Origin of the sequence: Stenotrophomonas sp. As-7 (assembly GCF_030291015.1) — a bacterium.
In the GTDB taxonomy this organism is placed as follows: Bacteria; Pseudomonadota; Gammaproteobacteria; order Xanthomonadales; family Xanthomonadaceae; genus Stenotrophomonas; species Stenotrophomonas lactitubi.
Genome location: NZ_CP127405.1, coordinates 1,152,398 through 1,609,247 on the forward strand (window position 1 = coordinate 1,152,398; position 456,850 = coordinate 1,609,247).

The 456,850-nt window shown below is 65.4% G+C and carries 413 protein-coding genes, 4 tRNA genes and 2 pseudogenes (2 of these 419 cut by a window edge); 222 read left to right on the top strand and 197 right to left on the bottom strand.

Annotated elements, in window-relative coordinates:
* The 8 genes from QP457_RS05385 to QP457_RS05420 form a co-directional block, all read right to left on the bottom strand.
* Positions 1 to 1,535 carry the 5' portion of a TonB-dependent receptor gene (locus QP457_RS05385; protein ID WP_205405035.1) on the bottom strand. 886 nt of this gene lie to the left of the window's left edge, so 1,535 of the gene's 2,421 nt are visible here — the first part of the coding sequence; its start codon is at positions 1,533 to 1,535; its stop codon lies off the left edge, out of view.
* A 149-nt stretch (positions 1,536 to 1,684) separates the two neighbouring features.
* A complete protein-coding gene (locus QP457_RS05390) occupies positions 1,685 to 2,080 on the bottom strand; it encodes a hypothetical protein (RefSeq protein ID WP_205405034.1) in 396 nt (131 codons plus the stop codon).
* Between the two features lie 172 nt (positions 2,081 to 2,252).
* On the bottom strand, positions 2,253 to 2,930 hold the full coding sequence (locus QP457_RS05395; RefSeq protein WP_205405033.1) for a Fe2+-dependent dioxygenase: 678 nt from the start codon (positions 2,928 to 2,930) through the stop codon (positions 2,253 to 2,255).
* 10 nt (positions 2,931 to 2,940) lie between these two features.
* The gene (locus QP457_RS05400) at positions 2,941 to 3,660 is read right to left on the bottom strand and encodes a tetratricopeptide repeat protein (RefSeq protein WP_180163802.1); all 720 of its coding nucleotides are present in this window, start codon (positions 3,658 to 3,660) and stop codon (positions 2,941 to 2,943) included.
* A gap of 70 nt (positions 3,661 to 3,730) precedes the next feature.
* Entirely contained in the window at positions 3,731 to 6,013 is a 2,283-nt protein-coding gene (locus tag QP457_RS05405; RefSeq protein ID WP_180163803.1) for a TonB-dependent siderophore receptor, read from the bottom strand.
* 154 nt (positions 6,014 to 6,167) lie between these two features.
* On the bottom strand, positions 6,168 to 6,575 hold the full coding sequence (locus QP457_RS05410) for a hypothetical protein (protein ID WP_205405032.1): 408 nt from the start codon (positions 6,573 to 6,575) through the stop codon (positions 6,168 to 6,170).
* A 162-nt stretch (positions 6,576 to 6,737) separates the two neighbouring features.
* Positions 6,738 to 7,070 carry a non-heme iron oxygenase ferredoxin subunit gene (locus QP457_RS05415; RefSeq protein ID WP_088101588.1) on the bottom strand — a complete coding sequence of 111 codons (333 nt, stop codon included), beginning with the start codon at positions 7,068 to 7,070 and terminating at the stop codon, positions 6,738 to 6,740.
* The gene (locus QP457_RS05420; protein ID WP_099819290.1) at positions 7,067 to 7,606 is read right to left on the bottom strand and encodes a GNAT family N-acetyltransferase; all 540 of its coding nucleotides are present in this window, start codon (positions 7,604 to 7,606) and stop codon (positions 7,067 to 7,069) included. Before QP457_RS05420 ends, QP457_RS05415 begins: the two co-directional genes overlap by 4 nt.
* 241 nt (positions 7,607 to 7,847) lie before the next feature.
* Here QP457_RS05420 and QP457_RS05425 point away from each other — a divergent pair, with 241 nt between their 5' ends.
* The 4 genes from QP457_RS05425 (at position 7,848) to QP457_RS05440 (ending at position 14,769) form a co-directional block, all read left to right on the top strand.
* Positions 7,848 to 13,178 carry an RHS repeat protein gene (locus QP457_RS05425; protein ID WP_205405031.1) on the top strand — a complete coding sequence of 1,777 codons (5,331 nt, stop codon included), beginning with the start codon at positions 7,848 to 7,850 and terminating at the stop codon, positions 13,176 to 13,178.
* A 3-nt stretch (positions 13,179 to 13,181) separates the two neighbouring features.
* Positions 13,182 to 14,141: an RHS repeat-associated core domain-containing protein gene (locus QP457_RS05430; protein ID WP_205405030.1), complete on the top strand. Its 960-nt coding sequence runs from the start codon at positions 13,182 to 13,184 to the stop codon at positions 14,139 to 14,141.
* A gap of 3 nt (positions 14,142 to 14,144) precedes the next feature.
* The gene (locus QP457_RS05435; RefSeq protein ID WP_205405029.1) at positions 14,145 to 14,348 is read left to right on the top strand and encodes a hypothetical protein; all 204 of its coding nucleotides are present in this window, start codon (positions 14,145 to 14,147) and stop codon (positions 14,346 to 14,348) included.
* Between the two features lie 124 nt (positions 14,349 to 14,472).
* The gene (locus QP457_RS05440) at positions 14,473 to 14,769 is read left to right on the top strand and encodes a hypothetical protein (RefSeq protein ID WP_205405028.1); all 297 of its coding nucleotides are present in this window, start codon (positions 14,473 to 14,475) and stop codon (positions 14,767 to 14,769) included.
* Between the two features lie 251 nt (positions 14,770 to 15,020).
* Here the strand turns inward: QP457_RS05440 and QP457_RS05445 are convergent, their stop codons facing one another.
* The 5 genes from QP457_RS05445 to QP457_RS05465 form a co-directional block, all read right to left on the bottom strand.
* Positions 15,021 to 16,277, bottom strand: a complete 1,257-nt coding sequence (locus tag QP457_RS05445; protein ID WP_100435925.1) for a cysteine desulfurase — start codon at positions 16,275 to 16,277, stop codon at positions 15,021 to 15,023.
* Positions 16,274 to 17,536, bottom strand: coding sequence for a Fe-S cluster assembly protein SufD (gene sufD, locus QP457_RS05450; RefSeq protein ID WP_205405027.1), 1,263 nt, complete (start codon positions 17,534 to 17,536; stop codon positions 16,274 to 16,276). Before sufD ends, QP457_RS05445 begins: the two co-directional genes overlap by 4 nt.
* Complete coding sequence (sufC, locus tag QP457_RS05455) at positions 17,536 to 18,300, bottom strand: Fe-S cluster assembly ATPase SufC (protein ID WP_100551762.1); 765 nt, start codon at positions 18,298 to 18,300, stop codon at positions 17,536 to 17,538. The genes sufD and sufC overlap by 1 nt, the downstream gene beginning before the upstream one ends.
* A 73-nt stretch (positions 18,301 to 18,373) precedes the next feature.
* Positions 18,374 to 19,849: a Fe-S cluster assembly protein SufB gene (sufB, locus tag QP457_RS05460; protein ID WP_099819294.1), complete on the bottom strand. Its 1,476-nt coding sequence runs from the start codon at positions 19,847 to 19,849 to the stop codon at positions 18,374 to 18,376.
* An 18-nt stretch (positions 19,850 to 19,867) separates the two neighbouring features.
* Positions 19,868 to 20,323, bottom strand: coding sequence for an SUF system Fe-S cluster assembly regulator (locus QP457_RS05465; protein WP_025873978.1), 456 nt, complete (start codon positions 20,321 to 20,323; stop codon positions 19,868 to 19,870).
* 210 nt (positions 20,324 to 20,533) lie between these two features.
* On the opposite strand from QP457_RS05465, the gene QP457_RS05470 reads away from it, so the two are divergent.
* Positions 20,534 to 21,001: an SET domain-containing protein-lysine N-methyltransferase gene (locus QP457_RS05470; protein ID WP_089239376.1), complete on the top strand. Its 468-nt coding sequence runs from the start codon at positions 20,534 to 20,536 to the stop codon at positions 20,999 to 21,001.
* A 172-nt stretch (positions 21,002 to 21,173) separates the two neighbouring features.
* Complete coding sequence (locus QP457_RS05475) at positions 21,174 to 21,716, top strand: type 1 glutamine amidotransferase domain-containing protein (RefSeq protein WP_205405026.1); 543 nt, start codon at positions 21,174 to 21,176, stop codon at positions 21,714 to 21,716.
* A gap of 101 nt (positions 21,717 to 21,817) precedes the next feature.
* Here QP457_RS05475 and QP457_RS05480 read toward each other — a convergent pair whose 3' ends face one another.
* From QP457_RS05480 to QP457_RS05495, 4 genes are all read right to left on the bottom strand, one after another.
* The gene (locus tag QP457_RS05480) at positions 21,818 to 22,414 is read right to left on the bottom strand and encodes a DUF1439 domain-containing protein (protein ID WP_099819296.1); all 597 of its coding nucleotides are present in this window, start codon (positions 22,412 to 22,414) and stop codon (positions 21,818 to 21,820) included.
* An 81-nt stretch (positions 22,415 to 22,495) separates the two neighbouring features.
* Positions 22,496 to 22,822, bottom strand: a complete 327-nt coding sequence (locus tag QP457_RS21580; protein WP_338126710.1) for a hypothetical protein — start codon at positions 22,820 to 22,822, stop codon at positions 22,496 to 22,498.
* 272 nt (positions 22,823 to 23,094) lie between these two features.
* On the bottom strand, positions 23,095 to 23,403 hold the full coding sequence (locus QP457_RS05490; protein WP_089239382.1) for a DUF3861 family protein: 309 nt from the start codon (positions 23,401 to 23,403) through the stop codon (positions 23,095 to 23,097).
* 292 nt (positions 23,404 to 23,695) lie between these two features.
* On the bottom strand, positions 23,696 to 24,097 hold the full coding sequence (locus QP457_RS05495) for an HU family DNA-binding protein (protein WP_089239384.1): 402 nt from the start codon (positions 24,095 to 24,097) through the stop codon (positions 23,696 to 23,698).
* Between the two features lie 370 nt (positions 24,098 to 24,467).
* On the opposite strand from QP457_RS05495, the gene QP457_RS05500 reads away from it, so the two are divergent.
* Complete coding sequence (locus tag QP457_RS05500; RefSeq protein WP_019659396.1) at positions 24,468 to 24,899, top strand: OsmC family protein; 432 nt, start codon at positions 24,468 to 24,470, stop codon at positions 24,897 to 24,899.
* 83 nt (positions 24,900 to 24,982) lie between these two features.
* Here the strand turns inward: QP457_RS05500 and QP457_RS05505 are convergent, their stop codons facing one another.
* Together QP457_RS05505 and QP457_RS05510 are read right to left on the bottom strand one after the other, a co-directional pair.
* Entirely contained in the window at positions 24,983 to 25,861 is an 879-nt protein-coding gene (locus QP457_RS05505; protein ID WP_205405024.1) for a PhzF family phenazine biosynthesis protein, read from the bottom strand.
* Positions 25,862 to 25,955: 94 nt separating this feature from the next.
* Positions 25,956 to 26,828, bottom strand: coding sequence for a PhzF family phenazine biosynthesis protein (locus tag QP457_RS05510; protein ID WP_205405023.1), 873 nt, complete (start codon positions 26,826 to 26,828; stop codon positions 25,956 to 25,958).
* A 75-nt stretch (positions 26,829 to 26,903) separates the two neighbouring features.
* Here QP457_RS05510 and QP457_RS05515 point away from each other — a divergent pair, with 75 nt between their 5' ends.
* The 3 genes from QP457_RS05515 to murD all read left to right on the top strand — a co-directional run bounded on the left by QP457_RS05515 (position 26,904) and on the right by murD (position 32,331).
* Entirely contained in the window at positions 26,904 to 29,498 is a 2,595-nt protein-coding gene (locus QP457_RS05515; RefSeq protein ID WP_205405022.1) for a bifunctional aspartate kinase/diaminopimelate decarboxylase, read from the top strand.
* A gap of 90 nt (positions 29,499 to 29,588) precedes the next feature.
* On the top strand, positions 29,589 to 30,941 hold the full coding sequence (gene murL / locus QP457_RS05520) for a UDP-N-acetyl-alpha-D-muramoyl-L-alanyl-L-glutamate epimerase (RefSeq protein WP_205405021.1): 1,353 nt from the start codon (positions 29,589 to 29,591) through the stop codon (positions 30,939 to 30,941).
* Positions 30,922 to 32,331 carry a UDP-N-acetylmuramoyl-L-alanine--D-glutamate ligase gene (gene murD / locus QP457_RS05525; protein WP_205405020.1) on the top strand — a complete coding sequence of 470 codons (1,410 nt, stop codon included), beginning with the start codon at positions 30,922 to 30,924 and terminating at the stop codon, positions 32,329 to 32,331. Before murL ends, murD begins: the two co-directional genes overlap by 20 nt.
* Before the next feature lie 91 nt (positions 32,332 to 32,422).
* Here murD and QP457_RS05530 read toward each other — a convergent pair whose 3' ends face one another.
* Positions 32,423 to 33,010, bottom strand: a complete 588-nt coding sequence (locus QP457_RS05530) for an SMI1/KNR4 family protein (protein ID WP_180163822.1) — start codon at positions 33,008 to 33,010, stop codon at positions 32,423 to 32,425.
* Between the two features lie 129 nt (positions 33,011 to 33,139).
* On the opposite strand from QP457_RS05530, the gene QP457_RS05535 reads away from it, so the two are divergent.
* Positions 33,140 to 33,931 (top strand): dienelactone hydrolase family protein, encoded by a 792-nt coding sequence (locus QP457_RS05535; RefSeq protein WP_205405019.1) that lies wholly within the window; start codon positions 33,140 to 33,142, stop codon positions 33,929 to 33,931.
* Positions 33,932 to 34,028: 97 nt separating this feature from the next.
* Here the strand turns inward: QP457_RS05535 and QP457_RS05540 are convergent, their stop codons facing one another.
* The gene (locus QP457_RS05540; RefSeq protein WP_205405018.1) at positions 34,029 to 35,027 is read right to left on the bottom strand and encodes a polyprenyl synthetase family protein; all 999 of its coding nucleotides are present in this window, start codon (positions 35,025 to 35,027) and stop codon (positions 34,029 to 34,031) included.
* A 215-nt stretch (positions 35,028 to 35,242) separates the two neighbouring features.
* Between QP457_RS05540 and QP457_RS05545 the strand changes: the two genes are divergently transcribed.
* Positions 35,243 to 36,856, top strand: coding sequence for an alpha-glucosidase family protein (locus tag QP457_RS05545; RefSeq protein ID WP_205405017.1), 1,614 nt, complete (start codon positions 35,243 to 35,245; stop codon positions 36,854 to 36,856).
* A gap of 394 nt (positions 36,857 to 37,250) precedes the next feature.
* On the opposite strand, the gene QP457_RS05550 is transcribed toward QP457_RS05545, so the two are convergent.
* Both QP457_RS05550 and QP457_RS05555 read right to left on the bottom strand, forming a co-directional pair.
* The gene (locus QP457_RS05550; protein WP_205405016.1) at positions 37,251 to 40,007 is read right to left on the bottom strand and encodes a TonB-dependent receptor; all 2,757 of its coding nucleotides are present in this window, start codon (positions 40,005 to 40,007) and stop codon (positions 37,251 to 37,253) included.
* Between the two features lie 277 nt (positions 40,008 to 40,284).
* Positions 40,285 to 42,342 (bottom strand): glycoside hydrolase family 97 protein, encoded by a 2,058-nt coding sequence (locus QP457_RS05555; RefSeq protein WP_205405015.1) that lies wholly within the window; start codon positions 42,340 to 42,342, stop codon positions 40,285 to 40,287.
* Positions 42,343 to 42,578: 236 nt separating this feature from the next.
* On the opposite strand from QP457_RS05555, the gene QP457_RS05560 reads away from it, so the two are divergent.
* The 6 genes from QP457_RS05560 to QP457_RS05585 all read left to right on the top strand — a co-directional run bounded on the left by QP457_RS05560 (position 42,579) and on the right by QP457_RS05585 (position 49,343).
* A complete protein-coding gene (locus QP457_RS05560) occupies positions 42,579 to 44,771 on the top strand; it encodes a Six-hairpin glycosidase-like protein (protein WP_205405014.1) in 2,193 nt (730 codons plus the stop codon).
* On the top strand, positions 44,768 to 46,255 hold the full coding sequence (locus tag QP457_RS05565) for an MFS transporter (protein ID WP_205405013.1): 1,488 nt from the start codon (positions 44,768 to 44,770) through the stop codon (positions 46,253 to 46,255). Before QP457_RS05560 ends, QP457_RS05565 begins: the two co-directional genes overlap by 4 nt.
* Complete coding sequence (locus tag QP457_RS05570; protein ID WP_205405012.1) at positions 46,255 to 47,994, top strand: alpha-amylase family glycosyl hydrolase; 1,740 nt, start codon at positions 46,255 to 46,257, stop codon at positions 47,992 to 47,994. The genes QP457_RS05565 and QP457_RS05570 overlap by 1 nt, the downstream gene beginning before the upstream one ends.
* A gap of 105 nt (positions 47,995 to 48,099) precedes the next feature.
* The gene (locus tag QP457_RS05575) at positions 48,100 to 48,486 is read left to right on the top strand and encodes an SseB family protein (protein WP_205405011.1); all 387 of its coding nucleotides are present in this window, start codon (positions 48,100 to 48,102) and stop codon (positions 48,484 to 48,486) included.
* 90 nt (positions 48,487 to 48,576) lie between these two features.
* Positions 48,577 to 49,041 (top strand): GNAT family N-acetyltransferase, encoded by a 465-nt coding sequence (locus QP457_RS05580; protein WP_180163834.1) that lies wholly within the window; start codon positions 48,577 to 48,579, stop codon positions 49,039 to 49,041.
* Positions 49,038 to 49,343, top strand: a complete 306-nt coding sequence (locus tag QP457_RS05585) for a hypothetical protein (RefSeq protein WP_180163836.1) — start codon at positions 49,038 to 49,040, stop codon at positions 49,341 to 49,343. The genes QP457_RS05580 and QP457_RS05585 overlap by 4 nt, the downstream gene beginning before the upstream one ends.
* A gap of 123 nt (positions 49,344 to 49,466) precedes the next feature.
* On the opposite strand, the gene QP457_RS05590 is transcribed toward QP457_RS05585, so the two are convergent.
* Together QP457_RS05590 and QP457_RS05595 are read right to left on the bottom strand one after the other, a co-directional pair.
* Complete coding sequence (locus tag QP457_RS05590; RefSeq protein WP_205405010.1) at positions 49,467 to 53,051, bottom strand: M1 family aminopeptidase; 3,585 nt, start codon at positions 53,049 to 53,051, stop codon at positions 49,467 to 49,469.
* 12 nt (positions 53,052 to 53,063) lie between these two features.
* Positions 53,064 to 53,963: an ABC transporter ATP-binding protein gene (locus tag QP457_RS05595; protein WP_099819316.1), complete on the bottom strand. Its 900-nt coding sequence runs from the start codon at positions 53,961 to 53,963 to the stop codon at positions 53,064 to 53,066.
* Positions 53,964 to 54,146: 183 nt separating this feature from the next.
* On the opposite strand from QP457_RS05595, the gene QP457_RS05600 reads away from it, so the two are divergent.
* The 3 genes from QP457_RS05600 to QP457_RS05610 all read left to right on the top strand — a co-directional run bounded on the left by QP457_RS05600 (position 54,147) and on the right by QP457_RS05610 (position 58,455).
* Positions 54,147 to 54,833, top strand: coding sequence for a hypothetical protein (locus tag QP457_RS05600; RefSeq protein WP_205405009.1), 687 nt, complete (start codon positions 54,147 to 54,149; stop codon positions 54,831 to 54,833).
* 81 nt (positions 54,834 to 54,914) lie between these two features.
* Positions 54,915 to 56,411, top strand: a complete 1,497-nt coding sequence (locus QP457_RS05605; RefSeq protein WP_180163844.1) for an ATPase domain-containing protein — start codon at positions 54,915 to 54,917, stop codon at positions 56,409 to 56,411.
* Complete coding sequence (locus QP457_RS05610) at positions 56,401 to 58,455, top strand: PAS domain-containing sensor histidine kinase (RefSeq protein ID WP_205405008.1); 2,055 nt, start codon at positions 56,401 to 56,403, stop codon at positions 58,453 to 58,455. Before QP457_RS05605 ends, QP457_RS05610 begins: the two co-directional genes overlap by 11 nt.
* Positions 58,456 to 58,549: 94 nt before the next feature.
* On the opposite strand, the gene QP457_RS05615 is transcribed toward QP457_RS05610, so the two are convergent.
* A complete protein-coding gene (locus QP457_RS05615; RefSeq protein WP_180163848.1) occupies positions 58,550 to 59,581 on the bottom strand; it encodes a LacI family DNA-binding transcriptional regulator in 1,032 nt (343 codons plus the stop codon).
* Between the two features lie 113 nt (positions 59,582 to 59,694).
* Between QP457_RS05615 and QP457_RS05620 the strand changes: the two genes are divergently transcribed.
* The 8 genes from QP457_RS05620 (at position 59,695) to QP457_RS05655 (ending at position 65,960) form a co-directional block, all read left to right on the top strand.
* Positions 59,695 to 60,087, top strand: a complete 393-nt coding sequence (locus QP457_RS05620; RefSeq protein WP_180163850.1) for a hypothetical protein — start codon at positions 59,695 to 59,697, stop codon at positions 60,085 to 60,087.
* Between the two features lie 195 nt (positions 60,088 to 60,282).
* A complete protein-coding gene (locus tag QP457_RS05625) occupies positions 60,283 to 60,861 on the top strand; it encodes a single-stranded DNA-binding protein (RefSeq protein WP_205405007.1) in 579 nt (192 codons plus the stop codon).
* Positions 60,862 to 60,939: 78 nt separating this feature from the next.
* Positions 60,940 to 61,488 carry a hypothetical protein gene (locus QP457_RS05630; protein WP_205405006.1) on the top strand — a complete coding sequence of 183 codons (549 nt, stop codon included), beginning with the start codon at positions 60,940 to 60,942 and terminating at the stop codon, positions 61,486 to 61,488.
* A gap of 75 nt (positions 61,489 to 61,563) precedes the next feature.
* Complete coding sequence (locus QP457_RS05635) at positions 61,564 to 61,812, top strand: hypothetical protein (protein ID WP_205405005.1); 249 nt, start codon at positions 61,564 to 61,566, stop codon at positions 61,810 to 61,812.
* 212 nt (positions 61,813 to 62,024) lie between these two features.
* Complete coding sequence (locus QP457_RS05640; protein ID WP_205405124.1) at positions 62,025 to 62,915, top strand: TIM barrel protein; 891 nt, start codon at positions 62,025 to 62,027, stop codon at positions 62,913 to 62,915.
* Between the two features lie 26 nt (positions 62,916 to 62,941).
* The gene (locus QP457_RS05645; protein WP_205405004.1) at positions 62,942 to 64,627 is read left to right on the top strand and encodes a GMC family oxidoreductase; all 1,686 of its coding nucleotides are present in this window, start codon (positions 62,942 to 62,944) and stop codon (positions 64,625 to 64,627) included.
* Positions 64,627 to 65,202: a gluconate 2-dehydrogenase subunit 3 family protein gene (locus QP457_RS05650; RefSeq protein ID WP_205405003.1), complete on the top strand. Its 576-nt coding sequence runs from the start codon at positions 64,627 to 64,629 to the stop codon at positions 65,200 to 65,202. The genes QP457_RS05645 and QP457_RS05650 overlap by 1 nt, the downstream gene beginning before the upstream one ends.
* Positions 65,187 to 65,960: a DUF1080 domain-containing protein gene (locus QP457_RS05655; protein WP_205405002.1), complete on the top strand. Its 774-nt coding sequence runs from the start codon at positions 65,187 to 65,189 to the stop codon at positions 65,958 to 65,960. The genes QP457_RS05650 and QP457_RS05655 overlap by 16 nt, the downstream gene beginning before the upstream one ends.
* Before the next feature lie 10 nt (positions 65,961 to 65,970).
* On the opposite strand, the gene QP457_RS05660 is transcribed toward QP457_RS05655, so the two are convergent.
* Genes QP457_RS05660 through QP457_RS05680 form a run of 5 tightly spaced genes read right to left on the bottom strand, consistent with a single transcriptional unit; the run spans position 65,971 to position 70,607 of the window.
* Positions 65,971 to 66,258 carry a cytochrome c gene (locus QP457_RS05660; RefSeq protein WP_205405123.1) on the bottom strand — a complete coding sequence of 96 codons (288 nt, stop codon included), beginning with the start codon at positions 66,256 to 66,258 and terminating at the stop codon, positions 65,971 to 65,973.
* A 28-nt stretch (positions 66,259 to 66,286) separates the two neighbouring features.
* A complete protein-coding gene (locus tag QP457_RS05665; RefSeq protein ID WP_205405001.1) occupies positions 66,287 to 67,153 on the bottom strand; it encodes a sugar phosphate isomerase/epimerase in 867 nt (288 codons plus the stop codon).
* 19 nt (positions 67,154 to 67,172) lie between these two features.
* A complete protein-coding gene (locus QP457_RS05670; RefSeq protein ID WP_205405000.1) occupies positions 67,173 to 68,297 on the bottom strand; it encodes a Gfo/Idh/MocA family oxidoreductase in 1,125 nt (374 codons plus the stop codon).
* A 12-nt stretch (positions 68,298 to 68,309) separates the two neighbouring features.
* Positions 68,310 to 69,527: a nucleoside permease gene (locus tag QP457_RS05675; RefSeq protein WP_205404999.1), complete on the bottom strand. Its 1,218-nt coding sequence runs from the start codon at positions 69,525 to 69,527 to the stop codon at positions 68,310 to 68,312.
* Positions 69,528 to 69,554: 27 nt separating this feature from the next.
* Positions 69,555 to 70,607 carry a sugar phosphate isomerase/epimerase family protein gene (locus QP457_RS05680; protein WP_205404998.1) on the bottom strand — a complete coding sequence of 351 codons (1,053 nt, stop codon included), beginning with the start codon at positions 70,605 to 70,607 and terminating at the stop codon, positions 69,555 to 69,557.
* Positions 70,608 to 70,702: 95 nt separating this feature from the next.
* Here QP457_RS05680 and QP457_RS05685 point away from each other — a divergent pair, with 95 nt between their 5' ends.
* Positions 70,703 to 71,710 (top strand): LacI family DNA-binding transcriptional regulator, encoded by a 1,008-nt coding sequence (locus QP457_RS05685; protein ID WP_205404997.1) that lies wholly within the window; start codon positions 70,703 to 70,705, stop codon positions 71,708 to 71,710.
* A gap of 40 nt (positions 71,711 to 71,750) precedes the next feature.
* Here the strand turns inward: QP457_RS05685 and QP457_RS05690 are convergent, their stop codons facing one another.
* The 4 genes from QP457_RS05690 to QP457_RS05705 all read right to left on the bottom strand — a co-directional run bounded on the left by QP457_RS05690 (position 71,751) and on the right by QP457_RS05705 (position 74,167).
* A complete protein-coding gene (locus QP457_RS05690; protein ID WP_205404996.1) occupies positions 71,751 to 72,143 on the bottom strand; it encodes a DoxX family protein in 393 nt (130 codons plus the stop codon).
* Between the two features lie 135 nt (positions 72,144 to 72,278).
* A complete protein-coding gene (arsB, locus tag QP457_RS05695; RefSeq protein WP_205405122.1) occupies positions 72,279 to 73,301 on the bottom strand; it encodes an ACR3 family arsenite efflux transporter in 1,023 nt (340 codons plus the stop codon).
* A 14-nt stretch (positions 73,302 to 73,315) separates the two neighbouring features.
* Positions 73,316 to 73,822, bottom strand: a complete 507-nt coding sequence (locus QP457_RS05700) for an arsenate reductase ArsC (protein WP_205404995.1) — start codon at positions 73,820 to 73,822, stop codon at positions 73,316 to 73,318.
* A 15-nt stretch (positions 73,823 to 73,837) separates the two neighbouring features.
* Positions 73,838 to 74,167: a metalloregulator ArsR/SmtB family transcription factor gene (locus QP457_RS05705; RefSeq protein WP_100551807.1), complete on the bottom strand. Its 330-nt coding sequence runs from the start codon at positions 74,165 to 74,167 to the stop codon at positions 73,838 to 73,840.
* Positions 74,168 to 74,184: 17 nt separating this feature from the next.
* On the opposite strand from QP457_RS05705, the gene arsH reads away from it, so the two are divergent.
* From arsH to QP457_RS05735, 6 genes are all read left to right on the top strand, one after another.
* Positions 74,185 to 74,916, top strand: a complete 732-nt coding sequence (gene arsH / locus QP457_RS05710) for an arsenical resistance protein ArsH (RefSeq protein WP_205404994.1) — start codon at positions 74,185 to 74,187, stop codon at positions 74,914 to 74,916.
* 148 nt (positions 74,917 to 75,064) lie between these two features.
* The gene (locus QP457_RS05715; protein WP_240196513.1) at positions 75,065 to 76,030 is read left to right on the top strand and encodes an AI-2E family transporter; all 966 of its coding nucleotides are present in this window, start codon (positions 75,065 to 75,067) and stop codon (positions 76,028 to 76,030) included.
* Positions 76,031 to 76,085: 55 nt separating this feature from the next.
* On the top strand, positions 76,086 to 77,828 hold the full coding sequence (locus QP457_RS05720) for a GGDEF domain-containing protein (RefSeq protein WP_205404992.1): 1,743 nt from the start codon (positions 76,086 to 76,088) through the stop codon (positions 77,826 to 77,828).
* A 72-nt stretch (positions 77,829 to 77,900) separates the two neighbouring features.
* Complete coding sequence (locus QP457_RS05725) at positions 77,901 to 78,344, top strand: hypothetical protein (protein ID WP_205404991.1); 444 nt, start codon at positions 77,901 to 77,903, stop codon at positions 78,342 to 78,344.
* An 11-nt stretch (positions 78,345 to 78,355) separates the two neighbouring features.
* A complete protein-coding gene (locus QP457_RS05730) occupies positions 78,356 to 78,856 on the top strand; it encodes a GNAT family N-acetyltransferase (RefSeq protein ID WP_205404990.1) in 501 nt (166 codons plus the stop codon).
* Positions 78,857 to 79,000: 144 nt separating this feature from the next.
* Positions 79,001 to 79,432 (top strand): pyridoxamine 5'-phosphate oxidase family protein, encoded by a 432-nt coding sequence (locus QP457_RS05735; protein ID WP_205404989.1) that lies wholly within the window; start codon positions 79,001 to 79,003, stop codon positions 79,430 to 79,432.
* A gap of 41 nt (positions 79,433 to 79,473) precedes the next feature.
* Here the strand turns inward: QP457_RS05735 and QP457_RS05740 are convergent, their stop codons facing one another.
* Both QP457_RS05740 and QP457_RS05745 read right to left on the bottom strand, forming a co-directional pair.
* The gene (locus QP457_RS05740; protein ID WP_205404988.1) at positions 79,474 to 80,859 is read right to left on the bottom strand and encodes a DUF2867 domain-containing protein; all 1,386 of its coding nucleotides are present in this window, start codon (positions 80,857 to 80,859) and stop codon (positions 79,474 to 79,476) included.
* 11 nt (positions 80,860 to 80,870) lie between these two features.
* Complete coding sequence (locus QP457_RS05745; RefSeq protein WP_025873922.1) at positions 80,871 to 81,182, bottom strand: metalloregulator ArsR/SmtB family transcription factor; 312 nt, start codon at positions 81,180 to 81,182, stop codon at positions 80,871 to 80,873.
* Positions 81,183 to 81,313: 131 nt separating this feature from the next.
* On the opposite strand from QP457_RS05745, the gene QP457_RS05750 reads away from it, so the two are divergent.
* From QP457_RS05750 to QP457_RS05775, 6 genes are all read left to right on the top strand, one after another.
* On the top strand, positions 81,314 to 81,907 hold the full coding sequence (locus QP457_RS05750) for a hypothetical protein (protein WP_205404987.1): 594 nt from the start codon (positions 81,314 to 81,316) through the stop codon (positions 81,905 to 81,907).
* Between the two features lie 186 nt (positions 81,908 to 82,093).
* Complete coding sequence (locus QP457_RS05755; protein ID WP_205405121.1) at positions 82,094 to 82,561, top strand: DUF2975 domain-containing protein; 468 nt, start codon at positions 82,094 to 82,096, stop codon at positions 82,559 to 82,561.
* Positions 82,561 to 82,785: a helix-turn-helix transcriptional regulator gene (locus QP457_RS05760; protein WP_099819343.1), complete on the top strand. Its 225-nt coding sequence runs from the start codon at positions 82,561 to 82,563 to the stop codon at positions 82,783 to 82,785. The genes QP457_RS05755 and QP457_RS05760 overlap by 1 nt, the downstream gene beginning before the upstream one ends.
* A 62-nt stretch (positions 82,786 to 82,847) precedes the next feature.
* The gene (locus QP457_RS05765; RefSeq protein ID WP_205404986.1) at positions 82,848 to 84,386 is read left to right on the top strand and encodes a TerC family protein; all 1,539 of its coding nucleotides are present in this window, start codon (positions 82,848 to 82,850) and stop codon (positions 84,384 to 84,386) included.
* 82 nt (positions 84,387 to 84,468) lie between these two features.
* A complete protein-coding gene (locus QP457_RS05770) occupies positions 84,469 to 85,605 on the top strand; it encodes a metallophosphoesterase (protein ID WP_205405120.1) in 1,137 nt (378 codons plus the stop codon).
* Positions 85,606 to 85,746: 141 nt separating this feature from the next.
* Positions 85,747 to 87,021: an MFS transporter gene (locus tag QP457_RS05775; protein ID WP_205405119.1), complete on the top strand. Its 1,275-nt coding sequence runs from the start codon at positions 85,747 to 85,749 to the stop codon at positions 87,019 to 87,021.
* A 4-nt stretch (positions 87,022 to 87,025) separates the two neighbouring features.
* On the opposite strand, the gene QP457_RS05780 is transcribed toward QP457_RS05775, so the two are convergent.
* Entirely contained in the window at positions 87,026 to 87,973 is a 948-nt protein-coding gene (locus tag QP457_RS05780; protein ID WP_205404985.1) for a nucleoside hydrolase, read from the bottom strand.
* Positions 87,974 to 88,122: 149 nt separating this feature from the next.
* Between QP457_RS05780 and QP457_RS05785 the strand changes: the two genes are divergently transcribed.
* Entirely contained in the window at positions 88,123 to 88,590 is a 468-nt protein-coding gene (locus tag QP457_RS05785) for a hypothetical protein (protein ID WP_286041299.1), read from the top strand.
* A 25-nt stretch (positions 88,591 to 88,615) separates the two neighbouring features.
* The gene (locus tag QP457_RS05790; protein WP_205404983.1) at positions 88,616 to 88,954 is read left to right on the top strand and encodes a hypothetical protein; all 339 of its coding nucleotides are present in this window, start codon (positions 88,616 to 88,618) and stop codon (positions 88,952 to 88,954) included.
* 92 nt (positions 88,955 to 89,046) lie between these two features.
* Here the strand turns inward: QP457_RS05790 and QP457_RS05795 are convergent, their stop codons facing one another.
* From QP457_RS05795 to QP457_RS05860, 14 genes are all read right to left on the bottom strand, one after another.
* The gene (locus tag QP457_RS05795) at positions 89,047 to 89,766 is read right to left on the bottom strand and encodes a GntR family transcriptional regulator (protein WP_099819348.1); all 720 of its coding nucleotides are present in this window, start codon (positions 89,764 to 89,766) and stop codon (positions 89,047 to 89,049) included.
* A 105-nt stretch (positions 89,767 to 89,871) separates the two neighbouring features.
* Entirely contained in the window at positions 89,872 to 91,239 is a 1,368-nt protein-coding gene (locus tag QP457_RS05800) for an SLC13 family permease (RefSeq protein WP_205404982.1), read from the bottom strand.
* 117 nt (positions 91,240 to 91,356) lie between these two features.
* On the bottom strand, positions 91,357 to 92,277 hold the full coding sequence (gene mdcH, locus QP457_RS05805; RefSeq protein WP_205404981.1) for a malonate decarboxylase subunit epsilon: 921 nt from the start codon (positions 92,275 to 92,277) through the stop codon (positions 91,357 to 91,359).
* Positions 92,274 to 93,131: a triphosphoribosyl-dephospho-CoA synthase MdcB gene (gene mdcB / locus QP457_RS05810; protein WP_205404980.1), complete on the bottom strand. Its 858-nt coding sequence runs from the start codon at positions 93,129 to 93,131 to the stop codon at positions 92,274 to 92,276. Before mdcB ends, mdcH begins: the two co-directional genes overlap by 4 nt.
* The gene (mdcG, locus tag QP457_RS05815; RefSeq protein ID WP_205404979.1) at positions 93,128 to 93,778 is read right to left on the bottom strand and encodes a malonate decarboxylase holo-[acyl-carrier-protein] synthase; all 651 of its coding nucleotides are present in this window, start codon (positions 93,776 to 93,778) and stop codon (positions 93,128 to 93,130) included. The genes mdcB and mdcG overlap by 4 nt, the downstream gene beginning before the upstream one ends.
* A complete protein-coding gene (gene mdcE / locus QP457_RS05820; protein WP_205405118.1) occupies positions 93,771 to 94,475 on the bottom strand; it encodes a biotin-independent malonate decarboxylase subunit gamma in 705 nt (234 codons plus the stop codon). The genes mdcG and mdcE overlap by 8 nt, the downstream gene beginning before the upstream one ends.
* A gap of 2 nt (positions 94,476 to 94,477) precedes the next feature.
* The gene (locus QP457_RS05825) at positions 94,478 to 95,386 is read right to left on the bottom strand and encodes a biotin-independent malonate decarboxylase subunit beta (RefSeq protein WP_205404978.1); all 909 of its coding nucleotides are present in this window, start codon (positions 95,384 to 95,386) and stop codon (positions 94,478 to 94,480) included.
* Positions 95,383 to 95,703 carry a malonate decarboxylase acyl carrier protein gene (gene mdcC, locus QP457_RS05830; protein WP_180163907.1) on the bottom strand — a complete coding sequence of 107 codons (321 nt, stop codon included), beginning with the start codon at positions 95,701 to 95,703 and terminating at the stop codon, positions 95,383 to 95,385. The genes QP457_RS05825 and mdcC overlap by 4 nt, the downstream gene beginning before the upstream one ends.
* A gap of 10 nt (positions 95,704 to 95,713) precedes the next feature.
* Positions 95,714 to 97,357, bottom strand: coding sequence for a malonate decarboxylase subunit alpha (gene mdcA / locus QP457_RS05835; RefSeq protein WP_205404977.1), 1,644 nt, complete (start codon positions 97,355 to 97,357; stop codon positions 95,714 to 95,716).
* A 180-nt stretch (positions 97,358 to 97,537) separates the two neighbouring features.
* Positions 97,538 to 99,736, bottom strand: a complete 2,199-nt coding sequence (locus QP457_RS05840) for a TonB-dependent siderophore receptor (protein ID WP_205404976.1) — start codon at positions 99,734 to 99,736, stop codon at positions 97,538 to 97,540.
* 331 nt (positions 99,737 to 100,067) lie between these two features.
* Positions 100,068 to 101,765, bottom strand: coding sequence for a malate dehydrogenase (quinone) (gene mqo, locus QP457_RS05845; RefSeq protein WP_205404975.1), 1,698 nt, complete (start codon positions 101,763 to 101,765; stop codon positions 100,068 to 100,070).
* Between the two features lie 205 nt (positions 101,766 to 101,970).
* Entirely contained in the window at positions 101,971 to 102,417 is a 447-nt protein-coding gene (locus QP457_RS05850; protein WP_205404974.1) for a GNAT family N-acetyltransferase, read from the bottom strand.
* A gap of 78 nt (positions 102,418 to 102,495) precedes the next feature.
* Positions 102,496 to 103,080, bottom strand: a complete 585-nt coding sequence (locus tag QP457_RS05855; RefSeq protein WP_099819359.1) for a hypothetical protein — start codon at positions 103,078 to 103,080, stop codon at positions 102,496 to 102,498.
* A gap of 103 nt (positions 103,081 to 103,183) precedes the next feature.
* Positions 103,184 to 104,089, bottom strand: coding sequence for a LysR family transcriptional regulator ArgP (locus QP457_RS05860; RefSeq protein WP_100551831.1), 906 nt, complete (start codon positions 104,087 to 104,089; stop codon positions 103,184 to 103,186).
* A gap of 140 nt (positions 104,090 to 104,229) precedes the next feature.
* Here QP457_RS05860 and QP457_RS05865 point away from each other — a divergent pair, with 140 nt between their 5' ends.
* Together QP457_RS05865 and QP457_RS05870 are read left to right on the top strand one after the other, a co-directional pair.
* Positions 104,230 to 104,865: a LysE family transporter gene (locus QP457_RS05865; RefSeq protein WP_025873889.1), complete on the top strand. Its 636-nt coding sequence runs from the start codon at positions 104,230 to 104,232 to the stop codon at positions 104,863 to 104,865.
* Positions 104,866 to 105,035: 170 nt separating this feature from the next.
* Positions 105,036 to 107,027, top strand: coding sequence for a S9 family peptidase (locus QP457_RS05870; protein ID WP_205404973.1), 1,992 nt, complete (start codon positions 105,036 to 105,038; stop codon positions 107,025 to 107,027).
* 55 nt (positions 107,028 to 107,082) lie between these two features.
* On the opposite strand, the gene QP457_RS05875 is transcribed toward QP457_RS05870, so the two are convergent.
* Together QP457_RS05875 and QP457_RS05880 are read right to left on the bottom strand one after the other, a co-directional pair.
* The gene (locus tag QP457_RS05875; protein ID WP_205404972.1) at positions 107,083 to 108,837 is read right to left on the bottom strand and encodes an oligopeptide:H+ symporter; all 1,755 of its coding nucleotides are present in this window, start codon (positions 108,835 to 108,837) and stop codon (positions 107,083 to 107,085) included.
* A gap of 71 nt (positions 108,838 to 108,908) precedes the next feature.
* Positions 108,909 to 110,057, bottom strand: coding sequence for a heparan-alpha-glucosaminide N-acetyltransferase domain-containing protein (locus QP457_RS05880; RefSeq protein ID WP_205404971.1), 1,149 nt, complete (start codon positions 110,055 to 110,057; stop codon positions 108,909 to 108,911).
* Positions 110,058 to 110,258: 201 nt separating this feature from the next.
* Between QP457_RS05880 and QP457_RS05885 the strand changes: the two genes are divergently transcribed.
* The 3 genes from QP457_RS05885 to QP457_RS05895 all read left to right on the top strand — a co-directional run bounded on the left by QP457_RS05885 (position 110,259) and on the right by QP457_RS05895 (position 115,897).
* The gene (locus QP457_RS05885; protein ID WP_205404970.1) at positions 110,259 to 112,223 is read left to right on the top strand and encodes an oligopeptide transporter, OPT family; all 1,965 of its coding nucleotides are present in this window, start codon (positions 110,259 to 110,261) and stop codon (positions 112,221 to 112,223) included.
* Positions 112,224 to 112,432: 209 nt separating this feature from the next.
* Entirely contained in the window at positions 112,433 to 114,511 is a 2,079-nt protein-coding gene (locus tag QP457_RS05890) for a S9 family peptidase (RefSeq protein ID WP_205404969.1), read from the top strand.
* A gap of 141 nt (positions 114,512 to 114,652) precedes the next feature.
* The gene (locus tag QP457_RS05895; RefSeq protein WP_205404968.1) at positions 114,653 to 115,897 is read left to right on the top strand and encodes a DUF819 family protein; all 1,245 of its coding nucleotides are present in this window, start codon (positions 114,653 to 114,655) and stop codon (positions 115,895 to 115,897) included.
* A 231-nt stretch (positions 115,898 to 116,128) separates the two neighbouring features.
* On the opposite strand, the gene QP457_RS05900 is transcribed toward QP457_RS05895, so the two are convergent.
* The 5 genes from QP457_RS05900 to QP457_RS05920 are packed head-to-tail and all read right to left on the bottom strand — an operon-like array spanning position 116,129 to position 119,166.
* Positions 116,129 to 116,608, bottom strand: a complete 480-nt coding sequence (locus QP457_RS05900; RefSeq protein ID WP_032975950.1) for a hypothetical protein — start codon at positions 116,606 to 116,608, stop codon at positions 116,129 to 116,131.
* Between the two features lie 46 nt (positions 116,609 to 116,654).
* The gene (gene minE / locus QP457_RS05905; RefSeq protein WP_005408532.1) at positions 116,655 to 116,915 is read right to left on the bottom strand and encodes a cell division topological specificity factor MinE; all 261 of its coding nucleotides are present in this window, start codon (positions 116,913 to 116,915) and stop codon (positions 116,655 to 116,657) included.
* Between the two features lie 2 nt (positions 116,916 to 116,917).
* The gene (gene minD, locus QP457_RS05910; RefSeq protein WP_089239526.1) at positions 116,918 to 117,727 is read right to left on the bottom strand and encodes a septum site-determining protein MinD; all 810 of its coding nucleotides are present in this window, start codon (positions 117,725 to 117,727) and stop codon (positions 116,918 to 116,920) included.
* Positions 117,728 to 117,763: 36 nt separating this feature from the next.
* On the bottom strand, positions 117,764 to 118,567 hold the full coding sequence (minC, locus tag QP457_RS05915) for a septum site-determining protein MinC (protein WP_205404967.1): 804 nt from the start codon (positions 118,565 to 118,567) through the stop codon (positions 117,764 to 117,766).
* A 2-nt stretch (positions 118,568 to 118,569) separates the two neighbouring features.
* On the bottom strand, positions 118,570 to 119,166 hold the full coding sequence (locus QP457_RS05920) for a GNAT family N-acetyltransferase (protein ID WP_100551840.1): 597 nt from the start codon (positions 119,164 to 119,166) through the stop codon (positions 118,570 to 118,572).
* Between the two features lie 150 nt (positions 119,167 to 119,316).
* On the opposite strand from QP457_RS05920, the gene QP457_RS05925 reads away from it, so the two are divergent.
* The 4 genes from QP457_RS05925 to QP457_RS05940 all read left to right on the top strand — a co-directional run bounded on the left by QP457_RS05925 (position 119,317) and on the right by QP457_RS05940 (position 122,958).
* Positions 119,317 to 120,522, top strand: a complete 1,206-nt coding sequence (locus QP457_RS05925; RefSeq protein ID WP_025873874.1) for a sensor histidine kinase — start codon at positions 119,317 to 119,319, stop codon at positions 120,520 to 120,522.
* Positions 120,522 to 121,163: a response regulator transcription factor gene (locus QP457_RS05930; protein WP_025873873.1), complete on the top strand. Its 642-nt coding sequence runs from the start codon at positions 120,522 to 120,524 to the stop codon at positions 121,161 to 121,163. The genes QP457_RS05925 and QP457_RS05930 overlap by 1 nt, the downstream gene beginning before the upstream one ends.
* A 245-nt stretch (positions 121,164 to 121,408) precedes the next feature.
* A complete protein-coding gene (locus QP457_RS05935; RefSeq protein ID WP_099819371.1) occupies positions 121,409 to 122,482 on the top strand; it encodes an SRPBCC family protein in 1,074 nt (357 codons plus the stop codon).
* Between the two features lie 104 nt (positions 122,483 to 122,586).
* On the top strand, positions 122,587 to 122,958 hold the full coding sequence (locus tag QP457_RS05940) for a DUF423 domain-containing protein (RefSeq protein WP_180163927.1): 372 nt from the start codon (positions 122,587 to 122,589) through the stop codon (positions 122,956 to 122,958).
* A gap of 258 nt (positions 122,959 to 123,216) precedes the next feature.
* Here QP457_RS05940 and QP457_RS05945 read toward each other — a convergent pair whose 3' ends face one another.
* Genes QP457_RS05945 through QP457_RS05970 form a run of 6 tightly spaced genes read right to left on the bottom strand, consistent with a single transcriptional unit; the run spans position 123,217 to position 127,200 of the window.
* Positions 123,217 to 124,026, bottom strand: a complete 810-nt coding sequence (locus QP457_RS05945; RefSeq protein ID WP_205404966.1) for a M15 family metallopeptidase — start codon at positions 124,024 to 124,026, stop codon at positions 123,217 to 123,219.
* 9 nt (positions 124,027 to 124,035) lie between these two features.
* Positions 124,036 to 124,629 carry a PH domain-containing protein gene (locus QP457_RS05950; protein WP_205404965.1) on the bottom strand — a complete coding sequence of 198 codons (594 nt, stop codon included), beginning with the start codon at positions 124,627 to 124,629 and terminating at the stop codon, positions 124,036 to 124,038.
* A complete protein-coding gene (locus tag QP457_RS05955; RefSeq protein ID WP_205404964.1) occupies positions 124,626 to 125,915 on the bottom strand; it encodes an alpha/beta fold hydrolase in 1,290 nt (429 codons plus the stop codon). Before QP457_RS05955 ends, QP457_RS05950 begins: the two co-directional genes overlap by 4 nt.
* 2 nt (positions 125,916 to 125,917) lie before the next feature.
* Positions 125,918 to 126,097 carry a DUF4177 domain-containing protein gene (locus tag QP457_RS05960; RefSeq protein ID WP_089239544.1) on the bottom strand — a complete coding sequence of 60 codons (180 nt, stop codon included), beginning with the start codon at positions 126,095 to 126,097 and terminating at the stop codon, positions 125,918 to 125,920.
* On the bottom strand, positions 126,094 to 126,273 hold the full coding sequence (locus QP457_RS05965; protein ID WP_205404963.1) for an Arc family DNA binding domain-containing protein: 180 nt from the start codon (positions 126,271 to 126,273) through the stop codon (positions 126,094 to 126,096). The genes QP457_RS05960 and QP457_RS05965 overlap by 4 nt, the downstream gene beginning before the upstream one ends.
* Positions 126,274 to 126,318: 45 nt before the next feature.
* Complete coding sequence (locus tag QP457_RS05970; RefSeq protein ID WP_205404962.1) at positions 126,319 to 127,200, bottom strand: SPFH domain-containing protein; 882 nt, start codon at positions 127,198 to 127,200, stop codon at positions 126,319 to 126,321.
* A 145-nt stretch (positions 127,201 to 127,345) separates the two neighbouring features.
* Between QP457_RS05970 and purT the strand changes: the two genes are divergently transcribed.
* The gene (gene purT, locus QP457_RS05975) at positions 127,346 to 128,533 is read left to right on the top strand and encodes a formate-dependent phosphoribosylglycinamide formyltransferase (RefSeq protein ID WP_205404961.1); all 1,188 of its coding nucleotides are present in this window, start codon (positions 127,346 to 127,348) and stop codon (positions 128,531 to 128,533) included.
* 78 nt (positions 128,534 to 128,611) lie between these two features.
* Here the strand turns inward: purT and QP457_RS05980 are convergent, their stop codons facing one another.
* Together QP457_RS05980 and QP457_RS05985 are read right to left on the bottom strand one after the other, a co-directional pair.
* Positions 128,612 to 129,820: an endonuclease/exonuclease/phosphatase family protein gene (locus QP457_RS05980; protein WP_180163937.1), complete on the bottom strand. Its 1,209-nt coding sequence runs from the start codon at positions 129,818 to 129,820 to the stop codon at positions 128,612 to 128,614.
* A gap of 38 nt (positions 129,821 to 129,858) precedes the next feature.
* A complete protein-coding gene (locus QP457_RS05985) occupies positions 129,859 to 130,614 on the bottom strand; it encodes an arginyltransferase (RefSeq protein WP_049467687.1) in 756 nt (251 codons plus the stop codon).
* A 156-nt stretch (positions 130,615 to 130,770) separates the two neighbouring features.
* Between QP457_RS05985 and QP457_RS05990 the strand changes: the two genes are divergently transcribed.
* Positions 130,771 to 131,334 (top strand): EF-hand domain-containing protein, encoded by a 564-nt coding sequence (locus QP457_RS05990; protein WP_100551847.1) that lies wholly within the window; start codon positions 130,771 to 130,773, stop codon positions 131,332 to 131,334.
* A gap of 51 nt (positions 131,335 to 131,385) precedes the next feature.
* Here QP457_RS05990 and QP457_RS05995 read toward each other — a convergent pair whose 3' ends face one another.
* From QP457_RS05995 to QP457_RS06010, 4 genes are all read right to left on the bottom strand, one after another.
* Positions 131,386 to 132,603 (bottom strand): RNA polymerase sigma factor, encoded by a 1,218-nt coding sequence (locus tag QP457_RS05995; protein WP_180163943.1) that lies wholly within the window; start codon positions 132,601 to 132,603, stop codon positions 131,386 to 131,388.
* Between the two features lie 174 nt (positions 132,604 to 132,777).
* Entirely contained in the window at positions 132,778 to 133,293 is a 516-nt protein-coding gene (locus tag QP457_RS06000) for a pathogenicity-like protein (RefSeq protein WP_205404960.1), read from the bottom strand.
* A gap of 4 nt (positions 133,294 to 133,297) precedes the next feature.
* Positions 133,298 to 134,254, bottom strand: coding sequence for an acyl-CoA thioesterase II (gene tesB / locus QP457_RS06005; protein ID WP_205404959.1), 957 nt, complete (start codon positions 134,252 to 134,254; stop codon positions 133,298 to 133,300).
* Between the two features lie 257 nt (positions 134,255 to 134,511).
* Entirely contained in the window at positions 134,512 to 135,288 is a 777-nt protein-coding gene (locus QP457_RS06010; RefSeq protein ID WP_099821022.1) for an enoyl-CoA hydratase/isomerase family protein, read from the bottom strand.
* 35 nt (positions 135,289 to 135,323) lie between these two features.
* Between QP457_RS06010 and QP457_RS06015 the strand changes: the two genes are divergently transcribed.
* Entirely contained in the window at positions 135,324 to 135,770 is a 447-nt protein-coding gene (locus QP457_RS06015) for a copper chaperone PCu(A)C (protein ID WP_205404958.1), read from the top strand.
* 108 nt (positions 135,771 to 135,878) lie between these two features.
* Here the strand turns inward: QP457_RS06015 and QP457_RS06020 are convergent, their stop codons facing one another.
* The 3 genes from QP457_RS06020 to uvrA all read right to left on the bottom strand — a co-directional run bounded on the left by QP457_RS06020 (position 135,879) and on the right by uvrA (position 140,090).
* Positions 135,879 to 136,604, bottom strand: coding sequence for an enolase (locus tag QP457_RS06020; protein WP_205404957.1), 726 nt, complete (start codon positions 136,602 to 136,604; stop codon positions 135,879 to 135,881).
* An 82-nt stretch (positions 136,605 to 136,686) separates the two neighbouring features.
* Positions 136,687 to 137,094, bottom strand: a complete 408-nt coding sequence (locus QP457_RS06025; protein ID WP_099842121.1) for a thioesterase family protein — start codon at positions 137,092 to 137,094, stop codon at positions 136,687 to 136,689.
* Positions 137,094 to 140,090 carry an excinuclease ABC subunit UvrA gene (gene uvrA, locus QP457_RS06030; RefSeq protein WP_205404956.1) on the bottom strand — a complete coding sequence of 999 codons (2,997 nt, stop codon included), beginning with the start codon at positions 140,088 to 140,090 and terminating at the stop codon, positions 137,094 to 137,096. The genes QP457_RS06025 and uvrA overlap by 1 nt, the downstream gene beginning before the upstream one ends.
* 339 nt (positions 140,091 to 140,429) lie before the next feature.
* Between uvrA and rplU the strand changes: the two genes are divergently transcribed.
* The 4 genes from rplU to obgE are packed head-to-tail and all read left to right on the top strand — an operon-like array spanning position 140,430 to position 142,255.
* Positions 140,430 to 140,747: a 50S ribosomal protein L21 gene (gene rplU, locus QP457_RS06035; protein WP_004148331.1), complete on the top strand. Its 318-nt coding sequence runs from the start codon at positions 140,430 to 140,432 to the stop codon at positions 140,745 to 140,747.
* Between the two features lie 11 nt (positions 140,748 to 140,758).
* On the top strand, positions 140,759 to 141,022 hold the full coding sequence (rpmA, locus tag QP457_RS06040) for a 50S ribosomal protein L27 (protein WP_089239574.1): 264 nt from the start codon (positions 140,759 to 140,761) through the stop codon (positions 141,020 to 141,022).
* Between the two features lie 43 nt (positions 141,023 to 141,065).
* On the top strand, positions 141,066 to 141,203 hold the full coding sequence (locus QP457_RS06045) for a hypothetical protein (protein ID WP_157804331.1): 138 nt from the start codon (positions 141,066 to 141,068) through the stop codon (positions 141,201 to 141,203).
* A complete protein-coding gene (obgE, locus tag QP457_RS06050) occupies positions 141,200 to 142,255 on the top strand; it encodes a GTPase ObgE (protein WP_025873852.1) in 1,056 nt (351 codons plus the stop codon). The genes QP457_RS06045 and obgE overlap by 4 nt, the downstream gene beginning before the upstream one ends.
* 215 nt (positions 142,256 to 142,470) lie before the next feature.
* On the opposite strand, the gene rpsT is transcribed toward obgE, so the two are convergent.
* Positions 142,471 to 142,740: a 30S ribosomal protein S20 gene (gene rpsT, locus QP457_RS06055; protein ID WP_025873851.1), complete on the bottom strand. Its 270-nt coding sequence runs from the start codon at positions 142,738 to 142,740 to the stop codon at positions 142,471 to 142,473.
* A 116-nt stretch (positions 142,741 to 142,856) separates the two neighbouring features.
* Between rpsT and murJ the strand changes: the two genes are divergently transcribed.
* The 7 genes from murJ to QP457_RS06090 all read left to right on the top strand — a co-directional run bounded on the left by murJ (position 142,857) and on the right by QP457_RS06090 (position 152,617).
* Entirely contained in the window at positions 142,857 to 144,461 is a 1,605-nt protein-coding gene (murJ, locus tag QP457_RS06060) for a murein biosynthesis integral membrane protein MurJ (RefSeq protein WP_099821027.1), read from the top strand.
* A 75-nt stretch (positions 144,462 to 144,536) separates the two neighbouring features.
* Positions 144,537 to 145,484, top strand: a complete 948-nt coding sequence (locus QP457_RS06065) for a bifunctional riboflavin kinase/FAD synthetase (RefSeq protein ID WP_025873849.1) — start codon at positions 144,537 to 144,539, stop codon at positions 145,482 to 145,484.
* Complete coding sequence (gene ileS / locus QP457_RS06070; protein ID WP_205404955.1) at positions 145,481 to 148,312, top strand: isoleucine--tRNA ligase; 2,832 nt, start codon at positions 145,481 to 145,483, stop codon at positions 148,310 to 148,312. Before QP457_RS06065 ends, ileS begins: the two co-directional genes overlap by 4 nt.
* Positions 148,312 to 148,836 (top strand): signal peptidase II, encoded by a 525-nt coding sequence (lspA, locus tag QP457_RS06075; protein ID WP_205404954.1) that lies wholly within the window; start codon positions 148,312 to 148,314, stop codon positions 148,834 to 148,836. The genes ileS and lspA overlap by 1 nt, the downstream gene beginning before the upstream one ends.
* A 27-nt stretch (positions 148,837 to 148,863) precedes the next feature.
* Positions 148,864 to 149,814, top strand: coding sequence for a 4-hydroxy-3-methylbut-2-enyl diphosphate reductase (gene ispH, locus QP457_RS06080; RefSeq protein ID WP_089239586.1), 951 nt, complete (start codon positions 148,864 to 148,866; stop codon positions 149,812 to 149,814).
* A gap of 257 nt (positions 149,815 to 150,071) precedes the next feature.
* Positions 150,072 to 151,955 carry a M61 family metallopeptidase gene (locus QP457_RS06085; RefSeq protein WP_205404953.1) on the top strand — a complete coding sequence of 628 codons (1,884 nt, stop codon included), beginning with the start codon at positions 150,072 to 150,074 and terminating at the stop codon, positions 151,953 to 151,955.
* Complete coding sequence (locus tag QP457_RS06090; RefSeq protein ID WP_205404952.1) at positions 151,952 to 152,617, top strand: lysoplasmalogenase; 666 nt, start codon at positions 151,952 to 151,954, stop codon at positions 152,615 to 152,617. Before QP457_RS06085 ends, QP457_RS06090 begins: the two co-directional genes overlap by 4 nt.
* A 30-nt stretch (positions 152,618 to 152,647) precedes the next feature.
* Here the strand turns inward: QP457_RS06090 and QP457_RS06095 are convergent, their stop codons facing one another.
* From QP457_RS06095 to QP457_RS06115, 5 genes are read right to left on the bottom strand one after another with little or no spacing between them, the layout of a single operon-like run.
* Positions 152,648 to 153,352, bottom strand: a complete 705-nt coding sequence (locus tag QP457_RS06095) for a hypothetical protein (protein WP_205404951.1) — start codon at positions 153,350 to 153,352, stop codon at positions 152,648 to 152,650.
* Positions 153,349 to 154,317, bottom strand: a complete 969-nt coding sequence (locus QP457_RS06100) for a hypothetical protein (RefSeq protein ID WP_205404950.1) — start codon at positions 154,315 to 154,317, stop codon at positions 153,349 to 153,351. The genes QP457_RS06095 and QP457_RS06100 overlap by 4 nt, the downstream gene beginning before the upstream one ends.
* A gap of 45 nt (positions 154,318 to 154,362) precedes the next feature.
* Complete coding sequence (locus QP457_RS06105; protein WP_205404949.1) at positions 154,363 to 157,161, bottom strand: TonB-dependent receptor; 2,799 nt, start codon at positions 157,159 to 157,161, stop codon at positions 154,363 to 154,365.
* Positions 157,162 to 157,172: 11 nt separating this feature from the next.
* Positions 157,173 to 158,141 carry a FecR domain-containing protein gene (locus tag QP457_RS06110; RefSeq protein WP_180163970.1) on the bottom strand — a complete coding sequence of 323 codons (969 nt, stop codon included), beginning with the start codon at positions 158,139 to 158,141 and terminating at the stop codon, positions 157,173 to 157,175.
* Complete coding sequence (locus tag QP457_RS06115; RefSeq protein WP_099821119.1) at positions 158,138 to 158,662, bottom strand: sigma-70 family RNA polymerase sigma factor; 525 nt, start codon at positions 158,660 to 158,662, stop codon at positions 158,138 to 158,140. The genes QP457_RS06110 and QP457_RS06115 overlap by 4 nt, the downstream gene beginning before the upstream one ends.
* 243 nt (positions 158,663 to 158,905) lie before the next feature.
* Here QP457_RS06115 and QP457_RS06120 point away from each other — a divergent pair, with 243 nt between their 5' ends.
* The 3 genes from QP457_RS06120 (at position 158,906) to QP457_RS06130 (ending at position 163,053) form a co-directional block, all read left to right on the top strand.
* Positions 158,906 to 161,791 (top strand): autotransporter outer membrane beta-barrel domain-containing protein, encoded by a 2,886-nt coding sequence (locus QP457_RS06120; RefSeq protein WP_205404948.1) that lies wholly within the window; start codon positions 158,906 to 158,908, stop codon positions 161,789 to 161,791.
* A 97-nt stretch (positions 161,792 to 161,888) separates the two neighbouring features.
* On the top strand, positions 161,889 to 162,893 hold the full coding sequence (locus QP457_RS06125; RefSeq protein ID WP_205404947.1) for a 2-hydroxyacid dehydrogenase: 1,005 nt from the start codon (positions 161,889 to 161,891) through the stop codon (positions 162,891 to 162,893).
* 84 nt (positions 162,894 to 162,977) lie between these two features.
* Positions 162,978 to 163,053: transfer RNA gene (locus tag QP457_RS06130), tRNA-Thr, on the top strand.
* Between the two features lie 598 nt (positions 163,054 to 163,651).
* Here the strand turns inward: QP457_RS06130 and QP457_RS06135 are convergent.
* Complete coding sequence (locus QP457_RS06135) at positions 163,652 to 164,188, bottom strand: helix-turn-helix domain-containing protein (protein ID WP_205404946.1); 537 nt, start codon at positions 164,186 to 164,188, stop codon at positions 163,652 to 163,654.
* A 161-nt stretch (positions 164,189 to 164,349) separates the two neighbouring features.
* On the opposite strand from QP457_RS06135, the gene QP457_RS06140 reads away from it, so the two are divergent.
* The 29 genes from QP457_RS06140 (at position 164,350) to QP457_RS06280 (ending at position 190,711) form a co-directional block, all read left to right on the top strand.
* The gene (locus QP457_RS06140) at positions 164,350 to 164,700 is read left to right on the top strand and encodes a helix-turn-helix transcriptional regulator (RefSeq protein WP_180867428.1); all 351 of its coding nucleotides are present in this window, start codon (positions 164,350 to 164,352) and stop codon (positions 164,698 to 164,700) included.
* A gap of 65 nt (positions 164,701 to 164,765) precedes the next feature.
* Positions 164,766 to 165,221: a hypothetical protein gene (locus QP457_RS06145; protein ID WP_065427947.1), complete on the top strand. Its 456-nt coding sequence runs from the start codon at positions 164,766 to 164,768 to the stop codon at positions 165,219 to 165,221.
* Positions 165,221 to 166,996, top strand: a complete 1,776-nt coding sequence (locus QP457_RS06150; RefSeq protein WP_205404945.1) for a transposase domain-containing protein — start codon at positions 165,221 to 165,223, stop codon at positions 166,994 to 166,996. The genes QP457_RS06145 and QP457_RS06150 overlap by 1 nt, the downstream gene beginning before the upstream one ends.
* Positions 166,993 to 167,685, top strand: coding sequence for a lytic transglycosylase domain-containing protein (locus tag QP457_RS06155; RefSeq protein ID WP_205404944.1), 693 nt, complete (start codon positions 166,993 to 166,995; stop codon positions 167,683 to 167,685). The genes QP457_RS06150 and QP457_RS06155 overlap by 4 nt, the downstream gene beginning before the upstream one ends.
* The gene (locus QP457_RS06160; protein ID WP_205404943.1) at positions 167,676 to 168,326 is read left to right on the top strand and encodes a hypothetical protein; all 651 of its coding nucleotides are present in this window, start codon (positions 167,676 to 167,678) and stop codon (positions 168,324 to 168,326) included. The genes QP457_RS06155 and QP457_RS06160 overlap by 10 nt, the downstream gene beginning before the upstream one ends.
* Positions 168,326 to 168,529: a hypothetical protein gene (locus tag QP457_RS06165; RefSeq protein ID WP_049451771.1), complete on the top strand. Its 204-nt coding sequence runs from the start codon at positions 168,326 to 168,328 to the stop codon at positions 168,527 to 168,529. The genes QP457_RS06160 and QP457_RS06165 overlap by 1 nt, the downstream gene beginning before the upstream one ends.
* A 201-nt stretch (positions 168,530 to 168,730) precedes the next feature.
* Positions 168,731 to 169,006, top strand: a complete 276-nt coding sequence (locus QP457_RS06170; protein ID WP_205404941.1) for a hypothetical protein — start codon at positions 168,731 to 168,733, stop codon at positions 169,004 to 169,006.
* Entirely contained in the window at positions 169,007 to 169,312 is a 306-nt protein-coding gene (locus QP457_RS06175) for an ArsR family transcriptional regulator (protein WP_205404940.1), read from the top strand.
* Between the two features lie 4 nt (positions 169,313 to 169,316).
* Positions 169,317 to 169,883, top strand: a complete 567-nt coding sequence (locus tag QP457_RS06180) for a phage protein Gp27 family protein (protein ID WP_205404939.1) — start codon at positions 169,317 to 169,319, stop codon at positions 169,881 to 169,883.
* Positions 169,883 to 171,529 carry a hypothetical protein gene (locus tag QP457_RS06185; protein ID WP_240196491.1) on the top strand — a complete coding sequence of 549 codons (1,647 nt, stop codon included), beginning with the start codon at positions 169,883 to 169,885 and terminating at the stop codon, positions 171,527 to 171,529. The genes QP457_RS06180 and QP457_RS06185 overlap by 1 nt, the downstream gene beginning before the upstream one ends.
* Positions 171,523 to 173,106 (top strand): DUF935 domain-containing protein, encoded by a 1,584-nt coding sequence (locus QP457_RS06190; protein ID WP_240196490.1) that lies wholly within the window; start codon positions 171,523 to 171,525, stop codon positions 173,104 to 173,106. Before QP457_RS06185 ends, QP457_RS06190 begins: the two co-directional genes overlap by 7 nt.
* Positions 173,099 to 174,298 (top strand): PBECR2 nuclease fold domain-containing protein, encoded by a 1,200-nt coding sequence (locus QP457_RS06195; RefSeq protein ID WP_205404938.1) that lies wholly within the window; start codon positions 173,099 to 173,101, stop codon positions 174,296 to 174,298. Before QP457_RS06190 ends, QP457_RS06195 begins: the two co-directional genes overlap by 8 nt.
* Before the next feature lie 141 nt (positions 174,299 to 174,439).
* On the top strand, positions 174,440 to 174,991 hold the full coding sequence (locus tag QP457_RS06200) for a phage virion morphogenesis protein (protein ID WP_205404937.1): 552 nt from the start codon (positions 174,440 to 174,442) through the stop codon (positions 174,989 to 174,991).
* Between the two features lie 256 nt (positions 174,992 to 175,247).
* Complete coding sequence (locus QP457_RS06205; protein ID WP_205404936.1) at positions 175,248 to 176,360, top strand: phage protease; 1,113 nt, start codon at positions 175,248 to 175,250, stop codon at positions 176,358 to 176,360.
* A gap of 40 nt (positions 176,361 to 176,400) precedes the next feature.
* Entirely contained in the window at positions 176,401 to 176,805 is a 405-nt protein-coding gene (locus QP457_RS06210; protein WP_205404935.1) for a hypothetical protein, read from the top strand.
* Between the two features lie 31 nt (positions 176,806 to 176,836).
* A complete protein-coding gene (locus QP457_RS06215) occupies positions 176,837 to 177,730 on the top strand; it encodes a Mu-like prophage major head subunit gpT family protein (protein WP_205404934.1) in 894 nt (297 codons plus the stop codon).
* Positions 177,731 to 177,796: 66 nt separating this feature from the next.
* Positions 177,797 to 178,162, top strand: a complete 366-nt coding sequence (locus QP457_RS06220; RefSeq protein ID WP_205404933.1) for a hypothetical protein — start codon at positions 177,797 to 177,799, stop codon at positions 178,160 to 178,162.
* 3 nt (positions 178,163 to 178,165) lie between these two features.
* Entirely contained in the window at positions 178,166 to 178,672 is a 507-nt protein-coding gene (locus QP457_RS06225) for a DUF1320 domain-containing protein (RefSeq protein ID WP_205404932.1), read from the top strand.
* Entirely contained in the window at positions 178,669 to 179,118 is a 450-nt protein-coding gene (locus QP457_RS06230; protein ID WP_205404931.1) for a hypothetical protein, read from the top strand. The genes QP457_RS06225 and QP457_RS06230 overlap by 4 nt, the downstream gene beginning before the upstream one ends.
* Complete coding sequence (locus QP457_RS06235) at positions 179,115 to 179,291, top strand: hypothetical protein (RefSeq protein ID WP_205404930.1); 177 nt, start codon at positions 179,115 to 179,117, stop codon at positions 179,289 to 179,291. The genes QP457_RS06230 and QP457_RS06235 overlap by 4 nt, the downstream gene beginning before the upstream one ends.
* Before the next feature lie 4 nt (positions 179,292 to 179,295).
* Entirely contained in the window at positions 179,296 to 180,276 is a 981-nt protein-coding gene (locus tag QP457_RS06240) for a phage tail tube protein (protein WP_205404929.1), read from the top strand.
* A gap of 152 nt (positions 180,277 to 180,428) precedes the next feature.
* Positions 180,429 to 180,788: a hypothetical protein gene (locus QP457_RS06245; RefSeq protein ID WP_205404928.1), complete on the top strand. Its 360-nt coding sequence runs from the start codon at positions 180,429 to 180,431 to the stop codon at positions 180,786 to 180,788.
* 541 nt (positions 180,789 to 181,329) lie between these two features.
* Positions 181,330 to 182,289, top strand: a complete 960-nt coding sequence (locus QP457_RS06250) for a tape measure protein (protein WP_205404927.1) — start codon at positions 181,330 to 181,332, stop codon at positions 182,287 to 182,289.
* Positions 182,286 to 185,135, top strand: coding sequence for a hypothetical protein (locus QP457_RS06255; protein WP_205404926.1), 2,850 nt, complete (start codon positions 182,286 to 182,288; stop codon positions 185,133 to 185,135). The genes QP457_RS06250 and QP457_RS06255 overlap by 4 nt, the downstream gene beginning before the upstream one ends.
* Positions 185,136 to 185,145: 10 nt before the next feature.
* On the top strand, positions 185,146 to 186,447 hold the full coding sequence (locus QP457_RS06260; protein ID WP_205404925.1) for a hypothetical protein: 1,302 nt from the start codon (positions 185,146 to 185,148) through the stop codon (positions 186,445 to 186,447).
* A gap of 28 nt (positions 186,448 to 186,475) precedes the next feature.
* Entirely contained in the window at positions 186,476 to 186,988 is a 513-nt protein-coding gene (locus QP457_RS06265) for a DUF4376 domain-containing protein (RefSeq protein ID WP_205404924.1), read from the top strand.
* A complete protein-coding gene (locus tag QP457_RS06270; RefSeq protein ID WP_205404923.1) occupies positions 186,985 to 188,985 on the top strand; it encodes a hypothetical protein in 2,001 nt (666 codons plus the stop codon). The genes QP457_RS06265 and QP457_RS06270 overlap by 4 nt, the downstream gene beginning before the upstream one ends.
* Complete coding sequence (locus tag QP457_RS06275) at positions 188,985 to 189,779, top strand: hypothetical protein (protein ID WP_205404922.1); 795 nt, start codon at positions 188,985 to 188,987, stop codon at positions 189,777 to 189,779. The genes QP457_RS06270 and QP457_RS06275 overlap by 1 nt, the downstream gene beginning before the upstream one ends.
* Positions 189,780 to 189,916: 137 nt before the next feature.
* On the top strand, positions 189,917 to 190,711 hold the full coding sequence (locus QP457_RS06280) for a DNA adenine methylase (RefSeq protein ID WP_205404921.1): 795 nt from the start codon (positions 189,917 to 189,919) through the stop codon (positions 190,709 to 190,711).
* A gap of 56 nt (positions 190,712 to 190,767) precedes the next feature.
* Here the strand turns inward: QP457_RS06280 and QP457_RS06285 are convergent, their stop codons facing one another.
* Complete coding sequence (locus QP457_RS06285; protein WP_205404920.1) at positions 190,768 to 191,112, bottom strand: hypothetical protein; 345 nt, start codon at positions 191,110 to 191,112, stop codon at positions 190,768 to 190,770.
* A gap of 414 nt (positions 191,113 to 191,526) precedes the next feature.
* On the opposite strand from QP457_RS06285, the gene QP457_RS06290 reads away from it, so the two are divergent.
* The 3 genes from QP457_RS06290 (at position 191,527) to QP457_RS06300 (ending at position 198,492) form a co-directional block, all read left to right on the top strand.
* The gene (locus tag QP457_RS06290) at positions 191,527 to 192,960 is read left to right on the top strand and encodes a hypothetical protein (RefSeq protein WP_205404919.1); all 1,434 of its coding nucleotides are present in this window, start codon (positions 191,527 to 191,529) and stop codon (positions 192,958 to 192,960) included.
* Positions 192,961 to 192,992: 32 nt separating this feature from the next.
* Positions 192,993 to 193,874: a hypothetical protein gene (locus QP457_RS06295; RefSeq protein ID WP_286041334.1), complete on the top strand. Its 882-nt coding sequence runs from the start codon at positions 192,993 to 192,995 to the stop codon at positions 193,872 to 193,874.
* A gap of 1,438 nt (positions 193,875 to 195,312) precedes the next feature.
* On the top strand, positions 195,313 to 198,492 hold the full coding sequence (locus QP457_RS06300; protein WP_275890619.1) for a metallophosphoesterase: 3,180 nt from the start codon (positions 195,313 to 195,315) through the stop codon (positions 198,490 to 198,492).
* A 562-nt stretch (positions 198,493 to 199,054) separates the two neighbouring features.
* Here QP457_RS06300 and QP457_RS06305 read toward each other — a convergent pair.
* From QP457_RS06305 to QP457_RS06315, 3 genes are all read right to left on the bottom strand, one after another.
* Positions 199,055 to 199,324, bottom strand: coding sequence for a hypothetical protein (locus QP457_RS06305; protein WP_205404916.1), 270 nt, complete (start codon positions 199,322 to 199,324; stop codon positions 199,055 to 199,057).
* Positions 199,325 to 199,371: 47 nt separating this feature from the next.
* Positions 199,372 to 199,740: a hypothetical protein gene (locus QP457_RS06310; RefSeq protein ID WP_205404915.1), complete on the bottom strand. Its 369-nt coding sequence runs from the start codon at positions 199,738 to 199,740 to the stop codon at positions 199,372 to 199,374.
* 419 nt (positions 199,741 to 200,159) lie between these two features.
* Positions 200,160 to 200,498: a hypothetical protein gene (locus QP457_RS06315; RefSeq protein WP_240196488.1), complete on the bottom strand. Its 339-nt coding sequence runs from the start codon at positions 200,496 to 200,498 to the stop codon at positions 200,160 to 200,162.
* 339 nt (positions 200,499 to 200,837) lie between these two features.
* Between QP457_RS06315 and cyoA the strand changes: the two genes are divergently transcribed.
* The 4 genes from cyoA to cyoD are packed head-to-tail and all read left to right on the top strand — an operon-like array spanning position 200,838 to position 204,857.
* Positions 200,838 to 201,881, top strand: coding sequence for a ubiquinol oxidase subunit II (gene cyoA, locus QP457_RS06320; protein WP_205404913.1), 1,044 nt, complete (start codon positions 200,838 to 200,840; stop codon positions 201,879 to 201,881).
* Positions 201,882 to 201,883: 2 nt separating this feature from the next.
* Entirely contained in the window at positions 201,884 to 203,881 is a 1,998-nt protein-coding gene (gene cyoB / locus QP457_RS06325) for a cytochrome o ubiquinol oxidase subunit I (protein ID WP_205404912.1), read from the top strand.
* Positions 203,878 to 204,516 (top strand): cytochrome o ubiquinol oxidase subunit III, encoded by a 639-nt coding sequence (cyoC, locus tag QP457_RS06330; RefSeq protein ID WP_099821051.1) that lies wholly within the window; start codon positions 203,878 to 203,880, stop codon positions 204,514 to 204,516. The genes cyoB and cyoC overlap by 4 nt, the downstream gene beginning before the upstream one ends.
* Positions 204,516 to 204,857 carry a cytochrome o ubiquinol oxidase subunit IV gene (gene cyoD, locus QP457_RS06335; RefSeq protein ID WP_025873831.1) on the top strand — a complete coding sequence of 114 codons (342 nt, stop codon included), beginning with the start codon at positions 204,516 to 204,518 and terminating at the stop codon, positions 204,855 to 204,857. The genes cyoC and cyoD overlap by 1 nt, the downstream gene beginning before the upstream one ends.
* A 128-nt stretch (positions 204,858 to 204,985) precedes the next feature.
* On the opposite strand, the gene QP457_RS06340 is transcribed toward cyoD, so the two are convergent.
* Positions 204,986 to 207,043 (bottom strand): bifunctional diguanylate cyclase/phosphodiesterase, encoded by a 2,058-nt coding sequence (locus tag QP457_RS06340; RefSeq protein WP_180163997.1) that lies wholly within the window; start codon positions 207,041 to 207,043, stop codon positions 204,986 to 204,988.
* Positions 207,044 to 207,191: 148 nt separating this feature from the next.
* Here QP457_RS06340 and radA point away from each other — a divergent pair, with 148 nt between their 5' ends.
* The 4 genes from radA (at position 207,192) to QP457_RS06360 (ending at position 213,558) form a co-directional block, all read left to right on the top strand.
* Positions 207,192 to 208,568, top strand: coding sequence for a DNA repair protein RadA (gene radA / locus QP457_RS06345; protein WP_100551874.1), 1,377 nt, complete (start codon positions 207,192 to 207,194; stop codon positions 208,566 to 208,568).
* A 175-nt stretch (positions 208,569 to 208,743) separates the two neighbouring features.
* A complete protein-coding gene (locus QP457_RS06350) occupies positions 208,744 to 210,600 on the top strand; it encodes an ATP-binding protein (protein WP_205404911.1) in 1,857 nt (618 codons plus the stop codon).
* A 48-nt stretch (positions 210,601 to 210,648) separates the two neighbouring features.
* The gene (locus QP457_RS06355; RefSeq protein ID WP_205404910.1) at positions 210,649 to 212,955 is read left to right on the top strand and encodes a tetratricopeptide repeat protein; all 2,307 of its coding nucleotides are present in this window, start codon (positions 210,649 to 210,651) and stop codon (positions 212,953 to 212,955) included.
* Positions 212,956 to 213,093: 138 nt separating this feature from the next.
* Positions 213,094 to 213,558, top strand: a complete 465-nt coding sequence (locus QP457_RS06360; RefSeq protein WP_205404909.1) for a hypothetical protein — start codon at positions 213,094 to 213,096, stop codon at positions 213,556 to 213,558.
* 68 nt (positions 213,559 to 213,626) lie between these two features.
* Here QP457_RS06360 and ccsA read toward each other — a convergent pair whose 3' ends face one another.
* Positions 213,627 to 214,421: a cytochrome c biogenesis protein CcsA gene (gene ccsA / locus QP457_RS06365; RefSeq protein WP_180164013.1), complete on the bottom strand. Its 795-nt coding sequence runs from the start codon at positions 214,419 to 214,421 to the stop codon at positions 213,627 to 213,629.
* Between the two features lie 122 nt (positions 214,422 to 214,543).
* Here ccsA and ffh point away from each other — a divergent pair, with 122 nt between their 5' ends.
* From ffh to QP457_RS06425, 12 genes are all read left to right on the top strand, one after another.
* Positions 214,544 to 215,920: a signal recognition particle protein gene (ffh, locus tag QP457_RS06370; RefSeq protein WP_099821058.1), complete on the top strand. Its 1,377-nt coding sequence runs from the start codon at positions 214,544 to 214,546 to the stop codon at positions 215,918 to 215,920.
* Between the two features lie 55 nt (positions 215,921 to 215,975).
* Entirely contained in the window at positions 215,976 to 216,410 is a 435-nt protein-coding gene (locus QP457_RS06375; protein WP_180164015.1) for a hypothetical protein, read from the top strand.
* Between the two features lie 88 nt (positions 216,411 to 216,498).
* Positions 216,499 to 217,575, top strand: a complete 1,077-nt coding sequence (locus tag QP457_RS06380) for a nitronate monooxygenase (RefSeq protein WP_205404908.1) — start codon at positions 216,499 to 216,501, stop codon at positions 217,573 to 217,575.
* Positions 217,572 to 218,354 carry an aminotransferase class IV family protein gene (locus QP457_RS06385; protein WP_205404907.1) on the top strand — a complete coding sequence of 261 codons (783 nt, stop codon included), beginning with the start codon at positions 217,572 to 217,574 and terminating at the stop codon, positions 218,352 to 218,354. Before QP457_RS06380 ends, QP457_RS06385 begins: the two co-directional genes overlap by 4 nt.
* A 128-nt stretch (positions 218,355 to 218,482) precedes the next feature.
* Entirely contained in the window at positions 218,483 to 219,091 is a 609-nt protein-coding gene (locus tag QP457_RS06390; RefSeq protein WP_205404906.1) for a suppressor of fused domain protein, read from the top strand.
* Between the two features lie 190 nt (positions 219,092 to 219,281).
* Positions 219,282 to 219,542 (top strand): 30S ribosomal protein S16, encoded by a 261-nt coding sequence (gene rpsP, locus QP457_RS06395; protein ID WP_025873821.1) that lies wholly within the window; start codon positions 219,282 to 219,284, stop codon positions 219,540 to 219,542.
* A gap of 45 nt (positions 219,543 to 219,587) precedes the next feature.
* Entirely contained in the window at positions 219,588 to 220,100 is a 513-nt protein-coding gene (gene rimM, locus QP457_RS06400) for a ribosome maturation factor RimM (protein WP_025873820.1), read from the top strand.
* Positions 220,101 to 220,108: 8 nt separating this feature from the next.
* A complete protein-coding gene (trmD, locus tag QP457_RS06405; protein WP_205404905.1) occupies positions 220,109 to 220,867 on the top strand; it encodes a tRNA (guanosine(37)-N1)-methyltransferase TrmD in 759 nt (252 codons plus the stop codon).
* A gap of 152 nt (positions 220,868 to 221,019) precedes the next feature.
* A complete protein-coding gene (rplS, locus tag QP457_RS06410) occupies positions 221,020 to 221,421 on the top strand; it encodes a 50S ribosomal protein L19 (protein WP_099821063.1) in 402 nt (133 codons plus the stop codon).
* Between the two features lie 81 nt (positions 221,422 to 221,502).
* Positions 221,503 to 221,877, top strand: a complete 375-nt coding sequence (locus QP457_RS06415) for a DUF6404 family protein (protein ID WP_205404904.1) — start codon at positions 221,503 to 221,505, stop codon at positions 221,875 to 221,877.
* A 76-nt stretch (positions 221,878 to 221,953) separates the two neighbouring features.
* Positions 221,954 to 222,388, top strand: coding sequence for a DUF1801 domain-containing protein (locus QP457_RS06420; protein WP_205404903.1), 435 nt, complete (start codon positions 221,954 to 221,956; stop codon positions 222,386 to 222,388).
* Between the two features lie 34 nt (positions 222,389 to 222,422).
* Positions 222,423 to 222,830, top strand: coding sequence for a DUF1801 domain-containing protein (locus tag QP457_RS06425; protein WP_205404902.1), 408 nt, complete (start codon positions 222,423 to 222,425; stop codon positions 222,828 to 222,830).
* Between the two features lie 60 nt (positions 222,831 to 222,890).
* On the opposite strand, the gene QP457_RS06430 is transcribed toward QP457_RS06425, so the two are convergent.
* Positions 222,891 to 224,348, bottom strand: a complete 1,458-nt coding sequence (locus tag QP457_RS06430; RefSeq protein WP_164281011.1) for an MATE family efflux transporter — start codon at positions 224,346 to 224,348, stop codon at positions 222,891 to 222,893.
* Positions 224,349 to 224,410: 62 nt separating this feature from the next.
* Here QP457_RS06430 and QP457_RS06435 point away from each other — a divergent pair, with 62 nt between their 5' ends.
* The 3 genes from QP457_RS06435 to QP457_RS06445 all read left to right on the top strand — a co-directional run bounded on the left by QP457_RS06435 (position 224,411) and on the right by QP457_RS06445 (position 226,390).
* On the top strand, positions 224,411 to 224,650 hold the full coding sequence (locus tag QP457_RS06435; RefSeq protein ID WP_205404901.1) for a hypothetical protein: 240 nt from the start codon (positions 224,411 to 224,413) through the stop codon (positions 224,648 to 224,650).
* 9 nt (positions 224,651 to 224,659) lie between these two features.
* Entirely contained in the window at positions 224,660 to 225,067 is a 408-nt protein-coding gene (locus tag QP457_RS06440; RefSeq protein WP_089239660.1) for an RNA-binding S4 domain-containing protein, read from the top strand.
* A 129-nt stretch (positions 225,068 to 225,196) separates the two neighbouring features.
* On the top strand, positions 225,197 to 226,390 hold the full coding sequence (locus QP457_RS06445; RefSeq protein WP_240196487.1) for a cellulase family glycosylhydrolase: 1,194 nt from the start codon (positions 225,197 to 225,199) through the stop codon (positions 226,388 to 226,390).
* 186 nt (positions 226,391 to 226,576) lie between these two features.
* On the opposite strand, the gene katG is transcribed toward QP457_RS06445, so the two are convergent.
* From katG to mutS, 3 genes are all read right to left on the bottom strand, one after another.
* Positions 226,577 to 228,817 carry a catalase/peroxidase HPI gene (gene katG / locus QP457_RS06450; protein ID WP_205404900.1) on the bottom strand — a complete coding sequence of 747 codons (2,241 nt, stop codon included), beginning with the start codon at positions 228,815 to 228,817 and terminating at the stop codon, positions 226,577 to 226,579.
* A gap of 144 nt (positions 228,818 to 228,961) precedes the next feature.
* A complete protein-coding gene (locus tag QP457_RS06455; protein WP_089239664.1) occupies positions 228,962 to 229,579 on the bottom strand; it encodes a DUF937 domain-containing protein in 618 nt (205 codons plus the stop codon).
* 129 nt (positions 229,580 to 229,708) lie between these two features.
* On the bottom strand, positions 229,709 to 232,264 hold the full coding sequence (gene mutS, locus QP457_RS06460; protein WP_240196486.1) for a DNA mismatch repair protein MutS: 2,556 nt from the start codon (positions 232,262 to 232,264) through the stop codon (positions 229,709 to 229,711).
* Positions 232,265 to 232,466: 202 nt separating this feature from the next.
* Between mutS and QP457_RS06465 the strand changes: the two genes are divergently transcribed.
* The 6 genes from QP457_RS06465 (at position 232,467) to QP457_RS06490 (ending at position 242,758) form a co-directional block, all read left to right on the top strand.
* A complete protein-coding gene (locus tag QP457_RS06465) occupies positions 232,467 to 234,350 on the top strand; it encodes an integrase (protein ID WP_240196485.1) in 1,884 nt (627 codons plus the stop codon).
* An 11-nt stretch (positions 234,351 to 234,361) separates the two neighbouring features.
* On the top strand, positions 234,362 to 235,135 hold the full coding sequence (locus tag QP457_RS06470; RefSeq protein ID WP_205404897.1) for a nucleotide-binding protein: 774 nt from the start codon (positions 234,362 to 234,364) through the stop codon (positions 235,133 to 235,135).
* Positions 235,136 to 235,269: 134 nt separating this feature from the next.
* Entirely contained in the window at positions 235,270 to 235,713 is a 444-nt protein-coding gene (locus tag QP457_RS06475) for a hypothetical protein (RefSeq protein ID WP_205404896.1), read from the top strand.
* Positions 235,714 to 236,205: 492 nt separating this feature from the next.
* Positions 236,206 to 238,644: an RHS repeat protein gene (locus tag QP457_RS06480; protein WP_205404895.1), complete on the top strand. Its 2,439-nt coding sequence runs from the start codon at positions 236,206 to 236,208 to the stop codon at positions 238,642 to 238,644.
* Positions 238,644 to 242,444, top strand: coding sequence for an RHS repeat-associated core domain-containing protein (locus QP457_RS06485; RefSeq protein ID WP_205404894.1), 3,801 nt, complete (start codon positions 238,644 to 238,646; stop codon positions 242,442 to 242,444). The genes QP457_RS06480 and QP457_RS06485 overlap by 1 nt, the downstream gene beginning before the upstream one ends.
* Positions 242,444 to 242,758 (top strand): hypothetical protein, encoded by a 315-nt coding sequence (locus tag QP457_RS06490; protein ID WP_205404893.1) that lies wholly within the window; start codon positions 242,444 to 242,446, stop codon positions 242,756 to 242,758. Before QP457_RS06485 ends, QP457_RS06490 begins: the two co-directional genes overlap by 1 nt.
* 736 nt (positions 242,759 to 243,494) lie before the next feature.
* Here QP457_RS06490 and QP457_RS06495 read toward each other — a convergent pair.
* Entirely contained in the window at positions 243,495 to 243,842 is a 348-nt protein-coding gene (locus QP457_RS06495) for an HNH endonuclease (protein WP_205404892.1), read from the bottom strand.
* A gap of 392 nt (positions 243,843 to 244,234) precedes the next feature.
* On the opposite strand from QP457_RS06495, the gene QP457_RS06500 reads away from it, so the two are divergent.
* The 5 genes and pseudogenes from QP457_RS06500 to QP457_RS06520 all read left to right on the top strand — a co-directional run bounded on the left by QP457_RS06500 (position 244,235) and on the right by QP457_RS06520 (position 249,520).
* A complete protein-coding gene (locus QP457_RS06500; protein WP_205404891.1) occupies positions 244,235 to 245,179 on the top strand; it encodes a hypothetical protein in 945 nt (314 codons plus the stop codon).
* An 84-nt stretch (positions 245,180 to 245,263) separates the two neighbouring features.
* On the top strand, positions 245,264 to 245,806 hold the full coding sequence (locus QP457_RS06505) for a WYL domain-containing protein (protein ID WP_286041339.1): 543 nt from the start codon (positions 245,264 to 245,266) through the stop codon (positions 245,804 to 245,806).
* Positions 245,807 to 245,970: 164 nt separating this feature from the next.
* Positions 245,971 to 246,156 (top strand): annotated as a pseudogene (locus QP457_RS21585) (histone-like nucleoid-structuring protein); the annotation flags it as partial.
* A gap of 248 nt (positions 246,157 to 246,404) precedes the next feature.
* Entirely contained in the window at positions 246,405 to 246,812 is a 408-nt protein-coding gene (locus tag QP457_RS06515; RefSeq protein ID WP_205404888.1) for a hypothetical protein, read from the top strand.
* 254 nt (positions 246,813 to 247,066) lie between these two features.
* Positions 247,067 to 249,520: a KAP family NTPase gene (locus QP457_RS06520; RefSeq protein ID WP_205404887.1), complete on the top strand. Its 2,454-nt coding sequence runs from the start codon at positions 247,067 to 247,069 to the stop codon at positions 249,518 to 249,520.
* A 116-nt stretch (positions 249,521 to 249,636) separates the two neighbouring features.
* Here QP457_RS06520 and QP457_RS06525 read toward each other — a convergent pair whose 3' ends face one another.
* Positions 249,637 to 250,404 (bottom strand): hypothetical protein, encoded by a 768-nt coding sequence (locus QP457_RS06525; RefSeq protein WP_205404886.1) that lies wholly within the window; start codon positions 250,402 to 250,404, stop codon positions 249,637 to 249,639.
* An 86-nt stretch (positions 250,405 to 250,490) separates the two neighbouring features.
* Positions 250,491 to 250,790 (bottom strand): helix-turn-helix transcriptional regulator, encoded by a 300-nt coding sequence (locus QP457_RS06530; RefSeq protein WP_231098223.1) that lies wholly within the window; start codon positions 250,788 to 250,790, stop codon positions 250,491 to 250,493.
* 198 nt (positions 250,791 to 250,988) lie between these two features.
* On the opposite strand from QP457_RS06530, the gene QP457_RS06535 reads away from it, so the two are divergent.
* From QP457_RS06535 to QP457_RS06590, 12 genes are all read left to right on the top strand, one after another.
* A complete protein-coding gene (locus tag QP457_RS06535) occupies positions 250,989 to 251,852 on the top strand; it encodes a hypothetical protein (RefSeq protein ID WP_205404885.1) in 864 nt (287 codons plus the stop codon).
* Positions 251,849 to 252,211: a hypothetical protein gene (locus QP457_RS06540; RefSeq protein ID WP_205404884.1), complete on the top strand. Its 363-nt coding sequence runs from the start codon at positions 251,849 to 251,851 to the stop codon at positions 252,209 to 252,211. Before QP457_RS06535 ends, QP457_RS06540 begins: the two co-directional genes overlap by 4 nt.
* Positions 252,212 to 252,256: 45 nt before the next feature.
* Positions 252,257 to 252,751: an ABC transporter permease gene (locus QP457_RS06545; protein WP_240196484.1), complete on the top strand. Its 495-nt coding sequence runs from the start codon at positions 252,257 to 252,259 to the stop codon at positions 252,749 to 252,751.
* Between the two features lie 601 nt (positions 252,752 to 253,352).
* On the top strand, positions 253,353 to 254,147 hold the full coding sequence (locus QP457_RS06550; RefSeq protein ID WP_205404883.1) for an SDR family oxidoreductase: 795 nt from the start codon (positions 253,353 to 253,355) through the stop codon (positions 254,145 to 254,147).
* Positions 254,148 to 254,170: 23 nt separating this feature from the next.
* Positions 254,171 to 254,512, top strand: a complete 342-nt coding sequence (locus QP457_RS06555; RefSeq protein WP_057496160.1) for a carboxymuconolactone decarboxylase family protein — start codon at positions 254,171 to 254,173, stop codon at positions 254,510 to 254,512.
* A 95-nt stretch (positions 254,513 to 254,607) separates the two neighbouring features.
* Positions 254,608 to 255,171 carry a TetR/AcrR family transcriptional regulator gene (locus QP457_RS06560; RefSeq protein WP_057496159.1) on the top strand — a complete coding sequence of 188 codons (564 nt, stop codon included), beginning with the start codon at positions 254,608 to 254,610 and terminating at the stop codon, positions 255,169 to 255,171.
* A gap of 112 nt (positions 255,172 to 255,283) precedes the next feature.
* Positions 255,284 to 255,964, top strand: coding sequence for a DsbA family oxidoreductase (locus QP457_RS06565; RefSeq protein WP_205404882.1), 681 nt, complete (start codon positions 255,284 to 255,286; stop codon positions 255,962 to 255,964).
* 106 nt (positions 255,965 to 256,070) lie between these two features.
* The gene (locus tag QP457_RS06570; protein ID WP_205404881.1) at positions 256,071 to 256,631 is read left to right on the top strand and encodes an OsmC family protein; all 561 of its coding nucleotides are present in this window, start codon (positions 256,071 to 256,073) and stop codon (positions 256,629 to 256,631) included.
* 70 nt (positions 256,632 to 256,701) lie between these two features.
* A complete protein-coding gene (locus QP457_RS06575; RefSeq protein ID WP_181406125.1) occupies positions 256,702 to 257,823 on the top strand; it encodes an alkene reductase in 1,122 nt (373 codons plus the stop codon).
* 40 nt (positions 257,824 to 257,863) lie between these two features.
* Positions 257,864 to 258,193 carry a thioredoxin gene (trxA, locus tag QP457_RS06580; protein ID WP_019338236.1) on the top strand — a complete coding sequence of 110 codons (330 nt, stop codon included), beginning with the start codon at positions 257,864 to 257,866 and terminating at the stop codon, positions 258,191 to 258,193.
* A gap of 57 nt (positions 258,194 to 258,250) precedes the next feature.
* Complete coding sequence (locus QP457_RS06585) at positions 258,251 to 258,616, top strand: thioredoxin family protein (protein WP_205404880.1); 366 nt, start codon at positions 258,251 to 258,253, stop codon at positions 258,614 to 258,616.
* 115 nt (positions 258,617 to 258,731) lie between these two features.
* Positions 258,732 to 260,174: a dihydrolipoyl dehydrogenase gene (locus tag QP457_RS06590; protein WP_205404879.1), complete on the top strand. Its 1,443-nt coding sequence runs from the start codon at positions 258,732 to 258,734 to the stop codon at positions 260,172 to 260,174.
* A 213-nt stretch (positions 260,175 to 260,387) separates the two neighbouring features.
* Here the strand turns inward: QP457_RS06590 and QP457_RS06595 are convergent, their stop codons facing one another.
* The gene (locus tag QP457_RS06595) at positions 260,388 to 260,912 is read right to left on the bottom strand and encodes a DUF1993 domain-containing protein (RefSeq protein ID WP_205404878.1); all 525 of its coding nucleotides are present in this window, start codon (positions 260,910 to 260,912) and stop codon (positions 260,388 to 260,390) included.
* A gap of 367 nt (positions 260,913 to 261,279) precedes the next feature.
* Here QP457_RS06595 and QP457_RS06600 point away from each other — a divergent pair, with 367 nt between their 5' ends.
* Both QP457_RS06600 and QP457_RS06605 read left to right on the top strand, forming a co-directional pair.
* Positions 261,280 to 262,059: a CHAD domain-containing protein gene (locus QP457_RS06600; RefSeq protein WP_205404877.1), complete on the top strand. Its 780-nt coding sequence runs from the start codon at positions 261,280 to 261,282 to the stop codon at positions 262,057 to 262,059.
* Positions 262,060 to 262,462: 403 nt separating this feature from the next.
* Positions 262,463 to 262,852, top strand: coding sequence for a hypothetical protein (locus QP457_RS06605; protein ID WP_286041341.1), 390 nt, complete (start codon positions 262,463 to 262,465; stop codon positions 262,850 to 262,852).
* Positions 262,853 to 263,173: 321 nt separating this feature from the next.
* On the opposite strand, the gene QP457_RS06610 is transcribed toward QP457_RS06605, so the two are convergent.
* A complete protein-coding gene (locus tag QP457_RS06610) occupies positions 263,174 to 264,073 on the bottom strand; it encodes a LysR substrate-binding domain-containing protein (RefSeq protein ID WP_205404876.1) in 900 nt (299 codons plus the stop codon).
* 127 nt (positions 264,074 to 264,200) lie between these two features.
* On the opposite strand from QP457_RS06610, the gene QP457_RS06615 reads away from it, so the two are divergent.
* Genes QP457_RS06615 through QP457_RS06625 form a run of 3 tightly spaced genes read left to right on the top strand, consistent with a single transcriptional unit; the run spans position 264,201 to position 265,941 of the window.
* The gene (locus tag QP457_RS06615) at positions 264,201 to 264,761 is read left to right on the top strand and encodes a hypothetical protein (protein ID WP_205404875.1); all 561 of its coding nucleotides are present in this window, start codon (positions 264,201 to 264,203) and stop codon (positions 264,759 to 264,761) included.
* The gene (locus tag QP457_RS06620; protein ID WP_141057193.1) at positions 264,754 to 265,080 is read left to right on the top strand and encodes a hypothetical protein; all 327 of its coding nucleotides are present in this window, start codon (positions 264,754 to 264,756) and stop codon (positions 265,078 to 265,080) included. Before QP457_RS06615 ends, QP457_RS06620 begins: the two co-directional genes overlap by 8 nt.
* 9 nt (positions 265,081 to 265,089) lie before the next feature.
* The gene (locus tag QP457_RS06625; RefSeq protein ID WP_100434267.1) at positions 265,090 to 265,941 is read left to right on the top strand and encodes an MBL fold metallo-hydrolase; all 852 of its coding nucleotides are present in this window, start codon (positions 265,090 to 265,092) and stop codon (positions 265,939 to 265,941) included.
* A 127-nt stretch (positions 265,942 to 266,068) separates the two neighbouring features.
* On the opposite strand, the gene QP457_RS06630 is transcribed toward QP457_RS06625, so the two are convergent.
* Positions 266,069 to 266,401 carry a helix-turn-helix domain-containing protein gene (locus tag QP457_RS06630; protein ID WP_205404874.1) on the bottom strand — a complete coding sequence of 111 codons (333 nt, stop codon included), beginning with the start codon at positions 266,399 to 266,401 and terminating at the stop codon, positions 266,069 to 266,071.
* A gap of 62 nt (positions 266,402 to 266,463) precedes the next feature.
* Between QP457_RS06630 and QP457_RS06635 the strand changes: the two genes are divergently transcribed.
* Both QP457_RS06635 and QP457_RS06640 read left to right on the top strand, forming a co-directional pair.
* Complete coding sequence (locus QP457_RS06635) at positions 266,464 to 267,507, top strand: NADPH:quinone reductase (RefSeq protein ID WP_258317347.1); 1,044 nt, start codon at positions 266,464 to 266,466, stop codon at positions 267,505 to 267,507.
* A 208-nt stretch (positions 267,508 to 267,715) separates the two neighbouring features.
* Positions 267,716 to 268,165, top strand: a complete 450-nt coding sequence (locus QP457_RS06640; protein WP_100434270.1) for a BLUF domain-containing protein — start codon at positions 267,716 to 267,718, stop codon at positions 268,163 to 268,165.
* A gap of 49 nt (positions 268,166 to 268,214) precedes the next feature.
* Here QP457_RS06640 and QP457_RS06645 read toward each other — a convergent pair whose 3' ends face one another.
* Genes QP457_RS06645 through QP457_RS06655 form a run of 3 tightly spaced genes read right to left on the bottom strand, consistent with a single transcriptional unit; the run spans position 268,215 to position 270,002 of the window.
* The gene (locus QP457_RS06645) at positions 268,215 to 268,577 is read right to left on the bottom strand and encodes a response regulator (protein ID WP_205404873.1); all 363 of its coding nucleotides are present in this window, start codon (positions 268,575 to 268,577) and stop codon (positions 268,215 to 268,217) included.
* A 1-nt stretch (position 268,578) separates the two neighbouring features.
* Positions 268,579 to 269,721: a PAS domain-containing sensor histidine kinase gene (locus QP457_RS06650; RefSeq protein WP_205404872.1), complete on the bottom strand. Its 1,143-nt coding sequence runs from the start codon at positions 269,719 to 269,721 to the stop codon at positions 268,579 to 268,581.
* A gap of 44 nt (positions 269,722 to 269,765) precedes the next feature.
* A complete protein-coding gene (locus QP457_RS06655) occupies positions 269,766 to 270,002 on the bottom strand; it encodes a hypothetical protein (RefSeq protein ID WP_205404871.1) in 237 nt (78 codons plus the stop codon).
* A 269-nt stretch (positions 270,003 to 270,271) separates the two neighbouring features.
* Between QP457_RS06655 and QP457_RS06660 the strand changes: the two genes are divergently transcribed.
* The 5 genes and pseudogenes from QP457_RS06660 (at position 270,272) to ligD (ending at position 276,145) form a co-directional block, all read left to right on the top strand.
* On the top strand, positions 270,272 to 271,186 hold the full coding sequence (locus tag QP457_RS06660) for an NAD(P)/FAD-dependent oxidoreductase (RefSeq protein WP_205404870.1): 915 nt from the start codon (positions 270,272 to 270,274) through the stop codon (positions 271,184 to 271,186).
* Positions 271,187 to 271,282: 96 nt separating this feature from the next.
* Positions 271,283 to 271,792: a DUF892 family protein gene (locus QP457_RS06665; RefSeq protein ID WP_205404869.1), complete on the top strand. Its 510-nt coding sequence runs from the start codon at positions 271,283 to 271,285 to the stop codon at positions 271,790 to 271,792.
* Between the two features lie 51 nt (positions 271,793 to 271,843).
* Positions 271,844 to 272,746, top strand: a complete 903-nt coding sequence (locus QP457_RS06670) for a manganese catalase family protein (RefSeq protein ID WP_205404868.1) — start codon at positions 271,844 to 271,846, stop codon at positions 272,744 to 272,746.
* Positions 272,747 to 273,400: 654 nt separating this feature from the next.
* A complete protein-coding gene (locus tag QP457_RS06675) occupies positions 273,401 to 273,577 on the top strand; it encodes a DUF3606 domain-containing protein (protein ID WP_205404867.1) in 177 nt (58 codons plus the stop codon).
* A gap of 12 nt (positions 273,578 to 273,589) precedes the next feature.
* Positions 273,590 to 276,145 (top strand): annotated as a pseudogene (gene ligD / locus QP457_RS06680) (DNA ligase D).
* Positions 276,146 to 276,184: 39 nt separating this feature from the next.
* Here the strand turns inward: ligD and QP457_RS06685 are convergent.
* Genes QP457_RS06685 through QP457_RS06695 form a run of 3 tightly spaced genes read right to left on the bottom strand, consistent with a single transcriptional unit; the run spans position 276,185 to position 277,930 of the window.
* The gene (locus QP457_RS06685) at positions 276,185 to 276,739 is read right to left on the bottom strand and encodes an isochorismatase family cysteine hydrolase (RefSeq protein WP_205404866.1); all 555 of its coding nucleotides are present in this window, start codon (positions 276,737 to 276,739) and stop codon (positions 276,185 to 276,187) included.
* A 1-nt stretch (position 276,740) separates the two neighbouring features.
* Positions 276,741 to 277,379, bottom strand: a complete 639-nt coding sequence (locus tag QP457_RS06690; RefSeq protein WP_205404865.1) for a DUF6766 family protein — start codon at positions 277,377 to 277,379, stop codon at positions 276,741 to 276,743.
* A 53-nt stretch (positions 277,380 to 277,432) separates the two neighbouring features.
* Positions 277,433 to 277,930 (bottom strand): ferritin-like domain-containing protein, encoded by a 498-nt coding sequence (locus tag QP457_RS06695; RefSeq protein ID WP_205404864.1) that lies wholly within the window; start codon positions 277,928 to 277,930, stop codon positions 277,433 to 277,435.
* Positions 277,931 to 278,694: 764 nt separating this feature from the next.
* Between QP457_RS06695 and QP457_RS06700 the strand changes: the two genes are divergently transcribed.
* Positions 278,695 to 279,099, top strand: a complete 405-nt coding sequence (locus QP457_RS06700) for a BLUF domain-containing protein (RefSeq protein ID WP_240196482.1) — start codon at positions 278,695 to 278,697, stop codon at positions 279,097 to 279,099.
* A gap of 229 nt (positions 279,100 to 279,328) precedes the next feature.
* Here the strand turns inward: QP457_RS06700 and QP457_RS06705 are convergent, their stop codons facing one another.
* From QP457_RS06705 to QP457_RS06715, 3 genes are all read right to left on the bottom strand, one after another.
* Positions 279,329 to 279,751 carry a low affinity iron permease family protein gene (locus QP457_RS06705; RefSeq protein WP_205404862.1) on the bottom strand — a complete coding sequence of 141 codons (423 nt, stop codon included), beginning with the start codon at positions 279,749 to 279,751 and terminating at the stop codon, positions 279,329 to 279,331.
* Positions 279,748 to 280,002, bottom strand: coding sequence for a hypothetical protein (locus QP457_RS06710; RefSeq protein ID WP_205404861.1), 255 nt, complete (start codon positions 280,000 to 280,002; stop codon positions 279,748 to 279,750). Before QP457_RS06710 ends, QP457_RS06705 begins: the two co-directional genes overlap by 4 nt.
* A gap of 418 nt (positions 280,003 to 280,420) precedes the next feature.
* Complete coding sequence (locus QP457_RS06715; protein WP_100434271.1) at positions 280,421 to 280,699, bottom strand: hypothetical protein; 279 nt, start codon at positions 280,697 to 280,699, stop codon at positions 280,421 to 280,423.
* A 64-nt stretch (positions 280,700 to 280,763) separates the two neighbouring features.
* Between QP457_RS06715 and QP457_RS06720 the strand changes: the two genes are divergently transcribed.
* Positions 280,764 to 281,378 carry a hypothetical protein gene (locus QP457_RS06720; protein ID WP_205404860.1) on the top strand — a complete coding sequence of 205 codons (615 nt, stop codon included), beginning with the start codon at positions 280,764 to 280,766 and terminating at the stop codon, positions 281,376 to 281,378.
* 186 nt (positions 281,379 to 281,564) lie between these two features.
* On the opposite strand, the gene QP457_RS06725 is transcribed toward QP457_RS06720, so the two are convergent.
* Together QP457_RS06725 and QP457_RS06730 are read right to left on the bottom strand one after the other, a co-directional pair.
* Positions 281,565 to 281,933 carry an H-NS histone family protein gene (locus QP457_RS06725; protein WP_205404859.1) on the bottom strand — a complete coding sequence of 123 codons (369 nt, stop codon included), beginning with the start codon at positions 281,931 to 281,933 and terminating at the stop codon, positions 281,565 to 281,567.
* Positions 281,934 to 282,055: 122 nt separating this feature from the next.
* A complete protein-coding gene (locus QP457_RS06730; RefSeq protein WP_205404858.1) occupies positions 282,056 to 283,456 on the bottom strand; it encodes a site-specific integrase in 1,401 nt (466 codons plus the stop codon).
* Positions 283,457 to 283,860: 404 nt separating this feature from the next.
* On the opposite strand from QP457_RS06730, the gene QP457_RS06735 reads away from it, so the two are divergent.
* A complete protein-coding gene (locus tag QP457_RS06735) occupies positions 283,861 to 286,098 on the top strand; it encodes an AAA family ATPase (RefSeq protein WP_205404857.1) in 2,238 nt (745 codons plus the stop codon).
* A gap of 113 nt (positions 286,099 to 286,211) precedes the next feature.
* The gene (locus QP457_RS06740; RefSeq protein WP_205404856.1) at positions 286,212 to 287,381 is read left to right on the top strand and encodes a restriction endonuclease; all 1,170 of its coding nucleotides are present in this window, start codon (positions 286,212 to 286,214) and stop codon (positions 287,379 to 287,381) included.
* Between the two features lie 337 nt (positions 287,382 to 287,718).
* Here QP457_RS06740 and QP457_RS06745 read toward each other — a convergent pair whose 3' ends face one another.
* Positions 287,719 to 287,973: a hypothetical protein gene (locus QP457_RS06745; RefSeq protein WP_205404855.1), complete on the bottom strand. Its 255-nt coding sequence runs from the start codon at positions 287,971 to 287,973 to the stop codon at positions 287,719 to 287,721.
* A 261-nt stretch (positions 287,974 to 288,234) separates the two neighbouring features.
* On the opposite strand from QP457_RS06745, the gene QP457_RS06750 reads away from it, so the two are divergent.
* Positions 288,235 to 289,818 carry a MobA/MobL family protein gene (locus QP457_RS06750; protein WP_205404854.1) on the top strand — a complete coding sequence of 528 codons (1,584 nt, stop codon included), beginning with the start codon at positions 288,235 to 288,237 and terminating at the stop codon, positions 289,816 to 289,818.
* Between the two features lie 606 nt (positions 289,819 to 290,424).
* Here QP457_RS06750 and QP457_RS06755 read toward each other — a convergent pair.
* The 5 genes from QP457_RS06755 to QP457_RS06775 form a co-directional block, all read right to left on the bottom strand.
* Entirely contained in the window at positions 290,425 to 291,327 is a 903-nt protein-coding gene (locus QP457_RS06755) for a plasmid partitioning protein RepB C-terminal domain-containing protein (protein WP_205404853.1), read from the bottom strand.
* Complete coding sequence (locus QP457_RS06760) at positions 291,324 to 292,220, bottom strand: plasmid partitioning protein RepB C-terminal domain-containing protein (RefSeq protein WP_205404852.1); 897 nt, start codon at positions 292,218 to 292,220, stop codon at positions 291,324 to 291,326. Before QP457_RS06760 ends, QP457_RS06755 begins: the two co-directional genes overlap by 4 nt.
* Entirely contained in the window at positions 292,217 to 293,767 is a 1,551-nt protein-coding gene (locus QP457_RS06765) for a recombinase family protein (RefSeq protein WP_205404851.1), read from the bottom strand. The genes QP457_RS06760 and QP457_RS06765 overlap by 4 nt, the downstream gene beginning before the upstream one ends.
* Before the next feature lie 218 nt (positions 293,768 to 293,985).
* A complete protein-coding gene (locus QP457_RS06770) occupies positions 293,986 to 294,990 on the bottom strand; it encodes a reverse transcriptase family protein (RefSeq protein WP_205404850.1) in 1,005 nt (334 codons plus the stop codon).
* Positions 294,965 to 295,267, bottom strand: coding sequence for a helix-turn-helix transcriptional regulator (locus QP457_RS06775; RefSeq protein WP_205404849.1), 303 nt, complete (start codon positions 295,265 to 295,267; stop codon positions 294,965 to 294,967). The genes QP457_RS06770 and QP457_RS06775 overlap by 26 nt, the downstream gene beginning before the upstream one ends.
* A 1,010-nt stretch (positions 295,268 to 296,277) precedes the next feature.
* Here QP457_RS06775 and QP457_RS06780 point away from each other — a divergent pair.
* Positions 296,278 to 296,895 carry a hypothetical protein gene (locus QP457_RS06780; protein ID WP_205404848.1) on the top strand — a complete coding sequence of 206 codons (618 nt, stop codon included), beginning with the start codon at positions 296,278 to 296,280 and terminating at the stop codon, positions 296,893 to 296,895.
* A gap of 27 nt (positions 296,896 to 296,922) precedes the next feature.
* Here QP457_RS06780 and QP457_RS06785 read toward each other — a convergent pair whose 3' ends face one another.
* Complete coding sequence (locus QP457_RS06785; RefSeq protein WP_205404847.1) at positions 296,923 to 297,315, bottom strand: barstar family protein; 393 nt, start codon at positions 297,313 to 297,315, stop codon at positions 296,923 to 296,925.
* A 213-nt stretch (positions 297,316 to 297,528) separates the two neighbouring features.
* Here QP457_RS06785 and QP457_RS06790 point away from each other — a divergent pair, with 213 nt between their 5' ends.
* The 3 genes from QP457_RS06790 (at position 297,529) to QP457_RS06800 (ending at position 301,779) form a co-directional block, all read left to right on the top strand.
* Positions 297,529 to 299,751, top strand: a complete 2,223-nt coding sequence (locus tag QP457_RS06790; protein WP_205404846.1) for a methyl-accepting chemotaxis protein — start codon at positions 297,529 to 297,531, stop codon at positions 299,749 to 299,751.
* A gap of 154 nt (positions 299,752 to 299,905) precedes the next feature.
* Positions 299,906 to 300,274: a glycine zipper 2TM domain-containing protein gene (locus QP457_RS06795; RefSeq protein WP_025873797.1), complete on the top strand. Its 369-nt coding sequence runs from the start codon at positions 299,906 to 299,908 to the stop codon at positions 300,272 to 300,274.
* 188 nt (positions 300,275 to 300,462) lie between these two features.
* Positions 300,463 to 301,779, top strand: a complete 1,317-nt coding sequence (locus tag QP457_RS06800; RefSeq protein WP_205407019.1) for a hypothetical protein — start codon at positions 300,463 to 300,465, stop codon at positions 301,777 to 301,779.
* A gap of 16 nt (positions 301,780 to 301,795) precedes the next feature.
* On the opposite strand, the gene QP457_RS06805 is transcribed toward QP457_RS06800, so the two are convergent.
* The 5 genes from QP457_RS06805 to QP457_RS06825 all read right to left on the bottom strand — a co-directional run bounded on the left by QP457_RS06805 (position 301,796) and on the right by QP457_RS06825 (position 307,482).
* A complete protein-coding gene (locus QP457_RS06805; RefSeq protein WP_205404844.1) occupies positions 301,796 to 302,926 on the bottom strand; it encodes an ABC transporter permease in 1,131 nt (376 codons plus the stop codon).
* The gene (locus QP457_RS06810) at positions 302,923 to 304,110 is read right to left on the bottom strand and encodes an ABC transporter permease (RefSeq protein ID WP_205404843.1); all 1,188 of its coding nucleotides are present in this window, start codon (positions 304,108 to 304,110) and stop codon (positions 302,923 to 302,925) included. Before QP457_RS06810 ends, QP457_RS06805 begins: the two co-directional genes overlap by 4 nt.
* On the bottom strand, positions 304,095 to 305,108 hold the full coding sequence (locus QP457_RS06815) for an efflux RND transporter periplasmic adaptor subunit (RefSeq protein ID WP_205404842.1): 1,014 nt from the start codon (positions 305,106 to 305,108) through the stop codon (positions 304,095 to 304,097). Before QP457_RS06815 ends, QP457_RS06810 begins: the two co-directional genes overlap by 16 nt.
* The gene (locus tag QP457_RS06820; RefSeq protein ID WP_205404841.1) at positions 305,101 to 306,477 is read right to left on the bottom strand and encodes a TolC family protein; all 1,377 of its coding nucleotides are present in this window, start codon (positions 306,475 to 306,477) and stop codon (positions 305,101 to 305,103) included. Before QP457_RS06820 ends, QP457_RS06815 begins: the two co-directional genes overlap by 8 nt.
* A 111-nt stretch (positions 306,478 to 306,588) precedes the next feature.
* Entirely contained in the window at positions 306,589 to 307,482 is an 894-nt protein-coding gene (locus QP457_RS06825; protein WP_205404840.1) for a LysR family transcriptional regulator ArgP, read from the bottom strand.
* 104 nt (positions 307,483 to 307,586) lie between these two features.
* Here QP457_RS06825 and QP457_RS06830 point away from each other — a divergent pair, with 104 nt between their 5' ends.
* A complete protein-coding gene (locus QP457_RS06830) occupies positions 307,587 to 308,201 on the top strand; it encodes a LysE/ArgO family amino acid transporter (protein WP_205404839.1) in 615 nt (204 codons plus the stop codon).
* Here the strand turns inward: QP457_RS06830 and map (QP457_RS06835) are convergent.
* From map (QP457_RS06835) to QP457_RS06905, 15 genes are all read right to left on the bottom strand, one after another.
* Positions 308,198 to 308,980 (bottom strand): type I methionyl aminopeptidase, encoded by a 783-nt coding sequence (gene map / locus QP457_RS06835; RefSeq protein WP_205404838.1) that lies wholly within the window; start codon positions 308,978 to 308,980, stop codon positions 308,198 to 308,200. The genes QP457_RS06830 and map (QP457_RS06835) overlap by 4 nt on opposite strands.
* 10 nt (positions 308,981 to 308,990) lie before the next feature.
* Positions 308,991 to 309,203 carry a ParD-like family protein gene (locus tag QP457_RS06840; RefSeq protein ID WP_025873788.1) on the bottom strand — a complete coding sequence of 71 codons (213 nt, stop codon included), beginning with the start codon at positions 309,201 to 309,203 and terminating at the stop codon, positions 308,991 to 308,993.
* A gap of 67 nt (positions 309,204 to 309,270) precedes the next feature.
* Positions 309,271 to 309,630, bottom strand: a complete 360-nt coding sequence (locus QP457_RS06845; RefSeq protein WP_180164057.1) for a VOC family protein — start codon at positions 309,628 to 309,630, stop codon at positions 309,271 to 309,273.
* A 137-nt stretch (positions 309,631 to 309,767) separates the two neighbouring features.
* The gene (locus QP457_RS06850) at positions 309,768 to 310,652 is read right to left on the bottom strand and encodes a hypothetical protein (RefSeq protein WP_205404837.1); all 885 of its coding nucleotides are present in this window, start codon (positions 310,650 to 310,652) and stop codon (positions 309,768 to 309,770) included.
* A gap of 3 nt (positions 310,653 to 310,655) precedes the next feature.
* Positions 310,656 to 311,720, bottom strand: coding sequence for a GNAT family N-acetyltransferase (locus QP457_RS06855; RefSeq protein ID WP_205404836.1), 1,065 nt, complete (start codon positions 311,718 to 311,720; stop codon positions 310,656 to 310,658).
* 32 nt (positions 311,721 to 311,752) lie between these two features.
* Positions 311,753 to 313,153, bottom strand: coding sequence for an aminotransferase class III-fold pyridoxal phosphate-dependent enzyme (locus QP457_RS06860; RefSeq protein WP_205404835.1), 1,401 nt, complete (start codon positions 313,151 to 313,153; stop codon positions 311,753 to 311,755).
* A gap of 48 nt (positions 313,154 to 313,201) precedes the next feature.
* The gene (locus QP457_RS06865; protein ID WP_205404834.1) at positions 313,202 to 313,888 is read right to left on the bottom strand and encodes an MtnX-like HAD-IB family phosphatase; all 687 of its coding nucleotides are present in this window, start codon (positions 313,886 to 313,888) and stop codon (positions 313,202 to 313,204) included.
* Between the two features lie 161 nt (positions 313,889 to 314,049).
* The gene (locus QP457_RS06870) at positions 314,050 to 315,252 is read right to left on the bottom strand and encodes a DegT/DnrJ/EryC1/StrS family aminotransferase (protein WP_205404833.1); all 1,203 of its coding nucleotides are present in this window, start codon (positions 315,250 to 315,252) and stop codon (positions 314,050 to 314,052) included.
* Complete coding sequence (locus QP457_RS06875) at positions 315,249 to 315,647, bottom strand: DMT family transporter (RefSeq protein ID WP_100551959.1); 399 nt, start codon at positions 315,645 to 315,647, stop codon at positions 315,249 to 315,251. Before QP457_RS06875 ends, QP457_RS06870 begins: the two co-directional genes overlap by 4 nt.
* Positions 315,644 to 316,003 carry an EamA family transporter gene (locus tag QP457_RS06880; protein WP_025873780.1) on the bottom strand — a complete coding sequence of 120 codons (360 nt, stop codon included), beginning with the start codon at positions 316,001 to 316,003 and terminating at the stop codon, positions 315,644 to 315,646. The genes QP457_RS06875 and QP457_RS06880 overlap by 4 nt, the downstream gene beginning before the upstream one ends.
* A gap of 1 nt (position 316,004) precedes the next feature.
* Complete coding sequence (locus QP457_RS06885; RefSeq protein WP_100551960.1) at positions 316,005 to 316,841, bottom strand: alpha/beta fold hydrolase; 837 nt, start codon at positions 316,839 to 316,841, stop codon at positions 316,005 to 316,007.
* A gap of 79 nt (positions 316,842 to 316,920) precedes the next feature.
* Positions 316,921 to 318,300 carry a sensor histidine kinase gene (locus QP457_RS06890; RefSeq protein ID WP_205404832.1) on the bottom strand — a complete coding sequence of 460 codons (1,380 nt, stop codon included), beginning with the start codon at positions 318,298 to 318,300 and terminating at the stop codon, positions 316,921 to 316,923.
* Positions 318,297 to 318,968: a response regulator gene (locus QP457_RS06895; RefSeq protein WP_089239707.1), complete on the bottom strand. Its 672-nt coding sequence runs from the start codon at positions 318,966 to 318,968 to the stop codon at positions 318,297 to 318,299. The genes QP457_RS06890 and QP457_RS06895 overlap by 4 nt, the downstream gene beginning before the upstream one ends.
* A gap of 131 nt (positions 318,969 to 319,099) precedes the next feature.
* Positions 319,100 to 320,233 carry a metallophosphoesterase gene (locus tag QP457_RS06900; RefSeq protein ID WP_205404831.1) on the bottom strand — a complete coding sequence of 378 codons (1,134 nt, stop codon included), beginning with the start codon at positions 320,231 to 320,233 and terminating at the stop codon, positions 319,100 to 319,102.
* Positions 320,234 to 320,298: 65 nt separating this feature from the next.
* The gene (locus tag QP457_RS06905; RefSeq protein WP_180164072.1) at positions 320,299 to 320,748 is read right to left on the bottom strand and encodes a helix-turn-helix domain-containing protein; all 450 of its coding nucleotides are present in this window, start codon (positions 320,746 to 320,748) and stop codon (positions 320,299 to 320,301) included.
* Positions 320,749 to 320,824: 76 nt separating this feature from the next.
* Here QP457_RS06905 and QP457_RS06910 point away from each other — a divergent pair, with 76 nt between their 5' ends.
* A complete protein-coding gene (locus QP457_RS06910) occupies positions 320,825 to 322,009 on the top strand; it encodes an MFS transporter (protein ID WP_205404830.1) in 1,185 nt (394 codons plus the stop codon).
* A 40-nt stretch (positions 322,010 to 322,049) separates the two neighbouring features.
* On the opposite strand, the gene QP457_RS06915 is transcribed toward QP457_RS06910, so the two are convergent.
* Positions 322,050 to 323,465 (bottom strand): GGDEF domain-containing protein, encoded by a 1,416-nt coding sequence (locus QP457_RS06915; RefSeq protein WP_205404829.1) that lies wholly within the window; start codon positions 323,463 to 323,465, stop codon positions 322,050 to 322,052.
* Positions 323,466 to 323,752: 287 nt separating this feature from the next.
* On the opposite strand from QP457_RS06915, the gene QP457_RS06920 reads away from it, so the two are divergent.
* Together QP457_RS06920 and QP457_RS06925 are read left to right on the top strand one after the other, a co-directional pair.
* Positions 323,753 to 325,999, top strand: coding sequence for a TonB-dependent siderophore receptor (locus QP457_RS06920; RefSeq protein ID WP_205404828.1), 2,247 nt, complete (start codon positions 323,753 to 323,755; stop codon positions 325,997 to 325,999).
* Positions 326,000 to 326,173: 174 nt separating this feature from the next.
* A complete protein-coding gene (locus QP457_RS06925) occupies positions 326,174 to 327,148 on the top strand; it encodes a cation diffusion facilitator family transporter (protein WP_180164080.1) in 975 nt (324 codons plus the stop codon).
* A 22-nt stretch (positions 327,149 to 327,170) separates the two neighbouring features.
* Here QP457_RS06925 and nfi read toward each other — a convergent pair whose 3' ends face one another.
* Positions 327,171 to 327,845 carry a deoxyribonuclease V gene (nfi, locus tag QP457_RS06930; protein WP_205404827.1) on the bottom strand — a complete coding sequence of 225 codons (675 nt, stop codon included), beginning with the start codon at positions 327,843 to 327,845 and terminating at the stop codon, positions 327,171 to 327,173.
* A gap of 94 nt (positions 327,846 to 327,939) precedes the next feature.
* Between nfi and gpmA the strand changes: the two genes are divergently transcribed.
* Complete coding sequence (gene gpmA / locus QP457_RS06935; RefSeq protein WP_205404826.1) at positions 327,940 to 328,689, top strand: 2,3-diphosphoglycerate-dependent phosphoglycerate mutase; 750 nt, start codon at positions 327,940 to 327,942, stop codon at positions 328,687 to 328,689.
* 122 nt (positions 328,690 to 328,811) lie between these two features.
* On the opposite strand, the gene QP457_RS06940 is transcribed toward gpmA, so the two are convergent.
* Positions 328,812 to 329,234: a hypothetical protein gene (locus QP457_RS06940; RefSeq protein WP_205404825.1), complete on the bottom strand. Its 423-nt coding sequence runs from the start codon at positions 329,232 to 329,234 to the stop codon at positions 328,812 to 328,814.
* A gap of 100 nt (positions 329,235 to 329,334) precedes the next feature.
* On the opposite strand from QP457_RS06940, the gene QP457_RS06945 reads away from it, so the two are divergent.
* A complete protein-coding gene (locus tag QP457_RS06945) occupies positions 329,335 to 331,425 on the top strand; it encodes a M13 family metallopeptidase (protein ID WP_205404824.1) in 2,091 nt (696 codons plus the stop codon).
* 82 nt (positions 331,426 to 331,507) lie between these two features.
* On the opposite strand, the gene QP457_RS06950 is transcribed toward QP457_RS06945, so the two are convergent.
* The 6 genes from QP457_RS06950 to rlmJ all read right to left on the bottom strand — a co-directional run bounded on the left by QP457_RS06950 (position 331,508) and on the right by rlmJ (position 338,647).
* Complete coding sequence (locus QP457_RS06950; RefSeq protein WP_205404823.1) at positions 331,508 to 332,068, bottom strand: hypothetical protein; 561 nt, start codon at positions 332,066 to 332,068, stop codon at positions 331,508 to 331,510.
* A gap of 101 nt (positions 332,069 to 332,169) precedes the next feature.
* On the bottom strand, positions 332,170 to 332,775 hold the full coding sequence (locus tag QP457_RS06955; RefSeq protein WP_180164092.1) for an HD domain-containing phosphohydrolase: 606 nt from the start codon (positions 332,773 to 332,775) through the stop codon (positions 332,170 to 332,172).
* A gap of 184 nt (positions 332,776 to 332,959) precedes the next feature.
* Positions 332,960 to 333,475, bottom strand: coding sequence for a hypothetical protein (locus QP457_RS06960; protein ID WP_205404822.1), 516 nt, complete (start codon positions 333,473 to 333,475; stop codon positions 332,960 to 332,962).
* Positions 333,476 to 333,557: 82 nt separating this feature from the next.
* Positions 333,558 to 337,022 carry a transcription-repair coupling factor gene (mfd, locus tag QP457_RS06965; protein WP_205404821.1) on the bottom strand — a complete coding sequence of 1,155 codons (3,465 nt, stop codon included), beginning with the start codon at positions 337,020 to 337,022 and terminating at the stop codon, positions 333,558 to 333,560.
* 126 nt (positions 337,023 to 337,148) lie between these two features.
* The gene (locus tag QP457_RS06970; RefSeq protein WP_025879325.1) at positions 337,149 to 337,694 is read right to left on the bottom strand and encodes a GNAT family N-acetyltransferase; all 546 of its coding nucleotides are present in this window, start codon (positions 337,692 to 337,694) and stop codon (positions 337,149 to 337,151) included.
* Between the two features lie 95 nt (positions 337,695 to 337,789).
* Positions 337,790 to 338,647, bottom strand: a complete 858-nt coding sequence (gene rlmJ / locus QP457_RS06975; protein ID WP_132825582.1) for a 23S rRNA (adenine(2030)-N(6))-methyltransferase RlmJ — start codon at positions 338,645 to 338,647, stop codon at positions 337,790 to 337,792.
* A 35-nt stretch (positions 338,648 to 338,682) separates the two neighbouring features.
* Here rlmJ and creB point away from each other — a divergent pair, with 35 nt between their 5' ends.
* The 7 genes from creB (at position 338,683) to QP457_RS07010 (ending at position 346,489) form a co-directional block, all read left to right on the top strand.
* Positions 338,683 to 339,408: a two-component system response regulator CreB gene (creB, locus tag QP457_RS06980; RefSeq protein WP_100551975.1), complete on the top strand. Its 726-nt coding sequence runs from the start codon at positions 338,683 to 338,685 to the stop codon at positions 339,406 to 339,408.
* 3 nt (positions 339,409 to 339,411) lie between these two features.
* Positions 339,412 to 340,872 (top strand): two-component system sensor histidine kinase CreC, encoded by a 1,461-nt coding sequence (gene creC, locus QP457_RS06985; RefSeq protein ID WP_205404820.1) that lies wholly within the window; start codon positions 339,412 to 339,414, stop codon positions 340,870 to 340,872.
* A gap of 81 nt (positions 340,873 to 340,953) precedes the next feature.
* The gene (creD, locus tag QP457_RS06990) at positions 340,954 to 342,267 is read left to right on the top strand and encodes a cell envelope integrity protein CreD (protein ID WP_205404819.1); all 1,314 of its coding nucleotides are present in this window, start codon (positions 340,954 to 340,956) and stop codon (positions 342,265 to 342,267) included.
* A 10-nt stretch (positions 342,268 to 342,277) separates the two neighbouring features.
* Positions 342,278 to 342,688 carry a hypothetical protein gene (locus QP457_RS06995; protein WP_180164103.1) on the top strand — a complete coding sequence of 137 codons (411 nt, stop codon included), beginning with the start codon at positions 342,278 to 342,280 and terminating at the stop codon, positions 342,686 to 342,688.
* 131 nt (positions 342,689 to 342,819) lie between these two features.
* Positions 342,820 to 344,412 (top strand): M28 family metallopeptidase, encoded by a 1,593-nt coding sequence (locus QP457_RS07000; RefSeq protein WP_100551978.1) that lies wholly within the window; start codon positions 342,820 to 342,822, stop codon positions 344,410 to 344,412.
* A 153-nt stretch (positions 344,413 to 344,565) separates the two neighbouring features.
* Positions 344,566 to 345,969 carry a glutamate--tRNA ligase gene (gltX, locus tag QP457_RS07005; RefSeq protein WP_205404818.1) on the top strand — a complete coding sequence of 468 codons (1,404 nt, stop codon included), beginning with the start codon at positions 344,566 to 344,568 and terminating at the stop codon, positions 345,967 to 345,969.
* Between the two features lie 34 nt (positions 345,970 to 346,003).
* Positions 346,004 to 346,489 carry a Fur family transcriptional regulator gene (locus tag QP457_RS07010; RefSeq protein WP_025879333.1) on the top strand — a complete coding sequence of 162 codons (486 nt, stop codon included), beginning with the start codon at positions 346,004 to 346,006 and terminating at the stop codon, positions 346,487 to 346,489.
* 85 nt (positions 346,490 to 346,574) lie between these two features.
* On the opposite strand, the gene QP457_RS07015 is transcribed toward QP457_RS07010, so the two are convergent.
* The 5 genes from QP457_RS07015 to QP457_RS07035 form a co-directional block, all read right to left on the bottom strand.
* Positions 346,575 to 347,240, bottom strand: a complete 666-nt coding sequence (locus tag QP457_RS07015) for a hypothetical protein (RefSeq protein WP_205404817.1) — start codon at positions 347,238 to 347,240, stop codon at positions 346,575 to 346,577.
* A 323-nt stretch (positions 347,241 to 347,563) separates the two neighbouring features.
* The gene (locus QP457_RS07020) at positions 347,564 to 348,727 is read right to left on the bottom strand and encodes an HlyD family secretion protein (protein WP_205404816.1); all 1,164 of its coding nucleotides are present in this window, start codon (positions 348,725 to 348,727) and stop codon (positions 347,564 to 347,566) included.
* A gap of 10 nt (positions 348,728 to 348,737) precedes the next feature.
* The gene (locus tag QP457_RS07025) at positions 348,738 to 350,411 is read right to left on the bottom strand and encodes an MFS transporter (RefSeq protein ID WP_205404815.1); all 1,674 of its coding nucleotides are present in this window, start codon (positions 350,409 to 350,411) and stop codon (positions 348,738 to 348,740) included.
* Positions 350,411 to 350,977, bottom strand: a complete 567-nt coding sequence (locus tag QP457_RS07030; protein ID WP_025879336.1) for a TetR/AcrR family transcriptional regulator — start codon at positions 350,975 to 350,977, stop codon at positions 350,411 to 350,413. Before QP457_RS07030 ends, QP457_RS07025 begins: the two co-directional genes overlap by 1 nt.
* Before the next feature lie 243 nt (positions 350,978 to 351,220).
* Positions 351,221 to 353,419: a TonB-dependent receptor gene (locus tag QP457_RS07035; RefSeq protein WP_205404814.1), complete on the bottom strand. Its 2,199-nt coding sequence runs from the start codon at positions 353,417 to 353,419 to the stop codon at positions 351,221 to 351,223.
* A gap of 133 nt (positions 353,420 to 353,552) precedes the next feature.
* On the opposite strand from QP457_RS07035, the gene QP457_RS07040 reads away from it, so the two are divergent.
* Complete coding sequence (locus QP457_RS07040) at positions 353,553 to 353,966, top strand: MerC domain-containing protein (protein ID WP_205404813.1); 414 nt, start codon at positions 353,553 to 353,555, stop codon at positions 353,964 to 353,966.
* A gap of 110 nt (positions 353,967 to 354,076) precedes the next feature.
* On the top strand, positions 354,077 to 354,259 hold the full coding sequence (locus QP457_RS07045; protein ID WP_025879339.1) for a 30S ribosomal protein THX: 183 nt from the start codon (positions 354,077 to 354,079) through the stop codon (positions 354,257 to 354,259).
* Between the two features lie 129 nt (positions 354,260 to 354,388).
* Here QP457_RS07045 and QP457_RS07050 read toward each other — a convergent pair whose 3' ends face one another.
* The 3 genes from QP457_RS07050 to QP457_RS07060 form a co-directional block, all read right to left on the bottom strand.
* Positions 354,389 to 355,648: an ectonucleotide pyrophosphatase/phosphodiesterase gene (locus QP457_RS07050; protein ID WP_205404812.1), complete on the bottom strand. Its 1,260-nt coding sequence runs from the start codon at positions 355,646 to 355,648 to the stop codon at positions 354,389 to 354,391.
* 358 nt (positions 355,649 to 356,006) lie between these two features.
* Entirely contained in the window at positions 356,007 to 356,498 is a 492-nt protein-coding gene (locus QP457_RS07055) for a methylated-DNA--[protein]-cysteine S-methyltransferase (protein ID WP_100551986.1), read from the bottom strand.
* Complete coding sequence (locus QP457_RS07060) at positions 356,495 to 357,973, bottom strand: DNA-3-methyladenine glycosylase 2 (protein WP_205404811.1); 1,479 nt, start codon at positions 357,971 to 357,973, stop codon at positions 356,495 to 356,497. Before QP457_RS07060 ends, QP457_RS07055 begins: the two co-directional genes overlap by 4 nt.
* Positions 357,974 to 358,447: 474 nt before the next feature.
* On the opposite strand from QP457_RS07060, the gene QP457_RS07065 reads away from it, so the two are divergent.
* From QP457_RS07065 to ubiM, 4 genes are all read left to right on the top strand, one after another.
* Entirely contained in the window at positions 358,448 to 359,611 is a 1,164-nt protein-coding gene (locus QP457_RS07065; RefSeq protein ID WP_191077521.1) for a hypothetical protein, read from the top strand.
* 58 nt (positions 359,612 to 359,669) lie between these two features.
* Positions 359,670 to 360,215, top strand: a complete 546-nt coding sequence (locus QP457_RS07070) for a DUF4019 domain-containing protein (protein ID WP_180164117.1) — start codon at positions 359,670 to 359,672, stop codon at positions 360,213 to 360,215.
* A gap of 12 nt (positions 360,216 to 360,227) precedes the next feature.
* Entirely contained in the window at positions 360,228 to 360,617 is a 390-nt protein-coding gene (locus QP457_RS07075; protein ID WP_205404810.1) for an MAPEG family protein, read from the top strand.
* Positions 360,618 to 360,697: 80 nt separating this feature from the next.
* The gene (ubiM, locus tag QP457_RS07080; RefSeq protein WP_205404809.1) at positions 360,698 to 361,876 is read left to right on the top strand and encodes a 5-demethoxyubiquinol-8 5-hydroxylase UbiM; all 1,179 of its coding nucleotides are present in this window, start codon (positions 360,698 to 360,700) and stop codon (positions 361,874 to 361,876) included.
* A gap of 15 nt (positions 361,877 to 361,891) precedes the next feature.
* On the opposite strand, the gene QP457_RS07085 is transcribed toward ubiM, so the two are convergent.
* Entirely contained in the window at positions 361,892 to 362,113 is a 222-nt protein-coding gene (locus tag QP457_RS07085) for an RNA-binding S4 domain-containing protein (RefSeq protein WP_089239773.1), read from the bottom strand.
* A gap of 269 nt (positions 362,114 to 362,382) precedes the next feature.
* Between QP457_RS07085 and QP457_RS07090 the strand changes: the two genes are divergently transcribed.
* The 6 genes from QP457_RS07090 to QP457_RS07115 all read left to right on the top strand — a co-directional run bounded on the left by QP457_RS07090 (position 362,383) and on the right by QP457_RS07115 (position 372,498).
* Entirely contained in the window at positions 362,383 to 364,311 is a 1,929-nt protein-coding gene (locus tag QP457_RS07090) for a DEAD/DEAH box helicase (RefSeq protein WP_205404808.1), read from the top strand.
* A gap of 189 nt (positions 364,312 to 364,500) precedes the next feature.
* On the top strand, positions 364,501 to 366,924 hold the full coding sequence (locus tag QP457_RS07095; RefSeq protein ID WP_205404807.1) for an EAL domain-containing protein: 2,424 nt from the start codon (positions 364,501 to 364,503) through the stop codon (positions 366,922 to 366,924).
* 657 nt (positions 366,925 to 367,581) lie between these two features.
* Complete coding sequence (locus QP457_RS07100; protein ID WP_205404031.1) at positions 367,582 to 369,246, top strand: diguanylate cyclase; 1,665 nt, start codon at positions 367,582 to 367,584, stop codon at positions 369,244 to 369,246.
* Between the two features lie 34 nt (positions 369,247 to 369,280).
* Positions 369,281 to 370,003, top strand: a complete 723-nt coding sequence (locus QP457_RS07105) for a pseudouridine synthase (RefSeq protein ID WP_099821461.1) — start codon at positions 369,281 to 369,283, stop codon at positions 370,001 to 370,003.
* Between the two features lie 115 nt (positions 370,004 to 370,118).
* Positions 370,119 to 371,189 carry a sensor domain-containing diguanylate cyclase gene (locus QP457_RS07110; RefSeq protein WP_205404030.1) on the top strand — a complete coding sequence of 357 codons (1,071 nt, stop codon included), beginning with the start codon at positions 370,119 to 370,121 and terminating at the stop codon, positions 371,187 to 371,189.
* Between the two features lie 148 nt (positions 371,190 to 371,337).
* Positions 371,338 to 372,498: an AAA family ATPase gene (locus QP457_RS07115; protein ID WP_205404029.1), complete on the top strand. Its 1,161-nt coding sequence runs from the start codon at positions 371,338 to 371,340 to the stop codon at positions 372,496 to 372,498.
* Between the two features lie 39 nt (positions 372,499 to 372,537).
* Here the strand turns inward: QP457_RS07115 and QP457_RS07120 are convergent, their stop codons facing one another.
* From QP457_RS07120 to QP457_RS07130, 3 genes are read right to left on the bottom strand one after another with little or no spacing between them, the layout of a single operon-like run.
* Positions 372,538 to 373,485 (bottom strand): DMT family transporter, encoded by a 948-nt coding sequence (locus tag QP457_RS07120; protein ID WP_180164130.1) that lies wholly within the window; start codon positions 373,483 to 373,485, stop codon positions 372,538 to 372,540.
* A gap of 47 nt (positions 373,486 to 373,532) precedes the next feature.
* Positions 373,533 to 374,348 (bottom strand): DUF72 domain-containing protein, encoded by an 816-nt coding sequence (locus QP457_RS07125; RefSeq protein ID WP_205404028.1) that lies wholly within the window; start codon positions 374,346 to 374,348, stop codon positions 373,533 to 373,535.
* Positions 374,345 to 374,788 (bottom strand): VOC family protein, encoded by a 444-nt coding sequence (locus QP457_RS07130; RefSeq protein WP_205404027.1) that lies wholly within the window; start codon positions 374,786 to 374,788, stop codon positions 374,345 to 374,347. The genes QP457_RS07125 and QP457_RS07130 overlap by 4 nt, the downstream gene beginning before the upstream one ends.
* Before the next feature lie 110 nt (positions 374,789 to 374,898).
* Between QP457_RS07130 and QP457_RS07135 the strand changes: the two genes are divergently transcribed.
* The 3 genes from QP457_RS07135 (at position 374,899) to QP457_RS07145 (ending at position 379,146) form a co-directional block, all read left to right on the top strand.
* On the top strand, positions 374,899 to 376,458 hold the full coding sequence (locus tag QP457_RS07135) for a serine hydrolase (protein ID WP_205404026.1): 1,560 nt from the start codon (positions 374,899 to 374,901) through the stop codon (positions 376,456 to 376,458).
* A gap of 106 nt (positions 376,459 to 376,564) precedes the next feature.
* A complete protein-coding gene (gene smrA, locus QP457_RS07140; RefSeq protein ID WP_180164138.1) occupies positions 376,565 to 378,397 on the top strand; it encodes a multidrug efflux ABC transporter SmrA in 1,833 nt (610 codons plus the stop codon).
* A gap of 314 nt (positions 378,398 to 378,711) precedes the next feature.
* Positions 378,712 to 379,146 (top strand): hypothetical protein, encoded by a 435-nt coding sequence (locus QP457_RS07145; RefSeq protein WP_205404025.1) that lies wholly within the window; start codon positions 378,712 to 378,714, stop codon positions 379,144 to 379,146.
* Between the two features lie 95 nt (positions 379,147 to 379,241).
* Here the strand turns inward: QP457_RS07145 and QP457_RS07150 are convergent, their stop codons facing one another.
* Positions 379,242 to 381,050, bottom strand: a complete 1,809-nt coding sequence (locus QP457_RS07150; protein ID WP_205404024.1) for a DUF885 domain-containing protein — start codon at positions 381,048 to 381,050, stop codon at positions 379,242 to 379,244.
* Between the two features lie 112 nt (positions 381,051 to 381,162).
* Between QP457_RS07150 and QP457_RS07155 the strand changes: the two genes are divergently transcribed.
* A complete protein-coding gene (locus QP457_RS07155) occupies positions 381,163 to 381,519 on the top strand; it encodes a GFA family protein (RefSeq protein WP_205404023.1) in 357 nt (118 codons plus the stop codon).
* Positions 381,516 to 382,325 carry a DUF4349 domain-containing protein gene (locus tag QP457_RS07160; RefSeq protein ID WP_205404022.1) on the top strand — a complete coding sequence of 270 codons (810 nt, stop codon included), beginning with the start codon at positions 381,516 to 381,518 and terminating at the stop codon, positions 382,323 to 382,325. Before QP457_RS07155 ends, QP457_RS07160 begins: the two co-directional genes overlap by 4 nt.
* Positions 382,326 to 382,416: 91 nt before the next feature.
* Here QP457_RS07160 and QP457_RS07165 read toward each other — a convergent pair whose 3' ends face one another.
* Positions 382,417 to 382,710, bottom strand: a complete 294-nt coding sequence (locus QP457_RS07165) for a hypothetical protein (protein WP_025877698.1) — start codon at positions 382,708 to 382,710, stop codon at positions 382,417 to 382,419.
* A 69-nt stretch (positions 382,711 to 382,779) separates the two neighbouring features.
* Positions 382,780 to 383,724, bottom strand: a complete 945-nt coding sequence (locus QP457_RS07170) for a LysR substrate-binding domain-containing protein (RefSeq protein ID WP_205404021.1) — start codon at positions 383,722 to 383,724, stop codon at positions 382,780 to 382,782.
* Between the two features lie 116 nt (positions 383,725 to 383,840).
* Here QP457_RS07170 and QP457_RS07175 point away from each other — a divergent pair, with 116 nt between their 5' ends.
* Positions 383,841 to 384,713 (top strand): DMT family transporter, encoded by an 873-nt coding sequence (locus QP457_RS07175; protein WP_205404020.1) that lies wholly within the window; start codon positions 383,841 to 383,843, stop codon positions 384,711 to 384,713.
* Positions 384,714 to 385,303: 590 nt separating this feature from the next.
* Here QP457_RS07175 and QP457_RS07180 read toward each other — a convergent pair.
* Entirely contained in the window at positions 385,304 to 386,206 is a 903-nt protein-coding gene (locus tag QP457_RS07180) for a peptidylprolyl isomerase (RefSeq protein WP_205404019.1), read from the bottom strand.
* Positions 386,207 to 386,342: 136 nt separating this feature from the next.
* On the opposite strand from QP457_RS07180, the gene QP457_RS07185 reads away from it, so the two are divergent.
* Together QP457_RS07185 and QP457_RS07190 are read left to right on the top strand one after the other, a co-directional pair.
* Entirely contained in the window at positions 386,343 to 386,708 is a 366-nt protein-coding gene (locus QP457_RS07185) for a PadR family transcriptional regulator (protein WP_089239815.1), read from the top strand.
* Positions 386,705 to 387,694, top strand: coding sequence for a sensor domain-containing protein (locus QP457_RS07190; RefSeq protein WP_180164148.1), 990 nt, complete (start codon positions 386,705 to 386,707; stop codon positions 387,692 to 387,694). Before QP457_RS07185 ends, QP457_RS07190 begins: the two co-directional genes overlap by 4 nt.
* A 112-nt stretch (positions 387,695 to 387,806) precedes the next feature.
* Here QP457_RS07190 and phaZ read toward each other — a convergent pair whose 3' ends face one another.
* Positions 387,807 to 389,114: a polyhydroxyalkanoate depolymerase gene (phaZ, locus tag QP457_RS07195; protein WP_100464249.1), complete on the bottom strand. Its 1,308-nt coding sequence runs from the start codon at positions 389,112 to 389,114 to the stop codon at positions 387,807 to 387,809.
* A gap of 87 nt (positions 389,115 to 389,201) precedes the next feature.
* Complete coding sequence (locus QP457_RS07200) at positions 389,202 to 389,798, bottom strand: class I SAM-dependent methyltransferase (RefSeq protein WP_089239821.1); 597 nt, start codon at positions 389,796 to 389,798, stop codon at positions 389,202 to 389,204.
* Between the two features lie 148 nt (positions 389,799 to 389,946).
* On the opposite strand from QP457_RS07200, the gene QP457_RS07205 reads away from it, so the two are divergent.
* On the top strand, positions 389,947 to 390,402 hold the full coding sequence (locus tag QP457_RS07205) for a CopD family protein (RefSeq protein ID WP_025877688.1): 456 nt from the start codon (positions 389,947 to 389,949) through the stop codon (positions 390,400 to 390,402).
* A 329-nt stretch (positions 390,403 to 390,731) separates the two neighbouring features.
* Here QP457_RS07205 and QP457_RS07210 read toward each other — a convergent pair whose 3' ends face one another.
* The 24 genes from QP457_RS07210 to QP457_RS07325 form a co-directional block, all read right to left on the bottom strand.
* Positions 390,732 to 391,691 carry an acetyl-CoA carboxylase carboxyltransferase subunit alpha gene (locus QP457_RS07210; protein WP_049465344.1) on the bottom strand — a complete coding sequence of 320 codons (960 nt, stop codon included), beginning with the start codon at positions 391,689 to 391,691 and terminating at the stop codon, positions 390,732 to 390,734.
* Between the two features lie 129 nt (positions 391,692 to 391,820).
* Positions 391,821 to 392,684, bottom strand: a complete 864-nt coding sequence (locus QP457_RS07215; RefSeq protein ID WP_205404018.1) for a hypothetical protein — start codon at positions 392,682 to 392,684, stop codon at positions 391,821 to 391,823.
* Positions 392,685 to 392,743: 59 nt separating this feature from the next.
* Entirely contained in the window at positions 392,744 to 396,322 is a 3,579-nt protein-coding gene (gene dnaE / locus QP457_RS07220) for a DNA polymerase III subunit alpha (RefSeq protein WP_205404017.1), read from the bottom strand.
* A 209-nt stretch (positions 396,323 to 396,531) separates the two neighbouring features.
* Positions 396,532 to 397,191, bottom strand: a complete 660-nt coding sequence (locus tag QP457_RS07225; protein ID WP_180164156.1) for a ribonuclease HII — start codon at positions 397,189 to 397,191, stop codon at positions 396,532 to 396,534.
* The gene (gene lpxB, locus QP457_RS07230; protein ID WP_240196373.1) at positions 397,188 to 398,390 is read right to left on the bottom strand and encodes a lipid-A-disaccharide synthase; all 1,203 of its coding nucleotides are present in this window, start codon (positions 398,388 to 398,390) and stop codon (positions 397,188 to 397,190) included. The genes QP457_RS07225 and lpxB overlap by 4 nt, the downstream gene beginning before the upstream one ends.
* Positions 398,391 to 398,443: 53 nt before the next feature.
* Positions 398,444 to 399,235, bottom strand: coding sequence for an acyl-ACP--UDP-N-acetylglucosamine O-acyltransferase (gene lpxA / locus QP457_RS07235; protein WP_100552012.1), 792 nt, complete (start codon positions 399,233 to 399,235; stop codon positions 398,444 to 398,446).
* A gap of 19 nt (positions 399,236 to 399,254) precedes the next feature.
* The gene (gene fabZ / locus QP457_RS07240; protein WP_089239833.1) at positions 399,255 to 399,710 is read right to left on the bottom strand and encodes a 3-hydroxyacyl-ACP dehydratase FabZ; all 456 of its coding nucleotides are present in this window, start codon (positions 399,708 to 399,710) and stop codon (positions 399,255 to 399,257) included.
* On the bottom strand, positions 399,707 to 400,729 hold the full coding sequence (gene lpxD, locus QP457_RS07245) for a UDP-3-O-(3-hydroxymyristoyl)glucosamine N-acyltransferase (protein WP_093817747.1): 1,023 nt from the start codon (positions 400,727 to 400,729) through the stop codon (positions 399,707 to 399,709). Before lpxD ends, fabZ begins: the two co-directional genes overlap by 4 nt.
* A gap of 422 nt (positions 400,730 to 401,151) precedes the next feature.
* Entirely contained in the window at positions 401,152 to 403,515 is a 2,364-nt protein-coding gene (bamA, locus tag QP457_RS07250) for an outer membrane protein assembly factor BamA (RefSeq protein WP_205404016.1), read from the bottom strand.
* A gap of 74 nt (positions 403,516 to 403,589) precedes the next feature.
* A complete protein-coding gene (gene rseP / locus QP457_RS07255; RefSeq protein WP_205404015.1) occupies positions 403,590 to 404,948 on the bottom strand; it encodes an RIP metalloprotease RseP in 1,359 nt (452 codons plus the stop codon).
* A gap of 55 nt (positions 404,949 to 405,003) precedes the next feature.
* On the bottom strand, positions 405,004 to 406,194 hold the full coding sequence (locus tag QP457_RS07260) for a 1-deoxy-D-xylulose-5-phosphate reductoisomerase (protein WP_180164162.1): 1,191 nt from the start codon (positions 406,192 to 406,194) through the stop codon (positions 405,004 to 405,006).
* Between the two features lie 2 nt (positions 406,195 to 406,196).
* Positions 406,197 to 407,033, bottom strand: a complete 837-nt coding sequence (locus QP457_RS07265; protein ID WP_025877667.1) for a phosphatidate cytidylyltransferase — start codon at positions 407,031 to 407,033, stop codon at positions 406,197 to 406,199.
* Positions 407,030 to 407,797: a polyprenyl diphosphate synthase gene (gene uppS / locus QP457_RS07270; RefSeq protein WP_205404014.1), complete on the bottom strand. Its 768-nt coding sequence runs from the start codon at positions 407,795 to 407,797 to the stop codon at positions 407,030 to 407,032. Before uppS ends, QP457_RS07265 begins: the two co-directional genes overlap by 4 nt.
* Before the next feature lie 5 nt (positions 407,798 to 407,802).
* Positions 407,803 to 408,357 (bottom strand): ribosome recycling factor, encoded by a 555-nt coding sequence (gene frr, locus QP457_RS07275; RefSeq protein ID WP_089239845.1) that lies wholly within the window; start codon positions 408,355 to 408,357, stop codon positions 407,803 to 407,805.
* A 97-nt stretch (positions 408,358 to 408,454) separates the two neighbouring features.
* On the bottom strand, positions 408,455 to 409,183 hold the full coding sequence (gene pyrH, locus QP457_RS07280) for a UMP kinase (protein WP_025877663.1): 729 nt from the start codon (positions 409,181 to 409,183) through the stop codon (positions 408,455 to 408,457).
* Between the two features lie 119 nt (positions 409,184 to 409,302).
* Positions 409,303 to 410,841: a GGDEF domain-containing protein gene (locus QP457_RS07285; RefSeq protein ID WP_100552016.1), complete on the bottom strand. Its 1,539-nt coding sequence runs from the start codon at positions 410,839 to 410,841 to the stop codon at positions 409,303 to 409,305.
* 302 nt (positions 410,842 to 411,143) lie between these two features.
* Positions 411,144 to 412,022: a translation elongation factor Ts gene (gene tsf / locus QP457_RS07290; protein ID WP_100464286.1), complete on the bottom strand. Its 879-nt coding sequence runs from the start codon at positions 412,020 to 412,022 to the stop codon at positions 411,144 to 411,146.
* A gap of 125 nt (positions 412,023 to 412,147) precedes the next feature.
* Complete coding sequence (gene rpsB / locus QP457_RS07295) at positions 412,148 to 412,951, bottom strand: 30S ribosomal protein S2 (protein WP_099821427.1); 804 nt, start codon at positions 412,949 to 412,951, stop codon at positions 412,148 to 412,150.
* Between the two features lie 219 nt (positions 412,952 to 413,170).
* The gene (locus QP457_RS07300) at positions 413,171 to 413,869 is read right to left on the bottom strand and encodes a fimbria/pilus periplasmic chaperone (RefSeq protein ID WP_205404013.1); all 699 of its coding nucleotides are present in this window, start codon (positions 413,867 to 413,869) and stop codon (positions 413,171 to 413,173) included.
* A 6-nt stretch (positions 413,870 to 413,875) separates the two neighbouring features.
* Positions 413,876 to 414,103, bottom strand: coding sequence for a hypothetical protein (locus QP457_RS07305; protein WP_205404012.1), 228 nt, complete (start codon positions 414,101 to 414,103; stop codon positions 413,876 to 413,878).
* Between the two features lie 101 nt (positions 414,104 to 414,204).
* Positions 414,205 to 415,242: a spore coat U domain-containing protein gene (locus tag QP457_RS07310; RefSeq protein WP_205404011.1), complete on the bottom strand. Its 1,038-nt coding sequence runs from the start codon at positions 415,240 to 415,242 to the stop codon at positions 414,205 to 414,207.
* Positions 415,239 to 417,581 carry a fimbria/pilus outer membrane usher protein gene (locus QP457_RS07315; protein WP_205404010.1) on the bottom strand — a complete coding sequence of 781 codons (2,343 nt, stop codon included), beginning with the start codon at positions 417,579 to 417,581 and terminating at the stop codon, positions 415,239 to 415,241. The genes QP457_RS07310 and QP457_RS07315 overlap by 4 nt, the downstream gene beginning before the upstream one ends.
* A gap of 7 nt (positions 417,582 to 417,588) precedes the next feature.
* Entirely contained in the window at positions 417,589 to 418,341 is a 753-nt protein-coding gene (locus QP457_RS07320) for a molecular chaperone (RefSeq protein WP_205404009.1), read from the bottom strand.
* Positions 418,341 to 418,868, bottom strand: coding sequence for a spore coat U domain-containing protein (locus QP457_RS07325; protein ID WP_100552021.1), 528 nt, complete (start codon positions 418,866 to 418,868; stop codon positions 418,341 to 418,343). Before QP457_RS07325 ends, QP457_RS07320 begins: the two co-directional genes overlap by 1 nt.
* A gap of 173 nt (positions 418,869 to 419,041) precedes the next feature.
* Here QP457_RS07325 and map (QP457_RS07330) point away from each other — a divergent pair, with 173 nt between their 5' ends.
* From map (QP457_RS07330) to dapE, 5 genes are read left to right on the top strand one after another with little or no spacing between them, the layout of a single operon-like run.
* The gene (gene map, locus QP457_RS07330; protein WP_100464301.1) at positions 419,042 to 419,884 is read left to right on the top strand and encodes a type I methionyl aminopeptidase; all 843 of its coding nucleotides are present in this window, start codon (positions 419,042 to 419,044) and stop codon (positions 419,882 to 419,884) included.
* Positions 419,885 to 419,886: 2 nt separating this feature from the next.
* Complete coding sequence (locus tag QP457_RS07335) at positions 419,887 to 422,514, top strand: [protein-PII] uridylyltransferase (RefSeq protein ID WP_205404008.1); 2,628 nt, start codon at positions 419,887 to 419,889, stop codon at positions 422,512 to 422,514.
* Positions 422,514 to 423,560 carry a 2,3,4,5-tetrahydropyridine-2,6-dicarboxylate N-succinyltransferase gene (dapD, locus tag QP457_RS07340; protein ID WP_205404007.1) on the top strand — a complete coding sequence of 349 codons (1,047 nt, stop codon included), beginning with the start codon at positions 422,514 to 422,516 and terminating at the stop codon, positions 423,558 to 423,560. The genes QP457_RS07335 and dapD overlap by 1 nt, the downstream gene beginning before the upstream one ends.
* Before the next feature lie 13 nt (positions 423,561 to 423,573).
* Entirely contained in the window at positions 423,574 to 423,939 is a 366-nt protein-coding gene (locus QP457_RS07345) for an arsenate reductase (protein ID WP_025877641.1), read from the top strand.
* Entirely contained in the window at positions 423,936 to 425,063 is a 1,128-nt protein-coding gene (gene dapE, locus QP457_RS07350; RefSeq protein WP_205404006.1) for a succinyl-diaminopimelate desuccinylase, read from the top strand. The genes QP457_RS07345 and dapE overlap by 4 nt, the downstream gene beginning before the upstream one ends.
* A gap of 46 nt (positions 425,064 to 425,109) precedes the next feature.
* Here dapE and QP457_RS07355 read toward each other — a convergent pair whose 3' ends face one another.
* Positions 425,110 to 426,003, bottom strand: a complete 894-nt coding sequence (locus tag QP457_RS07355) for a tetratricopeptide repeat protein (RefSeq protein WP_205404005.1) — start codon at positions 426,001 to 426,003, stop codon at positions 425,110 to 425,112.
* Between the two features lie 358 nt (positions 426,004 to 426,361).
* Here QP457_RS07355 and asnB point away from each other — a divergent pair, with 358 nt between their 5' ends.
* Together asnB and QP457_RS07365 are read left to right on the top strand one after the other, a co-directional pair.
* Positions 426,362 to 428,053, top strand: a complete 1,692-nt coding sequence (gene asnB / locus QP457_RS07360; RefSeq protein WP_205404004.1) for an asparagine synthase B — start codon at positions 426,362 to 426,364, stop codon at positions 428,051 to 428,053.
* Positions 428,054 to 428,159: 106 nt separating this feature from the next.
* Complete coding sequence (locus QP457_RS07365) at positions 428,160 to 429,548, top strand: cation:proton antiporter (protein ID WP_205404003.1); 1,389 nt, start codon at positions 428,160 to 428,162, stop codon at positions 429,546 to 429,548.
* A gap of 89 nt (positions 429,549 to 429,637) precedes the next feature.
* On the opposite strand, the gene QP457_RS07370 is transcribed toward QP457_RS07365, so the two are convergent.
* The gene (locus QP457_RS07370) at positions 429,638 to 431,968 is read right to left on the bottom strand and encodes a penicillin acylase family protein (RefSeq protein WP_205404002.1); all 2,331 of its coding nucleotides are present in this window, start codon (positions 431,966 to 431,968) and stop codon (positions 429,638 to 429,640) included.
* 125 nt (positions 431,969 to 432,093) lie between these two features.
* Here QP457_RS07370 and bfr point away from each other — a divergent pair, with 125 nt between their 5' ends.
* Entirely contained in the window at positions 432,094 to 432,582 is a 489-nt protein-coding gene (bfr, locus tag QP457_RS07375; RefSeq protein WP_025877631.1) for a bacterioferritin, read from the top strand.
* 262 nt (positions 432,583 to 432,844) lie between these two features.
* Here bfr and parC read toward each other — a convergent pair whose 3' ends face one another.
* The gene (gene parC, locus QP457_RS07380) at positions 432,845 to 435,088 is read right to left on the bottom strand and encodes a DNA topoisomerase IV subunit A (protein WP_205404001.1); all 2,244 of its coding nucleotides are present in this window, start codon (positions 435,086 to 435,088) and stop codon (positions 432,845 to 432,847) included.
* A gap of 59 nt (positions 435,089 to 435,147) precedes the next feature.
* Entirely contained in the window at positions 435,148 to 436,056 is a 909-nt protein-coding gene (locus tag QP457_RS07385) for a helix-turn-helix transcriptional regulator (protein WP_205404000.1), read from the bottom strand.
* A gap of 145 nt (positions 436,057 to 436,201) precedes the next feature.
* Between QP457_RS07385 and emrR the strand changes: the two genes are divergently transcribed.
* From emrR to emrB, 4 genes are read left to right on the top strand one after another with little or no spacing between them, the layout of a single operon-like run.
* Positions 436,202 to 436,645: a multidrug efflux system transcriptional regulator EmrR gene (gene emrR, locus QP457_RS07390; protein ID WP_089239884.1), complete on the top strand. Its 444-nt coding sequence runs from the start codon at positions 436,202 to 436,204 to the stop codon at positions 436,643 to 436,645.
* Positions 436,642 to 438,135 carry a multidrug efflux transporter outer membrane subunit EmrC gene (emrC, locus tag QP457_RS07395; protein WP_180164189.1) on the top strand — a complete coding sequence of 498 codons (1,494 nt, stop codon included), beginning with the start codon at positions 436,642 to 436,644 and terminating at the stop codon, positions 438,133 to 438,135. The genes emrR and emrC overlap by 4 nt, the downstream gene beginning before the upstream one ends.
* 11 nt (positions 438,136 to 438,146) lie before the next feature.
* A complete protein-coding gene (gene emrA / locus QP457_RS07400) occupies positions 438,147 to 439,325 on the top strand; it encodes a multidrug efflux MFS transporter periplasmic adaptor subunit EmrA (RefSeq protein WP_089239888.1) in 1,179 nt (392 codons plus the stop codon).
* Between the two features lie 8 nt (positions 439,326 to 439,333).
* On the top strand, positions 439,334 to 440,920 hold the full coding sequence (gene emrB, locus QP457_RS07405) for a multidrug efflux MFS transporter permease subunit EmrB (protein WP_180164191.1): 1,587 nt from the start codon (positions 439,334 to 439,336) through the stop codon (positions 440,918 to 440,920).
* A gap of 161 nt (positions 440,921 to 441,081) precedes the next feature.
* Here emrB and QP457_RS07410 read toward each other — a convergent pair.
* Both QP457_RS07410 and QP457_RS07415 read right to left on the bottom strand, forming a co-directional pair.
* Positions 441,082 to 441,168 (bottom strand) — tRNA-Leu (locus QP457_RS07410).
* A gap of 50 nt (positions 441,169 to 441,218) precedes the next feature.
* On the bottom strand, positions 441,219 to 442,130 hold the full coding sequence (locus tag QP457_RS07415; RefSeq protein WP_205403999.1) for a LysR substrate-binding domain-containing protein: 912 nt from the start codon (positions 442,128 to 442,130) through the stop codon (positions 441,219 to 441,221).
* A 99-nt stretch (positions 442,131 to 442,229) separates the two neighbouring features.
* Here QP457_RS07415 and QP457_RS07420 point away from each other — a divergent pair, with 99 nt between their 5' ends.
* Entirely contained in the window at positions 442,230 to 442,976 is a 747-nt protein-coding gene (locus tag QP457_RS07420) for a sulfite exporter TauE/SafE family protein (protein ID WP_205403998.1), read from the top strand.
* 60 nt (positions 442,977 to 443,036) lie between these two features.
* Here the strand turns inward: QP457_RS07420 and QP457_RS07425 are convergent.
* Both QP457_RS07425 and QP457_RS07430 read right to left on the bottom strand, forming a co-directional pair.
* A tRNA-Leu gene (locus QP457_RS07425) sits at positions 443,037 to 443,123 on the bottom strand.
* 159 nt (positions 443,124 to 443,282) lie between these two features.
* Positions 443,283 to 443,367, bottom strand: a tRNA-Leu gene (locus QP457_RS07430).
* 128 nt (positions 443,368 to 443,495) lie between these two features.
* Here QP457_RS07430 and rnr point away from each other — a divergent pair.
* The 3 genes from rnr (at position 443,496) to rlmB (ending at position 447,416) form a co-directional block, all read left to right on the top strand.
* Positions 443,496 to 445,955 carry a ribonuclease R gene (gene rnr / locus QP457_RS07435; RefSeq protein ID WP_205403997.1) on the top strand — a complete coding sequence of 820 codons (2,460 nt, stop codon included), beginning with the start codon at positions 443,496 to 443,498 and terminating at the stop codon, positions 445,953 to 445,955.
* Positions 445,956 to 446,085: 130 nt separating this feature from the next.
* A complete protein-coding gene (locus QP457_RS07440; protein WP_205403996.1) occupies positions 446,086 to 446,580 on the top strand; it encodes a GFA family protein in 495 nt (164 codons plus the stop codon).
* A 92-nt stretch (positions 446,581 to 446,672) separates the two neighbouring features.
* Positions 446,673 to 447,416, top strand: coding sequence for a 23S rRNA (guanosine(2251)-2'-O)-methyltransferase RlmB (rlmB, locus tag QP457_RS07445; RefSeq protein ID WP_205403995.1), 744 nt, complete (start codon positions 446,673 to 446,675; stop codon positions 447,414 to 447,416).
* A gap of 173 nt (positions 447,417 to 447,589) precedes the next feature.
* Here rlmB and QP457_RS07450 read toward each other — a convergent pair whose 3' ends face one another.
* The 3 genes from QP457_RS07450 to QP457_RS07460 are packed head-to-tail and all read right to left on the bottom strand — an operon-like array spanning position 447,590 to position 452,219.
* Positions 447,590 to 449,029, bottom strand: coding sequence for a TolC family protein (locus QP457_RS07450; RefSeq protein ID WP_205403994.1), 1,440 nt, complete (start codon positions 449,027 to 449,029; stop codon positions 447,590 to 447,592).
* Complete coding sequence (locus QP457_RS07455) at positions 449,026 to 450,984, bottom strand: MacB family efflux pump subunit (RefSeq protein WP_108267837.1); 1,959 nt, start codon at positions 450,982 to 450,984, stop codon at positions 449,026 to 449,028. Before QP457_RS07455 ends, QP457_RS07450 begins: the two co-directional genes overlap by 4 nt.
* Complete coding sequence (locus QP457_RS07460; RefSeq protein WP_205403993.1) at positions 450,981 to 452,219, bottom strand: efflux RND transporter periplasmic adaptor subunit; 1,239 nt, start codon at positions 452,217 to 452,219, stop codon at positions 450,981 to 450,983. The genes QP457_RS07455 and QP457_RS07460 overlap by 4 nt, the downstream gene beginning before the upstream one ends.
* A gap of 205 nt (positions 452,220 to 452,424) precedes the next feature.
* Here QP457_RS07460 and QP457_RS07465 point away from each other — a divergent pair, with 205 nt between their 5' ends.
* The 3 genes from QP457_RS07465 to QP457_RS07475 form a co-directional block, all read left to right on the top strand.
* Complete coding sequence (locus QP457_RS07465) at positions 452,425 to 453,153, top strand: response regulator (protein WP_025875399.1); 729 nt, start codon at positions 452,425 to 452,427, stop codon at positions 453,151 to 453,153.
* Positions 453,154 to 453,159: 6 nt separating this feature from the next.
* A complete protein-coding gene (locus tag QP457_RS07470) occupies positions 453,160 to 454,551 on the top strand; it encodes an ATP-binding protein (RefSeq protein WP_099819977.1) in 1,392 nt (463 codons plus the stop codon).
* A 280-nt stretch (positions 454,552 to 454,831) separates the two neighbouring features.
* Positions 454,832 to 456,850, top strand: partial view of a ligand-binding sensor domain-containing diguanylate cyclase gene (locus QP457_RS07475; protein ID WP_240196358.1) — the 5' portion only. It continues 927 nt past the right edge of the window; the window shows 2,019 of its 2,946 coding nt (coding positions 1–2,019); the start codon lies at positions 454,832 to 454,834; its stop codon lies beyond the right edge, outside the window.

Consider the following 456,850-nt stretch of genomic DNA (forward strand, 5'->3'; position numbering starts at 1 on the left):
ATGTTGTGGTCGTCGTAGCGCAGGCCGAAGGTGGCGGTCAGGGTGTCGGTCAGCGACCAGTTGTCCTCGGCGAACAGCGCCCACATGCGGTGCTTCTGCCTGGTGTTGCTGCGGTAGCCGGCACCGTCCATGCCGAACACGCCGTCGACCATGTCGGTGTCGTTGTACTGGCCGCCCACGGTCAGCTTGTGTGCGTCGAAGTCCAGGTCGAGCATGGTGTCCAGCACGTAGCCTTCCAGCTCCATGGTGCGCAGCGGACGCGGCAGGAATGCTTGCAGGCGTGCCTGTTCGCTGGCGTTGAGTGCACCCAGCGCGTTGTTGCGGCCGGCGGCACAGTTGTTGGCGGCACCGGTGCGGCGGCAGACGTCGTTCCACAGGGTCTGCAGGCCGGCGCGCTCGTCCAGCGTCAGCGGCAGCGAGCGGCCGAGGTTGTTGCTCTTGCTGTGGGTCAGCGAGGTCTGCCAGGTGCCGAAGCTGTAGCGACCCTGATGGGTCAGCGACAGCTGGTCACGCTCATAGCGCTGGTAGGCGGTGTAGCCCACGCGCGGCTGCACCACGCGGCGGGTGACGGTGCCGTTGCCATTCGGGTTCGGAATCACCGCGTTGCCCACGCGCCACAGGCTGGCCAGGCTGTCCAGCGTGCCGGTCTGGCCCTCGCTGTTGTCGTACTTCTGGCGTGAGACGTCATAGTCCAGCCACAGCTCGTGATCGTCGTTGACGTGGAAGTTCAGGCGCACGCCGGTGTTCCAGTTGGTGTTGGCCACCGACTTGCCGCCGCCGCCGAAACCGATGCTGCGCTCCCACAGCGTGCCGTCGGGCAGGGTCAGTGCATCCCATTCGGGATTGGATGCCTTGGCGTCGTAGTAGCTGCCGCGCACGGCCAGACCCAGGCGATCCTTGACCAGCGGGCCGCTCAGGTACACGTCGGTGCTGCGCGCATCGCCGAACTGATCGTCCTGCTGCACGGTGAAGCCCTGGGTGACCGCGCCGTGCCAGCTGTCCTGGTTGCGGCGGGTGATGATGTTGATGACGCCGCCCATCGCATCCGAGCCGTACAGCGTGGACATCGGGCCACGCACCACTTCGATGCGCTCGATCGCATCCAGTGGCGGCAGGTAGGCGAACTGGCCACCGCCGAAGTTGTTCGGATACAGCTGGCCGGCGTTGCTCTGGCGACGGCCGTCGATCAGCACCAGGGTGTATTCGGACGGCAGGCCGCGCATGGAGATGGTGGCGCGGCCGTTCTTGTCGGTGGCTTCCAGGCCGACGTCGATGCCCTCGACGTCGCGCAGGGCGTCGACCAGGCTGGTGTAGGGGCGCTTGCTCAGCTCTTCGCGGCTGACCACGCTGATGCTGGCCGGTGCATCGACCACTTTCTGCTCGAAACCGGAGGCGGTCACCACCACCTTGTCCAGGGTCTGCGGTGCGCCGCTGGCGGCACCACTGGCGTAGGCGGGAGCCGCGACGGCGGCCAGCACGGCGCTGGTCAACAGGTGGCGGGACAGGGACGAACGGACACGATGGCGCTGGGCCATGGCAGATACCTCGAAGGATGCAGGACAGCGCGATGCCGGGCGCGGAGCGCGCACGACAGGGGCAGGGAGGGCCCGGTCAGGGGCGGCAGAGGTGAAGCAGGCAGCGGCGAGCCGATGCAACCGCGCAGGCGGTCACAGCGTGCCGTGGATCAGGCGAGCGGCGGCGCCTGGCCGCGTTGCTGGCGACGCCCGGGCGCATCGGCCCAGGGCATGTCTGGTGCGGCCAACGGCCAGTGCGGACGCGCGCCGGACGGAGCCGACGCGGAGGGAACCAGATCAAGTTCGGTACGTAGCCAGTGGCTGGCCAGCAGCAGCGGCGGCGCCGGTTTGTCAGTGGACTTGGCCGGTGCCGATGCGCAGCGCCGCAGCTTGGCCGGCGCTTCTTCCTGCAGGGGGCCTTCGCCGCCGCGCTCTTCCAGCGGTTGCTGCAGCGCCTGAGCGGCAGCAGCGTGGGCCACCGGCAGCAAGGGCAGGGTGCCCAGCAACAGCGTCAACATCGCCACCCACGCCAGCAGGCTGGCCAGCGCAGGCCGACGGCCGCGCATGGCGGTGCCGAGCTGTACAAGCCGAAGCGGGCGGGGGCGGAACGGGCGGCGCAAGCGGAAATCCCTGGCTGGCCGGAACATCCGGCGTCAACGGGGCGTGATTGTAATGAGACCCGTTAGCCGTTGCAAATGAGAATGATTGCCAAGTTGTCGCAGGGGTGGCCTGATCGGCTCAGACCTCGCTCCAGCGTCGCAGCAGGTTGTGGTACACGCCGGTCAGCTGCAGCACCGCGTCGGCATCGCCATCGGTCTGCCGCAGGCGCTCGATGGAGGTGTCCATCTCCCACAGCAGGCGACGCTGCACATCGTCGCGGACCATGCTCTGCACCCAGAAGAACGAGGCCACGCGCGTACCGCGGGTGACCGGGTTGACCTTGTGCAGGCTGCTGGAGGGATACACGATCAGATCACCGGCCGGCAGTTTCACTTCATGCTCGCCGTAGGTGTCACTGATGATCAGTTCGCCGCCGTCGTACTCGTCCGGGTCGGACAGGAACAGCGTGCACGAGATGTCCGAGCGCAGCTGCTCGCCGTTGGCCAGGTTCATCACCGCGCCATCGACGTGGAAGCCGTAGGTGCCGCCGCCGCTGTAGCGGTTGAAGCGTGGTGGCAGGTATTTCAACGGCAGCGCGGCGCTGAAGAACAGCGGGTGCCGTGCCAGTGCCACCAGAATGATTTCGCCCAGTTCGCGGCGCAGGGGCGAGGCGTCCGGCAGCTGCTGGTTGTGCTTGGCCTGTGCGCCGAGGTGGCCGACGGTCTCGCGGCCATCGGTCCAGTCGGCCGCATCGAGCCTGCGGCGGATATCAGCCACCTGTCCGGCGCTGAGGATGTCGGGGATGTGCAGCAGCATGCGGAAGTCCTCAGCAAGCGGACGGTGCGACCAGGGCGCGCACCTGCGGGTGGGGTGAGGCGGCCAGCTCGGGCACGATATGCGCCATGAAGGCGGGACTACCGTGCTGCAGCGCCAGCCGTAGCCAGTGCACGGCCTGTTCGATCTCACCGGCCTGCAGCAGGATCGAGGCGTAGTTGGCCTGGCCGCGGAAATCACCGGCCTCGGCCGCGCGCCGGTACCACGCCAGCGCGGCCTGCGGATCGCGTCCGGTGTCCAGTCCATCTTCCAGATGCCGGGCCAGCAGGTTCATCGACTTGGCGTGGCCCAGATGCGCCGCGCGGGTATACAGCGCGAGCGCCTGTGCGCGGTCCTGCGGCACGCCACGGCCGGTGGCCAGCAGGTTGGCCAGGTTGTACAGGCCCCAGTCCAGACCGGTGTCGGCCGCGCGCCGGTACCAGACCGCGGCAAGCGAAGGATTGGCGGTGGTGCCCTGGCCCAGCTCGTGGCAGCGGCCGAGCATGTTCATCGCCATCGGCGCGCCGTTATTGGCTGCGGTCTCGTACCAGAGCAGGGCCGCAGCAGCATCTTCCGGCGTGCCTTTGCCTTCCATATGCATCTGCGCGAGCAGCAGCTGCGCCTCGACCTGCCCGGCCTGTGCCGCATCGCGCACGCGCGCAAAGGCGGCCTGCGGGTCGTGCAGCAGCAGGTCTGCCAGGACGTCGGAATCAAACGGGGTGTTGGAAGCCATGCGCGGAGTATCGCCGGAAACAAAAACGGCGGCAGGAGATCCTGCCGCCGTGCGGGTGTTGCGGGTTACATCAGAACTTCACGTTCAGTGCCAGGGTGGCAGAACGACCCGGGGCGATGCTCGCGTAGTGCGACGCATAGGCCTTGGTGAAGTAGGTCTTGTCGGTCAGGTTCTGCACGTTCAACTGCAGGCTGATGTTGTCCTGGATCGCGTAGCTGGCCATCGCATCGAAGCGGGTGTAGCTGGGGATCCACTTGGTGTTGGCCACATCACCGTACTGCTTGTCGGAGTAGTTGGCGCCGGCGCCGACGGTCAGGCCGAACGGGAAGCGGTAGGTGGTCCACAGCGTGGCGCTGTGCTTGGCGGTGTTGGGGAACACGTTGCCGTTGTAGGGCGAGGGCACGTAGACGTTGGACGGGCAGGTGCGGCCGGACACGGCGCAGACGAAGCCGTTGTCCTTCAGTTCCGAATCCAGGTAGGTGTAGCCGCCGTACAGGCTCCAGGCGTCGGTCAGCTGCCCGGTGAAGCCCAGTTCCACACCGTTGATTTCCTTCTTGCCGGCGTTCTGGCTGGTGCCGTTGTCCACGGTTACGCGTGCGTTGTCCATCACGGTGTGGAAGATCGCAGCGGTCAGGTTCAGGCGGTTGTCGAACAGGTCCCACTTGGTGCCCAGTTCGAGGTTCTTGGTTTCCTGAGGCTTGAGGTCGGCCACGGCGGCGCTGAGGCCATCGGAACCGTCGCCACCGTCCATGCCCGGCGGGGTGGAGGAGGTGCCGTAGGACAGGTAGATGCTGCCGTTGGCAGCCGGCTTGAAGACGATGCCGGCCTGGTAGTTCAGGAAGTCATTGTCGTTGCGCACGCGGGTCGGCGCCTTGCCGGCCACCGGGGTGGTCAGGGTGGTGGAGAAGTCGTCGTAACGCAGGCCGACGTTGATCATCCACTGCGCGTTCAGTTCGATGGTGTCGAACAGGTAGGCAGACGTGGTCTTGGTGCGCTGCTCGACGTCCAGCGCCTTGTCGCTGCGGTACACCGCATGGGTGGCCGCCCACGGATCGTTCGGGTTCGGGTTGTCGAAGCTGGTGCAGTTGTAGCCGGTGGCCGCGCCGGTGGTCGGGCACTTGCTGCTGTTGGTCAGCGGGTTGCTGGTGCCCGGGGTCATCAGGTAGCTGCCGCGGGTCATCTTCTCGTCGCTGTATTCCAGGCCGGCGCTGTAGCTGTGCTTCAGCGCACCGGTCTGGAACGCACCGGTCAGGCTCAGCTGGTCGGCGAAGCTCTTGACGTCGACGGCGCGGCTGTTGGTACGGCGCCACAAGGTGCCGTAGTTGTTCGGGTTGCCCTGGCTGTCGTCCGGCTGGGTCCACAGGTAATCGTTGCTGGTGTTGCCCAGGCGCGCGATGTTGCGCAGCTTGTGGCCACCGAAGTCGTAGCTGCCGTCCAGGGTGCTGATGTCGGCGCGGGTGCGCTGGAAATCGCGATCCACCAGGCCGTAGTAGTTGTTGCGGTCGGGCACCATCGGGCGGCCGTCGACCCACTTCGACACCGGTGCGCCGTTCGGGTTGCCGTACGGGAAGCCGCCCGCGTCGGGCAGGTCGTCGCTCTGCATGTGGTAGTGGCTGGCGATCAGCTGCGCCGGGCCGTTCAGGCCGAACGCGATCGACGGCGCGATGCCCCAGCGGCTGACGTTGGCCGCGTCACGACCGGCGATGTCCGACTCGTGCTTCATCAGGTTCAGGCGTGCGGCGATGCCATCGGCCAGCACGTAGTTGGCATCCACGGTGCCGCGTGCGTAGCTGTCGGTACCGATGCCCATGCTGGCAGTGGTCTCGTTCTTCAGCTTCGGCGTCTTGCTGACCAGGTTGAGGCTGCCACCACCGGAGTCACGGCCGCCGTAGGCCGAGCTCGGGCCCTTGACCACTTCCACCTGCTCCAGGTCGAACACTTCGCGGGTCTGCGAACCGACGTCGCGCAGGCCATCGACGAACATGTTGCTCTGCGAGTCGAAGCCGCGGATGAAGGGGCGGTCACCGGTCGGGTTGCCGCCTTCGCCGGCACCGAAGGTGATGCCAGGAACCATGCGCAGCGCATCCTGCAGGTTGGTCGCACCGGTTTCGGCGATCAGCTTTTCCGAGACGATCGAGACCGACTTCGGGGTGTCCAGCAGCGCAGCGGTGAACTTCGGCGAGGACGGGTTGAACCAGCTGCCGCGCACCTGGACCTTGTCCAGTTCGGTGGCCTGGCTGGCGCCGGCGTCGTCGGCCGCCTGTGCCGCCAGCGGCGCGAAGCCGGCGGCGAGGGTGGCGGTGGCCAGTACCGAAACGCGAGGTGCGTACTTGCGGGTCTTGATGTGGGTCATGGGTAGATTGGCGGTGGCTTGGATGGGGAATGAGCGAGGGCCGGCCAGCACGGCTGGGCGCGCGGCGGCAGGCAGGAGGTGGGTTCTATGGAGCCGAGCCATGCTCGGCTGGCCGGAAACGCAATCAGGCGCGCGGCAACGGCCGCAGGGCGCCTCAGATGGCGCGCGGTGCCGGAGGTGCGTGGCCGGGATTCAGGCGCAGCGAGGGGTCGTGCAGCTGCCAGCGCAAGGCGTCGGAGTGCCACAACGGAATGTGGGCCACCAGCGCAGCACGCGGCGGGGCTGTGCCGGCGCAGGGCGTACCGCCTTCACCATCCACCGGAGGTTCCGGGGCGGGGGCGGCGTGGTGCGGGCATTCATCGCCGGAAGGGGCCGGCAGCGGAGCGACCTGCTCGATATCCTGCAGATGCGCCTGCCAGCCAGCGTTGGCGGCGTGGCCACCGCCGCGTCCTTCGTGCAGCGCCGACCAGCCCAGCAGCAGCGTCAGCAGCGCGGCCACGAGCAGCGGCCACCCCTGACGGGCGAGCTGGCACAGCGTGGCGGAGGGCGCGGACGAAGCCATGGCGCAGGCGGGGGCATTACGAAGATGTTACGTAGGATAACATCAACGATAATGATTCGCATGTACGGGCCCGGCATCCGGTTCCGGGTGGCCCGCAGGGCCCCTGAAAGGCCCCTCAGACTGTTTCCAGTAGATCCACCCCATGGGTGGATGCCTTGAACTTCAATCGCGGTCGTCGCGCGTCCACACCGCGTCGTGCTCGCGCTTCACCGGAAACTTCGGCACCGCCGTATAGGCCGGCGCACACAGGGCGCGGCCGTCACGCACGTCGAAGCGGGCGCCATGCAGCACGCATTCGACGCTGCCTTCGGTTGTGTTGAACTCACCCGAGGACAGCTCGAATTCCTCATGCGTGCACTGGTCTTCCAGCGCGTACAGTTCGCCGTCGAGGTTGAACACCACGATCGGCGTACCGGTCACTTCGTCGAACACGCTCTTCATTTCGCCCGGCAGCAGTTCGGCGCCGGCGCAGACAAAGGTCCAGGCCTCGCTCACGCGGTGGCTCCGGCCAGTGGCTTTTCCAGGATCTCGAAGCGCAGGTCGTCGCGCTTGGGAATGCCGAAGCGTTCGTCGCCATACGGGAACGGCTTCTTGATGCCGGTGCGCTGGTAACCGCGGCGCTCATAGAAGGCGATCAGTTCATCGCGCACGTCGATCACCGTCATCTGCATCACCGGCACGTTCCATTCGCGTGCGGCATGGGCTTCGGCGGCGTCCATCAGCTGCTTGCCGACGCCACCGCCCTGCTGGGCCGGGTCGACCGAGAACATGCCGAAGTAGCCCTTGCCGTCGACATCGGCGACGTGGGCGCAGGCCACGAGCTGGCCGTCGCGTTCGGCCAGCAGGATGGTCGAGCGCGGGCGGTCCAGGTCGCCCTGGATGCCTGCGGCGTCGACGCGGGCGCCGTCCAGCAGGTCGGCTTCGGTGGTCCAGCCAACGCGGCTGGCGTCGCCGCGGTAGGCCGAGGTGACCAGGGTGATCAGGGCGGGGATGTCGGCCGACGTGGCGGCGCGGAAGGTCAGGGTGCTCATGCGGGCATTTTAGGTGGCGTGGGGGCAGGCGGGGAGGTTGCTGATCTGGCTGGCTTTGCCAAGTGTGTCCGATACGCCTTGTTGACACGGCCTTCATTTTTCATTCATAAATGAAACAATGCCCGCCCACCGTGTTCAAGCGTGTGGTTGTCTGCCGGAGTGGGCAACGTCCGATCTGAGCATCGACAGTGGCGCGATGTGGGCGGGGCTCTCAAGGAAGGTCGATCCAGGGAGGATCTTCATGCAAGCATGGCTCATTGCTCATCCGCGCGCGGCAAACGCCATCAAAGGCCTGCTTCTGACAGCACTGGCCTTCTGCGTACTGGCACCGGTTCCCGCCTCCGCCCAGATCGTGCCGACTTGGCGTCAGGAATATGACAAGCGCTTGAAGTACGGCGACCTGGTCGAACCCTTGAAGGGCGAGATCTTTGGTGAGCAGGTGAACCTGTATGACGGTTCGATCAGCTTCAAGGCCACGGATATTTCGATTCCGGGCAACGGCGGGCTCGCGATTTCGCTCAGCCGCAGTTACGGGGACGTCAGCGGCAGTGCAAACGACAAGGAGTATGGAAACTGGGATCTGGACATCCCATCACTTTCAGGCACATATGGAGACCAGCCCGAAACCGCGGTCGGCGGGCATTGGACACCAAGCGCACGTTGCTCGACAGTTTCCGCTCCCCCGTCGTTGGATGTATGGAACTACAAGCATACCCAGACCATCAGTTTTGCCCCCTACACCTATTGGGAGGGAGTAAGGCTTTCGCTACCCGGCGGAGGCGGTGAAACCGTCCTTGCAGGCAGCGGAGACGCGCGCCAGCCCATGCCGCAGGTTGGCGCGGCGACGCCTTGGAATACCAAATCGGGGTGGTTCTTCTCCTGCCTCAGTTCGCTCAAGAGTGGTCAGCCGGGCCAAGGTTTCCTGGGGCACGCGCCAGACGGAACCAAGTACTACTTTGACTGGATGGTGGCGCGCGAGAACGAGTCTGCTGTTCTTCAGCCCTACGACACGATCACCCATGCCACCCTGAAGCGAAAAAAGGTCTTCCTTTATCCTTCGCAGGTCGTTGATCGTTTCGGCAACTGGGTCCGCTACGAGTGGAGTGGTGGGCGATTGGATCGAATGGTCGCCAACGATGGGCGCAGCATCAGCCTTTCCTATGATTCCCAAGGGCGCATCGCATCAGCGGCGGCAGCGGGCCGAACCTGGACATATGGTTATGCTCCGACCGGTGTATTGCAGTCGGTCACCTTGCCGGATGGGACGGCTTGGGGCTACAACCTGCCGCCGGTCTATGTGACGAAGAAGTACCAGGAGTACACCGGGCAGCCCGTGAGTGACTACATGGAAACCCCGGCCCTCTGCGCGAAGACGAACAAGATCGTGCAGACGGAAGTTACAGCCTCCATCACGCATCCATCCGGTGCGGTGGGAACCTTCGTCTTCCGGCCGTTCCGGCATGGGCGCAAGAACGTGCCGTTCAATTGCCAGACATCAGGCGATGAGCAGTTGCTGGCTGATGGTTGGAATCTCACGCCCATCTATCGTGACGCGATGTCGCTGGTTGTCAAAACCATCAGTGGCCCCGGCATGCCTACGGCTCAATGGAACTATCAGTATACAAATCTGGGGTGGGAGTACGACAGAAGGGTCCACGAGGCTGGGTGGCCGATGATCCCGGTGGGGCAGGCGGAACCAAAGATAACGATTGAAACCCTGCCGGATGGGGTCATCCGGACATACGAATTCGGTAAGGAAGTCGGCTACAACGACGGTCTACTGCTGTCCACGACCACCAGCTCTGGCGGCGCGGTGGTTCGCACGGAGCGCAACAACTACTACCCGGACGCGCAGCTTGCCAGCGCACCGTTCCCGCATGAGGCAGGACGGAATCTCAAATACGGCGCCAGGGAGTTGGGTGAGCACCTGAATCGCCCAGTGCAGAGCACAAGCGTGAATCAGGATGGCGTGCAGTTCACCCGTACGGTGCAGAGCTTTGACGCCTTCGTCCGCGAAGTCACCGTCGTCGAAGCGAATTCCGCCGGACAGAGCCGTACCAGCACCACGACCTACTACGACAATCCGACGCTATGGTTGAATGGCCAGGCCGCGCGCAGTGTCCTCAATGGTATTGAGCAGTCGCGCACCGAGTTCGACACCGCCACTGCGTTGCCGCTGCGCGCCTATGCATTCGGCCGCCTGGCGCAGCAGGTGACCTATGCGGCCGATGGTACTGTGGCGTCGGTAGCCGATGGCCGCGGCAACACCAGCCATCTGTCAGCATGGAAACGCGGCATTCCGCAGCAACTGCGGCTGCCAGCCACACCTGAAGCGCCCAACGGTGCGGTGCGCACTGTCGCCGTCGACGACAACGGTTGGATCACCTCGCTGACCGACGAGACCGGCGCAACCACCAGCTTCAGCTACGACAGCATGGGGCGCCTGCGCAGCCAGCAGTTCCCGAGCGGCGACAGCGTGAACTGGAATGGCGTGACCATGGACCTGCAGCGGCTGGGCGGTGCGCAGCTGGGGGTGCCTGCCGGCGCATGGAAACACTCCCGCACGCAGGGCGGGCGGCGCACGGATACCTATCTGGACGCCATGTTCCGGCCGGTGCTGGTGACCGAGAACGCCAACAACGTGCTGGACAGTGCCGTGGTGACCCGCTACGACACCAGTGGCAAGACGGTGTTTGCGTCGTATCCGACGCGGCAGTTCTCCGATATCAATGCTGCACTGGCTGGTACCACGACGCAGTACGACGCGTTGGGGCGCCCTGTCGTGGTCAGTCAATCGTCCGAGCTCGGTGCATTGGCCACGCGCACCGAGTACGTGGGCAATCTTTCGGTGAAGGTGACCAATCCCCGTGGCCAGTCGACCACAACACGGCACCTGGCCTATGACCAGCCGACCTACGAAATGCCCTTGGCATTGCAGCACCCGGAAGGCGTAGTGACCGAGATCCAGCGCGACGTACTCGGCAAACCGCTGGCGATCACCCGTCGCAGCGCCGACGGCAGCCAGGCGCTGACCCGCCGTTATGTCTATGACGGTTATCAGCAGCTGTGCAAGACCATTGAGCCGGAAACCGGGGCGACGGTGCAGGACTACGATGCTGCCGGCAATGTTCTGTGGTCGGCTGCCGGAACGGGTTTGACCAGCACCACCGACTGCAATCGCACCGAGGCGCTTGCCAGCGGGCGCGCGGTGAAGCGCAGCTATGACGCCGCCAACCGCCTGTCGACACTGATCTTCCCGGACGGCCGTGGAAACCAGATCTGGTCCTACACGGCGGACGGATTGCCGGTCGAAATCAGCACGCAGAACGACCCGGCCCGGCCGACGGCCGTCAACCGCTACCAGTACAACCGTCGCCGCCTGCTCAGCGGCGAAACCCTGCAACATCCGGACTTCGGCAATCTGAGCCTGGCCTATGGCTACGATGCCAACGGCACGCTGGCCAGCAACACTTACCCGGGTGGGCGTGTGGTCAGCTATGCGCCAGATGCACTGGGTCGAGCGACCACTGTCGGCGGCTATGCGAAGGAAGCCAGCTACTTCGCCAATGGCGCGCTGGCGCGTTTCGTGTATGGCAACGGAATCGTGCACACATTGACCCAGAATGCCCGCGGCCTGCCGGACCGCAGCCGCGACGCCACGGCCGCGGCTGCGGTCCTGGATGACAGCTACGACTACGACGCCGGTGGCAACGTGATGGCCATATCGGATGGCCTGCCCGGCGCGCCCGGCAATCGGGACATGACCTATGACGGATTGGACCGGCTGCGCGCGGTCACTGCGCCGGGCTTCGGCAATGCGCTGTATGAATATGATGCGCTGGACAACCTGCGTCGGGCCAAGGTCGGCAGCCGTGATCGTACGCATTACTTCGATCCGACCAACCGCTTGGTCAACGTGATCGAAACCGGCACCGGGGCAACCGTAACCGGCCTGGGCTATGACGTGCAGGGAAACCTCTCGGTGCGCAATGGTCAGACCTTCACATTTGACTACGGCAACCGGCTGCGTGCGGCAGGTACGGCAGAGAGTTATGAGTACGACGCCCATGGGCGTCGAGTGAAAGCCAGCGCAAGCGGCACGGGCGCGATCTATTCGTTCTACGACAACGGCGGCGTGCTGCGTTTCCAGCGCAACGAGCGTACCGGCAAGCAGACAGACTACCTCTACCTGTCCGGCAGTCTGGTTGCCCAGGTGCACGGTGAGGCCGCGCCCAGCGTTCCCGCGCTGAGTGCGCCGGGCTACATCACCCAGGGCAGCGTGAATCTGACCTGGAGCCTGGCTGGTGGCGCCAACCGCTACGAACTGCAGCGTGCCTTGGCGGGCACGTGGAGCAAGATCTTCGACGGCGCGGCGCAATCGTTCACCAGCACTGGCCTGGTCACGGGTACCTATCAGTTCCGGGTGCGCGGCTGTCGCGCGGTGTGCGGCGGATGGAGCAACGTTGCGTCAGTGGCTGTGGCGTTGGCGCCGTCCACGGTGCCGACCTTGAACGTGCCGGCCACGGCCTTCAATGGTAGTTACAGCGTGGGTTGGTCTGCGGCTTCCGGGGCCGAGCGTTATGAACTGGAGGAAAGCGCCAATGGCGGCGCATGGACCCAGGTGCACAACGCCATCGGCCAGTCCAAGGCCTTCAGTGGGAAGGGGGCAGGCAGCTATAGCTACCGGGTTCGGGCGTGTAATCCGGTGGGATGCACGGGATACAGCGCAACTGGTGCAGTGACGGTGGTCTATCCGCCTGCGAGTGCTCCGGGAGTATCAGCGCCGGCTCGTTCGGCGCCCGGCAGCATTGGCATCGGCTGGAACGGGATTGGCGGGGCTGACCGTTACACGTTGCAGGAAAGCACCAATGGCGGCGGTTGGGTGACGTTGGCGGACGCACACGTGGTGTCCTTTGCAACCCCCGCGCGGGGAGTGGGGAGCTACGCCTACCGCGTCGCGGCCTGCAACGGAGCAGGCTGTGGGCCATGGTCAGGGTCTGCAATGGTTGCCGTGATCGGCGCGCCGACGATCGAGCCGGTGATCAGCGCTCCGGGGCTGGTGAATGTGCCGCAGTACAGCTTCAGCTGGTCTGTGCCTGCCAACAGCGAGAGCTTCATCCTGGAGGAGAGCGCCAACGGCGGTGGTTGGACGGTGGTGCATAACGGAGGCGCGAACAGCTTTGGTGCCAGCCGTGGAAAAGGCAGCTATGCCTACCGGGTGAGAGCCTGCAACTTTGCGGGGTGCAGCCCCTACTCGGGGATTGCGACGGTTGTCGTCGCACTTCCGCCGGGAACGCCCCATTTCTATCTGGCCGAATGGCTGACCACCCGCAAGGCGCCCTATCAGGTGCAGTGCTCGGTGGGTTGGAACCAAGTGGCCGATGCCACCGAGTTCCAGCTTGAGAGCGGCGGCGGCGGCAAGCGACTGTACACCGGGCCCAAGGCTTATGTGAGCGCCAATGGTGCTGCCTACTGCGCCGGTGACTACCGCGTGCGCGCCTGCAATGCAGGCGGCTGCTCGCCATGGTCAGCCGATCATCCCGTCACCCAAGGTGTACTGAGCTGGGACTAAGCCATGAATGGACTCTCTTCGCTGTTGATTCAGGTGGTACTCGCGGTGGTGGTGCTGGCGGCCTGTATGGCGCCGGCTACCGCCCAGGAAGTGGTCGAGTACATCCACACTGACGCACTGGGGTCACCGGTGGCGATCACCGATGCCAGTGGAAATGTCATCGAGCGTACGGTGTACGAGCCGTATGGTGAGGTGGCTAACCGGCCGTTGAAAGATGGGCCGGGATACACGGGGCATGTGACGGACTCTGAGACCGGGCTGAGTTACATGCAGCAGCGGTACATGGATCCGGCGTTAGGGACTTTCCTGAGCGTTGACCCGGTAACGGTTGAAGGGGGCGATATGCGCCACTTGAGCCGCTACGCCTACGCTTACAACAACCCCTACAAGTTCACAGATCCGGATGGGCGCTGCCCCCAGTGCTTGTGGGGTGCGCCAATAGGCGCAGTTGTGAACATCGGTGTTCAAATGGCTATGGCGGAAGGGTCGGTGGGCGAAAGATTCTCTCAAGTAAAATGGGGGCAAGTTGCTGTCGCAACAGTGGCTGGCGCGCTAAGTGGTGGGGTAAGTGCCGTTGCAAGCACCGCTGCCACTACCGGTGGAACCATTGCTGCAAACGTGGTTGGAAATGCAGCCGTCGGTGCGGTTTCAGCCCAGGCAAATGCCCAACTTGAAGGTAAGACCGCTTCTGTATCCGAGGTTGCGAAGGGCGCCGCCTTGAGTGGAGGAACTGCTGGCTTAGGGGCAGCTGTTTCTGCAGCGCCTGGCGTAGCGGCTAGAAGTGCGAGTGCTGGAATGACACAGACTGAGCGAGCTGCGACAGGAAATCTGATGCAGGGTATAAAGGAGGCCACTCCTGGGTTTAAGTACTCCAATCCCGTCCAAACAGCGGCCAATGCCGTCGGCGCGGCGGTCAGTTCATCAGGCGATCTGGAGCCACTTGTAAACGATAAGTTGAAGTAGGAAATGAAGAGTAAATTGATCCTGAAGGGCGTTGCCGTCTATTACGCGAAAGCTGCTGTTTTCACGATCGCCAGCTATGGGTTGCTGCGTCTCGTGTACGGGCGTACAGGGATTTCATTCATTGAATGGGCGCTCATACTTCTGGCGGCGTTTACAGTGGGTTACATACCTATTTTCGTTGGCTTGCTACGCGGGAAGAGTTCCTAGCAGCCTTAATGCAGAAGCGGCAAGTCCGCCCAGTGTTTGCCGCCCTTTAAGGATACTCTGAACTATCATTTCGGTAGCGCCGGCCGCATGAGAGAAAATCACGGTACACGTTGAGAAGCTATCCATGCAGCTGACATTTGGTGATGCTGAGCGCCTGGGCAAGCGCAAGCGCAAGCAGACCCGGCGCGTGATCTGGACCGGCAAGATGCGGCGACGGACTCTCTACTTCTCGGCGAAATCCATGCTCCGCTTGATGTCTGATTCCTACGGTTCCCCGGTACAATGCCACGTGCCGCTTTGGGGGAAGTGGCGCTGGATCTGGAAGACTGAAGTGACAGATGGCCCTTGGATGAATACTGTCCATGAGCCTGCAGCAATGCGCAGCGCTTGTACTTTTTCATGCTTGAAGGGCATGCGTTGATCGGGGGGACACGCAACCGCCGCCCGGGGGGCATGTGGTGGCATGGACTGCAGCTTGCGAGACCAGGATCCTCCCCGGCCTACTGCCGCGGCAGACGTCACCGGATTGATCGCGGAGGTCTTGTCGCTGCACAGTGGCAGATCGGGCAGCTGACGTTTGCGGTCTTGGTGCTGCAGCTCGGCATAGTCAGCCGACAAAAAAACGCCACGGTGTCCCGTGGCGTTCGCAACTTTCCGGTTGTTACCGAGGCCTCACCCCAGCAACTTTCTTACCTTCGTCAACGCGGTCATGAACCGCTCGATCTCTTCATGCGTGTTGTAGAACGCCAACGACGCACGGCAGGTCGCCGCCACGCCGTAGTACTGCAGCAGCGGATGCGCGCAGTGCTGGCCCGAGCGCACGGCCACACCTTCCAGATCCAGCAGGGTAGCCAGATCGTGCGCATGCGCGCCGTCGATCAGGAACGACACCACCGCTGCCTTTTCAGGCGCCTCGCCGATGATGCGTAGGCCATCGACCCGACGCAACTCTTCGGTGAAGTGCGCCAGCAACTCAGCTTCGCGCGCTTCCACGTGGTCCAGGCCGACGTTCTGCAGATAGTCCGCCGCCACGCCCAGGCCGATGAAGCCGGCGATGTTGGGGGTGCCGGCTTCGAACTTGTGCGGGGCATCGTTGAACACGGTGCCGTCGAAGCTGACTTCCTTGATCATCTCGCCGCCGCCCAGGAACGGCGGCATCGCGTCCAGGTGCTCGCGGCGTGCCCACAGCGCACCGGTACCGGTCGGGCCGCACATCTTGTGGCCGGTGATGGCGTAGAAGTCGCAGCCGATGGCGGTGACATCGACTTTGCGGTGGGGTGCGGCCTGCGAGCCGTCGACCACGGTGACGATGCCGCGTTTGCGGGCTTCGCGGCAGATCTCGCGCACCGGGTTGATGGTGCCGAGCACGTTGGAGACGTGGGCCACGGCCAGCAGCTTGACCTCGGGGGTCATCGCCGCGCGCAGCGCGTCCAGGTCCAGCGCGCCGTCGGGGGTGATCTCGGCTACGCGGATTGTCGCGCCGGTGCGCTGGGCCACCAGCTGCCACGGCACGATGTTGGCGTGGTGCTCCATGCGCGACACCAGGATCACGTCGCCGGCCTTCAGCCGCGGCAGGGCCCAGGAGTACGCAACGAGATTGATCGCGAAGGTGGTGCCGCTGCACAGCACCAGGTCGTTGCTGCGCACGTTGAGGAAACGGGCCAGCTTGTTGCGCGCGCCCTCGTAGGCGTCGGTGGCCTCGGTACCCAGCGCGTGCACCGCACGGCTGACGTTGGCGTTGTAGCGACGGTAGAACTCGTCCACTGCGCCGATCACCTGCACCGGCTTCTGGCCGGTGTTGGCGTTGTCGAAATAGACCAGCGGCTTGCCGTGCACTTCGCGCATCAGCAGCGGGAAGTCCAGGCGCACGCGCGCCCAGTCGGGGGCGTCGGCGGGTGCTTCGATCGGTCGCGGGGTGGACAGGTTCATGCCACGCCCGCCTCGGCCAGCGCCTTGTCCAGCCGGCGTGCCAGCTGTTCGCGCAACGCTTCGGGCAGCACCTTCAGCGGCTCGTGGCAGAACGCGGCGCTGAGCAACGCCTGCGCCTGGGCCTGCGGCAGGCCGCGCGAACGCAGGTAGAACAATGCGTTGGCGTCGAGCTGGCCGACGGTGGCACCGTGTGCGGCCTTCACTTCGTCGGCGTCGATCACCAGCGTCGGCTGGGTATCGATCTCGGCGTCGGCCGACAGCAGCAGGTTCTTGTTGGACAGGTTGGCGTCGGTGCCATCGGCGCCGGCACGGATCTGGATGCCGCCATGGAACACCACGCGGCTGCGGTTGGCGGCCACGCCACGCCACTGCAGCTCGGCGCTGGTGTCGCGGGCGATATGGTCGATGCCCAGACGGGTATCGACGTGGCGACGGCCGGTGCCGAGCAGCACGCCATTGGCGGTCAGCTGGGCGTTGTCGCCTTCCAGACGCACGTTCAGTTCATGGCGGCTGAGCGCGGCACCCAGCTCCAGGTCCACGCGGTGGTACTGCGCGTCCTTGGCCAGTACCGCGTCGGTGCGCAGGAAGCTGGTCTGGCGCGCGTTGCCGGCCTGCACGCGGGCGTGCTTGAGCACAGCGTCACGGGCGACGTGGGCGTGCAGCACGGTGTTGTCCAGATGCGCCGAGTCACCGACGCTGAAGCGGTGCTCGACCACGCCCAGGCTGGCGCCGGCACGCAGTTCGATCAGGTGGCGATGGTGCCAAGCCAGGTCGGTGTCGCCGGCGACGCTGGCGAACACCAGCTGCAGTGGTACCTCGACCTGCACGCCGTCGTCCACGCGCAGCACCACGCCTTCATCGGCGAGGGCAGCGTTGAGGCGGGCGAACACTTCGTCGCTGCGCTCGTAGCGGCGGCCGAGGAAGCGCACGGCGTCCTCGCCAGCGGCCAGTGCGGAAGACAGCGTTTCCAGCTGCACGCCGGCCGGCAGGCCCTGCACGTCGCTCAGCGCGTCGTTGAGGCGGCCATTGACGAACACCAGGCGCGGCGCCGGGATGTCCTCCAGCACGGCGGCATCCAGCAGCGCCGGGGTCAACGGTGCGGCCGCAAAGCTGCGGCGCTCCAGCTGGCGCAGCGAGGTGTACTTCCAGCTTTCGCTGCGTGCGCCGGGCAGGCCGTCGCGCAGCACGCTGTCGAGCACTTCGCGGCGCGCATCGCTGCCGCAGAAGGCCTGGGCCATGGAGTCGAGCAGGGCGCTCATCAGACCGCCGCCTCGGGCACGACCCGGTCCTTCAGGAAGTCATAGCCGTGCGCTTCCAGTTCCAGCGCCAGTTCCGGGCCACCGCTCTTGACGATGCGGCCATCGGCCAGCACGTGCACCACATCCGGCTTGATGTAGTCCAGCAGGCGCTGGTAGTGGGTGATGACCAGGAACGAGCGGTCGGCGCTGCGCAGCGCGTTGACGCCGTCGGCCACGCTCTTCAGCGCATCGATGTCCAGGCCCGAATCGGTTTCGTCCAGGATCGCCAGCTTCGGCTCCAGCACGGCCAGCTGGAAGATCTCGTTGCGCTTCTTCTCGCCACCGGAGAAGCCTTCGTTGACGCCACGGTGCAGCAGTTCGTCCTTCAGGTGCAGCACGGCCAGCTTCTGCCGTACCAGCTTGAGGAACTGCATCGAATCCAGTTCTTCCTCGCCGCGCGCCTTGCGCTGGGCGTTGAGCGCGGCGCGCAGGAAGTAGGTGTTGTTCACGCCGGGGATTTCCACCGGGTACTGGAACGCCAGGAACAGACCGGCAGCGGCGCGCGCTTCCGGGTCCTGGTCGAGCAGGTCGACGCCTTCGAACTGCACGCTGCCTTCGGTGACCTCATAGCCGTCACGGCCGGCCAGGACATTGCCCAGGGTGGACTTGCCGGCGCCGTTGGGGCCCATGATGGCGTGCACCTGGCCGGGCTTCACGTCCAGGGACAGGCCCTTGAGGATTTCCTTGTCGCCGATGCGGGCGTGGAGGTTTTCGATCTTCAGCATGGTGGGGGTTTCCGTGGTGCGGGCCGCGGCCCGCCGGTAAAAAGAATGCGTTGTGCGAGGGCAGGGCGGGCGATCAGCCCACCGAGCCTTCCAGCGAGACTTCCAGCAGCTTCTTGGCTTCCACCGCGAACTCCATCGGCAGTTCGCGGAACACCTGCTTGCAGAAGCCGTCGACGATCATCGACACCGCGTCTTCCTGGCTGATGCCACGGGCGCGGCAGTAGAACAGCTGGTCGTCGGAGATCTTCGAGGTGGTGGCCTCGTGCTCGACGGTGGCGCCAGGATTCTTCACCTCGATGTAGGGGAAGGTGTGGGCGCCACACTGCTTGCCGATCAGCAGCGAATCGCACTGGGTGTAGTTGCGCGCGCCGTCGGCATTGCGGTCGATCTTCACCAGGCCGCGGTAGGTGTTCTGGCCGCGGCCGGCGCTGATGCCCTTGCTGATGATCTTGCTCTTGGTGCGCTTGCCGACGTGGATCATCTTGGTGCCGGTGTCGGCCTGTTGGCGATGATGGGTCAGCGCCACCGAGTGGAACTCACCGACCGAGTCGTCGCCCAGCAGCACGCAGGACGGATACTTCCAGGTGATCGCCGAGCCGGTCTCGACCTGGGTCCAGGTGACCTTGCTGCGCGCGCCACGGCATTCGGCACGCTTGGTGACGAAGTTGTAGATGCCGCCGACGCCGTTCTCGTCGCCCGGGTACCAGTTCTGCACGGTGGAGTACTTGATCTCCGCATCGTCCAGCGTCACCAGTTCGACCACCGCCGCATGCAGCTGGTTCTCATCGCGCATCGGCGCGGTGCAGCCTTCCAGGTAGGACACGTACGCCTTCTCTTCGCAGATGATCAGCGTGCGCTCGAACTGGCCGGTGTGGCCGGCGTTGATGCGGAAGTAAGTGCTCAGTTCCATCGGGCAACGCACGCCCTTGGGAATGAACACGAAGCTGCCATCGGAGAACACCGCCGAATTGAGCGCGGCGAAATAGTTGTCGCCGACCGGCACCACGGTGCCGAGGTACTGGCGCACCAGTTCCGGGTGTTCCTTGATGGCTTCGGACATCGAGCAGAAGATCACGCCCTTCTCGGCCAGTTCCTTGCGGAAGGTAGTGCCCACCGAGACCGAGTCGAACACCGCGTCCACCGCTACGCCGGCCAGCTTGGCGCGCTCGTGCAGCGGCACGCCCAGCTTGTCGTAGGTGTCCAGCAGTTCCTTGGGCACGTCATCCAGCGAGGCGTACTTCGGGCCCTTCGGCGCGGAGTAGTAGCTCAGCGCCTGCAGGTCGATCGGGGCGATCTGCAGCTTGGCCCAGTTCGGCATCGGCATGGTCAGGAAGTGGCGGTAGGCGTCCAGGCGCCACTGCGTCATCCATTCCGGCTCTTCCTTCTTGGCCGACAGGGCGCGGATGGTGTCCTCGTCCAGGCCGGCGGGAAGGGAGTCCGACTCGATGTCCGTGATGAAGCCGGCCGAATACTTGCGGCCGAGCTGCTCATGGATCTCGCGGTTGGGGGTGTCGTCGCTGGCGACGGTTTCGATGGTTTCGGTGGCCATGGGGGGGCTGCCTACGGATCAGGAGACGACGTCGACAGCGATGGTGCGGCGCTGTTCTTCGTCGACAAGGGGAAGAGGGGGCAGGATCTGCGCCAGGCTGACATCGCGCAGGGCCTCGGAGACCACGTCGTTGATCAGCCGCCAGCTGCTGCGTGCGCCGCACTTGGGCGCCATGCCGCACTGGTGGTGGTCGTGGCTGCACTCGGTCAGGGCCAACGGCCCTTCCATGGCTTCGACCACTTCAAACAGCGAGATCTCGATCGATGGGCGGGTCAGCCGGTAGCCGCCGCGGACGCCGCGCAGGCCTTCGACCAAACCGGCCTGGGCCAGTGGCTTGAGCACCTTGCTGACGGTGGGCGGCTCCAGACCGGTGAATTCGGCCAGCTCGGTGGCACTGAGCACCTCGCCCGGACGGGCGGCGAGCACGGTCAGTACGACGGTGGCGTAATCGGTGAGCTTGGTGACGCGCAACATGGGATGCGAGTGGTTCTTAAAGCGGACTGAAATTGTACGCTTTTATTCGCCGGCATCCAACCCGGCCATTCAGCGGGCGCTTGGGGCCGGCTGCAGGTCGGCGGCCGAGGGCGGCTGACGGGGCGACATGCTGGGGCATGGGGGTGATTTTCGCAATCACCCGGAATGGGCGAGAATCAACGTTCCTTTCGCTGCAAACGTCTCTTGCCGATGCCCAAGAAGATCCAAGCCCGCAAGTCCGCCATCCACGGCAACGGTGTGTTTTCCGTGGCCCCGATCAAGCAGGGCGAGCGCGTGATCCAGTACAAGGGCCTGCTGCGCAGCCACGGCGATGTCGATGCCGATGACAGTGGCGATGTGGAAAGCGGCCATACCTTCCTGTTCACACTCAACGATGACTGGGTGATCGATGCCAACTACAAGGGCAACGACGCGCGCTGGATCAACCACAGCTGCGACCCGAACTGCGAGGCGGTGATCGAGGAGAACGAGGACGGTGACAGCCGTGGCGACAAGGTCTTCATCGAGGCGCTGCGCGATATCAAGGCCGGCGAAGAACTGACCTACAACTACGGCATCACCCTGGCCGAGCGGCATACGGCCAAGCTGAAGAAGATCTGGGAGTGCCGCTGCGGCTCACCCAAGTGCACCGGCACGATGCTGCAGCCCAAGCGCTGATCCGGTAGCGCCGGGCCATGCCCGGCGAGCGCCAAGCGCGGGCGGAATCAGAAGCCGCCGGGCATGGCCCGGCGCTACCCGGGCGTTTCTGCACCTGCCGTGCACGGCCGGGTCACCGTCGTTCAATGCGCTTTCGCCCACCCTGTCCGCTCCCCCCTATCTGGAGCACGACATGGCACAGCGTCTTCGCGGCAAGCAGATCGCCATTCTCGCCACGCATGGTTTCGAGCAGTCTGAACTGATCGAGCCCAAGCACCTTCTGGAAGCGGAGGGCGCGCGCGTCAGCGTGGTGTCGCCGGCCAAAGAGGCCAGCATCAAGGGCTGGAAGGACAAGGACTGGGGTGATTCGGTCGCCGTGGATCAGCCGCTGGATGGCGCCGATGCCGGCCGCTTCGATGCGCTGGTGCTGCCCGGTGGCGTGATCAATCCGGATACCCTGCGCACCAACGAAGCAGTACTGGATTTCATCCGCAGCATGGCCGGTGCCGGCAAGCCGGTGGCGGCGATCTGCCACGGCCCTTGGCTGCTGATCAACAGCGGGCTGGCGAAGGGACACGAGGTAACGTCGTGGCCGTCGCTGCAGCAGGACCTGGCCAATGCCGGCGCGCGCTGGCGCGACGCGGAAGTGGTGGTGGACGGCAACCTGATCACCAGCCGCAAGCCGGATGACATTCCCGCTTTCAGCGAGGCGCTGGTGAAGGCGCTGGCGGCGTGATGGTGTGATGCGGTAGCGCCGGGCCGTGCCCGGCGAGCGCGAAGCGCGGAAAGGGCAGAAGCCGCCGGGCATGACCCGGCGCTACCGCATCTGGCGGCTGCTTATTTGCCCAGGACGCCGGCCGGCACCAGGTTGCCCAGATTCTGGTTGAAGGTCACCACCAGCTTGCCGTTCTTCACCTGCGCTGACTGCACCTGCAGGGCACCGAGCAGGCCGGCCACGGCCGGGTCCAGCTTGTAGATCGGTTCGCGCTGGGCGTAGTCGCTCAGCCATGCGTTGAGCAGGCCGCGGGTACGCGAGTCAAGGCGGCCGCCCTGGCTGGCCGGGGTGAAATCATCTACGGTCGGCTGCTGCAGGTGGAAGCCCTGGGTCTGCGCGTCGTAGCGCAGGCCGCTGCTGAGCTTCACCGTGCCCAGCTTGGCCGGGTTGCCGCCCGCAGTCGCCAGCGCCACGTCCATGCCCAGGTTCAATCGCTCGCCTGCCGGCAGGCTCAGCTGCGGGTGGCTCATGGTCAGCGCGATCAGGCCGCCCAGTGCGTCCTGGGTGCGCGGGAAGCTGCCGTCCAGATACTGCTGCACGTCGCTGGCGCCAACCGCCAGTTCACGACCGGAGATCGAAGGGGCGGCCTGCGCACCGATCGCGGCAGCAATCAGCACGGTCGAGGCGGCAAGGCGGGTCATCAGGGAACGCAGGCGCATGGCGGTGACCGGAAGAAGGATCGAAGAGGCCTACAGAGTAGCTTTGCCCGCTGAATCGCGGGTACACACCGCTGCAACGGTTCAGTCCAGCGTTGGCTGCAGGCTGGCCGACTGGATCTGCCAGGCGCGGCCGTCGGCGCTGGGCTGTACGCGGTACCAGCCGTGGTAGCGGAAGGTGCCGCTGGCGGTCAGCGCGCGGATCTTCACCGGCACTTCCAGCAGGCGCGGTGGCTGGCCATCGTCGCGCGGCACCGCCACATCACTGTCCAGGCGCAGGTTGCGTACGTCGGGCAGCAGGCGCAGCACGGCGTCGTCAGCGTGACGCGGGTCGGCCGGGGCGTAGGCCCAGGCCGCATCGCTGCGCGCCTTGTTCTGGTTGAGCAGGTCGAGCATGTAGCGGTTGAGCATCGCTGCGGGCGATTCGCTGCCGATGGCAACGGCGCCATACAGCGGGTCGACGGTGACGGCGTCGAGGGCAGCTGATTCCGGTGCCGTATTCGTCGATGGTACGGAAGGGGAAATTGCGGTTGAGGCGGGCTCCGACGAGGCGGACTCGGCTGGAGGCATCGGGTTGGAGCACCCCACCATAAGCAACGGGATCAACAAGCAAAGAGAACCGCGCATGTCTGCCTCCTCCCCGAGGCGACCTGGAAGGCGGCAGTGTAGCGGCCGGGGCCGGCTCAGCGCGAAGAGGGAAGCTGCTCCAGCGCATCCAATGCCGGCAGCACCTGTGCGGAAATCGCTGCCAGCGCATGGCCGTCGGTGTCCGCATGGCGCTGCACGATGTCACGCAGCAGCTGGGTGGCCACCACCAGCGTGGCACGTTCGTCGCCGCTCAGGCCTGCCGTGCGCGGGGCTGATTCCAGCAGGCGCATCAGGTCGCGGCTGGCACGATGTTCCAGTTCGATGGTGCAGCGCCCGGTGCACTGGTGCCCGTCCTTTTCGATCGGGGTCACCGAGATCCGGTAGCGGGTGGAGGGGCTGGCCATGGGGGTGCTCGCGCTGGTGGGGAGGAATGTGTCCACCATAGGCAAGGCATTGGCCGGCGGCGATGGCCGGGGCTGCACGCAGTGTTCCACCCGGTTCGTTCCTGCACTGGAAAAACAGCGGCGCGGACATGGGCGGCGGGCCTGTGCGGGTGATTGCGTGGGCGCGGGAAACGCTGTGTTGCGGGGTCGCAGAGTAGGGCATCCACGCGTGGCGTGGATCTACTGGAGAGCAGAGCAAAAAAAACGGGACGGCCAAGGCCGTCCCGCCAGGTATCCGCTGCAGGGCGCGCGCTTAGAGCGCAGCGTCCTTGAGCTTCTTCAGCGGGCGAACCTTGAGCTTGGTGGTGGCCGGCTTGGCGGCGAACCACTGCTCTTCCTTGGTGAACGGGTTGATGCCCTTGCGCTTCGGCTTGGCTGCCACATTGACGGTGCTGATCTTCAGCAGGCCCGGCAGGGTGAACGAGCCTGCGCCCTTCTTGTGCACCGAAGCGGCGACAGCGCCTTCCAGCGAGGCCAGCACAGCGCGGACGTCCTTGGCGACAACGCCGGAGACTTCAGCGATGTGTGCAACCAGGCCCGACTTGGTCAGCACTTCCTTGATCGGCTTCGGAGCGGCCGGCTTGGCGGCGGCAGCCTTCGTCGCGACTTTCTTCACTGCCTTCTTCGGGGCAGCCTTCTTAGCGGTCTTTGCCATGGTTTCCTGTTCCGTGAACGGTTGGTTGTTTGGTCGGCGCCGAACCCCGTCGGCAAGCGCAATGTAGGGCAACTCTTGGGCGCCGCCAATAGCCTGGAGCGCTGAAAGTGCATGTTTTTTCATATCCAGGCCGATTCAGTACATGGCTGGCAGTGGGGGAAGCGGGGGCCGTGGTGCACTGCATTGCGCTGTTGTTGTTTTCGGTCGGGTTGGCGAAATGACTGAAAACAAGGGGAAAATCGCCGGGGTGATGGCGAAGAAGTGTCCACTCGCTGGCTCGGGACAAGCGCGGCGCATGCGGCGGAGCGACGCAGGGCTAACGCGGCGCGTGCCAGGGTATTGGTTCATCACAGCCACAACGGAGCAGGACATGGGAATCTCGCGACACGCTACCGCGCATTGGGAAGGCGACCTGAAGTCGGGCAAGGGCCAGTTGAGCACGCCACAGAGCGGCCTGCTGGACAAAACCCGCTACGGCTTCAACAGCCGTTTCGGTGATGAAAAGGGCACCAATCCCGAAGAGTTGATCGCCGCCGCGCACGCCGGTTGTTTCACCATGGCGCTGTCGGCCAAGCTGGGCGAAGCCGGTTTCACCCCGACCTCGCTGGATACCGAAGCCAAGGTCGACCTGTCGATGGAAGGCGGCCCGCAGCTGTCGCAGATCCGGCTGAAAGTGAAGGCGGTGGTGCCGGGAATCGATGCGACCCAGTTCCGCGCGATCGCCGATGACGCCAAGCAGAACTGCCCGGTTTCCAAGGCGCTGAGCGCAGTGCCGATCAGTCTGGAAGCCGAGCTGGGCTGAGAAGGTGGTAGCGCCGGGCCATGCCCGGCGAGCGCAGCGGAAAGACGCCGGGCATGGCCCGGCGCTACCCCGCGTGCGGGTAATCACCAGTCGATGGTGCCGGAAATCACCGTCTGCACCTGGCCACCGGACCAGACCTCGCCGTCTTCGTCGACCAGCAGGGTCAGGCGCGCATCGTGGCCGACTTCGCGGCCTTGGCTGACTTCGAAGGGCTGGCGGCCGTGCGGCAGGGCATCACGCAGATCCAGCCAGGCCGCCAGCACGGCGTTGGCCGCGCCTGAAGCAGCATCCTCGAAGCGGCGTCCATTGCCGACGAAGGCGCGCACGGCCAGGTCGTAACCGTCGCTGCCATCGGCAAAGGCATAGGCGAACACACCCATGCTGTCGGTCGATTCAGCCAGCGTGGCGATCGCGTCCCAATCGGGGCGCAGGGCGCGCAACGCGGCTTCGTCCGCAACCTGCACGACCCACCAGCTGCGACCGCCCTGCATGCGCGCAGGTGGCAGCGCACCCAGCGGCCAGCCCTGCAGGGCGGGCTGCAGGCGCGGATCGTCGGCTGCCGCGGTCTCGGCCAGCTGTGCACGCGGCGTACGGATCGCGATGCGCTGCTGGGCGCCTTCGCCGGTCACGCGCAGTGGCAGCGCCCCGGCGATGCCGTCCTGCACCAGTACTCCGTCAACCGGCACGGCGATGCCTGCCTGCAGCACCGCATGGGCAGTGCCGACGCTGGGATGGCCGGCGAACGGCACTTCCTTCTGTGGGCTGAACATGCGCAGCCGATAGCTGGCGCCGGCCGTCTGTGCCGGGAACACGAAAGTAGTTTCGGGCAGGCGGGTCCAGCGGGCGATGGCCTGCATCGCTGCATCGTCCAGGCCTTCGGCATCGAGCACGACAGCCAGCGGATTGCCAGCGCCCGGGCGCGGGGAAAAAACATCCAGCTGCAGGAAACGGCGTGCGGACATCAGGCGGGAACTCCAGGAAACAGGCCGCATAGGGTAGCGCGGGGCCATGCCCCGCGAGCGCGCAGCGCGGCAGGCCGGCGGGCGTGGCCCGGCGCTACCCGCGGATGTGGCCGTCGATCACCGGCTGCACCTGGCCACCGATCCATACCTTGCCCTGCGCGTCGACGGTGACCTGGACGCGGCCGTCGCGACCGACCTCGCGGCCCTGGCTGGCCACATAGCTCCCGTTCTTGCCGGGCAGGGCATTGCGCTGCCGCAGCCAGGCGCCGATCAGCGCGTTGACGCTGCCGGTCACCGGATCCTCGGGTACGTTGGGCGCATCGGCAGGACAGAACGCACGCACCACCAGATCATGGTCGGCACCGGGTTCGAGCGCGAACACCGCTACGCCGAGCGCATCGGTGGCCATGCTCCAGTCGCGCAGGGCCGCCATGTCCGGTACCAGCGTGCGTACGGCGTCGGCATCGCGCAACGGCAGCAGCCACCAGCGCGGGCCGTTTTCCCAGAGTTCGGCGCCCTGGCCCTCGGCGATGACGGCGCGCAGCGCTTCCGGGACGGTGCCCGGTGCTGTCGGCAGCAGGCGCGCTGCTGGGCTGGCCAGCCGGATGGTGGGCGCGTTGGCCGGGCCGGCGACCTGCACCGGCAGCAGGCCGGCCGCGCACTGCTGTACCAGGGTCCCGTCGCGTGGCTGCACAAGGCCGCAGGTGACCGCGGCCCAGGCGGCGCCCACGCTGGGATGGCCGGCGAAGGGCAGCTCGCTGGCGGGGGTGAAGATGCGGATGTGGTAGTCGGCGCCGGCATCGGTGGGGCGCAGGAAGAACACGGTCTCGGACAGGTTCAGCCAGGCGGCCAGGGCCTGCATGCGGTCGGTGGACAGCCCATCCGCGTCGAACACGACACCGAGCGGGTTGCCGGTACCGGGGTGATGGGCGAAGACATCGAGCTGCAGGTAGCGGTAGGCGGTCATTGACGGGTGTATTGGGCTTAGAATCGAAGGTTCCGCCCCCAAGGGCGGCTTCCCCACATTACACATAGCCTATCCATGTCAGCTTCCCCCCTTGTCGATCGTTGGATCGTACTGAAGTTCGGCGGCACCTCGGTGTCGCGTCGCCACCGCTGGGACACGATCGGGAAGCTGGCGAAAAAACGGGCGGAAGAGACCGGATCGCGCGTGCTGGTGGTGGTTTCGGCACTGTCCGGGGTTACCAACGAATTGACCGCGATTGCCGATGGCGCGCCGGACAGCCGCGATCGCGTGGCGGCGCTGGTCGAGCGCCACCAGGGCTTCCTGCAAGAGCTGGGCCTGGGCGCCGAGGTGCTGGCCGAGCGCCTGGCCGCACTGCAGGGCCTGCTGGACGACCCGCGTGCGCCCAACCGTCCGCTGGACTGGCAGGCCGAAGTGCTGGGCCAGGGTGAACTGCTGTCTTCCAGCCTGGGCGCGGCCTACCTGCGCGCCAGCGGCCTGGATTTCGGCTGGATGGATGCGCGCCTGTGGCTGGACGCGCTGCCGCCGCAGCCGAACCAGAGCGACTGGTCGCAGCGCCTGTCGGTGAACTGCCAGTGGCGTGCCGATGCAGAATGGGCGCAGCGCTTCCGCGCGCAGCCCACGCGCCTGCTGATCACCCAGGGTTTCATCTCGCGTCATGCCGACGGTGGCACGGCCATTCTCGGCCGCGGCGGTTCGGATACGTCGGCGGCGTACTTCGGTGCGCTGCTCGGCGCCAGCCGCGTGGAGATCTGGACCGATGTGCCGGGCATGTTCAGCGCCAATCCCAAGGACGTGCCGGACGCGCGCCTGCTGACCCGCCTGGACTACTACGAAGCGCAGGAAATCGCCACCACCGGTGCCAAGGTGCTGCACCCGCGCTCGATCAAGCCGTGCCGCGATGCCGGCGTGCCGATGGCGATCCTCGATACCGAGCGCCCGGAACTGCCGGGTACCAGCATCGACGGCAACGCCGCGCCGGTGCCGGGGGTGAAGGCGATCAGCCGCCGCAACGGCATCGTGCTGGTGTCGATGGAAGGCATCGGCATGTGGCAGCAGGTCGGCTTCCTCGCCGATGTGTTCGGCCTGTTCAAGAAGCACGGCCTGTCGGTGGACCTGATCGGTTCGGCCGAGACCAACGTCACCGTGTCGCTGGACCCGTCCGAGAACCTGGTCAACACCGATGTGCTGGCCGCACTGTCGGCCGACCTGTCGCAGATCTGCAAGGTCAAGGTGATCGTGCCGTGCGCGGCGATCACCCTGGTCGGCCTGGGCATGCGCTCGCTGCTGCACAAGCTGTCGGACGTGTGGGCGACCTTCGGTCGTGAGCGCGTGCACATGATCTCGCAGTCGTCCAACGACCTGAACCTGACCTTCGTCATCGACGAGGCCGATGCCGATGGCCTGCTGCCGATCCTGCACGCCGAGCTGATCGACAGCGGCGCGATGCCGGTGGAAGAGACCGAAGTGTTCGGCCCGCGCTGGCGCGAAATCGCCGGCACCGTGCGCCCGCGCGGTACGCCGTGGTGGCGTGGCCAGCGTGCGCATCTGCTGCAGTTGGCCGATGCCGGCACCCCGCGCTACGTCTATCACCTGCCGACGGTACGGACGCGTGCCCGTGCGCTGGCGGCGATCAAGCCGATCGACCAGCGCTACTATGCGATCAAGGCCAACAGCCATCCGGCCATCCTGCAGCTGCTGGAAGCCGAAGGTTTCGGCCTGGAATGCGTGTCGCACGGCGAGCTGAAGCATGTGTTCCAGGCCATTCCGGAACTGTCGCCCAAGCGCGTGCTGTTCACCCCCAGCTTCTGCCCGCGCAGCGAGTACGAAGCGGCGTTCGCGCTGGGCGTGACCGTCACTGTCGACAACGTCGAAGCCCTGCAGCGCTGGCCGGACCTGTTCCGCAACCGCGAGCTGTGGCTGCGCGTGGACCTGGGCCGTGGCGAAGGCCATCACGCCAAGGTCCGCACCGGTGGCAAGGAATCCAAGTTCGGCCTGCCGATCGCGCGCGTGGACGAGTTCGTGCGCGCGGCCACCGAGCTGGGCACCCGCGTGGTCGGCCTGCATGCGCACCTGGGCAGCGGCGTGGAAACCGCCCAGCACTGGCGCCTGATGTGCGATGAGCTGGCGGGCTTTGCGCGTCGTATCGGCAGCGTGCACACCATCGACATCGGTGGTGGCCTGCCGATTCCGTACAGCGACGAAGACGAGCCGTTCGACCTGGAGGCCTGGGCCGAGGGCCTGGCCGAGGTCAAGGCGCTGCACCCGGCATTCCGCCTGGCAATCGAGCCGGGCCGCTTCCTGGTGGCCGAATCGGGCGTGCTGCTGACCCACGCCACCCAGGTGGTGGAGAAGGACGGCGTGCGCCGTGTCGGCCTGGATGCAGGCATGAACACGCTGATGCGCCCGGCCCTGTACGACGCCTGGCACGACATCGAGAACCTCAGCCGCCAGGGCGGTTACGCCGAAGCGGCGTTCGATGTGGTCGGTCCCATCTGCGAATCCAGCGATGTGTTCGGCAAGCGCCGCAAGCTGCCGGTGTCGACCGCGCCGGATGATGTGATGCTGATCGCCGACGCCGGTGCCTACGGCTATGTGATGTCCAACACCTACAACCAACGGGCGATGCCGCGCGAGGACGTGATCGAATGATCGCCGCCTTGCGCGCCCTGCACCCGCCCACCGACACGTCCCGCGCCTGCGCGCGGGCACGTGCCTGACCGTGCTTGAACTGGATTCACCATGACTGCTTTCGATAAACACCAGGTTTCCCGCTTCCGCTTCGTCCGCTGCGAATTCGCCGCGGACACCGGCGTGGCCAAGCTGGTCTACGCCTTCGATGACGGCCCGGAAATGGTGGAAACCGTTACCGTGCCCGGCGCCCCGTTCGTGCTGGAGCCGGCGCGTGCCGACGCCGTGCAGCGCGCGCTGCGACTGCTGCACCTGATTGCCGGTGTGAGCTACTACAAGGCCGGTGTGCCCGATACGGTCAGCATCGACAGCTACAGCATCGATGCCGATACCGCGGCGCTGGTGGAAACCATCTACCTCAACGGCCTGGGCGAGTTCGCCTACCGCAACGGCCTGAACCTGCGTGGGCGCTTCCGCCTGCCGGTGCAGGGCGAAACAGTGCAGGCACCGGTGCTGGGCCTGCAGGCGCATGCGCTGGTGGCCATCGGCGGCGGCAAGGATTCGCTGGTCAGCATCGAAGCGCTGCGTCGTGCCGGCGTGGACGAGACGGTGACCTGGATTGGTGGTTCGCAGCTGATCCGGGCCTGTGCCGAGCGCACCGGCCTGCCTACGCTGAACCTCGGCCGCGCGCTGGCACCGGAGCTGTTCGAGCTCAACCGCCAAGGCGCCTGGAACGGCCACATTCCGGTCACCGTGGTGAACTCGGCGATCATGGTGCTGGCGGCGCTGCTGCACGGTGTGGACCAGGTGGTGTTCTCCAACGAGCGCTCGGCCAGCTACGGCAGCCAGATTCCGGGCACCGGCGAGGTCAACCACCAGTGGTCGAAGGGCTGGGCCTGCGAGCAGGCCTTCGGCAACCATGTGCGCAAGTACGTGGCCGCCGACCTGCAGTACTACTCGCTGCTGCGGCCGATGTCGGAGCTGGCGGTGGCCCGTCAGTTCGCCAAGAGCGATTTCTACGACGCGCATTTCTCCAGCTGCAATCGCAATTTCCACATCCTTGGCGAGCGCCCGGTGAACCGCTGGTGCGGCGTCTGCCCGAAGTGTCACTTCGTGTTCCTGGCGCTGGCCCCGTTCATGCCGAAGACCCGCCTGGTGCGCATCTTCGGCCGCAACCTGCTGGACGACATCGAGCAGGCCGGTGGCTTCGACGCGCTGCTGGAATTCCAGGACCACAAGCCCTTCGAATGCGTAGGCGAAGGCCGCGAATCGCGTGCGGCGATGGCAACCCTGGCGCAGCGCCCGGAGTGGAAGGAAGACGTGCTGGTGAAGCGCTTCTGCAATGAAATCCGGCCGCAGCTGGATGCGGCCGAACTGGAGTTGGCACCGCTGATGCAGCTGCAGGGCGAACATCGTATTCCGGCGGCGCTGTGGGAACGGGTGCGTGAAGATTTCGCAGCTTGAAGGCAAGCGCGTAGCGCTGTGGGGCTGGGGACGTGAGGGGCGTGCCGCGTTTGCGGTGCTGCGCGCGCGCCTGCCATCGCTTGGCCTGAGCCTGTTCTGCCCGGCCAGCGAGGTCGAGGCCGCGCGTGCTGAAACGCAGGGCGCGCTGGATGTCCGCGGCGAACCCACGGCCGAAGCACTGGCTTCATTCGAGGTGGTGATCAAGTCGCCCGGGATCAGCCCGTATCTGCCGATCGCGTTGGCGGCGGCCGGGCAGGGCACCGTCTTCATCAGTGGCACGGCGTTGTGGTTTGCCGAACACGCCGATGCCGATGGCACCGTGCGCGACACGATCTGCGTGACCGGCACCAAGGGCAAGAGCACCACCACCGCGCTGGTCGCGCACCTGCTGCGCGCAGCGGGGCATCGCACCGGTCTGGTCGGCAACATCGGCCTGCCGCTGCTGGAAGTGCTGGACCCGCAACCGGCGCCCGCGTACTGGGCGGTGGAGCTGTCCAGCTACCAGACCGGCGAGGTCGCACGTAGTGGTGCGCACCCGCAGGTAGCCGTGGTGCTGAACCTGTTCCCGGAACACCTGGACTGGCACGGCAGTGAGCAGCGCTACATCGAAGACAAGCTGCAGCTGGTGACCGGGGCCGCGCCGCGCATTGCCGTGCTCAATGCCGCGGACCCGCATCTGGCCGCGCTGTCGCTGCCCGCCAGCGAGGTGGTCTGGTTCAACCAGCCGCAGGGCTGGCACATGCGCGGCGACATCGTGCATCGCGCCGAGCAGGCGGTGTTTGATACCCGCAACACGCCGCTGCCGGGGCGCCACAACCGCGGCAACCTGTGCGCGGTGCTGGCCGCACTGGAGGCGCTGGGCCTGGATGCGGTGGCGCTGGCGCCGGCGGTGCAGGATTTCCGGCCGCTACCGAACCGCCTGCAGCGGATTGGCGAGGCCGATGGCCTCACCTACGTCAACGATTCGATCAGCACCACGCCGCACGCCAGCCTGGCGGCGCTGGAGTGCTTCGCCGGCCAGCGCATCGCGCTGCTGGTGGGGGGGCATGATCGCGGCCTGGACTGGACCGACTTCATGCAGCACATGGCGCACGACGTGCCGCCGGTGGAGATCGTGACCATGGGCAGCAACGGCCCACGCATCCACGCGATGCTGCAGCCGTTGGCCGACGCCGGCCGTTTCGGTCTGCATGCTGCTGCCGATCTGCCCGACGCGATGGCGCTGGCGCGTCGCGCACTGGGCGAGCAGGGTGGGGTGGTGCTGCTGTCACCGGGCGCGCCGAGCTATGGCGCCTACCGCGATTACGTTGCACGTGGGCGGCATTTCGCCGAACTGGCCGGGTTCGACCCGGACATGATCAGCGCGATTCCGGGGATCGGGATCGGCTGACGGTAGTGCCGGCCGCTGACCGGCAACCCGGGGTGCCGTATCCACGCATGGCGTGGATCTACTGTAGAGCCGAGCCCACGCTCGGCTGCCCTCATTCGTCTTCGTTGATGAACGCGTAATCGCGATCAATCAACTGCTGCAGGTACGCATCAAAGCTGGGGGCGATCACCGCGTAGCTATCCGGGTCGTGCAGGTAGCGCACCACCTGGCCAACGCTGCCGCCGGGTGCGGGATCGAAATCCAGATACAGCATCGAGGTGCCGCCGTTGTTCATGCAGTGCGAGAAGCACAGGCGACGGCTCATCGGCAGGTCGGCATCGATGCCGGCACCGAGGATCTCCGGTTCTTCATCCAGCCATTCTTCGTAGATGGAGCGGATGCTGTCGTCCCACTGCTGCTGGTCTTCGAAGATCTGCGCCACCGAGCGCAGGTAGTACGGATAGTCGCCGACGTCCGAGCCCAGCATCAGCACGCAGACCTCGCCCTTCGGGTACTGGCGGAAGTGCGTGCCGTCCACGCGCGACAGCAGCTCGACCAGGCTGGCGGGAACCTGCGGCCACTGCGCGCGCAGGCGTTGCAGATCGGCGTCGCTGGCGCCTTCGGTCCATGCCCATTGCGGGGCATCGTCCTCGGGCAAGCGTGGGATCAGGCCAGACAGAAAGCGATCAACAAGATTCATGCAGAGAGGGGACGGAGGGGATCAGGTCGTATCCAACCACACCTGCGTCACGCAGCCAATGCAGAATGCGACGCGGGAGGGGCGATTACGGCTTAATCCCCTCCGTCCCCTTTTTTCTGGAGCAGGCGCATGAAACGTTGGCGTTGCGGCGTGGCGATGGTACTGGGGCTGGCGGCGATGCCAGCGTGGGCGGCGATGAAGACGCAGCCGGTGGAGTGGAAGCACCAGGGCACGACCTTCAGTGGCGTGCTGGTCTATGACGATGGCGACAACGACAAGCGCCCGGGCCTGGTGATGGTGCCGAACTGGAAGGGCGTGAACGAGTCGGCCATCGAGAAGGCCAAGCAGCTGGCTGGCGATGACTACGTGGTGCTGGTGGCCGATGTGTACGGCAAGGGCGTGCGACCGAAGACCGATGCCGAGGCCGGTCCGGTGGCGACCAAGCTGCGCAATGATCGGCCACTGCTGCGGGCGCGGGCACTGGAGGCGGTCAACGTGCTGAAGGCGCAGGTGGGCAAGGCACCGCTGGACGCCAGCCGGATCGGCGCGGTGGGCTTCTGCTTCGGTGGCACCACGGTGCTGGAACTGGCCCGTGCCGGTGCGCCGCTGGCGGGTGTGGTCAGCCTGCATGGCGGGCTCGGGTCGCCCTTGCCGGCGCAGGCCGGTGGCATCCATCCGTCGGTGCTGGTGCTGAACGGTGCCGACGACAAGAGCGTGACCGCAGAGGACATCGGCAGCTTCCAGAAGGAAATGGACGCGGCCAAGGTGGACTGGGAGTTCACCAACTACAGCGGTGCGGTGCACTGCTTTGCCGAACGTGATGCCAACAGTCCGCCGGGCTGCCAGTACAACGAGCGTGCGGCGAAGCGTGCCTGGAAGGCGCTGGATGAGTTCTTCGAGGAGCGCTTCGAAAAGCGTTGAGGCTCTGCAGAGGTAGTGCCGGCCGCTGGCCGGCAACCTCCTGATGCTGCCGGTGCTATCGGGACTGCCGGCCAGCGGCCGGCACTACCGAATGCCGTCAATGCGAGCGCTGTACCGCGTAGCGGGCCAGGCCGCGCAGGGCGGCGACGGCATCGTTGTCGGCCAGACCGTCGAGCGCGCGCTCGGCGGTTTCCGCATATTCCTCGGCGCGACGGCGGCTGTAGTCCAGGCCGCCGGTAGCGTGGATCGCAGCCAGCACTTCCGGCATCGCCGAGGCGTCGCCGTTCTGCACGATCTCGCGCAGGCGCTGGCGGGTGGCTTCATCCGAATGCGCCATCGCGTGGATCAGCGGCAGCGTGGCCTTGCCCTCGGCCAGGTCGTCGCCGAGGTTCTTGCCCAGCTCGTCGGCGTTGGCCGAGTAATCCAGCACGTCATCGGCGATCTGGAACGCGTAACCCAGGTGCATGCCGTAGTCGTACAGGGCCTGCTGGGTGGCTTCATCGACGCCGCTGGCCAGTGCGCCCAGGCGGGTGCCGGCGGCGAACAGCACCGCGGTCTTGCGCTCGATCACACGCAGGTAGGCCGCTTCGTCGGTGTCCGGGTTGTGCACGTGCAGCAGCTGCAGCACTTCGCCTTCGGCGATGCGGTTGGTGGTGTCGGCCAGGATCTGCATCACCGACATCCGGTCCAGCTCGACCATCAGCTGGAAGCTGCGCGAGTACAGGAAGTCGCCCACCAGCACGCTCGGCGCATTGCCCCACAGTGCATTGGCGGTGCTGCGGCCGCGGCGCAGGCTGGATTCGTCCACCACGTCGTCGTGCAGCAGGGTGGAGGTGTGGATGAACTCGATGATCGCGGCCAGCTGGTGGTGCTCGGGGCCGGCGCCGCCGACCGCATGGCCGGCCAGCATCACCAGCATCGGCCGCAGGCGTTTGCCGCCCGCGGAAATGATGTGGTCGGCGATCTGGTTGATCAGCACCACATCCGAGGACAGCCGGCGGCGGATCAGGGCATCGACGGCAGCCATGTCGGCTGCGGCAAGCGACTGGATCTGGGACAGGCCCAGGGCGGGACGGGTGTCTTCAGTGATGGTCATGCGATCAGGCTTTCAGGCTCATCCCTGATTATAGGCGTTGCCTGTGAATTGGGGAGGAAACCGGGTGCCAGGCCGTCAGCGGGTGCCGCCGAGCACGGCGCCTGGCGTGAATACGTATGCAGGCAGCGCCATCGTCGTGGGCCGCCGCTAAGCTTGCGGGAGTTGGTTTTCGGCCCGCTTGCAGCGGGTCCCGCATGCCCGGAGGGGGGCTGTCGATGTCGCACTATCCATGGTGGCGCGGAGCCGTCATCTACCAGATCTACCCGCGCAGTTTCCTCGACGCCAACGGCGACGGGGTAGGCGACCTGCCCGGCATCATCCAGCGCCTGGACCACATCGCCGCGCTGGGCGTGGATGCGATCTGGATCTCGCCGTTCTTCCGTTCGCCGATGGCCGACTTCGGCTATGACATCGCCGACTACCGCGATGTCGATCCGCTGTTCGGCAGCCTTGACGACTTCGACCGGCTGCTGGCCAAGGCCCATGGCCTGGGCCTGAAGGTGATGATCGACCAGGTGCTCAGCCATACCTCGATCGAGCATGCCTGGTTCCGCGAGAGCCGGCAGGACCGCAGCAACCCGAAGGCGGACTGGTATGTGTGGGTGGATCCGCGCGAGGACGGCACGCCCCCCAACAACTGGCTGTCGCTGTTCGGCGGTGGCGCCTGGCAGTGGGAGCCGCGCCGCGAGCAGTACTACCTGCACAACTTCCTGGTGGACCAGCCGGATCTGAATTTCCACCATCCGGAGGTGCAGCAGGCGACCCTGGACAACGTGCGCTTCTGGCTGGACCGGGGCGTGGATGGCTTCCGACTGGATGCGATCAACTTCTGCTTCCATGACGCGCAGCTGCGCGACAACCCGCCCAAGCCGGCCGACAAGCGCGTCGGCCGCGGTTTCAGCGCGGACAACCCGTACGCCTACCAGTACCACTATTACAACAACACCCAGCCGGAAAACCTGCCGTTCCTGGAGCAGCTGCGCGCCCTGCTGGACGAGTACCCGGGGGCGGTGAGCCTGGGCGAGATCTCTTCGGAGGACTCGCTGGCGACCACCGCCGAATACACCCAGGACGGCCGCCTGCATATGGGTTACAGCTTCGAGCTGCTGGTCAACGACTACAGTGCGGCCTACATCCGCGACACGGTGTCGCGCCTGGAAGCGGCGATGACACAGGGCTGGCCGTGCTGGGCGGTGTCCAACCACGATGTGGAGCGCGCGGTCAGCCGCTGGGGCGGGCATCCGGCCGACCCGCGCCTGGCGCGGATGCTGGTGGCGCTGCTGTGCTCACTGCGCGGCTCGGTCTGCCTGTACCAGGGCGAGGAGCTGGGCCTGGCCGAGGCCGAGGTGCCGTTCGAGGCGCTGCAGGACCCGTACGGGATCACCTTCTGGCCGAACTTCAAGGGCCGCGACGGCTGCCGCACGCCGTTGCCGTGGATCGACGCGCCGCTGGCCGGCTTCACCACGGGCAAGCCGTGGCTGCCGATCCCGGCCGAGCACCAGGCGGCGGCCGTGGCGGTGCAGGCGCAGGATCCGCAGTCGGTGCTGTCGGCCTTCCGCGGCTTCCTGGCCTGGCGCCGCACCCAGCCGGCCCTGCTGCACGGTGACATCCGGTTCCTGGACAGTGCCGAACCAGTGCTATTGTTCGAGCGTATGCTTGCAGATGAAACTCTCCTGCTGGCCTTCAACCTGTCGGCCGAAGCGGTGACCCATCCGCTGCCGGCAGGTACCTGGCAGCAGGTGGCCGTACCGGGCCCGGATGCGGGCACGGTGCAGGGCAACGAACTCCAGCTGCCGCCGCGCGCGGTGTATTGCGCACGACGCAGCTGACCGATTTCTCCGGTGGCGGTACTTGCGGGGACGGGGCCGAAGCGCCCCGTCCCTTTTTTGTGGGCGCGGTTGCGGTGTAGGGCATCCACGCGTGGCGTGGATCTACCCAGGCCGTGTGGCGGTGATCGGCATCCACGCATGGCGTGGATCTACTGGGCCGTGTGGCGGTGATCGGCATCTACGCATGGCGTGGGTCCACCGGAGGCGACGTCGCGGTGATCGGCATCCGCACGTGGCAACGGTGCACCGATGTCAGTAGATCCACGCCATGCGTGGATGGGCCTTGCCGATGACCCACCAGAGGCCGTCGCGGCACTCGCACAAAAGAAAACCCGCTGCCTGCGCAGCGGGTTTTCGATGGGTTGCCGGCCAGCGGCCGGCACTACCGTGCAGGTCAGAACTTGTAGTTCACGCCCAGCATGTAGGTGCGGCCCCACTCGATGTACTCCAGCGGACGATCCCGGGTGCCGGCGTAGGTGCGGTACGGCTCGTTGGTCAGGTTGCTTCCCTGCAGCAGCAGGGTCAGTCCACGCAGGCTGCTGCTGTCGCTGAAGGTGTAGCTGATCTGCGCATCGGTCACGTTCTCGCCCACCACGTAGCGCAGGGTGCGGTTGCCGTTGAAGTTGCCGATCTCGCCGATGAAGTCCGAACGACGGCGCTGGCTGACGCGTGCTTCAAAGCCACTGCGCTCGTAATAGGCCGTGAAGTTGTACACGCGCTTGGACAGGCCGGGCAGACTGATCGGGTCGGTGCCGACGCTGGATGCGCTTTCCGGATCGAGGATCTGGATGTCGCTCTTGTTGAAGGTCGCGCTGGCCTGCACGCCGAAGCCACGCAGGCTGTCGGTCAGCATTTCCAGCGGGAACGATGCGGTCAGCTCCAGGCCCTTCAGCGTACCGCCCTTGCCGTTTACCGGGGTCGAGAACGTGCCGGTCGGCAGCACCGGCACCACCATGCCCGGCGGCGGCACATAGTTGCCCAGCAGCCCGGTGAAGTCGTAGTTGTCCACCGACTGCGTGTAGACGTAGCTCTTCAGGTCCTTGTAGAAGATCGCGGCGGCCACGTAGGCCTTCTCGCCGAAGTACTTCTCGTAGGACAGGTCGAGCGCGGTAGCGCGCCACGGATCCAGCAGCGGATTGCCGCCACTGCCGCCGGGGCGGCCGGTACCGGTATCCACGCCGAACTCCAGGCCGGCCCGCATCTGGTCCACGCGCGGGCGGGCGACCTGCTTGGCTGCAGCAAAGCGCAGGGTCTGCTCGTGCGGGAACATGAAGGCCAGGTTCAAGCTCGGCAGCCAGTCGTTGTACTTGCGGCCATCGGAGTAGGGCTGGATGTTGTTGCCGGCCGCCTGCGAGCTGTCCCAGTAACGCGAGTCCGAGCTCTGGTCGGTGTGCTGCATCTGCACGCCGATGTTGCCGCGCACGCCGACCACGCCGATGTCGGTGTTGATGTTCAGGCGCGCCCAGGCGGTGGTGATCTTTTCCTGCACCGTCCACGACTTGGGAATCAGGTAGTCGAGGTTGTCGACCGGATTGAAGGTCATGTAGCGACCGACCGCGCCCGGCACGTTCCAGGCCGGGATGGTGCCCAGACCGGCGAAGCCGAGGTTGACCGGGCGGTACTGCAGATCCGACGCGATGTTGGCATCGCCCTGTGCGCCCAGCAGGATGTTGCCTTCAGACTGGGTCTTCACCTTGCGGCGGTCGGCATAGTTCACGCCGATATCCAGGTCCGGTGCCCAGGACGCCATTGCTTCCGGCAGGGCGATGGTCGCGGCCAGCTTGCCGCCCTTCAGGCGGTCTTCCACCTTCGGCACCTTGCCGTAACCAGAACCGTAGATGGTGTTGGTCAGGAACAGGGCGCCCGGGTTGGAGTAGTTCAGGCCCGGGCTGATCTGCGAGAAGCCATCCTGGCGGAACTGCACGCCGACCGTATCCAGCTGCGGCATCGGGGTCAGCTGCAGGTTGTTTTCCAGGTTCAGCTCGTCACGGGTGGCCTTGGAATAGTTCAGGTCGGCGACCAGCTTGACGCTGCCGAAGGTGAACTCGTTGTTCCAGCCGAACGCATCGATCTTGTCCTTGCGCTTGTTGTACATGCCGCGCACCAGCGGGTACACGCCACTGGCGGTGCCACCGGTGAAGGTGCCATTGGCATTGACCTGCGGATTGCTGACCAGCAGGCCCGGCGTGTAGTTGCCGTTGTAGTTGCTGAGGTTGAGCTCGAACTGGTTGGCGGTGTCGATCTGCTCCGCCTCGGTATGGAACGCGTCGAAGGTGCTGGTCCAGCTGTTGTTCGGCCGGAACTGGATCGTGGCCATCACACCGTCGCGCTTGTTGTTGCCGGTGCGGCGAAGTGCCTTGATGCCGTCGGTGAAGTAGGTGCCAGCGGCAACACCCGGACGGTTGCCGTTGGTGGTGTGCTCGGTGGTCCACGGTTCGTACAGACCGACCTGGTTTTCCTGGATCGGCATGTCGCTGTGCGCGTAGCCGATGGCGATGCCGAGGGTCTTGTCCAGGAACTGGTCGATGTAGCTGGCGCTGAACCGGTTGCCGTACGGATCGGTGTCGGCGGCGCGGCCCAGCGAGCTCTTCTGGTAGCGGCCGCTGATCGCGATGACGCGGTCGGGGAAGCTGAGCGGACGTGCGGTCTGCATGTCGATGGTGCCCGACAGGCCCTGGCCGACCAGTGCCGCATCCGGGGTCTTGTACACGGTCACGCCGTTGACCAGCTCGGACGGGTACTGGTCGAACTCGACGCCACGGTTGTCGCCGGTGCTGACCACTTCACGGCCGTTGAGCAGGGTGGTGGCGAAATCCGGCGACAGGCCGCGCACGCTGATCACCTGCGCACGACCGGCCACACGCTGCGCGGCGAGGCCGGGCAGGCGCGAGATCGATTCGGCGATGCTGACGTCGGGCAGCTTGCCGATGTCTTCGGCGGAAATCGCTTCGACCACCGAGGTGGCGTCCTGCTTGGTGGCGATGGCGCTTTCGATGCCGCGACGGATGCCGGTGACCTGCACGGTATCCAGGTTGGTGGCGGCAGTGCCGGTCGGCGGGGTGGTGGTCTGCGTGGACTGTGCTGCTGCCAGCGACGGCGTCAGTACGACGGCCAACGCGATGCTCAGCGCATTGCGCTTGTGGTTCAACATTTTCCCCTCCCAGGCAATGTTGTAGTGCGATTCGTGGTCGTCCCGATGCTGTCGAGGACGTGCGACGCGGTGGCCGCTGTCGTCGCCGCTATGGTAGGCAGCGCGTTCTTCGTGGGAATCACCCTGCATACGTATTCAATGGCGTTTGCAGGGTTGTAATCGCTTTCAGGTGCATCGTTCCGTAAAGCCGAGCCCACGCTCGGCTGCGTTCCGGTGCTGCGCACCGCCGCCCGAGCACGGGCTCGGGCGCTACATGGGCGCGCAGGCCGGCAAGCGTTCAGTGGACCGGTGTAAATCGGATTGCCTGCCCGCCGCCCGGCGCCAGCACCAGGGTGAGTGAATCGTTGCTGCTGACCTCGCGGGTGTCGCGCTTGAAGGCGAAGGGATTGCTGCGGAAATCCGCGCCGTCGCCATCGCGGTAGATCTCGGCGCGGTAACGCACGCCGGGCTCCAGGAAGCCCAGCGACACCGGCAGCACGCGGCCGTTCTCATCGGTGATGCTGCCGAGGAACCAGTCGCGGCTGTTGCGGTCGCGGCGCACGATCGTCACGTAGTCGCCGACCTCGCCATCGAGCACGCGGCTCTGCTCCCAGTCCACCGCGACGTCCTCGATGAAGCGGAACGCTTCACGGTGCTGCAGGTAGTGCTCGGGCAGATCTGCGGCCATCTGGATCGGGCTGTACAGCACCACGTACAGGGCCAGCTGGCGGGCCAGCGTGCTGGGAATGGCCTGGCCGTGGCGGCCCTTCAGGCTGAGGATGCCGGGTGTGTAATCCATCGGCCCGGCCAGCATGCGGGTGAACACCAGGTTGACCTCATGCTCGGGCGGGTTCGGCGGCTGGCCCCAGGCGTTGTACTCCATGCCGCGCGCGCCTTCGCGCGAGATCCAGTTCGGGTAGGTGCGGCGCAGGCCGGTGTCCTTGATCGGCTCGTGCGGATTCACCGACAGGTGCCGGCGCGCGGCTTCCTGCACCACCTTCAGGTGATGACGGGCCATGAACTGCCCGTCGTGCCACTCGCGCCACAGCGGGCCGCCGCCCGGGTTGCGGCGATCGACCTGGCCGTCGTCGCAGACGTAGCCGGTCTTGAACTGGTCCACGCCCAGCCGCGCATACAGGTCCAGCGCAGCGTCCAGCTGGTCTTCGTAGTGCTCGATGGCGCAGCCGGTTTCATGGTGGCCGATCAGGTGCACGCCCTTCTTCAACCCGTACGCCGACAGGGCTTCGATGTCGAAATCCGGCGTTGCGCGGGTGAAGTCGAAGTCGTAGCCGTTGCCGACCCAGTTGCCGTCCCAGCCCGGATTCCAGCCTTCCACCAGCACACCACGGAAGCCGTGCGCGGCGGCGAAATCGATGACCTTCCGCGTTTTCGCGGTGGTGGCGGCATGCTTCGGACCGGTTGCCCAGCTCTCGTTGTCCAGGTGCATCGACCACCACACGCCCAGGTACTTGGCCGGTTTCACCCAGCTCACATCGCCCAGCGCATTGGGCTCGTTGAGGTTGAGGATCAGGTCGGACTCGACCAGCCCGCCGGCGCGGTCGGCAATCTGCAGGGTGCGCCATGGCGTGGCGAAGGGCAGGGCGCGGCGTACCTTCCAGCCTTCGGCCGAAGGCGAAAGCTGCGCGCGCAGGCGCTGGCCCTCGGTGCGGCGCAACCACATGCCGGCGTAGTCGACCAGGGCCGCTTCATGGATGGCCACGTGCAGGCCGTCGTGGCTGCGCAGGGTCATCGGCGTGTGCACCAGCGGCACTTCGCGCAGCGGCGTGCGCTGGTACAGGTATTCATAGTGGATCGGTTCGCCCGCGGGTATCCACCATGCGGTGGACTCCGGTGCGATGGCGAACTCGGTCAGTTCGTCATCGATGATCGCTTCGCGCAGGTTCGGTTGCTCGGGGAACACGTAGCGGAACCCCAGGCCGTCGTCGTAGACGCGGAACACCAGATCCAGCCGGCGCTTGCTGCCGGTGGTTTCGGCCAGGTGCACGGTCAGTTCGTTGAAGTGATTGCGGGTGAGACGGCGCTCGCCCCACGGCTGTTCCCAGCGGTCGTCGACACTGCGGCGTTCCTGCGCCAGCAGGCTGAAGTCGCGGTCGAGGCGACCATCCCGCAGTTCAAAACCCAGCTTCGAATCGGCCACCACGGTCTGGCCAAGGCGCTCGACGCGGTAGCGTGCGGTGCCGCCGTCCAGCACCAGGCTGACCTTCAATACCTTGTCCGGTGAATCGACGCTGGCGATCTGCGGTGCCGCCGCCTGTGCCAGCGTGGCCATTCCCAGCAGGGCCAGGCCGAAGGCGTGCGCGAACACTGCGCGTACCGTTGTGGGTGACGTCGGCATTTCCCCTCCCAAGGCGCCGTTGACAGACCCGGACCATAAGCCAGCGCGGCAGGCGCGCCGGTACTGCGCGCCATGAATACGTATGCAGCTGGACGCAGCCGACAGCCCCGCGTCTACCATGGGGCCAGGGCACCTTGAGGGAGGTGCCGCGCCCGCACGCCGGCAACGGCAGTGCGGACCCACAACGGTGCAGAGAGGGAGGGAGGTCGACGGGCGCAAGCCGGTCTGCCGCTTCGATGCTGAAGATCATTTGCCTGACCGCTGCCCTGGGGGCAGCGCTGGGGACGACCGCGCACGCGGCCGACCTGACATTCGACGGCCGCCAGGCGCGCGCCGAAGCCGCTGCCAAGGGCAGCTTCATCCTGCATGCGCCCAAGCGCGAGGTGCGCATCGCCGCCGCGCCCATGCGCAGCCAGACCGGCAGCGTGATGTTCGACGCACTGTTCGCATTGGCCCAGCAGGAAATGGACCAGGACCGGGTGGACGCCATCCGCGATCCGGCCTTCGATGAAGGCCGCCCGGTACCGTGCGAGTGCTTCCAGACCGGCGCGCGCTGGCCGTACGTGTGGACGCGCGACGTCAGCTTTGCTGCCGACCTGGCGCTGGCCAAGCTGGACCCGAAGCGCACCCGGCAGTCGCTGCAGTTCAAGTTGTCGGCGGCGCGCGACGGGCATACGCCTGGCCTGTTCGTGGCCCAGGATACCGGCTCCGGCGGCAGCTGGCCGATCAGCAGCGACCGCGTGGTGTGGTTCCTGGCCGCACGCCACCTGCTCGATGACCCTGCGTTTGCCGAGCAGGTATGGCAGGCGCTGCAGGGCACGCTGGCGCAGGATCGAGCGATGGTGTTCGACGCGCAGATGGGCCTGTACCGCGGCGAGACCTCGTTCCTTGACTGGCGCGAGCAGACCTATCCGGACTGGACACGCGAGGACGTGCGCTTCATCGGCGACTCCTATGCACTGTCCACCAACGTGCTGCATTACCAGGCGCTGCGCCTGGCGCAGCAGATGGCCGCGCAGCTGGGCGACGAACGCAGCGAACAGTACAAGGCCTGGGCCGACGCACTGGCGGTGCAGATCGACGCACGGTTCTGGCGTGAAGACATGGGCCAGTACATGAGCTACATCGGCGAAGCGGCGCACCCGGTGCCGTACGCCAAGATCGATCTGCTTGGCCTGTCGCTGGGCATCCTTGCCGACGTGCTGCCTGCTGAGCGCGCGCGCCGTGCGCTGGCGGGCTATCCGATGGGTGCTGCCGGCAGCCCGGTGGTTTGGCCGCAGGAAGCGCAGCAGCCGATCTACCACAACCGCGCGATCTGGCCGTTCGTCAGCGCCTACTCGCTGCGCGCGGCGCGCAAGGTGGACGACGCGCCACGCATCGCCGCGGAGATCCGCTCGTTGATGCAAGGGGCGGCGTTGGCCGGTTCCAACATGGAGAACTACGAGCTGGTCACCCAGGCCGTGCACGTGGACGAAGGCGCCTTGAGCGGCCCGGTGGTCAATTCCGAGCGCCAGTTGTGGTCGGTGGCCGGCTATCTGTCGATGGTGACCGAGGGTGTGTTCGGCGTGCAGGACGACGGTCGCGTGCAGCCCAAGCTGCCGGCCGAGCTGGTGCCGGAGCTGTTCGGGAAGCAGAAGCGGATCAGCCTGGAGTCGGGCGGCAAGCGCTATGTGCTGGAGCGCCCGAAGCAGGTGGGTGCTGGCTTGCTGGTCGCGGGAAAGACGCGCACGCGTGGTGCCACGACGACCGTGCAGCTGGTCGCCGCGCCGGCAGCGGCGAGCCATGAGGTGCCGCGTGCCGATGCCAATGCACGTGCGCCGGCCACGCCGCTGGCGCCGCAGGCAAAGCGCAACGGCAAGGGCTGGACCGTCGCAGTCGCCGCCGGACAGGTGCTGTGGCAGGACGGTGTCGCGGCCTCTGCCAGCAAGGGCCAGGTGCGCGTCGGTGATGACGGACTGCAGCACTGCCTGAGCCTGACCCGTCGCGAAGGTTCGCTGGAATCACTGCACAGTCCGATGGTCTGCGTCGGCCCGCAGCAGGTGCTGCGTGGCAGCCGGCAGTGGCAGTTCAACGCCGCCAAGGCGGGCCACGTGCGCTTGCGCCTGCAGTACAGCAACCCGAACGGCCCGATCAACACCGGTGTGACCGCGGCGGTGAAACAGCTGGCCGTGCAGTGCAAGGGCCAGCCGCCGCAGCGGCACACGGTGGCTCTGCCGCACAGCGTGGCGGCGCAGGATTCGACCGCTGCAACCTTCGCGGTGCCCAAGGGGCGCTGCACGGTGACCCTGGAAGAGGGCTTCAACATGAGCGCGCTGCAGCACTTCGCGCACTACACCGGCGGCAAGGGCGGGCGTGATGGCGTGCTCAACCAGGCCCAGGTACAGGCGCTGAAGATGGCGCCGGTGGCGGCAACAGAGGACGCACGATGAGTCGTCCTGCAAAGCCGCAGTTGTCGTTCTGGCAGATCTGGAACATGTGCTTCGGCTTCCTTGGCATCCAGTTCGGTTTTGCCCTGCAGAACGCCAACGCCAGCCGCATCTTCGAAACGCTGGGTGCGGACATGGAGGCGGTGCCGGGACTGTGGATCGCCGCGCCGCTGACCGGCCTGCTGGTGCAGCCGGTGATCGGCTACCTGTCCGATCGCACCTGGACGCGCTGGGGACGGCGCCGCCCGTTCTTCATGATCGGCGCGGTGCTGACCACGCTGGCGCTGCTGGTGATGCCGAACTCGCCGACGCTGTGGATCGCGGCCGGCACACTGTGGGTGCTGGACGCCTCGATCAACGTATCGATGGAGCCGTTCCGCGCCTTCGTCGGCGATCAGCTGGCACCGCGGCAGCGCCCGGCCGGCTATGCGATGCAGAGCTTCTTCATCGGTGTCGGCGCGATCGTTGCCAGCTTCCTGCCCTTCATCCTGGCCCACTTCGGCGTTGCCAACACGGCAGCGGCGGGCGAGTTGCCCGATACCGTGCGCTATGCGTTCTACTTCGGCGCGGTGGTGCTGCTGGCGGCGATCACCTGGACGGTGGTCAGCACACGTGAGTATTCGCCCGACGAGCTGGCCAGCTTCGATGACGCCGAACCCCCGGCGCACCACGCCGGCACTGCGGTCACCGGCCCTGCGCCGTGGGCGCAGGTTGCGCTGTGGCTGGGGCTCGGCGTGCTGCTGGCGGCGCTGATCGCGTGGCGCCAGGGCGACAAGATGCTGTACGTGCTGGCCGGCCTGTGCGCGGGCTATGGCGCACTGCTGGCGGCGGCGCGGGTACTGCCGGGCACGCACATGCTGGCCGCCATCGTCGGTGACCTGCGCGCGATGCCGATCACCATGCGCCGCCTGGCCTGGGTGCAGTTCTTCTCGTGGTTCGCCCTGTTCGCGATGTGGATCTTCACCACGCGCGCGGTGGCCGGCATGCACTTCGGTTCCACCGATGTCGAATCGGCGGCCTACAACGAAGGCGCCAACTGGGTGGGCGTGCTGTTTGGTGCCTACAACGGCTTCGCTGCACTGGCCGCGCTGATGATCCCGCCGATGGTGCGGGCGATCGGCCTGCGCTGGAGCCATCTGGTCAACCTGTGGCTGGGCGGGGCAGGGCTGATCTCGATGATGTTCATCGACGATCCGCAGTGGCTGCTGCTGTCGATGGTCGGCGTGGGTTTTGCCTGGGCCTCGATCCTGTCGTTGCCCTATGCGCTGCTGTCGGACAGCGTGCCGGCGGCGAAGATGGGCGTGTACATGGGCATCTTCAATTTCTTCATCGTGATCCCGCAGCTGGTCGCGGCCAGCGCGCTCGGTTTCGCCCTGCGCGCATGGCTGGGGGGCCAGCCGATGCATGTACTGGTGCTGGGTGGCTGCAGTCTGTTGATTGCGGGCCTGTGCGTGTTGCGGGTTCCGTCCCGTCCGGAGGTGGTGTGATGCGTGGTGCCCTGTCTGTTGCTGTATCCCTTGTGCTGTTCGCTGGCCATGCTGCGGCTGCGCCACGCCCGGCCTATGTCGGCACCACCGAACCGTTCGCAAGCGACGCGGTGTATTTCGTGGTCACCGACCGCTTCGTCAACGGTGATCCGTCCAACGACCATCGCGACCAGGGCGGCAAGCACCGTACGTTCGATATCCCGGTGCCGTGCCCGGACAAGGTGGACGGCAACATCGGCTATCTCGGTGGCGATTTCCGCGGCGTGCTCGACAATGCGGATTACATCCGCAACCTCGGTTTCGGTGCGGTATGGATCACGCCCATCGTCGACAACCCGGATGAAGCGTTCACCGGCAGCAAGCCGATCAGCTGCACCAGCACGCTGACCGACCGCGGCAAGACCGGCTACCACGGTTACTGGGGCATCAACTTCTACAAACTCGATGAACACCTGCCGAGCAGGGACCTGGACTTTGCCGGGTTGACCAAGGGCCTGCACGGCGCCGGCCTGAAGGTGGTGCTGGACATTGTCGGCAATCACGGGTCGCCGGCCTGGACCATGCCGAAGCGGCAGCCGCAGTTCGGCCAGATCTTCGACAAAAACGGCGCGCTGATCGCCGACCACCAGAACCTGCCGCCGCAGAAGCTGGACCCGAAGCACAATCCGCTGCACGCGTTCTACAACAACATCGGTCCGGTCGACAGCAAGGACGGCTCGATCTTCGACGGCAACCTGGCCGAGCTGAGCGACTTCAACCAGGACAACCCGGCAGTGATGGATTACCTGGTGGGGGCCTACCTGCAGTGGACCGCGCAGGGCGTGGATGCGCTGCGCATCGACACCATCGGCTGGCTGCCGCATCCGTGGTGGCACGCGTTCGTCAACCGCATCCGCGCGCAGCACCCGGGCATGTTCATGTTCGGCGAAGCGTTCGACTACAACGCGGCCAGCATCGCCGAACACACCTGGCCTGCCAACGCCAATGTCAGCGTGCTCGACTTCCCGCTGCGCGGCGCGCTGGAACAGACCTTCGGCACCGCCGGCAAGGGGTTTGAAACCCTGTCCGAGCCACTGCACCTGACCGGTGGCCCGTACGCCAACCCGTACGAGCTGATGAGCTTCTACGACAACCATGACATGCCGCGCCTGCAGGCCAGCGACAACGGCTTCATCGACGCGCACAACTGGCTGTTCACCGCACGTGGCATTCCGGTGGTCTATTACGGTTCGGAAACCGGCTTCATGCGCGGCCGTGCGGAACATGCCGGCAACCGCGCCTACTTCGGCCAGCCGCGGGTGGACGCCGCCCCGCAGAGCCCGATCTTCGCGCCGCTGCGGCGCATCGCCAAGCTGCGTGAGGCCACGCCGGCACTGCAGCGCGGCCTGCAGGTGAACGAACGTCTGCAGGGCGATGAAGCGGTGTTCTTCCGCGTGCTGCAGCACGGCGACGTGGCGCAGACTGCGCTGGTGCTGTTGAACAAGGGTGATGCCGCGAAGACCTTCAACGTGGACCGCTACCTGCAGGCCGGCACCTGGCGGGACGCGCTGGACGGCGGCGAGGTGAAAGTGACGGGGGCGCTGAAGGCTGACGTGCCAGCGCACGGGGTGAAGGTGTTCGTACTGGATGCGGCCGTGAAGCAGCCGGCGTTGCAGGCCGAGCTGGACAAGGCCGTGGCCGACCAGCAGGCGCGCGACCAGCGTCTGGGGCGCTGGGAGACCCGGGCCGGGCGGCTGTAGAGCCGAGCCTGCGCTCGGCTGCGCTTCCCCGGACTGCAGACGGTGGCAGCCGAGCGTGGGCTCGGCTCTACAATGGGCACCCCTGATTGCCGCGCCCGCACCGCCATGACCGACCTTGCCCCGCAGACCCCGATCGAAACCCTGCTCATGGCCGCGATGGACGGGACAGTGCCGATCCGCGCGTTCATGGAGGCCTTCGTCGCCTCCGAGGTGGTGCTGCTGACCGGCAGCCTGGTCACCCCCGATGGCAGCGGCTTTGATCCGCTGCTGTTCGACAAGCAGGGCACCCTGCACGTAGCCGTGTTCACCGATCCGGCGCGGGTGGGCATCTACAGCCAGCAGGCCGAGCATCAGGTCCGCTGGCTGATGCTCGACGTCTTGCGTCGCGTGCCGGGCGGTTACGGTGTGGTGATCAATCCGGGTACCACGCTGGGCTTTGAGATCTCGCCCAGCGGCGTCGGCGAGATCCTGAAGGATTTCGCGCAGGGCTGACCGTTCTGTAGCGCCGGGCCGTCGCTCGTCTGCTTCCAATTGGCGGCCGTACGTGATCCTCTTGCACAACATAGGGATCGAGGCCTCGCCATGGAATTCAGGGTGCTACCCGCTGACGCGCCGGAAAGGCTGCAGCTGGCACAGTGGTACAACGCGCAATGGGGCCGGGACGCCGGCGTGTCGCTGGAGCAGGAACTGCAGCGGCTCAACCAGCCGCAGGATGCGGAAGGCTTTCCGCACCTGATCACAGCATTCGATGGCGGCCAGGTGGCAGGCGCGGTGCAGCTCAAGCGCCGGGAGATGCAGGTATTCCCGCAGTACGAGCATTGGCTGGGCAGTGTGTTCGTGGCCGACAGTCATCGTGGCCGCGGGCTGGCCAGCGGATTGGTCGAACAGGCTGCGGCGCAGGCGGTACGGATGGGCGTCTCGCATCTGTACCTGCAGACCGAAGCCCTGGATGGCGGCCTCTACGCGCGGATGGGCTGGACGCCCCTGCAGGAAGCCGACAGTCACGGCTATCGCGTACTGGTGATGGTACGGGAGCTGGGCGCATGACCGCCGCTTCGGTACACCATTCCCGCCTGGCGCTGGTCTTCCTGATCGGCGCCATCGTCGCGGCACTCATCGCCATGCCGCTGTTGCGTGCAGTCGGTTTCGTGCAGTGGCCGGTGTTCGTCATCGCCTGGCTGATCAACCTCGGGGCGGCCTGGCATCTGGGGCAATGGGCGCGGCAACAGGGCCGTTCACCCTGGGCGTTCGGGTTGCCGGCAGCGCTCGGTACCGTGGCATCGATCGTGATCTACGTGCTGCTGGCGGTGCTGGGGCCGAAGGCCGGTTCGCAGAGCCCCGCAGCGTAGCCGAGGGCGTCAACGGGGCAGCACGGCATCCACGCATGGCGTGGATGCGTTCCAGTAGATCCACGCCATGCGTGGATGCTTCCGCAAACGATGCCGGCCCACGGGCCGGCATCGTCGCTCACATTACATCGTCACCTTGCGCCGGTTGTCCTCGCTCACCCGGTCGATCAGCTTGTTGTACGGATCGAAGCCCGCCTCATCCGGCCTGGCATCCACCGTCACCGTGATCTTCGGCTCGCCCGTGGTGATGTGATGGCGCTGCAGGTACAGCACCTTCTGGTCATGTTCCTTGCCTGACGGACCATTGGCGAACACACCGATCTCGACCCAGTCATCCATCGTGCCGGCGGTCTCCTTGCCCCTGCCATCGGCGTACTGCTTGCTGGCATGCAAGTCCAGGGTCACGTCGTAGCGTCCGTCGGCACGCTTGCGCGCGCTGGCGGCCAACACCCGGTTGTCGTAGAAGCTCATCTTCTCGAACAGGTCGGTGACCAGCTGCTGGCGGTCGGCGGGCGTTTCGGCGCGGAGGTAGGACAGCAGCTCCCGTGACGTAGTGTACGGCGGCTGCTGGTAGCCCTTGTCCTGCAGGAAACGCTTCAGGGCGCGGTTCAACGCCTCCTCGCCGATTTCCTCACGCAGCCGGTAGAACACCAGCGAGCCCTTCTGGTAGTGGATGTATTGCTGGTTCTCCACACGTTCCAACGGCAGCTCCTCGATGGCCTCACCGCCGCGCCCGGACAGGTAGCCATCCAGCTCGCGCTTGAGGAACTGGCGCATGTGCTGGCGACCGTACTCCTGCTCCATCACCATCAGTGCCGAATACTGCGACAGCGACTCGGACAACACGGTTGCACCTTGCACGTTGGCGCCGATCACTTGGTGCGCCCACCACTGGTGCGCGACTTCGTGGGCGGTCACGTAGAACACATAGTCCACCTTGTCCGGGTCGCGCAGGTCGGCGATGAAGCCGATCGACTCCGAATAGGGAATGGTGTTGGCGAAGGACTGGGCGAAGCGCTGGTAGCCCGGGAACTCGATGATGCGTACCTGGCGATGCTGGTACGGGGTGAAGTTGGCTTCGTAGTAGGCCAGCGACTTCTGCACCGCGTCGATCATGCGGTCCACGTTGTAGCCATGGGCGGGATCGAAATACACCTCGATCGGGATGTCCTTGTACCTCGCCCGGCGAACCTCCCAGCGTGCCGACAGGTAGGCGTAGAAGTTCAGCATCGGCCGGTCCATCGCATAGCTGAAGCAGCGCCGCCCGTTCACCGTGGTCTCGTGCTGCAGGTAGCCCGGCGCCAGTGCCACCTGGTCCGGTGCCGTGCAGATGGTGCTGCGGAAGTCGAGCCAGTCGGCGTCGTTGGTGACGTAGTTGTTCGCGCGTGCGGCTTCGTCTTCCAGCTTGGGCATGCGCCGTGGCTCGCCGAGGTCACGCTTGCGCCGCTCGTTGCGGTCGCTGATCTCAACGCCTTCGTTGTAGCCGAAGGACGGCAGTACGCGGCTGTTGAAGAAGCTGCCGTTGTCGACGATGTTGCTCGGCGCCTGATCCGCGGTGATGCCATGGGGCTGCTGCACCACACGGAAATGGATGCGGCGCTCTTCGCCCGGCTGCAACGGCGTGGCCAGGCGATAGATGCGGTAGCCAAGGTCGGCGTCGTGCATCGACAGCGTCTGTCCACCGAGGTCGACGGCCACCAGCTGTTTGTCGTCGGCCGTGGCCACGTGCACCTCCTGGATGGGCGCGGCGTGGGTATTGCGGATCGTCCAGTTGGCGTCGATCACCATCGACTGGGTTTCGGGATGCAGGTCCACCCGGTTGTCCACGGCGATGATGCGCGGCTGCGGCAGGTTGCGGTATTTCGACAGTTCGCGTTCGTAACGGGCCTGCAGGTCCAGCTGCTGGTCCGGTGAAAGGAAGTCGTTGCGGATGTTGGTGCTCCAGTACAGCCAGCTGCCTACCGCGATGAACGCGACGGCGGACAGCGCTGCCATCGCGCCGGTCGGGCCACGCAGGCGTCGCCCGGCCAGGGCAAGCCGCTGGCGCAGGCCCTGGCTGACGCCACGTACCCAGAATGCTGATGCCAGGCACATCAGTGCCAGCAGGAACAGCGCCCAGTAGCCCTGGAAGGCCAACTGTCCGGTCAGGAAATGGCCGTAGCCGTTCATGTCCGAATAGGGGGCAATCGGCCAGCTGCCGAAGTTGTAGATGTTCTGGGTGTAGTCGAGCATGCCCAGCACGCCTTGGCCGATCATCACCACGATCAGCAGCGCGTAGCCGAAGAACTTGTTGTTGGTCAGCACCTGCAGCACCAGCGCCAGACCGCCCATCAGCACGTACACGACCGAATCCAGCGCAAGGCTGCGCAGGTACAGCAGCGGTTCGAGATGGGTGTAGCCCTTGACCAGCTGCACGGCCATGGCTGCCAGCGCGCCGGCCGCCTGGAAGCAGGCGATCACCGCCAGCAGTGCGACGAACTTGGCCAGCAACGGCACCCAGTTGGGTACCGGCATCGCATCGTTCACCTCGTTGATGCGTGCGCCACGCTCCTTCCACACCAGCTCACCAGCGAAGAACAGCACGATGATGATCAGCAGCCAGCTGAAGGCGCCCTGCAGGGCCATGATCATCTGCGAGGTGACCGGCCAGATGGAGGTGCCGTACAGCGTCTGCCGGAACAGCGCGGACGGCAGGAAATTGGCCAGGCCTAACACCAGCAGCACGATGAAGGGCACGCTGCGCAGCACGCCGCGTGTATCGAAGCGCACCTGGCGCAGGAACTGCCGCCACGCGGTGCCTGTACTGAACACCGGCGTCACCCGCGGCAGCGCGGTCGTTGCCGGTCGCAGCGGCGCGGGATCGGCCGATGCCGCCGCCTGGCCGCGGCCCCAGCGCCGGCGGCCGCTGCCGCTGCGCTCGGTACGGAACAGGGCGAAGGTGGCTGCGAACAGCGCGGCGGCCACGGTCAGCCACAGCACCCGGTTGGCCAGCAGGTAGCCGGCCAGTTCCGGAATGCCGCTGTTGCGCTCTTCTGTGGACCAGTAGCGGATGGTGCGCGACAGCGCACGCATGCCCAATGGCTCGGTCAGCACCGCGATCCAGGTGTTGTCGATGTCGCGCAGCAGGGCGGCGCTGACGCCGTACAGCACGAAGTAACCGACCACGCCGATGTACACCCACAGGATCGAACGGGTGGTCACCGCCAGCAGCGACAGCAGTGCCGTGGTGAACAGCAGGTTGGGAATGACCACAACAGCGAAGGTCCAGGCATAGCCGGCCCAGTTGGTGGGCCCCAGGCGCTCGGCATCGACCCAGGGCATGAACTGCGCCACCAGTATGCCAACGGCGATCAGCACGTATACCAGCAGGCCCGACACCAGCGCCGCGCCGATGCGCCCGGCCAGATAGTGGCGGCGTTTGATCGGGCTGGCGAAGATCAGTTCGGCCGTGCCCAGTTCGAAGTCACGCAGCAGCGCATTGCTGACAAACAGGGTGGACACCAGCATGCCGAGCAGGGTGAATATGCCCAGCATCGAGGCGACGACGGTGGGGGCATTGCTGTGCACGTTGCCGCTGCCGCCCCCGATCTGCACCGCATCGCTGGACGCGGCGCCGAAGGCGAGCAGAGCGAACAGTGCGGCAAACAGCCACAGCAGCGGGGAACGCAGCTGCTCGCGCAGCTCGAACCGGAAGAAGTCGAGGGTCATGGTGTACTCCGATCAAGCTGCACGGGCACGCGCCTGCAGGCGCAGGCGCTGGAAATACACGTCCTCGAGATCGGGTGCGACCGGCGCGAAGCCATCGCCCGGGTCGCTGGCGCTGTGCACGTGGATCACCGGACGGCCCCCCACCAGGCGCGAGGACAGCACCGTGTAGCGCGCCTCATGGTCGGCCAGTTCGGAGGGGTCCACCTGCTTGCGCCAGACCTGCTGCTGCAACGCTTCGATCGCATCGGTGGGGCGGCCGGTCAGCAGCACCTGACCCTTGTTCATGATCGCCATGGTCGGGCACAGGTCGGTCACGTCCTCGACGATGTGGGTGGACAGGATCACCGCCACGTTCTCGCCGATGGCCGCCAGCAGGTTGAGGAAGCGGTTGCGCTCTTCCGGGTCGAGCCCGGCGGTGGGCTCGTCGACGATCACCAGGCGCGGGTCGCCCAGCAGCGCCTGGGCGATGCCGAAGCGCTGGCGCATGCCGCCGGAGTAGGTGCCCAGCTTGCGCTTGCGTGCATCCCACAGGTTCACCTGCTGCAGCAGGCCGTCAACCACTTCGCGGCGCTGGCCACGCTGGGTCAGGCCCTTCAGCACGGCGAAGTGTTCCAGCAGGTCCAGCGCGCTGACTTTCGGGTATACCCCGAAGTCCTGCGGCAGGTAGCCCAGGCGACGGCGCACGGCGTCCTTGTCGCGCAGCACGTCGATCGGTGATTCACCGGGAATGCTCAGGGTGGCACTGCCGCTGTCGGCCTCCTGCAGGGTGGCCAGGGTGCGCATCAGCGAGGATTTCCCCGCGCCGTTGGGCCCCAGCAGGCCGAACATGCCGCGGGGAATATCCAGGGTGACCCCGTTCAACGCGTGCACGCCGTTGGCGTACGTCTTGGACAGCGAATCGATCTTCAGCATGCGACGTACACCTTTCCGTGTGTTGATCTGCTGTTTATCGCGCTGAACGGGGGCGACGTCATGCCCCTTTGGTCATGGTGCCGCCAGTCGTGGCCCGTCAGCGCAGCGCAGGGGGCTGGCTATACTCGTTCAGCCCAACGCGGAAAAGGACATCCGGTGCGCATCGCATTCTGGTTCAACTGGTTGCTGTTGATCTCGCTCAGTATCGGGTTGGTGCTGTCGCTGGCCGATTTCCGTACTGCCACGCACTACGCATCCGCACCGCTGTTGCTGGAACCAGGCACGCAGCTGGTGCTGGAGACCGAGCGGCTGTTGCCTGGTCGGCCGCAGCTGTCGTTGACGTTCCAGCGGCCGCCGCGCAGGTACGACCAGCCAGATCCCGTGCTCGGTGACTGGCAGAACAGCGAGCACGCTGGTTTTCTGCGCTTCCGCACGCCCGGCGAGCCGATCAGGCTGAAGGTCGAGCATGACGGGCGGCACGCGCTCTATCGGGCGATGCCGGTCAGTTCGCATGGCTCGGGCGAGGTGACACGCGAGTTCACGCCGGACGAACCCGGGTTACCGCCCAGCGATTTCCGGTGGCCGCCACGGGCCCCGCCACTTACGCTGGGTGCCGGCGCCCTGCACCTGAAGATCACCGTTGTGGAGGTCGGGCCTGGCCTGCGCGGAGAAACCGCGACACTGGGCCTGGCGCCTGGCCTGCAGATGAAAGTGGCCGACGCCGACTACGGTTGGCTGCCGCTGCTGTTCTTCTTCAAGCAGGGGCTGCAGCTGCTGCTGGCGCTGTACGCGGTGCTGATGCTGGCGTGGAGCTGGCGCATAGGCCGCCTCCGGTGGCGGCGCAGGACGGGCGCCGTGAAATCTTCCTGAATGCGTTGGCATCGGTGCGCTGGATCACACAATGCGTCGACAGCGGCGCCGATACGCTCTGCCCCTCATACAGCGAAGTCAATGCGAGCGCGCATGCGGATCACAACCGGAATCGAAGGGCTGGACAGCATCATTGGCGGCGGGCTGCCGCAGGCGCGGCTGTACCTGCTCGAAGGGCCACCGGGCTCCGGCAAGACCACGCTGTCCCTGCAGTTCCTGCTGGAAGGCCTGCGACGCGGCGAGCGCTGCCTGTACATCACGCTCTCGGAAACGGCCGAGGAGCTGCGCGAAGTGGCGTTGGCCCACGGTTGGTCGCTGGACGGCCTGCACTTGTTCGAGCTGGGTACGGCCGAAGGGGCGATGGGCAACGGCCGCCTGCAGTCGGTGCTGCACTCCTGGGAAATGGAGCTGGACGAGACGGTCAACCTGATCATGTCCAAGGTGGACAGCATCGGGCCGACGCGCGTCGTGTTCGATTCGTTGTCGGAACTGCGCCTGCTGGCACAGGATTCGCTGCGCTATCGCCGGCAGATCCTCGCACTCAAGCAGTTCTTCGCGCCCAAAAGCGCGACGGTGTTCCTGGTGGACGACCTGACGTCCACCGGCGATGAGCGCGATGGCCAGCTGCACAGCCTGTGCCACGGCGTGCTGTCGTTGGAACGCCTGACCCTGGACTTCGGCCCTGCGCGGCGGCGGATGCAGGTGCAGAAGCTGCGGGGCGTCGATTTCGTTGCCGGCTACCACGACATGGTGATCCGTCGTGGCGGCGTGCAGATTTTCCCGCGCCTGATCGCCTCCGAGCATCACGGCCGGTTCGTCGGAACGCCCATCAGCAGCGGAGTGGACGAGATCGATCGGTTGTTGGGCGGTGGACCGCTGCGCGGTACCTCCACGCTGCTGACCGGTCCGGCCGGCAGCGGCAAGACCAACGTGGCACTGCAATACGTGTGGGCCGCCTGCGAGCGCGGTGAGCGCAGCTGCATCTTCGAATTCGACGAGCGGGTCGGCACGCTGCTGGCACGCGCCTCCGCGCTGGATATTGACCTGGACAAGCACCTGCGTTCGGGCCTGCTGGAAATCCTGCAGATCGATCCCGCGGAAATATCGCCCGGCGAGTTCTCCTGGAACCTGCGCAAGGCCGTGGAAGAACGCAACTGCAGCGTGCTGGTGATCGACAGCCTCAACGGTTATGTGACCGCCATGCCGCAGGAAAAACAGCTGATGCTGCAGCTGCACGAGATGCTGTCCTACCTGAACCAGAAAGGCGTGGCGACCTTCATGATCAACCCGCAGCATGGGCTGGTTGGCACCATGTCCACCGGCAGCCTCAACGTGTCCTACATCGCGGATGCGGTGGTGCTGTTCCGCTTCTTCGAAGCCAAGGGACGCATCCGCAAGGCGATCTCGGTGATCAAGAACCGCGGCGGTGCGCACGAGGACACCATCCGCGAACTGAAGATCGACGGCCGTGGCATCACGGTCAGCGCTGCGCTGGCCGATTTCCAGGGCATCCTCACCGGTACGCCCGAATTTGTCGGCGACAGCGCAGCGCTGCTGGGCCAGTCCAATGTCCGATAGCGATGATGGCGGCACGGTTGTCCGCATCGTTGCTCCCTTCGGCCGCGATGCTGACAGCATTGCGGCGGTGCTGGCCAACGCGGGTCTGAAACCGCACATCGCACCCGGTCTGGAGGTATTGGCCAGCCAACTCGATGACCGCACCGGGCTGGTGGTGGTGACCCAGGAAGCAGTGGCGCGCGACAGCGAAGCGCTGCTGCAGGCGCTGCAGCAGCAGCCGGCCTGGTCGGACATTCCGTTCATCCTGCTGCGCTCGGCGCGTTCCTACCGGCGTTCCACCCGCGAACCGCTGCTGCCCGGCTCGATCAACGTGGTGGAGATGGACCGGCCGCTGGGCAGCATGTCGCTGCTCAGCGCAGTGCAGGGTGCGCTGCGTGCGCGTGCAAAGCAGTTCGTGGTGCGCGACCAGGTCACCGCATTGGCTGATGGCCGCGCGGCGCTGGCACGCAGCGAGTCCGAACTGCGCCTGATCGCCGACGCGATGCCGGTGCTGATCGCGTTCGTCGATCGCGCGCTGTGTTTCCGCTTCGCCAACAAGGCCTACGAAAGCTGGTTTGAACTGGCCACCGGCGACGTGATCGGCAGGCACGTGCGCGAGGTCATCGGCGAGCCGGTATGGCAGCAGCGTCGGCCGGCGATGGAAGCCGCATTGGCCGGCCGCGAGGCGGTGTTCGAAATCGTCTGGCCGCATCGCGTGTACGGGCGCCGGGACTGTGAAGTGCGTTACTCGCCGCGCCGGGATGCCGAAGGCCGCATCGACGGCTTCCATGTCTTCGTCACCGATATCACTGCCGCCAAGCTGGCCCTTGCCAGCAGCCAACAGCACGCGCACGCGCTGGAGGCGATGGTGGCCGAGCGTACCCGTGAGCTGGAAGCGCAGATGGCGGCGCGCGAGGCCAGCGACGCCGCACTGCGGCAGTCGCAGAAGATGGAAGCGATCGGCCAGCTGACCGGCGGCATCGCCCACGACTTCAACAACATGCTGACCGGCATCCTGTCCGCGCTGGACATCGTGCGCCTGCGTCTGGACATGGGCCGGGTCGACGACCTCGAACGTTTCCTCGACACCGCCACCGCCTCGGCCCAGCGTGCGGCGGCACTGACCCAGCGCCTGCTGGCGTTCTCCCGACGGCAGTCGCTGGATGCGCGGCCGGTGGAGATCAACACCCTGCTGGTTTCGGTACAGCACCTGCTGCACAGCACCCTGGGCGAAGCCGTGCGTATCCGCGCCGAGCCCTCGCCGCTGCCGTTGCACGCCACGCTGGATGCCAACCAGTTCGAAAGCGCGCTGTTGAACCTGGCCATCAACGCGCGCGATGCGATGCCGCACGGCGGTGATCTGACCCTGCGCGCATCGGCGGTCAGCGTTCGCCAAGGTCAATACACCGCCGTGCCCGCAGGCGACTACGCGATGGTGGCGGTGGCCGATACCGGTGCCGGCATGGCGCCGGAAGTGGTCGAGCGCGCCTTCGAGCCCTTCTTCACCACCAAACCCATCGGAAAGGGCACGGGCCTGGGCATGTCGATGGTGTACGGCTTCATGCAGCAGTCCGGCGGCCACATCGCGATCGAGTCCAGTCTGGGCGAGGGCACGACGGTGCTGTTGTTCATTCCGTTGTCGGAAGCCGTGGCGGAGGACGAGCCTGCACCCTCGCAGCCGATCCGGCGTGGTGCCGGCCAGTCCATCCTGGTGGTGGAGGATGACGAACAGGTACGGATGCTGGTGACGGTGGTGCTGGAAGACCTGGGGTATCACGCCCAGGTGGTGGGCGATGCGGATGCGGCCATCCCGATCCTGGCTTCGGCGCAGAACATCGACCTGCTGGTCACCGATGTCGGGCTGCCGGGGCTCAACGGCCGCCAGCTGGCGGAAATCGCGCGCCAATCGCGGCCAGCGCTGCCGATCCTGTTCATGACCGGCTATGCGGAAAAGGCACAGGAACGCGCGGCCTTCCTCGATGAAGGCATGGCGATGATCGCCAAGCCTTTCCTGCTGGATGAGTTCAGCATGGCGGTACGCACGGCCATGCCGGGCGGCGCGTAGTGGCGTAGGTCCTGCAGAGCCGAGCCCATGCTCGGCTGTCGTCGGACTAGCGTCTCACGCATGTTGCCGAGCATGGCTCGGCACTACAAAAGTGCTATGCGCGCAGCGACGACTCGCGCACCACCAGCTTCACCGGGATGCTCTGGCCTTCCACCGGCTGCCGGCCGATCAGCGCCAGCAGCTTCTCCACCAGCAGCTGGCCGGCCTGCTTGGTGTCCTGCTGCACGGTGGTCAGTGGCGGCGACACCGAGGCTGCCAGCGGGATGTCATCGAAGCCGGTCACAGCCACGTCCTGCGGCACCCGCAGGCCCTGCTCGCGCAGGGCGCGCACCGCGCCGATGGCAATCAGGTCGCTGGCTGCACAGACCGCGTCGATGGAACGGTGCTGGGCCAGCAGTGCCAGGCAGGCCTCATGACCCGATGCCTCGGTGGTGATCGCATCGTGCTGCAGCGCCGGGTCGGCGGCCAGCCCATGCGCACGCAGCGCTTCCACGTGGCCGCGATAGCGCTCCTGGAATTCCGGGTAGTGGCTGGAGGCATGGCCGAGGAACGCGATACGGCGGCAGCCCTGTTGCAGCAGGTGGGCGGTGATGTCATGCCCGCCCTGGAAGTTGTCGCTGCCGATCGACACCCCCGGCTGGCCGGGCAGGGCCGCGCCCCAGCGCACAAAGTGGGTGCCTTGTTCCACCAGCCGCTGCAGGCGGTCGCGTGACTCGTGGTAGTCGCCATAGCCGAGCAGGATGATGCCATCGGCCTTGTTGCTGTCTTCGTAATCGGCCTGCCAGTCGGTGGACAGCTGCTGGAAGGACACCAGCAGGTCCTGCCCGTGCAGCGCGCAGGCACGGGTGATCGAGCCCAGCATCGAGTGGAAGAACGGGTTGATCAGCGAGTCGTCATTGGTCGGGTCCTCGAAGAACAGCAGGGCCAGGGTGCCGGCATTGCGCAGGCGCAGGCTGGAGGCATTCTTGTCGACCTTGTAGTTCAGCTCGCGGGCGATGCGCAGGATGCGCTCGCGGGTCTCGGCGTTGACCATCGGGCTGCCGCGCAGGGCCCGCGACACCGTGGGCTGGGAGACCCCGGCCAGGTGGGCGATGTCCAGGGAGGTGGCTTTGCCTTTGATGGTCATGGGGGCCGGAAGGGGGATGATCGGGGAATGATGCCATGGGTGGGCGGCGGTGCTGCTGGCCGGCGCTTGGCCCCGGCTGCCACACTGGGTGGCATCACCGTTGGAGCTGCGCTGTGACGTATCGCCTGTACCCGGTCGCCGATGACTTCGAGGCCCGCATCCGGATCCTGCGAGCTGATGAAGGCGGTCGCCTCAGCCCGCCGAGGAACGGCATCCGCTGGGATTTCGCCTACGCCGAGCGATCAGGCGAGCTGGAGCTGTTCATGATCTGGCCCGACTTCGTGCTGCCCAGCGGCGACAGCTGGGCCTGCGATGTGTCGCTGCCGGTTGACCAGATGCTGCTGGCGAGGATGTCGGTGCTGAATGACACGCTGCGGCTACAGGTCCATCGGCCACGGATCCGGCCTGGCCTGCGCTTCCACTGCCATGAGGGGCCGAAGGTGGTCGCGGTGGGGGAGGTCACCCGCATCACCGGCCTGGATCGGGCGCGGCCTGCCGGCGCCTGAGCCGCGCCTGCCGGACCTCGATCGCGGCTGGATCCGACGCAGATCCAGCGATTTCCCGACGGGGTGGGGCTGGCAGGAATGGTAAGATGACCCGTTCCGATATCCCCCATTCTCAACCGTGGGCGGTCCAGCGTATCGGCACCCCGCTGGGTGTGCTATCACTGGAGCAGCCCCGGACAACGGAAGAACCCATCTATGGCGCGCGGCATCAACAAAGTCATCCTGGTCGGCAACCTCGGCAACGACCCGGACGTGAAGTACACCCAGGGCGGCATGGCGATCACCCGTATCAGCCTGGCCACCACCAGCGTCCGCAAGGACAAGGATGGCAACCAGCAGGAGCGTACCGAGTGGCACCGCGTGGTGTTCTTCGGCAAGCTCGGCGAGATCGCCGGCGAATACCTGCGCAAGGGCAGCTCGGTGTACGTCGAAGGCAGCCTGCGTTACGACAAGTACACCGGCCAGGACGGCGTGGAGAAGTACTCCACCGACATCATCGCCGACGAAATGCAGATGCTGGGCGGTCGCGGTGAAGGCGGCGGTGGCGGCGGTGGTGGCAACTTCGGCGGCGGCGAGCGTCCGCAGCGCCAGCAGGCCCCGCGCCAGGAGTACGGCGGTGGTGGCGGCGGCGGCAACGCGCGTGGCGGCCAGGGCGGTGGTTACAACCAGGGCGGCAACCAGGGCGGCGGCTACGGCCAGCAGCGTCCGCAGCAGCAGCCGCAACAGTCGGCGCCGCCGATGGATGATTTCGCTGACGACGATATTCCGTTCTGATTCCCGCCAGGCTCCGGCCTGCAGAACCCCGGCAAGGCCCAGCGCCCGCCGGGGTTTTTTGTTGTAGCGTGGGCGCACATGACGCCCATCCGCCTTGCCCGCGTGGCCCTGCTGCTGATTCTCGGCGGCTGCGGCGACGCCGGTAGCGGCGCTGGTCAGCGCGAAGCGCCTGCGGTCGCGCCACCGGGTCTGCCTGCGACGGTGTCGCGCACTCCGCATTTCATCATCCACAGCTCAGCGACCCCGGAACAGACCGCTGCGGTCGGCATGGCCGTGGAAGCGCTGCACCGGTCCTATGCCATGACCGTGGGGCAGCACGGCACCACCGGGCCCTTTCAGTTGGTGCTGTATCGCGATCAGGCCGACTTCAAGGCACACAACCGCAGCAGCCCATGGGCCGAGGCGTACTACCGTCGGCCCCATGCTTTTGCCTACCCGGGCGAGGGTGACGCGCCCCATCAGTGGATGCTGCATGAAGTGACCCATCAGCTGCTCGCCGAGGCCAGTGGTCTGTCGCCGCAGCGCTGGATGAACGAAGGCATGGCCTGCTACTTCGGCGCCAGCCGGCTTTCAGGCGGAGTGCTGCACGTGGGCGCGCCGGACCCGGCCAGCTATCCGGTCTGGTAGCTGGGCGAACTGCGGTTCGACAGCGCCGGGCGCCCCAGCCTTGAAAATGCGCTGCTGCCCACCCTGCGCCAACTGGTGGAGGACAGCGGGCCGCCGGTCGCCGAGCACGTGAACGGCTATTACCTGGCGTGGTGGAGCCTGGTCCACTTCCTGATGGAGGGCGATGGCCAGGCCCATCGTCGGCAAGCCCTGCTGCTTCTGCACCGTCGTGAAGATCCTGCGGCATTCCAGCAGCTGATCGGCAGCTATGCGGAATTCGAGCCGCGCTGGCATCAACACCTGCGCGCGCTGGCCCGAGCGCGGGATGCACGCGAAACGCCTTGAGCCACGCGCCTTCGTTCGCGACGCATCGGTGCGCCGCGTACCTGCATCCGCCCGGCTGCGGTAATGCCGGAATCGGCCTTGCCGTTGTGCCCCGCAGCATGGACTTTCGTGCACTGCGTCTTGCAAAAAAACAATTTCCTCTCCATGGTGCAATCGATTGCATTGCAGCGAAATCGTCAGCGTTTGATACCGGTTGGGAGGCCGGAAAGTGGATGTCCATCCATTCGATCAGACCGGGCCCGGGGCTCACGCGACGCGATGCGCTGCGCATCGCGGTTGCCGGCAGTCTCGGCCTCGGCGCTGCGGGCGTTCTGCCTGCGTTTGCAGCCACTGCGCCGCTCAAGGGCAACCTGAAGCATTCCGTGGCCCGCTGGACCTTCCCGCAGCTGTCGGTCGCCCAGCTCTGCCAGACGGTGAAGGGCATCGGTTTTGCCGCCATTGACCTGGTGGGCCCGGAGGATTGGCCCACGCTGAAGGCCCATGGCGTCTACAGCTCGATGTGCAACGGCGCCGAGCTGGGTCTCACCAAGGGCTTTGCCGGCCGCGAGTTCCACGACCAGCTGGTGGAGCGCTACACGCGGCACATCGATCTGGTCGCCGATGCCGGCTATCGCAACCTCATCTGCTTTTCCGGCAACCGCAACGGCATGGACCCGCAGGAGAGCATGGCCAACGCCGAGGCTGGCCTCAAGCGCATCCTCGGGCATGCCGAGAAACGTGGCGTGGTGCTGGTGATGGAGCTGCTCAACTCCAGGGTCGATCATCGCGACTACCTGTGCGACCACTCCGCTTGGGGCGTGGCGCTGTGCAAGCGGCTTGGCTCGGACAACTTCGGCCTGCTGTACGACATCTACCACATGCAGATCATGGAGGGCGACATCATCGCCACCATCGGCAGGCACCACGCCTGCTTCAAGCATTACCACACCGCCGGCGTGCCTGGACGGCATGAGATCGGGGACCAGCAGGAGCTCAATTACCCCGCCATCTGTCGCGCGATCCGCGACACCGGTTTCGATGGTTATCTGGCGCAGGAATTCATGCCTGCAGCGCCGGATCCCGTCGGCTCGCTGCGCGAGGCGATCCGCCTCTGCGACGTCTGAAACGATATCCACCAGGTGAGAGATCCATGGCAGACAATCATTACGACGCCATCGTTGTTGGCTCGGGAATCAGTGGCGGTTGGGCGGCGAAGGAATTGACCGAGAAGGGCCTGAAGGTCCTGATGCTGGAACGCGGACGCAACATCGAGCACGTCAAGGACTACGTCAACGCGATGAAGGAGCCGTGGGATTTTCCGCATCGCAACCGGCCTACACAGGCGATGAAGGCTGCCTTCCCGGTATTGATGCGCGACTACGCGCTGGCCGAGAACCTGCAGGGCATGTGGGCCGACGAACAGGAATCGCCCTACATCGAGACGAAACGATTCGACTGGTTCCGCGGCTACCACGTGGGTGGCCGTTCGCTGATGTGGGGCCGTCAGAGTTATCGCTTCTCTGACCTGGATTTCGAAGCGAATCTGAAGGACGGCATCGCCACCGACTGGCCGATCCGCTACGCCGACATCGCCCCCTGGTACGACCATGTGGAGAAGTTCGCCGGCATCGCCGGCACGCGTGAGGGACTGGATGTGTTGCCGGACGGCGAGTTCCTGCCGCCGATTCCCTTGAACGTCGTCGAGAAGGATGTGGCCGCGCGTATCAAGAAGGCCTTCGGCGGAACGCGCCACATGATCCACTCGCGTACCGCCAACATCACCAAGCCCATGCCCGAGCAGGGCCGCGTCAACTGCCAGTACCGCAACAAGTGCATCCTGGGCTGCCCCTTCGGCGCCTACTTCTCGACCCAGGCAGCGACGCTGCCGGCGGCGATGAAAACCGGCAACCTGACCCTGCGGCCCTTCTCGATCGTCAAGGAAGTGCTCTACGACAAGGACCGCAAGCGTGCGCGCGGCGTGGAGGTCATCGACGCAGAGACCGGGCAGACCTACCAGTACACCGCCAAGGTGATCTTCCTCAACGCGTCCTCCTTCAACTCGACCTGGCTGCTGATGAACTCGGCCACCGATGTGTGGGAAGGCGGGCTGGGCTCTTCGTCCGGCGAGCTCGGGCACAACGTGATGGACCATCACTTCGGTGCGGGCGCCTCCGGCCGGGTCGAGGGCTACGAGGACAAGTACTACTTCGGGCGTCGTCCCTGCGGTTTCTATATTCCGCGGTTCCGCAACGTCGCCACTGACAAGCGCGGTTACCTGCGCGGGTTTGGCTACCAGGGCGGCGCCAGCCGCACCGGCTGGTCGCGCGAGATCGCCGAACTGAACATCGGTGCCGACCTGAAGGAGGCGCTGACCGTGCCGGGTGACTGGCGCATCGGCATGACCGGCTTCGGCGAAATGCTGCCGCACCACGACAATACGATCCGCCTGGATCGGGACCGCAAGGACAAGTGGGGGCTGCCGGTACTGGCGATGGACGTAGCCATGCGCGCCAACGAACTGGCGATGCGCAAGGACATGGCCGCCGATGCCGCCGAGATGCTGGAGGCGGCTGGCGTCAAGGACGTGGAGATGCACGACAACGACTACGCCCCGGGCAAGGGCATCCATGAGATGGGGACCGCGCGCATGGGCCGTGACCGCAGGACGTCCGTGCTGAACCAGCACAACCAGGTATGGGATGCGCCCAACGTCTATGTGACCGACGGTGCCTGCATGACCTCCAGCGCCTGCGTGAATCCGTCGCTGACCTACATGGCGTTGACCGCGCGCGCCGCCGACCACGCCGTGCGCGAACTGAAAGCGGGGAACCTCTGATGGATCGCCGCGAACTGCTGAAGATGATCGTCGCCGCCACCGGCGCGGCCATGGTTGGCCTGCCTGCGCTTGCGCAGGGGCAGGCGCAGGCTGCTGCTAAGAAGATCCACTTCTCCGACGCCGATGTCGGCACGCTGGATGAGATCGCCGAGACCATCCTGCCGCGCACGAAGACGCCGGGGGCCAAGGATGCCGGCACCGGAGCTTTCATGGCGACGTTCGTCAGCGACTGCTACACCGCCCGGCAGCAGGCGACGTTCCGCGCCGGCCTGGCCGATATCGACAAACGCGCCGGCGGCCGCTTCGTTTCACTCGCGCCGCAGGCCCGCACCGAGCTGCTGCGCGTGCTGGATGCGGAGGCCAGAAAGCACGCGGTCGAGGTAACCGAAACCGGCACTGCCGAGGCAGGAGAAGTGATGCCGCACTACTTCACGATGATCAAGCAGTTGGCCATCTTCGGCTTCTTCACCTCGAAGGTCGGCGCAACCGAAGTGCTGCGCTACGTTGCCGTGCCGGGTCGCTATGACGGCGACCTCGCCTATGTTCCCGGCACACCTGCATGGGGGACCGGCTGATGGAGAACGCCATGATCATCCGCCCGCTGTTGCTTGCCGCCGGCCTGCTGGTGGTAGCGCCCGCATTCGCGCAGGCCGGTGCCGATCCTGCGCGCGATCCAAAGAAGACCGAAGTGTGGACGCCAGTGCCCGCAGTGGTGGCCACGCCTCCGGGCAGAGCTCCCTCCGACGCGATCGTGCTGTTCGATGGCAGGGATGTCTCCGCGTGGGAAGCGGAGCAGGGCGGGCGTGTGCCCTGGAAGGTTGCCGATGGCGCCATGACCATCGTTCCGGGCAGCAAGGGCATCCGCACCAGGCAACGCTTCTGCGACATCCAGTTGCATGTCGAGTGGCGCACGCCCACCGATACGAAGGGCTTCGACGGCCAGAACCGGGGCAACAGCGGTATCTTCCTGCAGGAACTATATGAGCTGCAGGTGCTCGACAGTTACAACAACCCGACCTATGCCAACGGCCAGGCGGGCTCGATCTACAAGCAGGCCATGCCGTTGGTGAACGCCTCGCGTGCACCGGGCGAGTGGCAGGCCTACGACATCCTCTGGAAGGCGCCGCGCTTCTCGCCGGGGGGCGGGCTCACCTCGCCCGCGCGCATCACCGTGCTGCACAACGGCGTGCTGGTGCAGGACGATACCGTGCTGGCGGGCAAGACCGAGTACATCGGCGCGCCTTCGTACGCGCCACATGCGTGCGCACCGCTCTATCTGCAGGAGCATGATTCCAAGGTCAGCTACCGCAACATCTGGGTGCGCGAGTTGTAATGGCTGCCTGCTACTTCGCCAGGAAACTGGTGATGTCATCGATCTCCTGTTGTGAGAGCTGAGCGAAGGGCGGCATCAATCCGCCGCCCTTCCTGATCTTGTCCTTGATCTGCGCCGGTTGCAGGCGCTTGCTGACGTCGGTAAGCGCGGGGAATGCGCCCGGCATGCCTGCGCGGTCGGCGCCGTGGCAGGCCGTGCAGTTCGCGGTGTAGAGCTTGGCACCGGCGGCAGGGTCGTCCTTGCACCACGCGCTGCTCGCCAGCGTTGCGCCACATGCCATCACAGCCAGTTTCAGCATCGTCTTCAAGAAGGGGCTCCTTTGCGGGCTAGCGCTGCGCGCTGGCGGGCAGGGTGACGGTCAGGTGTTCACGCAGGTAGTCCGCGCCGGTCTGGATGACCTTGGCCGGGTCGCGTGGCTGGTCGTGCTCGACGATGTACCAGTGCACGCCGGCAGCGGCTGCGGCAGGCAGGATGGTCTTCCAGTCCAGCACGCCCTGGCCCACGGCGGCGAAGCCACCCTCGTCTTCGGCTTGGCCCTTGGGTGCATTGTCCTTGGCGTGTACCGCGAACAGCCGACCGCGGAACGTTGCCAGCATCACCGCCGGATCGAGGCCCGCACGGGCGACCCAGGCCAGGTCCAGCTCGGTCTGCAGGTCGGGCCCGGCGGCTGCGAACAGCAGTTCCAGGCCGGTCCTGCCATTGAAGTCGACCAGCTCGAAATCGTGGTTGTGGTAGGCCAGGCGCATGCCTTTGGCACGTACCTGTTTCGCGATCCTGCCAAGCTCCTGGCCCAGTGCGGTCCAGCCCGCGGCGTCGGTTGGCCGATCCTTCGCATCCAGGTAAGGCACCACCAGCGTGGTGTTGCCGATCGACCGGTTGAAGGCCACCACGCCATCCAGGTCCTTGCGCAGCTCGGCCAATGGCACGTGCGACGAAATCGCCTTGATCGAATACCGGTCCAGCAACTGCTTCAGTTCGGTGGCGCTGACGCCCTGCGTGCCCACCGTTTCCACCGCGTGCACGCCGGCGTCGTGGACGATCTTCAACTGCTGGTCGAGCGGGCCGGCGTTGCGCAGCGTGTACATCTGCACCGCGATCGGCTTCTGCGGGCCCGGAGCTTCGAGTGCCAAGGCAGGCAGGGCAGCGAGCAGCAGCACTGCGAGGGTCGCAGCTCTACGAACAGGGATGTTCATCAACAGATCCTCCGGGGATTCAACCGATGGCGGTCCAGGCGCGCGTCCTGGCCGATGCAATGACACGATCGACAATCTGCGCCGAGCGAACGCCGTCTTCGAAGGTGGGCAGGCCCTCAGGCCGCTCGCCTTCGATGGCGCGATAGGTATCAGCAACAAATGCTTCGAAACAATGGCCGTAGCCCTGCGCGTGCCCGGCCGGCAACAGCGACAACCGGCGCTGTTCGGCACTGCCGGCCCCGGGACCACGCACGAAGACTTCCTCGCGCTGTTCGGGCAGGCCGATCCACAGGCGCTCGGCGTCTTCCTGGTTGAACGCCACGCTGGCCCTGGCGCCATCGATCTCGAACCAGAGGCGGTTATGGCGTCCGGCCGAGACCTGGCTGACCGTCAATGACGCCAGCGTGCCGGCACCGGTCCGGAACATGGCCGCCGCCACGTCCTCACTCGCCACCGCCTGCATCGCGCCGCCGGCCACCGCTGTGGTGAAGCTCTGCCCGGTGTCGGTGCTGCGTTGTGCGATCACCGTGTCGAACGCCGCGCTGACCTCGGTGAAACGCTCGCCGCTGACCCATTCCACCAGGTCGCACCAGTGCGAGCCGATGTCGGCAAACACGCGCGATGTACCGCCCAGTGCCGGGTCCACGCGCCAGTTGTTGCTGGCCGGGTCCAGCAGCCAGTCCTGCAGGTAGCTGCCATGGATCAGGTGCAGCGGCCCCAGTTCGCCCTGCGCGATGCGTGCACGCGCCTCGCGGACCACCGGGTGGTAGCGGTAGACGAAGGGCACCGTGGCGATCAGTCCGGTCGAGGCAGCCAGTGCCGCCAGCGCCTGCGCATCCTCCAGCGTGGTCGCCAGCGGCTTCTCGCAGACCACGTGCTTGCCGGCTTCCAGCGCGGCCTCGGCCATGGAGCGGTGCAGGTGGTTGGGCGTGCAGATGTGCACGACCTGCACCTGTGGATCGGCGACCACCTCCTCGATGTCCCGATAGGCACGCGGAACACCCCACGACTGCGCCACCTCAAGCGCGCGTTGCGGGGAGGAGGCGGCCACGCCACGGATATCGGCGCCGGCCAACAGCGCCGCGCGGCGATGCACGGCAGCGATCATGCCCGTGCCGACGATGGCGATTCCAGGTGTGGGCATCGGTCGAGATCCTCAGCGAGTGGAAGGCGCGGCCGCGACCACCGGCCGGTCGCGGAACAGCAACAGGAAGGCGATCAGCACGACCAGCGCGACGCCTGCGGGGAACAGCCAGATCCGTTGCCAGTCCGGGCCCGCCGCGGTGGTGTAGTGCTCCACCACCGCGCCGGACAGGAACGTGCCGATCAACATGCCCACGCCGTACGTGGCCAGGGTGATGAAGCCCTGCGCGCTGCTGCGCGCGGCGGGGCCGGCATGCGCATCGGTGTAGATCTGGCCGGTGACGAAGAAGAAGTCGTAGCAGATGCCGTGCAGCACGATGCCGATCACCAGCAGCGAGAAGCCGCCACCCGCATCGCCAAAGGCGAACATGGCGTAACGCACCACCCATGCGGCCATGCCGACCGCCAGCATCGTCTTCACCCCCAGCCGCACGAACAGGAACGGCATGGCCAGCATCAGCAGCACTTCGGAGACCTGCCCCAGGGATTGCAGGCCGGCCGCGCCGCGCACGCCCAGATCATTGAGATAGGGGTTGGTGAAGTTGTAGTAGAACGACAGCGGGATGCAGATGGCGATGGAGGCCAGGAAGAACACCAGGTAGGAGCGCGACTTCAACAGCCGCAGCGAATCCAGCCCCAGGATCTGCCCCAGCCCGGCGTCGCGCTGCTGCGCCAGCGGCGGTGTGTGCGGCAGGGTGAACGCGTACAGACCGAGGGCCAGCGACGCCATCGCCGCCATCCGGAAGGTCAACTCAAGCCGGTGCGCCTGCTCCCAGCCCAGCCAGCCGATCAGCACACCGGCCACGATCCAGCCGATGCTGCCGGCCACGCGCACCGGGGGAAATTGTTTCTCGGGCGATTGCATGTGCCGCATCGCCACGCTGTTGGCCAATGCCAGCGTCGGCATGAACAGCAACATGTAGCCCATCACGCAGGCGAAGAACGTGTTGAAGTCCGTCGCCGTGGACGCCAGCCACATCAGCGCCGCGCCGGCCAGGTGAAGTACCGCGAGGATGCGCTGGGCGGCGAAGTAGCGATCCGCGATCAGGCCGACCAGGAAGGGGGCCACGATGGCGCCGATGGACTGGCTGAGGAAGGCCGTCGCCACCTGGCTTGCGCTGGCCTGCAACGGCCCCTGCACCAGGTAGGTGCCAAGGGTCACGAACCACGCGCCCCATATGAAGAACTGCAGAAACATCATCGCGCCCAAGCGCGACATCGCGTGCGTCATGGCTTGCCCTCCCGGGGCGGTATCGGCTCAGATTCCCAGCATGCGGTGCAGTGAAGCGGCGTCCGTGCCGCTGTCGGCAAAGTCGTCGAAGGCGCGCTCGGTCACGCGGATGATGTGGTCGCGGATGAAAGCGGCTCCTTCCCGTGCACCGTCTTCCGGGTGCTTCAGGCAGCACTCCCACTCCAGCACTGCCCAGCCGGGGAAGTCGTACTGCGCGAATTTCGAAAAGATCGCCTTGAAGTCGATCTGCCCATCGCCGAGTGAACGGAACCGGCCTGGACGATCGATCCAGTCCTGGTAGCCGCCATACACGCCACTGCTGGCACTGGCGTGGTACTCCGCATCCTTGACGTGGAAGATGCCGATGCGCGCGTGGTAGCGGTCGATGAAGCCGAGGTAGTCCATCTGCTGCAGCAGCATATGGCTGGGGTCGTACAGGATCTTCGCGCGGGGATGGTGGTCCACCACGTCGAGGAAGCGCTCGAAGGTGGCACCGTCATGCAGATCCTCGCCCGGGTGGATCTCGAAGCACAGGTCCACGCCGCATGCGTCGAACGCATCCAGGATGGGGCGCCAGCGGCGGCCGAGTTCGGCGAAGGCTTCTTCCACAAGACCAGGCGGACGTTGCGGCCACGGATAGAAATACGGCCAGGCCAGCGCGCCGGAGAACGTGGCATGCGCGGTCAGGCCCAGGCGTTGGCTGGCTTTGGCGGCCAGCAGCAGCTGCTGCACCGCCCAGGCTTGGCGTGCGGCAGGATCACCGCGTTTGTCCGGCGGTGCGAATCCGTCAAACAGCGCGTCATAGGCGGGATGGACGGCGACCAGCTGCCCCTGCAGATGGGTGGACAGCTCGGTGATCTGCACGCCATGTCCGGCCAGCATGCCGGCGATGTCGTCGCAGTAATCTTGGCTGTGCGCCGCCTCGGCCAGATCGAACAGGTGGGGCGCGCTGGTCGGCACTTGTAGGCCAGAATAGCCCAGCCCCGCGGCCCATCCGGCCAGCGTGTCCAGCCGATCAAAAGGAGCTGTGTCGCCGATGAACTGCGCCAGGAACAGCGCTGGACCCTTGAGCGTCTTCAACGTGATTCGCCCTCGATGCAATCGATTGCATTATCCTAGCAGGGGCTCACGCAGGACCTGTTGTGCACTGCACAGCGGACAGGAGAACTAACGCCATGGCGACCATCTACGACATCGCAAAGCACGTCGGCGTCTCTGCCGGGACGGTGTCGCGGGCACTTTCCCGGCCGGACAAAGTCCTGCCCGCCACGCGCACGCGTATCGAGCAGGCTGCCGCCGCGCTGGGCTATGTCCCCAACACGGTGGCGAGGACGCTCAAGACCCAGCGCAGCGGCAAGATCCTGGTCACTGTGCCGGACATCGCCAACCCGTTCTTCGCGCAGATCCTGCAGGGCGCGGAGGACGCGGCGCAGGCCGTCGGCTACGCCGTCCTGCTGGGCGATACCCAGAACCTGCCCGAGCGCGAGGAGCGTTACGCGCAGATGCTCCGGCGCAACGAGGCCGATGGCCTGATCGTGCTGGGGCATCGCCTGCCGCCCACGGCACGCGACATCGTCCGGCAGCAGGGCGATGCTGCGCCGGTGGTGAACGGGTGCGAGTTCGATCCCGCGCTGGGCATCCCCAGCGTCCATATCGACAACGCCGCCGCTGCACGCGCGGTGATGGAACACCTGTACGGCCTGGGGCATGAGCGGATCGCCGTGGTAGGCGGACCGCCCGACAATCCGCTGCACACGCAACGGCTGGAAGGGGTTCGCGCCGCCGGCAGGGCGCGTGGCCGCCTGCGCCACCTCAGCGTCGTGCCGGGTGACTTTTCGGTGGAGTCCGGTCATGCGGCCGCGATGGCACTGTTGGCCGTCGCGCCGGCGCCCACCGCGATCTTCTGCTTCAGCGACCAGATGGCGCTGGGCACCCTGGCAGCCTGCCGCGATCTGGGCGTCCGCGTGCCCGATGACCTGTCCATCGTTGGCTTCGATGACCTGGCGTCATCGCGTTACCTGACGCCTCCGTTGACGACCATCAGGCAGCCGATGCGGGAGATCGGCGAGCGCGCGGTCAACCTGCTGCTCGCCATCATCGAACAGGTCGACGTGCCGCGTCAGCAGACGCTGGAGTTCAGCCTGATGGTGCGGGGCTCGACGGCATCGCCGAAGAAGGGGTGAGGGCAATGGCGGCGCGGCATGATGCCGCGCCTTCGCTGCCTCAAGGCCTGCCGCGCTTCGCGTCCACGCTGTAGCGCCCTGGCCCGCTGCACGCCAGCAGCAGGAAGCCGCCGGCGATGGCCAGATTCTTCAGGAACATGATCTGCTGCACTTGGTCGGCCAGCTGGTGGTGGAAGATGAAGGCCGTGACCAGGCTGAAGGCGGCCAGCACCGCGGCCACTGCCCGGGTCTGGAAGCCGAGCAGGATGCACAGGGCCGTGCCGATCTCGAACAGGATGGTGGGCCACAGCAGGATGCCGGGAAGACCCATCGCCGTCATGTAGCCCTGTGTTGCCGCCGGGTCGGACAGCTTGCCCAAGCCCGATACCAGGAACAGCAGCATCAGCAGCACGCGGGCGGCCAGCTTCGCAAGAGAGTGAAGTGATGTGTTCACGGCAACGTCCTCAGGGTGGGCAGCGTGGATGGCGGTCGAGAACCTGTGTGGGCATCGAAGCCCATCACGGGTGAAGTCGGTGTTGAGGCCTGCTGTGCTGGAAGCCTGCGGACAGGCGTACGGCGCGTCCTTGCCTCAGCGCCGCTCATACCACCCGCGCGACGCATTGACGATGCGCACCACCGACAGCATCACCGGCACTTCGATCAGCACGCCGACCACCGTCGCCAGCGCCGCACCGGAATGCACGCCGAACAGGCCCACGGCGGTGGCCACGGCCAGTTCGAAGAAGTTGCTGGCGCCGATCAGCGCCGAGGGTCCGGCCACGCAGTGGGCGACCCCCAGGCGGCGGTTCAGCAGGTAGGCCAGCCCCGAGTTGAAGTAGACCTGGATCAGGATCGGTACCGCCAGGATGGCGATGACCAGTGGCTGCCGCACGATCTGCTCGCCCTGGAAGCCGAACAGCAGCACCAGCGTCAGCAGCAGGGCCAGCAGCGAAACCGGCCCCAGCGTCCGCAGTGCGGACTGCAGGCCGGCCTGCCCGCCGCGGGCCAGCAGCCAGCGCCGCAGCAGTACGGCCACCAGCACCGGCGCGATGATGTATAGCGACACCGACAGCAGCAGCGTGTCCCACGGCACGCTGATCGCCGACAGGCCCAGCAGCAGTGCCACCACCGGTGCATACGCCACCACCATGATGGCGTCGTTCAACGCCACCTGGCTGAGGGTGAAATTGGCATCGCCGCGGCACAGGTTGCTCCACACGAACACCATGGCGGTGCAGGGCGCGGCTGCCAGCAGGATCAGCCCGGCGATGTAGCTGTCGACCTGTGCGGCGGGCAGCGCATCGGCAAACACGTGGCGCAGGAACAACCAGCCCAGCAGTGCCATCGAGAACGGCTTGACCGCCCAGTTGATGAACAACGTCACGCCGATGCCTTTCCAGTGCTGGCCGAGCTGGCGCATCGCACTGAAATCGACCCGCAGCAGCATCGGGATGATCATCAACCAGATCAGCACGGCGATGGGCAGGTTGACCTTGGCCACTTCCGCCGACGCCAGCGCAGCAAATGGCTGCGGCAGTGCGTGGCCAAGCAGGGTGCCGGCCACGATGCACAGCGCCACCCACAGCGTCAGGTAGCGCTCGAACAACCCCATCGGTGCCGGCGCGCTCACGCCTGGCCGTCCTCGGGTTGCACGAAACCGATGCGATCCAGCGCGTCTTTCAACTGCCCGCGGTCGGACCAGATGGCAGCGGGCAATGCCAGCAGGGCCAGCAACCGTGCCTTGACGATGGCATGTGCCTGCGCGAACGCGGCCGCCTTGTCATCCGCGCTGCCCTCGACGGCGGCTGGATCGGGCAGGCCCCAGTGCGTGCGCACGAAGTCGCCGAACACCACCGGGCACGCCTCAGCCGCTGCGGCATCGCAGACCGTGATCACCAGGTCCATCGGCGCGGCATCGGCGAACTCGTCCCACGATTTGCTGCGCAGGCCTGCGGTGGCGATGCCCTCGGCCTGCAACTGGGCAAGGGCGAATGGATTGACCGCGCCGGCTGGCTGGCTGCCGGCGCTGAACACCTCGAAGCGGTGGCCGGCCCACGCCCGCAGCGTGGCTTCGGCAAGAACACTGCGGGCGGAATTGCCCGTGCACAGGAACAGGACGCGTTGGGTGGTCACGAAGCGGATCTCCGGTCAGCAGGCGCAATCAGGGGACGTCGGGCTGCAGGCCGGATCGGGCGAGCCTGCGCAGCAGTTGTGGGTGAGGTACTCGATCAGGCCGGTCATGGCACTGAAGTTGGCGCGGTAGCAGACATTGCGGCCCTGGCTCTCGCTCTCGACCAGCCCGGCCTGCAGCAGCTCCTTCAGATGGAAGCTGAGCGTGGCCGGCGGCACCTGCAGCGCGGTGCCGATGTCGCCAGCCATGCGGCCGGCCGGGCCGGCTTCCACCAGCAATCGGAAGGCGGCCAGGCGGGTGGCATGGCCAAGGGCGGTGAGGGCGGCGATTGCATTTTTCGTTTCCATATTTCTAGAATAGTCGAATGAATGAATCCATCGCAAGTCCCATCCTCCCGAATCTGGCCGAAGCCTCGCTTTCCCAGCCTGACCCGACCCTGCTGGGCGCCGGCCGCGCGCACCCGCCGCGCATCCTGCTGCTGTATGGCTCGCTGCGTCCGCAGTCGTTCAGCCGCAAGCTGGCGATGGAGGCCGAGCGCCTGCTGCGCCACCTCGGCTGCGAGACCCGGGTGTTCGATCCGCATGCGCTGCCCATGCTCGACAGCGTCGGCGCCGATCACCCTGAAGTGCAGCGCCTGCGCGCGTGGTCGCAGTGGTCCGAAGGCCAGGTCTGGATCAGCCCGGAGCGTCACGGCACGGTCACCGGCGTGTTCAAGAACCAGATCGACTGGCTGCCGCTGGAAGATGGCAGCGTGCGCCCGACGCAGGGCAGGACGCTGGCGGTGATGCAGGTCAGTGGCGGTTCGCAGTCGTTCAACACGGTCAACACGCTGCGCGTGCTGGGGCGGTGGATGCGCATGCTGACCATCCCCAACCAGTCGTCGGTGGCCAAGGCATGGCAGGAGTTCGACGAGAACGGGCGGATGAAACCCTCGGCGTACTACGACCGGGTGGTGGATGTGATGGAGGAGCTGGTCAAGTTCACTCTGCTCACGCGGGACCGTTCGGATTACCTGGTGGATCGCTACAGCGAGCGCAAGGGTGATCAGCAGGCGGCCGCATTGGCGCGCTCGGCCGGGGCGGTGGTTGCACGTTGACGGCAGGCGGCGGCCGCAGGGATGCGCGTGTGCGCGGGCGCATCACCTCAATCCACTACCATGGGCCACCCCTCCAGGATGTGCCCCGATGTCGCTCGTCATCCCGACCCTGCCCAAGCCTCCCGCCGCACGCATCGCCGCCTGGCTGATGATGCTGCTGGGCATGTGGCTGGCACTGAAGCTTGGCCTGGTGGTGACCCTGCTGTCGGGCCTGCTGGTGTTCCAGCTGACCCATGTGCTGGCCTCCACCGTGGAAGGCAAGCTGCGTCCCGGGCGGGCGAGGGCGATCGCAGTGATCGTGCTGTCGGCGGTGATCATCGGCGTGCTGGTGCTGGCCGGTATCGGCGTGGCCGCGTTCTTCCGCAACGAGACCGGTGGCCCTGACGTGCTGCTGGCGCGGTTGATGGACATCCTCAACACCTCCCGGCACCAGGTGCCGGCCCTGCTGCAGCCCTACATCCCCGAAGACCTGACGGCACTGCGTGCGGCCGTCAACGACTGGGCCGCCGAACACCAGCGCCAGCTGGGCGTGGCCGGCACGTCAGTGGTGCAGGTGGGGGTGCGCGTACTGATCGGCATGGTGCTGGGCGCGATGATCGCGCTGTACGACGAACTGCCGCTGCCGAAGATGGGCCCGCTGGCGCAGGAACTGATCGGCCGTACCAGCCGCCTGGCCACCGCGTTCCGCCAGGTGGTGTTCGCGCAGGTGAAGATCTCGCTGCTCAACACCGTGTTCACTGCCATCTTCCTGCTGGGCGTGCTGCCGCTGTTCGGCGTGCACCTGCCACTGTCGAAGACGCTGGTGCTGATCACCTTCATCGCCGGCTTGCTGCCGGTGGTGGGCAACATCATCTCCAACACCATCATCACCATCGTCGCGCTGTCGGTGTCGTTCTACGTGGCCATGGCTGCGCTGCTGTACCTGGTGGTGATCCACAAGCTGGAGTACTTCCTCAACGCACGCATCGTCGGCGGCGAGATCCAGGCACGCGCCTGGGAGCTGCTGCTGGCCATGCTGGTGATGGAAGCGGCGTTCGGCCTGCCGGGGCTGGTGGCTGCGCCGGTGTTCTACGCCTACGTGAAGCGTGAACTGGTGGACCAGCGCTGGATCTGACCCGCCTTCACCCGGGCAGAGCGCTACACTGATCCGCACGCCAGGGGATACATCGATGGGCCGCAGGGCATCGCCAAACGGACTGCAGACCTGGCTCTGGATCCTCGCAGGCCTGTTCGTGCTGTGCACGCTGCCGCTGATGGTCATTGCGCTGGTGCAGGGTACGCAGCGCTATACCGAAGCCGAGGCCAACCTGGTCAGCCTGCGGCAGCTGAGGCAGACCTCCGAACTGGCCAATCTGGTGTCGGCCGAGCGCGGACCGGCCAACAGCCTGCTCGGCGCCGACAGCACCGATGCGCAGGAGCAGCGCCGGTTGGCTGCACAGCTGGTGGTCGCCCGGCAGCGGGTGGACGCAGCGACGCAGCACCTGCAGAGCGTGTTCCAGACCGACCCGCGGGTGGTGGACGAAACACCACGCCTGCATGAAGCGCAGCGGCGGCTGCAGACCGCGCGCGCTGCGGTGGACCGCGTCGCCGCACTGCCCAGAGGCGAGCGCTCGGCAGAGGAGGTGGAGCACGCGATCAACAGCATGTTCGCGGTGTACGACCGGCTGCAGGCGCTGACGTCGGTGCAGATCAGCGACCTGGTCGCCGCTGATCGCGAAGCCGCGATTCCTGCCATGCAGGGGCAGATCCTGATCGACCTGCGCGAGCACGGTGGCCGCTTGGCATCCAACGTGATGGTGCCGCTGGCGGTGCCCGGCGCGTGGCGCGAGCCACAGGTGCGCGCTGCGCAGCAGACCCAGGGCCGCCTGCTGGAGCTGTGGCGGTTGGCGGCCAGCCACGAGTCTGTATTCCGCAGCGAGCCGACGCTGTCCTGGCATTGGGACATGGCGCGCCGGCAGTTCTTCGGCCAGTCGCTGCCGATGGTGGAACAGCTGATCGAAGATGGGCGGCGTGGGGTACCGCCGCCCTGGACGGCGGCCGAGTTCACCGCGCGCTACGTGCCCACCCTGCAATCACTGGAAGCGCTGCGCGATGGCTACCTCGGCGTTTCGATCGCGCGCTTCGAGCACACCCGCAACAAGGAAGCGGTACGCCTGGCCGTGCTGGCCGCCACGGTGCTGGGGACGTTGCTGCTGCTTGCGCTGGCCCTGCGCATCGCCCACGTGCAGATCCTGCGGCCGTTGCTGCAGGCGCAGGCGCAGGTGATCCAGATCGCCTCGGATGCGCCGGGCACCGAGCAGCATGCCACCCACCCGATGGCAGAAATGCAGCGCCTGTTCGATGCCATCGAGGTACTGCGGGCGAAGTCGCACCAGCGCTCGGCATTGACCCGTGAGCTGCGTGAGCTGGCCGACACCGATCAGCTGACCGGCCTGTTGAACCGGCGCTCGCTGGAAGAGCTGGTACGACAGCGGCATGCCGATGGAAGCACGCAGGCGGTGGTGATTCTGCTGGACGTTGATCATTTCAAGTCGATCAACGATGGGCAGGGCCATGCGGCCGGCGACGATGTACTGGTGCAGGTGGCGCAGTTGCTGCGCAGCCACCTGCGCCGCAACGACAGCGTCGCCCGTTATGGCGGCGAGGAATTCCTGGTGCTGCTGGCCGAAGGCGATCTGGCCAGTGGCCGGCAGCTGGCCGAGTCGCTGCGGGTGGCACTGCGCGGCAAGGGCATCGTGCTGGGCAGTGGCGAGATACTGCGGGTCACCGCCAGCTTCGGTGTTGCCCAGGGCACGCTTGACCCGATCGGCTGGCACGCGCTGGTACGCGCCGCTGACACCGCCATGTACGCGGCCAAATCGCTTGGCCGCGACCGGGTGCAGGTGGCTACGGGTGGGCGTGCGGTACGCTGAGGATAGCCTCGTTCATCGCCAGCGCACGTGCTGCTGCCTAGACTGGAGCCTCGTCAGCCGGAGGAGTACGCCATGACCCTGCGTTCCGTTGTGACTGCCACGCTGGTGGCGGGCCTGTTCGCTGGCTGCGCCAGCAGCGCACCGCAAGCCGATGCGGACGCCGATGCGCCGCGTCATCCTTCGATCGCTGCGGATGCCAGCCCGGTCCCGGCCTTCACCGGCGGTGGTGAAGGCTGGTCCATCGAGATCGCCTCCACCGGCAAGGGCAACCACGATGCCACGCTCACCGTTGCTGGCCGCAGCAGCGCAGGCACGCTGCGCTACCTCGGCCAACCGGCTGGTGCGCCCAGTTCGTTGACGGTGCTCAACGGTGAACTGGGCACGCAGCCGACCATCGTCGAAATCAAGCGCGAGCCCTGCCGCAATGCCGAAGGCGTGGATACATCGGCCAGCGTGCAGGTGACGGTTGAAGGCCAGCCACAGCGCCGCGGCTGTGGCTTCCTGGCCGTGTACTGACCGATCCACGCATGATCGACATCCCGTTGCTGGAAACACCCCGCCTGCGTCTGCGCGCGCAACGCCTGGACGACTTCCCGGTGTATGCCGCGTTCCTGGCCTCGCCGCGGGCGCGCGGCATGGGCGGGCCGTTCGGTGAGGTCGCCGCATGGGGACAGTTCTGTCACGACCTCGCCAGCTGGCATCTGTTCGGTCACGGCGCGCTGATGATCGAGCGCCGCGATACAGGCGAGTGCATCGGCCAGGTGGGTATCAACCATGGCCCGCTGTTCCCGGAACAGGAACTGGGCTGGCTGCTGTATGCCGGGCAGGAAGGGCAGGGTTTCGCCAGCGAAGCCGCCGCGGCGCTGCGTGATTGGGCGTTCGTGGTGCGTGGCCTGCCGACCCTGGTCAGCTACATGGCAGCGGACAACCACGCCTCGCAGGCCGTGGCGGTTCGCCTTGGCGGTGTGCTGGATGCGCAGGCGGTGCGCAGCGATCCGGACGATCTGGTGTTCCGCTATCCGCATTGACGGTGGATGGTCACTGCAGCGCGAGTGCGCTGCGCGCGGGAACGCCGCATAGGCTCACCGCGTGAAGAAACCGGCAGCAGCCATCCACGCCTCGGTCACCGCAGTGGGCAGACGCTGGGCGCCCACCTGTCGAAGGAACCACCCATGACTACGCTCACCCTGCCTGAACTGGCCAAGAAAATGGCCGGCATCGATTTCACCATGCTGCAGACTCACGCCAATGGTCAGATCGCCGGGCGCCCGATGAGCAACAACGGCGATGTGGACTACGATGGCGACAGCTGGTTCTTCACCATGGAAGACACCGACATGGTGCGCGAGATCAGCACCGACCCGAACGTGGCATTGGGTCTGACCGGCAGCAAGTCGCTGCTGGGCAAGCCGCCGCTGTTCGTGCACGTGCAGGGCAGGGCAACGCTGATCCGCGATCGCGGCACGATGGCCCAGCACTGGGTGAAGGACCTGGAGCGGTGGTTCGAACAGGGCGTGGATACGCCGGGTCTGGTGCTGATCCACGTACACGCCAGCCGCATCCATTACTGGGATGGCGAGGACGAAGGCGAGATCGTGGTCTGATCGCGGAACCCGCACAGGGCCCCGTGCCTTGCGTGCATGGGTCAGGAGTGCGCAGGCTCGCCGGACCACGCGGCCAGTTCCGGCGCCAGTGCATGTTCTACTGCGCGGCGCAGCAGGGCCGGCGCCACGTAATGCCGGTGCGCGCTGTCGATCATCGCCATGTAGAAGCGACCGAACGCATTGAGCGTCTGCACGCGCGAGCCCAGACTGATTTCGACCTGGCCGTCCTCGTTGAACTGCACGCGTACGCTGCTGCGGAAGCGCAGATGGCGGTCATCTGCACCGAGCAGCACTTCGGCACACCGGTCTTCCGCATCCACCTGCGCATCCAGTACCGGGAAACGACCACCGAAGACGCGGCTGCGGTCGCTGGACAGCAGTGACGACACCGGACAGCCCAGCGGGGAGGTGCGCAGACGCAGCGGCGCAACCAGGCGATTGCGCAGGGCCATCAAGCGGCCGACGCCGGCTGGCGGGTTGCGCAGGAATCCGTCCAGTACGTCGGCCAGCAGGGCGGAGGCGGAGCGGTGGCCGGTCTGCCCGCCGTGCAACGCCAGCGTGGTCGTGTCGTTGTAGTGACTGTGCGGCAGTGCGCTGGCGAGCAACCCCTGCGTCGGCGCTGCGCTGCTGCAGACCGGGTACGCCGGCGTCGCCCGTTCCACGAATCCGCGCAGTGGCTCCAGGCTGAGGCGGCGCAGCGGCCCGAGCAGCGTGCGCGTCTGCGCGCACAGGCGCGCGCGCAGGCTGGGTGCTGCTGCCTGCAGTGACAGCTGCAGCAACGGCGTGGCCGCCAGTGTGGTTGCGGTAGGCCAGTGCGCATCAGGCAGCACCTCGGTCAGGCTGGGAATGTCTGCGGCGTTGGCCTGTGCCTGTACGCGTGCGTGCTCGCTCATGGCCCCGGCCAGCTCATTGCTGTGGCACGAAAGCGCGAACAGGGCAGGGTGTGCCGGACTGTTCGAGGCGAACTGGTGCCAGGTGCCACCACCAAAGCGCACGGTGAACAGGCAGTCCGGTGGGATGCGGACCCGACGCAGTGATCGCAGGAAGTGTGCGGGATCGTCCGCCAGCTGCCCATCGGATGCGCTGGCAAACCGCAGTTCGGCACCTGCACTGCCGGCGATGGCGGTGAACATGCGCGGCCCGGCATGGCGATGGAAGGGATGGCCACCGGCACCCACCACGAAGCTGTACAGCGATGACGGATCGCCGTGCTGCAGGTGCATGCCACCCAACCGCGCCGAGGGCTCGTCCAGCGCATCGATGAAGGCCGGGTGGTGGCGCTGGCGCTGGCTGGCATCGCTCACCAGCGCATCGCCGGCACCTATGCCGAGCTGCGCGATCAGGGTGACTTCCACCGGGCCACCGCCGTCCTGTGCCGGAAGCTGGATACTCGGGAACGAACGGCTGGTGCGGGTCGAACCGGGCATCACAGTGCTCCTCAGCGGGCAGGGGTCTTGCGGCGTGCGCGCGCTTCGCGCTTCAGCGGGCCACCCACTGGACAGACTTCGGCGGCCCAGGAAAACAGCGTGTTGGCCAGGCGGTCGGGTACCTGCCGGAAGTACACGAACTGGCCGCGCTTCTCGCGTTCGATCAGGCCGGCGTCTTCCAGGATGCGCAGGTGGCTGGACAGTGCCGGCTTGCTGAAATCGAAGCGCTCGGCCAGCTCGCCCGCGCTGAGCTCGCCGGCGCTGAGGTAGGCCAGGATCTGCCGGCGTGCGGTGGAGGCCAGGGCTTCGAAGATGCGGTCCATGAGGTTGGTTAACTAATTCGTTAACTTATGTTCTCCCTGCGGCTGGGTGATGTCAAGCACGGGCGTGCCCGTTGCGTTCTGCCACCCGGCTTTGCCATCCTCCCCGCTGTTTTCCGTTCCCTGGAGTTCCGATGCGCCCTGCGCCCTGGCTGATCGCTGGCCTGCTGCTGCCGATCGTGGTGATGGCCCAGCCCGCGCGTGCGCCGAAGGCACCGGCGCAGGATCCCTTCAGCGAACTGTTCGACACCGCCTGCATGCAGCACATCGGCGCACCGGCGCGCCTGCAGTCGCTGATGGATGCCAACGGCCTGACCCCGCTGCAACCGGCCGAGGCGGCCACGTTGCTGCAGGGCCAGCCGGGCATGGCGTGGATGGTGCCGTTGGCCAGTGGCCGCTATGCGGTCAGCTGGGCCGACGATGGCACCTGTACCGTGTATGCCGAGAAGGCCGACCCGGCAGTGGTGCAGAAGGGCTTCGCGCGGCTGATGCAGGCCGCGCCGAAACCGCTGCAGATCCGCTCGCTGCCCTCGCGCGGTCCATTGTCCGGCGACCAGGTGGCGATCCAGTACGGCTGGGCAACACCGGGCGAAAGCAAGCTGCGCGTGCGCTTCCGGCTGGTTACCCGGCAGGCCGCCGAAGCGGGGGTGCAGGCGATGGCCTCGGCCACGCCGGGCGAAGCGATGCGCGAACAGGCCGCGCCGCCTGCATCCGCACCCGCCCGGTAACGGCGCCGGAGCGGAAGCGATTCAGCCAACAGCCCCCGGATGTGATATATCGTTTATCGATAAATACACCCCGGGGCGGCAGGGCCGCTCCACATCGGAGGCTGCTTGACCGTTCGTCCTGCCCGCGCCCTTCCTGCGCGCGGCTTGTTCACCCTGGCCCAGACCGCCGTGCAGGCAGTGCGTGCGATGTGCTGGCTGGGCATCCTGGCCGCGCTGCTGGCGGTGCCGCTGGTGGCCTACGACCGCAGCTGGCTGCTGGACAGCGTGCACGATGCACAGGCGGCGGCCATACACGGTTCGCATCTGTTCCTGCACTTCTGCGTGGGCCTGGCCGCCATCGTCGCGCTGCTGGTGCTGTGCCTGGTGTTCCTGCGCCACCTGGCGCGGCTGCTGCGGTCTGCGGCCAACGAACGCCCCTTCACCCATGCCAATGCCGTGCGCCTGCAACGCATGGCCTGGCTGATGCTGGCGATGGAGGTGTTGTCGATCGTGATCGGGCTCTACGCCAGCTGGATGGGGCCGGACTTCGCCTGGATGGAGGTGGGCGGTGGCATGTCGATCACCGGCCTGGTCGCAGTGCTGATGCTGTTCGTGCTGGCGCGGGTGTTCACCGTCGGCGCAGCGATGCGCGACGATCTGGACGGTGTGATCTGATGGCGATCGTCATCACTCTGGACCGCATGCTGCAGCAACGCGGCATGACCCTGTCCGAGCTGGCCGGTCGCATCGACATCACCCTGGCCAACCTGTCGATCCTGAAGACCGGCAAGGCGCGTGCGATCCGCTTTTCCACGCTCGATGCGATCTGCCGCGAACTGCAATGCAGCCCCGGCGACCTGCTCGGGCATGACCCGACGCAGGCGCAGGATGCGGATTGAACTTCGCCTCGCCGCACACCTGCACCGCACCACTTTCCCCTTACTGACGAAACGGACCTGAAATGGAATGGTTGGCTGACCCCTCGATATGGATGGGCCTTGCAACCCTGGTCGTGCTGGAGATCGTTCTCGGCATCGACAACCTGGTGTTCATCGCGATCCTGGCCGACAAGCTGCCGCCGCACCAGCGCGACCGCGCGCGGGTGATCGGCCTGGCACTGGCGCTGCTGATGCGGCTGGTGCTGCTGGCCGCGCTGGCCTGGATCATGAAACTGACCGAACCGCTGGTCACCCTGTTCGAGCACAGCTTCTCCGGGCGTGATCTGATCCTGCTGGGCGGCGGTCTGTTCCTGCTGTTCAAGGGCACGATGGAACTGCACGAGCGGCTGGAAGGCCGCGAGCATCACGAAGATGGCAAGAAGGTCTACGCCAGCTTCGCTATGGTGGTGGCGCAGATCGTGGTGCTCGATGCGGTGTTCTCGCTGGACTCGGTGATCACCGCCGTCGGCATGGTCGACAACCTCGGCGTGATGTATGCGGCGGTGACCATCGCGATGGTGCTGATGCTGCTGGCCAGCAAGCCGCTGACCCGCTTCGTCAACAAGCACCCGACCGTGGTGGTGCTGTGCCTGGGCTTCCTGCTGATGATCGGTTTCAGCCTGGTGGCCGAGGGCCTGGGCTACAAGATTCCGAAGGGGTACCTGTACGCGGCCATCGCGTTCTCGATCCTGGTGGAAGCGTTCAACCAGTGGATACGTTTCAACCGCGAGCGCAACGAGCAGCGCCAGCCGTTCCGCCAGCGCACCGCCGACGCCGTGCTGCGCCTGCTGGGCGCGCGCCAGGCCAATGGCCACGATGAAGAAGACGCCGATGAGCGCGGCACTGCCGAAGAACGCCTGCAGCCGGCCGAGCACGAGATGATCCGCAGCGTGCTGGGCCTGGCTGATCGCCCGGTGTCCAGCGTGATGACCGTGCGTGCCGACGTGCAGTGGATCGACATGGCGCGCGGTCACGACGACGTGGTCGCACGGCTGGTGACGTCGCCGCATACGCGGATGCTGGTGGGCGACGGTGACCTGGACAGCCTGCGCGGCGTGGTGCAGAGCCGCGACCTGCTGGCCGACCTGCTGCAGGGCAAGCCACTGCAGCTGGAAGGCAACCTGCGCGAGCCGCAGTACGTGCTGTCCAGCGCCAGTGCGTTGCAGGCCCTGGAGCTGATCCGCCAGCACCCGGTGCCGCTGGCGGTGGCGGTGGACGAGTACGGCAGCGTGGAAGGCCTGGTGACCGCCAACGACCTGCTGGCGGCCATTGCCGGTGATCTGGCCGATACCCAGGACGAGCGCTATGGCGTGGTCGCGCAGGGCGAGGACTGCTGGGACGCCGACGGCGCGCTGACGCTGGACGACCTGCAGCGGCTGGCCGGCGTGTCGCTGCCGCGCAGCGCGGACTACATGACCATCTCCGGACTGGTGCTGGAACAGCTGGGGCGCCTGCCCGACATCGACGACACGCTGGAGGTGGCCGGTATACGCATCACAGTGCTGGCGATGGAGAAGCGCCGCATCACGCGGCTGCGGGTGGAGCGCTTGCCCGAAGCGTGATGGCGCCGGGGCCGGGCCTGAGCCCGGCTCTATCCATTGCCATCTTCTGCCGTCACCATGGCGGGCCTGTTTGCCGTTCTGGATTGTCGTAGTGCTGAGTACGATTGGTTTTCTGATGGGCCTGTATGTGGCCTGGCGCCTGTTCTGGCCACTGCGCCTGCCCGTCTGGTTGAAGGTGGTGCTGTCCGTGCTGCTGGTCGGCATTGCCGTACAGCTGCGCATCGTCGCCAGCTTCTGGGGCACGATGGCCTCGCCGGAAATTCCGAAGATGGCCATCGCCACGCTGGCCACCGGCTCCACCGCGGTGCTGCTGCTGGCCCTGGCGCTGCTGGTGCTGGATGCCGGCCTGTTGGCTGCGCGCCTGTTGCGCGCACCGCGTGGCCTTTCTGCACTGCGCAACAGGGCGTTGCGCCCGTCTGCCGCGGTGCTGGCGCTGCTGCTCAGTGCCTTCGGTGTCAGCCAGGGCATGGCCGTACCCCAGCCGCGGCAGGTCGAGGTGGCCATAGTCGGCCTGCCGCAGGCCTTCGATGGCTACCGCGTGCTGCAGCTCACCGACATCCACGCAAGCCGCCTGCTCACCGGCGACTGGGTGCGCCAGGTCGTGGCGGAAAGCAATGCACTGCAACCGGATCTGGTGGTGATCACCGGCGACCTGATCGACGGCACCGTGCAGGCGCGCCGCAACGATTACACCCCACTGGCGGACCTGCGAGCGCCGGACGGGGTGATCGCCATCACCGGCAACCACGAGTACTACGCGCAATACAGCGAATGGATGCAGGCGTTCCGCGCGCTGCACATGCAGGTGCTGGAAAACAGCCACACCCAGGTGCGTCGTGGTGATGCCGCGCTGACCATTGCCGGGGTGACCGACCCCGTGGCCTCGCGCTATGGCCTGCCGTTGCCCGACCTGGAGGCCGCGCTGGCTGGTGCCGAACCGGCCGCGCCGGTGATCCTCCTCGACCATCGGCCACGCAATGCACGCGAAGCAGCTGCACGCGGGGTGAAGCTGCAGCTTTCCGGGCATACCCATGGCGGCCAGATCATCGGCATGGACCAGCTGGTGAAGCGTGCCAACGGCGGCTTCGTTTCCGGCCGCTATGCGGTGGATGGCATGACGCTGTACGTGAGCAACGGCGCCGGCCTGTGGGCGGGATTCCCGGCGCGCATCGGCGTGCCGTCGGAGATCACGTTGATCACCCTGCGTCGGGCACGGTGACACAGTGGGGTCGGGTCCCTTTGCGAACAGCAAAGGGACCCGACCCCGATTGCCACGGAAGGCGAGCATCCACGCATGGCGTGGATCTACTGCTTCGTCACTGCCGCCGTGACACCCTTCAGCGATGAAGGAAAACACGCAATGACGGCGGGGCGGCAGCGCTCGATGTGGGTGGCCGGCCTGTCCACGGTGGTGGAGTGGTACGACTTCACCCTGTACCTGTACTTCGCCACGGTGCTGTCGCGGGTATTCTTCGGCGGCGGCCAAGAGGCGATGCTGGTCACTCTGGCCGGCTTCGCGGTGTCCTATCTGATGCGTCCGCTCGGTGCGCTGTGCTTCGGCCACCTGGGCGACCGCCTGGGCCGGCGCTGGATGCTGCTGGCTTCGATGGCGCTGATGGCGGCGGCCATGCTGGCCACCGCGTTGCTGCCGACCGCCGCGACCGCCGGCGCGACGGCTGGCGTGCTGCTGTTGGTCCTGCGCTGCGTGATGGCATTCTCGGTGGGCGGCGAATACACCGGCGTGGTCGCCTATCTGCTGGAAAGCGCACCGGTACGACGACGTGGCCTGGTCACGTCGTTGGCTTCGGCGGCCAGTGAAGTAGGTGCGTTGCTGGCAGTGGCGATCTCCGCGCTCACGGTGGCGCTGTTGCCTGCGCCACAGCTGGACAGCTGGGGCTGGCGGATCCCGTTCTTCTTCGGCGCGGCGCTGGCACTGGTGATCCTGATCGCGCGTTCGGGCATGCACGAATCGCCGGAGTTCGAACGGCAGCGACGCGAAGGCAGCATTCCGGCCACGCCGCTGCGGCATGTCCTGCGCAACCATCCTGGTGCGGTGGCACGCACGTTCGCGATTTCCGCACTGGGGTCGATCACTTACTACGTAGGCATCACCTATGTGCCAGCGTTCCTGCACGCGCAGGGACACGACGAAGGCGATGCGCTGTGGCTGTCGACCATTGCAGCGGTGGCGGTGATCGCAATCACTCCGCTGTGCGGCGCGTTGTCCGATCGCTTCGGGCGGCGTCCGCTGCTGCTGGGGCTGACGGTACTGGCGGCGCTGCTGCCGTTGTCGATGTTCGGCTGGATGGCGTCTGCCGCGCCACTGGGCATCGTGCTCGCAGCAGTGGTGCTGGCCTGCGTGGCCGGTGGCATCAGTGCCGTGGCGGCACCGGCCACGGCAGAACAGTTCCCGGGCGAGGGCCGGGTCAGTGGACTGGCGTTGGGGGTAACCATGGCCACCGCGGTGTTCGGCGGGGCGACGCCGTGGCTGGCGCAATGGTGGGTGGAACGCAGCGGCTGGGCGGCGGCGCCGGGGGCGATGATCGCGCTGGTGGCGGTGCTGGTGCTGCCGGTGCTGTGGACGCTGCCGGAGACCGTGCCGAAGACCCGCCCCGTGTCCCGGGGCGGGCAGTGAGCGCTTAGACCTTCAGGGTCTGCTCGATGTCGGCCAGTACTGCAGCCGCATCGACGCCAATGGCAATCGACTGCAGCACGTGGTCGTCCCACACGCTGGGGCCGAAACCCATGCCTTCCGGCTTGGGAATGGTCATGCCGCGGGCGACGCCGTCGGTGGCCACGCGCACGCTGGCGCGCTCGAACTGGAACAGCTCCGGGCGGGTCAGGGCGATACAGGCGCAGCAGTCGTGCACGACCATGCCCTTGTGGCCGGCCTGCAGATAGAAGTCGACGTAGTCCTGCGACAGGGCGCGGACCAGTTCGGCATCGGCGCCACCGATGGCGGCCAGTTTGTCCAGGCCGTCACGGTCCATTTCCACGCGGGTGGTCACGTCCAGGCCGATCGCGGTCACCGGCCAATGGGCAGTGAACACGATGTCGGCCGCTTCGGCGTCGCCCCAGATGTTGGCTTCGGCCGCCGGAGTGATGTTGCCGTTGACGTGGAACGCACCGCCCATCAGCACAACGCCGCGCACCAGACCGGCGATGTCCGGTGCCTGCTGCAGGGCCAGCGCCAGGTTGGTCATGCGGCCGACCGCCACCAGGGTCACTTCGCCCGGATGGGCGCGCACCAGGTCGATGATCAGCTGGTGGGCCGGGCGGCTGTCGGCGGCCACATCCAGGGCCTCCGGCACCGGGTGGTTGCCCAGGCCGTTGTGGCCATGGATGTGCACCGGCCAGGCTTCCGGGGTGGCTTCGGGCTGCAGCGGGCCTTCAGCGCCGCGCGCGATCGGCGCGGACAGGCCCCAGGCCTGCTTCAGGTACAGCGCGTTGTGGGTGGTCGACTCCACCGAGGCATTGCCGAAGGTGGTGGTGACGCCGATCAGGTCGATCTGCGGATGCTTGTGCAGGTACAGCAGCGCCAGCGCGTCGTCGACGCCCGGGTCGGTATCGAAAATGACTTTCAGCATGTTGTTGTTCTTCTTCTTCCGTGTGGTGCAGGGGGGCCGGCGGCCCCGAGGGCAGGCCGGCGCGCCCTACATTGTCCCATCTTCATGACAGGCAGGGCCAACCGGCGGCGGTGGTATCGTCTGCGGGCCCAAGGACGGAGAGAGAGCCGATGACGTTACGACCGCTGTTGCTTGTCGGGGGGCTGGCGTTGGGGTATCTGGCTGGAGCATCGCCGGCATCGGCAACGTCCGTGGCGCCCAGACCATTGCAGGCGCTGGTGGCAGAGGCCGAGGAAATCGTTGTAGCCAAGGTGCTGGGGGTGGAGATGGTCGACGGTGCTGGCCGGCCAGTGACCGACGTCAAGGCGCTCACCGGACCGGGTCTGGGCAACCAGATCCATCTGGTGCTTCAGGTCAATGAGGTCCTGCGACCGCAGAAGGGTGGGCTGCGCGGGACTCTGCGGGTGCCCTTGTGGACCATGTGGCACGATTCCCTGGCGGCGGCCCGCGATCGCGAAACGGGGCGGGAATGGATCTTCCTGCTCAAGCGTGATGGCCACCAACCCGTATACCCGGTTGATTTCCAATGGCCGCTGCAGGAACGCGGCCGGATCCAGGCGCTGATGGCGTCACCCTGAAGATCCCAATACAAGGAGCTGCGCCATGCTGGCTGTGACCCTCGTCCTGATTGCCCTGGTGCTGGGGCTGAACCTGGTGGCCAGCTTCGTGGTGCTGGGGCGCGACGACCTTCCCGTCAGCAGCCGCGCCGGGCAGCTGCTGGTGGTGTGGCTGATGCCGCTGGTCGGCGCGATCGTATGCATGGCAATGGCTACTGCCGATGGCTCACCCGCACGGGGCGATGGCAGTGGCAGTGGGCCCGCCGATTTCTCCGGCGGCTATTCCGGAGACAGCAACAGCCACCACAGCTACAGCAGCTCGGACTGCGGCAGCGGCGACAGCGGTGGCGGTGGTGACGGCGGCAGCTGCGGCGGCGGTGATTGACGCGAGGTTCCAGGTTGCCGGCCAGCGGCCGGCACTACCGTGGCTTGGCCTCGCGGGGGGAGTGCCGGCCGCTGGCCGGCAACCCCATGAACTCAGCTTCCGCCTTCGGTCGGCAACGGCGCGGGCACGTTCAACAATCCGCCGCTGGCCACATACGCGGCCAAGGCCTGGCCCTGGCTGAGCAGATGCCGTTCCATCGTGCGTTCGGCGGCCGCGGCATCGCGCTGGCGGAAGCACTCCATCAGTTCGCGGTGTTCGGCCAGCGACTGTGCGGTGCGCCCCGGGGCCAGCAGCTGGCGCCCGCGATGCATCTTCAGGATGCGGTGCAGGTCGTGGGTGATGCGGATCAGCCACGGATTGCCGGCGTAATGCTGCACCGTCTCGTGGATGAGGTAGTTGTTGCGGTAGTACTCGGCGATGTTGCCGTCTGCGGCGGCCGTTTCCATCGCCGCGTGCAGTTCTTCCAGCTGCTGCACGCCGGCGTCGTCGATGTGCTTGACCGCTTCATGCGCACAGCGGCCTTCCAGCATCGCCATCACCGGGAACAGCTGGTTGAGGTCTTCCAGCGTGAGCCGGGTGACCCGCGCGCCTCGTCCGGCATCGATCTGCACCAGGCCTTCGGCGGCGAGCAGCTTCAGCGCTTCACGCAGCGGCGTGCGGCTGATGCCCAGTTCCTCGCACAACGCCGGCTCGTCGATCCACTCGCCCGGGGGCAGGCGGTAGTCGTAGATCCGCTCGCGCACGTGTTCGGCCACCTCTTCGTACAGAGGGGCGCGCTTCTTCGGAGTACGCGGAGCGGGAGCGATGGCCATGCGGAAAGTGTAACGCCAGGTAGAGCCGGCCGCTGGCGGGCAACCCATGATCGCTGGATGGCTTCATGAGATTGCCGGCCAGCGGCCGGCACTACCGTTGGCTGGTTACATCCAGCCCGGCACCACGAACACCAGCCAGGCCAGCAGTGGGCCGAATGCCACCACCAGGCCGCTGTAGACCAGGAAGCGGCGGAACAGCGTTTCGCGCTCTTCCTTTGCGGCCGAAGCCACCACCAGTGCGCCGTTGGTCGAGAACGGACTGACATCGACGATGGTGGAGGACACGGCCAACGCACAGATCACGCCAGCGGCGCTGAGATGGCCCTGCATCAGGAACGGCACGGCCAGCGGAATGGTGGCACCCAGCACTGCTGCCGACGAGGCGAACGCGGAGACGATGCCACCCACGTAGCAGACCAGCAGTGCGCCCAGCAGCGGGATGCCGATGCTGGAAACACCGTGGCCGATGAAGTCCACGGCACCGGCATGTTCCAGCACACCGATGTAGGTGACCACGCCGCAGATCAGCAGGACGGTGGACCAGCTGATGCCATCCACCGCACCCTTTTGGCTCTGCGGCGACAGCAGTGCCAGCACCACCGCAACGGTGATCGAGACCAGACCGACGTTGAGGTTGTAGATCAGCGCGGCCACGCCCAGGCCGAGCAGGCCGATCAGGGTGAACAACCGCTCGCGGGTCAGGCCCACCGCATCCAGTGCCACCGGATCGTTGGACAGGGTGCCACCACCGGCCGCGACCAGCGCGCCGTGGCCTTCGATGGCGAACTGACGCGACGAGGCCTGCGGACCACCGGCCATCGCCAGTTCCGCGGTGCCGACGGTGCCCGCAGCAGTGATTGAGCCGCGACGCAGCAGCGCGATGCCGCCGAAGGCGAAGAAGCAGATCGTGGCCATCATGAAGTTGAAGCCGAGGCTGGTCAGGAACACGGCCATCTCGGTGACTTCCAGCCCGGCCTTCTGCACCACGCCATTGGTGATGCTGCCGTACACGCTGATCGGCGAGAAGCCACCCGCCTGCGCGCCATGGATCACCAGCAGGCCCATCATCAGCGGGTTGATGTGGTACTGCTTGGCAAAGCGCAGTGCGACCGGGCCGATGATCGCCACTGCGGCCGGGCCCAGCGCGCCGAAGGCGGTCAGCACGGCGGTGATCACGAACATCACCCACGGAATGGCCACGATATGGCCGCGCACTGCTTTCACCGCCCAGTGCACCAGCAGGTCGATGGTGCCGTTCTTCTGCGCGATCGCGAACAGGTAGGTGATGCCGACCAGGGTCAGGAACAGGTCGCCCGGGAAGCCAGCGAGGACTTCCTTGCCCCCCATGTCGACCCAGAGACCACCGATGATGAAGGCCAGCGCGAAGGCGACGGCACCCATGTTGATCGGCATCGCAGTGGCGACGATGAACATGATCACCAGACCGATGATCGTTGCAATTTGTGGAGTCATGCGCCCTCCCAGACACCTGATTCGCGTACTGCACGGATGGAAGCCCGCCATCCCCGGGTATGGCCTGTTACGTACTGCGCGTTACGTACTGCTCAAACCCGCTACCGCTCAACCCCGCTACTGCAGCCGCTGCAGCGCGCTGCGGACCCACGCCGCCGCGCCGTCCAGGCTCTGGAATTCCTCGATCGCGCGCACCTCGCAGCACGGATAGGCCGGGGCGATCATGCGTGCCAGCGCGTTGCCCGGGCCCAGCTGCAGGAACACGCGCGCGCCGCGCTCGAAGGCCTGGCGCATCACCTGTGCCCATTCGATGGTCTGCGCCAGCTGTGCGGACAGCGTATGCACCGTCGTCGTGGTGTCGCGCACCGGCCGTGCATCGATGCCGGCCAGCAGTGGCAGGCGAGGGGCATGCAGGGTGGTCGCCTGCAGCGCCGCGGCAAACGGTGCGACTGCCGCCGACAGCAGTGGCGTGTGCGCCGGCACATGCACCGGCAACGGGCGCACCTCCGCGCCCTGCGCGTGCGCGGCAGCGGTCAGCGCATTCAGTGCCTGCTGCGTGCTGCCAACGATGAAGTGATCTGCGCCGTTGGCGATGGCCACGTGCGCGCCGTACGTGTCGCACAGCGGCTGCAGCGTCTGTCGATCCAGGCCGAGGATGGCCTGCATGCCCGCACCGGCGGGACTGGCAGCATCCATCAGGCGCGCGCGCTGGGCCGACAGCGAAAGGCAGGTGCTGGCATCGAAACTGCCAGCAATGGCGTGCGCCGCCAGTTCGCCGATGCTGTACCCGGCCAGCACGATCGGGCTCGGCAGGGCGTCGCGCAGGACATGCCATTGCGCGATGCTGGCGGCGCACAGCAGCGGTTGCGCCTGTGTGTTGTCGAAGCGGTCGTCGGCGGCTGCGGCAGCGAACACGTCGCGTCCCAGCACATCACCCGCCGCGTCCAGTACCGCGCGTGCAGCGGCGATGCCACGCACGCGGTCGAACATAGCCGGATGCTGCGCACCCTGTCCGGGGCAGAGCAGGGCCAGGCTCATACGCCCTCCTGCTGCAGCAGGAACCAGGCGCAGGCCAGCAGATCGGCACTGCCACCCGGGCTGAGCCGACGCGTCACGAACGCATCGCCCATGGACTGCAGGCGCATGCGCCAGTCCGGCGCGAAGGCGCCGCCCGAGGAAAGGAAGGTGGTTGCCTGTTGTTGCGCCCAACGCAGGCCCTCGGCGCCACCACGGTGCAGCAGGTTCAGATCGTCCACCTGCGCCATCAGCTGCATCAGCGTATGGCACAGCGCGGCGTCGCGCGGCAGGCCGCTGTGCAGCGCATGGCGCAGGGTCGGCAGGGCCAGCTCGCGCAGTACCGGGTAGCCGGCGGCAGCCTGCTCGCGTACGCCGCTGACCCCATGGCGTGCACGCGCGCGCTGTCCCGGGCTGTGCGGGTCCAGTGGCGCCGCGATGAGCGCGTCGTTCCACTGCTGGACCGCCAGACACACCTGTGCACCGGATACAGCATGGCCATGCACGCGTCTGCGCTCAGCAGCGGCGGCCACCAGCAGGCCAAGGCTGAAGATCGCGCCGCGATGGGTGTTGATACCGGCGGTGGCGGCCAGCATGGCCGTTTCGGCGGCAATGCCGTGATCGCGCAGCACCGTGAAGGGGGCACCCGCGGCACCGGCCCTGGCCACCGCAGTGAAGTAGTGGCGCAGGGCGAACAGGCTGCGCAGGAAGGTGCTGGCATCCATGTCGTCATGGCTGCCACTGTTGAACGGCGTGACCAGGCCCGGTTTCGGGGCGCAGGCCAGCTCGGTGTGCAGGCTGGCAATGGCCAGCCGTCCCAGGCGTGCGCTGTCGACCATCGTGCCGTGTGCGGGCAACTGCTTGCGGGCGGCAATCATGCGATCGCCTCGCGCGTGGCGAACAGCGTATCGCGCGCTTCCAATGCGGCTCCGTCCAAGCGCTTCACCAACACCTGGCGACTGCGGCCGGCAAGTTCGCGCCAGTTCACCGCGCCACCATCGGGCAGGCACAGCTCGCCATCAAGGCGATGCGGATGGCGGCTCTCCCATGCCAGCAACTGCGCGATCAGCGCTTCGGCCTGCGCGGCGTCGGTCACCTGCCACAGCAGGTCGGTGTCCGAACGCTCATGCACGTAGGGCAGGGCGGTCAGCCATTGCCAGGCGAAGGCGCCGAACACACGGGCCGGGGCCAGTGCCTGCAGGTCGTGAAGCGATTGCTGCCACGCCTGCGGAACCACGGCGTCGCCTGCCGCCAGCAGCTCACTCAATGCCGGCGGTGCGTGCATGCGAGCGACGTCGTGCAGCGGTACGCGCAACGACAGCCTCTGCTTGCCTTCGGCCGGTGGCAGTGGAACGCCCAGTCGCAGGCGCGGATCGGGATCATCCGCCGCACGACGTGCCACTACGGCAGGGAAGCCGTGCGCCAGCCACGCGGCAAGGCGCGGCTCGTGCGTGGGCACGTCGGCCCGCCAATCGGCATCGACCGACAGCCAGACCAGCGTATGCCGGGCGGGTCGCTCAGGCATTGCCCTGGCTCACTGCAGTGGCCACCCGCGCAGCCAATGTACGGCCACCCCGTTCGGCGCCAAGCGCGGCGCGATGGTCACCGTCGGCGGGTGCGCGCAGTGCTTCCAGCAGGTGACGCGCCAGGTCGCCATCCCACAGCGATTGCACTGCGCCCATCGCCACGTAGTTCTCCACGCCCGGCGCGAACACAGGCGAGGTCAGGCTCAGCGCCTGCAGTTTTTCCAGCGGCTGCTTGGTCACCCTTGCCATCGCGCGCAGGTCCATCACCCACACCTGTGCATCGGGCAGGGCATGGATGTGGTCAGCCATCAACCCGAACGACAGGAAGCCACCGCTGACCGATTCGCCGTAGACCAGCGTGACCAGGCGCGCACCACGACGGCGGGCCAGGTCCAGGGTCTGTGCGAGGTGGGCGAAGTAGCCGTTGATGCCCAGCAGTTCATCGCGGCGCGCCAGGCGCTGGCCGGCGGTATCGACCAGCATCACGATCGGACGCTGCGGATGTGCAGCGGTGCTGGCCAGCACGGTGTCGGCCAGCACCAGCGCATGGTCAACGCCCACTTCGATCTTGTCGGTGGTGCCGATCACGGTCACCTCGCCGTCGTCGGTGGTCGCTGTTCCGGTCAGTACCGAATCGTTCACCGTGATTGCGTGGCCACGCGGGAACAGCGCGTCCAGCAGTGTAGTCAATGGCATGCTCATGGCAGGCTCCGGTGCGCGGTGGCGGCAAGGAAGGCATCGGTTTCCAGCAGCGCCAGGCGTTCTGGATCTGCAATGCCCTGGCGCGCCCAGATCTGCAGTCCATCGTTGCAGTCGCCCCATGCTTCCACGCGCGCTTTCAATGTGGCGTGGCGTGCCTGCAGCGCGGCCAGCGCTGCGTCGGTGTCGGCGCTGGCGGTGTCCAGCTGCAGCGCATCAAAGGCCGCCTGCGCAAACGCGCCGATCGCATCGGGCACCAGTACCTGCGCCTGGTCGATCAGGTAGCGGTGCTTGCCACCGGTCACCCGCCACACCAGTGCGCGGTCGCGCGAATCGAATTCCTCCACGCCGCGCACGGTCTCGATCACCTCTGGGCCGGACAGCGACAGCCGTCCCTCCTCGGACATGATCACCGTGCTGCAGCAGCGGGCGACGATGCCCATGCCGCCGAAGGCGCCGTTGCCACTGCCGATCAGCGCCACTACCGGTACACCGGCTGCACGCGCACCCAAGGTGGCGCGCATGATTTCGGAGATGGCGATCAGGCCGGCGTTGGCTTCGTGCAGGCGCACACCACCGGTATCGAGCAGCAGCAGCACGCCATCGGGATGGGTGGTTGCCGCGCGGCGCAGCAGGCCGGTCAGCTTGGCGCCATGCACCTCGCCCACGCCGCCGCCCATGAATTCACCCTGCTGCGCGGCCACCAGCACGTGTTTATCGCGCAGGCGTCCCTCGCCGACGACGATGCCATCGTCGAAGGCGGCTGGTTGGTCGAGCTGCGCCAGGTGCGGGCTGATGGCGCGCTGGGCCGGACCGAGAGATTCGCGGAACGATCCCGCATCGAGCAGCCCGGCGATGCGCGCGCGGGCATCGGCTTCGTAATAGCTGTTGCGCTGTGCGTGCGTCATGGCTTGCCTCCGGCATGCAGGGTCTCAACCGCCTGGTCCAGGCGCAGGCTGACCACGGCCGGTGTGGCGCCGGCATCGTTGATCGACACGCGTACATCGCGCAGGGGGTGACGCTGGGCGAAGTCGGCGATCACCGCCTGCCATACCGTGCCGAAGCCACGCGCGGCGGTGATGATGCGCACCGTCATCGCACCGTCCAGGTCGGCCGGTTCCAGCAGGATTTCCAGGTTGCCCGAGGCCAGTACGCCCACCAGCACGGCATCGGTGGGGAAGCGCACAGGCGTCGTGCCGTCGAATCGATAGTCGAGGGTTTCCATGGCGTGCCCCTTACCAGTTGCGGAAGCGCTTGGGCGGGTCGTACAGACCGCCGGACCAGCGCACCAGGTCTTTCACCGAACGCGCGGCAAGAAGATCGCGGCTGGCATCGCGCACGTTGATGCCGAGATCGCCCGGGCGCCGGATCACTCCACGGTCGCGCAGGTTTTCCACCATCGCGCGATCGCGGCCCCTGCCGACGGCGGTGTAGCCGGCCACGCCGCGGATCGCCTGCTCGCGTTCTTCCGGGCTGCGGCACAGCAGCAGGTTGGCGATGCCTTCCTCGGTCAGCACATGGCTGACGTCGTCGCCGTAGATCATCACCGGCGGCAGCGGCATGGCCGCGCGTTCGGCCAGCTCCCAGGCATCGAGGCGGTCGACGAAGGCCGGCGCCATGTGCTCGCGGAAGGTTTCCACCATCTGCACCACCAGCTTGCGCCCACGCGGCATTTCGCCCGGCCGCGCGGCCTGCTGGCCGGCCTTGAGCCAGGCGTCGCTGGCGTGGCGGCGGCCGCGTGCGTCCGAGCCCATGTTGGGCGCGCCACCGAAGCCGGCGATACGGTCGCGGGTGGCGGTGGAACTGTTGCCCTGCAGGTCGATCTGCAACGTGGAGCCGATGAACATGTCGCAGGCATACAGTCCTGCAGTCTGCGAGAACGCGCGGTTGGAGCGCATCGAACCGTCGGCGCCGGTGAAGAACACATCCCCGCGCGCGGCGATGTACTTCTCCATGCCCAGTTCCGAGCCGAACGAGTGCACTGATTTGACGAAGCCCGATTCGATGGCTGGAATCAGCGCCGGGTGCGGATTGAGCGCCCAGTGCTGGCAGATCTTGCCTTTCAGCCCCAACGATTCGGCATAGGTCGGCAGCAGCAGTTCGATCGCCGCGGTATCGAAACCGATGCCGTGGTTGAGGCGGTTCACCCCGTACTCGGCGTAGATGCCCTTGATCGCCATCATCGCCATCAGCACCTGGATCTCGGAAATCTGCGCCGGGTCGCGGGTGAACAGCGGTTCGATGTGGTTCGGGCGCGGCGCCTGCACCACGAAGTTGACCCAGTCGGCAGGAATGTCGACGCGGGGGAGGGTGTCGACGATCTCGTTGACCTGGGCGATGACGATGCCGCCACCGAATGCGGTGGCCTCCACGATCACCGGCGTGTCTTCGGTGTTGGGGCCGGTGTAGAGATTGCCGTGGCGGTCGGCGGCCTGCGCCGCGACCAGTGCCACGCGCGGGGTGAGGTCGATGAAGTAGCGGCCGAACAGTTCCAGGTAGGTGTGGATGGCGCCGATCTGGATGCGGCCCTCGGCCACCAGGTTGGCCAGCCGCACCGACTGCGGCCCGGAGAAGGAGAAGTCCAGTTTGGAGGCGATGCCGCGCTCGAACACATCCAGGTGCGAGGGCAGCGACAGCACCGACTGCACCATGTGCAGGTCATGCACCCTTGCCGGATCGAGGTCGGCCAGCGCCTGGGCGAGGAAGTCGGCCTGCTTCTGGTTGTTGCCTTCCAGGCAGACCTTGTCGCCCGGCTCCAGCAGCGCGTGCAGCAGATCGGCGATGTCGCCGGCCGCCACCTCGTGGCCCTTGGCCCATGGCGCGGCGCGCTCCAGCCGCGCCTGGCGGCCCCGCTCCAGCGTGTCCCAGCTCGGGTTCATCGACGGACTTCCGAATGGCGTTGGAATAATTACGCCATAATTATGAAGGCATGTGCAACCCGCAGCGCAGCAAAGAAAAGGCCCGCGCGGAGGCGGGCCCATTCAGGTGGGCCACGACCGTTGGTCGTGGCGGAGCGTCGGCCGACCAACGGTCGGCACCCACCGTTTCCGCTGCGCGCCTCAGAACTTCCAGCGCAGGCTGGCCGCCACGAAGCGCGGTTCGCCGTAGTTGTTGTAGTCCAGGTTGGCCCAGTAGGTCTTGTCCAGCGCGTTGCGCACGCTCAGCGTCGCCGTCCAGTTGTCGCTGATGCGGTAGTTGGCGTTGAACTGCACCAGCGCATACGCCGGCTGGTTCACCGTCACCGTGGTGCCCACACCCACCGGGTAGGGGATGTTGTAGCCCTGCACCTTGCTCTGCCACTGCACGCCACCGCCGATGCTCAGGCGCTCCAGCGCGCCGCGCAGCTGCAGCTGGGTATTGAGCTGCAGCAGATTCTCGGCCGGATTGGCGTACAGCAGGTCGGTGGCCGCGCGGGTCACCTTGACGTGGGTATAGCCGGCATTGACCGTCCAGCCCGGCAGGATCTCGCCGTTGACGTCCACTTCCCAGCCACGCGCCTTGGTGCCGTTGACGCCGATGTAGGCCGAGCTGCCGTCGCTGAGCGAACCTTCCGGCACGCCCATGTCACGCACCGCGTAGTTGTCCTGCTTGGCTTCGAAGATCGCCGCGTTGGCGGTCAAACGGCCATCAAACCACTGCGTTTTCAGGCCCGCTTCCAGGTTGGAGCCCTGCACTGGCGCCAGCAGGTTCTCGTTGCGGTCCTTGTAGTTCTGCGGGTTGAAGATCTCGGTGTAGCTGGCATAGGCCGCCACGTTCGGGGTGATGTCGTACACCAGGCCCACGTACGGGGTCACTTCATCGCTCACCTTGTACGCGCCGCTGGTGGCGGTGTAGGCGCCGGCGGCGTTGTAGGCGCGGGTCTGGGTCTGCCAGCGGCTCAGGCGTGCGCCGGCGATCAGCGCCAGCGGGTCGGCCAGGCGCAGGCGGGTGGCCAGGTAGAAACCGCTCTGCGTGGTCTTGGACACGCGGCGTGCGCCGGTAAGGGTGTACGTCACTTCGGAGATGTCGCCATCCCAGGTGTGCACGTTGGGGATGTAGTAGCAGCGCTCACGGCCACAGGTCGCCCAATCGCGCGGGTAGTTCAGCGCCAGGGTATTGGTGGTGCCTTCCAGGTCGGCCCACTGTGCGCCCACGGTCACGTCGTGCTCCTGGCCCCACAGGTTGAAGGTGCCGGTCAGGTAGGCGTCGACGTTGCGGCGGGTGTCTTCCGAATCGCCGGCGGCGGTGCGCAGGTAGATGCCCGCGCCGGTCACCGGGTCGGGATTGCCGGTGCCGTACAGGCGCATGTTCTGCACGTTGCCACGGGTGTAGGCGGTGTTGATCTTCAGCAGCCAGTTCTCACCGAAGCGCTGTTCCAGGTTGGCGAATACCGTGCTGGTCTCGCGCTGCCAGTAACTCCACTTCGGTGCCAGGTTGGTCGAGCGCGGCAGATGCGCGAAGTTGCCCTTGCTGTCGAAGAACGGCACGGTGCCCCAGGTCGAACCCACCGGGTTGTTGTCCTGGGTCTGGTAGCCGACGGTGACCGTGGTGCTGTCGGTCACATCGCCTTCCAGCACGGCCATGCCGGCCATCTTGTTCTCTTTGTAGCGGTCGTAATAGAAATCGCGATCGGTGTAGGCGGCGACCACGCGGCTGCGGAAGCGGCCGTCGGCGGTCAGCGGCGCGGTCACGTCCGCCTCCATGCGGCGGTAGTCCCAGCTGCCGGCACTGACCGAGAACGAGGCGTCGAACTCCTTGCCCGGGCGCTTGCGCAGCAGGTTCACCGTGGCCGACGGCACGCCGGCGCCGCTGAGCAGGCCATTGGCGCCGCGGATCACTTCCACCCGGTCGTAGAAGGCAGTGTCGTATTCCTGGTTGGTCGAGCCGCTGTAGGTGGGGATGCCGTCCACCTGGAAATCGGTGATGGCAAAGCCGCGCGCGTAGTACAGCGGGCGCTGGGTGTCATAGAAGGACACGCTGACGCCGGTGACATTGCGCATCACGTCGTTGAGGCTGAACAGCGATTCGTCCTGCAGGCGCTGCAGGCCGATCACCGTGGACGACTGCGGCGTTTCCTGCAGGGTGATCGGCAGGCGGGTGGTGCTGGACGGCGGCGCGGACTGCTCGGCGCGCACGCTCACCCGGTCCAGGGTCTTGGCGTCGGACGCATCGGCAGCGACATCGGCAAACGCCGACGGTGCAGCCACGGCGAGGGAGGACAACAGGGCAGCCGGCAGCAGCGCACGGCGTGGCAGGCGGGTACGGAGAGTCAGGGACATGGCGGGCTCGAAGCGTGAAGACGGGGAAGGGGCGGCAACAGTCGTCCAGCACCCGGGCGGCGGCTTCGGGCACATCAGGTCCATCTGGGAGCGGCGCGGCCACTGCGCAGGACGCAAATGTAAATAATTCTTAACAACATTACAATTCTCGTCATCGGGCACGGGCTTGTCGGCGCCTGGCAGGGATTTCTGTAGAGCCGAGCCCATGCTCGGCTGTCGGCAACCGCGAGGAGCAGCCGAGCGCAGGCTCGGCTCTACAGGTGGGTGCGACACAAACGCAGACGGCCACCCGAAGGTGGCCGTCCGTTTCCGTCCAATGGCAACCGCAGGCTTACAGCGCCTGCAGTTCCTCGTTGGCGTTGCGCTTTTCCTTGGCCGGCGCCGGGGTCGGGGCGGCCGTCGGTGCCAGGGCCGGCGTCGCGCCCGCTTCCACCGGAACATCCAGGTAGGGCAGGTGCAGGGTCTGGCTGGTCAGCGTGCGGATCTCGTTGGTCAGCGCGGCGCTCTCGTTGAGCTTGCGGCCGTACGACGGCACGATCTCGCGCAGGCGGGCTTCCCAACCGGCCTTCATCTGTTCCGGGAAGGCCTTGGCCATCAGGTCGAGCATGATCGGCGGCGAGGTCGAGGCACCCGGCGAAGCACCCAGCAGCGCGGCGAGGGTGTGGTCCTTGTCGGTCACGATCTCGGTACCGAACTGCAGCACCGCGCCCTTCAGCGGATCACGCTTGATGATCTGCACGCGCTGGCCAGCGGTGACCAGCTTCCAGTCGCCCGGCTTGGCGTTCGGGAAGTACTTGACCAGTTCGGCCTGGCGATCGGCGTCGTTGAGGCGCGCCTGGCCCATCAGGTACTGCACCAGGTCCAGGTTGTCCTTGCCCACTTCCAGCATCGGGCCGACGTTGTTGTGGTTGACCGACGAATACAGGTCCCACCACGAGCCGTGCTTGAGGAACTTGGTGCTGTACAGCGCGAACGGCCCGAACAGGACCACCGGCTTGCCATCCAGCTTGCGCGCATCCAGGTGCGGCACCGACATCGGCGGCGAACCGGTTTCGGCCATGCCGTAGGCCTTCACGCCATGGCGCGAGGTCACGTCCTGGCCTTGGAAAGCGAGGAACTGGCCGCCCACCGGGAAGCCGGCGTAGTCCTTCGATTCCGGGATGCCCGACATCTGCAGCAGCTTCAGCGCGGCGCCACCGGCACCGATGAACACGAAGCGGGCGTGGGTGGTCGATTCGGTGCCGGCCTTGAGGTCCTTCACCGTCACGTTCCAGCTCTTGTCCGCGTTCTGCCGCAGGGCGCTGACCTCATGGTTGAGGTGCAGGCCGAAGTTCGGGCTGTGCTGCAGGCCGGCGGTCAGCTGGCGGGTGATGACGCCGAAGTTGACGTCGGTGCCCAGCGGCATCCAGGTCGCGGCGACCTTCTGCTTCGGGTCGCGGCCTTCCATCAGCAGCGGTGCCCACTGCTTGATCTGCGCCGGGTCCTCGGAGTACTGCATGCCGTAGAACAGCGGGTTCTTCACCAGCGCCTGCTGGCGCTTGTGCAGGTAGGCGATGTTGTCATCACCCCAGACGAAGCTCATGTGCGGGGTCGGGTTGATGAAGTCGCTGGGCTGGCTCAGCCGGCCTTCCTTCACCTGGTGCGACCAGAACTGGCGCGAGACCTCGAACGATTCGGCGATGCCGACCGCGCGCTTGGTCTCGATGCTGCCATCAGGCAGTTCCGGGGTGTAGTTCAGTTCGGCGAATGCCGAGTGGCCGGTGCCGGCGTTGTTCCAGCCGTCCGAGCTTTCACCGGCGACGCCGTCGAGGCGCTCGTAGACCTGGATGTTCCAGTCCGGCTGCAGTTCCTGCAGGTAGGTGGCCAGGGTGATGCTCATGATGCCGGCGCCGACCAGCACGACATCGACGGGCTTGTCGTTGCTCGCGGCGGGCACCGAGCGCTGGGTCAGCGGCCAGTACAGGAACAGTGCGGCGACCAGCAACAGCAGCACGAGCAGGGCGAGCAGGGCCTTGCCAAATTTCTTCATGGGGGCGGAATCGTTGGCGGGGGGAAGGGGTCAGGATGCGCAAGAAGCAGGGAAAGAGCGTGAAGAAACAACGCCTTGCAGCATTCCAGTGGCAATTTTAACCGCTTCTGGTCCGATTTTGATGCAACGCAGCATCCGTCCTGCGCGTTCGACCCATCCCCGGTCGCGCCGGGCCATGTCCGGCGGCTGTTTCCAGCGCCGCGCGTCAAGACAGCTCAAGAATCTCGTCACCGGCCTCGTCGATCTCGCCGGTCGCCTTCCAGCCAAGATGCCGATAGAAGCCATACGAGCGCGAACGCGGGTCTGCCGAGCAGGCCAGGAACAGGCGGGTGTGTCCGGCATCGCGGGTCAGGCTGACCACCTCCTGCAGCAGCTGCCGGCCGATGCCACGGCCTTCGTAGTCCGGTAACAGGGCCAGCACCAGCACCTCGCCGCTTTCGCGGTCAGCAAAGCAGTAGCCGGCCATCCGCTCGCCCTCCCAGGCGACGCGGCCAATCGAATCGCCATCAGCGATGCCTGCGGCCCAGCTCTCTTCGGTGATGCCCAGTTCGGCCAGCTGCGCGGCGCTGAAGGCGTTCTCGCGGGTGCACCCACGAAGGTCGATGCAGGCAGCGGCATCATCGGGGAGGGCATCGCGGTAGTGGATCGTCATCTGGGAGACCTGTGGTCGAATGGAACCACATGATTGTGGACGCCCCGGATGGAGATTGGATGGAGACGGCGGCGGTCTTCAATCACTGCCGATGGTGAAGTATTCCGCCGCGAAGTAGGCCAGTTGATAGGCCAGTGTCGCTGCGGCCAGCACCAGTTGCATGCGCGCGCTGCGCAGATGCCATCCCAGCGCCGCAACGATGAGCATCAGCGCCGTGTGCAACGGGTAGGCATCCCCCAGCAGCCGCCATCGGCTTCCCCCCTTGATCGCGGTGTCCACAAGGTCCAGTAGCGTCAATATCGCGATCACCCCGAAGATCCAGCGCCGCCGCTGCATCAGGTAGTGGCCGTAACTGCCGTAGTCGCGCAGATCGTCGGGAAACAGCAGCGCGCACAGCAGGAACCAGGTCGCGCTGTAGGTGATCACGAACAGATAGGTTTCAAACGTCCAGCGGTGCACTTCGACGAGACGGAATTCCCACCACCAGAAGGTGACCAGCGACACCAGCGTCCACATCACCCAGCACAGGTGCAGCGCCGAACAGCCACGCCGCTGCGGGTGCTCGATGATCTGCGCCAACCCCTTCAGCAGGGTGGTGATGGACAGGCCGAGGATGATCCCCATCACCACGCGGATATGCAGGAATACCGGTTCGGTTTCCATCGGCCAGCCCCCTCGTCGGTTGCGCCGATGCTTGCACAAAAAGGGGACGTAGGGATCAAGTCGTTTGTGGCAAGAAGGACTTGATCCCCTCGCTGCCCTCTTTTCAGCGCCTGCGCTGCACCAGCGCCGATGCGGCGTCCAGCACCGCCCGGGTCAGCAGGGCCATGGTCTGCACGTCGCCCTTCCAGTGCTGCCAGTACAGCGGCACGTCTTCCCACGCGCGCTGCCGCACATACACCAGGCGCCCGGCATCCAGATGGCGCTTGACCAGCGGCAACGGGTTCATCGTCCAGCCGAGCCCGCCGAGATTGGCCTGCACGAAGGCGCGGGTGGAGGGAATCCACCAGGTCGGCGCGGTGCTGGGCAGGTCGGCGCCGGCCATGCGCCGGGCGAATCGCGACTGCATGTCGTCCTTGCGGTTGAACACCAGCACCGGTGCCTGCGCCAGTGCCTGCGCGGTTACGCCCTTGGCGAAATGGCGCTCGCGGAATTCCGGCGTACAGGTCGCGGCGTAGCGGATGCTGCCCAGCGCGTGGATCTGGCAGCCCTGCACCGGCTCGTCCAGGGTGGTCACCGCACCCAGCACGGTGCCCTGGCGCAGCAGCTCGACGGTGTGGTCCTGGTCTTCCACCCGCAGGTCCAGGGTAGTGCCGGTGCCCTGCGCGAACTGCTGCGCGGCCTGCGGGAACCAGGTCTCCAGACTGTCGTGGTTCACCGCCACCGGGATGCTCGCCTGCGGCAGGTCTTCGTCGGCCAGGCCCATCCGGTGCAGGGCATCGTGCTCCAGCAGGGCGGTCTGCTCGGCCAGCTGCACCAGCAGCTGGCCTTCGGCGGTGGCAGTCGCCGGCGTGCCACGTTTGACCAGCAGCCGGCCGATGCGGTCCTCCAGTGCCTTGACCCGCTGCGAGATGGCCGAGGGGGTGACGTTGAGCGACTGCGCGGCACGGTCGAAGCTGCCTTCGCGGATCACCGCAGCCAGGGCCCGCAGCTGGGCATGGTCGATGCGCATTGCGATTAAGCTCAGCTAATGTTGGTTTAGTAAGTTTAGCTCGTCTTTTCTATGTTGCGGCGCGACAATGGCGCCCGTTCCGGTGCTGTCCGCCTTCGCGAGGCACCGCTCCCCCCAAGCAAGACAAGGTAGTGAATCCCATGTTCTCGGTCATCTCCGCCAGCACCGGCCTTGGTGCCTGGTTCAGTGGTGCGGCTACCGGCATCGGCCTGTTTGCCGTGGTCGGCGCCCAGAGCGCCTTCATCCTGCGTCAGGGCATCCTGCGCAAGCACATCGTGCCGGTGGTAGCCACCTGTGCGGCCATCGATGCGATCTTCATCTTCGCCAGCGTGGCCGGCCTGCGCACGCTCACCACGGCGCTGCCGTGGCTGACCACCGCCGTGCTCTGGACCGGCGTGGCCTTCCTGGCCTGGTATGCGATGAAGTCGGCACGCCGGGCGATCGCCGGCGGCGGCGGCATGGGCGAAGCCGACAGCGATGACGGCAGCCGCCGTGCGGTGCTGATGGCGGCGGTCGGCTTCTCGCTGATCAACCCGCACTTCTGGCTGGACATGATGGTGATCGGCTCGATCGCCGAGAACTTCGGCAATGCACGCATGGCCTTCGCCGCCGGCGTGGTCACCGCCAGTTGCCTGTGGCTGACCGCGCAGGGCCTGGGCGCGCGCCTGCTGGCACCTCTGTTCACCAAGCCCAGCACCTGGCGCGTGCTGGACGGCACCATCGCGGTGATCCTCAGCATCCTGGCCCTCACTCTGGCGGTGCGCGGGGTCCATTGACCCGGCGCACGCCCCCCGAACCCACGTCCTGACTCTCTCTCCAAGGTAAAGGTAGTGGTAACGACGGCACCGGCAACGGTGCCGTCGTTTTTTTGTGCCCACTGGCGGATGCGTCGACGGGTTGCCTAGAATCGGCCTGCGGACAAGGGGTCCGTCTCCAAGGGGGAAGGATGCGCAGGACTGTGCTTGCCGTGCTGTTGTGCGCGGCCGTGGGAGGGGCGACGGCGGGGGCCGGCGTGGTCGATCTGGACCGCTATCTGCGGCAGGAAGCGTTTACCGACATCCGGATTTCGCCCGGGGGGGAGTACGTGGCTGCCACGGTCCCGATCGAGGCCGGCACTGCGCTGGCGATCTACAGGATCGCCGACATGAAGATGGTCGGCACCTTCCGGCCGCCCCGCAACAACCATGCCCACACCTTTGATTGGGTCAGCAATGACCGTCTGCTGGTGGGAATGGCGCAGAAGTTCGGCGTGCTCGATCGCCCCGCGCTCACCGGCGAACTGTTCGGTATCAACGCCGATGGCAAGGGCGGTGAACTGCTGGTCGGCTACCGCACGGCTGAAACCGGCCTGGGCACCAACATCAAGGTCAAGCCGGCCGGCATGGTGGCCGCGTTCCTCACCGACGAATTGAAGGATGACGACCGCAACGTACTGGTTGCGGTAACACCGTTCACGGCCAACGCCTTCACCCAGTTGGAGCGGATGGACGTGAACACCGGTCGCCGCAATGCCGTGGCGCGGGCGCCGATCGCACAGGCGGAATTCACTACCGATGCCCAGGGTGAGGTGCGCTTTGCCTACGGTTCCGGCACCGACGAGACGAACAAGAAGCTCTATTACCGCGCAGGTGCCAGCAGCGAGTGGGTGCTGCTGAACGATGAGGCGCTCAGCCGACGCATCGAGGCGGCTATCGGCTTCTCTGCTGATGGCCGCCTGGCCTATCTGCAGACCGAGCAGGCCGAGGGACCCGATGCAATCGTCAGTTGGGACCCGCAGAGCAACGAGCGTCGGGTGGTACTGCGCGATGAGGTGGTCGATCCGCATCGGATCATCTTCCGGCCGGGAACCCGCGTGCCGGTGGGAGCCGAGTTCCTTGGCGACGTGCCACGGACGCGCTTCTTCGACGAAGCCTCGGCCGAAGCGCGCCTGTACCGCAGTCTCGAGGCAGGGCTGGGCGGCCCCGTGTACATCACCTCCAGTACCCGCGATGGCCGCACGGTGCTGGTGGAATCGCACTCCGCGCGCAACCCGGGCGACTTCTATCTTTACGACACCATCGACAAGAAGGCGCGCCACCTCATCAGCCGCAGTGACTGGATCGATCCGGCGCAGAGCGCCGTCGTCCAACCGGTCAGCCTGAAGGCGCGTGACGGGTTGGCGCTGCATGGCTTCCTCACCCTGCCGGCAGGCCAGCAGGCCACCGGCCTGCCCATGGTGGTGATGCCACATGGTGGGCCGATCGGGATCTTCGACGACGGAACGTACGATGTGGATGCGCAGATGCTGGCTGCTGCCGGCTATGCCGTGCTCCAGGTGAACTACCGTGGTTCGGCCAACTATGGACGTGCGCACGCCCAGGCCGCGAAGCTGCAGTGGGGACGGGCGATGCAGGACGATGTCACCGATGCCACGCGCTGGGCGATCGCTGAAGGCATCGCCGACAAGAGCCGCATCTGCATCTACGGCGGCAGCTATGGCGCCTATGCGGCGATGATGGGACCGGTGCGCGAGCCCGGTCTGTATCGCTGCGCTGCCGGCTATGTCGGTGTCTATGACCTGCCGTTGATGTACGCCCGCGGTGACATCCAGGATGATGCATCCGGATTGACTTACCTGCGCGAATGGGTCGGCCGCCCGAAGGAGCTGGTCGAGCAGTCACCGGTCAACCTCGCCGCCCAGATCCGCGTGCCGGTGCTGCTGGCGGCAGGAAGGGAAGATCAACGCGCACCTGTGGTGCACACCCAACGCATGGAGGCGGCGCTGAAGCAGGCCGGCACGCCGGTGGAGGCGCTGTACTACAAGGCCGAAGGGCACGGTTTCTACAGTCCGGCCAACCGGCGTGACTACTACACCCGGTTGCTTGCCTTCCTGTCGCGCAGCCTGGGCGGTGGTACGGCAGCCGCCGCGACGGCTCCGAGCAAAGCCAAGGCACCCTGAAACAGACGCGGCGGCAACCGCCATGGTTGCCGCCGCAGCCACTCGCCAATGGGTGTTACTTCACCCCATGCATCATCCGCTTCAACAGCGGCGCAGCGATGAAGGCCAGCAACGCGCAGCCCAGGCCGATCCACATCAGCAGCCAGAACAGGTGTGCGTAGGCACCGGCGGCCGCGGCCATGTCCAGCGTCTCGCCTTCGGGCACGTCGATCGCCGCCAGCTTGCCGAACAGCGCGGCCAGCGTTTCGGAGAATGCAGTGGCCAGGAACCAGGTGCCCATCATCAGGCTCATTACCCGTGGTACCGCCAGCTGGGTCACCGCCGACAGGCCTACCGGCGACAGGCACATCTCGCCGCTGGCCAGCAGGAAGTAGGCCAGTACCAGCCACCACACGCTGGCCATCTCGCCGGTGGCACCGACGTGCTGCGCGGCCAGCGCCAGCGGCACGAACGACAGCGCGCCGATCACCAGGCCCCAAGCCGACTTCACCGGCTTGCCCGGCTCCCAGCCACGGCGGTCCATCCACGTCCACAGTGCAGCGAACGCTGGCGCCAGCAGCACCAGGAACAGGCCGCCCAGGTAGGTCAGCGAACCGGCAGTCTGCGGAATCACCAGGCAGTCGCGCACCAGCAGCACCAGCATCAGCGCGACGATGGCGATGAAGAACGTGCGCGGCGCGGACGAACCGGGGCGGCGTTCGGACAAGCGCGCGCTGACCACGAAGCCCAGCGGTGCCAGCAGCAGTGACACGATCGACCATGGCAGCGGCGAGCCTTCGCGGATCACCAGTGCCGGCACGATGTCCTTGGTCAGCAGGCGGTCGGTGAAGGTCACCCACGAGCCGTACGACTGCTCGTACATCGTGAAGAACACCAGCGCCATGAAGATCAGCACCATCAGCGCGATCATCTGCTGGCGCTGCACCGGCGTGCACTTCGTGCCGGTGAACCACGCGAACCAGACCAGCACGCCGCCCAGCACCACCAGCATCAGCATCAGCGCCAGGCTGATTTCACCGCCAAGCGCGAAGGCACCGTTGCCGGCCGCCCACATCAGCCAGGCCACCGGCAGCACGCCGATCACCGCGCACAGGTAGATCAGCCATTCGCGCGGCAGGCCCAGCACCTTCTGCTTCAGCGTGGCCGGCTGCGGCGGTTCGGCGTGGCCCTGCAGGTATTTCTGGCCCCACAGGAACATCGCCAGGCCGGCGAGCATGCCGATGCCGGCCGCGCCGAAGCCGTACTTCCAGCCGTAGACCTCGCCGAGGAAGCCGCATACCAGCGAGGAGAACAGGGCGCCCAGGTTGATGCCGGCATAGAACAGCGAGAAGCCCGAATCGCGGCGCGGATCGTCCTGCGGATAGAGCTTGCCGACGATAGTGGAGATGTTCGGCTTGAGGAAGCCGACGCCCATGATGATCAGCGCCAGCGACAGGTAGGTCACTGCCAGCGCCGAGGTGTCGCGCACCACTTCACCATTGACCCGGTACGCCGCGTGGCCTTCGAAGGCCATGCCCAGATGGCCCAGCACCAGCAGGATGCCGCCGAACAGCACCGCCCGGCGCATGCCCAGCCAGCGGTCGGCCAGCATGCCGCCGAACACCGGGATGCAGTACACCAGGCCGCCATAGGCACCGAGCAGATCCAGCCCGGCCTTGTCGCCGAACAGGTGGTATTTGGTGAGGTACAGCAGCAGCAACGCCTTCATGCCGTAGAAGGAGAAGCGCTCCCACATTTCGGTGAAGAAGCAGACGTAGACGCCCTTGGGATGGCCCAGGAAGTCGTCGGAAGCGATAGCAGTGGAATTCATCGCGGAATTATAGGCCCGCGCCCGCTTTCAGTAGATCCACGCCATGCGTGGATGGCCGCCCCGGTACATGCCTACAGATACCGCAACCAGGCCAGGTCGCGTCGCCGTGCCTTGAACCGCGCGAACGCCCGCGTTGGTGGATACAGCACCACCGCCAGCGCGCAGGCCACCAGCAGCAGGCCGGCCACCGAGTCCAGTGCATACAGGCTGCCGTGGGTCGGGCCCCAGGTCTTCAACGCGGCCAGGTACAGCAGCTTCAGCACGTACAGGTGCAGCAGGTAGAAGAACATCGGCGCTGCACCGATATCGGCCAGCGGCCGCAGTGCACGCGCCAGCGGCGGCCACTCGTACAGCCGCAACAGCAGCAGGCCCACGCCCAGTGTCAGCAGCAGGAACTGCAGCGACGGCGGGTACTTGGTGATGTTGAACACGCTCATCCACGTGCGCAGTGGGGTCTGCTGGTATTGCCAGGGCGCGTCGCCATAGTCGTTGGCGAAGCGCAGCAGAGCGAAGGCGGCCAGCGCGCCCAGCCCGGCCCACAGCAATCGCTGCCGGCGCCGTTCCGGATCGCTGCCGGCGGCGAACCACGGCGCCATCAGGTAGCCCAGCGCGATCACCCCGATCCACGGCAGCACCGGGTAGGAGGTACGCAGGCTCAACGGCCCGACCTCGATCCAGTCGCGCTGGTGCAGCACTTTCCACAGCACCGCCAGGGCGCCGTCGCCCTGCACCCTTACGCCATCCAACAGGTTGTGGCCAACCACCAGCGCCACCGCCAGTACCACCAGCACCGGGCGCGGCAGCCACAGCAGGCCGGCCAGCGCGATCATGCTCAGGCCGATCGCCCAGATCACCTGCAGGTACACCGTGTCCGGCGGGAACTGGAAGGTCCAGGCGAAGTTGACCAGGGTCAGCTCCAGCACCACCAGGAACAGGCCGCGCTTGAGCAGGAAGGCGGCGATGGCGCGGCGCGGATCGGCCTGGCGCTGGCCGTACAGCCATGCCGACAGGCCGGTGAGCAGTACGAACACCGGTGCGCACAGGTGGGCCAGCAGGCGGCAGACGAACAGGGCAGGGGACACGTTGGCCGCGTCCATCGGGTCGCTCACCTGGTACTGCAGGAAGAACGTCTCGCGGACGTGGTCGAGCAGCATCAGCAGCATCACGGTACCGCGCAGCTGGTCGATGGAGGCCAGCCGGGATGAGGCGGAAGGGGGCATGCAATGGGGCAGGTGCGGATCAATCGGAAGTTATAACATATCGTTTGCATGGCGCCCACTCGGGCTTTGCCGCATCGGTTGACTGGCGGTGCCGGTGCGGGCCTGTGTCTGTTCCATGCTCGGCCCCCATCCTTTGGCACGCTGGACTTGCTGTCCCCTGAACGCTAGCGTGGCAGGGATTTTTTGCCAGCAGGGGCTTTCATGAACCATGACGCTGCGCCCAAGCAGCTCACTTTCCGCGCGGTGGTCCTTGCCATCGTGCTGGCGGTGGTGCTGTCGGCCGCAAACGCCTACCTCGGTCTGTTCGCAGGCCTGACCATCGCCACCGCGATTCCCGCCGCGGTCATTTCCATGGGCGTGCTGCGCCTGCTGGGTGGCGGTTCCATCCTTGAGAACAACATCGTGCAGACCGGCGCTTCGGCCGGTTCGTCGATCGCCGCCGGTGTGATCTTCACCATCCCCGCGCTGGTGATCATGGGCTACTGGCCGGACTTCAAGTACTGGTGGGTGCTGGGCATCGCCGGTCTCGGCGGCCTGCTGGGCGTGCTGTTCTCGGTGCCGCTGCGCCGTTCGATGATCGTCGAAGACCCGCTTCCGTTCCCGGAAGGCAAGGCGGCGGCTGAAGTGCTCAAGGCCGGTGAAAACCCCGGCCCGGGCCTGAAGATCCTCGGCCTGTCGGCGGTGATCGGTGCCTTCGTGAAGCTGGCTGCGGAAAGCGGCATGCGCCTGATCCCCGACGCCTGGGCCACTTCGGCCTATGTCGGCAGCTCCAAGGTCACCGCGTTCATCGGTACCAACCTGTCGCCGGCGCTGCTGGGTGTGGGCTACATCGTCGGCCTCAACGTCGGCATCGTGGTGGTGTCCGGCTCGATCCTGACCTGGCACATCGCCATTCCGATCTACCAGGCGTTCTTCATGAACACCGATCCGGCGCTGGCCGCCTCGATCGCCACCGCCTCATCCACCGAAGCGGCGTTCGCCATCTGGGGCGCGAAGATGCGTTACCTGGGCGTCGGCGCGATGCTGATCGGTGGCATCTGGACCCTGATCTCGCTGCGCAAGTCGCTGCTCAACGGCGTCAAGAGCGGCTTTGCGGCCGCGCGCAAGAGCGGTGGCCCGGTACTGGCGCACACCGAGCGCGACCTGCCGATGAAGTGGATGCTGGTGGCCCTGGTGGTGTTCACCCTGCCGCTGCTGGCGCTGTACCAGGCCATCGTCGGCCAGTGGCACGTGTCGATCCCGATGACCCTCATCATGATCGTCGCCGGCTTCCTGTTCGTGTCGGTGTCGGCCTACCTGGCCGGTCTGATCGGCTCGTCCAACAACCCGGTCTCGGGCATCACCATCTCCACCATCCTGTTCGCTTCGGCGGTGCTGGTGCTGCTGCTGGGCAAGGATGGCCTGCAGCCGGTCGGTGCCTTCGGTGCGCCGCTGGGCGCGGTGGCCGCGATCATGATCGGCGCGGTGGTGTGCTGTGCCGCCGCCGTAGGTGGCGACAACCTGCAGGACCTCAAGGCCGGCTACATCGTCGGTGCCACCCCGTGGAAGCAGCAGCTGATGCTGGGCATCGGTGCGTTCTCGTGCGCACTGATCATGGCCCCGGTGCTGAACCTGCTGGCCACCGCCTACGGCATCGGCGTCAAGTCGGAGCTGCATCCGAATGCGCTGGCTGCACCGCAGGCGAACCTGATGGCGTCGGTGGCCAAGGGCCTGTTCGGCGGTGAGCTGCCGTGGACCTTCATCGGCATCGGTGCCGTGGTCGGTGCCGCCATCATCGCGTTCGACAGCTCGCTGAAGTCGCGCAACTCGCGTTTCCGCGTGCCGGTGCTGGCTGCGGCGATCGGCATCTACCTGCCGCTGGAACTGATGGTGCCGATCTTCCTCGGTGGCCTGATCTCCTACCTGGTCGAGCGCTTCCACAAGGTGCGTGCCGATGACGAAGAGGGCCGCGACCGCGTGCACAAGCCGGGCGTGCTGTTCGCTGCCGGCCTGATCACCGGTGAGGCGCTGATGGGTATCGCCATCGCCGTGCCGATCGTGGTCAGCAGCCGCGCCGACGTGCTCGCCGTGCCGTTCCACCTGCCGGCCGCGCAGTGGATCGGCCTGGCCGTGCTGTTCCTGGTCGGCTGGTTGATCTACCGCACCGGCAAGCGCGCCGTGGCGTAAGCGGAACGGGTAGTGCCGGCCGCTGGCCGGCAACTCCAGGATGCCGCGATACCCGTGGTTGCCGGCCAGCGGCCGGCACTACCGCAGACCCCGCCCCGGCGGGGTTTGCTTTTTCTGGCGGCAGCTCGGCCCCGGCCATGACCGATGGCCTTGGCAGGCCCGGCCGCGCAGGCCTACCATCGGTTTTTTGCCGTCCTGCGGAGACCCCGATGAAACTGCGTCATGCCCTGCTGCCACTGAGCCTGCTGGCTGCCCTGCCCAGCGTCGCCGCTGCCCGTGGCCTGGAAATCCGCGACATGGTGGCCATGGACCGCGTCTCCGCGCCGGTACTGACCGCTGACGGCGGCACCGTGGTGTTCGCCAAGCGCAGCACCGATGCCAACCTCAAGGCCAGCACCGCCCTGTTCGCGCGCAACCTGCGCACCCGCGATGCGGCGCCGCCGAAGCAGATCACCCCGGCTGGCTGGAACGTCAATTCCGCATCGCTGTCGGCCGATGGCCAGACCGTGTATTTCCTCAGCGCCAAGAACGGCAGCCAGCAGCTGTACGCACAGCCGATCAGCGGCGGCGCCCCGCGCCAGCTGACCGATTTCCCGGTGGACGTGGACAGCTACCACGTGTCGCCGCAGGACGACCGCGTGTTGTTCAGCGCCGGCGTGTTCCAGGCCTGCGCCTCGGACCTGGCCTGCACCGAAAAGAAGCTGAAGGACGTGGCCGGCGCCAAGGCCAGCGGCAAGGTCTTCGATTCGTTGTTCGTGCGCCATTGGGATACCTGGAACGACGGCCGCCGCAACACTCTGTTCGTGGCGCCGTTGCCGGCGGCCAAGGCTGGTGCGGTCAAGGGCGCTTCGGCGCTGAGCGCGACCATCGATGGTGACGCTCCGTCCAAGCCGTTCGGTGGCAATGATGATTTCGCGTGGTCGCCGGATGGCAGCAGCGTGGTCGCCAGCATCCGCGTGGCCGGCAAGCAGGAGTCGTGGTCGACCAACTTCGACCTGTACCGCTTCGATGCCGCCGGCAAGCAGGCGCCGGTAAACCTGACCGCCTCCAACCCGGCCTGGGATGCCGGCCCGGTGTTCAGCGCCGACGGCAAGACCCTGTTCTACCGCGCGATGAAGCGCCCGGGCTTCGAAGCCGATCGCTTCGGCCTGATGGCGATGGACCTGGCCAGCGGCAAGACCCGCGAGATCGCTCCGCAGTGGGACCGTTCGGCTGGTGGCATCGCCCTGTCCGCCGACGGCACCAGCATCTACACCACTGCCGATGACCTCGGCGAACACCCGCTGTTCCAGATCGATGTGGCCAGCGGCAAGGCCACCAAGCTGATCGGCGACGGCAGCGTCACCGCTGTCGACGTGGCCGGCAACAGCGTGGCGATCACCCGCAACAGCCTGAAGAGCAACGACCAGGTGCTGGTCGGCCTGCTGCCGGCCGCTGGCGAGCCGATCGGTGCGCTGCGCGCGCTGACCCCCGCCGCTGGCGAGGTGCTGAAGGACGTGTCGTTCGGCGACTACGAGCAGTTCGAGTTCAAGGGCTGGAACAACGACACCGTCCATGGCTATGTGGTCAAGCCGCACAACTACCAGGAAGGCAAGTCCTACCCGGTAGCGTTCCTGATCCATGGCGGCCCGCAGGGCAGCTTCGGCAACGGCTGGAGCTACCGCTGGAACCCGCAGACCTACGCAGGCCAGGGCTACGCGGTGGTGATGATCGACTTCCATGGCTCCACCGGTTACGGCCAGGCCTTCACCGATGCGATCAGCCAGCACTGGGGCGACCGCCCGCTGGAAGACCTGCAGAAGGGCTGGAGCGCGGCGCTGAAGAAGTACGACTTCCTCAACGGTGACAAGGCCTGCGCACTGGGCGCCAGCTACGGCGGCTTCATGGTCAACTGGATCGCCGGCAACTGGAACAGCCCGTTCAAGTGCCTGGTCAACCATGACGGCGTGTTCGACCAGCGCATGATGGGTTACGCCACCGAGGAACTGTGGTTCACCGAATGGGAGCAGGGCGGTACCCCGTACCAGAAGGCGGCGAACTATGAGAAGTTCAATCCAGTCAACCACGTGGCTGACTGGAAGAAGCCGATCCTGGTGATCCACGGCCAGCAGGACTTCCGCATTCCGGTCGAGCAGGGCCTGGCTGCATTCACCGCGGCCCAGCGCCAGGGCATCGAGTCGAAGTTCCTGTACTTCCCGGATGAGAACCACTGGGTGCTGAAGCCGAACAACAGCATCCTGTGGCATGACACCGTCAACGCCTGGCTGAAGCAGCACATCGGCGAATAAGCGATACCGGTGCCGCCCTTCGGGGCGGCGCTTTTGTTTCGCCATCTGCTTCACCGGTGGGTGCCGATCGTTGGTCGGCACACCTTCCTGAGCTTCCGCCAACAGCAGCCGAGCACGGCTCGGCTCTACAAGAGCGCCTGCATGCCTTCGACTGCCCTGATCCAGAACGACATCGTCGTCTTCGGCCTGATCGCCGCCACCCTCGGCGCCGTGTTCTGGACCGCTTCGCGCGAGCAGGGCCTGTGGAAGCGCTTCTATACCTTCGTGCCGGCGCTGCTGCTGTGTTACCTGCTGCCCGGCATCTACAACACGTTCGGCCTGATCGACGGGCAGAACACCAGGCTGTACAACCCGGTCGCGCGTGACATCCTGCTGCCGGCGGCGCTGATCCTGTTGACCCTGGCGGTCGACATCAAGGGCATCCTGCGACTCGGGCCGAAGCTGGTGCTGATGTACCTGGGCGCCTCGGCCAGCATCATGCTGGGTGCGGTGGTGGCGTTCCTGGTGATGCGTGCGATCCATCCCGATACCGTCGCCGGTGATACCTGGGCTGGCATGGCCGCACTGGCGGGCAGCTGGATCGGCGGTGGTGCCAACATGCTGGCGATGCGCGAAGTGTTCGACGTCAATGCGACCACCTTCGGCCAGTTCGCGGTGGTCGATGTGGGGGTTGGTTACGTGTGGATGGCGGCGCTGATCTTCCTGGCCGGGCGCGCGGCGAAGATCGACGCGCGCAGCGGTGCCGATACGTCGGCCATCGACGAGCTGAAGGAGCGCATCGCACGCTTCCAGGCCGAGCACGAGCGCATTCCCAGCCTGACCGACCTGATGCTGATCGTGGCCGTGGCCTTCGGTGGCGTCGGTCTTGCCCACGCCATCGGCGCGCCGCTGGCGGCCTGGTTCAAGGTCAATGTCAGCTGGGCATCGCAGTTCAGCCTGGACGCGCCGTTCGTGTGGGTGGTGGTGCTGTCGACCACGCTCGGCCTGGGCCTCAGCTTCACCCGTGCACGTACCTTGGAAGGGGCCGGTGCGTCGCGACTGGGCTCGCTGCTGCTGTACTTCCTGATTGCCTGCATCGGCATGCAGATGGATCTGCTGGCGCTGCTGGATCGCCCGTGGCTGTTCCTGCTCGGCATCATCTGGATCAGCGTGCACATCGCGCTGCTGTGGTGCCTGGGCAAGCTGCTGAAGGTGCCGTTCTTCTACTTCGCCATCGGTTCGCAGTCGAACATCGGCGGCCCGGCCTCGGCGCCGGTGGTGGCCGCCGCGTTCCATCCGGCGCTGGCGCCGGTGGGCGTGCTGCTGGGCACGATGGGGTATGCCACCGGCACCTATCTGGCGTATGTGGTCGGCATCACCCTGCGCGCGCTGGCAGGGCAGGGTTGATTATTCAACGGTAGCGCCGGGCCATGCCCGGCGAGCCGCATCGCGGCGGTGGATGTTTATGCCGCCGGGCATGGCCCGGCGCTACCGATGCGTTACGCCACCGGCAAACCGCGTTCGATCAACCACGCCTTCGCTTCTTCCGCATCCTGCTCGAACCGCGCCGAGTGAAAAGAAGGGCGCCGCAAGGTCCGGCGCGTCGCCACGCGCCCATGGCCAACCGCGCCCGCGGCTTTACGCCACCGGCAAACCGCGTTCGATCAGCCACGCTTTCGCGTCTTCGGCATCCTGCTCGAACCACGCCTTCGTCGACCCCAAGCGATACGTGTAGCCCCACGCATCCATGTCGGCCATCAGCCGCTCGCTGCCGACGCCAGGCAGGTGCCCGGCCAGCACGATCTGCAGGTAGCAGGTGGCGTCTTCTTCGGGTACCGAATCGGTGGCGTCGGTATGCACCTGCGCGCGCCGCTCCGGCGGCAGCACGATCAGGTGGCAGGCCTCGTGCAGCATCGAGTGCACCGGCGTGTCATCGCGCACGTACACGTCGCTGGCGATGATGCCGGCCTCGGGCTCGCCCCAGTAACTGCCCGGGATCGGTTCGCCGGCCGCAACGTGGTGCAGCCGCAGCTCATGTGCAGCGAGCAGGCGCTGGGCATCGGCGAAGGCGATGTCGCCGACGCGGGTAACGTTCGGTTCGGGCGTGGTATCAGTCATGCGGGTCAGGCAGCCCCGCCCATGCAGGCACGGGCGGGGCAGGGGGTCAGGGTTTGTCCGGGCCTTCAGGCAGCGCCACGGAAATGTCCAGCACGTCGTGCTGGCCATCCTTGACCAGATCCACCTTCACTGCATCGACGTCGATGTTGACGTACTTCTTGATCACTTCCAGCAGCTCGCGCTGCAGCAGCGGCAGATAGTCGGGACCGCCACGGTGGCTGCGCTCCTGCGCGATGATGATCTGCAGGCGGTTCTTGGCGGTTTCGGCGGTGGTCTTCTTCGCTTTGAGGAAATCAAACAGGCCCATGCTTACCCTCCGAACAGCTTGCTGAAGAAGCCCTTCTTCTCGACGTTGGTGAAGCGCATCGGGCGTTCTTCGCCGAGGATGCGTGCGACGGCGTCGTCATAGGCCTGGCCGGCAGCGGATTCGCCATCCAGGATGACCGGTTCGCCCTTGTTGGAGGCATTGAGGACGTCGCCCGATTCGGGGATCACGCCGATCGCCTTCAGGCCAAGGACCTCCTCGACGTCGGTGATGCTGAGCATCTCGCCGCTTTCCACGCGCACCGGGGTGTAGCGGGTCAGCAGCAGGAAGGCCGGCACGTCCTGGCCGGATTCGGCCTTGTGGGTCTTCGAATCGAGCAGGCCGATGATGCGGTCCGAGTCGCGTACCGAAGACACTTCCGGGTTCACCACCACCACTGCGCGGTCGGCGAAGTACATCGCCAGGAAGGCGCCTTTCTCGATGCCTGCCGGGGAGTCGCAGATGATGTACTCGAAGCCGTCGGCGGCCAGGTCCTTCAGGACCTTGCCCACGCCTTCCTGGGTCAGCGCATCCTTGTCGCGGGTCTGCGAGGCAGCCAGCACGAACAGGTTGTCGAAGCGCTTGTCCTTGATCAGGGCCTGCTTGAGGGTGGCTTCGCCGTGCACGACATTCACGAAGTCGTACACCACGCGGCGTTCGCAGCCCATGATCAGGTCGAGGTTGCGCAGGCCGACGTCGAAGTCGATCACCGCCACCTTCTTGCCACGCTTTGCCAGGCCGCACGCAAGGCTGGCGCTGGAAGTGGTCTTGCCGACGCCGCCTTTGCCGGAGGTGACTACGATGATTTCAGCCAAAGGACTTCTCCTGATGATTCTGTTTGAGGTGCTGCGTCAGTCCAGCGCAGCGATCTTGATCTGGTCCTGTTCCAGCCACACCTGCACGGCCTTGCCGCGCAGGGTTTCCGGTACATCGTCCAGCACCTTGTAATGGCCTGCAATGGCGACCAGTTCCGCATGGAAATCACGGCAGAAAATGCGTGCCGCGGTGTTGCCCTGGGCCCCTGCCAGCGCACGGCCGCGCAGGGTTCCGTAGATATGGATGCTGCCATCGGCGATGACCTCGGCGCCGGCGCCGACGGTGGCCATCACGGTCAGGTCGCAGTTTTCCGCATACAGCTGCTGGCCCGAACGCACGTTGCCCAGCTGCATGCGCCCCGGCTGTGGCGCGGCGGCATCGGCCGCCTTGCCCATCGGCGTGGCCGGAGCCGGTGCCGGTGCGGCCTTCGCCTCGGCCCGTGCGGCACGCCGCGGTTCCGGCGCGGGTGCCGGCGGCGGGGCAGGCTCTGCCTCGGCGCGCTCGTACTGGGCGCGGAACTTGGCCAGCAGCGGCAGGCCGAGCTGCTGCGACAGCAGGTCGACCGCGCTGGTGCCATAGGCCAGTGCCACCGGCAGTACGCCGGCACTGCGCAGGCCATCCACCAGCGCCTGTGCCGTGGCCACGTCGGGCACCTGGCTGAGGCCGCCGAAGTCGAGGATCACCGCCGCCCGGCCGAACAGCTTCGGCGCACGGCTGACCCGCTCCTGCATTTCCTGCACGAGGCGTTCAACATCGAGGGTGCGGATGCGCAGGTTGGCGATGCCCACCTGGCCGATCTTCAGTTCACCGGCCTGTTCGTAATCGAAATTCACCGCCACGCTCAAGTCCCCGTCGACCGCTGTGCCTGCGCCGGCAGCTGCCGGTCGCGTGCCCACGCCACATCGGGCAGCTTGCCGCCGTAGGTTTCGTTCACCCACGGGAAACTGCACAGCTCCTTGGCCAGCATGCTGGCCCGCACGTCCACCTGCGGCATGGTGTTCTGGCCCAGCTCGCGGAAGCCGAAGCTGCCGTGGAAGAGCAGGGCGGCATCGGCGCCGTGGTCGAGGAACACCTCGCAGGTCATCTGCGGGTAGCGCAGCTCGGCGAAGCTCTGCGCATCGGCGTAGAACGCACGGCCGACGCCACCACCGCGACGGCGGCTGGCGACCACGATGCGGTCGATATAGAAGAAGGGGGTGTTCAGCTGCTGCTTGAACCAGGCGAAATTGCTGCTGTCGTGCTGGCTGTCGCTGCCGAAGCCGATCAAAAAACCGGCCAGGTTGCCGTCGCGCTCGGCGACGCGGAAATACTCAGCGGTTGCATAGAACAGGCGCAGGCGCTCGGCATCCAGGGGAAGGATGGCCAGGCCAGCATTGTTGTTCAAAGCCAGGACGGAATCGAGCTCGTGCTCGCGCACGTCGCGGATGACAATCGACATTGTGACTCCGTGGGGTAACGCGGTTGGTCCATTACAAGACCCTGCGCACGATTATTGCATGCCCGGGGTGGGCTGCGGCATGAACAGGGGGATATGCCCAAGCATGACTTTCGGCGCTTGGGAGCAGCCACACACAGGCTACGATGGGTGATGCTGGCCCGACTCAACCACAATGCGATGCTGCGCTACTCCGGGTTGTTCACCTGGGGCACCGTCGGCCTTTGGCTTGCGATCTACCTGATCGACCCGGTGTCGCTGACGCTGGAGAGCCTGGACGGCGAGGCCGGCTTCCGGATCATTCCCTGGGCCTCGGCCTACCTGGCCTTCGGCTTCGTGTACTGGGTGCTGACCCGCTCGCTGGGCGAAAGCCGGCCCGGCTTCTTCGACCATGCCGCGCTGATCCTGCTGACCGCCTGCGCGATCGGCGTGAGCTATTTCTCCGGCACCGCGCTGGGCAGCATTCTGCTGATGGTGGTGGCCGGCCTGCTGCCTTGGCTGCTGGGCCCGCGCATCGGTGTGGTGTGGCTGGTGGCCAGCAACCTGGCCGTGCTGCCGGTCTACATCCAGCCTCTGGGTTTCCCGCCGGTCATCGCCGTGCTGCAGGCCGTCGGCTACATGGGCTTCTCCAGCTTCGTGTTCGTGATCGCGCTGGTGGCCCGCCGCCAGGCCGAGGCGCGTGAGGAGCAGCGCCGTCTGAATGCCGAGCTGCGCGCCACCCGTGCGCTGCTGGCCGAAAGCGCACGGGTGAACGAGCGCACCCGCATTTCGCGCGAACTGCACGACCTGCTGGGTCATCAGCTGACTGCGCTGACCCTGAACCTGGAAGTGGCCGGCCATCTGGCCGAGGGCCAGGCGCTGGAGCACGTGAAGCGCTCCCATGCCCTGGCCAAGCTGCTGCTGGGCAACGTGCGCGAGGTAGTCAGCCAGCTGCGCGAGACCGGCGCCATCGACCTGGCCGCTGCCCTGCGTCCGCTGACCGAGCACGTGCCTTCGCTGGACATCCAGCTGGAGATCGAAGAGCCGCTGAACGTGGAGGACCCGCAGCGGGCCCATGTGCTGCTGCGCTGCACCCAGGAGATCATCACCAACACGGTGCGCCATGCCGGCGCCCGCCACCTGTGGCTGCGGGTGTACCGTGAGGTCCCGGACCAGGTCGTAGTGGAAGCCCGCGACGACGGTGTCGGGGCGGAAACGGTCAATGTGGGCAATGGTTTGCGCGGCATGCGCGAACGCCTGCAACAATGTGGAGGCCAGCTGCAGGTGGAGACCCGCCCCGGCGAAGGCTTCCGGCTGCGGGCGACGGTACCGGCAACGGTGCTGGCGGCCCTTACCCAGGTTCCTGAAGGAGTGCGTTGATGATTCGCGTCTGCCTGGTCGACGACCAAACCCTGGTGCGGCAGGGGATCCGCTCGCTGCTGGCGCTCGACGACGGCATCGAAGTGGTGGCCGAGGCCGCCGATGGCCGCCAGGCGGTCGAGCTGATCCCGCAGATCCGTCCGGACGTGGTCCTGATGGACATGCGCATGCCGGTGATGTCCGGGCTGGAGGCGCTGCAGGTGCTGTCACGGCAGGAACAGCTGCCGCCGACCATCATCCTGACCACCTTCGACGATGACCAGCTGGTGCTGGCCGGGCTCAAGGCCGGTGCCAAGGGCTACCTGCTCAAGGATGTCACCCTGGCGCAGCTGGTCGGGGCGATCCGCACGGTGGCCGATGGCGGTTCGCTGGTGCAGCCGGCGGTGACCCAGCGCCTGCTGTCCGGGCTGGAGCACATGCGCAACGACTTCGTCAGTCTGGACCGCCCCGACCCGCTGACCGACCGTGAGACCGAGATCCTGCGGCTGATGGCCAGCGGTTTCTCCAACAAGGAGATCGCCAATTCGCTGGGGGTCGCCGAGGGCACGATCAAGAACCATGTGTCCAACATCCTCTCCAAACTGGGCGTACGTGACCGTACGCGTGCGGTCCTGAAAGCGTTTGAACTCCAGTTGGTGTAAGGAAAATCCTTTAGCGACAAAGACTTGGCATGCAGTCCGGGGCCGGATTCAGGGTTGACGCCTGTTTGCCCCCTACTTGCCGGGTACGCGGATGCGTTACCCTTCGAATTCTTTGTGCATACAAATGCGCCGCCGGCACGGAAACCGGTGCGCCAATCCCGATAACCAATGCCCGCGAAGCCTGCTAGGATTGGCGCTTCGCTTCAATCAACCCGGCCGTGGGATCGGCCCCGGAGACTCTCTGAATGACCCGTATTATCGAGTTCCTGATCGCCTTGGGGATCGTGGCTGGCCTGTTCGTCATCATTGGCGTCTGTCTGCCGGGCGAGCGTCACATCACCGAAAGCATCGAGACCAACCGCAAGATGACGATCGTGTACGACACGGTCAGCAGTCTGCGCCGCTTCAAGGACTGGAACCCGCTGGTACTGCGCGATCCCGCCGTTGAACTGAAGCTGTCCGGCCCGGCCTCCGGCGTCGGTGCCACTCTCGACTTCACTTCCAAGGACCTGGGCACCGGTTCCTGGAAGGTGACCGAAGCCGAAGAGAACAAGCGTGTTGTGATCGCCGTCGACGATGCCTCCAAGGGTCACGACAAGGTCACCACCTTCACCCTGGAGCCGACCGGCAAGGGCGGTCGCAACGTCAAGATCACCCAGGACTACTCGGTGAAGTACGGCTTCGACCTGTTCGGCCGCTACGCAGGCCTGTATGTCAGCCGCCAGATCGGCGATGACATCAAGATGGGTCTGTCGCGCATGGCGAACATGCTGGCCACCGTGCCGAATGTCGACTACCGCACTTCCGAAGCTCCGCTGACCGATCTGGGTATCGTCGATGTCCCGGCCGAGGACCTGCTGGTCGTCACCGCCGGCAACGTCGATCGTGGCCAGGATTCCATCACCAAGTCCATCAAGGACAACCAGGAGTGGATCAAGCGCGTGATCGAGGCCAATGGCCTGGAAGCCGCTGGCCCGCTGCGTATCATCACCACCGATTTCGGTGCTGAGAAGTACGCCTTCGACATCGCCCAGCCGGTGAAGAAGAAGGGTGCCGAAGGCGTGCCGGCCGAACAGCTGACCGTCAAGATCGACGGTGGCGCTCCGGTCAAGTACGTCCGCGTTGCTCCGCACCGTTCGGCACATGCGGCCTACACCGGCCACATGGCGGGTCTGGACGTTGCCCGCAGCGCCCTGCGCGCCTGGGCCGTGACCTCGGGTAACGAAGTCATCGACCGTCCGTACGAAACCTGGAAGGACGGCGTGGACAAGTCGTTCACCCCGGAAGCGACGTACGACATCTACTGGGCCGTCAAGTAAGCCTCGGCTGACCCATGTAGTGTTGGACACAAAAACGCGCCGCTCCCTGCGGCGCGTTTTTTTTCATCCCGAGCCCGGTGTCGGGCATTGCGCAAGGAGCTGTCATGTTCAATTCCGAACGACGCGCGCGTAAACCGTCGTTGCTGGCCTGCCTGGGGGCGCTGCTGGCGGCCGCCTCGATCGGTCTGTCCGCCTATGCCGCGCATGGCGTGTCCGATCCGCTGGCGCAGCAGCACCTGAACATGGCGGCGCTGTATGCGTTTGCCCACGGTGCGGTACTGGTGGCCCTCGGCCCGCGCACGCAGGGTGCGATCGCGCATCTGGCGTTGTACGTGTTGCTGTTGGGCGTGCTGCTGTTCTCCGGCAGCCTGGTCGGCGGTGCGCTGTGGCAGTGGCCGACGCGGCTGGCGCCGGTAGGAGGCACCACGCTGATGGCCGGATGGGTGCTGCTGGCGATCAATGCATTGAGGCGGTGACCGCAGCGCCCACACATCGATAGCGCCGGGCCATGCCCGGCTTCAAGCGCAGCGACCCGCTTCTGCCTTTTGCTCTCTTGTTCCATTCCGTGGCGAACGCACGCGGAAACTGTCCGTGGCCGGGAGGGTGGGCGGCGCAGGGGCGTAAGCGCCATGGATGGCGCGCCCGAGCTTACATGGACGTACTTGCAGCGGCCCCTGCGCCGCCCACCCTCCCGGCCAACCCGGGATCGCAGTCAAGCGTTCGCCACGAGGGGCTCAGCCGTTGGCCGGTTTCCAGCACCAGTGCCACGGTTCGTAGACGATCCCATGCGGGTTGTCGCGCGGATAGCTCAGATGGAACCCGTGTGCCCCCGCATTGGCCTGCAGCCATGCAAACGCGGCCGTCGCCTCGAAGGTCTCTTCTGCCGGCGCGTCCCCCGGTGTGCCGATGTCCAGCGCGTGACCACTGTGGTGTTCGCTGAATCCTGGCGCGGCATTGACCTGCAGGATCTGCGGCACACTCTGCCCGCGCGCCAACTTCCGTTCGAAAATGCCGAGCTGATACGCATGGCTGCGGAAGCCGGAGATCGCGTCCAGTGCAATGCCATCCCGCGCGGCATGCAGGCGCATCCGTCGCCAACCCTGCGCGGCGCCGCGACGCAGCCACAACGGGCGCGCGAAGCGGTCACGTCCGGCGGAGTGCAGCAGGCAGGGCTCTGCCTCCAGTGCCAGCCCGCTGTCCTGCGCATAGCGCTTTGCATCCAGGCCCAGCTGTTGCAGGCGCTGCTGCAGGCCGGCCAGTGGCAGCCACTGCACTTCCAGTGCAGTGCCGAACGGCCGTGATCGCGCGCCATCCAGCAACGCCAGCGCTTCCTCCACGCCCGGTTCGCGCGGCAGGCGCGGCACCAGCGAGTGCACGCCGTGCGCCAGTATCGCCGCCAGGTAGCGGCCATCCTGCTTGCGCCGCAATACCCATTGCGCACGCGCCAGCAGGCGGGCGTCGAGATTGCTGCGCGCGCGCAGCAGCGGCGCTGGCCACAGTTCGACGGTCTCGGTGTTGATCAACAGTGGAGTGGTGCGGTGCATCGACCCAGCTTACTGCCGTGGCGCCGTGGCGGCCACCTTGCGCAGCGCCTCCAGCAGGGCCTGCGGGCGCTCCAGGCTGAGCAGCAGGGTGCTGCCGCCGCGCACCGGAATCACCAGCGTGCGCGCGCGGTCGGTGACCAGGGCAAAGCCCTTGCCGCCGCCCTGCAGGCGGAAGTGCCCGGAGTAGAAGCCGGGCATGCTGTAGCCGTTGGTCTTGAAGCGGATGCCGTAGCGGCGATCACGGCCGAGGTCGACCACCTCGGCCTGGTCCAGCAGCAGGTCGGCCACCGGGGTGCGGCGGCGGTACAGCGTCGAACGCACGTCCAGTACGTTATCTGCCAGCTCCACCCGGCGGCGGAAAAACGCCCAGCCCAGGCCGACGCCCATCAGCACGATCACCGCCAGGCTCCATGCCGCGCTGCCACTCATCAGGAAAAACGGGGGCGACAGCGTGACCTCCATCCAGGGAGCGTCGGTGCGGCTGTCGTGCAGCTGCGACCAGATGCCGACGCCCAGTACCGCCAGCAGTGGCAGCAGCACCCACAGCACCCGCAGCGAGGAGCTTTCGGCGACGTCGAACGGACGTGCATCACTGCCGCTCATCGTTGCGACTCCACCCAACGCGCGACGTCATCGATCAGCTGCCCATCGACGTGGCCCGGCTGCGCGTATTCCTTCAATGAACTGGAGCCGCTGCCAGCGATGCCGATATGGTTGAGGGCAGGGTAGACCTTCCATTGCACATCCTTGCGCTCGGCCAAGGCTGTTTTCCACAGTGCCCAATCCGTTTCCGGTACCTGGAAGTCGCGGCCGCCGTGCAGCATCAGCAGTGGTTTTTTCAGCGCCACCGCATCGCCACGTGCGTTCACCGCTTCGATGCTTTTCCAGAACGTCTGCGGCACGCCCAGTGGCAGTTCGCTGGCGGCTGCAGGCGTGTCGCTGCGGGCGGCGGCGATCTGCGCCGCCAGCTTGTCCAGGAACGCCTGCTCAGGCGCACTGATCGAGCCGTCCAGCGACAGCAGGTAGCGGTTCTGCTCCGGCAGCAGCTCAAGCAACGTGCGCGCCGGCGCGGCCCACAGGATCGCGCCGCGCGCCTGTGGCCAGCGGCTGGCGATGCGCGGGGCGAGCATGCCGCCCTGGCTGTGGCCGAGCACGAAGATCCGCTTGCCGTCGATGCGTGGGTCCGCCGCCAATGCGCCCAACGCGGCGACGGCGTCGTCAGTGGTCTCGTCATCAACGTTGAAGTTGCCGCTCTGGAAATCCTGCGGGCGGGCATGGGTGCGCTTGTCGTAGCGCAGCACTGCGATGCCGTGTGCGGCCAGGCCGCGCGCGATGTCCAGGAACGGGCGGTTGCCGCCGATGGTTTCGTCGCGATCCTGCGGGCCAGAACCATGCACCAGCACTACGGCCGGGAACGGTCCTTTGCCCTTGGGCAGGGACAGCGTGCCGGGCAGTGCGCCGCGCGCCTGCGGTACGCTGAAATCGGCTTCGCTGTAGTTCGCGTCGGACGGCGGTGGCGGTGCCTTTGCGGCCGGGGCCGGGCGTAGCAGCAGCCCCGCCACTTTGTCCTGCGCGTTTACCGCCACCTGCGCGATCACCGCGCCACTGGCGAACTGCAGGGGGACGTCGACCAGGTGCAGGCCCTGCTGCTCGCTGCTGTGCGCCGGCCCGCGCTGCTTCAGTTCACCCAGCGATTGCCACAGGCCCTGCAGCTTGTCGGCAGGCACGGCCGCGGCCATCTGTGGGGTCAGCATGGCTTCGGCGTCGGCGATCCGCCCGGCCTGCAGGTGATCGAGCAGGCGTGCTGCAACCTGCTGCGGTTCACCCGCAGCTGCACTGGCGGACAACAGGGCGAGGGAAACAGCCAGCAACGAACGGCGTGCGCTCATGGTCACAGCTCCTTCTTGAAGACCAGCAGGGCCGGGCGCATCGGCGCCGGGATGATGATGTTGACCAGTTCCCAGCCCAGCTGGCCCTGGCGGCTGAGTTCGGCCTGGATGTCGTCGGCTTTCTGCAGGCCCATCATGGTGGTCTTGACCTCGACGGTCAGGTAGCTCCAGCGCTTGCTCATTCCTTGTCCTCCGACGATGGCTTGGGTTTCGGCAGGCGTCCTGCCTTGCGCAGTGCGTCGCGCAGCACGTATTCGATCTGCGCGTTGAGGCTGCGCAGTTCATCGTCCGCCCAGCGCTGTGCGGCCGCCAGGACCTCGGCGTTGATGCGCAGCGGATAGGCTTTTTTCTCGCTCATGCAGACTCCTGGCGGGGCGGTGGGGCGCCCCGTTGCGAGGGTGGCTCAGTACAGCGAGCCGGTGTTGACGACCGGCTGCGTGCCGCGGTCCGAGCACAGCACGGTCAACAGGTTGCTGACCATGTGCGCCTTGCGCTCCTCATCCAGCTGCACCACGCCGTTCTTCTGCAGTTCGGCCAGCGCCATCTCGACCATGCCGACCGCACCGGCAACGATACGCGAGCGTGCGGCGATCACCGCGTTTGCCTGTTGACGCTGCAGCATCGCCTGGGCGATCTCGGCGGCGTAGGCGAGGTGGCTGATGCGCGCATCGATCACCTGCACGCCGGCATCGGCCAGGCGCTCGGCCAGTTCGTTCTTCAGGTGCTGGGAGATCTCGCTGGCGTGGCTGCGCAGTGCCAGCTGGCCGTCCTCGTGCTGGTCGTAGGGATAGCTGGTGGCCATCGCGCGCAGCGCCGATTCGGACTGGATGTGCACGAAGCTCTCGTAGTCGTCCACGTTGTAGACCGCTTCGGAGGCGTCGACCACCTGCCAGACGATCACCGCGGCGATCTCGATCGGGCTGCCGTCCAGCTCGTTGACCTTCAGCTTGCCGCTCTCGAAGTTGCGCACGCGCTGGCTCACGCGGCGCTTGCTGAAGAAGGGATTGTTCCAGCGCAGGCCGTTGTCCTTGACGGTGCCTACGTACTTGCCGAACAGGCTGACCACCGCCGCCTGGTTGGGCTGCACGGTATACAGGCCGGCCAGCGCGACCAGGGCCAGCGCGGCGATCAGCAGGCCGGCCAGGAGCAGCAGCACATTGGGCGAGCCAGTGCTGGCCTTCGCCGCAACCCCGGCCACGAACAGGGCGCCGCCGGCGAGGGCCACGACCAGGGACCCGGCGAGCGCGCCCAGGCCGTTGAGGGAGGACAGCGACTTCTCTTTCATGGCGGTACGTCCTTGAGGGTTCGAAATGAAGATATCAAATTGATATCACATTCGGGCTGCCGTTCGTCGGGTGGGCTTGCTCAGGCACTTCGGCCGGACCGGATAGAATGCCCACCCGCCTTCACATTGCTGCTGGAACCCCGCCATGGCCAAGCTTGGAACCCCGCTGTCCCCCTCCGCCACCCGCGTGCTGCTGCTGGGCTCGGGCGAACTTGGCAAGGAGGTGGCCATCGAGCTGCAGCGGTTGGGCGTGGAAGTGATTGCCGCCGACCGTTACGCCGATGCCCCGGCCATGCAGGTGGCACACCGCTCGCACGTGATCGACATGCTGGATGCGATGGCCCTGCGCCAGTTGATCGCGCAGGAGCAGCCGCACCTGGTGGTGCCGGAGATCGAGGCGATCCATACCGAGACCCTGGTGCAGCTGGAACAGGAGCAGGGCCTGCGGGTGATCCCGACTGCCCGTGCGGCGCGCCTGACCATGGACCGTGAGGGCATCCGCCGCCTGGCCGCCGAGACGCTGGGCCTGCCGACCTCGCCGTACCGCTTTGTCGATACCGAGGCCGAGTACCGCGACGCCGTGGCCGCGATCGGCCTGCCGTGCGTGGTCAAGCCGGTGATGTCGTCCTCGGGCAAGGGCCAGAGCACGCTGCGCAGCGAGGCGGACATCGCCCCGGCCTGGGAGTATGCGCAGACCGGTGGCCGTGCCGGTGCCGGCCGCTGCATCGTCGAGGGTTTCATCGACTTCGACTACGAGATCACCCTGCTGACGGTGCGCCACGCCGGTGGTACTTCGTTCTGCGCGCCGATCGGGCACCTGCAGAAGGATGGCGACTATCGCGAAAGCTGGCAGCCGCAGCCGATGTCGGACAAGGCGCTGGCGCGTGCCGAGGAGATTTCGCGCGCGATCACCGACGACCTGGGTGGCTGGGGCCTGTTCGGTGTCGAGCTGTTCGTGAAGGGCGACGAGGTGTGGTTCAGCGAAGTATCGCCACGTCCGCATGACACCGGCCTGGTGACGCTGGTGTCGCAGGAGCTGAGCGAGTTCGCACTGCATGCGCGGGCCATTCTTGGCCTGCCGATTCCGGTGATCCGTCAGAGTGGCGCGTCGGCCTCGTGCGCGCTGCTGGCGCATGGCGAGGGCGTGCCGTACTTCAACAACGTGGCCGCCGCGCTGCAGGTGCCGGATACCGCCGTGCGCCTGTTCGGCAAGCCCAGCGTGCATGGCCATCGCCGTGTCGGCGTGACCCTGGCGCGCGCAGACACCATCGACGAGGCGCGTGCCATCGCGCGTGATGCTGCAGAAGTAATCGGCGTCGAACTGCGCCCGTAAACCGGTAGCGCCGGGCCATGCCCGGCGGCCACATTCCCGTGGGTACCGACCGTTGGTCGGTACCCCATCAATACCGCCTTACGGCTTCACATCCACCCACACCAGGTGGTGGTCGCTGCCGTCGGCGATCTTCGCTTCGGCACTTTCATTGGCCGGCCAGAACACGCCGCTGCCGATGTACTCGAAACCGGTCGAGGGCAGCACGTAGTCCAGGCGCATGGTGCCGGACTTCGGCCCGAAGTCGCCGGTGGCATGGAACGGTGCGCCCTTGCGTTCGATGCCCTTCGCCGCATAGGCCAAGCTGGTCTGCTCGGCGCCGACGCTGCGCGGGGTGGGGTAGCGCAGGACGCGGGCGTTCTCGATCAGTTCGACGATCGCCTCGTGGCGGCCATCGCCATCGACCGGATCGTTGTTGAGGTCGCCAAGGATGACGAAGCGTGCATCCTGAGCCAGACCGCCGCATTGGCCCTTGTCGTCGCACAACCACGGCTTTTCACCCTTGGACAGGTATTCCTGCCACAGGCGCAGTTCGTCGTGGTTGCGCGCGGCGTTGCGCTTTTCCGGGCCGTCGAACACCGGCGGGGTCGGGTGCGAGACCAGCGCGTGCACCACGCCGGCCGGGGTCTTTACCGGCACATCCCAATGCGACTTCGACGACAGCCGCAGCTGCGACCAGACGGTGTCGTTGTAGAAGCTCTTGCCGGTACGCGGATCGATCGGGCGGATCGCGCCGGGCATCGCACTCCACTTCAGCAGCTGGAAGCTGCGCACCTTGGCTTCGTCGATCGGGTAACGCGACAGCACCAGCATGCCGTACTGACCCGGATGCAGGCCGTAGCCCCAGGCGTCGTTGCCGCGGCCACGGCCTTCGCCGCCGACCACGCCGTTGTTGTCCAGGTCCAGGCCGCTGGGCACGCCGGTGTTCACCGGTGCCAGGTAGCGGTAGGCGAAGTGCAGCGGCTTGCCGCCACCGGGCTGGGCCACTTCCAGGTAGCGCTTCTGGAACAGGTCGGCAGCGCGATGGGCGTCGTCGAAGTCGAATTCGTTCAGCAGCACCAGGTCCGGACGCGCCTGCTGCAGTACCGCAGCAATCTTGCGTGCGTGTTCGCTGTCGCCTTCCAGCTCGGCGATCAGGCCGCCGGCTTCGTCCGAATACAGCGAGGTGTTGTAGGTAGCCAGGCGCAGCGCTGCAGACGGTTTTTCGGTCATCGCGGGGGACGTGGCGAAGGCGGGAGCGGTGGCGCCACAGAGCAGGGCCAGGCCGAGGATCAGGGGTTTGGCGTTCATGGGCCGTATTGTGCACCCGGCCCGGTGTCAGTGGTTTGTCAGCGTCCGTCCAGATCGTCGTCGAAATCATGCCAGCGGCGGCCGTCGTAGGCCTCCAGCGGGCGGTAGCGCCGCTTGTAATCCATCTTCTGGTGCTCACGGATCCAGTAGCCCAGGTACAGATGTGGCAGGCCCTCGCGGCGGGCCCACTCCAGCTGCTGCAGGATCGCGAATGTGCCCAGCCCGCGCGCGGCATGGGCGGGGTCGAAGAAGGTATAGACCGCCGACAGCCCGTGCTCGGTCACGTCGGTCACCGCCACGCCCAGCAGCTGGCTGGGCTGGCCGTCGTGGCCGGGCAGGCGCATTTCCATGAAGCGTGTGTGCGACCAGCTGCCGATCAGGAACTGCTCGAACTCGTGCGGGCCGTGGTCGTCCATGCCGCCCTTGGCGTGACGATGCACCAGGTAGCGGTGGTACAGCTCGAACAGATCCTCACGCGGCATGGCCGCAGTGATGCGCACTTCCAGGTCGGCATTGCGGGCGGCGCAGCGGCGCTGGCTGCGGTCGGGGGCGAAGCGCGCCACCGGAATGCGCACAGCCACGCAGGCGTGGCAGTTCGCGCAATGCGGGCGATAGACCAGATCACCGCTGCGGCGGAAGCCCCAGCTCAGGGCCAGCGGGTACAGCCCGCCGAGGCGACGGTCCTGCGGGTCCAGCACCAGATCGCGCGCGACCCGGTCCGGCCAGTACCCGCAGGGGTGCTCGCCGGTCTGGAACAGTCGCAGTTCGTCGTCTCTGTCGCCGTGTCTCGCCATGGGCACAGCATAGCTCCAGCGTGTCGCAATGGCCGCGACTGTCCGCCGGATGAATGGAACGGGCGGCTGCGTCAACCGAGGTCGTGGTCAGGCGTTGTTGTCCTCCGAGGGTGAGGTGTTCACCCCGATGCCAATCCCATTCCCAGGAGTGACCCCATGATCCGTACCCCCCTGCTGCTGGCCCTGCTGCTCGGCACCTCCGCGACCGGTATCGCCTTGGCCGCCGACACCCCGGCTGCACCGGCACCGCGCCCGGCCAAGCTGGATACCAATGGCGATGGCTTCATCGACCGCAGCGAAGCGGCGGCCAACCCGCGCCTGGCCGCGAAGTTCGATGAGCTGGACAAGAACAAGGACGGCAAGCTCTCGCGTGATGAGCTGCCGCGCTGGAAGCATGGCCGCCACGGTGGTCGCGGCGGCGAGCGCTGGGCCAAGCTGGACGCGAACAAGGATGGCCGCATCAGTCGTGAGGAAGCCAAGGCCGATCCTCGCCTGGCAGAGCGTTTCGACCAGCTCGACCTCAACAAGGATGGCTACCTGGACAAGGCCGACCGCGAGCTGCGCATGAAGCAGCATCGTGACGCTTGGTTCGCCGCCGCCGATACCAACAAGGACGGCCAGCTGAGCAAGGCCGAGTTCGACGCCGCCAAGGGCCCGATGCACGGTGGCCCGCGCCACGGCGGCCCGCGTGACGGCGCCGCGCCGAAGCCGCAGCGCTGATTTTCACTGCAGTGATCGACGACAACGCCGGCGTGATGCCGGCGTTGTCCGTTACAGGCGGCCGCTGAGCGTCGTCGTGTAGGCCAGGGCACCGATGACCATCAGGTTCACCGCCATCATGCCGGTCAGGCCGTACATGGATTCGTACTTCCAGTTGATCCCGTGACGCCCACGCCGTGCTGCATCACGCGCGAGCAGCGGCGCCATGATGCGCCGCAGTGTCACCAGGCACTGGTAGTTGACCACGACCAGGCCCAGCGCCAGCACCAACAGCTGCGTCCACATAGGTGCCTGCAGCAGCACGGTGAACAGGATGGCCAGGCACCAGCCCAGACTGGTGCCGGTGCTGAGATTGACGAAGCGGCGGACCTGGACCTGCTCGGCGCCGGTCTCGGCGTACGACAGCAGGAAACGGCCGCCGAGATAGCTGCCGAGCGCGCCACCGACGACGCCACCGATGATCGCGGCCCAGCTTGACGCGGGCAGCATCTGCAGCTGGCTCAGCGTAGCGGTCAGCGAGCCGAGCGCGGTACCGCCGGCAGCGCTGGCGCCACCCAGGCCGAGCTTGCTGCCACCCACGCCGACGCCGGTTCCCAGCAGGATCGCCGCGCTGGCAGTGCCGGGCGCGGCGATCATCACCATCGACACCACCGCCGTTGCGAACGCAGCACTCGGCGCGCTGCTGCGGGCGAATTCACCGAAGCGCTGCAGCAGGCCCTCGCGCACCTGCGCACGGGCGCGTGACAGGCGCTTGCGTACTGCAGCGTCACTGAGCCCGAGCAGGTCAGCGACCTGCTGCGAATGCTGGCCCTCGCGGTAATACAGCAGCAGTACTTCGCGGCTGTCGGCGGGCAGGGCAGAGATGATGTCCTCTGCGGCGATTTCCTCTTCCAGCCGCTGCAGGCGATCCGCCGCGCAGGGGGCCGGATCCGCAGCCATGGTCAAGGCCACTTCGGCAGCTTCGCCGCTCAGCGGTCTGCCACGTTGTGCGCGCAGCCAGTCACGGGCGAGGTTGCGGGTGATCTGCCGCAGCCAGGGCAGGAAGCTGCTCGCGCTGCGCAGCTGGTGCAGCTGCTGCCAGCCCTTCACGAACGCTTCCTGGGCGATGTCCTCGCTGGCCTGGCGGTCGCCGGTGATGGCCAGGGCGATGGCGGTGACCGTGTTCTGGCAGGCCAGCACGATGCGCCCATAGGCATGCTGGCAACCGCCGCTGGCGGCCGGCAGTTCGCGGTGCAGTGTGTCGTCGATGCTTGCGGCGAAGGTCGTCATGGCGGCGGGCTCCTGCAGGGATTGTGTCCCATGACGGAGGCGCGTGCGGAATGTGACCTGCCCTCTTCCGGTAGCGCTGGGCCGTGCCCGGCGGCTGTCCTGTCAGGCATTGTGGCCGCTGCGCTCGCCGGGCATGGCCCGGCGCTACCTGCGGTTGCCGGCCAGCGGCCGGCACTACTTCGCCGGCTGGATGCGGACCCGCACTTCCTCTTCTTCCGGCGGTGCCGGCGCGGCCGGTTGGGCTTGCTGCGGTTGCGGCTGGGCCTGCTGGGCGGGCACCGGAGTTGCGGGGGCAGGGGCGCCGCGATGGCGCAGGCCGATCACCAGTGCCACGCCGGCGATCACCACCAACAGGGCGATGCGGATGCGCCAGGCCCAGCCACGACCACCGGCACTTTCCTGCACATCATCGCGGAAAGCGAACTCGGCGGTCGGGTGGTCACGGCGGGTGGTGTCGAGCAGGCGGGCGTCGCGCAGGATTTCGCGCGCACGCGGCTGGTCGTCGGCACGCACGACCCAGACCGCCGGGTAGGCACCGGCATTGCCCAGGTCGGTATAGCTGAACTGGCCGCGGCGGCGCGTCTTGTACGAACGCCCGTTGGTGACCTTCACCTGGATGTCGTGACTGCGCAGGAGCTCGGCCACGCCTTCCACGGTTTCCACGCGCTGGCTGCTGAAAATCTGACGCATCGGATCAATCCTTGGCCGGCACGGCGGCCGCTGCTGCCTGGTCCGGAACCACGCGGATCAAGCCTTCCTGGGCGGTGCTGGCAACCAGCACGCCATCACGGGTGAAGAACTGGCCGCGGGCCAGGCCGCGCGAATCCTGCGCGCTGGGGCTGTCCAGCGAGTACAGCAGCCAGTCGTCGGCGCGGAACGGGCGATGGAACCAGATCGCGTGGTCCAGCGAGGCCATCTGCACGTGCGGATGGTAGTAGCTGATGCCGTGCGGGAAGGTCGCCGTGCCCAGCAGGTGGAAGTCCGACGCGTAGGCCAGCAGCGCCTGGTGCAGCTCGGGAGCATCGCCTACTGGCTCGCTCAGGCGCAGCCAGACCTGGTGGTAGGGCGGGCGCTTGGGCGGGTTCAGTTCATCGCGCGGATACACATGGCGGAACTCGAACGGACCACCGCGCGACAGCCAGCGCTGCACCTTGATCGGCAGGCGCTCGAGCACCTCCGCCGGCAGCGGCCTGTTCGGTTCGATGTCTTCCGGCTGCGGCACTTCGGGCATCTTGTGCTGGTGCTCGGCACCGGATTCGGCCTGCTGGAACGAGGCCGCACAGAAGAAGATCACCTTGCCGTGCTGGATCGCGGTCACCCGGCGTACCGAAAAGCTGCCGCCGTCGCGGGTACGGTCGACGTCGTAGACGATCGGATGGTCGATGTTGCCGGCGCGCAGGAAATAGGCATGCAGCGAGTGCACATGGCGACCGTTGTCGACCGTGGCCTGGGCGGCCGCCAGGGCCTGGCCCAGCACCTGCCCGCCGAACACGTACTTGGTACCGATGTCGCGGCTCTGGCCGCGGAACAGGTTGTCCTCCAGCCGCTCCAGGGTGAGCAGATCGATCAGCTCGGAGACGACGGGTTCGGGCGTGTCGTTCAAGGGGGCGGCCACAGCGATGAAAGAGGGCTCGATTATACCGGTGCGCATGGCCCCCTCCTTCCCGTTTTCCACAGACCGCCACCCCTTCAGCCGAGCATGGCTTGGCTTTACGGAGGGCATGCGACCAACTGTCCGAGGCGGGGAGGCCGGGACAGGCGGGACCGCAGGCGCCATGGATGGCGCCTACGAGCCCCCAAGGAAGGGTTCACGGCGTGTCCCGCCTGTTCCGGCCTCACCGCAATCCGCAGACGGATCCGCGGTGGCTGCTTTGGTTTCTGCGGGTGCCGGGCAGCAGCCCGGCAGCATTATTTGCCCAGCCGGGCGACCAGCGCCTGCAGCGCGTTCTGCGCATCCGGGGCGAACCAGGCCTCGACGAAGCGGTCGAGCTGGATCAGGTCCGGGTGCAGGGCGTCGTGCAGCTCCGCGCGGGCGATGGCCCGGGTCAGCAGCATCGGCTGCCGCGGCTGCTTCAGCAGGTCCTGCAGCCAGGCCACCGCGCGGGCCACCACCAGCTCGCCATCAACCAGTTCATCCACCAGGCCGATCTGCAGAGCCTGTTCGGCGGGGACCAGTGCGCCGGTGGCCAGCAGGACGCTGGAGCGGTGTGCGCCCACCGCACGGCGCAACAGGCGCTGGATGCCTTCCGGTGCGATCAGGCCGACCTGCACTTCGTTAAGGCCGATGGCGTACGGGCGCGCCGGATCGGCACTGCGTGCCATCACCCGGTAGTCGCAGCACAGGGCCAGCACGCAGCCGCCGGCCGGTGCATGGCCAGTGATCGCCGCAACCACCGGGATGCGGCTCTCGGCAAGCGTGCGTACCGCGCCGAAGAACGCGTTCCAGGTGTCCAGCAGCTTGTGCTTGTCATCGCCATGCGAGAGCAGGTGCGGCACGTCCATGCCGCCGGTGAAGATACGCTCGCTGCCGGACAGCACGATGCCGTGCGCGTCTTCGGCCATCGCCAGTTCGATGGCGTGGATCAACTGCCGGCACAACTCGGTGTCCAGGGCATTGACCGGCGGCCGCGCCAGCCGCAGTTCGCGGATGGGGCCATGGTTGATCACCTCGATGAGCGTCGTCATGCTGCGGGTCTCGTTGCGAAGAAGGAACCTGGGCGATGATAACCAAACCATGCGTTGGCGTACTGTTCGTGCTGTGTGCGCTTGCAGCATCGGCGTCGGCGGCCGAACAGCGCTGCGTGACGGTGGAACAGGGCTGGGCGCGGATGCCGCCGAATCCGGCGATGCCGATGACCGCTGGCTACGGGACAATCCGCAACGGCTGCAGCAAGGCCGTGACCATCACCGGTGCCAGCAGCGTTGCGTTCGGTGATGTGTCATTGCACGAAACCACGGTGGTGGACGGCATCAGCCGGATGCGCGCGATCGAACGCCTGCCGCTGGCGCCGGGCGCGCGTGCCGAGCTGAAACCTGGCGGCCTGCACCTGATGCTGATGGATGGCAAGGGTGCGCTGAAGGAGGGACAGGCCGTGCCGCTGCGGCTGCAGTTGGAAGGCGGTGGTGAAGCGGGTACGACGCTGACCGTGCGCAAGGCCGCGCCGTAACGTGGTGCTCGTTCTGCCGGGCATGGCCCGGCGCTATCCCAGGCATCACGGCCGAATCGACACTGGTAGCGCCGGGCCATGCCCGGCGAGCGCGCAGCGCGGTGGGGCTTACGACCAGTCGTACGAGAACAGCACCGTGCGGCTTTCCGGTTCGTACAACATCACGATCGCATCGGCACCGGTGGCGCACCAGTTGTAGCCGGCCACTTCGGCCACGGCGAAGAATTTCCTGCCATCGCGGGTGATGATCGCGCACTCGGCATCGTCCGGCGCATGGCGGTCGTCGGCCGCCTCGGTGAACGCCAGCGCGAAGGCAGCAGGAATCTCCGCGGTTTCAATCCAGTTGCCGGTCGAGATCTGCCCGCCCAGCACATCAAGGTAGGCCTGCTCGCCAGGCTCGCCATCGCCATAGCGCGAATAGCTGGCCAGGCGTCCATGCTGCTGGAAGTACGCGTGTGCCTTGCTGTAGCTCTCACGCATCTCCGTGATGTGCTCCAGCGCGTCGTCGTCCTGCACCTGGTCGCCGATGAAGTAGCCCTCCTCACCGAGGAAACGCATGCGGTTGTCGGCGGTCAATTCAAAGGCGATCCAGTTGGTGCCGGTGAACGCGTTGTGGTGTTCTTCGGTGGCTTCGCCGATGCAGCCTTCATAGGGCTCGATCGGACACAGCAGGGTCGCGGCCTGGCCGGCCAGTTCCGGGCGCAGCGCGCCGAGGTCGATCTTCAGCAGCGGCAGCAGGTGCTGGCCAAGCCAACCCTGGTCAGCGGGGAATACGTCGGCGGGGAAGGGGACCATGCCGGGCAGCAGGTCGCGCAGTTCAGTCTGGTGGATCATGTCAGTCCTTTGATGTGGAACGGTAGCGCCGGGCCATGCCCGGCGGGCCGGTGCCGACCAAGGTCGGCATCTACCAGATGTGTCAGCTCGACGCGTTGCGGATCGCGTCCGGCAGTGGCGCACTCTTGCCGGTCTGCGTGTCCATCCACACCACCACCACGTTGCCGTCCGAATACAGCTTCGACTCATCCTGCTGGTCGACGATGCGATGACCGATGGTCACGCTGCTGTTGCCCAGGCGCTCGACGAACAGCTCGACCAGGATGTCGTTGGGCCACACGATCGGCAACCGGTAGTTGACGTTGGTGGCAGCCACCACCGGTGCGATGCGGTCGGTCATCGACACGCCTTCCACGCCCAGCATCCAGCGCACGCGCGCCTCTTCCAGGTAGGAGATGTACTTGGCGTTGTTGACGTGGCCCATGCTGTCCATGTCACGCCAGCGCACGCTGATCGGAATGCGGGCCAGGATCTTGTGTTCGCTGCTCATCAGGCGTCCTTCTTCTTCTTGGTGCCGGCCGTGGCGGTCTTGCTGGCCTTGCCGGTGCTCTTGGCGGCGGCGGCCTTCTTGGCCGGCTTCTCGGGCTTCACCTTGCGCGGCGGGCGCGCATCGGGCTTGTTGGCCACGGCGGCGGGCTGGTCCGGTCGCGCATCGGTGGACGGCAGCATCCGGGCGAGGAACTGGCCGGTGTACGAATCCGGGCATGCGGCCACGTCTTCCGGCGTGCCGGTCACCAGGATGGTGCCGCCGCGATGACCGCCTTCCGGACCCAGGTCGACGATCCAGTCCGCGGTTTTGATGACGTCCAGATTGTGCTCGATCACCACCACCGTGTTGCCCTCGTCGCGCAGCTTGTGCAGCACGCCGAGCAGTGCCTCGATGTCGTGGAAGTGCAGGCCGGTGGTCGGCTCGTCGAGGATGTACAGAGTGCGGCCGGTATCGCGGCGCGACAGTTCCTTGGACAGCTTCACGCGCTGCGCTTCACCACCGGACAGCGTGGTCGCGCTCTGGCCCAGCTTGATGTAGCTCAGGCCGACATCGACCAGGGTTTCCAGCTTGCGGGCGATGGACGGTACCGGCTCGAACAGCTTCAACGCATCTTCGACGGTCATTTCCAGCACGTCGTTGATGTTGAAGCCCTTGTACAGGATCTCCAGCGTTTCGCGGTTGTAGCGCTTGCCATGGCAGACGTCGCAGGGCACGTACACGTCCGGCAGGAAGTGCATCTCGACCTTGATCAGGCCATCGCCCTGGCAGGCCTCGCAGCGGCCACCACGCACGTTGAAACTGAAGCGGCCCGGCGAATAACCGCGCGCACGCGATTCGGGCACCTGTGCGAACAGCTCGCGCAGGGGAGTGAACAGACCGGTATAGGTGGCCGGGTTCGAACGCGGGGTGCGGCCGATCGGCGACTGGTCGATGTCCACCACCTTGTCGAACAGGTCCAGGCCATCGATCTCCTTGTAAGGCGCGATCGGGTGCGAGGCGCCGTTGATCTCGTTGGCAGCCAGCGAGAACAGGGTGTCGTTGATCAGGGTCGACTTGCCCGAGCCGGACACGCCGGTCACGCAGGTCAGCAGCCCCGCCGGAATGGCCAGGTCCACGCCTTTCAGGTTGTTGCCGGTGGCACCACGCAGATGCAGCGTCATCTTCGGGTTCGGCTTGTGCCGGCGCGCCGGGATCTTGATCGCGCGCTTGCCCGACAGGTACTGGCCGGTCAGCGAACGCGGTGCATCGAGGAGGTCCTGCAGGCTGCCCTGGCCGACGATCTCGCCGCCATGCACACCCGCGCCCGGCCCGATGTCCAGCACGTAGTCGGCCAGGCGGATCGCATCTTCGTCATGCTCGACCACGATCACCGTGTTGCCGAGGTCGCGCAGGCGGGTGAGGGTGCCCAGCAGGCGCTCGTTGTCGCGCTGGTGCAGGCCGATGGACGGCTCATCGAGCACGTACATCACGCCCACCAGGCCGGCACCGATCTGGCTGGCCAGGCGGATGCGCTGTGCCTCGCCACCGGACAGGGTGTCGGCCTTGCGCTCCAGGGTCAGGTAATCCAGACCCACATCGACCAGGAAGCCGAGACGCTCACCGATCTCCTTGACGATCTTCGCAGCGATCTCGCCGCGCCAGCCCGGCAGGCTCAGTTCGCTGAAGAACTTCAGCGCTTCATCGATCGGCAGCACCACCAGTTCCGGCAGCGGGCGATCGGCCACGAACACGTTGCGCGCGGCCTTGTTCAGGCGTGCGCCGTTGCACTCGGGGCAGGCATGCTCGCTGATGTACTTGCCCAGCTCTTCCTGCACCGCCGCCGACTCGGTTTCCTTGTAGCGGCGTTCGAGGTTGGGAATGATGCCTTCGAAGCGATGCTTGCGCTGGGTGCGGCCACCGGCCTCGGTGAAGTAGGTGAAGGTGATCGCTTCCTCGCCGCTGCCATACAGCACGGCCTGCTGCACCTTGGCCGGCAGCGAGTTCCACGCCGCGTCGGTGTCGAACTTGTAGTGCTTGGCCAGCGAGGCGATCAACTGGAAGTAATAGGCATTGCGGCGATCCCAGCCGCGCACGGCACCGGCAGCCAGCGACAGCTCGGGATGCACCACCACGCGCGAGGGATCGAAGAATTCGGCCATGCCCAGTCCATCGCAACCGGGGCAGGCGCCCATCGGTGCGTTGAACGAGAACAGGCGCGGCTCCAGTTCGGGCAGCGAGTAGTCGCAGACCGGGCAGGAATACTTGGACGAGAACAGGGTAGGGGTCGCACCGGCGTCGTCCAGCGACTGCACCGACGCCATGCCATCACCCAGCTTCAAGGCCGTTTCGAAGCTCTCGGCCAGGCGCTGCTTGATGTCTTCGCGCGGGCGGAAGCGATCGATCACCGCTTCGATGGTGTGCTTCTGGCGTAGTGCCAGCGGCGGCACCGCATCGATTTCGTACAGCTCGCCATCGACGCGCACACGCACGAAACCCTGCGCGCGCAGCTGGTCGAACACCTGTGCGTGCTCGCCCTTGCGGTCGCGGATCACCGGTGCCAGCAGCATGTAGCGCTGTTCCGGGTCCAGCGTCAGCATATGGTCGACCATCTGGCTGACCGTCTGCGCTTCCAGCGGATAGCCGTGGTCGGGGCAACGCGGGGTGCCGACACGTGCGTACAGCAGGCGCAGGTAGTCGTAGATCTCGGTGATCGTGCCGACCGTCGAGCGCGGGTTGTGCGAGGTCGACTTCTGCTCGATCGAGATCGCCGGCGACAGGCCTTCGATATGGTCCAGATCCGGCTTTTCCATCACGCTCAGGAACTGCCGCGCATACGCCGACAGGGACTCGACGTAACGCCGCTGGCCCTCGGCATAGATGGTGTCGAACGCCAGCGATGACTTGCCCGAACCGGACAGGCCGGTGATCACGATCAGTTTGTCGCGAGGCAGGTCGAGGTCGATGTTCTTGAGGTTGTGCGTCCGCGCGCCGCGGATGCGGATGAAATCCATCGCCATGGGGAATCCGGTTGTGGGGGCGTGGCTGGGCCGCCGGGCCAGCGAGAGGGCGGCAATCGGTCAGCCTACCGAGGTGACCAGATGGGGGCAATGGGCGACAATGCCAGCCCGGTGTCTCACCTCGTGAGACCGGCCGACAGCTTTGTGTAGCGCCGAGCCATGCTCGGCTGCGTGACCCCGAACCGTTCAGCCGGGCATGGCTCGGCCCTGCAGGGGGGCGCCCGGGCCGTTCAGGGGGTTGACTTGACCCGTCCCCGATGGTCCACGTACAATTCCGCTCCTGTCCGCCCTCGACGGCGGCAGTCCATAGACCACAATAACTACAGAGGAAGTCTGGTCATGTACGCAGTACTGGTCACCGGCGGTAAGCAATACCGCGTGGCGCAGGGCGAAAAGCTCCGCATTGAAAAGCTCGAAGTCGAAGTCGGCAGCGAGATCAAGTTCGACAACATCCTGCTGCTCGGCGACAGCGATGGCATCAAGATCGGCGACGCCCTGAGCGGCGCTGCGGTCACCGCCACCGTCCTGTCCCAGGGTCGTGCCGACAAGGTCCGGATCATCAAGTTCCGTCGCCGTAAGCACCACATGAAGCGCCAGGGTCACCGTCAGTACTACACCGAAATCGAGATCACCGGCATTGCCGGTGGCAGCAAGTAAGGAGATAGGTCATGGCACATAAAAAAGGCGTAGGCTCTTCGCGCAACGGTCGCGACTCCAACCCGAAGTACCTCGGCGTCAAGATCTTCGGTGGCCAGGCCATCGAAGCCGGCAACATCATCGTGCGTCAGCGCGGCACCCAGTTCCACCCGGGTTCCGGCGTCGGCCTCGGTCGTGACCACACCCTGTTCGCCCTGACGGACGGCAAGGTGGAGTTCACCGTGAAGGGCCCGAAGAAGCGTCGCACTGTCAGCGTCGTCTCGGTCGAAGCCTGATAAGGCAACGGCCGGCGCCCATGCCCCGGCATGGAGGCGCTGCATGAAGAGCCCCGCTTCGGCGGGGCTTTTCGTTGGAATCAATGGTAAAACGGGCATCGCCCGGTTGTCGGCCAGTGGCCGGCACTACATCAAGGTGGCGGCGTGCATGCCGCGCCCATCGCAGGCATCGAAACAATGAAACTGGTAGACGAAGCAGAAATCGAAGTGTTCGCCGGCAACGGCGGCAACGGCTGCATTGGCTTCCGTCGCGAGAAGTTCATTCCGCTCGGCGGCCCGGACGGCGGCGACGGCGGTGCGGGCGGCAGCGTGTGGATCCGCGCCGACGAAAACCTCAACACCCTGGTCGACTTCCGTCATGACCGCATCTTCAAGGCGCAGCGCGGCGAGAACGGCATGGGCCGCCAGGCCTATGGCAAGGGTGGCGAAGACATGGTCATCACCGTGCCGGTCGGCACCGTGATCATCAACGTGGCCACCGATGAAATCATCGGCGACCTGACCCAGCATGGTGACCGCCTGCTGGTGGCCAAGGGTGGCCGCGGCGGCCTCGGCAACATGCATTTCAAGAGCTCCACCAACCGCTCGCCGCGCCAGGCGCTGCCGGGCGAGCCGGGTGAAGAGCGCACGCTGAAGCTGGAGTTGAAGCTGCTGGCCGACGTCGGCCTGCTGGGCTTCCCCAATGCGGGCAAGAGCACCCTGATCCGCGCCGTCTCGGCGGCGACGCCGAAGGTGGCCGATTACCCGTTCACCACGCTGTACCCGAACCTGGGTGTGGTGAAGGTGGAAAACTACCGCAGCTTCGTGATCGCCGACATTCCGGGCCTGATCGAAGGTGCGGCCGACGGTGCCGGCCTGGGCGCGCAGTTTCTGCGCCACCTGCAGCGCACCCGCCTGCTGCTGCACCTCGTCGACATTTCGCCGATGGAAGGTGGTGTGGAAGGCGTTTCCCCGGTCGAGCAGGTGCGTGCCATCGAGCGCGAACTGGAAAAGCACGATCCGGAGCTGCTGGCCAAGCCGCGCTGGCTGGTGCTGAACAAGGCCGACCTGATGTTCGAGGACGAGGCCAAGGCCGCCGCCGAGAAGATCGTGGCCGAGCTGGGCTGGAAGGAGCCGTGGTTCCTGGTGTCCGCACTGGGTCGTGAGGGCACGTTCCCGATCATGAGCCGGATCATGGCGTTCTTCGATCGCCAGAAGGAAGACGAGCTCGAGGCGGCCCGCAACGCGCAGTAATGCCTGTTGCGGTTCCCGCGAAAAAACCCGGCTTCGGCCGGGTTTTTTGTGGGTGCCGCTCTTCTGTAGGGCCGAGCCCATGCTCGGCTGCTGTTCGCGCGGCCAGCCGAGCATGGGCTCGGCTCTACAGAAGCGGAGACTGCAGGCAACAAAAAACCCGGCCGAAGCCGGGCTTTTGCGTGCTGCCGGAGCCGGGGCTCCAGCAACCAACCGGATCAGGCGGCCTGGAGGGCCTTGATGCGGTCGTTCAGGCGGCTCTTGTGGCGAGCAGCCTTGTTCTTGTGGATCAGGCCACGCGCGCTGAAACGATCCAGGATCGGCTGGGCAACGGCGAAGGCGGCTTGAGCGCCGGCGGCATCGTTGGCGTCCAGCGCCTTGATCACTTTCTTGACAGCGGTGCGCAGCATCGAGCGCTGAGCCACGTTGCGCGCGTTGCGCACGACGGTCTGCTTGGCGCGCTTCTTGGCGGACTTGATATTGGCCACGGTGGTGGTTTCCTGAAAAATCGGTGTTATGGGAACAGCAAGCTAGCTAGTATGATGGCGTAAGAAATGTACGTCAAGTCGATTGTCAAGAGGGACGTTGAGTGAGTTCACCCAAGATGTTGCGGGGCCTGCTGTCGTTCAGCAGCATGACCATGGTCTCGCGGGTTCTCGGCCTGGTCCGGGACCAGGTGGTGACCTCGACCTTCGGCACCAACGCCATCACCGATGCTTTCTGGGTCGCCTTCAGGATACCCAATTTCCTGCGCCGGCTGTTCGCCGAGGGCTCCTTTGCCACCGCATTCGTGCCGGTGTTCACCGAGGTGAAGGAAACCCGCAGCCACGCCGAGCTGCGTGAACTGATGGCCCGCACTGCCGGCACCCTGGGCGGCGTGCTGATGCTGGTCACCGCGCTGGCGCTGATCTTCGCGCCGCAGCTGGCGTCGGTCTTCGCCAGTGGCGTCGACACCGACCCTGCCAAGCAGGGCCTGCTGATCGACCTGTTCCGCCTGACCTTCCCGTTCCTGTTGTTCGTCTCGCTGACCGCTCTGGCCGGCGGTGCGCTGAACAGTTTCCAGCGCTTCGCGATGCCGGCGCTGACCCCGGTCATCCTCAACCTGTGCATGATCGCCGGCGCGCTGTGGCTGGCGCCGCGGCTGGGTGGCACACCGGAAAAGCAGATCCTCGCCCTCGGCTGGGCCGTGCTGGCCGCCGGCCTGTTGCAGCTGCTGTTCCAGTTGCCTTCGTTGAAGGGTATCGACCTGCTGACCCTGCCGCGCTGGGGCTGGAACCATCCGGGCGTGCGCAAGGTGATGACGCTGATGGTGCCGACCCTGTTCGGCTCGTCAGTGGCGCAGATCAACCTGCTGCTGGATACCGTCATCGCCGCCAAGCTGACCGATGGCTCGCAGTCCTGGCTGTCGCTGGCCGATCGCTTCCTGGAGCTGCCGCTGGGCGTGTTCGGCGTGGCCCTGGGCACGGTGATCCTGCCGGCACTGGCCCGGCACCACGTCAGCACCGACCGCGAAGGCTTCTCGCGCTCGCTGGACTGGGGCCTGCGCATGACCCTGCTGATCTCGGTGCCGGCCATGCTCGGCCTGCTGCTGCTGGCCGAGCCGCTGATCTCGACGATCTTCCAGCACGGCCAGTTCACCGCCTTCGACACCCGCATGACGGCGCTGTCGGTGTACGGCCTGAGCTTCGGCCTGCCTGCCTTCGCGCTGCTGAAAGTGGTGCTGCCGGCCTTCTACGCGCGGCAGGACACCAAAACGCCGGTGCGTGCCGGTGTCGCCGCGCTGGTGGCCAACATGGTGTTCAACTTCGCCCTGCTGGCGGTGCTGTACCAGGTGATGGTGCCCGATGAGCTGAAGGCGCAGGGAGTGATGGCCGCCCTCGGCAAGCAGCCGGGCCTGCACCTGGCATTGGGCATCGCCAGTGCGCTGTCCAGTTACCTGAACCTGGGTCTGCTCTGGTACTGGCTGGGCAAGACCGATGTCTACCAGCGGCGCCCGGGCTGGGGCGGTTACCTGCTGCGGCTGCTGGTGGCGTGCACGGCGATGGTCGGCGTGCTGCTGGCCCTGCTGTACTGGCTGCCGGGCTTCTCGTCGATGGGCGTGTGGGAACGGATCGGTGCCCTCGGCCTGCTGGTCGGCGGTGGCGGGTTGACCTATCTGCTGGCAATGGTGGCGATGGGCTTCCGTCCGCGCGACCTGCGCGGGCATTGATCGTGGCTCCCGGCGGCTATACTTCAGGGTTACACCATTGAAACGGCGGGCTTGGGCCGGCCGGAACGAGAGTTGATGAGCAGGCTGTTCAGAAGCGTCGAGGGCGGGGAGCTGTTCCCCAACGGAAGCGTGGTCTGCATCGGTGCATTCGACGGCCTCCACCTGGGCCATCGTGCGCTGGTGCGGCACGCGGTCGCGCGTGCGCGCGCCTTGGGTGTGGCTGCGGTGGCGGTGGCCTTCGAACCCCTGCCGCGTGAGTTCTTTGCCCAGGGCACGCCGCCGCCGCGGTTGACCCTGGCCCGCAGCAAGGTCGAGATCCTGCACGAACTGGGCGTCGATGCGATCGGCCTGCTGCGCTTCGACGCGGCGATGGCGGCGATGCCGGCCGAAACCTTCGTGCGCCAGCTGCTGGCCCAGCGCCTGAACGCCCGCGAGGTCTGGATCGGGCCGGAGTTCTGTTTCGGCAACCGCCGCCGTGGCGATCTGGCCCTGCTGCAGGCGCTGGGCGCCGAGCTCGGTTTCAGCGCCGGCGAAATCGAAGCGGTCGACCTGCACGGTGATCGCATCTCCAGCACGCGGATCCGCCAGCTGCTGCAGGAAGGCGACTTCGCCCGCGTCGGCGACCTGCTGGGGCGTCCCTACTCGATCAGCGGGCGGGTGGTGCGCGGGCGTCAGCTCGGCCGTACGCTGGGCTTCCCCACCGCCAACCTGCGGTTCCCGAAGACCCCGGCGTTGTCGGGCATCTACGCGACCTGGGTGCACGGGGTGTTCGACCAGCCGTGGCCGTCGGTGTCCAGTTTCGGTACCCGGCCGACCGTGGACGGCGTGGAGCCGCTGCTGGAAGCGCACCTGTTCGATTTCCAGGGCGACCTGTACGGGCGCCACATCGAAGTGGAATTCGTCGCCAAGCTGCGTGACGAAGAGAAATTCAACGATCTGGCGGCGCTGACCGACCAGATGCACCGCGACGCCGAACAGGCGCGTGCCATCCTTTCCGAACATAGATTGCGAGCCACTGCGTGAGCCAGGACTACAAGACCACCCTCAACCTGCCGGCCACCGAATTCCCGATGCGCGGCGACCTGCCCAAGCGCGAGCCGGGCATTCTGGCGCGCTGGGAAGAGCAGGGGCTCTACCAGCAGCTGCGCGACAACGCCGCCGGCCGCCCGCTGTTCGTGCTGCATGACGGCCCGCCGTACGCCAACGCGCGCATCCACCTGGGCCATGCGGTCAACAAGATCCTCAAGGACATCATCGTCAAGTCGCGCTACCTGGCCGGCTTCGATGCGCCCTACGTGCCGGGTTGGGACTGCCATGGCCTGCCGATCGAAATCGCGGTGGAAAAGAAGTGGGGCAAGGTCGGGGTGAAGCTCGATGCGGTCGAGTTCCGGCAGAAGTGCCGCGAGTTCGCCGAGGAACAGATCGACATCCAGCGTGCCGACTTCAAGCGCCTGGGCGTCACCGGCGACTGGGACAACCCGTACAAGACCCTGAGCTTCGATTTCGAGGCCAACGAGATCCGCGCGCTGTCCAAGATCGTGGCCAACGGCCATCTGCTGCGCGGCGCCAAGCCGGTGTACTGGTGCTTCGACTGCGGTTCGGCGCTGGCCGAAGCCGAGATCGAGTACCACGAGAAGACCTCGCCGGCGATCGACGTGGCCTACGCCGCACGTGATGCGCAGGCGATGGCGCAGGCGTTCGGTGTCAGCCTGCCGGCTGACGTGGAAGTGGCCGTGCCGATCTGGACCACCACTCCGTGGACGCTGCCGGCCTCGCTGGCGGTGTCGCTGGGCGCGGACATCCGCTACGTGCTGGCCGAAGGCCCGGCGCACAACGGCAAGCGCCGTTGGCTGGTGCTGGCTGCCGCGCTGGCCGAGCGTTCGCTGCAGCGCTACGGCGTGGACGCGGTGGTGCTGCACGGTGAAGCCGAAGGTTCGGCGCTGGAAAACCAGCTGCTGGCGCACCCGTTCTACCCGGAGCGCGAGATCCTCGTGCTCAACGGCGAACACGTGTCCGATGAGGACGGTACCGGTGCGGTGCACACTGCGCCCGGCCACGGCCAGGAAGACTACGTGGTCAGCCAGAAGTATGGCTTGCTGGACAAGTACAACGCCGGTCAGATCACGCCGATCGACGGCCGTGGCGTCTACCTGGAATCGACCCCGCCGGCCGGCGACGTGGTGCTGGCTGGCCAGCACCTGTGGAAGGCGCAGGAGGCGATCGTGCAGGTGCTGCGCGACAGCGGCGCGCTGCTGGCCTTCGTCGAGATCCGCCACAGCTACCCGCACTGCTGGCGGCACAAGACGCCGGTGGTGTTCCGCGCCACCCCGCAGTGGTTCATCTCGATGGACAAGGCCAACCTGCGCAACGATGCGCTGGCAGCCATCGACACCGTCGGCTGGTTCCCGAGCTGGGGCAAGGCGCGCATCCAGAGCATGGTCGATGGCCGCCCGGACTGGACGATCTCGCGCCAGCGCACCTGGGGCGTGCCGATCGCACTGTTCACCCACCGCCAGACCGGCGAGATCCACCCGCGTTCGGTGGAGCTGATGCAGCAGGTGGCCGACCGCGTTGAAGCCGAAGGCATCGACGTGTGGTACTCGCTGGACGCGGCCGAACTGCTGGGCGCCGAAGCGGCCGACTACGAGAAGGTCACCGACATCCTCGATGTCTGGTTCGATTCCGGCGTGACCCATGAGGCGGTGTTGGCCGCACGTGGCTTCGGCAAGCCGGCCGACCTGTACCTGGAAGGCTCCGACCAGCATCGCGGCTGGTTCCAGTCCTCGCTGCTGACCGGCGTGGCCATCGACAAGCGCGCGCCGTACAAGCAGTGCCTCACCCACGGTTTCACCGTGGACGAGCACGGCCGCAAGATGTCCAAGTCGCTGGGCAACGGCATCGAGCCGCAGGAAATCATGAACAAGCTGGGCGCGGACATCCTGCGCCTGTGGATCGCCTCGGCCGACTACAGCAACGAGATGTCGCTGTCGCAGGAAATCCTCAAGCGCACCGCCGACGCCTACCGTCGCCTGCGCAACACCGCCCGCTTCCTGCTGGGCAACCTGGACGGTTTCGATCCGGCCCAGCACCTGCGCCCGCTCAACGAGATGGTCGCGCTGGACCGCTGGATCGTGCATCGCGCCTGGGAGCTGCAGGAGAAGATCAAGGCGGCGTATGACAACTACGACATGGCCGAGATCGTGCAGCTGCTGCTGAACTTCTGCAGCGTGGACCTGGGTTCGCTGTACCTGGACGTGACCAAGGACCGCCTGTACACGATGCCGACCGATTCGGACGGTCGTCGTTCGGCGCAGAGCGCGATGTACCACATCGCCGAAGCGTTCACCCGCTGGGTGGCGCCGATCCTGACCTTCACCGCCGACGAGCTGTGGGGTTACCTGCCGGGTGACCGTGCCGGCCACGTGCTGTTCACCACCTGGTACGAGGGCCTGGCTCCGCTGCCGGCCGAGGCGCAGCTCAACGCTGCCGACTTCGACCAGCTGCTGGCCGTGCGCGAACAGGTGGCCAAGGTGCTGGAGCCGATGCGCGCCAATGGTGCGATCGGTGCCGCGCTGGAAGCGGAGATCACCATCGCCGCCAGCGAAGAGCAGGCCGCACGCTGGCAGCCGCTGGCCGATGAACTGCGTTTCCTGTTCATCAGCGGTGACGTGCAGGTGCGCCCGGCGACCACCGACGAGGTGTTCGTCAGCGCGCAGCCGACGCAGAAGTCCAAGTGCGTGCGCTGCTGGCACCACCGTGCCGACGTTGGCAGCAATGCCGACCACCCGGAACTGTGTGGCCGCTGCGTGACCAACATCGCCGGTGCCGGCGAAGTGCGGAGCTGGTTCTGATGGCCGCCCCGCGCCCGTATCCGAACGCACTGATCTGGCTGCTGCTGTCGGCAGTCATCATCGGCCTGGACCAGTGGTCGAAGGCCTGGGTGCTGTCGAGCCTGCCGGAGTTCCAGCCGGTGGTGGTCATCGACGGCTTCTGGAACTGGTACCGCACCTACAACACCGGTGCGGCGTTCAGCTTCCTGAGCGACGCCGGTGGCTGGCAGAAGCATTTCTTCACCGTGCTGGCGATCGCCATCAGCGGCCTGATGGCCTGGTGGCTGCGCGCTACCGCCCGTGGCAACTGGAAGGCCGCCGTGCCTTATGCGCTGATCATCGGCGGTGCGATCGGCAACGTGATCGACCGCCAGGTGCATGGCCACGTAGTGGATTTCATCCAGTGGTACGTCGGCGAGCATGTCTGGCCGTCGTTCAACATCGCCGATTCGGCCATCGTGGTGGGTGCCATCGGCATCGCCCTGTTCGGCCTGTTCGACGGCAAGTCCGCCAAAAAGGCGGATAATGCCAACCCGAAACCGTAAGCCGGCCGCTGCCGGGAGACTGAACTGATGGATGTGCTGCTCGCCAACCCGCGTGGTTTCTGTGCCGGTGTCGATCGTGCGATCGAGATCGTCAAGCGCGCGATCGAAACGCTCGGCGCGCCCATCTATGTCCGCCATGAAGTGGTGCACAACCGCTTCGTGGTCGATGACCTGAAGCAGCGCGGCGCGATCTTCGTCGAAGAACTCGACGAAGTGCCGGACAACAACACCGTCATCTTCAGCGCCCACGGTGTTTCCCAGGCCGTGCGCCTGGAAGCCGAGCGTCGTGGCCTGAAAGTGTTCGACGCCACCTGTCCGCTGGTGACCAAGGTTCATTTCGAAGTCGCCCGTCACTGCCGTGCCGGCCGTGACGTGGTGCTGATCGGCCATGCCGGCCATCCGGAAGTGGAAGGCACGATGGGGCAGTGGAACCGCGAAGCGGGCACCGGCCAGATCTATCTGGTCGAGGACGTGGAGCAGGTGGCCACGCTGCAGATCAACCAGCCGGAAAACTTCGCCTACACCACCCAGACCACGCTGTCGGTCGACGACACGCGCGGCATCATCGAAGCCATGCGCGCGCGCTTCCCGGCGATGCAGGGGCCGAAGAACGACGACATCTGCTACGCCACGCAGAACCGCCAGGACGCCGTGCGCGATCTGGCCAAGCGCTGTGACCTGGTGCTGGTGGTCGGTTCGCCGAACAGCTCCAACTCCAACCGTCTGAGCGAGCTGGCCCGCCGTGAAGGCGTGGAGAGCTACCTGATCGACGGTGCCCACGAGATCGACCCGGCCTGGGTGCTCGGCAAGCAGCATATCGGCGTGACCGCCGGTGCGTCGGCGCCGCAGGTGCTGGTCGATGGCGTGCTGGCGCGTCTGGCCGAGCTGGGGGCTTCCGGCATCGGTGAGCTGGACGGCGAGCCGGAATCGATGGTGTTCGCGCTGCCGAAGGAACTGCGCCTGCGCCTGGTCGACTGACCGATAGCGCTACGGGTGGGTGCGAACCTTGGTTCGCACGGCTTCGGGATGCATGCCATCCAGGCATGGCGTGGATCTACCCTGTACTCCGCTTTCCAGTAGATCCACGCCATGCGTGGATGCGGTCCGCCCTCGATGTCGCTGCGGTGAGGCTTTGCTGCATCAGGTCGATGCACTGACAACCATGACCTTCGGCCATGGGGCTCGGCACCGCACAGGCCTAGCATCGAGGAATCCTCTGCTGCTGGAACCTGCCGATGAAAACCCGTGCCCTGGTGATGTCCGTGCTGTTCGCGCTGGCGGCCACGCCCGCGCTGGCGCAGACCCCGCCACCGGGTGATGCCGCCGCCCAGGGCCTGCTGCGCATCGATGTCGACGCGCGCGACCTGGCCCGGCGCATCTTCAAGGTCACCGCCACCGTGCCGGCCAAGCCCGGTCCGCTGACCCTGCTGTACCCGCAGTGGATTCCCGGCAACCATTCGCCCACTGGCCCCATCGACAAGCTCGCCGGCCTGCGGGTGACCGCCAACGGCAAGCCGTTGGCCTGGCAGCGTGACCAGTTCAACGTGTACGCGTTCAAGGTGGAAGTGCCGGCCGGGGTGAGCGAGATCGTCGCCCACTTCGATTTCCTGTCTTCGCAGGGTGGAAGCCAGGGCCGGGTGGTGATGACCCCGGAAATGCTCAACCTGCAGTGGAACGCCAATTCGCTGTATCCGGCCGGCGTGGACGCGCGCAACCTGCAGGCGCAGGCGAGCGTGACGCTGCCCAAGGGCTGGGCCTATGCCACTGCGCTGGAAACCGCGCGCCGCGATGGCGACACCGTGGTGTTCAAGCCGATCTCCTATGACCACCTGGTCGACTCGCCGTTGTTTGCCGGCGAGCATCACCAGCGCATCGACCTCGATCCCGGTGCAAAGGCGCCGGTGCATCTGAACGTGTTCGCCGACGATGCCAAATCGCTGAAGCCAACCGATGCGCAGCTGAAGGCGCATCGCGCGCTGGTGCAGCAGGCCGACAAGCTGTACGGTGCGCGCCACTACGATCACTACGAATTCCTGCTTGCGCTGACCGATCGTCTCGGCGGCATCGGCCTGGAACACCATCGCTCCAGCGAGAACAGTGCCGACCCGGGCTACTTCACCGAGTGGGACAGCAATGCCTGGATGCGTGACCTGCTGCCGCATGAGTACACCCATTCCTGGAACGGCAAGTACCGTCGCGGTGCCGACCTGGCCACGGCCAACTTCAATACACCGATGGGCGACAGCCTGCTGTGGGTGTACGAAGGCCAGACCCAGTTCTGGGGCCAGGTGCTGGCCGCGCGTTCCGGGCTGTGGACCACTGAGCAGGCGCGCGACATGCTGGCGAACGTGGCGGCAACCTATGACCGCGGCCGCCCGGGCCTGGCTTGGCGCCCGCTGCAGGACACGACCAACGACCCGACCATCGCCCAGCGCCGCACGTTGCCGTACCGCAATTACCAGATGAGCGAAGACTACTACTCCGGCGGGCAGATGCTGTGGCTGGAGGTGGAGGGCAAGCTGCGTGGGCTGACCGGCAACCGTCGCAGCCTGGATGATTTCGCGCGTGCCTTCTTTGGCGTTGGCAACGGCGATTGGGACGTCAATCCGTACACCTTCGATGACGTGGTGGCGACTCTCAACGGCATCGCGCCGTACGACTGGGCCAGTTTCCTGCGCCAGCGCCTGGACGGGCACGGATCGCTGACCGGCGGCCTGGAACTGGCGGGCTGGAAGCTGGTCTACCGCGATGCGCCGAACGAGGCCTACAAGGCACAGGAAAAACGCGCGAAGGCAGCGCTGCTGGCGTACTCGCTGGGCGCGACGGTGCTCGACAGTGGCGTGGTCGGCGATGTGGTCTGGGACAGCCCGGCGTTCAATGCCGGCCTGGCGCCGGGCATGAAGGTGATCGCCGTTGGCGGTCGCGAATACAGCAGCCAGCGCTTGAAGGATGCGGTGGCTGCAGCGGCCACTGACAAGGCGCCGATCACGCTGTTGGTCAAACAGTTCGACCGCATCGATACGATGAAGATCGACTACCACGGCGGCTTGCAGTACCCGGTGCTGGAACGCATCAGCGGCCGCCCGGACCGCCTTGCCGAACTGTGGAAGGCGCGATGAGCCTGCGGACGCGCGACGGGGTGATCCTGGTGGTGGCCGTGCTGGCCATCGTCGGCGCCTACCTGGACGGCGACGGGCGTTGGCTGCACTGGTTGGCCAAGCCGGCAACCACGCTGCTGATCGCCGCCATCGCCTGGCAGGCGCGGCCGGTGGCGGATGCGTTCTACCGGCGCGCGGTGCTGGCCGGCATGCTGTTGTCCTGCGTGGGCGATATCGCGCTGATGCTGCCGATCGACGCGTTCGTGCCCGGCCTGGTTGCCTTCCTGCTGGCGCATCTGTGCTACATCGCCGCGTTCCGTGCCGGCCTGCGCGCGGGTCGCGGACTGCTTGCTGCGTTCGTGCTGCTTGCTGCATTCGCTTCGATCAACGTCGCCAGCCTGTGGCCGCATCTGCCGCTGCCGATGCGCCTTCCGGTGCTGGCCTACGTCGTGGTGCTGGCCGCCATGGCAGTGCTGGCGCTGGCGCGTTACTGGAAGCGGCCGCACGCCGATGCGCTGGAAGCGGGCAGTGCGCGTTGGGCCGCCGGTGGTGCACTGCTGTTCGTGGCCAGCGATTCATTGCTGGCATGGGATCGCTTCGGCGGCGGCCTGCCGTTGGCCAGCCTGCTGGTGCTGTCCACGTACTACGCCGCGCAGTACGCCATCGCCCGCTCGGTGAGATAGTAGAAAAGGGGACGGAGGGGTCCCCTTTTTCTACTGCAGATTGCCCCTGGCGTCGTAACGCAGGCGCACGGTCTGGCGGTCGCCGGCCACTTCATCCGGCAACCACACCAGCTTGCCGCCCTTGCGGATGACCACATACACATGGCCGACCTGGGCCGGCGTACGCATCAGTGCATTGCGCTGTTGCTGCAGGGCCTGCGTCACCCGTGGCACGGCATCGAAATCGATGTTGGCCAGTGCGGTGCTGCTGCGGCGCAGGCTGATGGTCGGCGCGAACTGTTGCGGATTCACCGCATCGCCCTTGCGCCACTGCCCGCGTTGGTAGTGGTAACCATCCACGTGGCCCGGCTGCTGTGGATCGACCAGGTCGATGTCGATGCGGCCGTCGTCATGGAAGTGGATGCTGTGGAAGACGACCAGGCGTTCGCCGGCCAGTCCGGGCATTGCCTCCAGCGCCTGCCGTGCAGCCTGCAGGCGCTCGGCGTCGAGCAGCAGGTTCGGCCGCGTGCGCCCGGGCGCCTGCATCGGTTCGAAAGCCGCCCGTGGCGTTGCGATGGCCGTGGTACGCAATGGTTGTTCCCAGGGGTGTTGCTGCGTTGCATCCGCAGGCGCGGTCGATGCGGCGCCGCGCAGGGTCGCATCGACGGTCTGTAGTGCACCGCCCGCCGTGGCGACACCGGCCAGGGCAAGCACCACGCCAGCGAACACCAGCGGTGTGGAGACGGGCCGCTTCACGCGTGCTCCATGCGCACGCTACGGCGATCATCCGGGTCGTACAGGATGTCGACCTGCCCGCGAGGAATGTTGGCCAGGTCGAGCAGCGCAACGAAGCGACGCACGCTGGCCTGCTGCACGTTGCCCTCGCGGTCGAGGTATTCCAGCTGGAACTCCACCTGCGGTTGTTCGTTGACGTAGGTGCCGGTCTGGCGCACGTCGAGCACCCGCGCTTCGGCGCCGATACCGCGGTACTTGAGCGCTTCGCCGCGCGCGTCGATCTGCAGTGTGCCGGCCAGCAGTCGCGCCAGCAGGCGCAGGCCGATCAGGTAGCTGCACAGCACCAGCGGGCAGATCAGCAGTGGATGACCGAAACCCAGGAACGTCCAACCCATTCCATCGTTTTGCAGGCGATAGGCCATGGCGTACGCGGCAGCGACCGCGACGATGCCGACGAGACCGCCGATGGCGCGGCGCCACAGGCTGGCGCGGTCCAGTTCCGGTTGCGCGCCTTCCAGCATCAGATTGGGCGATGTGCCCGGCGTGCGGCTGAGCAGCACATCCAGCTGTCTGCCCACGGCAAAGCGTTGCAGCTGTGGCTTGCTGTCGACCACGACCAGCGTTTCGGTGATCGGCGTGCCGGACAGGTTGTCGAAGGCCAGTTGCAGCCGCCACTGCGCGAAGCCACGCACCTGCACGCCGGTCTGTTCGGCCTGCTCGATGCGCGCGCTGCGTGGCTCGCCGTCGGCGAGGATGCTGCGCACGCGTTGCAATGCACGCGGTGGCGCCAGCAGCAGGTAATGCAGGAAGGCATAAAGCAGCACCAGCCACAGCGCGAGCGACGTCGCCAACAGGCCCAGCGCCAGCCAGGGCGCGCTGCGGTCGCCCGCTTCCAGCGGCCAGCTGGTGCCGAAGTAGAGCAGGCAGGGGAAGGGCAGCGCGAAGAACAGCATGAGCGCGCCCAGGAACCAGAGATAGGCTTTCATGACTCGCCTTCGACGCCGTGGAACAGGCGGCGTAGGGTACTACGCTCAGCGGAATTGCAGGGTCAGCAGGTAGTAGCGCCCAAGTGGATCGTCCAGCCCGGGCATCTGCCCGCCGCTGCCGACCAGATGGTTCACCGGCCGCGTATCAAGCAGGTTGTGCACGTCCAGTGCGGCAATCACGCGCGGGCTCAGCCGGCGCGCCAGGTGCAGGTTCCAGCGCAGCTGCGCGGGGTTCATGCAGAGGCGCTGGTCATGCTGCTCCTGCGTGCATGCTTCACCGGCCAGCCATGCGCGGGTGCGGCCGACGCGGTTGCCACGCAGGGCGATGTCCCAGAAAGGGTTCTGCCACTGCACGTTGAGGATGCCCGCGTTCGCCGGCGTGGCATGCCCGCGCAGGTCCACCGATTCGCCATGGCTGCGATCGCGGCGCAGCTCCTGCTGCTTCAACGCATCCAGCGAGAACAACCACTGCCCGTTGCGGCCGGCATCCACCCGGTACTCGCCACGCAGTACCCAGTTACGCGAGGTGGTGCGGCCGATGTTGTCGAATGACAGGCGAAGATCACGCAGGCGGCCCTGCTCATCCAGCTCCCAGGTACCGGGATTCCACAGGGCGTCGCTGGGTTGCAGGGCGAGGATCTCGTTGCGCAGTTCAACGATGTTGTGGGTCAGCGACAGCGAGAACGCATCATTCGGAGTCCAGCTGGCGGCCAGCGAGTGGCTGCGCGAAGTCTCGGCTTTCAGCGCATCGTTCTCGACCACCTCTACTTCCACCGCGCAGCCACCACCACGCAGGGGGCGCGCGCACGGCGGAAGGGAAGCCGATGCGGGCAGGGGATACAGGCCGAAGTAGCCCGGCGGTCGCCGCCGCTCGAAGATGCTGGGCGCGCGGTAGCCGCGGCCACTCGCCAGCAGGAACGACCAGTGCGGGCTCGGGCTCCAGCGCAGGCCGGCACGCGGCGAAAATGCAGTGTCACCGCCATCGCGGTCCAGCCGCGCGGCCACGTCCAGGCGCAGCGTCGGCGCCAACGGCAGGCCCAGTTCGGCGTAGGCGGCATTGCTCTGCCGCGTCAGCCGGCGCTGCTCCATCGGCAGGCCCAGCGCCAGCTCGCCCTTGCCCAGCAGCGGGTCAGGCAACGACGTCCAGCGCTCGCGGCGCAGATCGATGCCGGTCGCCAGTTGTGCTGCACCACCGGGCAGTGTCATCAGGGTGCGCTGCATGCCCCACCAGCCCTGCCACTGTTCGGTACGTCCGCGGTTGTGGATGGCCGGGAACAGTTCCTCTGCCAGCCCCGGCGGCAGGGTGGAAAAGCCGGGCAGGAAGTCCAGCGTGCGTGCGGCGTCCAGCAGGCGTTCACTGCGCACGGTGCCTTCGGTGCGCAGGTCCACCTGGCTGCGCTGCGCGCTGAGGCCGGCATCCCAGCTGCGACCGGCACGCTCACGGCCCATGCCGAAACTGATGTCGCCTTCGGTGGCATGCACGCGCGGGCGTACTTCGCCGCCTTCCTGCAGCACCACGTTGAGGATCGCGCCACGGTTGAAATTGAGGGCGACGGCAGTCGGGCCCAGTTCAAAGCGCTGGCGGTTGTGGCTGGCGCGTGCTTCCACATAGGCGTAGCGTCCGTCACCGCGTTCGTGGCGATAGCGCAGGTAGCCGGACAGTGTTTCCGATGCCGGCTGCAGCGAGCGCGGGCGGGCGTTGTCGAACCAGCAGCCGTCGTCTTCGCGCTGCAGCGGCGGATGGCACTGCGTGGCCGGGTAGTAATCGCCGTTGCCCAGGATCAACCCGATCGGGTACAGCGAGGTTTCCGCATGCCAGTCGCGCTGGTCACCGGCCACATGCTGCAGGCGGTGCAGGTCGACGCCGGCGAACCAGCGGTCGCCGCCTTCGCGCACGCCACCTGTTGCCGCCTGCAGCCGGTACTGATCGCCGTCGCCACGGCTGCTGACACCCGACTGCAGCGTAGCTTCCGGGCCCTCGGCCTGGTCACGCAGGATGATGTTGACTACGCCGGACATCGCATCGGCGCCGTAGATGGCCGACGCGCCGCCACGCACCAGCTCGATGCGCTCGACGAAGCTGAGCGGAATGCCACCCAGATCGGTCAGCCCGCCTTCTTCCAGCGAGACCATCGGATAGCGCGGCAGGCGCCGGCCATTGACCAGGAACAGGGTCGCGCGCGGGCCCATGCCATCCAGGCTGGTGGTGGCCGCTGCGCCGACCGGCAGGTACAGCGAATCGCCACTGCGCGAGGTGCTCAGTGGCGGGTGGCCGTTCATGCCGGGCAGGTGGCGCAACAGGTCGAACAGCGTGCCGTAGCCGCTGCGCAGGATGTCTTCGCGGTCGATCACCGTTACCGGCAGCGTGGTCTGCACGGAGGTGCGCGGCAACCGGCTGCCGGTGACATGGATCGGAGCCATTTCCACCTGCACCGGCTTCGGTGGCGCTGGCGGCGGTGGCCGCCGTACCGGCTGCGCAACCACATCGGGTGGCGCAGCATGCCGGCGCACCACGAATCCGCCGCTGGGCGTCTGCAGGATGTTCACCGGCATGCCGGCGACCAGCTGCTTCAGTGCGGTGGCGGGCGCCAGCGAGCCGGCGACGCCGCTGGTGCGCAGGTCCGCCAGTTCACGTGCGTCGAACACCAGGGCGATGCCGCTCTGGCGCGCCCATTGCTGCAGTGCCGGCGACAGGGCGCCGGGAGCGATCCGGTAGTCGACCTGGGTGACCGCCTCGGCAGCGCCTGTCGTTGCCGCCAAACCGGGCACCAGAACAACGCACAGCAGGGCCTGCAGCAGGCCCCACCGAATCGCGTCCCAACGAAGCACACCCGGCGCCGGCATCGGCCGCCGCCTCAGTAGGTGCGGCGCAGTTCCAGCGCGCCATCCGAGCGCGGCTGGCCAGCAATTGACCACCCCAGTTCCAGGGCGGAAAGCAGTTCGTGCGCGTCGCCTGCACGGAAGGTGCCGCTGACCGCGAGGTCGGCGATATCCGGGTCGGCGACCACCAGTGGCGTGCTGCCATAGCGGTTCATGCGTTCGACCACGGTGGCCAGGGGCGTGCCGTCGAACACCAGCTTGCCCTGCGGCCAGGCCTCGGCGGCGGCGGTCGAGGACAGCTGCGGGCCCGGTTGGATCTTCCCGGAGGCCAGGACCTGCAGCTGCTGGCCCGGCGAGAGCGTGTGCTGCGCGTTGCCACTGGTGACTTCCACTACGCCTTCCAGCAGCGCGACTTCGACCCGGCCGTCAGCCAGGCGTTCAACCTGGAAGGTGGTGCCGATATCGCGGATCGAACTGCCACCGGCCTGCACCCGCAGCGAGCGCGATGACGGTTCGACCTGCAGCTGGATGCGGCCCTGTTCCAGTGCCAGTTCGCGTTTGCGCCAGCCGAAGCGTGCGGTGAGCGTAGTGCCGGCGTCGAGCATGGCGATGCTGCCATCGGCCAGCGTGCGCTGCTGCGGCAGCAGGCTGGCGTTGGCATAGGTCAGGGGTGTGGGATTGCCATCGGTGTACAGCATCCAGCCCAGGCCAACGGCCAGGCATACGCCGGCAGCGGCGGCCACACTTGGCAGCCAACGACGCTGCGGCCTGCGTGCCGCGCGCGCAGCGGCGGTGCGCAGCCACGGGTCGCCGGCCAGGCCGGCACTGCGCTGGTGCAGCTTCTCGGCCTGCACCCATGCGCTTACGTGCGCGGGATCCTCGGCCAGCCAGTCCTCGAAGGATTGACGCTCTTCGGGGCTGCAGTCGGGGGCTTCCAGCCGGGCTACCCAGGCGCTTGCGTGTTCAAAAAGCAACGTGTCATCCCTGTTGTCGTTGCGGATCATTCGGTGTCTCCATCATTGTGGAGAGGATCGGGGCCCAGCTCCTTGCGCAGGCCCTGCAATGCACGGGCAATGTGTTTTTCCACGGTCTTGGCGGTGATGCCGCAATGCCGGGCGATCTGTGTATAGCTCATCCCGGTGATGCGGTTGAGCAGGTACACCTCGCGGGCACGTTCGGGAAGCTTGAACAGTGCCTGGCGCAGCAGGGCGAGCATCTGCCCGGATTCTGCCTGACGCAGCGGATCAGGAGAAGCACTGGCAGCTTCTTCGTTGCCGTCGCGTTCGGTCAGCGACAGGTGGTTGCGCGATTGCGGCGAGCGCCCGCGGTCTGCCAGGCGGTTGCGGGCGATGCGGTACAGCAGCAGCCGCAGTTCCTCGGTGTCGTGTGCGCGGTAGCGGATCAGGCGCTCCATGCAGTCCTGGGCGATGTCCTCGGCATCCTCGGGACCGACACCGCGGGCGCGCAGGAAAGCGCACAGCGGCGCGCGTTCCTCACGTACGAATGCAATGAAGACGTCCGGAATCCCAGGCAGTTCCGGCGCAGCACGGAGCAAAGGGGAGGGCACGGACAGGGGAGGACCTCGGTCGACAATGACGGACGCGTCATCGAGTTTTACGCGACGGTGACCGGATGGGGAAGCCCGCATTTCTTCTGTATTTCCATTGTGAATGCATTCATCTTTTTTCTCGTCGCCGACTGGGGGCGTCTGCCCCGCTGCTGCGTTCTGCTTTCGACCCGCGTGGTGCGGGCGGAGAGAGAGAACGCAATGAAGCATTCGAAGTTGAGCATCGCCCTGGCGGGCCTGGTGGGTATCGCGACCCTGGGCCAGATGGATGACGTCATGGCAATGAATTATCACGTGCAGGGCGATCGCGTCGTGCTCAGTGGCGGTGTCACCGTCGCCGACGTGGTCGCACTGCCGGCGTTGCTGGCCAAGGCACAGGCCGAAGGCCGTCCGATCCGCGAAGTCGTGCTGCGCACCTCCAATGGTGGCGCGCTGATCGCGGGTGAGTGGCTGCAGGGGGTGATCCGTACCAACGGCCTGAACACCATCGTGTCCGGCCACTGCATCTCGTCCTGCTCGATCATGCAGTCCGGTGGCGTCGAGCGTTACCTGGCCGGCGACCTGCCGCTGGTCGACTCGGTGCAGATCCACGCCGCCAGCAACAGTGGCAAGGTGATCTATACGCCGTCGCCGCGGATGACCGAGATCTACACCGGCAACTACGGCGGCGGCATGGATGCCGGCCTGCTGCACAAGGCCATGTACGAGGTGGTGCAGCCCAACGGTCTGCTGGTGTTCCGCGATCCGGCCCGGACCACCGGCGCGTCGATCAGCTTCGATCCCGATGGCAGTGGCCGCAAGCTGGAAACCTTCCCGGGCCAGGACATCTACAGCAACAACATCATCACCGCCGCCGGTTACCGCGACCCGGGCGACACCCTGACGGTCACCGGCAATGTCAGCGGCGACATCAATCCGGGCTATCTGCGCACCGCACGCCAGCTGCAGGCGTTCGTCGACGACGACTTCGCGCGCTGGAACGATACCGACTTCGCCACCACGTACATCAACCAGGCCGTTTCCATCTACAACGCGGCTGCACGTGGTCCCAACGGCATCGGTCGCTTCTCGGTGCAGGACTTCCTCAGCGATCCGGGCATCCAGGCCGACCTGCTGGCGAGCCTGCGCCTGTCGCAGCTGGATGCTTCCACGCTGGGCAATTCGGCCGGCGTGATCCGCGTGGCCAAGGGCGGCACCTGGCGCACTGCCGAAACCACCGGCGCCGATTTCATGCTGGTGGAGAACGGCACCATCGCCCTGGAAGGCGGTGCCCTGCGCACCCCGGAGCTGCGCGTGCTGGCGGCCGGCATGGTGGTCGGCCACGGCGACATCGCCTCGGTTGCCACCGACTCGAACGCACTGCTCGATGGCACCGGCCCCTCGTTCCGCGAGGATGGCTTCAACCGCCTGCGCGTGTACGGCACCCTGATGCCGCGTGGTGGTGACCTGGTCACCCACGGTTACGTCAACATCATGCCGGGCGGCAAGGTGCTGTTCGACGTCACCGAGGCGGGCGGCGCCAACAGTGGCCGCCTGCGCGTGGGCGACTTCTACGACAGCGGCGCCAACGAGGGCGCGCTGGTCATCTCGCCGGGCGCGCACCTCGAACTGAACGTGGCGCAGGGCTTCTACGCCGGAAACTACCAGCGCGAGCTGGTGAGCGGCCCGATCTTCCAGGGCTTCACTGATGCGGTGCGCCTGGGTGACACCGGCTATACGGCCAGCATCACCGGCGGCGAAGTATTCCGGCCGCGCCACAACTCGTTGCTGAGCTTCAACATCAACCAGACCGCCGAGGGCCTGTCGCTGACCGCCAACCCCGGCTTCGACCAGCTCGCGCAGCTCACCGGCAACAACGGCAACGATGGACTCGGTCGCGCGCTGGCTACTGCGGGTCAGCGCCAGGATGCCGGCCTGAAGCCGCTGCTGGGGGCACTGCAGTTCGCGGATCGCGATGTGATCGCACAGCAGGCCGGTGCACTGCGCGGTGATGGCCACGCCAGCCTGCGCCTGGCCGACAACGCGCTGGTCGGCAGCATCGGCAGCGTGGTGCAGCAGCACCAGGCCGCACGACGCAGCGGCAGCGGTGACGCCGGCGGCCTGGCTGCACAGGCAGCGCAGGCGGCTTCGGCGCAGCCCGGCATGGCCAATGGCAGCCTGTTCAACCAGTTGGCGATGCATTTGGTGGAGCCGGCGGGCGCGGGCGGCGGCAGCACCAGCTTCGGCGGCGAAGCACCGCGCAGCCACGGCCTCTGGGGCCGCGGCTTCGGCAGCCACGGCCGCATCGACGGTGAGGGCGGCGTGGCCGGCCTGAGCCATACCGTCGGCGGCATCGTGCTCGGTGCCGATACGCAGCTGGCCGATGACCGGGTGACCCTGGGCGTCAGCGTTGCCGCGGCGGACATGTCGACCAAGGGCCGCGATGGTTCCGGCTTCACCGGCGACGTGCGCGCGCTGGATGTGGGCGGCTACCTGGATGCCACCTACTCGCGTGGCTACCTCTCGGCCTCGGTGCGCTACACCGACCTGCGCCACGACACCCGCCGCAGCATCGAGGGCATCGACGGCCTGCAGGGCCCGCTGCGTGCCAAGTACAACAACGATGCGATCTCGGCCCGCCTGGAACACGGCTTCTCGTTCACCACCGCCAAGGGCGTGGTGATCCAGCCGCTGCTGCCGGTGGTCGACTACGCGCGCACCTCGGCCACCCGTTTCAACGAAGGGCAGGGAGCTGGCGCGCTGGTCGGGCGTGGTGACAGCCTGGAAAGCATCCGCGTCGGCGCGGGCCTGCAGGTGTTCAAGACCTTCGAAGGCAACAACGGCGAGCGCATCACTCCGCGCGCGCGCGTGGTCTGGCAGAAGGAACTGGGCGACACCCAGGCCCGCTACAGCACCGGCTTCGCCGCTGCGCCGGACCTGGTGTTCGGTGCCAGCAGCCAGGCCGTGGGCGAGCAGGTGCTGGCCTGGAACCTGGGCGTGACCAGCCGTGCCAGCGATCGCCTGTCGGTGATGGTCGACTACGTGGGCGAGCGTCGCGACGGCCAGCTGCAGAACGGCGTGATGCTGGGCCTGGGCTATACGTTCTAAGGCCGTACCGGCACCGGCGGCCGTCGCGCCGCCGGTGCCATCCCCATCGGGGTGCGGGTGCGCTATGGTCGTGGCGGATTTCCGCGCAGGCCTTGCCATGCAGATCGCTGTCTTCAGTGCCCGTCCCTACGATCGCCACTTTCTCGAGGAAGCCAACCTGCGCGAAGGGGCAGGGCAGCCGTTCCAGTTCGTGTACTTCGACGCCGCGCTGGATGTGCACACCGCCGCACTGGCCCAGGACTGCGCTGCCGTCTGCGTGTTCGTCAATGACCGGCTTGATGCGCCGGTGCTGCAGGCCCTGCATGCGCTGGGCGTACGCGCGGTGCTGCTGCGCTGCGCCGGCTTCAACAATGTGGACCTGGCCGCTGCGAACGCGCTCGGCCTGTTCGTCGCCCGCGTGCCGGCCTACTCGCCGGAGGCCGTGGCCGAACACGCACTGGCGCTGGTGATGACCCTCAACCGGCAGACCCATCGCGCCTACAACCGTGTGCGCGAGGGCAACTTCATGCTTGATGGCCTGCTCGGCCGCACCCTGCATGGCAAAACCGTGGGCATCGTCGGTACCGGCAAGATCGGGCTGGCCACCGCGCGCATCTTCCGCGGCATGGGCTGCACCGTGCTGGGGCACGATCCGTATCCCTCGCCGGCCTTCGCCGAGATCGGCGCGATGGTGGAGCTGGACGAGCTGCTGTCGCGCTCGGACATCGTCTCGCTGCATTGCCCGCTAACGCCGGATACCCAACACCTGATCGACGACGCCTCGCTGGCGCGGATGAAGCCCGGCGCGATGCTGGTCAACACCTCGCGTGGCGGCCTGGTCGATACCCATGCGGTGATCCGCGCGCTGAAGTCGCGCCGGCTGGGCCACCTGGCCATCGACGTCTACGAGCAGGAAAGCGCGCTGTTCTTCCAGGACCTGTCCGGCGAGATCATCGACGATGAGGCCTTCCAGCGCCTGATGACCTTCCCCAACGTACTGGTGACCGGCCACCAGGGCTTCTTCACCGTGGAGGCGCTGCAGGAGATCTCGGCGATCACGCTGGGCAATCTGGCCGATTTCGCGGCCGGGCGGGAGTGTGGGAACCGGGTAACGGCGGGCTGAGGGGCCGGGCGGGTGGGCGTTTGGCGGCAATCGTCACGACCGGATTGACCGCAGGGGTGGGGCGACCGTAAAATCGCCTGCTCAGCCGGAATAGCTCAGTTGGTAGAGCGGCGCATTCGTAATGCGTAGGTCGTAGGTTCGATTCCTATTTCCGGCACCAGATACAGCAGAAAGCCTCGGCCTTGGTCGGGGCTTTTTGTTTGGGGGCGTTGGAATTGATTGATTGGTAAAAGATTCGCTGCAAGTGTGGGGGGACTTGAGGATTGATTACAGGGGAAAGAACGGGAAAAAACGGGACGAAATGGGATGAAAGCCCCGCCATTGCGACGTTTGCCCGTTCTGAGTGACCTCTATCGATAGATATCGGTAGGTTTGCGAAATGGCCCCGAACTTATCGCCAGAGACACATGAAATGCAAAACGGCCGCCAGAGATGGCGGCCGTTTCATTGGCGTTTGAAGGGGGCTTTAACGGGCCGGTGGCGAGTCGGGCGGATCGCAGGGGGTCTGGAGGCATTCCTCCAGGGACCGCAGCTGTGCCAGCACTTGGTCGAGCTGATCCCCACCCAGGTATTTGAGCGAAGGGACGTCAAATCGCACCAGGGCGCGCTCCACCACGCCCTGCCAGCCGTACCGCGTCGCAATGTCGCGGATCTCGAACCGGGTGCGCGCGCGTCTGAGGTGAGCGGCTGTCGCCGGCTCCAGAGTCCTTTCGTTCCGAGGATGTCGGGGGATCGCGTCCCCCAAGATTGCCCTCAACTTACCTACCAGTTGACGCTGTTGCTCCATTCGGTGCCCCTGTGGTGATCATCCCGACTGTCTGCCGGGCAAATGGCCGCACTTCGGCCTCCGGCAGTCCTTTTTCCAGCAGCTGCGCCAGGAGAACAAGCGCCTCGCCGAACTGGGCCGGGGCCAGCGTGGCATTTGCGTCATCAAGCGCCTCCTGAAGCAGTTGCGCGGCGATCTTCACAGACGCGTGGCGCACCACCTGAGACTGGGGCAAGTCATTGTTTTGACGCTGGATAGGGCCGGAATCCAGGCGTTCCGGGCCCTCTCCGGTGAGAAGCCAGTTGCCGTTCCAACCCTCTTTGACGAGGACAGCCAGGCATTCAGCGCCAATCTCGCGCAGGCCTCGCTCAAACCGCCCGTAGGTGTTCTTTGCAACCCCCATCAGTGCGGCCATGTCCCCCTGGGTGCGCGAACCCCGAACGGTGGCCAATCGCGCACCGATCGACACCCAAACGGGTTTCGCGCTTTCTTCCTCGGAAGTGCGAACCGAATTTTCGCGGGCGCTCATCGTTTCGCACTTCCTGTAAGTAGTTGTTTCATCAAGGCAAATTCTCATTGACACCCATTTGTGGTGCGAATAGCGAAGTGCGAAACACAAACGGTTGTTGACAAGCACCCAAATGGGTTTAGCATCTGCCCCGTAGACATCACTCAACGGACAGGTACGAAGTGTCAGCAACGAATGCCCCGAGAAAAGCCAGTCCTGCTACGGACTGGCATCCCGCCGACATCGTAGCGGCGCTGCATCGCAGAAGAATCTCCCTGCGCCAGCTCGCACTACTGAATGGCTACACCAACGCTACCAGCCTCAATACCGCCCTTCGCCGGCCATACCCGCAGGCAGAGGCCCTGATCGCTGAAGCGCTCGGCAAGCCGCCCCAGGCCATCTGGCCCACCCGGTATGACGCCGACGGCAAACCGAACCGTGGCCAGGGAGGGCGCAAGCCGCTGCTACCCCCTGGTGCAAAGCCTAGCAGCCTCCGCGTAGGCCGCAATCCACAAATGGGTGCCTCCCAATGAAGGGTGCATCTATCTATCGCTTCCCCCAGGCGCACTCGCGCCGCCCACCTGCAGGAGACGCAAGGATGAATCGTCACCCCCGCCAGGCCTTCCGCCCGCAAGACTTCTTTTTGACCCCTCAGCCGGTGGCCCAGGTTCCCGGAACCATGGACTTCCGCGAGGCCGTCAGCGTGATGGTCGGGCAGATGCTCGAAACCGCCCATGCCGCTGGGCTGGACCGGTACGAAGTGGCTGCCCGCGCCAGCCGGCTGACCGGCCAGCATGTCTCAAAGGCGATGCTTGACGGCTATACCGCCCCGAGCCGGCAGACCTTCAACATCCCCCTGTGGCTCGCCCCGGTACTGGAAGTCGTGTGCAACAGCGCCGACCTGGCTGGCTGGCAGGCGGACACCATCGGTGGCCAGCTGCTGCTGGGCGCTGACACGCTCGATGCCGAAATCGGGCGACTGGAACGGCAGCGCGCCAGCTCGATGAAGCGGCTTCGCGCCCTCCGCAACCTGAGCGAAAGGAGCGGCGGGTAATGGCAGACGGTTCCGTGCCGAATCGGGGCAGCATCGATCTGGCTTCGCTGGCCAGCGCCCTTGGCAAGTCCAAGCGCGCGATCGAAATCCGCGCCAACCGCGAAAAGTGGCCATTTGAGTCCCGCACCGTCCGTGGGGGTCAACAGCGCATCTTTGCGGTCTCCAGCCTCCCGGTGGAAATGCAGGCGGCGGTAGCTTTGGCGACGCAGGCCACTGCGCCGGTAGCAGCCCCGACCACATTCCGGCAGTCCAGCGCGGACCGCATCGCCTCCGCCTGGAAGCGGTACGAAGCAGTGCCCCAGCACCTCAAAGACGAAGCGCACCGCCGCCTGCGCGCACTGCAGGCGGTAGATCAGCTGGTCGCCGATGGCCGGTCGGTCATGGATGCGCGCGCCCTGGTCGCTGCGCAACTGCAGCGCGAGAACGTTGGCGGCGCCAGCGTGGCCAGCCTCGGCCGCTGGGCGGCGCTGGTGGCCAAGGTCGAGAAGCATCACCGCCTGGCCATGCTGGTGCCGGCCTACACCGGCCGCACTGCGCGGGTCGAAATCCCGGCCGAAGCATGGGATCTGTTCAAGGCGGACTATCTCCGCGTTGAAGCACCCACCGCCAGCAGCTGCTATGACCGCCTGCAGCGCATCGCCGCCATCAAGTCGGAATGGCCGGCGCTGCCGTGCTTGAAGACGTTCCAGCGCCGAATCGATGCGGAACTGCCGCGCGCAGTGCTGGTGCTGGCCCGCCAGGGCCAGGAGAAGTTCGATCAGACCTTCCCGACCCAGGAGCGCGACCGTTCTGTGTTTCATGCCCTGGAGGCGGTCAACAGCGACGGCCACAAGTTCGACGTGTTCGCCAAGTGGCCCGATGGCACGGTGGCGCGGCCGATCATGGTCGGCGTGCAGGACCTCTACAGCGGCAAGCTGCTGGGCTACCGCATCGCTGAGACCGAGTCGGCCGACCTGGCGCGCTTCGCGTTCCGTGACGTCATGGAACGCTACGGCATCCCGTCGAAGGTCTGGCTGGACAACGGTCGCGGCTTTGCCTCGAAGATGCTCACGGGCGGCACCAAGAACCGCTTCCGCTTCAAGGTCCGCGAGGATGATCCGACCGGTGTCCTGACCGCAATGGGCTGCGAGATTCACTGGGCCACGCCGTACCACGGCCAGGCCAAGCCGATCGAGCGCGCATGGCGTGACCTTTGCGACCGCATCGCCAAGCACCCCGCATTCGCGGGCGCCTACACCGGCAACAAGCCTGACGCCAAGCCGGAGAACTACGGCAGTAAGGCGATCGCCCTGGACGAATTTGTCAGGGTGGTCAACGAGGAAATCGCCGCGCACAACGCCCGCGAAGGTCGGCGTACCCGTACCGCTGCTGGCCGCAGCTTCGACGCCGCATTCCAGGAGAGCTATTCCAAGGCGCCTATCCGCAAGGCCACGCCCGAACAGCTGCGCGAGCTGCTGCTGTCGACCGACGTCGTAATCGGCGACCGCCGCGACGGCTCGCTGCTCGACCGCATTGGCTACATCTGGCTGTGGTTTGCCATCAGCCTGGTCCTGCTGGCGGTGGTCGCCCTTATCAATCCCGTGTTGGTGGCCTCCTATATCTGGGCCGCGTCCAAGCTGACCCTGGCTGCGGCCATCGGTTTCGGCGTGGACCTGACCGTCTTCCGTGGCGCTGATCCCCGGCACCTTCAGGACGGCCTGGAGAAGTCGATGGCGCAGACGCGCAGGGTGACCCTGATTGCCGCAGCCATGATCGCGGCAGGATTGATCGGATGAGCCGGCGCGGCTACCCCGACCGGGCGCTGCGCCTGCTGACGGCGGTGGTCCTGACGGTGCTTGCAGCGCTGGCAATCGGCAGCTGCCGCAGCGCCCAGGCTGCGGAGCCGAAGCGGACGACAGTCCGTGTCGCACCTGCATCGGCCTTGTATCGCCATCGTGTCGAACAGGCCGCAGCGCGAGCCTGGGGCGTACACGGCAGCCCGGCGCGTCTGGCCGCGCAGCTGCACCAGGAGTCGGGTTTCCGTGCCGACGCGCGTTCACCGGTCGGCGCCCAGGGCATCGCGCAGTTCATGCCCAAGACCGCAACCTGGATCGCGACGGTGTTCCCCAAGGATCTGACGGCGTTCGATCCCTGGAACGCACAGCAGGCCATTCTTGCAGCGGCGCTGTATGACCGCTGGCTGCTCGACCGCGTTGCGGTGTACGGCGGCGGGACGATGTCTGAGTGCAGCCGCTGGGCCTTCACGTTCCGCGCCTACAACGGTGGTGAGAAGGCCCTCAATCGCGAGCGCAGCCTGGCATATGCGGCTGGCGCCGATTCCAACGACTGGCACCAGGTCGCCAAGTTCCGCGCGCGCGCCGACTGGGCACACCGCGAGAACATCGGCTATCCGCGACGCATCCTGCTGGTGCTGGAACCGGCCTACATCGCGGCCGGGTGGCCGGGGAGTTCCCCATGTCAGTGAGCCGGATTGAGTCCACGGCTGGAAAGCTCCTGGCCATCGCGCTGCTGCTGGCCACCGCGATCGCCGCTGGCCTGTGGGCAGGCAATCGCTGGGCCGAGGGAGGCCGCGCGATCAAGGACCGCGCCGAACAACAGGCGTACATCGGCGACCTGGAGCAACAGCTCACCCGTCTGCACGCGCAGGCCGCTGACACGGCAGTTGCCTATGCCGAGGCGATCGACCGGATGAACACCATTGCCAACTCGTTGGAGCACAACCGTGAAGAGAACCGCAGGTTCACCGAAGACCAGCGGGTGGCGCTGGCAACGTTGCTTGATCGTCGCCCTGAGCTGCGCGCTGCTCGCGTGGGTCCTGACGTCCTGCAGCACTGGAACCGAAGCAATCAGGGCAAGCCCGCCGCCGCCGCCCCCGCCCGCGATGCCGGCCAGCCTGAAACAGGAATGCCCGGCGCTGCCGATGGCACCCAACGACCTGCTGGCGACCCTGCTGGGCAATCACGACCTGGTGACGTCCCTGTATCACGACTGCAGCGCACGGGGGCGGGCGTTGATCCTGGCCACCGACGACTGGGAGGCCACGGCGTGGCAGTGGTACTGCCGGGCTCTGGAGCAGTCCCAGGTTCGGCCAGCGGGGTGCGCTGATGGCCGGCGCAACCGAGAAGGACCTGGCGACCCTGCGCAACGAGTACCTCGACCTGGCGCTGCGGTGCCGAACTGAGGCCAAGAAGCTGCGCGGCGATCGCGCCGCCGCCCTGGAGGGCCAGGCGCGCGCCTATGCGGGCTGCGCGGCTGATCTCTTCGACCTGATCAACGGAAGGAAACACCCGAGTGCAAGACGACGCTGATATGGCCGGTGAGGTCGACGCAAGAGCCTGGGAAGAGCACGAACGTAACCGGGTCGCGCGTGAGGCGTACCTGGCCGGGCCGCCCGCAATCCTGACACCGATGGATTGCGTGGACTGCGGCACCAGCATCCCAGCAGCCCGACAGCGCGCCGTGCCTCGGACCCGCCGCTGCGTGACGTGCGCTGGCGCGCTGGAGACCCGATGAGCGACCCCCTGATGGCCGGGCCGATGGTGGTGGGACTTCTGGTGCTGGTAACGGGCCTGGTGTCGATCAACCTGCTGGTGGGGATCGTTCTGTGGTGGCGCCACTCAGGCCTGGCCGACCGCGTCACAAAACTGGAGGTGCACTACCAGCATCACCTTTCGCGCAAAGAAGTCCAGCAGGTGTTCGAGCGCCTGGCGAGTCTGGAGGGCCAGCTCGACAACACCAACGAAATGCTGAAGACCGTCCAAAAACATCTGTTGGAGACCGATTGAATGACCCACAAGACCTTTGCCGAACGCATGCGCGAAGACCGCCGCTTGGTGCTGCTGCGCCTGCTGGCCGAACAGAATGGCTACCGCGCCAACAGCTCCACACTGCACGCGGGGCTGCACCACATGGCTGTGGCGGGCAGCCGGGACGATGTCCTGACCGACCTGACCTGGCTCGGTGAGCAGGGCCTGCTGCGGGTCAGCGAGGCGGTCCCCGGCGTCCTGGTGGCCGAACTGACCCAGCGTGGCCAGGACGTTGCCACCGGCATGACGTTCGTGCCTGGCGTCCGCCGTCCGAGCGCGCGGTAACGCCATGACTGCCCCACGTCGCGGAAAGTCCAGCATCCAGCGTCTACCGCCGGAACAGCGCGCTCATGTAGAGCGCCTGCTCCGCGAGGACCGCCTGACGCTGGCGGAGATGATCGCCGAGCTGCAGCAGACGTTCCCAGGTGAGCCGGCTGCGGAAGTGTCGAAATCGGCACTGCATCGCTATCACCAGGGCATCTCCGCCATGACTGCTCGCATGCGGGACATCGAGGCTGCCGCTCAGGCGGTGGTGGGCGAGCTGGGCGAGGGTGTCGGCGAGAAGGCCGGCGCACTGTTGGGTCACGCCATCACCACTCTGGCAACCAACGCGGCGCTGAAAGCGCACGAAAGCGACGAAACCAGCATCGAAGACATCCGCAAGCTGGCGCGTGCTGCCAACGACGCGATGAACACCCAGCGGATGAGCGTCAACGTTCGCCGCGCGGTCGCGCAGGAGGCCCGCGAGGCCCTGCAGCGCGAGCAGGCCGCGAAGCTGGACAACGTCGTCAAGTCGGGCGGCCTGTCCGAAGAGCGGGCCAACGAGTTCCGCAAGAAGATTCTGGGAATCGGCTGATGGTCATCGCTAAGGCAGTGCGCCCTAAAGCTGCGCCAACCAAGACGCCGTTGGCAGAGGCCATCAATCGGGCCGATCGTGTCGAGGATCTGCTGCAGGACGAACTGCCGGCATCGCTCGCCGTCGAGGTCAACAGCGCCATCGATGCCGTGCTGCTGAAGTACCAACAGGACTGGGTTGCCGATGACAGCGACCTGAAGGTGGCCGAGAAGAGTCGACGCGTAGGCCTCACCTGGGCCGAGGCGTCAGACAACGTGCTGACCGCTGCCAAGTCCCGTCAGGGCGGCGGGATGAACGTGTACTACATCGGCTACAACATGGACATGGCCATCGAGTACATCGAGGCCTGCGCCATGTGGGCGCGCGTGTTCAACCAGGTGGCCGAAGCCGTCGAGGAAGGCGAAGAAGTCTTCAAGGATGGCGACGATGAAAAGTCGATCAAGACCTATACCATCCGCTTCGCCAGCGGCTTCCGCATCGTGGCCCTGTCCTCGCGCCCGGCCAACCTGCGCGGCAAGCAAGGCGTGGTGGTCATCGATGAGGCCGCATTCCACGGCGCCCTGGACGAACTGCTGAAGGCAGCCCTGGCGCTGCTGATCTGGGGCGGCAAAGTCCGTGTGATCAGCACCCATGACGGCGATCAGAACCCGTTCAACGAGCTGGTGAACGAGATCCGGGCGGGTTCCCGAAAGGGTAGCGTCCACCGCATCACGTTTAAGGAAGCTGTCGAGCAGGGTTTGTTTGGACGTGTCTGCATGCGCAGGGGCGTGCCGTGGGACGTGGACGCCCAGGGCAGCTGGGTCATCGGCGTCTATGCGTTCTATGGCTCGGCCGCTGAGGAAGAGTTGGACGTTGTGCCAAGCCAGGGCTCGGGCGCCTGGTTGACCACAGCCCTGGTCGAACAGCGCATGTACGGCGCACCGGTCCTGCGCTACACCTGCCCCAAGGGCTTCGAGCAGCAGTCAGATAACGCGCGCCGCACTGCCGTCCAGGAATGGCTGGATCTGGAAGTCGGTCCGCTACTGGACGCACTGGACCCGGAGCTACAGAGCGTGTTCGGTCAGGACTTCGGCCGTTCGGGCGATCTGACCGTGATGGTGCCGGCGCAGATCGAGCAGAACCTGCGCCGTCGCGTGCCGTTCCTGTTGGAGCTGCGGAACATGCCGCACAAGCAGCAGGACCAGGTGGCCCAGTACGTCATCAAACGCCTGCCGCGCTTCGTCAAGGCGGCGGTGGACGCTCGCGGCAACGGTAACGCCGTGGCCGAATTCCTCGCCCAGGAGTTCGGGTACAGCCGTGTCGCCCTGGTCATGGCAACGGAGACCTGGTACCGCGAGAACATGCCCCCGCTGAAACAGGCGTTCGAGGACGACACCATCGCCATCCCCAGGGACAAGGACGTCCTGGGCGACCTGCGCGCCATCAAGATGATCAAGGGCGTCGCCCGCGTGCCTGATCGCTCCACCGGCAAGGACGGTGGGCAGCGTCACGGCGATGCCGGCATCGCCATCGCTCTCATGTACTACGCCAGCCGACACCCAGGTGCGGAAATGGCATGGACGCCAATGCCGCGCAGCAGCCGCGGCTACGACACCGTCTCCCATGACGGCGACGACCTCTCTATTCCGGAACCCGAAGCATGGTGAACAACTCCCGCATCCTCGGCCCCGATGGCCAGCCTCTCCGCGTCGCCCAACTGGTCGAGCCGCAAACCGCCCACGCGATCCAGCTGCAGCGTGAGTTCCAAGGCCACCCCTCGCGCGGCCTGACGCCCTCGCGGCTGGCCGCGATCATGCTGGCCGCCGAGCAAGGCGACGTCATCCGGCAGTACGAGCTGTTCGAGGACATGGAAGAGCGCGACGCCCACATCTATTCCGAGATGTCCAAGCGGCGCCGCGCCGTGGCCAGTCTGCCCTGGAAGATCGCACCGCCAAAGAATCCCAGCGCGGTCGAGAAGAAGAATGCCGAGCAGCTGCAGGAAACGCTGGAGTCGCTGGATAACCTGGAGGGCATCCTCTTCGACACCACCGACGCGATCGGCAAGGGCTTTGCGTGCCAGGAGATCGAGTGGCAGCGCTTGGGCGCCGAGTGGCAGCCCAAGTCGATTCTGCACCGGCCGCAGAGCTGGTTCCAGTTCAAGCGTGGCTATCAGCAGGAGATCCGCCTGCGCGTCGGCGGTGGCGAGGGCGAAGCGCTCCAGCCCTATGGTTGGATCACCCACACGCACGCGGCTAAGAGCGGCTACCTGGAGCGCTCAGCATTGTTCCGCGTCCTGGTGTGGCCGTACCTGTTCAAGAACTACAGCGTCGGCGATCTGGCGGAGTTCCTGGAGATTTACGGCATCCCGATGCGCATTGGCAAGTATCCGCCAGGTGCATCCGAGAAGGAGAAGCTGACGCTGCTCCGGGCGCTGATGCAGATCGGCCACAATGCGGCGGGCATCATCCCCGAAGGGATGACCATGGATTTCCCTGCCGTTGCCGAGGGTGACCCCAAGGCATTCGAGCTGATGATCAGCTGGTGCGAGCGCAGCCAGAGCAAGGCGATCCTGGGCGGAACGCTGACCAGCCAAGCTGATGGCAAGAGCAGCACCAACGCCCTGGGCGAGGTGCACAACGAGGTGCGCAAGGAGCTGAAGGACGCCGACGCCAAGCAGGTGGCCACCACGCTCACGCGCGACCTGATCTATCCGTTGGCGATGTTGAACGGCCTCCTTCCGCAGGGCGATCGCCGTCGCTGCCCGCGCTTCACCTTCGACCTGGCCGAAACGAAGGACATCGGCGCCTACGCGACCGCGCTGCCGCCGCTGGTGAAACTGGGCATGCGCATCAGTCCGACATGGGTGCACACCGAGCTGGGCATTCCCGAAGCCGGCCCGGATGAGGCGGTGCTGGTCGACGGCGCCGACGCCGCTCCTGCAGGCGTGGCGGCGCTCACTCGCGCCGGCCTGGCGGTGGCCACCTCGCAGGCTGCGCGTGGCAAGGACAGGGAGGACCAGCTTGCTGCCCTGGTGGGCGGTGAGATCGACCCGTTGATTACCGACTGGGTCGAGAAGATCCAGCAGCTGGTGGATACCGCGCCGGACCTGGAGCACATCCGACAGGGTCTGCTCGACCTGCTGCCATCGATGAGCGCCGATCAGTTCACCCGAGCCATGCAGCACGCGCTGGCGATCGGTGGCGCTGCCGGCATGTTCGATGCCCTGGAAGACAGTCGTGGCTGAGATCCGGGGCAACTTCGGCAGCCTGCCCGAGGCGGAGCGCTACTTCCGCGACAAGGTCAATCTGCCCACCAGGCGCTGGAACGATCTCTGGCAGGGACAGCATGCGCGTGCATTCGTCGTTGCCGGCGCCACCCGTGACGCCTTGCTGACGGACCTGCGCGAGGCAGTCGATGCTGCGATCACGAAAGGCGAGACCCTGGCGGACTTCCGCGCCCGGTTCCGCGACATTGTCCAGCGCAACGGCTGGGTTGGGTGGACGGGCGAAGGCAGTCCTGGCGGCCAGGCCTGGCGCACGGCGGTCATCTACAACACCAACATCCGAACCGCCTACCAGGCGGGTCGATGGGAGACCCTGCGCCACTTCCCCTACCTGCGCTACAAGCACAACACCGTGCGCAATCCCCGCGAGCAGCACAAGGCGTGGGACGGGGTCATCCTGCCGTCGACCGATCCATGGTGGGACACGCATTACACGCCCAATGGCTGGGGCTGCCACTGCACGGTGATCGGCGTGTCCGAGGCCAAGATGCGCGCGATGCGCTGGAAGGTTAGCGAACGGCCTGCCCCTGTCCCGGGCGACCCTCCACCGGAGTGGGCCTATCACGTCGGGCATGCAGCCAACGGTCGCCAGATCGCCGATGCCGCCCTGGCCAAGGACGCGGCGGCGAAGTGGTCCGAGCTGCCGGGCAAAACCGCTGCGGAGTACGGACGACCGGCGCAGGTTCCGCTTGATGCTGCCGCAGCTCAGCCCCTGGCCAGCGGCATCCGCGACCCGCAGCGCGTGCGCCAGGTTTGGCGGGAGCTGTACGGCGAGACCTCCACGCTGCGCGATCCTGCAGGCGACCCGGTGCTGTTGACCGACCAGGTGATCGAGCACTGGCTGGAGAAGCCCTCGCGCCTGGATGGTCGGGAGAAGTACCTGCCGCTCCTGGCCGAGACCATCCAGGCACCGTTCGAGATCTGGGCCAACTTCGCCCAGAACGACGCCGGCAAGGTCGGCCTGCGCCGCTACTACGTCAAGCGGGTTGAAGTGACCGAGGGTGAAGGCGCGGCGGCGAAGCGCTATGCGTTGACCGTCATCGCCGAAGTGCTGCCAGGCGGCGTCTGGGGCTCGTTCGACTTCTTCCGGGGCAACAAGCCACAGCCGCGATCGCGGCAAGGAGTGTTGGTATGGGGAAGGTCGGAAGAATGAGCCTTTGCTCACAGACGCGCCAGCTCGCTCTGCGGCGCTTCCTGCAGGGCCTCGGGGGCTGGCCCACCCTGTGGAAGGATTGCGGCCCTGGGGCCGCTACACCAGGGGCGGCTGGTCCCTGGTCCGTGGCCGGAGAATACCATGGCTGACGAGCCCCTGATTCTCCAGGTAGATGCCGACCAGGCGAAGCGTTGGTTCGGCGAACTGCACCGCCGCAGCGCCGACCTCAGTGGCCTGATGGCCCAGATCGGCGAGGACCTGACCGAGAGCACCCAGGCGCGGTTCGACACGGGCATCGGCCCTGATGGCGTCGCCTGGCAGCCACTGGCAGACGGGTCTGGCCGCACGCCGCTGAACGCGACGCACCGCACCAGGGATGGCATCCATCCGCTATCGGGCGTGGACTGGGTGGAGATCCGCGCCGATTCCAAGCAGGCCAGGTGGCACCAGGAGGGCACAGACCCGTATGTCATCCAGGCCAAGCCGGGCAAGGCGCTGTTCTGGCCAGGCATGCAGATGCGTACCGGCAAGGACGGGAAGGAGTCGCCGGGGTTCGTGAAAAAGGTCAACCATCCGGGACTGCCGGCGCGTCCCTTCCTGGGCATCAGCGAGGCCGATGGCGAGGCGATCGAGCAGCTTGCCGTTGCCTGGCTCGAATTGGACGCAGAAGCCGGAAATCTGCCCCCCGCCTAAAACGGCCCCACAGGGCCTCTGAGGCCCCCTGGGCGCGGCCACCGTCCGAGGACGCCCCGTCCGAGGCGCCCAGGGGCGATTTAAACGCCTTTCAAACGCGGTTGCGGTCGGCAGTGAAGGCGGCGTTGCGACCAACGGCCGATTTTTCGCAGAACGTGTACAGTTTGGGATCGATGGCGCGAGGGCAGCTGCCCCTCCATCTGCACTAAGGGATGTTAATCCCGATCCGCTCAGTCGACCGGCCAATCTGGCTGGGATGACCAAGCCAGCCCAACCCCCCGTCCCCTCGAACGTCGCGATCGCCGCGTGCAGCTTCAAGCTGCCACTGAGCCTTGCCGATGACGGAACCATCGAAATGCAGCTGACGCCTGCAGGTGAGTTCCGGCCCAACGATGGCCGCGAATTGCCCGTGCCGGCCTGGTACATCGATGCGGCTGTGGCCGAACGCGTCATCGCCCGCTTCAACGCCAAGAACAAGCCGCTCGTCGTTGATTACGAGCATCAGACCCTCAACAAGGAAACCAACGGGCAGCCTGCGCCGGCCGCTGCCTGGATGCGTGCGCTGCAATGGCGCGAAGGTTCCGGCCTCTGGGCTATCGCCCGGCCAACGGCTCGCGCGCTCGCTGCGATCGACGCCGAGGAGTACCGCTACGTCTCGCCGGTGTTCCGCTTCGATGAGAAGACCGGCGAGGTGCTGACGATCGAAATGGCCGCCATCACCAACACCCCCGCGATCGATGACATGCAGGCGCTGTCCCTGCGTGCGGCTGCCACGTTCGCGTTCCACACCGACACCGAGGATCACCCGATGAATGCCTTGCTCGCAGCCTTGCTGGCTGCACTGAAACTGCCCGCAACCACTACCGAAGAGCAGGCCATTGCCGCCTGCAGCAAGCTGGGCCCGAAGTTGGCCACGCTGGAGAGCCTGACCACCGAACTGGGTGTTGATGAAGGCGGCGCGCTGGCTGCCTGCTCGGCCCTGAAGGCGGCGTCCACCAAGCCGGACCCGACCAAGTTCGTGCCGCTGAGCGCGGTGGAAGAGATCCGTGGCCAGTTGGCCGCGCTCAGTGCAGAGCGCACCAACGAGAAGGTCACCGCATTGGTCGAGCAGGGCCTGGCCGATGGTCGCATTCTGCCCGCCCTGAAGGACTGGGCCACCGACCTGGGCAAGTCCGACATTGCCGCGCTGAACAAGTACCTGGCCGGCGCCCCGGCAATCGCGGCACTCAGCCAGACCCAGACCCAGGGCAAGAAGCCAGGCGGTGACCAGGCGCGCGACGCACACGGTCTGACTGACGGCGAGCTGGCCGTCTGCTCGATGACCGGCATCAGCCCGAAGGACTACGCCGCCGCCAAGCCGTCCGCCTGACGGCAACGCGTCAACCACGCCTATATATAAGGACACTGCCATGACCGCAGCCACCCAGGGCCGCAACACCAATCGGCGCGACGCTCAGCGCGTTGGCCACCTCATCAATCCCGGCACCCAGATCTGGGCCGGCACGATGATTGCCCTCCTGACCACCAACGGCAACGCAGTGCCTGCCGGCACCGCTGGTTCTGGTGACGCAGTCGGCGTCGCACAGAACGATGGGTTCGGCGATGGCACTGTCCAGGCCGATGCCTGGCGCGGCCACGCGTTCCACTTCGCCAACAGCGCTGCAGCCGACCAGATCACCCGCGCCGACATCGGCGCTAAGGCGTTCGTGGTCGATGACCAGACCGTTGCCAAGACCGACAACAGCGCCGCGCGCAAGGTCGCCGGCAAGATCATCGACGTGGACGCCGCTGGCGTCTGGGTCCTGGTCGGCTGATCCCGTTCCACTCCTTCCACAGGACACCCACATGCAGATTTCCCGCGCAACTCTCGCCACGCTGTTCGTGGCCTTCAATGCGGCCTTCAAGCAGGGCCTGGGCCAGGCGCCGTCCCAGTACGAGCGCATCGCCACCGTCGTGCCGTCCACCACCAAGTCCAACGAATACGGCTGGCTCGGCAAGCTGCCGGGCATGCGTAGGTGGATCGGTGACCGCGTGATCCACGGGATCACGACCCACGGCTACACCATCCGTAACGAGCCCTTCGAGCTGACGGTTGGCGTTGACCGCGACGACATCCAGGACGACAACATCGGTGTCTACACGCCGCTGATGCTGAACATGGGCGAGTCCGTGGCTGCGCAGCCCGATGAGCTGACCTTTGGCCTGCTGAAGAACGGCATCAACACGGCGTGCTATGACGGGCAGAACTTCTTCGACACGGACCACCCGGTCATCGACGCTGGCGGCAAGAACGTCACCCAGAGCAACATCGATTCCGGCGGCACCGGCCCCTACTGGTACCTGCTGTGCACCAAGCGCGCCCTGAAGCCGCTGATCTTCCAGAACCGCCAGGACCCGAACTTCGTGTCCATGGACACCGAAACCGATGAAGCGGTGTTCACCAAGAAAGAGTTCCGCTACGGCACCGATTGCCGCCGTAACGTGGGCTTCGGCTTCTGGCAGATGGGCTACGCCAGCAACAAGCCGCTGACGGCGGAAAACCTGCAGGCCGCCTATACCGCCTTCACCAGCCGTACCGGTGATCACGGCCGTCCGCTGGGCCTGGTGCCCGATCTGCTGGTCATCACGCCGAACCTGAAGTTCAAGGCGGCAGAGATCCTGACCGCGAACCAGATCTCCGGCACCGACAACGTGATGAAGGGCGTTGTTGAGGCCCTCGACTCGCCCTGGATTCAGTAAGCCCATCCGAACGGGGCCAGCGTCACCCGCGCTGGCCCCGCCGTTCAACTCAGCAAGGAGTGGCCAATGGCCAACCAGCAGATCATCGTGAAATCCCGACAGGAGCGTGGCCGTTGGCGCGCAGGCCGTCACTTCACCCGCCAGGGTGAAACCATCGACGTGGCAGACCTGAAGAAAGGCCAGCTCGACGCCATCAAGGGCGACCCCGAGCTGATCGTCCAGGAGGTCGAATCGAAGGGCGAGCCGACCGCCGACGAGGTGGCGATCGCACGCCAGAAGGCAGCGACCAAGAGCGCGGCCGGCAAGAAGGCCTGGGGCGAAGCCGAGGTCAAGGCGCAGGCAGCGGCCGGTCTGGATGCAGCGGCCTGGGAAGCGCTTGCGCCGGCCGAGCGCGTGCCGCAGATCGAGGCGCACCTGGGCAAGGAAGGCTGACCGATGAGCTACATCACCCTCACGCAGCTGGCCGAGATCCCTGGCGCCCTGGAGCTGGCGCAGGTGGCCACGGCGAAGGACCAGCGCCCCGTGTCCGCCGCGCTGATGGACGCCACGCTGCGCGGGGGTGATCGTAGTGCCTTCGATCCCGCCGAAGTCCTCCGCGCCGACGCCTGCGTGGCTCGAATCCAGGAAGCGATCGCCCAAGCCGGCGCGCTGATCGATGGCTACCTGGCCAAGCGCTATCAGCTGCCCTTGGCGCAGATGGACACCATGCTGCCCACGTGGGCGCGAAGCATCGTGCGCTACCAGCTCCACGGCGATCGCATGTCAGATGAGCGCACCGACCCTGTTGTGCGGGATTACCGCGATGCAATGAATTTCCTGCGGCTGATTGCCAAGGGCGAATTCCACCTGGGAGGCGCTGACCCGACCACCGGCCCCACCGGCCTGGGCGACTTCATCATCCATCCTGGGAACAAGGTATTCGGCAGGGACGGCCGGCCATGACGGTGGGTCCCTTTCCAGTCGGAGCGATCATCGCCCGTCTTCAGGAGCAGGCCACGGTGCTGCTCGAAGTGGGCAGTGCTGCAGACCTCAGCACCGCATTGGAGCAGCAGCCCAATACAACCGTGGCCGCGTTCGTTACTGCCGCCGAGCTGGGGCAGCGCTCGAAGTACTCCACGGGCGGCCCGCACATTCAGAACGTCGACGTCACGATTCGCGTGGTGCTGTTCGTCCGCAACTATGCGGGGGAAGCGGCGGGCACTGGCGCCCGCCAGCAGATGGACACTGAAGTGATCCCCGCCGTGCGCCAGGCGCTGGTCGGCTGGACCCCGGCCGACGCCTTCGATGCGCTCTCCTTCCAGGCGGGCCGCGACGAAGCCTTCAAGGCCGGCTGGCTGGTCAGCCAGCAGGTGCTTATCACCAACTACCGCATGCAGGTATCTCGATGACCAACAAACCCACCCCGACCAGCGGCGGCGCTTGGCGCGTGATCGATGGCGCCCTGGTCGATGAGGCCAAGGCGAGCCCCGCACCGCCAGAGATCTCGCCGAAGGTCGCCGCCGAGCCGGCGAAGCCCCCGCGCCAGCGGGCCAACACCACCACGTCTCCCACCGAGGAATAGCCACATGGCACAGCCCCAACTCGAACCCTTCAAGCGTCGCGGCCTGGCGCTGGCCGTGCGCGCCGCTGCCGGCAGCCCTGTCGTGCCGGCGCCGGCAACCAATGGCGTCCTGCTCTTCAACGGCACCAGCGGGACCGAGTTCGACAAGATCGAACGCCCCATCGACCGCCCCTTCCTTACCGGTCAGCCCTTCGCCGTGGGCGCGCGCCGCGCGTACATCGAGGGTGAGTTCGAGCTGTACCCGCCGACCTCGCCTGGCGGTGTCGCCGACAGTGATCCCGACTGCGGCGTACTGCTGTTGCCGGCCGGTCTGACCGTGGTCAAGGACGCCACGGAGAAGACCACTCGCTATAACCCCATCAGCACCAACATGGCGCTGAGCGATGCGAAGTTCTGGCACGCCGGCACGGTCAAGCATGTGCAGGCGGCCCGCCACAACCTGACCAGCCTGACCATCACTGTTGGCGATCGCTTCAAGGGCAACATTCGTGTCCAGGGCGACTACGAAAACATCGCCGAGGAAGCCCTGCCGGAGATCGTCCTGCCAACCACGGTCCCCACCGTCGCCAGGGCCGACAACACTGTGACCAAGATCGCCGTGCTGGCGGGTGGCGCTGCACTGACGGTGTGGGCCAAGTCGCTCTCGGTGGACCTGGGTAACACCATCACGCCGAAGGAGTACACCTCGCACAAGGAAACGGGCATCACCGATCGCGCGCCGACCTGGACGCTGCGCCTGGCCAAGACCGCCCTGGCGGACTTCAACCCTTGGACATTGCGCGATGCGGCAACTCCTCTGTCCATTTCGTTGCGCCTGACCGAGCAGAGCAAGCTGTACAGCGAGCTGGGCATCCGTGGTCAGATTGACACCATTAACGAGACGGAAATTGATGGCGACTATGGCTGGGAACTGTCCGGCCCCTGCGTGGCCAGCGATGCAGGCGGCGACGAGCTGTACATCGAGTTCGGCGACGCCACGCCGTAACCCCAGCTACACTGTCCTGACCGAAGCCCCGCCCAGTGCGGGGCTTCTTTTTTCAGTGAGCCGCGTTAGTCCCGATGCCGATCGCGCTATTGGCAAAGTGAAGTGGTCCCGCTCAAACGGGCTTTAACACCACTTCCCAAGGACTTCACACCATGCTGCGACTCGCAAAAACCGACTCGGTGCTCTTGCCCGTCACCCTGCGCCTGCCGACCGATAAGGTCGACGTTTTCAACGAAGGCACCATCCACGTCCAGGTCAAGGTTCTGTCCAAGGACCGCCTCAAGGCGATGTCCGATGACGACACCCAGGATGCCGAGTACATCCGCGAGATCGTCCTGGACGTCCAGGGCCTGGGTGACGACGCCGGCACCGCCATCACCGGCCCTGCGGCGGTCGACCAGGTACTTACCGGCACCTGGTCCAACTTCCTGCAGGCGGCGATCCTGCAGGCCTACTTCGCGCAGTTCGGCGAGGCCCGCGTAAAAAACTCGAAGACGTCGCGCGGGCGCTGATTGGGAAGGGTCCACGAACTGGCGGCATCCACAGGAGCCATGGGGCTGAGGATGCCGTCAGTTCGGCGGACTTTCTGCGCGACGGTGGGGCATCGGCAGAAGAAGCTCTGGAGACTGTCCACGTCCTGGAATCTAACTGGGACACCGTCCGAGTGTTCCGCCGCTGCCGTCCCCGCTGGATCACCGGCTTCCATGCACCGGTCTACGACGGCATAGAAGCGGCTGAGTTGCATCACGCCATCGTCCTGCTCGACATCCCGCCATCAGACGTTCCATCACTGCTGGATGGTGTCGATGTGATGGTTGGCGCCACCCGCCAAGCACGCTCGGAAGAGCCATAGGTGCCCACGTGAACCCTACCGTTACCCTCCGCCTCACTGCCGACAACAGCCAGCTAGTTCCGGTTGTTCGCTCATCTGAGGCGGAGGTGAAACGGTTGGGAGGGACTTCGGTCGCAACTGGCCAACAGGCACAGCGCGGTGCCGCAGGCGTAACCAGCCTGGGCAATGCGTCGGACACCGCCGCACGAAAAGCGTCCGCGATGAGCGCGGCACTGAACGTGGCCAAGGGTGCTATCGGGGCATACGTTGGCGCGCAGTCGGTCGCCGCCCTGGTATCGATGTCCGATCAATACGCGAACATTTCTGGCCGCCTGCGCCTGGCGACCGATGGACAGAAGGCCTATGCGGCGGCGAGCGCGGAAGTGTTCGCCATCTCTCAGCGCACGTCGACCGCGATGGATACCACGGCGACCCTCTACGCGCGCCTTGCACAGTCCACAGCGGAGTACGGGATTTCGCAGCAGCGCCAGTTGGGGCTGACCGAGACGATCAACCGCACGTTCGCTATCTCTGGTGCCAGTGCAACGTCAGCGGCCAATGCAATCACCCAGCTGACGCAGGCCCTCGCAGGTGGTGTCCTGCGTGCTGAAGAATTCAACTCAGTTGTGGAGAATTCGCCGCGCCTGGCCCAGGCGTTGGCCGATGGCATGGGCGTCGGTATGGGCGAGCTGCGTAAGCAGGTCAACGATGGAAAGGTGACCATCGATACGTTGGTTAGCGCCCTGGAGAGCCAGAGCGCTGCCGTGGAGAAAGAGTTTTCCACCATCCCGCTGACGGTTGAGCGGGCGATGGTGCAGCTGTCCAACAGCATCACAAAATTTGTGGGCGAAGGCTCGCAGCAACTGGGTGCGGGTAGTGCTCTGGCGGAGAGCATCGCGTTCCTGGCGCGCAACCTGGAACAGGTCGACCAGGTGGTGGGCCTGCTGGCCGTCGCGTTTGGTGGTCGCCTGGTTGCCAACCTGGTCAAGGCCACTGCCGAGAAGATCGCTGCTGCGGCCGCCAGCCGAGAGCTGGCCCGGCAGGAGCTGGCTGCTGCCCAGGCCGCCGAGCGTGCGGCTGCAGGTCGCCTGTCGCTGGCGCGTGCCGGCATGCTCCAGGTCAATAACGGTATTCAAAGGCTCGTTTCGGCTGGCCAGAAAAAAGAGGTATACGAGCTGTGAGCCGTCCGGTGCTGCTTATTGAAATTGGTGCGGGTCCGCTTCCGCAGGTTACGCCCGCAGCTCGCGCGGCTGCCAGCTGGGCGCCGCCGCCTCCTGCTGCGGCTGAAATCAGTCCTCCCACTGATGTCGAGGTTAAACCTGGCGTTGAGAGCATCACGATCTCCTGGCAGGCATCACCGCTTGCCGGGGCGACCTATGTTGTGTGGCGCGCCCCAGACGTGGGCGGCGCGCCTGGCGCCTGGCGAATCGTGACGCGCACCACCGATACGCGATACACCTACACCGATGCCAGCGGCGCGATCAGTTGGTGGAAGGTGACCGTTGTGGTGAACGGCGTCTCCTCCGGCGATTCTTCGCAGAACCCGGTGCTTCCCGTCATTCCGCCCACCACCGCCGAGCTGATTGAGATCCAGCGGGACATCGACAAGGAGAAGGTTGATCGCTTCAACGCCGACGCGGCCGAATCGCGGAAGCGGGCGGACGCTGTTGCCGAGCTGGCGAACCTTGTTGCGCTGGAGGCCGCTGCGCGAACCGAAGGGCTGATCGAGCAGGCTGAGGCGCTGAACAAGGAAGTCCGCGATCGCACCGAAGCGCTGCTCAACGAGCGCCTTGCATGGCAGGCGGGCGTCAGCCAGGAAGCGGCGACACGTGAAAGTGAAGTCGAATCCCTTGCCTATGCACTGTCACAAGTAACGGCCGGCAGCGGCACGCAGTTTGATAGTCGCTCGATCTGGTACTTCAACGCCGATGCCGAGGGCTGGACGGGTAATGGAACCCCGTCTGTTGTCGATGGATGGTTGCGGCCTGCAGATGCAACGAGCTTCCCCTATATCCAGTCTCCCTTGGGTCTGGGCATCGATGGGACTGCCTATCGCTTCGTGAAGCTGCGCGTGAAGCGCAAGGGCTCCCCGGTGTGGGCAGGCCGCTTGCAATGGATCACCCAGGCGTCCCCGATCTGGAATGAAGGACGCTCGGCGGTGGCCGCCGAGCCTCTATGGGACCCGATGGGTGTGGCAACGCTGGACTTCCAGGACATCCCCTGGTGGCCGGAGCAGATCCACGCCATCCGTCTGCAGGTCGGGGCCGCACAGGACGCCGAGAACTACTTTCTCCTGGACTGGGTCGCGGTCGGCCGACCGACGCCTGGTGCAGGTGTTGCTTTCGTCCAGGAACAGACCTCGGCGCTTGTCCTGGCGGACCTTGCCGAAGCCAGCAAGCGCGAGTCGCTCGCCGCGCAGCTGCGCGGTGACTACGAAGGCACTGATCCGGCCGGTGTAACCGTTGGACTGTACGCGGCAGAGCGGGACGCGCGCGTTACCGCCGATCAGGCCAATGCGCGTGCCACCGAGGTGTTACAGGCGCGGATGCCGGCCGGTCAGGGCACGCTTGCCACTGAGGCGAGCGTCTCCCAGGAAAGCCAGGCACGCGCCGATGGCGATAGCGCCAACGCCGAGGCGATTCGGTCGGTACAGGCCCGCATGCCAGATGGTGATGGCAAGGTGGCCTCGGTGCAGGCACTGGAAAGCGTCAGTGCTCGCGTCGAAGACACCGAGGACGGCCTGCGTGCAGTAGGCGAGCGCGTCACATCGATGACTGCGCAACTGGAAGGCAATCACGCCGGTGATGAAGACACGTTCTCTGGCGATCTGGACGTGTTCGCTGGCAGCAAGTCGGTTTATACGGTCATTGCTGAGGGCGACCTTGCGCAAGCAGAGGCGGTAGAGCGACTGGACGCCAGCGTTGGGCAGTTCAAGGCAGCCACGACAACGCAGCTACAGGCGATGGCCACGGATGTGTCGGCGCAGGCGCGCCGGATCGACGTGGTGCAGGTCGAGCTGGACGGCAAGGCGTCGGCCCAGGCGCTGTCGCAGCTCAAGTCTTCGGTTGAGCAGAACGCCGATGGCATCGAGGCGGTGGCGGAGTCGTTGCAGGGCGTTCGCGTCGACCTGGACGGAAAGGCCAGCGCCCAGGTGGTGCAAGGCATGGAAGCAAGGGTCGTTCAAGCGGAAGGCGGCGTGGCGCAGGTACTGGCCAAGGCTTTCCTGCACCTGATCGCCGATGGGGGCAGCGGCCCGCTGGTTGGTGGCATGGAGTTGGGCAACAACGGCAACGTGGTCAGCCTGCGATTCCTGACCAATAGCATGGAGATCGTGGCACCCAACGGCGCCGCCGAGGGCATGGAGTGGCGCAACGGGTACCTGCGCGTCTGGAAGGGGGCCGCACAGCGAATCATCGGCCCTGGCTTCGGTGCCAACGGTGACAACTTGATCGACTACTTCGGCCCCAACGTTGGCGCCGCCGCCGCATCGAAGACCAACGCCATGATGTGGATGGACGCGAACGGCAGTGCCTACTTCGGCGGCCAATTGTCGGCCGGCATTCTGCGCAACGCAGTTCAGACCACAACCACGCAGACCATCGGTACTGAGCTGGTCAACGGTCCATTCGCAACCAACGGCCGCGTGCGCACCGTGACCGTCAGTTTCACCCGGCGTCATGGGCGGGTTCAGACCACGCTGGGTCCGTCGGGCTTCGTGGCCGGAGCCGGACAGAACACGGCACGCGTCGATGTCTACCGCAAGATCGGCAACAACGCCGAAACGCTGTGGCAGGTGCTGAACGTTGGGGGCTCGGTGAACATCAATAACGAGCCGGATGGGTCTGATCTTGCCGTGTCCAACTGGGGCGGTTCATTCACCGTGAATGACACCAGCCCAAGCTCTGAAACGATGCAGTACCGCGCGGTTATCTCCGGTTTCACTGCCCAGGACGTGACCCACACGTCCGGCACGTTCCAGCAGCAGACCATCACTCAAAGCCTATCGATGATCTCGATAGAAATGTAACGGAGCAGACATGCCACTTCGACACATCGACATTGATACACCCCAGCCCAACGGCCACCTCGGGGAGCCTACGCGATCAGCCAACATCAAGCACAACGCGAACATCACCGAGACAGAGGCGCGGCTGGTGGCGCTGGAGGATGGTGCGACTGGGGCCGGAGAGCAATTGGAAACCGAGATCGCCGCGCGCAAAGCAGCAGATGCCGCACTCGGTGCCCGCATTGATGCAGAGCATTCCCTTATCACGCAGGAAGCCGCTGATCGCAGCGTGGCTGTGCAGGCAGAAGCTGCAGCGCGTGGAAATGCCGACACCGCATTGTCAGCACGCATCCTCAATAAAAATCGCATCATCAACGGCAACTTCGACATCTACCAGCGTGGCAACCCTGGCACCATCACAAATACCGCCGCCTACACAGCAGATCGTTGGATCTGTTCGTCCGCAGGCGTCGGCGCTACAAGCAACTGGGGGCTTGGCGCAACCACGCCCGGCGAGATTCCCGACTCCCGGATGTTCCTCGGTTTTAATGTAGTTGCTGGTGTGTCGTCGGCATGGGTGGGCCAATGGATTGAAAGCGTGCATTCGTTCGCAGGTGGAAAGGCTACCGTGTCATTCTGGATGCGCAGCGGTGTAGCAGGTAAAAAGGTTGGCTTGCTGATTCAACAGCACTTCGGTAGCGGTGGATCATCAATGGTGCAAGTTGTTGCACCGGAAGTGATTGTCCTCACTACAACGTTCACTAAGTACAGCGTCACCTTTGACGTGCCTTCAATCGTAGGTAAGACGGTGGGTAGCGGCGGTAACGCCCTGCTGCTGACGTTCTTCTACGCCGATGACAGACCCTCCCTGTTTGGCGGTCAGCTGGTTGGGCAAACCGGACTGTTTGAGTTGGCGCAGGTGCAAATGGAAAAAGGTGACAAGGCGACCGATTTTGAATGGCGTCCAGTAGGGCACGAACTGCAACTGTGTCAGCGTTACTATTGCAAGTCTTACGCTTTGCCGACCAAAGCAGGAACGCCCAACAGCGACTCGGGGCGGATCGCTACGGGGCTTCAAATCAGCGGGACCAACTCGCCGAGCTTTAGCGCATATGCGTTGCGATTCCCGGTTGGCATGCGAACGTCTCCGGCTGTCACCGTGTATGGCGCTGTATCCGGCAATCCGAACAAAGTCACAATGTCAGACAACGCAGACAGCAGCGGCGTGCCCACTGTTCGTGGGTTGAGTGAGGGCGGCTGCGAGATCAATTGGGTGAACAACGCTGGTACGTTCGGCGGCTGGTTCCACTTCACTGCAGACGCGGAGATCTAACGTGTACCAACTGACCGAGAATCCTGACGTGATCTTGTGCGTTGACACGGGTGCGAACATCCCGCGCGGCCACTGGATGTGGGCCGACTACCAGCGCTGGCTGGACGACGGCAACACGCCGCTGCCGTTGGTGCCGCTCAAGTCGCTGACCGAAGTCAAAGAGGATCTGCTGGCGGCTGCCACTGCAGAACGCTGGAACCGCGAGACTGGCGGTATCCTTCTGGGCGGCGTGCAGGTTGGCACCACGCTTGACGATCAGAACCGTCTGAGCGGCGTTCTGTCGGCCATCCAGCTCGGCGGGCTGGAATCGGTGGACTTCAAGGCGCAAAGCGGCTGGGTGCAGCTGACGGCGGCCGAACTGCAAGGTATTGCCCTGGCGATCAGCGCTCACGTGCAGGCCTGCTTCACCGCCGAGCGCGCGCACCATGAAGCGATCGTGCAGCTGCAGACGCACGCTGAGGTCGATGGCTATGACGTGACGGCGGGGTGGCCGCATGCCTCGCAACTGGGTGTGGGCGACCTGATGCCGGAGGACCTGTGACAATCGCCACCCAGATGTCTCCTGCGGGGAAGACGTTCGCGCGTTGGTCTTCCAGCCCCCTGGGCGCCGACCTGGTTGTCGGCGACGGCGGCATGACCGTTAGCACCGGGACAGCACTCGTTACGCCGCGCCTTGCTCGCAGCACCATCGCGCACGATTCAGGCTCGCACGGTGCCGAGTTCTTCTTCTGGGGAGACGATCCTGTGGTGGCAACCATCGGGGTGGTGATGCCGACCGCTCCGCTGTCAGCAGAGGTGGGCTACTCAGGCGGGGCTGGCTGGCGTCTCCATGCCGGCGAGGTTGTTGCGAACGGCGTTGTGCTGGTGTCTGGGCTTCCTATCCCGATCAAGGGGGCAACGGTCGGCATCGCTGTCGATATTGGCAGCCCCTCGCGCGCGCGTTTCTTCCTGGATGGTGAGCAGGTAGCGGATCTAATGGTGCCAGTTGCTGGCGCGATTCACTTTGCTGTTTCGCTGGCCAGCACCAAGGCTGGGGGCATCTCCTGCGCCGCCAACGCTGGCCAGTGGCAGGCCCTGAGCGCAGCTGCCCACGCGGGCTGGTTCATCGAAGACGAGCAGGTAGAGCCGATGCGACTGGCGAGTGAGGATTACATGACCCTGGCAACTGACGCGCCTGCAAGCGCTGCTTTCATGGGCCTGCTGGCCAGCGACGGGCTGAGCACCGTGGCAAGTGTCAGCTTCTGGCCTTGGGAGAACGCTTCCCGCTCCGGCAGCGCCCAGGTGCGCGTCATGGACTCGCAGGGTCTGCTCGATGCTGCGGCAATCGGTGCGCTGCGCGGCCAGCCTGTGGCAGTCCGACAGGTGTTGCAGGGGCAGCCGCTATCGACGTCAGTTGCAGTCGCTCGCTTCGTGCTGGATCGAATCGACATTGAGGACGATGGCCGCAAGCTGCTTACGTTCCGTGACGCACACAATGACTTGGATTCGCCCCTGGGGCGGTCGGTCTTTCTACCGCCGCAGGGTGAAGGTATTGCCTGGCAGACAATGCCGGCAGTGATCGGCGCCGTTCGCAGCGCACCATGCATTGCCGTCAACAGGGATGGTAGCCAGCAGTGGCTTTGTGACTTCCCGATCGGGAGCGTGGAGTCGGTCATGGATCGCGGGGCCAAGCTCGAAGCGGGGACGGCTTACACTCTGGGCCCGAGGGGGCAGCATCTGGTGCTTTCATCGCCGCCAGTAGGCCCGGTTTTCGCTGACGTCTCTTCCCAGCCCGACATGGCTCCTGCCACGCTTCGCCAGGCGCTCACTGAGGTGTTCTCGCGGATCGGCAAGGCCTCCTGGTCTGCGGATGACGCTCAGGCGATTGACCAGATCAGTGGCTATGGCGGCGTCGGATTCTATGGCGGCGACGGCGCGACCGTTCGGGATGCGCTGAGCGGCATCCTGACCGCGTACACCGCTGATTGGTGGCAGGACGATGATGGTGTCCTGCGCCTGGCGCGATTGATCGATCCTGAGTCGATTGCCGATGCAGATCTCAGGTTCGACCTGGATTGGAACGTGTTTGCGGGTGATCTGATCGTCCTTCCTGACCTCGCACCGAACCTGTCTCGCCGTCTCGCTTATCAGCCCAACGGTGTGATTCTGGGGGCTGGCGACCTGATCACCGACCTGGAGCAGCTGCCGCCTGAACGCAGGCAACAGTTGACTTCGGTGTGCCGTGGGCAGGCCTACTCAGGCGGGATGCTCGCAGCGCGCTACGCCCACGCCGATTCCGCTGCGCCCATGGTGTCGCGGCTGGACCGAAAGGAGGACGCGCAGGCTGAGATTGAGCGCGTTGTCGCTCTTTACGAAGTGCCGAGGAATTTCTACGCGGTACGGATCAATGCGCGCCCCGACCTTCGCCTGCGCCCTGGTCAAGTTGGCCGCATCACTTATCCTCGCTACGGCCTGCAGGCGGGGCGAAAGGTCCTTGTATCTGGCGTTACCAGCAACCCGGTCACAGGTGACCACGTTCTCAAGCTTTGGGGGGCCTAATGCTTATTGGATACGGACAGCCGATCGCAACGGTGTCGGTCGATGGCGGCAGCGCTGCGAACCTGCAGGCGCTTGTTGACGGTCGACCTTCCAGCATCGCGCGTGTGAATGGTGGCGCCGGCTCGGTACGCCTGCGTTTGTCCTGGAGTGTTCCGACACCAGTTCGCATCGCGGCCGTGTTAGGCCTCACTTGCCCCGCAGGCACGCGCGTCACGTTATCCGGTCAACGTGAGGGCGAAGAGCATTACGACACCCAGCTGGGCGGCAACGGTGACCAGCAGCCGGTGATGGAGCTTGCGGATGGCAGTCTCGCAGCCTGGTTCGTCCTGGGCGGCGCCCCTCTCCTGATCGGTCTGCAGGTCGAGATTGAGGCTGCCTCCTTTGACATCGGCGAGCTGGTTGCAATGCCGGCAGTTGAGGTCGGCCACCAGGTCGGTTGGTCGGTCGATACCGTCGATCCGAGCATCCGGGAGCGCACAATTGGCGGCGGGTTGAACGTGGTTGAACGAAGGGCCTACCGGGTTCTCCGCGTTGACGTCACCCCGGCCCCACTTGCAGAGGCCCGTGGTGGAGGTCTTTCCCAGGGGATGGACCTGGATCGCCTGCGGCGCCGCGTGGCGGGTGGTCGCCGCGTAGTCGCCGTTCCGCGCTGGCGCAGTCCGTCTGGCGCCCTCGATGTTGCAGAAATCCACGCGACGGCGTTGTACGGACAGGCCGTGGCCGGGGCCAGCACCCATCTGGGAGGCGACTACTACGGTAGCGCCTGGACGTTTGAGGAGATTCCTCCGCTTTGAACAGGGCGGAGGGCGGCTGCTTGCAGGCAGCCGCCCCCCGCCTCATACACGCGTTGTGCCGCGTGAACTTGGCCAAGACCCTGCGCCCTCGCGAGGACTGGGCAATTGTGGCCACCACCTATCGCACAGAGTGAGACATGCCCTTACCGATTTTCCCTTGGCCTGGCGGCAAGCGCCGCCTGATCAAGCACCTGTATCCCCATTTCCCGAACCACGACACCTATGTCGAGGCCTTCGCAGGCGGCGCAGCGGCTCTCCTGATGCGGCCGGTTCCGGCGCGCCTGGAGGTCCTCAACGACATCAACAGTGACCTGGTCACCCTCTATCGTTGCGTGCGCCACCACCTGGAAGAGTTCGTCCGCATGTTCCGCTGGTCCTTGGTGAGCCGCCAGATGTTTGAGTGGGCAACGATGGAGCGCCCCGAGACGCTGACAGACATCCAGCGGGCCGCGCGGTTCTACTACCTGCAGAAGCTTTCCTTCGGCGGGAAGGTCGAAGGACAGTCTTTCGGCCTCGTAGCGTCCGGCCAAGGTCCCCGGCTCAATCTGCTACGGATTGAGGAAGAGCTGAGCGCGGTGCATCTGCGCCTCGCCAACGTAGTCATCGAGCGGCTGCCCTGGCAGGAGTGCATCCTGCGATACGACCGGCCGGAGACACTGTTCTATCTCGACCCGCCGTACTGGGAGACCGAGGGCTACGGGGTGGACTTCCCGTTCGATCAATACCTGGCCATGGCGGAGCTGATGCGCTCGATCAAGGGCAAGGTGGTGGTTTCGATCAACGACCACCCAGATGTACGCCAGGCGTTCGCTGGGTTCGACCTGGTGCCGCTGCAGCTGAACTACACCATCGGCGGGGGCAACGGTCGGGACAAGGCATTCGGTGAGCTGATCATCAAGAGCTGGGACGACAGGCAGGCCTCGCTGCTGTAGTCAAAGGCAAGGGGCGCCGGATGCCGGCGCCCCTGTCGCAACGGACGCTTCGCGGCCTACTCCATCCAATCGAAGGGCGGAGGGAGCGATGCCTTGGCCAGCCTGTTCGCTCTCACGGCCTCGCGCCACGTGGTGATCTTCGCAACATCCTCGCGCAGGCGGCCTTGGTGCCTGACCACCCACAGCTCGGCGCCTGTCCGTCCCTGCTCGTAGCTGGTGCACACCCGCGAGGGCCCGCCTGGTCCGTTCCGATGGCGGTCCAGGGAGGCAATCCAGATCCCGTCGTTCACCCGCTGGAACATGGCAACGACCCATTCACCTTCGCAGGCAATCACCGTCAGCGGGTCCTCGACCCGGCTGGCAGAGCGTCTTGTCCAGTAGAAGTCCGGGGGCAGCGGCATGGCGTCAGGATACGGTTCGCCGTCGCGAAGGCTGCGACGTGGGCTGCGGGCGGCCGGGATGGGCCCCTGCGAAACCGGTTCAATGGCGGATTGAAGAGCGTTCTAAGCCCCAGTTTCGCCCGTTTGAGCCGGCATCAAACCAAGTGTCCGCATTTCGCAAACCTCGCGTCCGCCTACAGCAAGCCGATCATCGGTCGACGCTCATGTTCTCTATTGCGGATGGTTCGCGTCCACGCGAATAGAGCGGGTTGATCCTGATCACTTGGCTTCATTCCAACTTACATGGAAGCGCCTAACTGCCTCACTGATCGAGCCTCCTCCCGGTATCTCGGCGACTTCGCATGGTAGTAGCAAGGTAGTCCTTGATGAGGTACGTTCCGCCTTGGCAGTGAAGCCAGCACAGGGGGGGATAGGATGCGCGTATCTCAGAAGTACAAGCTAAAACGAAAGCAGGCCGAGCTTGATTTCGTTGACGTTCCTTTGGATACAGATCTTCCAGTTTTTGTGGAGCCCACGGCAATTCGGGCAATGGACACTCCGTGGTCTAGTGAGTGCGTGGCACTCCTTCAGAACTTCTTTAGCAATGTTCTCAGTGCGGTGAAAAAGGGCGAAAAAGCTAGGGCTGTCTCGCTACTTGGTTCGTTGAATGAAAGAAATGATTTTCATCTTGGATATTCATCTGGTGAGTCGCGTGGCCACGCATTCGGCAAGGGATCTGCAGGCTCAGTGTGGGAGTCACTTCTGACAAGCAAAGCCGCGAAGTCTGGCGTGCTCTCTGATTTGGAAGATACTGCCCTTCTCATCGAAGGCGTGGGTGCTGACATGATCTCTGATGCGGTCTGCAACATAATCCGAGCACCGCTGATTGAGTACACTCAAGACATGTGCCGGTATTACGGCATTCCTATGGTCGCAAATGTTTCGTCAGGCCCCTGCTGGGACATGCAAGCGCAAAACTGGGTGGCGAGGCATGTAGAGCTTCCGATGCCGAAGGGCGAGAGTCTCGTGTTGGTCCCAAAGTCGATTGTTCGACTCGCGGGTGCTTACGACGCTGGAGCCTACTATCGGCACTATTTGTTGCCGGAACTACAGAAGCAACACTTGGCCAGTGGATCTGGTCTGGTGGAAGTGCTGAAGAGTAAGAAGCGAAGGGTTACGAAGACCGCTTTGATGAGGCACTATGGCAAAAACAAAGATGCTGTAGCAAAATTGACGGAGGACAATCCTGATGTCCTCGCCAAGTATAAAAAGGCGAAAGCGGCAGATCCTTCACCACCGATAAGCAATAGTGCGTTTGCAGAGATTGAGAACGTTCCGAACGTTCAACTGTACGATCTCTATAAGGATGTGGTAGCTGTCCCTCCTGGAAGAGCGCGTGCCCACGACTATGAGCGAGCTGTCGAAGGCCTCCTTTCGGCCTTGCTTTACCCGTCTCTCATACACCCTGTGCGCCAAGCCCCAATCAATCAGGGGCGGAAGATTGTCGATCTCCGGTTTTCAAACTCAGCCACGGCAGGCTTCTTCAGTTGGCTTTCAAAGCACTACACCGCGCCTTACGTCTTCGTTGAATTCAAAAATTACACAGAGGATGTTAAGAATCCTGAGCTCGACCAATTGTCTGGGCGGTTCTCAAAATCCGGAGGGCAAGTTGGTATTCTAATTTGCCGTGCGGTTAGTGATCGCAAGAAGATTGATGCTATGTGCCGAGATGCCGCAAAAGATGGGCGCGGCTACATGATCGTGCTTGACGATGCGGACTTGGAGACCCTGGTCAAGTCAACGACGGCGATGCACTACGATGCCTCGAGAACCATATTGAATGATCGGTTTGATCAACTGGTACTCTGACTCCGATTAGAGCTAAAGGGGGGGGGGCTTGGATGGGCTATGAACTGTGGACGTCGCCTGTGACTGGATATCGTCGCCACGGCACGAGGCTTGCAGATTTCAACGACGCGCTGGGCCTGAGGATCATGGCGAGGGATATCTGTGAGCCCCTAAAATGTTGTGCTTCGGGAGCGCCCGCAGATCAGATGCAGAATGAACTGAGTCGTCTCGATTTTTCCGTTTCTGGAGTTCGAGATGCTGAAGATGGTCCGGTTACCGGCTTCGTGAGAGTTGAAGAGCTGTCCAGTGGATCAGTGCAGGCGCATCTCCATCCCCTAACCGCTGCGACGGTCATCGATGATGAGGTGTCATTGCAGTTTGTTCTTGAATGCCTAGGAAAGGATCCATTCTTGTTTGTACGAACATTGGGTGATATATCTGCCATCCTTACATGGGCGGACTTAAATAAGCCAATTGTTCGCGTATACATCTTCGGGCTTATCTCGCTGCTGGAGATGCATCTTAGCTTTTGGGTCGCTCACACTTACTCCGACGGCGACTGGCAGCAGGCCTTGACTGAGGGGAGGTTGGGCATGGCTGTTGAAGTTAGGCAAAAGCGCGTGGCGCTGGGTCAGGATGTATCGTTGATTCAGTGCCTGCAGATGTGTGACAAAAGGACTCTGGTTAGTAAGTCCATTGGAATACGAGAACAGCTGGGTTTTGAATCTAAGGCGGCCTGCGAGCGATTCCTTAGAGACGTGGAGGTGTTGAGAGATACGCTGGCCCACAGTCAATATGAGTTGGCGCCGGATAACGGCTGGAAGGAGTTGCTCACTCTGGTCGATGGAGTAAATTCAGTGATCCTTAGATCTGACGGTCTAGTGGAGAATAAGGCTCTAGACAGCGCTGCTGGCTTTACGGGGCTTCTCTGGTAGCACTTTTATCATTGCGGCGTCCTTCTCCCGTTTGAGTATTTGTTGCCGAAGTTCGCGGGCGATGCGCCGAGTGGGTGATCCCTCCCGGGAGGTTGCTTGTGCCTTGCGCTAGATTTCACTAACAAGGTAAGGAGCTTGAAAAATGGATTCTGGGGTCTACCGAGTGGAGATGGCTGGTCGCTGGAGCTTGAAAGGCTGGATCCCTCGTAGCCGATCCTCTGGCCTTCTAGAGGCGCACCGGTTTCCCGTCCGTTAGGACCCTGTCTCGGGAGCTCTGCATGCCCTTGCGGCCTCTGCCATGTATGCAACGCTGCTGCCGATCCGCGTCATACCGAGCCTATGTGACGTGATCATTAGCCGGAGATCTGGGTGATGCAGTTGTGGTTCAAGCATTGATAGCGCAAGTCTGTCTCTGCCGACCAGGTGCCAGTGCGGGCAGGGCTGATCGTCACTTTCGCGAGCGCAAGGAATGCTGCCGTCTGCTCCATGCTAAGCGCTACTAAAGCGCATGCTGCCTGAGTTCAGCACGCAGGACTCGGGCGGCGGTGTATGAGCCGGTGCCTGCAGTCGCAAGACATGGTGGCCATATATGAAGCGTACGGTGGTGTTCGGCCTTGTAAGGGCGGTAAAAAATGTGTGCCCTTCAAGTCTCATCCCCTGCGACCGATATGCTCAAGGATGCGTAAAACAATCACCGGGACGGCTACATGGATCGTTGGACGTGGATGATGGTAAGGATGTATGCGCCCGCACTTGGGGCTTTGGCGCTAGGATTGTTGCTGATGCTGCCGTTGGGGACGCTCCGGGAGAGTCCGGTGCTTGCAGGGGTGTATGCGATGGTGCGATGGGTCCCGGCGTTGGCTATCGCGGTATCGGTCACCCTTGCACTTGCCGCTACTCTAAGGCTTTGGCGCTGGGATCAAGGGCGCAGCGCTTTGGTTTGCGAATGCGGTGGCTTGCTGGGACGGGAGCGTCCTGGGCGTTTTGATGCATATCGAAAGTGTCTCGCCTGCAACCGCAACGTCAATGAGAGGTACTACACGTAGGTTCGGTTCCGGGGGGCGTACACCACAAGCCGCTGTCCGCCTTGAAAGCAGGCGTGAGCCCTACCTGGCTTTCCCAGGGTGGTTCACGGGCCGGAATCAGCTCAAAGTGACTGCTCCTCGCCTTACAAGGCACTTATCGGCACCCTGGCTGCCAGTTGGGGTTGGCTAAGTCGTTGTTCCCAAAGGGCGTCCGGCCATCTGTGGTGCCATGAGTAGCTGCATCAGTACTGCGAAGCTCGCGGGGTTGGCGGATCCATTAGTGGCTATAGGTGCTTTGGCTTTTGAGTCACGATGGTGATGGGTAGGTGTGTGTTGATTGCCCTATCCTGGCCACACGTCACAGTTCGGGGTTGGTAAGATGATTGGTGGACAACGCCCAAATGGCAGAGAGAATGGATACTGCGCGAATTCTGCACATCAGTGATCTTCATCAGGGTATGGGCCTTCAAAAGGTACTTATGCCCGCCTACAAGAAGGCGCTTTTCGACGATTTTAAGGAGGTCGCGGACTTGGCCGGAGGCTGGGATTTAGTGGTCTTTAGTGGAGACCTTGTCCAGTCTGGTAGGCGTGAAGAATATGAATCGCTCGAGTCATTTCTTCAGGAGGTTTGGGAGATCTTTGACAAGATCGGCTTTGGGCCAGCTCTCTTCAGTGTGCCGGGAAATCATGACCTCTCACGTCCGGTTGCCGGTTCTATGCATGAAAAGGCATTTTCGCATTGGTGGGATGATGAGGATCCTGCGATCCATCTGTTTGGGGGGACAGGGGGGTACATAGAGACAATTAACAGTGTGTTTTCGGGGTACATGGAGTGGCAACGGAACAGTCGAATACCTCAGCTGAAATTGAAGCCTGGCCTTCTTCCGGGTGATGCTGCAAGCTCCGTTGATCTAGGTGGTATCAGTATTGGATTGGTGGGGCTGAATTCAGCATGGCTTCAGTTGTCTGCCGACGATGCAAAGGGGCGTCTGCATGTTGATGCGCGTCAATTGCTTGGCGTCTGCGCTGATCCAGATAGCTGGGGTGACAGCCATGATCTGACGCTTTTGGTTACACACCATCCACTCGATTGGCTACATGAAAGAAGCAGGGCGCAATGGCGCTCGGAAATTGATACGCATACGCGGTTTGACTTTCATCTGCACGGCCACATGCATGAGCACTTGATCACGGCTCAGCAGCAGGGAGGCGGCACGATACGTCGCACGTTGCAGGCATCGTCGCTCTTTGGGCTAGAGAAGGTAGGGGTTCGTCAGATAGAAAGACGCCACGGCTACTCCTTGCTCTCTTACAGTAAGGGTGATGGTTCGCCCGAAGTTTCCTTGTTCCCTCGGTTGGGCACCACTATCGCGGGTGGTGAGCATAAGCTTGTCCCGGATCAGGCGGTTGGCATCGGTCGCGATCATTGTCTCAGGATTCCCGTCCGCCACCGGGAGGGTGCGACAAAGACCCCCGGGTCTTTAACAAAGATCATCTCAGAGTCGATAGATTCGAACGTCATTCTTGGTATGAGGCGGTCTCTCCCGGATCCTGGTGCCTGGAACGTGGTCCGTAAGGTTGAGCGTGAGAGGGCTACTGGCATCTTGAAGTCGTGTAGACAACTGTGGCTGACCGCTGATTGGGGAATGGGGGGGGACAGCTTCCTGGCTTCTATCGCAGATGATTTAGCTGTCGGTTCGATTTATTATCATATTGAATGCGATGTATGGGCGGATCTCGACAGCATCACCGGGAGCATTGCGGATGCGTGTGGTGCATCATTGGAAGAGGTCTGCGTAGCTTTGTCGTCAGTCCCTTCTGCAATTCTTCTTCTTGATGACATTGCAACGCCGCGGCCGGGTAGGGGAGAGGTGTCGCAGATAAAGTCGGTTATAGATGTGGTATGTGATTTTTGTCCAACGCTGATGGTTGTGGTTCGTAGCCGGCATTCGGGGCCCGATCCTGCCATCGGCGAAGTGGCATTGAAGTTGCTGGATGAAATCGATGGTGCTGCGTATATTCGAGCGTGGCGCAATGGGCGGTATGAATCGTTGGACGAGCACTCTTTAGAGAGCATATTTCGACATTCGGGGGGGAGTGCGTACCGGATGGATTCGCTTCTCGACGACTTCGAAATGTTTGGTGTCGCCGATCTGGCCTCGCTAAATCCGGATCTTGAGTTCGCATCTGATCGAGAGCTGAAGGGCGTTTCTCCTGTTATCGAGACTGAGCTTATTCGAATCCGAGATGATCCTCATTTTCGTAGATTATTTGAAATGCTTTCAGCGCTTGCAATGTTTCCTAAGGGTGAGACATTTGAGTCTGTTAGGAGATTTAATGGGGCCAAGGGGTTCCATGCCCATGATGCTAAGGAGTTGCGTCGGCTCGCACTTCTGGATGTCTCAGAGGTGGCCACATTAGCAGGCCAGGTCGATAAGGTGCTTTTTGTTCCAATCCCTGTGCGTGATGTTCTACTTGGCTTGATGTCTACTGGGGAGTTCTCGAGGAACGGCACAAGGGCGCTGGAAGCCTACTTCGGGGTGGAGTGGTCTACCAAGGGGATGTCTTCCTCACGAGTACGCATTGATGCGGCAACGTGCCCCGGATGGAAGATTGTGAATGCATCGGCCATGGTTAACCGTGCAGTCCGTTCGGCAATTCAAGAGGGGGAGCCGCGCGCCATTGCTACATGTTCGCGGTTGACTTACCTGTACGCGTCCGCTCTGGAGAAAGGTGATCATTTTAGATCTAATGTTGCATTCCTAGAGGAAACCCTGCCGGTTCTGCGTGCTGCTGCCAGTAAGGCGGAGTGTGATGAGCTCGCCTGCTTGCTCGCAAAGTCGCTGAGGATGTCTGGCAGGCACGAAGAATCTCTGGCGGCACTTTCGGATGTAAATACGGCAGGTTTGACCAGGGCGTCTAGGCAGAGCTTTCATTACTGTAGTGCGGAGTGCCATAATTCATTGGGTCACACTGACGATGCAAGGCTTCATGCCAAAAAGGCCATTGATGCGGATCCGGAGTCAGGTACCGCACTGCAATCACAGGCGCTTATTATTCGTCTCGATGGGGGCTCGGATCGCCAAGTAGTCTCTATTGAAAGGAAGGCTAGGAAGAACAAATATGGGGTTCTTGTTCGAAATATACTTCTCGACAGGGCTGAGGGCATGGATAGTGAGCAAGCGCAAAAAATTCTGCGCGAGGTCCAGTATGACGCGCGGGTGGGGCGTGATTCTTATAACTGCATCAGGGCTTCGGTGCGTCTTGCTCGGCTTCAGTTGGACGCAGTAGGAAATGTTGATGATGCGACGTTCAACATTCTCCTCGAAGGCTATCAGGTGCTTCATTCCGACGGCTCTAATTTGCTTTTTGATCGAATTACGGGAGTGCTGTGGGATGTATTTTCAGTTCGGGGTGATTTGCTAAATCAGATCAGTCTCTTTAAGCATAGTTCGCTCAGGTGGAGGTTAAGGGGGGGGTTGGGTGCGGAGAGTAAGTATGTTGGCCTCCTGAAGGTTATTCTTGAGCGTTTGGGTGAACAGGGGATGCTGGAAAAAGCGGATGTGGTCTATGTCGCATCAAGATTGCATTGATTGTGGAGGCTCGAATGCGGGTTGGCTGCGCTCATTCGTCATTGCTCGTAGCAATTGATGGTGAGTCGGCGGCTTAGGTGGCGCTTATGGGGCGTATGGGTCGACTGAATGCGTCTGGGGTAATTCGCGAATGCTTCTGACATGCTCTTTTGGTTAGTCCATGCTAGCGTGGCCGGTCTAGGTTGGCCATTTTTCGCAGAGTAGGCTGCTGAGATCACTCTCAAGGTTCACTAATCTGGGTTCGTAATGCGTAGGTCGTAGGTTAGATTCCTATTTCCGGCACCAGATACAGCAGAAAGCCCCGGCCTTGGTCGGGGCTTTTTTGGGCCGGCAGGGCCGCTGACCCGCTGCTTCAGTAGTGCCAGCCCATGGCTGGCAACGCGGGAACGCCGCACGTCTTGCATTGTCCCGATCCGACGCACAACTAAAGCGCTGGCGTCATGCTGGGGGATTGATCGACGCCTTCCGTATCAACCCACCGTTGATGCGTGTCGGACATCGGCCTCGGCCTGAAGTCCAAACCTTGCCTACACGTCCGAAGGCACTCCGAAACCAACCCGCGCTATTCCCCGAACGCGATCACCAACAGACGGCCTGCCGAGTTGTCCACCAGAATGACGGGCTCGCCATCCTGGTGGATCTCAAAATACGTCGCCGCGCTGACCATGTTGAATTCCGGCATGCCGGCCACGCTTTCCCGCCGCAACCGCACGCGCAGGTCTTCCTGCAGCTGCAGAAACTCCAGATCGGAAAACTCCCGATAGGTCGTGACGTTGATGCGTGCCTCCGGCCGATAGCTGTGTGCGACCACCGGGCCCAGCACCGCGATCATCAATACGGCGGCCCACGCCAGCGCCCGCCTGCCGAACCGGCCGCGCACTAGCTGCGCACATGCAGGCAGGCAGTGACCTGTGCGGTAAGGGCCAGGCAGGCCATCATCATGCCCTCCATCGCGCGCTCGCCTACGTATTCGTGGGAAGGGCCGTTCTGCCGGGTGCGTTCCGCCGCCAACAGCATTTCCTGCACCACAGTCAGGCCGGCCAGCGCGCAGTCGGCATCGGCCAGTTGCATGCGGCGCCCAGGCCGCAGGTGGGTTTCCGGCCACGGGCGCCCATCGGCGGCGGCTCCGGCCTGGATGCTGCGCAACGTGGAGACGAAGGCGGTGGGGTCCGCTCCAGGCTCGCCCACGCCCTCGGCATTGGCCGGGTCATGGCGGGCGTTGAGGTCAAGATATTCCGATGCGTGCATGGCAGTGCTCCGTGCAGGACAGACAGCAGCGCCACCGGGGGAGGTGGCGGACGATGCGTGGCGGCAAAAACCGGTGATCGATGGGAACCGGCGGGCGCATGCAAGCACGCACCCCCACGCACCGCCCGCCATGGAACGCGAACGGATTGCCAGCCGGCGCCACGCAGAGGTGACGCCGGCTGACAAGCGTAAACAACCATCGATCCTCGGGTTTGCCGACCCGGCCACTCGTTTTCAGTGGCATGCCATGGTGTGCATACCCCGCCGTGGGCTGCCAAGGGCAGATTCCGTCAACGCAGGGCTGCCTTACGCTTCGGGTGCATTTTGGCACGGCGGCCCGCAGGCCGAAACGCTTAGCCGGCAAGGCTCGGTGCTCATCAGGCCCATTTCAGCGGTCGGCGCAGCCAACGTCGAACGCGTCAGCCAGCACGGCCGACCCCACGGCCCAACCCGAGGCGATCACGACAGAACGGCCCGAGCTGCCGCAGATAACCGCCTGCCGCCCCGGCCACCGCGCCGCAGGCCAGCCGCCCAGCGCCCCGCAGCCCGCGGTCAACCTGCAGTCGCAGCCAGGGCAGAGTGGCCAGCAGTTGCGCACCCAGCAGCAGCGCCAGCACGTCCAGCCCCAACACATCCAGCACCGCCAGCAGCGGCGCCAGTTCCGGGTTGCAGGCCAGCAGCACCACCAGCGTGGCGCCCAGCACGGAAAGCGTGCGGCGCAGGGCGGGCGTGCTGAGCCAGCGGAGCAGGGCGTTCATAAGGCATCTTTGCCAGGACGAGGCGTCTGTCATCCAGTCTCGGTGCGGCAGACATGCACTTCAGGTAGCCTGAGCATGTTCAGCTTGCTTTGCCGAATCTGGTCCCCAGCGCCCGCAACAGGGGCGCGCTGCGCGCGGTGCGACAACGTGTCGCAGCCAGATCCGGGCCTTTCCTGCGCCTGATCATTGTCAATGCCTTTCTTAAATGGTGGGTGACGGCCTAAAATTGAAGGGCTGACTCGACCCCACCTTACCTGCCTGTCTTCTGGACGGGTGGGCCCGGCTTTGGCCGGTGCGGGCAGGACGGGGAACGGCATTCCCTCGCAATTGGATCGACCGATGATTCCGTTGAAAACCCTTGGGCGCTGGTTGCGCCCGGGCTTGCTGCTCGCATTGCTGGTGATGCTCACCGGCTGCGATGCCGTGGCCATCCTCAGTCCGAAGGGCCAGATCGGCCAGGATGAAAAGACACTGCTGATCACGGCCACCGTGCTCATGCTGCTGGTCGTCATCCCGGTCATCATCATGACCCTGACCTTCGCGTGGAAGTATCGCGCCTCCAACACCAAGGCCCGCTACGAGCCGAAGTGGTCCCACTCGACGGCGATCGAGGTGGTGGTGTGGTCGATCCCCTGCATGATCGTGCTGGTCCTGGCGGTGCTGACCTGGCGGTCCTCGCATGCGCTGGATCCGTACAAGCCCCTGGAATCGGACGTCAAGCCGGTCACCATCCAGGCGATCTCGCTGGACTGGAAGTGGCTGTTCATCTATCCGGAAGAGAAGGTCGCGGTCGTCAACGAGATCAAGTTCCCGGTCAACACCCCGCTGAACTTCGAGATCACCTCCGATACGGTGATGAATGCGTTCTTCATCCCGCACCTGGGCAGCATGATCTATTCGATGGCGGCGATGGAGACCAAGCTCCACCTGATCGCCAACGAACTGGGTGAGTTCCCGGGCATGTCCTCGCACTACAGCGGTGCAGGCTTCGCCAAGATGCATTTCACTGCCTACTCGGTCACCGACGCGCAGTACCGCCAGTGGCTGGACCAGGTCCGTGCCGGCGAGCAGACCCTGGACAAGACCTCGTTCAAGGCGCTGGGCGAAGCGAAGAATTCCGAGTGGTACCCGGTCACCTACTTCGGCAAGGTTGAAGACAACCTGTTCGACTGGGTCATCGCCAAGCACATGGGCGACAACAAGCATTACGGCATGAAGCATTCCCACGCCGGTGCCGCTGCTGCCGATGCGTCCAGCCATGAAGCGCACGAGGGGCACGCCCCGAGCGACGCGCATGATGCCAAGGAATCCGGGAAGAACCTGGATGCCACCGAAGAACACGAACACGCTGGCCATGAAGGCCACATGGGTTCGGGAGAATGAACATGTTGGGAAAACTCTCTCTTGAGTCGATCCCCCACGATCCGATCGTGCTGACCACCCTGGTCGGCGCGATCCTTGGTGGCCTGGGCGTCGTCGCCCTGATCACCAAGTTCAAGCTGTGGGGCTATCTGTGGAAGGAGTGGTTCACCTCGGTGGATCACAAGAAGATCGGCGTGATGTACATCATCGTCGCCTTCGTCATGCTGCTGCGCGGTTTCTCCGACGCGATCATGATGCGTACCCAGCAGGCCATCGCCGTCGGCGGGTCCGAGGGTTACCTGCCGCCGCACCACTACGACCAGATCTTCACCGCCCACGGCGTGATCATGATCTTCTTCGTGGCGATGCCGTTGATCACCGGCCTGATGAACCTGGCCGTGCCGCTGCAGATCGGCGCGCGCGACGTCGCGTTCCCGTTCGTCAACTCGCTCAGCTTCTGGCTGTTCGTGTCCGGCGCGGTGCTGATCATGCTGTCGCTGTGGATCGGTGAATTCGCCGCCACCGGCTGGCTGGCCTTCCCGCCATTGTCGGGCATCGAGTACAGCAACAATGTAGGTATGGACTACTACATATGGGGACTACAGGTGGCGGGTCTGGGTACCACGTTGAGTGGTATCAACTTCTTCATCACCATCCTCAAGATGCGCACCCCGAGCATGAAGCTCATGCAGATGCCGGTCTTCACCTGGACCGCGCTGGTGACCAACGTGCTGATCGTCGCCGCCTTCCCGGTGCTGACCATCACCCTGGTGCTGCTGACCCTTGACCGTTACCTGGGTACGCACTTCTTCACCAATGACGGTGGCGGCAACGCCATGCTGTACATCAACCTGATCTGGATCTGGGGTCACCCGGAAGTCTATATCCTGGTGCTGCCGGCCTTCGGCGTGTTCTCCGAGGTCATCGCGACCTTCTCGCGCAAGGCCCTGTTCGGTTACAAGGGCATGGTCTACGCCACCGCCTGCATCGGCGTGCTGTCGTTCATCGTGTGGCTGCACCACTTCTTCACCATGGGCTCGGGTGCCAACGTCAATGCCTTCTTCGGCATCACGACGATGATCATCTCCATCCCCACCGGCGTGAAGATCTTCAACTGGCTGTTCACCATGTTCCGCGGTCGCGTGCAGTTCACCACGCCCGTGCTGTGGACCATCGGCTTCATGGTCACCTTCACCATCGGCGGCATGACCGGCGTGATGCTGGCGATCCCGGCCATCGACTTCGTGCTGCACAACAGCCTGTTCCTGATCGCCCACTTCCACAACGTCATCATCGGCGGCGTGGTGTTCGGCATGTTCGCCGGCATCACCTACTGGTGGCCGAAGATGTTCGGCTTCCGCCTCAATGAGTTCTGGGGCAAGTGCGCGTTCTGGTGCTGGTTCATCGGCTTCTATGTGACCTTCATGCCGATGTACGTGCTGGGCTTCATGGGCATGACCCGTCGTCTGCAGAGCACCGTCAACCCGGCCTACGAGCCGTTCCTGCTGGTTGCCGCTGTTGGCGCCTTCATCGTGGGTGCCGGCATCCTGTGCCAGATCATCCAGGTGGCCGTGTCGATCCGCGACCGCAAGAAGACTGCCGACCTGACCGGCGACCCGTGGGATGCCCGTACGCTGGAGTGGGAAACCTCTTCGCCGCCGGCCTTCTACAACTTCGGCACCTTGCCGGAAGTCACCGAGCTGGACGATTTCTGGGAGCGCAAGCAGCGTGGTGAAGCCTGGCCGAAGCCGGCCAAGTACACCGACATCCACATGCCGCGCAACACCGGCACCGGCGTTGTCATCGGCGCCTTCAGCATGGTGTTCGGCTTTGCGATGATCTGGCACATCTGGTGGCTGGCCATCCTCGGCTTCGTCGGCATGATCGCCACGTTCATCTACCGCACCTTCGACCAGGACGTGGACTACTGGGTCCCGGCTGCCGAGGTGGAACGCATCGAGAACGAACACCGCAAGCACCTGGAAGCCCAGGGCCTGGTGAAGTCGGAGCTGAAGGCATGAGCACCAATACCTCCACCGTGAACCACGGGCACGCCGCACACGCGGCGGCCCATGGCCATGACGACCACGAGCACCACGACACCGGCGGCAACACCGTCTTCGGTTTCTGGGTGTACCTGATGAGCGACTGCCTCATCTTCGCCTCGCTGTTTGCCACCTACGTGGTGCTGGCCGGCGGCACCGATGGTGGCCCCGGCGCGAAGGACCTGTTCGAGCTGCCGTTCGTGGCGTGGGAAACCGCGCTGCTGCTGACCTCGTCGCTGACCTTCGGCCTGGGCATGATCGCCATGCACCGCAAGCAGGTCGGTCAGATGTTCCTGTGGCTGGGCATCACCTGGCTGCTGGGCTTCGGCTTCATGTGCATGGAAGTCTATGAGTTCCAGCACCTGATCCATCAGGGTTACGGTCCGGACCGCAGTGCCTTCCTGTCGGCGTTCTTCGCCCTCGTCGGTACCCACGGCCTGCACGTCAGCGCCGGCCTGCTGTGGCTGCTGGTGATGTTCGTGCAGCTGAAGAAGTACGGCCTGACCCCGACCAACAAGACCCGCATGGCGTGCCTGAGCCTGTTCTGGCACTTCCTGGACCTGATCTGGATCGGCGTGTTCTCCGTCGTCTACCTCAATGGAGCGCTGTAATGGCACATGACAACCATGCACACGACCACGCCGCCGGCGGCGAAAGCCACGGCACCGTGAAGTCGTACCTGATCGGCTTCGTGCTGGCGGTGGTGCTGACCGTCATCCCGTTCTACATGGTGATGTCGGGCGATTTCTCGCGCACCGTCAACGGTGTGGTGATCGCCATCACCGCGGTGCTGCAGATGCTGGTCCACCTGGTGTTCTTCCTGCACCTGGACCGCTCGTCGGAGAGCCGCTGGAACGTCAACGCTGCGGCCTTCACCGTGGTGGTGATCGGCATCATCGTGGTCGGTACCCTGTGGGTCATGCACAACATGAACGTGCACATGATGCACTGACGTCTTCGCGACGTTGCCACGCAGAAAGGCCGCCTCCGGGCGGCCTTTCTGTTTTTTCCGTTGTCCGGTAGTGCCGGCCGCTGGCCGGCAGCCAGTAGATCCACGCCATGCGTGGATGCGGTTGCCTCTCACCCCACCTTGCGCAGGAACTCCTCGGCGTCCATCGGCCGTCCAAGGTGATAGCCCTGCAGCTGGTCGCAGCCCAGCTCACTCAGGTAATCGCGCTGCGCCTGGGTCTCCACGCCCTCGGCCACCACCTGCAGCTGCAGGGTGCGGCCCAGCGCGATGATCGAGGACACGATGGCCGCATCCTCGTCGTTGCGTTCGAGGTCATGCACGAACGCCCGGTCGATCTTCAGCTCGGTGGCCGGCATGCGCTTGAGGTACAGCAGGCTGGAATAGCCGGTGCCGAAGTCGTCGATGGCGATGTGCACGCCCATCGCAGTCAGATCGTTGAGGATCGCCAGGCTGGCTTCGACATCCTTCATGGCGGTGGTTTCGGTGATCTCCAGGGTCAGCCGCGCCGGGTCGATGCGATGCCGTTCCAGCACCGACCGCACGCTGTCCAACAGGGCCGGCGAGGCGAACTGCAGCGGCGACAGGTTTACCGCCATCGTCCAGTCGCTGTGCCCGCCGTCATGCCAGGCGCGCAGCTGCGCGCACGCCTGGTCGAGCACCCAGTCGCCGATCGGCAGGATCAGGCCGCTGCGCTCGGCGATGGGAATGAACACGTCCGGTGCCAGCAGGCCCAGTTCCGGGTGCTGCCAGCGCAGCAGCGCCTCGGCGCCGGTGGCCGGTGCGTCGGCCGCCGGGAATTTCGGCTGGTAGTGCAGCAGCAGTTCGTTGCGCGCGATCGCCTTGCGCAGGTCCTGCAGCAGGCGCAGCTGGCGGTTGGCACTGAGCTGCATCGAAGGAATGAAGAAGGTGTAGCCGTTCCGCCCGGTTTCCTTGGTGTGGTACATCGCCGCATCGGCATGTGCCATCAACTCGCGTTCGTCGCCGGCATCGTCCGGATACAGGGCAATGCCCAGGCTGGCGGTGACCTGCAGTTCCGCCGCATCCAGCACGAAGGGTTCGCTTGCCGCAGCGATCACCCGCTCGGCGACCACCGCCGCATCGTCAGGCGCATCGATGGCCAGCACGATCACGAACTCGTCACCACCGAGGCGGGCGAGGGTGTCCTGCGGCCGCAGCTGCGCCCCCACGCGTTGGGCCACCGCGACCAGCAGGCGATCACCCAGCTGGTGGCCATAGGCATCGTTGACGGCCTTGAAGCCATCCAGGTCGCAGAACATCACCGCCACCGACTGCTGGCGGCGTTGCGCCTTCTCGATGGCCTGCTCGATCCGATCCTGCAGCAGCATGCGGTTCGGCAGCTGGGTCAGTGGATCGTGCAGTGCCGCCTGGATCAGCTTGTCATTGGCGTGGGCCAGGGAGTCGGCCAGCAGACCGGTGCGCACGCGCATCTGGCGGTCGAACAACGAGGCAACCAACGCGATGCCCAGCGTGGCCAGCGTGGTCACGATCACCAGCACGGCCAGCCAGCGGGGATCGATGCCGCCGCTGCCGACCGCGCCGCAGACGCTGCCTGCCGGGAAGCGTGCGGCGGCCATGCCGGTGTAATGCATGCCGACGATGGCCAGGCCCATCACCAGTGATGCCAGTATCCGCAGGCGCACCGTGTTGCGTTGCTCGACGCGCAGCCGGAAGGCGATCCACAGCGCTGCACCGGCGGCGCCGATGGCCACCGCGATCGATGCGGCAAACCAGCCCGGGTGGTAGTCGATGCCCGGCTGCATCCGCATCGCGGCCATGCCCAGATAGTGCATCGCCGCGATACCCAGTCCCATCAGCACCGCACCGGCGGCCAGGCGCTGCAGCGGCAGGCTGGGCCGCGACACCAGCCACAGCGCATAGGCCGATGCGCCGATCGACACGGCCAGCGAATACAGGGTGATCGCCAGGTCGTAACCGACTGGAATCGGCAGCTTGAACGCCAGCATCGCGATGAAGTGCATCGACCAGATGCCCAGGCCCATCGCGGCGGCACCGCCGGCCAGCCACCAGCGTGCGACCCGGCCCTCGGCCGTGGCCAGGCGGCCGGCCATGTCGAGCGCGGTATACGATGCCAGCATGGCCACCAGCAGCGAGATGGCGACCAGGCTCTGACTGTAACTACCAGTCATGTTGAATCCAGAGGAGAAGGGAGGGGCGCCCGCAAGGCGCACGCCCGCCACCGCTATCGGCACCGGCGGGTGGGACTTGAGTGGTCGCAGCAGCTGCGACCCGGCTCGGCTATCCTGCCACGCTCGTTGCCCCTGCAGGAAATCTCCGATGGCCAAAGCCCGCACCGCGTATGTCTGCAATGAATGCGGCGCCGAATACAGCAAGTGGCAAGGCCAGTGCACCGAGTGCAACGCCTGGAACGCGCTGTCGGAAATCGTCCTTGAGAGCGCGACGGCGGCCAAGGCGCCTGCCTCACGACGTGCCGGCTGGGCGGGCAAGATCGACCCGCCGAAGATCACCGCGTTGAAGGACGTGGCGCAGACCGAGCACAACCGGGTCAGCACCGGCATCGGTGAATTCGACCGCGTGCTCGGCGGCGGCCTGGTCGAGGGCGCGGTGGTGCTGGTCGGGGGCGACCCGGGCATCGGCAAGTCCACCCTGCTGCTGCAGGCCGTGGCCAAGATGGCCGCGGTGCTGCCGGTGCTCTACGTCACCGGTGAAGAATCACTGGCCCAGGTGGCCGGTCGGGCGCACCGGCTGGAGCTGCCGCTGGAGGGCGTCAACGCGCTGGCCGAGACCGGTGTCGAATCCATCCTGCAGCACGCCACCAAGAGCGGGCCGCGGCTGATCGTGGCCGACTCGGTACAGACGCTGTGGACCGAGACGCTGACTGCCGCGCCCGGTTCGGTCAGCCAGGTACGTGAGAGCGCTGCGCGGCTGGTGCGCTTCGCCAAGGAAACCGGAACCGCGGTGTTCCTGGTCGGCCATGTGACCAAGGAAGGCGGCATCGCCGGCCCGCGGGTGCTGGAACACATGGTCGATGCCGTGCTGTATTTCGAAGGCGAGAGCGGCAGCCGCTTCCGCCTGCTGCGCGCCTTCAAGAACCGCTTCGGTGCGGTCAACGAACTGGGCGTGTTCGCGATGGGCGACAAGGGCCTGAAGGAAGTCTCCAACCCGTCGGCGATCTTCCTGTCCGGTGCCAGCACGCACCAGCCGGGCAGCTGCGTGATGGTCACCCGCGAGGGCACCCGGCCGTTGCTGGTGGAAGTGCAGGCGCTGGTCGACGCCTCGCCGCTGTCCAATCCGCGCCGCGTGGCGGTGGGCCTGGAGCAGAACCGCCTGGCCATGCTGCTGGCGGTGCTGCATCGGCATGGCGGCGTGCTGGTCGGCGACCAGGACGTGTTCGTGAACGTTGTTGGTGGCATCCGCGTGCAGGAGACCGCCGCCGACCTGCCGGTGCTGCTGGCGGTGCTGTCCTCGCTGCAGGACCGTCCGCTGGCCGAGAAGACCATCGCGTTCGGTGAAGTCGGCCTGTCCGGTGAGATCCGGCCGGTACCCAACGGCGAGGACCGCCTGCGCGAGGCGGCGACCCACGGCTTCAAGCGCGCCATCGTGCCCAAGGCCAATGCGCCCAAGGGCGGCTCGGTGAAGGGGATGGAAGTGATCGCGGTCGAACGCCTGTCCGAGGCCATCGACGCGGCGTGATGCCGGTACTGTAGAGCCGAGCCCATGCTCGGCTGCTTTTCCGGTAAAGGGCAGCCGAGCCTGGGCTCGGCTCTACAAACGTCACATGCGGCAACGGTCAGCCTGCCTGTGCTAGTTTTTCCGGCTCGACGAAGGCGCCCCTGGCGCCTTTCCGTGGCAAGGAGTAATCGATTACATGCAGGACCCGATGTTCAGCCCCCCCGCCGCCGAAATCCGCCGCGCCGGGGTCGATCTCAATGGACTGATGACGGTGCTGGGCAAGCACCTGTATTCCACCCCGATGGTGGCGCTGCGTGAGCTGGTGCAGAACGCGCACGATTCGATCATCCGTCGCCGTATCGAGCAGCCCGGCATCCAGAGTGTGTCGCGCATCGACGTGCAGGTCGATGTCGCCGCCGGCGTGCTGCGTATCACCGACACCGGTGCCGGCCTGACCCGGCAGGAAATCCACGATTACCTGGCCACGGTCGGGGTCGGTTACACCCGCGGCCTGCGCCAGGACGGCGAGGACAATGAAGGCCTGATCGGCATGTTCGGCCTGGGCTTCCTGTCGGCCTTCGTGCTGGCGCGCCGTGTCAGCGTGCGTACCACCTCCTACCAGTCACCCGAGCTGGGCCACCTGTACGTGTCCAGCAATGCCGAGCAGTACACCGTCAGCGAAGTGCCGGCACGCGCGATCGGCACCGAGGTCGAGCTGGAGCTGCATCCGGACTTCCTGCCGCTGGCCAACGAAGCGCGCCTGCACGAGGTGCTGGGCCGCTACTGCGCGCTGCTGTCCGAGCCGATCTTCATCGGTGCGGCGACCGCCGCGATCAATCCCGAACCGCCGCCGTGGCGCGGGCAGGGGGACGTCGCGCTGCATCCGGTGCAGGCACGCCGCCAGGCGCAGCAGTTCGCGGCCCGCTTCGAACACGATTTCGAGCCCATCGTGACGATGCCGCTGCAGTCCGATGGCAGCAGTGACGCCATCGGCATGCTCTGGGTGCAGGACGGTGCCACCTACGGCACCAGCGACAACCGCAATCTGTCGGTGTTCGTGCGCGGCATGCTGCTGGACGACGACGCGCGCGACCTGCTGCCGCCGTGGGCCGGCTTCATCGGCGGGGTGATCGAATCGTCGAAGCTGACCCCGACCGCCAGCCGCGAGGACCTGCAGCGCGATGACCACTATCGCGCCGTGCAGCACGCCCTGCTGGAAGCGCTGATCGATGGCCTGGCCGACGTTGCGCGGCAGCAGCCCGAAGCCTGGCGACGCGTGCTCAGCCGCCACAACGAAGCCCTGCTGGGCGCGGCGCTGTGCGATGAGCGCCTGTTCGACCTGCTGCTGGAACACGTGCGCGTGCCGACCTCGCAGGGTGACCTGCCGGCCAGCGCGTTGCCGGCGCGCGGCGCGGTGCATGTGATCCTCGACAACGGTGGCGGCTTCGAGGAAATGCTGTTCCGTGCGATGGGCGTGCCGGTCGCGCATGGCCATCGCTATGCCGTGGTGCCTTTCCTGCGCCGCTGGGCCCAGGCCAAGGGCCTGCGCCTGGTCGAACTCGGTACCGAGCAGGGCAATCGCGCACTGTTCCGCACCGACGACAGCCTTGACGATACGCAGTTGGCCTGGCTGCGCGAACACCTGGGCGACGGCGAACAGCTGCTGCCGGCGCGGTTCAGTCCCGAGGCGTTGCCGGTGGTGGTGGTGCCCGACCGCGAAGCCGAACTGAAACAGCGCCTGGAAGACGACGAGAACGACAAGCGCGTATCGATGGCCGCATTGCGGCTGGCGCGCCAGTTCACCGCGCGCATCGAGGCGCGTGCACCGTCGCGGCTCTACCTCAACCTGGACAATCCGGCGGTGCAGGCCTTGCTGCAGGCCCAGCGCGATGGCCACCCGCAGGCCGCGTCTGCCGCGCGCCTGCTGCGCTCGCTGAAGATCATCGTGTCCGCGCAGGGCCGGCCGTTGCAGCGCACTGCGGCGACGCCGGGCCCCGATCTCAATAGTGCATTTACCGATATTGCCGGTGCCCTGCAGCAGATGCTGCGCTGAGCACCGCCCCCTCTCATCCAGCCTTCGCTAGACAGGAGCATTACCCCCATGGATATCTGGAACTGGGTCGAAAAACTGCAGGAAGACCTGCGCCAGGCCGGGCAGGCACAGAACGCCCACCTGCTGACCCGCCTTGCCGATGAAGTCAGTGAACTGCAGGTCGACCGCGTCGATGCACTGCTGCCCGAAGCACGCGCGTTGGGCAAGGCGCTGGACAACCCTTGGGTCGACGTCTATGTCGGCCATTGGGCGCTGCGCAACCGCGTCGGCAACCGCGTGGAAGGTGAAAGTGCGCTGGGCGAGTCGGTGGCGCTGTTCGAGCGCGCACACCGTGCCGATACCCTGGACTGCCCGCAATCGATCTGCGTCACCCAGGACCTTGCCGCCTGCTACGGCAACATCGATGGTCCGGGCTGGGTGCCCGAGCGCATCGAGGTCTGCGACGAGACGCTCGGCCGCATCGACCCGAGCTGGGCCTGCTTCCAGTGCCTGAGCTGCGAGAAGGCCGACGCGCTGCTGGACGACGGCCGTGGCCAGGACGCGCTGGATTACCTGCAGGTGCAGGCGGCGGCGATCCAGGCGCGCGGCAAGGAAGTGTTCGACAGCTTCCCGGAAATGCAGATCAAGATCCTGCTGGCCAGCGGCCGTGCGGCGGAGGCGCTGGCACTGATCGAGCAGCGCGAAGCCGAAGTGGCCGCTGCAGGCGAATACGAGCCGGCCAACTGCACGGTGCCGCGTCGGCTGTCCAAGGCCTGGGCGCTGGCCCAGCTGGGGCGTGATGAAGAGGCGCTGCAGCAGCTGGTGCCCTGGAGCGAGCTGACGCCGAACCACTGGCGGCTGTGGGCCAATACGGCTTCGACGCTGTGCAGTCGTGATGGCGAACGCAACACCTGGGATCTCGGCACGCGCTTCAACACCATCATCGAGCACTTCGCCACTGTTGGCGCGCATCGCCTGGTGATCGAGATCGCTGCACTGAGCCTGGAACTGGCCCTGCAGCGCGGTGCGCGCTGGGTGGCGCAGCGCCAGCTGGGCCTGGCCCGCACCCATCTGGGGCAACTGCGGCAGGACCGCGGCGCTGCCGCGCTGGTGGCTGGCTTGGCGGCACGGATCGAGGCGCTGCCGGAGACGGCACCGCTGCCGGTGCCTGCCGATGAACTGCTTGCGTGGCTGCAGGCGCAGGGCGAACAGAACCAGTCACGTGATCCCGAGCGCGAAGCGCAGTGGCTGCTGCAGGCCCACGCCGAGCGGCCGGACGACGGCGCGCTGGCCGAGGTGGCCGCCTCGGCGCTGCACGCCTGTGGCGCCAGGACCGAAGCGCAGGCACTGCTGTGGGACTTCGTGCGCGGCCACGCGCAGGAAGATGGCGCAGCGGCCTACACGCTGATGCGTTGGCTGGCCGAGCAGGGCGATGATGACGGCCTGCGCAGGCTGGCCGCGACCTACCGCGACAGCGTGCCGGTGTTCGCGCACTGGTGCGAGGTACAGCGTGCACGGCGTGCGTCCGACTGGCCGGCGCTGGAGCAGGCCGCGCAGGCGTTGCTGGCGTTGTCACCGGGCTCGAACGGTGCACGCGGGACGCTTGCCCGGATGTACATGGAGACCGGCCGCTTCAGCGAGGCGCAGGCCTGCTATGCGCAGCTGGTGGAACTGCTGGAAGAGCCCAACGCCGCGCACTGGGACCACATGAGTGCGGCCAGCGCGGCGCAGGACTGGGATGCGGTGCGCCGCTCGGCAGCAGCGATCGGCATGGAACTGTCCAGCCAGCAGGGTGTGGTCGAAGAGCCGTGGGGCTGGGTGATCATCCGCAGTGAAGAAGGCGGCGAGCCGATGGAGTACTACGCCCGCCGCAGCGGCCCGGTGACCGCGCGCATCGTCGAGAACGCACCGGCCAACCGTGCGCAGCAGGTGGGTGACTGGGTGGTGTTCGACGCCGGCCTGGTGCACCCGGCACCAGAAGACGAAGCGGAGCGCGAGCACTTCATTCCGACCTATGCGCAGGTGCATGTGCTGGAGCGGGGTGGTTTCGCACGCAGCTGGCTGGTCGACGGCGCGCACCCCGGTGAAGATGCATGGAACGCCTTCGTGGACGCCGCCGAGGCACAGGGCTGGCAGGTGTGGTCGCACAGCCGTGCGGACTACACCGTGACCGATCCGGACGCGGAAGACGGCACGCTGCCGGGTCTGCTTTTCACTGTCGCCCAGCCGCAGGATCACGCGCCGCTGGCGCTGCATCGCTTCCTGCAGCAGGCGACGGCGGATTGGGCGCACCCACACTGCTGGCTGCGCCTGGCAGAGGCCTGCGACCAGGATCGCCAGCCGCACCTGGATGCGATCGAGCGGTACGGGTTGTAATCTCTGCCGCGCTACGGGCTCGCCGGGCATGGCCCGGCGCTACCCATACGTGTTGCCGGTAGTGCCGGCCGCTGGCCGGCAACCCCATGGGATCCTGTGTTGCCGGCCAGCGGCCGGCACTACCTCAAGGAGAAATACATGCGAAAGACAGGGATGTTGGTGATCGTCAGTCTGCTGTTGGCCCCCGCCGTGCAGGCTGCGCCTGCCTGCCAGCAACCGGCCGACGTAGCACGGGCCTTCTTCGAAGCGACCACCGGCAAGGGCGACCTGCTTGAGCCACCGCAGGCACTGGTCAGCGCGGCGTTTGCCAAGTCGCTGCGCGGCGAGCGTGCCTGCCAGGTGCGCGAAGAGGGCATCTGCACGATCGATTCCGATCCGTGGCTGGACGCGCAGGACGGGGATATCGACGGCCCCGTGCGCTACAGCTGGAAGCAGGCGTCAGCCACGGCGGGCCAGGTCGAGATGCGCTACTCGGTTTGGAACAAGGCCTACGTGACGCGGTTGCCGATGGTGCGCAAGGGCGAGGGCTGCTGGCTGGTCGATGACATCCTCACCAACAGCGGCCGCTCGGTGCGCAGGATCCTGGCCCAGCCGCTTCCTTGAGCCCATGGGGCATCCACGCATGGCGTGGACCTACTGGCTCCGATTGCCGGCCGGCGGCCGGTACGCCTCTATCGCGAATGCCCGAACACCAGCTCGATCACGAACTGGCTGCCGAAGAACGCCAGCAGCAGCAACAGCATCGCCGTCAGCGTCCAGTGCACCGCCTTCGTGCCGCGCCAGCCATAGCGGCGGCGGCCGATCAGCAGTACGCCGAACACGATCCACGACAGCACGCTGAGTACCGTCTTGTGCACCAGCTTCTGCGCCAGCAGGTCGTCGACGAACAGCACGCCGGTGACCAGGGTCAGGGTCAGCAGCGCGAAGCCGACGGTGATCACCCGGAACAGCAGCGATTCAAGGTCGGCCATCGGCGGCAGCGCACGCAGCCACGGACGGAATTCGCGGCGCCGCAGCGCACGCTCCTGCAGCCACAGCATGATCGCCAGCAGCGCAGCGATGCTCAACGTGGCGTAGGCCAGCAGCGCCAACCAGGCGTGGCTGGCCAGGCGCCAGCCCAGCAGCTTGCTCGGTTCGTGGCCGTAGCCGTGGTAGACCACCAGCAGCAGCGCGGCCAGCGGGAACACCACCACGCCCAGGGTGGACATGCGCCCGCGCGCGCCCACCAGCGAGGTCAGCCAGGCCATGCCCAGGCCGACCAGCGACAGCGCGGCGAAGAAGTGCATGTCCGGTCCGCCGGTGGTGCGCATCGCGACCAGCACGTGGTAGCCGCCATGCAGCAGCATCGCCGGCAGCGCAGGCCACAGCCACACAGGCGCGGTCACCCCGTCGTTGCGACCGAGGGCGCGCACCAGCAGGGCGCTGGCGGCCAGGTAGAGCAGGACGGCGATGAGAACGATTGTCATCGTTGAAGTTTCGCATACCCCCGGGGTGCTGGCGACGGGCCTGGCGTCGCAGTCCGGGGAGCGCGGTGGACCCGTTATACTGTGGGCCTTATTGTCCCCCGCTTTCAGACAGGTTGCGCCGCATGTTCGAGTCCCTGACCCAGCGCCTTTCCGGCACCATCGAGCGCCTGCGCGGCCGTGGCCGCCTGACCGAAGAGAACATCCGCGAGGCGACCCGCGAGGTCCGCATCGCGCTGCTCGAAGCCGACGTCGCGCTGCCGGTGGTGCAGGCCCTGATCGAGCGCATCAAGGTGCGTGCGGTCGGCCAGGAAGTGCTGAAGTCGCTGACCCCGGGCCAGGCCCTGATCAAGGTCGTGCGCGACGAGCTGACCGCGGTGATGGGCGCCGAAGCCAGCGACCTGAACCTCAACGTTCCCGCTCCGGCCATCATCCTGATGGCGGGCCTGCAGGGCGCCGGCAAGACCACCACGGTCGGCAAGCTGGCCAAGCACCTGAAGGAAAAGCGCAAGAAGAAGGTGATGGTGGTCTCGGCCGACGTCTACCGTCCGGCGGCGATCGAGCAGCTGAAGACGCTGGCCGAGCAGGTGGGCGTGCTGTTCTTCCCGTCCAGCGCCGAGCAGAAGCCGGAGGCCATCGTCCGCGCCGCCATCGATGACGCGCGCAAGTCGTTCGTCGACGTGCTGCTGGTCGATACCGCCGGTCGCCTCGCCATCGACGAAGCGATGATGGCCGAGATCAAGGCCCTGCACGCTGCGGTCAACCCGGCTGAAACGTTGTTCGTGGTCGACGCCATGACCGGTCAGGACGCGGCCAATACCGCCAAGGCCTTCGGCGATGCACTGCCGCTGACCGGCGTGGTGCTGACCAAGACCGATGGTGACGCACGTGGCGGCGCCGCGCTGAGCGTGCGCTACATCACCGGCAAGCCGATCAAGTTCGTCGGTGTCAGCGAAAAGCCGGAAGGCCTGGACGTGTTCCACCCGGACCGTATCGCCAGCCGCATCCTCGACATGGGCGACGTGCTGTCGCTGGTCGAGCAGGTCGAGCAGCAGGTCGACAAGGACAAGGCGCAGAAGCTGGCCGAGAAGGTCGCCAAGGGCAAGAAGTTCGATCTGAATGACATGCGCGACCAGCTCGAGCAGATGCAGAACATGGGCGGCATCGGCGGTCTGATGGACAAGCTGCCGGGCCTGGGCCAGATTCCCGAGCACCTCAAGCAGCAGGTCAGCCAGGGCAAGGAAGTGCCGCGCATGATCGCCATCATCGGCTCGATGACCAAGAAGGAACGGCGCAACCCGAACCTGCTCAACGGCTCGCGTCGCGCCCGCATCGCCAAGGGTTCGGGCGTGACCCCGGCCGACGTCAACAAGCTCATGAAGCAGTACATGCAGATGGAAAAGATGATGAGCAAGATGGCCGGCGGCGGCATGAAGGGCATGATGCGCAGCATGAAGGGCATGATGGGCGCCATGGGCGGCCGTGGCATGCCGTTCCGCTGAGCGCTTGCTGTATCGAACGCTTGAACAACCTGCGGAATCAATCAAAGGAATGTGCATGAACAAGTCGATCGTGGTGATGGCGCTGGCCCTGGCCCTGGTTGCCTGCAAGGACGACACCTCTGTGTCGCAGAAGGCCGGCAGTGCCATCAGCGGCACCGCTGCCGATTTCGTCGCCGGGCTGGGCGAGGGCGTGGACAAGAAGATGAACGTGACGCTGCAGGCCGATCCGGGCCTGGCTGCGCGCGGGCTCACCGTCACCCTGGGCAAGAGCCGCGGCATGGGCTCCAAGGACGCAGCGGTCTACGTGGTGGCCGACAAGGCCTTCAAGGGCAAGCTGGTGGCGCGCGCACTGGATGCCGAGGGCACCGAGATCGGCCGCGCCAGCGCCGAGGAAGAGTTCGCCGCTGATGACGCGCGCTATGTGACGTTCAAGTTCAACGAAGAAATGGACAGCCAGCTGGTCCGCACCTACGCGGTGTCTGCACGCTGAGCAACGCGGGAGCGGATCGCCCGATGCGACGCTCCCGGCAACAATGTCTGGCGTATGCTGGCAGCGACTCCTCCCACAGGTGCGTCGCGTGAGCCTTTCGCCGATTCTCGAACGCGCCGACGATTTCTGTCGGCGTTTTTCATTGCAGCTGCCAATCCTGCTGGCACCGATGGCCGGCGCCTGTCCGGTTCCGCTCTCGGCCACGCTGGCCAACGCCGGCAGCATGGGCGCGATGGGCGCCGTGTTGTCGCCTGCGGCGGATATCGGTCGATGGATGCAGGACTTCCGTGCCGCGTCCAGCGGGCCGGCGCAGGTGAACCTGTGGTTGCCCGATCCCGCGCCGGTGCGCGATGTGGCCGCCGAGGCCGCCACGCGTGCATTCCTGGGCCAGTGGGGGCCGGAGGTTGCGGCCAGCGCCGCGGATGCCACGCCTGCCGATTTCGAGGAGCAGTTCAGTGCGCTGCTGGCGGCACGGCCGGCGGTGGCCTCGACCATCATGGGTGTGCTGTCGCCGCGTCATGTGCAGCAGTTGAAGGATGTGGGCATCGCCTGGATCGCCTGCGCTACGACCCTCGCCGAAGCGCGCGCTGCACAGGATGCGGGGGCTGACGCGGTGGTCGCCCAAGGCGCCGAAGCAGGTGGCCATCGCGGCGCCTTCGATCCGATACGTGCAGAACAGCAGCTGGTCGGCCTGTTCGCACTGCTGCCGCGGCTGGCGGACAACCTGAAGATTCCGGTGATCGCTGCGGGCGGCATCGGCGACGGTCGCGGCATTGCTGCTGCCTTGATGCTCGGGGCCAGCGCGGTGCAGATCGGCACGGCCTTCCTGCGCACACCAGAAGCAGCGGTGGCCCCGGCATGGGCCGATGCGTTGGCCCGCAGCGAACCCGAAGACACCTGGCCGACCCGTGCGTTCAGTGGGCGCCTGGGCCGTGGCCTGGCGACCGCCTACGTGCGTGCAGCCGCCGCCGAGGGCGCACCCGCGCCGCGCCCGTATCCGGTGCAGCGTGGCCTGACCGGACCGATGCGCAAGCAGGCCACGCAGGAAAACCGGCTTGCCGCGATGCAGGCCTGGGCCGGGCAGTCGGCGTGGATGGCACCGGCCGCGCCGGCCGCCGACGTGCTGGGTGGCATGTGGCAACAGGCGCAGGCATTGCTGCGATGACGGTGACCTGCAACGGCGCCACGGCGCGGGCTGAAGACCTGCTGCCGGCGCTGACCAACTATGGCCACTTCACCTCGCTGCAGGTGCGCGGCCGCGCGGTGCAGGGGCTCGACCTGCATCTGCAGCGGCTGGCCCAGGCAACGCAGGAGCTGTTCGGCAGCGCGCTCGATATCGCGCAGGTGCAGGCGTGGATGGCGCAGGCGCTGCAGCAGGCCGGTCAGATCGATGCATCGATGCGGGTCACCGTGTTCTCGCGCCGTTTCGATTTCCGCGATCCGTTGGCCAGCGTGCCGGTGGATGTACTGGTTGCCGTGTCCGTGCCGGTCACGCTGACCGCACCCAAGCGCGTACGCAGCGTGACCTGGCAGCGTGAGCTGCCGCAGATCAAGCACGTTGGTACGTTCGGCCTGTTCGCCCAGCGCCGTGCCGCGCTGGCAGCGGGTTTCGACGATGCGCTGCTGGTGGCTGCCGATGGGCAGATCAGCGAGGGCACGACCTGGAACCTGGCCATGCATGACGGCGAACACCTGGTCTGGCCGCAGGCGCCTGCGCTGCGGGGAACCGCTGAAGCGCTGCTGCAGGCGGGCTGGGCGGGTGCACAGCAGATCCGCCCGTTGCAACTGGGTGAGCTGGCCGGCATGCAGGCCGCCTTCGCCTGCAACGCCAGCGGGCTGTGGGCGCTGGCCGCCATCGACGGTTACGCACTGCCGGGTTCGCAGGCCCTGGCCGAACAGGGCAGGGCGGTGCTGGCGCGGGTGCCTTGGCAGCCGCTTTCCTGAACGAGGTGCGTGGCGGATGCTCGCCGGGCGTGCCTCGGCGCTAGCGTGAATACCCAGGGTGGGTAGCGCCGGGCCATGCCCGGCGGATGCTTTCGCAGCACAGCACAGTTCAGGAGTTCCAATCAGATATGGGCACAGTCACCGAGCAGCATCGCGCGGTAGCGATGCACGCGATGAAGATCATGGGCGGCGACGCACGGCCCAAGGTCCAGGCCTTTCACGATGACCGTCGCCAGCGTTCGGTCGACATCCTGACGACACTCAACGCTCCGGAAGCGGGCCTGAAGTCGATTTCGTCCATCGGACTATCTGATTTCGCTCTACGCCATTCAAATGGTCGTGAACTGGAAACGCGCGTCGAGCTTTGCGCATGTGTACCTGAGGAGAGACTGCACTGGGACAACGTCGTTGCCTCCACTGCATTTGCGATCATGCGTGATCGTGCGGCGGTGCTACCGGGCAGCGTGATTCCAGACATCCTGCTGGACTACTTCCCGTCGTCGACGATGCCGCATATTTGTCTGGTGCCTCCCTTCTTCTGGCGTGAGGGAAGGTTTGCGGGGCTGCCGCTGCCACCTCTCGCGATCAACTGGCTCCAGTGCATCGCCATCCATGAATCTGAGCGGCGTCTGATCGAGCAGATTGGCGCGGACGCGTTTGATGATCTGCTGCAACGTCACGAGGTCGACGTGTTCGATATGGATCGTGTCGCCCTGCCGGCGTTGGGCGTCGCGTGACGCCTTTGGCATTGGTTGGACGCGGGATCAGTCGCTGAATCCATCACTTTGCTGAATGAAAGCCGCCGGGCATGGCCCGGCGCTACCGGGCAGGTCCGTTTTTCCGCAGGGTTGGCTCGGCCGAACTCTGCCGCTATAATCGCCCGCTTACCGCGCCATCCTGGCGACTGGGCAATAGGAAAAAACCACCATGGTCAAGATTCGACTGACCCGCGGCGGCGCCAAGAAGCGTCCGTTCTACCACATCATCGTCACCGACGTCCGCAGCGCCCGCGACGGCCGCAACATCGAGCGCGTTGGCTTCTACAACCCGGTTGCACAGGGTGGCGAGAAGCGCATCGAGCTGGACCTGGCCCGCGTTGACCATTGGGTCAAGAACGGCGCCCAGCCGACCGAGAAAGTTCGCAACCTGATCAAGGAAGCGAGCAAGTCCCAGGCCGCTGCGGCCTGATCCTGACGGGCCGCGCCCTGGTGCGGCCCATCTGATTGAACGCAGATGAAAGATAACGAGCGCCGCATCCTGCTTGGCAGGATTGTCGGCGCTTTTGGTGTGCGCGGCGAAATAAAGCTCGAGTCCTGGACCGAGCCGCGTTCCGCTATTTTCCGTTACCAACCGTGGATCCTGCGCAGCCCCAACGGGCAGGAATCGACGCTTGAAGGCGCCCGTGGCCGGGATACCGGCAAGCACCTGGTGGCCCGTTTCCCGGGCATCGAGGATCGCGACACGGTCGAGGCGATGCATGGCACCGAGGTCTTCGTGGCCCGCAGTGCGCTGCCGCCGCCGAATGCCGACGAGTATTACTGGGTCGATCTGGAAGGCCTGGATGTGAAGACCGTCGAAGGCGTTGCCCTCGGCCAGGTCTCGCACCTGTTCAGTACCGGCGCCAACGATGTGGTGGTCGTACGCGGCGATCGCGAGCGGATGATTCCGTTCGTCGTGCCGGAGTTCGTCAAATCCGTCGACTTCGAGGCCAATCTGGTCGTGGTCGACTGGGACCCCGAGTTCTGAGTGTAAGCATGCGTTTCGACGTCATCACCCTGTTCCCCGATTTCCTCGCCCAGTCCGCTGGGCTGGGCGTGGTCGGCCGTGCGCAGGAAAAGGGGTTGTTCAGCCTGCATGGCTGGAATCCCCGTGACTACTCCGAGGGCAACTACCGCCGGGTGGACGATCGTCCGTTCGGCGGTGGCCCGGGCATGGTGATGCTGATCGAACCGCTGCAGGCCTGCCTGCAGGCGATCCGCGACGCCGATCCGACGCCTGCGCGGGTGATCCATCTCAGCCCGCAGGGCGCACCACTGACCCAGGCCAAGGTGCGGGAACTGGCGGCATTGCCGCGCATGGTCCTGCTCTGCGGCCGCTATGAAGGCATCGACGAGCGTTTCCTGGCCGCCAATGTCGATGAGGAGATTTCCCTCGGCGACTATGTGCTGTCCGGTGGCGAGCTGGGGGCTGCGGTCATCATCGATGCCGTGGCCCGGCTGCAGGAAGGCGCCTTGAATGACGCCGAATCGGCCGCGCAGGACAGTTTCGAGGGCGACCTCGGCCTGCTCGACTGCCCGCATTACAGCCAGCCGGCCCAGCATCCGCTGGGTGACGTGCCGGACGTGCTGCGCTCGGGCAACCATGCCGCCATCGCCGCCTGGCGCCGGCAGCAGTCGTTGATCCGTACCGCGCAGCGGCGCCCGGACCTGCTGGATGAACAGGCGCTGGGCAAGGCCGACCGCAAGTTGCTGGCCCTGGCCCGCCAGGCCCCGGCAGAAAAGGGCAGGCCCTAGCGCCAGCCCCGCTTTATCGGCTATCATGGCCAATTACCGCCGGCCCAGGCTGGCGTGCAATACCCAAAACAAACGTGCAGCACAGTCCGGTGACTGCATGAGCCCACGCTGTCGAATGACACGCCCACCCGAACAATGAATCGGTGTAACCCATGAGCAAGCTGAACAAGTCCATCGTCGCGGAATTCGAATCCGCCCAGATCACCCGTGAACTGCCGCAGTTCAGCCAGGGCGACACCGTTGTCGTCAACGTGAAGGTGAAGGAAGGTGCCCGCGAGCGCGTGCAGGCCTATGAAGGCGTTGTCATCGCGACCAAGAACGGCGGCCTGAACTCCTCGTTCACCGTGCGCAAGATCTCGCACGGCTACGGCGTCGAGCGCGTGTTCCAGACCCACAGCGCCATCATCGACTCGGTCGAAGTGAAGCGTCGTGGTAAGGTCCGCGCCGGCAAGCTGTACTACCTGCGTGGCCTGGAAGGCAAGGCTGCCCGCATCAAGGAAGATCTGGCTGCTGCTGCTGCCGCCAAGGTTGCCCGTCTGGCAACCAAGGGCTGATAAACAACTTCGGTTGTTGCCGCGACGGCCGCCTTCGGGCGGCCGTTTGCGTTTGTGTTGTCGCCTCGTTAATTTCAAGGGATGGATGAGACCGACCATCGATACCCGGCCGACATCCAGGTGGCATTGCGCTTCCTGGACGGTTCCGGCGTTCCGCGGCGGGAAGCGGCCCCTCTGCTGCACCGCATGCTGTGGCGGCTGGGTATCGCGCTGCCACCACCGATACTGGCTGGGTTCCTGACCAATACGCTGCTGCAGGGGCTGCTGTTCGGCGTGTTCTGGACGGTGCTGATGTGGCTGCTGCTGTGGCAGGGCAGGGCCCCGGCAATGGCGTTGCTGGTGCTTGCTGGCGTGCTGGCAGGCGCAATGTTCGGCCTGGTGATGGCCACCCTGATGTGGTTCCTGCGCGGGACCCGCAAACTGCCCACCTGGCAGCAGTTCCGCCGCAGCCTCTGAGGCCATGGCGCAGTGCGCCGTGACCGCTGCCGGGCGGCGGCGTACGCTCGGGCCTTCAACCCCCATGGCCCCTGCGATGTCCGCCAAGCGAACCGCCAACAGTGCTGCGCCGAAGCTGCTGTCCGGCGGTAATCCGCAGATCGCCAAGGGTGAGGGCGATGCGCCCGTGCAGGCCTACATCGCCGCCATGCCGGACTGGAAACAGGCCGTCGGTGCACGTCTGGATGCACTGATCGAGCAGGCCGTGCCCGGCGTGCACAAGGCGGTGAAATGGAACTCGCCGATGTACGGCGTCGCTGCCGGCGAGGGCTGGTTCCTCAGCTTTCATTGCTTCGCCCGCTACATCAAGGTCGCCTTCTTCCGCGGTGCGCGGTTGCAGCCTGTTCCGCCGGAACCGTCCAGGAGCGCCGACACGCGCTACCTGCACATCCTTGAGGACGGCGTGCTGGACGAGGCGCGGTTCCTCGACTGGGTGCGGCAGGCCAGCGAGCTGCCCGGCGAACGCATGTAGTTCTCAAGGATCTTTCCCCGTACGAGACCACACGATGGCCACGCAGAAGACCGATCCCGCAGATGCTGCTCTCCCCGCCGCCGCACTGATCGATGCTCGTATTGCCGGGCTCGGTGATTGGCGCGGCGACATCCTCGCCCGCGTGCGCGCGCTGATCCACGAGGCGCTGCCGGACGTGGAGGAAACCTGGAAGTGGCGCGGCACTCCGGTGTGGGAACACAACGGCATCCTGTGCACCGGCGAATGCTACAAGCAGGCGGTGAAGCTGACCTTCGCCCACGGCGCTGCGTTGCCGGATCCGAAGGGCCTGTTCAATGCCAGCCTGGAAGGCGGCACGCGCCGCGCGATCGACATCCACGAAGGCGAAATGCCGAATTCCGCGGCGTTCAAAGCCCTGATGCGTGCGGCCGCAAAGCACAACGCCACGAAGAAAAAGCGGTAGTGCCGGGCCATGCCCGGCGGATTTCTGGCAACCGCTGCGCTCGCCGGGCGTGGCCCGGCGCTACCGGGTCACCGCATCCGGGTCGGCCACCGGCGACGGCGGGCAGGCCGGAATCTCCGATGGCGTGGCCAGTTCCTCCGCGTGCACCGGCTTGCTGATCATCCTCGCCTTGCGCCAGCCACCCCAGCGGTAATACGCGAGCGACAGCAGCATCGACACCAGTGAACCGGCCGGGAAGCTCCACCAGATCGCGTCGGCGCCCCAGTACGGCTGCAGGAATTCGGCGAATGGCACGCGCACGCCCCACAGCGACGCTGCCAGGATCAGCAGCGGCGGCAGCACCGCGCCGGTGGACCGCACCACGCCGGAGATCACGAAGCTGACGCCGAAGAACAGGAACGAACCGATCACGATGTGGTTCAGGTGCCGCGCGATCTGCAGGGACTCGCTGCCCTGCGGCAGGAACAAGGCCAGCGAATACTGGTCCAGCAGTACCAGCGGCAGGATCAACGCGCCGGTCAGCAGGAAGTTGAACGCGATGCCCTGGCGTGCGGTACCGCGCACGCGATCCCAGCGCTGCGCACCGACATTCTGCGCGGCCATCGACGAACACGCCGCACCGATCGCCATCGCCGGCATCTGCACGTAGTTCCACAGCTGCAGCGACGCGCCGTAGGCCGCGCCGGTGTCGGTGCCGTACTGGTTGACCATCGTCATCAGCATGATCACCGACAGCGAGATCAGTACCATCTGCAGGCCCATCGGCACGCCCTTGACCACCAGCGCACGCAGGATGGTCATGTCCAGCTTGAACAGGTGCATGTCGGCGCGGCCCAGCCACAGCGTGTGCCGTTTGTGCCGCATGTACAGCAGCAGGCCGGCCAGCGACAGCGTCTGCGACACCAGCGTGGCCCAGGCCGAGCCGGCGATGCCCAGTTCCGGGAACGGCCCCATGCCGAAGATCAGCACCGGGTTCAGGGCGATGTCCAGCACCACCGAGACCAGCAGGAAACGGAACGGTGTGCGCGAGTCGCCGGCACCGCGCAGTGCCGCACTGAGGAAGGCGAAGGCGTACAGCGTCGGCATCGCCAGGAAGATGATGCGCAGGTAGGCCTCGGCCAGGGGCAGCGAGGCGGCGGGCGTGCCCATCGCTGCCAGCAGCGGGTGGGCCAGGAACCAGCCGGCGATGGCGATGATCACCGACAGGCCGATGAAGAACGTGGCGCTGGTGCCGACCACGCGCCGTGCCTGGGCAATGTCGCGTGCACCGATGGCCTGGCCGATCAGGATGGTCGAGGCCATGCCGAAGCCGAACACCGAACCGATCAGGAAGAACATGATGTTGTTGGCGTTCGCGGTCGCGGTCAGTGCCGCTTCGCCGAGGAAGCGCCCCACCCATACCGCATTCACCGAGCCGTTCAGCGACTGCGCGATGTTGCCTGCCAGGATCGGCAGCGCGAACAGCAGCAGGTTGCGGCCGATCGGGCCGGAGGTCAGGTCAAGCGGCGCTTTGGCCATGGAGTGGTGATCGATTACCGGGAGGCGCACACTAGCATCAAGCCGGTTTGCAGGATGTGGCAATGCATCAACGACAGCAGGCGATGCGGATGATCGCGGTGGCCTTGATCGCAGCGGCACTGGCCGCATGTTCGTCAGGTGACCGGCTGGGCGATGCCCAGGTGCGGCCGACCGACCGCCCCGAGTGCCTGGTCGGCAGCCAGCGCCAGGATCTGGCGGCCGGAACGCCGGCATTGATCGGGGGCACTGGTTGCCGTACCGACCCCGACAATCCACGCCCCCTGAACAAGCGAACGGAGTAGTCCCTACCGATGTCCGAGCTTTCCCCGTTGGCGCCCAGCGTCCGTCTGGACATCTGGCTGTGGGCGGCCCGCTTCTTCAAGACCCGCAGCCTGGCCAAACAGGCCATCGAGACCGGCAAGGTATCCGTGGCCGGGCAGCGCCCGAAATCCTCGCGCGCGGTGCGTGTGGGGGAGCAGCTGCTGGTCGATCGCGGTGAAGAACACTTCGAGATCCAGGTGCTGGGCCTGAGCGACCAGCGCGGACCGGCGCCGGTGGCGCAGCAGCTGTATGCCGAGAGCGAGGCCTCCAAAGCGCGTCGCGCCGAACTGCGTGCACTGCGCATTGCTGCGCGTGATGGCTATCAGGCACCGGAGCACAAACCGGACAAGCGCGCACGACGGTTGATCCGCGCCCTGGGTGATCTTGACGCGTTGTGACGCAGTGGCCGGACTGAACCGGCCCGCGCTCTGGTAGCCGCCCACCTTGGTGGGCGCTTGCCGCCCGCGCTCAGCCACCGTTCGGCTTGCGCCCCGCACGTTGGACGGTCCTCTTCATGGAAGCCCACCATGTTCCTGCGCCGCAGCCTGCTGTGCCTGGCCCTGTCCGCGGCCGTCCCGGTGTTCGCCGCCGACATCACCTTCTGGGATACCCCGCAGCGCGGTGGCAACAGCTTCAATGAAGCACCGCCCGACCGCGCCTACTTCCAGGCCCTGCGTGACACCGGCGCCACCTGGGTACGACTGACCCCGGACAAGTGGCGCAGTGGCGGCGGCCGCGACTTCCTGATGGGCGATGCCGACCACTACCAGGGCCTGGTCCAGGCTGACGTGACCACGTTGCGTCGCGCGCTGGATGACGCCAATGCCGTGGGCCTGAAGGTGGTGCTGGTGCCGCTGTCGCTGCCCTTGCTGCGCTGGAAGCAGAAGAACGGCGATGTGGTCGACCAGCGCCTGTGGCAGTCCTTCGACAACCACGTACCTGCGCAGCGCTTCTGGCGTGATCTGGCCGCCGCGCTGAAGGGGCATCCGGCGTTGGCCGGCTACAACCTGATCAATGAGCCGGCGCCGGAATACGGCACCGCGCTGGCAGAACATGCCTCCCGCGAGGACATGCTCAAGTGGTACGCCGGGGTGCAGGGTGGGCCGCGCGATCTGCGCCAGCTGTACAAGGAGCTGGTGGCAAGCGTGCGCGCGGTCGATACAGACATGCCGCTGATGCTCGACGCTGGCTGGTACGCGGCGGCCGATGCCTTCGATTACTGGCCAGCGCCGCTGGACGACGCGAAGCTGCTGTACAGCGTGCACATGTACGAGCCGTATGCGGCCACCAGTGCGCCGAACCAGAAGCGCAGCACGCCGTACCGCTATCCCGCCGAAGTGCCGTTCGGCGACCGCAGCGAGCGCTGGGATTCGGCGCGCGTGCGCAGCTACCTGCAGCAGCCGATGGACTGGGCGAAGACACATGGCATCGGCGCCAACCGCATGGTGATCGGTGAGTTCGGCTGCATGCGTCGCTGGCCGGATTGCGGCGCCTACTTGCGCGATGTATTGGCGGTGGCCGAGCAGCAGAAGGTGCATTGGGCGTTCTATGCATTCCGCGAAGACGGCTGGGACGGCATGGACTACGAGCTGGGCGACAAGCCGCTGCCGTGGTCGTACTGGCAGGCGGTCGAGAAGGGGGAAGCCGTGCAGCCGCCGCGTTCGATGCAGGCGCCGCTGTTCTCACCGATTCTGGAGCGGCTGAAGGCCGGAGCGCGCTGACGCCTACGCGGTAGCGCCGGGCCACGCCCGGCGGTTGCATCGGTAGACGCCCACCTTGGTGGGCGTTGTGCCATGTGCCAACCAAGGTTGGCACCTACCGAATCATGGCGCGAACGCTTTGGTAGACGCCCACCTTGGTGGGCGTTGTGCCATGTGCCAACCAAGGTTGGCACCTACCAGAGCATGTCAGCCGTGCAGGTCGTAGCGGTCCAGTTCCATCACCCGCGTCCAGGCGGCGACGAAATCCTGCACGAACTTCTTCTCGCCATCGGCACTGGCATACACCTCGGCCAATGCACGCAGCACGGCGTTGGAGCCGAACACCAGGTCCGCACGGGTGCCGGTCCAGCGTGCAGCGCCATCATTGCGGCCGCGGCCTTCATAGCTTTCGCGGCCGGTCGCCTTCCAGGTCGTGCCCATGTCCAGCAGGTTGACGAAGAAGTCGTTGCTCAACGTGCCGGGTCGGTTGGTGAACACGCCGTGCTTACCGCCATCGACGTTGGCGCCGAGCACGCGCAGACCACCGACCAGCGCGGTCATTTCCGGTGCGGTCAGGGTCAGCAGCTGTGCCTTGTCGATCAACAGTGCCTCACCCGGCACGCTGTAAGCGCCCTTGAGGTAGTTGCGGAAACCGTCGGCAGCCGGCTCCAGTACCGCGAACGATTCGACGTCGGTCTGCTCCTGGCTGGCATCGGTGCGGCCCGGGGTGAACGGCACGCTCAGGTCGTGGCCGCCGGCCTTTGCCGCTTGCTCGATGCCGACGCCACCGGCCAGCACGATCAGGTCGGCCAGCGACACCTGCTTGCTGCCTGCGCCGTTGAACTCGGCCTGGACCTTTTCCAGCGCGGCCAACACCTTGGCCAACTGCTGCGGCTGGTTCACCGCCCAGTCCTTCTGCGGTGCCAGGCGCACACGCGCACCGTTGGCACCACCGCGCTTGTCCGAGCCGCGGAAGGTCGACGCCGAGGCCCAAGCCGTGGACACCAGCTCAGCCACGCTCAGGCCGGTCGCCGCAATCTTCTGCTTCAGCGCGGCGATGTCCTTGGCGTCGATCAGCGGGTGCTTCGCTTCCGGCACCGGGTCCTGCCAGATGAATTCCTCGGCCGGAACTTCCGGGCCCAGGTAGCGCGCACGCGGGCCCATGTCGCGATGGGTCAGCTTGAACCAGGCGCGGGCGAACGCATCGGCGAAGGCTTGCGGATCCGCAAGGAATTTCCGCGAGATTTTTTCGTAGGCCGGGTCCATGCGCAGCGACAGGTCGGTGGTCAGCATGGTCGGGCGGTGCTTCTTCGACGGATCGTGCGCATCGGGGATCACCGCATCCGCGTTCTTGGCGACCCACTGGTGGGCACCGGCCGGGCTCTTGCTCAGTTCCCATTCGTGGCCGAACAGGATCTCGAAGAAGTCATGGCTCCACTGTGCGGGCGTACGGGTCCAGGTTACTTCCAGGCCGCTGGTGATGGTGTCGCCACCCTTGCCGCTGCCGAAGCTGTTGGCCCAGCCCAGGCCCTGGCTTTCCAGGCCCGCCGCTTCCGGTTCCTTGCCGACGTTGTCGGCCGGGCCGGCACCGTGGGTCTTGCCGAAGCTGTGGCCACCGGCGATCAGGGCGACGGTTTCTTCATCGTCCATCGCCATGCGGCCGAAGGTGTCACGGATGTCATGCGCGGCCAGCACCGGATCGGGATTGCCGTCCGGGCCTTCCGGGTTCACGTAGATCAGGCCCATCTGCACGGCGGCCAGCGGGTTTTCCAGTTTGCGCGAATGCACGTCGCCATCAGCGTCGTCATCGGACACCAGCACGCCGTGGTTCTCTTCCACGCCCTCCGAGCCGTGCTTGTAACGCACGTCGCCGCCGAGCCACGTGGTCTCGCGGCCCCAGTACACATCCTGGTCCGGCTCCCAGGTATCGGGACGGCCGCCGGCAAAGCCGAGCGTCTTGAAGCCCATCGATTCCAGTGCGACGTTACCGGTCAGGATCAGCAGGTCGGCCCAGGAAATGGCCTGGCCATACTTCTGCTTGATCGGCCACAGCAGGCGTCGCGCCTTGTCCAGGCTGACGTTGTCCGGCCAGCTGTTGAGCGGGGCGAAGCGCTGCTGGCCGCGACCACCGCCGCCACGGCCATCGTCGATGCGGTAGGTACCGGCGCTGTGCCACGCCATGCGGATGAACAGGCCGCCGTAGTGACCGAAGTCGGCCGGCCACCAGTCCTGCGAGTCGGTCATCAACGCCTTCAGGTCGGCCTTCAGCGCGCTGTAGTCCAGCCCGTTGAAGGCCGTGGCGTAGTCGAAGTCCGCATCGAGGGGGTTGGAGCGCGTGGAGTGCTGGTTGAGCAGGTCCACGCGCAGCTGGTTCGGCCACCAGTCGCGGTTGGTCGTCGCATCACCGACGACGGCATGGTTGAACGGGCACTTCGCTTCGCTTTTCATGGGTCTCTACCTGTGGACTGGCGAATGAGGGAATCAGATCGCTTACCCACCATAGGCATCGCCTAACGATGGGTAAATTCGATTGATTCAACCGCTGCGATAGTGGCTGCCTATGATCGGCAGCGCTTGGATCGTTGTGCGCGATCAGCGCTTGAGCAGGCCCGCGCCGAGCTTGAGCAGATCGCTGGCGCCGAACTGGCCATCGCCGTCCTGGTCGAGCGCACCGCCGAGCAGGCTGCCGATGCCGCCGCCGGATTGCTGTGCTTCCTGGCCCAGGGCCTGGCTGAGCTGGCCGGCGTTGCCGCTCTGGGCAAACCGCTGGGCCAGGAACGACATGACGATGGGGGCGAGAATCGCCAGCAGCTGACTGGACTTGCCGCTGTCCAGGCCGGTCTTCTGGCCCAGCGCTTCGGCCGCCTGTGAGGTCTGCCCACCGAAGACGTGGCCGAGGATGCCGGCACCGTTGGTGGCGTTGCCGCCGCCGCCGCCCATCACCGCGCCGAGGATGCTGCCGAGATCGAAACCGCCACCACCGCCGCCGGCCGAACCGAGGTGGTCGCGCTGCAGGGCATTGAGAAGGGACTGCGCACCCTGCGGCTCACTGGCGTTCTGGCCCATCGCGCCGAGCAGCAGGGGCAGGGCGCTGCCGACGGCCTGGGTGGCCTGGCTGCTGTCCAGGCCGAGCTGCTGTGACACCTGCTGCAGGCCTTGGCCCTGCTGCAGCTGCTGGAAGAGGGATGCAGCGAGGGATTCGGTGTTCATGGCGGTCTCCGGTCTGTGAAGGACGAACCGCCCGAGCATAACGCCGTGTACACGACGGAAGTGAGAAAGCCAGCCGAGCGTGGGCTCGGCTCTACAGCGGTAGCGCCGGGCCATGCCCGGCAGCCGGGATTACAACAGCGCCTTCAACCGGTACAGCGCTTCCAGTGCCTGCTTCGGCGTCAGCTCGTCCGGGTCGATCGCGGCCAGCGCCTCCTGCGCCTTGTTCGGCGGGGCGGCGAACAGTCCGAACTGCTGAGGTGCATCCAGCGCCTGCGGGGCGAGCTCGGCGGCATGGCTTTCGCCGCCGCGCTGCTCCAGCTCGGCCAGGCGTCGGCGCGCCTGCGCCACGGTGGCACGCGGCAGGCCGGCAAGGGCAGCCACCTGCAGGCCGAAGCTGCGGTTGGCCGGGCCGTCCTTGACCGCGTGCATGAACACCAGCGCTTCGCCGTGCTCCACGGCATCCAGGTGCACGTTGGCGATGCCGCTGCGGCCGCCCTCGTGCTGTTCGTCGGCCAGCGCGGTCAGTTCGAAGTAATGGGTGGCAAACAGCGTGTAGCAGCGGTTTTCGTAGGCGAGGTGGCGCGCCACCGCGTCGGCCAGGGCCAGGCCATCGTAGGTCGAAGTACCGCGGCCGATCTCATCCATCAGCACCAGCGAATGTGCGGTGGCGTGATGCAGGATGTAGCTGGTTTCAGCCATCTCGACCATGAAGGTCGACTGCCCGCGGGCAAGATCGTCGCCGGCGCCGATGCGGGTCAGGATGCGGTCGATCGGGCCGATCAGCGCGCGGCTGGCCGGCACGAAGCTGCCGATGTGGGCCAGCAGCACGATCAGCGCGTTCTGCCGCATGTAGGTCGATTTACCGCCCATGTTCGGGCCGGTGATGACCAGCATGCGACGGTCCGGGTGCAGGTCCAGATCGTTGGGCTCGAACGGCTGGTCACGCACCGCTTCCACCACCGGATGGCGGCCGCGTTCGATCTTCAGGCACGGCTCGGCCTGCAGTTCCGGACGCGCCCAGTCCAGCGCCTGCGCACGCTCGGCGAAGGCGGCCAGCACGTCCAGTTCGCTGAGGGCGGCGGCGCACTGCTTGAGCGGTTCCAGCTGCGTGCCCAGCGTGTCCAGCAGCTGCTCGTACAGGTACTTCTCGCGCGACAGCGAACGGTCACGGGCGGACAGCACCTTGTCCTCGAATGCCTTCAGTTCTTCGGTGATGTAGCGCTCGGCGTTGGTCAGTGTCTGGCGGCGGGTGTAATGCACCGGCGCGCGCTCGGACTGGCCCTTGCTGATTTCGATGTAATAGCCGTGCACACGGTTGTAGCCGACCTTCAGGGTGGCGATGCCGCTGCTTTCGCGCTCGCGCTGTTCCAGGTCGACCAGGAACTGGTCGGCGTGGGTCGACAGACGCCGCAGTTCATCCAGCTCGGCGTCGAAGCCATCGGCCAGCACGCCACCATCGCTGAGCTTGAGCGGCGGCATTTCGGCAATGGCGCTGGCCAGCAGGTGCGCGCACTCGTCGTGCTCGCCGAGCGCGGCGTGCAGGGTCTGCAGTCGCGGTGAATCCAACGGTGCCAGCACCTCGCGTACGGCCGGCAGAAGGCCGAGGCCATCGCGCAGCGTCGAGAAGTCGCGCGGCCGTGCCGAGCGCAGGGCGACGCGGGTGAGGATGCGTTCGAGGTCGCCGAGGCGGCGGAACTGCTCGCGGATGTCGGCGTCGCTGCCGCGGTCGATCAGTGTCTCCACCGCGTGGTGGCGCTGCACCAGCACCTCGCGCAGGCGCAGCGGTCGATGCAGCCAGCGGCGCAGCAGGCGGCCACCCATCGGCGTCACCGTGCTGTCGAGCACGCCGAGCAGGGTGTTGCGGGTATCGCCGTCGACGCGGGTGTCCAGCTCCAGATGGCGTCGCGTTGCCGCATTCATCGCAATCGCTTCGCTGGCGGTCTCCATCGAGATGGAGGTCAGGTGCGGCAGGCGCTGCTTCTGGGTTTCCTCGACATAGCCGAGCAGGGCGCCGGCAGCGGCCGTGGCGCGCGGCTTGTCGTCGATGCCGAAGCCGCTGAGGTCGTGCAGCTTGAAGAAGTTCAGCAGCTGGCGGCGACCACTGTCGGCGTCGAACAGCCACGGCGCGCGGCGACGCACGCCGCTGCGCTGGCGCAGGAAGTCGGGCCAGTTCTCTTCATCCGGCACCAGCAGTTCGGCCGGTTCCAGACGGGCCAGCTCGGCCTCCAGCGCGTCATCGGTGTCGACTTCGTTGACCAGGAATCGGCCGCCGGCCAGGTCGGCCCAGGCCAGCCCATAGCCGCTCTTGTTGCGCGACAGGGCCATCAGCAGGGTGTCGCGGCGCTCGTCCAGCAGCGCTTCGTCGGTAACGGTGCCCGGGGTGACGATACGCACCACCTTGCGTTCGACCAGACCCTTGGCCAGTGCCGGGTCGCCGATCTGTTCGCAGATCGCCACCGACTCGCCCAGCGCCACCAGCCGTGCCAGGTAGCCCTCGTAGGCGTGCACCGGCACACCGGCCATCGGAATCGGTGCACCACCGGAGCTGCCGCGCTGGGTCAGGGTGATGTCGAGCAGGCGCGCGGCCTTGCGCGCGTCGTCGTAGAACAGCTCGTAGAAGTCGCCCATGCGGAAGAACAGCAGCAGGTCCGGATAGTCGGACTTGGCTGCGAAGAACTGCTTCATGAGGGGCGTGTGCTCTGCGCTGGACTTCGATGCAGACGGTTTCGCTTTTGAATCAGAGGTTTGCAAGAGAACTTCCTACGGGTTGTAGCGATCAATCCAGGCCACTTGCGGCAAGTAACGGGGTTCTTCGTTGCGCCGCGGTTGCGCCAGTCACTCAAAGAGGATCAAATCGATGTTGCGACGGACAGACGGCGGATCGACCATGGATACGGTTGTTGCGGCCCCGCGCCGCCGAGGCACCAAGTTTAAGCTGACCTACCGGCAAATCTGCGAACTGAGCGTGGCCAAAGGCCCCGTCGAAGGCAAGCAGGGAAGGGTAGTCATCGCCCCTCGGCTGCCCGAAGACGCCGGGAAGCCTTACCGCGTCCTGGACGGCAACCAAGGTGCTCCGACGGGGTTCGGGTTCTACGTAGGCACCACCCGCACCACTTACGAAGTCGTGGTCCGAGGCCCGGCCGGGGTTCGTCGGTTCTCCCTGGGCAGCGTCACCGACATCGGACCGGAGCAAGCCTACGAGTTGGCGCGACGGAAGTTGGCCGTGGTTCGAGAAACGGGCGAGCATCCTTCGAAGGAAGAGGCCCGAGCCGAGCAGTTGGTGGAGCTGAAGGGGCTCACGCTGGCGGATTGCTTTGCGGCCTACGTTGAGGACCTGCAGAAGCGCGTCCGCAACAAGAAAGCCAAGCCCGCCAGCATCCGGGCCATCCAGGATAGCTTGGCGCGGTTTGCCCGCCCGGAAGTCGGGCTCGCGGACAAACCGATCCTTCAGCTTCTGGACAAGGACATCCACCGTGCGTTCGACGGCCTGCGGCGATCGTCCATGGTGCGCTCCAACCGGATCCCCACCCCGATGCGCCAAGCACTGGCAGACCAGTCGGATTGGGCCGCGCTCTCCACGCAACAGCTCGAAACGTTGGGCGTGACCGGGAAGTACATCCAGCGAGTCAAAGCGGCCGGTTTGGCGTCGACCGAGCACGCGTTCACAGACGCGAAGAGGGCGGTCGACCTGGTGCTGAAGCGAGAACGCAAAGCGGCGGCTCAGCAGCAGCGTGACCCGGTGCTGCGCTACAACCCGTTCCAGGTCATCCACGACGACGACATGCTGCGGGACTCGCAAGCACTTCGCCGGCACTACGAGCGCGCGGAAGTGCGCAATCCGTTGGGGGACGACACGCTGCCCACGGTCCTAAAGGTGATCTTGGCCAGGCGGGACGAGCAGGGCGGCTTGAACGCCACCGGCGCGGACTACCTGCTGCTGACCCTGCTCTGGGGCACCCGCCGCGGCGAGGCCGCTCCCCTGCGTTGGTTTGACCGGTGCTCCCCGGGCGAGCTGCGTCAGTCGGAGGTGTCCTGGGTCTGGTTGGCCGGGCCGGATGAGGTCAACCCTTATACGAGGCGGGCAGGGTCTCAGGTCTACCTGTTTGACACCAAGAACGGCGAGGAGCGCTACCTGCCGGTGGCCTATTTTGCTGAAAAGATCCTCCAGCGGCGTTTCGACGAGCGCGCGGACGAAACGAGGCTCAAGCAAGACTTGGCGGACGCGGAAGAAGTCTTGTCCGCCGCCCGAGCCCGGCGTGCTCGCCGGGATCTGCTGGACCGGCTGGAGAAAGAGGCGGAGAGGGCACGTCGCGCGCTGGCCAAAACCATGTTTGTGTTTCCCGCCCGATCGGACCGAAGCACGACGGGGCATTACTCTGACAGTAAGAGCATCGTGGCAAACGTGCGCCGGGACGCGGGGTTGCTCGATCTGCGGGCAGAGGTGGACATTGGTCTGACCCTCCACGATCTGCGCCGGACGCTCGGCCGTTACGCCGCCCTCCTGTTCGGCGAGAGCCGGATCGTCTCCCAATTGCTCCACCATCGCACATTGGGCCGCGGCGAAGATCGCATGGCCGCCGTTTCGGAACGTTACACCGAGCAGGAGTGGTCCAAGCTCCGCGAGGCCATGGGCAGGGTGGAGGAACATATGGTGGCGACAAGTCCGCGTGTTTGGAACCGCTTGAAAGGCACGGACAAGCCTCGGCTGGACGAATCCGGCGATGCGCCAGTCTCGATTTTCTCAGCAAGAAACCGGCGCGACGATAAGTAAGGAGCGACCCAATGGAATGCCAGCGTAAAGAAGAGGACTACCTGGAGCAGCGCTCTGCGGCACTGGATGCTGAACTGAACAAAGCCGCCGCAGGCTTGCCGCCTCCGACGATCAGCACCAAGGCAGCGGCGCGTTACCTGGGGGTCCACTTCGACACGCTGGGGGAGTGGCGCCGTCGAACGCCTCCGGCCGGGCCGCCTTTCGTCAAAGGTGCCGGCCGTGCTGGAGGAGGGGCGAACGAGCACGTTCGTTACCCCTACACGGAACTTGTGGCTTGGCAGGCCTCACGCGTGGGGCGCAGTGTCAAAGAGCGTCGCTTGATCGACGAACTGGACGCGGCCCAGCAACGGGTCCGTGAGCTGGAAATCGAATTGGCCTTGCGGCAGGCGCGGGACGATGCAAGCCGGCTGCAGAAGAAGTTGGGGCGAATCGCATCGCTGGCCACGCTCGATGACATTGCCGTGGTTCCCCATGAGTGGGCATTGGTGGACGGCCGGGTGGCGGGGCATGTTTTGGTGGTGAACGACCAAGTGCTCAGCGGTGCGCTAGAACGTGGCGACGTGTGGGATGCCACAGTCGAGGTGGCCCTGCAGGCGCCTTGGGTCGACGGTGAGACGCGTGAGGCCTACCACTGCGCTTGCGCAAACGTGCTTCAGACGGTGATGCGAGAACTCCGCGAAGCCAGGGCTGCCCAGCAGGCAAGCGATTTGGAGGCGCGTTGGGCGCCAGGGGATGCGACTGGTGTGTCCGGGCGGCCTTTCGCCCGAGGCAAAGAAGTGTCGTGACGCGGCAGACGGGCCCGGTGGAGGCGACTAAGGGAATGTTTTATAGACAGCGCGCAATTGGCCAAGGCCGATGCCGTAGCGCGTAGCACCCACTTGGATAGGTGATGGTCCCTCAAGTTCAGAGAGGAAAAGATATGAACGCAAGCATTGCAGCCGCCATGGGCTTCGACGACCTCTACGGAGGCAGTGAGGCTTTCCGCGAACGCTTCGATGAGATGCTGGACGCAGTGAAGGCGCTGCCAGAAGGCCTTCACGAGCGTGGGCGGTCACTGATGTATCCCCAGCTTCACAACGCTTGCGTGATGGGGGACGTGGAGCTCGTGAGGGCGCTTTTGACTACTGGGCTGGACCCGGATGCGTATACCTACACAGACGACGATGAGGATCAGCCTCCCTTGGTCTGGCTGGCCCGTGATATGGAGCTCAATTTCGAGGTGAAGCGTCAGATCGCCGAGGCACTGCTTGCGGCAGGAGCGAGCGTGGAAGAGGGAGAGCCGGAAGAGGAGGCTAAGAGCGTTGGGGACGACGATTTCGCCAGCTTCCTGCGTGCCAAGAGTATGTCTGACAGTGCAGGGTGATACATCGCTACCAGTCTTTCCGCTTGTCGACATTGCTTATGGAAGCTGGAACAAAAGTACCGCAGACACGGGGATCGACCCGCTTGTCAGCCAAATAAGTCCAGTTTCAGTTCTTCCGAAAGGTCAACCCCAGATAGGTCATCACCTCGCTCCCCGCATCCATGCTGAAGGACACCGCGTCACCAGTCATGCTCGGGCCGCCCGTTCCAAGTTGGCCAGCTGGCCCGCCTCGCGATCTCGCAGGTCCCTGCGGTCCCTCGCATAATTGGCTCAGGCCCGGCGGCGCTAAGCCGCTGACGCGTTGGAAAGGTGTCGATTTGGTTCAGTTCTATCATCGGGATGCTCCGTGGGGTAACGAACGGTTGCATCTTCAACCCACTGAGTTGTAACGCTTGCGAAGTGCGTGAAGGCGCCCCTAAAGGGTTTTTCCAAACTTTCAAAGCAAAAACGCACCGGCTGGGTGGGCCCGACTAGGAAAAAACCTACAGGACAATGCGGGCTTTTCTGACGAGTGCACGATCGGGTGAACGTGCAGAATCGGCAAAACTGCATGAACAGGTCGTTCATTCTCGCCAGGGGAACATCATGGGATGCAAGGGATGGTGGCTCGCTCCAGTCTTGCTGTGCTTTGCTGCAAGGTCGGTTTCGGCGCAGGAATTCGTGGAGGTCGAGTCCGAATACGCCAATCGCATTGGCAAGGCCCAGCAGCTTGGGAAGCTTGATGCAGGAGCCTTCGGCGAGAGCATTTCTCTGTTCAACGGGCAGTTGAGCTTTTCGGTCACAGACATCGCCATCCCGGGCAACGCTGGGCCGCCTGTGGCGCTGAGTCGCAAGCGCACCATCAGTGAGCGCTACCTGTATCAGGACAGCAAGCCTGGCGACCTTGCCGGCTTCTACGACTGGGATATCGACGTTCCACACTTGGAGGGTGTTTTCAGCGCCCGCGGATGGGTGGTTGGGCCCGATAACGACGCGAGCCGCTTCCAGCGCTGCTCACAGCAGAAGCGCCCCTACATTGGCGAAGGCGGCATTTCCTATTACCCGGAAACCGTGTTCTGGAACGGCTATGGTCTGAATCTGCCGGGGCAAGGGAGCGCGCAGATGCTGGTGGCATCAGCCGGCATCCCCATGCCCGCCGATGGGCAGAACTATCCTTGGGTGACAGCCGGCAACGTGCGCGTCCGCTGCTTGCCGCAGACCGAGAACGGAGAACCTGGCGAAGCGTTCCTGGCGGTCACGCCGGATGGGACGAAGTACTACCTCAACTGGGTCGTGACGCGCGAAATGACCCGGATGAATTACAAGGATAATCCGCTGGCACCAACCCGGTCGCTGTCACGAACCCATGTTTTTTTCATGGCGACGCGCGTGGAGGATCGTTTCGGCAACTGGGTCAATTACGGATACAACGGGGACAAGCTGACGTCCATCACCAGCAGTGACGGACGTGCCATCACCCTTGGCTACTCCGGCGACCGCATTACAAGTGCCTCGGCCAACGGCCGAACATGGACCTACCAGTACCGCGAACCCGGCGTACTGGGTTCACGTATTGATGGTGGACTGGCTGCCGTAGTGCTTCCCGACGGCACGCGGTGGACCTACACCGTGAGCGGCACCCTGCGGCCACCCAATTTTGGACCTACGCCGGAGGGCTCCGAGTGCGATCCCCGTATGGGAACCGTCTACGGCCCCTACAGCTACGCGGTGGGTCATCCGGCGGGTGCGGTGTCTACCTACTCACTGGCCTATCGCTACTTCTACCGCGCTACCGACATCAGCCCGTGCTCGTCGCCTGAGCAGACACCCTACATCGGTGTCTGGAACCTGCAGCAGCGGACCATCAGTGGATCGGGTCTGCCATCAATGACAACCACCTACGGCTTCCAGGATGGCTTTTCAGCCGAGGGTCGCTGGACGACGGTGACGGAGCCTGACGGAAGCGTCACCAGCTATCTGTTCGGCGTGCGGCCGCGCGTCGACGAAGGCAAGGTGCTGGAGACCCGAACCGCCAATGCTGCGGGTGTGACGCTTCAAGGCGTGAAATACCAGTATCTGAGCAAGGAAGAGGCTGCTGGTCAGTTCATTCCTCTGGTGGGGCAATCGCTGAGCATCATGACCCCAACCGAAGGACTCATCGAGCCGCAGAAGCAGGTCGTCACCACGCGCGAGGCCACGGCATATACCGAGCGGGTGGATCTATTCGACCTCTTTGCGAGGCCGGTCCAGACCTACAGGGGAAGCGATCTGGGCGTGGCCAAAGACAGGGTTGTATTCCATGACGATCTCGCTAACTGGACCTTGGGCCAAAAGGAACGCGTGGAAGATGTCGACACTGGTATCGAGCAACAGCGCACCGAGTTCAATGCACAGTCCCTCCCGCAATCCATCTGGGTGTTCGGAAAGCTGAGGCAAACGCTGGCCTATGACTCGCTGGGGAACCTCACGCAGGTGGTTGATGGCAACGGCAACGCAACACAACTGCAGGATTACAAGCGGGGCACGCCTCGGCGCATTCTGTACGCCGATGGCACCAGCATCTCCGCCACGGTGGACGACAACGGCTGGCTATTGAGCAGAACCGACGAAACCGCGGCGACCACATCCTACGGCTACGACGCGGCCGGTCGCTTGGCTCTCATCCAGTATCCCGGCGGTGATAGCGTGGCGTGGAATGATTCGATCATCAGCTATCAGCGGACGACCGGGTCTGAACGAGGGTTGGCAGCAGGGCACTGGCGTCGCACGGAATCAACCGGAAATGCCCGGCGTATCACTTGGCATGACGCGTTGATGCGTCCTGTGCTCACCGAGGAGTACGACGCAACCAATCGCAGTTCAACGCTGCGGCAGGTCATCACATCCTATGACCACGCCGGCAGGACGATATTCCAGTCCTATCCCGGTCGCTATCGCGTGGAGGGGCCCTGATGCGAGTGCCGACAATGATGGAAGGGAGCGTTCAGTCGCGCTGGCTGGGCGCACTGCTGCTGATGATCATGGCGCTAGCGATCAGTCCCGGCGTACACGCCCAAGCCTGGGTCAGGCTGACCGGCCCGGCGCAGACCGTCTACACAGCTCCAGCAACTGTGACCATGACGGTCGAGTTCGGAAGTACCAATGCGGGTCCCAAGTCCGAGTACATCGACAATGTCCGGCTGACGCAAAACGGCGCGCTGGTTACCAATTTCGCGTATGGCGCGTACACGGTACATGGTCTGCCTCCAGGAACGTATCAGTACATGCTGACGGCGCAGGGCATCCGCAACAACAACGGGGAGGAGATTGTAAGGTCGCTGCAGAGTGGGCCTGTGGTCATCACTGTCAATGCTCCTCCGGAACCTGTTAACTCGGCCGAGATGGTGTCTGCATCGCTGTCAACAAATCGCGTGGTAGCCGGCCAGCCGTTCGTGGCGACGGTCACGATGAGGAATACCGGGGAAACCACGTGGACCCCGGAAGGTGGATATGCACTCAGCATGCCCAACGACAATCCGGCGTACTGGCAGTCATCTAGCCTGCCCGTCCCTGGGCCAGTGCCGCCTGGAGCAACAGCGACGTTCAACGTCACTCTGGTTCCCAGCACGGGCGCGACCAATGGAGGTTGGTATGGCGTGTCATTCCAGATGCACAGGAATGGGAACTGGTTTGGGCTTGCTTCAGGCCAGATCGGCTTCTTCATATGGCAACCGGTCAACGGCGCTGAGTACCACAGTCAATCCGTAGCCAGTGAAATGAAGACTGCGGGGAGCCAATCCGCCGTAGTAAGCATGAAGAACACCGGCGACACCACGTGGTATCCGGGCAGCTACTGGTTGGGGTCGCAGAATCCAACCGATTCCACGCTATGGGGCGGGGCGCGCATCCCTCTGCCTCGCGCAGTGGCGCCGGGCGAAACAGTAGATATCCCTGTGCCAATGCAGGCGCCAACAACGCCGGGCGTCTACAACTTCCAGAGACAGATGTGGGCTGATGGAAAGGGCTGGTTCGGGCCCGCCACGCCAAATGTGGCGGTCAACGTAACCGCGCCTGTGAACAACGCGCGAACCGAAGAGGGCGGCGGCTTCCCGATCAGTATGGAGACGGGCAGCACGATGCAGATGCGGCTGCGCTTCCGCAACATAGGCGAGACGACGTGGAGCAGCGGAGCGGGCTACGCACTGGCAACCGAGAATCCTGCCGACAACACCGTGTGGAGCGCCGCACGCATTCCCCTACCGCATGATGTGCCCCCCAATGGCATCGTGGAATTTCTATTCACGATCACCGCACCTTCCGTAGCCGGGCAATACCCGTTGCAGTGGCGGATGAATCAGGAAGGTGTGGGCCGATTTGGAGATGCCACAGCCAATACCAATACCCGCGTAACGCTTCCGCCTCTGAAGGGTACTTGGACAGAGTACGATGCCTTGGGACGCCCCACATCGGTTTCCCAGGATACCGAATTGGGAATGGCAACGAGCGTCATCACCTACGAGGCGGGCAACAGACGCGCCACGGTGGATCCACGAGGCTTTACCACCCGCGTGCAGTACCTTGCGTTCGGTACACCGGCGCAGTCTGAAGCTCTTGCCATAAGCGCACCCGAAGGGCAGTTCACTGATATTCCCCGAGATCGCTATGGGCGGCCGGTGGCAATCGTGCGTCGCAATGAAGACGGCAGTGTGCGCTTGCAGCGTACGCTTGTGTACGGCGCTGGTGGGAAATTGTGCAAGGCCATAGAGCCAGAGTCCGGGGCTACGGTCATTGCCCAGGATGGCGCCGGCAACACCCTCTGGACCGCCAGTGGCTTGAACCTTCCGGATGCCGCCAACTGTGATCTGGCAGCAGCGCAGGGATCCGGGCGACGTATTGATCGGACGTACGATGCGCGTAACAGGATTTCGACGCTGACGTTCCCCGACGGCAATGGAAGCCAGACCTGGACTTACGCCGCAGATGGGCTTCCAACACAGATAGTCACGCTCAACGACGGTGGAACGACCCAGACTACCAATGCCTACAGCTATAACAAGCGAAGGCTGATGACGGGCGAATCCACGTCACAGCCCGGTTGGTTCACGTGGGGGCTGGGCTACTCTTACGACGCCAACGCCTCGCGCTCGGGTATCCAGTACCCGAGCGGCATGTTCATTGCTCTGGATCCGAATGCCCTGGGCCAGCCCAGCCGCGTCGGTAGCTATGTGAGTGGCGCTGAGTACCATTCCAACGGAAGCCCACGGCGATTTGCTTACGGTAACGGAGTTCAGTTCGTGCAGGAGTTGAATGTACGGAACCTGCCTTCCCGGACCACTGCGTCACCCGGCGTCGTTGACCTGACCTATGCATACGACGCCAGCGCAAATGTCAGCGCTATCCTCGATTCAATCGACGCGGGCCGTAACAGGCAGATGATCTACGACGGCATTGGACGCCTGACGCAAGCTACGTCGGTTGCCTTCGGCGGTGATGGAGTGATTCGCTACGCATATGACGTTCTCGACAACACGTTGAGCGCCAAGATGTCTGGAGGCAAAGATCACACTTACGCCTACGATTCCAGTAATCGGCTGACTAATGTCATGTCGAGTGACGGCGCAACGACGACGGGCTTGGCCTACGACGTGCAGGGGAACCTGTTGATGCGGAATGGCCAGGCATTCGTATTCGACTTCGGAAACCGGCTGCGCTCTGCGCCGGGTCCGGAGAATTATCGCTATGACGGCCATGGACGTCGTGTCTTGGCGTGGTTGCAGGGTAGCGGCTCGATTCTCTCTATGTACGACAGTGAGGGGAGTCTTCGTAGGCAGTACAGCGAGAGGGACGGAACATCTGTCGAATATCTATATCTGAATGGCACTCTGGTCGCGGCGCTGAAGACAGGTTCCGATGGAGTTACACAGCCTGAGTACATGCATTTGGATGGAGTGAAGACCCCTGTTGCCGCCACAAATGCGTCAGGCAGTCTGATTTTTGGAAGCTTCTATGATCCGTTTGGAGGGCTTGTTAGGGGTATCCCCCGAGAGGGAATTGGCTATGCAGGACATGTCAGCGATATCCATACCTCCCTCTCCTACATGGAGCAGCGCTACTACGATCCTGTGGTTGGTCGATTCCTCTCGGTCGACCCGGTCACGGCTTATGAGCAGCCTGGAAGTGGGTTCAATCGATACGTGTATGCGAACAATTCGCCGTTCAACTATCGAGATCCAGATGGACGGGATGAAGAGTGGTTCTCGAATGTCGACCCGATGGGGAACCCTGGGTTCGGGAACGAACTAGGAGATGATGCGTTCAACAGTAGCGGACAAGCGCTCATCACAGTTGCGGCCTCTGGTGCCGTCGTTCCCGGGCTGATCCGCGCAATAGCGGCTCCCTTCATCAAGCAAGCGGTGAGAGAGAGTCTCGGATCCGGGAAGGGGGCGGGTGACTTGCACGCCCCCGGCGACGCTCCTGATGCCACAATCATTGTTAGAGGAGGGACTGCGGAAATGCCCCCGCCAGGGACTGTGTTCTCCGGCTCTCAAGGCCGCAGTGTGCAGGAGGCTGGTGCTGGCGTGCCTCATGGGACAATTAGAACGTCTACTGCGGGCGAGATCCGTGGGTCAGGCGGGCGAGTCGACGTTGCACCGGAGCCGACACGGAGTGGTCAAATGAACGGGCAGCACGTGAACGTGAGAGAAGGTGGCGGAGCTAGTACCTTTGGCGAAGCTAGGGCGAATCCTGTCCCCAAGGTCGAAAGGATCAACTGATGAGCAATGATCGTTTTTTCGAAATTATCGAATATCGAGACTTCCATGATGTTCCCCGACTCATCGCAGTCCGCTCTGAGGATGGGTGCCTCTGGATATTCGATAGCAAGTTTGATGATGATTTGGATGAGTATGAGCCCTTCTATCGAGTTTATTCGGTCGATCTCGATGCTGCCCCTGGATCGGGTCATATTGAGGAATATCTGAAAGGACGCTATTCAGTGCAGAGGGCGGAAGTGCGGATTTCTCAGGTCGATTTCGACACCACACGCAGAAAATCGTTTGCAGTGAAGGATTGGCCGGCGCCTGAGTAGGTGAAATCCTGAGGGGATCTTCGCGAACGCATGGTTGCGGCGCTTGCCTCCTCTCGACAACGCTCCAATCGATGGGCGGAGTTGGGACGGTGGACGCCGCTGTAGCCACCCGCCAGGCTGCATGTCGAGCTATTCGCGCGAGCCGCGCAGCGTGCACTCGCGTTAAAGCTCGGGAACGACATGTCGTCATTCCAAGGCCCCGCTCTCCCGCCGCAGCGCGGGTTGCCGTTCTTGCTCCGGACCAAGGCTGCCTGCGTGCTTGGCCCAGATGAAGTGGGAAGACACGTCATGTGGAGAGCCGCCCTGCGGTCAGAATAGGGTCTAGTTGCGCCTCGGCTCGCTAGCTGGCTGCGGCCGTTCCTATCGGGGCGGCCTTGCTAGGATCGCCGCCATAAATCGCTCTGCTTGCAGGCGCGTAGCAATCGCCAGCACAACCTTATTCTCGAAGTTGACGCCATCCGGAGCCTGCAGAAAAGTAGCAACTTCAACGTCTAAAATATCAACGATTCGCTCTGCAGGGTTTCCAGAATTTCCGTTGATGCCAAAGAGCCTGGAGTGGATGCCATCAAGATCAGCTACTGCGATCTGGTCTGTACCGGCCTTCCGGTGGCCTCAATTGCGCCGAAGGCGTTCAACAGGCGATATTCAAGGGGAGGGGATACCGGCATTCCCGCATCTTAGTGGAGCCTCCGGTTGTACCCCAGCCTTCTGTTCGTCCTCAGTACAGTTGTGGATCCTATCGGCGTCTTAGCTGGGCCACGCTCGGCGGGTGCCACTTGCCCTTAGCCAGACGTTTCTGCACGAAGGCGCGGTAAGCCTCGGGGGAGGGCGGCGATTTGCGTTTGTGCCGGCGTGTGTTGCAAAGCCAGCAGGCGGCAGCGATGTTGCCGGCCACGTCCTTGCCGCCTTCTTGCTGGGCGACCAGGTGCTCGGCGGTGCAACGGAGCGGCCTGGCCGTTTTGGCGCGCAGGCCGAACGGCTTTAGTTCATCGGGAGAGACGTTCCACATCGGAAAGCTGCAATAGCAGCAGCGGCCCTTCTGGGCGTGGAAAGCGTCGATTCTCAAGCGTTGGAGTTTGGGCATGCTTAGATCTCAAAAGACAGGAAAAACCATCCCGTCGTCGCTTGTGCGATCGGATCGGGAACCTGTTGCCTTGAGCTAAGCAGGCAATACGCCGGGGGTGTTTCCCCTCGCGGCAATGGAGTTATCGCTCCCCAAGGCGGTGGGTGTCAAGATGTGCCGTGACTGCCCTTGGACTGCCCTTGACCAATGGACGGGCCAGCTCTAGTTACTGGAAGCCCGGTTTCAGGAGCTGTTAACTTCGTTCTCCCACGGACGGAGGATTTTGGATGCCGTTGGTCGAAGGCGCCGATGTAATTGAAAACGAGGCTGGTGACCACATCGATCCCGTAAACCGCCGGATCAACATCATGTGCGCCGGCATGGGCCTGCTTGGTGGGCGTTGAGGAGGGGCAATGAGCTTTTCTAAGCGAATGTTGGGGTTGGACGACGAATTGCCGGAGGTTAATTCCGAGGCCTGCAGCTACCTACACACCTGTGAGGTCGATGACAACTGGTTGCGCGCAGCCGATCCCGATCAGCAATCGGCCGCGATGCGGCAGTGGCTGATGGCCCGTTACTGCGATCCGGCTTACGAAACCCCCTACAGCTCCGAAGTGGGCTACATCTACACCCGCGGTGGTCCCTGGCATCCCCGCGACGTGCTTATGGAACGATTCGCAGGGATTGCCGACTTCGACACGATCGAGCGGCTGGTGGCCGACATCCTCGCCGAGATAGGGGATGAGTTTGCACCGACGGCGCTCACGGCTGAGGAGGACTGGGATGTTGAGGTCGAAACCGCCGACAGCCCCATTCAAGATCTCCGGAAACGGGTGGGCGACCTGAGGCTGGTATTGCAGATGGAAGGGCCCGAGCACGGCAAGTTTCAGGCAAGGAACTTGGTTTACGCCGCGCTGATCACCGCACTGGAAACTTTCCTGTGGGAAACGGGTGTGTGGTGGCTGGCCAACGAAGATGAGAGCGTCGACCGTCTGGTGGCCGCAGGGCCATCCTTCTCGAGTGATCGCCGGTTGAAAGACATGATGGGCGGAGAACAGTTGGAACTGGAGGGGCGGCGGCAGCGTGTCCACAACGGTATGAAGGACATGGTCTGGCACCGCTGGCGCAGCAACTGGCCGTTCCTGGCGGCTTTGCTGGACATAGAGATGCCTAGCCATGACACATATGGATTCACTGCAGCCGCATCAAAGCGACATGACATCGTTCATCGGTTCGGGCAGAACAAGGATCGCACCGAGGCCGTCTATGCGACCACCGGCGAGGTGGAGGCCCTGGCGGATGCCGTGCTGGCCTTCGCAGATGACTTGAACGCCCGCATTGCCGCGAGAGGGCGTTGACATGTGCCACTCTGACGAAGACGAAGTGAGGGCTTTTCACGATAGGCGCGCGCCGTATTACGAGCTCTTCAAGGCCGCAGCTTGATGCGTTTCGGTGAGCGCGAGATCGGGGCGTCGGTGTTGGCCCTTGCCGTGGCCAGTCTGCTGTTCGCGCTGCTCGACGAATCCAACCCTCCGTCGCGATGCGCCGACGGTTGGCACTCGCCCTCTATCGGGGAAACAGGTGCGTGTTCACACCACCGGGGCGTTGTGCCTGGGCGCGACCCCACCCCATGGTGGAAACGCGCGCTTCCCATCGCGGCTGGCTTGGCGATTTTCCTGGTGCCGGCTTGGCGCAACGGGGCGTTTCGGCGCCAGAGGCATGACCCCATGGCCGCGTTCACCGATCCGGTGTCGATGGAGATTCGCCAAGCGATGGAGGAAGGCAACGATGTTCGCTTCCTCTACACGAAGGAAGGGCAGGTGCCGCAGTGGCGCACCGTGACGCCCTTGGAGTTGACACACCTGCACCGCGCCAGCCATGCGTCCCGGTGCGTATTGGCATACTGCCATTTGAGGCAAGCCAAGCGTCGCTTCGTCCTGTCCCGTATCGAGCAGATGAGCCGCGTAGCGGCTATGCGCCCGTAATCCAACTTCCGGCCACTATTTGGCCTCTACCCAGCCTATGGGCTATTACCCATGGATCTCTTGAACGGAGGTGCCCCTTGGCCCTGACCACCCTGAAATCCCTCAACGCCGAAATCAAACACCTCGAAGCCCAGAAGAAGCTGGTCGAGAAGCGCGACGGCGAGGTGCCCAAAGCCATGGCGGTCCTGCAGAAGTATGCGAAGGTCCTCAGTCCGGCCCAGCGGCGGCAGGTGGCCAAGCTCATCGGGGAGACGATCGACACCAAGCCGGCGCGTGCCGCCAAGGCTGCCACGGAGTTCCGAAAGGGCCGCAAGCTTGGCAAGGTGGCGCCGAAGTATCGCCTCCCAAGCGGTGAGACGTGGGCTGGTCGGGGGTTGGCCCCCAAGGCCTTCACCGCGTGGGCCGAGTCCGCCGAGGGCAAGGCGTGGGCTCAGGCCAACCCCGGAGCGAAGTTCCCCCCGGCCGGAGGTACGGTGAAGAAGGCGCGCGCTAAGGTTGCCAAGAAGGCGGGCAAGCCGGTGAAGAAGGCCGCCCAGAAGGCCGTCAAGAAACTTGCGAAGAAAGCCGTCGCCAAGAAGGCCAGCAAGAAGGTCTGATCATGCGCGGCCTGTTCCCCAAGAAGAAGAGCCGGCTCTCGCCCCAAGGCAAGGCCATTGCAGCGGCCCACGCACTCCTGGACACCATGGAGGGCCGCCTTGACGAGAAGGCGGCTGGGCGCTGGTTGCGAGAAGAAGTCGGGCTTCAGTGGTCCAGGCTGACCTGCCTTCAATACCTCTCTGGAAAGGAAGCCCTGGGCGCGCTAAAGGCGCTGCCGAACGATTGGTCGGAGCGCGGTCGCACCAAGCAGCACCTCCAGGCCGCTTCCATCCTGGCCGCCCATGCCGTCGCAAACATAAGGCAAGACGGGAGAATGCTGTGCGCCAGTGACTTTGCTCACGAGCTCAAAGGCAAAACCGTTGAGCAGTGGCTGGCTGAGAAATCCGACGCGGTTCGGGAAGAAGTCTGACATCCGACACTCATGGCCACCGATGGCGGTCCGTAGCCGACCATGTCTCGCTAGTGAGCGAGCAGGTGCTCGGGGGCGTTAGAACGTGGCGACGTGTGTGATGCCAGGGGCGAATTGGCACTACAGGCGATTTGGGTTGACGGGGAGGCCGGTAAGCCCCACTACAACGCTTCTGGAAACGTGTGAAGGATGATCGCCAGTTCGCGGCCTATTTGGCTTCAAAGGCGGCGTTGTAGGTCTTTTTATCAGGAAGAATGGCAGATGCGCTGGAGTGGCCATCTACCAGCGGAGCGGGCCAGCAGTGCATATGGGAATCGATCAGTTGGGTGCCCGATTGGCCCAGTTCACTATTGCAGTTGAATACGGTTACAGGGGATCAAGAAATGCTGGCATGGCTAAGGAAGTGGTGGGGTCCAAACAATGATGGTTCCGCCGGATCGAAGACCAAAGCCGAGGAGCCGTTTCATTCAGAACTGGACACCGGTTCGGACACGGAGGAAGAGGGAGCACCTTCCGGTGATCAGTTCCTGGATGATCAGCCCATCACCGGTCGATTGTCTGATCGATTCAATCGGGCGCCGTTCGCGTCCCGGTTGGCTCATACGCTAGCCCAGCGCGCCGATCCGTCCAGCATCGTCGTTGGCCTATATGGCCCTTGGGGTGATGGGAAAACATCTGTCCTTGAAATGATGGGGGAGGCATTGAAGGAGTATCCGCGGGTCATTCTTGTGCGCTTCAATCCGTGGCATTTCCAAAGCCAAGACGCCCTGCTGCGAGGGTTCTTCGCGACACTTGCTGAGGCGATGGACGAATCCTTGCCCAATAAAATGGAGAGGGTGGGTGAGCTTCTGAAGCAGTACGGAGGGCTCTTGTCTCTTGCGAACGTGACCTTCGCAGGTGCGGTTCAGATTTCCCCTGGGGAGGCCGCAAAGAGTGTGGGCGAGTCGTTGTCCACTGTGAGTCTGGAAGAGTTGCGTTCGCGAATAGATCGAATGCTGGGCCAATCGAATCGCCGTTTGGTGGTTCTCGTTGACGACATCGATAGGCTGGATCGCGAGGAAACCCACGCCATCTTTAAGCTGGTCAAGCTGTCCGCTAGCTTCAAGCACACGTCGTACGTTCTGGCCTTCGACGATGACGTGGTTGCGGCGGCGTTGGGTGAACGCTACGGAGAGGGCGGGGCCAAGGGAGGCCGGGCGTTTCTTGAGAAGATCGTCCAAGTGCCGCTCAACCTTCCCCCGGCAGATACCAACAGCTTGCGATTGATCGCTTTGGAGGGGGTTCAGAGGGCGGTTGATCAAACAGGGATTGTGCTCACCCAGAGTCAGGTGGACGCGTTCATTCGGCACTTTGATGACGTTATTGCACCGGCACTCGGCACGCCGCGAAAAGCAAAGCTTCTATCAAACGCTCTCCTGTTTGCCCTCCCGATTCTTAAGGGTGAGGTGAACACCGTCGATCTGATGCTCATCGAGGGGGTTCGGGTGATTTATCCAGGCCTGTACGCTGCAATCCGATCCAACCGCGACCTTTTTCTTAAGGGCGGGCGCGCAGGCGGGCGCGAAGATAATCAGAAGAAAGAAGAGGAAATCTCCGCTTTGCTGGAGAAATCGCTTCCTCACATCTCGGTCGAAGAGCGCGGCTGGATCCGTCGTCGGCTGCTGGAGCCGCTGTTCCCCAGGCTGGGAAATTCGATGTATGGCGGGGAGTGGGATTCGACTTGGGCTGCGGAGCAAAAGATCTGCGCGGGGGAGTACTTCCAGCGATACTTTGCCTACGGAGTGCCATTGGGCGACGTGCCTGATCGCCTGATTGCAGAGTTCATAGGAAGCGCGCAGGCGCTGTCACCCCCCGAAGCAAGGGAAGCGCTGGAACGGTTTGCAGAGAGGCAGGGCATGCCTCGCTTGGTTACAAGGCTTCGCCAGAGAAAAGAGGCTATCAACGCTACGGAAGCTAGGGCGATAGCACTCGCCTTTGCAAGGAACGGAGATCTCCTGCCGCGGGAGCGGGGCATGCTAATGCCACTGGATACGCGCGGTTCGGCGGCCATTCTCATCGCGGACCTGCTAAGAAGGCTGCCCGCGGGCAGCGAAAGGCAAGGAGTGGCTGAACAGGTCATTCGGGAGGCATCGTCGGTTGGGTTTGTCTCCGATTGCTTGCGTTGGATCCATCATTACGACGACAAGCCCGAAGACCGCCGAGTGCTTTCCGACGAGGGTGATAAGGCTCTCGCAAAGTTGGCCGTAGAACGAATCGAGGCTGAAAGCGCCGAAGCGCCATTCTTCCTTACCGAACCCAAGGACGCCCCCACGCTCTATTGGCTATGGTGCCAAGAGACATCGGATGCACATGTGCAACACGCGCTCCGTGCCCAGTTGGATACGTCGACGGACCGAGTGGATGCATTTTTGGCGTGTTTCGTGGGAGAGTCTTGGGGAGTTGAGAGTGGGATCCCCAGGCCGGGGGACTTTGATAGGCGCCAATACGACTCTGTTTCCAAGCTTGTTGGCGCGGACTACATTGCTGCCAAGCTCAAGGAGCGGTATGGGGCTGAATTGGACAGTCCTGAGGAATACCCTGCTGAGGGGATGGATCAACCCCGCCGAGTCGCGCATCAGTTCATGAACGTACATATCTTCGTTACTCAGGAAAAAGGCTCGTCGAGCGGCAGCGACGCAACTCATACAAGCGAAGAATCCATGAAGTAGTTTGTTCGAGTCATGGCAGGGGCACATGGCCATGGACGGCAGCCCCGCAGCATTCGATCCAGGTTAAAAGATTGATTTGCCCATGGTGCTGAGATTGCTCACGGATTCCATCGCGCTCATTCGGGTGCGATGGCACACAAGCGTCGAACGTACGTGGGATAGGTGCCAGAAGTGGCGCCGACTATGACTACATTGTCGTTGATGCGATGCGTTCTTTCGTCAGGTTTTGTGGTGCAGGCGGCGTCATCGTGGAGGTCCAAGAAGAGTGCTGACTTCCGGGCCAGAGCTTGCATCCAAGAAGGCACGATCGCGGGGCCGCTCGTATTGGAGATGATGAGTGCGATCGAAAGACCTGCAAGGACTCGTGCCACGAGGAGCAAGACGTCTTTGTCCTCCAGCGGGCCCCAAGTCAGGAATATTCTCGCTCCAGCCCAGAGCATTAGTCCTGCGGTGGAAAGTGTGCTGACGACAATCGCCACCACTGACACGACCCGAAGCACGGACAGCGGTAGCAGCAGCGCAATTGTGGTCGGAAAGTGCGTCGGGTCTTGGCCGGTCGCCTCGTTCACTGCCATTTTGCTGATGCCCGTTGCAGCTGCCAGTGCCATCACGCTCGCGCCGGTCACCAACAGCTTCACGAGAGGAAGCTGGAGCTTGGGTGTGACCCACAGGTATGTCTCGCGCAGAAAACCAAAAGCGAGAAGGCCGCTAGAGGCGTAGGCCAGGCAGCTGGTTGGCAGTCCGCGCGGGGAGGCGTGAAAGGAGGCGATGGCCATCAGCAGAAGCGCTAAACCTACCAAGTAGACTTTGATTGCTAGCGATTGGTTCTCCCACCAAGCAGAAAAACGCTGATAACAATGAAGGCGTTCCGCAGCATCGGACATCCACATTCCCCGCCCTCTCGAATGAAAGGAGATGGTCTCGTGCTGCCGTCGCAGTGGATGAGACTACTGATGCATCAAGGCGGCGGTCAGGCCTTTTCAGAGTCCGCCAAGAGGCGGTCAATGGCTTGCTTTCGCTTTCCTGGGGGAAGTGCGGTCAGCTCTTCTAGGGCTTGAGACAGCTTGACCTGCTGGGCCTCGCTTTGAACGCCCAACGCCAAAATCGCGTCGGCCATCGCCGGCGTCGTCGCCAGCAGGTAGGCCGGCGGCACGTCCAGCGCCTGCGCCAGCTCGAACAGTGCTTCCAGGCTCACCGTCATCGATTCGCTTTCATAGCGACTGATGCGAGCCGATGCGGTGTCTTTGTCCAGGCCCATCCTGACCCCCACTTCGCGCTGGCTGAAGCCTCGAAGGATCCTGGCTTGGCGCAGTCGCGCGGCCACGATCGCTCGCGGAGTTGGCGTAGTCACAGGCTGAACGGATGCAGTGCAGGCATGCACCGATGATGACCGAACCCCTACGCCCCGGGTAGACTCTACGTGTCACGTAAGTTCGTGGCAAGTCCATCCAAAGGAACGAGGGGCTGTATGAAGAACGGGGCAGTTCTGGCCGGCGCGCTCGCGCTGGCCGTATCGACGGGCGCCAGCGCCCAATCCATGACCCCATCGGGCCTGCTTCGGCAGATCGGCGGGGTCCTTTCTGGAAAGTCTGGGTCACAAGCCAAGGTGTCCCATCCCCTGTACGCCGAGCAGGCCGGCATCTATTGGGACTTGGACGAGGACACCCTCGAGGGCGCTCAGCACCTGCGCGAAGGGCTGTCCTCCACCGGCGCGCAAGGGATCGACATGTGCGACATGGGCCTGCTGGCAATGGCCCATTCCGCCTACCAGTTGAGGCCTGACAAACGGCAGTGGTGCTTGCGGCAGGCGTGGGTGGCCGCAAAGAGGACGACGGGCAGCAAAGAGGCGGAGCCGTCAGCGGCGGTGATCGAGCAGCGCTTCGGGCCTGCTTTCGACGCCCGGCTGGAGCGATTTAAGGGGATCCGACGATATGCCGTTCGCCCGAACTTCAAGGCGCTGGGTGGGATCAGCTACAACGCGGATCGGGGCGTCATGGAAGTGTTCGTTCCGATGCCGCAGATCTCGCTTGCTGGCTTGAGTGTCACGGGAAAGAACTTCGTCCCTTGGATCCGCAAGACGCCGACGGGCGTGTCCAGCCCGCCGAACGCGGGGCGCTACCGGTTGCTGATCCGGATGGACCCCGCTGAAGCGGCCAACCTCGCGCGGCAAGGCCGATCGTTCCAGGACGACCGTGTGGTCTTCTCGGTCAATCGGGTTTGGATCGACGGCACGGAACCCAAGATGGACGTGACCGTCGAGAAAGTGAGCTTGGGCTACCGGAACGAAACGATCGAAGTGGACGTCACCAAGAACCAAGGAGAAGGTGCATGAAGTGTGGAATGGTAGTCGCCGCGGTAGCGGCTGTTGCCATGATCGCCTGCGGTAAGGCCGAACAGGGACCGTCGGTAGAGCAGGTTGCAAAGGGGTACGAGCAGTATTTGAACGCGAACCTGGTGGCCGAGCTGGGGCAGCGCGTGGAAGTGCGTGGCTGGGAGAACTTGGAGGCTGACTGCAATCAGAGCGGGCCCGAGCGAACGACGTGCGTCACGGGCGGCACCCTCGATGTGATTGGTTTCCAGGGTGGGCGCCAGCTGAAGGTGGCTCCTGCGCCCGTGCCGGCCCGGGCAGACCTGGTGTTCGAAAAGCGGGCAGGGCAGTGGGTGCTCATCGACGCACAGAAGAAGCCCTGATCGGACCTTGTAACCCGCCCTCGTTTCCGCTCATTTGGAGGTTCCATGAATGCCCATGTCCGCTCTCACTCGACCGCATCCCATATGCAGTGGGGCCTGCTCGCACCCGCAACGGTCCTCCTGGGCGGTGCTGGCCTGCTCGCCTTCGCAGGCGGTGCAGAAATTTCTGGAGAGCTGGGGCTTGCCTGGCAGGCTGTGGCGGCGTTCTCGGCTGGCGTTGGCGTGCTGGCGCTCCTCCTGCTGCTTTGCGTGCTGAACTGGCGGGCGGCGCGCGTTCGGGCAGCCAGGGCGGTCAATCCCTTCTTGGAACCGAGGCGCGGGGGCTTTTGGAAGGGGGCACTGATGGGGACGCTGGTCGTGGTCGCGATCCAGCTGGCGAGCATCGGTGTGGGAATCTTCTACCCCGGTCTGATTGAATCGGAACGCAATTTCTTTGTTTCCGTCCCGCCGCTGGCGCTGGCCGCCCTCTACACCGTCTTCCCGATTGCGCCACTGGTGGGCGGGTTGATCGGGCGCGCGTGGCGCGCCACCAGTCTGTAGGGCGGGCCACGAACTTCTAAAAACCGTCAAAGGGAGGGGAAATGTCGCCTTTGGGCGGTCCGCAAAAGACGCCGCGACGATGGCCGCCTACGTCCCTCGATGCTCGATCAGCGCCGTCCGGTAGTTCTCGCAGGCGTCCCTGAGGCCCGTTTTGGCCGCAGCGATCAACGCGTCGGTGCCCATGCGGGCGGTGCTCCGACACGGCTGCAGCCGCTGGAAGGTGGCCTGGCGTTACCGGGGAACCATTGCGCGGGCGTCCGGGCAGCTTCGAACTTGACGCCGTATTGGAGGCCGGCCGGCCGGCTGCAGGCGGCCTACCTCAACAAAAGCGTGGGGCGGACCGTTGCCGGGGGACGGATGCTGGTCGCTGTCCTTGTAGAAGCACAGGTAACCATTTCCGAGATCGGGACTCTCTGACGTCCTTTTGCGGCGCTCCACTATTTATCGACCTGCTATGGCTGACCAAGGTCAGCCTAGGGCTCCCTAGGTGGTTCAGGGCTAGACCTGAACAAGCTGAATGAAAAGGCCGCGAGTCTTTCTTGACACCCATCGATCATCGGCATAGCCTACCAACCACTAGGTAGGCATAAGGGCCAATCAGATGGACATCAAACAGTTCGACGGTCGCAAGTTGTTGGTCGTGGGTGGCACCAGTGGGATCGGCCTGGAGGTCGCCCAAATGGTGGCCGAGCAGGGCGGCGCGGTCGTTGTGGTCGGCAATCGCCCGGAAAAGGCAGAGGTTGCGCGCCAGCAGTTGGCGGCCTTAGCGGGGGAGGGCAAGGCAGCTGCTTTCGCCGCAGATCTCTCGAACCCGGAAAGCGTGCAGACGTTGCTTGCAAAGCTGGCGGCGGAACACAGCGACATTGACCTCCTCGTCAACACGGCAGGCATCTTCTATCCGAAGGCATTCTTGGAGCACTCGATTGAGGACTACAACAACTTCCTCGACCTGAATCGCTCGCTGTTCTTCATCACCCAGCAGGTGGCCGCTTCGCTGGTCGCGCAGAAGAAGCCGGGTTCGATCGTCAACGTCACCGCTGTTGCGGCCCGCCAGGCCATCGAAACGGTTACAGCCCCGGCTTACTCGATGGCCAAGATGGGGTTGGATGCAATGACCAGGCACGTTGCTGCAGAGCTGGCGGAGCACGGCATCCGCGTGAACGCAGTCAGCCCCGGCATGGTGGAGACGAGGATTTTTGAGCGGTTTATTCCTGGCGAGCAGCTTGCGGGCGCGTTGGATGGCTTAAAGAACTTCCATCCGCTCGGCCGCAATGGCACACCGCGCGATGTTGCAGAGACCGTCATCTTCCTGCTGTCGGACAAGGCCTCCTGGGTTACCGGCGCGGTGTGGGACGTGGACGGTGGCGTCATGGCTGCTCGCAAGCTCGGCAATTAAACCAACATACAAAGGTGATCGAAATGGAAAAGAAGTGGACCGAAGAGCTGAAGTCGCTCATCAAGCGTGTCAGTGGCTTCAACAAGGCCAATGCCCCTGTGGCCAGCGCCTTCCATAAGCTGGAGCTCGCTACCCGTGAGGGCAACGTGCTGGACGCCAAGACCCATGAGCTGATCTCGCTCGCGGTGGCTGTGACCACCCGTTGCGATGGGTGTATCGCTGCACATGCCGGCGCGGCCAAGAAGGCCGGGGCGACCAAGGAAGAAATCGCCGCTGCCCTGGGCACCGCCATCGCACTCAATGCCGGCGCCGCCTATGTCTACTCCTCGCGCGCTCTTGAGGCGTATGACGAGATTGGTGCGTAAACCGCAGCCCAACGACGGCAATGAGGTTGTCGTTGGGCATTGACTAACTACCATGTGGTAGGTAGAGTTGATTTCATCAAAGTGGAGGTATCGAGATGGCCGTTGGCACACGCGACGCCTTGGTTCACACCGCTGAAAACCTGATGCGAACCCGCGGCTACAGCGCCTTCAGTTACGCGGACCTCGCTGAGGTTGTCGGCATTCGCAAGGCAAGCATCCATCACCATTTCCCGACCAAGGAAGACTTGGGCGGGGCAATCGTGGAGGACTACATTGAACGAGTCCGCACCGAGTTCGATCGTGTTGAGGTTCAGCACAGCGATGTGGTTGCCCGCCTTGAAGCCTTTTTCCAGATCTTTAAATCTGGTGACGACGGCAAGTTGCTCCCTCTATGCGGGGCGCTGGCTGCAGAGATGTCCGCGTTGCCACCGAGCATGCAGCAATTGACTCAGCGGTTCTTTGAGATGCAGCTGACTTGGCTCACCCGAATGCTGGAGCAAGGCATCAAGCTCAAGCAAATCCCCAAAGGCAGTGGCGCCAGGCAGAAAGCATTCCTGCTTCTCAGTGTTCTGGAGGGCTCCAGCTTCATCAACTGGGCCACCAAAGACGCCGACTCGTTGCAGCCAAGTGTCATCAGGCTGATCGTCGAAAACGCCTGACCTTATCGCGGTGCTGCCTTCAAGCACTGAGGGCTCGCACGGCATTTTTTACAGATGCTTAGCCTACCGACTGAATGGTAGTTCGCATCTGCTCGGATTAATGGAGAGCGTCATGAAAACGGTCAAGGTGGACATCTGGTCGGACTACGTCTGCCCGTGGTGCTGGATTGCGAAGAAACGCTTTGAAAAGGCGGTTGTCTCGCTCGCAGGGCAGGTCCAGGTTGAGGTGACTCACAAGGCCTATCGCCTTGCGCGAGGGGGCAAGCCCATGGACTACAAGACCGCGTTGTATCAGAAGCTGGGCGGTCCGGCGGGCGCAGATCGGATGATGGCGGCCGTCAGCACGAATGGCATCCTGGAAGGCTTGGTCTACAACTTCGACACCATGCGTTTCGGTGATACGACGGTTGCGCATGCGCTGGTCAAGAGTATCCGCTCCCCGGTGGTGGCCCAGCTGCTGAGCAAGCGCATCTACAAAGCAGCGACCACCGATGGCATCGACATCTTTGACCAGGACGTCCTGGCATCGCTTGCCAAAGAGGTCGGCGTGACGGACACCTTGTTCGAGTTCGACTCTGAGCGCATCGCCGCTGAGATCGGACGCGATGAAATGGATGCAAACCAGATCGCCAATGGCGTTCCGTTGTTCTTGTTCAACAACAAGGTGTTTGTCTCCGGTGCTCGAGAAGTGGATGTGTTCGAACGCGCCATCCTTGAAGCAGCCCGTGAGATGCCAGCGCCAATGAGTGTCGCCGGCGAAGGCGAAAGCTGCGGCATCGACGGCTGCCATTGAGCCTTCCGGACACGCAACGAGATATCGATAAATCTAAGGAAGTGGCTCGATGCCCTTCCGATGCACTCCAACGCGCCAAGGGCGCATTCTTGAAAGGACCATTCAAATGACCACCAACCTCAACGGCATTGACGTCTCTGCTCTTCAGGCTGTCGCACAAGAAGTCGCCGCAACCACTGAGCCTGCAAAGCGTAGTGCCCGTTTCAACGTGAAGACGAAGTGGGAGAACCAGACCCGCAGCGTTGCGACCGTGAGCCGGTATTCGATCCGCGGTGAAGAGTACAAGCGCCACTTCGAGATTGCCGCGGATGAACCGCTGGAGTTCCTGGGTCAGAACACGGCGCCGAATCCGCAGGAACTGCTCATGGCCGCCCTCAATGCGTGCTTGTCAGTGGGCTATGCGGTCAATGCTGCTGCCATGGGCATCACGATCCACAGCTTGGAAATCGAAACCGATGGCGAGCTCGATCTGCGCGGCGTGCTGGGCCTGGATGAGAGCGTCAATCCTGGCTACGACGAGGTGAGCTACGTGGTTCGGCTGCACACCGATGGATCGCGTCAGCAAGTGGAAGAGCTGCACAGAACCGTTACTAAAACCTCGGTGAACTACGCCAACTTCTCCAAGGCAATCCGCATGGTTCCGAAGCTCGAAGTCGTCGAGGGCTGAGCCTTCCTCCATTTACAGCACCTGTAGCAGCAGCCCCTTCGCACTGCGTATTCAATAAAGAGAGACCATCATGAGCAAGCTGTTCACTACCTACGACCTTTCCGGCTTGCCGCTGGCAAACCGCGTCGTCATGGCCCCGATGACCCGCACCCGCACGCCGGAGAACATCCCGAGCGAACTGACGGCGCTCTACTACGGCCAACGCGCCTCGGCCGGTCTGATCATCACCGAGGGCCTTCCGGTCTCCGATGAGGGTCGTGGATACCTGTATACCCCCGGCCTCTACACCGATGAGCAGACCGAAGGCTGGCGTAAAGTCACCGATGCGGTGCATGCCAATGGCGGCAAGATCTTTGCCCAGCTCTGGCACGTCGGTAGGCTGTCGCACGTCTCGCTGCAGCCGGGCAACGTCGCGCCGGTGTCGTCGGGCGACGTGCCGGCGACCACCACGATGGTCTACGCATGGGTCGAGCCTGGCAAGGAAGGCCCGGTGCTTCCGAGCAAGCCGCGTGCACTGACCACCGATGAGGTCAAGCGTGTCATTCAGGACTTCGCCTCGTCTGCGCGTCGTGCCATGGATGCCGGCTTCGATGGCGTCGAACTGATGGCCGCCAACGCGTTCCTGTTCGACCAGTTCCTGAGCAGCAAGCTCAATACCCGCACCGACCAGTATGGTGGGTCGATCGAGAACCGTCAGCGACTGCTGCTGGAGACCATCGACGCGGTCGCGGCTGAAATCGGCGGCGAGAAGGTGGGCGTTCGCGTCTCCCCGTTTGGCCGCATCTACGACATGGAGGCCTTTGAAGGTGAGGCCGAAGCGTGGGCAAGCATGGCCTCGGCGCTGAACGACCGCACCTTGGCGTTCGTGCACCTGAACTATCAGACCACGATCTCGGCAGCGGGCACGCCGGCTGGCTTCGGCGCCGCGTTCCGAAAGGCATATCAGGGCACGCTGATCGGTGCAGGTGGGTTCACCCAGGAACTGGCCGAGGCGGAACTGGCCAAGGGCGAGCTCGACCTGATTGCGTTCGGCACCAACTTCATCTCCAACCCCGACCTGGTGGAGCGGATGAAGAACGGCTGGCCGCTGGCAAAGCCTGATCCGTCCACCTTCTATGGCGTGATCGGAGCCAAGGGTTACACGGACTATCCGACCTACGATGGCGCTAGCGCCGCCGCAGAAGTCGTCTGATCAACTACCCCGCTAATGCGGGCCACAGATGAGGTGTGACATGGCAACCCGTAGCACGACAACCTTCGACTTCGAGTCCGACGTCATTGAAAGCAAGACGCCGGTGCTGGTGGACTTCTGGGCCCCTTGGTGCCCGCCTTGCCGAGCCATCGCCCCTTCCTTGGAAGAGATATCCGATGAGCTTGAAGGCAAGCTCCACGTGGTCAAGGTCGATATCGATCAGAACCCGGAGTTGGCTCAGCGATTTGGGGTGCGGTCCATCCCTACCTTGAAAGTGTTCGTGGATGGCAAGGTCGCCAAGGAGATCGTCGGCGCGATGCCTAAGCAGGCTTTGCACGAGCAGATCGCTCCGTTCGTAAAGGGCGAGTAAGCCACAACCAAGCGGGCGTCCTCTATGGGGCGCCCGCGTAGCAAAGAAGGTGAAGCGATGAACACGTCCGTGCCTTCATGGGTTGGGAAGGTGGAAGAAGTGAACGCCATGGGATTCAACCGCATTGCGCGCTCTACAGCCGATCCTCTTCTGCTCTACATAGGGGCACCATGGTGTCCTCCCTGCAAGACGATGGAGCCTGCTTTCGCTACCGCCGCCGAGGCAATGGGCACAAAGGCCCGATTCCTCAAGGTGAATGCAGCGACGGATCCGCAGCTGTTGGACTCGTTGAAGGTCGCTGCTGTACCGATGCTCCTGATGTATGACGAGCAAGGTCAAGAAGTTGGCCGCCTCCTGGGCTTGTTGTCCGCACCGCGTATCGCGCAGTGGGCTCAGAAGCGACTCGATAGCGCACGCCAATAGTCGACAACCGAATACTCTCAAACGCTCGAATCGGCCGTTCACAAGTGAAGGTCGGTTTAGTCTCCGCCGATCGTGCTGCAGGCCACTGCAATGCACTGACGAAAAGAGGTCTCAGATGAATCGTATCAAGGTTGATGTCGCTATCATTGGCGCCGGAAGTGCCGGAATGACAGCCTACCGCGCGGCCAAAGCGCATACCGACAGCATTGTGGTGATCGAAGGAGGCGTCTACGGAACCACCTGTGCGAGGGTTGGCTGCATGCCGAGCAAACTGCTCATCAGTGCCGCAGATGCTGCTCATATGTTGACGTTGGCGCCGAGCTTTGGCGTCATGCCTGGAGCAATCAAGGTCGACGGACGGGAAGTAATGGCTCGGGTGCGCCGCGAGCGCGATCGCTTCGTCGGCTTCGTTGTGGAGTCGGTAGAAGCGTGGCCGGAGGAGCACCGCCTGCGCGGCAAGGCGATGTTCCTCTCCCCTCATGAGCTTCTAGTCGGGTCATCCACCATCGTCGAAGCTGATCGCATCGTTGTAGCGACAGGGTCCAGCCCCTTCGTTCCGGAGGGATGGCGTGAGGCGCTGGGCGACCGGCTTCTTGTGAACGATGACGTTTTTGAGTGGACTGATCTGCCCAGCTCAGTGGCCGTTGTTGGCAGCGGGGTCATCGGCCTTGAGTTGGCACAGGCCCTGCACCGCCTTGGAGTGACGGTTCGCCTTTACGGTCGCAGCCGGCTCATCGGACCGCTGAGCGACCCAGTGGTTGCGGCGGAGGCCACACGCATCTTCTCTGCAGAAGTTCCTGTGAGCCTGGGCGCAACGGTCACACCCTCGCGCACCGAGGATGGTCGAGTATTGGTGGTCTCCGAGAATTCTGAGGGTGTTCGCAGCACCGAGACATTCGACTTCTTGATTGCCGCGACAGGTCGTAAGCCCAACATGCTCGGAATCGGCTTGGACAAAGCCGGTATCGGTTTGGACAGCTACGGACGGCCCATGGTCGACCGCGCTACCGGTCAGAGCACCTGCCCGCACATCTTCGTTGCCGGGGATGCCAATGGGATGGCCGATATCCTTCATGAGGCCGCAGACGATGGCCGCATCGCAGGTGACAACGCGGGCCGCTATCCAAACGTGCGCCCCCGTCCACGCAGGGCACCACTGGGGATCGTGTTCTCCAACCCCCAGATCGCGATGGCGGGCGCCACCTTCCGGCAGTTGACCGAGAGTGGCGCGGCCTTTGAGGTTGGAGAGGCATCGTTTGCTGATCAAGGGCGCAGCCGGGTCATGCTGGAGAACCACGGGGTAATCCGTGTCTACGCCGACAGCGCCACAGGAACCTTCTTAGGTGCAGAGATGGTCGGCCCATCGGCCGAACACATTGGCCACCTGCTTTCGTGGAGCGTTCAGCGGCGAGATACCGTCCAGCAGATGATCGACAGTCCGTTCTATCACCCGGTTGTCGAGGAAGGTGTTCGGACGGCTTTGCGTCAAATACAGCGCAAGCTGGTCATCCCACCGCCACCGCCGGAAGCCTGTTTGGATTGCTTGCCAGGCTCTTGAGTAGAGAGGTGCGGTCGACCGGGGGCCAGCAGAATCCTGATGGCTCTCTCCGGCATTGGGATCTGCTCCCTGGCTAGCTCAGGGCCAGCCGCTTCGGGGCAGGGCGCCGATATCCTCCTGTCCTCAAAACCGTAGGCGATGTTCACTATGCACTTGCCACGTTGTCCAGATCGGCTGCCGCCCCGCAGACTTCGTCGGGGCTAGCTGCATGGTTCAACCGCCTTGTCGCATCCAGGCGAACATGTGCGGCACGTAATCGGCTTTTCCCAGCGGCACACCGTTGTGGCGCAGGATGCTGTAAGCGGTGATCAGGTGAAAGTAGAACTGCGGCGTGGCCCAGTTTGCGGCGTATTCGCCTCCGTTCATGTCGAAGGCAAGGCCGTCAGCCAGCTCGATTGCCACTTCACGCGAGGCGCTGGCATCGATGACCGCTGCGTCGACTGCGGCCAAGTGGTCCAGTGTCTGATCGATCAGCGCACGCGCCTGATCCATGTCGTGGGGTGCATGAAGTAACGGCAGCGGCTCTCCACTGAGTCGGCAGCCCGCTTCGCGTGCCTGGGTGCAGGCGAACTGTATCTGCTTGGACAGCGGGTGCATGTCCGGCGCCAAGCGCGCTGAGAGCAGGTTGCGCGGGTCATAGCCGATGGCCAGCGCATGTGCGTCGGCCTTGTCCAGCTGGCCTTTGAGCGCGCGAAGCATCTGCGCAAAACCGCAGATGGTCATTTGATGGATGGTCATGGTGCTTCCGAGTGCTTAAGACAGGGCTTTGTTGTGAATGGCGCGGGCGTTGGTCTGCTATCGACCATTATTCACTGGAAGCTGCCTACCGAGGGATCGCAGAGAACTGTCCATCGTGGAACAGAGACGAAACGCCTGCTTGAGTGGCCCATAGGTCCGGCACGGCAACGGAGCTCAACACCGTATGGAACCATACGCAGGTTCCGAGCCGCTCTGCATTGGCTGCAAGGCCTGCGCGCCACGCAAGGGGTAGACATGGGGATGACGTTTAGGACAACAAGCCGCGGATGTCAGGCTTGGGATTCAGAAAATTGCAAAGGACTGGGGTTAGAACTACTGTTCTCAAGCAGTCTCCGGAGACGTAGAGATGCCAGTCAGTGCGGTTGGCGCAAAGGCGCTCGAGTTGGCGCAACACGAGTGCTCAGCTATCGCTGCAGCGCTGTGCCCGGGCGCCGGCGTCCATGAATCCGTGCATGGCGCGCGCAAAGGCATCCGGCGGCTGCGGGCTTTGCTGCGGCTTTTCGATGCCTCCGATCTGGATCTGGCTACAGAGGACCAACGCCTCCGCAGGATTGGAAAGGGCCTCTCGGCCTTACGAGACAGCCATGTTGTGATCGAATCGGCGCGAGGGATGGAAAAAAAGTATCCAGACTTGCCATGGGGAACGATTCTGCGAAGGCTGGATGCCCGACGTGAGCACGTGCTGGCAGCGGAGCTCGACAAGGACCCAAGCTTTGCCCGCCGTCGGAAGGCAGTTCAGAAGGTGGCTGAGCTACTGAGCACGCAGCCTTGGCCCGAGGTGAAGAGCGATGCGATCTGGGCTGGCTATAAGCGCAGTGAGCGACGTGTGGTGAAGGTGCGAAAGAAAGCGGCTGGCTCGGACGACGTCGAAGTCCTCCACCGTTGGCGAAGGGCGGTGCGCAGGCTGCGTATGCAAATAGAAGCCATGCAGGCCCTCGGCGTGGATGTTTCATCTAAGAAGGCGGTTGGGAAGGCCAAAGTGCTTCACCAGCTCAGTGACCGCCTCGGGCGGCGCCAGGACCTGCGGATGCTTCGCAATTTGGTTAGGGTAATGACTGGCATCGAGCACCGAAAGCTGCTCATCGCGGCCATTGAGGAAGAGTTGGCCCGTGCGGTGCCTAACTGAGTTCGTGAACTCAACATCAGGCTCAAGAGTCAGTCCTTTGGCGTCTAGAGAGGGCCCTAAAGAACCGGAGCGCCCGGCCGATACCCGGTTTTGGAATGCACTAATTACTGCGGGAGCGGAGCGCTCACATCCGAGTCTGGAGATTCCAGGGACAGGATATGGCCGTTCTGCGGATCGCTGGCCGCCAAGAGGCAGCCGCCCAGGACGTGTTCGCTTTCCATGGTTCCATATTGCCAGCCGAGTTCGGTGCTTAGGAAAAGGCAAAATAGGGGTTGGAGCTGCCCTTCCTCAAGGTTCTCTAGCCGGCTAGAGAGCCCTTCATGGTTGAATATTTCTAGCCAATACACAAATAAACCGCCGCAGTTGAGGTTGTTCTTGATACGGCGAAAGGAAAGGAAGTCAAGTGGCTGACTACAGGAAAACTCTGACGTTTGAGGTCATCGGCGGCGAGCGGGGCATCTTCTTGCAATGCAATAAATCCGAGGCCGTATCCCAAGTGTTTCGTTTGCTTCCAAAAGGAGCAGCCCAGGCTGTCTTGGGTGAGGTGAAGGTGTGGCACCCTCGAAAAGGTGATGAGAAGGCCAAGCCCAAGAATATTCATTTCGTCATTAAGGACGAGGGTGTGTATGAGGTCACCAATCAGCCGAAGTTGGCAGGCTTCTACCTGTTTACAAAGGCATCGGGCGGTCGCATGACCTATCTGGCGATCAGCTCGGCGGAGAGGATTGCGCTCCTGGCAGCCCCGGCTGGAGCAAATCTGGAATCGATGCTCACTGCCTTGAGAAAACCGTAGCTTGCTTGGATATAGCGTTTCCGTAGCAGGAAGCCATCTGGGGTGGCGCCACGTCGAAGCTTCACGCGGAAGAACGGCTCAATGCCAGTGTGTTCCCAGCGGTAGCTGAGGGGGGGGGCAACCTGGTTCGATTGAGCGATGGGGTCCGAGCTTTAGGCTGTCATTGATCCCAAGGCGCCTGCTGCCAGCGCCTTAGTAGGAAGTCGCTGAAGGCCGTCAGTCGGCGGGGCACAGGCTCTCGCCGCGCCCGCACGACGCTGATCTTCGAGGGGATGGCCTTCCGCGCATGTCGGCGCGAGTCCTCACGGAGTGGTCGTCAAGTCAGTCTTCCATCCGAGCTGCGCGGGCCTCTTCCTGCAACCAGTGTGCAAACGCTTGCACTGGACCGGCAGTCAAACCGATCGGTTCGGACAGCACCAGGCAGAACGTCTTGGACACTGCCTCGCCTTGCGGCCATGGCGCCACCAGCCGACCTTGCGCCAGCTCTGCCTCCACGTAAAGGCGTGGCACCAGAGCAACCCCGAGGCCTGCAAGCGCTGCTTCAATCAACATCGCATGAAGGTCGTAGCGTGCTCCCACCGCTGGGTTGGTGAGGGATATGCCTGAATCCTTGGCGTAGCGCTGCCAAGCACCGGGGCTTTGTCGTCGGTGTAGCCGCGGCAGTTGATCCAGCGAGACGCGAGCCTTTGCGCCCTTGATGAGCGCGGGATGGCACACCGGCACCAGCACTTCCTGCAGCAGCGGGTAAGTGCGCATACCCACCCAGGCTGGGTGCTCGAAGTGCACGGCGGCGTCGAATCCACTGCCGGCAAGCGCGAACGGGTCAGTGCGCTCGGAAAGGTGCACGGTGATGTTCGGGTGTGCGCGGCTAAACGCGGGCAGGCGAGGGATAAGCCATCGCAACGCGAAGGTGGGCGTCACGGCAATGTCCAGGTTTGCAGCGTCCTTCGGTTGGCCCATCAGGTATTGGCTGTCCCGGTCCAAGCGGTCCAGCGACTCGCGGACTTGGGCGGCGTATCGCTCGCCATTGGGCAGCAGGCGGACGCGATTGCCGACCCGCTCAAATAGGGGGACCCCCAAGAAGGATTCCAGCCTACCGATCTGGCGGCTGATGGCCCCCTCGGTGAGGGAAAGCTCTTCCGCTGCCCGCGCGAAGCTGCCGTGGCGGGCGGCGGCCTCGAAGGCGGTCAGGGCGGTGCTGCTGGGAATCTTCCTGCGCATGGGGTTTCAGCGTGATCTTTTGTCACTGAAGCATACCGAAACGTCGATTTGATGTGAGCTAATGCAGGCCTAGCATGACGGGACATCAACAAGGGGCGCGCGCACAAGCCGGCCCAGGAGTGTTCCCATGATTTACGCCGTTGAATGCAGCTATTCCGACTCCGCCAGCGAGGAGGAATGGAACGACTTCTACAGCCTGCACAAACTGCCTGCGCTCATTTCCGTGCGGGGGTTCCACACCTCGCAGCGCTTCAGGGCATGTGGTGCGGGGTGCCCGACCTACCTTGCCCTTCATTCGATAGACGGCCTGGAGGTCTTGCAGGGGGACGAGTACGCCAGGAAGGGAGGGGGCAACTTCGCACGCTGGCAGCATCACATCACCAACTGGCATCGCAACCTATACAGTGGCTTGGATCGGGCCCCCGCCGTCGAACAGGGCGATTACCTACTGGTGAGTCGCGTCGGCCCTGAGCCGCTCATTGCGATGGGGACTGCATTCGAGGCCTTGCATGCGGTTGCGCTCGATCACGCGCCCGCAGCGCTCTGGCTTGCGAGCGTCCCGGCGGGGCAAGTTCCGGTCGTGGAGTCCCTTCCTGGCGGTGTGCACGCGTATACGCCCATGACAGCACAACTCAAGTGCGTGTCCGAGGCAGGCCGGTCAGGGGCGGAGCCGCACCCAAATGCCTAGGCTCTCGATCTACTTCACCGAGGAGCGGATGCCGGCGAAGGACAGTCTGGACGCGCTCACTGAGCAATGCGCGGTGCTGTGCACGGACGTGCTGGGTGCTGCGTTGGACAACGTGCACATCCTTTACCTGGCTGCGCGGCAGGGACGGGGCCATCCGGCGTCCGCGGAACTGGCCTACCGACTGGGACCGGGTAGGACGCCCGAGCTCATGGACGCATTCATGCGGCAGCTCGATCTGGCCATCCAAGACCATGCAGGGCTGACGGCGCGCATCCGTTGCTTTGGCTACGCCAATGATGCCCTCCACGCACGAAACTGACGAGCAGCCATGAACGCATCCATCGTTGAACGGGCTCTACCCACCCTCCAGATCGGTGGCTTCCTGATCCAAGCGATCAGCGATGGCCATCTGACCGCCAGTTTGGATCTGCTCTCCCACATTGATCCGGCCGAGGCCGCGCAGCTACAGCTGAAGGCAGGGGTCAGCGACCCGTCCTCGATCCACATCAACACCTACCTGGTGCGGGGGAAGGACCGCACGATCCTCATCGACGCCGGTGCCGGGGGGATCAAGGGCTGGGGAGGGGAACTGAGGGTCAATCTGTTGCGAGCCGGTGTGCAGCCCGCGGATGTGGATACGATCCTGCTCACGCATGCGCATCCTGATCATGTTGGCGGTCTACTCGATGCTCAAGGTTACCCCGTCTTCGCCAATGCGGAGCTGCTCATACACCCACGCGAGCTGTCCTTCTGGGAGGACGACGGCAACCTTGCCCGCAGCAATGATCGTGCCCGGGGCAACTTTCTGCTCGCACGGCAGGTGTTCGCCGGATATCGCCGCAACCTGCGCTTGTTGGCCGAGGGCGATGTACTGCCCGGTATCAGTATGGTTCCGCTGTCAGGCCATACGCCAGGGCACACCGGCTATCGGGTGGAATCGGAGGGCTGCAGTGCGTTGATCTGGGGTGACATCGTGCATTTTCCCCACATCCAAATTGCCCGGCCCGACGTATCCATCGCATTCGACCAGGATCCGCAGCGGGCTGCAGCGGCCCGTTCAGCGCTTTTGGATATGGTCAGTGCAGATCGGTTGATCGCGGCCGGCATGCACTTGGGTGAGCTGGGGTTTGCTCGCATCCAGCGCATCGGAAGGAGTTATGCCTTCACCTACGCCGGATGAAGAAGGACTGGTTGTTGTAAGGGCAGCGTCCGCTCCTGGCCGAAAGCAGCCGTCCAGGACGGCGCCTAGAGTCGGAAACAAACTATGCGCTAAGCCGAGCACATTGCGAACCGCGATCCCAACAGGGCTAGTCGTTCCTGCTGGCCAGATAGTGCTCCCCCCAGGACTTCATTGCTTCCAGCGTCGGTGCCAGCGTGGTGCCTAGCGCCGTCAACGTGTATTCAACGCGTGGTGGAACTTCTGCGAACACTTCGCGTCGAACGATGCCGCTTGCCTCAAGCTCGCGCAGCTGCAAGGTCAGCGAGCGCTGGGTCACTCCGCCGATCAGTTTTCGCAGTTCCCCAAACCGTTTGGTTCCGCTCAGCAGGTAGTGAACGATCAACGGCTTCCACTTGCCACCCGCGATGTCCACGGTGATTTCTACGGCACATTGGTACTCGGGAGGGGCGCTACGGGGCATGACTGCTCCAATGGGATACTTTGTATCCCTATATATACAAAGTGTGCCTAGTTGTAAAACGGATGCTTGCCTCCGATATTGCTGACCCCGAAGGAGTCCCTTCGCAATCAGAGAGAAAGCCCGTGAGAGCTGCGTACTACGACCGCCAGGGCCCGGCCGATGTGGTGCTTCGTGTCGCCGAGCTGCCGACCCCGCAACCCGGGCCAGGCGAAGTTCGGGTTCGGGTCCACATGTCGGGGCTGAATCCCACAGACCTCAAGGCCCGCACAGGGTTCTCTTCGGCGATGCCGTTTCCACGCATCATTCCCCACCAAGACGGGGCGGGTGTGATCGATGCGGTTGGCGACGCGGACGAGGTGGGTCGTCTAGGGCAACGGGTCTGGATCTATGAAGCCCAGCAGGGCCGGGCGAGCGGGACGGCAGCAGCGTTCGTGGTGGTGCCATCAGGGCATGCCGTGCCGCTGCCTGACGATGTCTCTTTCGAGGTGGGTGCATCCCTGGGCATCCCGGCACTGACAGCCCATCGCTGCCTCTTCGCCGATGGCGCCATCGACGGCCGAAGGGTGTTGGTGCAAGGCGGGGCGGGCGTGGTCGGCACCGCCGCCATCCTTCTGGCGAAGTGGGCGGGAGCCTGGGTCGCGGCAACGGTGATGAATCCCGAGCAGGCAATCATTGCCCGGGCGGCCGGAGCAGATCTGGTGCTGGACCGTCTGAACGACGATGTCGCCGACGCGATTCAAGCGACTACCCGGAATGCGGGCGTGGACCGCATCGTAGACGTCAATGTGAAGGCAAACCTCGATCTTGACCTCGCATGCCTCGCTTCTGGTGGGGTTATCAGCGCTTATGCAACCGTAGGGGCAACCGATGCGCTTTCACTGCCGCTGTTGCGTGCGATGGTGCACGGTTGCGTGCTCCGCTTCGTGTACATCTATTCGGTCCCTCAAGAAGCGAAAGACAACGCGATCAGGGACATCAACGCATGCCTTGCCAGCGGCGCCTATTCGCCCCATGTCGGCCTTAAGGTGGGGCTGGAGAAGATCGCCGAAGCGCACGGGGCACTTGAAGCGGGATCTGTCATGGGTAAAGTCCTCATCGCCATTTGAGCCAAGCCCTCGCCGGTGCATATGCGGGTCGGCTTCTGGCCGGAAGCGGACCTTGACCCGATGATTCAGAATGGCTAAAGAGGCTCCGCGCCGTTCTGGGCTTTTGTGAATCAGTCAGGAATGGCGTCGCACTTCCCACTGCTGCGCCAACCTTGCTGATTCAGTTTTGGTAACTTCTTCTGCTGATGGGGGCGACAAGGAGCAGTGGGTGCCAATTCGGGCGGTGGCGTATGTGAGTGAAGCTTCGGATCTTCTGACTGGAGACAAGCTGGGGCTGCAAGGTTCGAAGCTGGACGATCTGGTGGATGACGCTGCGCGCTTCAACCGCGACGCGGGCGTCAGCGGGGTGTTGCTCTTCGACGGTGCCAGGTTTCTCCAATACCTAGAGGGCCCGGCGGATGGGCTCGACGTTGCCTTCTCCCGCGTGCTCGGGGCCTCGAGCCACCTCCATCTGATTGAGTTGCAACGGGGCGCTGTGGCAGACCGGCGTCTGCCCTATTGGCCGATGAGGTGGCTACCCGTTGAAACGGACGAACTGAGCCGGGTGGCGGCCAGCGACTGGACCGCGTTCAAGGTACGGGGAGATGGCGAAGCACTCAACGCGACGGCAATTGACCGTCTGCTGTTCCTGGTCAGCCGGCGAGCGCTTGTCGACTAACAGGCGCACTGATGGCTGGAGCCCCGGGTTCCCGCGAATCTATCCTGCTTTAGTTGCCGCCTAGGTCTTCGTGGATGGCCGTGATGAGCTGGCGGAAGCGGTAAGGCTTGGGAAGGAAGCGCACCGTCTCGGGTAGCGTCGGCAGCTGCGATCGCTGGAGGCCCGAGACAAGCGTGACGCGGGCGCTGGGCTGGGCAATGGCCGCTGCGAACGCTACGTCCAGACCCGAAGCGCTGTCGGGCATGTTGAAGTCCGTCACAACCACGGCGAACTTAGAGCCGCCTTGGAGAAGGACGATGGCCTCGTCCCCGTTGCTTGCGGAGGTCACTTCGAACCCTTGCGAGGTGAGGGCCTCTACAACGACATTTCGAAGGTCGTCTTCGTCTTCGACAAACAGCACGTGGATCGGCATTTCAGTGCTCTGGTGCGGGGAAGCAAAGGCTGACGCAGGTTCCTTTTCCCGGCTCGCTCTTGAGCTCGGTGAAGCCACCCGATTGAGCCGTAAAGCCGAACACCTGGCTCAGGCCCAACCCGCTGCCTCTTCCGATGGGTTTGGTAGTGAAAAATGGTTCAAATACCCTGACTTGCTGGTCCACCTCAATGCCTGTGCCGTCATCCTGGACGCTTAAGCAGACGTAGGGGGATTTCGCAGCGTTGGGGAGCGTAGGATCCCGGGTCAGGCGCGCAGATGCTGTGATGGTGATCGTGCCGCCTTTCGGCATGGCATCGCGGCTGTTGCACACCAAATTAAGAACTGCGGCCTCCAGTTGGGCTTTGTCCAACGAGAGCGTGGGCAGTCCTCTTGGTATCTCGACGGTCAGAGCTATTGCTGCACCGGCGGAGCGGCGTAACAACGCCTCGCATTCAGCCATCATCGCTGCTAGGTCGACGGCCTCCGGCACCAAGGTCTGACCTTTGCCAAAAGTCAGTAGTTGCCGGGTAAGAAGGGCGCCGCGCTCGGCCGCCCGCTGTGCCGTGTCGATGAGCTTTGCCACCGCCCCGTCTTTCACCCGCATGCTGATCAAGTCCAGGCAATTGACCACGATCGTCAGCAGGTTGTTGAAATCGTGCGCCAGTCCTAAGGTGAACTTGCCGATGGCTTCCATCTTCTGGGCCTGCAGTAGGTCGCGCTGGGCTTGGAGCAGCTGCTCCTGTGCTTCGTGGCGCTCGGTGATGTCGCGCGTGATCTTGGCAAAGCCCATCAACTCCCCATCCTCCCAAATGGGATCGATCACGACGCTTGCCCGGAACCGAGTGCCGTCTTGTCGTAAGCGCCACCCCTCACCGATGTAACGCCCCTCCGCTGCCGCAGTCCGGAGGTTCCTTTCAGGTAAGCCGATTTCGGCTTCTTCAGGAAGGTAGAACCGGGAAAAATTAGTGCCCACCACGTCTGCGGCGACATACCCTTTGATGCGCTGGCCGCCGGGGTTCCATGTCTGAATCACGCCGGTCGGGTCCAGCATGTAGACCGCATAGTCCGTGACAGAGTTCACCAACATGGCGAACTGCCGGGATTCGTCCCTCAACACGGATTCGGGTTTCGCTGGTCGGGTCATGGGTCATCCTCGGCAGAGCCAGCAAATGGACTGCATGCGTGACGTCAGAGTGGGCAGCGCCGGTATTGACGTGCCCATGGCGCCTCCCCGCTATTGCGGTCCAAGCATCCAGTGCGCATCACGCAGTGTACGCGGGCATCTGGATCCGCGCTTGCCGCGATGTAGTTCAATGCTTCGGAAAGCATTCGAAGAAACTGCTGTTCAGGATAGACCGTTGCCCATGTGGGCAGCTTCTCTTCGAGTTGAGCGATCATCAAATCGATTTCCAGATGCGTGCTCACTGTTCTTGGTCCTCCAGTTGCAGAGTAGAGGCAAAAGCAGAGAACGCGGCGTATGGGAAGCCGGAGGGACCATACACGCGGCCTGAATACATGATTCACATGGTCTTCGCGCCAGCGGCAGGGCGGCACCTCTCGGCTCCTTCAGCGGTAACGGAGCAGGGCCGTCGTGTGACGAAACTGTCCCTATGACGGCATTTTTTTACACAGCCTCTCGACGCCCTGACCGGCAAAAGACCTTGGACCAACGCCGGGTGGTTCCAGGAACGCCGATGACCAACAACGTTGCCCCTTCGTCTGTAGATGCGGTCGTGATTGGCGGAAGCTTTGCCGGCATGTCGGCGGCGCTTCAACTGGCTCGAGCGTGCCGATCGGTGGTGATCATTGATCAGGACCAGCCGCGCAATCGCACCGCCAGCCTCGCGCACGGTTGCCTAGGCTGGGACGGGTGCTCTCCTAGAGACCTTCTGCAAACCGCCCGGCGGCAACTGGAAGCCTACAGTCGCGTGCGCTGGATCACGGATGAGGCTTCTGGTGCGCAAGGATCGGCTGGCCGTGGATTCCAAGTGATCTGCGCCTCTGGTCGGGTAGTTTCGGCTTATCGATTGATTCTGGCGCACGGGGTCGTCGATCAATTGCCGGATATCCCGGGCTTGATAGAACGGTGGGGAAAGGGGGTGCTGCACTGCCCCTACTGCCACGGCTACGAGATCTGTGGCGGTTCGCTGGGTCTTCTGGTCGCGCCAGATGACGATGCTCTGGCACATGTCAGGACCTTGCAACAGTGGGGGCACGTCACGGTCTTTCATCGAGGGGACCGAACTGAGGAGGCGCTGGGCCTGCTGGAAAAGGGGTTGAGCGGTATTGGTGCATCCTTGGAACGTTCGCCCTTGTTGTCAGTCTCCAGCGATGCGACGGCGGATCTTGCAGACGGTCGCAGGTCGGTGCTGCGCGCCCTTTTTCTACACCCGGAAACGACACTGAGTTCTCCCATCGCGCACCAACTGGGATGCCGCACCGAGTCGGCGGGCTGCATTTCCACCGATTCTGCCAAGCAGACCACTGTGGAGGGAGTATTTGCCTGCGGGGACGCAGCCAGGTTCGCAGGCAATATTGCCCTGGCCATTGGAGAGGGGGCACTTGCTGGCGTCGCAGCACATCGGTCTTTGTTGGGATTACTTGAGTAAAGAAGCGACGTGCGTTCGCCGTGCCATCACGGAGACGTCGCTTCATTGCGATGGCGCGGGCGATACGGTGGAGGTCCATCAACAAGGGAGATCCCCATGGCAGAGCTCAAAGAGAACCTGTTGGACTGGCTGCGCGACGCACACGCGATGGAGCAGCAGGCGGAAACCATGCTCAAGGGGCAGGCGTCCCGCATCGAGCATTACCCGGTGCTGAAGGCGCGCATCGAAGAGCACATCCAAGAAACCATCGGCCAGCGGGAACTGCTGGAAGGGTGCATCAAGCGCTTGGGTGGTTCGCCGTCGACCATCAAGGATGTGATGGGCAAGATGGCCGCCTTCGGTCAGGCCGTCGGTGGCATGACCGCGTCGGACGAGATCGTCAAAGGCGCGATGGCTGGCTACGTCTTCGAACACTTCGAGATCGCTTCGTACACGGCGTTGATTGCCGCTGCCAAGACCGCTGGCGACACCGAAACGGTGCGGGTCTGTGAGGAAATCTTGGTCCAGGAAGAAGCCATGGCCGACTGGCTGGCAGCCCACCTTCCTGAGGTTACCGAGGAATTCATGGTTCGCGATGCCACTCCAGGCGTCGAGGCAAAGAAGTAGACGCGCACTCCTGCACAACGCAAGTCCCAGCCATCGCCAGAGGACCACGTCATGTTCTTGCACCACAAAAAGCTGATGTACACCGTCCGGGTCGAGCGCTCTGATCCGGCGCTCGCCACGCTCATGCTGGAACAGTTCGGTGGCCCACAGGGTGAGCTCGCAGCCGCAATGCGTTATTTCACCCAAGCGCTGGGAGAAACGGATCCGGGAAGGAAAGATCTGCTCTTTGACATTGCCACTGAAGAGATCAGCCACCTGGAGATCATCGGCACCATCATCTCGATGTTGAACCAAGGTCCGAAGGCCGTCCAGTCCGAAGGCATGGCGGAAGCAGAAGACATGCGCAACTTGGGTGGCAACAGCACCAGTCACACCCAGCAGATCCTCTACGGCGGCGGCCCCGCGCTGGTGAACTCCAGCGGGGTGCCTTGGAACGCCGCCTACATCGATTCCATCGGAGAACCGACAGCGGATCTTCGTTCCAACATCGCTGCGGAAGCACGGGCCAAGATCGTCTACGAACGCCTCATCAACGTGACCGACGACCCGGGCATCAAGGACGCGCTGCGCTTCCTGATGACACGTGAGATCGCCCATCAGAAATCGTTTGAGAAAGCGCTCTACAGCATCCGTCCGAACTTCCCACCCGGCAAGATGCCAGGAGACCCCGCTTTCACCGATCTCTACATGGACATGTCCCAGGGCGAGGGCGACGTTGAGGGCAGTTGGAACAGCGGTGAGCTATGGGAGCGCGTGAGTGATCGCGATGCCCAGGCCGCGTTGGACGGTGGAGATGGCAACTGCTCAGTGGGTCTTTCCGAGCGTGAGGCGTTAGCGCTCGATGCGGCCAACCTGCGCACACTGTCTGACCCTGAAGAAGAACCGCTCACAGGAGCAGAACTGTCCACTGGCGACGGTGCGGGCGCGACGAAGAGCCCGGCACGGGAGCCGTGAAGAGCATGCTTCTTCACGCCGGTTCCTTCCAGTAGCCCTCTGACATGTGGGCGCCAAACAGCCAAGGTCTTGCATACGTCTTCTACCTCGCGTGGCTGGGCTTTGGCTGCATGGATTTCGCTATCCATCGCCGCACGGCCCTTCCCCTAACGTCGGGGGTGCGGGAGAGCGCGTTGCACGGCCTACAACTCCTTCTTGTCGGCGCGGGAGTGGTTCTGTGGGCTGCGCTGGACAGCTCCAGGGCCCTTGTAGCCCTACTGGCATGCCTCGCCGTTGCACATGGGGCTGCGGCCTACGCAGACACGGTGGTTGCCGATCAAGCCCGTCGTGTCACGCCGATGGAACAGCATGTCCACAGCATGCTCGATATCGCTCCTTGGGCTTTCGTGGGCTACACCGCATGGATCGCAGGGCCGACGTGGGCACTGACGTGGGCGCCCCGGCCAGCTTGGGTTTGGGCAGCCCTCGTTCTACCGACGTTACCAACGGTCGTCTTGCCGTGGATGGCTGAGTTTCGCGCTGCATGGCTGGCAAGGCGCGGTGATTAACAGGCCCTACTGGATCACGGAGCCGCAACGTGTCCTGTCCTAGAACGGCTTGGAAGGGCGAGCGTGTCCTTCTTACCTGACACAACGAAGACGTGAGGATTCGACAATGGCAGATGACAAAACCAAAACCGGCGCAGCCGACCGCGACCGCGTCAATGTAAACGAAGACTACGAGTTGCAGTATTGGACCAAGGCCTTGGGTGTCTCCGCCGACGAGCTGCGCGCGGCGGTCAAGGCCGTGGGGCCCACTGCCGCAGCCGTTCGAGAGCATCTGGGTAAGTGAGGAGGATCTACCGTGTCCTTGGTCGAATACCGCCGCAAACGTCGCTTTGACCAGACCAAGGAACCGGAGCCTGGCAAAGCGCTGCCCAAGGGGCAGCGCGCCATCTTTGTCGTCCAACTCCATCACGCCAGCCGGCGGCATTACGACTTCCGCCTGCAGGTCGGGGATGCCCTGAAGAGTTGGGCCGTGCCCAAGGGGCCCAGCTATGACCCCAAGGTCAAACGGATGGCGGTCGAGGTCGAGGACCATCCCGTCGACTACGCAAGCTTCGAAGGGGAAATCCCCAAGGGGCAGTATGGCGGGGGGCATGTGGCGCAGTTCGACCACGGCGTCTGGGCCACCCAAGGCGACCCAGAGGCCCAGCTTGCCAAGGGCCACCTGCGCTTTGAGCTGTTTGGCACCAAACTGAAAGGCGGGTGGCATCTGGTTCGATCCGGCAAGCCCGCCCGTCAGCCGCAGTGGCTGCTGTTCAAGGACGACGACGCGTTTGCAAGCGATCTGGAAGCGGACGATCTGCTGGCCGATGTGTCTGTTCCGCCTGCCGAAGACCTCAGGCGGGCTGGCGGCGGAAAGGCCGACAAGAAGAAACTCAAAGGCCTGCCCACCAAGCGGGCGCGCCGAAAGAACTGGGCCAAGAAGGCCATGTCGCTGTCCAAGGCGAAGGAGGCAGCCGCTCCCTCCGGCCCCTTCGAGCCCCAGTTGGCCAAGCTGGGGGAGGCTCCACCCCAAGGCGACCAATGGGTCCACGAGATCAAATGGGACGGCTATCGAATCTTGGCAACGGTCACCGACGGGACCGTCAGGCTCTGGTCCCGCAATGCTTTGGAGTGGACCGACAAGATCCCGGAGATACGCGATGCAGTGGCGGCATTGGGCCTCACCTCTGCTGCGTTGGATGGCGAACTCATTGCGGGGTCGGGCACCAAGGAGGACTTCAACCTGCTCCAGGCGACGTTGTCCGGGGAGGGGCAAGGCGCGCTGGCCTAAGCGCTCTTCGACCTGCTGCACATCGATGGCGTGGACGTGTCCGCCGCGCCACTCGTGGAGCGCAAAGCGCTGCTGCAGGAACTGCTGGACGGCCAAACAGGCCGAGCCGGCCACTTGGCCTTTAGCTCGCACGTTCAGGGCGACGGCAATGAAGCCTACCGGATGGCCGGCGAACAGCACTTCGAGGGCATCATTTCCAAGCGAGCGGACCGCGCCTATCACAGCGGCCGTAGCGACGACTGGCGGAAAACCAAGCAGTTGGCCAGCGATGAATTCGCGGTGGTCGGCTACACCGCGCCTAAAGGCGGCCGCAGTGGTTTCGGCTCGCTCCTGCTGGCCAAGCCCGACGACGAACACGGCTGGCTTTACGTGGGGCGGGTGGGCACGGGGTTCTCCGACGCGTTGATCAAGGACGTGAGCAAGAGAATCCAAGGGGGAGGCAAGAAGCCAACGGCCTACGTGCCCACGGAGGAAACCGATCTTCGCTCCGCCACGTGGTTCGAGCCGCGCTTCGTGGTGGAGGTGTTCTATCGTGGCGTCGGCGGACAGCAACTGCTGCGCCAAGCTTCCCTGAAGGCGGTGAGGGCCGACAAGGACGTGGCCGATCTGGCTGACTCAGACCGCGCCGCCCCGGCAACACCGGTCCGTGGGAAGCGGGCATTGACGTCGTCCTCCGCCCGCAAGGCTGCCGCGAAGCCGCCAGCCGATCGCGCGCCACCCAAGCTGTCTTCTCCTGGCAAAATCCTCTTCCCTGGCGATGGCTACACCAAGCAGGACGTGTGGGACTATTACTCGGCGGTCATAGATCACCTTCTACCAGAGGTGATCGACCGGCCGCTGTCGATCATTCGCTGTCCCGCCGGCACCGGCAAGCCCTGCTTCTTTCAAAAGCACCACACTGCCGGGCTGGAGTTGGTGGACTCGGTCAAGCTGAAGGAGGACAGCGGCATCAATGCCCACTACCTGGTGGTGCGCGACGCCGCCAGCCTGCTGGAGTTGGTCCAGTTCAACGCGCTGGAGTTCCACCCGTGGGGCAGCCATGCTGAAGAGCCCGACCGGGCCGACAGGGTGGTGTTCGACCTGGACCCTGGTCCAGACGTGCCCTTCGCAGAAGTCAAAAAGGCCGCAACCGATATCCGGAAGCTTCTCGCCCAACTGGAGCTTGAGTCCTTCCTGCGGGTCTCGGGAGGCAAAGGTCTCCATGTCGTGGTGCCCCTCAATCCGGGATGCGATTGGGATTTGACCAAGCGCTTTGCCAAGGGGTTCGCGGAGGCGTTGGCGCAGTCGGAGCCGCAGCGCTTCCTGGCCACCGCCACCAAGAGTCTGCGGAACAAGCGCATCTTCGTGGACTATCTGCGCAACGGTCGAGGCGCCACCGCTGTTGCTTCCTACTCCCTGCGGGGGAGGCCGGGCGCCCCGGTGGCCATGCCCTTGGCATGGAGCGAGTTGGCCAAGCTGAAGCGGGCCGATGCATTCACGATCACGGACGTTCCACCCAAGCTGAAACGGCGGCGCAGGGATCCGTGGGAAGGTATTGATTCGCTGAGTCAGAACCTGGCTCGCTGGGCCCAAGAAGAGTGATTGCTGGCCGCTACGCCAGTTTCTGCCTCGGCATACCCATCAGTTGAATCCCAAGCTTGGGAGGAGCGAACTCGCGGAGACCACGCGCGCTGCACCGGATTGGCTGAGCACGTCCAAAGACGCGCTTCTGCGCTCGGGCAAGCATGCCACCGCCTGATCCACCACCAAGCATTCGTACTCCCTTGAGTTGGCATCAATGGCCGTAGCGAGCACGCATGAGTCTAGCGCCATTCCCGTCAGTACCAGCGGGCCCGCTTCCAATTTCTGCAGCAGAATTTGAAGCGGTGTGGATAAGAATGCCGAGTGCTTGGGCTTCAATACCGAGTAGTGATCGGGCTTGGGAAACAACACGCGGGCAATGTCGTGGGGCGCTCCAGGCGTCCGCAAGCATTCCTCGGTCAGCTCGCGGAAGCCACACTTCCAGTTCCCAAAGTTGTCATTGGCGTAGATGACAGGCCAGTCCCTTTTGTCGAAAGCCTCGCGGATGGGATGGAGCGCGTGCGCCGCCTCAACAGCGAGAGGGGACAGGCGCTCTCCGTCTGGAAAGTCGAAGCGGCTGAACAGGTCAATGATCAGTAGGGCTGGGGTGGGCATGTTAGTCCCCGGTCTGGGCGTGCGGAGCCTCTACAGGCTTGGATTGGGGCGAGTCCTTCTGCCTCAGGAAAATCGTTAAAACGACCAGCGCCAGCACGGCCAAGAACTCGCTTTGCCAGTTCTGCATTGATTCAAACCAGAAGTCGCTGCTGAAGAAGTGGTCCAGGAAGGAGGGAGGCAACGTCCCCTGCAGTCGACCCTCGTCGCATTTTGCACGCCAACTCCCCAACGCGTGCAGCCCAAAAGACATCGCAAATAGGGCGAAGAACACGATCGCAAGTGAATGCTCATAGAGGCGTTTCCACATGCCGCCCCGACGCACCGGCCAAGGAGTTCGGCCCTTTTCCACCCGAGGTTGCTCTTGAGAGGGGTCCAACGGACGGGACTCCGCGGAGCCCTGCTGCCGCAGACGCACCGTCAACAGCACATACATTCCCATCTGCAGGAACTCGCTTTCCCAGTTCTCAAACGTGGCACTGCTGAAGTGGCCGGTCGCCAAGTAGGGAAGCAAGCCGAGAGTGTGCGCCCCGTGCTGAGACAGTTCTTCGTTGTGGACCTGCCATCCGGTCAGCGCTTGGGCGACCAGAAATACGGCCATCAATGCCAGTAGCACCAAGGACAAGCCGTTTCGACGCCACATCGTTGTACTCCTAAAAGGCGGGCCCGAAGACCCGCCTTGGTTACAGGTATTTCTTAAGCGGCCTTTGCGGCGTCCTGGTTGCCACCCTGCTCGGCGAGAAGGGTCAGCTTCTCGTCGGTGGATTTCTCTTCTTCCAAGGTCTCCAGCAGATACGGCAACGCATCCTTGTAGCCGAGCTGCTTGGCCAAGGCTGCGATGGTGCCGTAGGACGCGATTTCGTAATGCTCGACCTTCTGCGCGCCGCCGATCAGCGCAGCATCACGGACTGGGCCCTTCTCAATTGAATCAATGACTTCCTTCCCTTCTTCGACCAGTCCCTCCATCGCCGCGCACTTGATCCGCTTCAGGCGGATGCCCAGGATTTCCACCACCTGGTCGATGCGTTCAATCTGACCTTGCGTCTCTTCCAAGTGCGTTTCAAAAGCGGCTGCGAGGTCTGGGTTGGTTGCAGCCCGGGCAAGGCGGGGGAGGGCCTTGGTCAGCTGCTTCTCTGCACTGTAGATGTCCGAGAGCTCGTGGACGAACAGATCTTCTGCGGTCTTGATGGCCATGTCTCGCTCCTTCCTGCTGTTAGTAAAAGAGAGACCAACATGAACCTGCGCCCTCAAAGAAGGCGTCAACGCTTCGCCTTGGATACGTGAGTCCATGTGAAGGGTTGTTTGATGCTGACTGATTAAGGCAGCGCGGTGCCGTGCCGGCGACGGTTAGCGGTAATCTAAGAATCAGCGAGATCATACCGGCAAGGAACGATGGGACGGCAGAAGTGGGATGAGCAGTTGGACTCGCTATGCAGCGCCTTGGACGGGATTCAAACCACATCTGAGCTTGAAGCCTTCGCACGCGAGATTGGCCTTGTATGCGCACCGTTGGCAGGGGCAACTTGGCGACTCTGGAAAGGACAATCGATGGGCGCCAGCGTGGAAATCGTCATGGCTCCGTCCGCCGCGTCTCCGGAAATGTGGGATATGTCCGTCTTGGTTACGTCCGGGCCACGGGTGGAACATGTTCGGCGTAGGCCCTTGAAACTTTGAGCATAGAAGACTCGCTCTTAGCGGTGGCCCCAAATGCGATCGCTTCCTTCGTAGGTCAGGTTGATGATGTCTGTCACCGCCTCTTGCCATTGGGCGTCCTGCTCTTTTCAATCAACCTTCGAAATCGAGGCCATCCTCGTTTGACTGACCGCGAGAAGCGCCGCCCGAGGCGAGGAGTGTTTGCTAGCGCATCTTCGATCCCTCACTCGGCGCTTCTAATGGGGGGGGGGGTACTGTGCTGGCTCGCTGAGGAGAAATTTGTGCCCTTTCGAGCAGTTGGCTACATGAGTCAGGCGAGACAGCCTTGGAACCGCGACCAGTTGGACTCGCTGGTTCAGCGAGCGGCCGCCTTTAATCTGGAAGCCGACGTCACCGGAGTGCTGCTCTTTGATGGCGTCAGCTTTCTGCAATACATCGAGGGACCTGAGGATGGGGTCGCACGGGCTTACAGGCGCATCTTGTCGTCAGAATTCCACTCCGAAATCGTGGAGCTTGGACGCGGCACGATTGGAAGCAGACTACTGCCTTACTGGTCTATGCATTGGCTCCTGGCCGACCCCAGTCAGCTTCTCTCCGTAGCCCGTGCCGACTGGACTGGGTTCGTTAGATCAACCAATCCTTCCCCCCGGCGGTCAACCGCAATGGACCGGCTTCAGATTTATCTGCATCCCTATATCGCACGCCCGTAATAGCATCTAACGCATCGGCGTAACCCGCCGGGACAGAGCTGGGCGCCCTGGTGTCCTCCCCGCTTTTTGCTACATCCATCATCGCGTGCAGGAGTGGCCGCGAGCGCATTTGGTATCGCACCTGCCGCTGCGCCGGCCCACCGCCACCGGAGTGGCTGGAAGACCCCGCGGAGCGGGGCCTTTCGTCAGGGCAGCTGTAAGCGCGTGCACAGCGTCAAAGCAGCACTGTTCAGGCCTTTGCAGCCGAGTCTCCATCGCAAGGCATGCATCGCTCCTTCTTGGATTTGATATCAGCGGCTGTCTTCGCTAGCGCCTCGTAGCGCTGGCGGATTTCCTCAAGGTGCGTCGGTTCCATCGACTCCAGGTTCAACAACTCCTGGTTGGCGCCCTTGCTGACCCGGATCAGTTCATCCAGTTTGATGTGCAACGCGGCGGTATCTGCGTTTTGCGTGTGCTGAATCAAGAACACCATCAGAAAGGTGACGATGGTGGTGCCAGTGTTCACCACCAGCTGCCACGTGTCATTGAAGTGGAATGCGGGCCCGCTAGCGGCCCAGGTGATGATCACGCCCAGCGCCGCGACGAACGCGCCGAGGCTGCCAGACAAGCGCGCCGTTGCAGCCGCTACGCGCGCAAATCCGCGGCGGATCACTGGTCTCCTCCCGCGGCCTCCTCATCCGGTCGACGATCTGGCAGTTTGACGCGCTCTCCAAGACGCTTCTCTTTCTGTTCCGGAGTTGGCGCGGCGACGAACGGAGAAATGGGATCACTGGCGGGGAAGGTCTCCTGCAGTGCTTCGTCATGATTGCGGTGGTTGTGCAGCTTCGCCTGCAGCGGGCTGACCGGATTGGTTTCCTGGGCTTCCTGCTCTGGGAGAGGAAGGTCTTTCTGATCGCGATGCATGTTGTGTCTCCAGGTTGGGCGCCACTGTTGAGGTGGTGTGCCTAGCATAGGAACTCCGCCGTGATCGGTCCCATCAAGAGTGAGGCAACGTGGCGTCAAGCCTTCAGGCAACAATCGTTAACACTTGCCCTGTCGCTGGCGCCTCGATGGGGGCGCCAAGGCCGGGCCCAGCCCTATAAAATTTGCCGGCGCGAAATCCGTGTTGCCCGGCGACGCATACAGGCAGAGCAGCGCGGATAGATTCGTCGGTGCCAATGGCCTTGGATTGATACCTGCGAATGCATCGCGGAGAGGACGGCTGTCTGCTTCTGGAGCAAAGCGCCTTGCTGCAGGGACCATATCGCGCAGTTCAGACAAACCTTCCGTGTAGTTGACCCAGTAATCGGGCCCGACAGTGGTCACTACCTGTAACCGCTTGCTAGCCGGCTCCCACGTCACCAACTACTACTTCACGGGTTAAGTTGCGCATTGCCTGCTGCATAGCCCCGTTGAAGGCAAACCCCTCTTCTCCTGCGTGGGCATCTGCAGCGCCAGCGAGCGTCATCCCCCATGCCAGTGAAAGCACTTGCGGGTTCGGGTGGCTGGCGATGACCGCCCGCAGCCCATATTCCAAGGCCTTGATGTAGCCGCGGTGGGCTTCCAGGTCGGCCTCGCATGCCTCAAGGCGCGCGGCCAGCTGTTCTAGGGAAAGTTCCATAGGAGGGCTCGACAGGTGTGGGGGCAAGATTGGATAGTGGGGGAAAGGCCGCCAGACTTTACCCATGAGCATCCTCAACGTTTTGCTGAGCGCTGACCAGTTGGTTGTGACGGTGGATACCTGGGCGGAGGACGCCATAAGCGGTCAAGCTTCGGCGGGGGCAAAGGTGCTGCTCATTCCTCAGCACCAAATCTTGCTGGCGACCCGAGGGTCGGCCCAGTTCTTCCTGCGCATCTACCAGCTTTCGTTGGAGGCCAGTTTTCGAGCGGACTTCACCCTGGAACAGCTAGCAGCGGAGTTGGGGCGGGTCATTGACCAGCTTTGGCCGAACTACGCCAAGGCCGTGGCTGAAGCGGGCTTGGCGGCAGAATATTGCACCACGGAGCTGGTGCTGGGCGGATGGTCCCCCAAGAACGGACGCATGATGGCCACCGCCTATGCCAAACACGACGCGGCGGTGCCCGCAGTGGTCCAGCCGATCACGGGGCAGCTCTCGTCGCCTGGTGAGCCTTTGCAGGATTGGCCGCCCTCAATGGCCACGCCGGCCCTGTTTGAGGCGGGCCGGCGGCAGGCGCAGTGGCTTAACGAAAGGACGGGCCGGCGAGTGGCCGGAGGACGGTTGTTATTAGGGTTTCTTCAGCCGGGCCAAGCCGTCGTGAAAGACCTCGGCGCTCTTTAAAGCTGGGCTATCGCTTCCCGTGGTTGGAAGATCCGAGCATTCGCAGGTAGGCAGGGCCGATCATTGCGCCAGCCAGAGCGCATTCGCCGTCCCTGGCAAGCGGTCTCAAAATTTTCCATGCGCCCGTGCGAGCTGACAAAGGGTCTGGGCCTTGTGTCGCCTTCGACTTTTGACCAGCGCTTTGGACTACTTGATCAGGAACTCGCTGGGCGCCTTCCCTTTCTGGACCAGCGCAGCAAGCCACCTTGGTTGGCGGCCACGGCCGGACCATGTTTCGCTAGGGTTGGCCGGATTGCGGTACTTGGGAGCGACCTTGCTTCCGGCCGACTTCGTGGGCTTGCGGCCGGTGCGCTTCTTGGAGATATCGGAAGAGGCCGTTGAAACCGCTCCGTAAAGCTCTTCAATGGTGTAGCCGTGGTCTTTGACATACTGGTTGATCTTGGCTCGCATGGCGGCAGCCTTGGGCCGAGTCAGCACCTTGGTTTGCTGCTTTTCTGCCTGAGCGATCAGGGCTTTGAGTTCTTTGGCCGACAGGCCGCTGACATCGATGGTCATCTGTGTGGTCCAAGCGTCGAGGCCTTTAGCGTAAATCCAAATGGAATTCGATGCGAACGCTCCGTTGACGAGCCCAGGCCCCTCTTCATGAGTTGGTTGGACCTGGGCAACAGCTGCTGGTATCACGGATGGAACTTGCTCGGATCCCGCAACTGTTCCGCAAACTGCCCACGCTGGTAGCGCGGCAGTTCCACGTTGGGCTGATACAACTCCAAGGCGCTGATCTGCTTGCTTCGGGTTACCTGCGGTTTCTTGTGGAGGTAGTGCTTGCGCAACACCTGGACCCTATCCCGTGGATCGGTGCTATGGCCGGTAACAAGCGCAATCTCCTTCTCTGGAACGTCGTTGACATCCAATTCGGTTGCTAGGGTGTGGCGGAAGGCATGGAACCCGATACCTTTGGCGAACCCAAGGCTCTTCAAGTAGCGGCCGAAATCCACCACGAACTGCTGACTGTAACGCGCGTTGGTTTCCCCAGTCTTGCGGTTCACTCCAGCGGAGAGGAGGGGGAACAGCCGTGGGTGGCCAGTGGCCTTCATGTCTTCGACGAACTCGAGGAAGCCGGCGTCCAGCAAGCGCTTTGCGATGGGGACGATGCGCATGCACCCGGCTCCCTTCATGCTTTGCCGGCTCCGCCGTTGGCGCTTCGGATCCGCGGCTAGGTCTTCATCGATGGTCTTTTGGAAGGCGACGCACCAGACGCCGCGCTCCTGGAGGATGTCGGTTAGCTTCAGCTGGCACACCTCGTTGACGCGAGCACCCGTGTAGAGGCCAATCATCGGTGCCCACCAGTGCTGCGGCTTTCTCGCCCAAGGGATGAAGGTGGCCGGGTCGAAGATGGCCTGCAGGTCTCCGTCCTCGAACAGGCGGATGGCCTTGTCGGGATCGATGGCGTGATCTTCTTTTGGTTTGCGGAAGGCCTTCATGGGCGAGGACGCGATGGCTTGCCCGTTGACCAGGTGGTTGAAGAAGGCGACCAAGAAGCGCCGATGGCGCTCTTCGGTGGCCGGAGCCAAGGGCGGGACGTCCTGCTCTTTGCCCAAGGTGATCGCGTCATCGAAGCTGAGGCGTTTCAGCAAGGGATCCGACAACAGGTTTTTCGGAGCCCAGCGCAGCAGCTGCCACAACGCTTGGATGTGTTTGTAATCTACGCGGCAGGCCGAAATGTTGCCGCAGGTCAGCAGGAGAAGCTTCAGGGTGCGCTCGGTGGCGAGCACGGTCTTGGGATCCAGCTGCCGGCGGCGCATGTCCGCGAGGTGATCATCGATCTCTTTGGCCAAGGGACGCGCCGGTGTCCCCATGGGCAGTTGCTGGGGATACCGGGTGCCGCTCTTCAGGGTGTTCTTGCGGCCGGTCTCGTCCAAGGCAGCCAAGATGCATTCCTGGAGATTGATCGCCGCCTCGCGACCTTGGATGGTGGCTCGGTCAATGCGGAAGCGACCGATGTGGATGCCTTCCAAATGAAGGGTGCCGAAGGGCGATGCGATGTAGTCGGTGAGTGCTGAGGAGGGTAGAGCGGTCATTGGTTCACTTCCATCTGGGGGATGGAAGTACGGATAAAACAGGCGGCGATTTCGTCAACCGGCCTGATACAAAAACTTGCATGCCGGGTAACCGCCCTAGGCGTTGCGTTTCTGACGAGCTTGCTTCTCGGAAACGACTGAATCCGTTATCAGTGCGAAACCCTCTAAAACAAGGGGTTTTCTAGAAATTTACTTCGATTTATCGCAGTCAATTCCGTACTGTTTGCAGGATATTAGCTAACAAATCGCTTAACATCGCACTTTCGATAGATGAATGCCAGTTAAACGAAGTATCTCTATTGTTAGTGTTTTCTCCACATTTTGTTAGCCGGTAGCCCTTTGTAGGGTGGCTGCCCGTTCTGAACAACGGTCATACTCCCCGCAACAGCTTCGGGGGGAGTTTAATGATTAGCGAGATATCGATTCTTAACCACAAGAGCTTTCACCCAACTCAGTCGACACGTATCTTTTTAGATACTGAGAACCGAAAGCCAGTGTTCTTCTATGGCCAGAACGGGGCCGGAAAGACTGCAATCGGTGAGGTGATACGCGGACTTGCTGCCGGTGACCCGAAGTTCACCGGCTGTAAAGTCACAACGGTGGGGGAGGGGCGGTTCAGATTTCATGTCTACAACCACGAGTTTGTTCAGTCCGTGATTGGCGAAGCCGATGGCATGCCAGGGATTTTTACCATTGGCGAGACGGATGTAGCAACCCAAAAGGAAATAGAGCGCCAAGAGCAGATAAGCAGGGATGCAGACGAAGCGACTGAAGCAGCGCGCGTCGCCATCGAGGCCATTGATGGCCGCCTTGACAAGGCGCTGATTACTGCCCAGGACGAGGTATGGAAGGCCTTTAAGGCCTACGATACCGGCGAGTTTGCGGGCTACCTGAAAGGCTATGGGCGCGGAAAACCCAAGTTCTTCGAGGATCTGCGGAAGCTGGAGGTCTCACCCGACGAGGAGCTGGATGACATGGGTGAGCTGATCAGGCGGCTGGCTGATGTTTCCGGTGACGAGCAACCAAAGGCGAAGCACTCACTCTCCACTGGTGGTTTCTCGTTGATAGAGGCCCATGAACTTTGGCAGGAAGTGGTGGAGGTCTCCAATGACAGCAGGCTGTCAGCACTGATTGAAACGCTTAAAAACGCAGATTGGGTGGATAAGGGGCGGTCCTTTGTCCGGGGCGATCAATGTCCGTTCTGCCAACAAGGTCTGCCTCATGGGTTCATGGATGAGCTTGTAAAACTGTTTGAAGGCACCAGGCAGGAAAGAATTGAATCCATTGCCTCCTATGTGATCAGCTACGCCGCTGACATATCCACCCTAGAGCGCCAAATCGAGTCCGCCTTGACGGAGCCCTTGGCTAAAGAGACCGATCTGAAGGTTGCTTCCGAAGCTGTAGTAGCCAAGCTCAAAGCGAATCTGGCCACGATGCGATTGAAGCAAGAGCGCCCCGGAGAATCCTTCGAGGTTACCAAAGTTGACATGGGCCTGATGACAGCAGCGCTGGACGCGCTCAATACGCGTATAGGGGACTTCAATCGACGGATCGCTAACAAAGGGCAGGAGCGCAAGGCAGTTGGTGAAGCCTTCTGGAAAATCCTGTATCGCGATCGAGCGCATGCATACAGCTCTTACGATGCAGCGGTGGCACCGCTCCATGAGCAAAGGGGCGAGTGGGTCATCAAGCAGAAGGCCGCCTCCAGCTCCAAAGGCGAAGCCGCTGCCGCTTTGGTGGAGCTAAAAAAGAACCAAGAGGGAGTAGACGCGTCCGTTGCCGCTATCAACACACGGCTCAAAGGGCTCGGTATTGATACCTTCACTATTGACCGGAAGGCAGGAGAGGGCAGCCTCTACTGTCTGAAGCGTCCCGGCCTCGGTGAAAGCACGACTCAGTCTCTCAGCGAAGGTGAGAAGACACTCATTTCCTTCTTCTATTTTATGGAGCTTTTGAACGGGGCGGCCGAGCGGGGGCAGCCCATTGACCTGGCGCGGACCATTGTGGTCATCGATGACCCCATATCGAGCCTTTCGCACAATTACGTCTACGACATCGCATCGGTCATCGTGCAGGAGTTGATCAAGCCGCCCGGTGGGCAGAAGGTCCGTCAAGTTCTTGCTTTAACTCACAACCTCTTCTTCCTGCACGAGCTCGTTCTACAGCTTGGCTATCGTGAGTGGGCCACTGTGCCAAAGAAGTGCCAATTGCTGCGGATCGTAAAGAATGATTACAGCCAAGTAATGCCGATGAGCGGTCAAGAGTTTGCCAATGACTACGACGCACTGTGGCAAACAATTCGCGATGTCCGAGACGGCCGAGTCCCTCTCCAAGTCATGCCGAACACAATGCGCTGCGTTGTGGAGACATTCTTCGCATTTACCGGCCGTAGGAAAGAGATGAGCGCAGTGCTGGGCGAAATGTCGAAGGCGGATGCGACCTTCAAGCCCTTGGAGCGATATTTACATCGAGGTAGCCACCGAGATGACGTCAACATCGCTCATGTGGACTGGGGCCAGTTCGATCTGAACTACTATTTCGCGAAGTTGGAGATGCTGTTTGACAGGGCCGGGTACCAAGGCCATTACAAAATGAAGATGGGCTTGTTAGACATTGATGCGCCTGAAGTTGACGGAGATTGACGTGCTTTCGATACGTTGCTGGGCGGATGGGCGTGCCAGCCGATGCAGCCGGCACCGAGACTACCCGCAGCTTGATCCGGTTCCGAGCAATGTAATCTCTATGGAGGCATCTTGTGGAAGAAAGTCCTGAAAGGCCTGACGCTCAACTAGAGAAGCTGGTGGCTCAGGTTAAGGCGATCACCGAGGCATGGGGCAACAAGCATGACCTGCTTCACGACTCGGGTCACAAGGATCCGCTGAAGCACTACGACTCCGAACCTGGTGAAGGTGAGCCATTGTTAACCTTTTGGTCAGAAGGAGATGCCCGCCGAGTCCTTTACGAAGGGATGGCAGAAGCCGAAGAGCTTTCGGATGAGCTTGAGAAGGTCGGCGTATACATGGAGTTTGATGACTCGGTAACTGCCAACTACTACCTGATTGACCAGGAGTCGGAACTCCAGCGTCAGTTTGATGCGTGGGCTCAATGGAGGTGGACATGTCGACTGATTGAGGCTGACGTGGCGGACGTGTCAGGCGACGTCTACTCCTACTTTGCTCAGAAGCCGGAAGACTTTTACCGCCTGCCTCACCGAAAGTTTGAGGAACTCATCAGCAGCATTTTTGCTGCGCGTGGCTGGAAGACGAAGGTGGGGCCGGGTAGCGGCGACGGAGGCGTAGACGTTCGTGTATGGCAAGAGTCTCCCTTGGGGGATAGCCTTACCCTGATCCAAGCCAAGCGCTATGGTGCGCACAAGCCAATCGGACTTGAAGCCGTCGCAGCGCTTGAAGCGCACTCGAAGCGGGAGGGGGCCAATGGTCTGTTCGTTACGACATCCCGTTACCTGCCTGGCACTCGCGACTGGGCAGGCCGAGAGGGCGTTCTCCAGCTGGCGGATACGACGGATCTACAGGAATGGTGTCAGGAGGCGACACATCTGGCAATGAAGCAACGCGCCCACGCCATGGCAATGGAGTCTTTCCTTCCACTGCTGAAGCGGATCAGGGATGGGGCGGAACTCAATCGGGTCGTAAGTTGCAGTCCACGTGGCGGTTTCTGCATTGTGCTGCGGGAGACAACCACTGGGGCGTTGCTCGTTCACATCCCTTCCGAGGTGGTCGCTGGCGACGCGTATCACGGTTCAACGGTGCCCCTGCTGGACGGCACCGTCATTAATGAAATGCCAGGCGGGCCCATCTTCAGAGCGCTTAGAAAGGAGAGTGACAGCAGGGTCCATTACTGGGGTAAGCGTAACTACTACGCTCCTTGGGACGGCCTGCCTGTGGGATATGATCACTGGGATTAGCCCCAGCGTCTGGATCCAAGACGCTTCGGGTTCGACCGAGCGTCTAGATATGAGGGGGAGCGGGTGACCACATTCAAGGTGTTTGACATTCGTTGGGACGCAGACGACGAGGCGGCCTCACTTCCGTCCGAGGGGGAGATCACGTGCTCGGGCCCCGAAGCAGTAGCGGAGGCGCTTTCGCGTGACTAGGACTGGCTGGTTATCGATTTCAAGGCCGTGCCGATCGCGCCAGGGTCGCCGGAGTAGCACGCGCATCAAGTGCCGCCCTGGGCTCAGGGCGCTGGTCTCACCGTGTGGGCAAGGGGGCTCTTGAGGCTGCATCGCGGAGAGGCTTCAGTCAGTGCGTGACGTGATGCTGTCTCTCCATGAAGTCTTGAAGGGCTTGGGTAAGATCTTCGTCGCTCAGCATGTGCGCTCCTGTGGCAAAGACGATGTCGGCGATTTCGCCTCGACGGCGAATCTCTGCGCGTTTCTTTTCGTTCTTCATCTTGGCGGTCTGGCGATGATTAGCCAGGAGGTTTCGCGCTTGTAGCTGGGCCAGACGTTCGGTGGCCCTCTGGATTCTCTGGTGGTAGTGGGTCGGCCCTGTCATTGCTTTTCTCCTTTGTGTGCTTACGAGTCAACCAAAGAAATCGCGTGCGTCAAGTTCAGCGAACTAGAAAATATTCGGCCTTATCGAAACTGAAAAGATCTGAAAGACAAGGCTCAGAAGAAAAGAGCAAGAGCGCACCTAGGCGTTCCTGCGGAACGCGTGCGCAAAGGGCTTCGCCCCTTGAACCCCAATCGCTTCCAGCGCTTGCGAAAATCCAAAGCCACGGCATAAACAAAGCCACATCCACTGCTTTGGAGCCGCATGGCCATCTACCACGCCAACGTAAAAACCTTCAGCCGAGCCAAGGGGCACTCGTCCGTCGCGGCAGCCGCCTACCGTGCCGGACTTCTTCTCGAAGATACGCGCACCGGGCAGCGCCACGACTACCGTCGGCGAGACGGCGTGGTTGAATCACGCTGCATCATTCCCGACGACGCACCAGGTTGGGCCCTGGTGCCTGCCTCGCTTTGGACGGAGGCCGAGGCCGCGGAACGCCGCAAGGATTCCACCATCGCACGGGAGTTCGAGTTTGCGCTGCCCCACGAGTTGGACGATGACCAGCGATCGTCTCTTGCCCTCGCAGTGGCGCGGGCCTTGGTGGACCGCTACGGCTTTGCTGCACAAGCCAGCATCCACAGTCCCGGCAGCAAAGGAGGCATGAATTGGCATGTCCACATTCTGGCAACCACCCGCCGGCTTGGCCCTGACGGCTTCCTGGACAAAACCCGAGAGCTCGACGGAGGCCCTGCAGGCCGGGCCGAGGTCGAGTGGATCCGGGAACTGGTGGCCGCGACGACGAATGCGCATCTGGAAGCTGCGAACTTGGATGTTCGCGTGGATCACCGCAGTCTGAAGGCCCAGGCAGACGATGCGCTGGCACGCGGCGACCTCGTGGCCGCCGCGGTGCTATCGAGGGCACCCACGCGACACCTGGGAAAAGACGCGTCAGCCATCGAGCGCCGAGGGGAGTACTCAGAGCTTGGGGAGAGGAACAGGTCCATTCAGGAGGCGAACGAAAACGCCTTTAATGAAGTGCTAGCCCAGTTTGAACAGAAAAGCCGGGTCATGCCGGTGCCTGAGGGGCACAGTGAGGCGCAGGCCCAACGCGAGGCGAAGCGCTCGAGCCTCAGTCAGATGCTTGCCTTCTCCGATGGGCAGATCGTCGTCTCGCACGGGTTGCGCAAAGCCATCGGCGAGAGGCGCTCCGACGGCAGCACCGAGGATGTGCCAAGCGAGACTCCCTCCGTTGAGGCAATCCGGATGGAGGTGGTCCGCCAAGGCGACGCGCTCAGGGATGAGTTGGCTGCCCATGCGCTCCATTCCACGCTGAAAGCGGTCAGTGCACTGGCGAGCGGAGAAGTCGTTCCCGAAGAGTGCAAGGAGCATCGTTCGGCGCTCAACGCACTGCTGCTGGGCTTGAAGCGGTTTGGAGCAGCATTGGTCCGTTTCCCCAAGCGTCTTAAAGCTGTGCGCCGTGCGATCCGATTGCGGCACATGGCCGAACAGGCGTGGGAAGACTTTGTGGCGAACCACCCGGAGCCTGGAGTGTCTTGGACGGCTCGTGAGTGGGCTAGGCGTCGCGGCCGCCGGTTGGCAGCTCTGGAGCAGCGGTCTGCTGAGTTGGCTTCAGCCCAATCTGCCGCAACCCCGGAGCAAGAGGCGATCTTGGCCGAAGACCTACGCTTGCGCGAGGAGTGCTTGGAGACCGCGAGCGTGGCTGTCTTGGAACGTTGCTCTGCTCGAGCCGAGCCAACCCGGGAGGCGCAGTCGGACTTCCAAGAGTGGCCCGTCGCGTCGGACGCGTCCAAGCCATCCGCCACTCCACGGCGCCCCCGGTTGCACTAAAGCAACGAGCCCCGCCTGGCGGGGCTCCTCTCGTTTCAGGTGGCATCCTTCAATGAACAGAAGGCCCCGAGTTCCGCGAGACTGAAGGTGGCGCACTCTTCTTGGCGCGGCTCCGCCGCCATTCGTCTGTCGGGATGAACGTGCGGTCCACCACGGCTTCACGTGTGCGCGTCTGGGGCACCGGCGTTGGGGGTGTGAACTTGCCACGCCGTGGCTGGTCCTCCTCCCACTGTCGAATCAGTTCGGCAGACACATCCAATGCATGCCTCACGTCTTCGACGCGATCGCTCATTTGGCGAGAGGAGCCCTGGGACATGAGCCCGATAAGCAGTTGGCTGGCGATTTGGAACTGTGGATGAGAGAACATGGTTGAGCTCCTTTGAGGCGAGGTGGTGTGCTCATCAAAGCACCATCGCCTCGCTTGGCAACCCGGGATTTTGGGCCTTCTTTCACAGAAGCCGAAGTTGGTCGTGCTGGAAAACCATCGGCTTTGACCGTGCTGAAAACGCGCATAGGCATTCCGATCGCACACTGGCAGGGCTCATCGATGATTGGCTCGCACAGGCCAGGCAGTGACCTGAAGACCAGACGCGGAAGCTCAGCGGGCTACCCTGACTTGAGAAGCTTGATGTCCGCAATGCGCTGAAGCTGTTGAAGATGGTCTGGCTTGTTCTTGGCCAACCACCGCACAATTGCCGCGTTTTCCAAGAGGGTCGACCCAATGTGGGTTTTGACAATTTCGAGCTGTAGGCTGGCTGGGCCATAATTCTCCTCCAGCAGCTTCGTATCGGCTTGAAGCGCTGCCAGCTCCCGTTCCAAGCGTTGGAGAGCCTCGATAGGGGCACCGTTGGCCGTCTTTGCTGCCAATGGCTCTATCAACTGTTCGACCGGCGTGTTTTGGAGAAGCGCCGTTGCAAGCTTGATCGAGTAATCCCCCAGATTGACCATGGTTTGAGCAGCATCGATCTGCCGGAAGGGCTTCATTTTCCGCAGCAACCGAAAGACGCCTGCGGCGGCGGGTTTGTCGGCTAAGATGGCGGTCGCTTCGTCGCAAACTCCATCCAGAAGCCGGAATTTGTCCCGGATGGAGCTGGCCGAGATGTTGAGCACCTGCGACAGCTGTTCCACGGAAACCCCGCGCTCTGCTGCCCTGAGGATCATCCGGTGCTCTTGGACAACCGAAAGACGGTTCACCTGCTTGTTGTAAGTGTAGCCTTCGTCGTCCGTCGAGATGAGGCAGGGGGCCGCGGTTGCTCCCAGTTCCTTCAGAGCCTCCAAGCGCATTCGCCCATCCAGGACCAAGAACCGCCCGGCGGTGCCCCGGTCTAGGGTAACCACGATGGGTTCGACCAATCCCACCATCCTGACCGAGCTCACGATCTGCTGATACTTGACGGAGGCCTTCGTACCTGCGGGCATGGCAACGCTGTAATGCAGCTGCGCCAGCTGGATGTCCACGCAATCCTTCTCAAAGCCCAGGCGTACGCCCGAAGGTTGCTTTTTGCTCATCGGGCCAACCCTCTGCGGGGCAGCAGGTCAGCCAGTGGTTGCGGGACGCTGGTCAGCCCTTCTGATTGGAGAACTCCGCAGAACTCTTTCGAGGCAAACAGCTCTTTGAAGATCTGGCGGGCCAGGAGGAGCGATTGCTGCGTGAACTCGGCCTTCTTCTGGATGCGTTGATGCATCTCCACGTCCCGTTTGTAGAGCTTGGCAAGGTCCTCGGGAGTCAGCTTCTTTCGCGGTGTGCCGTGAGCATAGGAGTTTGTTCCCTTCTTTCCGCTTCTAGCTCGATGAGCCAAGATATTTCTGACGACGGTCACCTTCTTTCCCTTGAGCTCACCGGCCTCGTAGGCGTCCATCAGCAACTGTTGTGCATCGCGATCATTTGCCCTGGAGATGTTGACTGCAAGGGCCAAGGAAATGTGGCCGGCCTCTGCGGCAACGAGCAGACGTCGCTCTCCGCGCTCCATGAGGTTGGCCACGCTGTTCACCCAGGACGGAGTGCAGCCCAGCTTGGTGGCTATCTCCGGATCTGAGTAACCGCGCTCTCTGAGCACCTGGACCTGTTCCATGGTCTCGGCCGCCCTGGGCGTGCGGCGGGCGACGTTCTCCACGATGCTCATGACGTGGCCGGTATGCTCATCCACGTCCAAGATCAGGGCGGGGATCTCGCGGTGGCCCAACAGCTGGCAGGCCTCAAGGCGGCCTTGGCCGCAGATCAGTGCATAGGGGAGGGACGTTTCATCAGGAGAAGCCTTGCGAACGCTAACCGGGCGTTTAAGTCCCACCGTTTCGATGCTTCGGGTGATGCCACGGTGGATTCGTTGGTTTCTGACACGCGGATTGGCGACGTGGATTTCGGCAATGGGGATCATCTGAACGCTTGTGCTTTTGTTCGTCATGCGGCCTCCAGCAATGCGGCCCGACCGGCCAAGGCGAAGAACTCCTCCAGTGTGTCCATCCGGTAGGCGTCCAAGGAGAAGCCGTTGTCCTCCATGGAGGGCCTGCCATCGGGGGTGAAGTCGATGGAAGGAAGCACGTAGAAGTCATGGGCATGACGGTTACCGGGATCCATCCGGATCACTACGGTCAAATGCGGCGTCAGGCTTGCATCCAGTCGGATGCGCCAGCGGTTGGAGCCGGCGGGTGTGGGCTTGCACCGTGCGATGACGACGGATGTGAGGAGCTCACCGTTCACCCGCAGCAGACCGGTATCCCGGCATGGCTCAACCCACCCGCCGTGTTGGGCGATGCCATCCACCACCAGTCGGACCATCTCGGGATGCCGCTGCCGAAGGGCACGGTTGATCTCCAGATAGGCGTAGTCGCGTTTGGGGGAGTAGCCAACCAAGCTATAGGCCCGGAGCAGGCTACCAAACCGATGGCGGAAGGCGCTGCTGGAGGGAACGCCTTCTTCTTCATCGATCAGCATCCCTGACAGCGCGCCATGCCGCTCGAGCAGTGAGCGCAGGGCTTCCAGCATCTGGCGGTCGTCCAAGTGGACCGAACGTGCCGCTATGACTGCTTGAACGCGCTCGAACAGATCAAACGGAACAATGGCTTCAAACGCATGTTCCTTTCGCACCCACGCCTCCGGAGGGTTCTGAACGTGTTGCAGCTTCAGCTTGAAAGAGGTTCGGTTGTAGACGTTGTGGCCGACGTATTTCTCATTCGTCAGTATTTGATGGATCGTCCCTCTGCTCCAGGGGCCACCCACTTCATTGGGGATGCCTTCTCGGTTCAGAACGGAGGCGATGACCCGTTCGGGCATAGCTTCCTGCAGAAACAGCCGATAGATGCGCAAGACGGTTGCGACTTCTTGGGAAGGCCCGGGCACTAGGATCACACGATCGGTCTGGATGCTCTTTTGCTCTCCTCGAGCAAGCAGCGCCTTGGGCTGGAGGTACTCATCCACGAGTTGGCGGCGCAAGCCATACCCCGGGGTGCCTCCTTGTCGGAACCCGTGTCGCACGATGTTGCATGCCCCTTTGAACACCTTGTCAGATAGTTCACGGCTGTATTCGGCGGCCATGCTGCGCTTGAGGCCAATCATGATGGTGGATGGCAACGAGCCATCGTTCTTGAACGCTTCCGCGCAATAGATGACCGGCACACCATGGCTCTTACAGGCGTGAACGTAGGCGGCGGCCTCGTCGGGGTCGGGGAAGCGCCCCCAACGGCTGACGTCGTAGACCAAAATGGCGTTGAAGCCAGGGGAGGGGAGCTTCACATCCCGGAGAAGGGCTTGAAGAGCGCTTCGACCTTTGAGGTTTAGTCCACTCTTGCCGGAGTCCTCGTAGGTCTGGACGATCTCCATGCCGTGCGCCTTGGCATATTCGGCAATTGCCGCAGCCTGGTTCTCCGTGGAGTAGCGCTGATGCTCGGTCGACATGCGCACATACTGGGCAACCGGAATGTGCCGATCGGGAGACTGAATAGCATCGGTCACTGCGTGGTGCGAGGACACGGCCAGCGCTTCCCATCTAAGACTATGTATTCAGCGACCGTAGGCGGGTAGATTGACGGTCTTGTGACGCTTTGAGTTGTTGACTGAACCAATCAAGTTCGTGACGCACTGGTGTGGAGATTAGGCCGCGGGCACCGGAAGGCGTATTGGTTGCAAAGTGGACGCTTCAGGCACGTACGCCAGCGCCACTTTCCTTTCCTCTATGTGTTCTCTACCCTGGAAATGCCGGTCGGGAGAGAGGCTGATCGGCGACGGCGTCGCGTGGGAGGCAGAGTGCTTCGTAGCTTCTGAGCTTCTGCTTTTAGGGACTTCCCGCGCTGCTGGTCCAGATTGCCGATGTTCTCAAGTTGGCCAACCAACCCGCGTTTGACCTTGGTATTGGCACTGGTGCCTTTAACCAGAGTTCGAGACTCGTGCATCTCCTTGTGTTTCCTGTTGGGCGCCCTGCTGATCCCATCGCGAAAGGCTCGTCCAGTAACAACTTTGGCGCTCGCCTTCCTAAAGACCTTTGCTTTCTCCACTTTCGAGGCAAAGCCGAACCTTCTTAGGACACTATCCAGCCACCGAACGTCACCGTGTCCGATGGTGTTGCCTGTGATTGCAACGTCATCCACGTAGAGCGAGAACGTGCCTCCCTGGTCCGCAACACGCTTAGCGATCAGGTCGAACATGTCACGGCAGGCCCAAAATGACAGAAGTACACTGGCAGGGGAGCCGGTCGCTAGTTTTCCGTTGTAGCAGACCAAGTCAGCCATCGCATCAGCAACATCCCCAGGGCATTGGAATACGTTTCTGAAAAGCTTGAAGACGCGTTGACGCGTGATGCTAGGGTAGAAATCGGAGACATCCACCGTCACCGTTGCGCCTTCCGCAAGCATGTGGCGTTCGGAGTTGGTGAGGTGAGAGCGCTTCGGGATACCAGAGTGCAGATAGTCCGGGACGCAGATCTGCTTGAGCAGCACGTTAAGTCGCTTCTGAAGCGGCTTAATGACCGCGTTTGGAGCTTGAATTAGACGTTTTTTCCCGGTCCGACGATGAGTTTGGTAGAACTCGCTGAAGTTGTCAGGCCGTTTGCACAGTGCTCGCAGGGCGCTTGGGGTTCCATCCCATTGAAGCACTCGCGCGAGTGCTTTTAAGGTCGGTAGCCGAAAGAACGCGGACGACGTGATGTCATAGCGGTTAGCGCTTTTCCGGGGGAGCGTCATCGTTAGAATCCAGTGTCCATTCCAGAATTTTCATCAGCCTCTTGGCGTTCTTCTGACGTCGCTCCGAGGAGCCTTCAAGGGCTTCGGCGAAGCTTAGGAATGTTGAAGGCGGCACATCGAATACTTCTGCGAACTTGTGTAGAAGCTCGACTGACGCAGCCTTCTTTCCTGACTCGATCTCAGATAGATGAGAGCGTGATATGCCCAGGCGCTCCGCCAGCTCACCTTGTTGCATTCGGTGAACCTCGCGGACCGTCTTTAAAGCCTTGTGGAGCATTTCCTCTCTTCCTGCATGTGTAGATAAAAAGGAGGGTGCTACTGATGAGTTTTAGAGTCCGAATGTCCTACGCCGCGCTTAGCGATCAAAGTGGTCATACAACTTCCACACGACCATCAAGAGACGGAACAACCAAGGACCACCAAAAACCCGTTTGAACCATTTCAGCAGCAGCTGGCGCTTGTCATCTTTCCTGTCAACAGGTGAGACCATGTTGGTGTCCTCGATGCACCTCTCCGGGATTGGAAAGGCTCCGTTGCTACATCGAGAATGGGGAAACGCCAGTTACTACCCTCCTCCAATCTATGGCTGCGAGCCGTTGCCGCAGCCACCTGACCCTTCCCGATGGTCCCGGCCGTTGCCGGCCGCTGACGCGTCGCTCGGGGTGTTTTGGGCTATTCGCCCTCGAGTAGTCGCCTACTCACACCATGGCACGGATTGTTGCTCCCCGCGATGACGACATCAGCCTAACAGCTAAGCACCCGTCATGTCGCTCAGAGCGACATCATTTCGCTTATTGTCGTTCAGCTATTGGTCATAGAGCTGTTGCGGCGATGTTGCGTTGGAGCGCGCGTCTCGCGGGTGGCGCCAAAGACCCTTGCGGCACAAGGCTCCTGGTGACTAGGATCTTCTTTTAGTCGTTTTGCTTCATCAGCGGGGTGTGTTCGGCGGACTTGTCTTTGGACATGGGACTCGTGGATCAGGGGCGTCCGCTCGCGCCGGAGGGCAGCGGGGCGGAGCGGGTACAGGGCTGTCCATGGTAACTGGTCGGGGGGAAAAGGCGCTTTCGTTGGTGGCGTGTGAGATGTCGCAGACAAGCAGCGGCGGTGGCGTCCGTGGCGGTCAGTGGCTGCGTGGATGCCGCAGGATAGCGGCGATCACGTATGAAATGGTCGCTGTGGGCGCGCCGTCGGGGGAGCTTGATGAATGTGTTGTGTGGGTCACAACCTGCGTTTGGATCGCCGGTGGAGAGTTGACGGCCGCAATCGGGCGGTCAACGGAGTTCCTGCATGTTCCTTCGTACGTTGTTTGGTATGTTGCTTGTCAGTACTTCGGCTCCGTCCTTGGCTGCAGAAGTATCCGGATCAAAGGACCTGCACCACCTCACTCTGCGGATGCTGCACGACGCGAACCCCGTATTCTCGCCCCGTGTAAGCGTGCAGGAAGGACGCACGGCGATCCTCACGCTGGAGGAGAAGCATGGGCGCCGCTACACGTTGGTGCTCGATGTTGCCCAGACATCGGCCTTTGTCGGTGAAGCGGCCGCAGACCTGCAGTGGAGTCTGTGGCAGGGAGAACAGTTCAGCGGTACGTTGTTGCAGGAGGGTGCACTGACGATTTCTCCGATAACGGTGCAGGCGGGAGCGCGAAGCGGGCGACCGCTGGGGCTTTACAAGCAGGGACTGGATGCGGGTCCGACCGACGTTCAGGTGCTTGACTATTCAAGAGAGACGCCGCTTCTGGAGGCGGATGACGCGTTGAAGGCGTGTGCGATCGCCACGACGGTGGCATCTGTGCGCAACAGCGGATGCTGTGGCGCGAAGTGTCAGGATGGCAGCGGACAGTCGCTCAAATGCTGTGGGGCAAGTTCCTGCTGTGCTTGTGGCACCTGTTGCCATGTTCCCTGATGTGGAGTGGCAACAGGCCTGACTGCCTCAGGCACGTTGCAGATTGATATTCGGGTGGCTGGCGAAGATATCCATCACGATGTCAAAGTAGGTCTGCCCATCGCCGCGCTGCAGGGCGTCCAGCTGGCGGCCGATGGCTTCGGCATTGAACGTACCCGGTTGCCGCAGCTTGTCCTGCAGCCACGCACGCGTGGCCTCCACTCCCAGTGCATCGCGGCTGCAGTCGATATCGCGCCAGACCACCGTGGCCGTTTTGTGCCCGGCCAGTGCGCCATAACCGCCGTACAGCAGATCGTCCAATGCATCGAGGCTGGGCCCGAGCTGCCAGTCTTCGCCAGCCATGAATACACGGTTGATTTCTGCGTAGAAACTTGGGATATCAACGATGACGATGCCGTTGATCTGCAGGAATACGTTCATCTGCCGACTATAGCGTTGCGCGGCCAAAGAGCGCGCGGCTTATTCATCTGCGTGATGCATTCCCACCCTGCCTTCAGTGGAAAATGGGGAGGAATAAGGGAAGGGCTCTACTTGAATGCATTTATGTTAATGAGGCGTTGTTTCAGTAAATGTATTTAAAGTTTCCCCGGATCGTGCCGTCACCGATATAGGGCCACGATCAAGGGAATTGAGATGCTCGCCTTACGCAACCTCCGTGTGGGATCCCGGCTTTCTGCCGGCTTCGGTCTGCTGTTGCTGTTCATCATGGCCATCGTCGGCCTGGTGTTGTACGGAAACCATCTGAAGTCTGCCCAGTTCGAGAAAGTGGTGGGCGTGAACATGGTCAAGATGCGGTTGTTGAACGACATGCTTGATACCAACAACGCGGTGCTGATGCATCGTCGCCTGATGGTGATCAAGCGCGGCGAGGAGTTCGACAAGGATTACCAGCGGGCGCAGGAACTGAGCCGCACCTACGACGGCATCTGGGACAAGTACGTCAAGATTCCCCGCGATGCCACCGGCGACACGTTGGTGGCGCAGATCGCGGCGGCACGCAAGGCCACCGACGCCTCCACCCGGCAGTTGCACGAACGGATGAAGGCGGGCGACTACGACGGTGCGGCCACCGAACTGCTGGCCGAACACGGTCTGGCCACCGCCTGGAATGGAGCGATCTCCAGCCTGCTGCGGCACCAGGAAGCCCTGACCGAACGCAGCCGTGAGGAGTATCGCGCCACGGAAGCGTGGACGGGAACACTGTCCATCGCCTTCGGTGTGCTCAGCCTGATCCTCGGTGCACTGGCTGCGTGGGCGATCACCCGCAGTCTTACCCGGCCCTTGGCGGGCGCGGTGAAGCTGGCCGATGGCATTGCCAACGGTCGCTTGGACAACGTCATCGATGCCTCGGGCAACGACGAGGTGACCCAGTTGCTGAAATCCATGCAGCGCATGCAGGGGCAGCTGCAGGCCGTGATGACGGCGCAGGGCGAGATGGCGCGGCAGCATGATGACGGCAGCCTGAGCTACCGCATGGACGAGAGTACCTTCCCCGGCGATTACGGGCGGATGGTGCATGACACCAACGCGCTGGTGGGTTCGCACGTGCAGGTGCAGAACCGCCTGATCGAAGTGATGAAGCACTACGCACGCGGCGACCTGTCGGTGGACATGGATCGCCTGCCGGGCGAGAAGGCGGCGATCACCCAGGCCATGGATGAGACCAAGTCCAGCCTGTCGGCCATCAACGGCGAGATCCGCCGGCTGGCCACAGCCGCGGCCGCCGGCGACTTCAGCCTGCGTGGCGACGAAACTCGCTTCGAGCACGATTTCGGCGAGATGGTGACCGGGTTGAACCGGTTGATGCAGACCACCGATGAGAATCTGGTGCAGGTGTCGAGCCTGCTGCAGGCGATCTCGCGCGGCGATCTGACCGTACGCATGCAGGGCGATTTCCACGGTGTCTTCGCGCGCATGCGCGACGACTGCAATGCCACCGTCGAACAGCTGACCCAGATCGTCGGCCGCATCCAGACCAGTGCATCCAGCATCAATCTGGCAGCGGGGGAAATCGCCTCGGGCAATACCGATCTGTCGCGGCGTACCGAGCAGCAGGCGGCCAACCTGGAAGAGACGGCAGCGTCGATGGAGGAACTGACCTCCACGGTGAAGCAGAACGCCGAACACGCGCGCCAGGCCAATCAGCTGGCGATCGGTGCACATGGGGTGGCCTCGCAGGGCGGCGAGGTGGTCGGTCAGGTGGTGACCACCATGAGCGCCATCGAAGCGTCGTCGAAGAAGATCGCCGAGATCATCAGTGTGATTGATGGCATCGCCTTCCAGACCAACATCCTGGCGCTCAACGCCGCGGTGGAAGCGGCGCGCGCGGGCGAGCAGGGCAGGGGCTTCGCCGTGGTGGCCAGTGAGGTGCGCACGCTGGCGCAGCGCTCGGCTGGCGCCGCCAAGGAGATCAAGGGCCTGATTGAAGAGTCGGTGGGCAAGGTATCCGACGGCTCGGCGCTGGTGCGTCAGGCCGGCACCACGATGGGCGAGATCGTCGCCTCGGTGCAGCGGGTGACCGACATCATGGCCGAGATCTCGGCGGCCTCGCAGGAGCAGAGCTCGGGTATCGAGCAGGTCAACCAGACCGTGATGCAGATGGACGAAACCACCCAGCAGAATGCTGCGCTGGTGGAAGAGGCCAGCGCTGCAGCACGTTCGATGGAGGAACAGGCCAACCTGCTGGCCGAAGCGGTATCGGTGTTCCGCACCGGGGCTTCGGTGGCGGCGGCAGCGGTCCGGCCGATGTTGGCAGCGGTCGCTGCAAGCGTGCCGCCGGTGCGTCGCGTGACCGGCGTGCCGCCGCGGATCGCGCCCTCGCTCGCGGCCAACACGGGTGGGTGGGAAGAGTTCTAAGCCGGGTGGGAGACGGCGCCCATCGCGATGCTGGTCGCGATGGGCGCATTTTTGTTTCCTGAACCGATGGTGGCCGCTCAACACCCGCAGACGCGGATTTCACCTGCAGTTGCCACCCGCAGGCAGACACTTGCGCCATACCGGAGCACAGGAGATGGCCATGAAGACCTCGACCCGATTGATGGTGCTGGGCACCTTGCTGGCAGCCTCGTCCGTTGCTGGCGCACAGAATTACGGCCCGCGTGATGAAGGCCGCAAGTTCAACGATGGCAGCCGCGTGGTCTGCAAGAACGTGGAAGTGCAGCGCAATACCCGCGATCCCAACCGCATCACCGGTACCGCCACCGGCGCCGTGGTTGGTGGTTTGCTGGGCAACCAGGTAGGCGGCGGCAACGGCAAGAAGCTGGCAACGGTTGCCGGTGCCGTGGCGGGCGGCGCAGCCGGCCGGCAGATCCAGGGCAACCATCAGCAGAAGACTGGTGATCGCGTGGTCGAGCGTCGTTGTGAGCGCGTCTACCGCTGATCCCCCATGCGATAACCCCTTCCACACTGCTGTACCCGAACGCCGGCCCTGTGCCGGCGTTCTTCGTTTCCGGTCCCGTTCCGCGGAGCAGGGCGCATGCCTATACTGCGCCGACCTCCAGGGATGAATCGCCAGTGAACGAGTCGAGTGCTGTGGACCGACGGGACCCGTCCGATGTTGCCGATGCAGTGCCTCGCACGACAGGCAGCTACTCCCGCGTGCGCGACCGCACCGACGAGCTGGAGCTGTTCATTTCCGGCCTGCTCGCCTTCGCACTGCTGGCCGTGCCGGGCTACCTGTTCGATGCGTGGGCGCGCAGCAGCCTGCATACCGAAGGGGTCTATTTCCAAGCGCTGTGGTTCGCCTTCAGCATCGGCGTCGGCATGTGCTACGTGCTGGCGGTGGCCTTGATCATCCACCTGGCGGTGCGCGGCTACTGGATCGGCCTGATCGGCCTGAAATCGCACTTCCCCAACGGCATCGACTGGGATCGGCTGACGATGCTCGGGCCGTTCTCACGCGCGTTCCTGCAGCAACGCTACGGTGGGCTCGACGGCACCATCGAACGCGCGGACCGGCTTGCCACCATGCTGTTCTCGACCACGCTGCTGTGCGTGCAGACCCTGGCCGGCACCCTGGTGGTGGCGATTGTCTCGCTCGGTGTGGCGATGGCCATCGGTGCCGCCTTCGGCGATGTTGATCGCATCACGCTGGGAATTGTCGCGGTGCTGATGGTTGGCCTGCTCGGTCTGGCGATGGTGCCGATGCTGCTGGAAAAGTCGATCGCCCGGCGCCACGCGCGGGGCCTGGACACCGCACGGCAGGAGAAGCGGCTGCAGTCGGTGCTGGCTGGCCTGCAGCGGGTGCCGATGCTGCGCCTGCTGCAGACCATGCAGTGGACCCTGCAGAGCAACCTGCGCGGTCGCTCGTTCACCGTGATCTACCTGTCGGCGGTGATGCTGGCGATGGTGCTCGCCGCCCTGCAGGTGTACGGCTCGATGAAGTTCTCGCTGTTCAACCGCTACAGCGTGCTGACCGAAGAAGCCGTGGACCATGGCATGCTGGGCGCGCACTACGAATCGCTGCGCTCTGCGCATGACCAGCTGCTGCCCTATCCAATGATTCCGGCCGATTCCATCAGTGCATCGCGGTTGCGGCTGTTCATTCCGCACCGTCCGCAGCGTGACAATCCGGTAGCACGGCAGCGCTGTGCCGGTGGTGCCCGCAACGAAGCGCAGGGTGCACAGGCGGCGACAGCGGCGGTGAACTGCATGGCACTGCTGTGGACGGTGCAGCTCGATGGCGGCAAGGTCGACCTGCATGATTTCGTGCCGATGGAGCGTCGCGACCTGGACATGCGCGGACTGGTGGGCTACTTGCCGATGGCGGATCTGAAGCCGGGCCGGCATGACCTGCGACTGGTCTGGAACGCCGACGGCGGCGAACGTGGCCCCAGCCGCCGCCGCGAATACAACATCCCGTTCTGGTACGCACCAGAGCCGTAAAAGGGGACGGAGGGGATTACGTCGCTCTCTTCCCCTCCGCCCCTTTTTTGCTGTGCAGGCGCCAGAGGGCGAGGGCGCTGTACAGCACCAGCAGCACGGCCAGGGTGATCAGCTCGTGGCTGACCTCGGCCAGGGTGGCGTCCATCTGGTTCAGGCGCACCATCAGGTTGATGCCGGAGGTGGTCGGCAGCAGTTGTGCCAGCCACACCAGTGGGCGCGGCGTCATCACCGCCGGCCACGACAGGCTGGCCAGGAAGAACAGCGGGATGGAGGTGGCGATGATGTACTGGAAGGCGCGTTCGCGGGTGCGGAAGAAGCTGCCGACGAACAGGCCGAACGCTACCGTGGCAGCGATGAACAGCGTACCACCCAGTAGTTGCCCGAGCGGGTTGCCGCCACGCGGATAGTCCTGCACCCAGGCGGTGAAGCCGGCGTACCAGAACAGCCCGAACAGCCCGATCAGGCCGAAGCCGAGGGCCATGCCGGTCAGGGTGGGCAGGTCGAAGCGCAGGCGCCGGCCCAGCACCAACCGGCGACCGCCGAGCAGCACGCCGATGCCCATCAGCAGTGTCTGATGCACGATCAGTTCGGCCACGCCAGGCACGATCGCGCTGCCATAGCCTTCCTGCGTGTTGTACAGCGGCCGTTGCACGAGGGCGACCGGTGGTGCCTGTGGCGCGCCCATGAACGCGGCCTGGGTGACTGCCGCGTCGCGGCCGAACGCGCCCAGTGCATCAGCCACGCTGCCCAGCACCCAGCTGGCGCGGCCGAGATAGGCGCCGTTGCCGAGCAGTACCAGCTTGGCCGGATGGCCACGCAGGATGTCGCGCTCCAGGTTGGCCGGGATCAGCACGATGCCTTCGGCGTGGCCGGCTTCCAGCTGTGCACGCGCATCCTGCAGATCGGCCGGTTGCCCGACCACATGGGCCACGCGCAGCGAATCGAGCTTGCGCAGCAGTTCGCGGCTGGTCGCGCTGTGGTCTTCATCGACCACCAGCACGGGCAGGTTGCCGGCTACCTGGTGGCGATAGGCGGCGGGGTAGAAGAACGAGTACAGGATCACCGCGCCGACCATCACCACGATCGCATAGCGGTCGCAGAGCACGGCCAGGAGGGTCTGCCGCAGGCTGTGCCAGATCCTGCTCATGCGCCAGCCCCGGCGGGTTGCGCGGCCTGCGGGGTGCGCGCGAACGTCATCAGGCGCCAACCGCCGGTGCCGCCTGCAACCGCGATCATCAGCAGCAGCGTGGCCAGCGGCCACAGCGACACCACCAGTGGCGAGCCGATGAACTGCTGCTGGGTCTGCAGCTTGATGTAGGCGCTGAGCGGCAGCAGCAGGTGCCAGACGCGGGTGAACAACGGTGCGTCGATCACCGGGAACGTGGCGCTGGAAAAGGCCAGTGCGGTGCCGATGCTCAGACCCACTGCGGACAGGGCGGTGCCCATGTCGCGGGTGACGCCGACGAAGAACAGGGCATAGGCCGCGGTGGCCAGGTAGAACAGCGGCTGTGCGAGCAGCAGCAGAACCACGCTGCCGGCGATGCCGTCGCCGCGCAGCCAGGCCAGGTAGGCCGCGCCCAGCGCGCCGTACAACGAGAACAGCAGCACGTAGGGCAGCACCTTGCCGGCAATGGCCGACCACGGCGCGTGGCCCAGCCAGGCGGGCAGGGTGCCGTCGCGGATCTCACGGCCGAGGCTGCCGGCCACCGCCAGCGCGAGTACCAGCGACAGTACCGCCGGGAAGATCAGCGGCAGCAGGAAGAGCTCGTAGCTGCGCGCCGGATTGAACAGGATGTCCGATTGCACCGCGATGGGCGCGGCGCGCAGCTTGCCCGGCCCGACCTGCAGGCCGATGCGTTCGCGCAGCAGGCGCGCGTTCCATGCCGATACCGCATCGCCGATATCACGCGCGGCGGACTGGCCGGTGGTCATGTAGGTGGCGTTGTAATAGGAAAACACCGTGCCTTGCTGGCCCCGCAACGCCTGGCGGGTCACATCGCGCGGCACCAGCACCACCGCGAACACTTCCAGCCGGCGCAGCTGCCCACGTGCCTCCTCCATGCCTGCCGGTTGGCTGGCGATGCGCACACCGGGGCTGGCATCCAGCATGCGCAGCAGCAGGCGGCTGTCGCTGCTGTGGTCCAGGTCGACCACGGCAATCGGCACATCGCGCATCACCGATGCGGAGAACATCCACGCCATCACCACCAGCATCAACAGCGGCAGCACGGTCACCAGTGCGAGGTCTGCGCGGTTGCTGCGCAACCGGCGCAGTTCGCGCTGCCATGAGCTGCCGAAGCTGCCGCGGTCGGTATTCAGTGCTGCGGCCATGCGAACAGGACGCTCATGCCGGGGCGGAAGCCCTCGATGCGGCGTACCGGGCGCACCCGCACTTCGAAGCTGCGCACGTCATAGCCCGATGACTGACGGGTCGTACGCCAGGTAGCGTAGTCGCCCGCGGGATTGATGAAATAGACCTCGAACTCGTCGTCCTTGCCGAGCGCCGGCACGCTGCCACGCAGCTTGCTGCCGACCTTCAGGCCCTGCATCTGCGATTCGCGCAGGTTCATCGACACCCACATGCGGTCGATATCGACCAGGGTGAACACCGGGTAGCCGGCCGGTACCAGTTCGCCCGGGTCGGCCATGCGCTTGTTGATTTCACCGGCCACCGGTGCGCGACCTTCCACTTCAACGCGCGCGGCGTTGACTTCCGCCACCGCGCCCTGCGCCTGCTGCACCTGGCCCTGTGCGGCACGCTTGTCCTGTTCGCGCGCACCGGCCAACGCCATGTCGTACTGGGCGCGGGCGGCACGGGCCAGTTCGCGTGAGCTGGTGGCCTGGGCAGCGGCTTCGTCGCGCTTCTGGCGGGTCATCACCCCTTCGTTGAACAGGTTCTGCACGCGCCGGTAGGTGGCTTCGGCGAGGGTGGCACCGGCTTCGGCGCGCTTCCAGTTGGCTTCGGCCGCGCGGATGTCTTCGCTGCGTGCGCCGTCGTTGGCCTTGTCGGCCACCGCCTGCGCCGCAGCCAGCGCGCCGCGCGCCTGCTGTTCCTTGGCTGCGACTTCGGGGCTGTCGAGCAGGAACAGCACCTGCCCAGCCTGCACGCGATCGCCCTCGCGCACTTTCAGTTCGGCCACGCGCGCAGTGATCTTGGCCGACACGTTGAGGGCGTCGGCGTCGGCCATGCCCTGGATCTGGTCGGCGGGGCTGCGCCAGGCCAGCCACAGGCCCAGCACCACCGCCACCAGCAGCACCACCAGCAGAATCGGGCCCAACCGGCGCTTGCCCGGGGGCGTCGTTGCTTCGTCGTGCAACACATCACTCATGATCGATCACCTCGTCTGCACGCCGCCGATAGTCTTCGAAGCGGTCCATCTGTCCACTCACCTCAAGCAACTGCGCCAAGGCGATATCGTATTGATAGGCCGCCTGCGCACGTTCGACGCGGGCACCACCAAGGCCGAGCCGCGCATCGATCACATCCAGCGAGGTGGCCTGGCCTTCGCGGAAGGCCAGCTCCTGCAGGCGCAGGTTCTCGTCGGCCTGGGCGATGCTGCTGTCCAGCAGCACGAACTGCTGGCGTGCGGTTTCCAGCTCGTTCCAGGCCTTGCGCACACCGAGTGCAACCTGGTTCTCGGCCTCGCGCAGGCCGGCCTCGGCCTGTTCCTGCTGCGCGCGTGCCGCGCTGATCTGTGCCGGCCGCGAGTTCGGCGACAGGAAGGTGTACTTCAGGCCGATGCCGAACGCCCAGTCCGGATCGGTCAGCATTTCGTCGCGGCGACGGAAATCGTACTGGCCAAACAGGAACACCGTTGGCTTGAGCTTGGCCTGCTGCACGCGCACGCCCTGTTCGGCCTGCGCGACGATCGCCCGCAGGCGCGCGATCTGCGGCTGCCGCGCCTGTGCGGTGCGCTCGAAGCTGGTGACCGGTTCCAGCGGGGTACGCTGCACGAACAGCGGCGACAATGGCTGCACATCGCCGCCGCTGCGCAGCAGGGTGGCCAGCGCAGCCTTCAGCGTGGCCAGATCATTGAGGGTCTTCTGGTACTCGCGCTCGGCCTTGTCGCGGGCGACGGTAGCCTGCAGGCGCTGCGCTCGGGTGGCGAAGCCTTCGCGTTCCAGCTTTTCTGCATCGGACAGGTGGCGGTTGAGGCCATCGCGCACATCGCGGCGCACGACTACGGCCTGTTCGGCCAGGCGCTGGCCGAAGTAGGCCTGGGCCAGCTGCACGGTCAGTGACTGTCGCTGCGCTTCGCGCTCGGCGCTGGCCTGTTCGCTGGCCGCGCCGGCAGCACGCTGCGCGGCGGGAATCAGGCCGCCGGTGTACAGCGGCAGCACGGCGGTGACCACCGGCCGCGTGCGCCAATCACGTTCGGTGAACGACAGCGGCGAGTCGATGCCATAGGCCTCGGCCACCGGTGCCAGTGAGCCCAGCGGCAGGGTCAGGGTCTTCTGGAACTGCAGCCGACGCACTTCGCCGGTGATTTCCGGCAGGCGCAGCAGGCGGGTGGCTTCCTGCAGTTCTTCCTTGTTGCGCACGCCGGCATCAGCAGCGGCCAGTGCGTCGGAGACCTGCTCCAGCCGCTGCCGCGCCTGTTCCCATTCCAGTGCGGGGGGCGCGCTGGTCTGTGCCGCCGCGGCCAGCGGCAGGCTTGCCAGCAAGGCCAGGCCGGCAGCGCCGAGCGCGCGGTGCATCCTTGTCCGTGGGCAGCTCAGGCGCATGCCGTTCCTGTAGTGAAGAAGTGGGCAAACGGTAGTGGTCCGCGCGTGAAGCCGGGGTCTGCGGTGGTCTGGATCATGCTCTTTTCAACGTAGGGTGTTGCCAGCGGCGGTGCGCAGCGCCTGGGTGATGTGCTGCAGCGTGCTCGAACGCACGGCGGCATGCTGCCAGAACAAGGGTACGTCGAGCCAGCGACGAGGTTCCAGCACCACCACCTGCCCGGCCTGTACCGCTGGCGTAACCAGGGCCTCCGGAGCAAGGCACCAGCCGAGTCCACGCGCGGCAGCATCGACGAAGCCGGTGGAGGAGGGCAGGTAGTGGACGGGTGGTTGCAGGCGTGCACGGGTCAGCCTGCGCAGGAAACGCCATTGCAGTTCATCCTTGCGGTTGAACACGATCATCGGCGCCGACGCCAATGCGTCGGCCTGCATGCCCTTGCTGAAGTGGCGCCGCGCAAAGGCCGGTGAGGCGATGGCGTGGTAGCGCATCGCGCCCAGCGGATGCACGTTGCAGCCCTTCAGGGGGTTGCGTTCGGCGGTGACCGCGCCAAGCACGCTGCCGTTGCGCAGCAGTTCCAGGGTGTGGTCCTGGTCGTCCATGCGCAGGTCGAACAGGTAGCCGTGGCGCTGGTGCAGCTCGGCGATGGCGGCGACGAACCAGGTGTCCAGCGAATCGTCGTTGACCGCCAACGGAATCGGCGTGCGGGTGGCATCGCCGCCGTGGTCCGGCAGCAGTTCGGCCAACGCTTCGGCCTGCAGCGCCTGCATCGGCCGCACCCGCAGCAGCAGTACTTCGCCGGCAGCAGTAGGCCGGCACGGCGCTTGCCGTACCACCAGCACCTGGCCCAGCCGGTCCTCAAGCGCCTTGATCCGTTGCGACAACGCCGACGGACTGATCGACAGGCGGCGTGCGGCGGCCTCGAAACTGCCTTCTTCGAGCACCGCGGTGAAGGCGCTCAACTGCGGATGTACCAGGTCCACGCGGTGCCTCTTCAGTTTTTCTGCACAGGATAAAGAAAAACCAGCTGGCCTTAACGGGTCCGTTGGTCGCACCCTGCGCCTCCTTTCACGGTGGAGAGCGTCGGATGTGGATTGCTGCGGCTTTGGCCGGCCTGTTTGCGGGGGCTGGCCTGATCATCGCCATTGGTGCGCAGAACGCCTTCGTGCTGCGGCAGGGGCTGCAGCGTCGCTACGTGGGCATGGTGGTGCTGGCCTGCATGGGCGCGGACATCGCGCTGATCCTGGCCGGCGTGGGCGGCATGGGAGCGCTGGTGCTGCAATGGCCGCTGCTGTTGCAGGTGCTGCGCTTCGGCGGGGCCGCCTTCCTGCTGTGCTATGGCCTGCAGGCCGGGCTGCGCGCATGGCGCGGTGGCAGCGCGCTGGCCGCGGCCGATGCCAGTGGTGGCAGCCGGCGGCAGGTGCTGCTGGCCTGCCTGGCCTTCACCCTGCTCAACCCGCACGTCTACCTGGATACGATGGTGCTGCTGGGCAGCCTGTCCACGCGCTATCCGGGCGAGCTGCGCTGGGCGTTCGCGGCGGGCGCCTGCGTGGCCAGCGTGCTCTGGTTCTGCGGGCTGGGATTCGGCGCCCGGTTGCTGCAGCCGGTGTTCCGCAACGCAGCAGCGTGGCGGGTGCTGGATGCAGGCGTGGCGGCCTTCATGCTGTGCCTTGCGCTGCTGTTGCTGCTGCGTCCGCTCTAGGCCGCGTCCACTGCGCACAACGGGGTTTCATCGGGGCGCAGGGTCAGCACGCGCACACCGGTACGGGTCACGGCTACGGTGTGCTCGAACTGCGCTGACAGCTTGCCGTCGCGGGTGTACACCGGCCATTCGTCGGGCTGCTGGCGGATCGCAGGCTTGCCCTGGTTGAGCATCGGCTCGATGGTGAACACCATGCCTTCCTGCAGTTCCATGCCGGTGCCGGCATGGCCGTAGTGCAGGATCTGTGGCTCCTCGTGCATTTCCTGGCCGATACCGTGGCCGCAGTATTCCTTGACCACGCTGTAGCCGTGGCTGCGGGCATGGCGGGCGATGGCGTGGCCGATGTCGCCCAGGCGCGCGCCTGGCCGCACAGCGGCGATGCCCTTCCACATGGCCTGATAGGTCACCTGCACCAGCTTGCGCGCGGCGTAGTCGACTTCACCCACCAGATACGTGGTGCTGGAATCGGCGATGTAGCCGTGCTTCTCCAGCGTGATGTCGAGGTTGACGATCTGGCCATTGCGCAGCACATCGTCGGCCGACGGCATGCCGTGGCAGATGACGCTGTCGATCGAGGCATTGAGCACGTACGGGAAACCGTACTGCCCTTTGCTGGCGGGCCGTGCCTGCAGGTCGTCGACGATCATGCGTTCGACGATGTCGTTGATCTCCAGCGTGCTGCGGCCCTGCAGCGGCAGCGCGTCAAGCATCGCGAAGACCTGCGCCAGCAGTCGCCCGGACTCGGCCAGGCGATCGATCTCATCGGGGCGCTTGATCATGGCCATCGGCTCAGGCCCGCCCGGGCGCAAGCAGCTGCGGCTGCACGCCGGCGGCGCGCAGTTCGCTGGCGACTACGTCCTGGAAGCTCAGGGTCGGGTTCATCTCGCACAGCATGCCGACCCGGATCCAGAACGTGGCCTGGGCATTGATCGAGCGGTTGGAGACGGTGCAGGCACGGCGCAGCTGGTCGTGCAGGGTGTCATCGATGTTGACGATGCCCATGGGAGCTCTCGACAGGGAATATACGAAGCGTATACGAAACGTATATCGCCCCTCAAGCCCGTGGCATTCAGCCAGCATCCGTGGCGAAGCGCAGGCGGTTGCCGTCCGGATCGACAATCAGCATTTCGCGGCTTCCCCAATCCGTATCGTGTGGCGGCTGCTCGATGGGTACCCCCGCAGCGCCGAAAGTACGATGCAGGGCATCGACGTCGGCGACGATGAAATACACCGCGCCGCCCACTTCGCAGTCACCGGTGTGTTCGGTCAGGAAGATCGTCTGGCCCTCGCGGGTGAGCTGGGCGAACAGCGGGAAGCCGGATTCGAAGCGGTGCTCCCAGTCGATGATGAAGCCCAGGCCCTGTACGTAGAACGGCAGGCTGGTATCGGCATGGCGCATGCGCAGCTGCGGGATGACGGTCTGGGGCATGACGGCGGCTCCGGGGGGCGGGAACCCAGTGTAGTGCCGAGCCATGCTCGGCTATCGCCATTTGTAGAGTCGAGCCATGCTCGACTCAGGGGACCGCGAACAGCAGCCGAGCATGGCTCGGCTCTACAAAAAAGCGCTCAGCAGGCAGTCGGCACTGCGGCCATCGCCGCCAGCAGTTCGCGGTTCACCTGCTGGTGCTGCTGCTGCCATGTCGGCAGATCATCGGCGCTGATGTCGGGTTGCCCATCCAGCGACGACAACCAGCGCTTGAAACGGCTCTGGTAGTTGGGCAGTGACACCTCGCCGGTGATATCGCTGCCCACCAGTCCACCGGTGCGCAGCGCCTCGATCACCATCAGCGCATGTTCAAGCTGGAAGCGGCCCTGGTCCCAGTTGCTGCGTGCTACCTCTTCGGCGAACACGTCCTTGTCGATCGACAGATAGGTGGCCCGCGGCGCCTGCGCCTGTTCGGCGGCGAACGCTGCAACAAGTGCCTCGGGATGTTCGAAGCGGCGGAAGGCGCCTGCCATGCCCATGCGGCTGGCCCAGCCCACATCCACATCCATGCACCAGTAGGTCAGCCGCCGTCCCAGCAAGGGCCGCCAGTGGTTCTCCCACGCGTGGCCCACGCCGATATCGGTGGAGGTGATGCCCAGCACGTGCACATGCGATACCTGCGGCAACGCGGCAGCGGCATTCACCCAGGAACCGCAGTGCATGCCGAAGGGAAAGCGCATGTTGTCCGGATGGTTGTCCAGCACCACCAGCTGGAACGGGGCGCGCGTGTGCAGGCGCTGCAGCAGTGGCAGGCTGAGATGGTGGAAGTCGCCGCTGCCGAGCATGACCGTGCCGAGTTGTGCCGGCAGCGGCAACAGAACGTCATTGGCGAAGCGCGACAGCGTGGCGTTGCGGCAGGCAAAACGCAGCGGGTCATGCCAGTGCTGCAGCGCGAGCGTGCGTGCTTGCGACAATGGCAGTACGCCACCATCGAGGTCGAGGATCAGCGGGGGGCGCAGCTGCATCGGTCAGCCCCCTCCATCCGGCTCAGCCTGCAGGTGCGGGGCCAGCCTGCGCAGGGCGGCGCGCAGCAGCGGCGAACGCGCGTGCACCGCATGCACGGTGGAGGTGAAACTGGCTCCCAGTTCGGCCTTGATGCGTGAATCGGTCCAGCCCGCGACGTAGTGGCTGAGGCCGTGCTGCAACGCGTATTCCAGGTTGTGCATCCAGCTGACCGAATACAGGTTGTGGTCGCGCGACTGCGGATAGGACAGGCCGATGTACTTGTCCACCAGCTTGCCGGCGTGCACGTAGCACAGGTTCCAGCCGATCAGCTCGCCGTTGTGGCGGTAAAGGAACAAGCGCCCCTGGCCCTGCGTGTCTGCCAGCAGGTGCTGGAAGAAGGGCAGGTCGAGCTGGTCAAAATGCACCGCGCTCTGTGCATATACCTGCAGGTACAGCGCGTGCAGTTCGGCCTGCAGCCGTGGCTCGGCAAGGGCGGGGTCGCCGGTAGCGATACAGTCGATCTGCAAGTGGGCACGCGAGCGCAGTTTGCGCCGGATGTTCTTGCGCCGCGCCGTGGACAGGCGCGCCAGGTAGGCGTCGATGTCATCGAAATCGATCGCCACCCATGCCAGTGGCATGCCTTCCAGCGGGATGAAGCCGCGTTCCAGCAGCGCATGCAGGAAGGCCTGGCTGTGTGCGTTGGCCGCATCGTCCAGCAAGGGCGAATCGATTGCCAGATCCTTGACCACCAGCAGTCGACTGTCACCGACGCCGTGGCGCAGCACGTCGTCGGCCAGTGCAGCCGCCGACATATGTGCCGGCAGCGGTGTGTACTCGGTGCTGGTGGCGCCGATGAACCGCGTCTGCCAGGTCAGCCACGGCCGCCACAGGCGCGACAGCGGCAGCCCCAACAGGCGCGAGCGCAGTGCATCGTCCAGGGTCGTGGTCAGATCCAGCGGCGCACGGAAGCTGGGCAGGCCGCTGGGCAGGCGGCTGGCATCGAACCCCAGGGGCGGGTGGGCCAGGAAGCCCTCCAGCAGCGCGGCCGGTTCCAGCGCGGTGCTGGAAACACGCGGGATCATGTCCATGCGGGGCACGGGAACCGGCAGCGCATTGCAGCTCAGCCCTTGGCCTTGGTCAGCAGCTGGTCCAGCAGGGTGATCGCCAGATCGATCTCTTCGTAGGTGATGTTCAACGAGGGCGCGAAGGTGATCACGTTCTTGTACCAGCCACCGACATCGAGCACGAGGCCCATGCGCTTGCCGTCGTGCAGCAGGTCGCCGGCCAGGCCGATGTCGACCATGCGGTCCAGCAGCTCACGGTTCGGGGTGAAGCCATCGGCGGCGCAGATTTCCGCACGCAGGGCCAAGCCGAGGCCATCGACATCGCCGATTTCCGGATGGCGCTTCTGCAGGCCACGCAGGCCGTCGAGGAAGTAGGCGCCCTTTTCCGGCACGGTACGCTCGTAGTCCATCTCCTTGCCCAGCTTCAGCACTTCCAGGCCCAGGCGCGTACCCAGCGGATTGGAGTTGAAGGTGGAGTGGGTGGAGCCCGGCGGGAACACGGTCGGGTTGATCAGCTCTTCGCGCGCCCACAGGCCCGACAACGGGTTGAGGCCGTTGGTCAGCGCCTTGCCGAACACCAGCACGTCCGGGGTGACACCGAAGTGCTCGATGGACCACAGCTTGCCGGTGCGCCAGAACCCCATCTGGATTTCATCGACGACCATCAGGATGCCGTACTTGTCCAGCACGCGCTTGAGGCCCTTGAAGAAGTTGCGCGGCGGAATGACATAGCCGCCGGTGCCCTGGATCGGCTCGACATAGAACGCGGCGTACTCGGCCTGGCCGACCTTGGGATCCCACACGCCGTTGTACTCGCTTTCGAACAGGCGCTCGAACTGGTGCACGCAGTGGTCGGAGTACTCGTCGGGGGTCATGCCCTTCGGGCGACGGAACGGATACGGGAACGGGATGAACATCGCGCGTTCGCCGAAGTGGCCGTAACGACGGCGGTAGCGGTAGCTGGAGGTGATGGACGAGGCGCCGAGGGTGCGGCCGTGGTAGCCGCCTTCGAATGCGAACATCAGGCTCTTGCCGTTGCGCGCGTTGCGGACGATCTTCAGCGAATCCTCCACCGCCTGCGCACCACCGACGTTGAAGTGCACGCGGCCATCGAGGCCGAACTTCTCGTGCATGTCCACCGCGATGGTCTTGGCCAGCTGCACACGCGTCGGGTGCAGATACTGGCTGGCGACCTGCGGCAGGGTGTCGATCTGGTCCTTCAGCGCATTGTTCAGCCGCTGGTTGGCGTAACCGAAGTTGCAGGCCGAGTACCACATCTGCAGATCGAGGTACGGGGTGCCGGTGGCGTCGAACATGTAGCTGCCTTCGCAGCGCTGGAAGATCTTCGGCGGATCGACGTAGTGCACGGTGTCGCCGAAGGAACTGTAGCGGGCTTCGTCTGCCAGCAACTGCGCATCGGTGATGGCGGCATCGGCGTTCTTGTCAAAAATATTCATCGGTTCGGTTCCGGAGAGGGCATTCGAAGGAAGCAACGGGCGGAGCGATCAGGCGGTGGCGAGCAGCCGCGGAAGCGAGGGCTGCAGCAGGCTGCCGTCGAGCAGGCGCGGCAGCAGCGCAGTAGCGTCGTGGAAGGTGTCGATGGCGGCGTGGGGAATGCCGGCGTCGGTGCAATGGGCAATCAGGCGACGCTTGGCGAATACGAAATCGGCGTGTTCGGACACGCAGAAATCCGAGGCGCCATCACCGATCATCAGCACGCGGGGCGCTTCGTCAGCACGCGCCTGCGCCGCGCAGGTGCACTTGCAGGTACCGCTGCGGCAGCCTTCGGCCTGGTACGGGGATTCCAGCTGCCAATGGTCGTCACACCAGCGCAGGTGGTTGGCCACTACAGGCAGCGGTGGCAGGCCATGGTTGGCGAGGATGCGATGGATCGCGTAGTCCAGACCGTCGCTGACGATGCGCAGAGGCAGGCCCAACGCGTGTGCGCGATTGACGAAGGTGGCGAAGCCCGGATCGATGCGTACCTGGTCCAGGTGTGCATCGAGGGCGGCCGGATCCAGCTTCAGCAGGCGGACCTGGCCCTGCATGCATTCACGCGAGCCGATCTCACCCGAACGCCACTGATCTTCCAGCTGCTGCCAACCGGGCTGGCCGAACTTTTCCAACAGTGAATCGATGACGTCCTCGAGGCTGATGGTGCCATCGAAGTCACACAGGATGCTCCATTGCATGGGCAGCTCCGTCGATGAAGAGAGGCCTTGGCACGATGCCGGCGACGGGGCCAATGTAGGCAGGCCGTCTTTCTCGTTCCTTTCCGCCTGAAAGCTCGAATGGAGGCACTCGGGAAGCGTTCAGCCAGCAACGCGGCGCAGGCCTCGCCGGGCTTCAGCTGCTACTTGCGCGCGAGCACCTTCACGATCTCGCGGGTGTCTGCATGGGTCAGCCAGGGACTGTTGCCCACGGTCAGGCAGCGGGCGGCGAAGTCGCGGGCATTGGGTACGTCCGCGTCTGCGACGATGCCGCGCAGATAGGCGTAGTCCGGCAGGGCATGGATGAACATGCGGCTGACACCCAGGCCGCGCTGCCACAGCGCGGACAGCGCCTTGTCACGTGCACGTTCACTGGGCAGCAGCAGCATCAGCATCGGCCAGGTGCCCTGGGTGCCAGGCATTCCGTCCACCACGTCAACGGCGGGCAGCGACTCCAGCTGCACGCGCAGCTGCAGCGCACGCAGGCGGGCCGCCTGCAGGAAATCGGGCAGGCGCTGTGCTGCGCGTGCACCGACGTTCTGCCGCCAGCGGCTGACGCGATGCTGCGGAATGTCCAGCGGAAACACATCACCCACCGCCGCTTCCAGGTCGCCGCTGCGCAGGGCGCGCCGCAGCGGGTTTCCATACACCAGCGACAGCAGGGAAGGGCGGTAGCAGGCTGCCAGGCCCAACAGCTGCAGGCTGCGGATCAGCTCCCAGCGCAGGCTGAAGGGCGTGTGTCCTGCGGCCTGCTCGATCATTGCCGTACGCAGTGCTTCGTCATGCGTCAGCAGCAGTCCGCCCTCATGCAGGCTCAGGCCTTTGCCGGCGGCCAGGCTGAAGAACCCGATATCGCCGCGCAGGCCGACGCTGTTGCCGGCCACGCGTGCTCCCAGTGCCTGCGCAGCGTCCTCGATCACCCATGCACCGACGCGGTGCGCGATCGCACAGGCGCGATCGACATCGGCGAGGCGCCCGCCCAGGTGCGTGGGAATGATCGCCAACGTGCGTGCATCGGCTGCGGCGTGCAATGCTACCGGGTCGAAATCGAAGTGGTCGCGGCGGGTATCGCACAGCTGTATGCGCAGGCCGAGGCTGTGCACGGCAATCGGCACCAGTGGGCAGGTATAGGCCGGCAGGATCACCGTATCGCGGTGCGGTGCGCGCCTGCGCAGGGTGCGCAGGGCGATCAGCAGGGCGTGGGTGCCCGAGCAGGTCAGCTGCAGCGGCGGCGTGCCCAGCTGCTCGGCGAGAATCGCGCACAGGTCACCGCCACCGGGAAGGAAATCGCGGGCCTGCAGCGGCAGGCCGGCGGTGGGCGGCAACTCGCGCGACAGCAGGCTCACGGGGATGGTTCAGTTGCAGCGTGCGGATCATCCGCTTCGGCACGACCCAGGCAGATGATGCCGGCCACGATCAGTACCGCACCGATCAGGTGATGCAGCGTCAACGGTTCGTGCAGCAGCCACGCTGACAGCAGCAGCACGCTGATCACTTCCAGGTGCGAGGCCGCGAACGCAGGGCCGATCGGCGCGTGCCGCAGCAGGCTCATCCAGGTGAAGAACGCGCCGACGTAACCGAGCATCGCGCCGTACACCCAGGGCTGCGACAGCACGCGCAGCAGCCACGCGGTGTTGGCCTCGACCGGCAGCGCGGCGTCGCCGGCATACTTGAAGCACAGCTGGGCCAAGGTGTCGAAGGCCATCAGCAGCGGAAAGCCGATCAGGTACAGCCGCCTCATGTTCCGGCTCCAACCACGGCAACGCCGGCGCTGACCAGCAGCATGCCGGTCACCCGCAACGGCGTCAGCCGCTCGCGGAACAGGATGCGGCCGGCAACCATCAGCGCGACGATGTTGATCGAGCCGAGCAGTACGCCCTGCGACAACGGTACCAGCGACAGGAAGGCGATCCAGGCGACGAATTCAAGCACGTAGCAGGCGATGCCCAGCCACAGCCAGGGACGGCCGAACATGTGTTTCCAGCGCTGCAGGCCTTCGCCGTCCTGCGGGTCGCTGGCGGCGGCCTTGAAGGCCAGCTGGCCGCCGGTGTCGAGCACCACGTTGACCAGCCACAGCAGGGTGGCAAGCGATCCCATCTCAGGCGACCGCCTGCAGCACGCCCGCACGTTCGCCGATGTCGCTGAAGAAGCGCGCGCTGCGGCGGATCACCTCGCGCCGTTCGCGATCGATGGTGATCATGTGGTAGCTGTCTTCCAGCACCACCAGTTCAGTCGGTCCGCTGACGCGTGAGATCACCAGTTCGGCATTGCCCATGCTGGCCACGTCGTCCTCGCGGGCGTGCATCACCAGGCACGGTGCCGTGACCTGGTGCAGGTGACGGCGGGTCCAGGTACTCAGTGCGCGCATTTCGGCCAACGCATGCCACGGATTGCCCGGCAGGCCGGCAGCGGCACTGTCACCGGACAGCATGGCGGCGCTGACCTGCGCGCGCAGGCGCTCGTCGCGCAGGCCATACGGCGGCTCTTCCATGAACATGCGGTCGCGGCCGATGCCCAGGCGTTTGAACCACGGCAGCAGGAACGAGAAGCGCGCGACCGCCGGAATGTTCCAGCCGTCGTAGCGGAAGGTGGCGCCGTACACGCCCACGCCGGAGACCCAGTCCGGCCGGCGCGCGGCCAGCGCCAGCGCCAGCACCGCACCCATCGACAGCCCGCCGACGAACAACTGGTCGACCTTGCCGCGCAGGTTCGCCGCCGCATCCTCCACGCCCTGGTACCACTCTTCCCAACGGGTCTGCAGCAGGTCCTCGACGCTGCCGCAGTGGCCGGGCAGCTGCACACCGTGCACGCTGAAGCCGGCATTGTTCAGGCCTTTGCCCAGCATGCGCATCTCGGCCGGCGTGCCGGTCAGGCCATGGATCAGCAGGACGCCCTGCGGGCCACCGGGAAGAAAGAACTCATGGGATGCGGACACCAGTCGGCTCCAGCGCGGCAGTCGGGAAGGTCAGCATCGCAAGCGCGATTTTCGGCAACCTTTCAACGGCCCGGCTGGATCAAGGGCCCTTCAGCAACGGTATGGTGATGGACACCTTCAGGCCGCCACCGGGACGGTTGAGGTAACCCAGGCGCCCGCCCAGATGCTCGACGGCCTCATGGGCGATGGCCAGGCCCAGGCCGGTGCCGCTGGCGGCAGTGCCGGGCGCGCGGAAGAAACGTTCCCCCAACCGCGACATCACGTCCTCGGGTACGCCCGGGCCGTTGTCTTCGACGTACAGCTCGACGTCGTTGTCGTCCAGGGTGTGCACGCCCACCGTGACGGTCGCATCCACGCCGGCGTAGCGCAGGGCGTTGTCGATCAGATTGTCCAGCGCCTCGTGCAGCATTGCGCCGTTGCCCAGTATCCGCACCGGCTGCTGCGGACCCAGGTAGCCCAGGTCGGTGCCATCGCGGATCGCTTCGGGCACGCGCATGCCCACCCATTGCGGCACCAGTTCGGACAGGTCCAATGCCTCCACCGTCTCCGGCACGGTCTGGGCACGGCTCAACGCCAGCAGCTGGGTGCTGACGCGCGCGGTACGCTGGTTGAGACGGCGGATGTTCTGCAGCGCTTCGCGCACGGTCTCTGGATCGCCGTGGGCCAGTGCCTGGTCCACGTGCAGTGCCATGCCCGCCAGCGGCGAGCGCAACTGGTGGGCGGCATCGGCAATGAAGCGGTTCTGCAGCGTGATCATTTCCGCCTGCCGCGCGAACAGACCATCGATGGTGCTGATCAGCGGCTGGATTTCCTCGGGCACGTCGGCGTCGGAAATCGGTGCCAGCTCGCCGCGGCGCTGGGCCAGGCGCGAGGTCAGCGGCGTCAGGATACGCAGGCCATGGGTGACGCCGAACCAGACCAGCGCCGCCATTCCCAGGGCCAGCATGGCCATCAGGGGAATGACGATCATCAGGATCTCGCGTGCGCGCTGGCGGCGGTCGGCCATGCTTTCGGCCACGGTCACCGCCAGCTGGTCCTGCGGATCGTTCATCGCCTGGGTGCAGACCGTCGACATGCGCACCTGCTGGCCGTTCAATTCACCTTCGTACAGCGCCGGGTGCGTGCCGCTGCAGTCCTGCGACGGTGCATAGGCACTGAAATCGGCGTTGCCGGCGATGGTGCCCAGGCGGCTGCTGTCGACGTTGAAGTAGCGATGACCGTCGGGATCGTACTCGATGAGAAAGCGTGCCTGCGGGGACAGGTCGCTGCTGACCGGCATGGTGCTGAGCATCTGTGCGAACGACACGGTGTCGTCGGTCAGGTTGCGGTCGTGGATGCGGTTGGAGTAGTCCAGCGCCACGTAGTACGCCAGCAGCGTGTTGAAGGTCAGCAGGCCCAGCATCGGCAGCGCCAGGAAGGCGAGCAGACGCCGTCGCAGGCTGGGCGGTCCGCTGATCACGGGCTGGCGTCTTCCAGCATGTAGCCCAGCCCGCGCACCGTGCGGATGCCCATGCCGCCCGGCTGCAGCTTGCGGCGCAGACGATGCAGGGCGATGTCCAGGCCATTGTCGGTCAGGTCCTGGCCCCAGTCGCACAGGGCCTCCACCAGCTGCGCACGGGACACGATGCGTTCGGCACGCACTGCCAGGGCGGACAGCAGGCCGAATTCGCGCGCGGTCAGCTCCAGCGTCTGCTCGTCTATCCACACCCGGTGCCCGGTTAGGTCCAGGCGTAGCCGGCCGATGCGCAGGTCAGGATTGCCGTTGCTGGTGACCCGACGCAGCTGCGCGCGAACGCGCGCTTCGAATTCGTCCAGCGCAAAGGGTTTGACCAGGTAATCGTCGGCCCCCAGGTCGAGCACGCGCACGCGCTCGGCCAGGCCATCGCGTGCGGTGACCACCAGCACGGCCAGGCCATCACCACGCTGGCGCAACCGCTGCAGCACATCGCGGCCATCCAGCTGCGGCAGTCCCAGATCCAGCACCAGCAGGGCGTACTGGGTGGAATTCAGTGCGGCATCGGCATGCGCGCCGTTGTCCACGTGGTCGACCACATGGCCCTGCCGGCGCATCGAGGCGCACAGGCCGGAGGCGATGTCGGGGTCGTCTTCTGCGATGAGAACGCGCATGCGCGGGGCTCCTGGGGGCGGATGGGCCGCCCGCTGGACAGGGCGGGCCTCTCGGCTGCCGAGGGTAGCGGCAAACCGGGTGCAGGTGGCGGCCGTGGGGGACCTGGACCGGCCCGGCGCTGGCCCTTCGTTCAGTCCTGCAGGCCGGGCTCGCCCTTGGCCAGTGGCACCCGCGAACCGTCCAGCAGGCCACGACTGAGCTTGCCGTCCTCGATGAACAGCAGTTCGCCGTTCTCGCCATTCTTGATGCTGCTGTCGATGGCGATCACGCGGTCGTCGTGGAAGCTGCTGACGTGTGGCATGGAGGTGTGGCCGACCACGATGCGCTTGAGCTGGAGGCGGTCGAGCACCGCCTGCACGCCCGGGGTGTCCAGGCGTCCGTCGAAGTAGCCGCGGTACCAGATCGGGCTGGTCTTGCCGTCGTACAGCGGTGCAGTGGCGGGGTCTGCCTTCACCTCGGCCTTGGGGATGCCCAGCGAGGCCTGGTAGGCGGCGTTGGTGCGGGCCGGGTCCAATGCCATCTGCACGGCATCGGGCGAGATGCCGCCGTGCAGGAACAGGGTATCGCCGATCTGCAGCAGCACCGGGCGCGTGCGCAGCCACTGGCCGATCACCGAGTCGGCACCATACAGCTGCGGATAGCTGCGGCCGAGCAGCTGCGCGCTGCGCAGGTACTTCGGGTTGACGTAGCGCAGGTCGTCGTAGAGCACCATGGTCTCGTGGTTGCCGAGCACGAAATGCACCGCGCCACCGGCCGCCGCCGCCTGCTGCTGCAGGCCGTACAGCAGCCAGAACGCTTCGGTCACCTGTGGGCCGCGATCGAACACGTCGCCCGCGATCACCAGCGTGTCCGTCCCCAGTGCCCAGCGGTCCTGCGCGTCGATCACCCGGTTGGCGCGCAGCAGGCGGACCAGCAGCTCGTACTGGCCGTGAATGTCGGACACCGCGACGATGCGCGGCACGGCGGGCAGCACGGATACCGAAGGCGCATTCGGCGGCAGCACATGCACCGCATGCGGGTAGCCGCAGTGCGCGGCAACTTCCGCGCCCTTGCTGCCAGCGTGCATGGTGTGGGTTTCCACCTGGTCCTGGCAGATCCACTGCGCTTTCAGCTGCGCGCCTTCACGGAACACGTAAGGACCATCGCTGTCGACGTGTTCTGCGGGTGCTGCCACGTCGCGGGCCGAGGCCAGTGGTGCGGCCAGCAGCAGGACCAGCGGCAGCAGGATCGAAACGGTTCGGGCGTAGTTCGGCATCGGCGGCATTCAGCGGCAGGAGACCAACGATGCTAACTGCCCGTGGACGTCGCCGGTGTGCGTGAACGGGCGGATCAGGCCCGGCCGCCTCCTTCCTTGAGCTTGCGTACGCGGGTATCGGCGGCGTGCAGGGGCTGGCCATCGCGTCCGTGGGGTTGCATGTAGGGCAGCGGCCGGCGGCTGCTGGATTCGATCAGCTGCGAGTGTGCCTCGCCAGCAGCGAAGCGATGCCGTTCTCCCCATTGGCGCAGGGCGACCAGCAGCGGGAACAGGTCCTGGCCGGCCGCGGTCAGCACATAGTCCTGGTAGGCGCTGCCATCGGCGGCAGGCTGCTGCACCAGCAGCCCCGCCTCGACCAGTCGCCGCAGGCGGTCGCTGAGGATGTTGCGCGCCGCGCCCAGGCTGCGCTGGAAATCGCCGAAGCGGCTGATGCCATCGAAGGCATCGCGGATGATCAGCAACGCCCAGCGGTCGCCAAGCAGATCGGCGCTGCGGGCCACGGGGCAGGGGCTGTTGGCGTGCATGGGGAACGTCCTCGATTGTGGTTGCAGTTTAAAACCAGTAGCGCTACCGTGCACTTAGTTTCAAATTGCAACCACAATGATGATGCCTCCGCTGTCCCGCCCGCCGTTGGGCCTGCTCGCCATTGCTGCCGGTGCCAGCGTGGCCAACGTCTACTTCGCGCAGCCGCTGCTGGAGCGCCTGGCCCACGATTTCGCCCTGGATGCCGCGGTGGCCGGTGCACTGCTGGCTGCCACCCAGGCCGGCAGCGTGCTGGCCCTGCTCGGATTGCTGCCGCTGGCCGACCGTGGCGACCGTCGCCGACTGCTGCGGGTGCAACTGCTGGCGCTGGTGGTGGCGCTGCTGTGGCTGGCCGCCGCCCGCAACACCGCATGGTTGCTGTCGGGCATGCTGCTGGCGGGGTTGCTGGGGACGGCGCTGACCCAGGGATTGATCGCCTACGCCGCCAACCTCGCTGCACCGGAGCAACGCGGGCGGGTGGTGGGCATGGTCCAGGGCGGCGTGTTCATCGGCCTGCTGTCGGCACGCGTGGTGTCCGGCGCGGTCGCCGCCGTGGCGGGATGGCGTGCGGTGTACCTGCTGTCGGCACTGTTGATGGCAGCGCTGGCGCTGCTGTTGTGGCGGCGGCTGCCGCACGTGCAGGTGCCTGCAGTGGCGCCGGCGTGGCGCGAGCTGCTGCGCTCCATGGTCCAGATGCTGCTGCAGGATCGGGCACTGCGCGAACGTGGGCCCTTGGCACTGCTGTTGTTTGCTGGTCTCAATGTGTTCTGGGCGGCGGTGCCACTGCCGTTGTCGGCGCCGCCCCTGAGCTGGTCGACCGCTGGCATCGGCGCGCTGGGCCTGGCTGGCATCATCGGCGCGCTGCTGGCGGCGCGGGTCGGGCACTGGATGGATCGTGGTTTTGCCCACCGGGTGAGCCTGGGCGCGCTGCTGTTGATGCTGGTCGCCTGGGCGCCGCTGCTGGGCCTGCCGCAGTCGCTGGCGCTGTTGCTGCTGGGCGTGGTGGTGCTGGACCTGGGCGGGCAGGCATTGCATGTGTCCAACCAGGCACTGCTGCTGCGCGCACCGGCCGAACAGCATGGGCGCCTGGTGGCGCTGTACATGCTGTTCTATGCGGTGGGCAGCGGTGTGGGCGCTGCCGCAGGCACCTGGATGCAGGCGCGCTACGGGTGGCCGGCGGTGTGCGCGCTGGGAGCGGGAATCGCCCTGCTGGGCTTGGCGTGGTGGGCGACGTGGCGTATTTTGCGTAAGGCCGCCCGGTAGCGCCGACGCTGTTCGATGCCCTACCGCGCGCGCTGCAGGCTCAACGTTGCAGCGCGCGTCGCCCGGGTGCCTCGGGCAGTGCTTCGTCGGCCACCACCACACGGTTGCGGCCTTGTCGCTTGGCGGCATACATCGCCGCGTCGGCGCGCGCCATCAGCCGCTCGTAATCGGGATGCCCATCGTGTCCGGCCACGCCGATGCTGGCGGTCAGCCCCAACGTCTGTCCATTCGGCAGGGAGATCGGCGATTGTGCGATCTGCCGACGCAGGCTTTCGGCGATCACCTCCGCCTGCGACTCGCTCGCCGCCACCAGCACCACCACGAACTCCTCGCCGCCGTAGCGGAACAGGTAGTCGCTGCCACGGGTCTGCTGGCCGAGCAGGGCGGCAACGTGCTGCAGCGCGCGGTCGCCGGCGTCGTGGCCGTGGCCATCGTTGATCGCCTTGAAATGATCCAGATCCAGCAACAGCAGCGCGAATGGCGTGTGGTTGCGCGTGGACAATTCGATCTCACGGCGCAGCACGGTCGGCAGGAAGCGCCGGTTGAGCAGGTTGGTCAGCGCATCGCTGCCCGCATCCAGTTCGCCGATGCGTTCGAACAGCAAGGTCATCAGGTTGCGGATGGTGGCGAGGTCTTCGCGGATCGCCGGCAGGGCCGCCAGTCGCCGTGCCGGATCTTCATCCGTGGCGCGCTGCAGGCTGCTGTCGATGCGTGCCATCAGTTGGCCGACCTGCTGTGTCTCGCTGCTTTCGCCGAAGCTGGGAATACCCTTGTGGGTGAACCAGAGGCCGAATTCCGAGGTCGCCAGACTCGCGTTGTCGGCGCCTGTCGCATGGCCGGCGAGGTTGTACAGCAGGCTGTTTTCCCAATCCAGCAGCAGGGCGCGCTGGCGCTCGCGCTCGGTGCTGACGTTCTGCACCAGTGAGAACAGCCGGTACGCTGCATCCGTGCGCGAAGAGCGCTCACGGGCATGCGTATAGGCCAGGGTCATGCCCTCCATGGCGATGTCCATGATCGCGCTGAGGCAATCGATGGCGGCGAAAGCGGTGTCGCTGTCATGGGCGTCGGCGCGCAGGCGCACGAACAACTCGTGCTTGAGCACGCGTGCTCCGCGAGTCACCAGATCAACCGGAATGCCCACCCGCGCATGCACATCGCCGATCACCCGCTGTGCGGCGACCGTAGCGGCAATTCCATCCGCATCGGTGGTCAGCAGCTGCGCCAGCCAACGCTGCATCGCCGGTTGCAGGCGTTGCTTGACCTGTTCATGGGACAGGAAGCGGCGTGCGCGCGTGTCCTGCAGCAGCACCTCGTAGAAGCGCTGCGCCAGCATTGGCGGTGCGTCGGCGGCCACGGCATGCAGCAGTGCGGCGGCGGCGGGGCCAGCCTGCAGCAGGCAGTGCTGCCAGGCCTGGGCCAGCGGTTGGCTGGCTTCGTCCAGTTGGGGTGTATCCACGTCGATCTCTAGCGGCGCACAACAGACCACGGTATCGGCCGCAGCTGTCGACGGTTGATGGCAGGTAAGCCAGCCAGTTTAAGCGCCATGCAGGCCGAAAAACGCGGGCAGAGCACATGCCGGCCGATGCCGCAATGCGTTGACGCATTTGAGAATCACTCGCATTTGTGAAAAAATGACGGCAGGAACCGACCTGCGGGCGTCCCGCAGCGATCGTTCCGCCTCCCCCGTCGCCGCCTCGTGCCCTATGCCAGAGGCTTCCGCTGCCCTGCCAGAAGGTCCAGAACATGCCTGCAAACACTCTTTCACCGCGCCCGCTGGCGCTTGCCGTCGCCGCGCTGCTGGCCGGCGCCGCGGTTACCGCACATGCGGAAACCGATGCCACCGATATCGATACCGTGCATGTCACCGCCTCTCAGATCGCGCGGCAGGCGCTGGGCACCTCCACCATCACCGCTGAAGACATCGCCAAGCGACCGCCGGTCAACGACATCGCCGAGCTGCTGCGTACGATGCCCGGCGTCAATCTGACCGGCAACAGCGCGTCGGGACAGTACGGCAACAACCGGCAGATCGATCTGCGCGGCATGGGGCCGGAAAATACCCTGATCCTGATCGACGGCAAGCGCGTGGGTGCACGCGACGCGGTGCGCATGGGCCGCAGTGGCGAGCGCAACACGCGTGGCGATACCAACTGGGTGCCGGCGGAAATGATCGAACGCATCGAAGTGCTGCGCGGCCCGGCGGCGGCGCGCTATGGCTCGGGTGCATCCGGTGGCGTGGTCAACATCATCACCAAGCGCCCGACCGGCGACCTGACCGGCGCGGTTGACCTGTACGGCCTGGTGCCCGAACACAGTGCCGAAGGTGGCAGCGAGCGCGTCGGCCTGCAGCTGAGCGGGCCGATGACCGACACGCTGTCGTTCCGGCTGTACGGCAACCTCAACAAGACCGATGCCGATTCGCTGGATCTCAACCGCAACTTCGCCACCGGCGCCAATGCGGTACCGCCGGCGGGCCGCGAAGGCGTCAAGAACCGCGATGTCAACGCGCTGCTGCGTTGGGACGTGAGCGCCAACCAGGTGGTCGAATTCGAGGCCGGCACCAGCCGCCAGGGCAACATCTATGCCGGCGACCGTGCGGTCAGCACCACCGGAACCTCTACCGGCGTCGACCTGGCCGCGCTGGCCGAGCAGCAGGCCGAGACCAACCGCATGTACCGCACCACCGGCGCGATCACCCATCGCGGACGCTGGGGTGATGTCAGCTCGCGGCTGACGGCAGCGGTGGAAGGGGTCAACAATTCGCGCATCAACGAAGGCCTGGCCGGTGGCCCGGAGGGCAGCTTCAACGGCGCTGACTGGTCGACCTCGCGCCTGCGCAACTACCAGCTGGACGGCGAGGCCAGCTTCCCGACCACCCTCGGCGGCGCCGGGAACGTGTGGACGCTGGGCTTCGAATACCTCGACAGCCGGTTGACCGATCCGTATTCCATGAGCCAGTCCAGCAGCAGCGGGGGTGGCATTCCGGGCCTTTCGGCCGACCGCGCACGCGGCAAGTCCGATGCGCAGACCACCGCTGTCTACGTGGAAGACAACATCTACCTGGGCGAACGCTGGATCGTGACCCCGGGCCTGCGTTTCGACCATCACAGCCAGTTCGGCAACAACACCAGCCCGAGCCTCAACGCGCAGTTCCGGCTCAACAGCGACTGGGTGGTGAAGGGCGGCATCGCGCGTGCGTTCAAGGCGCCGAACCTGTATCAGTCCAACCCGGACTATCTGTATTACACCCGTGGCAACGGCTGCCCGAACGCATTGCCGAGCCTGGGTGCCGGTTGTTATATGCAGGGCAATGCAGATCTGAAGGCAGAGACCAGCCTGAACAAGGAACTGGGCGTGGAGTGGGCACCGCAGAGCGGCTGGCAGGCCTCGCTGACCTACTTCCACAACGACTACAAGGACAAGATCCAGGCCGGCTACACCCAGATCGGCCTGACGGCCGACAGCAAGGGCCGCATCTTCCGCTGGGAGAACGCACCCAAGGCCATCGTGCAGGGGCTCGAGGGCAACCTGGTGATTCCGCTGCTGGGCGAGCAGGGCGACCGCCTGAAGTGGAGCAACAACTTCACCTACATGGTGGAGAACGAAAACAAGAGCACCGGCCAGCCGCTGTCGGTGATTCCCAAGTACACCGTCAACACCATGCTGGACTGGCAGGCCACCGAGCAGCTGTCGCTGCTGCTGACTGGCACCTTCTACGGCAAGCAGGAACCGGCCACGACCAACATCAACAACGACCCGCGCTGCACGGCCAACTGCGATGCGTCCACCGTGCTGCAGACCCGCGGCGCGTACAACGTTTGGGGCGTGAGCGCGCGCTACAAGGTGACCGACACGGTCAGCGTGGGCTTCGGCGTCAACAACCTGACCGACAAGCGCCTGTTCCGCGAGGCCAACAGCAGTGATGCCGGTGCGGCGACCTACAACGAACCCGGTCGCGCGTACTGGGCGAGCCTGCGTTTCGGGTTCTGATCCGATGCGCTCGCCAGGCATGGCCTGGCGCTACCGGAGGCGGGCACGTCACACCGGTAGCGCCGGGCCATGCCCGGCAGCATCGGTCGTGCAGGCCTGCAATGTTATAAACACCGTGATAGTTTCCCAACGCCCGTCGGCGTAGCCTGCCTCCATCGCAAAGGAGCTGTTGCCATGGGTCACGACCACGATCACCTGCCATCCGAGATCCGCCACGAGAAACCCTTGTGGTGGGCGCTCGGCCTGACCTCCACCTTCCTCGTGGTGGAGGTGGTCGGTGCGTTCTGGACCAACAGCCTGGCGCTGCTGTCCGATGCCGCGCACATGGCCACCGACACCCTGGCGCTGATGATCGCGCTGGTGGCCGTGCGGCTGAGCCGGCGTCCGCCGGATGCACGCCGCACCTATGGCTATGCGCGCCTTGAAGCCCTGGGCGCGATGATCAATGGCGCCATGCTGTTCGTGGTCGCCGGCTACATCCTGTGGGAAGCCATCGGTCGCTTCCGCCAGCCGCAGGAGATCGCTTCCACCGGCATGCTGGTGATCGCTGCGGTCGGTCTGGTGATCAACATGATCTCCATGCGCCTGCTGCAGGCCGGCAGTGGCGAGAGCCTCAACGTGAAGGGCGCCTACCTGGAAGTGTGGGCTGACATGCTCGGCTCGGTGGCGGTGATTGCCGGTGCGCTGCTGATCCAATGGACCGGCTGGAAGCCGATCGACCCGATCCTGGCCGTGCTGATTGGTCTGTGGGTGCTGCCACGCACGTATGTGCTGATGCGCGAAGCGGTAAACGTGTTGCTGGAAGGCGTGCCCAAGGGCATGGACGTGGCCAAGGTGCGCGACCGCCTGTCCGACCATGACGCGGTGCTGGACGTGCATGATCTGCACGTATGGGCGCTGGCGTCCAGCACGCCGGCACTGACCGCGCACATCGTGATGCGCGAAGGCGACGACGCCGACCGCCTTCGTCGCGAACTCGGTGATCGCCTGCACGATGATTTCGGCATCGAACACGTGACCCTGCAGATCGAGGCCGACCACTGCGGCGAAGCCTGTGGCCAGCCGTCAGCAGCGAAGGACGACGATCACACCGGGCACGATCATGCAGCGACCGACGCGCAGGGCCATCGCGGTCACGTGCATCGTTGAGCGGTATTGCCCAGCTGCACCGCTATTTTTCGCGCCGCGAGGCCAGCCGATCCGCCAACCGGGTAGGCTCGGGCAGGCGATAGCCGCGCAGCGTGCGCTGCACCCAGGCCAGCGCGGTATCGGCGCTGACCCGATGTCCGCCGGCGACGAACAGCGGCTTGCAGCGCAGCTTGCTGCGCAGCACCCAGCCGAGCTGCTCGTTGCCGTCCATCAACGGCGTATGCGCGCCTGCCTCGGCGCCCGGCTCGATGAAGCGGCCAACCAGCTTCGATTTGGCCACGCCGATGCTTGGCAGGTCGGTCACCACGCCCAGGTGTGCGGCAATGCCCAGGCGGCGCGGATGGCTGATGCCGTGGCCATCGACGAACACCAGATCCGGCGTTCGCGGCAGCAGCGCCAATGCCGCCAGCAGCGCCGGCAGTTCGCGGAAGCTGAGCAGGCCCGGGATATAGGGCATGACGGTAGGGATGCGGGCGATTTCCTGCGCCACCGGCTGCAGGGTCTCCGCGTCGAGCAGTACCGCCGCCGCGCGGGTGATCGCGCCGTCTTCCTCGAAGCCGACATCCAGCCCGGCCAGCCAGCGCACGGTGGCGGGCAGGCGGTCCTGGCGCTGCACACGGCTGGCCAGCTGTTTCTGCTGCTCGCGGGCGGCGTTGACGCTGCCTTCCCAGCGCCCGGGGTCGATCACGGTATTCATCGGCCACAGGATGACATCCGCACCGCCACGGCGCGGTGAGCGGGCGCCGGGGCTACAATGGCCGCCTGCCTTTCCTCGCGTTGGAGACCCTGCAGTGACCCGTAAACTCGTACTGTTGCGCCATGGCCAGAGCCAGTGGAACCTGGACAACCGCTTCACCGGCTGGGTCGATGTCGACCTGACCGAGCAGGGGCGCCGGGAAGCGGCTGCCGCCGGCCGCCTGATGCGCGAGGAAGGCCTGCAGTTCGACGTCGCCCACACCTCCGTGCTCAAGCGCGCCATCCACACCCTGCAGGGTGCGCTGGCCGAGCTTGATCAGGATTGGCTGCCGGTGAACAAGTCCTGGCGCCTCAACGAGCGCCACTACGGCGGCCTGCAGGGCCTGGACAAGGCCGAGACCGCCGCCAAGCACGGCGAAGACCAGGTCAAGGTGTGGCGCCGTTCGTACGACATCCCGCCGCCGGCAATGGACCTGGAAGATCCGGGCCATCCGATCCATGACCGTCGCTACGCCGGCCTGGACCGCAACGCGCTGCCGGGTACCGAATCGCTGGCCACCACCCTGGACCGCGTGCTGCCGTACTGGCACGACGTCATCGCGCCGCAGCTGAAGGATGGCAAGACGGTGCTGGTCACCGCCCACGGCAACTCGCTGCGCGCGCTGTACAAGTACCTCAACAACGTGTCGCGCGAGGAAATCCTCGAGCTGAACATCCCGACCGGCATCCCGCTGCTGTTCGAGTTGAATGACGACCTCACCGTGAAGTCGTTCCGCTACCTGGGTGACCCGGAAGCGGCACGCAAGGCTGCTGAAGCCGTGGCCAACCAGGGCAAGGCGAAGTAAGAACGAAGGGCCGGCGCAAGCCGGCCTTTCTTTTTGTTGGGCGAGCCAGGCTCAACGGCTTTTGGCTCGGCAGCGGTTACCCCGCGCTCTGGTAGCGCCACGCCATGAGGGCTGTGCGGCCGTCAGCAGTCGTAACCCCAGTCTTCCACGCTCAGCGTGCAACCCAGCAGTTCGCCCAGCGCGGCCTGCTGCGCCAGCAATCGATCCAGTGCCATCTGCTGGAACGCATCGCTCCCCAGCACATCGACCACGCCCGCTTCGGCGGTGCGTACGAACAGGGTGACGAAACCGCTTGCCTTGGCCCGTTGCATGCTGCCGATGCCGGCGCTCATCACCGGGAACGGCAGGACCAGGCTGAGGCCATGCTGGCTGAATCCCGCGCAGCCGGTTTCCGCTGCCGACCACGCCAGCAGATGCGCGCGCGGTTCGGCATCGATCGTTGCGGCAACGATACCAGGCAGGTGTTCAACGCCAACCAGTCGGGCACGGCTCGTATAAAGCCGTAGTGGATCGCTCTGAAGGGTGGCAAGGATGAGGGTCTTCATTGCGGCCATGGTAGCGGCCAAGCATCGTCCTGTGACCTTTGGCCGGTCCCCGCCATCGCCGCAGCGGCTACGCTGGACGATTCGCCGTTGGAGACACGCCATGAACGTCCGCAATCTGGTCCCGTTGGGCCTGACCATCGCCATCGCCGCTTCGCTCGCCGCCTGTGGCAAGAACGAGACCGCGCCCGCTGCCGACGCCGCCAAGCCGGCGTTCGACCAGTCGCAGATCAAGACCGCGCTGATCTCGCTCAACAGCGCCGATCTGGATCCGTCCATCGCTGCATGCACCGACCTCAACGGCTTCGTCAACAGCAAGTGGCTGAAGGCCAACCCGGTGCCGGGCGACCAGACCACCTGGGGCAGCTTCGAGATCCTTCGTGAGCGCTCGCTGGAAGTGCAGCACGCGCTGGTCCAGCAGGCCGCCGCCAGCCAGGCCAAGGCCGGCTCGGTGGAAGCCAAGATCGGCGACATCTGGAAGACCGGCAACGACGAAGCGAAGATCGAGGCCGCCGGCCTGGCGCCGCTGCAGCCGACGCTGGACAAGATCACCGCACTGAACGACACCGCCGCCATCACCCAGTACCTGCGCGACAGCCAGGCGCAGGGCCAGGGCGTGCTGTTCTCGCTGTTCGCCAACGCCGACTACAAGGATTCGGCCAACGTCATCGCCTATGTCGGCCAGGGCGGCCTCGGCCTGCCGGAGAAGGGCTACTACTTCGACGAATCACAGGCCAAGATCCGCGACGCCTATGTGGCCTATATCGCGCAGGTGCTGACCCTGTCCGGCGTGGCCGCCGCGCAGGCCGCGGAGCAGGCCAAGGCGGTGATGGCGTTCGAGACCCGCCTGGCCAAGGCCTCGATGTCGCGCATCGAGATGCGTGACCCGGCCAAGCGCTACAACCCGCTCAGCGCCGCCGACGCGGACAAGCTGACCCCGAACTTCAGCTGGACCGCGCTGTTCGACACCCTGAAGGTGCCGGCCGCGCAGAAGTTCTCGCTGGCCCAACCGGGCTTCTTCAGCGAGATGGACAAGATGCTGGCAGACGTGCCGGCCGCCACCTGGCAGTCCTACCTGCGCTTCCACACCATCGATGATGCCTCGCCGTACCTGAGCAGCCAGTTCGAGAAGGCCAACTTCGAGTTCTATGGCAAGACCCTGCGCGGCCAGCAGGAAATGCAGCCGCGCTGGAAGCGCGTACTAGAGTCGGTCAACGGCGGCATGGGCGAAGCGCTCGGCCAACTGTATGTCGATGCGGTGTTCCCGGCCGAATCCAAGGAGGCCATGCAGCACCTGGTGCAGAACCTGTCGGTGGCGCTGAAGGCGCGCCTGGAGCAGCTGCCGTGGATGGGCGAAGAAACCAAGAAGAAGGCGCTGGAGAAGTGGGCCAGCTTCACTCCGAAGATCGGTTACCCGGACAAGTGGCGCGAGTGGACGGGCCTGCAGACCAACGGTGACAGCTACCTGGGCAACATGCAGGCTGCGCGCGCGTTCAACTACCGATACATGCTGGACAAGGTCGGCAAGCCGGTGGACAAGACCGAGTGGGGCATGACCCCGCAGACCGTCAATGCCTACTACAACGCTACCAAGAACGAGATCGTGTTCCCGGCGGCGATCCTGCAGGCGCCGTTCTTCGACGCCAAGGCCGATCCGGCGCTGAACTACGGTGGCATCGGTGCGGTCATCGGCCACGAGATGATGCACGGCTACGATGACTCGGGCAGCCAGTTCGCCGCCAACGGCAACTTCGACAACTGGTGGACCGACAGCGACCGCAAGGCCTTCACCGAGCGCACCGATCAGCTGGTCGCCCAGTTCGACGGCTACGAGTCGGTGCCGGGCGTGTTCGTGAAGGGCAAGCTGACCCTGGGCGAGAACATCGGTGATCTGGGTGGCCTGACCGTGGCCTACGATGCTCTGCAGATGGCGCTGAAGGAGAACCCGAAGGCGAACGTCGAGGTTGACGGCCACAGCCAGGACCAGCGCTTCTTCATGAACTGGGCCACCGTGTGGCGTCGCAACTTCACCGACGGTGAGCTGCGCGTGCGCCTGAACACCGATCCGCACGCACCGGCGAACTTCCGTGCCAACGGTGCGCCGTCGAACATGCCGTCCTATGCCGCTGCGTTCCAGTGCAAGGCCGGTGATGCGATGGTGCGCGCAGACGACAAGCGCGTGGTGATCTGGTAACCGATCGCCCGCACTGCGTGAAGCAGAAGGCCCGGCGCAAGCCGGGCCTTTTCATTGGGGAACCACTACAACCGGCTGCGGCTCAGCCCGGGCATTTCAGGTACTGCGACAACGTCGCCTGCCATGCACTGGCCGGGTCGAAGCCTGGCACCAGGCCGCCACCCGTGCCGGTGAAGTTGGACATGCCATGGGCCAGCATGTAGGTGGGGGTATACGAGGGCGGCCCCACGCGCTTGCTGAAGGTACAGATGCCAGCGACATAGGCGGGCGCCTTGTCGGGGGTCAGTTGCGCCTTCAACGCGCTGTCGAAGCGGCCGAGATTCTCCTCGCCCATCGCCGAACCCGCCATCGCCTTCAGCGCGTTGTAGGCACTGTGTCCGGTCTCGTCCGCAACCCGCTGGCGATCGAAATGGGCGAATACGCCGGCGATGTTGTAGAGATCGATGGCGTCCTGCATTCGCCCATCCTGCACGCAGCGGGACAGGGCGTTCATCAAGGCGGCGGGCGAGGTGCTGGCGCTGATCTGGCTGCGCGACAAGCAGGCGGCAGCGGGCGCGTTGCCCTCCTGCTGGGCCTGTGCGAACGGCGCCAGGGCCAACAGCAACAGTCCCAGCGGTGCGGCGATGCGGGTGTTTCCTTTCATGGGTGGTGCTCCTCGTAAGCAGGCGGCCGTCTTTGGCCGATCATCAGCTTGCGAGGATTGCCGGGGCTGCGCAAGCGAGGCGCAGCCAGGCCCGTGCATGCTCAGGCCAGCGCCGGCTCGTGCTTGAGCATGCCGTGGAAACGCTGCAGCACGTACGGATCGATCAGGCCACCTGCCTGCTCATCGAGTATCCGCAGCACCGTCTCATGCTCCATCGCTGCGCGATAGGGGCGTGCACTGGTCATCGCATCATAAGCATCGACGATGGTGACGATGCGTGCGCCCAGCGGGATGTTCTCGCCCAGCAGGCCATCGGGATAGCCGCTGCCGTCGAACGCTTCATGGTGGGCGCGGATCAGGCGCGCGACCGGCGCGGCATCACTGCGACCGGTGGCCAGGAAGATGTGTTCGCCACGTACCGGATGCTCGCGCATGATCGCGCGCTCTTCATCGCTGTGCCGGCGTGGGCTCAGCAGTACGTCGTCGGGAATGCCGATCTTGCCGATATCGTGGAAGCGTGCGGCCAGGGCGACCTGCGCGCAGGCTTCTTCATCCAGGTCGCAATGCAGGGCAAGGTGCTGCGCAAGCAGGCCCACGCGGTCGCAGTGGTGGCGGGTATAGGCATCACGCATCTGCAGTGACATCGACAGGGCGTCGATCAGGCAGGCCTGCGCGTGCAGGAGGTCGGGAGGTCTGGGCAGGGGCATCGGAACTGGCGGCGCGGCGAAGCCGCGCAGGAAACGGAAAGGCCCGCAAGAGCGGGCCAAGGCGGCGCATAGGGTACCCGCATCGGTGTTGCGCGGGGCGCATCGACGGTATCGCGTGGGGCCGTACGTTCAGTCGTGCAGCGTGTCATCGCCCCGGCCGCATCGGCAACCGGGGCGGCGTGGCTCAGCCGGTGGTCTGCAGGTGGATGCGATGGGCTTTGGCGAAGGCGTCCTGCGCGTCGCTCAGGGTCTGCATGTCTTCGTCCATCTTGGTCACGGCTTCATCCAGCGTCCGCAGCAGCGGGGTGACCTGTTCTTCGCTGTAGCCATCGGGCAGGGCAGCCAGCTGTTCCATCACCGCGAACATCTGTTCGGTGCTCTTCAGGGAATCGAGCAGGTTCTGGTGCAGTGCATCGGCGTCCTTGCCATGGGTGAACTGCTGGACGAAGACCAGCCGGTCGGCGATTTCCTTGTGCGCGTTCTTCAGGCCGAAGCGATGCTGCTGCATGCTCTTGCCATCCTGCAGCGACGCATGGAAGGACTCGCCGTTCGGGCCGTTGGTCCATTGTTCGACCATGCTGACCGTGCCGTTCCAGCTGGCGACATTTTCGTGCAGGTAATCACGGTTGCTCATGCCGCTGTGGCAGGCGGCCAGCAGGCCCAGGCTGGTGGCGAGCAGAAGGGGGGCGAAACGATTCACGGCAACACTCCTTGTCGCGGGCGCAGTAAACGGAAAGGGCACCGGTCTGCCGCCCGCGGCGGACCGGAACCTTGGATATCGATCAGCGCAGGGCCAGGGTCAGCAGCAGCGCACGTGCGGCATTGAAGCGGTCTTCGGGCAGCGGCAGCGGATGCTTGACGCGCAGCTTGTCCGGACCTTCCATGGCATAGAGGTTCGGTTGCTTCTGGATCAGCTGGATCACCGCCATCGGGTCGATGTTCGGCTTGGATTCGAACACGATACGGCCACCGTTCTCGCCCAGGTCCAGCTTGCGGATGCCCAGCATGCTGGCCTGCAGCTTCAGCTCGGCGATGGCGAACAGGTTCTTGGCCGCATCCGGCAGCAGGCCGAAACGATCGATCATCTCCACCTGCAGCTCGCGCAGCGCATCGCTGTCGCGCGCGCTGGAAATGCGCTTGTACAGCGTCAGACGGGTGTGCACGTCCGGCAGGTAGTCGTCCGGAATCAGCGCCGGCACATGCAGTTCGACCTCGGCGCCACGCGCTTCTTCGCCGGCATCGATGTCGGGCAGATGGCCCTGCTTGATGCTGCGCACGGCGCGTTCCAGCAGCTCGGTGTACAGGCTGAAGCCCACTTCGGCCATCTGCCCGCTCTGGTCTTCGCCCAGCAGTTCACCGGCACCGCGGATTTCCAGATCGTGCGTGGCCAGGGTGAAGCCGGCGCCCAGTTCGTCCATCGATGCGATTGCTTCCAGGCGCTTTTCCGCGTCGGGCGTGATCGAGCGACGGTCCGGTACAACCAGATACGCATAGGCGCGGTGGTGCGAACGACCGACGCGGCCACGCAGCTGATGCAGCTGGGCCAGGCCGAAGCGGTCGGCACGGTTGATGATGATGGTGTTGGCGTTGGGGATGTCGATGCCCGATTCGATGATCGTGGTCGACAGCAGCACGTTGAAGCGCTGCTTCTGGAAGTCCAGCATCACCTTTTCCAGCTCGCGCTCGGGCATCTGCCCATGGGCGATGCCGATGCGCGCTTCGGGCACAAGTTCGGACAGCTCACGCTGCATGCGGCCGATGCTTTCCACATCGTTGTGCAGGAAATACAGCTGGCCACCGCGTGCCAGCTCGCGCTGGAAGGCTTCGCGCAGCAGCGCGTTGTCCCACTGGGTGATGAAGGTCTGCACCGCCAGCCGGTTCGGCGGCGGGGTGGCGATGATCGACAGATCGCGCAGGCCGGCCATCGCCATGTTCAGCGTGCGCGGGATCGGCGTGGCGGTCAGGGTCAGCAGGTGCACGTTGGCGCGCAGTGCCTTCAGCGCCTCCTTCTGGCGCACACCGAAGCGCTGCTCCTCGTCGACGACGACCATGCCCAGGTCCTTGAACTTCACGTCCGGCTGCAGCAGGCGATGGGTGCCGACGATGACGTCGATGGTGCCGGCGGCGACCTTCTCCAGCTCGGCCTTGATCTCCTTGGTGCTCTTGAAGCGCGACAGCACCTCGACCTTCATCGGATAGTCAGCGAAGCGGTCGCGGAAATTGCGGTAATGCTGTTCGGCCAGCAGCGTGGTCGGCACCAGCACCGCCACCTGCTTGCCAGCGCTGGCGGCAGCGAACGCGGCACGCACCGCGACTTCGGTCTTGCCGAAGCCCACATCGCCACAGACCACGCGGTCCATCGGCTGGCTGCTGGCCAGGTCACGCAGGGTGGCGTCGATGGCGGCCAGCTGGTCCGGGGTTTCCTCGAACGGGAAACCGGCGGCGAACGGCTCGTACATCGCGCGGTCCACCTGCAGTGCCAGTCCGGCACGCGCCTGGCGGCGGGCCTGGATCTCCAGCAGCTCGGCGGCCACGTCGCGCACCTTCTCGGCAGCCTTGCGCTTGGCCTTGCTCCACTGCTCGCCACCCAGCGAATGCAGGGGTGCGGTCTCGGCCGAGGCGCCGGAATAGCGGCTGATCAGATGCAGCTGCGCGACCGGCACGTACAGCCGGTCGCCCTTGGCGTATTCGATTTCCAGGAATTCGCCGGGCATGCCACCGACGTCCATCGCGATCAGTCCGCGATAGCGGCCGACACCATGGTCCTCGTGCACGATCGGCGCGCCTTCGGTCAGCTCGCCGAGATCGCGGATGATCGCTTCCGGCTCACGTCCGGCGCGGCGCGTGCGGCGCGTGCTGCCCGCGCGCTCGGGGAACAGCTGGCGTTCGGTCAGCACCGCGATGTGCGGTGCGTCCAATGCGAAGCCGTCTTCCAGCGGCGCCACGGCAATGGCGAAGCGTTCGTCGCTGGCCAGGAAGGACAGCAGATCGGCCACCACTGGCGGCTTCAGCTCGGCGGCCTGCAGCACTTCCAGCAGGGCCTCGCGGCGGCCGGGTGAATCGGCGGCAATCAGCACGCGGCCGGGATAATGGCCGAGGAAGGATTTCAGTGCGTCACCGGCCGGCGCCTCGCGTGCGGCCACCGGCAGCGGCGGCAACGGCTGGTCGCCCAGCGCATGCGCCTCGGCAATGCGCGCGTGATCGGCAGCCCATACCTCGATGCGCGGTGCGTCGTTCAGACGCTCGCGCAGCAGGTCCGGCGACAGGTACAGTGCCGACGGTGGCAGCAGCGGCCGTTCAACATCATGGCGGCGTTGCTCGTAGCGCTCGCCGGTCTGCGTCCAGAAGGTCTCTGCCGCTTCAGCGGCACCGACGCAGACCACCGGCAGGCTGCCGGCCGGCAGATAGTCGAACAGGGTGGCGGTGCGCTCGAAGAACAGCGGCAGGTAATACTCGATGCCAGCCGGCGCCAGGCCCGATTTCAGATCCTGGTACAGCGAACTGCGGCGGGTATCGACGTCGAAGCGCTCGCGCAGGGTGGCCAGCACCCGCGCGATGCTGGCGTCGTCCATCGGCACTTCGCGGCCGGGCAGCATGTGCACCGCCTCGACCTTGTCCAGCGAGCGTTGGCTTTCCGGATCGAACGCACGGATCGAATCGATGTCTTCGTCCAGCAGCTCCACTCGCAGCGGCTCGTCGGCGCCCATCGGGTAGACGTCAAGCAGGCCACCGCGCACGGCGAAGTCACCCGGGTCCATCACCTGCGGCACGTTGCGGTAACCGGCGCTTTCGAGGCGACGCTTCTCCGCTTCCAGGTCCAGGCGCTGGCCGACTTCAAGATTGAAGCTGCCACCGATGACGTAGCTACGGGGCGCCAACTGCTGCAGCAGGGTCTGCACCGGCACCACCACCAGGCCACGCTTCAGCGTGGGCAGGCGGTGCAGGGCGGACAGGCGCTGCGAAATGATGTCCGGGTGCGGGCTGAAGCGGTCGTAGGGCAGCGTTTCCCAATCCGGGAACGCCACCACCGGCAGGCTCGGGTCGCCTCCCAGCAGAGTATGCAGGTCCGCTTCGAGCTGGTTGGCACCGTGGTTGTCACGGGCCACCACCAGTACCGGGGCGTCATGCGTGCGCGCGGCCTGGGCCAGATACCAGGCCAGGGCAGTGGGCGAGGCGGGGGCGCGCCACCAGGCGCGGAGCTGGCCGGCACGGGGCAGCGGCGGGGCGGGGTAGGGAGTACGCGACATGAACTGCGGATTTTAGCAGAAGCCCCCGCCGGGCCCATGATCGTTACGTGACCGGGGTAGCGCCGGGCCATGCCCGGCGAGCGCAGCGGTCGGATCAACATCGCCGGGCAGGGCCCGGCGCTACCGTCAGTTGTCCAGCTCCAGCACCATCCGCACCAGGCCCTCGGCCCCGTTCGGGTGCGGCACCGGCTTGAAGCCCAGCGAGGCGGCCAGCTGCTTCATCGGCTCGTTCTCGGCGGCGACATCGCCGTACAGGCGGTCCAGGTACTTGCCGCGGCCCCATTTCACCAGCTTGCGCATCAGCTGGCGGCCCAGGCCCTGGCCGATCAGGAACCGGCTGATCAGGATCGCGTATTCGGCTTCGCGGGTACCGGGGATGATCGAGGCACGGGCCACCGCGCCGACCACGGCCTCACCGGCCGGCAGCGACTCGGCGGCGACCAGGGTGATCTCGGTCTTCGGATTGGGGTGGGTCAGGCGCTGGGTGGTTTCCGGCGACAGCTCGGTCACCGACTGCAGGAAACGGTCACGGATTTCTTCCGGCCCGAACAGGCTGAAGGCGGCCTGCAGCGGCGCGCCATCTTCCGGGCGGATGGGGCGGATCAGCAGCTCGTGGCCGCTGGGAGCCTTGAAGATCTCATGCCAGGGCGGCATGCGGTTGCGAGTGGCCATACCGGGTGATTCCTTGGTGGTCCATCGATTGTGTCATCACCGGGGCTGTATTCCGTGAACGAAAGGCTCACGGTCGTACAGCCTCGTGAAGGCCCTTATTCGGCCGTCTTCAGCCAGTCCAGGCGGGTGCTGGCACCGGGTTCGCCCAGATGCTGGCGCAGCGCCGGCAGGGCCGGGCCGACCACGCGGTCGAACTGCCAGGGCGCATTAAGCACCAGCATGCCACTGCCGTTGAGGCGCAGCGGCGAGTCGTCCGGGCGCACCAGGAACTCGATGGTCATCGCCGACTTCACCGGCAGTGCGGTGGCCTTGCGCAGGAAATGCAGGATGGTGCGGCGCTGCTTGATCGGGAACCAGACCGCACAGGTGGCCTGCGGCCAGCGCGCCAGGGTCTCGGCCAGCGCGGCCAGGATCGCTTGGTACTCGGCATCCTGGGCCTCGTAGGGCGGGTCGATCAGGACCAGGCCGCGGCCGATCTTGGCGCCGTTGGCCTTGGGCGGCAGCAGCGAGCGCAGCAGCGCGTAGCCGTCACCGGGGTGTACGCCGACGCGGCTGTCATGGGCGAACAGGGTCTTCAGCGACGCGGCTTCGTCCTCCTGCAGCTCGCACACCGCCATGCGGTCCTGCGGGCGCATGGCCTGCGCGCTCAGCAGCGGCGAGCCGGGGTAGGCGATCATCGCGCCGACCGGATTGTCGGCCTGCACTGCCTTGAGGTAGCGCTCGACCACCTCCGGCAGCTTGGGCTGGGCCATCAGCCGCATGACCCCGGATTCGGCCTCAAGGGTCTTGCGGCTTTCTTCGCTGGCCAGCAGGTAGCGGCCGGCACCGCCGTGGGTGTCGAGCACGAAGAACGGGCTGTCCTTGCGCTTGAAGCTGTCGATCAGGGCCAGCTGCACGATGTGCTTGAGGACATCGGCGTGGTTGCCGGCGTGGAAGGCGTGGCGATAGTTCATGGGCGGCAGTGTACGGGGCGAGGGCCGCAGCGGCTATGCTGCGCGCCATGACAGCGCCTGTTACCCATGTCCTGGTGGTTGAAGACGAAGCGGCCATCGCCGAAACCGTGCTCTATGCGCTGCGCAGCGAAGGCTATGCGGCCAGCCACAGCCTGCTGGGCGGGCAAGCCCTGCAGCAGCTGCAGGCCGGCGATATCGACCTGGTGGTGCTGGATGTCGGCCTGCCAGACCTCAGTGGTTTCGAGGTCTGTCGCCGGCTGCGCGCCCTGCCGGGGCCGGTGGCGCAGGTGCCGGTGATCTTCCTGACCGCACGCAACGACGAACTCGACCGCGTGCTGGGCCTGGAGCTGGGGGCCGACGACTACATGGCCAAGCCGTTCTCGCCGCGCGAGCTGGTGGCGCGGGTGCGTGCCCGGCTGCGGCGTGCCACGCCCGCTCCGGCCGCCTCGGGTGCCGAGACCGGCTGGCAGGAACATGGTGCCTTCGCCATCGATCGTGAAGGCCGCCGCATCCGCTTCCAGGGCCACGCGCTGGACCTGACCCGCTATGAATATGCCCTGCTGGAAGCGCTGCTGCAGCGCCCCGGCGCGATCCTCAGCCGCGCCCAGTTGATGGACCGTGGCTGGGACAGCGCCGCCGACAGCGCTGACCGCACCGTCGACACCCACGTCAAGACGTTGCGCGCCAAGCTGCGGGCGGCCGGCGCCAGCGGTGAGCCGATCCGCACCCATCGCGGCCTCGGCTACGCCCTGGAGGTCTGACGGGTGCGTCTGGTCCTGAAACTGTTCCTGGGCTTCTTCCTGATCGTGGGCATCGCCGCGTTCTTCGTGATGCGCGTTTTCGTCAATGAAGTGAAGCCGGGCGTGCGCCAGGCGATGGAATCGACCCTGGTGGACGCGGCCAATGTGCTGGCCGAGATGGCTGCCGCCGACGTCAAGGCCGGCACCATCCGCAACGGCAGCTTCACCCGCAACCTGGCCAAGGCCCGGCAGCGTGACCTGAAGGCCATGGTCTGGCGCTTCCCCAAGCGTGCGCTGGACTACCGGGTGACGATCACCGACGCCAAGGGCATCGTGATCTACGACTCGTTGGGCCGCGATGTGGGCCGCGACAATTCGCGCTGGAATGATGTCTATCGCACGCTGCGCGGCGAGTACGGCGCGCGCTCCAGCCCGGAAACGCCGGGCGATGACAGCAACACGGTGATGCACGTGGCCGCGCCGGTGTACGACCCGGTCGATGGCAGCACCCTGATCGGCGTGCTCAGCCTGGCCCAGCCCAACCGCAGCATCGATCCGTTCATTGCCGCCAGCCAGCGCGCCATCATCGAACGCGGCGCGTGGCTGATCGGCCTGTCGGCGCTGGTGGGTGTGCTGGTGACGATGTGGCTGACCAACGGCCTGGGCCAGCTCAGCCGCTATGCGCGGGCGGTCAGTGCCGGTGAGCCGGTGCCACCGCCCAAGCGCCGCAACGATGAGATCGGCGAGCTTGGCCAGGCGCTGGAGACGATGCGGCGCAAGCTGGAAGGCAAGGCGTACGTCGAACAGTATGTGCAATCGCTGACCCACGAGATGAAAAGTCCGTTGGCGGCGATCCGCGGTGCGGCCGAACTGCTGCAGGAGCCGATGGCCGACGCCGACCGCGCGCATTTCGCACGTAGCATCGTCGACCAGCAGGAGCGGCTGACCGAAACCATCGACAAGCTGCTGGCGCTGGCCGAGGTCGAGCAGCACGGCTGGTTGCAGACCCGTGATCCGATTGCCTTGCCCGCGCTGCTGCAGGAAGCCGCAACGGCAGCGCAGGTACGCGCGCAGGCAGCCGGTGTCGAGCTGCATATCGACCAGGTGCCCGACCTGCGTGTGCAGGGCGATGGTTATCTGCTGCGGCAAGCGCTGCACAACCTGATCGACAACGCCATTGCGTTCTCGCCGCCCGGGGCACAGGTGCAGCTGGATGCACAGCTGGACGGGCAGGGTGTACGCCTGCAGGTTGCCGACCGTGGCGCGGGCATTCCCGATTACGCACGCGAGCGCGTGTTCGAACGCTTCTATTCGCTGGCCCGACCCGGCACCGGCCGCCGCAGTTCCGGCCTCGGCCTGCCCTTCGTGCAGGAAGTCGCGCGCCTGCATGACGGCCGCGCCGGCCTGCAGCCGCGCGAAGCAGGCGGCACCGTGGCCAGCCTGTGGCTGCCGCTGGCGATACCTGGGCAGCGCCAGCGGCGCTGACTTCACACTCGCTTCAAATTCGCCACAAACCCTGCTCACCGCAGCGATCCATCCTGCAGTCCTCTCCAACGAGGACGGACGATGAAATCCCTGAAGATGCTGCTGCGGTTCGCCATTGTCGGCGGCCTGATCCTGCTGCTGCTGATCCCGCTGTTTCTGATCCGCAGCGTCATCACCGAGCGCAGCGCCTATCGCGAAGAGGCCTATTCGCGGGTGGCCGAAAGCCGTGCCGGTACCCAGCGCGTGGTCGGGCCAGTGCGCGTGGTGCCGTGGTCCAAGCGCCAGCTGGTGGAAGTGGTCGATGCGCAGGGCAACAAGAAGACCGAGCTGCAGACCACCCAGGGCTACTGGTTGCAGCCGCCGGCCACCCTGCAGATCAGCGGCGAGCTGCTGCCAAGCCAGCGTTCGGTCGGCCTGTTCAAGGTGCCGGTGTACAGCTGGAATGGCCAGCTCAAGGCGACCTTCAGCGAGGATGACTACCCGGAGCACGATGGCACGACCTATGGTGAGGCCTACATCGCGCTGGGCGTGTCCGATGCGCGCGGTCTGGTCGGTACGCCGAACCTGCGCGTTGATGGACAGCAGGTCAAGCTGCTGCCGGGCGTGGCCGGCGCATCCGCACTGGGCCGTGGGCTGCATGCACCGATCGCCGGCATCTCGCGCAGCGGAGGCACCCTGGCGGCCAGCAGCGTGGAACTGGAACTGCAGCTCGATGGCAGCCGCTCGCTGTCGGTGGTGCCGGTGGGCGATGACAACCAGATCGCCCTTCGCTCCAGCTGGCCGCACCCGTCGTTTGCCGGTGCGTTCCTGCCCAACGAGCGGCGTGTGGATGCACAGGGCTTCGATGCACGTTGGGCCGTGTCCTCGCTGGCATCGGACGCGCAGCAGCGACTGCACGAAGGCGATGACCTGGACGCGCAGGCGGTGCAGGTCTCGCTGGTGGACCCGGTCGATACCTATACCCAGGCCGACCGCGCTTCCAAGTACGGCGTGCTGTTCGTGGTGCTGACGTTCGTTGGCTTCATCCTGTTCGAGCTGATCAAGTCGCTGCGCATCCACCCGCTGCAGTACCTGATGGTCGGCCTGGCGCTGGCGATCTTCTTCCTGCTGCTGATCAGCCTGTCCGAGCACATCGCCTTCTGGCAGGCCTACCTGGTCTCGGCGCTGGCCTGTATCAGTCTGCAGGCGGTGTACCTGGCCAACGTGCTGGGTCACTGGAAGCGCGGCCTGGGCTTCGCCGCGATGCTCACCGTGCTGTACGGCGCGCTGTATGGGCTGCTGGTGTCGGAAAACAATGCACTGCTGATGGGCTCGCTGCTGCTGTTCGTGATCCTGGCGCTGGCGATGTGGGTGACCCGTCGGGTCGACTGGTACGCCCTGGCCGAGCAGAAGTAAGGAGCACGCCATGGGTTGGCGCCAAGGATTGCAGCAACGGGCACGACAGGGCATTCCCTCCCTGCTGGAAGTGGATGCGCTGCTGCAGGCGCATGGGGTGTTGGCGGCTTTGCCGGGGGCACGGATCGCCCCCGGCCTGGTCCGCTTCCAGCTGGCCGCCATCACCTGCGAGGGACTGCAGCGGCGTGGGCTGGACTGGCTGCGGGAGGCGCGGCACGGACGCGGAGCGCTCGCGGGCGAGGTGCCCCGTTATCGGCCATGGAAGGCCGGGGCGGCGGCATTGTCGGAGATCGGCATCGACGGGCTGCCTGCGGAGTGGCCGGAACACGCCACCGTGTTTGGCTGCAGCAGCATCGACCAGCGGCATTGGCTGCTGCTGTTGCCGGAGCGTGCGCAGCTGTGGCTCGGGTGGAAGGGGTGACAGCCGCGCAAGGCCCCATCCACGCATGGCGTGGATCTACCAGATGCCCATGACCGATGGGACGGGGGCCCGGCGCCCTGGCTGGCTAGACTCGACCGGTTGATGATCGAGCCGAAGGGCAGGGGTGCGATGTGCTGAAGTGGGGCGTGCTGGCAGTAGCGCTGGCGATGGGTGGCAATGCGGTGGCGCAGCAGCGCGAGCCGGTGGACCTGGACATGGTCGGCAAGATCCGGCAGCAGGCGTTCCACAAATCGCAGGTGATGGACACCTTCAGCTACCTCACCGAACGCATCGGGCCGCGCCTGACCAATTCGCCGGCGATGGGCCGCGCCAACGCCTGGACCCGCGGCAAGTTCAGCGAATGGAAGCTGGACAACGTCCACGACGAAGCTTTCGACGAATTCGGCCGTGGCTGGGAATTCACCTCGGCCAGCGTGGAGATGCTGGGCGATCGTGTGCAGCCACTGCATGCCCTGCCCAAGGCGTGGACGCCGGGCACCAGGGGCCCGGTCGAGGGCGAACTGCTGCAGGTGGACATCAAGAAGCCCGAGGACATCGAGAAGTATCGCGGCAAGTTGCGCGGCAAGATCCTGCTGCTGGGCGAAGCACGCGAATACAAGCGTGGCACCGACGCCGATTCGCACCGGCACGACGCCACCTCGCTGGAAGGCCTGCAGGAGTTCACCCTGCCCAAGGACAAGGACGTGGCCGCCGACCGTGCCAAGCGGGTCAAGGAATACCAGGAGAAGCAGGCGCTGGCGGCGAAGGTCAACGCGTTCTTCGTCGAAGAAGGGGCGCTGGCCTCGATCAGCATCAGCAGCTGGGACAACGGCATCATCCGCGTGGCCGGTGGTGGCTCGCGCAAGGCCGGCGAGTCGGTCGGCATTCCCGAACTGGCGATGATCGCCGAGCACTTCAATCCGCTGGTACGCGCGCTGGAAGCCAAGCAGAGCGTGCGCCTGCGCGTGGATGTGGCCGCTCGCTTCACCGATGAAGCGGACCAGCCCGGCTACAACACGCTGGCCGAGATCCGCGGCAGCAGCAGGCCCGACGAAGTGGTGATGATCGGTGCGCACCTGGATTCCTGGCACAGCGGCACCGGCGCAGCCGACAACGCGGCCGGCGTGGCGGTGATGATGGAGGCCATGCGCATCCTCAAGGCCAGCGGCGCCAAGCCCAAGCGCACCATCCGGGTTGCGCTGTGGAGTGGCGAGGAACAGGGGCTGATCGGCTCGCAGGCATACGTGGCCAAGCACTTCGGTCGATTCCCCGAGCCGACCGACCCGGCGCAGAAGGCGCTGCCTGCCTCGCTGCGCGAGCCGACCGGTGCGCTGCAGAAGACCCGTGACTACGGCAAGTTCCAGGTCTACTTCAACATGGACAACGGCTCGGGTCGCTTCCGTGGCATCTACGCACAGGAAAACCTGGCGGCGATGCCGATCTTCGAAGCCTGGCTGGCCCCGTTCCATGACGTGGGTGCAACCACCGTGGCTACCCGCAACACCGGCAGCACCGACCACATCAGCTTCGACCGCATCGGCCTGCCGGGCTTCCAGTTCATCCAGGACAAGCTGGACTATTTCAGCAACGTCCACCACAGCCACCTGGACACCTGGGACCACGCCGAACCGGAAGACCTGAAGCAGGCCGCTGCCATCGTTGCCTCCTTCGCCTACCACGCCGCCATGCGCGAGCAGCCGTTCCCGCGCAAGCCCGAGCCCTGAAAAGGGGACGGAGGGATCAGGTCGTATTTCCCCTCCATTGCCCGCGCATCCCCGCAGGAGCGGGGGAGTAGCGACTTGATCCCCTCCGTCCCCTTTTTCCGCAGGGGACGGAGGGCTGGTAAAATCGGGGGATACCCGTTCCTCGAGCCCTCCATGACCTGCCGCACCCGCTTCGCCCCCAGTCCCACCGGCTACCTGCATATCGGTGGCGCCCGCACCGCGCTGTACTGCTGGCTGGAGGCCCGCCATCGTGGCGGCGAGTTCGTGCTGCGCATCGAGGACACCGACCGCGAACGCAGCACCCAGGGCGCGATCGACGCCATCCTGGAGGCGATGGAGTGGCTGGGCCTGGACTACGACGAAGGTCCGTTCTACCAGACCGAGCGCGTCGCCCGGTACAAGGAAGTGGCCGAGCAGCTGATCGCCGACGGCAAGGCGTACTACGCCTATGAAACCCGCGAAGAGCTGGATGCCATGCGCGAGGCCGCGATGGCCAAGCAGGAAAAGCCGCGCTACAACGGCGCCGCGCGCGATCAGGGGCTGCCGTACCGGGACGACCCGAACCGCGTCATCCGCTTCAAGAACCCGCTTGAAGGCACGGTGGTGTTCGATGACCTGATCAAGGGCCGTATCGAGATCGCCAACAGCGAACTGGATGACATGGTCATCTTCCGTCCGGACGGCTACCCCACCTACAACTTCGCGGTGGTGGTGGACGACTGGGACATGAAGATTTCCGAAGTCATCCGTGGCGACGACCACATCAACAATACCCCGCGCCAGATCAACCTGTACGAAGGTATCGGCGCGCCGGTACCGAAGTTCGGCCACATGCCGATGATCCTGGACGAGCAGGGCGCCAAGCTGTCCAAGCGCACCGGCGCGGCCGACGTGATGCAGTACAAGGACGCCGGTTACCTGCCCGACGCGCTGCTGAGCTACCTGGCCCGGCTGGGCTGGTCGCACGGCGACCAGGAGCTGTTCAGCCGCCAGGAACTGATCGACCTGTTCGACGTGAAGGACTGCAATTCCAAGGCCTCGCGCCTGGACATGGCCAAGCTGGGCTGGGTCAACCAGCACTTCCTGAAGACCGAGGAACCGGCCGCGATCGCGCCGCACCTGGTCTACCAGCTGCAGAAGCTGGGCCTGGACGTGGCCGCTGGACCGGCGCCGGTGGACGTGGTGATCGCCCTGCGCGAGCGCGTGCAGACCCTGAAGGAAATGGCCGAGAAGGCCGTGGTCTGGTACCAGCCGCTGAACGAGTACGATGAAGCGGCCGTGGCCAAGCACTTCAAGGCCGGTGCGGAACTGCCGCTGGGCAAGGCCCGCGAGCTGCTGGCAGCCCTGCCGGAGTGGACCGCCGAGGCTGTTGGCGTGGCCCTGCACGATGCAGCTGCGGCGCTGGAAATGGGCATGGGCAAGGTCGCCCAGCCGCTGCGCGTGGCCATCACCGGCACCCAGGTCAGCCCTGACATTTCCCATACCGTGTACCTGGCCGGCCGCGAGCAGGCCTTGAAACGCATCGATGTGGCCATCACCAAGGTAGCAACGGCCTGAGCCCACCGGCCCACGCCCGAACTGGAGAACGCGCATGTCCGCCAAAACCGCCTGTACGGCCCCGCACCACCATGTCCACGACGCTTCGGATTTCGTGGCGGTGGTCGAGCGTGTCTCGCGTGAGCGCGGGCTGCGCCTGACCCCGATCCGCGCCAACGTGCTCAAGCTGATCGCCGAGGCCGGCAAGCCGGTCAAGGCCTACGAGCTGCTGGAGTGGGTGCGCAACGGCAAGGGTGTGGGCGCTGATGCCCCGCCTACCGTGTACCGCGCGCTGGATTTCCTGATGGCCAATGGCTTCGTGCACAAGCTGGAATCGGTCAATGCCTTCGTGGCCTGCCACCATCCCAGCAGTGCGGCCCATTCGGTGCCGTTCCTGATCTGCAACAGCTGCCACAGCGCGGTGGAACTGGAAGACCGCGAGATCGTGACCCAGCTGGAGAAGCGGGCCAAGGAACTCGGTTTCCAGCCGCAGGCACAGACGCTGGAAGTGCACGGGCTCTGCGCCCGCTGCGCCGGCTGACGGAACGGTAGTGCCGGCCGCTGGCCGGTATCCTCGCGATTGGGGTCAGATCCCTTTGCCAGTGGCAAAGGGATCTGACCCCATCTCACAGATGCCTGCGCAGATGCTTCAGCACTGCCTTGCGTGCGGCGATCAACTCCGCATCCTCCAGCACCAGTGACTGCACCCAGTCCAACGCCTCGGCAACGCGTGCGCCGCGCGCGGCATACAGCGCCATGCACTGGCGTTGCGGCGTCGGCGCTTGGCCCCACGCGCGCTGCACACGCTGCAGCAACGTCTGTTGGATATCCGTAGACACCGCCACACCCTTGTCGAACGACAGCAGCACGTTCAGCGCAGCCAACGCCCGCCAAGGAGCTGACGTGGGATCATCCTGGCTGAAATCGGCCTGTCCGCAGAACGCCAGCAGGGCGGCAACCGAAGCCTCGCTGCGCACCTCTTCCAGCACCCCGATCGCGTAGTTCGCCATGCGCGGCTGATCCAGCAGCGGCAACATCGCCGCCACGCCGCCGCACCCGAACGCAGCACAGGCCTTTGCCCACGGCGCCATCGGCGCGAAATGCGTGCCATCGCCGTTGTACTGGAACTCCTCGCGCCAGCCATGCAGCGCGCACAGACGTTCAATCTCGGCTGCACCTTCGGCACCATGCTCCAGCACGAAGCCGATCAGGTCTTCCACCTCGACCGCACCGCCATGCTCCAGTGGCGCAGAACCCTTGGCCGCCTTGCGGGCCAGTGCGTTGAATTTCATCGTTGTCGTCTGTTCCTGCAGCAAAGCAGTCGAGCATGGCTCAACACTACAAAAAAGCGGAGCCGCGCGCTTTCGCTTTTGATTTTCATCCTTTGATTCACGTGGCTGACGCGCACGGAACCTGTCCGTGGCCGGGTGGGTGGGGTAGGCGGGACCGCAGGCGCCATGGATGGCGCCTACGAGCCCCCAGGGATGGGTTCACGGCGTGTCCCGCCTGCCTCACCCACCCGGCCAATCCCACCAATCCAACCGCAACGATCAGCCACGAGGGGCTCCGCCGTTTGCTGCCTTCGACGAAGCCGCGCAGTCAAGCAGGCCAGCGTTTAGTCCATCGGCTTCGTCGCAGTATCCACCCGCACGATCACCGACATGCCCGGCCGCAACCGCGCCGCCAGTTCTTGCTCCCCGTTGATCGAGATCCGCACCGGCAACCGCTGCACCACCTTGGTGAAATTGCCGCTGGCATTGTCCGGGCGCAGCACGCTGAACTCCGAGCCCGTGGCCGGCGCGATCTCTTCCACGCGGCCACGCAGCACCTGGCCCTGGAACGCATCCACCGAGAACGACGCCGGCTGCCCGATCGCCATCTTCCAGGTCTGGCCTTCCTTGTAGTTGGCCACCACCCACAATGCATCCGGCACCAGGAACAGCAGCTGCGAACCGGCCGCCACGTACTGGCCCACGCGCACGCTGGCCTCGCTGATCTGCCCATCGCGCGGTGCATGGATCACCGTATTGGCCAAGTCGATGCGCGCCAGTTCCAGCTGTGCCTGCGCACTTTCCACCTGTGCCTCCAGGCTCTTGCGCGAGACCTGGGTCGAAACCAGGGTCTCCTCGGCAATGCGGATCTGCGCCTGTGACTGCTGGACGCTGGCCTGTGCCGAGGCCTGGGTGGTGCGGAACTTGTCGCGGTCGTTGATCGATACCAGCTGCTGCGCCGCCAGTTCCTCGTAGCGCTTGGCTTCATTGCGCGAGCGCTGCAGCTCAGCCTGTCCCGCCGACAGCGTGGCCTGCGCCGAAGCGATCTGCGCGCGGTTCTGCGCCTGCGACTGGTCCGAATTGGCCAGCGCCGCGCGCGCGCTGTCCAGCGTTGCCTGTGCCTGCGCCACACGCTGCGCATAGATGCGGTCGTCGATGCGCAGCAGCGGCTCGCCCTGCTTCACGTGCTGGAAATCCTTCACCAGTACCTCGGTGACGTAGCCGTTCACCTGTGGCGCCATCACCGTGATCTGACCACGCACGTACGCGTTGTCGGTCACCATCACGCTGCTGGTGAACGGCCACAGATGCCAGGCGCGCAGGATCAGCGCGATGCCCAGCAACGCCACTACCACCATCACCACCACGCTGCGCGAACTCGGCTTGAGGTACTTCGGCGCGGCGGCGGGCGCGGCAGGCGTCGCCGCAGGCGCCGCATCGGTAGGCGGTGGCGGGGTGACGTTCTCGGCAGCGTCGGTGTCGTCTGGACGGGGCGGGACGGGAGGCATGGCAGTGAACTCAGCGCGGTGCCGCGGTCGCAGCCGCAGCGGGAGAGGAAGGATGGCGCTTGCGCCATTGTTTGCGCACGGCGGTACGCAGCGACAGCAGCAGCAACCAGCACAGGAAGCCGATTGCCAGCCAGCCGCTCAGGGTGAACACATCGTTGAAGCCACGCACGTTGGCTTCGCGGCGCGCGGTCTGCGCCAGCTGCGCGCTGCCCTGGGCGCTGCGCAGCACCGGGTCGGTGATCTGCGCGGCGTACAGCTGCTGCTGGAGGCGCAGGCGCTGCGCCACCACCGGGTCGGCGGGATCAAGCTGGCTGGTCAGGGCGCTGGAATACAGCTGCTCGCGATGCAGCTGGAACGTTCCCAGCACTGCCGAGCCGGCCAGTCCGCCCAGCGTCTGGGTGATCGACAAGGTCACCAGGAAGGTGATCATGTGGTCCACGCCTTGTTTCAGCGCGGCCGAAATGCCGAGCATGATCAGCGGGCCCATGAACATGCCGGCGCCCACCGAGGCCAGGAACTGGCTGACGTAGAAGTCGTGTGGTCGATCCAGGCTGGTGCGGTGCTGGTCGAAGAACGCGGCCGCGCCCAGCAGCAGGATCGCCATCAGCAGCTGCGCGATCAGCCGCTTCGGGCCGAAGGTGATCGCCGCGCCGGCGATGCCGGTGACCACGCCGGCCAGGATCACCACGAACAGCGGCCGCATCTGGTCCGGCCCCATGCCCAGGGTGCGCATCAGGTTGACCACGCCGTAGGATTGTTCGGTGGTCAGGAAGCGGATCAGGAAGGCGCCGACGATGAAGTGCATCACCGGCAGCGTCGACAGCCAACGGATCTGCAGCAGCGGATTGCGCCGGTAGTGTTCGATGATCAGCGCGGTGGTGGTCAGCGCGATGGAGGCGATCAGCGCCCAGCCCAGCCACGGCGTGTTCAACCACCAGCGCGTGTAGCCCTGCGCGAGCACGATCACCAGCAGGGCGACGGCGGGCGCGAGCAGGGCGAAGGTGAGGAAGTCCAGCGGTTCGAAGGCCTTGACCTGGATGCCGGGCGGCAGCTTCAGCACCACCACGGCGGCAAACGCGCACAGTGCCAGCCCTGCTTCGAACGAATACAGCTGGTGCCATTGACCGGTATCGACCAGGCCCGGCGAGACGATCCAGGCAATCGGCACCGCCAACTGCGACAGGCCGACGCCGACCACCAGCAGGTTGCCGGTGAAACGGCGCGGCAGTGCCTGCAGCATGTACAGCGTACCCAGCGTCGAACAGGCAGCACCGGCGAAACCGCTGGCGGCGCGGGTCAGCATGGTGGTCTCGAAACTGCCGACGAACAGGTGCAGCACCGCCAGCGCCGCATACAGCCCCAGGCCGATCTCGGCGAACAGGCGGATGCCGTACTGCTGGCGGAACTTGAAGGCCAGCAGGTTGGCAGTCACGTTCACCATGGCGTAGGCGGCGACCAGCCAGCTGCCCTGGGTGGGCGTGAGTGACAGTTGCCCCTGCAGGAAAGGCAGGTTGGCCGTTACCAGCGCGTTGCCAAGGCCGCCGGTGATGGCCACCAGCAGCGACACCAGCGCATAGGCTGCACGCCGATAGGGCGGGTGCCACGGCATCGACGCCGAACCGGGCATGGTCGGCTTCTCGTGCTCCTCCCAATCCGGCACCGGCTTGAGGTACGGCTGCACCATCAGCGTTCCCCGCTGGCTGCTCCCTGGAGTCCCCCGCGCAGCAGCTGCAGGGCACGCCCAGCCAACTGGGCGCGCTCATCGCGGGTCTTGCCGCGCAGGGCCGCACCCAGCATGCCCGAGATCAGTGAAATATCCGTCTTCTCCAGGTCGGGCCGGCACAGGCCAGCGGCCTTGGCGCGGGCGATGGGCGCTTCCAGCAGGTCGCGCACGGTCTCGCGTGCGGTGCGCATGGCCGGAACATCCGAATCCACCGCGCGCCAGTAGTCGGCCAGCGCAGGAGAATCGACGATGCGCTGGGCCATGCCTTCGAACACCTCGAACAGGGCGTCGTCGCGGTCGCCAAGCTGCTCGACCTGGCGGCGGATGCGGTCGACCGTGCGCTGCAGCAGCGCTTGGATCAGCGCGGTCCGGTCGGGGAAATTGCGGTACAGGGTGGCGCGGCCGACTTCGGCACGCTCGACCACCAGGTCCAGCGGCGCGGTAACGCCATGTTGGCCGAACACATGGTCGGCGGCATCGAGGATGAGGGCTCGGCGGGCAGCAGCATCGGCACGTTGGGTGGTCATGGCTTCATTTTCGGACAAACATGTCCGGATGGCGAGAGACGAATGGCGACGGGATTGTCCGCTTGTTGTCGTACGCACATCTTTGTGACGCCCGCGTGAGGGGTAACTGGGATGACCAAAAAAACGGGGGGCCAACTTGGGCCCCCCGGGAGAGAACGACAGCACGTAGCCATCAAAGTCGGTAGATCCACGCCATGCGTGGATGCGCTTATCAGTAGATCCACGCCATGCGTGGATGCCCCATCAGAAGAACGCGCGGATCCCGAAGGCGACACCACGACCCGGCAGCGGCGAGTAATCCTTCAGCAGCGAGGTGTGCGGACGCACTTCGCGGTTGGTCAGGTTGCTGCCGTCCAGGAACAGCTCGTAGCTGTTGCTGTCGCTGCGGTCCCAGCGGTAGGCCAGGTGCGCATCGACCAGGGTGTAGCCGTTGCTCGGCGCCTCGTTCTGCGCAACGTCTTTCTGCCGGCTGTAACGCACCGCGCCCACCGAGGCACGCCAGCCATCCTTCGCCCAGCGCAGGTCGGCGCCGACACGGGCCGGTGCGATGCGCGGCAGGTAACCGGTGTTGGCCAGTTCCACGCTGTAGTTGTGGTTGTGGTCACCGTGCGGCACGGCGATGTCGAGGGTGCGGCTGCCGTTGCCGTCCAGCTTGGCCTGCACGTAGTCGCCGAATACGCGCAGGTCCCAATCGCCGGCACCGCCTTCGAACAGGTGCACCAGCGCTTCGGCCTCGGCGCCCTTGAACACCGCGTCCTGCTGGGTCCAGGCACGCACCGGCAGGCTCTCGGTCACGCCGGTGTCAGCCAGGTAGATGAAGTCCTTGAACTTGGTCTGATAGATCGCGGCGGAGAAATCGAGGCGCTCGCTGTGGGTGTGGATGCCCAGCTCGATGCGCTGGCCGCGCTCGGTCTTCAGGTTGGCATCGCCGATTTCCAGCGAGCGGGTGGCGATGTGTGCACCGGCGGCGTACAGCTCTTCATTGGTCGGCGCGCGCTCGGAGCTGTCCACGCCGATGCGCAGGTCGACGGCATCGTTGAGCTTCCAGATGCCGGCGGCCGACAGGTTGGTCGCATCGAACTTGCGGCGCTGGTAGTCGCCGGTCGGGTCCAGCTTGACCTGGTCGTGGCGGCCGCCCAGTTCCAGCTTGAACGGACCGAACTGCTTTTCCTGCAGCACGAACACGCCGATGTTCTTCGTGCCGGTATCCGGCACGAAGGCTTCTTCGCCCTTCGCGCCGAAATCGCTGTTGCCGACCTGCAGGCCGAAGGCGCCGTCCCAGCCGCCGATCTGCTGCTGCACTGCTTCCAGGCGGCCTTCGATGCCGCGGTTGGTGAAGCGGGTGGACGGCGTGCCGGCTTCCAGTTCCACGTGCTCGTAGTCGGTGTAGGCCACACGCGCGTTGATGTTCTTCAGGAACGACACCGGGTTGTAGATGCCGGCCTTGGTCTCGAAGCGGTTCTGCACCATGTCGATGCGCACGTCATGCTCTTCACCTTCCTCCTCCTCGCCATGGTCGTGGTCGTGACCATGGTCGTGGTCATCGCCGTCGGCATGCACGTGGGCGCCGTTGGGAATGCCGTAGTTGGTGCGGTAGGTGCTGGCCGAGACGCCGAAGTAGCCGCCTTCACCCAGCCAGGTGGCGCCGACGCCGCCGGCGCGGGTGCGGATGGAGCTGTTGTCCAGGCGGCCGCGACGCGGCTCTTCGCCTTCCTCGCCTGCGTGGTCGTGGTCATCGTGGTGGTCTTCCAGGCCGTCGATCACCGCGTAGCCGGGAATGCGGAAATCGTCGCCATTGCGCACCAGGCCATCCACGTGCAGCACGACATTGCCGCTCACGCCGTCAAGGCGGAACATGCCGCTGCGCTCGTCGTTGACCGAGTTGCCGCGCAGTTCGGCGCGGCCGCTGAGCGGACGGTCCGGCAGTTCGCGCGCGATGCGGCCATCGACCACGTTCACCGCGCCGCCGATCGCGCCGCTGCCGAACAGCAGGGTCGCAGGGCCCTTCAGCACTTCGATCTGGTCGGCCAGGAACGGCTCGATGCTGGTGGCGTGGTCGGCGCTGACGGTGGAGGCGTCCATGTTGCCCATGCCGTTGGACAGCACGGCCACGCGCGGCCCTTCCTGGCCGCGGATGATCGGGCGGCCGACGCCGGGACCGAAGAAGGTGCTCTGCACGCCGGGCAGCTTGGCCACGGTGTCGCCGAGGGTGCCGGCTTTCTGCTCGTCCAGGCGCTCACCGGCCAGCACTTCAACCGGACGTGCCAGCGATTCGGCATCACCCTGCAGCGGCGACGCCGTGACCTGCACCGAGGACAGCTCGGTCAGGTGGCGGTCACGATGCGAATCATCGTCGGAGGCCGCAAAGGCGACGGACGGCAGCAGCGCAGCGAGCGCCAGGGCCAGGGAATGCGGCTTGAAACGAGGGGGGTGGGAGGGCATGGGCGGTCCTTTGTTACATTGTATCAATAGGGTGGCGCACGAATCCCGTCGGCGGGACAGGGGGAGCGGAACCGTGCGGGTCGGGAAACGATGTTATATTATTCCATAACGATTCGCCGCCCTGCTGGAAGTCATGCCTTTGCCCTCACGCCTGCGCCACCTGCTCGATCGCTTCGGCGCCACCGGTTCGATGCTGTGCGCGGTGCATTGCGCGGTGATTCCGCTGCTGCTGGCAGCGGCGCCCTCGCTGGGCCTGTCTTTCTGGCTCAGTGATGGCGTGGAAAAAGCGCTGGTGGTGTTCGTGACCCTGCTGGGCTTGTTCAGCCTGGTCTGGGGCTACCGGCGCCACGGCGCGCTGCGTGCGCTGGCGTTCCTGATTCCCGGACTGATCGCGTTGTGGGCCGGCGTGCTCTACGACCCGCTGCACCACAACGCGGTGCCGCACGCGGTGGTGATGACCCTGGGCGGGCTGCTGGTCGGCATCGCGCACCTGGTCAACCTGCGCCTGAACCACGGCCACGTACATGACGCCAGCTGCGCGCACTAGGTGCTCCGTGGTAGGCTTTCCGATCGTGCGCGGGGGCGCCCAGCAAGGCGGCCCCGCCGAACCCGTGTCAGTACGGGGTAACCAGATTTCACATTTGAGGAGTTGAAGACATGGGTAAGGGTGACCGCAAGACCGCCAAGGGCAAGCGCTACAACGCCAGCTACGGCAACGCCCGTTCGCACACCGCGAGCAAGGTCGCCGTAGGCGCCGCTGCCCCGGTTGCCAAGAAGACCGTGGCCAAGGCTCCGGCGAAGAAGGCTGTGGCCAAGAAGGCAGTGGCCAAGGCCGGCTGATCCGCCGACCGACCGGTCCAAAGAAAACGCGGCGCTCGGCGCCGCGTTTTTTTTGCCCATTTTTGTAGAGCCGAGCCCATGCTCGGCTGGCGCAATGCAGCCGAGCGTGGGCTCGGCTCTACAACGTATTCAACGCAGGGTCTGCTTCAGCGCTTCCGGATTGCCATCGTTCGGCGCTTCCGGCACCTGCAGCAGGTGCGCCAGCAGCGGATAGAGGTCGACGTTGTCGAAACCGTCGATCACCATGCCTTGCTGGAATGAAGGGCCACGGGCCACGAACACTGCGCGCATCGACGGCAACGCGTTGTCGTAGCCATGCGAGCCGCGATCTGCGTGCTCGCGCTTGGCGATCTTTTCGCGCGTTAGTGCGTCCCAGCCCTCATCCATCTGGCAGACGATTGCCGGCACGCGCGGATGGCTGCCGTAGTGCCAGCGCGCCGGCAGGTTTTCCTTCTTCCAGCATTCGTAGTGGGCATGACGGCCGAGCAGGGCGCGCTCGGCCTCTGCCTCATGTCCCGCTACCGGCGCGAAGCCGACCGACTGGCCCGGGCTGACGTTGCGCGCGAGGGTGGGATCAACCATCGATTCGAGGGCGATCACCTGGCCCTCCGGCACCGACGCCATGCCATGGTCGGAGACCACGATCACGTTGGTGGTATCGGTCAGGCCGTGCTGCTGCAGGCCATCAAGCACCTGGCCGATGATCCGGTCGGCTTGCACGATGGCATCGGTGTACTGCCTGGAGTCCGGCCCAAAGTTGTGGCCGGCCTTGTCCACGTGCTCCATGTACAGCGTGGTCAGGCGCGGGGCATCGGCATCGGTCTGCGACAGCCAGTCGAGCACGGTCTGCGCGCGCTGTTCCAAGGGTTCCTTGGCGTTGTAGATGCGCCACTGGCTGGGCCGCGTGCCCTGGATCTCGGCTTCGCTGCCTGGCCATGACGTGGTGGCGGTGCGCGCACCGACTTTCTCGGCACCCACCCAGATCGGTTCGCCGCCCCACCATCCGCTGTTGGTCACCGCGGTGCGGTCGTGCAGCGCGAAGCGCCCCAGCGCAGCGTCGTCCATGCTGTTGTTGATGATGCCGTGGTGGTCCGGGCGCAGGCCGGTGACCAGCGTGTAGTGATTGGGGAAGGTGAGTGACGGATAGGAAGGCGTCATCCAGCGCGCACGCACACCACCGTCGATGATCCGCTGCAGGTTCGGGGTGAGACCGCGATCCAGCGCATCGGCGCGCAGGCCATCGATGGAGATCAGCAGCAGCTTCGGCGGCGTGGCCGGGGTCGAGTTCGTGCCGCTTGCCGCGGCGATGGTCGAAGGCGAAGGCGTGGTGGTGCAGGCGGCCAGGGGCAGCAGCAGCGCCAGCGTGCAGGTCAGGCGTACGGATGTCATCCGCCCATGATAATCCGCAGCGATGACGTGCCAAAGACACGTGGCGCCCTTGGGCGGCGCGTGTCCACGCATTCTTCCTGTTCCCCGCGCCTGTAGGCAGACAGATTGCGGATGCTTCCATCCACGCATGGCGTGGATCTACCGTCACCGGGAACCTGTCAGGGGTGGGATGGATCGGGTATGCAGGACCGTTGGCGCCATGGATGGCGCCATCGAGCCCCCACGGACGGGTTTACGGCGTGTCCTGCATACCCGATCCATCCCACCAACCCTCAGGCAATCCAGAGCCGGCTGTTGCTTCGGCGGTTGCTGTTGCTCCGGCCTCGGCGGGTGCAGGGCGCAGCCCTGCCTCCAACCCTCATGCAAACAACGGCGCCTGTCGCTGCTCCAGCCGCAGCAACGCCGCCTTGGTTTCAAGCCCGCCACCGAAGCCCGTCAACGTACCGTTGCTGCCGATCACGCGATGGCAGGGCAGCACGATCGGCAGCGGATTGCGGCCATTGGCTGCGCCGACCGCGCGGGTCGCGGTGGGCTGGCCCAGCTGCTGCGCCAGCTGCAGGTAGCTCCAGGTCTGGCCGAAGGGAATCAAGGCCAGCGCATGCCAGACGCGCAGCTGGAACGGCGTGCCATGCGGTGCCAGCACCAGGTCGAAATCGCTGCGCTCACCATGCAGGTACTGCAGCAGCTGTTCGCGTGCCTCCGGCAACGCGCCGGGCGCGTAATGCCAGTGCTCGCGGCCGCGCGCAGGATGGCGGTTTTCCGGGAACAGAACGTGGGCCAGGCCATTGTCATCCCCAGCGATGGTCAGTTCACCGATCGGTGTGTCGAAGCGATCGAACAACAGGTTCATGAGGGTTCTCCAACGAAAGTGCCGGACAGGTGCCACAGATGCAGCACGGCATAGGCGCGCCATGGGCGCCACGATTGCGAACGCGCTTCGGTGGCGCGTTCGCTGAGACGCTGGCCCTGTGCATGGCCCAGCACCTGCTGCAGCACCAGATCACCGGCGGGGAAGGCATCAGGCTGGCCGAGCCCGCGCAGGGCGATGTACTGCGCCGTCCATGGGCCGATGCCCGGCAGTGCCACGCAGCGGGCGACGAAATCCTCCAGTGCCTGGCCCGGCCCGAAGTCGAGCTGGCCGCTGGCGCAGGCCGCGGCGAGGGCGCGCACGGTGGCGGCGCGGCTGCGTGGCAGGCCGATCGATTCCAGTGGGGCTTCGGCAAGCACATCCGGCGCCGGAAATTGACGGTCGAATTCAGACGGCATGCCGGGCAGGTGCGCGCCGTAGGCGTCGACCAGCCGGCGTGCGAACGTGGTCGCCGCCGCCACGCTGACCTGCTGGCCCAGCACCGCGCGCACGCCCACCTCGAAGCCGTCCCAGCCGCCCGGTACGCGTAGGCCAGGGCGCTCGTCGATGCCGCGTCCCAGCAACGGTTCGTCGCCCAGTGCTGCGTGCACCTGCTGCAGGTCGGCATCCAGGTCGAACACCCGACGCACGCGGCGCACGATGTCCGGAATCAGGCGCGGGTCGACCGCGCCCAGTTGCAGGCGCAGCTCGGGCCGCTTCGGATCGGCGGTGACCCGCAGCAGGGTAGGGCGCTCGGCTGTGCCCAGTACGCGCTGATAACTGTCTTCACCGATCAGCTCGATGCCGGGCAGGCTGCGCTTGCGCAGGAATGCCAGCATCCGTGGGAAATCCAGCGGCGGTCGATAGCCCAGGCGCAATACCAGCCCGCCATCGTCGGCGGCCAGTGGATGGTGCTGGCGGCGCAGCACGGTAGGCGCCATGCCGCAGCCCTGCAGGAAGGCCGTATTGAAGCGGCGCAGGCTGTTGTAACCGGCGGCCAGTGCCACGTCGGTCACCGGCAGCGTGGTTTCGGTCAGCAGCTGCTTGGCCAGCAGCAGGCGATGGGTCGCGTGGATCTGCCCTGGCGTTGCGCCCAGCCGTTCGACGAACAGGCGTTGCAGTTGGCGTGCGCTGAGGCCGATCTTTCCTGCCAGGGCGGCCACCGGCTGGTCCTGCAGGAAGCCTGCATGGATCAGGGCCAGGGCACGCTGCACGGCCTGCCCGGCCAGTGCCTGTTGTGCCAGCGGGGCCAGTTCGGGGCGGCAGCGCAGGCAGGGACGATAGCCGGCCGAAGCGGCGGCAGCAGCCGTGGGGTAATAGGTGATGTTGCGCGGCTTCGGCGGCGGCGCCGGGCACACCGGGCGGCAGTAGATGCCGGTGCTGCGCACGGCGGTGAAAAACACGCCGTCGAAGCGCGCATCACGGGCCAGGCGGGCGCGGTCGCAGGCGGCTGTGTCGAGGGCGAGTGCGGTATCCATGGCGCCAGTCTAGGCGCCTCCGGGGGGCAGTACTCGCCATATTCGGACATGGATGCTGGGGGCGGTCGGCCGGGCTGCGCCCGGCACCCGCGGGGGCAACGGCGACGTCAACAGCAACAGCAACGTCAAAAACCTGCATTCCGTGGGATGGCGGGGTGCGTCCGGTTGCGGGGGACGCCGTAAACCCGTCCATGGGGGCTTGGCCGCGGCATCCATGCCGCGGACACCCCCGCAACCGGACCCACCCCGCCTTCGACAGTTGGCCGCGATCTGTTGGAACGGCGTTCTGTGCTGCTGGTAGGTGTCGACCTTGGTCGACGCGTAGATCCACGCCATGCGTGGATGGGAAGGTGCAAGACACTGGAACGGGAAATGACAGGGCATGAGGGTCAGAGGAGGTTCAGTGGCGCGCGCTGAATGCGCGCCATGGGCAGGTAGACTGTGGTTCTTACCTGTCCGAATTCCGGTTGCCCGATGTCCGCCAAACTCCGCTGGTTGCCCCTGTTGTGCCTGGCCCTGGCGGGCTGCAGTCAGTTGGAGAATCCCGGCAACGTTACTGCCGCCGACAAGGCCACGCGTGCCCCGGCCAGCGATGGCGAGAACATGGTGTCGATCAATGCTGCCGATGCGCCGCCGCCGCCGGCACAGGCACGCAGCAGTGCCGATCGGCCCTGGCCGCAGACCCAGCTGGACAATGGCAAGGCGTGGATCAGCTGCAGCACCGACTACGCCGGCGAAGGCGGCGATGGCCTCGAACTGGAAGGGCTGCAGCGCGAACAGCTGAAGCAGGCCTTGGCGCCGTGTGCCGAGCGTGGACTGCTGCGGGTGCGCTACAACGGCAAGATCAACCCCGGGTTTGCCGAGATGATGTGGCGGCTGGCCGTGGTGGCCGACGAGCTGCAGATCCACAAGCGCATCCTCGATCTGGATTCCAGTGGTGGCCAGGTGGAATCGGCCATCGTCGCCGGTGACAGCATCGGTGAATCCGGCTGGACCATCTGGGTGCGCGAAGGTTCGATCTGCCACAGCGCCTGCGTGTTCGTGCTGGCTGCCGGTGACAACCGCCTGTTGACCGGCAAGGTTGGCATCCACCGCATGATGCGCATCAGCTCCAAGGCCACCTCGCGCGCGGAACTCAACCGCGAGCTGCACGAGGTCTATGACAACGTGAAGGACTATCTGCAGCGCAATGGCGTGGCGGTGGGCGTGGCCGACCTGATGATGACCGTGCCCAACCGCAGCCTGCGCCTGCTGACGGCCGAAGAGCTTCGCCAGTACGGCCTGGACGGAACCAACGCGGTGCAGGATGACCTTGAGCGGATCAAGCAGATGCGCGCCTGCGGCGATGACTTCGTGCAACGCAAGGATGCGTTCCTGGTGGCCTTCGACCAGCAGTGCAAGCGCGATGGCGCTGACATGGAATCGATCAACAGCTGTGGCCAGTCGCTGAAACAGCGCTTCGGCTTCCCCGATCCGGTGTGCCCGGAGGAAAGCCCGCTGTCGGAGATCGACGTGGCCACGCTGCCGCCGGCACCGCCGGAGCAGCCGCCGGTGGCCGAGCAGCTGCCGGCGACATCGGCTGCACCGGCGGCGCAGGCCGACGCAGGCGCGGTGGAAGGCAGCGTCCAGGCGCGCTGACGGGCCACTCACCGCGCTGGCGTAGACTGCGGTTCTTTCCATCGAACCGGCGGTGTCCATGAAGCGCGTGCTCCTGCTGCTGTCCCTGTTGCCCCTGGCTGCACTGGCGCAAACGCCTGCACCGGCCACGCCCGCGCCGGCCCCGGCGCGCCCCGCGGCGAGCGCCCCGGCCGCCGCGAAACCGGCGACGGCTGCCACGCCGGTGCTGAGTGCTGCCCAGCAGGCACAGGTGCAGAAGCAGGACGCGGAAATGGGCAGCGCCGCATTGAAGGCCGCGCAACTGGTCGACGCCAATCGGGCCGGTGAGTTGTGGGACGGCGCCTCGGCCGTTGCCCGCCGCGCGGTGCCCAAGGCGGCCTTCGTCAGCCAGCTTGCGGCAGACCGCACGCGTCTGGGTGCGATGGCCGGCCGTGGCCAGCCGACCATCACCCGGGTCAAGTACGCTGCGGGCGCTGCCGTGCCTGAAGGCCTGTACATCAACGTCAGCTTCCCGACCCGTTTCGCCAACAGCGCACAGCCGGTCCGCGAGCTGGTGTCGTTCCGCTTCGACGAAGACCAGACCTGGCGCCTGGCCGGTTACAGCCTGCGCGCATCCAGCCCCTGACGGAGAACGACGATGGCCACCGAACTGACGATGCTGGCGTGGGCGATGCTGCTGGGTTTCGTCTACATCTTCGCCGCCTCTACCGTGGTCACCCGCGAGCGCGGGATGAAATGGAACGCCTCGGCACGCGACGACTCGTCCAAGCCGCTGAGTCCGCTGGCAGGGCGACTGCAACGGGCGCAATCCAACTTCTTCGAGACCTTCCCGTTCTTCGCCGCCGCTGCGATCGCGGTGGTGGTGGCCGGGCGTGGCAGCGATGCCACCGCCTTGGCCGCGCAGGTCTACTTCTGGGCGCGTGTGGCGTACCTGCCGTTGTATGCGGCCGGCATTCCCTATGTGCGCAGCCTGGTCTGGCTGGTGTCGATCCTGGCGATCCTGGCGCTGGTGTTCGCGCTGCTGTGAAGTACAGCTGATCCAGATCAAGGCCGGTCAGGCACGCGGCGCTATGCTGGCCGCGACTGGATCAACGGCAGGAGGCGCGCATGCGCAGGATGGACGTGGTGGTGGTCGGTGCCGGACCGGCCGGGCTGTGCTTTGCGCGCGCGCTGGCCGGCACTGGCCTGCAGGTGGGGCTGGTCGAGGCGCAGCCGCGCCAGGCCTTGGCCGAGGCCGCCTTCGATGGCCGTGAAATCGCCCTGACCCATGCGTCGCGGCAGAGCCTGGAACAACTGGGCCTGTGGCAACGCCTGCCCGAAGCCGAGATTGCCGAGCTGCGCGATGCGCGGGTGATGAACGGCGGGTCGCCATTCGCGCTGACCTTTGCCAGCAGCCAGATCGATGGCCAGCCGCTGGGCTGGCTGGTGCCCAATCATCTGATCCGCCGCGCGGCGTGGCAGGCGGTGCAGGGCCAGGACGGGCTGGAGCTGTTCGATGGTCGCAAGGTGCAGGCGGTGCGCGCCGACAGCCAGGGCCACGTGGTGCGCCTGGATGATGGCAGCGAACTGCACGCGCGCCTGCTGGTGTGCGCCGACAGCCGCTTCTCCGGCACCCGCCGCATGCTCGGCATCGGTGCGCAGATGCGTGACTTCGGCAAGTCGATGCTGGTGTGCCGCATGCAGGTCGAGCGCGATCATCACCACACGGCGTGGGAGTGGTTCGGCTATGGCCGCACCATGGCACTGCTGCCGCTCAACGAAGGCCAGGCATCGGCGGTGATCACCCTGCCGCCGCGGCAGATCGAAGAACTGCTGGCGATGGATGAGATCGCGTTCGGGGACGCCGTCAGCGGCTTCTTCGAACACCGTCTGGGACGCATGCAGCCGGTGGCGACGCCGCAGGCCTATCCCCTGGTCGGGGTATATGCGCAGCGCTTCGTCGGCGAACGTTCGGCGTTGATCGGTGACGCCGCGGTAGGCATGCATCCGGTCACCGCACATGGCTTCAACCTGGGCCTGGCCAGTGCGCAGCGGTTGGCGCAGGGCATCGCCGAGCAGCAGCGGCGCGGCGCGGACATCGCCGCCGCCGGCATGCTGGGCAGCTACCAGCGCGGGCATCGGCTGGCAGCGCGGCCGCTGTATGAAGCGACCAATGCGGTCGCCAGCCTGTATACCGATGACCGCCGGCCGGCGCGCCTGTTGCGCGCGGCGGGGTTGCGGGTAGCGCAGGGGGTGGCGCCGTTCCGGCAGCTGATTGCCGCGCACCTGACCCAGCGCGTGGCCTGACGGCCGCGCGGTGATTCAAACGGCGGCCAGCACCCGGATCTGGCTGTCGTTGAACTCGACCACCTGGCCTGCGCGGATCTTGCAGGCCTTGCGCAGCTCGACCTCGCCATCGACCAGCACCAGGCCTTCGCTGATGACCATCTTGGCTTCGCCACCGCTGGTGACCAGGTCGGCCAGCTTGAGCAACTGCTTGAGTTCGACGTAGTCGCCGTCGAGGTCGAATTCGAGGATCTGCATGGAACGGGGTTTCCTGGGGCAGGCGCTGCAGGACAGAGCCCGCAGCGGTAAAATGGGCGCCTATTGTGCGCCACGGCGGGCCGTAACGGCATGCCGATGGCTTCCTGTACACCATGTTCAGGAACAGTGCGGTATCATTCCGCTCTGAGCGAGTGAAACCTCAGCTTCAACCGAGCAGCGCCAGGGCACGCGATAAGAAGGGCGCCCAAAGCGCGGAATCCCCCTTTTTTTCGCCTGCCATGCTCGTGGCAGTGCCTTCGGAGTTCCCCATGTCCCAAGAAACCCAAGCGCAGCTGCAGTTCGCGCAGCTCGGCCTGTCCGATTCTGTCATGCAGGCTGTCACTGCCATCGGCTACGAAACGCCGTCGCCGATCCAGGCCGCCACCATCCCGGCGATGCTGGAAGGCCGCGACGTGCTGGGCCAGGCCCAGACCGGTACCGGCAAGACCGCAGCCTTCGCGCTGCCGGTGCTGTCCAACATCGACCTGCAGCAGATCAAGCCGCAGGCCCTGGTGCTGGCCCCGACCCGCGAGCTGGCCATCCAGGTTGCCGAGGCGTTCCAGTCCTATTCCTCGAAGATTCCCGGCTTCCGCGTGCTGCCGGTGTACGGCGGCCAGCCTTACGGCCAGCAGCTGACGGCCCTGCGCCGCGGCGTGCACATCGTGGTCGGTACCCCCGGCCGCGTCATCGACCATCTGAACCGCAGCACGCTGGACCTGTCCGAGCTGAAGACGCTGGTGCTGGACGAAGCCGATGAAATGCTGCGCATGGGCTTCATCGACGACGTCGAAGCGGTGCTGAAGAAGCTGCCGGAAAAGCGCCAGGTGGCGCTGTTCTCGGCCACCATGCCGCCGGCCATCCGTCGTATCGCGCAGACCTACCTGAAGGACCCGGTCGAGGTCACCATCGCGACCAAGACCACCACTTCGGCCAACATCCGCCAGCGCTACTGGTGGGTGAGCGGCATGCACAAGCTGGACGCGCTGACCCGCATCCTGGAAGTCGAGCCGTTCGACGCGATGATCGTCTTCGCGCGCACCAAGGCCGGCACCGAGGAACTGGCCAGCAAGCTGCAGGCCCGTGGCCTGGCCGCTGCCGCCATCAACGGTGACATGCAGCAGGCCCAGCGTGAGCGCACCATCGCCATGCTGAAGGAAGGCAAGCTGGACATCCTGGTCGCCACCGACGTGGCCGCCCGTGGCCTGGACGTGGAACGCATCAGCCACGTGCTGAACTACGACATCCCGTACGACACCGAAAGCTACGTGCACCGTATCGGCCGTACCGGCCGTGCCGGCCGCAGCGGTGAAGCGATCCTGTTCGCTACCCCGCGCGAGAAGGGCATGCTGCGCCAGATCGAGCGTGCGACCCGTCAGCCGATCGAAGAAATGCAGCTGCCGAGCGTGGAAGCGGTCAACGACAACCGCATCAACAAGTTCACCTCGCGCATCACCGAAACGCTGGGCCAGGGCGGCCTGGACTTCTACCGCCAGCTGCTGGAGCGTTTCGAATCCGAGCAGAACGTGCCGGCCATCGAAGTGGCCGCCGCACTGGCGAAGATGATGCAGGGTGATACCCCGTTCCTGCTGCAGCCGCCGGTGCGCGCACCGCGCGAAGAGCGCGCTCCGCGCGAGCGTTTCGAGCGCACTGAGCGCCCGGAACGTGGCGACCGCAACGAACGCGGCCCGCGCTTCGAGCGTGGTCCGCGTCGTGACGATGCCGAGGGTGGCTTCGAGCAGCGTCCGCGCCGTGACGTGCCGCCGCGCGGCGCGCCGGAGCAGGGCATGGAGACCTACCGCATCTCGGTCGGCCACCAGCACGGCGTGAAGCCGGCCAACATCGTCGGTGCCATCGCCAACGAAGCCGGCCTGGAAAGCCGCTTCATCGGTCGCATCGACATCCATGACGACTTCTCGCTGCTGGATCTGCCGGCACAGATGCCGTCGGACGTGCTGACCCACCTGCAGAAGGTGTGGGTGTCCGGCCAGCAGCTGCAGATGCGTCCGTTGGCCGCTGGTGAAGAGGTCAATCCGGCGCCGCGTCCGTTCAAGCCGCGCTTCGACAAGCGTGGTCCGGGCGGTCCGGGTGGCCCGAGTGCTCCGCGTCGCAGTGGTCCGGGTGGCCCTGGCGGCGACCGCGACAGCCGTCCGCCGCGTCGTGATGGCTTCAACAAGCCGCGCGGCCCGCGCAGCTTCTAAGCCGCGCAGAAGTAGATGAACAACGCCAGCCTTCGGGCTGGCGTTGTCGTTTGCAGGACGTCCAGGTCGGCCCGGCCACCGCTGCCGATCACCGGCCGGGCCCGGTTTCGCATGGCCCACACATCCTCGGTCCTAGGCTGGCCCGGTTCCGTAGGAGATTGTCACCGCAGCACATTCGGGGGATCCAGGATGGGTAGAAGTGGCATGGACCAACAGCGCCGACGGGTACCGATGACCCGCGGGCTGGGACTGCGATTTGCGCTGTTGACGGGCATGGCGATCGGACTGGTCGCGCTGTCGGCCGTGATCCAGGAGCTGCAGGCGGCATCGACCGCGTGGATCGCAGGGCAGGGCTACTGGTCGCGGGGGCAGCAGGACGCCACCGCAGCGCTCAGCCGTTACCTGGCGCGTGGGCACCTGCTGGATCTGCAGGATGCCCAACGGGCATTGCAGGTTCCGCTGGGTGACCTGCAGGCTCGCAAGGCGCTGGAGCAATCCGAACCGGACGAGGCGACAGCCCGGGCCGGTTTTTTGCGTGGGGGCAACGCCCGCGCCGACATTCCACGGCTGATCTTCTCGTTCCGTCATGCGCGCAATGTTGGTGCCTTCCGCGAGGCGACGTGGTTGTGGCGGCAGACCGACGCGGACCTGCTGGCCCTGCAGGCGTTGTCGGAGGAACTGCAACGCCGCCATGGCTCGGGACCGCTGGACGCGTCGACCGTGGATGACTACCTGCACCGGCTGCGTGGCATCGACCACCAGCTGCGCGCGCAGGCGCAGGCGTTCTCGCAGGCGCTGCTGCGCATGGCCCGCGCGGTGCGCATCGCAACCCTGGCCGTCGGCGGCCTGTCGGTCCTGTTGATCAGCCTGATGGCGGTGGCCCTGGCCCGCCGGGTCGGCAAGGACCTGACCGAGCACGAGAGCCGCTTCCGGGCGGCTTTCTATCAGGCCAACGTCGGCATGCTCAAGCTGGACGCCGCCGGCCGGGTGGTGGAGGCCAACCAGGCGATGGCCGACATCCTCGACCATCGCCGGGACGTGCTGCTGCAGATGTCGTTGACCGACCTGCTGATGGAAGGCGAGCTGGTCATCGATGGGGTGGGCCGTATCGACTGGGACCGCCAGCTGCGCCCGGGCGAACTGCGCTTCCGGCGTCGCGATGGCAGCCTGGTGTGGGGGCGTTGGAGTGGTACCGGTGTGCGCACCGCCGATGGCCGCCTGTCGGTGTTCGCCATCGTCGAGGATGTCAGCCAGAACCATGCCCTGGCGCGTGAGATCGAGCACCATGCCAGCCACGATCCCCTGACGGGCCTGATCAATCGCCGCGAGATCGAGCGCCTGCTGGAGAAGTCGCTGCTGCAGGTCCGCTCCGACGGTGGAACCCACGCACTGGGTTACATCAACCTGGACCACTTCAAGCTGATCAACGACAGCTTCGGCCACGCGGCCGGCGACCAGATGCTGCGCAGCTTCGCTGAGTACCTGGTCGGCGCGGTGCGTGATGGCGACTGGGTGGGCCGCCTGGGCGCGGATGAGTTCGCGGTGTTCCTCGCCCGCGCCAACCAGGATGAAGCCAAGCGCGTACTGCAGCGGTTGATCCGCAACCTGGGCCAGGCCACATTCCCGATCAGCGAAGGCAGTCCGCAGCTGAGCTGCAGCGTGGGCGTGGTCGAAGTGACGGCCGAGGCACCCGACGCGAACTGGTTGATGAGCGCCGCCGACAGTGCCTGCTATGCAGCCAAGCAGGCCGGCCGCAACCGCGTGCATTGCTTCAATGAAAATCGGCTGGCCCTGGAAGAACGGCGGTTGGAGGCCGAACGCCTGCAGCGGGTCAGCCGTGCCATGGCAGAGAACCGGATGCTGCTGTATGCGCAGCGCATCGCCAAGGTGGGCGATCCGTCCTACCTGCACTACGAAGTGCTGGTGCGCATGCGCGACAGCGATGGCGTGCTGCACCTGCCGGGCCAGTTCATGCCGGCGGTGGAGCGTTACGGCATGGCGGTGGTGCTGGACCGGCACGTGCTCGGCCTGCTGTTCCGCCACCTGCAGGTGTGCCCGGCGCACGTTCGTCAGCTTGGCCTGTGCAACGTCAATGTGTCGGCCCAGTCGATCGCCGAGCCAGGATTCCTGGCGTTCGTCTGCGACCTGCTGGAGCGCAATCGCGCGCTGGCGTCCAAGCTCTGCTTCGAGATCACCGAAACCGCGGCAATCGGCAACCTGAGCCAGGCACGTGCCTTCATCGACGCGGTCAAGGCGCGCGGATGCCGGGTGGCGCTGGATGATTTCGGCTCGGGCCTGTCCTCGTTCGGCTATCTGCGGCAGCTGCCGGCGGACATGCTGAAGATCGATGGTGCCTTCGTGCGTGACATGGATACCGATCCGGTCAGCCGTGCCAGCGTGCGTGCGATCAGCGAGCTGGGCCGCGAACTGCAGATGGAGGTGGTGGCCGAGTGGGTGGAGACCATTGAAGTGGCCGAGGCGCTGGCCGGGATGGGGGTGCAGGGCCTGCAGGGCTATGCCATTGAACGGCCGCAGCCACTGGAGCGGCTGACCCTGGCTGACCTGCGGCCGATGCGGTTGGCCGGCACGCAGGGGCCATCGGCTGCCGGCTGAAGATGCTGCGGCCGGGCTGCGCCCGGAACCCGCGGTAGTGCCGGCCGCTGGCCGGCAACCTCAACAGCAACAGCAACAGCGGGGTTCCGTGGGATGGCGGGGTGGGTCCGGTTGCGGGGGACGCCGTAAATACGTCCCTGTAGGCTTGGCCGCGGCATCCATGCCGCGGACACCCCCGCAACCGGACCCACCCCGCCTTCGACAGATCTCCGCATCTGTCGGAATGGCATGGCCTGCTCCTGGTGGGTGTCGACCTTGGTCGACACGTAGATCCACGCCATGCGTGGATGCTCTTCGTCCAATTATCGAAATATTCGATTTCGATGGAGTTTCATCCACGCATGACGGGGATCCAGCAGACGCCAGGACGCTGTCAGGGGTGGGGCGGTATGGGCAGGCAGGACCGTTGGCGCCATGGATGGCGCCATCGAGCCCCCATGGACGGGTTTACGGCGTGTCCTGCCTGCCCATACCGCCCCGCCCACCTCGGTAGCCGCTTTCGCTGTTGCCGTTGCTCCGGCCTCTGCGGGTGCCGGGCGGCAGCCCGGCCAACACCCCCACCACTTTGGTCTACACATCGGCGGTGCCTTCGACTGCGATAATGCCGCCAGGGGCGACGCGCAGTGGGCGCGGACGTAAGCAGTAACAGGACGTGGCGTGGGCGGCAGGCAGGTGCGTTTCGAAACAGGGGCGGTGCTTGTCCTGCTGCTGGTGTGGTTGGCGTTGCCGTGGCTGGGCCATGCGCGCAGCGTCGACGCCGGCCGCGATTATCTTCTGGTCGGCACCGCGACGGCCGAACCTACGCCCCATCGCGCCTGCACGCCGGCGATGCTGGCCGGGCCGCGCCAGCAGACACGGGTGAATGCACCGCCAGAAGGCTGGTCCGGTGAGCCGCAGGCGCTGGATGTCTTCAATGTCTTTGCCGGCGAAGTGCGGCTGCAGCACGGTGACCGCGAGATCTGCGGCAACATGCAGGACGCGCGCACCCGCGATTCGCGCTTCCGGGCGGGCATTGGCATGGTGGCGGTACCCGCTGCCGGCAGCCACGAACCCTTCCTGGTCTCCTGGCAGACGCCGCTGAAGGCACGCTGGGTGCCGACACTGCAACTGGGCGCGCCCAGCCCGGTACAGCAGAACGACACGGCCCGGCTGCTGGTGCGCGCCGCCTGCATCGCCGTGGCAATCGCGCTGGCGCTGTCGGCGCTGATGGCCTATCTGACCACCCGCGACCGTAGTTTCCTGATGTACATCGGTGCCACCCTGGTGCTGGTGCTGTGGCAGTCGATCCTCGGTGGTCTCAGCGGCTATCCCGAACCCTGGCTGCGCGTCGGCGGGCGCGGTGACTGGTGGCTGCTGGCGCTGACGGCAGCGACCCAGGCACTGGTGTTGCCGGCGATGTGGCGCCTGAACGGCGGTGACCGCGTACTGCCACGTTCGCGCGTGGCCCAGCAGCTGGTGTTGTGGTCCTTGCTGATGCTGGCGGCGGTGGTGCCGTGGTTGCAGCGCGATGGACTGGGCGTGGTCGCGCAGATCCTGCAGGGGACCTTCGTCGTCGGCTGCGCACTGTCGCTGGCGATGGGCATCTGGGCCCGGCTGCGCGGCGATGTCTGGTCGCTGGCAGGACTGGCTGCACTGGCGCCGATGCTGGTGCTGATCGTGGCCGACGCCGCCAGCGCGCACTGGCTGATGGAGTACCGGGTGGAGGCCCTGCAGCTGGCGGTCACCTGGCTGCTGATGATGGCGGCCTACGCGCTCAACCTGCGGCTGGGCCGGCTGCGCCAGCAGCGTGATGAAATGCGCCAGCTCGCCGAGACCGACATGCTGACCGGCCTGCCCAACCGCCGTGCCGGCCTGCACCAGCTGGCCCAGCATCTGCAGGGCGGCGAGCGTGAGAGGGGCCCGCTGGTGATCGGCTTCCTCGATATCGATCTGTTCAAGGACATCAATGATCGCCACGGCCATGAGGTCGGCGACCAGGTGCTGGTGGCCGTGGCGCGCGCGCTTCGCGCTGCGGTCCGCAGCGAGGACCAGGTGGTGCGGATGGGGGGCGAGGAGTTCCTGCTGCTGTTGCCGGGCATGCCGCGGGAGATCGCGGCCGCCCGCCTGGAACGCCTGCGCCAGCGCATCACCGAGACCTGCCGGGACCTGCAGGTGCCCGGCCTGGAGGTGACCGCGAGCATCGGCCTGGCACAGTGGCGGCCGGCCGAAGATGACCTGGCCGCGCTGCTGCGGCGCGCCGACCACGCCATGTACGTGGCCAAGCGCAGTGGCCGCAACCGGGTGTTCGATGGCGAGACCGAAGATCCATTGACCACGGCATGAGGCGGGAAGGGCGGCGATGCCGGATAATGGGGCGATGACCAGCCGACTCAACAAATACATCGCCGACACCGGCTTCTGCTCCCGTCGCGAGGCCGATCGCCTGATCGCCGCCCGCCGCGTCACCGTCAATGGCCATGCCGCCGGCACCGGCGCAGTGGTCGGCGAGGAGGACAAGGTGCTGGTCGACGGCCAGCCGTTGCGCGTTCGCACTGCCCGCAAGCCAGGCGCCCGCCGCCACGTGTACATCGTGCTGAACAAGCCGGTGGGCGTGACCTGCACCACCGAAAGCACGGTGAAGGGCAACATCGTCGACTTCGTCGGCCATGAACAGCGCATCTTCCCGATCGGCCGCCTGGACAAGGAATCGGAAGGCCTGATCCTGATGACCAGCAACGGCGACATCGTCAACCAGATCCTGCGCGCTGAAAACGGCCACCAGAAGGAATACCTGGTGGCGGTGAACAAGCCGGTCACCGACGAATTCCTGCGCGCGATGGCCCGGGGCGTGCGCATTCATGACCAGATGACGCTGCCGTGCAAGACCTCGCGGATCGCCAAGTTCGGTTTCCGCATCACCCTGCAGCAGGGCCTGAACCGGCAGATCCGGTTGATGTCGGCCGAGTTCGGCTATCGCGTGACGCAGCTGCGCCGCGTGCGCATCGACAACATCAAGATCGGTGCGCTGAAGCCCGGCCAGTGGCGCAACCTGACCGAGCAGGAGCTGCACGGCCTGTTGCCGCAGCAGCAGGACTGGTAAACGACGTGTGTAGAGCCGAGCCTATGCTCGGCTGCCGTTGCCCGGGTGCAGCCGAGCATGGGTGCGGCTCTACATCAGCTAGACTTTGCGGCGACCTGCCGGAACGTGACGCTGCATGATCAAGCCCGACAAGCCCGCCAACGAAGCGCTGCGCCTGGAGGCGCTGTACCGCTACCGGATCCTCGATTCCGAACGGGAACGCTCGTTCGATGATCTGGTCGCCATTGCCAAGGCGGTATGCGGCACGACGATGGCGGCCGTGACCCTGATCGACGTCGAGCGGCAGTGGTTCAAGTCGATACAGGGCATCGATGCGGCCGAGACCCTGCGCAGTGATTCGATGTGTGGCCATGCCATCCTGCAGCCGCAGGAGATCATGGTGGTCGAGGACGCGCTGCAGGATGTGCGCTTCCACGACAACCCTGTAGTAACTGGCGACCCGCACGTGCGTTTCTATGCCGGTGCACCGCTGATCAGCAGTGACGGCCTGCCGTTGGGCACGCTGTGCGTGTTCGACGCGCGCCCGCAGCACCTGGCAAGCGACAAGGCCGAAGCGCTGGCCGCGCTGTCGCGGCAGGTGATGCTGGTGATGGAGCTGCGCCGCTTCGCGCTGGACATCCAGAAGCACATGCTCGAGCGCGACGACTACGAGCGGCTGCTGTCGGACTACCACGACCTGCTGCTGGCACAGAATGCCGACCTGGCCGAACAGAGCCGGACCGATGCGCTGACCGGCCTGCCCAACCGCCGCGCACTGGCAGCAGCGCTGGGAGAAGCCGTGGTCGCCGCCGATGGCCAGGCGCGGCAGGCCTGCGTGGCGCTGGTGGATATCGACCATTTCAAGCACATCAATGACTTCCAGGGCCATGCGACCGGCGACCGGGTGCTGGCCGAACTGGGGGCGCTGCTGCGCTCGCACTTCGCCGGGCGCGGCATGGCCGCCCGCTACGGCGGTGAGGAGTTCGTCGCACTGATGCCGGACGTGGACCTGCGCACCGCCGAGCTGCAATGCGAGTTCCTGCGCGTGGCGGTGTCCAACCTGCCGCTGGGCTTCCCGGTGACGATCAGCATCGGCGTGGCGCAGCACCGGCCTGGTGAAACCTCCGAGCAGACCCTGGCCCGTGCCGATGCCGCGCTGTACCGGGCCAAGGGCGCCGGCCGCAACCGGGTGGAAGTGGCGCCCTGACCGCTGGGGAGGCTGCGGTGGCTTCACGCGATGCATGGATGCACCAGTAGATCCACGCCACGCGTGGATGGCCGGACGTTTCCATGCAGTCGCAACCACTGCGATCCCCGTACGGCGCCCTCAACGTCTCACTGCAAGGACGTCGACCATGCTGCAGACCCTGGCCATCGCCAACTACCGATCACTGCATGCGCTGGTGCTGCCGATGCAGCAGCTCAACGTCGTCACCGGCGACAACGGCAGTGGCAAATCCAGCCTGTACCGCGCGCTGCGCCTGCTGGCGGAAACCGCGCAGGGCGGTGTCGCAGCGGTACTCGCCCGGGAGGGGGGATTGGGTTCGGCGCTGTGGGCCGGTCCGGAAAAGATCGACCGCCGCGTGCTGACCGGCGAGATCCCGCTACAGGGCGGGGCGCGGCAGGAATCGGTGGGGCTCAAGCTGGGCTTCGCCACCGATGAATTCGGCTACGCCATCGACCTCGGTTATCCGCCGCCGAGTCGATCGGCCTTCGCGCTGGACCCGCTGATCAAGGCCGAAGCGATCTGGGCGGGGCCCTTCCTGCGCAGCGCCAATCTACTGGTCGACCGCCGCGGTGCGCTGGTGCGGCAGCGGCACGCGCGTGGCTGGGACCTGGTGGACGATCGACTGTCGCTGTTCGACAGCCTGTTCACCCAGGTGGGCGATCCGCAGCGCATGCCGGAAGCCATCACCTTGCGCGAGTACATCCGCCGTTGGCGCTTCTACGACCACTTCCGCAGCGATGCCGATGCACCGGCGCGACAACCGGCGATGGCGACCCGTACCCCGGTGCTGCACCATGACGGCCGCGACCTCGCCGCCGCCTGGGTGACGATTCTGGAAATCGGCGATCCGCAGGCGCTGGCGCGCAGTGTCGAGGATGCATTCCCGGGGGCGACGGTCAGCTTCGAGGAACTGGATGGCCGGCTCGCGCTGCGCTTCCACCAGCCCGGGCTGTTGCGGCCACTGTCGATGGCCGAACTGTCCGACGGCACGTTGCGTTTCCTGTTGCTGGCAGCGGCGCTGCACACGCCTCGGCCGCCGCCGCTGCTGGTACTCAACGAACCGGAGACCAGCCTGCATCCGGATCTGCTGCCGGCGCTGGCACGCTTGATCATCGCCGCCAGTGCGCGCAGCCAGGTCTGGGTGGTATCGCATGCCACGCGCTTGATCGCCGCGCTGGAGCAGGCACCGCACTGCCATTCGATGCACCTGTACAAGGAGCATGGGCGGACGCTGCTGGGCGGGCAGGGCCTGCTGGATGCGCCGGCCTGGCATTGGCCACAGCGCTGAGACGGGTACCGGGAAGATCCGCGCAATGCGCGGACGCACTCAATCGGCGATGTTGCGCGCTTCGGATGTGCCGAGGATCTCCGGATGCTGCATGCGCTTGCGGCGGTTCAGCAGCGGATGCAGGAACACGGCACCGACGATGATCGCCACGCCCAGGTAGAACCACGGGGTGACTTCGTGTTGCTCGCGCAGCAGCACCACGGCCAGCAACACGGCGTAGACCGGTTCCAGGTTGGTGACCAGCTGCACGGTGTAGGCGCTGAGGTGGCGCAGCGCGACCAGGGCCAGGGCGAACGGCAGCAGCGTGCAGACCCCGGCCAGCACCAGCAGCAGGATGCCGTCGTGCAGGTCGGGAACGATCCACAACGGGCTGGCCAGCGCCGGCAGCAGGTACGGCATCAGCGGCGCCAGCAGGGTCAGGGTGATGGTGCCGGCGCCCAGCTCCAGCGCAGTTACCGTCAGCGGATCAGCATGGCTGACCATGCGCTTGTTGAGCGAGCCGAACACCGCCACCAGCAGGGCCGAGAGCGCACCGATCAACACGCCCATGCGCATGCCGTCGGGCACGCCGCCCACCACCAGCGCCACACCGGGCAGCACGGCCAGGCCGAAGGCCAGCTCGCGCATCTGGAACGGGCGTTTGGCCACCCACGGTTCGATGATCGAAGTGAACACCGGTGCAAGCGCGATGCAGGTCGCAGCAACCGAGGCATTGGCCAGCTTCACCGCGCCATAGAACGTGAGCCAATGCAGCGCGACCAGCGCGCCGATGCCGGCATAGCCGGCGACCAGCCGCAGCGGCAACGTGCGCAGCCCGCGCCAGACCCGCGGCAGCAGTGCCAGCATCGCCACCACCAGCAGCATCCGCCACCACACCAGCGGCAGCGCGGGCAGGGTGATCAACTTGCCGAGGATGGCGGTGACGCCCCACAGCAGGACACAGAAGTGGATCTGCCAAAGTGCTTTGCGGGTGTCGGGTGTGGTCATCGCCCTATTGTGAGGCAAGGCCGCGCGCAACGCCCATCTGCAGGCGTTCAGTCGCCCTCGATGAGCCGTTGCAGCGCCATCGCCGCCGCCGGGTTGCGCACCTTTCCGGCGCCGATGCACAGCAGGTAGACCTCGCGCGGCGCGGCAGCGGCCGGTGGGGCCAGGCAGGGCAGGTCCTCCACTATCTCGCCTCGGGCCCAGCACCGCGCGCGCCTGGCCCAGCGCTGCTGCATCGGCAGGGGAAGACCTTCGGTCAGCCTGGCTTGGCTGCGTTTGATCCGTGCATAGACGAAGCCGGCGGTGATGTCGCCGTGCAACGGTGACTCGTCGCTGTCTTCGATCACCAGGGCCACGCCATGCCGGCGTGCCGCTTCGACCAGTTCGCTTCCATGGATGCTGGCGTTGCGCACCTCCAGTGCATGTTGCAGCACCGTTCCATCCCGCTGCTGTGGCAGCTGTGCCATGAAGGTGTCCAGCGCTACGGCATCGGCCGGGTGCTGCGGGTCGAACTGCCAGAGCAACGGGCCAAGCCGGTCGCCGAGAGCGATGGCTGCCTGCAGGAACGAGCCCGCTGCCTCGACCGAGGACGATAGATCACGCCGCTGCACAAGATGGCGCGGCGCCTTCATCGAGAAGCGGAAGCCGTCCGGCGTCTGCGCGGCCCATTGCGCACACTGGGTCGCTGTCGGGGTGCGGTAGAAGGTGCCGTTGATTTCGATGCAGCGCAACGCGCGACTGGCGTAGGCCAGCTCTTCGCGCTGGATCAACCCTTGTGGATAGAAGGCGCCGCCACGCCACTGCGGGTACACCCAGCCGCCGATACCGCAGCGGACCGGCGCCGCAGACGCTGATCGTGCCGTCATTGCGTGTGTTCCGCCCGCCACGGATCGTAACTGCCGAACCACCACAGGTAGCCTTCCGGGTCTGCGCAGGCATAGCCACGCCCACCGTAGGCCTGGTCGGCGATGTCGATGACGATGCGCGCACCGGCGGCCTTGGCCCGTGCATAGTGGGCGTCGGCATCGGTGACGATCACGCAGGCGCTCTGGGTCTGCCGGCCGCCGACTTCATCGGGCATCACCGCCAGCTTGGCCCATTCGCCGCTGTTGCTGGCAGATCCGAGCATGATCATGCCCTGGCCGAACACCAGCTGTGCGTGGTGCACGGTATCGCCGTCGGCATACACGGCCTGCGGATGGAAACCGAACGCGCGCTGCAGCCAGTCGATGGCGGCCAGCGCATCGCGATAGCGCAGGCACGGAATGATGGTGGAGCCGTTGCTGCTCTGGCCGTTCGCACCCATGACACCCCTCCTATGGCACAGGGCAGGCTGCACCCGGGACCGTTACCATCGCGCGAAACCCCGGTGACGGCCTGCACATGGCCGCTACCCCTGTTCGGAGATGGTGCTGGATGAAAACCTGGATCGGAGGAGCCGTGCTGCTTGCGTGCACGACCATGGCCAATGCGGCGACGCCGCAGCAGCTGCAGGACCTGGATGCGACCGTCGAGCGCGTGCGCGCGCAGTTCGACGTACCCGGTATCGCCGTGGCCGTGGTCAAGGACGGGCAGGTGGTGCTGGAGCGCGGCTGGGGCGTGCGTGAACTGGGCAAGCCGGCGCCGGTCGAGGCCGATACCCTGTTCGCCATCGCCTCCAACACCAAGGCCTTCACTGCCACTTCGCTGAATCTGCTGGCCGAGGACGGCAAGCTGAAGATGGACGACAAGGTGATCGATCACCTGCCGTCATTCCGCATGTCCGATCCGTTCGTGACCGGGCAGATGACGATCCGCGATCTGCTTTCGCACCGCAGTGGCCTGAGCCTGGGCGCGGGCGACCTGCTGTTCTGGCCGACCACCTCCTACAGCAATGCTGAAGTCGTGCAGCGCCTTGGCCAGGTGCCGCTGAAAGGTGGTTTCCGCGAGCGCTATGCCTACGACAACATCCTGTATGCGGTCGCCCAGCAGGTGATCGAGCACGTCTCGGGCATGAGCTACCAGCAGTTCCTGCAGACGCGCATCTTCGACAAGGTCGGCATGGCCGGCACGCGTTACAACGCCGATCACCTCAAGGCCGGCGACAACGCTGCGGTCGGTCACGCCAAGTACGATTTCAAGGATCTGCGGACGGTTGCGCCGTTGACGTGGTCGAACAACGCCGGTGCCGGTGGCATCTATTCCAGTGCCCACGACATGGCACGCTGGATGCAGGTGCAGCTGGCCGAAGGCAAGCTGGCCGATGGCACGCCGCTGTTCACTGCCAAGAGCCAGCAGCAGATGTGGCAGATGATCACGCCGCAGACGATTCCGGCGCCGAGCGTGCCGGAGCTGGCGCCGGCGCGGGCCAACTTTGCCGGCTATGGCGAGGGCTGGAGCCTGAGCGACTATCGCGGCCAGAAGCTGGTCTGGCACACCGGTGGCTGGCCGGGCATGGTTTCGCGGCTGACGCTGGTGCCGGGCGAGAAGCTGGGCGTGGTGGTGCTGACCAACCAGGAAGCGGGTGCGGCATTCAATGCGATCACGCTGAGCGTGCTTGATGCCTACCTGGGCGGTGAAAAGCACGACTGGGTGGATGCCTATGCGAAGGGCGTGGCCAAGGGCCAGGACAAGGCCGACGAAGCGTGGGCCAAGCACCAGGCGGAGCGTGACAAGGGCAGCAGGCCGTCGTTGCCGCTGGCCGGGTATGCGGCCACCTACCGCGACCGATGGTATGGCGACATGGTCATCCGCGCGGAAGGCAAGGACCTTCGGCTGCGCTTCGCAAAGACGGCACAGCTGAGCGGCCGCCTGGAACACTGGCAGCACGACACTTTCATCGTGCGCTGGGATGATCGCTCGCTCAATGCCGATGCGTTCGTGAATTTCAGCCTGGACCCGGATGGAAACGTGCGCGAGGTGCGCATGCAGCCGATCTCCGACCTGACCGATTTCAGCTTCGATTTCCAGGATCTGCTTTTCACTCCGGTGAAATAACGCCGCCGGGCATGGCCCGGCGCTACCCGGAACCGGGGGCGATCGTCGGCCGGCGTACACACGCGGCGTGGGATACTCCGTCGGCTATCGATGGCGAGGGAATGCGATGTTCCGTTGGTTTGAATCCCTGATTCCGGTGTTTCCGCCCATTGACGGGCGCATGCCGCCGCGCACCGTGGTGCCGTTCTACCTGCACTACCTGCGACCGGTGTGGCCGGTGCTGCTGGCCACCCTGATCGCCGGTCTGCTGCTGGCGCTGGTGGAAGTGGCGATGTTCGATTTCCTCGGCCGCATCGTCGACATGGTCGCCGAGCAGCCTGGCGCGGACTTCTTCCAGCGCCATGCCGACACCCTCGGCTGGATGCTGTTCATCACCGTCATCGCGCGCCCGATCCTGGTCGGCCTGCACAACCTGCTGGTCAACCAGGCCATCGTGCCGGGCCTGAGCAATCGCTCGCGCTGGCTGATGCACAACTACGTGGTGCGGCAGAGCCTGAGCTTCTTCCAGAACGACTTCGCCGGCAGCATGGCCAACCGGGTGATGCAGACCGGTACCTCGCTGCGCGAGTCGGCGGTGCAGATGGTCGATTCGCTGTGGTACATCGTGGTCTACACCGGCACCGCGCTGTACCTGTTCGCGCAGGCCGACTGGCGGTTGATGGTGCCGCTGATCCTGTGGCTGCTGGCCTACGTGGTGATCATGATCTACTTCGTGCCGCGCGCGAAGGAACGCGCCTGGATCGCATCGGAGGCGCGCTCCAAGGCGATGGGGCGCATCGTCGACGGCTACACCAACATTCCCACGTTGAAGCTGTTCGCCCATGGCGGCCGCGAGCAGGCCTATGTCGCCGATTCGATCCAGGAGCTGGCGGTCAAGCACCGCGCGCAGACCCGGATCACCACCGGCATGGACCTGACCATCGCCATCGTCAACGGGTTCCTCATCGCCGGTACCTGCGGCCTGGCGTTGTGGTTGTGGAACGGCGGACACATCACCGTCGGCGCGATCACTCTGGCGACCGGTCTGGTGATCCGCATCCACAACATGTCCGGCTGGATCATGTGGACCATCAACGGCATCTTCGAAGACATCGGCACCGTGCAGGATGGCATCACCACCATCGCCCAGCCGCTGACGGTGCAGGACCGCGAGGATGCGGTGCCGCTGCAGGTGACACGTGGCGGTGTGCACTTCCAGGATGTCCATTTCCATTACGGCAAGAAGGGTGGCGTGATCGCTGGCCTTGAGCTGGTGGTGAAGCCGGGTGAGAAGATCGGTCTGGTCGGCCCATCCGGTGCCGGCAAGTCGACGCTGGTGAACGTGCTGCTGCGGCTGTACGACCTGGAAAGCGGTCGCATCCTGATCGACGACCAGGACATTGCCTACGTCACCCAGGAAAGCCTGCGCCAGCAGATCGGTGTGGTTACCCAGGACACCTCGCTGCTGCACCGTTCGATCCGCGACAACCTGCTGTACGGGCGCCCGGATGCCAGCGACGAGCAGCTGCGCGCGGCCGTGGCCAAGGCGCGCGCGGAAGCCTTCATCGATACGCTGGTCGACGGCGAAGGGCGTCGTGGCTACGACGCGCACGTCGGCGAGCGCGGCGTGAAGCTGTCCGGTGGCCAGCGCCAGCGCATCGCCATTGCCCGCGTGCTGCTGAAGGATGCGCCGATCCTGGTGCTGGACGAGGCCACCTCGGCGCTGGACTCGGAAGTGGAAGCGGCGATCCAGGACAACCTGGACGAGCTGATGGGTGGCAAGACGGTGATCGCGATCGCCCATCGACTGTCGACCATCGCCCGCATGGACCGGCTGGTGGTGATGGACCAGGGCCGCATCGTCGAGACCGGTACCCATGCCGAGCTGATCGAGGCCGGTGGCCTGTACGCGCGCTTGTGGGCGCGGCAGACCGGTGGGTTTGTCGCCGCCGAGCAATGACCGCCCCCCGGACGATGGATGAGCAACAGTAGATCCACGCCACGCGTGGATGCCGTACAACACAGATGAAAACGGCCCGGGTCTCCCCGGGCCGTTTTCGTTCAACTCACAGCCGATCGATCACTCGATCGGCTGGTCCAGCATCAGCTGGCGTGCGAAGCGCACCGGCGGTGCGCCGTAGGAGAGCATCTGGGTCCGCGAGCCGGAAGGCAGCTGCTTGGAGGGGGGCTGCAACCGTCTAGTGGCATTATTCCGCTTCCCGTTGCGATCAGATTCTGACGACGCAACTCTTGGCTTGAAAATGGACTTTGTAGATGAAAAGACAGCTGATCGCACTTCGTGGTACCAGAAATTCTGGAAAGAGTTCGGCGCTACTGGCGCTGTACAGGCTCCTTGTAACTGACCCTGGTACCAAGATCATCGCGTTTGACTCCTTCGGATTCGGCCTCGATTTCATTGCCATCGTGCAAATCAACGGTTGCAAGGTTGGAGTATTCAACCGCGGCGATGACTCCGGAACAGTCGATGAACTCATTAAAAAACTGGTGTTGGCCAAATGCAAGGTGATCGTATGCGCTGCCCGATCAAGGGGCGGAGTTGGCGATGTGCTTGCCTCATACCAGCCCAAGTATCAGCTGCAGGAAGTGTTGAAAAGGACCGGCGATGGGGATGAAGTCAGCTTTGCGCTGGTCAACCTTGGTGTGGCACATGATCTTGCCGCTCGTGTCTATTCGTCGATCATGGTCTGAGTCCGGCGTTCCGATACTCGGATAAGCGCGCAAACAGAACGGCCCGGAGAAATCCGGGCCGTTTACTCTTGAATCGTAGCGTCTGGCGACGTCGCTTACTCGATCGGCTGGTCCAGCATCAGCTGGCGTGCGAAGCGCACCGGCGGGGCGCCGTAGGACAGCATCTGGTCGTGGTAGGCCTTCAGGTTGAACTTGTCGCCCAGCTTGTCCTGCATCGCCTTGCGGGTGTCGAAGTGTTCCTGTGCACCGACGAAGTAGGTCGGCAGCTGTGCCGAGGTCAGCTGCGCGCGCACCCACTTGCCCGAGGCTTCGCTTTCCTGCTGGAAGGCGTCGTGGGTCATCAGGTGCATCGCCTTCTCGCGATCCCAGTTGTCCACGTGCACGCCCTGGTCGAGGATCGCGTTGGAGATCGTGCGCAGGTAGAACTTCAACTGCACCAGGTGGAACAGCGGGTCGTTGTTGAGGTAACCCTGCTCCTGCATCATGCGCTCGGTGTAGACCGCCCAGCCTTCGGCAAACAGGCCCGAGCGCAGCACGGCGCGCAGGGTGGAGGGGAACTTGGCCGAATGCCAGCCTTCCAGGTAGTGGCCCGGGGTGCCTTCGTGGATGCTCAGCAGGTGGATCATGCGCGAGTTGTACTCACGCAGGAACGAGTCAACCTGCTTGTCGTTCCAGTCGTCCGGAATCGGCGACACGGCGTAGAAGGTCTTCAGGTTCTTGTCCAGCGGGCCCGGCGAATCGCAGTAGGCCACGGCCACGCCGCGCTGGAACTCCGGCATCAGGATGATGTCCACCGGCGCATCGGGCAGGGTCATCAGGTCGTGCTCGCGCACGAACGCGGTGGACTGCTCCAGTGCGGCCTTGGCATCGTCGACCACCTTGTCGCGCGCCGGCTTGTCAGCGTAGGCCAGCTCCAGCGCGGCCTCGATCGCCTTCTGCTGCTGCTCGTCGCTCGGCTGCGCCGGCATTTCCGGTGCGCCCGGCTTGTCCTTCAGCACGGTCTGCGCGATGCCGTACATGTCCTCGCGCACGCGCTTCAGTTCGGCGCGCGCACGCTCACCGATCTCCTGCCGCGACAGCGAGGAATTCAGCGCGAACTTCAGCTTCTGGTCGTACTTTTCCGCACCGATGCGGAAGTCGCCCTTGGCGTTCGGCACCAGGGTCTTGTCCAGCCAGGTCTGCTGCTCGTCCACGGCCTTCTTCAGGCCGTCGATGGCGGCCTGCAGGCGCTGCTGGTCGGCCTGCGGCAACTCGCCGATGTGCGGGGTGATGAAGGTATCGACGATGCTGAGGATGCCCTTGTTCTGCTTGGCCACGGTCTCGGCATGGATCTTCGGCACGCGTGCCGGATCCAGGTTCTCGCGGGCCTGGGCGAAGATCGCCGGCAGCTTTTCCATGCGCGCGGTGGCCGACTTCAGGCGCTCCGGCAGCGGCGCGAACTCGCGCGCCATCAGACCGTAGATCGCGCTGCCGGCAACGCCGTTGTACAGCTGCGGGTCCCACTTGCCGGACTGCATCACCTCGGCATTCCAGATTTCCGACTGCAACTGGTTGCGCAGGATCGCAGCATCCACCTGGTTCTCGCGGCCCAGCTTGGCCACGTCGATCTTGTCCAGCTCGCCCAGCAGGCCCTTGTAGGCGTCCACGGTCTTCTGCTGGCCGGCCGCGCTCAGGTCGTCGATCTCGCTGTCATAGCGGTGGTCGCCGATCTGGGTGGCGCTGACCGGGGACAGCTGCATCCAGGTGTCAAGGGCACGCTTGGACAGGTCGGCGAAGGCGGCATCGACCGCCGCATCACCTGCCTGCTGGCTGGCGGCCGGGGTGGAACCGTTGGTCGGGGCATCGGCCGGCTGGCAACCGGCAAGGGCGGCGACGAGGGCGAGGGCAAGAAGATGCGGGCGCATCGGCATTCCTGTACGGGGTCAATCCCCGAGCATAGGCCCCCGGGGCTGCTTTGTCCCCGTGCCATAGGATTACCATGGGCGCACACAAGGACCCTCCAGCGGAGCGCAGGACATGGAATACCAGGGAAGCTGCCATTGCGGCAGGATCGCATTCACCGTGCAGGCTGATGCACCCATCAGGGACGTCATCGACTGCAACTGCTCGATGTGCCGCCGCCGCGGCAGCCTGCTCTGGTTCGCCCCGCGCGAGGCGTTCCAGCTGGGCACCGATATTGCCGACGTGGCGACCTACCAGTTCAACACCCACAACATCGATCACCATCACTGCCGCGCGTGCGGCACCGCGCCGTACAGCGAGGCGGTGGACCCGCGCAGTGGCCTGCCGATGGTGGCGATCAACGTGCGCTGCCTGCCACAGGTCGAGCTGGGTGGATTGTCGATCACCTCGTTCGATGGAGCCTCGCGATGACGGCGCCTCGCGTGTGGACGCGCGTGGTTATCGTGCCGGCATTGCTGCTGGCGCTGGCGGCCTGTGCCAAGAACGGTGAGCGAGCGCAGGAGGCCGGTGCAGTCGCTGCCGATGCCGATGCCGCTGTCGCTTCGCCGGAAGGCGCTTTCCTGGCCTACGAGCACGATGTGCAGGTGCAGCTGGAAGCGGCGCAGATCGCACCGCGTATCCAACAGGTCGCACAGGCCTGCCAGAACGCGAAGTTCGGTGAGTGCGCGGTGCTGCAGGTGGATCAGCGCAGCGGCGAACAGCCCAGTGGCGAGGTCAAGGTACGCATCGCGCCGAAGGGCGTGGAATCGCTGATCGGCCTGGCCGGCGAAGGTGGCACGCTGCAGGCGCGCAATACGCGTGCCGAGGATCTGGCCCAGCAGGTGGCCGACACCGCGCTGACCAAGGCACGGCTGGAGAAGGAGCACGCGCGGCTGCTGTCCTACCAGGACCGCGGCGATCTGAAGATCGAGGATCTGATGGCAATCACCACCCGCCTGTCAGAGATCGAAGCCGGTGTGGAGCAGGCCACCAAGGACGCCGCCCAGCAGCGCAGGCGCATTGATACGCAGCTGGTGACGATGCATTTCGATACCACCTCGGGCCAGCGCAGCCGCAGCGAGATCGGCGAAGCCCTGAGCGAGTCGGGCAGCATCCTCAGCACCAGCGTGGCATTCCTGATCCGCGCAGCGGCCGCTTTGCTGCCGGTGGGTGTGGTGGCCCTGGTGATGGCCTGGATCGTCCGTGCGCTGATCCGTCGTCGCCGTCGTAAAGCCTGATCGACACCGAGCGATGCGCTCGCCGGTCGTGGACCGGCGCTACCGAGGTGCCTGGAGCATCGGGTAGCGCCGGGCCATGCCCGGCGGACGCTCAGCCTTCGTCGGTCTCGTATTCGACGAACACATCCAGTTCCAGCGCCAGTTCCTGCACCGCATCGCGCACCTTCTGCGCGGTGCTCTCGTTGCCCACTTCCACTTCCAGTTCGTGGGTACCCGGGCCGATGTCGTCGGACAGGCCGGCCGAACTGGAATCATCGTCATCCATGTGCGGCATCAGGTCGTCGGTCTCTTCGACGTGTTCGATGCCTTCCAGGCCGAGCAGCAGGTCGCTGATCGCACGGGCATCGTCTTCGGTTCCGGTAATTCGCAGTCGCAGCAGGGCCATGGCGGAAGCACGTTGTGGGGTTCGCCTGCAGCCTAGCCAGCGCCGGGCAAAGATTGGGTGAGGGCGCAGTCAGCCGGGTGTGCTCGGGCGCCCCAGCAGGCTGTCAGGCAACGCGGGAACCGGCGCGCGTTCGTCCTGCGCCTGGACCAGCAACCAGTCGATGAACAGCCGCGCGGCGGGGCTGGGCGGCCGCCCTTCGGCATGCACCACGTAATAGGCATAGCGTGCCTTCAGTGCAGGACCAGGCAGGCGCACCAGCTCATAGCGCTGCAGATAAGGCTGAGCGACGTGGGTGCGTGCCAGCACCGCGCCCATGCCATACACCGCCGCGCGCATCGCGTCGGTACTGTCGGCGAAGGTGTGCATCGCCGGCAGCGGCGACGGCGGGCGCACGCCGGCATGGCGGAACCAGTCGCGCCAGCCCTGTGGTGACAGATCACTGAGCAGCGGCAACTCAGCGATGCGTGCCGGATCTTCCAGGGCTTCGACACCGGGCAGCGCCGGGGACGCGACGGGAAAGAGGTTGTCGTCCATCAGGTGCTGCGCGTGCAGTCCGGGCCACTGGCCCAGTCCATAACGGATGCCCACCTCCGGGCCGTTTTCGTCGTAGCGGTCCAGGCCACTGCCGGTGTGCAGTTCGATGCGGATGTGCGGATGGGCCTGGGTGAAACGCGGCAGCCGTGGCAACAGCCAGCAATACGACAAGGAACGCAGTGTAGCGATCCGCAGCGGCACGCTGTCCGCGTCCGGTTGCAGATGGTGGGCGACGGCGGCGACATCGGTGAACGCCGCGCTGGCGGCGTCGGCCAACTGCCGGCCCTCGGCCGTCAGGCGTACCCCACGCGCATGGCGCAGGAACAGGCGCGTGGCCAGCACTTCCTCCAGGCGACGCACATGGTGGCTGACCGCGCTGGCGGTCAGATGCAGTTCCTCCGCCGCCTGGGCGAAGTTCTGATGGCGCGCGGCGACCGCGAACACGGCCAGCGCAGGGAGCAGGGAAGGGCGCAGCAGCATGTCCAGCCTCAAGCCATATTTGTGGCTGGCAGCGATACTACGCGCTTGTGCAGCGGGCGTCTGCGGCCGATCCTGTGTGGCCAGACCAGCGCCACGTTGACGGACGGACATAGAAGATGAATGCGATATCCCAGGCGACCGAGCGCGATTGGCGCACACCGCTGGAATTGACCCTGCTCGGCGCGATCTGGGGCTGCTCGTTCCTGTTCATGCGCGTGGCGGTGCCCTCGTTCGGTCCGTTCGCCCTGGTCGAGGTGCGGCTGATGTTGGGCGCACTGGTGCTGCTGCCGTTCCTGTGGCGCGCCCGCGCGCAGTTCCCGCCACGCCGCTGGCTGTGGCTGGCACCGATCGGTCTGGTCAATTCGGCGTTGCCGTTCGTGCTGTTCGCTTACGCCGCAGAGCGTGCGCCGGCGGCCATCGGGGCGATCTGCAATGCGATGACGGTGCTGTTCGCCGCGTTGATTGCGTTCCTGTTCTTCGGCGAGAAGATCGGTGTGCGTCGCGCAGGCGCACTGCTGGTCGGCTTTGCCGGCGTGGTGGTGCTGGCTACGGCCAAAATCTCGGGGTTGAGCATCGGCACGGCAGTGCTGGCCGGTGCGGCGGCGTCCCTGCTGTACGGCCTGGGCGTGAACCTGGTGAAGCGGCACATGACCGGTCTGCCCTCGGCTGCAGCAGCCGCTGCCACGTTGTCGTGCGCCTCATTGTGGTTGTTGCCGATGGCGCTCACGCATCTGCCGCAGGGCCCGATTCCGGGCAAGGCATGGGGTGCGGCGATCGCACTGGGCGTGGTCTGCACCGGATTCGCCTTCCTGATGTTCTATCGCCTGATCGGCCGCATCGGCCCGTCGCGTGCGTCAACGGTGACCTACCTGGTTCCGTTGTTCGGTGCTGCGTTCGCCTGGTTGTTCCTGGGCGAAGCGGTGACGGTGCAGATGTTGATTGCCGGTGCGTTGATTCTGGGCAGCGTGGCGGTCAGCCAGAAGGGCTGAGGCTCATTGGCGCCCACGCATCGGTAGCGCCGGGCCATGCCCGGCGAGCCCTTTTCCGCGGCTGCGGGGAGGTGTCACTTTCTTTACTCGTGCAAAGAAAGTAACCAAAGAAACACGCCGCCAAACCGCGAGCCGCCGTGCTTCGCACGTCGGTACCCTGCGCTCCTCGGTCCGCCGAGGGACGGCGCGGGAACTCGCTGCGCTCAGACACCCGCGCCTCTTTGCCCTCGCCGGACCTGCGGTGCTCGGCTCGCTCAAGGCGGACCCAGATCAAAGGCCACAGCTGCACCCAGTATATCCACGCCATGCGTGGAGGCATTTGCTGTTGATCTTGACCTTTCAGTCCGCCTTGAGCGAGCCGAGCATCGCAGGGGAATCAGGGGCGAAGAGGTGCCGATGTCTGAGCGCAGCGAGTTCGGCATCGTCCCCTGATTCGCCGAGAAGCGCAGGGGACCGACGTGCGAAGCACGGCGGCTCGCGGTTTGGCGGCGCGTTTCTTTTGGTTACTTTTCTTTTCGCGCGAAAAGAAAAGTAACGCCCATGAACAATGAAGCATCTTCAGCACGCGTCATGTGCAGGAAGCCAAGCCGCTACCGCACCGGCACCGGAATATTGCACAGGTCGATATGCCCGGCCGGGTGCTTGTAGAAATCATCCACGCGGTTGCGACGCGCCTCCACCGTATCGGCGAAGGTCTTCGAGTCGGTGCGCAGCACCTGGATCGGTGTGCGTTCGGCCACAGGTACATCACTGACGCGACGGATCGACATGATCGGCGTGCGCAGCTTCGGGTCGGCGTAGAAGCCCATCGGTGCCGGTCCACGCGGGATCGCGCTGAGCAGTTCCATGCCCTTCAGCACGCGGCCGACCAGGGTGATGTTGCGGTCCAGCTGGCGCGGCGATTGGCCAGTCACCACGTAGAGTTCTGCACCGATGCTGCTGTCTTCCTCGTTGCTGCGGCCCGCACCCAGCATGCCGTAGCAGTGCGCCAGCCAGGCCTTGCCGGCCTGCGGGTCCTGACCGACCGGGAAGCCGTCGACGAAGCCGGTCTGCGCTGCCCAGCCATCGCGATCCGGCAGCACGCTCACCTTCAAACCGGTACTGGCACGCTCGAACTCGGCTGGCAGCTTGCGCGCGGCGCTGCCGAACGGCTTGGCCTTGGCTGCATCGTCGGCGTCGGCATCGCCGAACTGCACCACGAAGTTGTCCTGCGAGCGGTAGATGCTGGTGCCGTCCCAGAAGTGCTCGTGGGCGAAGGTCTGGATGTTGCCGACATGGCGCGGGGCGAACTGCGGCGCCAGCTCGATGATCACCCGCCCGGCCGGCAGGTCCATGTAGAGCAGGTTGGCCGGGTCCGGCGTGCGCCAGTCGCTGGCCGCCGAAGCATCGAGGATCTGCTGCGGGCTGCGGTAGGGCGTGGCCGCGCTGGCGAGTGCGGGCAGCAGGCAGGCCAGGGCGAGGGTGGTCAGGGCAAGACGGCGACGGTGCGGCATGGGATCCCCGGAACATGAACGAGGCCTCGATTCTGCGCGAGCCGCATGGCCACGCCAACCGGCAGAGTGACTAACGACACATTCGCTATAGCGGACTTCGCACTACTGTTGACTTCAACGTAGTGGAGGGCCGGTCATGTCCGAAGACGATGTCCACCTGAAGAAGTTCCAGAAGGAGCTCAGCGCCGGCACGGTCTCGTTGGCCCTGCTGGCGGTGCTGGCCCGCGCCGGGGAGCCGCTGTACGGCTACCTGATCGCCAAGGAGCTGGAGCGTGTGGGCGAGGGCGTGCTCAGCGGCAAGCAGAGCGCGCTGTACCCGGTGCTGCGCAACCTTGAAGGCGCCGGCCTGCTGGAGAGTCATGTGGAGCCATCCAGCAGCGGGCCGCCGCGCCGCTACTACCGCATCAACGCGCGTGGCCGGGAGGTGCTGGAGCAATGGCGCCAGGCCTGGCGTGACACCCGTGATTCCGTCGATTCCGTGTTGGAGGGGATACCGCAATGAACGACCTGAACCTGGCAGGCAACAGTCTGCCCAGCACCATTCCGCAGTACCTGGCGCAGTTGCGTGCGGCACTGGACGGTGCCGATCCGGCGATGGTGCAGGACGCCCTGTACGACGCCGAGGAATACCTGCGCTCTGAACTGGCAGCGCAACCCGGCCGCAGCGAAGCCGAGGTCATCGCCGATGTCGCCGGCAGCTACGGTGCACCGGACGAGGTGGCGGAGATCTATCGCGAAACCGAGCTCACGGTGAACCGCGCGCTGCGTACGCCGCGGGCCGACACGGGCCCGGTGCTGCGTGCAGCGGCCGAGGCCAGCGGTGCTGCACCGGCGGCGCAGCCGGCAGTCCCCGCGCAGCGTTCGCTGCTGGCGCGCTTCTTCGGCGTGGTGACCGACCCGCACACCTACGGCGCGCTGTTCTACATGCTGTTGTCGCTGGCCACCGGCATCTTCTTCTTCACCTGGGTGGTCACCGGCCTGTCGTTGTCGCTGGGCCTGCTGATCCTGATCATCGGCGTCCCGTTGACCGTGCTGTTCTTCGGCTCGGTGCGTGGGCTGGCGTTGCTGGAAGGGCGGCTGGTGGAAGCGCTGCTGGGTGAGCGCATGCCGCGCCGGCCGCAGTACACCGACCGCAGCCGCAGCTGGCTGCAGCGTATCGGCGACATGTTCACCGATGGCCGCACCTGGCTGACCCTGCTGTACTTCGTGCTGATGCTGCCGCTGGGCATCATCTACTTCACGATCGCGGTGACCCTGCTGTCGCTGTCGCTGGGTTTGATCTGGGCGCCGGTGGCGGCGATCTTCAGTGGCGATATCCCCGGCATCTACATCAACGACGTGAACGTTCTGCCTATGGCGGCCTCGCCGCTGGTGGCCATCGTGGTTGCAGCGGTGGGCGTGTTGCTGCTGCTGCTGACGATGCACCTGGCACGCGGCATCGGCAAGCTGCACGGCATGCTGGCCAAGAACCTGCTGGTGCGGTTGTAAAGCGGGAATCCACGCTTGGGTAGGTGCCAACCTTGGTTGGCACGATGCCGCCGGCATCGGGATTCACGGCAGAGCGCCAACCAAGGTTGGCATCTACCGGAAGCAGGGCGGGTTACCCCGCCTTGCGGCGCAGCGGGGTGACGTTGCTCTTCTTCTTCGTCGCCTTCGCTGCCGGGGCTTCGGCATGCGCGGCGAAGAAGTCACGCACCTTCGGGTAGACCACTTCGCGCCAGCGGCGGCCGCTGAAGATGCCGTAGTGGCCCGCGCCTTCGACGATGAAATGCTCGCGGCGGTCAGCAGCAATGCCGGTGCACAGCGACTGCGCCGCTTCGGTCTGGCCGAGGCCGGCGATATCGTCCAGTTCGCCTTCAATGCTCAGCAGCGCGGTATCGCGGATCGCCGACGGATCGACCTTTTCACCGTTGACCACCCACTCGCCACGCGGCAGCAGGAAGTCCTGGAACACCACCGAGATGGTGTCCAGGTAGTACTTGGCCGGCATGTCCAGCACGGCGTTGTACTCGTCGTAGAAATTGCGATGCGCGTCGGCATCCTCCAGGTCGCCCTTCACCAGGTCGGTGTAGAAATCCCAGTGCGAACTGAAGTGGCGGCTGGGATTCATCGACAGGAAGCCGGCGTGCTGCAGGAAGCCGGGATACACGCGGCGACCGGCACCAGGATAGCTGGCCGGCACGGTGTGGATGACATTGTTCTCGAACCACGACAGCGGGTTCTGCGTGGCCAGGTTGTTGACCGCGGTCGGGCTGCAGCGCGCATCGATCGGGCCGCCCATCATCACCAGCGTGCGCGGCGTCGGTTCACCGCGGCTGGCCATCAATGACACCGCGGCCAGCACCGGTACGGTCGGCTGGCAGACACTGACCACGTGCAGGCGCTCGACACCGAGATGGCGGATGAACTCCTGGATGTAGGCGATGTAATCGTCCAGCCCGAACTCGCCTTCGCTACCGGGCACCATGCGCGCGTCAACCCAGTCGGTCACGTACACACGGTGGTCGCGCAGCAGCGTGCGCACGGTGTCGCGCAGCAGCGTGGCATGGTGGCCGGACAACGGCGCCACCACCAGCACGAACGGCTGGTTGAGCATGGTGTGCAGCTGGTCGGCTTCATTGCTGTGGCGCTTGAAGCGCAGCAGCTTGCAGAACGGTTTGCTGAGTTCCTCGTGCACCACGATCGGCACGCGCTCGCCCTCGACCTCGATTTCGTTGATGCCCCATTCGGGCTTCTCGTAATCCTTGCCGATGCGGTGGAACAGCTCATTGACCGCCGCCAGGCGATCAGCGCCGGGCATCTGCGACCACCAGTGTCCCTGGTTGGCGAAGAACTTGGCGTTGGCCTGGGCCTGGTGCACCCAGGGGGCGAGCAGGTTGCGGGTCAGTTCGTGCAGTTGATAGAGCATGCCGACCGAATATGTATGGTCTTATGTTGCCGCGCAGCATAGCGCATCCAACTGTCCCGGACGTTAAGCGCACTCAATGGGCGGTATTCAGCGGGCGGCCTGCTCCAGCGCGGCTGCTTCACCGGCCAGTGCTGGTCCCAGCCAGAGGTGGGACCCGACCGCCTGCAGGCCTTGGCGGGTCAGCTCGCGCCGGTACCAGCGGGCCGGACGCGACTGGAAGCCGTCATGGTCACCCTCGAATTCATCTTCGGCGGCGAAGGTCTCCAGGAACGCCACGCCTGCGGTCAGTTCGGCGACACCGGCCAGGCCCGCGCGCAGTTCGCGGTTGGGCACGTAGTGCATCACGTCCGAACAGACCAGCAGATCGACCGGGGCGCAGGGTCGCAGCCAGGCGAAATCGCCGAAGCTGGCCAGGTGCAGGTTGCGGGTCCGGCCGTAGCGGCGCACAGCGTACTCGCTGCTGTCGAAACCGAGGTATTCGACCTTCGGACGCAGTTTCAGCAGCGGCGCGCGCCAGGCGCCTTCGCCGCAGCCGATGTCCAGCACGCTGCGGATCGGTCGTTCCAGGTAGTACTCGGCCGTGGCCACGGCGAGGGCGACCTTGCGCGCCAGGCGCGCGCTGCCACCGATGTCGGCGCGGCGGTACCAGCGTTGGAAATAGGCGGCGTCGTAGGTCTTGTCCATGGCGGTCCGGTGCAGTCGTGAAATCGGCGCCTATCGTACGGTGTTGCAGCACACCATGCGTCGATGTGTCGCGGCGGTTGCACGTGGGGTGGCCTCTCCACGACATGCGAGAATGACGGACATCCACGCCAGCCGCCGGAGCGAGCGCATGCAGAGCTACTACTGGGTCAAGACCTTCCACATCGTGTTCGTGGTGGCGTGGATGGCCACGGTGTTCTACCTGCCGCGCATCCTGGTGAACCTGTCCGAGACGGCGGGGCAGCCGGCGGTGGTCGAGCGCCTGCAGCTGATGGGCATGCGCCTGTACCGCTTCGGCCATTCGATGTTCGGCCTGGCGTTCGTGCTCGGCCTGGTGCTGTGGCTGGGCTACAAGGTGATCCCGGATTTCCCGACCATGGTCGCTCCGGGCGGTGCGGGCTGGCTGCATGCCAAGCTGGGCTTGGTGGTGGTGCTGCTGGCGTACTTCATCTGGATCGGGCGCCTGCTCAAGGGTGTGGCCAAGGGCAGGGCGCTGCCATCCTCGCGCGCGCTGCGCTGGATCAACGAGATTCCGTTGCTGGCGTTCATTCCGATCGTGTGGCTGGTGTTGGCCAAGCCGTTCTGAGATCCCGCATCCCGCGCGTTCGAACATGTCACTTTCTTGCTCGTGCAAGAAAGTAACCAAAGAACACGCCGCCGAACGCGAGCCGGTGCTGCGCACCGGTTCCCTGCGCTTCTCGGTGAATCAGGGGGCGGCGCCGAACTCGCTGCGCTCAGACACCGGCGCCTCTTCGCCCCTGATTCCCCTGCGATGCTCGGCTCGCTCATGGCGGACCCGAACGTCAACAGCCGCAGCTACCCAGTAGATCCACGCCATGCGTGGATGCCGTCAGGGCGCAAACAAAAGAGCCGGGCGTCTGCCCGGCTCTTTGCGTATCCGACGTCAGGAAACGATCACGCCGCTTCGTACGTGCCGTAGCTGCGCAGGCGCTTGTAGCGCTGGTCCAGCAGTTCCTGGGTGGACAGCGCATCCAGCGCTTCCAGCTCATTCAGCAGCACGGCCTTCAGGCGCTTGGCCATCTGCGTCGGGTTGCGGTGGGCGCCGCCGGTCGGCTCGCGCACGACCTTGTCGACCAGGCCCAGGCCCTTCAGGCGCGGCGCGGTCAGGCCCAGCTGCTCGGCAGCATCCTTGGCCTTGCCGGCGTCCTTCCACAGGATCGAGGCGCAGCCTTCCGGGGTGATGGTCGAGTACACCGCGTATTCCAGCATCACGGTGCGGTCGCCCACGCCCAGCGCCAGCGCGCCACCGGAGCCGCCTTCACCGATCACGGTGCAGATGATCGGCACCTTCAGCTCGGCCATCTCGATCAGGTTGCGCGCGATCGCTTCGGACTGGCCGCGCGACTCGGCGTCGATGCCCGGCCAGGCGCCGGCGGTATCGATCAGGGTCAGCACCGGCAGGCCGAAGCGCTCGGCCATCTTCATCAGGCGCAGCGCCTTGCGGTAGCCCTCGGGCTTGGGCATGCCGAAGTTGCGCTTGATCTTTTCCTTGGTGTCGCGGCCCTTCTGGTGGCCGATGACCATCACCGAGCGACCATTGATGCGGGCCAGGCCGCCCATGATCGCCTTGTCGTCAGCGAAGGCACGGTCGCCGGCCAGTTCCTGGAACTCATCGCAGATGATGCGGATGTAGTCGGCGGTGTACGGGCGCGACGGGTGGCGTGCCAGCTGCAGCACCTGCCACGAGGTCAGGTTGCGGAAGATCTGTGCGGTACGCACGCGCAGCTTGTCCTGCAGCGCATGCACTTCGGCCTCGACATTGACCGCCGGCCCGGCACTGGCGTTGCGCAGTTCCTGGATCTTGGCTTCCAGGTCGGCGATGGGTTGCTCGAAGTCGAGGTAGTTCGGATTCATCGGAAGCCGTCGTGTAAAGAAGAGGGGAATTCTAGCCGAATGCGCAGGAACGGCCCGTACGCCTTCGTCTGGAAACCGACGGTAGCGCAGTGGGGGCCAGCGGCGCCAGTCGGGCCGCCGGCCGCCGGTTCAGGGCAGGACCAGCGCGCTGCGGGCCATTTCGGTGCTGCGGATCGTCACGAAGTCGTTGTAGGCCTGGTTGGCCGCCACCGGCAGCTTCGCGCCCAGCGTCATGGTGGCGTGGGTGAAGGCCATCTGCGCCTGGAAGTCTTCCTTGCGCAGGGCCTTCTGCTCGCTGGCCGTGGTGGCCTTCAGCCAGCGCGCATAGATGTCGCGCACGGGACCGGCATGGGCCTCGAAGGCCGGGTCCAGCGCGGGCAGCGCGGGCGCCGGTTGCAGCGTGTAGGCGGGTGCCACGTAGCCGGCGGGCTGCTCGCGCTTGTAGGCCCCGGGCTCGCCCATGCCGGCCTCGACATAGGCGATGAAGTCCGGCGCGGTGAAGATCTTGGTGCTGATCCTGCCGCCGGTCGAATCGACGTGGGCAACCACCTGTTCGTCGGGGAACGGCTCGCGCACGCCGAAGTTCCAGGTCTTGTCGATGAACAGGCCGTGGTGCTTTTCGAACGGTCCCTTGAACTCGACCCCACCCAGCTCGATGCCCAGGCCGCTGACGCCGAAGTTCTTCAGCTTGTCCTCGCCGGTCACATAGATCTCGCGCGCGGTCACGTACTCGCTGAGGCTCGGGTTGATCAGGCCGCCGCGGCCGTCGGCGTAGACGATGAAGCGCACCTCGCCCAGGCGGTCGGTGTGCAGCTGATGCTCACCGGCAGCCAGGCTGATCGGCCGCGATGCGTGCGCGGCCACCGGCAGGTCCTTGCCATCGATGCTGATCGCCAGCGGCGCATCGGTCGGATTGTCGATCTCGAAATCGACCTTGGAGGAACAGCCGGCCAGCGCAAGCGCGGCCATCATCGGCAACAACAGGTTCTTCATTGCGGGCAATCGTCCTTGACGTATGCAGCGGGAAAACAACAACGGATCCGGGGCCAGCCTCAGCTGGCCCAGGGTGGGCTGTAGCGCACCTTCAGCGTGCGCACGGCCGGTTCGGCGCGCAGCGCCTCCATCAGCTTGGAATCGACGCGCACCGCGCTCTGCCCGGAGACATCGAGCATGCCGGCGATGCCGCCATCGGGTCCCTTCAGCAACAGGTCCAGGCGCAGGGGCGTGCGGCCGGGGCGATGGCGGTCGAGCAGGGCATCGATGCGCTCCCACACCGGCCGCTGCTGGCGCAGGTCCAGCCGCAGCGACAGGCGCGTGGCGTAGTTCGCACAGACCTCGTCGAAGTCCCAGCACTGGCGGATCCGTAACGCGAAGCCGCCATTGAATTCGTCTTCGCGCAGGCCGCCCTTGACCACCAGGATGCGGTCCTTGGTCATCAGGTGGCCGAACTCGGCCATGGCATCGGAGAACGCGCTGCATTCGACGCGGCCCCGACCATCTTCCAGCTGGATGAAGATCTGGCTCTCGCCCTTGCGGCGCACGCCGACCACCTGGCCGGCAAGCACGGTCTGCACTTCCGGGCGCCAGCGCTTCTCGCCGCCGCCACTGTTGCTGTTGGCGCTCCAGATCTTTTCCACCGAGCCGAGGTCGGTGCCGACCAGATCGCGCACGTCGTCGCGCCAGGGGTCGAACGGGTGGCCGCTGAGGTAGAAGCCCAGCGTGTCGCGCTCGCCGTTGAGGCGCTGCAGCAATGGCCACTCCTCGGCTTGCGGCAGGTCGAGCTGGATCGTCGTCGCGCCGGGATCCGGACCGCCGAACAGCGAGTTCTGGCCGGACGCGCGCTCGCGCGCCATCTGTTCGGTGGCCTTGATCACTTCCGGCAGCTGCAGCATCAGCGAGGCACGGTTGTGACCCAGCTCATCCAGCGCACCGCAGTTGATCATGGCTTCCAGCGTGCGCCGGTTGAGCTTGGCCGAACCGATGCGCGTGCAGAAGTCGAGCAGATCGGTGTAGTCGCCGCCGCGCAGGCGCTCGTCCACCACCGCTTCGCAGGCCCCCTGGCCGACGCCCTTGATCGCACCCAGGCCGTACTGGATCGTGTCCGGCGTGGCCGCTTCAAACATGAAGGCGGACTGGTTCACCTTCGGCGGCAGCACGGTCAGGCCGAGGTTGCGTACCTCGTCCAGGAAGCCGACCACCTTTTCGGTGTTGTCCATGTCCGAAGACAGCGTCGCGGCCATGAACTCGGCCGGATAATGGCGCTTGAGCCAGGCGGTCTGGTAACTCACCAGCGCGTAGGCGGCGGCGTGCGACTTGTTGAAGCCGTAGCCGGCGAACTTCTCCATCAGGTCGAAGATCGCATCGGCCTTGGCTTCGCCGACGCCGTCCTTGGCCGCACCTTCGCGGAAGATCTCGCGGTGCTTGGCCATTTCCGCCGGCACCTTCTTGCCCATCGCACGGCGCAGCAGGTCGGCGCCGCCCAGCGAGTAGCCGCCGACGATCTGTGCCATCTGCATCACCTGCTCCTGGTACACCATGATGCCGTAGGTGTCGCGCAGGATGCGCTCGGTGCGCGGATCGGGATACTCCACGTCTTCGCGCCCGTGCTTGCGGTCGACGAAGGAGGGGATCAGGTCCATCGGGCCGGGCCGGTACAGCGACACCAGCGCGATCAGGTCTTCGAAACGGTCGGGCTTGGCGTCCTTCAGCAGGCGGCGCATGCCCGAAGATTCGAACTGGAACACCGCACCGGTATTGCCCGAGGCGAAGATGTCCTTGTAGGTGGGCGCATCGTCCAGCGGCAGCTGGGTGATGTCCACCGGCGGAATGCCGGCGCGCTCGTGGCGCTTGTTGATCGCCTTCACCGCCCAGTCGATGATCGTCAGCGTGCGCAGGCCGAGGAAGTCGAACTTCACCAGGCCGACTTCTTCAACGTCGTTCTTGTCGAACTGGGTGACCGGATTCTTGCCGCGGCCCTCTTCATCGTGTTCGGCGAACAGCGGGCAGAACTCGCTCAGCGGTTCGGGCGCGATCACCACGCCGCCGGCGTGCTTGCCGGCGTTGCGGGTGAGGTCTTCCAGCTGCCGCGCCAGGTCGATCAGGTCGCGGACATCGTCCTCGCTCTGGTAGCGCTGGATCAGCTCGGGCGAGGCCATCTCGCTGTCCTTGCCCTCACCCATCGCATCTTTCAGCGAGATGCCGAGGATGTTCGGGATCAGCTTGGCGACACCGTCGACCAGGCCATAGGGGAAGCCGAGCACGCGGCCGGAGTCGCGCACCACCGCCTTGGCCGCCATGGTGCCGTAGGTGATGATCTGGCTGACCCGCTCGCGGCCATACTTGCGTGCGACGTAGTCGATGACTTCGTCGCGACGGTCCATGCAGAAGTCGATGTCGAAGTCGGGCATCGACACGCGTTCGGGGTTGAGGAAGCGCTCGAACAGCAGGTTGTACGGCAGCGGGTCCAGATCGGTGATCTGCAGCGCCCACGCCACCAGCGAGCCGGCACCGGAACCACGGCCTGGACCGATCGGGATGCCCTGCGCCTTGCCCCACTGGATGAAGTCGGCCACGATCAGGAAGTAGCCGGGGAAGCCCATCTTGATGATGGTGTCCAGCTCGAACTCGAGGCGGTCGCTGTAATCCTGCGCGGTCATGCCGGGCGCGATGGGATTCTTTTCCAGGCGCGCGGCCAGGCCCTTGCGCGATTCGCTGCGGATCCAGCTGTCCAGCGTCTCCTCGTCGGGCACCGGATAGTCGGGCAGGAAGTAGGTGCCCAGGCGCATCTCGATGTTGCAGCGCTCGGCCAGCGCCAGCGTGTTGTCGATTGCATCGGGGATGTCGGCAAACAGCGCGCACATCTCCTCGGCCGACTTCAGGTACTGCTGGTCGCTGTACTCGCGCGGGCGCTTGGGATCATCCAGCACGCGGCCGGTGGAGATGCACACGCGCGCTTCGTGCGCGCTGAAATCGGACGGCGACAGGAAGCGAACGTCGTTGCTGGCGATCACCGGCAGGCCGCGCTGGCCGGCGGCCATCAACGCGAACTGGTTGAAGCTTTCTTCGCCATCACGGCCGGTGCGGGTCAGCTCCAGGTGCAGACCGTCGCCGAACACGCGCTGCCAGTCGGCCAGCTGCTGTTCGGCCAGGTCATGCTTGCCATCCAGCGCCAAGCGCCCGGCCAGGCTGTCACGGCCGGCCAGGGCGAACAGGCTGGCGTTGCCGGCCTTCAGCCAGTCCGGGTGCACGGCCACGCCGCCCTCGGGGCGATGGCCTTCCATCCAGGCGCGGGTCAGCAGCCGCGACAGGCTCAGGTAGCCTTCGCGGTCGCGGCACAGCAGCGTCATCCGCCACGGGTCCTGGCCTTCCTCGGCGATCATCACGTCGGCGCCGGCGATGGGCTTGATGCCCACGCCTTCGGCAGCCTTGTAGAACTTGACCAGGGCGAACAGGTTGTTGAGGTCGGTCACCGCCAGCGCAGGCAGGCCGAGTTCGACCGAACGTGACAGCAGGTTGGCCTGCTTGGCCTTCTTCGGGTCAGCCTGGTCCGGCTTGGCCGGCACGCGGATGGTCGAGTCCGCCAGCGAGAACTCGGTGTGGACGTGGAGATGTACGAAGCGGGAGTTGGACATGCCGGACCAGGTTGGAGCGCGCAGGCCCCGGGTGCAGACGCGGGAATCGTCGCCGGGGTCGGGAAGCGCTGGAGTGCCCGGTCAGGGTAGCGAGGGCAGGGGGTGGCGACAAGCTCTTGACATGCCCGGGAAGACGGCCGGGTTCAGGCGTGCTGGAGGCCGCCTTCTGTAGAGCCGAGCCCATGCTCGGCTCTGCAACTCCAGCAGGCTCAGGCGATGGCCGCGACAGCCGGCGTTTCCAGGCACGCGCGCACCGGGGCGAAGCTGCGCCGGTGCTCCGCGCACGGCCCGTGTTCACGCAGGGCGGCCAGATGCGCCGGGGTGCCGTAGCCCTTGTGCTGGTCGAAGCCGTACTGCGGGTGGCGAGCGTGCAGGTCCAGCATGTAGCGGTCGCGCGAGACCTTGGCCAGGATCGAGGCCGCCATGATCGCGCGGTCGATGCCATCGCCGCCGACCAGCGCCTGCGCCGGCAGCACCAGCCCCTTGGGCACTACGTTGCCATCGATGCGGGCGAAGCCGGCCACGTGGGCCACCGCCGCGACGACATCGCGCATGCCCTGCAGCGTGGCTTGATAGATGTTCAGGCGATCGATGGCTTCCACGTCCACCAGCACCACGTGCCAGGCCAGGGCGCGGTCGAGGATGCGGTCGTGCAGCTGCTCGCGGCGGGCCGCGGTCAGCTGCTTGGAATCATCCAGGCCGTTCAGTCGTGGTCGCTGTGGATCGAACACCACCGCTGCCACCGCGACGGGGCCAGCCAGCGGTCCCCGACCCGCTTCGTCGACACCGGCGATGCGGTGGCCGGGGTCGATCACCGCAGCACCGTCAAACAGGGCCAGGCTGGCGGCCGCGGCATGGCGACGGCTCATGCTTTTTCCTGGCCGCGGACCAGCAGTTCGCCGACAGCATCGGCTGCGCGCGCCGATGCGTTGCGGCGCAGGCGTTCATGCAGGCGTGTGTAGGTGCCCTGCAGGTCGGCGATCCGCTGCGGGTGGTCGAACCACTGCTGGACAGCGGCGGCCAGTTTCTCCGGCGTGCAGTCGTGCTGCATCAGTTCTGGCGCCAGGTCCTGACCGGCAAGGATGTTGGGCAGGGCGAAGCGGTCGACCTTGATCAACCCCAGCGCCTTCACCAGGCGGTACGTCAGTTCGTTGACCCGGTAGCCGACGACCATCGGCCGCTTCACCAGCATCGCTTCCAGGGTCGCGGTGCCGGAGGCCAGCACCACCACGTCGGCGGCGATCATCGCGTTGCGCGCCTGGCCGTCCAGTACATGCGAATAGGCCACCGGCAGTGCTGAGCGTGACAGCTGTTCTTCGATCAGGCGACGGCAGGCCGCGTTGGCCGCAGGGACCACCACGTGCAGGCCGGGAATGCGCTCGGACACCTGCCAGGCGGCCTCGAAAAAGGCTTCGCCGAGCTTGGAGATCTCGCCCAGGCGGCTGCCGGGAAGCACGGCCAGCACCTTGGCCGAGGCGGGCAGGCCGAGTTCGATCCGGGCCGCTTCACGGTCGACGTGCAGCGGGATGTCATCGGCCATCGGATGGCCGACGAAGCGCGCGTCGATGCCGTGCTTGGCGTAGATCGGTGGTTCCATCGGGAACAGGCACAGCACCAGGTCGGCGCTGCTGCCGATCTTCTCGGCGCGCTTCTCGCGCCATGCCCATACCGAAGGGCTGACGTAGTGCACGGTGCGCACGCCACGCTGTTTCAACCAGCGTTCGATGCCCAGATTGAAGTCCGGAGCATCGATGCCGATGAACACATCCGGCTGCCACTCCAGCGCACGCTGGCGGAACGCCGAACGCAGCTTGAGCAGGCGCGGCAGATGGCGCAGCACTTCGGTCAGGCCCATCACCGCCAGTTCGCTGGCATCGTGCCAGGTCTGGCAACCGGCGCTGCGCATCGCATCGCCGCCGATGCCGGCGAATTCGGCATGCGGGAAGCGGGCTTTCAGTTCGCGTATCAGGCCCGCACCGAGCAGGTCGCCGGAGGCTTCACCGGCGACCAGCGCGATCCGCAACGGGCGATCACTCAGCACCCGGTGTGCAGGCACGCTGCCGGCCATCGAGGCCAGCGAAATCACCTCGGCGCCGGCCGGCGCCTGGCCGGTCGCGCTGCTCATCGCAGCAGGTGCCTCTCGGTGTGTTCGATGAAGTCCAGCATCGACTTGACGTCGTCGCTGTCGCGCGCTTGCTCGGCCAGCTGCGCCTTGGCTTCGGCCAGCGGCAGGCCCGCCACGTACAGCGTGCGGTAGGCGCGCTTGATGGCGGTGATGCGTTCGGGGTCGAATCCGCGGCGTTTCAGGCCCTCGCTGTTGATGCCGCGCGGGCGGCCCAGCGAGTCGGTGCCGACCATGGTGAACGGGGGCACGTCGCCATTGGTCAGCGCGCCCATGCCGAGGAAGGCATGCGCACCGATGCGGCAGAACTGATGCGCGCCGGCGAAGCCGCTGATGATCACGTAGTCACCCACGGTCACGTGGCCGGCCAGCGTGGTGTTGTTGGAGAACACGCAGAAGTTGCCGACGTGGCAATCATGGGCCACGTGCGTGTAGGCCAGCATCCAGTTGTCATCGCCGATGGTGGTGATGCCGCCGCCGCCGCCGGTGCCACGGTTGAGGGTGACGAACTCGCGGAACACGTTGCGGTCGCCGATCACCAGTTCGGTGCGTTCACCGGCGTACTTCTTGTCCTGCGGCTCGCCGCCGACCGCGACGTGGCCGATGAAACGGTTGTCGCGGCCGATCCGGGTCGGGCCGTGCACGCTGCAGTGCGGGCCGACCTGGGTGCCGGCACCGATTTCGACTTCCGGGCCGATGATCGTGAACGCGCCCACGCGGACATCGTCGGCCAGGCGCGCCGACGGATCGATCACGGCGGTGGGATGGATCAGGGGGGCGTTGTCGCTCATCTCGGGCCTCCAGCCAGGGTCATTCGCGGGTGCCGGCGCACAGCACCTCGGCGCAGGCGACGACTTCGCCGTCGACCTTGGCCACGCAGTCGTACACGGCCATGTTGCGGATTACGCGCTTGATCTCGACGTGCATTTCCAGCACGTCACCCGGCACCACCTGCTTGGTGAAGCGGGCTTTGTCGACCTTGACCATGTAGAACAGCTTGGACTGCGCATCGCGGCCCAGCGTCAGCTGGGTCAGCACGCCACCGGCCTGGGCCATGGCTTCGATGATCAGCACGCCGGGCATGATCGGCTGGCCCGGGAAGTGGCCCTGGAAGAACGGCTCGTTGATGCTGACGTTCTTGGTCGCGACGATCGTGCGCTTCTCGTAGTCGATCGACACCACCTTGTCCACCAGCAGGAACGGGTAGCGGTGCGGAAGCAGCGTCTGGATCTGCGCCATGTCCGGCAGGGTCTGGGGCTGGCTCATTCTTTCTCCTTGCTCACAGACAGGATGCGACGGGCCAGTGCATCAAGCTGCTTGAAGCGCGCGGCGTTTTTGCGCCACGTGCGGTTGTCGGTCAGGGGCGTGCCGGAGGAATACTCGCCCGGCTCGGTGATGGAGTTGCGGACCACCGATTTGCCGGTGATCACGACCTTGTCGCAGATTTCGAGATGACCGACGACGCCAACGGCGCCGCCGAGCAGGCAGTAACGGCCGATCTTGGCGCTGCCGGCAATACCGGTGCAGCCTGCGATGGCCGAGTGGGCGCCGATCTGCACGTTGTGTGCGATCTGCACCAGGTTGTCCAGGCGGACGTCCTCGGCCAGCACGGTGTCTTCCAGCGCACCACGATCAACACAGGTGTTGGCGCCGATCTCGCAGTCGTCGCCGATGCGCACGCCGCCAAGCTGCGGCACCTTGATCCATTTGCCGGCATCCATTGCCAGGCCGAAGCCGTCGGCGCCCAGCACGGCGCCGGGATGGATGCGCACGCGCTTGCCCAGCTTGACGCGGGTGACCAGGGTGACGCGGGCGATCAGCTCGCAGCCGCTGTCGAGGGTGCAGTCTTCGCCGATGATGCTGCCGGCGCCGATGATGCAGTTCTCGCCGATGACGCTGCGTGCGCCGATGGTGACGAACGGGCCGACGTGGGCGCTGGCGGCGACCTGCGCCTGCGGATCGATCACCGCGCTGGGGTGGATGCCGGGCGGGCGGGTCGGGGCGATGTCGAACAGCGCGCCGATCTTGGCAAAGGTGGTGTAGGGATCCTTGGCAACCAGCGCGGTGCCGGGAGCTGCGTCGGCATCCTCGGCGCGCAGGACCACGATGCCGGCCTGGCTGTCGGCCAGCTGGGCGCGGTAGCGCGGGTTGGCGAGGAAGGTCAGCTGGCCGGCACCGGCATGGGCGAGGGTGGCCACGCCATGGATGGCGGTGCTCGGGTCGCCATGGACCTGCAGGCCGAACTGATCGGCGAGTTGCTGGGCGGTGTAGGTAGGAGTATTCACGGCGGGAGTTTAACGTGTGACGCCATTGCGGTCATGCGGGAGCAAAAGCCGGCGCCTGGTTGATCCGTGGGGCGATGGCGCAGGGGGCTGCCCAGGACACGCCGTAAACCCATCCCTGGGGGCTCGATGGCACCATCCATGGCGCCAACGGTCCTGCTCAGCCCCCTGCACCATCACCGGATGGTCTCCCGCGCGCGAGCGGATCCAACGTCCACAGTCGCCTGCAGCGCCGAGCCATACTCGGCTCACAGCGCGTCAGCGTGCGCTTCAATAACGAAAACGCCGGGCAATGCCCGGCGCTTCGTAACCCGTCTGGTGGAGAGCCCCCCTTCTGCTAAGGGGGGCGCGCCAGCGGCGCGGGGGATAGGTGAAATGCGCGGGCAATTCACCGGAGGTGGATCAGTTCCGAGGAACGTCGTTCCTCAGAACTGGCCACCGAACGTGAACTGCAGGCGTTCGATTTCATCGCCGTCCTTCTTCTTCAGCGGGAACGCGTAGCTGATCGAGATCGGGCCGACCGGGGCGCGCCACAGCAGGGCCACACCGGTGGACACGCGCAGCTCGTTGGCCTTGAAGTTGTCGGTGCCGTTGTAGACGTTGCCGAAGTCCACGAAGGCCGACACACGGGCCGACGGGCTGTCGAACAGGCGCGGGAAGTAGGCTTCGACCGAACCGACGGTCTTCAGCGAGCCACCCAGCGGCTGGCCGTTCGGGTAACCGCTGGTGACTTCACGCGGGCCGAGGGTGTTGTCCTCGAAACCACGCACCGAGTTGGTACCACCGGCGTAGAAGTTCTCGTAGAACGGCAGGCCCGACGCGGTGACGGTACGGGTGGTGCCGTCGCCGTTGTCGATCACGCGGGTCTTGTCGTTGCCGTAGGAATCACCGTAGCCGATTTCGGCGCGGGTGTTGATCACCAGCGAGGGGATGATCGGCCAGTACTTGCTGATCTGGTAGTTCAGCTTGTAGTACTCGATGGTCGAACCCGGCAGCGTGGTTTCCAGGCCCACGCGCTGGTAGGTACCGCGGGTCGGCATGAAGTAGTCGTTGCGGGAGTCGCGCGCCCAGCCCAGCTCCGTGCGCCATGCATGGAAGGTGCGGCTGCCGACGGCATCGATGTAGTCGATGATCGACTTCGGAGTCGAGCCCGCATACGTGGTGATCTGGTTGCTGTCGATGCCGAACATCAGCGAGACGGTGTCGGTCTCGGTGATCGGCACGCCGAACACCACCTGCGCCGAACCGTTGGTGCTGTTGTACTGCGCGGTGTTGAAGTCGGAGTAGTCCAGCTCGCGCCAGGACAGGTTGTAGCCCAGCGAGACGCCGTCATCGGTGAAGTACGGATTGGTGTAGCTGAAGCCGTAGCGCTGCAGGTAGCTGCTGCGCGAGGCTTCGACCGACACGCGGTTGCCGCCGCCGAGGAAGTTGTTCTGCGACAGCTGCACCGAGGTGGTCATGCCGTAGGACTGCGAATAGCCCAGGCCGAACACGAAGCTGCCCGAGGTGGTTTCCTTGACGTTGTAGACGACGTCGACCTGGTCGTTGCTGCCGCTGACGGGCGGGGTTTCCACTTCCACCGCTTCGAAGTAGCCCAGGCGCTGCAGGCGGATCTTGGAACGGTCGATCGCGGCCTGCGAGTACCAGCTGTTCTCGAACTGGCGCATTTCGCGACGCATCACCTCGTCGGAGGTGCGGGTATTGCCCTTGAAGATGATGCGGCGGACGGTCACGCGCGGGCCGGGCACGACCTGCATGTTGACCGCCACGGTCTGCTCGGCGCGGTTGGTGGTCGGAATCGGGTTCACCTTGGCGAAGGCGTAACCGATGTTGGACAGCGAGTTGGTGATCGAGTCGGAGCTGAATTCCAGCAGCGCACGCGAGAACGTGTCGCCGGACTTCTGCACGACCATGCGCTCGACGTCTTCCTGCGGCAGGATCGTATCGCCGCTGACCTTGATCTCGGAGATCTTGTACTGGTCACCTTCGGTCACGCCGGCGGTGATGAACATGTCGCGCTTGTCGGGGCTGATCGACACCTGCGTCGAGTCGATGCTGAAGTCGACATAGCCGCGGTCCAGGTACCAGGAATTCAGCTTCTCCAGGTCGCCGGACAGCTTTTCCTTGGAGTACTGGTCGTCACGGCGGTACCACGACGCCCAGTTGTGCTCCTTGGACTCCCAGTACTCCAGGATGTCCTTGCTGTCGTACTTCTCGGTGCCGACGATGTTGACGTGGCGGATCTTGGCCGCCTTGCCTTCCTTGATCGCGATGGCGATGTCGACGCGGTTGCGGTCCAGCGGGCTCACCGTCGGGGTGATGTCGACGGTGTATTTGCCACGGTCGTTGTACTGGCGGCGAAGTTCCTGGGTCACGCGGTCCAGGCTCAGGCGATCGAAGGTGCCGCCTTCGGTCAGGCCGATGTCGGACAGGCCCTTGAGCAGCTGGTCGGACTTGATGTCCTTGTTGCCGGTGACGGTCAGCTTGTTGATCGCCGGACGTTCCTTGACGGTCACCACCAGGATGCTGCCCTGGCGATCCAGCTGCACGTCTTCGAAGAAGCCGGTCTTGTACAGGGCGCGGATGGTCTCGCCGACCTTGCTGTCGGTGACAGTCTCGCCACGCTCGACCGGCAGGTAGGTGAACACCGTACCGGAGCTGATGCGCTGCAGGCCGTCGACGCGGATGTCGCTGACAGTGAAGGGCTCGGCTGCCTGGGCCAGGGCGGGAGCGCCGGTGACGGCGGCGAGGGCGAGGGCCAGCAGGCGGCGATTGGGGAGTCGCGTCATGTCACGTCCGGTAGGAAGGTCGATTTCATTGGTAAGGGATGCCGACGCTGTAGACGGCAAAAACATGGAAAAGTTCATCGCGGGACCAGGCCGAGGATGTCGTTGTAGAACGCCAATCCCATCAGCCCGGCCAGCAACGCCAGGCCGATGTATTGGCCGGCGGCGACGGCACGCTCGCTCAGCGGGCTGCCCTTGACCAACTCGATAAGGTAATACAGCAGGTGGCCGCCGTCCAAGATGGGTATCGGCAGCAGGTTGATGATGCACAGACTCAGCGACAGCAGGGCGAGGAACTGGATGAACCAATCCACGCCACGTTTGGCCGAAATATTGGCGACCCGGGCAATGGTGACCGGGCCGGAAACGTTCTGCAGCGAGGCTTTGCCGGTGACGATCCGGCCCATCATGGCCAATGAATCGGCGGCCATCCTGCCGGTTTCACGCACCGCCACCGTCACTGACTGCAGCGGGCCGAACTTGAGCAGGGTGTCGTAGGCGGGGCTGTAGCTCTGGGCAAAGCCGGCGCCGATCTGCCAGGTGGGTTGGCCCTTGCCGTCCTTGCCCTGGCGCGGGGTGATCTCCAGCGCCAGGCGCTCGCCGCCACGCAGCACCTCGATCATCGCCGGGCCACCGCGGCGGCCGAGGCTGCCCACTTCGCTGATGGCCTGCTCGACGCTGTCGATGCGCTGGCCGTCGATCGCCACGATCAGATCGCCGGTCTGCAGGTGACCTTCCGCCGCCGAACCCTTCACGATGTTGTCCACCAGCGGCGGCTGCAGCCACGCACGCCAGTACACGCCGGCCAGGATCGGAACCCGGCGTTCATCGAAACCGGCCGGAAGCTGCGACAGCGGCAGGGTGTGCGAGCGCAGCTGGTCTGCAGGGTCCAGAACTTCAAGGGTCACATCGCGACGGTCCATCGCCGCCGCGGTCAGGGCCATGCTGGCCTCACCCAGGGTGATCACATCACGGCCGTCCACGCTCAGCAGGCGGTCACCACTGCCGAGCCCGGCCGTGGCGGCCATGCCCGTAGCGCGGCCCACGGTTGCGGAATAGTCCTGCTTGCCGATCACGAACATCGCCCACAGCAGCAGGATGCACAGCAGCAGGTTGGCGATCGGGCCGGCGGCGACAATGGCGATGCGCTGCCATACGGTCTTGTGGTTGAAGGCCTGGCCGCGCTCGTGCGGATGGACCTCGACTTCGCGTTCGTCGAGGAATTTCACATAGCCGCCCAGCGGAATGGCGGCGATGGCGAACTCGGTGCCATGGCGGTCGCGGCGCGACCACAGCGGACGGCCGAAGCCGACCGAGAAGCGCAGTACCTTGACCCCGCACAGGCGCCCGACCCAGTAATGCCCGAATTCGTGGAAGGTGACCAGCAGCCCAAGGCTCACGATCATCCACCAGACCGATCCGATGAAGTCAGTCATGCAGGTTCACATTGGCGGACACGGGCGGCGGCGTCATACGGGATGGGTGCGCTGTTCAGGTGGCGGCGATGGCGTTCAGGGTCAGCTGGCGGGCCCGCTGGTCGGCGGACAACAGAACCTCAAGTGTATCGGCTGCTTCGGTCGGCAGTGTTGAAAGAGCGTTAGCAACCAGCGTCGGAATGGTCAGGAAGCCTATGCGGCCCTGAAGAAACGCTGAAACAGCCTCTTCGTTGGCGGCGTTCAGCACCGCCGGGGCGGTACCACCGGCGCGCATCGCCTGCCATGCAAGGGCCAGGCAGGGGAAGGCGTCGGTGTCGGGGGCCTCGAAATCCAGCCGGCCCTGGGTCAGCAGGTCCAGCCCGGACACGCCCGATTCGATCCGTTGCGGCCAGCCCAGGCCCACCGCCAGGGTGGTGCGCATGTCTGGCAGGCCCATCTGCGCCAAGGTGGAGCCGTCAACGAACTCCACCAGCGAATGCACCAGGCTCTGCGGGTGCACCAGCACCTCGATGCGCTCGCCGGGGATGCCGAACAGATGGTGGGCCTCGATCACTTCCAGGCCTTTATTCATCAACGTCGCCGAATCGACCGAGATCTTCGGTCCCATCGACCACTTCGGGTGCGCCACGGCCTGGGCGGGGGTGACCTGCTCCAGTTCGGCGCGGCTGCGCCCGCGGAACGGTCCGCCCGAGGCGGTCAGCAGGATGCGGCGCACGCCGGCACCGTCGAGGCTGGCATCACGTGAACGCAGGCACTGGAAGATCGCGCTGTGCTCGCTGTCGATCGGAATGATCTCGGCGCCGGCACGTTCGGCGGTACGGGTCAGCAGTTCGCCGGCCAGTACCAGGGATTCCTTGTTCGCCAGCAGGATGCGCTTGCCGGCCGCAGCGGCGGCCAGGGTCGAGGACAGGCCGGCGGCGCCGACGATCGCGGCAACCACGGTATCGCAGGCGTCACTGGCCGCCAGCTGGTCCAGCGCGGCATGGCCTGCGTGGGCCTGGGTGGCCAGGCCGGCATCGCGCAGGCCGTCACGCAGTTCGGCATACAGGGTTTCGTCGGCGATCACCGCATGCGCGGGCCGGTGCTGCCGGCACAGGGCCAGCAGCGCCTGTACCTGGCGGCCGGCGGCGAGCACGGTGGCCTGGTAACGCAGCGGATGGCGGGCGATCACGTCAAGCGTGGAGGCACCAATCGAACCGGTGGCGCCGAACACGGCGACCCGGCGCAGGTCTGCAGCAGCATCCATGGTCAGAACCCGAAGATTTCCTTGCCCAGTGCGAACACCGGGATGGCCGCCAGCACGCCGTCGACGCGGTCGAGCACGCCGCCGTGGCCGGGGATCAGGTGGCCTGAATCCTTGGCGCCGGCATGGCGCTTGATCAGGCTTTCGAACAGGTCGCCCAGTACCGAGGCGAACACGGCCACCACCGAGGTGACCAGCAGGCCCGGCAGGTGCGCGGCATCGATGCCGGCCAGCCAGCCCAGGCCGACGGCCACCGCAACACCGGCGATCAGCCCACCGACGAGGCCTTCCCAGGTCTTGTTCGGGCTGATCCGCGGTGCCAGCTTGTGCTTGCCGAAGTGACGGCCGGCGAAGTAGGCGCCCGAATCAGCGGCCCAGACCAGCGCCAGCGCGGCCAGCAGCCACAGGTGGCCCTGATGGCCCGGCGGGTCGCCGCCGGCATGGATCAGTACCAGCGCCGCCCACGCCGGGACGATCGCCAGGGTACCGGCCAGCAGCTTGAGGATGCGTGCCGGACTGCCGGGTTGCGCGCCGAAGTTGAAGAAGCGCAGCCACACCAGCGCGCCCAGCCACCAGGCCACGCCCACCAGGGTCGCGATCTGGAACAGCACCAGGGTGCCGGCATCAGCCCACACCAGCAGCACCATCAACACAAGGTTGAGGACCAGCAGCACGGTGCGGGCGAGGGTGTCTTCGACATCGGCCAGTTTCAGCCATTCCCACAGGCCGATCAGCAGCACGGCAGCAGCGGCGGCGGCCAGCCATTGCGTGGGCAGCAACAGGATCGCAGCAATGGCGACCGGCGCCATGATCAGCGCGGCGAGGACTCGGGTCTTGGTCATGGGCTGGACGTCTCGGTGGCCAGGGCGGCGATCTGGGCGCTGGTCAGGCCGAAGCGGCGCTCACGGCTGGCGTAGGCATCCAGCGCCAGCTGCAGCTGCGCGGCGTCGAAATCCGGCCACAGCGCTTCGGTGAACCACAGCTCGGTATACGCCAGCTGCCACAGCAGGAAATTGCTGATGCGGGTATCGCCGCCGGTGCGGATGAACAGGTCCGGTGGCGGCAGGTCGGCCAGAGCCACCTGTCGCCCCAGCAGGGATTCGTCGATCTGCTCGGGAAGCAGGCGGCCGGCGGCCACTTCAACGGCCAGCGCGCGTGCGGCACGGGCGATGTCCTGGCGGCCACCATAGCTGGCGGCGATCGACAGGGTCAGGGCACTGTTGTCGGCGGTGCGCTGTTCGGCCAGCTGCATGCGGCTGACCAGCCCGGCGCCGAAGCGCTCACGTTCGCCGATGAAGCGCACACGCACGCCGCGCCGATGCAGCTCGTCCACTTCGCGATCGAGCGCGCCGAGGAACAGCTTCATCAACGCATCGACTTCTTCCTGCGGCCGGCCCCAGTTCTCGCTGGAAAACGCGAACAGGGTCAGCGCCGGAATGCCCAGTTCCAGGCAGCGCTCGATGGTACGGTTGACCGCACGCGCACCGGCCCGATGGCCGATGACGCGGGGGCGACGGCGCTGCTGTGCCCAACGCCCGTTGCCATCCATGATGATGGCAATGTGGCGCGGCAGGGCGGCCGGCAGGGGAGGCGGGACTGAAGGCATCGACTTCAGACCGACATCAGTTCCTTTTCCTTGTCGGCGACGACCTTATCGATGTCCTTGATGTTGGCGTCGGTCAACTTCTGGATATCGTCTTCGCCGCGCTTCTTCTCGTCTTCGCTGATGACCTTGTCCTTCAGCAGCTTGGCGACTTCCTTGTTCGCATCCTGGCGGATGTTGCGCACGGCGATCTTGGCGCCTTCGCCTTCTTTCTGTACCTGCTTGGTCAGTTCCTTGCGGCGCTCTTCGGTCGGCGGCGGCAGGTTGACGCGGATCGAGGTGCCGATGGTGTTCGGGGTCAGCTCGATGTTGTACAGGCCCTTCTCGATCTCCTTGATCATGCTCTTGTCGAAGGGCGTGACCAGCAGGGAGTGGGCGTCGGGGTTGGAAATGGACGCGACCTGGTTCAGCGGCGTGCTGGCGTTGCCGTAAGCATTGACCGTGACGCGGTCCAGCAGGGCCGGCGTTGCGCGACCGGTGCGGATCGAGGTGAGGGTGTGCTTAAGAGCGTCGATGCTCTTGGCCATGCGCGTCTGCGCGTTGTTCTTGATGTCGTTGAGCATCGCCAGGGTCCTGGATGTAACTGGAATCGGGCGATTATAGGCGAATACGGGACGCCGCCGGGCCTGAATCGGCCCGGAGGTCGCCTTGCGCTCAGCCTCAGGCCGGGTCGCGGCCCTGGACGAGGGTGCCGATGTTCTCGCCGTGCAGGATCTTCAGCAGCTCGCCCGGCTGGCCCATGTCGAACACGCGCATCGGCAGGTCGCTGTCACGGGCCAGGGCGAAGGCGGCGGTATCCATCACTTCCAGGCCACGACGGATCACTTCGTCGTAGCTCAGGCTGTCGAAACGGACGGCGTCGCTGTACTTGTTCGGATCCTTGTCGTACACGCCATCGACCTTGGTTGCCTTCAGCAGCAGGTCGGCGCCGATCTCGATGGCGCGCAGGGCTGCGCCCGAGTCGGTGGTGAAGAACGGGCTGCCGACGCCTGCGGCGAAGATCACCAGGCGGCCTTTTTCCAGATGGCGGATGGCGCGGCGGCGGATGTAGTCCTCGCACACGTCGTTGATCTTGATCGCGCTCATCACGCGGGCCTTGGCGCCCACTTTTTCCAGCGCATCCTGCATGGCCAGCGCGTTGATGACCGTGGCCAGCATGCCCATCTGGTCGCCGGTGACGCGGTCCATGCCGCCAGCGGCCAGGCCTGCACCGCGGAAGATGTTGCCCCCACCGATGACCAGGGCGACTTCGGCGCCGGCCTGCTGGGCTTCGACGACTTCACGGGCCAGGCGATTGATGATCTTGGGGTCGATGCCGTAGTCCTCATCTCCCATCAGCGCCTCCCCGGAAAGTTTCAACAGGATGCGGCGATAGGCGAGCTTGGACATAGGGACCTCGGGTGCGTGGAAATCGCGGGCGATTCTACGCGCAAGCGGCGCGCGGCCAAAGCGTTTTGTGCACTGCGGCGCAAAATACCGGTGTGCCCCGTACATCCGGGGCGCACCATTCAGCCCAGCTCGGCGCCCGCAGTGGCAGACAGTTCATCATGCCCGAGTTCGCCGGGAGAGCGTGCAATGACCCGGTTGCGGCCCAGGTTCTTGGAGCGGTAGAGCACGTCATCTGCAGCGCGCAGCAGGTCCTGCACGCCGGCAAAACGCTCGTAGCCGCCCTGAGTGGCCACGCCGGCCGAGAAGGTGATGAACAGCGGACCGCCTTCCAGTTCCGCCATCGGAGTGGCGACGATGTTGGCCAGCACCCGGCGGATCACGTCCAGCGCCACCGATTCGCTGGTATTGGGCAGCAGGGCGACAAACTCCTCGCCGCCGAAGCGGGCCACGGTGTCGCTGTTGCGCAGCTGCCCCTGCAGCTTGCCGGCAAAGACGCGCAGCACCTCGTCGCCGGTCAGGTGGCCGTGGGCGTCGTTGATTTTCTTGAAATCATCCAGGTCGATGAAGGCCACCGACAACGGCCAGCCATGGCGGCCGGCACGCAGGAATTCCTGTTCAAGCACGGCTTCGAGCTGGCGGCGGTTGAGCACGCCGGTCAAGGCATCGCGATGGGCCTGGTCGGCCAGGCGCTTGGCACGGGCCTCGAATTCATCGGCGCGCCGGCGGGCCTGGTCGGCATCCTGCAGCTCGCGCAGGTTGCGCAGGGTGGCCAGCTCCTGGGCGTGGTCGATCAGCTCGCGCACGCGGGCCGGCGAATTCAGGCCGTTCTCGAACAGGCTGGCGATGTCCGGCAGCGCTTCGCTGATCCGGGCCAGGACCTGGTCGAAGCGTGCACTGTCCAGCTCCAGCCGGTCGTGGACCTGCTGCAGGGCGCGCTCGCGGGCGGCATCGGCGTCTTCATCCAGCCAGATGTCGGCAACGGCGCCAGACAGCTGTACGCAGGCCTGGAATGGATTCTCGGCGGCACCTTCGTCTTCGCTGTGGCGGATGCTGTCGACCAGGTAACGCGGCAGGCCCCACTCCTCGGCTACCCATGCACCGACGTCGGCGTGGCTGCAGCCGAGTTCCTGGCGCTCGCGCGCGATCAGGTCGGGGTTGTCGCGCGCTTCGCGCAGCAGCGGCAGGTAGCGTTCGGATTCGGCCTGGGCCAGGCACAGCACGCCCATGTCCTGCAGCAGCCCGGCCAGCATCAGCTCCTCCAGCCGGCGCAGGCCGCGGGCCTGGCCGAGCTGGCTGGCCGCCAGCGCGCTGAGGATGCTGCGCTTCCAGGCGCGTTGGCGCAGGTCGTGGTCGGCGCCGCCTTTGCCGGTCAGGCCCTGGGTGACAGTGAAGCCCAGGGCGAGGCTGATCGTAGCGTTCAGCCCGAGCATGGTCAGCGCCTGGCCGAGGTTCTCGATCCGGCGCCGGCTGGCGTACAGCGGCGAATTGGCGATGCGCAGCATGCGGGCACTCAGCGCCATGTCGATGGCGATGATGTCCGCAGCGGTTGCGATGTCCGCTTCCGGATCCTGGGCCAGTTCGATGATGCGCAGGGCAATACCGGGCGGCGAGGGGAGGTTGCGGCAAAGCGCCAGTGCAGCTGTCAGCTCGGGAGGCATGTCGGGTCGTTCAATTCCATTAGGACAAGAATACCTAGGAATGCATCACAGTCCGCGACTTTCGTTCCTGTTATGTGACTGCAGGTTCCCTATGCCGAGTATCGGCTTGATTCGCACGCAACGCAAAGACCCTTGGTTCCGGTGTGCGCACCAACGGTGCGCACCCACGGAATGGGCACCCACATGCAGCGCACCAACGGTGCGCACCCGCAGAAAGGGCGCCCACCGCGGCGGCAGGCATAAAAAAAGAGCCGCGGTTTCCCGCGGCTCCTTCTGGTTTCATCACAGCCGTGAGGCTGGAATCAGACCTGCATCGCCTTGGCAACTTCGGCGGCGTAGTCTTCCACCACCTTCTCGATGCCTTCGCCAACGACCAGCAGCTGGAAGCCAGCCACGTCGGCGCCGGCAGCCTTGACCACCTGCTCGACGGTCTTGTCGCCGTCCAGCACGTAGCTCTGGCCGTACAGGGTCACTTCGCTGACGATCTTGTTGATCTTGCCGCTGATGATCTTTTCCAGGATGTCGGCCGGCTTGGACTTGTCCTTCTCGGACATCTTGGCCAGTTCGATTTCCTTTTCCTTTTCCACGAACTCGGCCGGCACATCGGCAGCCTTGTTGTGCGGCGGCTTCAGCGCAGCCACGTGCATGGCCAGGCCGCGAGCCAGTTCGGCGTCGCCACCGATCAGGTCGACCAGCACGCCGACCTTGCCGTTGGTGTGGACGTAGGAACCCACGTTGCCGGTGGTGTCCAGCTTGACCAGGCGACGGATCTGGATGTTTTCACCCAGGGTCTGCACGGCGGTCGCGCGGGTTTCTTCGACGGTCTGGCCGGTCGGCAGGGTGGCCGACTTCAGGGCTTCCACATCGGTGGCGCCCGATGCCAGGGCAGCGGCAGCGACGGAATCAACGAAGTTCTTGAAGTTGATGTCGTTGGCGACGAAGTCGGTTTCCGAGTTGATCTCGACCAGCACGGCCTTGCCGCCGTCCTGGGCCAGGCCCAGACGACCTTCGGCGGCCACGCGGTCAGCCTTCTTGTCGGCCTTGGCAGCGCCGGACTTGCGCAGCGCTTCAGCAGCGGCGTCGATGTTGCCGCCAGCCTCGGTGAGCGCCTTCTTGCATTCCATCATGCCGGCGCCGGTGCGCTCGCGCAGTTCCTTGACCAGGGAAGCAGTGATTTCCACGGGATTACCTCACGAAAGAAAGGGGTTGGGCCGGCATGGTGGCCGGCCCGTGTGACAGTTTCCTGTCGTCGCGCCATCGGCAGCGGACAGGAAAGGTGGGCGCAAGGCGCCCACCGGGGCCTGGATCAGGCCTGGGCTTCGCCCTTGTCGGCAGCAGCCTTCTTGGCCGGAGCGCGGCGAGCCGGCTTGCCTTCTTCGGCAGCAGCGTCGGCGAACTCTTCTTCACGGACGGTGGCAGCGTGCGGTGCAGCAGCCTTGCCTTCCAGCACGGCGTCAGCAGCAGCGCGTGCGTACAGCTGCACGGCACGGATGGCGTCGTCGTTGCCCGGGATTGCGTAATCCACCAGCTCCGGGTTGTAGTTGGTATCGACGACGGCGATCACCGGGATGCCGAGCTTCTTGGCTTCCTTGATGGCGATGTCTTCGTGGCCGATATCGATGACGAAGATCGCGTCCGGCAGACGGTTCATGTCCTTGATGCCGCCCAGCGAGGCTTCCAGCTTGTCGCGCTCGCGACGCAGGCCCAGCACTTCGTGCTTGACCAGCTTCTCGAAGGTGCCGTCGGATTCACCGGCTTCCAGTTCCTTCAGGCGGGCAACCGACTGCTTCACGGTACGGAAGTTGGTCAGGGTGCCGCCCAGCCAACGCTGGTTCATGAACGGCATGCCGCAACGCTCGGCTTCTTCGCGGATCGACTCGCGCGCGCTGCGCTTGGTGCCCAGGAACAGGATGGTGCCGCGCTTCTGGGCAACCGACGAGATGAAGTTCATCGCATCGTTGAACAGCGGGACGGTCTTTTCCAGGTTGATGATGTGGATCTTGCCGCGGGCGCCGAAGATGTACGGAGCCATTTTCGGGTTCCAGTAGCGGGTCTGGTGGCCGAAGTGGACGCCGGCTTCCAGCATCTGACGCATGGTGACCTGGGGCATTGCAATACTCCTGATGGGGAACCGGCGAATCCGCCCGCGGGATAGGTATGCGGGACGCGTGGAAACGCTGATGGTTCCGGGGTTGGGCTTCCCTGTTGCCTCCGTGGCCGAACTCCTTGCGGAGCACCCCGGCACGGATGGGGGCAGCAGGTGTGGATTCACCGGTGACGTCCGGTGTGGACGGCGTCCCGCGCACAGGGCGGCAGGACATCCCGGGGATTATAGCCCGCTTGGCTGGCGCGCTGCAATTGCAGGTGCCGGCGCGGCCAGGATCACCGCTGTGCCGTCCTGCAGGCGGGCGTGGAACCGGCCGCCGGCATAGCCATCGGCGCGCGGTGGCAGCTGCCACTGGCGCTGGCGCGCGGCCAGTACGTAGCCGGCAAGACCGGGCAGCAGCAGGCTTCGGTGGCCGTCGGCGGCCTCGTAGGCAAGGTCGCTCAGGCGCGCGTGCCCGTTGCCACTGTTCAGCAGTCGCAGCATGAACTGCGACCCGTTGACCACCACCTCTGCCTGCAGGGACGGGGCCGCCGTGCGGACCGGTTCGCCGCGGAACAGGGGCAGTGAATAGCGTGGCATGGCCGGTTCTGCCGGTGCCAGGATGATACGGAATGCCTGTTCGACGGCCACCGGCGCCGACGACGCCGGCAGCAGCCAGACGCGCTGGCGCGCACCGGCAGGAAGATCCAGCAGGGTCGGACTGGCCAGCACCTGCGCGCTGCGTTGCAGGTGTTCGGCAGCCGGTTGCTGGTCCCACGCCCAGACCTGCACCTGGCCGCGCCAATGCCCAGGGCCGGGGTTGTGCAGCCACAGCTCGGATCGCCCCTGTGCGGCCGGCAGGCGCAGGGTGGTCGGCATCAGATCCAGCGCCTGCACGGGCATGGGCAGCAGTGCCAGCAACAGGGGCAGCAGCCGGTGCATCAGCAGTCAGTAGTAGGTGGTGGGCGGTTCGGAGGTCGCACGCCCTTGCTCGTCCTGCGCTGGCGGGGCCAGTTCACGGACCTGTGGCGGCAGATGCAGGATGTCGCTGTGCTGCTGCGGTACCGGGCAACGCGCGCCGCCCTCCGTGCCGGTGCAGCCTTCAACCACGGTCAGGCGGATCTGCAACGGGGCGGGCGCCGGCTCGGCCCAGGCTGTCGTGCTGGCGATGGACATCGCTGCGATCAGTACTGCCCGAACCACCTGCCATCCACCCTGTTGTCGATCTGATGCGCGGTATCGGCCGACATGGGCGATTCTGTAGTGCGGGGCGCCTCTCAGTAGGTGATCGTCACCTGTACCAGGTCGTTGTAGGTGCCGGCCGGCGGTTGGCCGCTCACCGGCGGTACCCGGCCGTAGATCGTCAACGCTTGCGCGCTGCCAGTGCCGACGCCGCTGAAGGTGTCCACGTTGAGCGTATTGCCCCAGCGCTGGCTGCGTGCAGCATCCCGATACAGCTCATAGGTCAGGTAATAGTTGTTGCTGCCGATGGTGGTGCGCATGCGCCGGGTACTGCTCAGGGCAGGGTTGTTCTGGCCATTGTCGAGGCTGACCTGGAACGCGGTGCGCTTGAGGCAGGTCAGGGTGAGGGTGGCGGTCTGGTCGATGTTGGCGGGAATGCCGCCGGTGACGTTGCCGAAATTCATGGTGGTGGTTAAGTAGCTGCCGCATTGCGGCAGCACGGTGGCAGTGGCATTGAAGCTGAAGGCATTGCTGGCGGTGTTGGTGCCGGTAGCGCCGCCATTGCAGGTGGCCGGCACGGTGGCGTTCCCCAGCAGCACCTCGTTCCAGGCCCAGGTCAGCACCACGCTGGCGCCGCTGAAGGTGCTGCTGTAACTACCCGATGCGAGCACCTGGTTGGCCGGGATCTGCGCGAACAACTGCACGCTCTGCGCGCCGCTGCCGCCGGTCAGCAGGGGCACGTTGTAGGTCATGGTCAGCTCCTGCGCCGGCGGTACGCCGCGCGGGGTCAGGCCGGTTACCTGGCTGTAGTTGGAAGTGTTGTAGAGCTGGAAATTGAGTGTATCGCCGCTGCCGTTGACCATCGTTCGCCACGGCGTGGTGGTGCTGCCGCCCGTGCCGTTGCCGATGCCCACGCAGACGCGTACGCCGGTGGTGGCGAGCAGGCTCAGCGCGGCGGTGGTGCAGGTCACGGTGATGTTCAGCGTGCCCGAGGTCGGGCCGGCGGCGCCGCTGTTGACGTTGCCGAACGGCAGCAGTGCGTCGGCGGTGGCGGTGCAGGAGGCGGCCGCGCGCGCCGGTGCGCTGGCGATCAGGCCGGCCAGAAGCAGCAGGCCTAGCAGCAGGATCCTCACGGCGCCACCTCCGGCACGCATTGCAGGGGCGCCGGACGAGGCCGCGAACCCGCGGCGACCACCTGCGGCGATGCCGGTACCCGCGTACGGCACTGCCCTCGGCTGGTGGTGATGTACAGCACGGTGCCAGCGGCCACGTCTTCCAGGTACAGCAGTCCGTCGTAACCGACCGAGGCCTGGCGGCCATCCGCCAGTTGCACCTCGCTGCCTGCTTCCAGCGGCTGCCCCGCCATGTCCTGCACGGTGAGGGTCAACGACGGCCGCGAGCGCAGGTTGAAGGTCAGCCCGGTGCCGGCACGCTGGCGCGGTGTTACCCAGTCCTCGATGCGATCGGCGCGCATGTCCGCCGGCAGGTCCAGGGTGTCGATGGAGACGCGGTTACGCTGCCAGGACAGCAGTGGGCTGACCAGCAGCAGGCCACGATCGTCGGTGACACCGATCAGGCGGTTCTCAAGCCGCACCGGTACACCGCCCACGCCATTGGTGCTGACCACGGCGAAGGCATCGGCGACTTCGCGCGCGGCGAAGGTGTGCCCGGCCATCCACACCAGGCTGCCGCTGGCGCTGCCATAGGCGTAGTTGAGGCCAGACTGGCGCGAGGCACCCAAGGCATAGCGGCCGACATCGTTGAGGATGCCGACTTCGGCCAGGCCGCCGCTGCCGTCGTCGCCGTGGCGCACCTGTGCGCGCCAACCGATACCGCCGGCGCTGCCGTCGCCCGGTACCGGCTGGGTGACATCGGCGACCCAGCTCTGGCGGTCGCCGTTGCGCTGGCTGGACAGGCTGGCCTGGCGGTTGTTGCCCAGGCTTGCGGTCAGCGACAGGTAGACACTGCGGTCATCGCTGTTGTCCAGGTTCTGGTTGACCGACAGGTAGGCCGACCAGCGCTGGCTCCAGCTGCGTGACCAGAACAGGCTGGCATAGCGGTTGTCCTCGCCATCGGGATAGCGCAGGCGCAGGTAGCTGGCGCTCAGGGAGCCCAGGCGCAGCAGGTCCAGGCCGACCGTGGCCTGCTCGCTGATGCTGGGCGGCAGGTTGGCCTGCAGCGCGCCCAGGTCGCGGTAGTCGCCGTGGCTGCGCACGCTGCGCAGATTGACGTTGAAACGACGGTTGTTCCAGCTGTACCCCAGCGCCCACTGGCCGCCCTGCAGGCCCTGGTAGCGGCTGTGGGCGTACGCGGCATTGACCACGCCCGCGCCGCCCAGCAGCCACCAGCCGCCCGCGCCGGCCTGTGCCAGGCCGCCGCCGCCTTCGGCGTGTGCTTCGCCGGTGAACGTGTCGCTGACGCCGCCGCGCCAGCTGGCGCTTGCCACGGTACGGTCGTCGTAGGCGAAGGAGCGCTCACCGAACTGCTCGCGCAGCTGGCCGACGCCGAGCGACCAGTCCGACAGGCCCTTGGCCAGCAGCTGCTGGGTGCCGTAGAAGCTGAAATCCAGGGTCTGCATGCGGCCGAACGCATCGGTGACCACGACCTGCGCGCTGCCGTTGCCGCTGATGCCCGGTTGCGCCGCCAGCTGGAATGGTCCGACCGGCACCTGGCCGCTGTACTGGCGCAGGCCATCGACATACAGCTCGACCGTGGATGGCACCACCGCCTGGCCGAGGAAGGCCGGCGTCGGGGTAAGCACACGGTACGGCTGCAATCCGTAATTGCGGCCGATCTGCAGGCCGCCCAGGCGTACCGGGCGGCTCCAGTCGACGAAGCCGCTGTAGAAGTCGCCCACCTCCAGAGTCAGCGCCCTGTCCGGGAAATCCAGGGTCCAGCGCGTGTCCAGGCGTACGCTGTCGCTGCGCCAGTGGCGGCCTCCGGTCTGGTAGCGACGGCTGACCGCGGTGTTCTCGAAGGTGCCGGCACCCACGCCGAACACCCGCAGTTCAGAGCTCAGGGTCAGATTGCCGAGGCGGTCGACGCGGCTGCCATACAGGTCGTAATTGAGCAGGACGCCGGGCGAGGCGCTGCTGCGCGGCGCGCGCGCCTGCGGGCGGCTGAGCACGGTCGTGGGCAAGGTCAACTGGTCCAGTGGCACGTCCAGCGCGAGGGTCTGCAGGTGGGCGTCATAACGCACCACCGCGCCGCTGATCTGGTCCAGATACACGGGAGCATCGCCACTGGCATTGAAACCGAGCTGGCGCAGGATCTCGGGGCTGGCCTGCAGGCGGCCGCGATTGTCGGTGAAGGGCAGCAGGCCGCGTGGCGTGCTGTTGAGGGTCACGTCCAGGTACAGCGTCTGGTTGGCCGTGAGTGGGGTCGGTGGCGGCAGCAGGGCATCGGCGGAGACCCCGGAGACATCGGCTGCATGGGCCGCCGGGGACAGGGCCGCACCGAGCGCTGCGCTCATCAGCGCCTCAGCGAGCCGGTGGTGGCGGCAGCGACGTCTGTTCCGACTCGCCATTGAGCTTGGCCGTGATCTGGTCGTTGTCGCGGTCGATCGCCGTGCGCTCCAGCGGCCAGCGCATGACCTGGCCGGGCAGCACGTAGCCCAGCAGGCCGGGATGGACGATGCGCGGCCGCTCCGGGCTGCCCAGGGCGAGGTCGGCGATCTGCGCGTAGCTGTTGCCGGTATTGCCTACTTCCACGCCGTTGCGACCGTCGTCCAGCCGGACCAGGCGGGCGTGCAGCTGCGGTGCCAGCCGGCCGCCGGCGCCGGGTTGCACGAACACCGGGATGGAATAGCGCAGTACGAACTGCATTCCTTCGCTGCGCGTGGCCAGATCGGGCACCTCATCGACGATCAGCCGGTAGTACTGCTGCTCAGCCGGTGCGTCGGCAACGGCGCGCATGACCCGCACCAGCTGCTGCTGGCCCGCTGCCAGTTCCTGCATCGGTGGCGTAGCCAGCAGATCCTCGGTGGGCAGCAGTTGCTCCTTCCCGTCCTGCTGTACCCAACGGAACACCCTTACCTGCAGCTTCACCGGTGAGGTGCCGCTGTTGGTCAACCACAGTTCGCCAGCGCGCTGGCGTGCTTCCAGCTGCAGGCTGGTGGGGGCGACCTGCAAGCTGGTCGCCGAGACCTCGTTGACCCCAAGCAGGCTGAAGACGAGCAGCGCCACGCCGGTGGCGCGCCACGGGCGGGATCCGGCCATGCGGGCGTGCTCCATCAATAGGTGATCGTGGCGGTAACGGTATCCAGGTAGTTGCCGGTAGCAGCGTTGGCCGTGCTCAGGTTGAGGATCTGGCCGTAGACGATGTAGGGCACCGCCAGCCCGGTGCCGATGCCGGCCTGGGTGTTGGTGCCGGTGGTGGCGCCCCAGACCAGGGTGTGTGCGGCATCCTGGTAGAGCTGGTAGCCCACGTAGTTGTTCGCGGTCACTGCGGCGTTGGTGTTCTTCATCCGCCGCGTGGTGACGTCATTGGCCGTGCCGGCATTGGCACCGGCATTCAGCGCGATGGTGTACGGGGTCAGCGCCGAACACTGCGCGGTCACGGTGCCCTGGCCCAGGGTGGGGGTGGCGGTGGTGGAGGCGGCGGTACCGAAGTCGACGTTGGTGGCCGCAGCGGCAGTGATGGTGCAGGCCTTGGTGACCACCAGGGTGACGTTGAACGTGGTGGTATCAGCGGCGGCGGCCGGGCCTGCCACCAGCAGGGCCAGGGCCCAGGCCAAAGGGGAACGAGCTGCGGATCGCATGGACAACCTCCCTGACCCGAAGGTCCGTTGAACAGGGCGAAAACGGCACGTTCGGCGCCGTTTTGACGACAGTGGGGCCAGCGTAGGCACCGCAAGTGTCTGTATTCCGTGAGAAACAGGCTATCGAAAGGGTGTGGACCATCACGCTTTCACCTTCCTTGCCGGATCCGTGCATGGCCCGGATCGCCAGTTGGGTGGCGTTCGTTCAGATTGCGGCCGGATCGGCGATAATGGGAGCCATGAGCGTGAATATCAAAACCCCGCAGGAAATCGAGATGATGCGCATCGCCGGCCGCCTGGCCAGCGAAGTGCTCGACATCGTCACCCCCCACGTCAAGCCCGGTGTCACGACCGAGGAACTGGACCGCATCTGCCACGACCACATCGTGAACGTGCAGGGCGCCATTCCGGCCAACGTCGGCTACCGCGGCTTCCCCAAGACCGTGTGCACCTCGGTCAACAATGTCATCTGCCACGGCATTCCCAGCGAAGGGAAGGTCCTCAAGGATGGCGACATCATCAATATCGACGTCACCGTCATCAAGGACGGCTGGCATGGCGACACCAGCCGCATGTATTTCGTCGGCACCCCGTCGGTGATGGCCAAGCGCCTGGTCGACGCCACCTATGAAGCCATGTGGCGCGGCATCCGCGCGGTGCGTCCGGGCGCAACCCTGGGCGACGTCGGCCATGCGATCCAGAGCTATGCCGAAGGCGAGCGTTTCAGCGTGGTGCGCGAGTACTGCGGCCACGGCATCGGCAAGGTCTACCACGATGAACCGCAGGTGGTGCACTACGGCCGTCCGGGCCAGGGCCTGGTGCTGCAGCCCGGCATGACCTTCACCATCGAGCCGATGATCAACGAGGGCACCCGCTACAACAAGGTGCTGCCCGATGGCTGGACCGTAGTGACCAAGGACCGCAAGCTGTCGGCGCAGTGGGAGCACATGATCGCGGTCACCGAGACCGGCGTGGACGTGCTGACCCTGTCGCCGGGCGAGTCGCAGGTCTCCTGACGATGCTGCCGGCGAGTTCGCTGCTGGACACGCCGGCCGCGTCGCTCAACGACCCGGACTGGGCTGCTGCCGCGCGCGATGCGCTGCAGCAGGCCGACACGCGCCTGTACCGCCGCTTCGACCAGGGTGACAACATCGAGCGCCTGCTGGCGTTGCGCGCGCGCGCGGCCGATCACCTGATCCGCCATGCCTGGCAGCGCTGCCTGCCGGCCGACAGTGGCCTGTCGCTGTTCGCAGTGGGTGGTTATGGGCGTGGTGAACTGTTCCCGCGTTCGGACATCGACCTGCTGGTGTTCGGCGATCCGCAGGCGCAGCTGGCCCACGAAGAGTCGCTCGCGCGGCTGTTCGCGTTGCTGTGGGATTGCGGCCTGGCGGTCAGTCACGCGGTGCGTTCGGCGGCGCAATGCAGCGAGGCCGCTGCCGACCAGACCGTGCTGACGGCGTTGATCGAAGCGCGCCCGCTGATGGCCGATGAGGCGGCGCGGCGTGCGCTGCGTGCGGCGGTGGATGACCGCGAACTGTGGCCACCGCGTGCTTTTTTCCTGGCCAAGCTCGAGGAGCTGCGCAACCGTCACCAGCGCTTCGGTGACACTGCCGACAACCTCGAGCCGGACCTGAAGGATGGCCCCGGCGGCCTGCGCGATCTCAACACGCTGGGCTGGATGGCGCTGCGTGCGTTTGGTGTGCGCGATCTGGAAGCGCTGGTCGGCCTCGGCCACCTGGGCGCTGACGAGGCCGCTGCACTGAAGCGCGAACGCGCGGTGCTGGCACGACTGCGCTTCGGCCTGCACCTGGTGGCGCGCAGGCCCGAAGAGCGCCTGCGCTTCGATTACCAGAAGACCCTGGCCGCGCGCCTGGGCTTTGAAGACGACGCCGAAAGCCTGGGCGTCGAAAAGATGATGCAGGGCTTCTACCGCGCAGCTTCGGTGGTGCGGCGGATCAGCGATCGTCTGCTGCAGCGCTTCGAGGAACAGTTCGATGGCGAGGCGCAGCCCGAGCCGCTGACCGTGGGGTTCGCCCTGCGCCGTGGCTATCTGGCGGCCAACGATGCCGACTGGCCGAACGCGGACATCGGCCAGGTCTTCGCGCTGTTCGCCAGCTGGGCGAACAATCCGCAGATCCGCGGCCTGCATTCGTTGACCGCGCGCGCGCTGGCCGAATCGCTGCCGCTGCTGCCGGCCTATGACCAGGCAGACCCTGACGCGCGCGAACAGTTCATGGCCCTGCTGCGTGGCCAGCGCCCGGTCGACACGCTTTCGCGCATGGCGCGGCTGGGCGTGCTGGGGCAATGGATTCCCGCGTTCGCCCAGGTCAGCGGGCGCATGCAGTTCGACCTGTTCCATGTCTACACCGTCGACCAGCACACGCTGATGGTCCTGCGCAACATGGGGCTGTTCGCCAGCAGTCGCGCCGACGAACGTTTCTCGATAGCCCATGAAGTCTGGCCGCGCCTGCGCAAGCCCGAGCTGCTGCTGCTGGCCGGCCTGTTCCACGACATCGCCAAGGGCCGTGGCGGCGATCATTCCGAACTGGGCGCGGTCGATGCACGGGCCTTCTGCCACGCGCAGGGGCTGAGTGGTTCGGATACCGAACTGGTGGCCTGGCTGGTCGAACAGCACCTGCGGATGTCGGTGACCGCGCAGAAGCAGGACATCGCCGATGCGGATGTTATCCATCGTTTCGCGACCCTGGTCGGCAGCCGCGACCGCCTCGATTACCTCTATCTGCTGACCTGCGCCGACATCGCCGGCACCAGCCCGAAACTGTGGAACGCGTGGAAGGACCGGCTGCTGGCCGATCTGTACTTCGCGACCCGGCGCGCGCTGCGCGAGGGCCTGGAGCATCCGGTGCCGGCCGCCGAGCGCGTGGCCGAAGCGCGCGACAGTGTGCGTGCGCTGGTGCGCGAGCAGGGCTACGACGATGCCACCATCGACCGCCAGTTCGCGGTGATGCCCGACGAAGGCTTCATCCGCCTGCGCCCGGAACAGCTGGCCTGGCAGGCCGCCGCGCTGGTACCGATCAAGCAGGGCCAGACGCTGGTGAAGGTACGTCGGATCAGCGTCGACGACCCGGCACTGGAAGTGTTCGTGCACTCGCCGGACCGTGACGGCCTGTTCGCCGCGATCGTGATGACGTTGGACCGCAAGGGCTACGGCATCCACCGCGCGCGCGTGCTGGATGGTCCTGCCGATACGATTTTCGATAATTTTGAAGTGAGCCCGGCCGATACGTTTGCCGATGGCAGCAGCGCCAACCTGGAAGCGGCCCTGCGCGAGGCGCTCAGTGGCGATCTGACGCGGCTGCGTCCCTCGCGCCGGGTGGTGCCGCGCCAGCTGCGCCATTTCCGTTTTGCCCCGCGCATCGAGTTCCGCGATGAACCCGGCGCAACCCGTTTCGCCCTGGTCGCACCCGACCGTCCCGGCCTGCTGGCCGACGTGGCGTTCGTGCTGCGCAACCAGGGACTGCGCGTGCAGGACGCGCGCATTGCCACATTCGGCGAACGCGCCGAAGACACCTTCGTGATCAGTGACGAACACGACCTCCCCCTGACTGAATCCGCCCGGCAGCAGCTGCATGACGCAATGCTGGCCTGCCTGGACCCTGATCGAAACGCCGGAGACCCCGCCTGATGGCCACCAAGCCTGTAAAGAAGACTGCCGCGACCGCCAAGAGCGCAGCAGCCAAAAAGACCGCTGCCGCTGAGCCGGTTGCGAAGAAGATTGCCGCGCCGAAGAAGGCTGCGGCGAAGAAGGCACCGGCGAAGAAGGCCCCGGCCAAGACCGCCGAAGCCGCGCGCGCCGAGAACATCGCACGCAAGTCGCTGCGCAAGCCGGCCGGCCCGGGCGTGGAAGAACTGAAGTTCGGCATCGAAAGCGCCTTCGAGCGCCGCGCCACGCTGACCCTGCACGAACTGGAAGGCTCGACCCGGCCGCTGGTCAACCGTGTGATCGACGGCCTGGAAAGCGGCGAATTCCGCGTCGCCGAGCCGGACGGCCATGGCGGCTGGAAGGTCAACGAATGGCTGAAGAAGGCGGTGCTGCTGTATTTCCGCGTCAACGACATGGCCGTGGTCGATGCACGCCCGGCACCGTTCTGGGACAAGGTCGAATCGCGCTTTGCCGGCTATGACGAGGCGAAGTTCCGCCGTGGCGGCGTGCGCGTTGTGCCGGGTGCGATCGCCCGTCGCGGCACGTATTTCGGCAAGGACGTGGTGCTGATGCCGAGCTTCACCAACATCGGTGCGTACGTCGGCGAAGGCACCATGGTCGATACCTGGGCCACCGTCGGTTCCTGCGCGCAGATCGGCCAGCATTGCCACCTGTCCGGTGGTGCCGGCATCGGCGGCGTGCTCGAGCCGCTGCAGGCCAGCCCGACGATCATCGAAGACCATTGTTTCATCGGTGCGCGTTCGGAAGTGGTGGAAGGCGTGGTCGTCGGCCATCACAGCGTGATCGGCATGGGCGTGTTCCTCAGCCAGAGCACCCGCATCTACAACCGCGCCACCGGCGAAATCAGCTACGGCTACATCCCGCCGTACAGCGTGGTGGTGTCCGGCTCGCTGCCGAGCAAGGACGGTACCCACTCGCTGTACTGCGCGGTGATCGTCAAGCAGGTCGATGCCCGCACCCGCAGCAAGACCAGCGTCAACGACCTGCTGCGCGGCCTGGCCGACTGACGGAGCCGCACGCATGAGCACCACCGTCTACGGTCTGAAGAACTGCGATACCTGCAAGAAGGCGACCAAGTGGCTGGACCGCTTCGGCGTGCCGTACACCTTCGTCGACTACCGCGACAACAAACCCAGCCCGGAAACGCTGCTGGAATGGGCCGCCCAGCTGGGTGGCCTGGCGGCAATGGTCAACAGGTCCTCCACCACCTGGCGGCAGCTGCCGGACAACCGCAAGGCTGCCGATTCGGAAGCGGAGTGGAAACTGCTGCTGCGCGAATACCCGCAGCTGATCAAGCGCCCGCTGGTGGTGACCGCCGACGGCAAGGTCAGCCAGGGTTTCAGTGACAACGGCTTCAAGGCGCGCTTCGGCGTGGGCGGCGCGTGAGCGCCGTCCTCGACCTGGCCTGCGATCTGATTGCACGGCCGTCGGTGACCCCGGACGATGCCGGTTGCCAGGCGCTGATCGGTGAACGTCTGCAGGCGGCCGGTTTCACCTGCGAGCACCTGCGGCTGGGCGAGGTCGACAACCTGTGGGCCACCCACGGCAGCGGCGCGCCGGTGCTGGTCCTGCTGGGCCACACCGACGTGGTGCCGCCGGGCCCGCGCGAGGCATGGCAGAGCGATCCGTTCGCGCCGCAGATCCGCGATGGCGTGCTGTACGGTCGTGGCACCGCCGACATGAAGGGCAGCGTGGCTGCGTTCGTGGTCGCTGCCGAACAGTTCGTTGCCGCCCATCCGCAGCACACGGGCACGCTGGCGGTGCTGCTGACCAGTGATGAAGAGGGCGATGCCATCGATGGCGTGCGCCATGTCGCGCGACTGTTCGCCGAACGCGGCCAGCGTATCGACTGGTGCATCACCGGCGAGCCGTCGTCCACCACCACGCTGGGTGACCTGCTGCGCGTGGGACGGCGTGGCAGCCTGTCGGCCAAGCTGCGCGTGCAGGGTGTGCAGGGCCATGTGGCCTATCCGGACAAGGCGCGCAACCCCATCCATCTTGCCGCGCCGATGCTGGCCGAACTGAGCGCACGGCGCTGGGACGAGGGCTATGAGAGCTTCCCGTCGACCAGCCTGCAGATCTCCAACATCCATGCCGGTACCGGCGCCAACAACGTGATTCCCGGTGAGCTGGAGGTGGATTTCAACATCCGCTACAACCCGCATTGGGATGCAGCGAAGCTGGAAGCAGAGATCACCGCGCTGCTGGACCGTCATGGCCTGCAGTACACGCTGAAGTGGCACCGCAGCGGCGAGCCGTTCTACACGCCCGAAGGGACGTTGCGTGCAGCGGCGCGCGCGGTGCTTGCCGAGCACACCGGACGCGCGCCGGAAGAGAGCACCGGGGGTGGCACCTCCGATGCGCGCTTCATCGCGCCACTGGGTGCGCAGTGCATCGAAGTCGGCCCGGTCAACGCCAGCATCCACCAGGTGGATGAAAACGTGCGCGTGGACGAGCTGGAAGCACTGCCGGGGCTGTACCAGCGACTGGTTGAACGCCTGCTGGTGTAGTGCTGGTCTGCCGGGTTTCCGTGGATGCGCCGGGCATGGCCCGGCGCTACTCCGAGAACTGGAAGAACGGCGGTTTGATCGCTTCGCGCCAGTACGACTCGTCGGCCATGTAGAAGTCCTGCGCGTGGGCCTTGGCGAACCACGCCGCCGCCGCATCCACGTTCTTCTGCAGGCCATCGCCGCCGCGGCCGAGTGCCAGCCCGGCCAGGTACTGGCCATACACGTTGCCCTGTGCAGCGGCACGCTCATACCAGCGCAGCGCTTCGGTTTTGTCCTGCACCACGCCGATGCCGGCCTCGTACAGCGTGCCCAGGTCCACCTGCGCTTCGGCATCGCCGCGCGCGGCGCGGCGCTGGATGCGCGCGATCACCGGGTTCGGTGAGGCATCAGCACTGAGCGGAGTGCCGGGTTTCGCGGACCCACTGGTGGCATCGCGCAACGGCTGCAGCTTGTACAGGTGGCGCAGGTAGACCGCGCGGCGCAGGCGCCAGCGCAGTGCGCCCTCCATGTCGCCACGTCGCTCATACCACGTCTCCAGGTCGCTCATCGCATACGGCGAGCCGTGATAGGCAGCGCGGTGGTACCAGCGGTAGGCCTTGCGCGCGGAGGGTTTGAGCACCACCGCGTCGGGCTTCTGCGGGGTATCAGCACTGTCCAGCCGGCCGCGTTCCAGGATCCTGCCCAGCTGTTCCTCGGCGCTTGTGGTGCGGTGCGTGCGCGGCGTGGTGGCAGCGGCGCGCGCATACCAGTCCAGTGCGCGCACGTCGTTGCGGTACTGGTACAGCTTGGCCACGCGCAACGCCGAATCGAACTGGCCATCGGCAGCTGCGGCCAGGGCGTCGCGTTCGCTGTCATCGACCGGGCGGGTGGGCGTGGTCGCACAGCCGGCCAAGGCGATCAGGGCCAGGAGGGGCAGCAGGCGACGGCAGCAAGGGTTCATCCATGAATTCCGGAAAGCGGGCAGGGGATTATCCGGGTCGCTACCGGCGTGGCCGCTGAATCGGTTGCCATCGCAACTGTTGCGCCGCGCCGGAAACCCGGTTACGGTCGGATCCATGTCGCTCCGCCTGGCCACCGCCGTCAACAACACCAACCGCAATAATCTGCGCGCGAATAATCGTGCGCGGCCGATGCGGGACTGCGCCCTGGGTAGATAGACAGCAACATACGCCCGGACACCAGAAAACCCGCATCGGCCGATGCGGGTTTTTTTGTGCCCGGGCGCAGCCCCACCCGGGCCTGGATGGCCGGTCGAACACCTTCCCCCCGTGTACTTCCCCACAACAGGAGTTCCACCCATGTGTTCGATCTTCGGTATTTTCGGCCTGCAGGCCGGTGACGATCTTCCTTCCCTGCGCCGCCATGCGCTGGAGCTGTCGCAGCGTCAGCGCCATCGCGGCCCAGACTGGAGCGGCGTGTATCTGGACGAAGGCGCGCTGCTGGTCCACGAGCGCCTGGCCATCGTCGATCCGGCCGGCGGCTCGCAACCGCTGCTGTCCGCAGACGGGCAGCTGGCGCTGGCGGTCAACGGCGAGATCTACAACCACCAGCAGCTCAAGGCAGGCCTCGCCGAAGCCTATGCCTTCCAGACCGGTTCGGACTGCGAGGTGATCAACGCGCTGTACCGCCAGGGCGGATCGCCGGCGCAGTGGCTGGAACAGCTCAACGGCATCTTTGCCTTCGCCCTGTGGGACCGTGCAGCCGGCCGTGTGCTGGTGGCGCGCGATCCGGTTGGCGTGGTGCCGCTGTACTGGGGCCATGATGCGCAGGGGCGACTGCGCGTAGCTTCTGAAATGAAGGCGCTGGTCGATACCTGCGCCGACGTTGCCCAGTTCCCGCCGGGCCATTACTACGACAGCGCCAACGGCGAACTGGTGCGCTACTACCAGCAGCCGTGGCGCGAGTACGACGACGTGCAGGGCCGCCAGGCCGATCTCGCCGAACTGCGCCAGGCCTTCGAACATGCGGTCGAACGCCAGTTGATGAGTGACGTGCCGTATGGCGTGCTGCTGTCGGGCGGGCTGGATTCATCGCTGGTGGCCGCCGTGGCGGCACGTTATGCGCGCCGTCGCATCGAAGATGGCGGCCAGAGCGAAGCCTGGTGGCCGCGCCTGCATTCGTTCGCCATCGGCCTGAAGGGTTCGCCGGATCTGGCCGCTGCTGCGGTCGCCGCCGAAGCACTGGGCACCGTGCACCACGGCTTCGAATACACCTTCGAGGAAGGTCTGGATGTGTTGCCGGAGGTGATCCGCCACATTGAAACCTACGACGTCACCACCATCCGCGCCTCCACGCCGATGTTCCTGCTGGCGCGCCGTATCAAGGCGATGGGGGTGAAGATGGTGCTGTCCGGTGAGGGCAGCGACGAGATCTTCGGCGGCTATCTTTACTTCCACAAGGCACCGGACGCGCGCGAATTCCACCAGGAGCTGGTGCGCAAGCTCGACGCCCTGCACAACTACGATTGCCTGCGCGCCAACAAGTCGATGATGGCTTGGGGCGTGGAGCCGCGCGTGCCGTTCCTGGACCGCGAGTTCCTCGACGTGGCCATGCGTTTCGATGCCGCGCACAAGATGGTCGGCGCCGGCTTCGGTGGTCGCCGCATCGAGAAGGCGGTACTGCGCGAGGCCTTCGAGGGCTATCTGCCGGACAGCATCCTGTGGCGGCAGAAGGAGCAGTTCAGCGATGGCGTCGGCTACGGTTGGATCGACGGACTGAAGGCGCACGCCGAAGCGCAGGTCAGCGACCGCGTACTGGCCGCCGCCGACAAGCGCTTCCCGCACAACCCGCCGCAGACCAAGGAGGCGTACTACTACCGCCACCTGTTCGAGCAGTTCTTCCCCAGCCACGCGGCGGCTGAAACCGTGCCGGGTGGCAAGTCGATCGCCTGTTCCTCGCCGGCAGCCATTGCCTGGGATGCCAGCTTTGCCGCCGCCGCCGATCCGTCGGGCCGCGCCATCGCCGGGGTGCACGAGCAGGCGTTGGCCTGACCGGCAGCGCCCGGTCGCCTGACAACGGTAGCGCCGGACCATGCCCGGCGAGCGCACAGCGCCGGAGCAGGCAAGGACGTATCATCGGCGCCCTGCACATTGGGGAATGTTCATGGACGTACAGACCGGAGGTCCCGTGCGACCGACGAAGTGGGCGTGGCGGTACCTGGTATGGGCTGGCGTGCCGTTGCTGGTCGGCCTGCTGCTGGCCCGCTATGCCGGGCCCGGGCTGCCGACGGTGGCCAGCAAGGCCGAGGCCGTGGTCGGCAGTGATTGGGCGCATCACCTGGCTTCACCGCTCGGCCTGTTCCTGCTGCAGCTGCTGGTGCTGTTGCTGGTCGCCAAGGGTGCCGGCGCGCTGTTGAAGCGTTTCGGACAGCCGGCGGTGATCGGTGAGATGGCCGCCGGCCTGATGATGGGGCCGCTGTTGCTGGGCAGTCTGCTGCCGCAGGTGAATGGCGCGCTGTTCCCGGCCGCTTCGCTGGGGCCGCTGGGCATGCTCAGCCAACTGGGCGTGCTGATGTTCCTGCTGGTGGCCGGCGCCGAGCTGGATCTGGGCGCGCTGCGTGGGCGTCGCCGATTCGCCTTCACCGTCAGCCACGCCGGCATCGCGGTGCCGTTCGTGCTCGGCGTGGTCCTGGCGATCTGGCTGTACCCGCAGCACGGTCCGCAAGGCGTGAGCTTTACCGCGTTCGCGCTGTTCGTTGGCATCTCGATGAGCATCACCGCCTTCCCGGTGCTGCTGCGCATCCTCGCTGATCGCGGCATCACCCACACATCGCTGGGGCAGACCGCCATCGCCTGCGCGGCGCTGGGCGATGCGACCGCGTGGTGCCTGCTGGCGTTGATCGTGGCGGCAGCGCAGGCTACCGGCTGGTTGCCGGCCAGCCTCAACCTGCTGTGCGTGGTGGCGTTCATCGCGCTGATGCTGGGGCTGGTGAAGCCGTGGTTTGCCCGGCAGACGATCGCGCCCGGTCGTGAAGGGCGCTGGCTGCTGGGCATCCTGCTGCTGTCGCTGGCCAGTGCGCTGGTTACCGAAGTGCTCGGCATCCACGCGCTGTTCGGCGCATTCGCTGCGGGTGTGGCGGTGTCGTCCAACGCGCAGCTGCGGCAGCTGCTGGTGGCCAGGGTCGAACCGTTCGCGGTGACCCTGCTGCTGCCGCTGTTCTTCGCCATGACCGGCCTGCGCATGCGTGCCGACGCGCTGCACAGCAGCGACATCCTGCTGTGCGTGGTGGTGATCGCAGTGGCCACGGTGGGCAAGCTGCTGGGCACCTGGAGTGCGGCGCGCAGTACCGGCATGGCCTCGCGCGAAGCGTGGCGACTGGGGGCGCTGATGAACACGCGCGGGTTGATGGAACTGATCGTGCTCAACCTGGGTTACGAGCTGGGCCTGCTTGGCGACCGCCTGTTCGCGGTGCTGGTGATCATGGCGCTGGTGACCACTGCGATGACCGGGCCGCTGTTGAACCTGATCGAGCGCCGCAAGGCCTGAGCCGGTCGCGCGGGCGGGCATCTTGTAGAGCCGAGCCCATGCTCGGCTCTACAGCGTGCAACGCACCCTCTCGCATGTGGGGGCCGCCGTCAGGGCACCGGTACCAGCGTCATCGTGTGCTGTGCCTTGCCGGGCAGGAACGGGGTGGGGCGACCATGCACCCAATCCTCATGCCCCGCGCCCCAGTAAGGCGACAGCGGATGGCCGCTCTGCCCACCCGGCATGTGCACGATGCCGTCGGCTTCGTGGCCGGGCGAGACCACCATCCGCTGCGAGGCACCGAAGGTCGGCGTCTGTACACGCGGCATGTCACGGTCGCCGGGCAGCGGATCGGCCGGCATGCACAACCAGCGACTGGCGAAGGCGGGCAGGGCGCGCGCGACCGGATGGCAGATCGCTGCGGTATTGCGCTCGCCCCAGCCGCGGTGCGCCAGCGGCCCCTGCGTGGACAGCTCGGCTTCGGTGCGATGTGCAGCATCGGCCAGCAGCGCATCCCAGCTGGTGTACGCGGGTGGCAGCAGGTTGGCGGGTCGCTGTTCCAGCATCGGCCAGGCGACGCCTTCCAGCTGCGCCAGGCGTGGTGCCAGGAAATCCTCGCCCAGCTGCGCCCGGGCCGGTGCCAGCAGCGCATCGGTCAGCGTGTCGAGCACCTGTGTACGGAATTCGCGCACGACCCGGTAGCTGGTCGAATGGATCGCGGCGCGCCCGTCCCAATGCTCGCTGACCGTTCTCAACCGCTTCAGTGCCGGATCGTCGCTGTGCTCGATCACCTCCTGCAGCAGCACCCACCAGCGCTGCAGGAACACTGCGCGGTCGTCCAGCTGGATTGCCAGCAGGTCGTGTTCGTCGAAGCGTTCCTGGGTCGCCAGCAGGTCACGGATCTGCCGACCGCGTGCGCCGAGGTCGTAGCCGCCATTGCCGACGGTGGCCAGGGTCGCCTCGTCCACCACGCGGCTGTTGGCGGTCCACAGCCGATGCGCGGGTGGATCGATCAGGCTCGGCGCGGCGTCGCTGCGGATCGGCCAGGGCGCGCAGCCCTGGTTGGCCTGATTTTCATTGAAACCCAGTGGCGCGCAGCCCGGGCCACGGTCAGGCCGCGCGCCGATCAGTCGCCACGCGATGCGCCCGCTGCGGTCGCCGACCACCAGGTTCTGCGCGGGAATTCCGGCGTGGTCGGCAATCTGCAGGGCCTGGTGCAGATCGGCAGCGCGTGCCATGTCGGCGAAGTCCATGCGCACCGCACCCGGCAACTGCGCGACCCAGCGCAGAGCGTCGCCGCTGCCATCGGCGTGGGTGTGCAGGATCGGCCCCCACGCGGTTTCGCGCACCGGGAATTGCACGTCGGTGCCGCCGGCCACGACGATCCGCTCCTCATGCACGGTCACCGCAGCGTCGGCGGGTTCGCTGCGGAAGTCAGCGGTGTCGATGTAGCTGTTGGTGAAGCCCCACGCGACATGGCCATTGCTGCCGACAATCACTGCCGGCACGCCCGGCAGCGAGAACCCGCTGACGTCGACCCGGCCACCTGCGGCCTGCGGATCGGGGTAGCGCAGGCGCACACGGAACCACAGGCTGGGCGCGCGCAGGCCCAGGTGCATGTCGTCGGCGACGATCGCACGGCCATCGGCGGTCAGCGCGCCGGCAATGGCGAAATTGTTGCTGCCGACCGCGTCGGCATCTTCCGCAGCCGCGCCGGTCGAGGCCTTCAGCGTGCGCAGGTCCAGCTGGCTGGCATCGGGCAGGGGGGCGTTGCCACGGGGAGCGCCGGCCAGCGGTGCATCCCACTCGCTGCCGTCGTGCGCCAGCAGGGCGTACAGGGCAGGCGGCACCACCGCGCGGATGCGTTGCAGGGCCAGTTCGGACTGGTTGCCGGGGTCCTGCAGGTCGGCGTACATGGCCAGGCCTGCCAGTACACTGTCGCTGGCCTGCCACGGTTGCGGCGCCTGCCGCAGCAGCAGGTAGGCCCACGGCCGCACCGCCAGGCTGCCCAGGCCCTGGTTGACCCCGTCCACATAGGCGCGCACGGCCGCAGGGTCGCTGCCCAGCGCATCCTGCAGATGGGCCTCGGTGCGCGCGCGCAGGCGGTGTACGCGCATGCGCTTGTCGGCTTCGATCGCCTTCGCCCCGAACAGCGCGGACAGTTCACCTGCGGCACTGCGCCGCATCAGGTCCATTTCGAAATAACGTTCCTGCGCGTGAACACGGCCGAGCGCCCGCAGCGCATCGGCCTTGTTGCCAGCGGTGATGGTGACCACCCCCAGCGCATCGCGCTCCACGGTGACCTTGCCGGCCAGCCCGGGCAAAGGGCGCTCGCCGTCCAGCTCGGCCAGGCTGCCGCGCAGCAGCAACCACAGGACCAGCACCGCGAGCAGCACGATCGCGACCAACGCACCCAGAATCCACCGCCACTTACGACGCATTGCAGGTCCTTCCCGAGCATGTCGGCCGATTGTAGCCGCAGGCGCAACTGCGACTGATTCCGATTAGATCACCGTATTTCCAGATGGGGCACCATGGGCGCCATCGATTCACAGGAGCTCCCCCCATGAAAGGCAATCCGGACGTCATCGCCTGCCTGAAGGAACTGCTGCGCGGCGAACTCGCCGCCCGCGACCAGTACTTCATCCACTCCCGCCGCTACGAGGACCAGGGCCTGTTCGCGCTGTACGAACGCCTGAACCACGAGATGGAAGAAGAGACCCAGCATGCCGACGCGCTGCTGCGCCGGATCCTGTTCCTGGGCGGCGACCCGGACATGCGCCCGCATGCGACCGAGCCGGGCAAGACCGTGGAGGAGATGCTGCGCAAGGACCTGGATACCGAATACGCCGTTCGCAACAACCTCGCCGCCGGCATGAAGCTGTGCGAGGAGAAGGGTGACTACGTGAGCCGCGACATGCTGCTGGCGCAGTTGAAGGACACCGAGGAAGACCACGCCTGGTGGCTGGAGCAGCAGCTGGGCCTGATCAAGCGCATCGGCCTGGAGCTGTACCAGCTGAGCAAGATCGACGGCAGCGGCGCCCCGGCGCACTGACCGACGCCGCTTTCGGTAGAGCCGAGCCATGCTCGGCTGCTTTCCGCAGAATCACAACGTCCCGTCGCCCGCCAGCACCGGAGCACCGCCAGCCAGCCTTCGCCAGCCAGCTGCTCCACCGCCCGCCAGCCGACAAACAAAGAAGCCGGGGAATGCCCCGGCTTTTTTGTGTCTGACGTCGCGTTCCCGGTAGCGCCGGGCCATGCCCGGCGGGTTCCCGGTTTGCCGGGCGAGGCGTGTCAACCAAGGTTGACACCTACCGTCATTCGACCGACAACCCTTCCACTTTCTGCCAGCCGCGCGGCAGCAGGTGGCCACGGGTGGCGCGGGCGCCCAGATAGGCCTCGAGCTCGTTGAACTTCAGGCCCATGGTGCGCTGGCCGCTGCGAACCTGCAGGGTCTGCCCGGGGCTGATCGCCACGATTGCCACCACGCGCTCGGTAGCGAGCTTGGCCTTGGGGATCTCGATGATCTTGTTGCCCTTGCCCTTGTCCAGTTCCGGCAGGTCGCCGGCGGCGATCGCCAGCAGGTTGCCCGAGCTGGTCACCGCGACGATGCGGTCGGTGGCCACGTTGGCCACCACCGACGGCGTAAGCACCGACGAGCCCGCCGACAGGTTCAGCATCGCCTTGCCGGCCTTGTTGCGGCCGATCAGGTTCTCGAAGCGGGTGACGAAACCATAACCGTGGGTCGAGGCCAGCACGAAGCGGGTATCCGGTTCGGCGCTGGCCAGGGTCACGAAGCTGGTGCCGGCGGCCGGCGAGAAGCGGCCGGTCAGCGGTTCACCGTTGCCGCGCGCCGAGGGCAGGGTATGCACCGGCGTGGAGTAGGCGCGGCCTTCGCTGTCGAGGAACGCGACCTGCTGGGTGCTGCGTGCACGCACCGCGCCCTGCAGGGCATCGCCATCGCGATAGGACAGGGTCGAGGCATCGATGTCGTGGCCCTTTGCGGCACGGATCCAGCCCTTCTCGGACATCACCACCGTCATCGGTTCGCTCGGCACCAGCTCGGTCTCGTCGATGGCCTGCGCCGCCTGGCGCTGCACCAGCGGCGAACGGCGCTCGTCACCGAACTTCTTGGCATCGGCCTGCAGCTCGTCGCGGATCAGCTTCTTCAGCTTGGCCTTGCTGTCGAGGATGCTCAGGATCTTGTCGCGCTCCTTGGCCAGCTCGTCCTGCTCGCCGCGGATCTTCATCTCTTCCAGGCGGGCCAGCTGCTTCAGCTTGGTTTCCAGGATGTACTCGGCCTGATCCTCGGACAGGCCGAAGCGCGCGATCAGCGCCGCCTTCGGTTCGTCCTCGGTACGGATGATGTGGATCACCTCGTCCAGGTTGAGGAACGCCACCAGCAGGCCTTCCAACAGGTGCAGGCGACGCTCGACCTTCTGCAGGCGGTGCTGCAGGCGGCGGGTGACGGTGCTGCTGCGGAACGCCAGCCATTCGCTGAGCAGCGTCTTCAGGTTCTTGACCTGCGGACGGCCGTCCAGCCCGATCACGTTGAGGTTGACGCGGTAGCTGCGCTCCATGTCCGTGGTCGCGAACAGGTGGCCCATCAGCTGCTCGGCGTCGACGCGGTTCGAGCGCGGCACCAGCACCACGCGCACCGGGTTGGCGTGGTCGGACTCATCGCGGATGTCTTCCAGCCACGGCAGCTTCTTGGCGCGCATCTGCGCGGCGATCTGCTCGATCACCTTCGACGGCGATACCTGGAACGGCAACGCGGTGACCACCACGTTGTGCGCTTCCTTTATGTAGGTCGCACGCGCACGCACGCTGCCGTTGCCGGTCTCGTACATGTTCCGCAGGTCGTTGGCCGGGGTGATGATCTCAGCGTTGGACGGGTAGTCGGGGCCCTTCACGTGCTCGCACAGGTCGCGCACGCTGGCGTCCGGATCGTCCAGCAGATGCAGCAGCGCACTGACGATCTCGTTGAGGTTGTGCGGCGGCACATCGGTGGCCATGCCCACGGCGATGCCGGTGGTGCCGTTCAGCAGCAGATGCGGCAGGCGTGCCGGCATCCAGGTCGGTTCCTGCAGCGTGCCGTCGAAGTTCGGCGCCCAGTCGGTGGTGCCCTGGCCCAGTTCGCCCAGCAGCACTTCGGCGATCGGTGTCAGCTTGGATTCGGTGTAACGCATCGCCGCGAACGACTTCGGGTCGTCGCTGGAACCGAAGTTGCCCTGGCCTTCGATCAGCGGATAGCGGTACGAGAACGGCTGCGCCATCAGCACCAGCGCTTCGTAGCACGCGCTGTCGCCATGCGGGTGGTACTTACCGATGACGTCACCGACGGTACGCGCGGACTTCTTCGGCTTGGACGCGGCATTCAGGCCCAGCTCGCTCATCGCATAGATGATGCGGCGCTGCACGGGCTTCAGGCCGTCGCCGAGGAACGGCAGGGCGCGATCCAGGACCACGTACATCGAGTAGTCGAGGTAGGCGCGTTCGGCGTACTCGCGCAGCGGCAGTTGTTCGAAACCGTGGAACACGGGGCGGGCAAGATCGGTCATGCGGCGTTGTTACCTATGTCGGGAGGCGGTGACGGCGGTCGCCGCTCTCAATCCAGTGATTATCCGGATGCGGCGGGGGATGCCAAGCCGCGTGCAGGGTCAAGGCCCGGTTCCAGGCCGTGGCCGGCCCGTGCCAGGTAGCGTCCGGGCGGTAGCCCGAAGTGTCGCCGGAACACGGTGACGAAGGCGCTGGCGCTGCTGAAGCCCAGTGCGTGGGCGATATCGGCCACGCTGCGGCCCTCACTGAGCTGCCGCAGCGCCTCGGCCAGCCGCGCCTGCTGGCGCCACTGGGCGAAACTGAGGGTGGTCTCGTCGCGGAAATGGCGGGTCAGGCTGCGCGGCGACAGGCCGGCCCAATGCGCCCACTGCGCCAGCCCGCGCTCGTCGGCCGGGTCGGCCAGCAACTGTGAGGCGATCTTCAGCAGGCGCCGGTCGCGCGGCATCGGCAGATGCATGCGCTGGCGCGGCGCGGTGCGGATCTCGTCCAGCAGCACGTTGATGATGTGCTGCCGCTCGGTGGTGCTCTCGTAATCCTGTGGCCAGTCGCAGATGCGTTCGGCCACCGCCTGCGCCAGCCGCGAGATGCCCAGCACGCACGGATCGGCCGGCAGTTCGGCGCACAGCGGTGCGGCCAGCACCATGCCCCAGCCGCGCAGGGGTCCATCGATGTGGACCGTATGCGGTTCGGCTGGTGGCATCCAGCCCGCCGAGCCCGGCGCCAGCGACCAGGTGCCATGTGAGGTGCGGGTGGTCAGCAGGCCGCGTTCAACGCAGATCAGCTGCGCGCGGACGTGCTGATGCCAGTCCACTTCGCGGGCCAGGCCCTGCGGGCTGTCGAAGCGGAAGGCGATGACCGGCGGGCCGTCATTGCGCTCGAACCAGTCCAGCGCTTCTTCACGCAGCAGGGTGGCAGGTCCGGGTTCGCCCGCCTTCACGTGGGCTGGGGGTGGCTTGAATGTGACATTCATTGGCTGGATTGTACTACCGGGCCAGTTGGGAGCGCCATTAAGGTGGCGCCTTCACCTGATCCAGCCCATTGCTGCAACACAGCATTCGATGCCAGATCGAATATTTCCATTGAGAAATATTTTTTTTGGAAGAGAATGCTCCCCCATGATCTGTCCTGCAACCACTCCCCCCAGCTTCGGCCTGCTGCTGCGCCAGGTGCGCGACGGCCTGGTCCGCCAGCTCGACGCGTCCATGGCCGAAGAAGACCTCGGCATCGGCTTCACCCACTACATCGGGCTGAAGGTGCTCTCGAACATGGCGCCGTGCACGGCCAACGAACTGGCCCAGGCCATCGACCAGGTGCCCAGTGCGGTCACCCGCCTGCTGGACAAGCTGGAAGCGCTCGGTTGCGTGCGCCGCGAGCCGCATGCCCAGGACCGGCGTGCGCTGCAGATCGTATTGACCGAAGAAGGCCGCGCGCTGTGGGCGCGGTTGAAGCTGCGCGGCGACGCGGTGATGGATTACGCCCTGCGTGATCTGTCCGCCGACGAACGCACGCAGCTGCTGTCCCTCCTGACCCGAATCCGCGATTCCCTGACGACCCCATGAACCCGATCCCGCATCCCACTCTCCGCCGGTCCGGGCGCGCGCTGCTGGTTTCAGCGCTGGCTCTGGCCTTGGCCGCCTGCGCCAGCAGCCGCGGCCTCACCCCGCAGGGCCACGTGCTCGACGTGGACAGCCTGCACAGCGAACGCACCCTGGCCGACAGCGACCTGAGCGCCGCCGGTTTTCCCGCCCAGGACTGGTGGAAGGCACTGGGCGATACGCAGCTGGATGCGTTGATCGCCGAAGGCCTCGCCGGCCATCCGAGCCTGGACGCCGCCGACGCCCGCCTGCGCCAGGCACAGTCACAGGTCGGCACCGCACGCGCCGATCGCCTGCCCAGCCTGTCCGTGTCCGGTGGCTACACCGGCCTGCGCCTGCCCGAATCGATGGCCGGCGATGAAATCGGTGGCCACTACGCCGGCAGCAGCCAGGTTGCCTTCGATTTCAGCTACGGCATCGACCTGTGGGGCGGCAAGCGCGCCGCCTGGGAAGCCGCCGTGGACGGCGCCCATGCCGCAACCGTCGAGGCCCAGGCCGCACGCCTGAACCTGTCCACCGGCATCGCCCAGGCTTATACCGATCTGGCTTACGCCTGGCAGCTCAATGACGTAGCTGAAGAAGAACTGGCGCGCTCGCAGAAGTCGCTGGAGCTGACCCGTCAGCGTCGTAGCGCCGGCATCGACAGCGACCTGCAGGTGCGCCAGGCCGAAGCCCGTGTGCCGGCCGCACAGCAGCAGTTGCTGGCGGCGCAGCAGCGTATCGATGCGGGACGCACTGCGTTGGCCGCGCTGGTCGGCAAGGGCCCGGACCGGGGCCTGTCGATCGAACGCCCGCGCGCGATGAACCCGTTGGCGCTGCAGCTGCCGGGTGTGGTGCCCAGCGAACTGCTTGGCCGTCGCCCCGACATCGTCGCCGCGCGCTGGCGGGTGGAAGCGGCCGACAAGCAGATCAAGGTCGCCAAGACAAAGTTCTACCCGAGCCTCAACCTGACCGCGCTGGCCGGCGTGGTCGCGCCGAATGTCGGCGACCTGCTGCAGAGCAGTTCCAGCTTCGCCTACATCGGTCCGGCGCTGAGCCTGCCGATCTTCGAAGGCGGCAAGCTGCGCGCCAACCTGGCCAACACCGATGCGCAGTACGACCTGGCCGTAGCGAACTACAACCAGGCGGTGCTCGATGCACTGCGCGACGTCGCCGACCAGGTCAACGCGGTGCGCTCGCTGGCGCAGCAGGCGCAGTCGCAGCAGCAGGCGGTGGATACCGCACGCGCCGCGTTCGACCTGGCCCAGCAGCGCTATCGCGCCGGCATCGGCAGCTACCTGGACGTGCTGACCGCGCAGTCCACCCTGCTGCAGTCGCAGCAGCAGCTGGCCGGCCTGCAGTCGCAGCAGCTGCAGACCTCGGTGCGCCTGAGCAAGGCGCTCGGCGGTGGTTTCCAGCCCAGTGACGCCGACGCCGCACCGCTTGCTTCCCATTCCGATTCCTCGCATTCCTGAAGACGCCTGCCATGAGCCAGACCCAAGACACTGCGGCCCCCGCCGCCCCCAACCGTCGCGGCAAGCTGCTGCGCGGCCTGTTCGTGATCGTCGTGCTGCTGCTGGCGGCACTGGCGCTGTGGTACTTCATGTTCGGCCGTTGGTTCGAAGAGACCGACGACGCCTACGTGCAGGGCAACCAGGTGCAGATCACCCCGCTGGTGGCCGGTACCGTGGTTGCCATCAACGCCGATGACGGCATGCGCGTGGAGCGCGGCCAGCTGCTGGTGCAGCTGGACCCGGCCGATACCTCGGTAGCCCTGCAGCAGGCTGAAGCCAACCTGGCCAAGACCGTGCGCCAGACCCGTGGCCTGTACCGCAGCGTCGAGGGTGCACAGGCAGATCTGAACGCGCGTCAGGTGACCCTGAAGCGCGTGCGCGACGACTTCGCACGCCGCAAGGGCTTGGCCGCCACCGGCGCCATTTCCAACGAAGAACTGGCCCATGCCGGCGATGAGCTGGCGGCTGCCGAAGCGGCCGTGGCCGGTTCGCGCGAGACCGTCGAGCGCAACCGCGCGCTGGTCGATGACACCGTGATCGCCACCCAGCCGGATGTGCAGGCCGCCGCCGCGCAGCTGCGCCAGGCCTTCCTCAACAATGCGCGTTCGGGCATCGTCGCGCCGGTCACCGGCTATGTCGCCCGTCGTTCGGTGCAGGTCGGTCAGCGCGTGCAGCCGGGCAATGCTCTGATGGCGGTGGTGCCGACCGAGCAGATGTGGGTCGAAGCCAACTTCAAGGAAACCCAGCTGCGCCACATGCGCTTGGGCCAGGAAGTGGAGCTGAAGTCGGACCTGTATGCCGGCGACGTGAAGTACAAGGGCCGCATCGACAGCCTCGGCCTGGGCACCGGTTCGGCGTTCTCGCTGCTGCCGGCGCAGAACGCCAGCGGCAACTGGATCAAGATCGTGCAGCGCGTGCCGGTGCGCATCGCCATCGATGCCAAGCAGCTGGCCGAACACCCGCTGCGCATCGGCCTGTCGATGAAGGCCGAAGTGAGCCTGCGCGACCAGAAGGGCGAAGTGCTGCCGAGCGCGGCCGCCAAGGGCACAGTGTTCGACACCGACGTGTACGCCAAGCAGTTGCACGATGCCGATGAGGTGATCCACACGATCATCCAGGGCAACCTGCCGCAGCAGGGCAAGGCGAGCTGAGGCCGGCCATGTCCGCACAAGCTCCAGCTGCGCCCGGCTCTCCGGGCGCACCGGCGGCGCCGGGTGCGGCCGCCGGCTTCCTGCCACCCAGTGTGGCCCTGTGCACCGTGGGCCTGGCGATGGCCTCGTTCATGCAGGTGCTCGACACCACCATCGCCAACGTCTCGTTGCCGACCATCGCCGGTAATCTTGGCGCCAGTTCGCAGCAGGCGACATGGGTCATCACCTCGTTCGCGGTGAGCACCGCGATCGCGCTGCCGCTGACCGGCTGGCTCAGCCGTCGCTTCGGCGAGCGCAAGCTGTTCGTGTGGGCCACGCTGGCCTTCGTGATCACCTCGCTGCTGTGCGGCCTGGCCCAGAGCATGGGCATGCTGGTGCTGTCACGCGCGCTGCAGGGCTTCGTCGCCGGCCCGATGTACCCGATCACCCAGTCGCTGCTGGTCTCGATCTATCCCAGAGAAAAGCGCGGACAGGCGCTGGCGCTGCTGGCGATGATCACCGTGGTGGCGCCGATCTGCGGGCCGATCCTCGGTGGCTGGATCACCGACAACTACAGCTGGGAATGGATCTTCCTGATCAATGTGCCGCTGGGCATCTTCGCAGCGCTGGTGGTCGGTAACCAGTTGAAGGGGCGCCCGGAACACGTCGAAAAGCCGAAGATGGACTACGTTGGCCTGGTCACCCTGGTGATCGGCGTAGGTGCCTTGCAGCTGGTGCTCGACCTGGGCAACGACGAGGACTGGTTCTCGTCGATGAAGATCGTGGTGCTGGCCTGCGTGGCGGTGGTGGCGCTGACCGTGTTCCTGATCTGGGAACTGACCGACAAGGATCCGATCGTCGACCTGAAGCTGTTCCGGCACCGCAACTTCCGCGCCGGTACGCTGGCGATGGTGGTGGCCTACGCGGCGTTCTTCAGCGTGGCACTGCTGATTCCGCAGTGGCTGCAGCGCGACATGGGTTACACCGCGATCTGGGCGGGCCTGGCGACGGCGCCGATCGGCATCCTGCCGGTGATCATGACCCCGTTCGTGGGCAAGTACGCATCGCGCTTCGACATGCGCATGCTGGCCACGATCGCGTTCGTGGTGCTGTCGATGACCAGCTTCCTGCGGTCGGGGTTCAACCTGCAGGTGGACTTCCAGCACGTGGCCGGCGTGCAGCTGATCATGGGCATTGGTGTCGCGCTGTTCTTCATGCCGGTGCTGCAGATCCTGCTGTCGGATCTGGATGGTCGTGAGATCGCGGCCGGCTCGGGCCTGGCCACGTTCCTGCGTACGCTGGGCGGCAGCTTCGCCGCGTCGCTGACCACCTGGCTGTGGGCGCGTCGTACGCAGGTGCATCACGCGGACCTGACCGAGCACATTTCGGCCTACCAGCCGGGGATGCAGGACCAGGTGGCGGCGATGGGGCAGGGCGATCTGCAACATGGTGCGGCGGTGCTGAACAACATGATCAACCACCAGGCATCGCAGATGGGCTTCAACGACATCTTCTTCCTGCTGGGCTGGATCTTCCTGGCGATCATCACCTTCCTGTGGCTGGCCAAGCCGCCGTTCGGTGCAGGCGCGGGTGCTGCCGCCGGTGGCGGGCACTGATCGATCGTTGTTGTTGAAACGCAGAAACCCCGCCGGAAGGCGGGGTTTTTGTTTGCAGTAGATCCACGCCACGCGTGGATGAACCGTCGCGATAACGATCGCGTTTCAAAATCCGGACATGAAAAAACCCGCTTGCGCGGGTTTGATCATTGTCTGAGTCATGGTGCCCAGGAGAGGACTCGAACCTCCACGAAGTTGCCCCCGCTAGCACCTGAAGCTAGTGCGTCTACCAATTCCGCCACCTGGGCGACTCAGGAGGAGAATTTTGCAGGAAGCTTGGATATGTGTCAACACCATTTCACACATTTTTTTCTGCACCCATTCCCGCGTCCACATCCAGATGCAGCAGCAGGCTGCGCATCGGCGGCGAGAGCGTTTTCCAGTCGGCAAACGCGGCGCACAGCCGGCGCTGTGCCCATGCGTTGCCGAGTGCAACGGCGACGATGCCGGTGGCCCGTCGGTGCTGCCGTGCGATCGTGCGAGGCGCGATGCCCACGCCGATGCCATGGCCCACCATCGTGCACAGGCCTTCGAAGGTCTTCATGCGGATGCGTACGTCGAGCGTGCGTCCGGCCTCTGCCGCCAGTTCTTCGATATAGGTCTGCAGTGCATTGCCGTCGGCCAGCGCGACGAAGGTCTCGCCCAGCACATCGCTGAAATCGAGCGAGCGCCGCGCGGCGAAGCGATGCCCGGCCGGCAGCAGCATCATCAGCGGGTCTTCCGCAACCACATGACGGCGCAGCCCATCGGCGGGGACGGCGTCGCTGATGATGCCGGCCTCTGCCTGTCCGGCACGGATCGCACGCACGACTTCAGTGCTGGTGCGTTCGTGCAGTTCGACGCGCAGGCGAGGGCGTTCGGCGAGCCATGGCGCCAGTCGCGCGGGCAGATAGTTGGTCAGTGCCGCGGTGTTGGCATACAGGTGCAGCGTACCGCGCGCGCCGTGGGCGAAGGCCTGCAGTTCGCCGCGCAGCTGTGCCTGCTGCTGCAGGATCAAGCGCGCGTGATGGGCCAGTGCGGCGCCCGCTTCGGTGAGGCTGACGCCGCGCGGGTGACGGGTCAGCAGCGCGGTGCCGGCGTCGGTTTCGATCGCGCGCAGGCGTTCGCTGGCCGAGCCCAGTGCCAGATTCGCCTCTACGGCGCCGGCGGTGATGCTGCCGGCGTCGGCCACCGCCAGGAACAGGCGCAGATCGGCAATGTCCAGGCGCATGTCATGACCTCGCATCGTGGCCGTTGCCTTCGGAGCAGCCGAAGGGTGGGGCGTGAATGCCGCATTGTGCGCTGAAGTGCCGCCGGCTCCAATGAAGGCATGAACGAAACGATCTACTTCTATGGATTGCTGGCGGGGGTGTTCCTGTTGGCCGGGGTGGTCAAGGGCGTGACCGGCATGGGCCTGCCGACCGTGGCGATGGGGCTGCTGGGCGGCGCACTGTCGCCGGTTGCGGCAGCCTCGATGCTGTTCATTCCCACCTTTGTCACCAATGCCTGGCAGCTGCTGTCCGGGCCATCGGTGGGGCAGATCGTGCGGCGGCTGTGGCCGATGATGCTGGCGGTGGTGATCGCTACGCTCGGTGCCGCCGCGTTGCTGGTGCGGGTGGATCGTGATGTCTCGCGTGCCGCGTTGGGCGTGGCGCTGGTGGTCTACGCCGGGTACGCGTTGCTGGCGCCGGTGTTGCGGGTACCGGCTCGGCGCGAGCGCTGGCTCGGACCACTGGTGGGCGCGATGTCCGGCGTGGTGACCGGCGCAACCGGCGTGTTCGTGATGCCGGCAGTGCCCTACCTGCAGTCGCTGGGGTTGCAGCGCGACGAGCTGGTGCAGGCGCTGGGGCTTGCATTCACGGTGTCCACCATTTCGCTGACCACAGGCTTGGTGCTGCACGGTGCGTTCGGTGTGCAGCAGCTCGGCCTGAGCGCGTTGGCGGTGGTGCCGTCGCTGGCCGGGATGTGGCTGGGGCAAGTGATCCGCCAGCGCATCAGTGCGCGGGTATTCCGTGCCTGCTTCCTCGGCTTCCTGTTGCTGCTTGGCCTGGAGCTGGTGCTGCGTTCGTGCTGGTGATGCCGGCTGGAGGCCAGACAAGAAAAAACCCGCTTTCGCGGGTGTTTTTCATTCTCGACATGGTGCCCAGGAGAGGACTCGAACCTCCACGAAGTTGCCCCCGCTAGCACCTGAAGCTAGTGCGTCTACCAATTCCGCCACCTGGGCGTCGAGGAGGAGAATTATGCGGTGCCGTGACGGAAGTGTCAACACCCCTGTGAAATCCCTGCGACCGCAGCGTCCGGTAGATCCACGCCATGCGTGGATGGGCGCCGCATCCGGATTACAGGCAAAAAAAATCCCCGCCGAAGCGAGGAGTTTTTTCGTTGGTGCCCAGAAGAGGACTCGAACCTCCACGGTTTTACCCGCTAGTACCTGAAACTAGTGCGTCTACCAATTCCGCCATCTGGGCGTTCCAGAGGCGCAATTGTGAAGATGAACCGGGGGGCTGTCAACGATTTCCCGAAAATTCTTAATGGGGATGCTTCAACCGGTCTGCTGACCCGTTCTGCACGCCCGCAACGGCTACCATGGAGGGCGATGACTACCAAAAAACCAAGCAAGGGCGGGAGCAAGTCCCGCAGTGAAGCCCCCAACAAGGGTGCCAAGGCCGGCCAGGCCCGCAACAACAAGCCAGGCAAGCCGTTGCCGGGCTGGCTCCCCACACTGGCCGAAGGTGGCGCGCCGCCGTCTGGTCGAGGCCGCCGCAACGCAGAGGCACCTGGCCCCGCGCCGGGCCGCAAGCTGCCGCCGACGGGCAAGGTGATCGACGATCCCTATGCGTCCCGCGAAGCAGAAAAGTACGAACAACCCATCGCCAGCCGCGAGGCCATCCTGGCCCTGCTGGAGCGCTGCGAAGGGCCGCAGACCGCTGAAGAACTCGGTGCGCGCCTGGGCCTGACCGCACCGGACCGTGCCGAAGCGCTGTCGCGCCGGCTCGGCGCCATGGTCCGCGATGGCCAGCTGGTGCAGAACCGCCGCGGCGGTTTCGCGCCCATCCAGACCTTGAATCTGGTCACCGGCGTGGTGATCGCCAATCCGGAAGGGTTCGGCTTCCTGCGCCCGGTTGAAGGCGGCGACGACCTGTTCCTGCCGCCGTACGAAATGCGCAAGGTGATGCACGGCGACAAGGTGTTGGCCCGTGTCACCGGCATCGATCACCGCGGCCGTCGCGAAGGCAGCATCGCCCGTGTGCTGGAGCGCGGCATGACGCGCCTGATCGGCCGCTTCAGCGTCGAGATGGGCATCAACTACGTGGTGCCCGATGACAAGCGCATCCAGCGCAACGTGCAGGTACCACCGGACCAGACCGGCGGCGCGCGCGATGGCCAGCTGGTCGTCTGCGAACTGACCCAGGCACCGGACAGCCGCCGTCCGCCGATCGGTCGCATCATCGCCGTGCTTGGCGACAAGCTGACTGCATCGCTGGTGGTGGAGACTGCGATTCACGGCCACGAGCTGCCGTTCGAGTTCCCGCAGGAGGTGCTGGACGAAGCCGCCTCGGTGCCGCTGGTGGTCGAGCCGGCGATGATCGGGGACCGCGTCGACCTGCGCAGCACGCCGCTGGTCACCATCGATGGCGAGGACGCCAAGGACTTCGACGACGCGGTGTACTGCGAGCCGAACGCCGATGGCTTCCGCCTGGTGGTCGCCATTGCCGACGTCTCCAACTACGTTCGTCCCGGTACGCCGTTGGATGATGAAGCACAGAAGCGCGCGACCTCGGTGTACTTCCCGGGTTTCGTGGTGCCGATGCTGCCGGAGACGCTGTCCAACGGCATCTGTTCGCTGATGCCGAAGGTCGACCGCATGTGCTTTGTCTGCGACATGCAGATCGACCGCGAAGGCGTCGTCACCCACTCGCGCTTCTACGAAGCGGTGATGAATTCGCACGCGCGCCTGACCTACACCCAGGTGTGGCAGGCGGTAGGCGAGGATGATGCCGGTGCCAAGGCGTTCATCGGCGACCTGCTGCCGCAGGTGCAGCGCCTGCACCAGCTGTACAAGGTGCTGTCCAAGGCGCGCAGCAAGCGTGGCGCGATCGAGTTTGAAAGCAGCGAAGTCCGCTTCGTGCTCGACAATCGCGGCGAAGTCACCCAGGCCGGCATGCTGGTGCGCAACGATGCGCACAAGCTGATCGAGGAATGCATGATCGCGGCCAACGTGGAGGCGGCCAAGTACCTGCTGTCGCGCCATGTGCCGGCGCCTTACCGCGTGCATGAGAAGCCGCCGGAGACCAAGTACGCCGATCTGCTGGAGTTCCTCAAGGAGTTCAAGCTGAGTCTGCCGCCGTGGTCGAAGGTGCGCCCGGGCGACTACACCAAGCTGCTGAAGAAGATCCGCGACCGTCCCGATGCCACGCTGCTGGAATCGGTGCTGCTGCGCAGCCAGAGCCTGGCCGTGTACAGCCCCGACAACAATGGTCACTTCGGCCTGGCGCTGGAGGCGTACGCGCACTTCACCTCACCGATCCGTCGTTACCCGGATCTGCTGGTGCATCGTGCGATCAAGCATGCGCTGTCGGGCAAGCCGCTGGACAAGTTCACCTACAACGCCCGCGAGATGGCCGCATTGGCTCTGCAGTGCTCTGAGCGTGAGCGTCGTGCCGACGAGGCCGAACGCGAAGTTGACGAGCGCTACCGCGCCGCGTGGATGGAAAAGCACGTGGGTGGCCAGTTCGACGGCGTGATCAGCGGCGTCACCAGCTTCGGCCTGTTCGTGGAACTGGATGAGTCGAAGGTGCAGGGGCTGGTGCACGTGACCCAGCTGCCGCAGGACTATTACAAGTTCGACGCGACACGAAAGACGTTGACCGGTGAGCGCCGTGGCAGCAGTTACCGCCTGGGGGACCAGGTGCGCATCCTGGTACTGAAGGCCAGCATGGAAGAGCGCAAGATCGACTTCCGTCTGGTCGAGCACAAGGGCGAGGAAGAGGTGGCAAGCCCGGCCCCGTTGCCCGAGCGCGGCAAGCCGGCCAAGCGCACGAAAAAGCAGTATTGACCGACGGCCGTGGTAGTGCCGGCCCCTGGCCGGCATCCTCGGTAGCGCAGGGGTGCCGGTCTCGATTGGCACATCCCCCCATCGGTAGGTGTCGACCTTGGTCGACACGATATTCCGGAGGAACGCAGCAATGCAGGGCCAACCCGAATACAGCGGCGGCTGCCAGTGCGGTGCGATCCGCTTCCAGGTGCGTGGCGAGCTGACCGACAGTTCGATCTGCCACTGCCGGATGTGCCAGAAGGCCTTCGGCGCGTACTACGCGCCGCTGGTCTCGGTGCGCGGCGTGCAGTTCAGCTGGACCCGCGGCCAACCGCGTTATTTCCAGTCCTCCAACGTGGTGCGGCGCGGGTTCTGCGCCGACTGCGGCACGCCGTTGACCTACGAAGCACCCGATGGCGTGGCGGTGGCCGCCGGTGCCTTCGATCAGCCTGAGCGCCTGCCGCCGACCATCCAGTATGGCGTCGAGCGCAAGCTGCCCTTCGTCGACGGGCTGGGCAGGCTGCCGGCACGCCGCACCGAAGAGGATGTCGCCGCACTGGAGTTCCTGGCCACGATCGTGTCCCACCAGCACCCCGACCACGACACCCCGCACTGGCCGCCGCGCAGCCGTCCGGCCGAAGGGTGAACGGCGGGTAGCGCCGGGCCATGCCCGGCGAGGGCGAAGCGCGGCCGCCCCCGATGCTCTACCATAGCCACCCCCTTTCCGGTCCTGCCCGCATGAGCAAGAACAGCCAGTGGATCGTCGGCGTCAACGCCGTCGCCTCCTCCATCGAGAACGACGCCGAGAACGTCCGCGAAGTGCTGGTCGAGGCCGGTGCGAAGAACCCGCGCCTGACCGAGATCGAGGAAAACGCCCGCCGCAAGGGCATCGACGTGCGCAAGGTCAACAGCCAGGCGCTGGACGGCGTGGGCGGTTCGGTGCGCCACCAGGGCGTGGCCGCGCGCTATGCCGCCGCCCGCACCTACAGCGAGAACGAGCTGGAAGGCCTGGTCACTGCTGCGGAAGGCAAGGCACTGCTGCTGGTGCTGGACGAAGTGCAGGACCCGCACAACCTCGGCGCCTGCCTGCGCTCGGCCGCCGCAGCCGGTGCCACCGCCGTGATCATTCCCAAGGACAAGTCGGCCACGGTCAACGCCACCGTGCGCAAGACTTCGGCCGGCGCCGCCGACCGCATCCCGGTGGTGGCGGTGACCAACCTGTCGCGCTGCCTGAAGGACCTGCAGAAGCAGGGCGTCTGGATCTACGGCCTGGCCGGTGAGGCCACCGCGTCGCTGTACCAGCTGGACCTGAAGGGCAACATCGCCCTGGTGCTGGGCGGCGAAGCCGATGGCCTGCGCCGCCTGACCCGCGAGAACTGCGACGGTCTGGTCAAGATTCCGATGCCGGGCGAGATCGAGAGCCTGAACGTTTCGGTCGCTGCCGGCGTCAGCCTGTTCGAGGTCGTGCGCCAGCGCGGTTGATCGGCATCGCCGCAGCGTGATCGGGGGCAGATTCCTTTCCCTTGGGAAAGGGATCTCGCCCTTTCTTCTGCCGGACCCCCAATCCACGCATGGCGGGGATCTACCGTGTCGACCAAGGTCGACACCTACCGGGCAGGTGGTAGCCGCCAACCTTGGTTGGCGCTCCTGGTGCCTTACCCCGCGCTGCCGCCCAGTGCCTTGAACAGCGTCACGTCGTTGTTCAACTGGCTCTGCCGCACCCGCGCCAGTGACAGTTCCGCATCGCGCCGGGTCTGCTGTGCTTCCAGCCAGGTGCGCAGGTCGGTGGCGCCCACGCGATAGCGCACTTCCTGCGCGCGCTCCACTTCCACCGCTTCGTCGTAAGACGCCTGCGAGGCGGTCACCTGGCGCAGCAGCTGCTCACGGGCGGACAGGGCGTTGTCCACCTCCGACAGCGCGGTGTACAGCGTCTTGCGGAAGTTGGTGGCAGCGATCTGGTAGTTGGTACCGGCCACGTCCGCATCCAGCTGCGCGCGCTGCAGGTTGAGGAAAGGCAGCGACAGGCCAGCCCCGAGCGTCGCCACCGGATTGCGCAGTACATCGCCCAGCGAGGTCGCGCTGGAACCCAGGCTGCCGGTCAGGCTCAATGCCGGGTAGTACTGGGTAGCGGTCACCCGGATCGTCTTCAGGCTGTTGCGCAGACGCAGTTCGGCTGCACGCAGGTCGGGCCGGCGACCGAGCAGGTCGGCCGGCAGGCCTTCGGCAATGGTCGGGCTCTGCGCCTCCAGCAGGTTCTGCGGTTCGTCCTGCTGCGGCCACGGCGTGCCATCCAGCAGCACGGTCAGCGCATTGCGCACTTCCACCCGCTGTTGCTCCAGCGCGCTCTGCGCCGAACGCTGCGACTGCAGGTTCTGCAGTGCCTGGCGTACTTCCAGCCGCGATACCGCACCGGCATCGAAGCGTGCCTGCACCAGTTCATGCGTGCGTTGCAGCCGCTCGAGGTTGGCCTGGCCGGTGGCGATGGACTGGTTGAGGTAGGCCAGCGCCCAGTACTGGTTGATGACATCGCCGATCACCAGCAGGGCGGTGTTCTGCCGGTCTTCCTCGCTGGCGTCCGCCTCCCAGCGGGCAATGTCGCGCTGGGTGCGCAGGCGGCCCCACAGGTCCACCTCCCACCCCAGCGACACACCGGTGGAATAGTTGCGTCGCCAGTCGTCGGCCTGATCGGTGGCGCGGCTGCCACTGCCGCTCACGCCGGACGAGGACGGCTGCGGCCACAGCGCGTTGCTGGCCAGGCCGGCCTGCAGGCGTGCACGCTGCACGGCCAGGCCGGCAGCACCGAGGTCGCTGTTGGCGGCCAGCGCCTGCGCAACCAGGCGGTCCAGGCGCTCATCGCCGAAACCGGACCACCAGTGGTCCTGACGGATGTCGCGGGCCGGGGTGTCCAGGCCACTGCGCGGGTCGTCGGCCGGCGCGTTGAGGGTCGCATCGCCACGACCATAGGTGGCGGCAACGCTGGGGTCTTCAACCGGATAGCGGCCTACCGAAGCGCAGGCGGAGAGTGCAAGCAGCACGGCGCCGGCCAGCAGCAGGCGCGAGGGAGTGGGGAAGGGCAGTCGGGTCATCATCTTCATTCGCGTGCCAGGGCCTCCACCGGGTCGAGCTGGGCGGCACTGCGTGCCGGCAGGAAGCCGAACGCCACGCCGATCAGGGTCGAGCAGGCGAAGGCGGCAATGATGGAAGCGGTGGAGAACAGCACCTGGAAATCGCTGGCGAAACGGCCGATCAATACGCCCATCAACAATGCCAGGCCGATGCCGAGCAGTCCGCCGAGCAGGCACACCAGCACCGCTTCGATCAGGAACTGCTGGCGGATATCGCTCTGCCGCGCACCCACCGCCATGCGCACGCCGATCTCGCGGGTACGCTCGGTGACCGAGACCAGCATGATGTTCATCACGCCGATGCCACCAACCAGCAGGGCGATGGCGGCGATGGCGCCGATCAGCAGGGTCATCGTGCGCGTGGTCTGTTCGATCGTGTCGCGGATCTCGGCGCTGTTGCTGAGGAAGAAGTCCTCGGTGCCGTGGCGCATGGTCAGCAACCGGGTGATTGCTTCCTGCGCCGCATCCATCGGCGTTTCATCGTTCACCCGCACGGTGATGCTGGAAACGTGGCTCTGCCCGAGCATGCGCGACATCACCGTGGTGTAGGGCACGAACACGCTCAGGCTGGTGCTGCCGCCGAAACCGAAGCTCTGCTTCTTGGCCACCCCGACCACGCGCACCGGTACGTTGCCCAGCAGGATCACCTGGCCGATCGGGTCGCTGTCAGGGAAGAACTGGGTCCTGGTGTTCTCATCGATCACCGCCACCTGGCCGAGTCCCTTCACCGCATCGGTGTCGAAGAAGCTGCCGCTGAGCAGGCTCACGCCCTTCACCCGGAAGTACTGCTCACCAACGCCGCTGATCTGCGCGGTGGCCGACTGGTTGCGGTAGCGCGCGGTGACCGAACTGGACACGCTGGGGGTGGCGCTGTCGACGTAGCTCTGCCGTGACAGAGCATCGGCATCGCTGGCCTTGAGGGTCTGCACCCGCGCCGAACGCATGTCGCCGAATCCGCGACCGGGGTAGACGTCGATGGTGTTGGTACCCAGTGCGCTGATGTTCTGCAGGATCTGCTGCTGCGAGCCGTTGCCCAGTGCCACCACCGATACCACCGAAGCGATGCCGATGATGATGCCGAGCATGGTCAGGAAGGTGCGCAGGCGGTGGGCGTTCATTGCCAGCAGGGCCATCCGGAACGCTTCGGTGAAGCGGTCGCGGGCGGCCTGCCAGCTGCTGCCGTGGGCGACGCCCGTGCTCGGTTCGCGTTGCGCACGGTAGCTGGGCGCGGCCGGATTGGCGCGGTCGGCGATGATCTCGCCGTCGCGGATCTCGATGATGCGCTGTGCGTGCTCGGCCACGCTCATGTCGTGGGTGACGATGATGATGGTATGACCTTCGGCATGCAGCTCGCCGAGGATGGCCATCACCTCTTCGCCGGATTTCGTATCGAGGGCGCCGGTCGGTTCGTCGGCCAGGATCACCTCGCCACCGTTCATCAACGCACGCGCGATCGACACGCGCTGCTGCTGGCCACCGGACAGCTGCCCGGGCTTGTGGTGCATGCGGTCGGCCAGGCCGAGGCGCTGCAGCAGCTGCTCGGCACGCGCGGTGCGCACCGGGCCGGGGCTGCCGGCATAGACCGCCGGCACGGCCACATTGCCGCGCGCGTCGAGATCGCCCAGCAGGTGGTAGCGCTGGAAGATGAAACCGAAGTGCTCGCGGCGCAGCTCGGCCAGCTCGTCGGGCGCCATTTTCCCGGTCTCGCGGCCCGCTACCTGGTAGCTGCCACGGGTCGGGCGGTCCAGGCAGCCGAGGATGTTCATCAGCGTGGACTTGCCCGAGCCGGACTGGCCGACGATGGCCACCATCTCACCAGCATGGATGTCCAGGTTGACGTCGCGCAGCACAGCGATGACGTCCTCGCCGGCCGGGAATTCGCGTCGCAGGTCGCGCAGGCGCAGCAGCGGCGCCGTCGTGCTCATCGGCGCCCCATGCCCGGGCCGCCGACCCGCATCTGCATGCCGCCGCGGTTGCCGCCACCCGCGGCTGCCGCAGCGCCGCCTTCGCCGACCACCACCCGCTCGCCTTCCTGCAGGCCGGACAGGACCTCGACGTTGGCGCCGTTGTTGATGCCGACCTTGACCTTGCGCGGCTGCGGCTGGCCCTTGTCATCGACCACCCGCACGATGCGCTCGCCGTCGCGCGACTTCGGGCCGAGTGCAACGGCCGGCACCATCAGCACGCCCTTGGCCTGCTTCAGCAGCACCGAGACCTGTGCGGTCATGTCGATGCGCAGGGTGCCATCGGGGTTTTCCACGTCGAACAACGCGTTGTAGTAGACCGCGCTGCTGGAGCTGGAACTGGACGAGCTGCTGGAACTGGACGAGCTCTCGTTGGCGATCGACGCCGGCGCCGGATTGATCTGCCGCAGCGTGGCGTGGTACTTGCGGTCCGGGTCGCCCAGCGTGGTGAAGTACACCGGCATGCCGGCCTTGATCTTGACCACGTCGGCCTCGGAGACCTCGGCGTTGACGGTCACCACGTCCAGCCGCGCCAGCATCACGATGGTCGGTGCGGTCTGGTTGGCGTTCACCGTGCGGCCTTCCTCGGCCACCACCGCCACCACGGTGCCATCCATCGGCGCGACGATGCGGGTATAGGCCAGGTTGGCACGGGCGGTGCCCAGTTCGGTTTCGCGGCCCTTGATCTGCGCTTCGTAGGACTGCAGCTGCGCACGCGCGGTCTTCAGCTGGGCCTCGGCGGCATCATATTCCTGGCGCGAGGTGGCTTCGGCCGCCAGCATCTGCTGCTGGCGTGCGAACTCCAGTTCGGCCTGCCGCAGGGTGGCCTGCTGCACCGCGCGCTGCGCGGTCACCTGGTCCAGCGAGGCCTGTGCGTTGAGTACCTGGTTCTGCTGGGTGGTGGCGTCGATCTCGGCGATCAGGTCGCCTTCCTTCACCGTATCGCCCAGCTGCACCTTCAGCGACTTGATCTGGCCGGAGGCCTGCGCACCGACGCTGACCAGCTTGTAGGCGTCGATCACGCCGGTCGCTTCCACCGTCTGCTCGATGTCGCCGCGGCTGACCGGGGTGGTCGCCAGGGCCGGTGCGGCCGGCTTGCGCAGCAGCCACCAGGCGGAAACGGCGGCGATCAGGACAAGCAGGGCGATCAACATCAGGCGACCCTTGCGGGTCGCGGGCAACAGGCGGGAGATCACGTGGCGGCTTCACTCTGGGGGCCGCAGTGGCGGCGTTGGTGGGCATTGTGAAGATCGAGCGACGCTGTGCTCAATCCTCGGGGTGTGTCTCTATGTAACACTGTCTGCGAGACGGCGTATCAGCAGGTATCCCGCACTGCGGGGGATACAGTGGTACGCATTGGCCTGGATGCGGTTCAGCTGCCGACACGGGATGATTCGCGACATGGAGACTGAAAACCCGATGCACCGTTTGCTGATCGTCGATGACGACAACGATATCCGCACCCTGCTGGCCGAGCAGCTCGGCCGCGCTGGCTACCAGGTCAGCACCGCCGCCGATGGCACCAGCATGCGCCAGCTGCTGGAACGCGAGCACGTGGACCTGATCGTGCTCGACCTCAACCTGCCACGCGAAGATGGCCTGACCCTGTGCCGCGACCTCCGCGCGCGCTCGAACACGCCGGTGATCATGCTCACCGCGCGCGCCGAGCCGATCGACCGTGTGCTCGGCCTGGAAATGGGTGCAGACGACTACCTGGCCAAGCCGTTCGAACCGCGCGAACTGCTGGCGCGCATCCGCAACGTGCTGCGCCGTACCGAAGCGCTGCCGGCCAACCTGGAACCGCTGGCGGTGCGCCGTGCGCGTTTCTCGCGCTGGATCTTCGACCTGGAGCATCGCCACCTGGTCGACCCTGACGGGCGCGTGGTGGTGCTGTCCGGCGCCGAGTTCCGCCTGCTGCGGGTGTTCATCGCCCATGCCAACAAGGTGCTCTCGCGCGAGCAGCTGGTTGCCCTCAGCAGCGGCCGCAACTATGAAGCGCAGGACCGGGCGATCGACCTGCAGGTCAGCCGGCTGCGCAACAAGCTGGCCGACGATGGCGGCCCCGACGGCCTGATCAAGACCGTGCGCAACGAAGGCTACGTGCTGGCCTCGGCCGTCAACCTGGAATAAGCCGCGATGAAGCGCCTGCGCCACTTCCTGTCCTCGATGGTCGGACGGCTGTTCGTGATCCTGCTGCTGGGCATGAGCGTGGCCGCGATCGGCGCGACCATGCTGGCCAGTTCCAAGCGGCAGCAGGAATTCGAGCGGCAGAACCTGAACCGCATCGCCGACCGCCTGCAGGGCTACATCAACCTGCTCGACGGCAACCCGGAACTGCGCGAGCGGCTGTTGGAGATCGGTGGCCCCAGCGTGCGCGCACTGCAGCCCGGCGCGCGCATCGGGCGCGCCGACAAGGCGCTGATGGAAGTGCTGGAGGACCGCCCCGGCCCGGTGTCACGGGCACATGTGCACTTTGCCTCGTTCCGTTCGTGCATTCCCAAGCTGCAGGACCTGCTGCCACCGCCACCGCCGGGCCACCACAAGCCGCCACGCGAGCGCGATCCCACCTTCATCCCACCCAAGTGCCGGGCGGTGGACGTGGTGCTCAACGACGGCACGCTGCTGAAGCTCGCCCTGGATTCACCGGCGATCGCGCACAACGGCATCCTCGCCGTGGACCCGCTGTTCCTGACCCTGCTGGTGCTGGCCATTGCCGTGCTGGCGTACGTGGTCGCGCGCATGGCCAGCGCGCCACTGCAGGAGCTGGCGGCAGCGGCCGAGGACCTGGGCGATGACCTGCAGCGGGCGCCACTGCCACTGCGCGGGCCACGCGAGGTGCAGCGCGCCGCCGAGGCCTTCAATGCCATGCAGCATCGGCTGCAGCGCCACCTGGCCGAACGTACGCAGATGCTGGCGGCGATCACCCACGACCTGCAGACGCCGCTGACCCGGCTGCGCCTGCGTTTGGAAAACGTGACCGACGAGACCCTGCGCGAGCGCCTGATCGGCGACCTGGCCGCGATGCAGGCGCTGGTACGCGAGGGTCTGGAACTGGCCCGAAGTGCGGAGAGTGCCGAACAGCGCGCCGCGCTGGACCTGGATTCATTGCTGGAGAGCATCGTCGAGGACACTGCCGAGGACGGCGCTGACGTCGTCTTCGAAGGCCGCAGCGGCGCTGTGCTGATGCTGCGCCCGTTGGCGATGCATCGCCTGTTCTCCAACCTGGTGGACAACGCGGTGATGTACGCACAACGCGCCCGGGTACGTGTCGAGCGCGGCGAGGGCACGATCACGGTGGTCATCGCCGATGACGGTCCTGGGCTGGCGGATGACCAGCTGGAAGCGGTGTTCGACCCGTTCGTGCGGGTGGAGACCTCACGTTCGCGCGAGACCGGCGGTGCCGGCCTGGGCCTGACCATCGCCCGCGCGCTGGCCGAAAAGGATGGCGGCCGACTGTGGTTGCGCAACCGCCCCGAAGGTGGGCTGGAAGCGGTGGTGCAGTGGTCCACCAGCGCCGAGGCGCGGTAGCAGCGGCAATCCCTGTCCAAGGCCCGGTTGCGCCGGGCGCGGTGACGCCGAAGACAGGGTTTGCCCTATCATCTGCGTACTTCCCCATTCTTCGTCCGATGAGCCTGCCCGTTCCTGCCGGCATGCCGCCCTGTGCGGTGCGGCCATTCCTGTTCGCGTCTGCCGGCACCACCGGCATCCGCAGCTGGCCGCCGCCGCTGCGCTGATGGGCGGACAGGGGGCGGAAAGGCGCCGGGCGGGGCGCCACGCGGAACGGATCGGTCGCCTGCTGCGACGGGGCATGCTGTGGCTGCTGCTGGCGATAGCCGCGCCGCTGGCCGCGCAGAGTGGCGCACCGCCGCTGCGCGACTACGCCATCGACGTGTGGACCTCGCGCAATGGGTTGCCGCACAACTCGCTGCGCGACATCGCGCAGACCCCCGAAGGCCACCTGTGGTTCGCCACCTGGGAAGGCCTGGTGCGCTACAACGGCCTGGATTTCACCGTGTTCGACCGCAGCACGCGGCCGGGGCTGCGCGACAACGGCATCGGCGCGCTGCTGGTCGACCCGCAGGGCGGGCTGTGGATCAGCGACTCGCGCGGCAATGTCAGCCACCGCGGCAATGATGGCCAGTGGCGGGTCTGGGAGCATCAACCGGATACGCCGCAGGTGCTGATCCAGTCAATGCAGATGGACAGCCAGGGGCGCCTGTGGCTGCTGTATGAAGGCAAGGGCATCGGCTATCTGACGCCGGACAAGGGCATCGTCTACCAGCGCCCACCGCCGGACCTGCCGCTGGCGATGAGCTTCACCAAGATGGCGGTCGATGCGCAGGACCGGGTCTGGATCGGCACCCTCGACGGCCTGGTGCTGCGTGACAACGACGGCGTGCTGCAGCGCGCGCCGGCGGCGTGGGGCGTGGACAAGGGCCTGTCGTGGCCCTACCGCGCACCCGATGGCGCGCTGTGGATTGTCGCGGGCGAGCGCCTGTACCGGGTGGAGGATGATCGCCTGGTGCTGGTGCACCGGCTGCCCGGCCAGCTGCACTTGACCGCGATGCTGCAGGACCGCCATGGCGACCTGTGGCTGGGCACCGAGAACCAGGGCCTGCTGCGCATTTCGGCGCATGGCCTGGAGCGCCTGCCGGCCGGTCTGAACCTGCCCGGCGGGCGTGTGGTCAGCCTGCGCGAGGATGCCGAGGGCAGCATCTGGGTGGGTGCCAACGGCGGCCTGTACCGCCTGCGCGAAACCCTGTTCAGCAGCTACACCGAGCGCGATGGCCTCAGCGGCGACTACGTGCGCACGGTGCTGGAAGACCGTGACCGCCACCTGTGGGTGGGCAGTGCCAGCGGCCTGGACCTGCAGACTGCTGACGGTCGATTCCGCGCGATGCCGCTGCACAACCGCGGTGGCAAGGCGCCCTCGGTACTGAGCCTGGCCCAGGATGCCGGCGGCGATCTGTGGGTGGGCACCTTCGGCGACGGCATCTACCGGTTGCGCGCCGACGGACGGCTTCGCCACAACTACGCTGCGGCCGATGGCCTGCCCGGCGGCAACATCCGCGCGATCAGCATCGCCCCTGACGGCGTGGTCTGGGCGGGGACGCAGAAGGGCGTGGTCCGCATCGAGGGTGACGAGGTAAGTGTGCCCACGGTTCCCGGCATGCCGGCGGGCCTGACCACCGCGCTGGAACACGATCACCAGGGGAATCTGTGGATCGGCACCATCGAAGGCGTCCGCGTGCTGCGTGGTGATCGCGTGCAGTCGATCGACCTGGCGCCGCTGGGCGGTGGCCGCAGCGTGTTCGGCTTCCACCAGATCGGCGATGCGATGTGGATCAGCAGTGACCGTGGGCTGTACCGCTGGCAGCGCGGCACGCTGGCGCGCGTGGGCCTGGAGCAGGGCATGCCGGTGGATGCGGTGTTCCAGCTGGTGCCCGACCGGCTGGGCAATGTGTGGATCAGCAGCAACCGCGGTGTGCTGCGTACCGATATGGCAACGCTCAACGCCGTGGCCGACGGACGCGCGCCGCGGGTAACCGTGGAGCGTTACAACGAAATCGACGGCATGGCCAATGCGCAGGCCAACGGCAGCTCCGGACCCTCGGCGATCCTGCGCCAGGACGGCACGTTCTGGGTGGTGACCGCCGGTGGCCTGAGCACGGTCGATCCGCAGCGGCTGCAGCGCTTCCGCGAGCGTCCGGCGCCGCCTGCGGCGATCGAGAACGTACAGGTGGACGGTGCGCCGGTGCACTGGGAAGGCCGCGAGCGCAACCTGATTCCCGGTGGGCGACGGCTTGCGGTGAGCTACGTGGGCCTG

Coding starts and splice junctions, on each gene's coding strand:
- QP457_RS06675 (WP_205404867.1), top strand. CDS start 273,401: ATGGCAGATGACAAAACCAAAACCGGCGCAGCCGACCGCGACCGCGTC.
- QP457_RS07335 (WP_205404008.1), top strand. CDS start 419,887: ATGCTGCCGGCGAGTTCGCTGCTGGACACGCCGGCCGCGTCGCTCAAC.
- QP457_RS07115 (WP_205404029.1), top strand. CDS start 371,338: ATGCTGCAGACCCTGGCCATCGCCAACTACCGATCACTGCATGCGCTG.
- QP457_RS06955 (WP_180164092.1), bottom strand. CDS start 332,775: ATGCCCCTGCCCAGACCTCCCGACCTCCTGCACGCGCAGGCCTGCCTG.
- QP457_RS05645 (WP_205405004.1), top strand. CDS start 62,942: ATGGCAGACAATCATTACGACGCCATCGTTGTTGGCTCGGGAATCAGT.
- QP457_RS06505 (WP_286041339.1), top strand. CDS start 245,264: ATGCGTTTCGGTGAGCGCGAGATCGGGGCGTCGGTGTTGGCCCTTGCC.
- QP457_RS05735 (WP_205404989.1), top strand. CDS start 79,001: ATGACTACGCTCACCCTGCCTGAACTGGCCAAGAAAATGGCCGGCATC.
- QP457_RS05420 (WP_099819290.1), bottom strand. CDS start 7,606: ATGAGCACCCTGACCTTCCGCGCCGCCACGTCGGCCGACATCCCCGCC.
- rpsB (WP_099821427.1), bottom strand. CDS start 412,951: ATGCCCCAGGTCACCATGCGTCAGATGCTGGAAGCCGGCGTCCACTTC.
- QP457_RS07465 (WP_025875399.1), top strand. CDS start 452,425: ATGGAGACTGAAAACCCGATGCACCGTTTGCTGATCGTCGATGACGAC.
- QP457_RS06815 (WP_205404842.1), bottom strand. CDS start 305,108: ATGAGTGATGTGTTGCACGACGAAGCAACGACGCCCCCGGGCAAGCGC.
- mdcE (WP_205405118.1), bottom strand. CDS start 94,475: ATGCCATTGACTACACTGCTGGACGCGCTGTTCCCGCGTGGCCACGCA.
- QP457_RS05660 (WP_205405123.1), bottom strand. CDS start 66,258: ATGCTGAAACTGGCTGTGATGGCATGTGGCGCAACGCTGGCGAGCAGC.
- QP457_RS06895 (WP_089239707.1), bottom strand. CDS start 318,968: ATGCGCGTTCTCATCGCAGAAGACGACCCCGACATCGCCTCCGGCCTG.
- QP457_RS05950 (WP_205404965.1), bottom strand. CDS start 124,629: ATGAGCGGCAGTGATGCACGTCCGTTCGACGTCGCCGAAAGCTCCTCG.
- QP457_RS07030 (WP_025879336.1), bottom strand. CDS start 350,977: ATGACCACCCAACGTGCCGATGCTGCTGCCCGCCGAGCCCTCATCCTC.
- pyrH (WP_025877663.1), bottom strand. CDS start 409,183: ATGTCCAAGCTCGCCTATCGCCGCATCCTGTTGAAACTTTCCGGGGAG.
- QP457_RS05650 (WP_205405003.1), top strand. CDS start 64,627: ATGGATCGCCGCGAACTGCTGAAGATGATCGTCGCCGCCACCGGCGCG.
- QP457_RS05780 (WP_205404985.1), bottom strand. CDS start 87,973: ATGCTGAAAGTCATTTTCGATACCGACCCGGGCGTCGACGACGCGCTG.
- QP457_RS05935 (WP_099819371.1), top strand. CDS start 121,409: ATGACCCGTATTATCGAGTTCCTGATCGCCTTGGGGATCGTGGCTGGC.
- bfr (WP_025877631.1), top strand. CDS start 432,094: ATGAAAGGCAATCCGGACGTCATCGCCTGCCTGAAGGAACTGCTGCGC.
- QP457_RS05395 (WP_205405033.1), bottom strand. CDS start 2,930: ATGCTGCTGCACATCCCCGACATCCTCAGCGCCGGACAGGTGGCTGAT.
- QP457_RS05495 (WP_089239384.1), bottom strand. CDS start 24,097: ATGGCAAAGACCGCTAAGAAGGCTGCCCCGAAGAAGGCAGTGAAGAAA.
- QP457_RS07175 (WP_205404020.1), top strand. CDS start 383,841: ATGAATGCGATATCCCAGGCGACCGAGCGCGATTGGCGCACACCGCTG.
- QP457_RS06775 (WP_205404849.1), bottom strand. CDS start 295,267: ATGCTCCACAAGGCTTTAAAGACGGTCCGCGAGGTTCACCGAATGCAA.
- QP457_RS06485 (WP_205404894.1), top strand. CDS start 238,644: ATGCGAGTGCCGACAATGATGGAAGGGAGCGTTCAGTCGCGCTGGCTG.
- QP457_RS05855 (WP_099819359.1), bottom strand. CDS start 103,080: ATGGAAACCGAACCGGTATTCCTGCATATCCGCGTGGTGATGGGGATC.
- QP457_RS05925 (WP_025873874.1), top strand. CDS start 119,317: ATGCTGGCCCGACTCAACCACAATGCGATGCTGCGCTACTCCGGGTTG.
- QP457_RS06660 (WP_205404870.1), top strand. CDS start 270,272: ATGACCAACAACGTTGCCCCTTCGTCTGTAGATGCGGTCGTGATTGGC.
- QP457_RS07440 (WP_205403996.1), top strand. CDS start 446,086: ATGCAGGGCCAACCCGAATACAGCGGCGGCTGCCAGTGCGGTGCGATC.
- lpxA (WP_100552012.1), bottom strand. CDS start 399,235: ATGAGCGACAACGCCCCCCTGATCCATCCCACCGCCGTGATCGATCCG.
- QP457_RS06480 (WP_205404895.1), top strand. CDS start 236,206: ATGCGGGCTTTTCTGACGAGTGCACGATCGGGTGAACGTGCAGAATCG.
- QP457_RS06540 (WP_205404884.1), top strand. CDS start 251,849: ATGAAGTGTGGAATGGTAGTCGCCGCGGTAGCGGCTGTTGCCATGATC.
- QP457_RS06710 (WP_205404861.1), bottom strand. CDS start 280,002: ATGCATCGCGATCAGAAAGACCTTCCTCTCCCAGAGCAGGAAGCCCAG.
- QP457_RS07155 (WP_205404023.1), top strand. CDS start 381,163: ATGGAATACCAGGGAAGCTGCCATTGCGGCAGGATCGCATTCACCGTG.
- QP457_RS06685 (WP_205404866.1), bottom strand. CDS start 276,739: ATGCCCACCCCAGCCCTACTGATCATTGACCTGTTCAGCCGCTTCGAC.
- mdcA (WP_205404977.1), bottom strand. CDS start 97,357: ATGAACCCGAGCTGGGACACGCTGGAGCGGGGCCGCCAGGCGCGGCTG.
- QP457_RS07315 (WP_205404010.1), bottom strand. CDS start 417,581: ATGAGCGCAGCGCTCGGTGCGGCCCTGTCCCCGGCGGCCCATGCAGCC.
- QP457_RS06720 (WP_205404860.1), top strand. CDS start 280,764: ATGAGCATCCTCAACGTTTTGCTGAGCGCTGACCAGTTGGTTGTGACG.
- QP457_RS06850 (WP_205404837.1), bottom strand. CDS start 310,652: ATGCAGCTGCGCCCCCCGCTGATCCTCGACCTCGATGGTGGCGTACTG.
- QP457_RS05990 (WP_100551847.1), top strand. CDS start 130,771: ATGATCCGTACCCCCCTGCTGCTGGCCCTGCTGCTCGGCACCTCCGCG.
- QP457_RS06525 (WP_205404886.1), bottom strand. CDS start 250,404: ATGTCCGATGCTGCGGAACGCCTTCATTGTTATCAGCGTTTTTCTGCT.
- QP457_RS05955 (WP_205404964.1), bottom strand. CDS start 125,915: ATGAGCGCACGCCGTTCGTTGCTGGCTGTTTCCCTCGCCCTGTTGTCC.
- QP457_RS07105 (WP_099821461.1), top strand. CDS start 369,281: ATGACCAGCCGACTCAACAAATACATCGCCGACACCGGCTTCTGCTCC.
- QP457_RS06275 (WP_205404922.1), top strand. CDS start 188,985: ATGCTTATTGGATACGGACAGCCGATCGCAACGGTGTCGGTCGATGGC.
- emrR (WP_089239884.1), top strand. CDS start 436,202: ATGATCTGTCCTGCAACCACTCCCCCCAGCTTCGGCCTGCTGCTGCGC.
- fabZ (WP_089239833.1), bottom strand. CDS start 399,710: ATGAGCCAGCCCCAGACCCTGCCGGACATGGCGCAGATCCAGACGCTG.
- QP457_RS06910 (WP_205404830.1), top strand. CDS start 320,825: ATGATGATGCCTCCGCTGTCCCGCCCGCCGTTGGGCCTGCTCGCCATT.
- QP457_RS05560 (WP_205405014.1), top strand. CDS start 42,579: ATGCTGAAGATCATTTGCCTGACCGCTGCCCTGGGGGCAGCGCTGGGG.
- arsB (WP_205405122.1), bottom strand. CDS start 73,301: ATGGGGTTGTTCGAGCGCTACCTGACGCTGTGGGTGGCGCTGTGCATC.
- ffh (WP_099821058.1), top strand. CDS start 214,544: ATGTTCGAGTCCCTGACCCAGCGCCTTTCCGGCACCATCGAGCGCCTG.
- QP457_RS05615 (WP_180163848.1), bottom strand. CDS start 59,581: ATGACCATCAAAGGCAAAGCCACCTCCCTGGACATCGCCCACCTGGCC.
- QP457_RS06610 (WP_205404876.1), bottom strand. CDS start 264,073: ATGCGCAGGAAGATTCCCAGCAGCACCGCCCTGACCGCCTTCGAGGCC.
- rimM (WP_025873820.1), top strand. CDS start 219,588: ATGAAAGATAACGAGCGCCGCATCCTGCTTGGCAGGATTGTCGGCGCT.
- QP457_RS06620 (WP_141057193.1), top strand. CDS start 264,754: ATGCCTAGGCTCTCGATCTACTTCACCGAGGAGCGGATGCCGGCGAAG.
- QP457_RS06010 (WP_099821022.1), bottom strand. CDS start 135,288: ATGACGACGCTCATCGAGGTGATCAACCATGGCCCCATCCGCGAACTG.
- QP457_RS05625 (WP_205405007.1), top strand. CDS start 60,283: ATGGCGCGCGGCATCAACAAAGTCATCCTGGTCGGCAACCTCGGCAAC.
- QP457_RS07420 (WP_205403998.1), top strand. CDS start 442,230: ATGAACGAAACGATCTACTTCTATGGATTGCTGGCGGGGGTGTTCCTG.
- QP457_RS06830 (WP_205404839.1), top strand. CDS start 307,587: ATGTGGATTGCTGCGGCTTTGGCCGGCCTGTTTGCGGGGGCTGGCCTG.
- QP457_RS06940 (WP_205404825.1), bottom strand. CDS start 329,234: ATGAAGACCCTCATCCTTGCCACCCTTCAGAGCGATCCACTACGGCTT.
- QP457_RS07065 (WP_191077521.1), top strand. CDS start 358,448: ATGTCCGCCAAACTCCGCTGGTTGCCCCTGTTGTGCCTGGCCCTGGCG.
- QP457_RS05730 (WP_205404990.1), top strand. CDS start 78,356: ATGATCGACATCCCGTTGCTGGAAACACCCCGCCTGCGTCTGCGCGCG.
- QP457_RS06810 (WP_205404843.1), bottom strand. CDS start 304,110: ATGGCCGCAGCACTGAATACCGACCGCGGCAGCTTCGGCAGCTCATGG.
- QP457_RS07055 (WP_100551986.1), bottom strand. CDS start 356,498: ATGAACCTGTTGTTCGATCGCTTCGACACACCGATCGGTGAACTGACC.
- creB (WP_100551975.1), top strand. CDS start 338,683: ATGCTGCGCGCCATGACAGCGCCTGTTACCCATGTCCTGGTGGTTGAA.
- QP457_RS05890 (WP_205404969.1), top strand. CDS start 112,433: ATGAAACTGCGTCATGCCCTGCTGCCACTGAGCCTGCTGGCTGCCCTG.
- QP457_RS05800 (WP_205404982.1), bottom strand. CDS start 91,239: ATGACTCCACAAATTGCAACGATCATCGGTCTGGTGATCATGTTCATC.
- QP457_RS05765 (WP_205404986.1), top strand. CDS start 82,848: ATGGAATGGTTGGCTGACCCCTCGATATGGATGGGCCTTGCAACCCTG.
- map (WP_100464301.1), top strand. CDS start 419,042: ATGGCCCGGATCGCCAGTTGGGTGGCGTTCGTTCAGATTGCGGCCGGA.
- rplU (WP_004148331.1), top strand. CDS start 140,430: ATGTACGCAGTACTGGTCACCGGCGGTAAGCAATACCGCGTGGCGCAG.
- dapD (WP_205404007.1), top strand. CDS start 422,514: ATGGCCACCAAGCCTGTAAAGAAGACTGCCGCGACCGCCAAGAGCGCA.
- QP457_RS07050 (WP_205404812.1), bottom strand. CDS start 355,648: ATGACATCCGTACGCCTGACCTGCACGCTGGCGCTGCTGCTGCCCCTG.
- QP457_RS05445 (WP_100435925.1), bottom strand. CDS start 16,277: ATGAACCTGTCCACCCCGCGACCGATCGAAGCACCCGCCGACGCCCCC.
- rpmA (WP_089239574.1), top strand. CDS start 140,759: ATGGCACATAAAAAAGGCGTAGGCTCTTCGCGCAACGGTCGCGACTCC.
- QP457_RS07170 (WP_205404021.1), bottom strand. CDS start 383,724: ATGCTGCTGCGCCCTTCCCTGCTCCCTGCGCTGGCCGTGTTCGCGGTC.
- QP457_RS06780 (WP_205404848.1), top strand. CDS start 296,278: ATGTTCCTTCGTACGTTGTTTGGTATGTTGCTTGTCAGTACTTCGGCT.
- QP457_RS06340 (WP_180163997.1), bottom strand. CDS start 207,043: ATGACTGGTAGTTACAGTCAGAGCCTGGTCGCCATCTCGCTGCTGGTG.
- QP457_RS06280 (WP_205404921.1), top strand. CDS start 189,917: ATGCCCTTACCGATTTTCCCTTGGCCTGGCGGCAAGCGCCGCCTGATC.
- QP457_RS06110 (WP_180163970.1), bottom strand. CDS start 158,141: ATGATCCGCAACGACAACAGGGATGACACGTTGCTTTTTGAACACGCA.
- QP457_RS07325 (WP_100552021.1), bottom strand. CDS start 418,868: ATGCGATCCGCAGCTCGTTCCCCTTTGGCCTGGGCCCTGGCCCTGCTG.
- QP457_RS07265 (WP_025877667.1), bottom strand. CDS start 407,033: ATGACCAAGACCCGAGTCCTCGCCGCGCTGATCATGGCGCCGGTCGCC.
- QP457_RS06135 (WP_205404946.1), bottom strand. CDS start 164,188: ATGAGCGCCCGCGAAAATTCGGTTCGCACTTCCGAGGAAGAAAGCGCG.
- QP457_RS06625 (WP_100434267.1), top strand. CDS start 265,090: ATGAACGCATCCATCGTTGAACGGGCTCTACCCACCCTCCAGATCGGT.
- QP457_RS06695 (WP_205404864.1), bottom strand. CDS start 277,930: ATGGCCATCAAGACCGCAGAAGATCTGTTCGTCCACGAGCTCTCGGAC.
- QP457_RS07150 (WP_205404024.1), bottom strand. CDS start 381,050: ATGCGCCCGCATCTTCTTGCCCTCGCCCTCGTCGCCGCCCTTGCCGGT.
- trxA (WP_019338236.1), top strand. CDS start 257,864: ATGGCAACCCGTAGCACGACAACCTTCGACTTCGAGTCCGACGTCATT.
- QP457_RS06045 (WP_157804331.1), top strand. CDS start 141,066: ATGAAGAGCCCCGCTTCGGCGGGGCTTTTCGTTGGAATCAATGGTAAA.
- QP457_RS06300 (WP_275890619.1), top strand. CDS start 195,313: ATGGATACTGCGCGAATTCTGCACATCAGTGATCTTCATCAGGGTATG.
- QP457_RS21580 (WP_338126710.1), bottom strand. CDS start 22,822: ATGCTCAACCGCTACATGCTCGACCTGCTCAACCAGAACAAGGCGCGC.
- QP457_RS05940 (WP_180163927.1), top strand. CDS start 122,587: ATGTTCAATTCCGAACGACGCGCGCGTAAACCGTCGTTGCTGGCCTGC.
- QP457_RS06180 (WP_205404939.1), top strand. CDS start 169,317: ATGACTGCCCCACGTCGCGGAAAGTCCAGCATCCAGCGTCTACCGCCG.
- QP457_RS07045 (WP_025879339.1), top strand. CDS start 354,077: ATGGGTAAGGGTGACCGCAAGACCGCCAAGGGCAAGCGCTACAACGCC.
- QP457_RS06790 (WP_205404846.1), top strand. CDS start 297,529: ATGCTCGCCTTACGCAACCTCCGTGTGGGATCCCGGCTTTCTGCCGGC.
- QP457_RS05490 (WP_089239382.1), bottom strand. CDS start 23,403: ATGGCCAGCCCCTCCACCCGCTACCGGATCTCGGTGACCCCGATCGAA.
- QP457_RS07285 (WP_100552016.1), bottom strand. CDS start 410,841: ATGCCTCCCGAGCTGACAGCTGCACTGGCGCTTTGCCGCAACCTCCCC.
- QP457_RS05720 (WP_205404992.1), top strand. CDS start 76,086: ATGGGCCGCAGGGCATCGCCAAACGGACTGCAGACCTGGCTCTGGATC.
- QP457_RS05775 (WP_205405119.1), top strand. CDS start 85,747: ATGACGGCGGGGCGGCAGCGCTCGATGTGGGTGGCCGGCCTGTCCACG.
- mfd (WP_205404821.1), bottom strand. CDS start 337,022: ATGTCGCGTACTCCCTACCCCGCCCCGCCGCTGCCCCGTGCCGGCCAG.
- QP457_RS06290 (WP_205404919.1), top strand. CDS start 191,527: ATGCGCGTATCTCAGAAGTACAAGCTAAAACGAAAGCAGGCCGAGCTT.
- QP457_RS06090 (WP_205404952.1), top strand. CDS start 151,952: ATGAGCCTGCGGACGCGCGACGGGGTGATCCTGGTGGTGGCCGTGCTG.
- lspA (WP_205404954.1), top strand. CDS start 148,312: ATGGCCGCCCCGCGCCCGTATCCGAACGCACTGATCTGGCTGCTGCTG.
- QP457_RS05550 (WP_205405016.1), bottom strand. CDS start 40,007: ATGTTGAACCACAAGCGCAATGCGCTGAGCATCGCGTTGGCCGTCGTA.
- QP457_RS06820 (WP_205404841.1), bottom strand. CDS start 306,477: ATGCACCGCGCGCTCGGCGCTGCCGGCCTGGCCTTGCTGGCAAGCCTG.
- QP457_RS07190 (WP_180164148.1), top strand. CDS start 386,705: ATGAACGACCTGAACCTGGCAGGCAACAGTCTGCCCAGCACCATTCCG.
- QP457_RS06745 (WP_205404855.1), bottom strand. CDS start 287,973: ATGACAGGGCCGACCCACTACCACCAGAGAATCCAGAGGGCCACCGAA.
- rseP (WP_205404015.1), bottom strand. CDS start 404,948: ATGACTGACTTCATCGGATCGGTCTGGTGGATGATCGTGAGCCTTGGG.
- QP457_RS07260 (WP_180164162.1), bottom strand. CDS start 406,194: ATGGATGCTGCTGCAGACCTGCGCCGGGTCGCCGTGTTCGGCGCCACC.
- QP457_RS05505 (WP_205405024.1), bottom strand. CDS start 25,861: ATGTCCGCACGCCGTTTCCTGCAGCTGGATGTTTTTTCCCCGCGCCCG.
- QP457_RS06770 (WP_205404850.1), bottom strand. CDS start 294,990: ATGACGCTCCCCCGGAAAAGCGCTAACCGCTATGACATCACGTCGTCC.
- mdcH (WP_205404981.1), bottom strand. CDS start 92,277: ATGAGCCTGGCCCTGCTCTGCCCCGGACAGGGTGCGCAGCATCCGGCT.
- QP457_RS06880 (WP_025873780.1), bottom strand. CDS start 316,003: ATGGGATCGCTTGCCACCCTGCTGTGGCTGGTCAACGTGGTGCTCGAC.
- QP457_RS07305 (WP_205404012.1), bottom strand. CDS start 414,103: ATGTCCATCGCCAGCACGACAGCCTGGGCCGAGCCGGCGCCCGCCCCG.
- QP457_RS06430 (WP_164281011.1), bottom strand. CDS start 224,348: ATGGCCAAAGCGCCGCTTGACCTGACCTCCGGCCCGATCGGCCGCAAC.
- QP457_RS05880 (WP_205404971.1), bottom strand. CDS start 110,057: ATGCCCCCTTCCGCCTCATCCCGGCTGGCCTCCATCGACCAGCTGCGC.
- emrA (WP_089239888.1), top strand. CDS start 438,147: ATGAGCCAGACCCAAGACACTGCGGCCCCCGCCGCCCCCAACCGTCGC.
- QP457_RS06840 (WP_025873788.1), bottom strand. CDS start 309,203: ATGGGCATCGTCAACATCGATGACACCCTGCACGACCAGCTGCGCCGT.
- QP457_RS07200 (WP_089239821.1), bottom strand. CDS start 389,798: ATGGACAAGACCTACGACGCCGCCTATTTCCAACGCTGGTACCGCCGC.
- QP457_RS05410 (WP_205405032.1), bottom strand. CDS start 6,575: ATGGCTTCGTCCGCGCCCTCCGCCACGCTGTGCCAGCTCGCCCGTCAG.
- QP457_RS06575 (WP_181406125.1), top strand. CDS start 256,702: ATGAGCAAGCTGTTCACTACCTACGACCTTTCCGGCTTGCCGCTGGCA.
- QP457_RS06730 (WP_205404858.1), bottom strand. CDS start 283,456: ATGACCGCTCTACCCTCCTCAGCACTCACCGACTACATCGCATCGCCC.
- QP457_RS05470 (WP_089239376.1), top strand. CDS start 20,534: ATGCCCAAGAAGATCCAAGCCCGCAAGTCCGCCATCCACGGCAACGGT.
- QP457_RS07455 (WP_108267837.1), bottom strand. CDS start 450,984: ATGAGCACGACGGCGCCGCTGCTGCGCCTGCGCGACCTGCGACGCGAA.
- QP457_RS06550 (WP_205404883.1), top strand. CDS start 253,353: ATGGACATCAAACAGTTCGACGGTCGCAAGTTGTTGGTCGTGGGTGGC.
- phaZ (WP_100464249.1), bottom strand. CDS start 389,114: ATGCTCTATCAACTGCACGAACTGACCCGCAACCTGCTCGCCCCCTGG.
- QP457_RS05870 (WP_205404973.1), top strand. CDS start 105,036: ATGCGCAGGACTGTGCTTGCCGTGCTGTTGTGCGCGGCCGTGGGAGGG.
- QP457_RS06560 (WP_057496159.1), top strand. CDS start 254,608: ATGGCCGTTGGCACACGCGACGCCTTGGTTCACACCGCTGAAAACCTG.
- smrA (WP_180164138.1), top strand. CDS start 376,565: ATGTTCCGTTGGTTTGAATCCCTGATTCCGGTGTTTCCGCCCATTGAC.
- sufC (WP_100551762.1), bottom strand. CDS start 18,300: ATGCTGAAGATCGAAAACCTCCACGCCCGCATCGGCGACAAGGAAATC.
- QP457_RS05900 (WP_032975950.1), bottom strand. CDS start 116,608: ATGACTGATACCACGCCCGAACCGAACGTTACCCGCGTCGGCGACATC.
- QP457_RS06555 (WP_057496160.1), top strand. CDS start 254,171: ATGGAAAAGAAGTGGACCGAAGAGCTGAAGTCGCTCATCAAGCGTGTC.
- trmD (WP_205404905.1), top strand. CDS start 220,109: ATGCGTTTCGACGTCATCACCCTGTTCCCCGATTTCCTCGCCCAGTCC.
- QP457_RS06210 (WP_205404935.1), top strand. CDS start 176,401: ATGACCGCAGCCACCCAGGGCCGCAACACCAATCGGCGCGACGCTCAG.
- QP457_RS06750 (WP_205404854.1), top strand. CDS start 288,235: ATGGCCATCTACCACGCCAACGTAAAAACCTTCAGCCGAGCCAAGGGG.
- QP457_RS06670 (WP_205404868.1), top strand. CDS start 271,844: ATGTTCTTGCACCACAAAAAGCTGATGTACACCGTCCGGGTCGAGCGC.
- QP457_RS07370 (WP_205404002.1), bottom strand. CDS start 431,968: ATGCGTCGTAAGTGGCGGTGGATTCTGGGTGCGTTGGTCGCGATCGTG.
- QP457_RS06435 (WP_205404901.1), top strand. CDS start 224,411: ATGCATCAACGACAGCAGGCGATGCGGATGATCGCGGTGGCCTTGATC.
- QP457_RS05440 (WP_205405028.1), top strand. CDS start 14,473: ATGCAGCTGACATTTGGTGATGCTGAGCGCCTGGGCAAGCGCAAGCGC.
- QP457_RS06415 (WP_205404904.1), top strand. CDS start 221,503: ATGGATGAGACCGACCATCGATACCCGGCCGACATCCAGGTGGCATTG.
- QP457_RS07300 (WP_205404013.1), bottom strand. CDS start 413,869: ATGCACCGGCTGCTGCCCCTGTTGCTGGCACTGCTGCCCATGCCCGTG.
- QP457_RS07040 (WP_205404813.1), top strand. CDS start 353,553: ATGCCTTTGCCCTCACGCCTGCGCCACCTGCTCGATCGCTTCGGCGCC.
- QP457_RS06970 (WP_025879325.1), bottom strand. CDS start 337,694: ATGGCCACTCGCAACCGCATGCCGCCCTGGCATGAGATCTTCAAGGCT.
- QP457_RS06515 (WP_205404888.1), top strand. CDS start 246,405: ATGCGCGGCCTGTTCCCCAAGAAGAAGAGCCGGCTCTCGCCCCAAGGC.
- QP457_RS05580 (WP_180163834.1), top strand. CDS start 48,577: ATGGAATTCAGGGTGCTACCCGCTGACGCGCCGGAAAGGCTGCAGCTG.
- cyoB (WP_205404912.1), top strand. CDS start 201,884: ATGTTGGGAAAACTCTCTCTTGAGTCGATCCCCCACGATCCGATCGTG.
- QP457_RS06250 (WP_205404927.1), top strand. CDS start 181,330: ATGAGCGCGGCACTGAACGTGGCCAAGGGTGCTATCGGGGCATACGTT.
- QP457_RS07210 (WP_049465344.1), bottom strand. CDS start 391,691: ATGAATCCGAACTACCTCGACTTCGAGCAACCCATCGCCGACCTGGAA.
- QP457_RS05595 (WP_099819316.1), bottom strand. CDS start 53,963: ATGCTGAAGATCGATTCGCTGTCCAAGACGTACGCCAACGGCGTGCAC.
- QP457_RS06545 (WP_240196484.1), top strand. CDS start 252,257: ATGAATGCCCATGTCCGCTCTCACTCGACCGCATCCCATATGCAGTGG.
- QP457_RS06145 (WP_065427947.1), top strand. CDS start 164,766: ATGAATCGTCACCCCCGCCAGGCCTTCCGCCCGCAAGACTTCTTTTTG.
- QP457_RS06185 (WP_240196491.1), top strand. CDS start 169,883: ATGGTCATCGCTAAGGCAGTGCGCCCTAAAGCTGCGCCAACCAAGACG.
- emrC (WP_180164189.1), top strand. CDS start 436,642: ATGAACCCGATCCCGCATCCCACTCTCCGCCGGTCCGGGCGCGCGCTG.
- QP457_RS06440 (WP_089239660.1), top strand. CDS start 224,660: ATGTCCGAGCTTTCCCCGTTGGCGCCCAGCGTCCGTCTGGACATCTGG.
- sufB (WP_099819294.1), bottom strand. CDS start 19,849: ATGGCCACCGAAACCATCGAAACCGTCGCCAGCGACGACACCCCCAAC.
- QP457_RS05715 (WP_240196513.1), top strand. CDS start 75,065: ATGATGCTGCTGGGCATGTGGCTGGCACTGAAGCTTGGCCTGGTGGTG.
- QP457_RS06700 (WP_240196482.1), top strand. CDS start 278,695: ATGAGTCAGGCGAGACAGCCTTGGAACCGCGACCAGTTGGACTCGCTG.
- ubiM (WP_205404809.1), top strand. CDS start 360,698: ATGCGCAGGATGGACGTGGTGGTGGTCGGTGCCGGACCGGCCGGGCTG.
- QP457_RS07470 (WP_099819977.1), top strand. CDS start 453,160: ATGAAGCGCCTGCGCCACTTCCTGTCCTCGATGGTCGGACGGCTGTTC.
- QP457_RS06565 (WP_205404882.1), top strand. CDS start 255,284: ATGAAAACGGTCAAGGTGGACATCTGGTCGGACTACGTCTGCCCGTGG.
- QP457_RS05670 (WP_205405000.1), bottom strand. CDS start 68,297: ATGCCCACACCTGGAATCGCCATCGTCGGCACGGGCATGATCGCTGCC.
- QP457_RS05895 (WP_205404968.1), top strand. CDS start 114,653: ATGCCTTCGACTGCCCTGATCCAGAACGACATCGTCGTCTTCGGCCTG.
- rnr (WP_205403997.1), top strand. CDS start 443,496: ATGACTACCAAAAAACCAAGCAAGGGCGGGAGCAAGTCCCGCAGTGAA.
- QP457_RS05970 (WP_205404962.1), bottom strand. CDS start 127,200: ATGAAAGAGAAGTCGCTGTCCTCCCTCAACGGCCTGGGCGCGCTCGCC.
- QP457_RS06905 (WP_180164072.1), bottom strand. CDS start 320,748: ATGCACGCCAACAGCCCCTGCCCCGTGGCCCGCAGCGCCGATCTGCTT.
- mdcB (WP_205404980.1), bottom strand. CDS start 93,131: ATGATTGCCGCCCGCAAGCAGTTGCCCGCACACGGCACGATGGTCGAC.
- QP457_RS06665 (WP_205404869.1), top strand. CDS start 271,283: ATGGCAGAGCTCAAAGAGAACCTGTTGGACTGGCTGCGCGACGCACAC.
- QP457_RS06260 (WP_205404925.1), top strand. CDS start 185,146: ATGCCACTTCGACACATCGACATTGATACACCCCAGCCCAACGGCCAC.
- QP457_RS06495 (WP_205404892.1), bottom strand. CDS start 243,842: ATGCCCAAACTCCAACGCTTGAGAATCGACGCTTTCCACGCCCAGAAG.
- QP457_RS06615 (WP_205404875.1), top strand. CDS start 264,201: ATGATTTACGCCGTTGAATGCAGCTATTCCGACTCCGCCAGCGAGGAG.
- QP457_RS06175 (WP_205404940.1), top strand. CDS start 169,007: ATGACCCACAAGACCTTTGCCGAACGCATGCGCGAAGACCGCCGCTTG.
- QP457_RS05390 (WP_205405034.1), bottom strand. CDS start 2,080: ATGCGCGGCCGTCGGCCTGCGCTGGCCAGCCTGCTGGCGTGGGTGGCG.
- QP457_RS05795 (WP_099819348.1), bottom strand. CDS start 89,766: ATGGCCATCGCTCCCGCTCCGCGTACTCCGAAGAAGCGCGCCCCTCTG.
- QP457_RS07035 (WP_205404814.1), bottom strand. CDS start 353,419: ATGCCCTCCCACCCCCCTCGTTTCAAGCCGCATTCCCTGGCCCTGGCG.
- QP457_RS05850 (WP_205404974.1), bottom strand. CDS start 102,417: ATGACGATCCACTACCGCGATGCCCTCCCCGATGATGCCGCTGCCTGC.
- QP457_RS06155 (WP_205404944.1), top strand. CDS start 166,993: ATGAGCCGGCGCGGCTACCCCGACCGGGCGCTGCGCCTGCTGACGGCG.
- radA (WP_100551874.1), top strand. CDS start 207,192: ATGGCCAAAGCCCGCACCGCGTATGTCTGCAATGAATGCGGCGCCGAA.
- QP457_RS07215 (WP_205404018.1), bottom strand. CDS start 392,684: ATGAAGAACCTGTTGTTGCCGATGATGGCCGCGCTTGCGCTGGCCGGC.
- QP457_RS07110 (WP_205404030.1), top strand. CDS start 370,119: ATGATCAAGCCCGACAAGCCCGCCAACGAAGCGCTGCGCCTGGAGGCG.
- QP457_RS05475 (WP_205405026.1), top strand. CDS start 21,174: ATGGCACAGCGTCTTCGCGGCAAGCAGATCGCCATTCTCGCCACGCAT.
- QP457_RS06085 (WP_205404953.1), top strand. CDS start 150,072: ATGAAAACCCGTGCCCTGGTGATGTCCGTGCTGTTCGCGCTGGCGGCC.
- QP457_RS05790 (WP_205404983.1), top strand. CDS start 88,616: ATGCTGGCTGTGACCCTCGTCCTGATTGCCCTGGTGCTGGGGCTGAAC.
- QP457_RS06860 (WP_205404835.1), bottom strand. CDS start 313,153: ATGAATATTTTTGACAAGAACGCCGATGCCGCCATCACCGATGCGCAG.
- QP457_RS06065 (WP_025873849.1), top strand. CDS start 144,537: ATGAGCAGGCTGTTCAGAAGCGTCGAGGGCGGGGAGCTGTTCCCCAAC.
- QP457_RS06755 (WP_205404853.1), bottom strand. CDS start 291,327: ATGAGCAAAAAGCAACCTTCGGGCGTACGCCTGGGCTTTGAGAAGGAT.
- QP457_RS05605 (WP_180163844.1), top strand. CDS start 54,915: ATGCGAGCGCGCATGCGGATCACAACCGGAATCGAAGGGCTGGACAGC.
- QP457_RS06945 (WP_205404824.1), top strand. CDS start 329,335: ATGAACGTCCGCAATCTGGTCCCGTTGGGCCTGACCATCGCCATCGCC.
- cyoA (WP_205404913.1), top strand. CDS start 200,838: ATGATTCCGTTGAAAACCCTTGGGCGCTGGTTGCGCCCGGGCTTGCTG.
- QP457_RS06900 (WP_205404831.1), bottom strand. CDS start 320,233: ATGCCGCCGATGCCGAACTACGCCCGAACCGTTTCGATCCTGCTGCCG.
- mdcC (WP_180163907.1), bottom strand. CDS start 95,703: ATGGAAACCCTCGACTATCGATTCGACGGCACGACGCCTGTGCGCTTC.
- murL (WP_205405021.1), top strand. CDS start 29,589: ATGACTGCTTTCGATAAACACCAGGTTTCCCGCTTCCGCTTCGTCCGC.
- QP457_RS06240 (WP_205404929.1), top strand. CDS start 179,296: ATGGCACAGCCCCAACTCGAACCCTTCAAGCGTCGCGGCCTGGCGCTG.
- QP457_RS07075 (WP_205404810.1), top strand. CDS start 360,228: ATGGCCACCGAACTGACGATGCTGGCGTGGGCGATGCTGCTGGGTTTC.
- QP457_RS07365 (WP_205404003.1), top strand. CDS start 428,160: ATGTTCATGGACGTACAGACCGGAGGTCCCGTGCGACCGACGAAGTGG.
- QP457_RS06245 (WP_205404928.1), top strand. CDS start 180,429: ATGCTGCGACTCGCAAAAACCGACTCGGTGCTCTTGCCCGTCACCCTG.
- QP457_RS07095 (WP_205404807.1), top strand. CDS start 364,501: ATGGGTAGAAGTGGCATGGACCAACAGCGCCGACGGGTACCGATGACC.
- QP457_RS06225 (WP_205404932.1), top strand. CDS start 178,166: ATGAGCTACATCACCCTCACGCAGCTGGCCGAGATCCCTGGCGCCCTG.
- QP457_RS06570 (WP_205404881.1), top strand. CDS start 256,071: ATGACCACCAACCTCAACGGCATTGACGTCTCTGCTCTTCAGGCTGTC.
- rpsP (WP_025873821.1), top strand. CDS start 219,282: ATGGTCAAGATTCGACTGACCCGCGGCGGCGCCAAGAAGCGTCCGTTC.
- QP457_RS06350 (WP_205404911.1), top strand. CDS start 208,744: ATGCAGGACCCGATGTTCAGCCCCCCCGCCGCCGAAATCCGCCGCGCC.
- QP457_RS05920 (WP_100551840.1), bottom strand. CDS start 119,166: ATGTCGATTGTCATCCGCGACGTGCGCGAGCACGAGCTCGATTCCGTC.
- dnaE (WP_205404017.1), bottom strand. CDS start 396,322: ATGTCCAACTCCCGCTTCGTACATCTCCACGTCCACACCGAGTTCTCG.
- bamA (WP_205404016.1), bottom strand. CDS start 403,515: ATGACGCGACTCCCCAATCGCCGCCTGCTGGCCCTCGCCCTCGCCGCC.
- QP457_RS06535 (WP_205404885.1), top strand. CDS start 250,989: ATGAAGAACGGGGCAGTTCTGGCCGGCGCGCTCGCGCTGGCCGTATCG.
- QP457_RS07385 (WP_205404000.1), bottom strand. CDS start 436,056: ATGAATGTCACATTCAAGCCACCCCCAGCCCACGTGAAGGCGGGCGAA.
- QP457_RS06105 (WP_205404949.1), bottom strand. CDS start 157,161: ATGCCGGCGCCGGGTGTGCTTCGTTGGGACGCGATTCGGTGGGGCCTG.
- minE (WP_005408532.1), bottom strand. CDS start 116,915: ATGGGCCTGTTTGATTTCCTCAAAGCGAAGAAGACCACCGCCGAAACC.
- QP457_RS07345 (WP_025877641.1), top strand. CDS start 423,574: ATGAGCACCACCGTCTACGGTCTGAAGAACTGCGATACCTGCAAGAAG.
- QP457_RS07120 (WP_180164130.1), bottom strand. CDS start 373,485: ATGACCACACCCGACACCCGCAAAGCACTTTGGCAGATCCACTTCTGT.
- rlmJ (WP_132825582.1), bottom strand. CDS start 338,647: ATGAACTATCGCCACGCCTTCCACGCCGGCAACCACGCCGATGTCCTC.
- QP457_RS07320 (WP_205404009.1), bottom strand. CDS start 418,341: ATGGAGCACGCCCGCATGGCCGGATCCCGCCCGTGGCGCGCCACCGGC.
- mutS (WP_240196486.1), bottom strand. CDS start 232,264: ATGAAGCAGTTCTTCGCAGCCAAGTCCGACTATCCGGACCTGCTGCTG.
- QP457_RS05640 (WP_205405124.1), top strand. CDS start 62,025: ATGTCCATCCATTCGATCAGACCGGGCCCGGGGCTCACGCGACGCGAT.
- QP457_RS06735 (WP_205404857.1), top strand. CDS start 283,861: ATGATTAGCGAGATATCGATTCTTAACCACAAGAGCTTTCACCCAACT.
- QP457_RS06760 (WP_205404852.1), bottom strand. CDS start 292,220: ATGACGAACAAAAGCACAAGCGTTCAGATGATCCCCATTGCCGAAATC.
- QP457_RS06230 (WP_205404931.1), top strand. CDS start 178,669: ATGACGGTGGGTCCCTTTCCAGTCGGAGCGATCATCGCCCGTCTTCAG.
- QP457_RS07225 (WP_180164156.1), bottom strand. CDS start 397,191: ATGAGCCGTCGCCATGCCGCGGCCGCCAGCCTGGCCCTGTTTGACGGT.
- QP457_RS05685 (WP_205404997.1), top strand. CDS start 70,703: ATGGCGACCATCTACGACATCGCAAAGCACGTCGGCGTCTCTGCCGGG.
- QP457_RS06200 (WP_205404937.1), top strand. CDS start 174,440: ATGGCTGACGAGCCCCTGATTCTCCAGGTAGATGCCGACCAGGCGAAG.
- emrB (WP_180164191.1), top strand. CDS start 439,334: ATGTCCGCACAAGCTCCAGCTGCGCCCGGCTCTCCGGGCGCACCGGCG.
- katG (WP_205404900.1), bottom strand. CDS start 228,817: ATGAAAAGCGAAGCGAAGTGCCCGTTCAACCATGCCGTCGTCGGTGAT.
- QP457_RS06170 (WP_205404941.1), top strand. CDS start 168,731: ATGAGCGACCCCCTGATGGCCGGGCCGATGGTGGTGGGACTTCTGGTG.
- QP457_RS06305 (WP_205404916.1), bottom strand. CDS start 199,324: ATGATCGCGGTGCTGGGCCCGGTGGTCGCACACAGCTATCGGCCGGAG.
- QP457_RS05675 (WP_205404999.1), bottom strand. CDS start 69,527: ATGACGCACGCGATGTCGCGCTTGGGCGCGATGATGTTTCTGCAGTTC.
- QP457_RS06725 (WP_205404859.1), bottom strand. CDS start 281,933: ATGACCATCGATGTCAGCGGCCTGTCGGCCAAAGAACTCAAAGCCCTG.
- QP457_RS05565 (WP_205405013.1), top strand. CDS start 44,768: ATGAGTCGTCCTGCAAAGCCGCAGTTGTCGTTCTGGCAGATCTGGAAC.
- QP457_RS06125 (WP_205404947.1), top strand. CDS start 161,889: ATGCAGATCGCTGTCTTCAGTGCCCGTCCCTACGATCGCCACTTTCTC.
- QP457_RS07125 (WP_205404028.1), bottom strand. CDS start 374,348: ATGACGGCACGATCAGCGTCTGCGGCGCCGGTCCGCTGCGGTATCGGC.
- QP457_RS05610 (WP_205405008.1), top strand. CDS start 56,401: ATGTCCGATAGCGATGATGGCGGCACGGTTGTCCGCATCGTTGCTCCC.
- QP457_RS06190 (WP_240196490.1), top strand. CDS start 171,523: ATGGTGAACAACTCCCGCATCCTCGGCCCCGATGGCCAGCCTCTCCGC.
- QP457_RS05555 (WP_205405015.1), bottom strand. CDS start 42,342: ATGCCGACGTCACCCACAACGGTACGCGCAGTGTTCGCGCACGCCTTC.
- QP457_RS06650 (WP_205404872.1), bottom strand. CDS start 269,721: ATGACCCGACCAGCGAAACCCGAATCCGTGTTGAGGGACGAATCCCGG.
- QP457_RS05985 (WP_049467687.1), bottom strand. CDS start 130,614: ATGGCGAGACACGGCGACAGAGACGACGAACTGCGACTGTTCCAGACC.
- QP457_RS07130 (WP_205404027.1), bottom strand. CDS start 374,788: ATGGGTGCGAACGGCCAGAGCAGCAACGGCTCCACCATCATTCCGTGC.
- QP457_RS05585 (WP_180163836.1), top strand. CDS start 49,038: ATGACCGCCGCTTCGGTACACCATTCCCGCCTGGCGCTGGTCTTCCTG.
- QP457_RS07135 (WP_205404026.1), top strand. CDS start 374,899: ATGAAAACCTGGATCGGAGGAGCCGTGCTGCTTGCGTGCACGACCATG.
- QP457_RS06715 (WP_100434271.1), bottom strand. CDS start 280,699: ATGGAACTTTCCCTAGAACAGCTGGCCGCGCGCCTTGAGGCATGCGAG.
- QP457_RS06445 (WP_240196487.1), top strand. CDS start 225,197: ATGTTCCTGCGCCGCAGCCTGCTGTGCCTGGCCCTGTCCGCGGCCGTC.
- lpxB (WP_240196373.1), bottom strand. CDS start 398,390: ATGGCCGGCAGCGTGCCTGCACACCGGGTGCTGAGTGATCGCCCGTTG.
- QP457_RS05665 (WP_205405001.1), bottom strand. CDS start 67,153: ATGAACATCCCTGTTCGTAGAGCTGCGACCCTCGCAGTGCTGCTGCTC.
- QP457_RS06795 (WP_025873797.1), top strand. CDS start 299,906: ATGGCCATGAAGACCTCGACCCGATTGATGGTGCTGGGCACCTTGCTG.
- QP457_RS07025 (WP_205404815.1), bottom strand. CDS start 350,411: ATGGTGCAGCCGTACCTCAAGCCGGTGCCGGATTGGGAGGAGCACGAG.
- QP457_RS06690 (WP_205404865.1), bottom strand. CDS start 277,379: ATGTGGCGTCGAAACGGCTTGTCCTTGGTGCTACTGGCATTGATGGCC.
- ccsA (WP_180164013.1), bottom strand. CDS start 214,421: ATGACAATCGTTCTCATCGCCGTCCTGCTCTACCTGGCCGCCAGCGCC.
- QP457_RS05480 (WP_099819296.1), bottom strand. CDS start 22,414: ATGCGCCTGCGTTCCCTGATGACCCGCCTTGCCGCCTCGACCGTGCTG.
- QP457_RS05745 (WP_025873922.1), bottom strand. CDS start 81,182: ATGGACCGCATCTTCGAAGCCCTGGCCTCCACCGCACGCCGGCAGATC.
- QP457_RS06315 (WP_240196488.1), bottom strand. CDS start 200,498: ATGAACGCCCTGCTCCGCTGGCTCAGCACGCCCGCCCTGCGCCGCACG.
- QP457_RS07165 (WP_025877698.1), bottom strand. CDS start 382,710: ATGGCCCTGCTGCGACTGCGAATTACCGGAACCGAAGACGATGCCCGT.
- QP457_RS06465 (WP_240196485.1), top strand. CDS start 232,467: ATGGATACGGTTGTTGCGGCCCCGCGCCGCCGAGGCACCAAGTTTAAG.
- gltX (WP_205404818.1), top strand. CDS start 344,566: ATGACCTGCCGCACCCGCTTCGCCCCCAGTCCCACCGGCTACCTGCAT.
- QP457_RS05750 (WP_205404987.1), top strand. CDS start 81,314: ATGCGCCCTGCGCCCTGGCTGATCGCTGGCCTGCTGCTGCCGATCGTG.
- QP457_RS05515 (WP_205405022.1), top strand. CDS start 26,904: ATGTCAGCTTCCCCCCTTGTCGATCGTTGGATCGTACTGAAGTTCGGC.
- QP457_RS06295 (WP_286041334.1), top strand. CDS start 192,993: ATGGGCTATGAACTGTGGACGTCGCCTGTGACTGGATATCGTCGCCAC.
- QP457_RS07010 (WP_025879333.1), top strand. CDS start 346,004: ATGTCCGCCAAAACCGCCTGTACGGCCCCGCACCACCATGTCCACGAC.
- QP457_RS06215 (WP_205404934.1), top strand. CDS start 176,837: ATGCAGATTTCCCGCGCAACTCTCGCCACGCTGTTCGTGGCCTTCAAT.
- QP457_RS07015 (WP_205404817.1), bottom strand. CDS start 347,240: ATGAAATTCAACGCACTGGCCCGCAAGGCGGCCAAGGGTTCTGCGCCA.
- QP457_RS06475 (WP_205404896.1), top strand. CDS start 235,270: ATGAACGCAAGCATTGCAGCCGCCATGGGCTTCGACGACCTCTACGGA.
- QP457_RS05425 (WP_205405031.1), top strand. CDS start 7,848: ATGCAAGCATGGCTCATTGCTCATCCGCGCGCGGCAAACGCCATCAAA.
- QP457_RS05465 (WP_025873978.1), bottom strand. CDS start 20,323: ATGTTGCGCGTCACCAAGCTCACCGATTACGCCACCGTCGTACTGACC.
- QP457_RS07060 (WP_205404811.1), bottom strand. CDS start 357,973: ATGGATACCGCACTCGCCCTCGACACAGCCGCCTGCGACCGCGCCCGC.
- QP457_RS07090 (WP_205404808.1), top strand. CDS start 362,383: ATGTCCCAAGAAACCCAAGCGCAGCTGCAGTTCGCGCAGCTCGGCCTG.
- QP457_RS05655 (WP_205405002.1), top strand. CDS start 65,187: ATGGGGGACCGGCTGATGGAGAACGCCATGATCATCCGCCCGCTGTTG.
- QP457_RS05500 (WP_019659396.1), top strand. CDS start 24,468: ATGGGAATCTCGCGACACGCTACCGCGCATTGGGAAGGCGACCTGAAG.
- QP457_RS05400 (WP_180163802.1), bottom strand. CDS start 3,660: ATGGCTTCCAACACCCCGTTTGATTCCGACGTCCTGGCAGACCTGCTG.
- QP457_RS05755 (WP_205405121.1), top strand. CDS start 82,094: ATGTGCTGGCTGGGCATCCTGGCCGCGCTGCTGGCGGTGCCGCTGGTG.
- QP457_RS07415 (WP_205403999.1), bottom strand. CDS start 442,130: ATGCGCCTGGACATTGCCGATCTGCGCCTGTTCCTGGCGGTGGCCGAC.
- uvrA (WP_205404956.1), bottom strand. CDS start 140,090: ATGGCGATGGATTTCATCCGCATCCGCGGCGCGCGGACGCACAACCTC.
- QP457_RS06845 (WP_180164057.1), bottom strand. CDS start 309,630: ATGCCCCAGACCGTCATCCCGCAGCTGCGCATGCGCCATGCCGATACC.
- QP457_RS06165 (WP_049451771.1), top strand. CDS start 168,326: ATGGCCGGCGCAACCGAGAAGGACCTGGCGACCCTGCGCAACGAGTAC.
- QP457_RS06000 (WP_205404960.1), bottom strand. CDS start 133,293: ATGCGTCAGATTTTCAGCAGCCAGCGCGTGGAAACCGTGGAAGGCGTG.
- obgE (WP_025873852.1), top strand. CDS start 141,200: ATGAAACTGGTAGACGAAGCAGAAATCGAAGTGTTCGCCGGCAACGGC.
- QP457_RS06490 (WP_205404893.1), top strand. CDS start 242,444: ATGAGCAATGATCGTTTTTTCGAAATTATCGAATATCGAGACTTCCAT.
- QP457_RS07070 (WP_180164117.1), top strand. CDS start 359,670: ATGAAGCGCGTGCTCCTGCTGCTGTCCCTGTTGCCCCTGGCTGCACTG.
- QP457_RS06150 (WP_205404945.1), top strand. CDS start 165,221: ATGGCAGACGGTTCCGTGCCGAATCGGGGCAGCATCGATCTGGCTTCG.
- QP457_RS05545 (WP_205405017.1), top strand. CDS start 35,243: ATGTCGCACTATCCATGGTGGCGCGGAGCCGTCATCTACCAGATCTAC.
- QP457_RS05590 (WP_205405010.1), bottom strand. CDS start 53,051: ATGACCCTCGACTTCTTCCGGTTCGAGCTGCGCGAGCAGCTGCGTTCC.
- nfi (WP_205404827.1), bottom strand. CDS start 327,845: ATGAATACCGTGATCGACCCCGGGCGCTGGGAAGGCAGCGTCAACGCC.
- QP457_RS05785 (WP_286041299.1), top strand. CDS start 88,123: ATGACGTTACGACCGCTGTTGCTTGTCGGGGGGCTGGCGTTGGGGTAT.
- sufD (WP_205405027.1), bottom strand. CDS start 17,536: ATGAGCGCCCTGCTCGACTCCATGGCCCAGGCCTTCTGCGGCAGCGAT.
- QP457_RS05510 (WP_205405023.1), bottom strand. CDS start 26,828: ATGACCGCCTACCGCTACCTGCAGCTCGATGTCTTCGCCCATCACCCC.
- QP457_RS06120 (WP_205404948.1), top strand. CDS start 158,906: ATGAAGCATTCGAAGTTGAGCATCGCCCTGGCGGGCCTGGTGGGTATC.
- QP457_RS07180 (WP_205404019.1), bottom strand. CDS start 386,206: ATGCCGCACCGTCGCCGTCTTGCCCTGACCACCCTCGCCCTGGCCTGC.
- QP457_RS06390 (WP_205404906.1), top strand. CDS start 218,483: ATGGGCACAGTCACCGAGCAGCATCGCGCGGTAGCGATGCACGCGATG.
- purT (WP_205404961.1), top strand. CDS start 127,346: ATGGCCAAGCTTGGAACCCCGCTGTCCCCCTCCGCCACCCGCGTGCTG.
- QP457_RS06160 (WP_205404943.1), top strand. CDS start 167,676: ATGTCAGTGAGCCGGATTGAGTCCACGGCTGGAAAGCTCCTGGCCATC.
- QP457_RS06360 (WP_205404909.1), top strand. CDS start 213,094: ATGCGAAAGACAGGGATGTTGGTGATCGTCAGTCTGCTGTTGGCCCCC.
- QP457_RS06585 (WP_205404880.1), top strand. CDS start 258,251: ATGAACACGTCCGTGCCTTCATGGGTTGGGAAGGTGGAAGAAGTGAAC.
- rlmB (WP_205403995.1), top strand. CDS start 446,673: ATGAGCAAGAACAGCCAGTGGATCGTCGGCGTCAACGCCGTCGCCTCC.
- QP457_RS06785 (WP_205404847.1), bottom strand. CDS start 297,315: ATGAACGTATTCCTGCAGATCAACGGCATCGTCATCGTTGATATCCCA.
- QP457_RS06590 (WP_205404879.1), top strand. CDS start 258,732: ATGAATCGTATCAAGGTTGATGTCGCTATCATTGGCGCCGGAAGTGCC.
- QP457_RS06995 (WP_180164103.1), top strand. CDS start 342,278: ATGGGTTGGCGCCAAGGATTGCAGCAACGGGCACGACAGGGCATTCCC.
- murJ (WP_099821027.1), top strand. CDS start 142,857: ATGTTGCGGGGCCTGCTGTCGTTCAGCAGCATGACCATGGTCTCGCGG.
- QP457_RS05405 (WP_180163803.1), bottom strand. CDS start 6,013: ATGACCCACATCAAGACCCGCAAGTACGCACCTCGCGTTTCGGTACTG.
- QP457_RS06355 (WP_205404910.1), top strand. CDS start 210,649: ATGGATATCTGGAACTGGGTCGAAAAACTGCAGGAAGACCTGCGCCAG.
- QP457_RS06285 (WP_205404920.1), bottom strand. CDS start 191,112: ATGCCGCTGCCCCCGGACTTCTACTGGACAAGACGCTCTGCCAGCCGG.
- QP457_RS05960 (WP_089239544.1), bottom strand. CDS start 126,097: ATGAGCAAGCGCTGGAGCTACCTGACCGTCGAGGTCAAGACCACCATG.
- QP457_RS07145 (WP_205404025.1), top strand. CDS start 378,712: ATGAAAAGACAGCTGATCGCACTTCGTGGTACCAGAAATTCTGGAAAG.
- QP457_RS06235 (WP_205404930.1), top strand. CDS start 179,115: ATGACCAACAAACCCACCCCGACCAGCGGCGGCGCTTGGCGCGTGATC.
- frr (WP_089239845.1), bottom strand. CDS start 408,357: ATGCTCAACGACATCAAGAACAACGCGCAGACGCGCATGGCCAAGAGC.
- QP457_RS06025 (WP_099842121.1), bottom strand. CDS start 137,094: ATGAGCAGCGAACACAAGATCCTGGCCCGCATTCCGATCAGCGTGCGC.
- QP457_RS06865 (WP_205404834.1), bottom strand. CDS start 313,888: ATGCAATGGAGCATCCTGTGTGACTTCGATGGCACCATCAGCCTCGAG.
- QP457_RS05540 (WP_205405018.1), bottom strand. CDS start 35,027: ATGACCATCACTGAAGACACCCGTCCCGCCCTGGGCCTGTCCCAGATC.
- QP457_RS06220 (WP_205404933.1), top strand. CDS start 177,797: ATGGCCAACCAGCAGATCATCGTGAAATCCCGACAGGAGCGTGGCCGT.
- QP457_RS05760 (WP_099819343.1), top strand. CDS start 82,561: ATGGCGATCGTCATCACTCTGGACCGCATGCTGCAGCAACGCGGCATG.
- QP457_RS05435 (WP_205405029.1), top strand. CDS start 14,145: ATGAAGAGTAAATTGATCCTGAAGGGCGTTGCCGTCTATTACGCGAAA.
- QP457_RS05840 (WP_205404976.1), bottom strand. CDS start 99,736: ATGTCCCTGACTCTCCGTACCCGCCTGCCACGCCGTGCGCTGCTGCCG.
- QP457_RS07450 (WP_205403994.1), bottom strand. CDS start 449,029: ATGAAGATGATGACCCGACTGCCCTTCCCCACTCCCTCGCGCCTGCTG.
- QP457_RS05875 (WP_205404972.1), bottom strand. CDS start 108,837: ATGAATTCCACTGCTATCGCTTCCGACGACTTCCTGGGCCATCCCAAG.
- QP457_RS06100 (WP_205404950.1), bottom strand. CDS start 154,317: ATGAAAGCCTATCTCTGGTTCCTGGGCGCGCTCATGCTGTTCTTCGCG.
- QP457_RS05945 (WP_205404966.1), bottom strand. CDS start 124,026: ATGCACCGCACCACTCCACTGTTGATCAACACCGAGACCGTCGAACTG.
- map (WP_205404838.1), bottom strand. CDS start 308,980: ATGATCAAGCGCCCCGATGAGATCGATCGCCTGGCCGAGTCCGGGCGA.
- tesB (WP_205404959.1), bottom strand. CDS start 134,254: ATGCGCACCGGTATAATCGAGCCCTCTTTCATCGCTGTGGCCGCCCCC.
- QP457_RS06875 (WP_100551959.1), bottom strand. CDS start 315,647: ATGAGGCGGCTGTACCTGATCGGCTTTCCGCTGCTGATGGCCTTCGAC.
- QP457_RS06950 (WP_205404823.1), bottom strand. CDS start 332,068: ATGAAAGGAAACACCCGCATCGCCGCACCGCTGGGACTGTTGCTGTTG.
- QP457_RS06630 (WP_205404874.1), bottom strand. CDS start 266,401: ATGCCCCGTAGCGCCCCTCCCGAGTACCAATGTGCCGTAGAAATCACC.
- QP457_RS06520 (WP_205404887.1), top strand. CDS start 247,067: ATGGCAGATGCGCTGGAGTGGCCATCTACCAGCGGAGCGGGCCAGCAG.
- QP457_RS07020 (WP_205404816.1), bottom strand. CDS start 348,727: ATGCCTCCCGTCCCGCCCCGTCCAGACGACACCGACGCTGCCGAGAAC.
- QP457_RS06385 (WP_205404907.1), top strand. CDS start 217,572: ATGACGGTGACCTGCAACGGCGCCACGGCGCGGGCTGAAGACCTGCTG.
- QP457_RS05630 (WP_205405006.1), top strand. CDS start 60,940: ATGACGCCCATCCGCCTTGCCCGCGTGGCCCTGCTGCTGATTCTCGGC.
- QP457_RS06500 (WP_205404891.1), top strand. CDS start 244,235: ATGAGCTTTTCTAAGCGAATGTTGGGGTTGGACGACGAATTGCCGGAG.
- QP457_RS07185 (WP_089239815.1), top strand. CDS start 386,343: ATGTCCGAAGACGATGTCCACCTGAAGAAGTTCCAGAAGGAGCTCAGC.
- QP457_RS06470 (WP_205404897.1), top strand. CDS start 234,362: ATGGAATGCCAGCGTAAAGAAGAGGACTACCTGGAGCAGCGCTCTGCG.
- QP457_RS05825 (WP_205404978.1), bottom strand. CDS start 95,386: ATGACGCACGCACAGCGCAACAGCTATTACGAAGCCGATGCCCGCGCG.
- QP457_RS06375 (WP_180164015.1), top strand. CDS start 215,976: ATGAACAAGTCGATCGTGGTGATGGCGCTGGCCCTGGCCCTGGTTGCC.
- QP457_RS05980 (WP_180163937.1), bottom strand. CDS start 129,820: ATGAACGCCAAACCCCTGATCCTCGGCCTGGCCCTGCTCTGTGGCGCC.
- QP457_RS05430 (WP_205405030.1), top strand. CDS start 13,182: ATGAATGGACTCTCTTCGCTGTTGATTCAGGTGGTACTCGCGGTGGTG.
- QP457_RS06420 (WP_205404903.1), top strand. CDS start 221,954: ATGTCCGCCAAGCGAACCGCCAACAGTGCTGCGCCGAAGCTGCTGTCC.
- QP457_RS05575 (WP_205405011.1), top strand. CDS start 48,100: ATGACCGACCTTGCCCCGCAGACCCCGATCGAAACCCTGCTCATGGCC.
- uppS (WP_205404014.1), bottom strand. CDS start 407,797: ATGCCTTCAGTCCCGCCTCCCCTGCCGGCCGCCCTGCCGCGCCACATT.
- creD (WP_205404819.1), top strand. CDS start 340,954: ATGAAATCCCTGAAGATGCTGCTGCGGTTCGCCATTGTCGGCGGCCTG.
- QP457_RS06855 (WP_205404836.1), bottom strand. CDS start 311,720: ATGGACATGATCCCGCGTGTTTCCAGCACCGCGCTGGAACCGGCCGCG.
- QP457_RS05535 (WP_205405019.1), top strand. CDS start 33,140: ATGAAACGTTGGCGTTGCGGCGTGGCGATGGTACTGGGGCTGGCGGCG.
- QP457_RS05740 (WP_205404988.1), bottom strand. CDS start 80,859: ATGCCCGGTTCGACCCGCACCAGCCGTTCGTTCCCGAGTATCCAGCTT.
- QP457_RS07085 (WP_089239773.1), bottom strand. CDS start 362,113: ATGCAGATCCTCGAATTCGACCTCGACGGCGACTACGTCGAACTCAAG.
- QP457_RS06310 (WP_205404915.1), bottom strand. CDS start 199,740: ATGCACGCATCGGAATATCTTGACCTCAACGCCCGCCATGACCCGGCC.
- QP457_RS05570 (WP_205405012.1), top strand. CDS start 46,255: ATGCGTGGTGCCCTGTCTGTTGCTGTATCCCTTGTGCTGTTCGCTGGC.
- QP457_RS05965 (WP_205404963.1), bottom strand. CDS start 126,273: ATGAGCGAGAAAAAAGCCTATCCGCTGCGCATCAACGCCGAGGTCCTG.
- QP457_RS05995 (WP_180163943.1), bottom strand. CDS start 132,603: ATGACGACCTTCGCCGCAAGCATCGACGACACACTGCACCGCGAACTG.
- cyoD (WP_025873831.1), top strand. CDS start 204,516: ATGGCACATGACAACCATGCACACGACCACGCCGCCGGCGGCGAAAGC.
- QP457_RS06920 (WP_205404828.1), top strand. CDS start 323,753: ATGCCTGCAAACACTCTTTCACCGCGCCCGCTGGCGCTTGCCGTCGCC.
- QP457_RS06455 (WP_089239664.1), bottom strand. CDS start 229,579: ATGAACACCGAATCCCTCGCTGCATCCCTCTTCCAGCAGCTGCAGCAG.
- QP457_RS07205 (WP_025877688.1), top strand. CDS start 389,947: ATGCAGAGCTACTACTGGGTCAAGACCTTCCACATCGTGTTCGTGGTG.
- mqo (WP_205404975.1), bottom strand. CDS start 101,765: ATGAAGAAATTTGGCAAGGCCCTGCTCGCCCTGCTCGTGCTGCTGTTG.
- cyoC (WP_099821051.1), top strand. CDS start 203,878: ATGAGCACCAATACCTCCACCGTGAACCACGGGCACGCCGCACACGCG.
- rplS (WP_099821063.1), top strand. CDS start 221,020: ATGAGCAAGCTGAACAAGTCCATCGTCGCGGAATTCGAATCCGCCCAG.
- QP457_RS05530 (WP_180163822.1), bottom strand. CDS start 33,010: ATGAATCTTGTTGATCGCTTTCTGTCTGGCCTGATCCCACGCTTGCCC.
- asnB (WP_205404004.1), top strand. CDS start 426,362: ATGTGTTCGATCTTCGGTATTTTCGGCCTGCAGGCCGGTGACGATCTT.
- ispH (WP_089239586.1), top strand. CDS start 148,864: ATGGATGTGCTGCTCGCCAACCCGCGTGGTTTCTGTGCCGGTGTCGAT.
- QP457_RS07160 (WP_205404022.1), top strand. CDS start 381,516: ATGACGGCGCCTCGCGTGTGGACGCGCGTGGTTATCGTGCCGGCATTG.
- QP457_RS06020 (WP_205404957.1), bottom strand. CDS start 136,604: ATGATCCACCAGACTGAACTGCGCGACCTGCTGCCCGGCATGGTCCCC.
- QP457_RS05860 (WP_100551831.1), bottom strand. CDS start 104,089: ATGCGCATCGACCATGCCCAGCTGCGGGCCCTGGCTGCGGTGATCCGC.
- QP457_RS06645 (WP_205404873.1), bottom strand. CDS start 268,577: ATGCCGATCCACGTGCTGTTTGTCGAAGACGAAGACGACCTTCGAAAT.
- QP457_RS06205 (WP_205404936.1), top strand. CDS start 175,248: ATGACCAAGCCAGCCCAACCCCCCGTCCCCTCGAACGTCGCGATCGCC.
- mdcG (WP_205404979.1), bottom strand. CDS start 93,778: ATGCCTGAGCGACCCGCCCGGCATACGCTGGTCTGGCTGTCGGTCGAT.
- QP457_RS06925 (WP_180164080.1), top strand. CDS start 326,174: ATGGGTCACGACCACGATCACCTGCCATCCGAGATCCGCCACGAGAAA.
- QP457_RS05885 (WP_205404970.1), top strand. CDS start 110,259: ATGAACCATGACGCTGCGCCCAAGCAGCTCACTTTCCGCGCGGTGGTC.
- QP457_RS06595 (WP_205404878.1), bottom strand. CDS start 260,912: ATGACCATCCATCAAATGACCATCTGCGGTTTTGCGCAGATGCTTCGC.
- QP457_RS06635 (WP_258317347.1), top strand. CDS start 266,464: ATGCTTGCCTCCGATATTGCTGACCCCGAAGGAGTCCCTTCGCAATCA.
- QP457_RS05725 (WP_205404991.1), top strand. CDS start 77,901: ATGACCCTGCGTTCCGTTGTGACTGCCACGCTGGTGGCGGGCCTGTTC.
- QP457_RS06425 (WP_205404902.1), top strand. CDS start 222,423: ATGGCCACGCAGAAGACCGATCCCGCAGATGCTGCTCTCCCCGCCGCC.
- QP457_RS05930 (WP_025873873.1), top strand. CDS start 120,522: ATGATTCGCGTCTGCCTGGTCGACGACCAAACCCTGGTGCGGCAGGGG.
- QP457_RS06015 (WP_205404958.1), top strand. CDS start 135,324: ATGATAACCAAACCATGCGTTGGCGTACTGTTCGTGCTGTGTGCGCTT.
- QP457_RS05865 (WP_025873889.1), top strand. CDS start 104,230: ATGTTCTCGGTCATCTCCGCCAGCACCGGCCTTGGTGCCTGGTTCAGT.
- QP457_RS06600 (WP_205404877.1), top strand. CDS start 261,280: ATGCCAGTCAGTGCGGTTGGCGCAAAGGCGCTCGAGTTGGCGCAACAC.
- QP457_RS06805 (WP_205404844.1), bottom strand. CDS start 302,926: ATGAGCAGGATCTGGCACAGCCTGCGGCAGACCCTCCTGGCCGTGCTC.
- parC (WP_205404001.1), bottom strand. CDS start 435,088: ATGACCGATCTTGCCCGCCCCGTGTTCCACGGTTTCGAACAACTGCCG.
- arsH (WP_205404994.1), top strand. CDS start 74,185: ATGAATGAATCCATCGCAAGTCCCATCCTCCCGAATCTGGCCGAAGCC.
- QP457_RS07355 (WP_205404005.1), bottom strand. CDS start 426,003: ATGAACCCTTGCTGCCGTCGCCTGCTGCCCCTCCTGGCCCTGATCGCC.
- QP457_RS05705 (WP_100551807.1), bottom strand. CDS start 74,167: ATGGAAACGAAAAATGCAATCGCCGCCCTCACCGCCCTTGGCCATGCC.